Below are 339,083 nucleotides of genomic sequence, written 5' to 3'. Positions count from 1 at the left end.
GCTGAACTTATCAAGGATTTCCGCATCCGTGGCGTCGCCCTGACCGGCAGCGAACGCGCGGGCCAGACGGTCGCGGCCGAAGCGGGTGCCGCGCTGAAGAAGGACACGATGGAACTGGGTGGCAGCGACGCCTTCATCGTGCTGGATGACGCGGACCTTGAACTGGCAGTCAAATGGGCGACATGGGGCCGGTTCGCCAATAACGGGCAGGTCTGCACGGCGGCCAAGCGGATGATCGTGCATGAGAAGGTCTATGACGCCTTCCTCACCGGTCTGAAAAAGGCGATTACGCAGTTCCGCATTGGTGATCCGCTGGCTGAGGGCACCACCCATGGCCCGATGAGCAGCAAAAAGGCGCTGGACACTGCGCTGGCGCAGACTGACGAAGCCGTTAAGGCAGGGGCAACTCTGGTGGTTGGCGGCAAGCGGATGGATCGCAAGGGGTTCTTCATGGAGCCGACTATCCTGACGAATGTCTCCAAAGACAATCCGGTCTTCTATCAGGAGATTTTCGGCCCCGTTGCGGTCGTGCACAAGGTCGCGTCAGAGCATGAAGCCATCGAACTGGCCAATGATTCCCCCTATGGTCTCGGCGGGTCCGTGTTCTCTCGCGACCTTGCTCGCGCCGAAAAAGTGGCGGAACAGGTCGAGACCGGCATGATGTTCATCAACACCGCAACGGCTGCAGCGCCTGAACTGCCCTTTGGCGGGATCAAGAATTCGGGTTTTGGTCGCGAACTGTCTTTCCTGGGCATCGAGGAGTTTATCAATCGCAAGCTGATCCGCGTTGCCTAAAGATTAGGCGAATGCTGCGCCCTGTCCCAGATAAAAACCTATCCGGGACAGAGGTGTACTACTCACCAAGTTAAATATCGCCTGCGGGTCAAGTGATATTGGGAAATGATATCTATCTGCTTTGCCAACCGTACGATTAGTCATCGAATGGCCGAGATGAGGCGGAAGCTGACGTGGCTTGGATGCATAAATTCTACGTTTTATGAGGGTAGGGGCGATTCATTTCAGTAAGAGTTCATGCATGGGCAGAAAAAAGTTCATCAAAACAGCCTCTTAATCCCGCTTTGCTCTCAACTTGCGATTGCTGCAAGCTGAGAAGCAATCCTGTCCCCGCAACCACTTACAGTTTCTGAAACCCCGCCAAGTCATCGACTTGGCGGGGTTTTGCTATGCGTAAACTGAGGCCTTCTTCTGTAAAATCGTTTAATTTCAGTTCCTTAAGTATGGTAGGTTCAAAGCGGGGGTATCATACCGCGCAACCACTTGCGATTACCTGCATTGACGTGAGACGCTGTTACAATCAGGCTCGGAAGCGAATGTAATTTTAGTTTCTGGATTGATGACTGACCTTATTCGAGACCTTAGGCACCGCGACGCGTACCATCGAGCACTCAGGCAGTGCGCGCATGTCGCCCGAGAGGAGTTTGAGGTCGCCGCCCGTGCCCTCCACGACGCTGAGCAGATTGGGCAGAAACTAAAGGCAGCGGTGGCAGCCGTCGCGCGTCGAGTCCCGACCGACGGAGCTGCCGTGGAAGACGCCCGAGCACGACTTCAAGAACTCGACGCAAAGCTTGAGACGACGCTAGCGGACTCCCTCCGTGCGACAAACGCAGCTCTTAACGCCAAGCAGAATGTCCTCAGTCGCTTCACGGTCACGCTCTTTGGCCGAACGATGGCAGGCAAAAGCACAATCCGTGAGGCGCTCACTCGCGGCGACGGTGCCACCATTGGTAAGGGCGCTCAGCGTACAACCCGCGACGTGCGCGAGTACGTCTGGAACTCCCTCCGCATCATCGATACCCCCGGCATTGGGGCGTACGAGGGTGACGAGGATCGCGCGCAGGCATTATCGGTGATCGACGAGACCGACGTTGTATTGTTCCTCGCCAGCTCCGACGGGGTTCAGGAGGAGTCGTTCAAAGGTATGCGGGAGTTGCGCCAGCAGAACAAGCCGCTCATTTTCGTGTTGAATGTAAAGCGCGATCTCGAGAAGCCTGTGTGTTGATTTTCACTGAGAACTGGGTTCTTCCGCACTTTTCGTGATGGGTATCTTGTACTTAGGTTCCGGAACTGGGAAATCCAGAAAGTCGTTCACTTTCATGGATATTCCCCAGTGTCACGCCTTCGGTCTCTTGATCTTCCCCGTTCCCTCGTCGTTCGTCGTGTTGTTGCACTGGACAACAGAGTGGAGATCGAAGTCAGTCTGCGAAAGCGGAGTGCAGTGTGTCCGGACTGTCAGTGCCCGACACGACGCATTCACAGTTTCTATCAGAGAAAACTCGCGGATCTTCCATGGCAGGGCCGTCCAGCCACGCTGATCGTTTCTGTGCCGCGCTTTTTCTGCCAGACGATGCTTTGTCCACGTCGGACGTTTGTCATGCCCCTTGAGGGGATAACCGTGCGTCATGGCAGACAGACCACACGTCTTGCCGATCTTCATTATTATATCGCCCATACCCTGGGCGGTTCCGCTGGAGCACGAATGACCGTGCGCCTGTGTTGCCCCATCAGCGCCGATACTCTTGTCCGCCGTCTTCTCTCACGTGCGCAGAACACCACAAAAGGCATGGCCCGTACACGTGTGGTGGGGGTGGATGACTGGGCATGGCGGCGGGGACATCACTATGGAACGATTGTGGTTGATCTTGAGAAAAATGATGTCATTGACCTCCTGCCAGATCGGGACGCTGATACCCTTGCCCGATGGCTGCAGGTCCATCCCGGTATTGAAATCATTGCCAGAGACCGTGCCGGTGCTTATGCAGACGGATGCCGCAGAGGCGCACCATCCGCTCTTCAGGTGACAGACCGCTGGCATCTGCTGAAGAACCTGTCAGACGCTTTTGTCAGCATTCTGGACCGTTTTACGACAACAGTGAGGACCCTGACACGACAGCTGAACGTATCAACGGCAGTAAGCAAAATATCTGAAACAATCAGAGCGCATCCAGAAGAGGCGCAGGCGGTCGTCAGGTCAGCCTCTGGGGAACGACGTGATATTCTTTTCAAGGAAGCTCTTGCCCTGAAAGCAGAGGGACACAGCATTCAGGCTATCGCCACAACGATCGGGGTAGAGAGAAAAACCGTGCGGCGCTGGTTTCAGCGGGGCCATGCACCACCATGGAAAAGGACGGTTCCGCTACGCAGCATACTCGTGCCTTACGCAGCCCACCTGGAAAAGAGATGGTCCGAAGGATGTCGCAATAGTCGTCAGCTATGGCGGGAACTCCTGGAGCAGGGCTTTGCAGGACAATATGGCACCGTCTGGAAATGGGTGGCGACGCGACAGGGATGTTCCGCGAAACCCGTTCCTTCCGCGCATGTCGTTGCACCTCGGGGACGCAGACTTGCGCGGCTTCTCCTCGCAGAGGATCCGTTATCTGCCGGACAGGAGGGACTGCTGGTTCCTGCCCTTCTGGAAGCTGAACCGCACCTTGCCGTCACACTCTGCTGGCTCAGGAAAATGCAGACCCTGCTCTGTAAAAGGGGTGACACCTGCACGGGAGGCGATCTGAAGGCTCTGCTGGAAGAAGGAAAGACGACGCTGCTGTCACGTCTGATTCCCGCGCTTGAACGGGATGCGGCTGCCATTGAAGCGTCTCTTGTCACACCTTGGACAACCAGCCCGGTTGAAGGACAGATCAGCCGACTGAAAATGATCAAGCGAACCATGTTCGGAAGAGCAGGCTTCGAACTCCTCAGGGCGCGTGTCCTTCAGCCCGCATAATCAAAAAACATCATCACGAAAAGTGCGGAAGAACCCAAATCTCGATGAAAATTTCCGCCCTACCCGGGTCAGTTCTCAGTGAAAATCAACAGGCTATTCACTGTGACACATCGATGCGACGCTCATAATCACGCACGAATTGGCGTCAGAGGGTCATGTTAGGCGGGTAGCGTTATAGGATGATGATTGCATCATAATGACGAGACGTTTAGCGTCCGCAGGTGGCATTTCGGGTCTCTCCATCTGCCCTGTCGTGCGTTCAGTTCCCGCAATGTTGCCGCGCAGAAATCTACCCATCGATGTCGGCTTACGGGAACGTCGCTTACGGACGGAATGTCTAGGATGAGGCGGAAGCTGACGTAGCTTTGGGTACATAAACTCTACGTTTTATGAGGGCATGGGCCATTTATCTCAGTAAAAGGTCATCCATGAGCAGAAAAAAGTCCATTAAAACAGTTTATTAATCCCGCTTTGTTCTCAACATGCGATTGCCGCAAGCTGAGAACCAATCCTGCCCCCGCAACTACTGATACCGACACTCCCGTGAGCAACGCTCCGGGAGTGTTTCTTTTTTCAGCCTTTCCAATGGCTTGTCGCTCGATCCAATTTAGGATCGTCCCCAGTTCTCCATACAGCATCGCGTCGATCTCGCCCCGGTTCGGGTCAGGCGTACGGATGACCTCGGCAGCTTCCAGTCGTTCCTCGGGACGGTTGAGGGCGTCGGTCAGGCGGCCGATATAGAGTTCGTTGTTGACGATACCGGTGCCGCGCTTCACATGGCCCCGGATGGTAGTGTCGCTCCACAGCTTGCCCTCGGGACCAGCAACGCCCTGGTCGTTCAAAGTTTTGGCGATGGCACGCGGGCCGATACCGGCGGCGAAGTCACGGAAGATGCGGCGGACGATCTCCACCTGATGCGCGTCGATCGCGTGGTCGCCCCGGATCTGTTCGCCTTTGGCGTCGAACTGGCGGACGACACGATAGCCGTAGATCCTGCAACAGGGTCTGGATGCTGGGACGCAGGATCATGCTGGCGCCCGAGATGCCCGCGTCCTTGTAAGTACTAATGACCTTCCACTTCTCGCGCTTGGCGTGCTCGCGACAGATGCGGAACTGGTCCTCAATCGAGGCGTCGCGCTGGTTGTCGGAGGAATAGCGGGCATACAGGGCGACGCGGGTCATGGCGGTGTTTCCTATCAGGCGACCTTGTCCATCCGACTGGGCCGGATCAGCACCTCGGCCGAGATGCCGAGGCCGTCATGCAACTGGCGGATCATGTCGATCGACAGGCCGCGTTTGCGATTCAGCACGTCCGCTACCCGGTTGCGCGGGCCGATCATCGGCTCCAGATCCTTACGGGTGAGGCCCTGCTGCTCCATGCGGAAGCGGATCGCCTCGACCGGATCGGGCTGGTCGATCGGATGGTGCTTCGCCTCATAGGCGTGGATCAGGGTTGCCAGCACGTCCAGACGGTCGCCGTCCGGCGTGCCGCTCTTCGCACCCCACAGGCGCCCGACTTCTTCCAGCGCTGCGTCATAATCCGCCTCGTTGCGGATGGGCTTCAGATCAACCGTCATGTTCCACCTCCGTCACGTCGATCCTGTCATACGCCCTGTGCGTGCCGATCCATTTGATCCAGACGATGCTTTTCTCGAAATCGACCGCTACGATCAGGCGATAGGCGTTGCCTTTGATGTTGAAGACGATCCGCTCGGCGCTGACGATGCTGGCCGTGGCGTAGAGCCGCTTCACATCGGCAGTGCTCGTCCAAGCCGCCCTGCCGACTTCGGCGAACCAGGCGTCCAGCGCCGCCTTCACGGCCGGCTGGTCCTTCTGGCCCGTCAGGCTGTCGACGAACTCTCTCAGCGTGCGGCGGGCGATGATCCTCATTGACTGACCTTATATCACGGGACCATAATGGTCACAAGAAAAATACACGACTGCCCGACGAAGGGTCGTTCGCCGGGGAACACGCAGCCGGGGAGGGAGGGCTACCGCATAGAGTCGGATCGGTTCTGACGCGTCTGTTTCCGCTCCAGCGCGCGGGCACGCTCGAACTGCTCGCGGGCCATCTGCCGGCCGATCAGGCGGGCGAGGGATCGGATGGCGTCATCGGACGTGTGGAACGCTTCCTCGGCCGTTTCCGCCTCATTGGCGGGGGCGAACATCTCGATCGTGATCCTGTCGGGTCTGCGTGCCATTCTGTCCACCTTCCCGGTCATGGGGCGACAGGACCGATGAAGAACAGGACAAGGGGATTTGAGAAGACCGTACGCCGGTCAATGCGGTAATCGGCGGTGATCGCGCAGAAAAGGGAGGCTTATCGGTTGTGGAAAAGGTGATCATTCTTCTGGCGATCGGCTATGCCATCGGATTCTACGTCCGGGATCGCCGTACGAAAGAGGCCCTGGCTCAACAGGCGGCTGTTCGGCAGCAGGAAGACGAGCGGCGTCGGCAATATCGACAGGAAAATGACCTATCCGATCCGCAGAACCAATTGCGGTTCATTGATGAATGCAGTTTGAAGGCTGTTCCTCCCGTCAATTGGGAAGCGGTGCGCGTGCTCTATACGATTGACGAGTGGATCAAGGATATGCGGCCGGACTGGCGTTTCGCTTTCGAGGTTGGGATGGGCGGATTCATTAAAACGCCTTATGCCCCGGATGATCCACTTCAAAAGCGGGCCTTCAATTCTTGCAGCGGCAAGCGCGTTGATTTTCTTCTGATCAATCGCCGTGGGCAACCAGTATTGGTGGTCGAGTATAATGGTTCGGGCCACGACCTGTTCGCCGATGCCTGGAAGGCGGCCGGGTTCCGCATGGTCGGGCATATCGTGTTTCGCAAGTCCTATTCGTCATCTTCCCGATTTCTCCGGTATGAACACGAAAGCGCCTATCTTCTGGCCAAGGGTAATGTAACACCGCCCGCAAAACCTATCCCGGACGTGCTCGACATGCCCTATTCAGGCAATAAACTGCACCCGACGCAAAAGCCGGTGGCGGCTCTCCTTCCCTTGGTGGAAGCCTTCTGCCCGGTGGGTGGTCTGGTGCTGGACCCGTTTGCGGGTTCGGGTTCGTCGCTGGTGGCGGCGCAGCATCTTGGGCGCGATTGGCTGGGCATGGAACTGGACCCGGAGCACGCGGCCACGGCGACCCGGCGCCTAGTCTGGCACGCGGCGAAGAAAATAGCAGCATAGGGAGTGAGTGCCGCAGGGCCGACAATTCGGTTCTGCTGTGCCCGCTTCCTTGACCTATCTGTCCGCACAAATTTGCGCCGATCCGACTTCGCGGATCGACGGCGGGAAGATGAAAAATAAGCGCCGCTCGCGGGCGAGAACCCGGCTCGCGAACTATTCTGGCAGGTATAGACGAATGCCATAACGTCGTGCGATCGCGTTACGAGATCGACATATCTCCAAATGCAGTCTGCACAAAACCTTCTCATTGCGTATCCTGGTTGTCCTGCTGCCAGAAGCAGGCGCAAGAGGAAGGGTAACGCGATGCCGATATCAGATTGGCAGTCGCCGGTCGCTTACGAACACGCAAAAGACATTGCAGCCGCCGGCATGGCCTGAGAATATCTTCGACGTGACGACGAATACCGTCGCGCGTTTCAGCGAACGAAAACGCTTCCGGCTCCGAAGCCTCGGGGCAGCAAAACTTTTTCTGAACGATGGGGTTTACGATTTCCCTGTCGATCCGGCGCTGCTTGCCGGCCGCACGCCTGTTTTCTGGATACCGGAACTCTCGCCTGACGTGATCGAACTGCGTGCGGCTCTTGCAGATGCGGATGATCCGGCCATCATGCCAATCAATCTCGCGGAATTACCGGATCTCGTCGCACGGCCGGATGACGGTGATGCATGGCACGGTTTCTGGCAGTCTGGCAGATCGACGCATTAGATTTGGCTCCCGACACGTCCGGCGGATAGACGTGCCGTGCATCACCGTCATCCGGCCGCTTGATAAGCTGCTGGAGCTTCGCGCGGAGGCTGTGCTTCGTTTATGGCGTGTGCTGGTCCGTCGGTCTGAGGGCAGGTGGGCTCATGATTTTCCGCAGCAGACACGGGACCGGCATATCCTGATATTGCGCGCACTTGATGGTCGAACGGAGGGCACAAGTTATGCAAGCTCGCTGAAGTTCTACTCGTCTTTCAAGGCCGGAAGGTCGATTGGGACAACGATCCTCGTAAAAACCAGGTTCGGCGGCTCGTTGCCGATGGCCGGTATTACGTTTGTGGAGGTTATCGTGATCTGTTGAGATGCCCAACCCGGCTCTCTCAACTTTAAGCGTTGAATGGGATGAGGGCTGCTTTGGCTCTCATCCCATACATTAATCCATGCTTTCCAGAAAAATATTTCATGCAGCAATAGTTATTTTGGAAAGTTTTCTACAAGAATAATTCATTGAATATAAAAGTATAATTAGGAAATGAGTTTCATTAGTGTTTCTGCTATCTGCCGCTCTTCGGGGCCCACTTCTCCTAACTCCGGGACGCGTGCATATGATGGAGGGTGGACGAGTGCCGGTATAATAGAATCATTCCAAACAATACGATCGTAAAATCTATATAATGTATAAGGATGTTCCATTTCCTTGCGAAAATTATTCGCTGCGCTTATGTCATCCGTGTACCATACTTTTTCCTGAGGTATTGCTTCGGGTTTCCCAGGACTGAAAGCCATCCCTATCATTATTTTGCCGCCACACATATAAAGACGAAACAGCTCAGCACTTAGAATTATTGCACCATTTATGGTCTCTGAAACACCATAGCCCTGGTTTACTATTATGGCTGGAATAAATTTTAAAAATTTTTACTTGTCTTCATCTATATCAAGATATTTTTTTATAATATCTGGGCGTTTCTTTATTTTTTGTGTTTTCTTTATGGCTTGCTCAGAAGCTTTTTCTAATTTCTTATAATATCTATCAATTTCTGCAGAATCTGCAGGCATTAGATAAAATTTTACCTCTCCAACTATACAAATATCCCCAAAGGATATTAATATGTCTATTTGTTCGTCAAATAATTTATCTTTTTTTGTACCATTTTTTGCGATATGGACGTTCTTAATTTCGGTGTTTTTTTCTATGCTATTACATAGCTCATTTCTATAAATGACTTCATAACTGTCTCCACGGGCGGCCTTAGGGGTGGAGTCGTTGATCCCCCCTTTTTCTAACCATGCATCAAGTCTTCTAGCTACATTGCTGGAGAATAGAACTGGGCATGCAAGCAATAGAGAAGATGTTTGATTCGATATAATTGGAGCTGCCCATAATCCTTTATTTCCTGCCGATTTATGTTTTCCTCCCGTTTGAAATTCAAAAGTAAAAAAATCTATAATAAATTTTATATTATCATCAGAAATATTCATGCATTTTTTTATTGAATTAAAAATATTTATATATGAAACCTTACAAGAAAATTTATTTATATTTTCTTGTGTAAAGAATAGTTCTTTGGGTATGGGGGTATTCCTCTCTATTTCTTTTGCAATATCACACAAGATATGCCATGATTTCAGAAGAATTTCTATAGATATATCGGGGTTTTTGGGCAAGGGAGAGTCGATGAAATAAGAAGCATAACTGTGATCCATCATGAATTTTTCTACTACATATGGCGGCATATATTTTGATAGATATGATACGGATCCAGTATTAAATTTAGGTCCCCTTTTTGTTTTTTCCATAAAGAGAACAGTTTTTCGGGGAGCAAGCTTACGGCGCTCTGCAGGAGATAATTTTATCCAAATCGGTTGCATGAGATTTGCACAACGAGCCAGATTGGCAGTATGTCGATATTGCCACGCGGCTTGAAGTTTTACTTTATGTAAATCTGGAGCAGACCATCTAAATACTTGAGATTCCTCATCGTATTTCAGACGCCAGCCTTCATAAATTACCCTGCCCCATAGAACATTTAGTGATTTTCTGAAGCTATAAAATTTAATTGATTGAATAGCTATTTCCGTTAATTCTAAATAATTAGCATCTAAGCTTCCGTCTGAATTTTGTGCATCAAAAAGCCAATTTTCAATAGAGTCAACGCCAGTTTCTGCTATTTCAGATGGTGAAACAATTTGTCCAGAAGTTCCTTCTATACGTGATGAAAGCAGTGAATCTAACGCCACAATATCAGAGGAACTACTTTGAATTTTTTCTTTAAATTTATCTGTAGCGGTACGATATTCCCGATTTAAAGCGGCTATAGCTAAAGAAGATGATAAATGAGGGTCTAGATGAATTAAATCACTGTTTTGTAGCAACAATCTTGCTGCAGAAGCCTCATCGGAAACCCATTTAATCGTATGAAGTAAATCCTGATCATCATTTGTGGTTTCTATTTCACTATAATACTTTTCTGCCTCTTCAAAGTTAAAATATTCTGATGTTGGGGGTTTTGATGTTCTTACAAATTCGTGAAATTGTGTTGTCATAGATTAAGTGCTCGCATATGGTTACAGTTGACGCCGATTGAAGTTAGTTGTTTTCGGCTTTATGCTAAACCCTGTCGCGTTTATCTGCGACGCAAAGCAGCTATGTCATGTCGCTCCTTCCTGATTAGAACTTTTCCTCGGAGTGCTGGGAACCTTCAATTTGATTCCGACACTCTCCAGACCGCTGATCCTCCGCCACGGTTCGCCATGGTCCGCTGTCATGATCGACAGCCGCCGAACTCAACCGGAGGCCCGATCATGCTCGATCCCAAGACGGGGTTGCCGCCCCGTTTCCTGCGCACGCCCGATGCGGCGCGCTTTCTTGGCATTTCCATTCGCACGCTGGAAAAGCACCGTAATTATGGCACTGGCCCAACATATCGCAAGATCGGTGGCCGCATCGTCTACGCCCTCCCAGATCTTCAGGGGTGGGTCGAAAATGGTGTCCGTAGGTCCACCACTGATGAGACGCCCTGCCGTGCCTTCGATGACGGCCATAAGGTCTATATCGTCTTTCCATCGGGGATCGGGCAGGGGGAGCTGCCGCCGCTCTTCGTGCTGGGTGCCGATGGCGGCCTGAAACTGGTCAATTACCGCGTGCGGCAGAACTGGATGATCGTGGACCGGCTTTTTGCCGCTGCTGAATTGCGGTTGAGCGATAAACACTCCGAGCAGAGGGTGCGGATCGTCCGCACCGATGGCAGGAAGTCATGAGCGACGCCGAGGATCGTCAGGACGGGGGGGCGCTGTTGGCAACGGGAGCGCAACGGAGCCGTCTCTCGATCTCCGACTGCGTGCACAGCGTCCGCCGGTCGTAAAACTGTCGCGTCCCGTTATCTGGACGTTGGGGGGGGCTGGGATGCTCGCCATCGGTCTCGCGCTGGGCTATGCGCTGCAAAGCAACACGCCAAAAGGGCCGGTTCAGGCGGCGCGGACCAGCCGGCTCTTTGCACAGGTCGAGGCGCGCGACGGGCAAGGCACGCAGGTGGTTCCGGTGGTGGCCACCACTCCCGGAGCGCAGGCATCATCGGCTGGTCAGCCGGATCGTGCGACGGTCAGCCCGGACCGTATTACGCCGCTCGCGTCTCCCTATATCCTTCAGGCTGGCACGGTGATCGCTGGGGTGCTGAATACGAAAATCAGTTCTGACCTGCCAGGCCAGATCGTGGGGCATGTCACGCAAAACGTCTATGACAGCCCGACCGGCCGCTATCTCCTGATCCCGCAAGGCAGCCTGCTGTTCGGGGCCTATAACAGCAGTGTCTCCTTCGGGCAGCAGCGCACGCAGATCATCTGGACATGACTGATTTATCCGAACGGCGAGAGCCTCGTTCTGGAAAAGCTGCCCGGTGGCGACGCCATCGGCCAGTCCGGCCTGTCCGATGAGGTAAACAACCACTGGAGTCAGCTTTTCAGGGCGGCGTTGGTCATAACCCTGCTCAGGGTGGGATCCGAAGCAGGCACATCATGGAATGAAAATAATCTCATGCAGGCGATTCGTAGTGGGGCCAGCAACGTGTTTTCCATGATCGGCAACCGGCTTATCGATCGCAGCTTCAACGTTCAGCCGACGCTGACCGACCGGCTGGGCCTGCCGTTCACGCTTGTTGTGAATCGTGATCTGGTTCTTAAACCTTGGAAAGAGACGCAAAGCCGCCCATGACGAAGCTGAAACTCGGTCCGAGCGAGGACCTTAGGCCTGTAAGGGTCATGCTGGAATTGCTTGTCGTCTGGGTGCGTGATGGGTACATTGGGGCAAAATTTTCTATTTGGTGTCCTCGTTCTGGAGACAATCCATAAGTCTGAGCTGCATTTCAGGGTTATCAATAGACATTTTCCACTATTCCGATAATTTGCGATCAATGACCATACCTCAACACTTCCGCGTCAGTTCGCATCTCAAGGACATCATTGGGCAAGACCTTGTCACCAATGAGTTTGTCGCAGTTTTCGAACTGGTCAAAAACTCCTTTGATGCCCGTGCTAGCCGTGTCGATATTATCTTCGATAATACTCATAATGAGATCTGGATCGTCGATGATGGCAAGGGAATGAATGAGGTTGGTATAAAAGATCGCTGGTTGTTTGTTGCCTATTCGGCGAAAGCCGATGGAAGTGAGACTGAACGTGTTTCGGGTGACTACCGAGATCGGATAAGGCCCAGTGGACAATTTGCTGGTAGCAAGGGTATCGGGCGGTTTTCATGTGATACCCTTGGAGGGCTGTTGACGATGTCAACACGCACTTCGCGGCAAGAAACGACGCAAGTCCTAACTGTTGAATGGCGAAAATTCGAACTAGACAATAAACAACTCTTCCAACGGATCGGGGTTGATCTGGGGCAAGCCCACGGCTTTCCTGATGACGCCCCTATAATAATGCCACCGGATTCAGGCACTGTTCTTAGGATAGGCGACCTGCGTAGTGATTGGAATTTTGAAAAAATCAGTAGGTTGCGGCAGTATCTTGGTAAATTAATTGATCCCTTTGGAACGACAGACGATACACCTGTTCACCTTACGGTCGTCGATAAGCGTTTAAATGAAGAAGCAGTCCGCTCTCTATCGGGTCCAATCGGGAACGATATACGTAATTTATTAGCGGAAAAGACTACTAGGGTATTAGTTAATATTGATAGTTCTAGGATTGAAACGCATTTATTTGATCGTGAAAGATTAATATATATAATAAAAGAAAAAAATACTTACCGTGGGCTCGATAATGCGACCGTAACAATGGAGATATTCTATCTTAATCGTGCGGCTAAACACAATTTCAAGCTGCAGATGGGGGTTCGATCTGTCGAATTTGGTAGTATTTTTCTGTTTCTCAATGGATTTCGTATTTTTCCAATCGGCGAAGAAAATGACGATACTCTTGGGTTGAACCGGAGGAAGCAGCAAGGTTCTTCGCGTTATCTTGGAACTAGAGATGTGCTGGGTCGCGTCGACGTTACAGCATCCATGGGTATGTTTCGGGAGGCATCTAGTCGCGACGCAGGCTTAATCGATGACGCTCGGGTTCGCGATCTATACGAGGCGATCAGACGAAAGGCGGTCATGCGTTTGGAACGCTTCGTCGTGGGAGTCATGTGGCCAGATAAAGCAGATCAATGGCGAGAAGATGCTAGTGGTTTCGAGCAGGCTTCAACGCGTAGTCGAGCTGCGCAATTGGTAGCTCAACTTGCAGAAAACACAAGCGTAGAAATTGAATATTACGATCCTGATATTGTTGACCTCTTTGATGAGGAAGCCGGTGCGCTTGATACGGCACTTGAATCTCTGGTTTCGATCGCAGAGAGTCAGGGAGACCTGTCTTTACTCTCGAGAGTTGAAGCGGCACGTGCCCGACAAGCTGCTTTAGAGCAATCTGAACGGGAGGCGGTGGAAACTGCTCGGCAGGCTATGGCGGCGACCGCTCGAGCAAATGAGCGGATTGCATTACTTGAGCGTCAGGCAACTTATCTCGCCACTACACAAGACATGACGGTTGAGCAGATGGGTTTGCTTCTACATCAAGTCTTGATCTACGCGGGTCACATTGGTGCAGCACTTGATCGTGGTTTGCGAAATATTCGAGAAATATCTGAGGCAGCTCAAGAAATCGAAGGGTGCGAAGATGATGAAGATCTCGTCGCTGCTGCAGCTGCTGTTAGGCACCACGCCAAATTAGCTATGAATGACCTTGATTATATTCATCTAGAAAATGATCGATTAATGGCCGTTGCTCGTTTTGCATCGAATGCCCGGTTCAATCTGGAGACTGATTTGCTCAACGGTGACATACTTAAGTTTTTGGATGAGTATGTTAATCAAGTTAGGGTCGATCGTGACGGGGTTGAATCTGTAAGTTTCGACGCTAACGGTTTGTCGCAGTGGGCAAAATTTCCACCTGTCGATCTCGTTGTAATTGTAGATAATCTTATGGACAATGCTCGTAAGCACGGTGCACGCCAAATGAAATTGAAAGCGAGGCGAAATCGCCGAGGGAGAGTTGAGATCGAAGTTTCAGACGATGGCCGTGGGATGGACGAAGATAGGATTGATCCTACAAAGCTGTTCGATAAGGGATATACGTCGAGCGAAGGAGGGACAGGGCTCGGCCTTTTCCATGTTCGTCAAGTACTGCACAAAATGGGTGGGGAGATAGCATTAGCTCCCAATCGTGACCGTGGTCGAGTTGATTTTATTATCACATTGCCAGGAGAAGGAAAGTGAGCCTGTATCTGGGTGTGTGCTGGATTGAAGATCAGGCAAGTGAGGCCGAAGTTGATCAAATTAAGGACGCAGTTCGCAGTGCTGGTTTCGAGCCATTGATCACAAGGATAGAAACGCCTGACGACATTAGAGAGTTTGCTCAGCGTCAACACCACAATCAGGATTTTGATTTGATATTACTGGATTTAAATCTTGGTGATGGGCTGCGAGGAGATGAACTTGCGTCACAGGTGAGGGATGCCTTTAGATCAACAACGATCCTGTTCTACAGTGCAGAAGACGAGGGCAAGCTTCGTAGGCGCATCGCAGAACGACCTGTTGAGGGGGTTTACTGTATTCATCGTGATCGGTTGGCTAGCCGAGTGGAAGAGTTGGTGGGGCATCTTTCTCCGTCGCTCAATCGACTATCTTCAATGCGCGGCTTGGCAGCACGGGTTGTCGCAGAATGCGACCAAGATTTCCGCGCGATTTTGGCCAAGTTAGGTGAGGAGGGTGCTGATACCAAAATCGCTGAGAGTTTACGCGAGCATGTTGTGCAGGCTGCGGGTCATCAGATTGACGAAGTGAAAAAATTGGAGACTCTTCAAGAATTGCTAGACAGCCACTATGTTCATAGCGCCGCTCTTTTCAAAGAAGTTAGTGATATTGCTTTTAAGCGAAATAATGACGAGTTGCTTGCAATCATGCGTAAGATGAGGAGAACCTTTCCTAGTCAAGTTATTTCGCGCCGAAATGTGCTTGCACATGCATTGGAGGAGCAAACTGACACGGGTTGGCATATTGTCCGTAAGGCTGGAAATCCTGTTACAGTAGCGGATTTCTCACGGTACCGCAGAGAATTTGCGAGCCAGCTTGGGAACGTGCGTCGTGTTCGAGAAATTTTGATTGGTGAGCAAGTCGAATAAGACCTCACCGATTGCTTCAGCAAGCAAAGGCGGGACCGCATTGCCGACCTGAGTATATCGCGGGCAGTCATTTTTTCGTCTTGCTCCTCCCGTGGTGTAAGGCCCCTTAAACGAGAACCAGTCGGGAAAAGATTGGATACGGGCAAGTTCCCTTACACTCATTGTGCGAGGGTCGGAATAGTGGATTAAATCGTCTGGGAGTGTCGTTACTGTTGGAGCTGGTAACTCAGGGGAAAGAGGTGTAGTTGACCGTTTGCCTATGCCAAGACGAAGCCGGTCAGCTTGTGAAATGGCGCGCCCTCTCTCGCAGCTCTCAAGGATGTTTCGCATACGGTCTGTAACATGCTTATTATGTCGTGCAAGGCGGCGGTCACTTGGTTGGTCTATGCTGTGTTGACGCATGAGGCGCTGATAAGATGTCAGAGTTTTGGGATTGATGCGTTTGATACCAGGATAACCTGGTGCTTCCCATGTGGTATCGTTTGAAACATGGGGATCAGCTATCAAGTCCGATAAAGCATCTGCAACCGAGGTTTCGCCGGAGCCGAGGCCGCGTTTTGCAAGGAAGTTCCGTCTATTGGTCTTCAGACGCTCTAGGGGATTAATACCAGAAAAGCTGCCACGTAATGCAGCAATACAAATATAGCGGGGTCGCCGTTGGGGTACGCCCCAATTCGATGCTACGAGCACATCTGCCCAGCTATCGTAGCCAAGTGAAGAGAGCCTTTCGCGGGTCGCCGCAGCATAGGTACCCCCTTTAGCGTGGGGCATAGATTGGAAGCCGCGAACATTCTCAAGGAGGACGAAGCGAGGTCGAACTAAGGCTACAAAATCAAGGTAAGCCTCCACCATGCGACTTCGGGGGTCGTCCGGGTCTCGACGCCCATTCATGGAAAAACCTTGGCAAGGTGGGCCTCCAGCGAGCAAATCGACGGTGCCTGTCATTGCGGCAAGATGGGAAGTGTAATTAGTAGCTAAATCGACGACATTATTGGGACCAAGAGGAAGCCAAGCAGGCCAGTCCATGCCGATTGACGGATTATCAATGAGATTATGACGATAGGATTCAAAGGCATGCGGATGGGCTTCGATCCCCATGATGCCACGAAATCCGGCCATATGAAGGCCGAGCGACATTCCGCCGCAGCCCGAAAATAAGTCGATGCAGGTTGGTGCCATCTGTATAGTCTGCCCAGTCTCCTCGAAGATGTCCAGGGCATACTTCATGGCAGCCCACAAACGACAATGGGAATGACTAGCTTGAATATCAATTTGAAGGCAAGCCACAACTTTATATTTTGAAATAACTATAAGTGAAAATAAACATAATATATTTTTACCAATAAATAATACGAAATATATTGTATTGCAATTGTAAATATTAAATATAAAAATTGAACAATAAGGCGAAAAAATCACTATTTTATTTATTGTTAATTTTGATTGAAGTTTTTCTTTCCTTTATCTTTTTGGTTTTTCACGAACCAAGCCTGATTTTTTTTTCGAAGTAATTCTAAAGAATTACGGATAAGGTTTCTGCGTAGCATGACGCTACGCATGGCGATTTGGAGTATGTCTTCTAAGACGTCAATCCGTTGCCCACAGTCGATCTTGCTGTTCTGCTATCCATATTCATAGCTTGAATGACGCCCTTCGAATTTCAAAAAGAGTATTTAGTCCGAGGCAACGTATTACAGTGGAAATTTTAGATGATATCCTGTGATTTATGTGTTCTTTAGGCAGGAAACGCCAGCGAATGTCGGTATCGGTAGTTGTGCGCCCCTGCAAGCAGACGAAGCACCGAGTCCTCAACAGGATACGATAAACCCGCCTCACCACGGCGGGTTTTTTTGTGGCCAAATCACACCGCAAGAAAAACGGGAAATCATCCCAGTCTCCTCAGCTAGGCCCCAGAAAAAAATCTAGACGCAGGGGGGCAGACATTTGTGAAAAATAGGATTCGTCATAAAAGAAATCTATGGACATCAAATGGCTTGAAGATTTCGTAACGTTATCGCGTTTGCAGAGTTTTTCGCGTGCTGCAGAAGAACGGCATGTGACGCAGTCTGCGTTTAGCCGTCGCATTCAGGCTCTGGAAACATGGGTGGGGGTGCCGTTACTCGATCGCAGCCGTTTTCCTACGACTTTAACGCCAGAGGGGCGTCGCTTCAGAGAGACGGCGGAAGAAATTCTGCGTAATCTTCTACAAAGTCGTGCAGCACTGACGGTATCATCCCCAGGTGATCTTCCTTGCATCGCTGTGGCAGCGTTGCATACTTTATCTGTCACCTTTTTTCCCCAATGGCTTTCCCGTATGGAAAAAGCTGCTGGAATGTGTGGCAGTCGTTTATTGTCCGATGATTTTCATAACTGCATGGCCGCTATAGTTGATGGTTCTTATGATTTTTTTCTGACTTTTTATCATGAAGCTGTTCCACTGTTGCTCCACCCCAGCCAATTCCCCCATTGTGTTTTAGGGCAGGATTCTGTGGTTCCTGTTGGGCATTCTTTACATCAGGCGCATTTAGGCTCCTCCTATCCTTTACTGATGTACAGTTCCAATTCTTTTCTTGGTCAGGTTTGCCAGTGCCCGCAAGCGCAGGCGGTACTGCCATATGGTGCTGATACTGTTCGACACGTAAATGAAAATGCCATGGCAGAAGGTCTTAGGCAGATGGTTCTGGCTGGTCATGGATGTGCATGGTTACCCAGAAGTCTGATTGAGAAAGATCTCGAAACCAACAGAATGGTTGTAATGGGACAAGAAATTCCTTTGGAAATTAGACTGTACCGCAAGGCTGAACATACGCGCCCCGTTATTGAGCAGGTCTGGCAAGCTTCTCAGCAAATAGCGTTATGCAAATGAGGAATAACCTAGACTAACGCAGCATTGGACGGGTTGTTATGGCTCTCCTATTCAGGAGCGAGTGTTGTCGGGGGCAGGGGGGACGAGCGTGTGGTGAAAAGTAAAAACTGTCATGCTCAGCTGAGTGCTCGCTCTGTTTGCAGGTGCTGTGCAAAGTTTGGTCGAAACAGACCCAATGCGTGCGCTGGTCGTTCTCGCTGAGGATATGACTGCCAGCTGTATTGTAATGCAGGAAAATGCAGGCGGAGCCCATGGTACCGACATCCCTGACAAAGATCATGACGATCTAACGTGGTCTTTTATCCGCGTGAGTAAAGTAAGACGAGGCTGGATCGGCCTCTCACTGTCATGTCGTCTGCGTGAAGAGATGGCGTGGCGTTGGAGGAAGTAAAATATGTCGATTATTTTTCTTAATGGTGCGTATGTTCGTGCCGAGGATGCGCGCATTTCTCCTTTTGATCGTGGCTTCACATTCGGGGAAGGTGTTTATGAAGTCTGTATTGCTGTAAAGGGAAATTTTGTGGATGCACCAGCGCACCTTGCGCGTCTGGATCGTTCTTTGGCAGCATGTGGAATTGCCGCACCGCCCGAAAGGGCGGAACTGCACAGCATCATGAAAAAGCTGTTGCAAAAAAATGATGTTCGTACGGGTCTGGTTTACCTTCAGGTAACATCGGGCGTCTCCCCTCGTAATTTCACGGCCTGTCCTGAAGGACGGTCTACGCTGATGATGCTTGCGCAGGCGTCGGATTTTGAACAAACCCCTGCGTTCAGGGACGGTATTCATGTCCAGTTGCAGGAAGACATCCGCTGGTTGCACCGGGATATTAAAACAACCATGCTGCTGCCCCAAGTGATGGCTAAGCGCAACGCACTGGCCAACGGTGTATCTGATACCCTGTTCTATGATGCACAGGGCATTACCGAGGGGGCATCGTCAAACGTGTTTCTGGTGGACGGGCATGGCACTCTTGTGACCCGGCCTTTGTCTAACCTGTTGCTGGCGGGATGCACGCGTGAGCGTATTCTGGAACTAGCACAAGGGGCGGGTTTTTTAATTGATGAACGTCCGCTTCAGCGGGCTGAACTTGCGACTGCCGCAGAATGTTTTGTGACCAGTGCTACTTATCTGGTCACGCCGGTTCTGAGTGTTGATGGTCGTGCGATTGCGGATGGCAAGGCAGGACCGGTTACACGCAGGCTTCAGCACTTGTATTGTGCTTACATTGCTGGTGAAGGTAGCGTCTGCGCAGATATGTAGAGTCTAGAAAACAGCGCATCTCGACGGAAAAGCGAGATGTGCATAAAATAATATGAGCATGTTGATGAAGAGGGCTCATATATGTCACGCGAGAATCTGAATGACTTGGTCTCGTTTCTGGCTGTGGCGCGGGAGAAGAGCTTTACTCGGGCGGCTGCAAAGCTTGGGGTCTCGCAGTCGGCCCTGAGCCATACGGTCCGGTTGCTGGAGGAGCGTCTTGGCCTGCGGTTGCTGACACGGACAACACGTAACGTGACCCCTACGAACGCGGGTGAATACCTTATCCGCAATCTTGGACCGCATTTTGACCAGATCGAAACCAAGATTGCCTCTCTGGGCGAGCTGCGCGATCAACCGAGCGGTATGATCCGTATTACGGCAACGGATGATATTATTGCCTATGTTCTGCGGCCAAAAATTGAACAATTCCTGAAAAAATACCCCGATGTCAAAATCGAGATTAATGCCGATCTCAAGCTTGTGGATATTGTAGCCGAGCGTTTTGATGCCGGGATCAGGCTGGGGGAACAGGTTACAAAAGAAATGACCTCGGTGCCGCTAACGCCAGACATCCGTTTTGTGGTTGTGGGGACAAAATCCTATTTCAGGAAGAACCCTAAACCCAAAGTGCCGCATGACCTGCTAAAACATCAATGCATTACAATGCGCCTGCCAACATATGGTGGGATTTATGCTTGGGAGTTTGAAAAAAACGGTCGGGATATTCGGGTGCGTGTTGATGGCCCCCTTATATTCAACAGCATTTTTCCCGTGCGGGATGCCTGTCTGGATGGATTGGGGCTTGCGCATATGCCTGAAATGGTTGCGGAAAAATACATTGCCGAAGGCCATCTGGTACAAGTGCTGGAAGACTGGTGCCCCTACTGGACAGGCTACCATCTGTGCTTCCCGCATCATCACCAGAACACCATGCCTTTTTCACTTTTTGTTGAAGAGATGCGGCATAAAGCCAGCACTTCTGGGCATTCATGAGCAAAATGGAAGACCATCAGTGATAATAGGGGGCTAATCAGACGCGCAGGGAATACCTAAGTAAAGCATCAGTCAGTTTGGCAGATAAAACAGGCGAACCAACACCATGAAAGCGGTTTATCCTATCGTATGTGCGGTTTTCATGTTCGTAACGGGGCAGGCCTTTGCCGCGCCCACGTTGGAACAGGCGGTTCATTCTGCCACGCGGGATGCGCGGTTTGTGGCGCGTGACCCTATCCGCCATCCTGTGGAGGAATTGCAGTTTTTTGGTCTGCGGCCAGATGCCAGCGTGATTGAAATCTGGCCCGGTGGTGGGTACTGGACGCAAATCCTTGGTCCGTATCTGCACGACAAGGGGCGCTACACTCTGGCGCTGGGGCCGGAAGATGGGGCCGGGTCAGCTTTCACTAAAATGCAGGCAGCACACCCCGAACTTAAGGGAACATTCAGAACAACGCAGTTTGATGGCGAACATCTTGATTTTGCCCCGCCCGAAAGTGCCGACTTTGTTCTGACATTCCGTAACCTGCACAACTGGATGGAAGCCGGGAATGTGGAGCAGATGCTTGCCGCCATTCACCGGGTGTTAAAACCCGGTGGAATTTTGGGGGTTGAAGACCACAGAGGCCATACGAATACCCCGCAGGACCCGCGCGCGGAGGATGGGTATGTCCGTCAGGCATATGCGATCTCGCTAATTGAAAAAGCCGGGTTCAGGCTGGTTGGCACGTCGGAAATCAACGCTAATCCGCGTGATACGGCCAACTGGCCCAAAGGGGTGTGGACATTGCCGCCCACCTTCGCTTTGGGGGACAAGGACCGCGCCAAATATGCTGCGATCGGCGAAGGCGATAATTTTGTCCTCAAGTTCGAGAAAATTGACCGTTAACACTACGGAGACTGATCATGACAAACACCATTGCCAACAAGATCATTGTTATCACCGGTGCCAGCAGTGGTCTGGGGGCGGAAGCTGCACGGCATCTGGCCGAGCAAGGGGCAACAGTTGTGCTGGGCGCGCGGCGTGAGGAGCGGATCAAGGCACTTGCCGCAGATATTACCGCCAAAGGTGGGAAAGCGCTGGCGATTGAGACAGATGTGACGGATCGTGCCTCCGTGCAGAATCTTGTTGATACGGCGGTTAAGACCTATGGCCGGGTTGATGTGCTGCTCAACAATGCAGGGGTTATGCCACTCTCTTCACTTGAAAAACTGCGTGTGGATGAATGGGACCTGATGATTGATGTGAATATCAAAGGTGTTCTGTACGGCATTGCCGCAGCCCTTCCGCACATGAAGGCACAGAAGAGCGGGCATATTATTAACGTCTCTTCTGTTGCAGGGCATCATGTGCTGGAAAGCAGTGCCGTTTATTCTGCCACAAAATTTGCCGTGCGTGCGCTTTCCGAAGGATTGCGGGCGGAAGTGAAGCCCTACAACATGCGTACAACGGTTATTTCGCCCGGGGCTGTTCAGTCGGAACTGCTTAATGGCGTTCATGATAAGGCAACTGCCGAACAGCTCCAGAGCTTTGTGCCGGGCATTGCCATTAGTGCCAGTTCGTTTGCCCGGTGTGTGGCGTTTGCGATCAGCCAGCCTGAAGATGTGGATATTAACGAAATTCTCTTCCGCCCTACCCAACAGCGGATCTGAAGTAGAACGGTTTATTCACCGCCCTGCATTGGAAAAAAGCCATGGAGCAGACTGCTTCATGGCTTTTTCTATGTTCAGAATTTTAAAGGTGCTGATAATAAAAGCAGTTTTATCTGTGCCCCTTGGTCAGTTCATCTGCCAGTGTCTGCTCATCATACACATGCCGCAGGGCGGCAATGATCGCGCTGGTGTCGGTTGAAACAGCGCGGTTGGAGGTGATGTCGTAATACAGATCACCTGCAAGGCTGGGTAGATTGCCATCAAAAATCAATCCAACGGCATGGCCTTCCCTGTTCAGCACTGGCGAGCCGGAGTTGCCGCCGACAATGTCGTTCGTGGAAACAAAATCCAGATGTGTGGAGAGGTTAAGTCTGCCTTTTGCATCCAGCCACCGTTGGGGCAGGTTGAACGGTGCGCTGCCAGTAGCGTGGCGGTACATGCCTGCAAAATCGGTAAAGGCGGGAATGGTCTTGCCGTTCTGTGTCCAACCTCGCACCGTGCCGTAGGATAAGCGGGGTGAGAATGTTGCATCCGGATACAATGCATCAAGCCGCCCTTCCGCTTTTGCCTGTGCAAAACGAGCGCGGGCAATTGCTCCTTCGGCTTTGTGCAGGGGAGCGGAAACCTCATCGCGCATGAGATCGCGCAGGGTGACCAGAGACGGGTGAAGGCGGCGTGCAAAGACGATCATCGGGTCGGATGATGCGTTGATGGCATCTTGCCCGCCTTTCCAGAGTGCAAGACGCACAGCAGGGTCAGCCAGCTTTGTTTCATGCACAAGTCGGGCGGCAAGAGCGTCCGGGCTCTCATGTCCCAGTGTCATCTGCACCAGCCGGTCATCCGCGCCCATAAGCTGGCGCAGTGTTGTCAGGCACAGGGCGAGAGATGTGGTTTCCAATTCGGGGTAAACGGGGGTTTTTGCACCCAGTGCGGCCTCAATCTCGCCAAGTTGTGCATCATGATACCCCGCATTGCGTTTGGCATCGGGTTTGCTGCGTTCGGCGGCACCGTTCACCAGTGTCATGGCCTCACCGGCTAGCCCGTCCAGTGCCATGCGCAGGGCAATATTCTGTGTGAATAACTTGCGCTGGGTGGCAATGGCTTTGTTGACCGTTGCAAATGGTGTTCCAAACTCCTGCCTGCGCGTGGGGTCGGCATCAATCCATGCCTGTAGTGCGGCATCTTCCTTTGCGCGGCGTTCTACAATGTCGCTTGTGCGCAGGGCAGATTGTGTGCCGGAATAGGATTTCAGGCTGTTTTGCACACTAAAGAGTTCATCCTCAGCCTGTTTTTCGTGCTCGGCACTTTCGCGCGCATATTGCCACAACATCCCTTCGCGCACGCTGAGCAGCGCGATGACTGTAGGGTTGATAACATCGCGCTGGAAGGTGAGTGCCGCTGCTGGCAAGCCACGTTCCGTCCGGCCCGGATTGCCGGATGTAAAGACAAGTTCGTGCTCGTTTGGGCCGTTGATGTCGAACTGAAGGTAAGGTGTGTGAACAGGTTTGCCGTTTTCGTAAACACGCAGCATGGAGAGATCAATATCGTAACGGGGATAACTGAAGTTATCCGGGTCGCCACCAAAAAAGGCAATGCCCTGTTCGGGCGCCATGACAATGCGCACATCCTGATAACGGCGATACCGGTAGAGGGCGGTTTGCCCACCATGGTAAAGTGATACCATATCGCACCGCCAATGTGCGGCATCGCCTTGCAGGCAGTCTTTTGTCAGGCGGCTTTCAATAGCCTGCATGGCGGCAGAGTAAGCGCTGGCATTCTTGCCTTTGGTTTCCGCCTCGACCTGAGTGGAAACATCCGAGATGGAATCCAGCCGGTCCAGCTCCATGCCCGGGCATTGCCGCTCTTCTGCGAGAGATTTGGTATAAAACCCATCCCGGAAGTAATCGTGCGCTTTGTCCGAGAGGGCTGCAAGGCAGGAATTGGCGCAATGGTGGTTTGTCATCACCAGCCCATCAGCGGATACGAACGAGGCGGAACATCCTTCCGCCAGCCGGGCAGAGGACTGGATGACATGCCTGATCCATTCCGGCGTTGGCGTAAAATGGTAGGCAGACCGCATGGCCGCAATCGGCAGGTGGTCAAAGGTCCACATGCCTTCTTCCGCCCGCCCGGTGTTAGGCCCCGCAAGTGCTGTGGAGGCAAGGGCCAGAAACGCTGTTCGGGAGAGGTGTTTGCCAAAAAAGCGTTTCATGGCGGGTGGGCCTCCATTTGTTATACTGTAACCTTTATGGTCCTTGTGTAGCAGCTTTGTTTTCCAAAGAAAATGCGTGTCTTCTTTGGCGGAAGAACCCGTAAATGGCCGGGGCCGCCACTGTTTTAAAAACCTGCTTCCCCCATAAAAAGAGCAATGGTTTTGCGGTAGATACGTAGGAGTGTGGATAAAGGGCGGCCTTGGATGCAGGCTACCCCCGTGCTCCGCTGCGAGAGGCCTCGGATATGGCCGTAACATGGCCTGGTACTGGCACCAGAAAAGGGGAGGCAGGGTAAAATGTTGCAGCCACCAATTTTGAAGCGGTCAAGAATTGGTTCTGATATGAGAACATTTTTTGATTGCAACGAATGAGCGTTTGTGGTGAGTATCAGTAATACGGTTTTTGCAATTCGTATTACTGGAGTCCTCCCCCATGCGCTTCTCATCGCTTTTTCGCAAAGGCCTGCTTGCCAGTGTTTGTGCCGCGGTCTCTCTTTCCTCGGCGTCTGCTGCGTCGTTGAAGATTGGCTATAGTGACTGGCCGGGCTGGGTTGCGTGGCAGGTTGCCATTGATAAAGGCTGGTTGAAGGAGGCGCAGGTTGATGCCGACTTCCAGTGGTTTGACTACAGTGCTTCGCTCGACGCGTTTGCCGCACATAAGCTGGATGCCGTTATGGCAACCAATGGGGATGCGCTGGTAACCGGGGCCAATGGCCACAAGGGGGAAATGATCCTTGTGACCGATTATTCCGATGGGAATGATATGGTCGTGGCGCAGCCCGGTATTAAGGACATGCAGGGCCTCAAGGGTAAATCCGTTGCGGTGGAAGAGGGGCTGGTGGACCACCTGCTTCTGCTCAAGGGGCTGGAAAAATCGGGCATGAGCGAAAAAGACGTCAAGCTCGTGAACACAAAAACCAACGAAACACCTCAGGTTCTGGCCTCGGGGCAGGTTGCGGCCATTGCAGCATGGCAGCCTAACTCCGGTCAGGCGTTGCATGCGGTGCCCGGAGCGCGGCCGGTGTTTACCTCGCATGAAGTGCCAGGCCTGATTTACGATACCATTGCGGTCGATCCGCAGTCCCTGCACGATAATCATGACCAGTGGCAGCGTCTGGTTGGGGTGTGGGACCGTGTTGTTACCTATATTCAGGACCCCAAAACACAGCCGGATGCCCTGCGCATTATGGCGGCACGTACGGGTGTGACCCCGGAGGCTTACAAGCGCTTCCTCAAGGGCACGCATCTGCTAAGCCTTGCTGACGGGAAAGGCGTTTTTGTAAAAAAGGAAGGGCTTGGCTCTTTGTACGGATCGACCGAAATTTCGGATGCTTTTAATGTTCAGCAGGGTGTTTACAAATCACCCCAGAACATTGACAGCTATATTGATCCGTCCTTTACGGCATCTGTTAAGTAACGGCAAAGGGCAGGAGCACATTATGCAGGGCTTCCTTGCCTCATGGAGGCTATACGGCCGGACAGACCGGATGTTGCGGAATATATTCGGTATTCTGGCGGTGCTCCTGCCTTTGCTCCTCTGGAGCGCGGTTAGTTATCTGCCTTTTGTCTGGCATCCTCAGGTTCTGATTACCGACCCCGGGGGGGAGGAGTATCTGGAAACGGGGATGCGGATGAACCGCGCGGATTTTGCCCGTGCGGTTACGGAAATGCAGGAGCAGCACCAGCCTGTTCCGCAGGGTATTCCAAGTAACCCCGTTTACCTGCCATCTCCGGGGGATGTGCTGAGCGCGTTTGTGCATGCTTTTACGTCTTCTGCCCCTGTTGGGGCTGAACATTCCATTACGCAGGCTTTTGCACACAGTATTCGTATTATCTTCTGGGGGTTTGTTATTTCTTCCATCATGGGGGTGCCTCTGGGCATTATGTGCGGCTCCATTCCGGCTGTTGCGCGGCTTGTTGAACCCTCGGTCGATTTTTTCCGCTACCTGCCGGCTCCGGCTTTTGGAGCGCTCGCAGTGGCCATTCTGGGTATTTATGATGCCCCCAAGATTGCCATTATTGTTATAGGGACCCTGTTCCAGCAAATACTTGTTATTGCCAATACCACGCGCAAACTCGATTTTTCTCTGGTGGAGGCATCCCGCACTTTGGGTGCAAAAGGTCTGCGGCTGCTTTTTCGGGTGGTTATTCCGGGTATTCTGCCCGACCTGTACAGGGACCAGCGTATTCTGCTTGGCTGGGCCTGGACTTACCTGATTGTGGCAGAACTGATTGGCACATCGTCGGGGATTACCTGGTTTATTACACAGCAGGCCCGCTACCAGCATTTTGACAATGTTTTTGCCGCCATGGCGCTGATCGGCATTGTCGGGCTGGGCACGGATATGGTCCTTGGCGTTGTTGGCCGCAAACTGTTTACGTGGAAAAGGGAGAATGGCTGATGGTTGACCATGTAGAGCATACGCTCCCTGATTATCGTATTCTGCCACCAGATGTGGCCGCACGTATGGAGCAGATCAAAAAGCGCGACTATGTTCTGGAAATTGACGGCGTTACCAAGGTTTTTACACAAAAGCGTAACCGGACCGTAGCTCTGGATTCCATAGAATTTGGTGTGCACCGGCGCGAACTGGTGTGTGTGGTTGGGCCTTCGGGGTGTGGCAAATCCACCCTGATCCGTATTCTCGCCGGACTGGAGGATGCCACTGAAGGGCGTATTCTCATGGACGGCAAGCCGGTCCGTGGTCCGGGGTCCGACCGGGGTATGGTCTTTCAGAAATACACGCTGTTCCCTTGGCTGGATGTTTGCCGCAACGTCATGTTCGGGATTGAGATGGGGGGCGTGGACCGGCTGGAAGCCCAGCGTCAGGCCATGCAGTGGCTCCAGATGATCGGGCTGGAACAGTTTGCGACCGCGTATCCGCACCAGCTTTCTGGTGGAATGCAGCAGCGTGTTGCCATTGCGCGTGCCCTTGCCGCATCCCCCCGTGTGCTGCTGATGGATGAATCCTTTAGCGCGCTGGATGCCCAGACACGCACAAAAATGCAGAACTACCTGATGGAGATCTGGCGCAAGATCGACATTACCATAGTCTTTATCACGCATGATCTGGACGAGGCCATTTATCTGGCTGACCGTATTCTGGTGCTTAAACCCCACCCCGGGCAGGTGGAGGAAGTGATTGAAGTACCGCTCTCCCGCCCCCGTCGTGCGGAACAGATGACATCGGCCGAGTTTCTGGCAACAAAGGCGCATCTGGAGGGGCTTATCCGCTCCTTTGGCACATCGGATGACATGGAGGAGGAGGAGGTAACAATTGATCTGCCGCTTCTCACCCTTGTAACAGACCAGGTCGAGTAGGGAATACAAGCATGAGTAGCAAGGAACAGATCAGCCGCGTCAGTATTTCCCTGTCGCCAGGCCTTCTGCATGAGCTTGATGCCATGGTGGCGGAAAAAGGTTATGCCAGCCGCTCCCAGGCGATCCAGAACATTCTGCATCAGGAGCTTATGGCGTGCCGGCAGGAAAACGGCGATGAGCTGATGGCCGGCGTGATTATTCTTTTTTACAATAATGCCGCCACAAACCTGCAACAGAAACTTGCAGAGCTGCAATATGAAAACCTTGCAGAGGTTATCAGTTCACTGCACGTCAACCTCATTCGCAGGCAGACACTGGAAGTGCTGCTTGTTCAGGGTAAGGTTAAAAAACTGCAGGATATAGCAGACCAGTTTATCACCCAGCCCGGTGTTATTTCCGGACGCCTGCACCTGATTGCCTCCCTGATCCCCCCCGTTCATGAAAAAGGGCGGGAACTTACACTTGATATGGAAGCGTCCTGAACGCGCATTGCCATTCTTGCCTGAATACAGGAGATTTTCATGCAAATAGACCAGCAAACCCCAGATTGGTACCGGGCCCGCTACAACCAGCTCCGGGATCAGGCGCTCCAGTCCGAAAATACGGTACGCCCCGCTGCAACCCCGATTGAAATGACCGAAGCCAGTGTTCTGCACCGCGAAACCATACCAGGCGGGTGGTACTGGAGCACATTTGTGCCGCGTGGGCAGGCACTACGCCTGATCAACACATCCGGCAACAATGGTGTGTCGGTTATGTTGTGGAATGCGGATGACCTGAGCGAACGCTACAATGCGGGCGATACCATGAAGCTGCAATGGACCACCTGCCTGACCACAGGGCGTGTTCTGTTCTCTGATATGGGGCGCGTGCTGGCATCCGTTATTGGCGATAGCTGCGGATTTAGCGATACGCTGGTTGGCGGGAGCACACCGCAGAGCAACCAGCGCAATTTTGGGTCTGCCGGTTTGCGCAATACCCGCAACAATCTGCGCCTGACTGCGGGAAAATACGGCATGGCGCAGCATGATGTTGCCTCCTGTATTACGTTTTTCTCCCATATCAGCACGCAGGCCGATGGTAGCTTCAAATGGGTGGAGGGCGATGTGCACCCCGGCGCGCATGTGGACCTGCGGGCAGAAATGAACCTGCTTGTTGCCGTCTCCAACTGTCCGCACCCTCTGGCGCCGGATGCCAGTTTTGCACCGGCTCCTGTCGAGGCCGTGCGCTGGCAGGCTCCGGCCCCGGCGGCGGATGATCTGTGCCGGACGTTCAGCGAAGAAGCACGGCGCGGGTTTGATAACACAGATATTCTCTTTGCCTGATCAGGGAGCCAGATTTATGTCAGAACATGATCTCAGCAAGATTTTTTCCAATATTGTTCTTGATCAGCATGTGGCCGCGCGCACTCCGTGGTCGGGTCTGGTGCGCAAAGGGCAGGTTATCCGGATTATTGACCTGAAAAGCCAGCAGGCTGTGGATGCTCTTTTTTACAATGCCCATGCCTACCATGAGCGCTACAGTGCGCAGGATACGCTGCTCAATCAGGGTTCGGCCTATATTGGCAAGGGAACCGGGCTGTATTCCAACGAAGGCAATGTGCTCATGACCGTGGTGGATGACACCTGCGGACGCCACGACACGCTGGCCGGGGCCTGTAGCTGTGAATCCAATACGGTGCGTTTTGGGCATGAAACCAAGTACATGCATTCGTGCCGAGAAAACTTCCTGCTGGAAGTTGAAAAATACGGCATGAGCAAGCGCGACATTGTCAATAACGTCAATTTTTTCATGAATGTGCCAGTTCTGCAGAATGGTGAACTGGTGATTGATGATGGCCTGTCCGACCCCGGCGGGTATGTGGACCTGCGCGCGGAAATGGACACGCTTGTGGTTATTTCCAACTGTCCGCAGGTCAACAACCCCTGCAACGGTTTTGTGCCGACCCCCATCCGCGTCGTTATCGGCGACCCTGTTTCCATCTGACCGTTCGGACTGCCTGCCATGTTCACAAAGGTTCTTATTGCCAACCGCGGAGAAATCGTACGCCGTGTCGGCCGGACACTCAAACGGATGGGAATTGCCTCCGTTGCTGTGTGCTCCGAGGCAGACCGGTTTACGCCACCGGTGCTGGAGGCCGATGAATCCATTCTGATCGGGCCTGCCGCGGTAAGCGACAGCTACCTGAACATGGATGCCATTTTGCAGGCATGCGCCACCACAGGTGCGCAGGCAGTCCACCCCGGTTACGGCTTTTTGAGCGAGCGGGCCGAATTTGCGGAAAAACTGGCAGCCCAGGGCATACGCTTTATGGGGCCACGGCCCGAGCATATGCGGGCTTTTGGCCTTAAACACACCGCGCGTGATCTGGCTAAACAGAACAATGTGCCGCTCCTGCCGGGCACGGATATTCTGAACAGTGTGGAAGAGGCACTGGAGGCCGCCGCTGGCATTGGGTACCCGGTCATGCTCAAAAGCACGGCGGGTGGTGGCGGCATTGGTATGCAGATCTGCCATAACGAGGCCGAACTGCGCGACTGCTTTGCTGCTGTTTCGCGCATGGGGGGGAATAATTTTGGCGATGCGCGGGTGTTTTTGGAAAAATTCATTGCCTGCGCGCGGCACGTGGAAGTGCAGATTTTTGGCGATGGCCGCGGGAACATTCTCACACTAGGTGAGCGCGATTGCTCCCTCCAGCGCCGCAACCAGAAAGTGATAGAGGAAACCCCAGCCCCGGGCCTGTCCGAAGCAACGCGCGTGGGCCTGCGGAACGCAGCACGGGCCTTGTGTGCGGCCGTTGCGTATGAGTCCGCTGGCACGGTGGAGTTTATTTACGATACGGAAAGTGGTGAGTTCTATTTCCTTGAGGTCAACACAAGGCTTCAGGTTGAACACTGCGTTACGGAAGAAATTTTCGGGATTGATCTGGTCGAGTGGATGATCAGGCAGGCCGATGGCACTCTGGTTCTGCCAGCGCAGGAAAGTCTGGTGCCCAAAGGGGCCGCCGTAGAAGCGCGGATTTATGCCGAGAACGCAGCAGAGAACTTTCGCCCTTCCACCGGGCGGCTGACCGAGGTCAGCTTTGCACCGGGTGTGCGCGTGGATGGCTGGATAGAAACCGGGACCGAGGTCACCCCGTACTATGACCCGATGCTGGCCAAAATTATTGCCCGAGGTGCCACGCGGGAGGAGGCTTTTGCCAACCTGCATGCAGCACTGACCACAACCCGGATCAGCGGTCTGGAAAGTAATCTGGATTATCTGCGCGCAGTTACGGCGGATGATGCCGTGCGTGCAGGGGCTGTTTTTACAGGGCTGCTCAACAGTTTTGCCTATACACCCGCTACGGTGGAAGTGATTGCACCGGGCCTTCAGTCCACGGTGCAGGACTGGCCGGGCCGCGTGGGGTACTGGGATGTGGGGGTTCCCCCCAGTGGCCCGATGGACGACCGGAACTTCCGTTTGGCCAACCAGATTGTGGGGAATGCGCAGGGTGTGCCTGCACTGGAGTTTACGGCTACTGGCCCGGTGCTGCGGTTTAACACGGACGCTGTTATCGGCCTGTCTGGCGCATTCATGCCTGCTACGCTGGATGGCGTGGAGGTGCCTTACTGGGAGCCGGTTACGGTGCAGGCGGGGCAGGTTCTGGCGCTGGGGCAGATCAAGGGGGCAGGGCATCGCACATATCTTGCCGTGCGTGGGGGGATTGATGCCCCACTTTACCTTGGGTCCAGTGCCACGTTCATGCTGGGCCAGTTTGGTGGACATGCAACCGGGCAGCTCCGCACGGGGGATGTGCTGCGTCTGGCCAAACCTGCGACCAATGCGGCGGCCCCAATGGCCATTGCCCCACAGGACCGGCCTGAGCTGACCCGTACATGGACCCTCGGGGTCATGTACGGCCCGCATGGTGCGCCTGATTTCTTCCTGGATGAAGATATTGAAACCCTGTTTTCCAGTGAATACGAAGTACACTTCAACAGCGCACGCACCGGTGTACGCCTGATCGGCCCCAAACCACGCTGGGCCAGAACAGATGGGGGGGAAGCCGGGCTGCATCCTTCCAACATTCACGATAACGCATATGCTATTGGGGCCATCGACTTTACCGGGGATATGCCCATCCTGCTTGGGCCGGATGGGCCAAGTCTGGGCGGTTTTGTGTGCCCCGCAGTGCTGACCAGTGATGAACTGTGGAAAATGGGGCAACTGCATCCGGGGGACAAGGTGCGTTTCCAGCGCATACAGCCCAAGCCGGTCAGTGTATCCTTCCTGCCTGAACCTATTGCGGGGGATAGCCCCATCCTGTTCCGTTCGGAAGGGGAAATCCCGGTTGTGTACCGCCGTGCGGGGGATTGTTACCTTCTGCTCGAATTTGGCCCGCCGGAACTGGATATTGCCCTGCGCCTGCGTGTGCAGCTTGTGCTGGAGCGGCTCAGGGCCGCTGCCGTAGAAGGGATTGTGGACCTTACTCCGGGTATTCGTTCGCTTCAGGTCCATTACAATCCGCAGGTGCTCCCCCTACCGGTCTTGCTGGAACGGCTGCATGGTATTGAACAGGCCCTGCCCTCGGGCGAGGATGATATTGTTGTGCCCAGCCGCATCGTGTACCTCCCCGTTTCGTGGGATGACGAGCAGGCCCGGCTGGCCATGCAGCGGTATCAGGAACTGGTGCGCCCCAATGCGCCGTGGTGCCCGTCCAATATCGAGTTTATCCGCCGGATTAATGGTCTTGCTTCCATAGACGCGGTCAAGGAGATCATTTTCAATGCGTCCTACCTCGTTATGGGGTTGGGGGACGTGTATCTGGGGGCGCCCGTGGCCACCCCCATTGACCCGCGGCACAGGCTGGTCACCACCAAATACAACCCCGCACGCACATGGACCCCGGATAATGTTGTGGGTATTGGCGGCAGTTACATGTGCATTTACGGTATGGAAGGGCCGGGGGGCTACCAGCTTTTTGGCCGTACGACCCAAGTCTGGAATACATGGCGCACAACAGATGTGTTCCATGAAAATACACCGTGGCTCCTGCGGTTTTTTGACCAGATACGCTTCTACCCCGTCTCGCATGATGAGTTGATGGAGGCACGGGCTGCTTTCCCCTACGGTCGTTTTTCCGTCAGGATTGAGGAAACACAGTTCAGCCTGTCGGAATACCGGGCTTTTCTGGAGGCCAACAAGTCCGAAATCGCTCAGGCCTGCGCCCGCCAGCAGGCCGCCTTTGAGGCGGAACGTCAGGACTGGATTGCAAAAGGCCTTGATACGTTTGAGGAAGAAGCAAACACCACACAGGCCGATGAATCCATTCTGCCCGAAGGGTATATGGGCGTGGACAGCCCTGTGCCGGGCAGTGTGTGGCAGCTCAAGGTTGCTGTGGGGGATCACGTAAAGGCAGGTGATGCCGTTGCGATTATTGAATCCATGAAAACGGAAATGAAGATCATCTCCCCCGCAACCGGTGTGGTGAAGGACATTCTGTGCCGCAAAGGCCGCGAGGTGCGTGGAGGTGAGCGGATTATGGTGGTCTGCACGGACTAACCCCCACCCACACACGCCAGAACCTGTAGGCGAGGACAAACATTATGACATTTCCTGATATGTTGCAGATTGACTACCTCCTGACTGCCTGCCGGAACGGGGCACTCACCCCGACAGATATTGTCAGGGAGGTTCTGGCGCGTGTGCATGCCTATGCTTCCGTGGATGCGGCGGTGTGGATCAACCTTGTGTCTGCCGAGCGCCTGCTGGCCAGAGCGGCAGAGCTGGAAAAACGACCGGTCGCGGACCTGCCGCTTTATGGCGTGCCCTTTGCGGTTAAAGACAATATTGATGTCGCTGGCCTGCCAACAACCGCAGCCTGCCCGGCCTTTGCCTATGATGCCACGGAAAGTGCCGAAGTTGTCCGCCGGCTGGAAGCCGCAGGGGCTATTGTGATTGGCAAGACTAACCTAGACCAGTTTGCAACAGGGCTGGTTGGCATGCGCTCCCCCTATGGGCAGCCGCATTGCGTGTTCAGTGCGAAGCATGTGTCCGGTGGTTCAAGTTCCGGCTCTGCCGTGGCGGTTGCTGCGGGGCTGGTGTCATTCGCATTGGGGACCGACACAGCGGGCTCAGGGCGTGTGCCTGCGGCGTTTAACAACATTGTAGGGCTTAAACCCTCCCGCGGGGTGCTCAGCACGACAGGTCTTGTGCCTGCGTGTGAATCTCTGGACTGTATTTCCGTCTTTGCTGCTTCAGCAGCAGATGCGTGGCGGGTTGAGCAGCTTGCCATGGCGCCGGATGCCCATGCGCCGTACTCACGCGCCATGGTGCCACGCAGGTTGGCGGCGGATACGTTCCGCTTTGGTGTTCTGCGGCAGAAAGATCGTTTTTTTGATGGCTGCACCGCCAATGCAGCACTCTATGACCGTGCCATCCGCCAGCTTGTGGAACTGGGGGGGACTGCGGTCGAACTGGATTTTGCACCGTTAAAGGAAACAGCCGAGCTGCTCTATAGTGGTCCGTTTGTTGTGGAGCGCCTGACCGCCATTGCGGACTTCTATCACGCACATCGTGCGGATATGGACCCAACCGTTGGCGCCATCATGGACGGTGCTACCCGCTATTCCGCAACCGATGTGTTTAAAGGGATTTACCGCCAGCACCTGCTTAAACAGGTGGCGGACCGGATGTGGGCGGATTTTGATGTCATGCTGCTCCCCACCGCTCCGCGGCTTGTCAGCCGGGAGGAGGTTATTGCGCAACCGGTTGCTGCCAACAGCATGCTTGGCACCTACACCAACTTTGTTAATCTGCTGGATATGGCCGCCTGTGCCGTGCCAGCCGGGTTTGGGCCGGATGGCCTGCCATTCGGGGTAACCTTTATTGGCCCGGCTTTTAGCGACCATGACCTTGCAGCCCTTGCCGGGCACTTCCATGCGGCGGTGCATAATACCAGCGGGGTGTTCCGCAATGCGGTGCTGCCACAGGTGGACAATGCTCCTGTGCCAGCACCGGGTAATGTGCTGCTGGCTGTTGTTGGCGCGCATCTCAAAGGTTTTCCGCTCCATTGGCAACTGGAGAAGGAACACGCCATTCTGCGTGCCACAACCCGTACGGCACCTGACTACCGCCTTTTTGCACTGCCGGATGCTTCTCCCCCCAAGCCCGGCCTGGTGCGGGAAAAAGGCTTTGTTGGTCCCGGTCTGGAAGTTGAGGTTTACGAGCTGGACGTGGCAGGTTTTGGCCGCTTTGTTGCCGGCCTGCCGCAACCTATGGCTATTGGTAAAATATCGCTGGCAGATGGGAGCGAGGTCTGTGGTTTTTTGTGCAGCGAGGCTGTCGCACGGAGCGGTAAGGAGATTACCGCCAGTGGCGGGTGGCGTTACGCAAAGCTCTAACCGCTATTTTTTAGTAAACTGTTTTAAAAATTAAAGGATTTTGCGGCATGCATGGTTTTGCATGCTGCAAATGCCGTTGCTTGCAAAGTTGGTCCCTATGAGTTGATTGGGCAGCAAGGCAAGGGCATGGTGTTGTGTGTGCCTGAACGTGCCTGAAACCATTGGCTGGAAAATTCGTTTTATAATCAGTCAAGTCAACGCAGGGGTATCACATGCCGCTTCTTCATTTCCATGTCATCAAAGGGCGGAAGCCTGAAGCCATTCGTGCATTGCTGGATACGGCGCATGAGGCCATGCTGGAAGCATTCAAGGTGCCCGCGCGCGACCGTTATCAGATTGTCACCGAGCATGAGCGGGATCATATGGTCATTGAAGATACCGGGCTGGGTATCCCCCGGACTGATCAGGTCGTGCTGTTGCAGATTACCTCGCGCCCACGCTCCAAGGAGCAGATAACAGCTTTTTACAAGCTGCTGGCCGAACGGCTGCATGAACGCTGTGGTCTGGCTCCATCGGACCTTGTGGTGTCCATTGTGCAGAATGCAGATGAGCACTGGAGCTTTGGGCTGGGTCGCGCCCAGTTTGTAACGGGCGAGCTGTAAGCCCAAGCCCTGCTGGCGCGTACTCACCTATGGGGGCACGCCAGTTTATACCATCATTGCGGGGATTACCCCCGGCCTGTGCAGGTCCTAGGGGTTGTCCCACCCGGAGCGGAATGTCGGGCTGATGGCAAATTGCGGTTCAATCCTGTCCATGTGCCGGTGTGCGTCAAAACAGCCAAGTGCAAATTCCACTGTGCCGTCACATTGCCGGGCATGCTGGCCCGCTACGGCGTTTAGCCAGTAAATGGCTCCCTTGCGGCGCTCCCCATGCTGGCCGCCCAGCCAGCGGTTCCACTGCCTGCGCGCAGTCTGCCCTGCCTTATAGGAGGCGGCATTGCGGTCCATTTGGGGGGAGGGGGCTGATTGCGCCATAATAATATTGTCAGGCGGAGGTGGGGAACCCGCCAGAATACGCAGGCCGAGTGTAACGGTAATGACCGCAACCAGGCTGACCAGGCAGCTGCGGATTATACGTGTTTCCCGCTGTTGTGGGGTGGGGGGCACGCTAATGGCGGCCAGCGCCTTGTTGGCTTTTTTCTCACAGCGTGCGCAACAGTAAGGGGCATGGGCAGTGTTGAGCATCTCCCGCTCGCACCATGCACAATGTATGTTCATCCATGTCCCCGGCAATGCGTGCCGCTTGTATAATGGAAGCTGCTTCCGCGCGCCTGATATAGATCAGGGGCTAACTGGTTGGCTAGCCCCTTTGCCTACTCATTTACCGTGTTTGGCGGTGTGTGGGCGTTTGCCCCTGCATTTAATCGCGCAGGCGGGCCAGAACTTTCTGGCGCAGGGTCTGCTGGCGTTCGAGTTCCTCCTCACGCAGCCTGCGCTTGCGTGCACGCTCCTGTGCCATGTTCATGCCCAGATGGGTTTCCCCCCTCTCGGCCGCCAGCCGGGTCTGGCGTTCACGCTCGGCATGGCGGGCGCGGTTGTGAGCACTTTGCGTGCCATGGCAATGCGGGCAGCTCACGCCTGCCTCATACTGGGCAGAGGCTTTGTCCTGAGGGGAGAGGGGGGCGCGGCAGGCGTGGCATAGTTCCAGATTACCGGGTTTCAGGCCGTGTCCTACGGTCACGCGCTGGTCGAACACAAAGCATTCGCCACGCCACAGGCTTTCTTCCTGCGGAATGGTTTCCAGATATTTGAGAATACCACCTTCAAGGTGATAAACGTCCTCCAGCCCTTCCGCCTTGGCAAATGCGGTGGATTTTTCGCAGCGAATACCCCCTGTGCAGAACATGGCAACGCGGGGTTTGCGGCCCTGTGCTTCCAGCTGCTCGCGCTTCTGGCGGAACCATTCGGGGAATTCCCGGAACGTCTTTATTTTGGGGTCCACCGCACCTTCGAATGTACCAACGGCCACTTCGTAATCATTGCGGGTGTCGATCAGAATGGTGTCCGGGTGCTGGAGCAGGGCGTTCCAGTCCTTGGGGGCAACATAGGTACCAACAATGTGGTTGGGGTCGGTCCCTTCTATTCCCATGGTGACAATTTCTTTTTTCAGGCGGACCTTCATGCGCAGGAAGGGCATGGATGGCGCGCGGGAGAACTTGACCACAATATCCGCACAGCCGGGCAACTGGCGAATATGGGCCAGAACGGCCTCTATGCCTGCATCGCTGCCCGCTATGGTGCCGTTAATGCCTTCCCCCGCCAGTAGCAGAATACCTTTTACGCCGTTTGTCTCGCACGCCTGCAACAGTGGGCCGCGCAGGCCCGCCGGGTCTTTAAACCCTGTAAAGCGATAAAGAGCCGCCACGCAGATGGGCAGATCAGCGGGGGTGTTGGTAACAGGCGGGACAGAACTGGCGGTCACGGTATGTTCCTTGCAGGCATGTAAGGCGGTCCGGCCCTGCCAGTACATTCTGCTGGTGGAATGCAGCAGATCGCCTGACAGGCAGGCTCCTGCTTTAGCTGCCCACTTCCCTACCCGACAAGTGTTTTTAACCGGGCCTGTTTTGCCCACCAACAAGGGGCGGGCAGATGCCCAAATCTATCTTTTTTGTAGTACTGAACCAATAAAGAGGAATATGCCGTTATCAGGCATGATTCAATATATAACGGATGCGGAATGATGTTGACAGCGTCCAAACCCTGTCCTTATTCTGGAAATGTAACGAGTAGTTTATTCCATTCATCTCTAACCGTTTTTCATAACGGGAATAGATGTTTTTGTTAAGGAAAGGCAGCAGCATCGCGCGGTTTGCACTCTTTGTTCTGTTCCATTCCGGGGGAGCGGAAGGTGCGGATTCTGGCTTTTGTTCACCTCTGGCATGCCTGGATACGCATGGCCCATGAAGGATGTGTGCTTATGAAAAAGACTTCTATAAGTTCGGCTTTTTTGTTTTGTGGCACTCGCCTCTGTTCGCGCAGGGGGGTCCTCTCATTGCCGGTGGTCCAGCAGGCCGGGGGTATGGCCGCGCAGGGTGCCGCCCCGGTACACCGCGCCGGGGAGTGGGTAAAGGCGCATACCCTGCTCTTTGCTGGTTCATAAGTAAAAAAGAGAGGTAGATCATGCTTGTGGCTGGTTATGATAAAGAAGAACTGACATGACAAATGAGCTTGAACAGCAAAAGAAGAAAGCTCAGCGGTATGATCTGGAGGTCGGTACTGCTGTTGTAGCTGGCGCTTTTATTGTTGTTCTTTTCCTGCACATTCTTGGCATATGGGGGCTGGTCTCTGGAATGGGGAAGGGCGATAGCGCTCCACCACCACCCAAGCCGCCCATTCAGACGCGCGTTCTGCCGCCGCCACCCCCTCCGCCGCCTCCGCCGCCGCCTCCACCACCCCCGCCGGTCATGACGGTGCCTCCGCCGCCGTTCATTCCGCCGCCAAAGATCGAGGTGCCGCCGCCCCCCAAGCCCCCCATGAAGCACGTGGCCCGCACACCGCCCAAGCAGCCTGTGGCTCCGCCAACCCAGACTGCAAAGGCCCCACCCGCGGACACACCGCCCAATGATTCGCCCGATACAACGGCCGGAACATCGCCGCTGAACAATGTGCGCCCCGTCTATCCGCCAGAAATGGAGGAAGACAACATTGAAGGCCGCGTAACCGTGGTGTGCGATGTGGAAACAACAGGCATGACCAGCAACTGCCGTGTGCAGGCGGTAACCGGTGGTCAGGCATTTGCGCAGGCCGCGCTGGATTACGTGCACAAGGCCCGCTACCGGCCTGCAAGCCGCAATGGTGTGCCCGTGCGGGAAGTGAACAAGACATATGTCATCCGCTTCCGGCTGGATGACTGACACAGACTAACGGTTCGGCCTTGTGCCGGACCCCTGGATAACACAGCAACACGGACCCGCCCGGTCCGCTCCGGCAGGGGAACAGGACCGGGCCTTTGGATGAGGATCTTGAGTAAAATGAGCAGACTGCCCCGTTCTTTTGTGTCAGGTCTTGCCGCTCCGGCTCTTGCGCTGCTGATGAGCACTGCAGCCCCCATTGCCGCCTTTGCGCAGGATGCCGCCGCCCCCGCACCGGCAGCCCCGGCGGCTACCGCTCCTGCGGCCCCGGCTACTCCGGCTCCGGCAGATGGCGCTGCAGCTCCTGCCCCCGGCCCGGCCACACCCGCCGCCCCGGATGCCGCAACAACCCCCACACCCACCGATGGCACAACAGCCCCGACCCCGGCCGCCGCTGCAGCAGCAGAAGCTCCTGCGCCGGACGCCAAGGATGACGCCAACCCCTACGGCCTGTCCGCCCTGTGGTCGAACGGCGATATTATCGCCCGTGGCGTGCTGCTGATCATGCTCGTCATGTCGCTTGGCACATGGTTCATCATGATCACCAAGTTCATCGAACAGGGGCGTCTGTTTGCTGCTGGCAAGGATGCCACCAAAAACTTCTGGACCAAGCACAGCATTCAGGAAGGGGCTTCCGCACTCTCCACCTCCTCCCCGTTCCGCTATATTGCCGATACCGGCATTACGGCAGCCGAACACCATGAAGGCACGATGCAGGAAGCCATTGACCTGCATAGCTGGACCTCCATGTCCATCCAGCGTGCGGTCAACAACATCCAGAACAGCCTGCAGAAGGGGCTGGCCTTCCTGGGCACCGTGGGGTCCACATCCCCCTTCATCGGGCTGTTCGGCACGGTCTGGGGTATCTACCACGCGCTGACCGCCATTGGCATTGCCGGTCAGGCATCCATCGACAAGGTTGCCGGTCCTGTGGGTGAATCCCTGATCATGACCGCCATTGGTCTGGCAACGGCTGTGCCTGCGGTGCTGGGTTACAACCTGCTGGTGCGCCGCAACAAGGGTGCCATGGACCAGGTGCGCGACTTTGCCGATGACCTGCAGTCCATCCTGATCGGTGGCGTGCGCCACGGTGCAGCCGCGGAGAGCGTGCGGGTCAACGCCGATAATTCCCCGACCACGGTCACAACCTCCAACCGGGTGGGCTGAACCATGGGAATGCAGGTTGGCAACGGAGGAGGGGACGACGAAGTCGTCTCCGCCATCAACACGACCCCTCTGGTGGATGTGATGCTGGTTCTGCTGATCATCTTCCTGATCACCATTCCGGTGGCCACCCATACGGTCAAGGTCAACCTGCCGCGCGACATGAACCAGCCCACCCAGACCAAGATGAGCAACGTGGTGCTGGCGGTTACGGCGGATGGCAAGGCCTTCTGGGATGAAACCCCGCTGAAGGACCAGGCTGACCTGCTGGAGCATCTGGAAAAGGTGGCGGTGGTCAAACCGCAACCGCAGATCCAGATCCGTGGGGACATGAAGGCGCGGTATGAGACGGTCGGCAGGATGGTGGCGGCATGCCAGCAGGCTGGCATCTATCATATCGACTTCATTACCGAGAAGCCGAAGACCAACTGACAACGGCGGGCTGCGGCCCCCGTCCCCCGCGCGGCACGCGTGGGGGCAGGAGTGAAGAGAGTAACTGATCATGGGCATGAATGTCGGGTCGGATAGCACAACGGAAGACGAAGGCATTGTAGACATCAACACCACGCCATTGATTGACGTGATGCTGGTTCTGCTGATCATGCTGATCATCACCATCCCGTTGCAGACCCAATCTGTTGCGATTGATCTGCCGCAGGGCAACCCGCCGCCTTCGACGGAGGAGGTTCCGGTTGTGACCCTTGTGGTGGATTTTGATAATACGATTACCTGGAACGGGCAGCCGGTTAACAGCGAGGACGAACTGCAGGCCCACCTGCGCGAGATTGCCTCCGCCCAGCCCAAGCCCGAGTTCCACATCCAGCCCAACCGGCTGGCTGATTACAAGACTGTCGTCCATGTCATGGCCGACGCCCAGAGGCTCGGGGTCACCCAGATGGGCATCGTCGGGCAGGAACAGTTCGTCGATCAGTAAGGGAGCATAAAACTCCAGATAAAAGCGGGCGTGCCATAAGGCAGGCCCGTTTTTTTTATGTCTGGTGCAGGTGATCGTTCACCAGAAATCATAAAAATAACATCCGGACAAAAATGTTTGTCGCGTATGATGCAGCCAAGGGAACTCAGGCATCTGTTGGGCGTATGGCACGAACAGGGCTGCATTGCGTAAAGGGAGCAAAACATTATGCGCCGGATGGGGGGAGTGCTGGTGGCGGCTACGTTGCTGTTGGGGCATGCAGGGTACGCACAGGCCCACCAGCGCACTGTTCATTTTCGCACACAGGGGGAAGAGGCCACTGTTGCCGGCACGGTCGAGGGGGAAGAGGTCGTGCAGTACAAGGTGCCTGCAAAAGTCGGGCAGTTCCTGCTGGTTGGGGGGCATGCGAAAAGCGCGCGTGTCAGCTTTTGGGTGCGCGACCCCGGTGGGGCGGAAGTTTACAACAGCAAGGTCCAGAATGCCGCGTATATTGGCAGGCCCGAGCAGGATGGAACGTATGTTGTAGGAGTGTTCCTGCGCAAGGCCGATGCTGCGCGCGGGCAGGCTGCGTTTTTTCGGCTGCGGTTTTCACGCAGGCTTCTGCCAGAAGGGTAAAAGCCGGGTGGGGTGATGTGCGTGGGGGCGCAGGCACATACCTGTCTGGTGCAGGGCAACCGTGCTGCCCGTTGTGATATGGCGGACAAGGTGGTTGGAGTATGTTACAGCGCACGCGGCAATGCCCGCTGCTTATGCGCGCGGCGTAACTGAAGAAGAGACTCCATGAGAAAGCCCGAAACAATAGCCAAGTCCCTTATCACGCGGTTTAATGTGGCTGTGGCCGTTAAAATGACCATGCTGTTTGGCAGTATCTGGTGCGTTTATGCCTTTTTTGTCTTTTCTCTGGTTCCGGTTATTGTGCCGCAATGGCAGAACACGCTGCTTTATATAAGCAACTGCATACAGTTGGTGGCATTGCCCGCCCTTATGGTGGGGAGTGCGGTGCTCAGCCAGGGGGCAGACCAGCGGGCATCGGAAGACCATGCGGCCTTGCTGGAAATCTTGTCTGATGTGCGTGAAGAACTTGCAGACCTGAAGGATAAAACCGCCGGGATCGCGCGGGATACAACCGAAGCCCTGCAACGCCCTGCAGTTACCGATGTCTCCATTTCCGACCAGACCATTGTGCTGGGGGATAAATCGGACGGGGATGAAAACTAAAACCATTTCGTGCGCTATACACCTGCATGCGTGGCTATGAGCATGATGGGGAGGTGTGCGCTGGATAAAGGTTACAAAGGGGGCCAGACCTTGCGGGTGGTATGGGCCTGCTATGGGGTATCTGCCGTGTTTGTGGGGGCTGCGGGGTCTTCTGCCATGGCGGCGGAAACCGTGCAGGCTGAAACAGTGCAGGCAGGCAAGGCGCAGGTTGTTACGGTGCATGCCAGTCTTGCGCACCTGCCCGCAGGCGGGGGGCTGATCCGCCCCCAGTCCGAGCCTCAGGCCCAGAGCGTGGTGAATGCCGAATATATTGCCCGTCAGGCTCCCGCTGCCACAGCGTTTGACCTTGTGGCCCAGTTGCCGGGGGCTATGGTAAGTGGGTCAGACCCGTTCGGCTTTTCCCCCCAGAGCAATATTTCTGTCAGGGGGATGAACGGGGATGCCATAGGCTATGTGCTTGAAGGCATGCCCCTGAATGACATTGCCTATTACACAGGCTACCCGAGCCAGTTTGCCGATAACGAGAATTACGAAACCATAAGCCTGCAACAAGGTGCGCCAGACCTGACCAGCCCGGTGCTGAATGCGGCTGGCGGGTTGATGACGCTGCGGTTCAAAACCCCGGCGGACAAAGCCGGAGGGGTGTTTGATACGTCTTATGGTTCGTACAATACCAATCGCCAGTTCCTGCGCCTTGAAAGTGGTGAAATAGGCCATACCGGCCTGCGGGGGTTTGTCTCCTACTCCCACGGGGCAACAGATAACTGGCGCGGCCCGGGGCGGGATGAGCGCCAGCATGTGGACTTCAAGCTGCTTAAAACATGGGGGCGGCAGAGTAGTGTTGCCCTGCTTGGGTCCTGGAATCAGGCGATAGACAGCTATTACCCACAGGTTACAAAAGACGCTTGGCTGACCGATGGCATACATGGGGGCAATAATCTTGCCGCTCATTATAATGCGGACAATGCAGTAGGGGGGACGGATTACTGGCGTCTGGCCCGCCAGCCCGAGCGTACTCTTTACATGGCCGCCCCCGTTAACCTTGGTCTGGGCAATGGGCTGGAACTAAAGGTAACACCCTATGCGCAGGGGGCCTACGGTAATGCGCCGGGGGGCATGCAACTGCCGAGCACAGGCCTGTTTAATGGCACGGACGCCGTGCAGCTTGCCCCTGCTCTGGCAAACAGCCCCGATGGGTCCATACCCGTGCGGGCGGATTATACGCAGCGGAGTTACCGCTCCGGCTTTACCACAACACTGGACTGGAAACGTGGCCCCAATGACCTGACCATAGGCTACTGGTACGATTACGGGGACGATGCGCAAAAGCAGACCTTTGCCATACTGGATGCCTCGGGGGCGGCCGGGTCCATATGGGGGGGCAATCCCTTGCGCACGGCCGGGGGGCAGGCGTTGTGGGGGGCTAACAACCATACCATTGCCCAGACCAATGCCCTTTTTATAGGTGACCGGCTAAGCCTGCTCCATGACCGGCTGTTGCTGAGTGCGGGTTTTAAGGAAGTCATGTTCTCCCGCACCGGCACAAATGCCATGCCGGGTAGCCGCTATAATATTGGCACAAACACGGCCGTACCCTTGCCCCGCCTTGGTGCCAGATTCCAGATAACGCCGCATCATCAGGTCTTTTTTAACGCCACCACCAACTTTCGTACCCCGGCGGAAACAGCGTTGTATGATGTCTATGACCCTACAAGTGGTGCGCTGGAGCAAAAAGGCACTGGCAATCTGAAGAATGAATACTCCATTGCAGAGGAACTGGGTTACCGTTACGCGGATGATCTGCTTGTGGGGAGCTTGACCCTGTTCAATTACAACTTCACCAACAGGCAGGTTTCCACTCTTGTCATGCTTAATGGTGCGCCAGTGCAATCCACCATTAACGCGGGCGGGCAAACCACACGGGGCGTGGATGTGGAGGTGGGGCTAAGGCCGTGGCACCATATAAGCCCTTATTTTTCTGGTGAGTATCTGCATTCCACAATTGATAATGACCTGTCTTCGGGCTCGGAGGTTCTGCCAACACGGGGCAAACGTTCGGTGCGCTCCCCCACCTTGCAGGCCGCAGCCGGGCTGACATACGACGACGGGCATTTTTTTGGAGTGATGACGGTCAAATATACCGGGCACCAGTATGCAACCTTTATGAATGACGAGCGCATGCCTTCCCATGTTACGGGCAATCTGGCGCTTGGTTACCGTATGAAGGATGTATCCGTGCTGCATGCGCCGCAGCTGCGCATGAACTTCATCAACATCACCAACCAGCATTATCTGTCTGGTATTGCCGACCCAACCCTTGCCGCGCACGATACGGTGGGGCGGCGGGGGAGTGTGGTGTCTGGCCAGTCGCCTGACTATTACATTGGGGGAGGTTTTGCTGCCCTGTTTACCGCATCCACCGGTTTTTAAGGCATGAGCGTGGGGGAGCAGGCCCAGTTTGGGGTAAATGGCGTGCAGCAGCGGCGCGACTGGCCCTGCCTGACACTGGATGAAAGTCGGTCAGTCCTGCGTTTTTTCCACAATATGCCGCCTGCCCAGAGTGTGGCGTGGCATAGCATGCGCCCTTTTTCCGCTCTGGGGCGTGTGCGGCTGGAGGGGCAGGGGGAATGTCTGCTCAAACGCCACCACGTAACCCTGCGCTCTGTAAAATGGCTGGAGGAAGAACACGCTTTTATAAACCATCTGGCAGGGCAGGGAGCTGCTGTCTGCCCGCCGCTGGTTCTGCCCGATGGCCATACGGCCCTAACGGTTGGGGACTGGACATACGAGGCTTTTTTGCCCGCCCGTGGGGTGGATGTTTATCAGAATGTCATGTCCTGGCAGCCGTATTTTTCGGTCAGGCAGGCTTATGGTGCGGGTGTTGCGCTGGGCAGGCTGCATATGGCGGCAGCCGGGTTCAAAGCCCCTGCGCGTGGCGGGGCAGAGGTGGTGCCTCTGCTCTCGGGGTTGCAGGTTGTTGGCCAGCTAGAGCTGGTGCCTGCCTTGCAGCATTGGGTGGCTCGGCAACCCCAGTTGCGATCCGCTCTGGCACACCGCAACTGGGTAGGGAGCGTGGAGGCCGTGCTGCGGCCTTTCCACCAGCGTTTGCAGCCCTTGTTGCCCCATATTGTTCCCGCATGGGGGCATGGGGACTGGCACGGCTCCAACCTGTTCTGGAATGGGGATGATGTGAGCTGTGTGCTCGACTTCGGCATGGCGGACCGGACCTGCGCACCGTTTGATCTGGCCGTGGCGCTGGAGCGGGCTGTGGTGGACTGGCTGGCCTTACCTGCCGCCGGTGTTGTTGCATGGGAGCAGGTGGCAGCTCTGCTGGAAGGGTATCAGTCCGTTCGTCCGCTGAGTGCTGGGGAATGTGCACAGGTTGTGGCGTTTCTGCCCCTTGTGCATGTGGAGTTTGCCTTATCCGAAGTCGGCTATTTTGCCGGGCTGGTGCATGATCAGGCTTCGGCCGAGGTCGCCTATACGGATTATCTGCTCGGGCATGGGCGCTGGTTTGCCAGTGGGGAGGGCAAAGAACTTCTGGCCCGCCTGCCTGCCCTGCTGCGCCAGACCGCAAGCCAGCAGGGGGCGGAATGACCACGCTGGAATGGGCCGCCGCCTTGGCCAGTGCCCTTGGGGTCTGGTTAACAGGGCAGCGTCTGGTGGTGTGCTGGCCTGTGCTGGTGGTGGCATCGGCCCTGTATGGCATGGTGTTTGTGCGTGCTGCTTTGTACGCGGATGCCGCCTTGCAGGGCGTGTTTATTGGGTTGTCCCTTTACGGCTGGGCGCAATGGTTGCGCGGTGCCCGTGCGGAAGGGATGGTGCGTGTGCTCCGCTTCCCCACAGCCCGGCGTTTATGGGGGCATGTGGGGGGCACGGGCCTTGCCGGTCTGGGCCTTACACTGGTTTTGCGGCACTGGACGGATGACCCAACCCCCATGGGGGATGCCCTGCTGAGTGCTTACAGTATTCTGGCGCAGTTCTGGGGTGCGCGCCGTTACAGGTTAAGCTGGGTGTTATGGATAGTGGTGGATGTCTTCTACACCGTGTTGTTTATGGAGCGCGGCCTGTGGGTTACGGCAGCCCTGTACGCAGGGTTTGTGGTGCTGGCGTTGCGGGGCTGGCAAAAATGGGGGCAGGTCCAATAAGGCATGCCTTCCCATACTGGCCCGCCTGACCCGCGGGTGTATGGGAAGGGCCAGCCAAACCGCGGGTCAGGAAAAAATAATGGTGCGATGCCCGTTGAGCATCACCCTGTGTTCCGTATGCAGTTTGACTGCGCGCGCAAGCACCTGCGATTCCACTCCTCGGCCTGTGGCAATATAATCGTTGGGGGAGAGGTTATGGCTCACCCGTGCGGTTTCCTGCTCAATAATCGGGCCTTCATCCAGATCAGCGGTCACATAATGCGCGGTCGCGCCGATCAGTTTGACGCCGCGTGCATAAGCTTGATGGTACGGGCGTGCCCCTTTGAAGGAGGGCAGGAAAGAATGGTGGATGTTGATGATCCGCCCGCTTAACTGCGCGCTCAGAGTGTCCGAGAGCACCTGCATATAACGGGCAAGAACAATCAGGTCCGCCTGTGTGGTGTGCACAAGCTCCAGCAGTCTGGCTTCCTGCTCCGCCTTGTTCTGCGGGGTTACCGGCCAGTAGTAATAGGGAATACCCGCCTGTTGGGCCGTGGCCTCGCTGTCAGGGTGGTTGGAGACAATGGCGACAATCCGGGCCTGCAACCACCCGACACGGACCTGATACAGCAGGTTGAGCAAAGCGTGGTCAAAGCGGGAGACCATAATAATCATGCGTGGCAGCACGGCTGCATCATGCAGGCGCATGTTCATGCCGAACTGCTCCGCCACAGGGGCCAGACAGGTTTTTATGTCCGCCATGTCATTGGGGGCGGGGGTGGAAAAAGCCAGCCGCATGAACAGCTGGCCCGTACTGCGGTCACTGAACTGGTGGGTCTCGGTAATGTCTGCCCCCTGGCGTGCCAGCGCCGAGGTTACGCCTGCAACAATGCCAGCCTTGTCCGGGCAGGAAAAAGTAAGAATGAACTGCATAAGGCTCTGTCTGCTCCTCGGGCCTGAAAGGAATCGCGCCGTAGTGTGCCAGCCGTTCCCGTATCTGTGCAATCGGGGGTGTGGGGGCGGGAGCATGGTTTGGGCGTGTGGTGCTGGGCAAGTCAGGCTGTGGATGAATTGCAACACTCCGACTCGTTGTTGGAGTAAGAGGTCAAGAGGGTTTGGTGTCATAAAAGCTTAAAAAAGCTACAAACCGCAGTAAACAGACATTTTTTATACTATTCAGCTCCAGAGGCGGGTAAGTTTATCCACAAAGCAGGGGGACGGATTGCGGGAAAACCCTGTGGATAGTTTTGTGGAAGGCAGGAGCGCGCATATGTTTCATCGTCTTTCTGCATTTGTTCCTTATTTTGCCAGTTTGTGGGCTGTCTGGTGGGGCATGGGTTCGCATTTTATAAAAACCATGCCAGTTAGGCGGCGTTCAGGGTTAGTCCTGCCTGCCTTGGTGTGGGGTGTTCCCCGTCCTGCCCGTAACCCGCTGGAGCAGATTTTTTTGTTATGCGTCTGACTTTGTACACCGACTATGCACTACGCACCTTGCTTTATCTGGCCGTACACACGGACAGGCGTGTTTCCATACGCGAGGTGGCCCAGACTTATGGCATTTCTGAAAATCATCTGGTCAAGATCATTCACCATCTGGGGCGTGGCGGGTTTGTGCACACACAAAGAGGGCGCGGCGGAGGGTTAACGCTGGGGCGCCCTGCCGAGGAAATCTGTGTGGGGGACGTGGTGCGCCATACGGAAGAGGATATGGCACTGGTCGGCTGCATGGCCCGTAATGGGGAGGACGGCGCTCCCTGCCTGCTTGCCGGGGGGTGCAGCCTGCGCGGGGTTCTGGGGCAGGCGCTGGATGCGTTTATGGGGGTTCTGGACAAGGCCACACTGGCGGACCTGCTCCACCCGTATGAGCGGCGCACACTGCTGCAGGCGGCAAGCCCTCCGCCACAGCCCTGACCCTGCCACCGGGTAAACCGGGCCGCACTTTGCAGGCGTCATGCATTTGTGTGTGCGCCAGAGCGGGTTACGGTGTTGGTTCTACCAGCATGCTGGCATAGGCTGTTGGCGGTATTCTGGCAGGAATGGAAACAGATCAATGTCGCAGAAATTCAAGATTGCACTGGTAACCGGGGCAACCGCCGGGTTTGGGCATGCCATAGCCTTGCGCCTTGTGCACGAAGGATACCGGGTTATTGCCACCGGCCGCAGGCAGGAACGGCTGGAGGCCCTTGCAGGGCAGGTAGAGGCCGGCCGTATTCTGCCGCTACGGCTGGATATGACCGACCTTTCCGCCATACGCGCTTTGCCACAGAGCCTGCCGCAGGAGTGGCAGGCGGTTGATGTGCTGGTGAATAATGCAGGGCTGGCGCTCGGGCTGGAAAAAGCATGGCAGACCAATCCGCAGGATTGGGAGACGATGATAGCAACCAACGTAACCGGGCTTGTGGAAATCACCCGCGCCCTGCTGCCCGGCATGGTTGCGCGCAATAGCGGGCATGTTGTGTCTTTGGGGAGCACGGCTGGCACTTACCCTTACCCCGGTGCCAATGTGTATGGGGCAACCAAGGCTTTTGTGGACCAGTTCATGCGGAACCTGCGTAGCGATCTGCTGGGCAGGCAGGTGCGGGCAACCACCATTGCGCCGGGCCTGTGCGGGGGGAGTGAGTTCAGTCAGGTCCGGCTGGGGGATCAGGGCAAGGCCGATGCCGTGTATGCGGGCACTGCCCCGCTGCTACCGCAGGATATAGCCGAGACCGTGGCCTGGGTGCTTGGCCTGCCCGCCCATGTGAACATCAACCATGTGGAAATGATGCCAACCTGTCAGGCCTCTGCCGGTCTGGCAGTGGACCGCAGCATGCTGGGTTCATAGAGCGCTGGCTGGGTGCCGGGTTGCCGCACCAGACAGGGAGTTCAGGCCCGTGTTGTGGCCCTGCACCTGTCTGGCGCGGCAGGAGTAAGCTCCCCCCTGCATAACGGATCAGTGCGTTCCGTATAGCAGGGGGAGGCGCAGTAAAGCCGCGTTATGCGGGCACTTTACAGGCAATACACAGCTTGTTGCCATCCGGGTCGCGCAGGTAGGCAAGGTAGAGCGGGCCAACCGGGGTCTGGCGCACGCCGGGTGGGTTTTCAATGGTTTTACCACCGTTTTCCACGCCTGCCTTGTGCCATGCGTCTGCCATGGCCGGAGTATCCGCCTGAAAGCTGATGGTGCCGCCATTAGCCGCTGTGGCGGCTTTGCCATCCAGCGGCGGGGTAACAATAAACCGGGCACCATGCTTGCCATAGGTAATGCGGCCCGTGGCGCTGATTTCTGACGGAGGAATGTTCAGGGCAGCAAAAACGGCATCGTAGAATTTTTTTGAGCGGGCAATATCGTTAGTGCCCACCATGATGTGCGTGAACATGGTCTGTCTGTTCTCCAGCGGTTGGAACGCAGGGAGGATGACCTGCCACGCCACGCACGGCAAGCCCTGTTCAGCTTATGTCGGCAATGCGTGCAAACCGTTGCTGCCGCCGGATGAACAGTTTTTCCGAAATGCGGAATGCCACGGTCTGCAACCAGCTATGGGGGGGCAGACCAATGATCTTGAACACCATGGTGGTAACGCGGCGCAGGTGCTGGGGGCGGTAGTTGCGCATGGCCCGCACCATATAGGCCGCAATGCAGCGTGTATGGTCGTAAGGTTGGTCTGCTGGCACGTTGGTTGTGTAGTAGGCGGAGGCCAGTTCGTCGTCCTCGGTTTCCGTCACGCGGCCCAGCGCGATGCGGATACGCTGCCAAAGACCAATATTTTCGCGCTGCAGGTAGCGGTGCATATGGTCATAAAACAGTTTGAAATGCCGGAACTCATCAGCGGCAATCTGCTTGCACAGGGCCTTAAGCACGGGTTCTTCCGTGGTGTCGGCCAGTGCGGAATAAAAAGAGGATGTGCCGGTTTCCACCATACACCGTGCGATTAGCTCCCCTGTGCGGGAGCCGCGTACCGAGTGGTCCACATCCAGTGGAATCTTGTAGAAATCGCGGTAACGCTGGAATGCCGCCTGATAGTCCCACTCCGGGTCGGCCAGCATGGCCCAGCGGCCCAGCGCATCCCCATGCTGGATTTCTTCTTCCGCCCAGTGGTCGGCCGCCGTGCAGAAATCCGGGTCATTGTGGAAGACGTTGTTGAGGTACTGCGCGTAGTCCACGCTGTTGCGCTCCACAACAGCGGCCGCCTTAATGGCGGGGATCAGCTCCGGGTCAACCTTGGAGGGATCAAACCGATCCCATGGCAGTTGATCAATCTGCCAGTGCTTCATGTACCGGACCTCCTGTTACGCCAAATCCACCGCCACGCCTGCATGGTCCGCCCTGTTGGAACAGGGGGGTAGCAGAAGAGGCTGGCGGGTTTTTTAAACCATATGGCGCGTTGGCAAAGTAGTGCGCGACAAAAAAGTACATCTGTACCCAAAGTGCCGCATATCTTGCCCGGGTCTGGCCCTGGCGCAAGGTCGGCGGCGCAAGGGTCTATCTATGGCACGGGGAGCCCGTGTACTGGAACAGGGAAAAACACGCCACGGCAGATATGGCCAGCTGCGCACCGTTACGCCCAAGGGTAACGGTGCGCAGCTGGCCATAGCCCCCTTCCGGCATTGGGGTGGCGCTGGGGGGTGTTCAGGCGTTTTCGTGGCTGGTTGCAGGGAGTGTGTCTTCAAACGGGGGTAAGGCGCGTGGGCGGCGTTTGTCGTCCAGTGCGACAAAAATAAACTCCCCTTCCGTCACCTTGGACGTAATATGGGTGTGGCGGGCCCTGCGCCATGTTTCCACATGAATGGTCAGGGACGTGCGACCCGCGCGGATGATTTTGGTGTAGATGCTCACCTCATCCCCCACCACAACGGGTTCAAGAAACACAAGGCTGTTGATCGCAACGGTCACGCACCGCCCATTGGCCCGGAAGGCAGCGGTTGTGCCAGCGGCAAGATCCATCTGCGAGACAATCCACCCGCCAAACACGTCCCCTGCAGGATTGGTGTCTGTTGGCATGGCCACAACGCGGATTGTGGGCACACCTGGCGGCAGATCGGAGCTGGATGAACGTGGCATCGCAAGTATGTCCTTAACTCTTTGGGTCGTCTGGAGTGGCAGAGGTCAGTTTGTAAGATAAGCAGAATTGCACCAAGGATGCCTCCTCAGTTTTGTGTGATCTGCATGTCATGCCCACGCATCAGCCGCGAATAATCCGGGGGGTGCAGGCAGCATGCCTAGTTGCGGATGAGGACATAATGCACCGTGACATCGAAGTTGATATACTGATCCTTCATGTCCGGTGGTACCGGAGGGAGTTGTGCGCCTTGGAACATGCCAACGGTGGAGGCATCCAGTGCCGGGGTTGAAGACCCGCTCATAAAGACTTTGAACACATGGCCCGACCGGTCGAGAATAACATGGACCGACGTGCTGCCCTCTTCCCCCCGTTCAGCGGCTTCGGGTGGGTAGAACAGATGGCGCTGGATCCATGCGTCAATTTCCTGACCATAGTCGCTGCTTACGCCATGCACGCTTGTGCGCGAGGCGTAATGGGCATTCAGCTGCCCATTTTCCACCATTGGCCCAATGGACATGTCCAGCGGAGCGTTTGACCCGCCAGGGCGGCCCCGGCGGTTGGGCCGGCGCGGGGCTGGTGCCTCGTTAAACGAATAATCCATCGGGTGCTGGAGCAGGGATTTCAGGTTTTGGGGGAGCTGCTGGGGCTGGGGGCGTGGTACAGCGCGGCTGCTCGGCTTTGATGTGGATTTGTGCGGGGTTGGCCGCGCTTTCTGGGGGGTAGGCTGGGGTTTGGGGAAACCATCATCCGACTGTGCAAGGGGGGGCACGTCCGGTGCTGCCTCACTGGCTTCGGGGGGGGATTTCTGGGTATCGGGCTGCTGCTCGGCCGGAGGGGGCGGGGCTGCCTGCGGGGCCGCATTGCCGCCACCGGCTTCGGGCGAATGGGGGCCAACCATGCCGCTGGAGGTTGTGGGCTGGGAAAACACCATTTCCACCGGGGAAGCCTGATTGGACTGGGGGGAGCCAGTCTTGCCGTGGTGTGTTGCCTGATAAAGGAGTGCGGCCAGTAACAGAAAATGCGCAAGGGCAGAGGCCGTAAACACCGGCCCCAATGTGGGGTCGGCGTATATGTCCTTACGGATCAGGGGGGTGGAGGAGCCGCGCACCGGGCCGCCCGGTGGTTTGGGCACGGGCATGAACGGGAATAGCCGCGGCCGTTGCCCTGCACCACCTTCCACTTCGGCCGGAGGGGGGGCAGAAAGAGGGCGTGCAGGTTGCAGGCGGGGTTCCTGCCTGTTGGGCAGGGCGGTATTCGGGCGTGTGGAAGAGCGACGCGTATCGACCATGGACTGCCCGAGTTCTCCCTTGCCCCGCATGAGTATGGTGTGCGTGGGTATAGCCCACTTGCCTGCTATTTTGCCATTGCTCAAGCCCCGGTGCTACAGAGAACTTTGGTCCGGGGCTTGGGCAGGTAACGGGCAGGGTAGAGGACCACTACAGGAATGGTCCGGTGTTGCAAGGCAGCCTGCACTGCCACCACAGGTGATTTTACCAGATTTTAACGCGCTGCTGCACTGGCAGGTATAGCTTGTCGCCGGGCTGTACGTTCCAGGCATCGTACCATGCGTCAATATTGTGCATGGGCAGGTTTACGCGCGCTTCGGGTGGGGAGTGCGGGTCCGTGACAACAAGCCTGCGGATGGTTTCCTCCCGCAGTTTTTCGCGCCAGACCTGCGCCCAGCCCAGAAATACGCGCTGCTCACCGCTCAGCCCGTCCACTACCGGGGCGGGTTTGCCATTGAGCGATGCGTGGTAGGCATCCAGTGCCAGGGTCAGCCCGCCCAGATCGGCAATGTTTTCGCCCATGGTCAGTTTGCCGTTTACATGCACACCCGGCAGCACCTCAAATGCGTCATATTGCGCACCCAGACGGTCAGCCAGTTTCTGGAAGCGTTCGGCATCGTCTTTTGTCCACCAGTCGCGCAGGCGGCCGTGTTCATCAAACTGACGGCCCTCATCATCGAATGAGTGGGTCATTTCATGGCCGATCACGCCGCCAATGGCGCCGTAGTTTACGGCCGGGTCCGCCTTGATATTGAAGAACGGCGGTTGAAGAATGGCGGCGGGGAAAACCACCTGATCAAACAGCGGGTTGTTGTAGGCGTTAACCGTTTGTGGGGTCATGTCCCATTCGTTGCGGTCCACCGGTTTGTCCAGACGGTCCAGCCAGTAGCGCCATTCAAAGGCCACACCGTTGCGCGCATTGCCGTACACATCGCCTTTTTTAACGGCAAGGCCCGTGTAGTCGCGCCAGCGGTTGGGGTAGCCGACCTGAATTTCAAAGTTTTCCAGCTTGCGGAGAGCGGCCTCCTTGGTGGCTGGACTCATCCAGCTATTGTTCTGCAACCGGACCCTGAAGGCGTTTTTCAGGTCGGTGGTCAGTTTCTGCATGGCCACGCGGTTTTCGGGGGGGAAGTAGCGCTGCACGTAAACCTTGCCCAGCGCCATGCCCATGGCGGCGCTGGTGGCCTGTACGCCCCGCTTCCACCGGGCGGTCAGGGTTGGCTGGCCGGTCAGGGCTTTGGTAAAGACAAACCGGGCCTGCTCAAAGCTGTCTGGCAGGTAGGCTGTGGCGTTTTCTACCAGATGGAAGGCAAGCCACGCCCGCAGGGTGTCCATGTCCGTTGCGGCCAGCACACGGGCCTCGCCTGTAATGGCGGAAGGTTCTCCAACAATCAGGCTCCGCTTGTCCATGTCCTGTGCGGGCAGGCCGGAGGCGCTGAGCCATGCGGCCCAGTCAAACCCCGGTGCCTTGGTCCCCAGTTCGGCTAGGGTCATGGGGTTGTAGGTTTTCTGTGGGTCACGCAGGTCCGCGCGGGGCCAGTGTGCTTCGGCCAGCTTGCTCTCAAAAATCACAATGGCGGCTGCGGCCTTGCCGGGTTCGGGCCAGCCTGCAAGCGTGAGCGCTTTTTCGATATAGCTCTGGTAAGCGGCTTTTTTGGCAGCAAATACGGGCTTGAGGTAATAGTCCCTGTCCGGCAGGCCCAGCCCGGCCTGGTCAAGGGTGAGCGCGTAGCGCGTGGGGTCCTTGGCGTCAGGGTTGATCCCCAGCGAGAAGGGACCAAACTGGAACGACCCCACAGCCGTACCACTCAGGGCAGCAAACCCTGCCATGTCCTTTATGGCGCGGATGGCATCCATATCCTGTGCCAGTGGCTGTGTGCCCAGACGTTCCACTTCCGCCACATCCATGTAAGAGGCGTAGAAAGTGCCCAGTTTTTCTTCCGTGCTGCGGGGGGCGGCCTGCGGGTGGGCGGACAGATCATCCAGAATGCTCTGGACCCGTGTGCGGGAGAGCTCGGCCAGCGCATTGAACGGGCCGTAGCTGGTCATGTCCGCAGGGATTTTAAGGTGGTCCAGATACGTGCCGTTAGCGTAGCGGAAAAAGTTGTTCCCCGGAACAATCGCCAGATCCCGCCCGGCAAGGTCCACCCCCCAGGCCCCAAAACTGGTCTGTGTGCTCTGTGGTGTGTCCTGTGGTGCAGCATGGGCCTGCCCGGCCAGACTGCCCGCCCCCATAATGGCGGAAAGCATAAGGGTATGGCGAAAAATGGCACGCAAGGACAGGTCTGGCACAGGGGAACTCCGGTTCTTTTTTATAGTTGCTGACACTACGGATTGCTGGCCGTGTTTTTTATGCAAAACACAAGATGGACACCTACCTTAGCCAGCTTGTTCCAGCCTGCCTACCCTCTTGCATGCGGAGGTTTTCTTAAAAAAAACCTTACACACCGGCGCAGGTCTTTTTGATCGGGATTTGCATGAATGTGCAGCCGAACGGTTAAAAATAAGATGGATTTGGGCCAACAGCCTTGCACAGGGGGGGCTGTTTCCGTCATGAGAGAGGCCAGCTTTGCCGGGGGAGCATGGCTTGCGCGGCAACGTGGCGGCGCATGGGTGGGGAAGGAGCGGGTTATTTTCGGGCAGCAAGCATATGGCCTTCCTCTGGCCATACACACCAGCAGGCACAGCCGCGCGTATTGGCAGCGTATGCTGTGCTGTGTCAGCCTGATCCCGCTCGGCCTGTTTGCAGCCCCTTCGGCGCAGGCGCAGAATACTCCCGGCCCAGTGGGCAAACCGGCTGCATTGCCTGCCACCCCCGCTATGCCCGGTAAGGCAGGGCAGGCAAAACCCGCCCACGTGGCCGCCCGTGGCGTAACCCATGTGGATGTGGGGGCGCACCGGTCCGATTTTGCTTTTCCCGCAGCCCAGCATGAGCCGGATGCCACAACGCATCTGAGCGCGGAAATGCTGCGTAACAGGGATGTCACCACCCTGCGCGGGCTGGAGCGTGTGGCCCCGAACCTGACCATGCAGAGCATCAACGGCACGGCCTCGACCAATTTTTACCTGCGCGGTGCCGGGTTTAATGATTTTACGCAGAACAACATGCCCCCCGTTCTGACGTATATGGATGATGTGGCCTACGCGTACCCCGCCATGAGCAACGGGCTGCTGTTTGATATGGCCGATGCGGCCGTGGACCCGGGGCCGGTGGGTACAAAACATGGCCAGTCCACCACAGGGGGGGAGGTGCGCCTGCGCACCAACGACCCCACCACCACATGGCATTATGGCGGGATGGAGGACATAGCTGTCAGGTTGTGAGACGTCATTGGGATGATGTAGCGTGGGCGATACCGCGTTATGCTTCGTTGTTTTCTTCCGTTTGCAGGGAGACCGAATGATGCTTCAGATCCACCCACAGGCACGCACGACACCGGCTGTCCGGGCTGAGATAGCTCGTTCGTCAGAACCGACATCCGTGCTCGCCAGACGCTACGGGATCAGCGATGAAACAGTCCGCAAGTGGCGCAGGCGTGGTTCGGACGCCTGTCAGGACCGCAGCAGCCGTCCCTGGAGGCTGGCCTGGAAAGCCTCGGAGGAGGAGCGCGCCATTGTCTGTCAGATTCGGCGTTCTACCGGTTTTGGTCTGGATGATCTGACCTTTGTCTTACGGCATTTCCTGCCGCATCTGAACCGGGACAATATCTGGCGGATACTGAAAGACGCCGGATTGAACAGGCTGCCTCCTGTTCTAAAGGCCGGACCAGTTCGGGGACAGGGAAAGTTCCGCGATTACGATCCCGGTTATGTCCATATCGATGTGAAACATCTGCCAAAATTACAGACAGCAGATGGGGACAGGCGGAAACGTTTTCTGTATGTCGCCATCGATCGCTGTTCCCGTTCAGTGCACCTGGCTGTTTATGACGCGGAAAATGCGGATAATTCCGTTGATTTCCTCAATGCCGTCAAATCGGCCTTTCCTTTCCGGATCACCCATATCCTGACCGATCGTGGCTCCTGCTTTACAGCGGACGCCTTCGAAAAAGCCTGTCATGACATGGGAATCGACCGACGCCGGACCAAGGCTTACTCCCCTCAGACCAATGGAATGGTGGAACGCTTCAATGGCCGTGTCGCTACAGAAGTACTGCAGGTCTGTGTCTCAAACCATGAAGATCTGGAAATTCTGCTCAGAGGCTTCTGTTTCGCCTACAATCATCGCCCGCAGCGTGTTCTGGGCGGCATCGCTCCCGCCCAATGCATCATCTCATGGCTTGAAAAACATCCCGCGTCACGTAATCAAGACTATATCAAACCGGCTGGTCGTGACATCATGAAACAGGTCGACGAAATCCTTGATTACGCCAATGACGTCTCACAACCTGACACATAGCCTCCTACGCACGGAGCCGGAGCGAGGCTTATGTGTCCGGCCCGCTGGCCAAGGGCTGGAGTTTTCGGCTGGCAGGGCAGACGCGCCAGGGCGGGGGGTGGCAGTACAACCCGACCAACGGCGCACATCTGGGGGATGCGGACCTGTGGGCCTTGCGTGGCAAACTGCGCTGGCAGCCCAATGAGCGCACGACCATCCAGCTCGGGGGCCACTTTGTGCAGGATAACAGCCAGGTGGTTACGGCGGTTCCCGTGCACAGGCTTATCGGGTCACAGCCTTTGCCGGGTTTTGGGCTGGGGCGGCGGGCGGAGTGGTCCATGCGGCCAGAGTTTGCAAGCCTTGTTGGGCGCGGCGCGGGGCTTAAACCCAGCGAGCATAACCAGTACTGGGGGGCAGACCTGCGGCTGATCCATGATTTTGGTCCCGCTACCTTTACGGCCATCAGCGCGTTTGAAACCGAACGGCAGGGCGAATACACGGATCAGGATGGCACGGCGCTTTCTCAGGCAGATACGTACCGCACCATAGATGCCAACGTGTTCACGCAGGAAGCCCGGCTGAACGGAGTTGCCCTGCATGGCCGCCTGAGCTGGGTTGTGGGGGCATATTACCAGCGCAGCCGCATGAACCAGCGGTTTTTCTTTGACTATACGGATTACTCTGCCCGCAAATACATGATGGCCACAACCTTTGGCATGAATCAGGAGAGTGTTTCCGAGTTCGGGAATGTCAGTTACCGCCTGCCGCATAATGTGACCATCTGGGCCGGGCTTTTGCATGAGCTGGATGACCGGGGCATTACCAGCCTGAAGTCCCAGATATTCGGCGGGGCAACCCGGAGTTTCGACCCCGAGAACACCGCCGCCAACCAGTTTGCCGGGCAGGTTGGGGTTTCGTGGCAGTTTGTACCGCAGGCTTTGCTGTATTACAAAATGAGCAAGGGCTTTAAACCCGGCGGGTTTAGCGCCAACAATACGCAGGTGCAGGCCCAGTTGGACCCGTTTAAGCCGGAAACGGTTCTCACCTACGAACTCGGCCTTAAATCGGACCCCATACCGGGGCGTCTGCGCCTGAATGGTGCTGCGTTTTACAACGACTTTCATAATCAGCAGGTCATAGGCACCGTGCTGATCCCCAATTTTGGCCCGTTGAGTGAGATTACCAATGCCCCTAAATCCGAAAGCTGGGGGTTTGAGGCAACGCTGGAAGCCCACCCGTTTGGCCATCTGTTTTTAATGCAGAACCTTGGCTGGCAGCGCGGAGATTTTCAGGATTTTCCAAATGTGGACCGGGCCGCTACCAATGCGTACCACGCAAGCCACCCGCAGCAGTGGAAGGCCATTGAACGTAATTTTAGCGGCGTGGATAACGGCTCCCCAAAACTGACCCTGAACGGGGATGCCACATGGCGGCAGCCCCTGCCCCGGAACTACAGGCTGGATTTTGGGCCAGACTGGCAATACAGGGGCAGCCAGGCCATTACGGTGGGGGGAACCGGCTTTTACCGCCTGCCGCCGTATTTTTTGCTGGGAGCCCATGCAACCCTGCATTCTCCCTCCCAGTTGTGGGACATAACGGTTTATGCCCGCAATATTCTGGACCGCCGCTATGCGGAGAGCGGGGGCATGGCCACCACAACCTATTTTTATATTCCCGGCGAGCCGCGTTTTATTGGTGGCCGCATTGCCTGCCATTTTTAACGGCTGAAAAAAGCCATGCCCTGCAATCTGGCCCCCTAGGGGCAAACAGGGCATGATGGCGGCATGACAAAACAGGCTGTTCAGACACAATCCTTCCTGCTCCGGCTGGGTGAGCAGACCGTGCATGTCCGCCAGATGGGGGAGGGGCCGGGTCTGCCGCTGCTGCTGGTGCATGGCTTTGGTGGCAGTGCAACCAACTGGCAGCTCACCCAGCAGGTGCAGGCGGCCCACCGGCGGGTTATTGCGTTTGACCTGCCCGGGCATGGCCAGTCCAGTGCTCTGGTTCAAGCCCCCACACTGGCGCGTCTGGCGCAGGTTACAGCCCTGACGCTGGACGGGTTGGGGGTAAGCAAAGCCCATGTTCTGGGGCATTCGCTGGGTGGTGGTATTGCCCTGTCCTTGCTGGAGAGTGTTCCCGCGCGGGTTGCCAGCCTGTCCCTTCTGGCCCCGGCAGGGTTGGGGCGCACGGTCAACATGGCGTTCATGACCCGCTTTGTGGAGGCCAGCACTGCGGCGGATATGGCGCAGGCCATGGCCATGGCTGTGTATGATCCCAAACTGATCGGGCGCAAGGTCGCGGAGTTTTTGGTGGAAGCCCGCGCCGTGCCGGGGGCACGGGATGCACTGCGCGCCATTGCGCAAACCTGCTTCCCCCATGGTGAGCAGGCCAATAACCTGCGCCCGCTGCTGCATAATCCGCCATGCCCCGTGCAGATTATCTGGGGGGAGGCAGATCAGGTATTGCCTGCCACGCAGGCACAGGGGATTCCTGCACAGGATAACTGCCATTTTCTGGCCCGCACCGGCCACCTGCCCCATATAGAGCAGGCGGCGACGGTTAATGCGCTGGCAAGGGATTTTTTATATGCGTGCGAAAACCCCTGATCGTATCAGGGGGCTTTTAACTGTAAGGTGTAACCCTTCCCCGCTAAAAAATGGGGGAAGGGGGTGTGTTTAATCCATACGTACGGAGGGGCGTACAAAACCGTCCAGCCAGTCCGTAAAGCAGGCAATGGCACCACGGAAGGGGCCATACAGTTCAAACTGATGCTGCCGGTAAAGGGCCATATGCCCAAGGCGTGCGCTCAGGCCGTTTAAAAAACCGCCGCCAAAGGTTTTACCATCGGCAAAGGCGCCCCAGCCATTATAATCCCCAAGGGCAACAATGGCCCCCCGGTTACGGAAGTGGAAGTCCGGCACAGGCTTTTTGTTAAAGATGTAGCCCGGTAGGTGGCGGGCCAGATGGTGGGCCTGCTGGCGGGCTACCTGTGCGGTGGGGGCCACTGGCGCATCCTTGATAAAGGAGCAGTCACCCAAGGCAAACACATGCTCGTCCACTGTGCTTTGCAGGTTGGCCTGCACGGTAAGTTGTCCGCCACGCTGGTAATCCAGCCCGTCCATATCCCGCGTAACATCCGGCGCTTTAACGCCTGCGGCCCAGACGCGGAACTGCGCGTTAACGCGGCTGCCATCCTTAAGAATAAACCCGCTTTCGTCTGCACCGCTGACCATGGTGTTGGTGCGTACGGTAATATTCAAAGCCTCAAGCTGCTTCTGGGCCGCGTCCGAGACATTCTGCGGGAAGGCAGGCAGAATGCGCGGCCCGGCTTCCAGCAGGGTTACGCGCATTTCCGGCGTGACCGGGGTAAAGTTGTACAATGCGCCAATGTCGAGCGCCTTGTGCAGCTCCGCCGCCAGCTGCACGCCGGTTGCCCCACCGCCAACAATGGCAATATCGACCGGTGTGCCACGGCCATAGGCCTGAATAATGGCATGGCGGAAGCGTTCGTTAAAATTATTGGCCTCAACCACGTTGTCGAGGAACATGCAGTGTTCCACCACACCGGGGGTGCCAAAATCATTGGCCCGGCTACCAATGGCAAACACCACGGCGTCGTAATCCAGATGCCGCTCTTCAAGCAGCAGCTGGTTGTTTTCTTCCATCAGCGGGGCAAGGGTAATGCGCCTGTTGGCCCGGTCCAGATGCGCAATTTCGCCATAACAGAAGCGGAAGCCGTGGGCTGCGGCGTGAGAGACAAACGTAATCCGGTCGTTTTCGTTCCGGGCGGTTCCAGCGGCAAAGCAGTGGAGCATGGGTTTCCACACATGGCTGAAGCCTTTGTCCACCAGCGTGATTTCCAGCCTGCCGGAGCGGCCGAGCGTGTTGCCCAGGCGGGTCGCCAGGGCCAGACCGGCAACGCCTCCACCAATAATCACGAGCCGGAACCTGTTCGTCATATCATTCCTGTCCTTTGTCTCCCCCTTTTGGCCTGAGAGGGAGGCTGTTTTGCGGTATGTCGTCTTTTGTGCCACTGCGCGGTGGGCCGGCAGTGGCTGGGTGGGCGCAGTTTTGCGCGGTTCAGGCTGCGCTGGACAGGTCCAGCAGCCCGATCACCCCATCTTCGGTGCCAAAGCCCAGTGTGCAGCCATCCGGGCTATAAGCCAGTGCGGTAACCGCGCCAGCCTGCCCCAATGATACAGGAAGTACGCGCTGGGTCGTGGGCTCCATCATCACAACCGTGCCATTGGCAAAGCCGGCAGCCACAACTTCCTGCGAGGGATGGAAGGCAACGCGGGTGCACAAAGCGCCCCCTGCGCCGGGGAGTTCTGCCGGGGGCTTGCCCATGGGGCCGCCACCAAAGAACGGCCACATCACCACAATGTCCGCACCACTGGTGGCCAGCCATTTGCCATTGCTGGAAAAAGACATGGAGCGCACCTTGGTCGGGTAGCCACTCATGCGGATGTTATGCCCATCTGCCAGCCGCCAGCCGTGCAGGTCGTTTTCCTGCATGGCGGTTACAACCGCATCCCCATTCGGGTGCATGGCAATACCCAGATGGCTGCCTTTCCATTCCAGCAGCCGGGCACTGCCATCCTTGGACTGGGTGAACCACAGCGACACACCATTATAGTGCGATGCAGCAAGGCGCTTGCCCTTGGGGTCAAACGCAATGCCACCAACGGTGGTGGGGTGTTCAAACGTGCGGATAATTGTGCGGCCTGTGGCATCGCGCAGTTCCACATTCTTGCCCGATGCCGCAGCGATCAGGGCGGTCTTGTCGCTGACAAATGTGGTAATGTGCTCCACCCAGCGGCGGGTTTTGGCCAGTTCTTCAATTTCGCCCGCAGGGTCAAGGCGGCACAGGCGGCCATCATCCCCGCCGGTTAAAAAACTGTCTGCCAGCGTATCGGGGGAGAGGGCCAGCACTGGCCCGTCATGCACCGCGTAGGTTGCCCACGCATTGGGGGCGGTCAGGTCATGCCGGTGGGCGACCACCACATCCCCCTCACCCGTGGTAAAGGCGAACCGGCTGGAATCGCGCGAGGCAACGCAGCCCGTAATTTCTCCCTCGACCTGTTTGAAGGCACCGCGCTTTTCAATCAGCCCGCGCAGAAGGGTTTCCTGGGTCGCGCTCATGCTGCAATGCAGCTTTCAAGCCCACGGCGGAGCTGTGGCCTGTTCAGGTTGCGGCCAATAAAGACCAGACGGCTCTCCCGGGTTTCGCCATCCTTCCATGGGCCAATGGCGTTGCCATCGGCCATCATGTGCACGGCCTGAAATGCAAAGCGCTCGGGCTGGCCTGCAAAGTCCAGAATCCCCTTGGTGCGCAGCATGTCTGCTCCTTTTTCCTGCAACAGGGCGCTGATCCATGCCTGAAAACGCCCCGCATCCAGCGGCTGCTTGACCTGAAGGGACACGCTGGAAATGTCTTCCTCATGGTGGTGTTCGGGATGTTCAAGAAAATCAGGGGTGTTTTCCAGCACACGGGCCAGATCAAACCCGCCACGGTCCAGCACATCGGTCAGGCGCACATTGCCTTTTTTGGCGTGGTGGATGGGGGCCGAGGCATTAATCTTGCGAATGGCGGCCTCAATCTGGGCAATCTGGCCTGCATCCACCAGATCGGTCTTGTTGAGGATAATCACATCGGCAAAAGCCACCTGTTCGCGTGCTTCGGGGCTTTCGGCCAGTGTGCTCAGGAAGTTAAAGGCATCCACAACTGTTACCACGGCGTCCAGTTTTGCTTTTTCGCGCACGTCTTCATCGGCAAAAAAGGTCTGGGCCACGGGGGCGGGGGCGGCAAGGCCGGTGGTTTCCACAATAATGCCGTCAAACTTGCCGCGGCGCTTCATCAACCCGTTCAGAATACGGATCAGATCGCCCCGTACGGTGCAGCAGATGCAGCCGTTGTTCATTTCGAACACTTCTTCATCCGCATCCACAACCAGATCGTTGTCCACGCCCAGTTCGCCAAATTCGTTAATGACCACGGCATATTTGCGCCCGTGTTCGGCGGTCAGGATATGGTTGAGCAAGGTGGTTTTGCCCGCGCCCAGAAAGCCGGTCAGCACCGTAACGGGCACACGGGTATCGGGCGTGCTTGTGGCAGCATTTTCCGGCGCGAGGGATGCGTCAGACATAGGGTAAGCCTCCAATTCAACAATCGTGCTTTTCATATAGGACGCCAGATTATGAGAAACCAGAGAGGCACGGCCCCGCCGCGCCATAACCGGAACTTCCGTGGCGTGTAAAAAGCCTAGTTTCTGTGTGTGTCCGTGGCGGTAACAAGGGGCTGGGGTTTTTGTTTGGGAGCGGCAGAACGCAGGAACCGTACGGCCAGCGCGCCATAAAGGGCATGGCTGCACAATGCGCGTGAAACCCCGAAGGCCAAAAAGGCACTGGCCATAAGCGCTAGCGTGATCTGCTGGTTATCGCACATTTCCATCACAATAACGGTTGCGGTCAGGGGGGATTGGGTGACCGCGGCAAAATAGGCCACCGTGCCCAGCAGCACCACAGCACCGGGTGTGGTGTGCGGCAGAAAATGCGCAATCCACCCCCCCATGCCGGCCCCGACAGAGAGCGAAGGCGCGAACAGCCCACCGGGAATACCCGAACAGTAGGAAATAAGGGTGGCCAGCAGCTTGAACAAAAAGAACGAGGCCGGGTACTGGTCGGAGCCCATAATAATGTCACGCGCCTGCATATAGCCCGTGCCATAGGTCATGCCGCCGCAAAGCAGGCCGATTATGGCCAGCGCCAGCCCGCACAACGCGGCGAACAGAACAGGGCGCAGGCTGATAAACCGCCCGAATGCGCCCGGAATCCCGCGGGAAATGCGGACCAGAAGCGCCGAGAACATGCCCCCGCACAGCCCCCCCACAATCCCGCAGACCACCACAGCCAGCCAGCTCGCCCCAACCGGCACGGCGGAATAGGTGTGGCCGAAATAGGTGTAGTTCCCCACAAGGGCTATGGCGGTCACGCCAGAAATAACCACGCAGGTCAGCATGGTGCCGCTGGTGCGCTGCTCAAAGGAGTGGGCCAGTTCTTCTATGCCAAACACAATGCCAGCAAGTGGGGTGTTAAAGGCCGCCGCGACCCCGGCAGCCCCACCAGCCTTGATCAGGGCGCGCTGCTTGGTCACGTCGGTCAGCCCCGCAAGGCGGCCCACCGTATGCATGATGGACGCCCCCACCTGCACGGTCGGCCCTTCGCGCCCGATGGAAGCACCACTGAGCAGGCCAAGGCAGGTCAGGCAGATTTTGGCCAGTGCAATCCGCAGGGCCAGAACCTTGTCCACAATGGTCATGTCATGCAGGTGCATGCAGGCAATGGCCTGCGGAATGCCGCTACCCTGCGCACCGCGGAACCATGTGCGGGTCAGCCAGGTGGAAAGTGCCAGCCCCAGCGGGGTCACCAGCAACATCAGCCATGGGTTGATGTGCATAAGGGTCGTGCGCACGTGGGCTGCCTTGTCTGCCAGCCCGGCAAAAGCCACGGCTACCAGACCAACCAGAACTGCCCCCGACCAGTACATAAGCTTGCGGCGCCAGCTTACCGTGCCAGCCTTGGCGTGTTCACGCAGATGGCGCAGGGACTCTGCGGTGGGTATCACGCTCGCGGGGGGCATGAGGCATCTCTTGCATAAAAGAAAAAGGATGCGGGGCAGTCTAACATTTCATGCGCCAGAAGAAAGACATTCCCGCCTTTTATTACGGTTTTCTGTTTATTTTTCTGCTGAAGAACCCGAATTGGCGGGGGATACCCCTGCGGGCGGTATGCTCAGGACCGTATTATCATGCTTGGCGCAGGTTTCGGGCTCTATGTGAATATGGACCAGCGTGCTGCCCATATGCGCGCGCAGGGCGTGCTCAATACGGTCACATATGTCATGCGCGGCCTTTACGCTCATGGTGCCTGGCACAACCAGATGGAACTCAAGGAACGTCATGGCCCCCACAATGCGGGTGCGGATATCATGCGCCTGAATAGCCCCATGCCCGTTGGAGGTAATAATCGAGCCGATCTCGCCCAGTGTCTGGGCATCCGGGGCTTCGTCCATCAACCCGGCTATGGAGTCCCGCATGACCTCCCAGCCCACCCGCAGCACGTTCAGGGCCACAAGCCCGGCCAGAACCGCATCCAGTTGCGGCCAGCCGAGCAGGGGGATCAGCGCAACACCGGCCACAAGGGCCACACCTGTCCACACATCGGACAGCACATGCTGCCCCCCGGCAATAAGGGCGGGAGAGTGGCGGGCCTGCCCGGCGCGGAGCATGATCAGCCCCCAGCCCAGATTAACGCAGGTTGCCGCCGCGTTCAGCAGCAGGCCGTTCCATGGCGCCAGTGCGGGGTGGGGGTGCAGCCAGCCTTCCACGGCCTCGCGGCCAATAATAAAGGCGGTAATGACCACCAGTGTTCCCTCGGCCACGGCAGACAGATACTCCGCCTTGTAGTGGCCATAGGTATGGTTGTGGTCCGCCGGGCGCTCTGCAACGCTTAATGCCCACAGTCCCCCAGCGGCGGCGACCACGTTAATAATGGTTTCTATGGCATCTGCATGCAGGGCAACGCTGCCGCTTACGGCAAAGGCAGCGTATTTGAGCCCCAGCGCCACAAGGCTGACAAACAGGCTGACAACGGCAAGGCCCCGGTTACTTTGGGGGAGCGGAAGTTCGGGCATAGGCTCTTGTTATGCTGGTGTTAGACGGTGTGCGGGTCAGACAGGTGGCACGTGGGGCTGTAATCCTGTGTTTCCATCTGCACGGTGGGGTGGGCAATGCCAAAGCGCTTGCGCAGGGTGGTGACAAGTGTGTCGAGCAGATGGCTATCGCTTGGCACATCTGCCGCGTTTGCGCTGCGGACCAGATGCACGGTCAGGGCGGTTTCGGTCGTGCTTATGGGCCAGATGTGCAGGTCATGCAGGTCGGCAACGCCGGGGGTGCCGCGCAAAAAGCTTTCCACTGCACCGGGGTCCACCTCACGCGGGACAGCATCCAGCGCCATATCCAGCGAATCCCGCAAAAGGGACCATGTGCTCAGGACCACCACAACAGAAATGGCAAGGCTTATGGCGGGGTCTATCCATGCAACATGGGTCAGCAGTACCAGCCCCCCGGCAATAACCACGGCAAGGGATGTCAGGGCATCGGCCATGAGGTGCAAAAAAGCCCCCCGAATATTCAGGTCCCCTTTCTGCCCGGCGGCAAACAGCATGGCGGATGCCCCGTTTACCACAATGCCAATGCCTGCAACCACCATCATGGTCATGCCTGCAACGGGGGTTGGGTGCATCAGGCGGTGGATGGCCTCCCACGCAACGCCGCCAGTAACCAGCATGAGAATAATGGCATTGGCCAGTGCTGCCAGAATGGAGGAGCGGCGCAACCCGTAGGTAAAGCGCACGGTCGGGCTTTTGCGTGAGAGGTGCTCGGCCAGCCAGGCAGCAGCCAGTGCGAGCACGTCTGAGAGGTTATGCCCCGCATCGGCTATGAGCGAGAGCGAATGGGCATAAACGCCCCATATGGCCTCGGCTACAAGATAGAGCGAGTTAACGGCAATCCCTATGGCAAAAGCCGTGCCAAAGGAGGCCGGCGTGTGCACATGGTGGTGGCCAAATCCGTGCTTGTGCGTGCAGGCCGCCCCGTTACCTTCATGCTCATGCTCATGCTCATGCTCATGCTCATGCTCATGCTCATGCTCATGACCGTGGGCGCAGGGCGGGGGGCTGGCATGGCCTGCGCAACCCGAGTGGTCCGCATGGTCATGCGTGTGCATGTCTGGGGCTGGCATGGCTCTGGCTGCTTTCATTCACACAAAGGGCCGTGGGGGAGAGGCCCCGTTCCGGGGGTGCCATCTTATGTAGGGTGGGTTGGTGCGGAATAGAAGTGGAATATTCCCTCACCGATTGCGCGGCAGACGTTGCACGCCCAAGCCGTTCCAGAATAGGGAAGGGGACAAAGGATCGTTTGGCCCCACTTGCAATTATACTGGATGAACACGCCCCATGCTCCGTCTGACTGAACTGCGGCTACCGCTGGACCACCCGCCCGAGGCACTCCGGCAGGCGATCTGTGAGCGGTTGGGCATTGGTGCGGATGCGCTGGAACACTATACCGTGTTCAAGCGCGGGCATGACGCACGCCGCCGCTCTGCCATATGGCTTGTGTACACGCTGGATTGCGCCGTGCGGGACGAGGCAGATGTGCTGGCCCGTTACCGGAGCGCGCACCCCGGCAACCTCCACGTACAACCCGCGCCAGACATGGCCTGGCATGAGCCCATTGCCAATGGCGCAGCCCTTGCCGCGGCAGAAGGGTATAAACGCCCCATTATTATCGGCGCCGGGCCATGCGGGTTTATGGCCGCCCTGATTCTGGCCCGCATGGGGCTGCGGCCCTTACTGCTTGAGCGTGGCAAGGTTGTGCGTGAACGCACGGTGGACACGTTTGCCCTGTGGCGTCGCTCCGTGCTGACCCCGGAGAGCAACGTCCAGTTTGGTGAGGGCGGGGCTGGTACCTTTTCCGATGGTAAACTCTACAGTCAGGTGCGGGACCCGCGTTTTCTGGGCCGCAAGGTGCTGGAGGAGTTTGTAAAGGCTGGTGCCCCGGAGGATATTCTGTATCTGGCGCACCCTCATATTGGCACGTTCCGGCTGGTGTCCATGGTGGAGCATATCCGTCAGGAGGTGGAGCAGGCCGGTGGAGAATACCGCTTCGGGGCCAGAGTGGATGACCTGCTGCTCAACGCATCCACCCGCAAGGTGGAAGGGGTACGCCTTTCCAGTGGGGAGGTGATTGCGGCAGATCATGTTGTGCTGGCCGTGGGCCACAGTGCGCGCGATACGTTTGCCATGCTGCAAAAACAGGGTGTGAGCATGCAGGCCAAACCCTTTTCCATGGGGGTGCGGATCGAGCACCCGCAATCGGTTATTGATACGGCCCAGTTTGGCCCCAGCGCAGGCAATGAGCAGTTGGGGGCCGCCGAGTACAGGCTGGTCCACCACGCAGCCAATGGGCGGGGTGTGTATTCCTTCTGCATGTGTCCCGGCGGTACGGTTGTGGCGGCAACATCGGAGGAAGGGCAGGTCGTTACCAACGGCATGAGCCAGTATTCCCGCGCCGAACGGAACGCCAATTCGGGCATGGTGGTGGAACTGCGCCCCGGAGAGGATTACCCGGATGACCCGCTGGCAGGTATTGCCTACCAGCGCCACTGGGAGCGGCAGGCATTTCTGGCCGGGGGTGGGGATTACCGCGCCCCTGCCCAGCGTGTGGGGGATTTTCTGGCCGGTCGTCCTTCCACCGCGCTGGGGGATGTGGTGCCCTCCTACAAACCGGGAGTAACACCAGCGGATCTGTCCACCTGCCTGCCGGATTTTGTGGTGGAAGCCCTGCGAGAAGCCCTGCCCCGGTTCGAGCGTAAACTGCGTGGTTTTACCATGGATGACGCGGTCATGACCGGGGTGGAAACCCGCACGTCCTCCCCCATCCGTGTGCCACGGGGGGAGAATGGCCAGTCCGTCAACACACCGGGCCTATACCCTGCGGGGGAAGGGGCCGGGTATGCCGGGGGGATCCTCTCCGCCGCCATGGACGGTATTCGCATGGCCGAGGCCGTTGCGCAGGATATGGCCGGCCTGCCGGTTACTCTGGCGTAAGGGCCTATCCCACGCGTACGGGGCTTCAGGGAATATTGGCCAGAAACTCTTCCACCAGTTCGGTAAAGCGCTGGGGGGCATCGGCATGGACCCAGTGGCCCGCACCGTGAATGCTCTCCAGCCGGTGGTTGGGAAAAAGTGCCCGCATGGCGGCGTAATTACCCGGGCTGATATAGGGCGAGTTTTCCCCACGAATGAACAGGGTTGGCCCTTCATAGCGTAAATCTGGGGCAAGGTGGGGCCAGCCCATAATGTCGGGCATGGCGGCCTGAATATCGTGCAGGCCAATGGCCCAGCCGGGATTATCCCCCTGTCGTATGTTCTGCGCCATAAGCTGGCGCACCGCATCGCTTGCAATATAGGGGCGCAGCAGGTCGTTGGTGCTGCGCTGGTCCAGATGCGGGGGGAATTGCAGCTGCTCCAGATTGTCGGGCAGGTCCAGCCGGTCAAACCCGCCCTGTGCGGGGGCAATGTCCACTACAATCAGGGCGCGTATGGCGGTTGGGTGGGTCAGGGCTGCCATCATGGCGGTTTTGCCCCCCATGGAGTGCCCGAGCATAATGGCGGGGCTGGCGTGGAGGTGCTCCATTGTGTCCAGCACATCCTGCGCCATGGCAGGGTAGCTCATGGGGCCGTGGGGGCTGTTGCCGTGGTTGCGCAGGTCCATGGCCAGTGTACGCCGGGTTGTGGCCAGCTTGCGCTGCACAAAACCCAGATTGCGCGCCCGGCCAAACAGACCATGCAGCAGCACAACCGGTAGGGTTTTTTCGGGCGTTGGGTGTTCGGGGCCGCGCTCGCTCACGTTTAGCAACACTGTTCTGCTCTTTCCTCTGCTCTGGCGCGTATGGCGCATGGTGGGGCAGTTTTGCCCAGCTTTGCCGCTGAATGCGAGGGGCAGAGGGCTGTTTTTTCTTCACCTTCCAGAGAGAGGGCAGGTGTGCCACAGTCAGCCCCATAGTTTATGGTGTGCGAGAGGGGGCGTGCATGCAACGGTGCCTTGTTATTCTCAGCCAACTGGACCAGACCGAGGTTTTGCTGGGCATGGCGGCGCAGGCGCTCACCCGTATCCGGGGGATGCAGCGGATTGATGTGCTGGCCGCGCGGGAACCTCCGGAGCAGATTCTGGGGCGCATAGGGTTTTCCGATACACAGGCCCAGACCCTGCGGGCTCAACAGCGCGAATGGGCCGATGCCCTGCATACCCGCTTCCAGCAATGGCTGGCGCAGGAATATGGCACTCCCGCAGACCGGCTGGGCAAGGTGGAGGTCAACTGGCTGGACCCCGAAATTACGGTGGACCGCATTATTGCAGGTTACGGCAAGGACGCCGACCTGCTGATTCTGGGTTTCCCCGATAACCGGGACAGCGCACAGAAGCATGTGGCCACCCGTGCCGCCATTTTTGAATCCGGACGCCCCGTTCTGTTTGTGCCCCCATTCTGGGAGCAGACCAGCGGGAACCGCATGTTCATGGCATGGAAAGACACCCCCGCCTGCCGCCGCGCGTTTTTTGCCGCCCGCTCCTTTGTGGGGGCGGCCGAGGCGGTTGAGGTTGCCGTATCCGCCACCGACCCGTTGCCGCTGGATATTCTGCCCGGCGTAAGCGTAACCCAGCAGCCAGTTGCGGATAGCCGCAATGTGGGAGAAACCCTGCTGGATATGGCCGGAACCTTCCGTGCCGACATGCTGGTGATCGGGGGGTACCAGCATAACATGCTCTATAGTCGGCTTATGGGCAGTGCGACCGACTATATTCTGGCCAATCCCCGTGTGCCGGTGCTGTTACAGCACTAATGGCCTTGGCGGCTGGCCGTCTGGTAGGGGGTTCAGGGTGTGCGGAGAGTTTTGCGCGCAAAGGCCCAGCACAATGCACCAAAACCCAGCGTGCCCAGAATGGCGGGTACGTTCTGGGGCACAAAGGCGGCGAGGGAAAAAGCATTATCCCGCCCTGTGGCGCCGGAAAGAACAGCCAGTAACACCCCGGTCAGGCTTTCCCCCACAATAAAGCCAGATGCCAGCATGGTGCCGGTGGAACCACCCTCCGGGCTGCTCTGGCCTGCGGCGCTGGCAGCATGCCGGTTACGGCTGATCCGCTTGAGCACCCACCCCAGTATGGCTCCGCAGGCCAGTGTCAGGCTGACGGAGGCAGGCAGGTACAGGCCCACGGCCACCCCCAGCGGTGGCAGAGCCTGCCCCCGGCGGCGCAGGCCAAGGTCCAGCACGACCAGCCCCACCCCCAGCCCCATGCCAACGCAAAGCATGGTCCAGTCCAGGGAATGGGTAAAAATGCCTTTGGCAATCAGGGTGATCAGGGCGGGTTGGGGGGCAGACAGGGCATGGGCCGGGTCCATGCCGGGGCGGGGCATGGCGCCAGTAAACCCGTATGCCTGATACAGCAGGTTAAGAACGGGCGGGATAACCGCAGCCCCAACAAGGCAGCCCGCTATAAGTGCGACTTCCTGCTTCCACGGGGTGGCCTCCACAAGCTGGCCGGTCTTGAGGTCTTGCAGGTTGTCGTTGGAAATGGCGATGGTGGCGGTAATGGCCGACAGGAGCAGGATGGTAAACGCTGTGGCCAGTTTCTGGCCATCTGCCATCATGGCGTCAGGTGTCAGGCCCAGAGCTTCCAGTGCCAGAATCATCAGTGCGCATAAGACTGCGCCAATAATGATAATGCCCGAAATGGGGGAGGAGGATGACCCCACAATACCCGCCATGTACCCGCAGGCTGCGGCCATAACAAAGCCGAATACAACGCAGAATACCACAGCTACGCCAACAATAGGCCAGAACCCGTGAGCCACGGGGGCCAGAAATGCGGCAAAAAAACCAGTCAGCAACAGCATGGCCCCCACCATAAGCCCCCCCATGGTGCGGGCGGAAAGGTCCTTGTCTGTTGTGGCGGTCAGGCCCGTTGTGCGTTGCAGCATGGTGCGTATGCCCCGCAGCACGGGGGGCATGAGCTCGATCAGGGTCCAGAGGGAGGCAATGGCAATGGCACCAGCCCCCACAAAGCGGACCTTGTGCAGCCATATGTCCTGCGCAAACTGGGCGGGGAGCAGGTGCGCGGGGTTGGGTAACAGGCTGGTAAGCCAGGGCACACCCACGCCCCAAGCCAGTATGCAGCCTGTTAGCATGGCCATGCCCCCGCTCAGGCCAACCAGATACCCCGCCCCGATCAGGGCGGGGGAAAACGCGGCACTGAGCTGGAATACGGCACTCCCCGCACTTGCGGTCAGGTTAAGCCCATCGGCCAGCAGGCGCAGGCCGCCGCTGCAAAACGAAAAAACAGAGGCCATGACCCCGCCGCTGATCAATGCCTGCAGGCCGCGCTGGTTGCTCTTGTCCGCCCCTGCACGCAGGATTTCGGCTGCGGCCACGCCTTCGGGGTAGGGCAGGCTGCTTTGCGTGACCAGCGCACGCCGGAGCGGGATGGTGAACAGTACCCCCAGCACCCCGCCAGCAAAGGACAGCCCCGCCGTTTGCCAGAAGGGAAAATGCGTCCAGAACCCGGCAATAATCAGCCCCGGAAAGGTCGCAAACACGCAGGACAGGGTGCCCGCAGCCGAAGCCTGACTTTGCACCATGTTGTTTTCCAGCAAGGTGCCCCCACCCATAAGGCGCAGCACGGCCATGGAAATAACCGCAGCGGGTATGGATGAGGCAAAGGTCAGCCCGATCCGCAGGCCCAGATACACATTGGAGGCGGTAAATACGATGGTAATAAGCGCGCCAAGCAGCAGACCACGGAGTGTGAGTTCCCGTTGGGGGTTCGGGCTGGCCATGCGTCCTGTCTCTCCCGGAGGGTCATGGAGGTTACGCCATCCATCATACGGGTGGTCTGGCGTTCCCTCGCGTACGGTCTAAGGGCGGAGGGTTTGCGGGCAGGCCGCAATCCTCCGCTCTTTTGTGCACATACGATGCTCACAGGGATTTGTCTGCCCCAAAGCGGGTCAGAAGGTCAGTTCAATGTTGCTTTGCACAAAGGCGCCAGATGTGGCTCCGGCGTTGGTCATGGTGTGCGAGGCAAAAATGTATTCCCCATCAATGCCAAGTGTAATGTGGCGCGTGGCACGCCAGGTAAAGCTGGCCTGTGGCATGGTGGCTGTGTAGGCCCCGTGCGGGCGGTAGGCATAAAAGGCGGTGCCGCTGGCATAAATGGCATCCTGCCGACTGTTGCGCCACACGGCGGGCACCTTGAGCAGCAAGGTGGTGTTGGGGGTGGGGGCAATGGTGGCAATGGGGCCTACGTCAATCAGGTTTGACTGACCGATATAGGTGCTCATATCCAGGTAGTAGGCGCTGGGCACGTAGGGGGACAAAAAGCTGCCCCAGGAGCTACGCTGGCCTTTGCGCATATTCCCGCCGGAAACACTGTCCACCTGTATGCCAATGGCAGGGTGGCCGGGCCATTTTGCAAACCGCCAGGAGAGCGTGGCATCAATGGCATAGGCGGAAACCGGGCGGGTTGGTCCGTTTTTGGCTGCACGGAACTCACCCCTCTGCCACATGGCCCCGACCGAAAATTCCAGCGGGCCAGCATTACCCCATATGCGTGTGCCCGGTGTGTCGCGGTGGGTGGAGCCGGCAATGGAGCCACCAGCCAGTGAGGGCAGGGGGCTTTTGGAGAGAATGGTCCCCAGATAGAACGTATCCACAAAAATCTGGCTGTTGCGCCCCAGAAACTTGAAGCTGGGCACCGCATAGGACGTATAGGCCCCGAACAGGCGCGAGTTCCAGCCGACCTGATCATGGAACATGGCCGAAGGCGCGTTGTTGGTCAGGGTCAAATAAAACCCGTCTATGCGAAAGTTTTTCCAGAACGCATAGCCGCGCAGACCATTCCAGGAATAAGGCACGGAGGGGTACACGCTGCCTGCGGTAAAGTAGGGTGGTGCATCCAAAAAGGTCATGCGCCCGGCCATGCCGCCCACGGTGGCGTTAAGCACCCTGCCGCGCACTTCCACAAAAGCCTGTTGTGCATCCAGCCTGCTGCGCCAGCGGCCCCCGGCATAGCCGTAGTAATTGATCCCCGCCGCCTGACCGCTCATTAACTCACCATACAGGCGCACATGCTCGCCCAGATGCAGGTCTGCCCCAGCGTTCCAGCGGAAGTTGTTGCGGTAAGCGGGTTCTTTTTTGGTTGAGCCAAAACCTGCGCGCTGGTCATAAAAATTATGCTGCCGGAAGTTGCCGCTCAGCGTCAGGTAAATATCACCGTTTGTGTTGAACGGGATGTATTTGAGCGCATCCATGGGGTCCAGCCGGTTGCGTTTGTCACGCAGGCTGGACCAGTCCTCCGCCCAGCGGGAGACGGCATAATAGCCCACGGTGCCAAAACCCGCAGCGGCTCCCGTATTGGCGTTGAACACCCCCCACGGGCCCTGATGCAGCAATGCTGTTGGCAGGGGGGTGAGCTCGAGCGACTGCGGCTGGCCATACGCTTCGGGGCGGCTGGTCAGGGGGGGGAGCAGGCGGCTGTTATCCCAAAATCCGGGGCGTGGGGCCGTGGCAGCAGGGGGTGTCACGGTAACAATGCGGGCCCCCGTAATCTGTGCAGGGGCGGTTACGGTGGTGGTCGTTGTTGTTGTCGTCGTCGTGTCCGGCTGCGTGCTCTGCTGTGTGGCAGGTGGCGTGTGCGGCATGTGGAGATACGCCGCATTGGGCGCGGTTTCGGCCCCGGCGGGGGCAGTCCACAGGCAGAGCAGGGCCGAGCCAGAGGCCAGCAGGCCCGTGCGCAGGGCGACAGAGTAAGCGTAACAACGCGGGCCGGGCAGGGGGTAACGTGTGGTGCTGGCTGGTTTTGGAGTGGTGTGGTCGGTGATTACGGTCATGGGCCGAGGTCACTTCTTGTTATTTTTATTAGGTCTGGCAATTCATTCAATTATTGAATGGCTTATATTATCATTATTGCTATAAATGCGATTATGTCATATCGCATTTGCGTGTGCTGCATCCCTTATACGGAATACAGCGCCACACTTCGATAAAAAAATTGGAAAAATCTGGTTAACGAATCTGTGTTTTTTCAAAAACTGTTAGAAAAAACACAACTCAGGCAGACGGAACTCGGCGCTGGAGCGTATGCAGGCAGGTTTGCGTGCGCGTAGCCAGGCGGATGTCATGCATCTTGGTTACGGCCTGCTCTGCCTTTTTGCGCCATGTGGTGGACATGCCCGTGGGGGAGCAGATGTTTTTGGTACTGCCCGTTGCGGCGGCGTTGGGTTCGGTCGCGCTCAGCACCATTGCAGGCTGGCGGGGGAGCAGGCGTTGCAGCGTGTGCTCTACCGTCCGGGCTGTGCGGGCATCGGTCTGTGGCAGAACGGTTGCCACAATACGGGCGGCTTCCGGCCTGCCCTGTGCCAGAGCCTGCATTACATCGTCCCACCCATGGGGGCGGGAGAGTGCTGTAGCTGTCTGGGCAACGCTATCATGCGTTGCCATGTACAGCACATGGTCTGTTTTGTCGCTCTGCATGCTGGGTGGCAGAGGCTTGTCCTGCGTGGCCATAACGCACAGTCCAGCCGACAGGCAGACCAGCAGGGCAGACAAAAGAGGGCGCAGTGCTCGCACGGTGTAGGTATCTCCCTTGGTGAGAAAGACAGTTGCACGGTGGAAAATGGCGTGGACATGGCAAGGGCGTGGCACGGCTGCCAAAGGTTGCCCCGCCCAAGCGGGATGGCCTATAGGGTGCGGAACAGATCGGAAGGCGCGCACGCCGGGTTAATGGTCGTTCGCCGTTTGTGGGGCGATCGGGTATGCCCCGTGTTCCGTTTTTCCTGATGCATGATTTGGCTCGACTAAGGAATGAATGACATGAGCGCTTCTCTTTCTGCTTCAGAGATCACCCGCCTCCAGAGCGCGCTGCGCCGCCTGCTGGGTTCGCCTGAACTGACCGTAAACCCGGCCCCGCGTGCAGGCATGTCGGTCGAACTGGCCGTAAAGGGCGAAGTCATCGGCACCGTTCATCGTGATGATGAAGATGGTGATGTCAGCTACGCCGTAAACATGGTGGTGCTGGAAGAAGACCTGCCTCGCGCCTGAACCGCAGCGCCAGTAAAAAAGCCAGTCCTCCGCAAGGGAGGGCTGGCTTTTTTTATGGGTTCAGTGCGGCCTGTTATTCAGGCGTTGGAAGGGGTGGCCGATGCCTGCATGACGGGCGCACGCCGCATGGGGAATTCCACGTTGGTAATTTTCCACTTCCAGCCCTGAATACGTAATTCAACGCGCAGGGGCGTTTCGCGCTCATGGCCGGGCAGGGGCATTTCCATAACAAACTGGTCCAGCCGGTTAAAATGGACCGAAGCCCGCGTGGCCAGCGATGCAAAAGAGGGCGTGGCAGGCTGCTCTGCAGAGGTGGCAGCAGGCAGGGCCTCATCCAGCAATGTGCCAAGGTTGGCTTGTGTGACTGTGGTATCCACCGCGTTGGATACGGCTGTTGTGGCAAAGGACGACCCAAAATCGGGCAGTTCATCCGCTGCGGGCTGGATGTTCAGGTGCAGGCCAGCCAGCGTCTGCCGTTTGAGTGAGGCATCAAGCGCACCCCAGTTGATCATCCGCCCAAGGGCTGTGGCATCGTGGCGTTGCAGGTCGGAAGCAACAGACCACAACGTGACAAAAGGGGAGGCCAGATACAGGCCAAACGACGCAGCTGCCGTGGCAACACACACCCGGCGCGCGGTCTGGCGGCGGGGCAGACTGGCTGGCCGGACTGCGGGTCCGGGCTGGGTGAAGGTTGTCATGTTACACATTCCTCATATGCGTTTGGTGCAATTCTTATAAACCAGTTACCTTCTTCTAACCAGATAATAATGTGTACGGTTCCATGCGTTATTACAAAAATATGACCTTTGTTACACAGTGTTAGGGTGTCCATAACGTGTATGGGGGCGTGTATGCCCCCGGACTACTCAGGAGCGGATACAAAAGACCCATGCAGCTTGACCTCAGCGAAAATGAAATCCAGCGCTATTCTCGCCACATTCTGTTGCCCGAGGTCGGCGGCACGGGGCAGGTCGCGTTAAAAAACGCCTCCGTGCTTGTGGTGGGGGCCGGTGGGCTGGGTGCGCCAGCGGCTTTGTATCTGGCTGCCGCAGGCGTGGGCCGAATCGGTCTGGTGGATGATGATGTGGTCGAACTGTCCAACCTTCAGCGGCAGGTGCTGCACACCACGCGCGCGGTGGGGCGCAAGAAGGTGGACACCGCGCGTGAACAACTGGCTGCCCTGAACCCCGAAATTGTGGTGGAGGCATGGGATATGCGGCTCAATGCCGGCAATGCCCAAGACCTTGTCGCTCAGTATGACCTTGTGTGTGACGGGTGTGACAACTTTGCTACCCGTTACGCGGTTAACGCTGCCTGCGTGCAGGCTGGCAAGGTGCTGGTCTCCGCCGCAGTACAACGGTTTGAAGGGCAGTTGGCCACATTCAGCCCCACACAGGGTGGCGGGTGCTATAACTGCCTGTACCCTGCAACAGACGGTCAGGCATCCGGCCTGAGCTGTGGTGATGCCGGTGTGTTTGGCGCGGTAACAGGGGTTATGGGCACGCTACAGGCAACGCAGGCACTCAAGCAGATACTGGGCTTAGGCAATGCTGGTGCCGGGGAACTGCTGATGTGGGATGCCCTGCGCATGAAGTTTACAACCATGACCCTGAGCGCGGACCCGGCCTGCACCGTCTGTGGCGGAGGGCACGCCCATGGTTGAGGCGCATACTCCCCCCTGCGATCTGGCCTTGCTGGTTGTGGAGTCCCGGTACGAGCGTATTCATGCGGCTTACATGCTGGCAGCCACGGCTGCGGCCATGGGGCAGACTGTTCTGCTGTTTGGCATGGGGGCCGGGGTTTGCGCCTTTTGCCGGGAATGGAATGGGCTTGATGCGGCCGAAGGCGCGCGTATGCGCACGCAGGCAGGTGTTGCCGGGCTGGATGACCTGCGTGATGCAGTCGTGGATATGGGGGCAACCCTTATGGTGTGCGACTCCGGCGTAAAAACACTGGGCTTAAATGCGCAGGACCTGCTGGCAGGGGTTGAAACCGTAGGGCTGCCGAGTTTTTTTGACCGCGCAGGCCGTGCCAGACAACTCGTGTTTTAAAGGGCGAGCGCGCATGCAAAGGCAGGTTTGAACAGGGTTGTGGCGCAAGTCTGTTCTGCTGTGAAACGTAAAGTCATGCGCGAAGTGTGTGCGGCCTCTTGCCCCCGCGTCACTCTCTTGGCAGGGATGCAGCCATGATGTGCACTCGTTCCTCTTTCCGGTTTCGTCTGCTTGCCTGCGTGGCGGGCTGCATGGCAGCTTTTTCTGGCATCACGGCGTCTGCCGGTGTTGCGGCCGATGGTGTGGCACCCCCGCTCCACAAGCACCACAAACATGCCCTGACGGCCCCACAGGCCACAGCCGCGCACAAGGCCGGGAGCGGCAAGGCCAAAACCAAAGGCAAGCATGAGGCCGCTGCTACGCGGAGCAGCAAAAAAGGCGCGCATCACAAAAAACATGAGACCGCCACCGCGCAGGCCAAGCCCGCACACCATGCTCCTGCGCACCATCATGTTGCCGCGGCTGCTGCGGGTGCGGCTGTTGCAACGGCTGCGGCAGGTGCCGCTGTGGCAGCGCCTGCTTCCGGCACGTCCGACATGGGTGCACCCGATGCAGGTGTGCAGAACGACCCCGCAAAGGGGAGTGTAACCGGCCTGCCGCTGCCACGTTATGCCGCCCTGCGCTCGGATGAAGTAAACATGCGGGCAGGGCCGGGGCAGCGTTTTCCCATTCTGTGGGTCTATCACCGCCGGGGTATGCCGGTGCGGGTGGAACGGGAATTTGATGTCTGGCGTCTGGTAGAAGACCCCAGCGGGCAAAAAGGCTGGATGCAGCAGGCCACATTGGCTGGCGGACGCGATTTTCTGATCCCCGGTGAACCTCCGGGGGATGAAACACCCTTGCCCGCGCAGGCCAGCAAGGAAGGCGAGAAGGCCTTGCCACCGGGGCATATGGATGCTCGGGTTATTGCCAGTGTTGGCACGGCGCAGGATGCGGCAAAAATGCCCGGTGTGGTGTTCATGCGCGCCGGTGCCAGCGAAGATGCCGCCATAGTGGCCGTGTTGCGGCCGGGTACGGTTGGCTCGGTCCGGGAGTGTGCAGCAGGCTCGGCCTGGTGCAAGGTCTCGGTCAAGCAATATAACGGATGGGTGCCCCGCCGGGCCATCTGGGGTGTGGATGCTGAGGACGTGATCAGCCCCTCCTGAATTTTTCCGGCGGATTGTTAAGGAGAAGCTGCTTTATGTCTCTTGTCACAACGCCGGATAGCAAAAAAACAGAGGCAGTGGCCTGTCGCACCAAAATTGTTGCAACACTTGGCCCTGCTTCATCCGATTACGCAACCATCCGTGACCTTGCTCTGGCAGGGGCGGATGTGTTCCGCTTCAACTTCTCCCACGGTACACATGCCGACCATGCCAGCCGCTACGCGTTTGTAAGGCAGGTCGAGGCCGAACTGGGGCGCCCGATTGGTATTCTGGCCGACATGCAGGGGCCAAAGCTGCGGGTCGGGCGTTTTAAGGATGGTAAGGTCGAACTGGTGCCGGGTGCGCCTTTCAGGTTTGACCTGTCCGGCACACTGGGGGACGCCACGCGCGTGCAGCTCCCCCACCCCGAAATTATCAAGGTGGCCACACCGGGCAGCCGTCTGTTGATGGATGATGGCAAACTGGCTGTAGTGGTGGAGCAGGCCGGGCCGGACTGGCTGGCAACGCGGGTGGAAATTGGTGGCCCGCTCTCCGACCATAAAGGGGTGAATGTGCCCGATGTGGCGCTGCCCATTCCGGCCCTGACGGAAAAGGACAAGGTGGATCTGGCCTACGCGCTGGAGCTGGGGGTAGATTATGTGGCCCTCTCCTTTGTGCAGCGGCCCGAAGATCTGGTGCAGGCCCGCAGTCTTGTGGGTGAGCGGGCTGCATTGCTGGCCAAGCTGGAAAAACCTCAGGCAGTAGAAAACCTGTCTGCCATTCTGGCCCTGAGCGATGCGGTTATGGTGGCGCGTGGGGATCTGGGGGTGGAACTGCCGCCAGAGAGTGTGCCCCTTATTCAAAAACGGATTATCCGCGAGGCCCGCAGGCTGGGCAAACCGGTGGTGGTGGCCACCCAGATGCTGGAAAGCATGATAACCGCGCCAACCCCCACACGGGCCGAGGCATCGGACGTGGCTGCTGCGGTGTTTGATGGGGCCGATGCAGTCATGCTCTCGGCAGAATCGGCCGCAGGGCAATACCCGCGTGAGGCGGTGCGGATCATGAACCGTATTTTATGGCGGGTGGAGCAGGATGCAGGCTGGCAGGCCCATATGGCCGCAGCCCGCCTTGCCCCGGAAGACTATGTGGCCGACGCCATAGCCAGTGCAACCCAGCAGGTTGCGGCTACTCTGCGCTCTCCCGCCATTGTGGCGTACACGCACAGGGGGGCCACGGCCCTGCGCATTGCGCGTGAACGCCCGACCTGCCCCGTGCTGGGGGTTACGCCCACGGCGCAGGCCGCACGGCGGCTGGCGCTTGTGTGGGGCGTGCGGGCGTTTGTCAGCCCGCCGCACACGGCATCCACCACGGTAGAACGCATGGTGGAAGAGGCTCTGGCTGTTGTGGCCCGTGCACAGGTTGGCGCTCCGGGGGATTCGGTCGTGATCGCTGCGGGTGTGCCCTTTGGCGTGAGTGGTTCCACCAACCTGCTCAGGGTTGCCAGAATCCCCTGAGCGCTATGCGCTATGCTGGAACCTGCTGGTGGTGACAGCCCCCCCCGTTGCAGGGTATGTGCGGGAAAGCGGGGCCAGACGTGGGCCGTATGGGCGGCCTGCTGGCAGGGTAAGGCGCAGGGGACTTGGATGGTAACCTCAGTACGGAACAGGCTGGTCAGGCGCAATGTGCTCAGGGGGTTGTCCGGCCTGTCTGCCGGTCTGCTGCTGCCACGCTTGAGCATGCCCCAGAAAGCTCTGGCCGCCAGTGCAGGTGCCGCTGCGACTGCTTTCCCGCCAGATGTAACCACCCAGCCACCCCGGCAATGGGGGCCGGAAGCGCCTCCTTCCTACGCGCCAGACCCTGATGTGGTGGTTATTGACCGTTCTTTCCGCGATCTGGTCAGTGGTAATGCGACCATCCATCGTGTGTGGAATGGCGGGACGTGGATAGAAGGCCCGGCATGGTCCTCCGAAGGGCGATACCTGCTGTTTAGCGATACGGTAACAAGCCGACAGTACCGCTATTTGTGGGAGACAGGCGAGGTTACGGTTTTTCGCCCGGAATCCTACCATTCCAACGGCAATACGTTTGATTATCAGGGCCGCCAGATTTCCTGCGAGCATTTTTTACGCCGCGTCGTGCGCTGGGAGCATGATGGGTCGGTGCATGTGGTGGCTGACCATTTTGAGGGCAAACCCCTGAGTTCCCCCAATGATGTGATTGCCCACCCCGATGGCAGTATCTGGTTTACGGACCCGGGGTACGGAGCCAGCGTTGCAGAAGGCCACGCTGATGCTGCCGGGGGGGAGGCCAACCCCGATGGGCGTATTCGCTGGCGGGTGGGGGAGGAACTGATCGGCGCTGTAGGCGGCATGCGCAAACAGCCCGACCATACGTTCCGGGTTGATCCTTCGGGGCGGATTGATGTCGTGTTAACGCAGGACCAGTTGCCCAACCCCAACGGGTTGTGTTTTTCGCCCGATTTTTCGCATCTGTACGTTATTTCCACAGGGCGGCAGAGTGGGGCCGGCGGGCATGATGGGGACCTGGCCGTGCATGAGTTTGACCTGCACAGGCAGGAACTCCCCCTTTCCAATCCAAGGCTGTTTACCAATATGCGCTTTGAAGGGGTCCAGATGATTCCCGACGGGCTCAAGGCCGATATTTATGGCAATCTCTGGTGTGGCGTAAGCGGCCCACTTGGCCTGTGCGGGGTGTTCATCTTCAACCCCGAAGGGCATTTGATCGGGCGCATCCGCCTGCCACATGGTGTGTCCAACCTGACCTTTGGCGGCCCCAAGCGGGACTGGCTGTTCATGTGCGCAGGGGGGGCTCTTTACAGCCTTCAGGTGAATACCCAAGGCGCTGGCCCGGCCTGAGCACTCCTCTGTTTTTTAAAGCCAGTAAATAGGGCTTTGCGGCAGGATAAGTAGCGGCACGGCAGGTTGGGAGCGTATTACACGCTCTTTTTCAAAATCAGGGGCAGCAGGGCAAACAGCCCGCACAAAGTGGCGGCAAAAAGGGCAAGCCCGTGGGGGCTGGCCTGCATGGCTGCAGCACTTATGGCCGGGCCGGTAAAGCTGCCCAGCCCCCATGCCAGCGAGCACAAGGCGTATATGGCAATCAGGTCTCCATCGCGGTAGCGGTTGCCTGCGGCGGCCATGGCAACGGAATACAGGCTGGCAAATGCTCCGTCCCACACAAACATAAGCGGGTAGGCAAAAGCAGGCTGGTGCATGGCCAAAGGCCAAAGCAACGCGCCACCACAGGCCAGCAATGCCAGAATGATCTGTAGGGACCGCCGGTTGGTTCTGTCTCCAATCCAGCCAATGGGCACCTGCATGACCGTTGCCCCCAGCAGCATCACGCTCAGCAGCAGGGTGGCTGCCCGCTCGCTCCAGCCGGACTGGATGGCATAAAGTGCCAGAAAGGACGTGGCTGCGGCATCCAGCATGGCAATCAGCAATGTTGCGGTAATGGCAATGGGGGCCAGCCACAGGTAACGCCAGAGCCGGTGCCGCGTCGGCGCCGCAGGAGGTGGGGCCACCATCCATGGGGCCTGTGTTACGGCAGCTCCCAGCAGCAGGAGGGCCGCAGTGGCAAAAAATGGCAGGTTCCCCTGTCGGCCGGTCAGGCTGAGCAGGGCCGGGCCTATGGCAATGCCAATAAAAAGCAGTGTGTTGTAAAGCCCCATCACCCGGCCGCGTGCATGGTTGTCTGTTATCTGGTTTAGCCAGCTTTCAGAGAGAACCAGAATGACCTCGCAAAAGGCCCCGAGCAGCACACGCAGCGGAAACCACGGCCAGATGGAATGGCTTAGCGGAAAAAGCAGAAGTGTAACCCCAGCCCCCATAAGAGCCAGAAAAATGGCACGCCGTGGCCCAAGGCGTCTGGCCAGACGGGGCATGAAGGGCGCAATGCCCAGCGCGCCCAGTGCATGCATCATGCTGTTGGCCGCCACCATGCCCGTGCCGTACCCCAGATCTGTCAGGTCGAGCGTAAAAAGGGGAGCGCCCAGGCCCATGACCAGCCCAAAAACAAGGCCCATAAACGTCAGTGTGGCTGTGGGCCAGAACTGGATGCGCGGATTTAAAGGGGGGGCGTGGCCCGGCATGCGGTCCTTCCGGGTTGTTGGCGGGTGCGGCGTAAAACAAAAAAGACCAGCGGAGTCGCACAGGGGGGAACCCGTTGGATCGGGGTATCGGGCCTGTGCCGTGGCGCTCTGGTTCTGACGCACACAGGGCTCAGGTCAACCCCCATGTGGGGCAGACATAAGAATTTTACGTGCATTCTGGTGCGGGGAGGGCTATCTGTGCGCCACGCAAACACCACAGCGATCGCTGACCGCCCTTTCAAGCACGGAGGAGGCGGTAAGGCGCGCAGGAGCAATCAGGCCGACTTCATGGATATCCGCAATATCGCCATCATTGCACACGTCGATCATGGCAAGACCACTCTCGTTGACGAACTGCTGAAACAGTCTGGCTCTTTCCACGAGCATCAGCACGTTGCTGAACGCGCCATGGACAGCAATGATCTGGAACGTGAGCGTGGTATTACCATTCTGGCGAAATGCACGTCTGTTGTGTGGAAAGATACCCGCATCAACATTATCGACACCCCCGGACACGCCGACTTTGGCGGGGAAGTGGAACGTATTCTGAGCATGGTGGACGGCGCGGTTGTGCTGGTCGACTCTGCAGAAGGCGCTCTGCCCCAGACCAAGTTCGTTGTGGGCAAGGCTCTGGCCCGTGGGCTCAAGCCGATCGTGGTCGTGAACAAGATCGACCGTGGCGATGCCCGCCCCGACGAAGTTCATAACGAAGTGTTTGACCTGTTCGCAGCCCTTGGCGCGAATGACGAACAGCTCGACTTCCCCATGCTGTACGCCTCTGGCCGTCAGGGCTGGGCCGATCTGGAACTGGAAGGGGCTCGCAAGGACCTCAGCCCCATGTTCGACCTGATCCTCAAGCATGTGCCCGCCCCCGTGCTGGACAAGGAAAAGCCGTTCGCCATGACGGCCACAATCCTTGAAAACGACAACTTCCTTGGGCGCGTGCTCACCGGTCGTGTCGAACAGGGCCGTGCCCGTGTGAACATGCCCGTCAAGGTGCTGCGCGCAGATGGCTCCGTGGTTGAAACGGGCCGTCTGACCAAGCTGCTCTCCTTCCGTGGCCTTGAACGCGTTGCGGTTGAAGAAGTGGAAGCAGGGGACATCGTGGCCGTGGCCGGTCTGTCCGAAGCTACCATTCCGGATACGATTGCAGCACCTGAAATTGTGGAACCGCTGCACGCCATTCCGGTTGACCCGCCGACCCTGTCCATGACCTTCCGCCTGAACGATGGCCCTCTGGGTGGCCGTGAAGGCAAAAAGGTAACGTCCCGCCAGATTCGTGACCGTCTGTTCAAGGAAACCGAAAGCAATATTGCTATTCGCGTGACCGACAGCCCCGAAAGCGAAGCGTTTGAAGTGGCTGGCCGTGGTGAACTTCAGCTTGGTGTGCTGATCGAAACCATGCGCCGTGAAGGGTTTGAGCTGACCATCGGCCGTCCGCGCGTGCTGTTCCGCACGAACGAAGAAACCGGTGAACGCGAAGAACCGTACGAAGAAGTCACCATTGACGTGGACGAGCCCTATTCCGGCGTGGTCGTGGAGAAGATGTCTCTGCGTAAAGGCCAGATGCAGGACATGCGCCCCTCCGGTGGGGACAAGGTACGCCTGACCTTCATCATCCCCTCACGCGGGCTGATCGGCTACCACGGCGAATTCCTGACCGACACGCGCGGCACAGGTATCATGAACCGTCTGTTCCATGGCTATCAGCCTTATGCTGGCAGCATTGAAGGGCGCCGCAATGGTTCGCTGATCTCGGCTGAAGATGGCAACACCACAACGTACTCCCTGTTCTCCCTGCAAGAACGTGGCACGCTGTTTGTGGATGCTGGCGAAAAAGTTTACGTCGGTATGATCATTGGCGAGCATTCGCGTGAAAACGATCTGGAAGTTAACCCGGTTCGTGAAAAGAAGCTGACCAACATGCGCGCATCCGGCAAGGACGACGCTCTGATGCTGACCCCGCCGCGCCGCATGTCTCTGGAACAGGCGATTGCTTACATTGAAGACGATGAACTGGTGGAAGTGACCCCTTCGGCCATTCGTCTGCGTAAGCGTTATCTGGACCCGAACGAGCGTAAAAAGCGGTCCAAAAGCCGCGAAGGCTGATTGACCCAAGGGCCACGCGCAAGCGTGGCCCTTGTTTTTTGTGGGCACGGGCGAACTAAGGTTACTCTGTGGCAAGAATCACTTTTTTCGGGTGCATTACAGACCTGAAAACTAAGTGCTTCTTCATAAAGCCAAGGAAAACCGCCATTTTTGTGCGGTTTTTTTTGTTGGGGACTCCCACAATAAGGCAAAAATGTGGCGCGAGTGCGTTAAACTCATAATAAGTGAAAATGTTGCGCAAATTTTAAACGCAGACGGCCTGTTTATGCCGTGTTATGCATGTAGTCAGAAACCGGCTGATGTTTTTTGCACGGGATGGTGCAGTAAAACTCAAGGAATTCTGGCCGGTTGTATTGGAGATTTAAGAAATGATTTCTCGTCGTCTGCTCGCAGCTCTTTCCACAGTCGCTCTGATGGGCGCTGCCGCTCCTTCCTTCGCACAGGAAGTCGCAGCACCTGCAGCGCCTGCTGCTCCCTCCGCACCGGCTGTTGCAGCTCCCGCCGCTCCTGAAGCCGCAGCTCCCGCAGCAGCAGCTGAAGAAGGCAAGAAAGCTGAAAAGCACGCAAAGCATGCCAAGCATGGCAGCAAGCACCACGCCAAAAAAGGCGCCAAGAAGGCTGCTGAAGGTGAAGCTGCTCCGGCTGCTGAATCCGCTCAGTAAGTCTGCCATATCCAGCGGTGGGGTGGCATAAGCCAGCCCATCGGTGATGTGGAGGCATAAGAGCCTTAAAAGTAAAAGGGCCGGGGAAGAAATTCTCCGGCCCTTTTCTTGTGTCTGCTGGCTGGTGGCCGCCGTTTAACCGTAGCGGGTTAAAGCCAGATCCAACGCAGGAATGTCGGTTTTGCGGCCATCAATCATGTCTGCTATCAGGCGGCCGGAGCCGCAGGCCATGGTCCAGCCTAATGTGCCGTGGCCTGTGTTGAGCCACAGGTTCCCAAAGGGCGTGGCCGGGCCAATAATGGGTGTGCCATCGGGTGTGCAGGGGCGCAGGCCGGTCCAGTATGTGGCGGCACTCAGGTCGCCCCCGCCATAGAGTTCGGAAAAAGAGAGTTCAAGTGTTTCCCGCCGGTCGGGGCTGAGCTTGAGGTTATACCCGGTCAGTTCCGCCGTGCCGCCCACCCGTATCCGGTTGCCCAGCCGTGTGATGGATACTTTGTAGAAAGCATCATTCACCGTAGAAGCCGGGGCATGGCTCTCATCTGTTAAGGGGAGGGTCAGGGAATAGCCTTTAACGGGGTATATCGGCAGATGTAGCCCAAGTGGGCGCAGCAGACGGGCGCTGTAGCTGCCCAGCGCCATAACATAGGCATCTGCGCTCAGGTGCCCGGCACTGGTCCTGACGGAAACAACCGTGCCTGCCGTGGCATCCAGCCCCTTGATGGTGGTGTTGTAAAGAAAGCGCACCCCTTTGGCTTCGGCCATGCGGGCCAGCCTTTGGGTAAAGATATGCGCATCCCCCGACTGGTCATTGGGGAGGAACAGCCCCCCTTTGAGCAGATGGGCTGAATGGCGTAGCCCCGGTTCTTGGTCCAGAATGTCGTCCACGCCAAGTAACTGGTGGGGTATGCCGCTTTCGGCCAGCAGGCGCATGTCGCGCTGGCTTTTGCTGATTTGTTGGTCCGTCCGGAAAAGCTGGATCAGCCCTTGCTGTCGGTCATCATAGGTCATACCGGTTTCCTCGCGCAGGGCGTCAAGGCAATCGCGGCTGTATTCGGCCACGCGGAGCATGCGGGCCTTGTTGAGTGCGTAAGACTGCGCGTTGCAGTTTTTCAGCAGTTGCTGCAGCCAGCGCAGCATGGCCAGGTCCAGCCGTTTGCGAATGACCAGCGGGCTGTGGCGGGGGTGCAGCATCCATGTCATGGCCTGCCAGGGCAGGCCGGGTGCTGCCCAGGGGGAGGAATAGCCGGGTGAAACCTGACCCGCATTGGCAAAAGATGTTTCCAGGGCAGGGGCGGGCTGGCGGTCTATAACGGTTACGTCATGCCCCTGGGCGTTGAGATACCAAGCAGAGGTTACGCCAACCACGCCTGCGCCAAGGATAATGATTTTCACGGCTTCATCCTTATAAGAGGATGGGAGAGAACTCTCCCGCCAGTATGGAAGCGGGGCCTGCGGGACACCCTGCCTTTACCCCCTACCCGGCAAAGGCGGTGGCATTATGGCAGGCTGCCCGGCAGGTTGAACGGCGCAGATTACGCGGCAGGAACGCCCTTGCTGGTCGAATATTCAAAGTGCAGGGCCTGCTCGGGGTAAATGATGGGATGAATGGCGTGGGCGGCCATGGCAGCCTCGCTAAAGCCTTGCAGGATCAGCTTGAGCTTGCCGGGGTAGGTTGCCACATCCCCAATGGCAAAAATGCCAGCAAGGCTTGTTTCGCAATTGGAGGGGGTAACGGGAATGGTGGAACGCTGGGTATCCATTCCCCAGCGGGCAACGGGGCCAAGGTCGGTTGCCAGACCAAAGAAGGGCAGCAGCACATCGGCTTCCAGCGTGCGGGTGGCACCGTCCATGTCAATCACATCTACGCCGTTCAGTGCGCCATTGCTGCCTTGCAGGCCGTGGAGCTGGTAGGGCACCACTTTTTCAATCTGCCCGGCGGCTACGGCTTCATCTAGCTGGCGCAGGCTTTCCGGTGCACCACGGAAGCGGTCACGCCGGTGTACCAGATAAAGCTTTGCAGCCGTATCCTTGAGGGAGAGCGCCCAGTCCAGTGCGGAATCCCCGCCGCCAGCAATCACGATGCGCTTGTTCTGGAAGTCTGCCTTGCGGCGCACGTAGTATTGTACCGCGCCACTTTCCTCATACGCACCAAGGCCATCCAGCGGGGGGCGGTTGGGGCCAAAAGCGCCAGCACCGGCGGCAATAATCACGGCCTTGGCGTGCAGTTGAGCGCCTTTGTCCGTGGTGAGCGAGAAGTCCCCGCGCTGGCCGCTCAGCCCCTCGACCCGGTGCTTGAGCAGGCGGGGAATATCAAACGGGGCAATCTGGCGTTCCAGATTGGCAATCAGTTCGGCACCTTCCACGGCGGGGCAGGCGGGAATGTCGTAAATCGGTTTTTCGGGGTAAAGGGCCGCGCACTGGCCGCCCACTTCGGGCAGAACATCAATGAGCACGCAGCGCAGGCGCAGCATGGCGCATTGGAAAGCGGCAAACAGCCCGGCCGGGCCTGCCCCTATAATGGCTACGTCTGTTTCTGCGGGGATGACTGACATGCGCAGGGTCCTGCTCTTAAGGTTATGCTAAGATTCAAAGCCCTGTTTTGCGTCAGCGCCGGTTTGGACGCAATGGCAAATGGCATGACCTCTGGCATATTTGGCAGGCTCTGCGGTGCTTGCTGGTGGGGGGAGTAAAAAGCAGGCCCGCAGTGTGCGGGCCTGCCGGTATGGGGTTCAGGCTTTGGCCAGTTCTTTTTTCAGCCGTGCGTCCAGCACATCCAGGAAGTCCTGAGTGTTGAGCCACTGGGCGTTTTTGCCAACAAGCTGGGCAAGGTCCTTGGTCATCTGTCCGGCTTCCACCGTATCAATGCACACTTTTTCCAGTGTGTTGGCAAAGTGCACCACGTCCGGGGTGTTATCGAACCGGCCGCGATAGGCCAGCCCGCGAGTCCATGCAAAAATGGAAGCAATGGGGTTGGTGCTGGTGGGGTTGCCCTTCTGGTGTTCGCGGTAATGGCGGGTTACCGTGCCGTGGGCGGCTTCGGCTTCCACCACATCGCCAGAGGGGCTGAGCAGGACGGATGTCATCAGGCCAAGGCTGCCAAAGCCTTGTGCTACAATGTCACTTTCCACATCGCCGTCGTAGTTCTTGCAGGCCCACACATAGCCACCGGGCCATTTGAGGGCGCAGGCCACCATGTCATCAATCAGGCGGTGTTCGTAGGTCAGGCCCAGTTTTTCAAATTCGGCCTTGAACTCGTTTTCATACACCTCGGCGAACACGTCCTTGAACATGCCGTCATAGGCTTTGAGAATGGTGTTTTTGGTGGACAGGTAAACTGGCAGACCGCGGTCGCGCCCGTAGGAGAGGGAAGCCCGGGCAAACCCTTCAATGGATGCTCGGGTGTTGTGCATGCCCAGCGTTACACCGGGGCCTTTGAAGTCGTGCACGTCCAGCGTAATGGGCTCTCCCCCGTCATCTGGCACATAGTTCAGCGTGACCTTGCCGGGGCCGGGAATTTTTGTTTCCGCTGCGCGGTAGATGTCTCCGTAGGCGTGGCGGCCAATCACGATCGGCTTTGTCCAGTGGGGCACCAGACGGGGCACGTTGGAGCAGATGATGGGCTCACGGAAAATGGTGCCGTCCAGAATGTTCCGGATGGTGCCATTGGGGGAGCGATACATTTTTTTCAGGCCGAATTCCTTCACCCGGGCTTCGTCCGGTGTGATGGTGGCGCACTTGACCGCAACGCCGTAGCGCTTTGTGGCTTCGGCGGCATCAACGGTGACCTGATCATTCGTGGCGTCGCGGTGTTCAATGCCCAGATCGTAGTATTTGAGGTCAATATCCAGATAAGGCAGGATCAGCCGCTCGCGGATGAAGTGCCAGATAATGCGGGTCATTTCATCCCCGTCCATTTCCACAACCGGGTTTTTGACCTTGATTTTAGCCATGATTACCAATCCATTTCCGACATGGTTTTCTTGTTCGTTCTCACAAATGCTGCGCAATATGTATGAGCGTCATGCACTGTATGGATTGAACAGCTTGCCGCAGCCGTAAACAGCTCCGCACTTCACATTCGGGACAGGGGTATGGGCTTTATGCGGATATCTGGCGGGAACAGGCCGTTTTTATGCCCGGTTGGCCCGGTTCATCACATTCCGGTCAGGTCCGCAGGGAGTGGTGGTTGCGTAAGGCTCCGGCCTCGTGGCCGGGTGCGGGTTAACGGTTTGGGGCGGCAGGGACTGGCTGCAAAATAGGGTCCATCGGGGTGTTCATCTGTGCTTTTTGTTGCACAAGGGCCGAATTTTCCTGCTCCTGAATAAGCCCGATCTCACTCCCGAACTGGTCGGGGGTGTAAATGCCTTCGCGCAGGTGTCGGGCGGCTTCCACCCCTTTTGAGGCACCATCCATATAAATGGGGGCATAGGGACCATAAGCCTGTCGCCCGTATTTTTGGGTGGCTCTGGCAAGGCAGGTCATCAGCTTGCTCATGTTATCCTTGGCAACCTGTCCGGGGCGGGTCTGGTAGGTGTCCAGACAAGTCTGTTTGGCCCGATACAATGCGGCTTCAGCCGGTGGCGTGTTGGGTGGGGCCACAGGGGCAGTGCAGGCTGGAAGCATAATCAGGGCGAGCAGGCTTATGGGGGGCAACGTGCTTTGCATTGTGTGGTTTTATGCCATTGCCACGGTGTTGGAAAATACACCAAACCGGGATTCTGGCCTGAACCAGCCTGTTGCCTGCATTTTTTTGTGTGTGGGGTGTGTTCTGGTAGCGCTTGTGCCGCCGTTATGGCAGCCTGAGGGCTGGTGGTTTTGGAAAACCTGATTTTAAAAGGAAATATGCTGGGGCGAACGACGGGACTTGAACCCGCGACCACCGGTACCACAAACCGGCGCTCTACCAGCTGAGCTACGTCCGCCGCACAGCAAGCGGACGTTTAGAGAAAAGAGTGTGGTCCGTCAATTGGATAATTGCGGAATTGGTGGAAAAAACCGTTTTACCGGTTTTTCCATGCCTCCAGACGGTTCAGCGCTTCCATGAGCACCTCGGGGCGTTTGCAAAAGGCAAAACGGATCAGGTTGCGGGGCGGCTCGGCTGCATAAAATGCGGAGGCGGGAATGGCAGTAACACGCGCCTGCTCCGTAAGCATGCGGGTAAAGGCCACATCGTCCTGCCCGTTGGCCAGTGGGGTAATGTCGGCCATGATAAAGTAGCTCCCCTGATAAGGCAGCACACCAAAGCCCAAGCGTTGCAGGCCGGAGGCAAGGATTGCCCCCTGCGTGGCCATGTCCTGCGCAAGAGTGGTAAAATAGGCTGTATCCTTGTTCAGCCCAAATGCTACGGCGCGTTGCAGGTTGGGTGGGGTGGCAAACACAAGGTTCTGGTGCGCCTTGGCAATAACGGCAGCCAGTGGGGCAGGGGCCGTGGCGTAGCCCACCTTCCAGCCGGTCAGGGAAAAACTCTTGCCTGCACTTCCAATACGCACGCAGCGCTCACGCATGCCGGGCAGGGACATGAGCGAGATGTGCGGGGTGTTGAACACCAGATGTTCGTAAACCTCATCGCAGATGGCGAACGTATCGTGCTGCTGTACCAGCGTGGCAATAAAGGCCAGCTCGTCCGCCGTGAACACCTTGCCGGTCGGGTTCATGGGGGAGTTGAGGATAATTGCCTTGGTGCGGGCGGAAAAAGCATCAGCCAGTGCTCGCCGGGGCAATGCCCAGTCTGGTGCCTGTAGCCGCACAATGCGCGGCACGCCGCCCAGCTGGCGGATAACGGGCAGGTAGGTGTCGTATAACGGTTCCATCAGCACCACTTCATCCCCCGGCTCGATCAGGGCCATGAGGGATGCAGCCAGTGCTTCCGTTGCGCCGGACGTGACCACGACTTCCGAATCGGCATCGACCGCAATGCCCTGAAAGCGCAGGTTGGCCTGTGCCACGGCCGCGCGCAGTTCGGGTAGTCCTGTCAGGGGTGCATACTGGTTCTGTCCGTCAAGCAGGGCATCGGCTGCAAGGCGAATCATGTCCTGCGGGCCTTCCTGGTCAGGAAAACCCTGCCCGAGGTTAATGGCGCCGTGCTGGCGGGCCAGAGCGGACATGACCGTAAAAATTGTAACAGGAAGATCGGCAAACTGCCTGTTAAAAGCTTTTGTCATTACAAATTCCCTTGCCCGGCAGGCGGAAAAGAAGAAAGAAGGAGACGGAACCGAAACGGTCGGGATGAAACTTCTGTTTAATGCTTTACCGATACAAATCCGCATCTACCCGATTGCCCGACGGGTCAAGCCGTGCAAGTGTGTTCGGGTCTGGTGCCTGAGGTTTGTAACGGGTCAGGCAAAACAACAAGAGAGTACAGGCCCCCATGCGGGTCCAGCAACGGTGTGTTGACGACGCGAGATGAAAAAGATCGAGGCCATTATAAAGCCCTTCAAGCTTGATGAAGTGAAGGAAGCCCTTCACGAGCTCGGGTTGCAGGGTATTACCGTGATCGAAGCCAAGGGTTTCGGACGCCAGAAAGGCCATACAGAGCTTTATCGCGGCGCTGAATACATTGTTGACTTTCTTCCAAAGATGAAAATCGAGGTTGTCTGTCCCGCTTCCATGGTGGAACGGGCTGTGGAGGCTATCTCCACGGCTGCGCGCACCGGACGGATCGGTGATGGCAAAATTTTCGTGATCCCGGTGGATGATGTAGTTCGAATCCGCACGGGTGAGCGAGGAGAAGACGCGATCTGATCCCTGCTGCATGTCAGCAGGCTCGGGCAAGGCGGGCTCCACAATTCCACAGCATGTTTCCGCAGGGTGCGGAACATAAACAGGCTTTTTAGGTGAAGAGAGCATGGTGAAGAAAACAGCTTCGGCGGGCGACAGCAAGGCTGCTGCAATTGCCAAGGTTTTTGACCTGATTCAGGAACATTCGGTCGAACTGGTTGACCTGCGGTTTACGGACACGCACGGCAAATGGCAGCACACGTGCCAGCACGTCAGCACCATTGAGGAAGACAGCTTTACCGACGGCTTTATGTTCGACGGGTCTTCCATCGCAGGCTGGAAAGCCATTAACGAAAGCGACATGGTTCTGCTGCCCGATCCCACATCGGCTGTTATGGACCCCTTTTCCGCCCGTCCCCAGCTTATCCTGTTCTGCGATATTATCGAGCCGTCCACCGGGCAGCCCTATAACCGCGACCCCCGCTCCACCGCCAAGCTGGCCGAGCAGTACCTGAAGTCCTCCGGTCTGGGTGACACGGCCTTCTTTGGCCCCGAAGCCGAATTCTTCATTTTCGATAACGTCCAGTTCGGCACGGGCCCCAACTACGGCACCTACCAGCTCGACAGCATCGAAGGGCCTGATGCGTCCCTCAAGGACTACCCCGAAGGCAACATGGGCCATCGCCCCGGTGTAAAGGGTGGTTACTTCCCCGTTGCTCCCGTTGACAGCGAAAGCGACCTGCGCGCTGAAATGCTGGCAACCATGGGCGAAATGGGCCTGGCCATTGAAAAGCACCACCATGAGGTTGCGCAGTCCCAGCACGAACTTGGCACCAAGTTTGAAACGCTGGTCCGCTCCGCCGACTTCATGCAGATTTACAAATACTGTGTGCACAACGTGGCGCACTCCTATGGCAAGACCGCCACGTTCATGCCGAAGCCGATCTTTGGCGATAACGGCTCGGGCATGCATGTTCACCAGTCCATCTGGAAAGACGGCAAGTCCACCTTTGCTGGCAATGGCTATGCGGACCTGTCCGATACGGCGCTGTACTACATCGGCGGTATCATCAAGCATGCCAAGGCGCTGAACGCCTTTACCAACCCGTCCACCAACTCCTACAAGCGTCTGATTCCGGGCTTTGAAGCACCCGTGCTGCTGGCATACTCTGCCCGCAACCGCTCCGCTTCTTGCCGTATTCCGTACGCAACCAGCCCGAAGGCCAAGCGCGTTGAAGTGCGCTTCCCCGACCCCACGGCTAACCCTTACCTGGCATTCTCCGCAATGCTGATGGCGGGTCTGGACGGTATCAAGAACAAGATCCACCCTGGCGATGCCATGGACAAGGATCTGTACGACCTGCCGCCCGAAGAGCTGAAGCAGATCCCGACAGTTGCCGGCTCCCTGCGTGAAGCGCTGGAAGCTCTGACCGCTGATCACGAGTTCCTGCTGGCTGGTGGCGTGTTCACCAAAGACCAGATTGAAAGCTACATCACCCTGAAATGGAATGATGTGTACCGCTTTGAACACACGCCGCACCCGGTTGAGTTCGAAATGTACTACTCCGTCTAATCCCGGGCCCTCAGGGGCTAAGGAATGGATGAATAAAAGGCGCGGCTCCCACTCGGGGGCCGCGTTTTTTTTATGATTTATCCTGAAATGAAAACTTATTCATTTTTCGATTATAATATGCTAGATTTTTTCGGAAATAACATTGATCAACTCTGAATAACCGTTTCCATCCCACAAAATGGTTTTCTGTAACGCAAGGAGAATGCCGGTCATGCAAGGCGGCCGTTCCCATAGTCTGTCAAAAATCACGGCGCTGCTCTGCGTTGTGCTTGGTTTTGTTCTGGCGGGGGGAGGCGGCTGGCTGGCCGTGCTGGGTGGCTCTGCTTTTTATGCAGTATGCGGCTTGGCCCTTATGGCCACAGGTGGGCTGCTCTGGGCGCAGCGGCGCGAGGCATTGTGGCTTTATGCGGCCGTTGCTGCGGGCACACTGGTCTGGTCCGTGGCCGAGGCGGGGTTTGACTTCTGGGCACTCGCCCCCAGAGGGGATGTTATTTTACCGCTAGGGGTATGGCTGCTGCTGCCTTTTGTTGCAGGCGCGTTGCAGCCGGCATCCATCTGGAACCGTGTTCCCCTGCTGGCGGTTATTGTGGCTGGTTTGGGTGTGTATGGTTACGCACTCACGCAGGACCCGCAGGATATGGCGGGCGTGCTCCCCCGTGCGCAGGCTGTTTACGCAGGTGTGCAGCTTCCGGGGGATGCGGCGGCTGTGCCAGCGCAGGACTGGCCATCCTATGGGCGCACGCAGGCGGGGGACCGTTATTCCCCCCTTAATCAGATTACCACGGGCAATGTAGACAAGCTCAAGGTTGCCTGGACCTTTAGAACCCACGACCTGCGCGGGCCGGATGATCCGGTGGAAGTCACGGATGAGACAACCCCGATCAAGGTTGGCAACACGCTCTACCTGTGTTCCCCCCATCAGGTTGTGTTCGCGCTGGATGCAGCGACCGGCAAGCAGGTCTGGCGGTTTGACCCCAAGCTGGTGGTTAACCCGACATTCCAGCATCTGACCTGCCGTGGCGTGTCCTATGCTGTAACACCCCCTCGTGCCGCAGATGGTGCAGAGGTGCAGGACGGTGCGGCAGCGCCTGTGTCCTGTGCAGAGCGTATTTTCCTGCCGACCAATGACGGGCGACTGATGGCGCTGGACGCAAAAACGGGTCAGGTGTGCCCGGCGTTTGGCAATAAGGGTATTGTGGACCTGACCGAGGGCATGCCCATGCGTGTCCTTGGGTTTTATGAACCGACATCCCCCCCTGTGGTGACGGACAAGTTTGTTATTATCTCTGGTGCGGTTACGGATAACTACTCCACGCACGAACCCTCGGGTGTGACGCGGGCGTATGACCTGTATAGCGGCAAGCTGGTCTGGGCGTTTGACCCGGGGAATGAGGACCCGAACCAGCTCCCCTCCGACAGCCACGAATACACACCCAATTCCCCCAATTCGTGGATTGTTTCAGCTTATGATGCCAAGCTGGGCCTGCTTTACATTCCTACCGGTGTGGCAACGCCCGACATATGGGGTGGCAAACGGACAGATGTGCAGGAGCGGTACGCATCAGGCATTCTGGCGCTGGATGCCCAGACAGGGCACAAGGTCTGGTTCTACCAGACGGTCCACCACGACCTGTGGGACATGGATGTGCCGGCCCAGCCCAGCTTGATCGACTTCAGGCAGGAAGATGGCACGGTTATTCCCGCGCTGTATGCTCCGGCCAAAACAGGCAATATTTTTGTGCTCGACCGCCGTAACGGGCAACTGCTGGTGCCTGCCCCCGAGCAGCCTGTGCCGCAGGGTGCCGCACAGGGCGACCATGTCTGGGCAACCCAGCCGTTTTCTCAGCTAACCTTCCGCCCCAAAAACAAGCTGACGGATGGGGATATGTGGGGTGCCACCATGCTGGACCAGCTGGTGTGCCGAATCATGTTCAAGAAGTTGCGTTACGAAGGGCCGTTTACGCCGCCCTCCGTGCAGGGCACGCTGGTTTTCCCCGGTAATCTGGGCATGTTTGAATGGGGCGGTCTGGCCGTGGACCCCGTGCGGCAGGTGGCGTTTGCCAACCCCATTGCCATTCCCTTTGTCTCCCGCCTTGTGCCGCGCCCGACCGATAATCAGGTTGTGCCGCCAACCACGCATGACCCTGCCGCAAGCGGGGGAGAGAACGGGTTGCAGCCTCAGTACGGCACACCGTTCGGGGTGGAGCTGCATCCGTTCCTGTCCCCCCTTGGTATTCCGTGCAAGCAGCCCGGCTGGGGCTATGTGGCCGGGGTGGACCTGAAGACCAACAGCATTATCTGGCAGCACCGGAACGGCACAACGCGGGACAGCTCCCCCCTGCCATTGGGCTTTAAGGTGGGTATTCCCTCCCTTGGCGGGCCGATCATCACAGCGGGTGGGGTCGCGTTCCTGACCTCTACAGCCGATTATTACATCCGTGCCTATGATGTTACGACCGGCAAGGTCCTGTGGGCGGATCGCCTGCCCGCAGGTGGCCAGTCCACCCCCATGACGTACGAGGCCAATGGCCGCCAGTATGTTGTGACGGTTGATGGCGGGCATGGCTCCTTTGGCACAAAGGAAGGGGATTACATCGTGGCTTATGCTCTGCCCGAAGCACCCCGCTGATAACGGGTAGGGCCGCGGAGTAAGCCTTGCAGTTCCATGCGGGATCGGTGATCCTGCATGGAATGTGGAATGACCCTTACCTGGAAACATGTTGCCGCTCCGCCCTGCACAGGCTCTACCTTGCCGGTGCATATGGCCGCCCCTGTGGCCTGATGGATGGCCCATGCCTTGAGCGGCTTGAGCGCATGGGGCTGGCAGAGCGCACCGCGCAGTCACGCTTTGTGGCAACCGATGCAGGGCTGGCCCGCCATGCGCAGGAAGTGCTCAGGCATCAGGGCAAACCTGCTCCCAATTCATCCCCCCGGTCATGATCACGCAGTCGCAGGTCTTCTGGCATACGCTGGACGTGCTTGCGCGTGAGCGCGGGTTTACACCTTCCGCCCTTGCGCGGGCGGCGGGGCTGGATGCCACGGCGCTCAATCCTTCGCGCAGGGTGGGGGCAAATGGTGCCATGCGCTGGCCATCGCTCCCCACGCTTTTGCGGGTGCTGGAGGTTTTGCAGGTGCCGCTGGCAGTTTTTGCCCGCTCCGTTGCGGGCGAGAGGCTGAACCCGGCCGCGCCGGCCGAAGGGGACGGGCTGTTACGCACCCTTGCATACTCCATGCTCCAGCAGACCGGTGTTTTCGACCAGAATGGCCTGCCCTGTGGGCCGGTGTGGGTGCAGGAGGCATCCCCCGGCCAATGGTGGGGCGAGCCCGATGCTTATGTTGTGCGGGTGGACACCGATGGCATGGAGCCGGTCGTGCGCGATGGTGGGGCAGTTGTTGTGGTGCCTTCTCTCCCGCTGCGGGAGGGGGACCGGGTTCTGATGCACGGCCCAGGTCGTGAGCCTGTTATGGGGTTGATGCTGGATGTGCAGGACGGGCCAGCCGTCTGCTCTTTTCGCGGGGGGGAGGTGCATGTGCCCCCCGCGCGGGAAGGGGAGGCATGGCTGCACAGGATTGTCATGATGACAGTTTGAGAAAAACTATTTTTAAAAGGACAGAGAGTGTTTGATTTTTAAAAAAACTGTGCCGAATAATGTTGCATAAGGCGGCGGTTTTGGTCGCGGGTTTGGTCAGTTTTGAGTTTATTGCAGTAGATTTTTTAAAATTTATTGTTTTATCAATATGTTAAAAAGTGGGGCGTGCGTCTGATGATGGTTGTAAGGTGCATTATTGGCCAGCATAACCTCGGGCTGGTCTGTGTAGCTGCCTTGCTATGCATCTCTGGCTCCGCAGTTACCGCCTCTTTGTTCCGGCATGCTTTGCGGGCCAAAAACAACCAGTGGTACGCGTGGCTTTTTTTGACCGCCCTTTCCAGCGGTGTTGCAATCTGGTGCACACATTTTGTGGCCATGCTGGGTTATGCGGGGGATACGCCCGCACGGTTTGACCCCTTGCTGACCAGCATATCCCTGCTGATTGCCGTTTTTGGCAGCACAGTTGGCTTTATGCTGGCGACCTGCCGGTTTGCCCGCTTTCTGCCGGAAATGGGTGGGGTCATTGTCGGGTTGGCTATTGTTGCCATGCATTATACCGGCATGCTGGCCTACCGGGTGCAGGGGCAGACAACATGGAGCATGCCCTGCCTTGTGCTTTCGGTGCTGGCCGCCATTGTATTGAGTGTGCTGGCTGTGCGTGCAGGGGTCAGGCCCGGGCGGCGGGCCATTGTCTGTATGGCCAGTGTGCTGGCACTGGCTGTTCTTTCCGTCCATTTTATTGGTATGGCGGCCTACCATGTGCAGGCGGGGCCGCACGCTTTGGAAAGCATGGGGCATTCTGAAGATTCGCTGGTGCTGGCCGCAGCCATTGCCATCATGTCCTTCCTTATTCTTGGGGGCGGGCTTGTCAGCGGCATGATCAATGATAGTTCACGGGCAGAGTCGGTGGAAAAGCTCCGGCGTATGGCCCTGAACGACACATTGACCGGCCTGCCCAACCGGCTGAACTTTCATCAACGCCTCGACCTTGAGCTGGACTGGGCGCGGGAGAACAACGGCAGGCTGGCGCTGATCGGGATCGACCTGAACAGGTTTAAGGAAATTAACGACCTGCGTGGCCATAGGGCCGGGGATGAAGTTCTGCGTATTCTGGGGCGGCGGTTGCGCGGTTTGCTGCATGATCATAGCGGCGAGTTTATTGCCCGCACCGGAGGGGATGAGTTTCTGGCCCTGTGCCGCGTTGTCTCGGCTGAGCAGATCAAGGGGTTTTTGCGCAGGCTGGAGGAGGTGCTGTTCAAGCCCATCCGGTTTGAGGAATCGGAAGTGCTGCCGGGTGCCAGCCTGGGGGTGGCCATATGGCCCGATCATGCAGCGGATAAGGAAACCCTGATCAACAATGCCGATCTGGCCATGTATCGCGCCAAGGCTGATCCGGGGCGGCATCCGTGTTTTTACGAACCCTCGATGGACGAAAAAGTGCGCACCCGGCGCAAGCTCTCCGCAGACCTGCGGCAGGCGGTCAAGGCGGGGCAGCTAACCATCTGCTATCAGGTGCAAAGGGTGATCGCTACGGGAGAAATCCGTGGGTACGAGGCACTGGTGCGGTGGCAGCACCCCACACGGGGCACCATTATGCCAGATGACTTTATTCCGCTGGCCGAAGAGAGCGATCTGATCCTGCAGATCGGGGAATGGGTGCTCCGTTCCGTTTGTGCCGAGGCCGTGCGGTGGCATCAGCCCTATACGGTTGCGGTCAACCTGTCGGGCATGCAGTTTGTCCATTCCAACATAGCCCGCATTGTTGCCAATGTTCTGGAAGAAACCGGGCTGCCCCCCCAGAGGCTTGAACTCGAACTGACAGAATCGACCATTATTGCCGATCAGGTCCGTGCCCTGCAGGTGCTGCACCAGATCAAGGATATGGGGGTCAGTCTGGCGCTGGATGATTTTGGCACGGGGTATTCCTCGCTCGATACGCTGCGCAGGTTCCCTTTTGACCGCATAAAAATTGACCGTTCGTTTTTTGGGGCTGCGCAAACCAGCGATCATACGCAGGCAGTTGTGCGGGCTGTGCTGGCTCTGGGCAAGGCGTTTGATATTCCGGTTATGGCAGAGGGGATCGAAACCGCAGACCAGTTGAGCATGCTCAACGCCGCCGGGTGTGATGAGGCACAGGGCTTTTTGCTCGGGCGGCCTGCGGCACTGGCGGATATTGTTAAAAATGGCCAGATCACCATGAATCACGCCCTCTAGCCTGCATGTGCGGGAGGGGTGCGGGCAGGGCAAAGCACCCGTGCGTTAAAAAATTGCGCGAAAGTGGTGCCCAAGGCAGAGGAACAGGCTGACTTTTCTCTTTATTTACCGTAAAGGGGCAGCATGACCGATGTACCCCTTTCGCTCATCCGCAATTTTTCCATCATCGCCCATATCGATCATGGAAAGTCCACTCTGGCCGACCGCCTGATTCAGGCGTGTGGAGCCCTGACTGCCCGCGAGATGACCAATCAGGTTCTTGATAACATGGATCTGGAGCGGGAGCGTGGCATTACCATTAAAGCGCAGACCGTCCGGCTGACCTATCCTGCCAAGGATGGCAAGACCTATGTGCTGAACCTGATGGACACGCCCGGACATGTTGACTTCGCCTACGAGGTCAGCCGCTCTCTGGCTGCGTGTGAAGGCTCGCTTCTGGTGGTGGATGCCTCCCAGGGGGTGGAAGCCCAGACCCTTGCCAACGTGTATCAGGCCATAGACGCCAACCACGAAATTGTGCCCGTGCTCAACAAGGTGGACCTGCCCGCGGCAGAACCCGAGCGCGTGAAGGCACAGATCGAGGAAGTGATCGGCATTCCCGCCGATGATGCGGTTGAAATCTCTGCCAAGACCGGCCTGAACATTGAAGGTGTTCTGGAAGCCGTGGTCACCCGCCTGCCGCCCCCCACCGGGGATGCGGAAAAACCGTTGCAGGCCATGCTGGTTGATAGCTGGTACGACCCCTATCTGGGCGTGATCGTGCTTGTGCGGATCAAGGAAGGCCGGCTGAAGCGGGGCATGAAGGTGCGCATGATGTCCTCTGGTGCGGTGCATCAGGTGGATCAGGTGGGTGTGTTCGCCCCGCGCATGACATCGGTGGAAAGCCTTGGTCCGGGCGAGATGGGGTTCATCAACGCCGCCATCAAAACCGTGGCCGACTGCAATGTGGGTGACACGATCACTGATGACCGCCGCCCCGCTGCCACGCCACTACCGGGCTTTAAGCCCTCCATTCCGGTTGTGTGGTGCGGCCTTTACCCCATTGTCTCGGATGATTTTGAAAAACTGCGTGACAGCCTTGCCAAGCTGCGGCTGAATGATGCGTCTTTCCACTACGAGGCAGAAACATCGGCGGCCCTTGGCTTCGGCTTCCGCTGCGGCTTCCTTGGCCTGCTGCATCTGGAAATTATTCAGGAACGTCTATCCCGCGAGTTCGATCTCGACCTGATCGCCACAGCGCCATCCGTTGTGTACAAGGTCTACCGCACTAACGGAGAGATGGAAGAACTCCACAACCCGGCCGATATGCCCGATGGCTCCCTGATTGAAAAAATCGAGGAACCATGGATCAAGGCCAACATCATGGTGCCGGACGAGTATCTGGGTGCGGTGCTGACCCTGTGCACGGAGCGGCGTGGTATTCAGGTGGACCTGACCTATGTTGGCAACCGGGCCATGGCCGTTTACCGCCTGCCCCTGAACGAAGTGGTGTTTGACTTCTACGACCGGCTCAAGTCGCTCACACGTGGTTATGCCAGCTTCGATTATCAGATGGATGGGTACGAAGAGAGCGATCTCGTGCGTATTTCCATTCTGGTTAATCAGGAACCGGTTGATGCGCTGTGCTTCATTGCCCATCGCTCGGCGGCGGAAACACGGGGTCGCTCCATTTGCGCGCGCCTGAAAGACCTTATCCCCCGGCAGTTGTTCAAAATTGCCATTCAGGCAGCCATTGGCAGCCGCGTTATTGCGCGTGAAACCATTGGGGCCCTGTCCAAGGATGTGACAGCCAAATGTTATGGTGGGGACATCTCGCGTAAGCGCAAGCTGCTGGAAAAGCAGAAAGAAGGTAAAAAGCGCATGCGCCAGTTTGGTAAGGTGGAAATCCCACAGAGCGCCTTCCTTGCCGCGCTCAAAATGGAACACTAGCTATTCAACACCGGCTGCTGCCATATATGTGGCCGGTAAACCCCGGTCTGGCAGTGCTGGTGTAATCGGGGCTCACACGGTTTTTTGCCCGGCTTGTCCGGGTTGGAGAATGCAGCGGGTTTATGAACAGCACAACGCCCCTTACCGTTGGTGACCACCCGCATGCCAGTTTCCCCGAAGGGGTGGAACTGGACTGTGGTGTAACACTGGCACCGGTTGATATTGCGTATTGTACGTATGGTCAGCTTTCGGCCAACAAAGACAATGCCATTCTCATCTGCCACGCTTTTACCGGTGACCAGTATGTGGCAGAAGCTCACCCCCTTACGGGTAAGCCCGGCTGGTGGGGGCGCATGGTCGGGCCGGGCAAGCCGATTGATACAAACCGCTTTTTTGTAATCTGCTCCAATGTTCTGGGTGGCTGCATGGGCAGTACGGGCCCGCGCTCGCCCAGAACCGACGGGCAGGAAGCGCCGGGCGAGTTATGGGGCACCGCATTCCCCCCCATTACCATCCGCGATATGGTGCGCGCCCAGCACAAGCTGGTGCACAGTCTGGGCATAGAACGCCTGTTTGCCGTGGTGGGCGGTTCCATGGGGGGCATGCAGGTGCTCGAATGGGCCGTAACCTACCCGCAGATGATGCTGGCTGTTATGCCCATAGCCACAGCGCCTTTCCATTCAGCCCAGAACATTGCGTTTAACGAGGTCGGGCGGCAGGCCATTATAGCCGACCCGGACTGGCGGGGCGGGCGCTACTGGGAGGCGGGTGTTGTGCCCGCGCGCGGGTTGGCCGTAGCCCGCATGATGGCGCATATTACCTACCTGTCGGAAGAAGCGCTGACCCGCAAGTTCGGGCGGCGTATGCGCCGTGGGCCAGCAGGCGGGCAGGGGCCGGAAGGCCCGGTTTCTACATTCGGTGATATTTTTGAGGTGGAATCCTACCTGCGTTATCAAGGCTCCAGCTTTGTCCGCCGGTTTGATGCCAATTCCTACCTGAGCATCACGCGGGCCATGGACTGGTTCGATATTGCGGCTGACCATGATGGGGACCTGACCCCGGCCTTTGCTGGTACGGCAGTCCGGTTTTGTGTTGTCTCTTTTTCCTCGGACTGGCTGTTCCCCACCTCGGCTGCGCGTACGCTGGCCCGTGCCCTGAACAGGGCCGCGGCCAATGTGTCATTCGTCGAGATTGAAACAGATAAAGGCCATGACGCCTTTTTGCTCGAAGAGCCGGATTTTGACCGCACGGTGCGCGGCTTCCTGTGCGGTGTGGCCGAACATGCGGGGTTGTCCTGATGCGTCTTGACCAACGCCTGATTGCGGACATGATCGAACCCAAAACCCGCGTGCTCGACATCGGGAGCGGGGATGGCACACTCATCGGTCATTTATACCGCGAACGTGGGTGCGATGCCCGTGGCATTGAACTGAACATGGAACTGGTGACCCGCTCCGTAGCCCACGGCCTGCCCGTTGTGCACGGGGATGCGGACCACGATCTGGCCTATTACCCCGACCATTCGTTTGATTATGTTGTGCTCCAGCGCACATTGCAGGCTGTGGAGCGCCCAAGGGAAGTGCTGCGGCAGATGCTGCGCATAGGGCGGTATGCCATTGTATCCTTTCCCAATTTTGGGCACTGGCAACTGCGGCTGCGCCTGCTGCTGGGCGGGCGCATGCCCATGACGGCCGTATGGCATACCCCGTGGTATGAGACACCCAATATCCACCCCTGTACGATTCGGGATTTTCTCGAACTCTGTCGTCAGGACGGATATATCGTGGAAAAATGGCTGGCGGTGGATGAAGATGGCGAGCGCGCACCTTGGCGGCGGTCCATACGGCTTGCCAACCTGTTTGGTGAACAGGCCCTGTTTCTGCTGCGCAGGCGCTAGCGCGGGCCAGTGCCGGAGTTGCGTAAATGGCTGGATTGATGGGCTGTTATTAACAGTAGCCTAAAAAATATGTTAGATTTGAGAACGCCAATCACCTACCCAGGCGTGGGTGGCGCATGGGGCGTATGTGCAAAAATATATTAAAAATACTAGTTATATGATAAAAATCCTGTATATATCGGGCGTCTGATAATCGTGATTTGCAGATGTTGTAACGGTTCTGCGGGCTGCTTATTTTCGGACCAATATGGTACGGAACCCTTGCGGGGCGCTCACACTGCTTTTATATAATTCTTCCAAGACAGTCTGCGCGGGATGCATGATTCCGAAAATTTCTTATTCTGTCTGTAATGTAATAAAATTCATGCTGACCTGTCCGTAAGGTCTGGCTTAGAGACGGTTCTGCTCTGTTCTCAATTCTGGTTTGGCAGTGCGTGACTGAAAATAAGGTGGATGTGACTCGTTTTCAGGTGCATGGAGAGGTTGCCCCTAAATGACTACTTTTTCGGATCTGAAACTAGCTGCACCCCTGTTGCAGGCGCTGACGGACCAAGGGTACGAAATACCGACACCCATTCAGGCGGGTTCCATTCCCCATCTGCTCGAAGGGCGTGATCTGTTAGGCCTTGCGCAAACTGGCACAGGCAAAACCGCGTCTTTTGCACTGCCGATCCTGCAGCATCTGCACAATAACCCCAAGGCTGCAGCGCCCAAGCAGCCGCGTGTTCTGGTGCTGGCGCCCACGCGTGAACTGGTTGCCCAGATCAGCGACAGCTTTAAAGCATATGCACGTTACATGAAGTTTTCTCAGGCCGTGGTGTTTGGCGGCGTGGGGCAGGGGCGACAGGTTGAAGCCATGCGCCGTGGCGTGGATGTGCTGGTGGCTGCTCCGGGCCGTCTGCTGGACCTGATCGGTCAGGGGTATATCGACCTTTCCGGCCTGGAAGTTCTGGTGCTGGACGAAGCCGACCGCATGCTGGATATGGGCTTTGTGCGCGATATTCGCCGGATCATGAGCTATGTGCCTGCCCAGCGGCAGACCCTGCTGTTCTCGGCCACCATGCCCAAGAGCATTGAGGACCTTGCCGCCTCCCTGTTGAGCAACCCTGCTCGCGTGGAAGTGGCCCCGCCGTCCAGCACGGTGGACCGTATCCAGCAGGCCATCATGTTTGTGAACGGCACCAGCGACAAGCGCGATGCACTGCTGACCATGGTGGAATCTGACAAGGTTGCCCGTGCCGTGGTGTTCACGCTCATGAAGCATGAAGCCAACAAGGTTGCCGAGTTCCTGAACAAGAACAGTGTTACGGCCGAAGCCATTCACGGCAACAAGTCTCAGGGTGCGCGTGAGCGGGCCATGAAGGGCTTCCGTGCTGGCTCGGTCAAGGTTCTGGTGGCAACGGATATTGCTGCCCGTGGGATTGACGTGGATGAAGTCAGTCACGTGTTCAACTACGATCTGCCCAATGTGCCCGAAAGCTATGTGCACCGTATTGGCCGTACGGCCCGTGCCGGGCGCGATGGCTGGGCTGTTTCCTTCTGCGATGCGGAACAGCGCGCGTGGCTGAAGGATATTGAAAAAACAATCGGCAAGTCCATTCCCGTAGTCCGCGACCATCCGTGGCATTCGGAAGAAGCCGAGTTCTCCACGCAGCGTCCGCCTGTTCTGGGTGGCGGTGGTGGTCGGGGCCGTGGTGGTCCGCCGCGTAATGGTGGCGGTGGTGGCCGTGGTGGCCCGCCGCGCCGTTCCGGTGGTGGGCGTTCGGGGGCTTCGCACAGGTCCGGCGCCCACGCCTGATTGTGTTACGTTGTAAAAAAAGCCGCTACGCAAACCGTAGCGGCTTTTTTTATGGCGAGGTTTAACGTGGTATTTTTAACGTTACGGAAACGGGGCAATGATCGCTCAGTACCCGTGCGCTGTTCTGTGGCAGAACCATAACGCGCAGGGACTCTGGCTGTGCCCATTGGGTGGCGTCTCCACCAAGAAGAATGTGATCAATAAAGCTGCTGCCATTCTGGCAGGGGCTGGCATGCCCGGCAGTGACAAGCGCCAGCGGTGTGATCTGATTTAACGCGATAAACAAAGGGTCCGTGCGCGTGAGGCGTCGGTTAAAATCCCCTATAATGGCAAAGGATTCCCGATTTTTTGCTCGTTGAGCCAGCCAGTCCTGCAGGGCATGAAATTGCTGGAATAAAATGGGGCAGGCGTGGTGTGTTTCAGATAACGGGTTGTCCCAGCAGCCAGTTTTGAGATGAATAACCAGCACCCGTAAATCTGCGCTGTCAGTGCTTATGGTTACGTCCAGCCCGCTGCGCAGGCGGTGTCGTGTTGCGCTGGGGCTGAGTGCCAGAGCACTTACGTCCGGGTTGCGTTTTACGCGCAGGTCTTGGCGCACGGCAAGCGCGGTATGTTGGGGAATATCATCCCCCGAAAGAAAAAGCTGATACTCCTGCGTGCCAAACAGGTGGGCAAGTGTTGCTGTATCTCCTACCTCCTGCAAGCCAATCAGGTCGGGGTGCAGGCGTTTGGCGTAGGTTGCCAAGGCGGCAAGGTCATCCGCTGTTCTGTGGGGAATGTCGGGGGGTATTTGCGGGGCGTGCTGCATCTGGCTGTCCAGCAGCCAGTCCACGTTCCATGTGCTGATTTTCAGGGTTTGCGCAGGGGCTGCAAGGCAGGTTCCGGGCAAAAAAAAGCCGGCACCCGCAAGGGCTATCAAGCCCAGACGGCGTGCCGACGTGCGTAAGCCTGAAAGGTCAGGCAGTTTCCTGTTCGGTCTGTTCTTGCAGTTTTTCAATAACACCACTGATCGGAACACTCGTGCGGGTCTGTTCATCCAGTACCGAGATTTCCCCCGTGCCAATATCGTAGAACCACCCTTGCAGGAAGAGCGTGTTACGCGCCAGCCCTGCGGCAACGGCAGGGTGGGTGCGCAGGTGCGCAAGCTGGAGCAGAACGTTCTGCTCGGCAAGGCAGCGTACGGTAGCAGGCCCGGCATCTTCGGAATGCAGGGTGTTCACCGTGGCAGCCCGTGCGGCTTCCGCATTACGGAGCCAGCTGCGCACTGTGGGCATTTTGTCCAACCCGTTCTTTTCGGGTTCGAGCAATGCTTTCATGGCGCCACAGTCGGAGTGACCGCACACGATAATGGAGGATACGCCAAGCCCAAGAACTGCGTATTCAATGGCGGAGGAAACACCCCCCAGCATTTCCCCGTATGCGGGAACCAGGTTGCCAATGTTGCGCAGAATAAACAGATCGCCCGGTTCGGTCTGGGTGATCAGGTTGGGGTTGATGCGGCTATCGGCGCAGGCAATGAACAGCGCGCCGGGAGCCTGCCCTTTGGCCAGACTGGCAAACAGGGCTTCCTTCGCGGGGAAAATTTCGGTGTTGAAGTGTTCAACACCACGCAGGAGAGAAAGCAGCTTGCTTCTGGCTTCGGAACAAGTGGGCATCAGTTAACTCCAGAAAACCTTGACGTTTGGCCTGTGGCAGGCACACGGCCCGCAATGGGGTGGTGTTTAGGCCAAACGTGCGAGGGGCAGATACGTTCTAGAACATAGAGCAAAATTCTGTTTTGTAATATTGCGCTTAGCTTAGCGGATCATCCTCGGGTTCGCTCATCTGGTCAGCCGGGTGGCGGATCGGTGCGGGGTTGGTGCGGGGGCGGTTGGGTTCGGTCTGGCGGCGTGTAAAGTTGGCCCCCAGAGACGCCAGCTCAAGGAACTGGTCGGCCTGCCTGCGCAGGTCATCCCCGATCAGGGGTGGGGAGGAGCGCATGGAGGACACAACGGAAACGCGCGTACCCTGCCGCTGCACGGCCTCGACAACGCGGTGGAAGTCTGAATCCCCGCTGAACAGAATGGCATGGTCTATGTGCGGGGCCATTTCCATCATGTCCACCGCAATTTCGATGTCCATATTGCCTTTAACGCGGCGCTTGCCGGTCGAATCCGTAAATTCGCGCGCGGGCTTGGTTACAAGGAAATAACCGTTATAGGAGAGCCAGTCAGTCAGCGGTTTGAGCGGAGAGTAATCCTCCGTGTCCAGAATGGCGGCGTAATAATAGGCGCGGATCACATGCGTTTTGGCTGCAAAAAATTCGAGCAGTTTTTTGTAGTCAACATCAAACCCAAGGCTGCGCGATGTTGAATAAAGGCTTGATCCGTCAATGAAAAGACAGGTTTTTTCGTCTTTTTTCAGGTTCATGAGCGTGGTCCTCTAAATAAATTCAAAGTTGTTTCTTTTGGGTTTCGATTATGTGGAAATGAAATTTTTATCATGCGGTTCGGAATGAAAGCCCCTCTGGCTGTTTGTTTGCAGGGCGCCCTTATAAAAGAGGCCCCAATTGTGTCCAAAACAAGATATTCCACTCAGGCGTGAGGCGTTACATGGCGGAAGAAAAAAATCATACCAGATCGGTCCTGATAGCAATAGGTGCAAATCTGCCCCTGGGGGAGCAGCCTGCGCTGGAAAGCTGCGAGCAGGCCGTGCAGGCTTTGCGCCGGGTGCCGGGGTTGTGCGTGCAGGCTGTTTCCCGCTGGTATGAGACGGCCCCCATGCCGCCCTCAGGGCAGCCACCTTACGTGAATGGGGTTGTGCTGGGTGTGACGAGTCTGCCTCCTCTGGCCTTGCTGGATCATCTTCAGAGCATAGAAACGCAGCAGGGCCGCGTGCGTTCCGTGCCCAATGCCGCGCGCACGCTTGACCTGGACATTATAGATATGGATGCTCTGTGCCAGAATACGGAGCGGCTGGTTCTGCCCCACCCGCGGGCGCATGAGCGTGCCTTTGTGCTTTGCCCCCTGCACGATGTGCTGCCTGACTGGGTGCATCCGCGCACCGGCCAGCCACTGGAGCAGATGCTTCAGGCCGTAAAAGGGCAGGAAATCCGGGTGATCGGGTAATAAGCCTTTCCTGTCCGGGGTGGATGCGGTAATATGCCCTTTCTGTCTTTTTTATCTTATTTCTGTGCTGAACTGTCTGGAGGCTCTTCGTAATGGCCCGCGTCACCGTCGAAGACTGCGTTGAAAAGGTTCCAAACCGCTTTGAACTGGTGGTGTACGCCGCGCAGCGCGCCCGCAACATCTCCCGTGGCGAGGAGCTGACCATTGACCGCGACAACGACAAAAACCCTGTCGTTGCCCTGCGTGAAATTGCGGATGAAACCGTGCAACTGCCCGCTCTGCGGAACGATCTGATCCGTTCGCAGGCCCGCGAGCCCGAACCCGAGCCCGTGGAAGAAGAAGTGCAGGATCTGGTGCCGACCGAACAGAACATTTTCGGTCTGCAGGAAGTTTCCGCCGAGGAAGAAGCCGCAGATGACGTGCGCGCTATTGAAGCGGCACTGACCGGTCGCGCACGGCGGTAAAGGGCGCGTGGACCAACCGGGCGGCGATATTCCCGTTCACACCTCCTCCCCCGAGCGGGAGGGGGGGGGGCCCGGTTGAGGCGTCTGTAGCGCCAGCATCTCCCACCAGTCGTGTGGGGGAAATCGGCTGCGAGCGGCTGGTTGCCAAGGTGCTGAGTTATGCACCGCAGGCCGATGTACAATCCATCCGTCGTGCGTTTGATGTAGCCAACAGGGCGCATCAAAGCCAGATGCGCGATAATGGCGACCCCTACATAACCCACCCTTTGGCCGTCGCCATGATTCTGGCGCGCTTCAGGCTGGATGTGCAGTCCATCTGCACCGCTCTGCTCCATGATACCATTGAAGATACCGGCGTTACGTATGAGACGCTAAAGGCCGATTTTGGGCCGGTTGTGGCCGATCTGGTCGATGGCGTGACCAAGCTGACCCGGCTGGAACTCCAGTCTGACCGCACCAAGCAGGCCGAGAACTTCCGCAAGCTTGTGCTGGCCATGTCCAAGGATATTCGTGTCCTTCTGGTCAAGCTGGCGGATCGTCTGCACAATATGCGCACCCTCCATTTTGTGGAGCGGCAGGACCGCAGGCAGCGCATCGCGCGTGAAACGCTCGATATTTATGCGCCGCTGGCCGAGCGTATTGGTATGGACCGGGTCAAGACCGAGCTCCAGAACCTCTCCTTTGCGCAGCTTGAGCCAGAGGCCGATACAACCATCCGCACACGCCTGAACTATCTGCGCGGGCAGGGGGCGGATGTTATTGAGGACGTGCGGCGCGAGCTGCTGCGCCTGTGCCACGAGGCGGGGCTGAAGGACGCTCAGGTTTCGGGGCGTGAAAAATCGCCTTATTCCATCTGGGAAAAAATGCAGCGCCGGAATGTGGCGTTCGAGCAGCTGTCCGACATCATGGCTTTCCGCATGATCGTGGACACGCGTGAGGACTGCTATATGGCGCTGGGCGCGGTGCATGCCGCCTACCCCATGATCGCCGGGCGGTTCAAGGACTACATCTCCACCCCCAAGGCCAATGGGTATCAGAGCCTGCATACGGGGGTTACGCTGCGTTCCCCCCGTAACCAGAAAATAGAAGTGCAGATCCGCACGCAGGCCATGCACGACGTGGCCGAAAACGGTGTTGCAGCCCACTGGGTGTACAAGGAAGGCGGCACCAGCAGCCCTGATGAGGGCGGGTATGGTGGCGTGCGCCGCCCACGCTGGGTGCAGGACCTGCTGGAAATTCTGGAGGCATCATCCGCCCCTGATGAGTTTTTGGAAAACACCAAGCTTGAGCTTTATCAGGATCAGGTTTTCTGCTTTTCGCCCAAGGGGCAGCTTATCTCGCTCCCGCGTGGGGCAACCCCGGTTGATTTTGCCTATGCGGTGCATAGCCAGATCGGGGATACCTGCGTAGGGGCCAAGGTTAACGGTCGCCTTATGCCGCTGCGGCATGAGCTGGAAAACGGCGATCAGGTCGAAATCATGACCGCCCGTGGTGGCGCGCCCTCTCCCTCGTGGGAGCGGTTTGTCGTTACGGGCAAGGCACGCGCGCGCATCCGCCGTTATGTGGCGCAGCAGCAGCGCCAGGTTTCGCTGGATAACGGGCGTGCCGCATTGGCCAAGGCCTTCCGCCAGGAAGGTGTGGATGGCTCCGAAAAAATCATGGAGACCACGCTCAAGGCGCTCAAGCAGAGTTCCTTGCAGGACCTGTATGTTGCGGTTGGCACCAGCAACCTGAACGCGCGGGATGTGGTGCATGCGGCCTACCCCGAACTGCGGCGTGTGCAGCGTGTGCCGCGCATGCTGGCGGGCCTGCCCGGTGTACTGGGTACGGCAGGGCCACGGCCGCGCGGCGCGCCCACCATGCGCCGTCCATCAGGTGGGGCGGTTCCGCTGGTTGGGCTTGGGGCCGGTGTTGCCGTGCATTACGCAGCCTGCTGCCACCCCTTGCCGGGAGACCGGATTGTGGGCGTGGTGGCAACAGGCAAGGGCGTGACCGTGCACACGCGCAACTGCCAGACGCTGGAAAGTTTTGCCGCAACGCCCGAGCGCTTTTTGGATGTGGACTGGGATTACGATGCCATGGCCCGTGCCGGTGGAACCGGGCAGATGCGTGTTGGCCGTATCAGCATTGTAGCCGAAAACGAGGGCTCTGTGCTGGCATCCATTACCAATACGATCTCCAAGTGCGATGCGGCTATGGTCAACCTCAAGATCGTGCATCGCCAGCTCGACTTTACCGAAATCCTGCTGGATGTGGAGGTGCGTGACCTGCGCCACCTGTCCTCTGTTATTGCCGGGTTGCGGGCTGTATCGGGCATTGCGCAGGCGGATCGGGCCAAGTCATGACCCTGCTGGCAACTGGTGTGGACCTGTGCGACATGCGGCGGATCGAACAGGTCATGGAGCGGTTTGGGGAGCGTTTTCTGGACCGTGTTTTTACGCCGTATGAGCGTGCCAAGGCTGAACGGCGTGTGGGGGCTGCCAGAATAGGCACCTACGCCAAACGCTGGGCGGCCAAGGAGGCATGCGCCAAGGCGCTGGGTACGGGTTTTGCCCACGGGGTTGCGCAAAGCCAGATCGGGGTGGAAAACCTTGCATCGGGCCAGCCGGTGCTGGTGTTAACGGGGGCTGCGGCCCGGAGGCTGGCAGAGCTGGTGCCCGCAGGCCATAAGCCTGAACTGATGCTGAGCATGACCGATGAGCCCCCTTATGCGTTTGCACAGGTGTTTATCTCGGTCCGCGCGGGTTGACATCACACCAAGCGCACGGCTTGATCCAGCGGATTTTATTTTTCTGGCATGATTATGGGAGCAGATGGGCAGCGCATGAGTAAACCGGAGACTTCTCCAACTGGAGCGCAGCACGCTGTTACCGTCAGACATGCTGTGGTGGAATATGTACGGACAATTTTAACGGTCGTGATCGTTGTTGTTTTTGTCCGTACGTTTTTGTTTGAATCCTTTGTCATCCCGTCCGGGTCCATGATCCCCACCCTGCAGGTGGGGGACTACATCTGGGTGTCCAAATACAGCTATGGCTATTCACGGTTTTCGCTGCCGTTTTCGCCAGACCTGTTTAACGGGCGGGTCTGGGCGGGGCAGCCGCACCGGGGCGATGTGGCCGTGTTCCGGTTTACCAAAGATACATCCATTGATTACATCAAACGGGTTATTGGCCTGCCGGGGGACCGTATTCAGGTAACCGGGGGGCAGCTCTTCCTCAATGGTGTGCGGGTTCCCTGCGTGCAGCCGCATGCTTACGTGGCGCAGGATGAAACGCGCATGCCCATGGAAGGCGAAGCCTGCACGGAAGAACTCCCCCTGCGCGACGGGCAGGGAGTAGTCCGGCACGATATTCTGAAATTGACCAATGATGGCCCGCAGAACGACACCCCTGAATACGTTGTCCCCCCCGGCTACTTTTTTGCCATGGGTGACAACCGTGATGACAGCGCAGATAGCCGCTTTGTGGGGGATGGCCCCAAAGACCTTGGCTTTGTGCCCATGGAAAACCTTGTTGGTAAGGCCCAGCGTATTTTCTTCTCGGTTGAGGCGGCACATCCCATCTGGCAGGTCTGGTACTGGCCGACCGAAATCCGCTGGGCTCGTCTGTTAAAAGGCGTGATGTAATGAATGCGGGCCACTCCACGCCGCAATATCTGGCGTCCATGGCGTTGCAGGAGCGTCTGGGCTACCAGTTTGCCAATCCTTCCCTGTTGCAGGAAGCGCTGACCCACCGTTCTGCCGCACATCAGAAGGCGGGTGGGCGCAGGCGGAACAAAACCAAAGGGGCAGGCTCCAACGAGCGGCTGGAGTTTATTGGCGACCGTGTTCTGGGCCTGCTTATGGCGGAACTGTTGCTGGAGCGGTTTCCGGGCGAGCAGGAAGGGGCCTTGGGCTCGCGGCTTGCGCATCTGGTTTCACGTGCAACGCTTGCGGATATTGCCGAGCAGCTTGGTCTTGCCGAAGCCCTGTCCGTAGCGGAGCATGAGGCCCGCGCCGGTGTGCAGACTGCCGCCAATGTTGTGGCCGATGGGCTGGAAGCCGTGCTAGGCGCGGTTTTTCTCGATGGTGGGCTGGCTCCGGCACGCAAGATTGTGCGTGCTTGCTGGAAGCGGATACTCGATGCGCAGGCCCTCCCCCCCAAAGACCCCAAAACCGCATTGCAGGAATGGGTTCTGGGGCGTGGGCAGGGCTTGCCGTTTTACGAAACAATAGGGGCCGACGGTCCATCGCATGCTCCCGTGTTTGTGGTGCGGGTCAGTGCTGGTGGGTATTCGGCAGAAGGATGTGCAGGGAGCAAGCGGGCAGCAGAAAGTTCTGCCGCGGCAACCCTGCTGGAAAAACTTGGAGGCAGCCATCAGGGCTGAAGCAACAGGCATGACACAAACAACACGTTGTGGCTTTGCTGCGCTGGTGGGTGCACCAAACGCAGGCAAATCAACACTGCTCAACCGTATGGCGGGCGCCAAGCTCTCCATCGTTTCGCCCAAGGCACAGACCACGCGCTTTAGGGTGCTGGGTATTCTCATGCGCGGGGCCAGCCAGATTCTGCTGGTGGACACGCCCGGTATCTTCAAGCCGCGCCGCAAGCTTGACCGCGCCATGGTGGCCGCCGCCTGGACTGGCTCGGATGATGCGGACATAACCTTGCTGCTGGTGGATGCCCGCACAGGCCTGACCGAAGCCGTGCAGGACATTATTACCCGTCTGGCGCAGGCTGGGCGCACCACGTGGCTGGTGCTGAACAAAACGGACCTTGTGCCTGCATCTGCCCTGCTGCCCCTTACGGCGGCCATTACCGAAAAACTGCCCGTTGAGCATGTGTTCATGGTCAGTGCGCGCACTGGTGGTGGTGTGGACGACCTGCTGGACAAGCTGGCTGCCAGCCTGCCCGAAGGCCCATACCTGTACCCCGAGGATGACCTGACCGATCTGCCCGACCGTCTGCTTGCAGCCGAGTTGGTGCGTGAGCAGATTTTCATGCAGACGCATGAGGAAGTGCCCTATGGCACCACGGCCGAGACCGAGAGTTTTCAGGAACGGCCCGATGGTTCGGTGCGGATTGAAGTTACAATTTACGTTGGCCGCACCGGGCATAAAGCCATTCTTATTGGGAATGGCGGGCAGAAGATCAAAATGATAGGCGAGCGGGCGCGCAAACAGCTTGCCGGCCTGCTGGAACGCCCGTGCCACCTGTTTTTGAATGTCAAGGAACGTTCTGGCTGGGATGAAGAGCGGGCCCGCCTGCGCGCCATCGGGCTGGATGACGTGCCATAAAGCACGGCTTGGCGCTTGTGGCCGTGCGCCTTGGAGGATAAGAGAGAGCGATCTTACACGCTGCGCGCCTGCGCGTGGCGGAGGTCTGTTTTTTGTCGGACTTTGCATGATTGAGGGCCTATGACTGCTTCTGTCTCTGAAACGCCAAGGCGTAAACGTGTATTGCTCAAGGTGTCTGGTGAAGCCCTGATGGGTGAGGGCGCCTTTGGGGTAGAACAGAAGACGGTCGAGCGGATTGCCAAGGATGTAGCCGAGGTCGTTCGCAGCGGTACGGAAGTGTGCCTTGTTGTGGGTGGTGGCAACATTTTTCGTGGAGTGGCTGCCGCCGCCAAAGGCATGGACCGCGCGCAGGGTGACTATGCGGGTATGCTGGCAACGGTCATTAACGCGCTGCTGCTCCAGAATGCGCTTGAACGTGAACTGATAACAACGCGGGTTATGTCCGCCATTCACATGTCTTCCGTGGCTGAGCCGTATATCCGGCGCAGGGCGGTCCGGCATATGGAAAAAGGCCGGGTGGTTATTTTTGCCGCCGGTACGGGCAACCCCTTCTTTACTACCGATACGGCAGCGGCCCTGCGTGCGGCGGAAATGGAATGCGATATTCTGCTTAAAGGGACGCAGGTCGATGGCGTGTATTCGGCCGACCCCAAGCACGACCCCAGCGCCACGCGGTATGATGAGCTGACGTACATGACTGTGCTCTCCAACCAGTTGAGCGTCATGGATGCAGCGGCCATCAGTCTGGCACGTGAGAATAAACTGCCGATTATTGTCTTCAATATTGGCGAGGAAGGTTCGTTCGGTCGCGTTATGCGCGGCGAAGGTGCGTTTACGCGCATTATTGAAGCAACCTGACACCATGCAAACCGCTGCCCGTTAAGGCAGCACGCGGAATGAACTAGGCGAGGGCAGGACAGCACAGTGCCTTCGCGACAAAACGGGAGAAACCGCCGTGTCTGACTTGAATGACCTGCTTGATGACATCAAGCGCCGTATGGATGGCGCGCTGGAAAGCCTGCGTCGTGATTTTTCGGGCCTGCGCTCCGGCCGGGCCAGCCCGGCTCTGCTCGAACCCGTTCGGGTGGAAGCCTATGGGGGGGAAGTGCCGCTTACGCAGGTTGCCTCCATTGCCGTGCCTGAAGCGCGCATGATTACCGTACAGGTCTGGGATCGTGTTCTGGCCGGGGCCGTGGAACGCGCTATCCGCGATGCCGGGCTGGGCCTTAATCCCGCCGGTGAAGGCCAGACCATCCGGGTGCCTATTCCGCAGTTGACCGAAGAACGCCGTAACGAACTGGCAAAAGCTGCCGCACGTTATGCGGAAGGGGCCAAAATTGCCGTACGTGGCGTGCGCCGCGATGGTATGGACAAGGCCAAGGGTTTTGAAAAGAAGGGCGACATCAGTCAGGATGACGTCAAGACCTGGTCTGACGCTATTCAGAAAACGACTGATCAGTATGTCAAAAAAGTAGATGACATGCTTGCCGAAAAAGAGAAGGAAATCAAGCAGGTCTGAAGACCTGCCTGAACGGGGCCGGTTTATGCCCGCTGAACTGAAACGGTGGATTTTTTCCTGTTATGTCTTCCTTGCCAGCCGACAGAAAAGCGGTCGTTCCTTCGCATGTCGCCATTATCATGGATGGCAATGGGCGCTGGGCGTGTGAGCGGGGGCTGCCGCGCCTAGCGGGGCATCGTGCCGGGGCAGATGCCGTGGCGCGGTGCATCAAGGCGGCTATTCAGCGCGGTGTGCCCTACCTGACCCTTTATGCGTTTTCATCCGAAAACTGGTCACGCGGCCCCAAGGAAGTCTCAGACCTGACCGGCCTTTTGCGCTACTACCTGCGCCACAAGGTCAAGGAACTGCATAGCGAGGGCGTCTGCCTCCGCTTTATTGGTGATCTGAGCCGGTTTGATACGAGCCTGCGAGAAGAACTGGCCCGTGCAGAAGCCATGACCCGCAATAACGGGCGGCTGGTGTTGCTGCTGGCCCTGTCCTACGGGGGGCGGGGGGATATTATGCAGGCTGTCCGGCGCGTTGCGCAGGAAGTGCGCGATGGCTGGCTAACCCCCGAACAGATTGATGAAAGCCTGTTTGCCAACCACTTGTGGACCGCTGGCGTGCCTGACCCCGATGTGGTCGTGCGCACGAGCGGGGAATACCGGCTTTCCAACTTTCTGCTCTGGCAGAGCGCATATGCGGAACTTGTTTTTCTGGATGTGTTCTGGCCAGACTTCAATGAAGGGCATTTTGCAACGGTGCTGGATCTTTACGCCCGCCGTGAGCGGCGCTTTGGTGCGCGGCCGGTGGCTTCCGCATGACAACGACCGGACAATCCTCCGCATGGCGGGACCTGCGGCCGCGCGTGCTGTCTGCCATGGTCATGATCGCGGTTGCGGGTGGGTGCATCGGGGTGGGCGGGGTCGCCTATATCCTGATGGTGCTTGTGGCCATGGGCGGCATGGCGTTTGAGGCTGCGGGCCTTCTCAAGTTACCTGTCCAGAGCTGGCAGGGCAGGCTTTATGTGCTGTGGGCAGTTTGTGGTGGGTTTTCTGCCGCAACCGAGCACTGGCGTTATTTTATCATGTTCAGTGTCGGCTCATGCGTATTCGGTGCGGAGTTGTGCGCCATGATGTGCGTGATCATCATGGCGGGTACGGCTCTGCTCTGGCTACGGGTGGAAAGTATCTGGCCTGTTCTGTTTGTTGTCGCCGTTGTGGTGGCGAGTGATACATCAGCCTATATGGCAGGCCGCCTGATTGGCGGGCCCAAACTGGCCCCGCGCATTTCCCCCGGCAAAACGCGCTCAGGTGCTCTGGGCGGGTTTGTGGGGGCTGTGCTTATGGGGGGTGGCATAGCGCTTCTCTCTGGTCTGGGAAGCACGCATATGGCGCTGGTCTGGGGAGGCATTCTGGGTGTGTCCGCTCAGCTTGGAGATCTGGCCGAAAGCGCCATGAAGAGGGCACTCGGCGTTAAGGATTCCGGCACGCTGCTGCCCGGCCATGGTGGTCTGCTCGACCGGTTTGATGGTCTGGTGGTGGCCGCCCCTGTTGCTGCCGCCGTTTCCGTTACCGTGCCTGATGCACCCTTCTGGAGCGCTGGCCTGCACGATCTTGTTTATAGCCTTGTTTCTGGCATGCCTGGTTAGTCCAGTTTTTGGCTTTTGCCCTGCGTGGTCGGGGCTTGTGTTATTTTTCGGGTTTGGAAAGACAAGACATGAGAACCGTAACCGTTCTGGGAACTACCGGCAGCATTGGCTGCTCTACCGTGGATCTGCTGGAGCAGGCGCGTGACCAGTATCGGGTGCGTGCGCTTGTGGGTGGTAAAAATGCTGCCAAGCTGGCCGAGCAGGCCCGCAGCCTGAAGGCCGAGCTGGCCGTGCTGGCTGATGAAAGTGCCTATGCTGAACTCAAGGCGCTTCTGGCCGGGAGTGGTGTTGAGGTCGCCTGTGGCCGCAAGGCGGTCATAGAGGCAGCGGGGCTGCCAGCGGACTGGACCATGGCAGCCATTACTGGCGCTGCGGGGCTGGAACCTACACTGGCCGCTGTGAAGAACGGCAACAGCATTGCGCTGGCTAACAAGGAAGCACTGGTCTGCGCGGGGGATGTCATGCTCCGTGCGGTGCAGGATGCCGGGGCAACGCTGCTGCCGGTCGATTCCGAGCATAATGCGGTTTTCCAGTCCATGGCGGACCGGCAGGCTGATCAGGTTGAAAAAATAATTCTCACCGCATCTGGCGGTCCTTTCCGCAATGCTTCGGTGGATGTCATGCGTGCGGCCACACCGGCTCAGGCACTCAAACACCCGACATGGAGCATGGGGGCCAAGATCAGCATCGATTCCGCCACCATGTTCAACAAGGGGCTGGAGGTTATTGAAGCGGCACGTATTTTTGGCCTGACCGAAGACAGGATTGATGTGCTGGTGCACCCCCAGTCCGTGGTGCACGGTATGGTGCAGTACACCGATGGCAGCCTGATCGCGCAGATGGGTTCGGCTGACATGCGTATTCCCATCGCCCATACACTGGCATGGCCGCGGCGTATGGCCACGACCTCCAGTCGTCTGGACCTTGCCGCCTTTGGCACGCTAGAGTTTATTGCACCAGATGAAGTGCGTTTTCCCGCACTGCGTCTGGCGCGGCAGGCCCTGCGGGCAGGCAAGGCTGTTCCGGCCATTCTGTCTGCGGCAAATGAGATTGCGGTTGAAGCGTTCCTGAAAGAACAGATCGGTTTTCTGGACATTGCGCGCGTGGTTGAAGATACCATGAACGCACTCGGCGCTCCTCCGGCCGATACGCTCGATGCCGTGCTCCATTGGGATGCAGAGGCCCGGCGCGTTGCAACCCAGCAGATTTCTGCGGTGGTTGCTTGAGAAAACCGCCTTCAGCCCCGATATCGGAGGAATGATGATACACGAATATCTGCGCACCCTGATTTCCTTCGTTTTCGTGCTGGGCGTTCTGGTTACCTTTCACGAACTGGGGCACTACCTTGCAGCCCGCTGGCGCGGTGTGCATGTGGAGGTCTTTTCGCTCGGCTTTGGTCCCGCCCTGTTCAAATGGCGTGACAAGAGCGGGACAGAATGGCGCATCTGCCCGATTCCCTTGGGCGGTTATGTGCGCCCGCACGGGTTTGATGATCCCGAAGATGCGACCGAAGAACAGAAAGCCGCGTGGATTCCGGGGCGGACTTTCCACGATAAATCCGTATGGTCACGTGCCATTGTTATTCTGGCCGGGCCGGTTTTTAACTTCATTCTGGCGTTTGTGCTGTTTGTGCTGCTGTTTGCAACGGCCGGCCAGCCGCATGTGCGGAACGAGGTTGCATCCGTCCTGCCCGGCAGTGCCGCGCAAAATGCTGCCCTGCAGAAGGGTGACGTTATCCTGCGCATAGGCACGCACGATATTGCGGGGGTTGAGGACGCACAGGCCACAGTGGCCCAGACACCGGGGCAGAAAACAACACTGCTGGTGCAGCGTAATGGCCAGTCGCTGGAAGTTCCCCTGACCATTGGCTCTACGCAGGATTCGCGTGGTGGGCCTGCTCGCGGGCTGCTGGGTGTGGTCTTTGCGGTTGAGCCGGGCAAGGCCCTGCCGCTGCCGCAGGCTGTCTCTGCCGGGGCCAAGGCAACATGGAACACCGTTGTGCAGACGCTCAATGGCGTGTGGCAGATTTTTAGCGGGCAGCATACCGCGCGGGATTTGGGCGGTCCGCTCAAGATTGCGCAGCTCTCCGGGCAGGTCGCTCAATACGGGTTTGCCAGCCTGCTTTCCTTCATGGCGCTGCTGTCTGTTAATCTGGGTCTGATCAATCTCTTTCCCGTTCCGCTTCTTGATGGTGGACGTCTGGTTTTTTATGCCATAGAGGCAATAAGAGGGCGCCCGGTTTCCAAGCGGGTGCAAGAGGTTAGTTTCCAGACCGGGTTTGCATTGCTGGCAGGTCTGTTCTTGTTTTCGACGTTCAATGATCTGTCCAGCTTCGGGTTGTTCAGGTGGGTTGCAACGCTCGCAGGGTGATAGTGAACTGGGCGTGAAGGGAAGGCTTGCGTGACAAGGGTAATTTCGGATACGTCCCTTGCGGGCGAGACAAGAACGGGAGATAGGCTTCCGTGCTGAACCGACCCGGATGGAGGGAGGCAGATCTTGGCGGGTAAACGTTCGGCCCTGTTCGTTTCTGTCTGCATGTTGCCTTTTTTCCTGCTCGAGGGACGGGGGGCTATGGCCGCCCAGACCCAGGACACACAGGCACCAGCAGCTGTTGTTGCATCGCCCGAGGGTGATGCCGAAAGTCCTCCAGCACCTCTGCCGGATGCTCAGCCAGCACCCGTGGGGGTGATTGATGAGATCCGCGTCTCAGGCAATACCCGCATCGAGACCAACACGGTCCTGTCCTACATGGTTGTCCGCCCGGGTGATCCGTTTACGCAGGATGACCTCGATCGTTCCCTGAAGACCCTGTATGCGACTGGCCTGTTCAAGGATGTAACCTTGCGGCGTGAGGGGAATACCCTCCTCGTCAAGCTCAAGGAAAACCCGATCGTCAACCGGATCGTGTTCGAGGGCAATCATGCCGCCAAGGATGAGGACCTGCGCAAGGTGCTCTCCCTGCGTCCGCGTGCGGTTTTCTCGGCAGAAACAACGGCGGATGACCGGCAGCGTATTCTGGAAGTCTATGCCCAGAAGTCCCGCTTTGCAGCGGTGGTGACACCCCAGATCGTGCGCCTTGCGCATAATCGTGTGGATGTGATCTTCCAGATCAATGAAGGCCCGAACACCAAAATCCGCAAAATCGCGTTTGTTGGAAACAAGGCTTACAACGAGGCCGAACTGGCTGGCGCGATTTCCTCCAAGGAAACGGCCTGGTACCATTTTCTGGGTTCGTCTGACGAATATAACCCCGAACGTGTGAAGTACGACGGGGAACTCCTGCGCCGGTTCTACCTGCACAACGGGTATGTTGATTTCCAGATCAAGGATATCAAGGGCGAACTTTCGCCTGACCGCAAATCCTTCTACATCACCATCACAATGGATGAAGGCATCCGTTACCGTCTGGGCAAGGTGGACATCCGCTCCAGCCTGCGGCACGTGCCGGCCAAGTCGCTGCGTAAGTATGTCGAACTGTTCCCGCACCAGTGGTACGATGGCAAAGCCGTGCAGGATAACGCGACCGACATGGAAGAACTGCTCCAGTCGGAAGGGCATCCTTTTGCCGTGGTGCGTCCGGTTATTGCCCGCAACCCCGAAAAGCATATTGTCAATCTGCTGTTTGACGTAAGCGAAGGCCCGCGCCGGTATATTGAGCGGATCGATATTAACGGCAACACCATTACGCAGGATAACGTTATCCGCCGGCAGCTTCCGTTTGCCGAGGGTGACCCCTACACAAGCAGCTACAAGAAATACGCGAAGGAAGGGGTCCAGGATCTGGGCTACTTCAAATCGGTGGATGTAAAGGACGCTCCGGGTTCCTCCCCCGACCGTGCCAACGTGTCCGTTAACGTTGTGGAAAAACCAACGGGCGAGTTCTCGCTTGGTGGTGGTTACTCCACCGACGTGGGTATTATTGGTAACGTCGGGCTCAAGCAGCACAACCTGCTGGGTACAGGGGTGGATGCCGGGTTCTCGGGTACGGTTTCGTACTACCAGAAGCAGGCCGACCTTTCTGTTACGGACCCGGTCTTCCTCGGGCGCAATCTGGTTGTCGGTGCGGATATTTTCTTCATCGAAAACAACTACCAGACGTATCAGAATTACTCGGAAGGGCGGTACGGTATTACCCTGCGTATGGGGTATTCGTATAACCGCTACCTTTCGCAGTCGTGGAACTACAGCCTGATCCGCCGTTGGGTGGGGGATATGTGGAGTGAATCTTCTCCCTATGTTCAGGAGCAGAAGGGCAAGTCGCTTCTTTCCCAGCTGAGCACCACGGTTATGTATGACCGGCGTGATAACCGCATGCAGCCGCATAGTGGGTATTTTGTCTCTGTCGGGGGTGACTTTGCCGGTATTGGCGGGGACGAAAACTACGTTCGCGGCAAGATTAACGGTGGTTACTACATCCCGCTTGATGACCTGACCAACAGCCACAACTGGACAATCATCTTCCGTGGCGGCACCGGGTATCTTGCGGACTGGGGTAGCAACGGCCGCCACGATATTATCGATAACTTCTATCTGGGTGGTAACAACCTGCGCGGCTTCCTTGATGGTGGTGCCGGCCCACGAAGCGTGGGTAACGCAGCCCATCACTCCGAAGATCTGATCGGTGGGCGGTTCATGTACAACGCGACGGCGCAGGTGAACTTCCCGATCCCCTTCCTGACAGAAATGGGTGTGGGTGGCCGTGCCTTTGTGGATATGGGGTCCGTGGCAGGTTTGCGCGTGAAGCACCTTTACACCAACCGCGCTACCGCCGGGGCGAACTACACGGCAGTATCAGGTGATATGGTGAGCCCGCGTATCAGTGCGGGTGCAGGTTTTTCATGGAAAAGCCCGTTTGGCCTGCTGAATATTGACCTTGGTGTGCCGGTCAGACGCAGTTATAATGACCGTACACAGCTCCTTCGCTTCGGCTTCGGCCAGCAATTCTGAGGTAATGATGCGTTTCAGTTCAAAAGCTGCCCTTCTGGGGGCTGTTTGCCTTTCTTTTTCCGCAGCCCTCATGCCCGCTGCTCAGGCAGAAGGTGGGAATGGCTGGTTCGTTCCCAAAACCCAGCCTGCTGCACAGGCTCCGCATCCTGCTGCTCGTAATGCCGCTCCTGCACCCGTAGCACTGCCTGCTCCCGCAGCTGATAGTCAGGAAGCAGCAGATCAGGCTCCTCCGGTTCTGCCTTTGCCGCCCATTCCCAGCGCACCTGAAGTTGCCAAGGAAGCACCCCCGCCCACCACCATTATTGGTGTGATCAGCGTATCTGGTGTTATGCGTCAGACCTCTGCTGCCATGCAGGTGGAGCGTGTTCTGGGTGCCCGCCGCGATGCGCTGGCGCAGGACCTCCAGCGTGAACAGGCTGGCTGGCGTGACGAGCAGCAGACGCTGCAGGCTCAGGCCAAGTCCCTGACATCTGACCAGATCCAGACCCGTGAACGCAGCCTTCAGGCCAAGGTCATGAAGGCTCAGCGCGACTTCCGTAACCGCAACCGGATTATCCAGGAAGCGGCTCAGGTTTCTCTGGGGCAGATCGAGCGTGAGCTGGTGCAGGTTATCCAGAAGGTTGCTGCCGCACATGGCATGAACCTTGTGCTGCATAGCGAGCAGGTTGCCCTGCATGTGGATGGTCAGGACATTACGAACGAAGTGGCAGCAAACCTGAACAAGGTTCTGCCCAGCGTTTTCATTCCTGAAGCCAACGTAGACCCCGAAGAGCTGGCAAAATCCGGCAAGATGCCCACAACGGCTGATGGGGACCCGCAGATGGCAGCATCCGGCCCAGCTCCGGCGGCACCTGCGGCTCCTGCCGGGAAAAAATAAGCATGGTGGATTGCAGGGCGTCTTCGGGCCCGGCTGATCCGCGTTTTTTTACGCGTGTCGGACCATTTGATGCATCGGTACTGGCAGAAACAGCCGGTGCCGAGCTGCGGCCTCCCCGGCAGGGGAGTTTTCCGCAGGATGGTTATACCGGCATAGCGCCTTTGCAGGTGGCCCGCGCGCGTGATGTGAGTTTTCTGGATAACCGCCGCTATGCTCCCCTGCTGGAGCATACGCAGGCTGGTCTGGTTATTGTTGCCCCTGCTTTTGCAGATAAGGTGCCAGAACATTCCGCAGCCCTTGTGACCACCACGCCGTATCTGGCGTGGTCGCGCATTGCGCGGCTGTTCCACCCGCGCCAGATTGGCAAGGGTGGTGTTCACCCTTCCGCAGTGGTAGATCCTTCTGCTGTTGTGGACCCTACGGCAGAGGTGGGGCCTTTTGTGGTTGTCGGGCCTGATGTGCAGGTTGGGGCTGGCTGCATTATTGGCTCTCATTCCGTCTTGGACCACGGCGTGCAGCTTGGTGCGGACTGCCGTATTGGCTCCATGGTTACGCTGTCTCATGCTCTGGTGGGGGACCGTGTTACCATTCTGCCCGGTGCGCGCATTGGGCAGGAAGGTTTTGGGTTTGCGGTCGGACCTGAGGGGTTTGAGAGCGTTCCCCAGCTTGGTCGTGTTATTATCGAGCATGATGTGGAGATTGGCGCCAACAGCACCATTGACCGTGGCTCGGTTAATGACACGGTTATTGGTGCGGGGTCCCGGCTCGATAATCTGGTCCAGATCGGGCATAATGCCCAGCTTGGGCGTTGCTGTATTGTGGTATCCCAGGCGGGTATTTCTGGCTCCACAGTACTCGAGGACTATGTAACGGTTGCTGCTCAGGCTGGCCTTATTGGCCATATCCGTATTGGTGCCAAGGCGCGCATTGGTGCGCAGTGTGGTGTTATGTCGGATGTTGAGAGCGGTGCAGATGTCATAGGTAGCCCCGCCATGCCGTTCCGGGAGTTTTTCCGTAACGTGGCGGTGCTGCGCAAGTTGGCAAAAAAAGCGTCTGGGTCGGCCAAGGGCGATTCAGACAAGGTATGAACTTATCCCGGATTGCGGTCCGGTACAGAGGGTGGTTTAGGGGACGTGGAGACACAACAAGAATCCCAGCAGGACGGCAAGACAATCGCACGGATTGATGTCAACCGTATCATGCAGGCGATTCCTCACAGGTACCCTTTCCTTCTGATCGACAGGATGGAAGATATTGTCCTGGGGGAAGAAGCGACCGGTATCAAGAATGTCTCGGTTAACGAACCGTTTTTTCCGGGGCATTTTCCCGGACGGCCCGTTATGCCTGGCGTCCTTATTGTGGAAGCCATGGCCCAGACCGCGGCAACGCTTGTTGTTCTGTCGCTCGGGGAAGCCTTTGAGGGCAAGCTCGTCTATTTCATGACGATCGAAGGGGCAAAGTTCCGCCGTCCGGTAGAGCCGGGTGACCAGCTGCGTATTCATGTGGTCAAGGAACGGCACCGCTCCAATGTATGGAAGTTCCGTGGGGAAGCTCGCGTTGATGGTGTTGTGGTTGCAGAAGCAACCTTTAGCGCCATGATCATGGGCTGATTTTTTACGCTTGGTGTGCCGGTTGGCTCAAGATATGCTCCAGTTCTGTTCGCTTTTACCGGCCGACATTCTGGGGCAGGGCCCAGTGACTCTGTGTTGCAAGTCAGGCGGAATATAAGGAACTGAAGTGGTGCACGCTGTAGAGGAAACCAGGCAGACGCTTGTTCATCCAACGGCTCTGGTTGCCCCGGGGGCAAAGCTTGGGCAAGGCGTGATTATTGGTCCGTGGTGCTCTGTTGGGCCAAATGCAGTTCTTGATGACGGGGTGGAGCTGATCTCCCACGTTGTTGTGGATGGGCATACCCATCTGGGTGCGCATTCGCGCTACTTTCCGTTCTGCACGGTGGGTATGGCGCCGCAGGATCTCAAATACAAAGGCGAACCCACCCGGTGTGAGGTCGGTGCCCGTACGGTTGTGCGTGAGCATGTGACCATTCACCGGGGAACGGCTACAGGTGCTGGGGTCACGCGTGTTGGTCAGGATGTGCTCATCATGGCCAATGCGCATGTGGCCCATGACTGTGTGTTGGGTGACCGTGTGATCATTGTCAACAACGTGGTCATGGGTGGCCATGTGACAATTGGCAACGATGCTCGCGTTATGGGGTCTGCTGCCATCCACCAGTTTGTCAGGATCGGGCACGCTGCTCTTGTGGGTGGGGTGGCTGGTGTTGAAGCCGATGTTATTCCTTATGGGAGCGTGCTGGGTAACCGTGCTCGGCTGATTGGCCTGCACTGGATATGGCTGCGCCGCAACGGCGTGCAGTCGGCCGAAATCCAGCTGATGCGCAAAGCCTTTTTTACCTTGTACCCCAAGGTCTGTGGCGATGTGTCTTTTCAGGCGCGGCTGGCACATGTGCGTGAGACTTTTGCGGGTAACGCCCGGATTAAGGAAATTCTGGACTTTATAGATGCTCCCAGCCACCGTGGGCTTGTGCGCCCCGCACGTGGTGGTGCTGCTGATCAGGCGGAAACCGAAGGCGCGTGAGTGCCGCGCCAACAGCGGTTGGCATTCTGGCAGGGGGCGGCCCTCTGCCAGCCAGAGTGGCAGAGGCAGCACACGCCGCAGGCCGACCTGTTTTTATTATTGGATTTGAAGGGTTTGCCGACCCTGCCACACTAGCCCCCTGGCCGCATGAATGTGTGCGTCTGGGGGCCGCGGGTCGCATGTTAAGCCTGTTACGTGCCCATGCCTGCTCCGATCTGGTGCTCATCGGCCCTATCCGCCGTCCTTCCCTGCGTAGCCTTTACCCCGATGCCGAAGGGGCGCGTATTCTGGCGCGCCTTGGCAAAGCCCTGTTTGCGGGGGATGACGGCCTGCTGGCAGCTTTAGTGCGTATTCTGGGGGAAGAGGGTTTTCAGGTGCGTGGCGCACATGAATTTTTATCCCACTCCGTGGCTGAGGCCGGTGTGCTGGGCCAGTTACGGCCAGATGAGCAGGCTCTGGCGGATATAAAGCACGGTGTTATCGTTGCTCAGGCGCTCGGCCGGCTGGATATAGGGCAGGGCTGTGTGGTGCAGAACGGCGTTGTGCTGGCCGTAGAGGCTATGGAAGGCACGGATGCCATGCTGGCGCGCTCGGGGGCATGCCGCCAGCCCGGGGATGGCGGTGTGCTGGTCAAGCTGCTCAAGCCGGGGCAGGAAAAAAGAGCCGATATGCCCACCATAGGGCCGATAACGCTACGAAATGCGCATGCCGCAGGTTTGCGCGGGATTGCGTTTGAGGCGGGGAATACCCTGTTAACAGACCGCGCCGCCTGTGTGGCAGAGGCCGCAAAACTGGGTTTGTTCCTGATCGCCATAGACCCGGCAGAAATACAGTCCATAGAATAACAGCGTAAATGAGTTCTTTGTTGAGCTGAGGGGAGAAACGCTATGTCCAGTTTTTTGCATACTATGGTGCGTGTTCGTAATCTGGAGCAGAGCCTGGCATTCTATGCGCTGCTTGGTATGCGCGAGCTGCGCCGCCGTGATGTGCCAGAAGGCAAATACACCCTTGTTTTTATTGGCTTTGCAGATAACGCTGCGGGGCAGGCGGAAATTGAGCTGACCTATAACTGGGGTCAGGATGATGGGTACGAGGTTGGCACTGGGTTCGGGCATTTTGCCATAGGCGTGGCCGACGTTGCCGCTGTTGTGGAGCGTGTTCGCGTAGGCGGTGGCAAAGTTGTGCGGCCTGCCGGGCCAGTCAAGTTTGGAACCAGCATTATTGCGTTTGTGGAAGACCCGGACGGCTACAAGGTGGAACTGATCGAACGCCCGTAAGGTAGGGCTTAATCCGTTTTGCGTTGTTTGAGGCGGGCAGTCAGCCGGTCTAGCGAATCATTAATGGTTTCGGCCGCTTTTTTGGTGGCAGGGTCGGGGCTGAGCGCTAATTGGTCCGCAACCAGCATAACGGGTGAAATAATGCCACGTATGTCATGGCGCAGCTTGGGGTCGTTTTCCCCCACTGGTGCCGTAGGGGGTGGTGGGGTGTCTGCCTGCGGTGCGGGAGCTGCTTTGGGCTGACGCACCGCTATCCATGCCGCACAGGCCCCTGCAAGCCCCACAAACGCTGGGGTGAGCATATGCGGCGCCCCCAAACCCACAGCCAGCAGGCAGGCTAGTACAGGCAGGCCAATAACGGCCAGAATGGTCCAGAAGCGGGCGGGGGAGAGGGGCATGCGGCGTTCCATCATGCGGGTGATCGTGCGGGAATGGGCATGCGACTCTGCGCTGCACATTGACGTTCTTCTATCTGAACTTTATAAGCCGCGACTTCAAGAGAGAGTGGCTCGTACTGCGGCCACTGGCGAAGCATATTCAAACTGAAGGGAGTGCAGCCATGAAGCGCACTTATCAACCGTCCCGGCTGGTCCGCAAGCGTCGTCACGGGTTCCGCACCCGTTCGGCTACCGTTGGCGGCCGTCGTATTCTGGCAAACCGTCGTTCCAAGGGCCGCAAGCGTCTTTCCGCGTAAGCGTTGTCCGGCAGTCCGGTTTTGATGGACTGGTCTGAAGGTCAGGAGCAGCCAGCAGCAGGGGCGCAAGCATCCATGCGGCTAAAAAAGAGAAAAGAATTTCTCTTTATGGCGGCCAAGGGGCGAAAAGCCCCGGTGTCTGGTCTTGTCCTTCAGCTTTTCAGGCGGCCCGATTCGGACCCTGCGCGTGTTGGCTTCACGGTGACCAAAAAAGTCGGGAATGCCGTGGTGCGTAACCGGGTGCGCCGCAGGCTGCGTGAGGTTGTGCGCAGAGTGGAAGCCGATACACCGCTAAATGGGCTTGATCTGGTGCTGATAGGGCGGGGTGCTACGCGCGACCGCTCTTTTGACGCACTGGTGGCCGATTTTCGGAAAGCGTTGAAGCTCTGTATGCGGGAGTCGTGAATGTCCCGTCTTGCATTCCTGTCAATCCTGCGCTGGAACACGGTTGTGCCGTTCAAGACCGCCCCTTGGGGTGGGTGTTGAGTTTTCCATTTTTGTTATGTGCAGGGGGCCTGTAGGCCAGAGCTCATGGATTCAAAACGTCTCATACTGGCAACGCTGTTGTCAGCTCTGGTTCTTATCGGGTTTGATTACTTCTTTCCCCAGGCTCCGGCACATCAGCCTGCTCCGCAGGTAACTCAGACTGTAGCCAGCCAGGCCGCTCCAGCCTCGGCAGCAGTTGCTGGCGCGGGTCAGGCAACCACTGCACAGGCTGCTACTGCGGCGGTCGCGGATGTGCCCGATGGGCCGGATACCCGCATTGCCATTAATGCCCCGTCCGTTCAGGGGAGCATCAACCTGCGTGGTGCCCGGCTGGATGATCTGGTGCTCAAGCAGTACCGCGAAACCGTAAAGCCCAACAGCCCGGACGTACGCGTTCTCAGTCCTGTGGATACCAAGCGGGCTGATTATGTGGATTTCGGCTGGCGCGCGGCATCGTCCGATGTGCCGGTCGCCCTGCCGAACGCCCACACGTTGTGGAAAGCCTCCGGCACGCGGCTTGATGGCGAACACCCGCTGACCCTGAGCTGGGACAACGGTGCAGGGCTGACGTTTGAAGTCGCTCTTGGGGTGGACAAGGACTATATGTTCACGGTCACCCAGCGCGTGCACAATGCAACGGGGCAGAGCATTGCCCTGTACCCCTACTACCGTGTGAACCGTGGTTACACCCCGGAAGAAACCGGCGGTATGCTGGTGCATGAAGGCCCGATTTCGGTCATTGATGGCCGCCTGAACGAAGGGTCCTACAAGTCCGTCCGTAATGATGGTGTGCCGCCTGAAAACGTGGCCTGGAGTCATCAGGGTACAGGCGGCTGGGCCGGGATTACCGATAAATACTGGCTTATGGCCATTGTGCCCGATCAGGCTGCAAGCGTGGTGGGGACGTATGCGTGGCAGGCTGCGCAAACGCAGTATCAGGTCGGGTTTACGGCAACGGCTCCCATGCAGGTGGGGGCTGGGCAGACCATCTCCACTCAGGCGCATGTGTTTGCTGGTGCCAAGGAAGTGCGGCTGCTTGAGCAGTACGAACACGACCTGCATATTCCCATGTTCTGGAAGGCCGTGGACTTCGGGTGGCTTTCCTTCCTGACTCGTCCTGTGTTTTTTGTGCTGGACTGGCTGAACAGCCATCTGGGCAGCTTTGGTCTGGCGCTGCTGACCTTTACGGTTATCGTGAAGGTGGCCTTCCTGCCGCTGACCATCAAGCAGATGCGCATGACCTGGAAGACCTCGCGCCTGAAGCCGCAGGTGGACCTTATCCGGGCACGCCACAAGGATGATCCGGTGGTGATGCAGCAGCAGATCATGATGCTGTACCGCAAGGAAAATGTCAGTCTGTTCGGCGGCTTTCTGCCCCTGTTCATTCAGGCTCCCGTGTTCTGGTGCCTTTACAAGGACCTGTATGTCACGATTGAAATGCGGCATGCGCCCTTTATTGGCTGGGTGAAGGATCTTTCTGCTCAGGACCCGACCAATATCTTCAATCTATTCGGTCTGATCCCCTTTGATCCGGCTCAGATCCTGCCCATTCTCACGCTTGGGGCGTGGCCCATCATTTACGGTGCGACCATGTTTGTCATGCAGAAGGTCAGTGCCAGCTCCACCAGCATGGACCCCGCGCAGCAGAAGGTAATGATGTTCATTCCGCTGCTGTTCACCTTCTTCATGGCGCGGCAGCCCGTGGGTCTGGTCATTTACTACTGCTGGAGCAACGTGCTGACCGCCATACAGCAGATTATCATCATGGGTCGGCTTAAGGCGGCGGACGCCAAGCCCCAACTGGTTGCCAAAAAATGACGTATCAAGAGCCTTCTTTCCGCGAACTGAAGGACGAAGCAGACATCGCCGCCGCTCTGGAAGAAGGGCGGCGGCTTTTTGCCGGTTCATGCGATTTTGTGTTTGGTGCCCAGAAGCTGGGCCAACTGCCACCGCAGACACTGCCTGAAATTGCATTTGCCGGGCGCTCCAATGTGGGCAAGTCCAGCCTGATCAATGCCCTCACGGGGCGTAAGACACTGGCCCGTGCCTCCTCCGAGCCGGGGCGGACCAAGCAGCTCAACTTCTTTGATCTCGCACAGCGCCTGATGCTGGTGGACATGCCCGGCTACGGCTATGCCCGCGCTGCCAAATCCGTAAAGGAAGACTGGCAGGAGATGATGTTCGATTACCTGCGTGGCCGCCCCAGCCTGCGCAGGGTCGTGCTGCTGCTGGATGCACGTGTGGAAATGAAAACGCATGATCAGGAAGTTATGAAGCTTCTGGACCGTGCCGCTGTCAGCTTTCAGGTTGTGCTGACCAAGTGTGATGATGTTAAGCCCACCGCACTGGCCCGCAAGCAGGCTGATGTAGAGGCTGAAATTGCACGCCATGCAGCCGCTTTTCCGCATCTTTCTCTTACCAGCAGCCAGACCGGGCTGGGTATTGAGGCATTGCGGACGGAACTGGCAGAGTTTGCCCTGGCGTGATCAGGGATTATGGACAGACGACGGCAGGATTTTCACAGCATGACTGAACCGAGACTTCCTTCTACCGGCGACAAGCATGATGCTTTGCATGAAGCTGCCGTGCTGGCCAATGCCCTGCCGTACCTGCGGCGCTACGCGGGGGATACCATTGTGGTCAAGTACGGTGGCCACGCAATGGGGGATGTAGGGCTGGCCAAAACCTTTGGGCGGGATATTGCCCTGCTCAAGCAGGTGGGCATTAACCCGGTTGTGGTGCATGGGGGTGGTCCGCAGATCAACCAGATGCTCAAACGGCTGGATATTCCCTCCCACTTCATTGACGGGCTGCGGGTTACGGACGCCAATGTGGTGGATGTGATCGAGATGGTTCTGGCCGGTTCGGTCAACAAGCAGGTGGCCGAACTGATCTGCGAGGCCGGGGCGCTTGCCGTCGGGATTTCGGGCAAGGATGGCAAAATGATCACCGCCCGCAAGATGCGGCGCACCGTGCGGGATATGGACAGCCAGATCGAGCGCGTGCTGGATCTGGGTTTTGTGGGGGAGCCAGTCAAGGTTGACCCGCGTGTGATCTACGCCCTCTCCGGTTCGGGGCTTATTCCGGTTATTGCGCCGGTAGGCCTTGGTGAAGATGGCGAGACCTATAACATCAATGCCGACACCGCAGCCGGTGCAGTGGCAGGGGCCGTACATGCGACCCGCCTGCTGATGCTGACTGATGTTCCCGGCGTGCTGGACAAGCAGGGTAACCTTATTCCCGAACTGACCGCCGCACAGGCGCGTCAGGCCATTGAGGAAGGGGTGATTACCGGCGGCATGATCCCCAAGGTGGAAACCTGCATCGAGGCTGTGCAGGGTGGCGCACGCGGGGCTGTTATTATTGATGGCCGCATGCCCCATGCCTGCCTGCTGGAACTGTTTACGGCTTCCGGCTCGGGCACGCTTATCCGCGCGGAATAAGGCTGCGCGGGCAGGGGTAACAGAACAAGACCTGCGTTGACAGGACAGGCCCCTGTCCGCATGGTCTTTTCCTCTTTTGTTGCCGGGCGGGCCTGTCGCCCGGGTTTATTTTTCATGTTTCTGATTGGTGTGCCATGACAGACGAAACCCTCCGCGCTCACATTGAAACCCTGTGGGAAGAGCGCGATCGCATTTCTTCCGCAACCGTGGGCAAAGACCGTGACGCCATTGAAACAGCGCTTGAAGCGCTGGATTCTGGTCGCCTGCGCGTGGCTGCCCCGCAGGAAGATGGTTGGGTTGTGCATGAATGGCTGAAAAAAGCCGTGCTGCTCTCCTTCCGCCTGAATGACAGCATTGTTCAGCCCGGTGGCGCAGCAGGTGCTCCGGCTTACGATAAGGTGCCCCTCAAGTTTGCTGGCTGGGATCAGGCCCGTTTTGACAAAGCCGGGTTCCGCGTAGTGCCGGGTGCAGTTGTGCGCCGCTCTGCCTTTATTGCCCCTGGGGCCGTGCTGATGCCGAGCTTTGTCAACGTTGGTGCTCGCGTGGACAGCGGGACCATGGTGGACACGTGGGCAACTGTTGGCAGCTGTGCGCAGATTGGCAAGAACTGCCATATCAGCGGTGGCGCAGGCATTGGTGGCGTGCTGGAGCCGTTGCAGGCTGCCCCGGTTATTATCGAGGACAACTGCTTTATCGGTGCCCGCTCCGAAGTGGCTGAAGGCGTTATTGTTGAACGGGGTTCCGTTCTGTCCATGGGTGTGTTCCTTGGGGCTTCCACCAAAATTGTGGACCGCGCAACAGGCGAAATCTACATGGGTCGCGTACCGGCCTATTCCGTTGTGGTGCCGGGCACCATGCCGTCTTCCAACCCGGTTGGTCCGGATGGTCGCCCTAACCCGGCACTGGCCTGTGCGGTTATTGTCAAGCGTGTTGATGAGCGTACCCGCTCCAAAACCTCCATCAACGAACTGCTGCGCGACTAAGCACGCCAGACGTAAAGGACGAGACTGACGTATGACAAAGGCCACATCCGGCTCCCTTCCCGCTGATCTGGCGTTGACAGACCCGCTGGGTGTGGCCCGTTTGCTCATCCGTCAACCGTCTGTTTCTCCCGACCCCGGTGAATCCCAGCACCTGCTGGGGGCCATGCTGGAGCGCCTTGGTTTTACCGTAACCCACCTGCCTTTTGGTGAAGGGGCGGAGCGTACCCCCAACCTGTTTGCCCGTCTGGGCGAAGGGGCACCCCATATCTGCTACGCAGGCCATACGGATGTGGTCCCCGCCGGGAACGAAGCAGACTGGACGCACCCTCCCTTTGCCGCAGATGTTGTGGATGGTGTGCTCTATGGCCGCGGTGCGTGCGACATGAAAGGCGGCATTGCCGCCTGCGTGGCTGCCATTGCCCGCCGGGTACAGAGCGGGGTTGGCAAAGGCTCCATCAGCCTGCTGATTACAGGGGATGAGGAAGGCCCAGCCACCTACGGCACCCAGAAGGTGCTGGAATGGATGGCCGTACAGGGCCAGATTCCCGATTACTGCTTGGTGGGGGAGCCCACAAACCCCCAGACATTGGGTGAGATGGTCAAGGTCGGCCGCCGTGGCAGCCTGAACGCCCGTATTGTGGTCGAGGGCACGCAGGGGCATGTGGCCTACCCGCACCGGGCGGACAATCCTGTGCATCGCCTGCTTGCAGTGCTGGCGGTCCTGCGCGCTACACCGCTGGACCATGGTTCGGAGTATTTTGAGCCTTCAAGCCTTCAGGTCACCAGTCTGGATGTGGGGAATACGGCCACCAACCTTATTCCTGCACGGGCGGAAGCACGGCTGAACATCCGGTTCAATGACCTGCACACCGGTGCTGCCCTTGGTGGGTGGATCAAAACCGTATGCGCCCAGCATGCACCGCGCGCACAGGTGGAGATCAGCATTAGCGGCGAATCCTTTTTTGCTCCCCCGGGGGCGGAAATGGCCGTGCTGCAAGAGGCCATTACAAGCGTGACCGGGCTTTCTCCCAAACTGGACACGGGCGGAGGCACGTCAGATGCGCGCTTTATTGCCCGTTACTGCCCGGTTGCGGAGTTTGGTCTGGTCGGGGCCAGTATCCACAAAGTGGATGAACATGCCGCTGTTGCTGACATGGAAAAACTGACCCGGATTTACGAAGCCTTTTTAAAAGGGGTAGGGGTGTGATCCCAGATACAGGCAAGCTGGGCGCGGCTAGGCGCATAGTGCAGGGCATGTTGCAGTTGGCCGCTGGCAAGCGGGAAGGGCTGGCCTGTTTTGAAGGCACGCCAGACGCCTTTGGTGCAGCCCTTGCGCCACAGATGGCCTGCATACTGGTAGGGGGGATTCAGATCTTCCTGCTGCCTGATAAGGTCATGTCCGCGACCAAACTGCTCCTTTCCTTTTGCGTGCTGTTGCTTCCTGCGGTTATTTCCCAATTTTATGCCCAGCGCTGGGGGCGTGGGGCACTCTGGCTACGCTACATAACGGCTGCAACATGGTGTGGTTGGGTTGTGGTGCTGATCTCGCTGGCCTGTGCGGTTATTGCGGCGGTTATTACGCCGGATATCGCGCGCCAGCAGGTTTTTATCGGGGCACTGGCATTGTGTGCCGCAGCGTACGAGCTCTGGCTGCAATGGTTTGTGGCCAAGGTGGGGCTGGGTATTTCCGGTGGCCGGGCTGCGTTGTTGTATGTGTCCATTCTGGTGGCATCAGCCACGCTTTATGGGCTGGCCGCGCTGCTGCCCCCGCATTACATGGTTATTCACGACCTGCTCCAGCCAATGGTGAACGTTAAGGCAAAATAAGGGGGATACCCTTTTTTGCTTTAAGGCTGGATGTAAGCCGCCAGTAAGGTGGCTTATGTGCGGTTTTGTGGGGTCGGGCTGGCAAACGGGTCTGGCTCATAGCCAACACCATTTAAATATAAGCCGTCTGGCGGAGCTGTGGGGCCAGCGGCACTCCGGTCGCGCGCCGCCAGAGCCTGAGCCACCCGTTCGGGCTCCCATGCGCCGGTTCCCACCTTTTTGAGTGTCCCCACCATGTTGCGGACCTGATGGTGCAAAAATGAGCGGGCCTTGGCAAACACCACCACTTCATCCCCTTCACGCGTAATGTCCAACTGGTCCAGTGTGCGGACAGGGCTGTTGGCCTGACAGGCCACGGCGCGGAAGGATGTAAAATCGTGCAGGCCTAGCAGCATGTTGGCGGCCTGCTGCATACGGTGCACATCCAGTGGGGATTTAACGTGCCAGACATGGCCTTCGGCCAGTGCAGGGCGTGTGCGCCGGTTGAGAATACGGTAGCGGTAAGAGCGCCATGTGGCAGAAAACCGGGCGCTCCAGTCCAGGCTGACCGGGGCCGCATCCAGCACAACCACGGCATGGGGTTTAAGGTGGTAACTCAACCCCTCCCGCACGGAATAGCTGGAAAAACTGGCATCTGCCGGGAAGTCCAGATGCGCGACCTGCGCAAGCGCATGCACGCCAGAATCCGTGCGCCCCGCTGTAATGCTGGGTACGGGCCTGCCACCGGCAAGGCGAAAGGCGGCTTCTTCCAGCAAGGCCTGAACAGACAGGCCTGAAGCCTGCCTTTGCCAGCCGACAAGCCCACGCCCGTCATATTCCAGTTGAACAGCCCAGCGCTGGATGGCGGGGGTGGTCATTGGGTGCTGTCAGGCGCAGGGGTGCCAAGGCGGGTGCCCGCAGGCAGGGGTTGCCCACGCAGGAACGCATCGGCTTCCATCATGCCGCGACCGGGGCGTTGTAGGCGGGTCAGGCGGATGCAGCCTGTGGCACAGGCCACGGTTAGTTGGTCGTCCACAACCGTGCCGGGCTGCTGCGCAGCCGGGTTGCCGGGAAGCGGTATGCCCCCCCCGATTTTGATAACCGTGCCATCTTCCAGCGTGGTGAAGGTGCCGGGCCAAGGTGTGAGGGCACGAATCTGGCGGTCGATGGTTGTGGCGTCCTGCGTCCAGTCAATACGGCCGTCTTCGCGCGTCAGGCGGGGGGCGTAGGTTACGCCTGTATCTGGCTGTACCTGCCGTGCCGGGCGGTTTGCGGCTATGCGGGCCTGTGTATCTGCCGTGTTGGCGCTGGTCGGGGGGAAGTCCTGCAATACCCGCAGCACCATTTCTCCCCCCAGAGCGCTCAGGGCGTCGTGCAGGGTGGAAGCGGTTGTTTTATCTGTAATGGGAACGGCCTCACGCAGCAGCATGGGGCCTGTGTCCAGCCCGGCTTCCATCTGCATGATGGTCACACCACTTTGGGTATCTCCGGCCAGAATGGAACTCTGGATCGGGGATGCTCCCCGCCAGCGGGGCAGCAGGCTGGCATGGATGTTCAGGCAGCCCAGCCGGGGAGCGTCCAGCATGGTCTGGGGCAGGATCAGCCCGTACGCTGCAACAATGGCGGCATCGGCCCCTAGTGCTGCAAACTCTTCCCATGCCTGCGGATTATTGCGCAGCGAGAGCGGGTGGCGCACTGGCAGACCAAGCTCCTGTGCGGCCTGCTGCACGGGGGATGCACGCAGTGCCTTACCCCGCCCGGCCGGGCGGGGGGGCTGGGAATAGACGGCAGCAATGTCGTGCCCGGCGGCATGGAGTGCCTTTAGGGCGGGTACGGCAAAATCTGGCGTACCCATAAAAACAAGACGCATCGGGCGGGATTTTTCCACTTAGTTGCGCTTCAGGTCCTTGGCCAGACGGCGCAGGATCATGTTGCGGCGCAGGGCGGACAGGTGGTCCACAAACAGAACACCATCAAGGTGGTCAAGTTCGTGCTGGATGCAGGTGGCCAGCAGCCCGTCCACATCACGCTCCTGTTTGTCGCCATTAATGGTCTGCCAGCGCACACGCACTTTTTCGGGGCGGACCACTTCGGCGTACTGGCTGGGGAGGGAAAGGCAGCCTTCCTCCCGCGTGGCCATTTCTTCCGTTTCGGCCACAATTTCCGGGTTGATCAGGATCATGGGCTCGCGGTTTTCTTTTTCGCCCAGATCAATCAGAACAAACCGCTGGCTCAGGCCAACCTGCGGGGCGGCCAGCCCAATGCCGGGGGCTTGGTACATGGCGGCAAACATGCCGGGGAGAATCTTCTGGATTTCCGCCATGTCTTCGGGTTTGACCAGTCTGGCTTTCTGGCGCAGCACGGGGTGGGGCGGCGTCAGGATGGTCATGGGGGCCGCTTTATCCGAGGCAGCGGAAAATGCGGCGTCTGTCAGGGCTGCGTTTGTCATACAGCCCGATTTAGCGTTCCGTTGTGGTGGATGCCAGCACAAAACGGCAAGAAAAGCTTTTCTTGCACAAAAAACCTGTAACTTTGCCGCCACAATATGGCGTGCAGACCACAGTGTGTGCCCATCAGGCCATAATGAAGCGGGACACAGGGTTGCGTGTGCCCGCTTCTATCCCATATCGTGGAGAGATCGGATGCCGTGGCGGGTCCGGTTTTATACGTCTCGCTCAGAAAGGAGGAGGCTTGTACGATGTCAGGCAGGCTTTTTGGCTCGCCCATGTTTTTGGGTTTTGATCATCTGGAACAGATGCTGGAGCGCGCCAGCAAGGGTTCGGGTGACGGGTATCCACCTTACAACATAGAGCAGATAGCCCCCAACGGCCTGCGTATTACCCTTGCGGTTGCCGGTTTTCGGATGGAAGATCTCCAGATCACGCAAGAGGACAACCAGCTTGTTATCCGTGGGCGTCAGGCGGAAGAGGGGGAGGAGCGTGTTTACCTGCATCGTGGTATTGCCTCCCGCCAGTTCCAGAAGGCGTTTGTGCTGGCCGAGGGCATAGAAATCGGCGGTGCATGGCTGGATAACGGGCTGTTGCACATTGACCTGTTCCGCCCTCAGCCCGAGGTCAGGGTCAAGCAGATCGAAATTATGCAGGGTGGGCAAAAAGGGCAGGTTGGTGCGAGCACCGGCGTTAAGCCCCGGCCCACGCCGCGTATGCTGCATCCGGTTATGGATGTGGATGGTAGTTGAAACCCGGAAGGAGGACGCAATGAAAAGCAGCATGCAGGGTGGTTACATGCCAGCTGGTCTGCCGCAGGCCGAACGTGTGGCGGATGTGCGGCAACTTTCGGATATGCAGTTCCGCTCCCTTGGGTTGAGCAAGGTCGCCTATACGCGCCCGGCTACTCTGGAGGACGGCGAGGAAGGCTGCGCCATTTACGCAGCCGACGGGTCGCTGCTGGCCGTGGTGGATGACATGGAAACAGCATGGGGCGCCATTGTGCAGAATGACATGGTGCCAGCTTCTCTCCAGTAACCCGTGTTGATGGGATTATAAAAAAGGACCGGTTTGCGCCGGTCCTTTTTTGTTAGGGGCATGGCCTGCCAGATCAGGCTGGGGGGGGATCCAGCGGGGCTGTGTCCAGCCAGCCGATGTTGCCATCGTCCCGGCGGTAAACAAGGCTGATATGGCGGCTGGCCGAATTGCGGAAAAGCAGGAAGTTCTGGCCCGACAGGTCCAGCCGCATCACGGCCTCACCGACCGAGAGCACGGGAATATCCGCAGGCTGTTCGGCAATAATGGTGGCAAAGGTTTCCTCCTCCGTTGTCAGGGGGGCGGAGGGGGCTGCGTCTGTCTCGTGTTCTTCTATGGGTTGCAGAACGTAGGAGCGTGCGCGTTCGGGCAGTTCCTGCCGGGTGGTGGAACGGGCATGGGAGGTGACGCGCTTGTGGTAACGGCGCAGGCGCTTGGCAATGTGCTCGGCGGCATCATCAAAGGCGGCATTGGCATCTGCGGCTTCGCCTTCTCCACGCAGGACCAGACCCCGGCCGGCTTTTACGTTGATGTCGCATGTAAAAAAGGAGCGGGCCTTACCAAAGGTGACCTGCGCCTGTAGCCCTGTATCAAAATATCGCTCCGCAAGATTACCCAGATGGGTGTTAACCCGATGTTTCAAGGCGTCGGAAAGATCAATCTGTTTACCGGAAACCTGAATATGCATAGGACATCGTTCCTTGCGACTGGCAGGACGGTCCACCCTCCAAACAGCTCAGTACCCGTTCAGGCGGCACTGCGGAGCAATGGACTGGCCTGTGTTGCATTGCAGGCAGGGTCTGCAATGTTTCATCCTGTATTTGGGCATGGGTAAGGTGTTTATGTCCATGCCTTTGTTACAGATATAATGCAAAGCTTTGCCCGCTGGTTGCATGGCCGATGCGTTGGATAAAAATATAAAGGCGCATGGCAGGCTTGTCGCCAGCCCCACCCTGTGCCTACACAGGATGTGCAGGCCTACACGTTGTTATCCGGATATTTGCCCACCATGCTTTTACGTTCCGCTCCACCTGAGCATATGCCCAAAATGCCGCGTGGCTGGGGGTGGCAGATCAAGCTGGGGTGCCTTGCGGCCCTTGTGGCGTTGTATGGCGGCTTTATGTGGCATGTGACACACCAGAAAATTCGCCCGGTCATGGAGCGGGTGGATATTCCGGTAACCGTTGTGGCCCCGCCCAGGCTGGCTGCGCCACCGGCACCCCCCATAACCATGCTTCCGCCGCCACCGCTGGCTGTGGCGGCTCCCCCGGTTTTGCCGGGAGCTGCGGCGCAGCAGCCCTGAATTACCTGAACTGGAGATAGGGTGTGAGCGAACTATGCGTGGCCAGCGTGCATATCTACCCGGTCAAAGGGTTGCATGGGCTTTCTCCTCCCGCCGCCATGCTCAGCCCGTGGGGGCTGGAGGGTGACCGCCGGTGGATGGTGGTGGCCCCCGATGGCAGGTTTATAACCCAGCGCACCTGCCGCGCCATGGCGCTGGTAACGCCCATTCCCACAGCGGAGGGCCTGACGCTTACCCGTGCAGGCATGCCGCCCTGCCCGGTGCGTTTTCCCGGCTCCGAGGCCCCCATGGCGGTGGTAACGGTCTGGAAGGATCAGGTACAGGCGCGCGATGCGGGCGATACGGCCGCAACATGGCTGGAGCAGGCATTGGGGCAGCCGTGCCGGCTGGTGTGGATGCACCGGCCAGAGCTGGCGCGTATCCGCCAGCTTGGCGCGCAGCCACGCCCCGTTTCTTTTGCAGATGGCTACCCGCTTCTGCTGGCCAATACTGCCTCGCTGGATGACCTGAATACACGCCTGCCCGCAGGGCAGGGAGTGCCCATGACCCGCTTCAGGGCCAATATTGTGCTGAGTGGCGCACAACCCTGGGCGGAGGACGGGTGGCGGCGTTTATCCATTGGCGGGAGTGTTGTGGTGCGTGTGCTCGCCCCGTGCTCGCGCTGTGTGGTCACATCCATCGACCAGAATACGGCGCAGGTGCCTAACCCCAAGGAACCACTGGCCACACTGGCCAGCTTCCGGCGTGCGCAGGGTGGGGTTATGTTTGCGCAGAATGCAGTGGTGGAAAAAGGCGGGCTGATCAGCGTGGGGGATAAAGCCCAGGTGCTGGAGGAAGGCCCTTCCAACCTGCTGGATATGCAGGCCTGAACAAAGCCGAGGGGGTAGGGTCTTATACCCCCCGGTTCAGCCATGCCTGCTCTGGATGCTGGATGCCGGGTTAGAGCGAGAAGCTATCGCCCAGATAAACGCGCCGGACGTCCTCATGCGCGACAATTTCTTCCGGCACGCCCTGCATCAGAACCTGCCCGCTATGCATGATGTAGGCGCGGTCAATCACTTCGAGTGTTTCACGCACGTTGTGGTCGGTAATCAGCACCCCGATCCCCCGGTCCTTGAGGTGGGAAACCAGATCACGGATTTCGCCCACGGCAATGGGGTCAATCCCGGCCAGAGGTTCATCCAGCAGGATGTAGTGCGGCTGGCTGGCGAGTGCGCGTGCAATTTCCAGCCGTCTGCGCTCCCCACCGGACAGGGCGAGGGAAGGGGAGTGGCGCAGGCGGGTAATGCCAAATTCGTTGAGCAGCCCATCCAGCATGACCTGCCGCTGGTCGGGGTCGGGTTCAACCACCTCCAGTGCCGCCATAATGTTCTGCTCCACATTCAGGCCCCGAAAAATGCTGGCTTCCTGCGGTAGGTAGCCAATGCCAAGGCGTGCGCGCCGGTACATGGGGAGCTGGGTAATGTCGGCCCCATCCAGCGTAATGGTGCCGGTATCGGGCTGGACCAGCCCCACAATCATGTAAAAGCTGGTGGTTTTGCCTGCGCCGTTAGGGCCAAGCAGGCCAACGGCCTCCCCCCTGTGTACCTCGAGCGAGACGTTTTTGACCACCTGACGCTTTTTGTAGCTTTTGCCAATGTTATGGGCGATCAGGCCGTGCCCGGGCTTGTGGGGGGCGCTCAGGTCAATGGGTTCTGGGCCAATGCTTACAACTTCTTCGCGCACCGTTTCCTCGGACGTCCAGCTTACTTCCCGGTTCATTGTTACTTCCTGTCCGATGAATCGCCATTATTGGGAACAATAAGCCCGCTTACCCGGTTGCCCGGCCGCTCTGTCATGGTGGCGATACCCGTGTGCATGTTAATAATGGCCGCAGCCCCCTGAATCTGGTTTGGCCCGCGTGTAATATGCACGTTGCCAACAATGCGGGCTATGCCCGAATCCGGCACATACACGCCGCGGTCACCGGTTACGATTTCGGTCTGGGTGCGGACCCATACATGGCCGAAGGCATTGACCTTTTCCAGCTTGTTGGAGCTGGAGGCAAGGGGGTCCCCCGAACTGCCGGTTTTGTTCTGGCTTGGGGTTGCCGTTTTGGGGGTATCAACCGGGGTGCTGTACCCCACAAGTACATCGGCCCGAATCTGCCTGTGATCATCCGTGGTTACGGTGGCATCGCCCCGGCCAATGGAAATATGCTGCTGTGAGTAATATTCCATGGAATCCCGCGCGGTCAGCACATCCTGCGGGGTTGTCAGCCGGAGGTTTTTGCCGGTCATGACCAGCACGGCCTTGTCCATGTCATAGACCGCCTTATCCCCCCATGCCTGATCGGTATCGGTAAAGATATGGACGTGGCCTATGGCTTCCAGCCGGTAAATTTCGTTCGAGCCGGAGTCCTGGCCATCGGCGGTCTTGTCGTCACCCGTCGTGGTGGTGGAGGACGTGGTGCCCGGTGGCGTTGCCGTTGTGGTGGACGGGGCCGGGTCGGGGGTGGGGTGGTCCGGCTGGACGGCAGGCGGGGGGGCTGCCTGTTCGGTCTGTGTGGTGGCTGTGGTGCCGGTCGGCAGCTTTTTGCGGTAATAGGCGATCAGCTTGTCCGCCGTGACCGTGGCGTTGTTCCGCACGGCTTTGGCTTGATCATAGGCAATGACTTTTTTAAGGTTCTGGTCCCAGTCAAACCCGCCCAGAGCTGTTACCGCAATCTGCCCGCCATGAGACAGGTCAATCGCCTGCGCCTGTGCCGCACCATGCCAGAGCATGCCGCCTGCGGGCAGGCTGGCCAGCAGGCACCAGCAGCGCGCAAAGGAGCGTATGGCGGAGGAAGGGGAGGGCGAGGCTTGTGTTGTCATGCTTCAGGATGCCTTTTTGCCAGTCTTGGCATCGTTCTGGCGGTCATCATTAAGGATCAGGCGGCCGGGGCCACGGAACTGGGCCAGACCATCGTGCTGGCTGAGCAGGAAGCCACGCGCATCCAGCGAGCCAAACGGGCCTTCTGCCCGGACCCATGAATCAGAGGTGATAATGCCTGCCTTGATGTCAATATCGGCAAGGGGGGTGTGCATCATCAGGCCATCATCGCGATACAGGGTGACTTCTCCGGTCAGGTCAAGAATCTGTGCGTGTTGCATGTAAACGCCTTTTTCCGATCGGACCATAAGCCAGTCCCCCCCCTGTGTCAGAATGTCGGCCATGGGGTTGTTCAGGTCCAGCCTGTTGCCGGGGGCCTGATGCACCGTATCCGCCGTGATCGTGAACGGGCGGTCGTGTTCATCCACGCCACGGTAGGTGGCCCCGACAAGGTTGCCGCTTTCTATCTTGACCTTGCTTAACTCGCGCATGGTGGTCTGGTTGGCGCTTATCAGGTGCTCCACTTCAGGCCAGACGGCAATGGCGGACAAAAGCAGCAGAGCCGTGGCAGGTAGCAGCCATTTGGCCCAACGCAGCATGGTGCGCCTGCGCGCCAGTGTGGCGGCATCTGGCACCTTGCGCCGGATGGACGACGCCGCAAGGCGTTCGCGCTGCTGCTGTATATCCACGCCCGATCGGGCGTAGTCCTCACGCTCGGGGCGTTTGCCGGGGGTGTCTGTCATCCAACGCCTGCCCGGACCAGATCATGCAGGTGGACAACCCCAATGGGCTGGCCTGCGGGGTTAAGAACAAAAAGGGCAGTAACGGGCCGCTCACGCGCATTCATGACCTGCAACGCCTCGGAGGCAAGCACATCCGGGTTTATGGTGAGCGGGCGTGGGTTCATAATGTTTTGTGCCAGTGTGGTTGTAAGGTCATGGTCCAGCGCGCGACGCAGGTCACCATCCGTGATCAGCCCCGCCAGTTCCCCATTCTGCCCCACAATGCCCACGCAGCCTAGCGCCTTGTGTGTCATTTCCATAATGACATCCCGCATGGGCGTGTCAGGCGCGGTCAGGGGCATGGCGTTGCCTGTGTGCATGACCTCGCGCACCGTGCGCAGGCGTGCGCCCAGCCTGCCACCGGGGTGGAATGCTCCAAATTCTGTTGCGGTAAAGCCCCGCTGCCGCAGCAGGGCCACGGCCAGTGCATCACCAAAGGCAAGCTGCATGAGCGTGCTGGTGGTGGGGGCCAGCCCCATGGGGCAGGCTTCTGGCATGGCGGGCAGGGTCAGGGCCAGTGTGGCTGTTGTGGCCAGTGTGGAGGTAGCCTTGCTGGTTACGGCCAGCAGGGGTTGGCCGGTGCGCAGGGCATGGGCGGCAATGTCGGCCAGTTCCGTGGTTTCCCCCGAATTGGAAAACGCCAGAATGGCATCTGCGGGCAACACCATGCCCAGATCCCCGTGCGAGGCTTCGGCAGGGTGCACATAAAACGAGGGCGTACCCGTGGAGGCCAGCGTTGCCTGTATTTTGCGCGCAACATGGCCGGACTTGCCAATGCCCGTAACCGCCACCCGGCCGGTAATGCCCAGTAGAACAGCCACAGCCTGAGCAAATGCCCCCCCCAAGCCGGAGGGGTCTTCCAGCGCAAGAGCCAGTGCATTCAGCCCGGCCTGCTCCATGCGCACGGTCGCTGCGGCGTCCATATCGGGGGTGGGGGGCGTGGTGTGGGCTGGGGGTGTCATGGGTGTCAGGTCGGTCCGGTGGCAAAGGGGTGCCAGATACGCCGTTGCTCAGGCGCGGTGGGAGAAAATATCCGGGTCTTCGTAACCCATCATGTCCAGCCGTGCGCGCGTGGGCAGAAAATCATAGCATGCCTGCGCCAGATCGCGCCTGTTTTCACGCTCCAGCAGGGCGTCCAGCTTGTGCCACAGCGCGTGCAGGTACAGCACGTCCGAGGCGGCATAGGCCAGTTGCTCGGGTTTGAGCTCTGGCGCGCCCCAGTCCGAGCTTTGCTGCTGTTTGCTCAAATCCACACCCAGCAGGTCCCGGCACAGGGCGGCCAGCCCGTGGCGGTCCGTAAAGGTGCGGACCAGCCGGGCCGCAATTTTGGTGCACACAACGGGGCTGACCGTAATACCCAGCGCATGTTGCAGAATGCGCACATCAAACCGTGCAAAATGCATGATTTTGGTCAGCGTGGGGTCTGCCAGAACGCGCTTGAGGTTGGGGCAGTCATACCCCGTTCCACCAAGGGAGGGCGGTATAAGCTGGACCAGATGGGCCGTGCCATCCCCGCTGGAAAGCTGGACAAGGCAGAGCCGGTCCCGGTACGGGTTCAGGCCCATTGTCTCCGTATCCACGGCAATGGAGCCGGTAAAGCGCAGGCCATCGGGCAGATCATTTTTATACAGGGTAATGGCGCCCGCACATGGGCCCTGAGCTGCGGACATGGGGCGCTCCCGTTCTGCTGTTGTGTCTAGGCTGCTTTGCATCAGACGGATTACAGCCGCAGGGGGGGAATGTCCATTCCCTGCTACGCCCGGGCACGCGACAGACAAAGATAACCCCCGCGCCGTTGTAGGGATAGGCGGATACCCCGCTCATGCGCTAGGGGAGAGGCAGAGTGACTCCAACCTGGAACCGTATTGTCCATGCAGAACCCCCGCAAAGCCGCACGCCCCGCACGCCGCTCCCGTTCATCCGCCCATGGTGGCGGTGGGCGTGATGGTACGGCCCCGGCGGGCAAATGCTGGCTGTTTGGCACACATGCCGTGGCGGCGGCTCTGGCCAACCCGCGCAGGGTGTACGAGCGCCTGCTGGTGACCGAGGCCGAACACCCGGTGCTCGAAGAAGCCGCACGCACAGGTGGGCGGGGCTTGCAGGTCAACCCCGAACTGGTGCAGCGCGCACGGCTGGACGACCTGCTGGGACCGGAGGCGGTGCATCAGGGCGTGGCCATGCTGGCGCAGATTCTGCCCTCGCTCTCGCTGGAGGAGGCGCTGGAACGCCCCGGCCCCGTGCTGGTGCTTGATCAGGTTACAGACCCGCGCAATGTTGGTGCCATACTGCGCTCTGCCGCAGCCTTTGGGGCGGCCTGCATTGTGGTGCAGGACCGCAATGCCCCGGAGGAAACCGCCGTGCTGGCCAAGGCCGCATCCGGCGCGCTGGAAACCGTGCCTTTTGTGCGTGAGGTCAATCTCTCCCGCGCAATAGAAATGCTGCAAAAGGCGGGCTGCTGGACAGTGGGGCTGGATGCTGGCGGCACAATTCTGAACGGTGCCGGGTTTGACGGGCGGCGCGTAGCCCTTGTGCTGGGGGCGGAAGGGCGTGGCCTGCGCCGCCTGACGCGTGAAAGCTGTGATGAAATTGCCGGGCTGTACATGCCCGGTGAGATGGAAAGCCTGAATGTGTCCGTTGCGGCCGCACTCGGACTTTACGAACTGGTGCGTCGCGGCATGCCTGCCGCGTAACAGCCAGCAGCAACAAAAAACCCGACATAGTACCCAATATCGGCCCCACCCAGCCAGCGGGCAATGGGGCCGGTGTACAGGCTGCTGGTGGAAAACAGGCCAACGGTCAGGGCGGTGGTTATGGCAAATATGCTGGCCCCCCGCGTCCATCCGATTGGCGTGGGCCGTGGGGCGTGGTCTGTGCAGTACCAGTCCGCCAGCACAATGCCGATCCACGGAGCAATCCAGTACATGGTGACCATCAGGTAGTCAGTGTAGAGCGTGGTGTACCGCCCTGCACCGGCTACGGCCAGCACGTAGCCCAGTGTGGCTGTCAGTATGGCTGCGGCAACGCGGGGCACATGCACCCCGGCGGAAATAAGGCTGTAACTTGCCGTATTGTCATTGAACGAATTGCCGGTAATGGAAGACAGCGCAATGGCAGCCAGCGCAAACGTACCCAGTGGGCCCAGAGTATGCAGGAGCGATGCAATAACCGCTGTGGGTGAAGCATCTGCCACACTGCCGGCTGAAATCAGGCCCAGAATCTGGAATGGAATGGCCGAAGCCAGCAACCCGGCCAACGCAAGCAGCACCACTTTTTTGGAGTTGGCGCTGGCAGGCAGGTAGCGCGTATAATCCGAAGAATAAGACGCCCATGACAGGTTAAAGCTGACCAGAACCCCCACAGCCAGCAAAAACGTGCTCACGCTGACGGGGTGATGGCTGCCAAGTGGTGCCTGCCCGCGCAGGGCAAACACAATGCCAATAAACGCAAAGGCCACCAGCAGGAACGCGCCAAGATATTTCTGCAATGTCTGCACCACATGATGGCCGTAAATGGAGGCCAGCATCTGCACTCCGGCCAGCACGCCAAGGGCTGCCCAGAACGGGGCGTGTATGCCGCCTGCCAGAAGCAGTGCAATCAGGGCGGTTGCTGCGGGTACGTTGTTCACCGCGTCCCACCCCACGCAGTAAATCCAGTTCAGGAACGCAGGCAGGCGCAGGCCCATCTGCCCCAGCGCACGGCGTGAGGCTTCCATTTGCGTCAGCCCGGTTACAGGGCCAATGGCAGCAGCCAGTGCTACGGGCAGTGCGCCAATCAGGTTGCCCAGTATTACGGCGGCCACCCCTGTTTTAAAATCCAGCCCCATGCTTGCCAGCAGCGCCCCTGTAACCCAGCCACCCAACCCCAGATTGGGGGCAAAATGGCTCCAGAACACGCGGTCCATTCGCATGGTTTTCAGGTGTTCGGGCACAGGTTCGCGCACGGCGGCGGCGGACATGTCCTCCATTACGGCATGTGCGCGCAGGGGGGTATCCTGCGTCATGTCTGGGGTTTTTTCTGCACTGGGCTGGGGGTGGGGTTTGGGGTCAACTCAGGTCGGGTTCGGGCATGCTGCCGGGGGCTCCGGCAGGCTGGTTGTTATAGTAGGCTTCTGCTAGTGTTATGGGCAACAGGTCCATAAGGCGTGAGCCCGCCGCCAGCCAGAGCGGAAAAGTAATGCGCCGCTCATTGCGGGCCAGCCCGCGCAGAATGCGGCGGCATGCGCTGTTAACATCGGTCAGGCCGGGCATGGGGAACGTGTTGCGCGCCACCATGGGCGTGTCCAGAAAACCGCAGACAACCGAGCTGAGCAGAATACCCGCCTTTTTGGCGTTGCCCCCGGTTGCCACCATAAACCTGTCCACCGCCGCCTTGGCCGCACTGTAAGAGGGTGTGCCGGGGAAGGAGACAAGCCCGGCTACGGAGGAAATGGCGCAGATACGCCCGCGCATGCCATCTGCGGCGCGGGGTTGGCTTTGCATCAGCTCCAGTGCGGGGAGCACGGTATTGAGCACGCCGGTCAGGTCGGTTGCAAAAATCCGGCGGATCTGGGCCTGTGGTTCGGTGGCAGCACTATCCGGGTCTGTGGGCTTGCGCGTGCCGCCGGTAATGCCCGCACAGGCCAGAACCATGTCCACCCCACCTGTGCCATGTACCCATTGCGCCATGGCTGCGGTATCTGTGACATCGCATATGTTCAGGTGGACGGCAGCGCCACGGCTTATGCAGTGCCGCGCTGTTTCTTCCAGCCGTGCCGTGTTGCGCCCACCCAGCCAGAGCGTGCGGCCGGGCCGGGCCAGGGTCTGGGCCAGTGCGCGCCCCAGACCAGAGGATGCACCGGTTATGAGAACAGTGTTGTGTTGCATGGCAAGGTCCGCCTTCCTTGTGGCATAGAGCGCGGTGGCGCAGCATGGCCGCTTCTGGCATGAAGGGGCAAGAGCGTAAGTTTGAACAGACAGGGTGTGAAAAGAGCAGTATGGCGCACAATGGAACGGCTCATCCGGGTCATGCAACGCGGCGGGGCGTATGCCTTGTTATTTCTGCCCCTTCGGGTGCTGGCAAATCAACAATCGCCAATGCGCTGCGTGCGTCGGATACAAAACTCAAACATTCTGTGTCCGTGACCACGCGCCAGCCCCGACCGGGGGAAAAAGAGGGCGTGCACTACTATTTTCGGACCATGGAGCAGTTTGAGGCCATGGCGCAGGCGGGTGAACTGCTGGAATGGGCCATTGTGTTCGGCCGGGGCTACGGCACCCCCCGTGCGCCAGTGGAGCAGGCCCTTGCCGCAGGCCATGACATGGTGTTCGACATAGACTGGCAGGGACACCGGCAGATACGTGAGGCCCTGCCGGGGGATGTGATCAGCCTGTTTGTGCTCCCCCCCTCTCTGGAGGAACTGGAACGCCGCCTGCAAGGCCGTGGTTCCGACCACCCGGACGAAATTGCCCGGCGTATGGCTGCCGCGCGGGATGAAATTTCGCACTGGCAGGAGTTTGATAGTGTTATCATCAACACAGAACTGGACCGGGCCGTGGCCGAGGCACGCTCCGTGCTGGTGGCGGGCCGCCTGCTGACGCGCAGGCAAACCGGACTTGCCGATTTTGTGGCAACCTTTGGTGCCTGAAAGCCCAACCTGCCCCGCGCCATATGCCAGACCCGTACCCGTAACAGGCCATTAATGTGAGCATGACAACACAGACCGACAAACCAAAGGAAGATGGCCTGCTGGGGCTGACCCTGCGCCAGCCCCCGGCCAATATTGAGGCCGAGCAGGCGCTGCTGGGCGCGTTGCTGACCAATAACCGGGCGTATGACCGGGTATCCGACTTTCTGGCCGGGGAGCATTTTGCCAACCGCGTGAACGGGCAGTTATATGCCGCCATTGCCCGCAGGATAGAAAACGGGCAACTGGCCGACCCCGTTACCATGCGCGCGGAGCTGGAAAACTCCGGCATGCTCGATAACGTGGGCGGCATGGCCTATCTGGCCAAACTGCTGACATCCATGGTCGGGATTATCAACGCCGGGGATTACGGGCGCGCCATCCATGATGCGTGGATCCGCCGCCAGTTGATCGAGATTGGCGAAAATGTTGTCAACAGCGCCTTTGGGGCAACGGGGGACCTGTCCGGCCCTGACCAGATTGAGGCAGGGGAAGAAGCCCTGTTCAAACTGGCGACCGAAAAAGGCAAGGAGGGCGATTTTGTCGCCTTCAACAAGGCGCTCACAGGTGCGATCAATGTAGCAGCCCTTGCCTTCCAAAGCGAAGGGCACGTTACGGGCCTGACATCCGGCCTGCGGGATCTGGATAAAAAGACCGGTGGGCTGCATCCGTCCGATCTGCTTATCCTTGCAGGGCGTCCGGCTATGGGTAAAACGGCGCTGGCGACCAAGATTGCCTTTTCCGCCGCGCGCTCCCTGATGGACGACGCGGAGGAAAAAGGGGGCAAACCCAATGGGTCTGTTGCCATTTTCTCGCTCGAAATGTCGGCCGAGCAGCTTGCTACACGTATTTTGTCCGAACAGGCCGAGGTATCGGGCGAGCGTATCCGCCGGGGTGATATCGGGCAAAAGGAGTTTGACCGGTTTGTGCGGGTCAGCCACGAGTTGTCCCGCCTGCCACTGCTGATTGATGATACGCCTGCCATTTCGCTTTCCGCCATGCGTACGCGCTGCCGCCGCCTTAAGCGCACGCAGGGGCTGAGCCTGATTGTGGTGGATTACCTCCAGCTTATGCGCCCCTCCGTTGGCACCCGCCCTGAAAGCCGCGTGCTCGAAATTTCCATGATCACGCAGGGCCTCAAGGCCATTGCCAAGGAACTGGAAGTGCCGGTTATTGCGCTGTCCCAGCTCTCCCGTCAGGTGGAAAGCCGTGAGGACAAGCGGCCAATGCTCTCTGACTTGCGTGAATCCGGCTCCATTGAGCAGGACGCCGATGCGGTGATGTTCGTCTATCGTGACGAATATTACCTGCAACAGCGTATGCCCAAGGAAACTGCCTATGATTCCATGGATAAATACGCAGTGGCCATGGACGAATGGCAGCGCAAGATGGGGCTGGTCCATAACAAGGCCGAACTGATTCTGGAAAAACAGCGTCATGGGCCAACAGGCACCATTAACCTGTTCTTCGAAGGCGAATACACACGCTTTGCCGATCTGGATAATATTCACGAGCAGTAATGCCCAGCCCGTCTGGCTGGCGTGACCTGCGCGTAAAAAAGCCCGGCTCCCATAATGGGGCCGGGCTTTTTGCTGTTGTGGGCGGGTGCTTAGGGCGCGCGCACGGTCTGGCGGAATGTGACGGGGATCTCGTTTTCCTGAAACGCCTGCCAGATTGCAAACAGCGCGCTGCTGCGGGCTGTTTTTATTTCCACCCCGTCGCGTGCTTTGGCTGAGCCGGTCAGCACGGCCGAGCCATCGGCAACCGATGTCATGCTTACGGTCGGGGGGCTGTCCGGGTCGGTATCGGCACAAGCGCTCAGGGTGGCAATAACCACGCTGCTGGCCTTGTTCAGGTCCGAGGCAAAGGGCAGGTCCAGTTCCACGGTAAACACGCCGGGCTTTTGTGCCCGTGTGGCGTTTTTGACCGCCGATGTAATAAACTGCGAGTTCGGGACAATCATGGTGGATTTGTCGTCCAGCCTTATGTCCGTGGAGCGTACGCTAATGCGCTCCACCTTGCCGGTAACCCCTGCAATGGTCACCACATCTCCAACAGAGACAGGGCGTTCGGCCATAAGAATAATGCCTGATACAAAGTTCTGCACAATGGATTGCAGGCCAAAACCAATCCCCACCGACAGGGCGCTGACAACCCATGTCATGCTTTTGACCGTAACCCCAAGGGCTGCAAACATGGCCAGCCCGATCAGGATCCATGCCGCATACCCCAGTATGCTCAGGATGGAGGCCTGTGCGCCTATGTCCAGATTGGTGGCGGGGAAAAACCTTTGCTGGAACCACGATTTAACAATTTTGATGGCCTGGTACCCCACCAGCGGCAAGGCAACGCACAGCAGAATGGCATCGAGCGAGACGGAGGATGTATTGCTGTCCTCCGTGCCGTGGAACAGGGAGTAAAGCTGCTGCCATATCTGGGGCGGGTCAAAATTGGCGCCCGATGTGGCCACGGCATAGGCTACAGCCAGCAGCAGCACGTTGATCAGGCCGGGGATAAGAATGCTGGCCTGATTGATCAGGCGCGGTGGCAGCCCCAGTTCCACCAGATGGCGGCCCAGCGGCGCGCGGGAGGCAAATAGTGCGCCCCCAATGGCGGTTGTGAGCATGGACAGCAGCAAGAGCGTGGTCATGCTCAGCGCCATGACGCTCACCCACGAGATCAGGGTGTAGGCGAGGGGAATATAGCCCGAAAGTACTGCAATCCAGCAGATGATGGAAATACCCATGGCCATGCTGCGCAGGAACTGTGCGAGTGGCGGGGTCTGCTCCGTTACGCCCGGTTCGGCATCTTCCTCCTGATCCTGTGCGGCTGTCAGGCGCAGCTTGCGCGGAATGGCAAACAGGAGCGGGCTGACCGCAAGGGTATAAAGCCCATCCATAAGCTGCACACTCAGCAGGGAAAGCCCGCTCTGCGTATCCACATAACGCAGGATGCCCCGTACGATCATGGCAATGGCCAACCATGCGGGGAACAGGCGCAGGCTGCGGGCCAGATCGTCCGACATGTTGAAAACACGCCATTCTGCCTTGCTGCTTAAAAAGCAGAACCCAAGCTCAAGCACCAACCCGCACAAGGGGGCTTGTGTGGCAACCATGCTGGCAAGCTGGTCCAGATCATCCCCCACAGCGGGGTTGTCAAATGCCAGCGTGTTCCAGAAAACCTGAAAGGAGATGGCGCAGGCCAGCACGCTTATTGCCCCGCACAGAACCGTTGCGGCAATGGGGCGCACGCGGCCTGTGGGCAAAAAGCGGCTACACAGCAGGCGCACGGGTTTGCGTGCGTTCAGCCACCCGACCAGCAGCAGAATGGATGCACACAGGCCGGCCAATGTTATAAAAACCCGTTTGCCGGTCAGGGCTGTTGCCAGCATGGCAAGGGTTTCGGCCCCAAGTGCATTCAGCCTGCGGCCATCCTGTGGTGCGCTTTGTACAAACTGCGACCAGAAGTTGACCCCAAGTGGGGAGGGCATCTGCTGCCACAGCGTGGCCTGCTGGATGGCGCTGTCATGCTGGCGCAGTTCATTCACGAGCTGCTGCGCCTCGACCTGATAAAGCCTGAGCCGGGTCATGCGGGCGGAAATATCTTTTTGCCGCCGGTTCAGGCTTGCGCGCTGTTCGGTAATGGATGCGGCTTCGGGTGGGTCATCCTTGGCGGGGGGCTTGCCCAGAATATCCACAAAGTTCTGGTAGATGTCCTGATACGGCTTGATCCGCGCCATCAACCTGTCTGTGCGTGTGGAAACCGCCGTTGCACGCTGGAGCAGCGCGCTCAGGTCCAGCGCACTGTGCCCTGCCTGCTGTTCCGCTATGCCACTTGTGTAGATCGAGCGGATTTCCGCCCCGATTTCATCAAGCGTTTTGTCAGAAACAATATCCTGCGCGCTCATGATCAGGGGGGTAGGCGCACTGCCTGCCGTTACGGGCTGGTCGGTATTCTGCGCACCAGCCGGAGCGGACAGGCCGGGAAGGGAAAAGAGGAAGAGCGAAAGTAAAAAAACTACGCGGACAGGCATACGAAGCATCAGGCAACCTTGCGCCGTGGAAAAGAAACATTACGGCTTAAAACGATCAGGGCGGATAACAGGTTGCATGCCGCCATGGCGCAAAGCCGGGGAGCTTTATACCATGGCCGGATTAATGTGAGAAAAGTTTATCTTTTTTGAAAACGGTCTGGCGGCAAGGGCCATACTGTAGAGCATACGGGCATTACTGGCCTGCCCTTGCGCGGTCTGCACCCGATGGCAGGATGTATTTTATACCCTGCTGCCAGTTGCCACGGGGTGCGTGCTGCTTATACCCGCCTGCGCCCGGATAGGCCCGCCCGGGGCACCCTGTGTTGTGCCCCGTGGGTTGCCTTGTAGCGGGTTAGTTGTCGCTGCTGCTCAGGTGGTCGTGGTAGCCCAAGGGCTCCCACTGTGCGGGTTTGGTCAGTTGGTGCGGAGGGTGGTGGAACATTCCACAGGCGGAAAGTCCAAGCGCGCATGCCAGCAACAGAACCGCACGTTTCATTATGTGTCTTTCTCCACAAATGGATATGAGTGTCTCTATCTCATTCCCGCCTGCCATGGGCAAGGTAATTAGAAGGCCGTTAAAATCGTTATCGTCTTAATTCCATGGTAATCGGGCCTTGGCGGCGGCCGTGGGTAAACTGGTCCACGTAATCGTTGCCGCTGTCCATGAGCGATGCCGCAGCCCCCTGCCAGACAAGTTTGCCCTTGTAGAGCATGGCGGCTTCATCCCCGATCCGCTGGGCGGAGGCCATGTCATGCGTAATGGCAATGGCGGTGGATCCGAGCTTTTTAACGCAATCCACAATCAGCCCGTCAATGACAGCACCCATAATCGGGTCCAGCCCGGTTGTGGGTTCATCAAAAAACAGAATGTTGGGCTGGGCAGCAATGGCGCGCGCCAGCCCGACACGTTTTTGCATGCCGCCAGACAGCTCGGAAGGGAACAGGTCCCCCACGGATGGGGCCAGCCCCACCTGCTCCAGAATGGCCCCGGCTTTGTCGCGTGCATTGGCACGGGTCAGCTTGTTGAGGGCGAGCAGGCCAAAGGTCACGTTTTCCCATACGGGTAGGCTGTCAAACAGCGCGCCGTTCTGGAACAGCATGCCAATTTCGCTACGGAGCTGGTCGCGCCGCTTGGCGGAGGCTGCAAGTACGTCCTCGCCATCAATTTCAATACTGCCCGAATCCGGGGTCATCAGGCCCAGAATGCAGCGGAGCAGAACGGACTTGCCAGAGCCTGACCCGCCAATAATGACAAACGACGTTCCCTGCGGCACATTGAGCGAAATGCCATCAAGCACCTTTTTATCCCCGAAGGATTTGTGCAGGTCCCGAATACGGATTTTGGGGGGAGCACTGGTCATGCTCTGGTCCATGGCTGCGGCACTCATTGTGAGAAGAACAGGTCTGTAATCAGGTAGTCAAAGGCCAGCAGTAGAATGGAGGCCACCACAACGGCCGATGTGGTGGCAGAGCCTACGCCTTCGGCCCCGCCCTTGCTGTTATAGCCATAATAGCAGCCCATGAGCGTGATCAGGAACCCGAACAGCCCGGCCTTAACCAGCCCCACCGTTACGTCCATGACCTTAACCGAGTTAAGCGTTGCCGTAATATAAGCGGTGGGAGAAAACCCGAGCTTGACCACGGCAACCGTAAAGCCACCAGCCACCCCCAGTACGTCCGCTACCAGAACCAGCAGGGGCAGGGCGATCATGCCTGCCAGCAGGCGGGGGGCGACCAGATACTTCATGGGGTTGGTGGAGAGCGTGCTCAGCGCATCAATCTGGTCGGTCACGCGCATGGTGCCAATCTGGGCGGCCATGGCGGCCCCCACACGGCCAGCCACCATAAGGCCAGCCAGCACGGGCCCAAGTTCGCGGGTTACGGCCAGCACCACAATCCCGGCTATGGCGCTCTGGGCGTGGTACTGTGCAAAACCCGTATAGGATTGCAGCGCAATAACCCCGCCCGAGAACAGGGCGGTCAGGGCCACAACCGGCAGGGAGAAAAACCCGGTTTCCAGAAACGTGCGTACAAACACACGTCCATAGAACGGTGGCCGCAGAATGTGGGACAACCCTGCCAGTGCAAAGAGCGCCAGAGCGCCCGCACTGCGGATAAGCGAGAGTGTGGCGCGGCCTGTGCGGGCCACAAGATCAAGCACCATATCCATGGGTTCGGGCTGTCTGTTCCTGTTGTGTGTGGTCTGGGTCTGCTGTGGTGTGAGCCGTAACCCGTTCGGGCCGGGTTCGTCAAAGCATGGTTTTGTTTTGTCGGCCCGGAGGGGAGGTCTCGCACTGGTGTGGTGTGGGGCACTGCCTGTGCCGGGGCTTGAGTTTGTTCTTGTTTTATTCCATTTATAACGCTCCAGCAGGGCAGGAACAGGGGAGTCTTCGTGGCCAAAAAAACGTCCCGCCAGTATGTGTGCAAAGCGTGCGGCGCTGTTCATGCCAAGTGGGCAGGCCAGTGTGATGCCTGCCAGGAATGGAATACGCTGGAAGAAATGGCCGTGGAGCCTCTGGCGGCCTCCTCGGCATCCCCCCGCGCAGGCAAGGGGCGGCGTGTGCAACTGCATGGGCTGGGGGGCAAGGTTGAACTTCCCCCGCGCACGGGCACGGGTATTGCGGAGCTGGACCGGGTGCTGGGCGGGGGGCTGGTTCCGGCCTCTGTGGTGCTGGTCGGGGGGGACCCGGGTATTGGCAAATCCACCCTGCTGTTGCAGGCGGCCAGCCGTCTGGCGGGCAAGGGGGAGCGGGTTCTCTACATTTCGGGGGAAGAGGCGGTGGACCAGATCCGCCTGCGCGCCATCCGTCTGGGGGTTGTGGAATCCAGTCTGGACCTGGCGGCCTCCATTAACGTTGCGGATATTGTGGCAACGCTTGAAGCCGAGCCGGACGTTAAGGTGGTGGTGATCGATTCCATCCAGACCATGTGGCTGGAAACGGTGGATAGCGCGCCCGGAACAGTCTCGCAGGTGCGGGCCTGCGCGTTTGAGCTGATCAGGGCCGCCAAGCGCCGGGGCTTCAGTCTTATTTTGGTCGGGCATGTGACCAAGGAGGGCGCACTGGCTGGCCCGCGTGTGCTGGAGCACATGGTGGATGCGGTCATGTATTTTGAAGGCGACCGGGGGCACCAGTTCCGTATTCTGCGCGCTGCCAAAAACCGCTACGGCGCGACAGATGAAATTGGCGTATTCGCCATGACAGACCGTGGGCTGGAGGAGGTCAGCAACCCTTCTGCCCTGTTTTTGGCCGAGCGGCGGGGCAATATTGCCGGTTCCGCCGTGTTTGCAGGGCTGGAAGGGTCGCGCCCCGTGCTGCTGGAGGTACAGGCGCTTCTCTCCCCCAAAGGGGGGGATGGCGCGCCCCGCCGGGCCGTGGTGGGGTGGGATAGCGGGCGTCTGGCCATGCTGCTGGCAGTGCTGGAAACACGTTGCGGGCTCAAGCTATCGGGCATGGATGTTTACCTTAATGTGGCCGGTGGGCTTAGGGTGGTTGAGCCTGCGGCCGATCTGGCTGTGGCAGCGGCTCTGGTTTCTGCCGCCAGTGGTGTGCCCACAAGCCCCGGTGCCGTGTATTTTGGAGAGGTCGGGTTGTCGGGGGAGGTCAGGCAGGTGTCGCAGGCGGATGCACGGCTAAAAGAGGCCGCCAAGCTGGGCTTTACACAGGCCGTTCTGCCACGCCGTATAGCCCGGGGGAGTGCGCGCTCCCGCCCGCCTGAAGGCATGAGCCTGCTTGAGTTGGGCCATATTTCCGATCTGGTTGGCCCGGATGTGGAGGCGGAATAATATCCGTATGGCATTGCAAGTCGTGTTGGAGCGCGCTATAAGCCGCCCACGCGCTATGCGGATGTAGTTCAATGGTAGAACGGCAGCTTCCCAAGCTGCATACGGGGGTTCGATTCCCCTCATCCGCTCCATGCGTGCTTTCCCCTAAATAATTCTGGCAAAAAATATTTTCGGTCCACGCTAAACCTGCTTCTGGGCATGGTGGGGTGTAGGGGCTGTGTGCCTGCATTTTACCCGCAATAAGCGGGTGCGGCAGGCCATGCTTTATGTATCCATTAAAATATATTGGGCGGGCGCGGTTAACAGGGGCTGAATTGATTACTGTGTATATTATTTCGGTATCGGTATATTAAGGTTATTTTTCAGGATGAACCGTAAAAGAAACGATATAAAATTACCCCATTACTTGTATCTGTAGTGGAGTGGTTTAAAGAATGCATAAGTAAGGCTGTTACGTATTTTTTCTTATATCATCTTGAACATATTATAGGATAATGCGATGATTATATGTCATTGCTTGGCCCGGACTGTGGGTGCGCGGGTTCTATAGCTTATTTTCAAGGGGAGTGCTTCTGGGCGTGATTGGTCTGCTGCAAACACCCAAAAATCATGTTGGCCTGTTCTGTTACGCTCCCGCTCAGGCTGTGCAGCCATACCCTGCTGGCCGGGGGCGCGCATGTTCTGCCCGTGCGGCGGGGGCAGGGCTTTCCGGCGCGCTCAGGTTTGGTTTCTGTTCCCTATTGCTCAGCATGCTGGGCGAGATCGTGCCCGCACAGGCAGAACAGACGCTTATCTCGATTAGTGGCGTCACCATCCAGAGCGGGCTGGATATTGGGGGGGCTGCGTTCCATCTGCCGCACACCAATTTTGGCGGTGGGTCCTACGCGCCCCGGGCTTCGGGTGGTTACACACGCCATGCAAACACGACTTATGGCGAACTGTATGGCAAGCCCATGCTTAAGGGGGAATGGAAGACCGGCTGGGGGTTTGATGTCATTGGCAATGCCTCAGCCATTGGTGCAACCACCCTGGGGGATGGGGATGCCGAGCAGGTTTCGCAAACATCGGGTACCCCACGCTCGATCTATCTGGAAGAAGCCTATGCCGGGGTGCGTGTGCCGGTGCGTCTGGCGGGTGGGCATCAGGTTTTTACCGTTCAGGGCGGACGTCAGGCTTTTGCGGTGGATGACGGGTTTTTGATCGGCAAGGGCACCTATAGCTCGGGCGAGCGCGGGGCATGGTGGTATGCGCCCCGTTTTGCCTTTTCCGGCCCTGGGGTGATCAAGCTGGAAGGTGACCCCATCCGCGCCGATGTGTTCATGCTTGAAAGCAATTCGGATAACGATATCGACCGGGGCTTTGACCGGCCCAAAACCAGTTTTGTCGGGTTTGACGTGACATGGTTTGCCAACAAGGCTGGCGGGCATGGGGCATCGGTTTATGCCGACCGCGCCGCTTATGTAACGCTCACCTATTTTCATGTGCGGGATGCCGATACATCCGCCCATTATGATTATTCAACCCGTGCGGACCGGAATGGCATGAATGTGGCTGCCCTGAGCTGGGGTGGCACGGTGCTGCCGGTCAAGGCCATGGGTATTTCCAAGAACTTTACGTTCTATGGCAATTTTGTTTCGGAGCAGAACAGCCACCCGGGCAACGGGTATAAAGGGGTCTCGGCTTACGGAATGTATTTTGAGCCGGGCTATACGTTTTCCATGCTGCCATGGACCCCGCATGTTTTTTACCGTTACACCCGCTTTGGTGGCGGCAAAAATGCCAAGGGGGGCGTCAAGCACAACTACGATACGTTCTTTTTGTATGATGGTAAGCGCTACACTTATGGCGGTTACTGGCCGGGCGAAATTGTGGGCATGTATCTGGCCCCCCTGTCCGATCTGGAGGACCACCAGATTGACCTGACCGTGATCCCTCCCGTGCACCTGATTCGCCCGGGTGATCAGGTCAAGCTTGGTCTGCATTTTTATGACCTGTCGCTTATCCATGTTTCGGGCATGGGGCTCAAAAACACCGGCCGCCATGTATCGGACGAGCTGGATGCCTCGGTTGAATACACGCTGGACGAAAACACATCCGCCGCACTGGCTGGCGGGGCCGCCTTTGCCGGACCGGCCGGGCGGGCCCTGTCTAAAGCCGGGGTGCCGGGGAGCCAGCCCATGCCCAAAATTGGCCATCACGCCGGGGTGGTTGAGGCATATTTTTACAAGCACTTTTAAGGGGCATTTCCCAGTTTATTCCTCTTGAGTTATGAACGCACCAAGCCAACAAGAATAAAGGACCCCTCAATGGCTGAGCAGAACACCAAGCCCACCGTTAAACCTGCCACCGGGCTACGGAGCCGCCACATCGCCATGATCGCGCTGGGCGGGACCATTGGCGCGGGTCTGTTTGTGGGGAGCGGGGCTGCAATTCAGGCGACAGGTCCGGCGGTTCTGCTGGCTTTTGTCATGGTCGGGCTACTGGTTATTCTGGTCATGCGCATGCTGGGCGAGATGGTGGTGGCAGACCCCGGCCGTGGTTCGTTTGTAGAATATATCCGCGCCGCACACGGGGACAGGCTGGGTTTTACCTCGGGCTGGCTTTACTGGTTTTTCTGGGTTGTGGTGCTGGGGAGCGAGGCCATAGCCGGAGCAATCCTGATTCAGGACTGGATTCACCTGCCAATATGGGTGTTGTCCATTGGGCTGATCGTGCTGCTTAAACTGGTCAATTTTGCGGCTCCGCGCGTGTTTGGAGAATGCGAGTTCTGGCTTTCCGCAGTCAAGGTGTTCAGCATTCTGGCTTTTGTGGCTGTTGGCGCGCTGTATGTGGTGCATGTTTTTGGCCCCGGCGTACCGGCATGGCATAACCTTGTGGGGCATGGTGGCCTTATGCCGCATGGCATTGTGGCGGTGCTGTCCATTATTCCCACCATTCTGTTCACCATGATGGGGTCGGAAATTGCAACGGTTGCGGCCGGCGAATCCCCCGAGCCGGACAAGAACGTGGCACGGGTTACCCGCAGCCTTGGTACACGCGTAACCCTGTTCTATCTGGCTTCTGTTGCCATGATCCTGCTTGTTGTGCCCTGGAACAGCATTGTGGCCGGGCGGTCCCCCTTTGTAACCGCCATGGATACAATGGGCATTCCCGGTGCGGGCATGATGATGCGCATTGTGGTGCTGAGCGCCATTCTCTCCTGCCTTAACTCCGCCATGTATATTACCTCGCGCGTGTTGACCGAACTGGCCGCACAGGGCGATGCTCCGGCGTTCCTGACCCGCCGTTCCGCCAGTTCCGCGCCAAGGCTCGCCATTACGGTCAGCAGCATTGCGGGCACTCTGGTGGCGTTTTCCTCCATTCTGGCGCCGCAGACTATTTTTGCGTTTCTGCTGAGTTGTAGTGGTGGGGTTATCCTGCTGATTTACAGCCTGATTGTAACCGCTTACATCACCACCCGTTTTGCAGCCCGCCGGAATGGGACAGAAAAAGGGAATTACACGCTGTTCCTGTTCCCGCTGTGCAATTACGCAACTCTTGCCGGTGTGGTGCTGGTATTTGTTGCCATGCTGATCAACCCCGAGGAGCGTATGACCGCTCTGGCAACGCTGGGTACATCGGTGGTCTGCTACGCTCTGGCATCCTACTTTGCCATGCAGAACAAACAGACCGCCTGATTTTTAGCCTTACCCCGTAAACCAGAAAGGCCCGCCAGTTATGGCGGGCCTTTCTGGTTTTGGCTCCTTCGGGCTGCGCCCAAAGGCCATGACTGTGGCACAGGTTTTTACGGAATGCTCATCCGGTCCAGATGGAAGGCCAGCGGGTGTTTGCGCAGCAGAAGCAGGCCGCCCGCCACAACAATGGTGCCACCAGCCAGCGCAATGCCCAAAGAGACACTTCTGCCGGAAACCAGCGTGCCAATGGCCGCCCCCACAAACAGGCTTAAAATAGCCGCAACACGGCGCAGGGTGCCAGAACTGCTCCCCCCGGCGGCGGAACTGTTATGGGCAAGCCCGTGCAGCACCATGGTGGCTGCGGGTAAAACCATGTCGGGCAGTTTGGCGTGCCGTGTGGCCGATGTCTGCAACCCCATGGCGCAGGAGAGCAGGGCCAGAGTGACGTAAATATCACCCGGAATATTGGCCGACCAGATCCACGCGGCAAGGCCGACCATAGCCCCCACGCCCAGTAGAATATCCCCCACAATGGCCCGAATGCTGCGTTGGCGGCGTACAAGCCGCCCCCCGAGCATGGCCCCCAGAAAATAAAAGCCAATGGCCTCCAGCCCCGAGAGCACAATGGCCTGAGACGTTGCGATGTTGACGGCCATCAGAATAATGGTGGCGGTCATGTAGCCTGCAAAAATCTTGAGATGCAGCAGAGAAATGGCGTCCAGCATGCCCATGGCCATGGTAACAAGCAAAATGGCAACGACCAGTTTGGCATCATGCCCCGCGCGGGTTGTCATTGTATCTCCTGACGACATGAAAAAGGGAAAACGGTGGCACAGCGGTATAAGCCGCCGGTATGGGCGTGTTGTAACACTTCGGGTGGTCACGGAAAAATGATCTTAGTTGGATGGTGCCATGCTCCGCAGCGCAGCATGGCCCGCATGGGTTGAACAAAAAAAGGCCCGGCACAGCAGCCGGGCCTAAAGCAGAATAAGGCTGATCCCGTTAGTTCAGGGTCATCAGGCTGGCGTTGCCCCCTGCTGCGGTGGTGTTGATGCTGCGGGACTGCTCCTCCAGCACGGCTTCGATCGAGGGCAGGCCGTTCTGGGTGATATAGGCCGATACAATAGGTCCGTTGCTGGCAGCCAGTTGGGCACGTGTGGCGTTGAATGCCGCGTTGTCCGCATCGCTTAGCAAAATGCTGCATGTGAGGGATTTGGCGGAGGAAACCGGCCGTACAAACTGCCCAATAGATGCTGGCAGGGTTGCAATGGCAGCCAGAACCGTGGCGTCCGCCAGAATGGCTGCGGTGTTCCCGCCCGCCAGAGTGAGGGAAATCTGGTCATAAAGCCCTGCTGTGGTCTGGGCCATGCACAGTACCGTGCCACGTGCGCCCAGCCTGTACAGGTTCAGTTCTCCCACAGGGCCGGGCAGGGTGATCTGGGCGTTGGTCAGCGGCTGGCTGGCAAGGGCATGGGCGCGCTGGGCGGCTTCGCTTTCGCCTTGCGTGCGGAGCCAGTCTACCCATTCGGTCATGGCCTGTGGGGTCGTGCCGCGTGCAATCTGTGGCAGGGGGGGCACCTGTGCCAGCAGGCGGCGCAGAATAAGCGGCCCCCCCGCTTTTGGCCCCGTGCCAGACAGGCCACGCCCGCCAAAAGGCTGCACACCTACAACCGCGCCAATGGTGTTGCGGTTGACGTACAGATTGCCCGCTTCCACCTGTTCCAGAACGCTCTGCACGGTGGAATCCAGCCGGGTATGTAGGCCAAAGGTCAGGCCGTAACCGGTGGCGTTAATGTCTGCCAGCACAGAGGCAAGCTGGGCGCGTGGGTAGCGCAGCACATGCAGGACGGGGCCAAACACTTCCTGCCCGACGTCCTGAATGGACATGACCTCGATCAGTGTTGGCGGCACAAAGCTGCCATTGGCACAGTGGTCTGGTACGGGCAGGGCGTGGACCGGGGCGTTTCTGCTGCGGAAGGCCTCAATATGCGTGGTAATGCCGGCAGCAGCCTCGGGGGTAATGACCGGCCCTACATCGGTTGCCAGAATGCTGGGGTTGCCCAGCCGCAGTTCCTGCATGGCGCCGCGCAGCATGGCCAGAACGTGGTCCGCGCAGTCGTCCTGCACGCATAGGATACGCAGGGCGGAGCAGCGTTGGCCTGCACTGTCAAACGCCGAAGCCAGCACATCGGCCACAACCTGCTCTGCCAGTGCGGACGAATCCACGATCATGGCGTTCTGCCCGCCGGTTTCGGCCACAAATGGCACGGGCTGACCGGTGGCTGTGCGCCGGTCCAGCAACTGGCGGTTGATCAGCTGGGCCACAGCGGTGGAGCCGGTGAACATAACCCCCATAATCCGGGCATCGCCGACAAGGGCTGCCCCCACGTCGCCCTCACCGGGCAGGAGTTGCAGGGCAGGGGTGGGTATGCCTGCCTCGTGCAGAAGGGCTACGGCCACGGCTGCAATCAGGGGTGTTTCTTCCGCCGGTTTGGCAATTACGGCGTTGCCAGCGGCAAGGGCTGCGGCAATCTGGCCAATAAAAATGGCAAGCGGGAAGTTCCACGGGCTAATGCAGGCCACAACGCCAAGGGGAACATGGGTTGTGTTATTAAAATCACGCTGGATGGTGGTGGCGTAGTAACGCAGGAAGTCCACCGCCTCGCGGATTTCGGCCACAGCATTGGGGAGTGATTTGCCGGCTTCTCGGCAGATCAGGGCCATAAGGGCTGGGTGGCGGTCTTCCAGCAGGTTGGCGGCTTTAAGCAGGCATTCCGCCCGTGCAGCGGGGTGCTGGGCTGCCCAGTCCGCAAAGCCTTTTTGTGCGGCGTCCACGGCCTGTTTGACGGTTTCCGGCGTGGCGTAGGTAACGTGGCCAACCAGATCCCGCCGGTCGGCTGGGTTGGTTACCGGGTGCTGGGTGCCTCCGGGTGTTGCGCCGGACACAATGGGGGCGGCCTGCCACTGCTGGGGGGCCGCTGCAATACCTGCTGCCAGTGCCTCAAGTGCGCGGTCATCGGCCAGATCAATCCCTGCGGAGTTCTGGCGTTCTGGCGCAAACAGGTCGAGTGGTTTGCGGATTTCGGAATGAGGGGCCCCAAACGGCGTGTAGCGCTGGGCGGATGTGATGGGGTTTTCAATCAGGGAGGAAACGGCAATGGCGCTATCCCCGATCTGGTTGACAAAAGAGGAGTTTGCCCCGTTTTCCAGCAGGCGGCGGACCAGATAGGCCAGCAGTGTTTCATGCGTGCCAACCGGCGCGTAAATGCGTGCGGGGCGGTTGAGTTTGTCTGCCCCGACAACCTGACGGTAGAGAGGTTCGCCCATGCCGTGCAGGCATTGGAACTCGTAAGACCCGATCTCGTATTTTTGCCCTGCCAGTGTGTAAATGGTGGCAAGGGTGCGGGCGTTGTGGGTGGCAAACTGGGGGAAAATCACATCCCGCGCGTTCAGCAGTTTGCGCGCACAGGCAATGTAGCTGATGTCTGTATGGCATTTGCGGGTGTACACGGGGTAGTCTGCCATACCCTCGACCTGCGCTTTTTTAATTTCGCTGTCCCAGTAGGCACCTTTAACAAGGCGCACCATAATCCGCCGGTTGGTGCGCTTTGCCAGATCAATAATGTAGTCCAGCACAAAGGGGGCGCGCTTGCCGTAGGCCTGCACCACAAAGCCAATGCCGTTCCAGCCTTCCAGCCCCGGTGTAGCGCACAGGGCTTCCAGCAGGTCGAGCGAAATATCAAGCCGCTCGCTTTCTTCGGCATCAATGTTGATGCCAATGTCATACTGGCGGGCGAGCAGGGTCAGTTCCTGCACAACGGGCAGAAGCTCCCCCATGACCCGCGCATGCTGGGCGCGGGCATAGCGGGGGTGCAGGGCGGAAAGTTTGATGGAAATGCCGGGACGTTCGTAAACATTGCTCCCTTTGGCGCTGCGGCCGATAACGTTAATGGCGTTAATGTAGTCCTGCCGGTAACGCTGGGCATCTGCTGCGGTGTAGGCGGCCTCCCCGAGCATGTCGTAGGAATAGGCGAAGCCGGTTTCTTCAAGTTTTGCGCTGTTCTTGCGGGCCTGCTCAATGGTCTGGCCCAGCACAAACTGTTCGCCCATCATGCGCATGGCGGCATCCACGGCCTTGCGAATAACGGGGCGTGTGCTCCGCTCTACAAAACCCATGAGTGCGCCAGAGAGCGTTTTGTCATTATGCTCGGCTACCACGCGGCCCGTCAGGGCCAGCCCCCATGCGGCGGCGTTGGCAAAGAGCGGTTTGCCGCGCCCTACGTGGGAGAGCCAGTCGCTCTCACCAATCTTGTCCTGAATAAGCGCATCGCGCGTTGCCATGTCGGGAATACGCAGCAGGGCTTCGGCCAGACACATCAGCGCCACGCCCTCGGCGGAGGAAAGGGCAAACTCCTGCACCAGTGTTTCCACCAGTCCGGGGTTGCGCTGGCTACGCAGGGTTTCGGCCAGTCTGGTGGCCAGTGCTGCTACGGCGTTGTCCTCTGGCGCGCTTAGCGTTGCGGCGGGGGCCAGAGCCTCCACGCATGTCTGCTCGGGGCGGCGGATTGCCTGGGTAATCGCTTTGCGCAGCGGCGTGCGGGAGGAAAAATCGGGGGCAAATGTGTTGGTAGAGGACATGGCGTTGTTCATCCGAATCAACCGCCAAACCGAGCCGCTGCGGGTGCGCAGGTTGGTTTTGGCTTCACAATGATTTTTTCGCTCTGACACGATAATATATGATTTGCAACATCATATATTATTCAATCAGGTATGATACGTCGGACAAACAAACAAGTGTTTGTAAAATATAGATTTTTATAAGCTAAAAATGCTCAGCCCAAGCTGTGCCCGGCCTGCCTGCGGCGGAAGACATCTACCGAGATTCTGGAGGCTTCCAGAATATGGATGCGCGTCAGCCGTGCGCATAAATCCGCGTCCCGGTCACGGCAGGCGTCCAGAATAGCCTTGTGCTCGTCATGGGTAATGGTTGTGCGGCCTTCTATAATCAGATGACCGCGTATGTAGCGGTCCAGTCTGGTGTTCAGGTCCTCTATCATTTCCAGCAGGCGCGGGCGGGGGGCTGCGGCATAAATGGAGTTGTGGAAGGCACGGTTAAGAGCGCCAGAGCGGATCATGCCCTGCGGGCCTTCCACACCGGCGACAAAGGCTTCGTAAGCGTCTTCCACACGGGCAAAATCCACGCGGCTCATGTTGCGCACGCCCTCGGCTGCGGCCTGTTCTTCCAGCACTGCGCGAATCTGGGAGTATTCCAGAATATCGGCTTCATCCAGACCAATAACCAGAGCACCCTTGTTGGGCGTAAACGCGACCAGCCCTTCGGCCTCAAGGTGTTTGAGCGCTTCACGCACGGGGATAATGCTAACCCCGAACCCAGCCGCCAGCTCAGACTGGGGCAGGGCGCGGCCTGCTTGTAGCTGGTCTTCCAGTATGGCCTTGCGCAAAGCCGTGCAGATGCTCTCTGACGCGGTGCCATGCGGTGCAATTTCAACACTCTTGAAAAGGCTGGCAGGCAGCATGTCGGTATAAGCTCCCGCTTAAATTTGTTACGGACTCGTTAAGGTTGTTATAGAATGGATGCCCGAACTGTTCAATCGGCCAGCCCGTCTGCAACGTGTATCGGGCCGGTGGATTGGGGGTTGAATGTTATATCACCTGATCGTGATGGCCCGATGGCAGGGCAGAAAAACACCCCCGCCGTGTTGGCTCGTTCTGCCCCACAAAGGGAAGATTGCCCTGCCAGAGCAGGGTTTGGCAATGGGGGCAGCCTGCGCTGGGTATTAGCCCGACAATGCCAGCAACATTACAGAAGACAAAGATAATATCGTAATGTTTCAAGACCCTTATTTTACATGCTGTGGGTTATCGTACCATTTATGGCCTGTTTGCAGTGGCGTGTCGGGTCCGGTGCCGTGGCGGCATAACGGGGTGCCGTTTTTGTTATGACAGGCGTGGTGCTCCCCCACATGGGCAGGGCTGTGGGCTGCCATGTTTTTTGCGCGCGTGGGGGCTGCTTGATCTTTGCGGGGGTTACGGGGCAGTTTGGCGCATATTCCGTTTGGGAGATTCTGAATGAAACTGTTTGCCGTGCGTGCCCTGTCGGCGCTAGCCCTTACCACGTCCGTGCTGGCATCCGTGCCCGCACTTGCTCATGCCGAGGAACAGACCCTCAATATGCCGGTCATCCGCGGGGGGGATACGTCTCTCCTCTCAACCGTGGACCCGTCGGGTTATGTGGCTTCCATTGACCCGAAGGAAAACGCAGGTCTGCTGAACTACTGCGTCCAGAACGAATACGTGCCGGATTATGACGATGCCTTCCGCACGCTGCTTGAATACAACAAAAAGACCAACGCCGTGTCCGATGGTGCGGATGGCAACATGTTCTATGCGATTGGCTCCGCTGGCCAGATCCGCCTGAACGACCATACCTACACCGTGGCAATGGCAACCCTGCCGCTGCGCCAGAAGACCTGCAAGGCCGTTCTGGAACGCGCCAAAGCTGCTCTGTAATAACAGGGTCAGGCCCTTGTTCCGCGCCGACCGGAATTAAGGTGTGGAATAAAAACGGCATAACAAAAAAGGCTGGTCACTCCTGTGGCCAGCCTTTTTTATGCCTGTGTGGTCACTTTTTATGTGTCGGGAGGTGGGTACATGTCTTTCCTCTGAGGGCATGATATGATCAAAGACCATCTGGTTCGGGTGCAAAATAAGAACGTAAATGAAAGGACCAGTCCGAGTGGAAGAGAATATTCCCTGCACGGCGGAGACAGCTGTCTCTGATCGCTACCTTGATCAAGTGCAGCGTGCGCAACGCGACCCGGAGGCTTTCTGGCTGTCGCAGGCGCGCAGACTGGTCTGGCATAAAGCGCCCTCCCATGCCTCCCGCTCCGACTTTAACGGCGATGTCCGCATAGACTGGTACGGCGATGGCCAGCTTAACGTGGCCGAAAACTGCCTTGACCGCCACGTTCTGACCCAGCCTGACAAAGCCGCCCTGATCTGGGAAGGACAGGAAGATGGGCAGAAACTGGTCCTGACCTACCGCGAACTGCATGCGCAGGTCTGCCGTCTTGCCAATACGCTGCGCAGGCTGGGCGTTGGCAAGGGCGACCGCGTTGCCATTCACCTGCCCATGGTGGCCGAGGGTGTGGTGTCCATGCTGGCCTGTGCACGCATTGGTGCAATCCATGTAGTGCTGTTTGGCGGTTTTTCGGCCGAAGGGCTGGCTGAACGGCTTATGGATAGCGGCGCTGCTGTGGTGATTACCGCAGATGTGGCGCGGCGTGGGGCCAAGTCCATTCCCAGCAAGGTGACCATGGACGAGGCCCTGCTGGCCTGCGGTGCAGCCTGCACCGTGCGCCATGTGCTGGTGGTGCCTGTTACGGGTACGGAAGTGCCCATGCAGCCCGGCCGCGATCTGTCCTACACTGCGGAAGTGGCGATGGAGATCCCGGATTGCCCGCCAGAGGTCATGGATGCCTGTGATCCGCTCTTTCTTATGTACACCTCGGGCAGTACGGGGCGGCCCAAGGGCGTTGTGCACGGCACAGGGGGGTATCTGGTCTGGGCGTCCTATACGCATGAGGTGGTTTTTGCCGCCCAGCCGAACGATGTGTTCTGGTGCACGGCAGATACAAGCTGGATTACCGGGCACACCTATGTTGTTTACGGCCCGCTGTGTAACGGCGCGACAATCCTGATTTATGAGGGCCTGCCCTCATGGCCGCAGCCGGGCCGGTGGTGGGATGTGATTGACCGCAATAACGTAAGCGTTTTTTACACATCTCCCACCGTGGTGCGTGCTGCCATGCGGGAAGATGCGGATGTGGTGCGTAGCCGCTCCCTGTCCAGCCTGCGCGTACTGGGCACGGTGGGCGAACCGATCAGCCCCGAGGCATGGCAATGGTTCCATGATGAGGTCGGCAAGGCATGCTGCCCCGTGGTGGACACATGGTGGCAGACCGAAACCGGGGGGGTCATGCTCACCGCCAGTGCCGGACAGGTGCCGGGCCGGCCGGGGGCCGCAGGGCTGCCGTTGCCGGGGGTAAACGCTGTTCTGGTGGATGCACAGACCCAGACAGAGGTTGAAGGTGCCGGGGATGGCCTTTTGTGCATGGCCCGCTCATGGCCCGGTCAGGCCATGACCTTGTGGCGGGACCACGAGCGTTTCCGCCAGACTTATTTTACCACCTGCCCGGGGCGTTATTTTTCAGGTGATGGCGCACGGCGTGAGGCAGACGGATACTTCTGGATCACGGGCCGTGTGGATGATGTGGTCAATGTCTCTGGCCACCGGATTGGCACGGCAGAAATTGAAGACGCCGTGGCAACCGATGCCGAAGTGGTGGAAAGTGCCGCCGTTGGCGTTCCCCATGACCTGAAGGGGCAGGGGCTGGTTGTGTTTGTTGTCCCCCGCACCGAAGGCAGCCTGAACCCCGCCGCCGTACGCCGCGCCATTGCCGATGGGGTCGGGCGCTATGCGGTGCCGGAGCAGATTTACGTTGTGCGGGACCTGCCCAAAACCCGCTCAGGTAAAATTGTCCGCCGCCTGCTGCGCAAAATTGCTTCGCATGATCTGAATAATCTGGGCGATCTTTCCACCCTGTCCGACCCGGATATTGTGGAAGAAATTATTGCCCAGGTTGCCGGGCAGGCGGGCTAGGGCATTCGGTCCGTGGCGTGTGAGGGGGCCCTTACGCGCCACGGGGTTGCTCTGGCTTATCCCCGATCAATACAAAACGGGGCACGCCCTGAACTGTCTGGAGCCACATGTCCAGCGGGCGCACCCAGTAGGTCCCCTGTGAATCGCACCGGTAAGTGACCAGCCATTCTTCCGTCTCGCTGTGGCGGCCTACGCATAGAAGCGTGTACAATCCCCCCTTATAATGGCGGTAGAGGCCGGGCTTTGGGTGCCGGGGCTGTTCTGGCGTGGTATTTTGGCTTGTCTGCTCGGACATGCTTGGGCTCTACTCCACAAAGGGACTATTCTGGTCTGGTAAAACAAGGAATGTGCGCTTGAGGCATCGTGTAGGGTTGTATTGTGTGTTGGCAGGGTTGTCTGCCCTGCCGTGCGGTGTTTTTGGCGCAGCACAGGTGCTGGGTGCGCCCCAAACCCGTCAAGGGTCGTTTACCCACGGCAGAACAGACCCCGTGGCCCTGACCGATCAGCGCGGCAGCGCACTGGACAGTGCCGCGCGTGAGCTGAACGCGGATGACCTTGCCGCCGCCGCCCGCCATAATGACAAACCACTTGTGCTTGTGGGCTCTGCCCCCCTGTCTGCCAATGGTGCGAATATGGCGCTGTTTGTGCAGGTGCAGGCAGCCAGCCTGTGCGGGTCTGCCGGCTGTTCGACAGATGTGTATGTCAAACGCAACGGGGCATGGACCAAGGTGCTGGATTCCGTAAGTGGCCCTATTGAGCTACTGCCCACAACGCATGGGGGCCTGCGCGATATTCAGGTCGATGGCTCGGACCGCTGGGTGTGGAAGAACAACACCTACGTGGATACGCTAGCGGCACCGGACGTGCCGGGGCTGAAGGCTTCGGTAGAGGAGCATCAGGCGCATATGGGCCAGCAGCCCGCAGGCCGCCTGTAACCCCATGGCACAAGATGAAGGCAGCATCCGGCTGACCGTAATCAAGACCGGGGCCACAATCGGGCTTACGGCCCTTCTGGTTTTTCTGCTGCGCTGGGTGCTGAGTGTTCTGCCCCGGTTTGATGCCATGACCGGCGGACACACCGGGGGGGATGTTCTGCGTTTTCTGGCCTCCAACGGTCAGGCGCAGGCCCAGCGGACAGTTGCGGTTGTCATGATCGTGCTGTGTTTTGTGTTTGCTGTGCTGCTGGTGCATGGCATTGAGCGCCTGCTCCGCCGCAGGCGGGCCAGCCGCTAGGTCGGTGGCGGCACGGGCTGGTGTTACGGCCAGCCCGGCTTTTGCACGCTCAGGTTATGGTGGTGGGGAGGGGGGATACGTCTTTGTCGGCTGCCTCCTGTGACCAGAAGAATGTCAGCTCGTGCTTGTTATGCGCCAGATGGGCGAGTGCCCCGCCGGGTATGGCTTCAAAGGCGGCTACGGTTTCATGGTCTGTTTCACCCTGAAACTTGACTGTCAGCACAATGTTCTTGGTCTGCCCCGAATCAATCCATGCTCGGGTCAGGCGCAGCAGGCGCTGGGGGTAGGCAATAATGTCGGAAAAAACCCAGTCCGTGGCGGGGAGCTGTTTTGGGTCCAGCCCAAATGCGCTGGCCTGCTGAAAGCTTACGCCCGGCATGGCCTCAACCGATGGGGCAAGCGGCGCGCGGTCAAACGCGGTTACCTGTGCGCCAAGGCTTGCCAGTGCCCATGTCCACCCACCCGGAGTGGCACCCAGATCATAACACCGCTCACCCGCAGCGGGCCAGCGGCCCAGCCGGGTGCAGGCCTCCCAGAGCTTTAGGTAGGCGCGGGAGGGTGGGTCTGTCCGGTTTTCCACAAACTCCGGTGCGCCATGGACAAACGGACTGGTTTTTGTGGCCGAGAACAGCAGGGACGAAGTGTCCAGCAAGGTCCATGCCCCAAGCGGGCTGGTCGGTGCCGGGGTGGGGAAAATCAAGGGTGCAGCTTTGACCGGCGGCAGTTTTTGCACAATCAGCCCGGAGCGGCGGAAGTTGTCCACCGCATACAGGCTCCAGTTGCGCTGGATGGCGCGCAACGTGTCTGACGCATTGCGGATGGAGGTAATGCTGGCGCGTTGCGGGGCTATCCATATATCCAGCGCCCAGGGGGAGTAGAGTGCTTTGTGGGTGGAAAGGGCAAGCATGCCATGCCACGCCACAACTTCTACCCCACGGAGCAGCAGGTCTTCTTGCAGAACGTGTTTAAGCCCGTCTGCTGCCAGCCATGCACCCTGTATGGAGGTGCTCATGACCGGCGGACCCAGCCTGCGGCCAGCACCAGCCACGAAAGAATGAGCATGCCGCCGCCAATGGGGGCAATGTGGCTGCCATGGTGGCCGGTAAAGGCCGTATTATACACGCCGCCACAGAACATGAGCGTACCTGCCAGCACCCCCCAGCCCCCGGCAATGAGAATACGGTTGGTACGTTCGGCCAGCCCAAGCCCCAGAGCCAGCAGGGCTATGCCCTGCCACATCTGCATATCCATGGCGCTGCGTGCCATAATCCGCCCGCCCTCGGCAAAATGCGCATCGGGTAGGTGTGCGGTCAGGGCCCCCATAACGGTGCCTGTGGCAATAAGGAGCGCACCACAGATCCGCCATAGACGTGTCATAAAAGATCCGGTCAACATAAAGGGTTGTATAGGCGTGTCTGTGGCAAACGGAAATAGCGCTGCATGGCCAACCCTCAATTTTAGTCTTTGCAACGCCGGGTAAGGTGGTGCGTTTTGTGCGGATAAGAAATAAAGCCAGTGTTCGGGAGCCTGAGGTATGAGCATACGGATTGATAAAATTGTAACCCGTGGCGGGGATGGCGGGCAGACATCACTCGGCGATGGGTCACGCGTTACCAAGGATGACGTCCGTATAGAGGTGCTGGGAACACTGGATGAGATTAATGCGCTGGTTGGTCTGGTGCAGGCTCACACACCAGCGGGGGACAGCATTGCCCAGCAGTTAACGGCAGTGCAGAATCTGCTGTTTGATATGGGGGCGGATGTCTGCCTACCCGAAGATGGTCCCATGGCCGAGCGCGCCCATCGGGTGGAAGAAGCCGCCCTGCTGGTGCTTGAGCGCAGGATAGAGGAACTGCGGGCTCGCCAGTCCCCCCTTAACGGGTTTGTGCTGCCCGGTGGTTCCGTGCCCGCGGCAATGGCGCACATGACCCGCACACAGGTACGCAGGGCCGAGCGGCGTATGGTGGCTCTGTCGCGTGCAGAACGGGTTAACCCTGTTTTGCTGAAAATACTGAACAGATTATCCGATTACTTTTTTGTACTGGCCCGTCACTTCAATCATGACGGACAGACGGATGTTGTGTGGCAACCCGTGCCCAAAGGTGAAAAATAGCGCCACGCCGTACAACCCCTTGGAAAAAGAGGGGGCATATGGTAAGGACAACCCCAGCAGACATTGCCCTCTGTGGTAATGTGCAAAATACCCTGCTGCCGGTGCTGCGGCCATATCTCTGTTTTTATCAAACCATCGGGTCAAGGCCACAGGTGCATTGCATCTGTTCTGCCCGGGCGCATAAAAACACAATTGGTTTTCTGGCAGCTTTTAAACAGTCCATAAAATATCTGAAACGTGACATCTGAATTCATGAATACATCATCTTTTCTCTCCGCCCCCGTAGTGGACAGGGATCATGAGGAAGGGCTTGAAGAAGCGTCCATGCGCAATGCGCTTGAACGTATTGGGCATTCCGCCCGCCCCCGCTCATCTGCCGCTCCGCAACCCCGCCCCGCGGCCGAAAGCGCCAATAACAAGCGCCGCCGCTTTGTGCGTGATGGTGAGGTGCAGGTGGAAAAACACTCCCTCGCACGCACAACGCCGCGTACTGTTGCCGCTCCACGGATTGCAGGAACCTCCCGCGCCGTACATTTTAACGAAGAAGACAGCAGCGAACTTTCCCGCCTGCGCCGCCAGCTGGCGGAAGAAAAACTGCGTGCAGAAGAAAGTGATCGCCAGTTGGCCGACATGCAGGCGGCCCAGCGCGGGTTGACCACACGCATCGGCCATGCGGACGCCCTGATTGCCGAGCAGAAAAACAAACTGGCCGAACGGGAAGCCGAACTGGCCCTTGCCGGGCGCGAAATTCGTGCCGGTCGCCGCCAGATGGAAGAACAGGAGGCCGAAATAGCCGCCCTGCGCCGCCAGCTGGACGCCAAACCCCGTGGCCGCCCCCGCAAGGAACCTGAAGTGGTTGAAGCAGAGGTCAGGGTGGAAGAGCCCCAGCCCGTTAAATGGTGGAAGGATTAATCCCTGACCTTGCGCCAAGGGGTTCCCCACCATGAAAAATAATACCGCCACACCTGCTCTGGCTCTGCTGGTTCTGGACGTGGCTCTGGGCGTGGCCTGTGTTGTGCTGCCCCCTGTTGTTATGGGCTTTGTCGGCCTGCTGCGCGATGTGTTTGGCGTGCTTGTGCTGCCATTCAGCTTTCTGTTCGGGCTGGCAGGCTGGTCGTCTGACATGTCCTCCCTTTCCAGTGTGCATGATGGCCTGTTGCCGCAGGCTACAAGCCACCCGCTTTATGCTGTTATGGCGGCTGCGGCACTGGGGGTTGGGGGCGTATGTTCGGTTCTGGCCTGCAACACACCGCAAGGGGCCAGAGTTGAGCGGGCTGCGGCCCCTATACTCACGGGCCTTGCAATGATCATGGTGGGGTTTGACCCCGGCCTGATTGTTCTGCCCGCTTTTATTTTACAAATACTGTGCTTTTGGTATCCAACACTGTCTTTTTCTTCACGGGGGCAATAAAGCCCTTAGTCCGTGTGGGGCAGCGTTTGTGCCTGCATGGGTTGCAGGCCCGTGCCGGAATGGACCGAAGGCGTGGGCTTTAGCATGCCCCCGGTCCTGTAACGGATTATGCCTGGGCGGGGGGTAAAACCTTGCCGGGGTTCATAAGGTCCTGCGGGTCCAGTGCCGCTTTAATCCGGCGCATGGTTTGCAGTTCCGCACCCCCACGCCAGGATGGCATCATGTAGGTTTTAAGCTGGCCGACCCCATGTTCGGCCGAGAAAGACCCGCCCAGCTTACGCACGATTTCGGCCACCGTATCCATCATGGCGTGGTCCTGCGCCAAAAATGCTGCGGGGTCCGCACCCTCGGGCTGCACCAGATTAAAGTGGATGTTGCCGTCGCCAATATGGCCAAAGGGCGCAACTCGAATACCCGGAATAAGGGCTTCGCAGGCTTTGGTGGCCGCTTCAATAAACTCCGGTATGGCTGCCAGTGGAACGGAGACATCGTTCTTGACCGATGCCCCTGCACGTTTTTGTGCCTCGGCATGTTCTTCGCGGATCATCCACAGGCTCTGGCGCTGGCTTTCGCTTTCAGCCAGAACGGCGTCTGTTACCAGCCCGTCTTCCAGTGCGCTACCCAGTACATCTTCCATCAGGCTGCGCAGGCTGTCATCGGCGCGGGGGCTGGCCAGTTCCATCAGCACATAGGCCGGGGCCGGGGCTTCCAGCGGCAGGGCGGCACCATCAATCAGTGCATTGACCAACGCCATGGACGTGCCGGACATGAACTCGAACGCATTAATGGCGGAGGGGTCCTGCTTGCGGAAGGCCGCAAACAGGTTGAGTGCGCCCTGTGGGTTTTCCACTGCGCAAAGTGCCGTCTCGCGCGAGCGCGGGGCAGGCTGAAGCTGGATGACCGCCTGCGTAATAATGCCCAGAGTGCCTTCCGAACCAACCAGAAGCTGGCGCAGCGCATACCCTGTGTTGTCCTTGCGGAGCTTGCGCATCAGGTTGAGCACATTGCCATCGGGCAGCACGGCCTGTAGCCCCAGAGCCAGCTCGCGGGCATTGCCGTAGCGCACCGTGTTGTTGCCACCTGCATTGGTGGCCAGAATCCCGCCAATATCAGCCGACCCTTCGGACGAGATGGAAAGCGGGAGCAATAGCCCCTGAGCACTTGCCGCATCCTGTGCTGCTTTAAGGGTAACCCCTGCATCCACCGTCATGGTCAGGTCCGCATGGTCAATCGTGTGGATCTGGTTCATGCGGGTGGTGGAAATAACAACAGCCCGCCCGCTCGAATCCGGGGTTGCGCCCCCGACCATGCTGGTATTGCCCCCCTGTGGCACCATGGGCACATTGTGTGCGTGGCACAGGGCCACGGCTTTTGCACACTCCTCCGTGTTGGCCGGGCGTAGCACTGCGGCACAATGGCCGTGGTAGAGGGCGCGCCAGTCCACACAGAACGCCTCTGTATCCGCCGGGTTGGTCAGAACACCCGAAGGGCCAAGGATCTGCACCAGCGCATCATGTAAGGACGGGGGGAGGGGCGTTTGTGGCATGGCTCTGGTTTTCCCTGCAAAAGCACAAAAAGACAAAATTGAACGCGCGGTCGGGCGACCCGTTAGTAAAGATAATGGCTGTTGTCGGCCATGGTATGGGCCGGTGGTGGCGCAGGCCACAGGACATGCACGGCCTGAGACCCCGCAACCCCCACCAGCATGCCAACCAGCAGGCTAATGGCAATGGTGAGTGGCTTCTGGGTGCGTTTGGTGGCCTGAAGTGTTGCCAGATGGGTCTGGAGTTCCGCGCGGGATTTCTGGGTCAGGTAGAGTTCGGATTTAAGTGTTTCGTTCTGGGAATAGGCAACGCGCAGGTTGCGGTCCAGCCGGGTAATGCTGTCGGCCATTTCGCGCAGCTGCACGCGGTACTGGTCCGGCATGTCGGTTGTTTTGGCCTTGCTGGCAGAGGCCCGCGTGCCAGTCTGGCGGGTTGTGCTTTTGGCCTTGGATGGATTGACCGCAATGGTCTGGAACAGGTTTTTGAGCGCTCCCCCGGTTGTGCTGTTCTTGCGGGCACGGTTGCGCAGGGCCTGTAGGGCCGTGTCCGACTGGCCGGGGTTGTCTTCAAGCACAAGTGCCAGAATGTCCGACAGGATTTTGAGTTCCTTGGGATCAATCTCGGTCATGGTGCCATGTCTTCTGTTCCGTCCTGCGGACGGGGGGCTGCCGCGCGGTTCAGGCGGTCCTGTACGGCACGGCCCAGACCGTGCTGGGGTATGGGCTGCACGGCAATGCGGCGCAACCCAAGGGTTTGCCCTTCGCGGTCCAGTGTGCGCAGGCCGGTAAACAGCCTTGCCGCGGCTTCTTCCAGGTTCCCGGCAGCACTCAGGTTCCATACCAGCGGGGCAAGGGTGGGGCGGGTGGCGCCAAATGCCAGCAGGGCTTCGTCCGGCTGGGCCTGCAAGGCGTTCAGCCGCACAGGCAGGTGCGGCGCGTAATGCGAGACCATGCGGCCGGGGGAATGTGGGGCCACATCACTTGTGGTTTGCGGCAGGCTTATGTGCGGGCAGATGGCAACAAGCTCTTCCAGCGTTATGCCACCGGGGCGCAGCAGGGTGGGGGTGTTCGGGTCTGTCAGGTCCACCACGGTACTTTCCACCCCCACGGTGCAGGGGCCACTGTCCAGCACGGCGTCTATCCGGCCGTCCAGTTCCTCCAGCACATGGGCTGCGTCCACGGGGCTGATGCGGCCGGAGCGGTTGGCCGAAGGAGCAGCTATGGGGCGGTCCGCCTGTTCCAGCAGTGCAAGGGCTGTGGCATTGGCGGGTACGCGCACGGCAAGGCTGGCAAGGCCATCTGCCGCCAGATCGCTAATGCTTGCCCCCGGTGCGCGGGGGAGAATGAGTGTAAGTGGCCCCGGCCAGAACGCCTGCGCCAGCCTGTGGGCCATGGCATTGGGGACCACCTGCGTAAACGCCGCCTGTGCATTGGCAAAATGGCTGATCAGCGGGTTAAAGCGCGGGCGGTTCTTGGCTTCAAAAATCCGGGCGACCGCCTGCGGCTGGCTGGCATCTGCCCCAAGGCCGTAAACGGTTTCCGTGCCAAAGGCCACAAGGCCGCCAGCCCGCAGAATGCTGGCAGCAGTGGCAATGCCGCTTTGGGTGGCATCCAGACGTCTGGTCATGGTGTTCTCATGGCAACAGGGCGCAATCCGTAGGCCGATCAGTGAGGCTGCAATGTTTTGGCAACAGGAGACCCCTGCGTAAAGGGGCTACGGTTGGCCTGCCCTGTTTATAGCGCTCCGGTACAGACAAAGGGAGGGTTTTTCCAGCCTGTTTTGCCATAAACAAGGGGGGAACCATCCAGGAGCGTAATCTGGCCGCCCGCGGCTTCCACAATGGCCTGCGGGGCGGCTGTGTCCCACTCCATGGTGGGGCCGAGGCGGGGGTACAGATCAACCAGCCCTTCTGCCACGCGGGCAAACTTTACGGCTGACCCGATATTGCCCAGATGCGCAATTTTTTTGCCATTCAGGTATTCGGCCAGACGGGTGTCATCCGCATGATGGCGGGATGCCAGAACGCTCAGTCCCTCAGCAGGAGCCGTGCGGACATGAATGGCCTGTAGCCCGTTTTTGTCCAGCCGGTGCGCGCCCAGACCCACGCCCCCCGTGTAAAGCTGGTGGTAGGCTGGCAGGGCCATGGCCCCCAGTGCGGCATGGCCATTGCGCACAAGGCCGATATTGACGGTAAAATCGTCCCGCCCTGCGGCAAACTCCCGCGTGCCGTCCAGCGGGTCCACCAGCCAGTAGGCCGGGGTGGCATAGGCTTGCAGGCCTGCGGCAACTTCTTCTTCCGCAATAACGGGAATATCGGGTGTGGCCGCGCGCAGCCCGCGCAGAATATGGGCCTCTGCCGCGTGGTCCGCCTCCGTTACGGGGGAGGAGTCGGTTTTGGTCACGGTCTCAAAACCCCGCGCGCGGATGGTGCGGATGATTTCGGCGGCTTCGTTGGCCAGTCTGGCGGCAAGGGCCAGCAGGTCTGTATCTGCAAGGGTGCTCATGAGCCTAGCATACGCCAGCTTGGGGCCGCCGTCATGCCCTGTGGTGGGGTGTTGGTGTTTATCGTGCAATCGGGGCGTGGGGGCGGCTCTGGCTATTGCCAAGACAGGGTGGGGGACTTAGGCAGAATAGATGTGGTTTTCAGGGAGATTGGTCAAATCATGCTACAGATTTCATTTTCCACCCAGGTAGAGTCCACGGCAGGCGCGCTGGCCATTCTGGTGCCCGAAGGGGATGCGCACCCAACTGTTTTTCAGAACTTTGATGCCGCAACGCAGGGCGCTCTCAGCCGTGCGGCCAAGGCGGAGGGGTTTAAGGGCAAGGACGGCACAAGCTGTGTTGTGCTGGCACCATCGGACAGTTTTGAACGCATTGTGCTGGTCGGCATTGGCAAAGCTGGTGATGTGGACGCATGGGTGGCGGAAAAGGCTGGCGGGCTTGCGGCCTCCCTGCTTGCGCGTGCGCCAAAAGCGGCTGTGGCTGTAGGCGATCTTTCTGGCGCGCTGGCTGCCCATGTGGCTTTGGGTGCCGTGCTGGGTGCCTACCATTTTGGCCTCTACCAGACCAAAAAAGAAGACGACAAAAAACACCAGCTGGCTGAACTGTCCGTGCTGGGCGCGCATGTGGGTGCGGCGGAGGAGCTCTGGCCGTCCCTGCAGGCCGTTGCCCGCGGCGTTGTGCTGACGCGTGACCTGGTGAGCGAACCGGCCAATGTGCTCAATCCGGTCGAGTTTGCCGAGCGCGCCACAACCCTGCGTGCGCATGGGCTGGAGGTAGAGGTGCTTGACGTTGCCGCCATGACCGAGCTGGGCTTTGGGGCTCTGCTGGGTGTGGCGCAGGGGAGTGCTAACGAGCCGCGTACAGTGGTCATGCGCTGGAATGGCGGCAAGGAAGGGGACGCCCCCGTAGCTTTTATTGGCAAGGGTGTGACCTTTGACTCGGGTGGTATTTCCATCAAGCCCGCCGCCGGCATGGAAGACATGAAGTGGGATATGGCCGGTGCCGCAACGGTCACCGGGCTTATGGCCTCGCTTGCACTGCGCAAGGCTCCGGTTAATGCCGTGGGTGTTGTGGGGCTGGTGGAAAACATGGTGTCCGGCACGGCCCAGCGTCCGGGGGATGTGGTGCGCAGCGCCTCTGGCCAGACAATTGAGGTGCTCAATACCGATGCCGAGGGCCGTCTGGTTCTGGCCGATGTGCTGTGGTACGCGCGGGACCGGTTTGCTCCGCGCCTTATGGTGGACCTTGCAACCCTGACCGGGGCGATCATTGTGGGGCTTGGCCACGAATACGCGGGCCTGTTCTCCAATGATGATGATCTGGCCGTAGGGCTGGCTGATGCCGGTGCCTTTACGGGCGAAAAGCTGTGGCGCATGCCTTTGGGCAAGGAATACGATGCCCTGCTGAAGTCCGATATTGCGGATATGCAGAACATTAGCGGTGGCCGGGCTGGTGGTTCCATTACCGCAGCACAGTTCCTCAAGCGCTTTGTGGGTGAAACCCCTTGGGCGCATCTGGATATTGCCGGGGTTGCCTGGGCCAGCAAGGCCAAAAACGGTCAGCCCAAAGGGGCAACCGGCTTTGGTGTGCGCCTGCTTGACCGCTTTGTGCGTAACGGGTTTGAGCAGGGCTGAGCATTTCTGCTTCCGCCTGCCCGGTTATACGGGCAGGCGGGTTTTTAGCGGGCGCGCTTCCAGCCCTTATCTTCCTGCCGCCAGTATGCAAGGTCATGTCCCGCCTTGTGGGCCTGTGCCCAGCGTGCACGGGCGGCGGTAACTGCACTTTCGTCATGCCCGTCAAACAGGTCGAATATCCGCTCAAAGCGGGCCGGGTCCGCGCAGTGCCGGTTTTGCGTTAAAAACAGAAAACGCGCCTCGTTCGGGCAGTCATCCCCAGTGCTCAGCCATATGGGTTGCAGGTCGGGGCAGGCTATGCCCGTACTGCCATGGGGCAGCCAGCGCGGGGTGGCAATCTGCCAGAGCGTTTTGTCCAGTTCATCCAGCGCGGGTTTGTCCGTGCACCACACAACCGCTTTTTGCCCACTGTCCAGCGTGCGGGTCAGCAGCATGGGCAAGGCTTCTGTCAGGCTGGTGCGGGTCAGGTGGTAAAAGCCGATCTGGGTCATATATCCACTATAACAGTCTTGCCGTGGGGCGGAACAGAGCATGGTCCTGCGCTGTTTTATGCTGCCTGATGGCCCGAGGATACAAGGAGAAACCTGCAATGGTCCAAACCATAACCCTGCCAGATGGCACAATCCTGCCCGCACTGGGGGTCGGAACATGGAATATGGGCGACACCCCTGCCCGCAGGGAGGAGGAGATAGCAAGCCTGCGTTATGCGGTGGAGCAGGGCATACAGGTTGTGGATACGGCGGAAATGTACGGCAATGGCCGGTCGGAAAAACTGGTGGGGGAGGCCATAGCCCCGATGCGTGAACAGATTTTTCTGGTCAGCAAGGTGCTGCCGAGCAATGCTTCCGCCCAAGGGGTTGCGCAAAGCTGCCGCCGTTCGCTCAGGCATCTGGGTACAGACAGGCTGGACCTGTACCTCCTGCACTGGCGCGGCAGCGTGCCACTGGCCGAAACCGTGGAGGCCTTCCGCACCCTCCAGCGCGAAGGGCTGATCCGCTACTGGGGTGTTTCCAACTTTGATACTGACGATATGCGCGACCTTGAAGGCTGCTCCCGGCCCGGGGAGTGCGCGGCCAATCAGGTGCTGTACAGTCTGGAACACCGGGGCGTGGAGTATGACCTGCTACAGGCGGACAGGCAGCGCAGGGTTGTGACCATGGCTTATTCCCCCATAGGGCAGGGGGGGGCGCTGCTGGCCCATCCTGCGCTGGCGCGGGTGGCGGCGCGGCATACAACATCGCTTGGTGCGGCAACGCCTGCGCAGGTTGCACTGGCCTGGGTGCTGCGCCAGCCCAATGTGCTTGCCATTCCCAAAGCAGGCAGCCCTGCGCATATGCGCCTTAACGTAGCTGCGGCGGAACTCAGGCTGGTGCTGCAGGATCTGGCGGAACTGGATGCTGCCTTTGCGCCCCCAGCCAGTAAGGAGCCACTGGTCATGATCTGATGGTCAGGGCCAGTTCTGCGCTACACGGCCAGATGGCGGGTTTAATGGAACCCGCCATCCTCTGATAAAGGGCGCAGGCCGACATGGATGGTCAGCGTTTGCGGGTGGGCGTTACGCATGATGGCCAAGGCCGCCTCGCTCCCCGGTTTGGCGGCAGCGATGGCACGGATCATGGCGCGGGCGGTATCCACATGCTCCCCGTTGAGCATGGTAATAACATCGCCTTTGCGGAGCCCGCCATGCGCTGCGGGGCTGTTGCGGTCCACCTCGGTAACCTTGGCGCCATTGTGGGTCAGAACATCATCCAGCGTTGCACCCAGCCAACCACGGTCTATATGCCCGGTCTGGCGCAGGGTTTCCACAATGGGAATCACAATTTCGGACGGAATGGAAAACCCGAGCCCCACAGATCCTCCGGTGGGGGAAACAATGGCGGTGTTGAGTGCCACAACCTGTCCGGCAAGGTTAAAGGTCGGGCCACCGGAATTGCCGGGGTTTATGGGCGCATCAAGCTGCAAAAAGTCATCAAACGGGCTGCTTCCTATATCGCGCCCACGGGCGGAGACTATGCCAGCCGTTACGGAGGAACCCAGACCAAACGGGTTGCCCGCTGCCATAATCCAGTCCCCTACCTGTACCTGTCGGCTATCTCCCCATTCCACATAGGGCAGGGCCTCGGGGCTGGTAATTTTGATAACGGCAATATCTGTCAGCGGGTCCATGCCCACCAGCGTTGCCGTAAACTCCTTACCGCTGACGAGTGAGACGGTAATGGTGTCCGCATCTTCCACCACATGGCCGTTGGTTACGATAAAACCGCTGGGGTCGATCAAAAAGCCGGACCCGGCCTCCAGCAGTTCATCCCCATGGTGGCGCATGCGTTCGCGGTAACGCCGCTCCAATGGTGTGCCTTTAACGGAGGAGGGGAGCTTGTGGTGGCTGTCTGCGGCAAAATCATCCCGTGTGACGGCAATATTGACCACGGCAGGCACAACCTTGCGCACAAGCGGGGCAAAGCTGACTGGGCCAGAGGTTACAAGGGGTGTGGCAGGCGCAAAGGAAGGCAGCGTGCCAGCGCGGGCTTCTCCGGTGCTCAGGAGCGGTGTGCAGCACAGATAGGCCACGGCCACACAGGGCAGGCCTTGCAACAGTCTGTTCATAAGGTGCGGTGCCATGGAGCCAAGCATATGAACTTTAGGCCATGTTTGGCGCAGTTGCGCAACCATGCTGCTGACCCGAACCCTTTTTTCCTGTTCTTTTTCACATCGCGGGGGCGCAGAGGCGGGTGCAATGCCGCCCCCTGCGGGTTACGACCCAGCCATATTGGGGCTGGGTTGGGGGCATATGTCGCACAATTTTAAGACTCAGTGACTGGAGCCTGTAGCCGATGCCCCCACACGGTTGGGGTGGCTTTGCCCTAGCTTGGGCGCGTGCGCGGTTTTGCCGGGGCAAGGGCCGGGTTTTCGGGCCAGTCGTGGCGGGGGTAGCGGCCGCGCATATCCCTGCGCATATCCGCCCATCCCCCTTGCCAGAACCCGCCAAGGTCCGCCGTAATGGCCTGTGGCCGCCCGGCGGGGGAAAGAAGAGCCAGCCGCAGGGGTACCCGCCCGCCTGCCAGTAGAGGCGTTTGTTCCGTGCCATAAAAAACCTGCGCACGGGCCGAGGCCACGGGTACGGGCTGGGTGTAATCCACCTCTGCCCGTCCACCGGGGAAGGGCAGGTGGGTTGGCAGTTCCCGCTCCAGCCACTGGTACTGGGTGTATGTCAGCAGGTTGCGCAGCAGGGTGTGCACATCCAGTTCCTTCATGGCCGCAACGGAGTTGCGGCCTTCCATATAAGGGGCCAGCCAGTCCGCCACAGTCTGCGCCAGAGCCGGGGAGGCAAAATCGGGCCAGGCTGGTTCTTCCTCCTGCGTGCTGCCAGCGGATTCTGGCGTGGTGTGCACGCTCCGGGCCAGAGCAACACGGGCCTGCAACTGCTTTACGGCCTCTGTCCAGTTCAGGGCGTTTTCCAGGTTGTCGCGCACATGGAGCAGCAGAAGGGCTGCGGCTTCCTCTGGCTTAACTTTTTCGGTTCTGTCCTTGAGCACAAGGCAGCCAATGCGTGTGCGCCTGCGGGCCAGAATATTGCCGGATACGGGGTCGAGCGTGGTTTCAACCTGCTCCTGCGTACGCGCCAGCAGGGTGGGGGGCAGGTCGTTCAGGTCCAGCGGTGCTGCCAGTCGTATTTCAGCGGCGGTGCGCAGGTGTAGCCCGGCCACGGCCAGCAGGCGGTGGGGGCTTAGCCCATCATCACGCCGGAGGCGCGCATTGCTGCCATTGGCCAGCCGGTAGCTGCCCGGTTCGCCCCGGCATAGGGCTATCCGGTCAGGGAAGCCTGCTGCCAGCAGGGCGGCGGGGTTGCCCTGCGCAGGCAGGTGCTGGGGAACATTCAGCCGGGAGCGGAATCGCTTTGCTGCTAGCCGTATGCGGCTCAGGGCAGCGCGGTCTGCATCAGGGTGGTCTTCGCCTGCAATCAGGTCCAGCCTTAACCCTATATCGGCAGGGGGTGTTATGGGGGGCTTGCCGTGGGCTGCGTGGCGTGGGCGCAGTGGGTCGCGCTCTTCAAGCAGGGCGGCAAGGTCGGCTGCCATGGCGGCCTCCTCCCCTGTGCGTGCCGCCAAAAGCATGGCGGCAAGGCGGGGGTGTGTGCCAAGCTGGGCCATGCGTTTGCCAAGTGGGGTAATATGCCCCGCCGGATCCACCGCTCCCAGTTGTTCCAGCAGCTCCCGCGCAGCGGCAACCGCGCTGCCGGGGGGCTGGTCGGGTAGGGGTAATGGCTCACTTGTTCCAACCGTATCAGCCCACAGGGCTGTAGCCAGAACATAATCTGCCAGATCAGCTTCCAGAATTTCGGGGCGGTCATGCTGGGGCATGGCGCGCTGTGTGCTGGCGCTCCACAGGCAATAGGCCGTGCCCGGTGCTTCGCGCCCTGCGCGGCCGGCCCGCTGGCGTGCTGCCGCGCGGGAAATACGCAGTGTATCCAGGCGGGAAAGCCCAGCCCCGGCATCAAACCGTGGCGCGCGGCGGTAACCGCAATCCACCACCACACGCACACCCGGTACGGTCAGCGATGTTTCCGCAATGGAGGTAGCCAGAATAACGCGGCGTTCCCCGTTATCGGCTGGGCGCAGCACACGGGCCTGTTCCGCAGGGTGCAACTCCCCATGCAGGGGCAGGACAGTCGCACTGATGCCGTCCAGCAACTGGGCCGTGCGCCGGATTTCTCCCGTGCCGGGCAAAAAGGCCAGAATATCCCCCGTGGTTTCCGCCAGTGCCTGCCGTATGCCCGCAGCCGTGGCGGGGGCTATGTCACGCAGGGTGGGAATGTCCTTTTTGGCATGGTGGACTTCCAGCGCGAACATGCGGCCCTCGCTGGTCAGCACGGGGGCGTTCATCAGGCTGGCCAGCCGTTCGGTTTCGGCGGTGGCGGACATGGCGACAAGCCGCAGGTCTGGCCGCAGGGTGCGTTGCAGGTCCAGGCAGAACGCAAGGGCGAGATCCGCCTCCAGGGAACGTTCATGCACCTCGTCCAGAATAACGCAGGCGACATCCTCCAGCATGGGGTCCCCCAGCAGGCGGCGCAGGAATAGTCCTTCGGTCAGTACCTCAATACGGGTGCGGGCAGAAACGGCGCTGTCTATGCGGGTGCGGTAGCCCACAAACCCGCCTGCCTCTTCCCCCATCAGGCTGGCAATGCGCTGGGCGGCGGCGCGGGCAGCCAGCCTGCGGGGTTCGAGCATGATAATCCGCCCGCTCTCGCCCCGCCACGCGCTGGCTGCCAGCACAGGGGGAATGGACGTGGTTTTGCCTGCCCCCGGAGGTGCCACCACAATGGCGCTGGCAGGGCGCTCGGCTGTGGGCTCTGCCGCCAGAACCGCGCGCAGCTGGGAGAGAATCTCCTTAACCGGCAATCCGTTTGCAATGTCATCAGGGTCGGAAAAAAGGGTCTGGGGCATCGTGCCGCCTTTTATGTTGCTCTGGCGGGCTGGCTGCACGGTTGCTCACATCCCCCATGACCTCTGTGGTGCATGGGGGCAGGCCAGATGCCGGTGGAGCTGGAGTTAGCGTGTTTTTTTGTTGGTGGGCAGGGTTAAAAAACCCGCTTTGGGGGAAAGGGTTTTGGCCGGAGCCGGGGTGTCATCCATCCCGGCGGGGAAGATAGCGCTGGGTTCACTCTCCAGCGGTGCTGCCTGTGCCTGTGCCTGTGCGGGTGCTGGCGTGCTGGATTGGGCTGCGCTGGAGGCGGTGTCCGTGCTGGCAGAGTCTACACTAACATTTGCAGGGGTTGTTCCCGCAGATGGCAGCTCGGTCAGCCTTTTGGTGTCAGACATTGTGTCCGTCGCAGGGGTGGATGCCGCGGCAGCGGAAGGTACCGGGGCTGTTGCATCCGGTGCGCCTGTCAGGGGCTGGGTCTGGATGGCGTTGTTCATGGGGGTGCCCCCCGCATCCACTAGCCATTTGTTCAGGGAATGGCGGATCTGGTACTCAAATTCGACATTGATGGTCTGCATCATATCTTTTGTAATTTCGTACAGATTTGCCGGGCTTTCCACATCCTGCGAAGGATCGGGGTGGAGGGTCTGGGTTGCCTGTGCGGAGGCAGTCGCCACGCGCCTGCCTTCGGGGTTGAGGATGTCCAGATGAATATCCATCTGCCCGTCCAGCGTGCCGCCGGGCTGGTGCAGGATAAACGCACGGTCAATAACAAAATGGGCGGTGCTGGCCGCTGCCGCATTGCCTGTTGCGATCAGCCGGTCTGCCGCCATCTGCCGTAGTGTGTGGTCGGGCGGGGAGGGGGATTTGTAACCAATATCCCCCGGTTCCGGGTTGGCTACGGAATTGTCCACCACATCCAGCGTGGCCACATTCAGGTGAATCTGGCCCAGATAATCATAGCTCAGCGGCGCAAACCGGGTTGGCTGGGGCTGGTCCGCGCACCCGGCAAGTGCTGCTGGCAGCACAAAAGCGGCAACCAGATGGGAAAGGCGCATACGGGGGAACGGCATCATGCACAACCTCTTGAACAGCCGACTGAAATAATCCAACGCAGGCCCCCAGCGTGGGGCTGCGTCAACCGTGCGTTACAAACAAGGCGCTCAGCTTGTGGCGGAGGCGATGTCCCTGCGCGGGAAATGAAAATCCTTGTTACAGAACTCACAGGTCATAACGATGGTGTCATTGTTCACGCACATGTGGTCCAGATCATCTTCGGGGAAGTGCTGGAGCACCTCCACCAGTCTTGCGCGCGAGCAGCGGCAGCCAAACGCCAGAGCGCGGGACTGGCTGACACGCAGATCTTCCTCATGGAACAGGCGGTGTAAAAGCTGGGGGCCGGGCAGGGTATCATCGAGCAGTTCACCTACGCTGAGCGTGGTTGCCAGAATGGTCGCTGTCTCCCACGCGGTGTCGTCGTGGGTTGTGCCGTCAGGCGTGGTCAGCTCGGCTTCGGCCGTGCCACCTTCCCCTGCAATGCGTTCGAGCACGAGTGCGCCAGAGCGCCAGCCCGCATCGGTCATTTTGCACGCCAGCATGATCCAGCAGGCATGCTGCTCGCTGGTGGCAAAGTAATGGGTAGCCATGGCGGACAGGTCATCGCCCGCAATTTCCACAATGCCTTGGTGGCGCTCCATGTCCGCCCCCTGGTCAACAGTCAGGGCAAGGTAGCCATTCCCCAGCAGTTCCCTGTCCGTGGGGGTGGGGTTCTGGGCCAGCAGGGCGTTCAGTGCGTCTTCATCCGAACGGGCATAAAAGCGCAGGGCGCCATCATGCGTGCAGTCTGCCACCAGCATGGAAACCGGGCCATCACCCTTGATCTGGAGGGAGAATGACCCCTGAAATTTAAGGGCGGAGGCTAGTGCCGCCACCAGAGCCAGCGCCTTGCCTGCAAGGGCGGTAACCTGATCGGGGTTGTCATGGCGGGTCAGCATGGCGTCGGCCAGCACGCCAAGGCGGATCAGCCGCCCACGGACCGGACGGCCTGCCAGATAGAAGGGCGTTACACCGCCCGGAACCACCAGACCGGGCACATCGGGGCGGTCACGGTCGAGAAAAGCCGGTTTTTCCATAAAAACGTTCTATCCTGCCAACATAAACATCAAGGTCGTGCCTCTCTTTGCCGCAGGGTGGGGCCTGCGGCAGGGAGCATAGGGGTGGCTCAGACCTGAGCGGAAATATCCAGTTCGAGTTTTTCAAGCTGCTGTTCAAGCGTGCGGGTCGCATCGGGGGCCAGACCCAGCGTGTCAACCAACGCGCGCAGGAAGCCCTTGCGGCATGCGTCGTGCTCCATATCCAGATCCCCCGCGCGCCCACACCCGGCCAGACAGTCCAGATACGACGCGCGCAAAGGGGCCAGCTTGTCCGCAGCAAAGGGAAGGGTAGCCAGAATGGTGTCCAGCGCCGGTTCAACCCAGCCGGGAACGGAGGGTGTTTCTTCCGTTGTTGTGGGTGTTACGGGTTTTTCCGCATCGCACATCTGCTTATTCCTTGCCAAAGGAGGTCCAGTTAGCCCCCCCCATTGTCCATGCCAGAATGCCCTTCTGGGCGTGCAGTCGGTTTTCGGCCTCGTCAAACACAACGGAATGCGGGCCTTCAAACACGTCCTGCGTCACTTCCTCCCCAATATGGGCAGGCAGGCAGTGCATGAACAGGGCATCGGGGGCGGCCTGTGCCATCAATTTTGCATCCACACGGTAGGGTTCAAGCCGTGCCATGCGGGAAGCGGCCTCCTCGTGCGAGTCGGACATGCTGACCCACGTGTCCGTTACAATGCAGTCGGCCTTTTCCACCGCAGCGCGGGGGTCTTCCATCCATTCCACATCGCCGCCTTCCTGCCGGGCCCAGTCCAGCACAGCCTGCGGGGGCTTCATTTTGGCAGGAGTTGCCGCCCGAAGCTTGAAGCCAAAGCGCACGGCCCCTTCGATCAGGGAGACCAGAACGTTGTTGCCGTCACCCGTCCAGGCAAACGTGCGGCCACGCACGGGGCCGCGATGTTCCTCAAAGGTCATGATGTCGGCCAGAATCTGCACGGGGTGGGAGTCCGGGGTCAGCCCGTTAATGACCGGGCTTGTGCTCCAGCGTGCCAGTTCGTGCAGGTTGGTGGTGTTGCCCGTCCGCAGCACAATGGCATCCACAAAGCGGGAGAGCACACGGGCTGTATCGGCCAGTGTTTCCCCCCGCCCGATCTGCATGTCCTGCGGGCTGAGCACAACGGCATCCCCCCCAAGCTGGCGCATGCCCACTTCAAAGGAGACGCGGGTACGGGTGGAGGGCTTGGAGAGAATAAGCCCGAGCTGGCGCCCCGCCAGAGGCTGGCGGGGGTGGAGCGGGAAGCGGCGGTTCTGCTGCATCCGCTTCATGCTGCTGGCAACGTCCAGAATCTGGCGCAGGGTTGCCCCGTCCAGATCCTTGAGGTCGAGAAAGTGGCGGAGCCCCGTCTGCACCGGCGTAATGGAGGAGGTGGAAAGAGCCGCACTCATGGGGTTGTCTCCAGAACTGTCTTGTTTTTGTTATCAGGGTGGGTGCGCAGCGTTGTTACGGCCTGCACCAGCATGGCTACGGCCTTGCGGCAATCTTCTTCCGTTACGGTCAGGGGCGGCACAAGGCGCAGGACGTTGTCCCCCGCCGTGACGCACAGGAGCCCTGCATTCTGGGCGGCGGTCTGTACGTCGCCCACTGCGGGTACGCAGCGCAGGCCAATCAGCAGACCAAGCCCACGGCGCTGTTCAAACATGTCGGGCGCATCGGCCACCAGACTGTCCAGCAGTTCGTCCAGCAGGGCGGCACGGGCACAGACCTGATCCATAAAGCCGGGGGCGAGCAGCACGTCCAGCACCGCGTTGGCGGCAGCGCAGGCCAGCGGGTTGCCGCCAAAGGTAGTGCCGTGCGTGCCTGCGGTCATGGCTTTGGCCACAGTCTCGGTCGCCAGAATGGCCCCGATGGGAAAACCCCCGCCCAGCCCCTTGGCCGTGCTCATGACATCGGGCGTAATACCGGCCCATTGGTGGGCAAACAGGCGGCCTGTACGGCCAACACCACTTTGCACCTCATCAAGGGCAAGCAGCACGCCTGTCTGGTCGCACAGGGCGCGCAGGGCACGCAGATATTCCACGCTGGCGCGCTTGATGCCGCTTTCCCCCTGAATGGGTTCCAGCATAACCGCTGCGGTGCGCGGGGTAATGGCGGCCTTTACGGCATCAAGGTCATTAAAGGGTACGTGCACAAAGTCAGTGACCGGCGTGCCAAACCCTTCCAGATATTTCGGGTTGCCGGTGGCGGAGAGCATGGCCAGTGTCCGGCCATGGAATGCACCATCCATGCAGATGATCTGGGTCCGCTCGGGGTGGCCTGCCAGCATCTGGGCGCGGCGGGCCATCTTGACCATGCCTTCGTTGGCTTCCGCACCGGAATTGCAGAAGAACACGCTATCGGCAAACGTGTTGGCCACAAGCCGTTCGGCCAGTTTTTCCGCCTGCGGAATGCGGAACAGGTTGGACACATGCATGACCCGTCCGGCCTGCTGGCTTATGGTTTCCACCAGATGCGGGTGCGCGTGACCAATGGAGCAGGTGGCAATGCCCGCAGCAAAGTCCAGGAATCGTCGCCCGTCCGATGCGTACAGCCAGGAGCCTTCGCCCCGCTCAAAGGCGAGGTCGGCACGCTTATAGGTCGGCATCAGGGGAGGAATCATGGAATCTGGTCTTTACGTTGGTGGTTATCAAACCTGAATGAGGGAATCTGGAACAGCGCAAAACAAAAAACGCCCGCTACCGTACAAGGGTGGAGCGGGCGGCCCGTTGCGCATGGCGCCATAATGCCGTGTTCATGTTGCGGGTGTCAAACTTCTGTATTGAATACTTTGCATGTCAAGTATGCAGCATGGCAATTTAGGCGCGAGCGCGTAGTGGCGCAAAGGTGCGACATGGGCATACTATCTTCCGTAATGGACAATACCGTGCCTCCTTCCTTTACCTGCCCACCTCCGCAACGCTCTACTCTGCGGGAGGCCGCCTTGGCGCATCTGGCCCGGTTTGGCACGACCCGGCAGGGGCTGGAGCAGGTTCTGCTGCGCCGCGTTGCCCGCTGGGCACAAAAAGCCCAGAGGGCAGGGGACTGTGCGGAGAGCGTGGCAGAGTACGCCACCGGGCTGCACTCCGTTGTGAGTGCAGTGGTGGAGGATATGGTGCGCCTTGGCGCGGTGGATGATGCGGTGTTTGCCCGCTCACGCGTGCGCAGGCTTGTGCGCTCGGGGCGTTCGGCGCGTGCGGTGCAGGCGCATCTGGCTGCAAAAGGTGTGGCACCACAGGTGCGTGATGAAGCACTGGATATGGCTGTAGGCACCCTGAGTGCAGCCGAGCAGGAGCTCTGTGCCGCACTGGTGCTGGCGCGCAAACGCAGGCTTGGCCCCTTTGCCACCGAATCCGCCACGGAAGATGAGGACGAAGCCACAGGCATGGCCCGGCGGAACAGGGCGCTGGGTGTGCTCGCCCGGGCAGGTTTTGCGCGCGATGTGGCCCAGCGTGTGCTGGAAATGCAGCGCGAGGAAGCGGAGGAGTGGATGGACCGCCTGAGGGCCGAGTCGTGAAGGTGGGCTGGTCATGCCTTGCCCTGCTGCCGTTATTGGCGGCCTGTGCGGGGGGCGGTAACTGGCATGGGTCTGTGCAGTGTGCGCCCTATGCGCGGGAACATTCGGACATCAACCTGCGCGGAGATGCCGCAACTTGGTGGTGGCAGGCGCGGGGGCAGTACGCACGGGCCTCCCGCCCCAGAGCGGGGGATGTGCTTGTGTTCCGCTCCACGCACAGGCTGCCTTCGGGCCATGTTTCGGTGGTCAGGGAGGTGCGGAGCAACCGTTTGGTGCTGGTGGACCACGCAAACTGGGAGCCGGGTGAGGTCACACGCCACGCCCCGGTACAGGACGTATCCCCCCGTAATGACTGGACGCGCGTGCGCGTGTGGTGGTCCCCCACACATGCCTATGGCAAGACGGTTTACCCAACCTACGGATTTATAGAACCATATGCCCCCGGAAATAGCTGAACAGGGCGTTTGCGCGGGGTTAAAAAGGAAAAACTTGCATCACGGCGTGTTCGCCCTCATGTACAAGGCCGATTACGGCAAGCAGACTGGCCGCACATGCGCGCCATCAGGTTAAGGAAGAGTGGAATGGGCAGCTTGAGCATCTGGCACTGGCTTATTGTTCTGGTGGTCGTGCTGGTGTTGTTTGGTGGTGGCGGCAAGATCAGCACCATCATGGGGGATATGGCCAAGGGCATAAAATCCTTCAAGAAACACATGGCTGATGACGAACCGATGGATGACGCCCCACCCCGTGCGGGCTCCGGCCATATTGCGCCACCCCCTGCCGCTGCTGCCGAGCGCACCGCCGCCCCAGCAGACAAGACCACCCAGCACTAACCAACGCCGAGGAAGGCCAGCAGTATCATGACGGATAACGCCACCACGGATTTTGTCCGCGGCGCGCAGGATATTGTGCATGCGGGGCAGCGGCTGGATGCGCGCGGCTGGGTGCCCGCTACGGCAGGCAACATCAGTTGCAGGCTGCCCGACGGGCGCATCGCCATTACACGCTCTGGTTGCCACAAGGGTTTTTTAACCCAGAATGACGTAATTACCGTGGATCTGGCGGGCCAGCCCCACCAGCCGGATAACAAACCGAGTGCGGAAACACTTCTGCACTGCCAGGTTTACCGCCTGCTGCCCGACGTGGGGGCCGTGCTGCACGGTCATTCCGTTGCGTCCACCGTTCTGTCCATGATCGAGCCTTCCCCAGCCCTTGTTGTGGAAGGGTACGAGGTTCAGAAAGTGTTTGAGGGGCAGAACACGCATGATGCGGCAGTGCGCATACCGCTTTTTGCCAATGATCAGGATATTGCCCGTCTGGCGCGTGAGGTAGAACCGTTTTTTGCCGACATGCCCGCAGGCTACATTATCCGTGGCCATGGTGTGTACGTGTGGGGCAAGACCATGGCCGCAGCCCTTGCCCGGCTGGAAGGGCTGGAGTTCCTGCTCGCCTGTGTTCTGGAAAGAAGGAAGCTGGGGATATGAGCAGCCTGAGTGTGTTTGAGGACACCCGCCCCGGCGTGCCCCTGTTGCAGACCCACGATGCAGCAGAAATTGCAGCAGCCCTTGCCCCGTTTGGCATCCGTTTTGAACGGTGGGATGCCGTGCAGCCCCCGGCAAAGGATGCGGATGAAGCCACCGTGCTGGCAACCTACCGCCCCTGGCTGGACCGGCTGATGGGCGAAACCGGGGCAGGCTCGGCCGACGTGCTGCGCGTAAACGCCCAGACTCCCAACAAGGAAGCCCTGCGCAGCAAGTTCCTGTCCGAACATACGCATAGTGAGGACGAGGTACGGTTTTTTGTGCATGGGGGTGGTCACTTCATCATGCACATCAAGGACCGGGTGTATGACGTGGAATGCACGCAGGGAGACCTGATTTCCGTGCCGGAAGGGTATAAGCACTGGTTTGATGCAGGCCCGCAGCCCGATATGGTGACCCTGCGCATCTTTACCCATAAGGAAGGCTGGGTGGCCCAGTACACAGGGGCGGATATTGCCCGCCAGTTTCCCTCCTTTTCCAGCTAGCAAGAGTTCAGGATCATGCTTCAGAATACGGGCTTGACCACGCCGCGCGTGGTGCTGCTGGATATTGAAGGCACCACCCTGCCGGTGGCTTTTGTGCACAAAGTTCTCTTCCCCTATGCGCGCAAACACCTGCCTGCGCTGCTTGCCCAGCACGATAACCCCGTGGTGGCGCAGGCACTGGCCCAGACGGCGGAACTGGCCCCCGGTGTGCCAGCCGCAGAACAGCTTGAACGCTGGATGGATACGGACGCCAAGGTAGCCCCCCTTAAAAGCCTGCAGGGGCTATGCTGGGAACAGGGCTACCGCGAGGGCGAACTGGTGGCCGACCTTTACCCCGATGTTGTGCCGACCCTAAAGGCATGGAAAGCGGCAGGGCTGACGCTGGCCGTGTATTCCTCCGGCTCTCAGGCCGCGCAGAAGCTGATTTACGGCTACACGGAGCAGGGGGACGTAACGCCCCTGTTCAGTGCGTTTTTTGATCTGGAAATGGGGGGCAAAAGGGAAAGTGCCAGCTACAGCGCCATTGTGCGCAAGGCTGGCTGGGCTCCGGCGGATGTGCTGTTCCTGTCCGATGTGGTGGCCGAGCTGGAAGCCGCCGAACAGGCCGGGTTGCAGGTCTGCCAGATTGCCCGCCCCGAGGATAAAACGGTACCCGGTGTCCGCCACCGTGTTGCGGCCTCCCTGCAGCAGGCCGCCAGCCTGTTTGGTCTGCCACAAGGAGCGTAATGGGTCGATGACAATCAGCCTGCACACCAACTGGCGGAACATTCCCGCAGAAGCCTATGGCTGCGCTGCGGCACTGGGCAATTTTGATGGTGTGCATCTTGGGCATGCCCATCTGCTCCGGTCCGTTTTTGCTGCCCGGCCGGACCTGCCGCCTGCCGTTGTAACTTTTGAGCCGCATCCGCGCGAGCTCTTCCGGCCGCAGGACCCGCCATTCCGCCTGACCCTGAGCACCGAGCGGCTGGCCGCGCTGCGCGCACTGGGCGTGCGCCACGTGTTCCAGATCGAGTTTGACAAGACCTTTTCCGAACTGAGTGCTGAGCAGTTTGTGCAAGATGTGCTGCATAATGCCCTGCGCCTGCACCATGTTGGCTGCGGCCCGGACTTTGCCTTCGGGCACCGCCGGGGGGGCAATGTGGCGTTTCTGGCGGAGCGGACCCATCAGCTCGGTATGGGCTTTACTGCCGTGCAGGCGCTGGCTGATCAGGGCGGGCCTTTGTCCTCCTCCCGTATCCGCCGTCTGTTGCAGGATGGCTATCCGGAGGAAGCTGCCAGAGAGCTTGGGCGGCTGTGGTGTATTCGCGGTGTTGTCCAGCACGGGGACAAGCGCGGCAGGTTGTTGGGCTTTCCCACCGCCAACATTCCGCTTGGTCGCCACCTTGAACCCGCGCGGGGTGTGTATGCGGTCACAATCCGTCTGCCAGATGGCAGAACGCACCATGGCGTGGCCAACATCGGCCGCCGCCCGACCATAAATGACGGGCAGGAAAGCAGGCTGGAAGCCCATCTGTTTGACTTTGAAGGCGACCTGTACGGGCAGGAACTCTCGGTTTCGCTCCATGCCCTGCTGCGTGAGGAAAAACGCTTTGACGGGCTGGATGCCCTTAAAACCCAGATTGCGCAGGATGCCGCGCAGGCCCGGCTGGTGCTGGACGTGCAACCCACCCCAAGTTAGGCCCACTGGCATGGTCGGGGGCCATGTTGGGCGTGCAGCCCGGTTTGGCGCTTGACCCTGCGCTTTTCCTTTTTGATAAGACAGTAACGCCCAAGGTGGCGTGGGGGCCAAAAGCCCGCACGGCATGAACCCGAACCGAAGTGACCTCAGCCTCCCATGACCTCATCGAGCAGCGAACCCGACAAGACAACCCTGGCCGACCAGTATCGCAATACGGTGTTTCTGCCACGGACCTCTTTTCCCATGCGTGGCAACCTGCCCCAGCAGGAGCCCAAATGGCTTGAAAAATGGCGCGAAAGCGGGCTGGATGAACGGCTGAAGCAGCAGGCGGAAGGCCGCCCGGTCTTTACCCTGCATGATGGTCCGCCCTACGCCAACGGGCACCTGCACATTGGGCATGCGCTCAACAAGATCAACAAGGATGTTATCAACCGCGCCCACCGCATGGCGGGTTACGCGGTGCGTTACGTGCCGGGCTGGGACTGCCACGGCCTGCCGATCGAGTGGAAGGTTGAGGAAGGGTACCGCAAGGCCAAGCGGGACAAAGATTCCGTGCCTGTGCTGGAGTTCCGTGCCGAATGCCGCAACTATGCAGGCAACTGGCTGAATATCCAGATGGAGGAGTTCCAGCGTCTGGGTGTGCAGGCCGAATGGCGCAACCGTTACGCCACCATGGATTTTTCCTCCGAGGCGGCCATTGTGGAGGAAATCGGGCGTTTTCTGCTGAACGGCAAGCTGTACCGTGGCCTGCGCCCGGTCATGTGGAGCCCGGTGGAAAAAACCGCGCTGGCTGAAGCCGAAATCGAATATCATGACCACACGTCCACCACCATTCTGGTCGCGTTCCCCGTGGTCAAGGACCCAACACCCGCCCACGCGCTGGCTGATGTGTCCGTGGTTATCTGGACCACAACGCCGTGGACCATTCCGGGCAACCGCGCTCTGGCTTACGGGCCGGAGATTACATATGTGGTCCTGCGTGTGGACGAAACGGGCGAGGGTGCTCTGCTTGAGCCCGGTGCCCGCGTGCTGGTGGCCGAAGCCCTTGTAGAGTCCTTCTGCACCGAAGCACATGTGACGGCGCACCACATTCTTTACACCTTGCCCGGCAGTGCGCTGGCGGGTGCGGTATGCGCCCATCCGCTGCGTGGGGCAGGGTATGATTTTGACGTGCCCATGCTGGCCGGTGAATTTGTAACCACCGATGCCGGGACCGGCCTTGTCCATCAGGCCCCCGCACATGGTGAGGACGACTTCATGCTCTGCCGCGCCAATGGCGTGGATGTGCCTGAAACCGTGCAGGATGATGGCACATACGCACCATGGGTCCCCGGTTTTGCCGGTGTGCATGTGTTCAAGGCGGCAGATGTGGTCTGCTCCACGCTGGCAAGTGTGATGGAGCGGGCCAACGCGGCGGGCACGCCCCCCGCAGGGCTGGTCGGGCGCGGGCAGATCGTACATTCCTACCCCCATTCGTGGCGTTCACGCGCACCCATTATCTATCGGGCTACGCCACAATGGTTCATCCGCATGGACGGGGAAAACGCGCTGCGTGAAAACGCACTCAAAGCGCTGGAAAACGTAACCTTTGTGCCCGCACAGGCCCGCAACCGCCTGACCTCCATGATCCGTACCCGCCCGGACTGGTGCATCAGCCGCCAGCGCGCATGGGGCGTGCCCATTGCCGTGTTCGTGGAAAAACGTACAGGCGAGGTGCTGCGCGACCCAGCCGTTATGCAGCGCGTGGTAGATGCTTTCCGCTCCGATGGGGCAGATGCCTGGTACACCTCCGAGCCTGCCCGTTTTCTGGGTGAAGGCCGCAACCCCGATGATTACGAACAGGTGTTCGACATCGTGGATGTCTGGTTTGAAAGTGGCTCGACCCACGCCTTTGTGCTGGGGCGTCCGGGGCTGAGCTTTCCCGCAGACCTGTATCTGGAAGGGTCGGACCAGCATCGTGGCTGGTTCCAGTCCTCCCTGCTCGAAAGTGTGGGCACGCGCGGTGTCTCACCCTACAAGGCGCTGGTGACCAACGGTTTTGTTCTGGACGAGCAGGGCCGCAAAATGTCCAAGTCCCTCGGCAACGTAATTGCCCCGCAGGACGTGAATGACAGCATGGGCGCTGACGTGCTGCGCCTGTGGGTCATGAACTCCGACACCAATGATGACCTGCGCATTGGCAAGGAAATCCTTAAGCAGCAGGGCGAGCTGTACCGCCGCCTGCGCAACACGCTGCGCTGGCTGCTGGGTGGGCTGGACGGGTTTACGGATGCAGAAGTGTTGCCCTATGCCGAACTGCCAGAGCTGGAACGCTGGGTTCTGCACCGCCTGAGCGAACTGGGCGGGCTGGTGGCCCGTGCGGTGGAAACGCATGAATGGGTTGGTGTTTACCCCGCCCTGCATGGTTTTTGCACAACGGACCTGTCGGCTTTCTACTTCGATATTCGCAAGGATGCGCTGTACTGTGATGCACCGTCCTCCCCCACGCGCCGTGCGGTGCGTACGGTGCTGGATGTGCTGCACCGCTGCCTGAGCACGTGGCTGGCCCCCGTGCTGGTCTTTACGGCGGAAGAAGCATGGGCCGCCCGCTTTGGTGATCAGGCCAGTGTGCACGAGCAGGCCTTCCCCGACCTGCCGGTAGAATGGACCGACACGGCACTGGAGGAACGCTGGGCGCGTATTCGCTCCGTGCGCCGGATTATTACAACCGAGATCGAAGGGGCACGCCGTGCGGGCACCATTGGTTCTTCGTTGCAGGCACAGGTTGAACTGACTTTTTCGGAAGAGGAAGCCAGCATTTTTGCCGGTGTTAACTGGAGCGAGCTGGCCATTGTCTCCCACGTGGAAGTGTTGATCGACCCCACATCTTCCTCCGTTTATGTGGAGGGGGATGAAGGGGGAACCCTGCATGGTGCGCCTGTGGTCCGGGTGGCAGAGGGCGAAAAATGCGCCCGCTGCTGGAAGGTCCTGCCAGAAACCGGGTCGAATCCGGCGTATCCTGGTGTGTGCCCACGCTGTGCGGATGTTGTGGCCCAGAGCGGCTTTGTCAGCACATCCGCGCAGGAGGGTGCATGAAAAAGCCGTTCATGCTCCGGCCCGCAGGAATTGGCCTGCTTGTGCTGATGCTGGTTCTCTCTGCGGACCAGCTGAGCAAGTTCTGGATTTTATATGGGCTGGACCTGCCCGCCCGTGGTTCTGTCAGGGTATTGCCGTTCCTTAACTTTACCATGGTCTGGAACCACGCCGTAACATTTGGCATGTTTGGCGGGCTGGGTGGGGCCGGGCGGATTGTGTTTTCCGTGGTGGCAATGGTAGTAGCGTGTTGTCTGTTGGTGTGGATGGCCAGAACCTCCAGCTGGGTGACTGCAGCCTGCGTGGGTGCGGTGACCGGAGGCGCCATAGGTAACGTGATTGACCGTGTGCGTTACGGGGCCGTGGTGGATTTTTTGCATGCCCATGCATTCGGTTGGTCTTGGTATGTGTTCAATGTGGCTGACTCCGCTATAGTGTGCGCAGTATGCGTATTGCTGTTGCAGAATTTTCTGTCTGACCGACAGCAGACATCTTAGGCATTAGGCAGCCCGCGCCAGAGCGTGCGGTTTTCAGGATGAGTGGAAGGCAGATGATAGTGCGCCGTGTTTCGACCCTGATTTCTCCGGTGCTGCTGGTAGGCGGCTGCATGATGCTGAGCGGCTGCTCCGGGCATGAGGCCGCTCAGGCCTTTGGTCTGGAACGCAGCATGCCAGATGAATATACGGTGACAACCCGTTCACCGCTGTCCATGCCCCCTTCGGAGGAGCTGGTTAAGCCCAGCAAAGGGGATGAACGCACGCAGGATGAGAGCGAACGCCTTCAGGCGCTCGAAACCCTCTCCCCCGACGTGGCTCTGCGCGGCACCAACGGGGACACCAGCGAAGGCCAGACCATTCTGGTCAACGAAGCCTCTGCCGCAGCAGACGAACCCGATCAGGGCGAACTCGGTGCCGCAGGTACAGGCTTTGTGGAACAGCTGATGTTCTGGAAAGGTGGCAAGGCTGGAGGTGTGGTGAATGCGGATGAAGAAAACCGCAGGCTCAAAACCAACGCAGCTCTTGGCCTGCCCCCCACCAAGGGCGTTACGCCCACCCAGCACCCCAAAAAGAAGTAAGGCACGGGTCTGACCATGTCAGACCAGCCAGAACAGGCTGCCATGCTGGGGACTATGCCTGATCGCCCGCATGTGCGGCGGTTGCCCGAAGTTATTGTCAACCGCATTGCTGCGGGCGAGGTGATCGAACGCCCCGCCGCTGCCGTAAAAGAACTGATAGAAAATGCCATAGACGCCGGCGCCCGGCGGCTGGACATCTCGCTCGATGGGGGCGGGGTGGAGCGCATGATTGTGACGGATGACGGGGTTGGCATGTCCCCCGATGATCTGTCTCTTGCAGTCGAGCGGCACTGTACCTCCAAACTGGGGGACGAAACGCTGGTGCACATCAACACCCTTGGTTTTCGGGGGGAGGCGCTGCCGTCCATCGGGGCTGCGGCGCGGTTGAGCATTACCTCCCGCCCAAGGGGAGAAAGTGGCGCATGGCGTATTCGGGTCGAGGGGGGTAAAACCTACCCGCCAGAACCTGTTGCCGGGGCTTTCGGCACCAGCGTTGTGGTTGAAGACCTGTTTTTTGCCACGCCCGCCCGCCGCAAATTCCTGAAAAGTGCCCGTGTGGAAGGCCGCCATGTGGAAAGCGTTGTGCGCCGTCTGGCTCTGGCCGTGCCCCAGACCGCCTTCCGCTTTGTGCTTGATGGGCGTGAAGTGCTGGACCTGCCCGCTCAGGATATGGCCGCCCGTGCAGCCGCCCTGCTGGATGCCAGCGAGGCCGATGGTTTTTTGACCATAGACGGCGCGCGTGAGGGCATGACCCTGAGCGGCTTTATCTGCCCGCCATCGGTGCATCGGTCCACGGCCAACGGGCAGTTCATGCTGGTTAATGGTCGGCCTGTGGTGGACCCGGTGCTTAAAACCGCCGTGCGCGTGGCTTACCGCCGGGTGATAGAGCCCGGTCGCCACCCGGTTGTGGCTCTTATGCTCACTGTTCCGCCTGAACAGGTGGATGTAAACGTACACCCTGCCAAAACCGAACTGCGCTTTGCGGATGAAGCTGCCGTGCGCTCACTGGTTATTGGCACGCTCCAGCGCGCGCTGGAGCACGGGGCAGGGGTTGCGGGTGTGCGCCCGGTTCTGTCCGCGGCACCACGGGCAAGCCGGATATGGTATCCGCCAGAACAGGGGCAGGCGGCCGTGCAGCCCGCTCCCGCTTACCCTGCCGCAGCCCAAGGGGCAGGCATGGCCGAGCCACGCCTGATGTTTGGGGATGCTCCATCGGCCCGCACCCTGCCCACGGCCTTTACTCCAAACCAGACCGAACCATGGCCACAGGCCACACAGGCTGGTCCTTCGGCAGAAACAGCAGGCGGGGCGGGTGGGCTCGCTCCACTGGATCACCCCTTGGGGGCTGCTGTCGCGCAGGTGCTGGATACGTATATTCTGGCTGTTGCGGCGGATGGCTCTCTGGTGCTGGTTGACCAGCATGCCGCCCATGAACGGCTGACGCATGAGCGCCTGCGCGAGCAGTATCTCAGCGGGCATGTGCAGGCCCAGCGCCTGCTTGTGCCAGATGTGGTGGAACTGCCCCGCGTACAGCAGGACCTGCTGCTGGCCCGCCAGCCCATGTTGGAAAGACTCGGGGTGGAAATAGAAGAGTTTGGGGGTGGCTCCATTCTGGTGCGTGCATTGCCCGCCATGCTGGGCAAAAGTGATGCTGTCAGCCTGCTGCGTGATCTGGCCGATGAACTGGAAGCCGATGACACGGGTGCCCCTGATGAAATGGCATCCCTTGATGGCAAGCTGGATGCGGTCATTGCGCGCATGGCCTGCCACGGCAGTATCCGGGCGGGCAGGCGGCTTGCACCGGAGGAAATGAACGCCCTGCTACGGCAGATGGAAGCCACACCCCGTGCAGGAACGTGCTCGCACGGGCGGCCAACATGGCTCAAGCTCAGCCGTAATGATCTCGAAAAATTGTTTGGTCGCCGTTAGCCATCCCCTGTTCGGGAATGGCTGATCGGCGGAACGTGAACAGCCCCACGCTGGCCTCATGCGCTAAAAAGGCGCAGTCTTAAAAAAGTGTCATTAAACCCGGATGGTGTTAAGCCGTGCAGCCAATCCTGCTTTCGCTGATAACCTATCTTCCCCTTGCAGGCGCGGTTGCGGCCTTTCTTTGCCCCGGTCAGGGACCGGAGCGGGACCGCACGGCGCGCTGGCTGGGGTTGTGGACTACGCTCCTCACGTTTGGGCTGAGCGTGCTGATGTGGGTCGGTTTTGACCCCAGCCAGCCCGGCCTGCAATTTGAAACCCGGCTACGCTGGCTGAGCGACTATGGTATTTCCTACCATACCGGGGTGGATGGGATTAGTCTGGTCTTTATCCTGCTTACCGCTTTTCTCACGCCACTGGCGCTTGGGGCAGGCTGGCGGAGCGTGCAAACGCAGGGGCGGGACTTTGTTGCCGCCATGCTGCTGTTGGAAACAGCCCTGTTTGGCCTGTTCTCCGCGCAGGATCTGGTGCTGTTTTATGTTTTTTACGAAGCAACGCTTATTCCCGGCTGCCTGATGATTGGCATTTGGGGCGGGGCCAAGCGGGTCTGGGCATCGCTTCAGTTCTTCCTGTTTACCTTTGGCGGTTCGCTGTTCATGCTGGTCGGGCTGATCACCATGTGGCTGCACGCCGGGACTACGGATATTCCGGCCCTTATGCATGCCGGTTTTTCGCACTCCCTTCAGGGTTGGCTGCTGCTGGCTTTTCTGCTGGCTTTTGGCGTCAAACTCCCTCTGTTTCCGCTCCATGCCTGGCTGCCTGATGCCTATACGGAAGCCCCCACACCGGCATCGGCCATGCTCTCTGGCGTGTTGTCCAAAACAGGGGCTTACGGGCTGCTACGTTTTGGCGTGCTGATGTTCCCCGACGCCGTGCGCCAGTTTGCACCCTATGTGCTTGCCCTTGGTGTGGTGGCCATTTTGTACGCAGCGTTTGTGGCCTTCGCCCAGACGGACATGAAGCGGCTTATCGCCTACTCTTCGTTCTCCCATATGGGCATGATCGCGGTTGGTCTGTTTACCCTGACGGCAGAGGGGATAGATGGCGCCATCTTCCAGATGCTCTCGCACGGTGTGGTTATTGCAGCCCTGTTCTTTTGCGTGGCGGCAGTGGCATGGCGGGCAGAAACGCAGGAGATTGACGCTTTGGGCGGTGTTGCCCGGCAAATGCCTGTGCTGGCCCTGCTGGCCATGCTGTTCACCATGGCCAATGTGGGCCTGCCCGGCACCGGGGCCTTTGTGGGCGAACTGCTGGTGCTTATGGGGGCTGTTCACGTTTCCATCTGGGTGGCGCTGCTGGCTGGTGGCACCATGATCATGGGGGCGGTTTACATGCTCTCGCTGTATCGTCGGGTTCTGTTTGGTAGCGTGCGTGGCACGGTTGGCCTGTTGCGTGATCTAACGGTGGGGGAACTTGCCGTGCTGGTGCCGCTGGCGGTGGTCACGTTGTGGATGGGGGTCCACCCGGGCACATTCACCCGGATTTTTGATCCGATGATCATGCAGGCTGTGCACGCAAACGCAGTTAACGTTGCGTCCTCCACTCTCCATGACCCGGTTTTGCATCTGGCCAGCCGGTAACGGCAGGCCACAGGACGGATTATTCCGGCAGGGTTGGGCCGTCTGGCACTGTGGTGTTGCTCCCCTGGGGCATCAGCACAGTGCCGAGGGACGCCAGAACCACACAGAAAATACCGCACAAACGTAGCAGGGATGGAATCTCATGCAGCAATATGGCTCCGGCCAGCGCTGCGGAAACAGGTTCCAGACTACACAGCACCCCAAACTCGCGGGCCGAGAGCTTTTGCATTGCACTCATTTCCAGAGTGTAGGGCAGGGCGGAGGAGCAAAGGGCGACCACAACGCTCAGCCCCAGCAAAAGCGGTGCATGCACCCCTACCCATAATGCGGGAACGGTGCAGGGCACAAAAACCGCAGCACCCCCACACAGCATACCAAGCGAGCACGCCTGACCAGACGGCAGTTTGCCAGCAATGTTGCGGGCAAAAATAATATAAAGCGCCCAGCAAACAGCAGCGAGCAGGGCAAACAGAATACCAATAAGGTCTGGCCGAACGGCTGATTCGGGGCGAAGCAGCAAAACAAGCCCCAGCACGGTCAGGCTGGTCCACACCACATCGCTCCAGCGGCGGGTATGGATGAAGGACAGCACAAGGGGGCCGGTAAACTCCAGCGCGACAGTTGTGCCCAAAGGCAGGCGGCCAAGGGAAAGATAGAAAAAATAGTTCATGGCTGCGAGTGACAGCCCATAAGGCAGCACCAGCAGAAGCACCCTGCGTGACAGGTTATGCCAGCTGCGGAAGAACAGCATCAGCATAATAGCGGCAAAAAAAGTGCGCAGCCCCACCATGCCCGCCGCCCCAAAAGTGGGGAACAGCATTTTGGCATAGGAGGAGCCAAATTGCAGGAAGAGCATGCCCCCTACAACCTGCAGCAGGGCAGACAGGCGCTCCTTAACGGAAAAAATGGGCCTACTCATGGGTTGTCCGCTCAGATGTCCAGCAACTCATCAACCGAGCGGGCATGTTCCTGAATAAAGGCAAAGCGGAGTTCGGGTTTGCGGCCCATCAGGCTTTCCACCCGCTCCCGCGTGGAAAGTCGGTCTTCCGGTGGGGCCACCACGCGGAGCAGGGTGCGGCTGCGTGGGTCCATTGTGGTTTCCTTCAGGTCCGCCGGAGGCATTTCCCCCAGCCCTTTAAAGCGGGAGACATCAATCTTGCCCCGCTTTTTGGTCAGGATCGCCATTTTGCGTTCCCGGTCCGCATCATCCATGGCGTACACGCTGTGTGCGCCCTGTGTAAGCCGGTAGAGCGGGGGCTGCGCCAGATACAGGTGCCCGTTGCGGATAAGCTCGGGGAGTTCGCGGTAGAAGAATGTCATGAGCAGGGAGGCAATATGGGCGCCATCCACGTCTGCATCGGTCATGATAATGACGCGGCCATAGCGTAGCTTGGTCAGGTCAAAGCGCTCACCCGACCCGCAACCTAGTGCTTCTATCAGATCCCGTAGTTCCTGATTGGCGCGCAGTTTTTCGGTTGTCGCGCTTGCCACGTTCAGGATTTTGCCGCGCAGGGGGAGCACGGCCTGTGTTTCACGGTTGCGGGCCTGCTTGGCGGACCCGCCTGCCGAATCCCCTTCCACCAGAAAAATTTCGGTGTCGGGTGCGTGTTCCTTGGTGCAGTCGGTCAGCTTGCCGGGCAGCCGCAGGCGGCGGGTCGCACTTTTGCGCGGCGTATCTTTGAGTTCACGGCGGCGCAGGCGCTCTTCTGCGCGGTCAATGGCAAAGCTGAGCAGCGAATCCGCCTGCGGGGGGTTCTGGGCCAGCCAGTGGTCAAACCGGTCGCGCAGGGCGGTTTCCAGCAGTTTGCTGGCTTCGGCCGTGGTCAGCTTTTCCTTGGTCTGGCCCTGGAACTGAGGGTCCCGAATAAAGGCGGACAGGCGGGCGGCAATCATGCCCAGTATGTCTTCGGCTGTAATGCTGGCCGCTTTTTTAATGGAACGCTGGTCCCCCCATGCGCGCAGCCCCTTGAGCAGCGCGTTGCGGAACCCGGTCTCATGCGTGCCACCTTGTGGAGTCGGGATGGTGTTGCAGTAGGAGATCAGGGATGCAGGGCCACTTTCCAGAAAGGCAACGGCCCATTCCACCTTGCCATTATCTGTTCCATCCGCCTGCGGGGGCAGGGGTGCTTCCCCCGACCAGAAAGGGGTGAGCAGGGGGGCATCGGGGCCAAGCTCATCAGCCAGACTGTCGGCCAGACCACCGGGGAAGTGCAGAACAGCTTCTGCCGGGGTTTCATCCCCCGCCTTGAGCAAAGAGGGGTCGCACGACCAGCGGATGGTAACCCCACGGAACAGGAACGCCTTGGAACGGCAGAGCTTGTACAGGCGGGAGGGCACAAAAACATGCGTGCCAAAAATTTCCGGGTCCGGCTGGAAGGTAATCTGGGTGCCGCGCCGGTTGGGGGCCGCCCCCGCTTTTTGCAATGCGCTTACGGGTTTGCCCCGTTCGTAGGACTGCTGCCACAAGGTGCGGTCGCGCGCGATTTCCACATCCATGCGGGCGGAAAGGGCGTTGACCACGGAAGAGCCAACACCATGCAACCCGCCAGAGGTGGCATATGCCTTGCCCGAGAACTTACCCCCCGCGTGCAGCGTGGTCAGAATCACTTCCAGCGCCGAGCGGTCGGGAAAGCGGGGGTGTGGGTCAACGGGAATACCCCGGCCATTATCCCGCACGGACAGCCAGTTATTGGGGGCCAGATGCACGTCAATGGTGTTGGCGTGGCCTGCCACGGCCTCATCCATCGAGTTATCAAGAATTTCTGCGGCCAGATGGTGCAGGGCACCTTCGTCTGTTCCGCCAATATACATGCCGGGCCTGCGGCGTACGGGTTCCAGCCCCTCAAGCACCTCAATGGCGCTGGCGTCATACGCCTGATTGTCCGGCGCTTTGGGGCGGGCGGAGGCGCTGGCGGATTTGCGGGGCGGTGTGGGGGCGGAAAACAGATCGCTCATGCGGGAAGTCTGTCCCGCTTTGGCGTTGATTCGTCAAGCACCAGAGGCAGCCCGGGGACCAAAACCCCGGTATGCCACCTGTGGTTGACAAACATTATGCGGCTTTGTGGGTAGCCCGGCGGCGCACAGGGGCGCGTGTGGTGGTGGGTGCTGCACATGTTTCAAACGACGCAGGCTGCGTAACATCCTTGGCATCGGAATAATTGGAGAGGTCTTCCCCGGTGTCCAGGGCATTCACTTCATCAAACATGGCCATGCGCTGCTGGCAGAAGATGGTGCCTGACTGCAACCCGCGCTCGGACTGCACGTTGGCCAGCTGGGTAATATAATCGTCATGCTCGCGCTGTGCGGTGCGGCCGTAGGTGGAGCGGAAGTAGCCGTTAAGCTTGTCTTCCTCGTTCAGCAGAACGGTGCGGAACTTGGCAACAAACGCGTTGTAGCGGTCCTGCGCGCTGCACGAGAGGGCGGTTACCATCAGCTCGCTTTTAAGGCCCTGCACGTTAAAGGCTTCATGTGCTGGGGAATGGCCGCACGGACTGGCGGCAAAAGTAACGGAACCATGCAGAACGCCCGCGGCAAGAACACCCGCGGCAAAAAGACGGGAAAGGAACATACGGTAGGACCTCCGACAGATGCTGCACAACGCAATAGCCTATTCAGGCAGGAAAGAAACGGCCTAATTTGTCATACCGTCATTTCCCGCCATGGGGGCACATGGCAGGATTATGCATACATGGCCGTGTGCTGCCCTGCTGCGTTAGTGCTGTGTTGTGGCAAAACAATGTTTTTACTGCACCTGCCTGTAAACAGAGAGGCAGGGGTGCCAAAAGGTGCGGGTCGTGCCTCTTCCTTCCTGCGGCGGGATGATTTAAAGGCAAGAACGACTCATGCGGCGTTATGGCCTGTTGTGCTGGTGAGCCCAGCAGGCAAAGGCTTATCCCTTTAACCAGAATGGAACGCACTGGGTTTATGGTTGATTTAACAAGAATGAAGCGGAGCTGTGGAGTGCGCTTACGAGGAATTGCCGGGCTGACGCTAACTGCTGGCATGCTTGCCGGCTGCGCGACAACCGTGGGCCCTGTCCATGTCGGATCTCCCAATCCGTTTGGGTATCTCAAAAAATCTGCCGTGTGCAGCACGACCCCCATCAAGAAAGAGGCCGATGGCCAGCTTTCCACCACCATGACGGTCCGCTCCGATGACGGGCTGTGTGAGGTGCTGGTCTCCCAGCCTGATGGCAAGCCCTACCTGTCCTTTGGGGCTTCTCCTGCTCCCGAGCATGGCAAGGCGTTCCTGTACACGCTGGATAACGACACACACGTAACCTACACGCCCACACAGGGTTACGCAGGGCAGGACCGGTTTACGGTTATCCTTATCCCCGGCCCCGGCCAGCAGCGTACCCGCCTGACGGTTACCGCACAGGTTGATGCAACGGGTGTGTATATCCCCCACCCCGCAGTGACCGCGCCTGTGCCTGCTGCTGCGGAAAAGAAGGTGGTGACAAAGCGGGCTGCGCGCCCAGCCAAAGCAGCTACCAAGAACTGAGCAGATCCTCCGGATCAGCAAAAAAGCGGTGCCGCGTAAGCAGCACCGCTTTTTTTATGCCCGGACCAACCTTGTAACCAAAGGTCAGATGGAAAAGGTAATGGGCTCGCTTTGCGGGCGTTTGAGACCGGCATCCTCGGCCTGACGCACCAGTTCATCCAGCGTGGTCTGGCGCATCTGTTCTGTCAGCTTGGTGTCAAACCCGCTCCAACAGGGTTCAATAACCTTGTGGAAGAGAGGGCCTTGCGGGCCATCGCTGCCTTCGGGGTCATCGTTCAGAACGGCTTCAATAATATTGATCAGGGTTACATCCCGCCGGGGGCGGCCCAGCCGGTAGCCCCCACGCGGGCCGCGAATGCTCTCCAGCAGCCCTGAGCGTGAGAGTGCCTGAAGCAGCGGTTCAATCCCCCGGCGGGCCAGGCCGGAGCGCTCGGCAATATCGGCAGCACTTACCGCATTGGAGCGGCCTGCGTGGAAAGCAACGTCCAGCATGATGAGAACAGCGGTCATTGCTCTGTCACGACGAAGAATCATCGCAAGGTCCTTCCTGCTTGGCTTACGGTCTGGCGTATGATGTGCCAGCTTTGCTGTGTTGAGTGCTTATAGCAGGGGAATGGCTGTTTATCTACGTTGTAAATTCGTATTATAAGACAGTTGAACATTTAAACAGTTCAGGTAGGGACCAAATGCCATCAACAACGCACGATAACGAGGGTTACGGCTTTGCAGCGCCTCGTGGGAGAGTTTACGACTCGGTTTTGAATGTGGTGGGTGGAACCCCTCTGGTTGCCGTGCCGCGCATCATGCAGGAAGACAAGCTGACAAGCCGGGTTCTGCTCAAGCTGGAATTTTTTAACCCGCTCGGCTCGGTCAAGGACAGAATCGGCACAGCCATGGTGCTTGATGCCGAGCGCAGGGGTAAAATTACACCCGGCCGCACCCTGCTGGTGGAGCCCACATCGGGCAATACGGGCATCTCCTTGGCGTTTGTGGCCGCTGCACGGGGTTACAGGCTGATCGTGACCATGCCAGAAGGTGCTTCTATCGAGCGGCGGCGCATGGTGCGGCTGATGGATGCCCAGGTGGAACTGACCCCCGCCCGCCTTGGCATGGCAGGAGCCATTGCCCGCGCGAACGAAATTCTGGCCGAAACACCCGACGCGTGGATGCCCGACCAGTTTGACAACCCCGCAAACCCCGCCGTGCATGCCGCCACCACAGCAGAGGAAATCTGGGAAGATACGGCAGGTAAGGTCGATATTGTTGTTGCCGGTGTTGGTACGGGTGGAACCGCAACCGGGATTGCGGAATCGCTCAAGCCCCGGCGCAAGGGCATACAGGTTTTTGGTGTGGAACCGGCGGAAAGTGCCATCCTGAACGGGGATGAACCCGGCCCCCACGGTATTCAGGGCATTGGCCCGGGTTTTTGCCCGGCAACACTGCACCTTAAATCGCTTGATGGGGTGCTGACTGTCTCTGAGCGTGAGGCCATTGCGGCTGCCAGACGCTGCGCGCGGATTGATGGTATTCCCGTTGGTATTTCCTCCGGCGCTGCGCTGCATGCGGCTTTGCAGCTGGCCCATAAAAAGGAAAACGCAGGCAAGACCATTGTTGCCATAGCCCCCTCTTTTGCCGAGCGTTACCTCTCCACCTCCCTGTTCTCGGGGCTGTAAGCTCTTTCCGGCTTTGGCTATGTTGTTCTGGGTATAAAAAAGCCCGCCTCATATTGGGGCGGGCTTTTTTAAGGCAGGGGAAAAACCTGTCTGTTAGCGGAAGATAATTTCCACCCGGCGATTCTGGGCTTTCTTGGTATTGGGGGCCGCCTGCACCAGTGGGTGCGTGTCCCCATAACCATGAATATCAATGGTGGAGCCTGCAATGCCATCACGCATAAGCTCGGCCTTAACAACCGTTGCGCGGCGGATGGAGAGCTTCATGTTGTATTCTTCGCCCCCCTTCTGGCCCGGATGGGCAGAGGAGTTATCCGTATAGCCCGACACGGTAATACGGGTCAGGGCAACATGGGTAGCGGCCTGTGCTGCTTCGTTCACAATGGAACGTGCCCTGTCGGTCAGGTCGGCTTTGTCCCAGTCAAAGAAGATCAGATAGCTGCGTGCGGCCTGCGGAGCCGGGGCCGGGGTGTTGGCCACTGGCGGCGGTGGCGGGGGTGCGGGATTAAACTCATACCGCAGGCCCAGCATCATGGAATGGTTGAAGTCCGTTGCCGTCTTGTGGGTGCCGTTAAAGGTGGTGCTTCCGCCAATAACAGCTTGTGTACCCCCAATATCCCCCGTGGAGGTCACGCCATGGGACTGCGGGCCAAACATGGTCCAGAACCGGTATTCCGCCGTGGCAGACAGGCCGACAACCCAGGGAACGGGAAAGGACAGGCCAAAAATGCCCTGATAGGTGGCGTTGCCGTAAGTGCCACCCATACGCTGCATGGTGGTGCCACCCGAAGCATTATGCCCCACGAGCGATGCCGTGGTGGAGGTCCAGCCATAACCAACGCCAGCCCCGAAATAAGGGAACAGCCACGGTTTGCCTATATCAAGGTCAAACAGGGCATTAACCATAACGCCATAGGTCTGGCGGCGGCCATCCCCTTTTGTGGTCACGTTGCTGTTCACAAGGCGGTTATAGTCCATGCTGCGGTAGTTGCCTTCGACCTCAACACGAAAACCGTTGCCAAGCCCCCAGCCCACAGAGCCGATTCCAACCGCGCCAGCCTTCCAGCGGTCCCGACCGTCGGGGAAGTTGGGCGTGCTTCTGACGCGCTGATCCTGATTGAGGGTCCCGCCCCCTTCACCGGCAATATACAGGCCTTGAACAGGCTGCGCATGCGCTGAAACGGCGGACAGCAGGAGGCCAGCCGCAAGCGGCGCAGAAAGCAGCGTTTGCGCAAGCAGTATACGGCGCGGCTTCATGGTCTTCTCCCTGCTGTGGCAAAGGTTGTGCGATACATCACGTATGGCGTTGGATGGTACGAGGGCACACATGCCTGCCTTCTTTGCTGTAAAGTTGTGTATGACGCAACAGGCAGAAGCCAGAGTTTTCCCAAACTTGTGGATTTTATGCGTCATAAATACCGCAGGCGTGTGGGTTAAGCCACAATACCTACCTTTCTTGTCAGATCAGTATTGCTTCAAACGGAGGGCTGAAGTCCACGGTTTCAACCTCCAGCACCCACAGGTCCGGGTCGTATTTGAGCTGCCGGTCAACATAGGCCTGAATTTGTTCTGCGTTTACGGGTGTTGTGCCTGTGCCACGCATCCACGCGGCCTCTCCCTCGGGTGTGCGGGTCTGGGTGAGTACCACACCGTCTCCGTTACGGCCGAGTAATATTACCAGAATACCACCAGCATCCGGGTCGCCCCTGCGGAGCAGCATGGCCGAGCGGCCATCCAGCCCGGCCTGACGGATGAGTGCGCGCGCTACAAGGTCCGTGCGCAGGCGGGGGGGAGGGGTCATGTCATCCTTCATGGTGCAGCGGACATCTGGGGTACGGCGGCCACATCATCAGGAATGGCGGTAATGGCGGTTTTGTACCATGCGGGGTGGTTAATAAGGTCACGCGCAACGCTGATGTCGCGGTCATTGCCCAGTGCGGCAGGGCATGCCTTGCGAATGGCCAGAATACTGGGAACACTCAACGGGTAACGCGCCGCGCGGGAAGCCGTTATGGCCGCCTGATTGGCCAGTTTGCCACTGGCAAGCGTGTGGAGCGCGTGGTTTGTATCCGCCTCCCCCAGACTGGTGCAGATCTGGGGCATAACGCCCAGCCCCTGCAACGGCCAGTGCAGGGGGGCGATGACCCGGCTCCACGTGACAAACAGTTCGCCTTCATCGGGGAGCTGCGCCACGGTCTGCACCAGTCCCTTGCCCAGAGTTGCGCTGCCGATCACCACGGCGCGCCGGTGGTCGGCCAGAGCCGCTGCCAGAATTTCCGCAGCACTGGCGGTGCGGCCATCCACCAGAACGGCAATGGGCAGGCCGTTGGTCATATCCCCGCCCTGCACGGCCCAGATATGGTTGGATTGCGGGTCCCGCCCGCTGGTTACGGCGGCCACGCCGTGGTCAAGCAGCAAGGCTGCGGCGGTTACGGCCTGTTGCAGCACACCGCCCCGGTTGCCGCGCAGGTCAATAATCAGGCCGCGCAGGTTCTTGTCCTGTGTGGCCTGGTCCAGATACTGGCTCATCTCCTCCGCCGTATCGGAGGAAAAAGCGGTTACACGGAGCACCACAATAGGGCCGCTGGCAAAAGCAAATACGGTTTCTGGCGGCACTTTGGAGCGGCGTAGCGTAACCGTATGTGCGCGCCGCCGCCCGGGGGAGAGCAGACGCAGCACAAGGGCGCTGTCTTCTGGCCCACGAATCCAGTCCGTAACGGTGGCAATGGACTGCCCGGCGGTTAGTTGGCCGTTAACAGCTATGATCCGGTCCCCCGTATCAATTTCGGAAGTCCATGCCGGGCCGTTTGCATTAATGGCGGACACAACAATATGCTGCCCGCTCTGGGCCAGAGTAATGCCTGCATCGGCCTCCCCACCGGTGCGGGCCTCACGGTCCGTACTGGCGGAAGATGGCCCTATGTAGCGGGAGTAGGGGTCCAGATGGTTGAACAGTTCATCAAAAAAAGCCTGCAACAGATCATCCCGCTCGGCTGAACGCACAGCGGCGGAATGGGTACGGGCGGCTTCCAGAAAATCAGTGGCCAGTCTGGCCCAGTCATCCACGCTGTCCGCTGGTGGTGCCGGGCGGGAGAGCAGGGGCTGCGGGCCTGCAAGGAGCTGGATGTTTGTCCCGCGGGAATCGAAGGTGAGCGTAGGGTCCAGAGCCGTCAGGCAGCCCAGCCCCCACAGGGTAAAATCCCGGCTGCTATGGGGCTCAAGCGTACGGGGGCCTAAAAACTCCAGTGCCGTGGCAATGACCGAATGCACAAGTTGCATGTCCACCACAGGGGGGGGCGGGGGCGCGGGTACATCGGGCTGGGCTGGTGGAGCAGGTGCCGGGCTGGTGGGTGCAGGTCCGGCGGGAGCCTCAACTGCCGGGGCCGCGCTGGGGGCTGGGGCCGCGGGCTGGGGCGTTGCTGGCGGTGGGCTGGGCACAGGCCCGCCGCTGCTGCTTTGGGCATGCAGGGTGGCGGGCTGGCACAGGAGCAGAATGGCCAGCACAACGCCGGGCACAAGCAACTGGTGCTGCACTATGGCCCGGACATAACCGCGGAAGGGAAGTTCAGCGCGCATGGGTATGGGACGCCAGTACGGACACGCCACGCGCCGGGCAGGTTGCCAGCAGAACTGCCACAGGCAGTGCCCCGTTCTGGATAAGGGGCGTGTAGCGGGCGGCAATGCCACCGTACGGCGAGTCGTCATTCATCCTTGCGCAATCCGGAAAAGCAGACCACGGCAGCAAAGACGGAGTTCCTGTTTTCGTCAATCGCACGCAAAGGCCATGCCGTGTTGTTGTGGTGGCATGGATGTTCACGTTTTGCCCTATGTCGGGAACCAGAAAGGCCGCCGCCAGCCGATTTTGGCAGTCCTGAACGCTTTTTCCGGCCCGGCGCTCGGTAAAATTAAGGTGGGACACCAATGCATGATCCTGCTCCCATGGTGGCGCGCAGGCCACAGATGGAGTGCCCTCCTGCCGGGGATTTTGCTCCATGCACCAAGCACTTATGGCTCTGTGTACCAGCAGGTCGGCATAGCGGCGGATGGGGCTGGTAAAATGGGTGTATAATGGCAGGCCAAGCCCGTTATGGCGGCCAGCTACGGCACTGTAGCGTGCTGCCGGGCGTGGCTGTGTGGCCGTAGGGGCGGGATGCACCCGAAACGGAACCGCAAGCCGGTTTTTATACGCAATCCGGGCAGCGAGCGTGTTTGCCGCGATCATGAAACTGGCAACCAGATCATGGGTTGCAAGGCGCTCGCGCGGTAAAAAGGCAGCAGGCTGCCCGTCGGGGTGGAAGGTAACGACCCAGGCATCTTCATCCAAACGCATGGCATTGCGTTTGGTTGCATCGTTATTGAGCGCACTACTCGCGGCCATAAGGGTTTGCAGCAATGTTGCCGGCAGGGTGTGTATGGGGTGGGCCGGGGGCAGGGGTTTGCCGTCCAGCGCGCTTTGTGCATCGCGGTAGCTCAGCCGGGCTGCGCTGCGCATGATCCCGCGCCTGATTGTTCCATCCTGCATATGGCCGTCATGGGTGATGAGAATATCGGCAAACAGGCAGAGCCGGTCCTGCCCGGGCAGGAGCGAACACGCATTGGCCGACAGGTCCAGTGGCAGCATGGGTATGGTCTGGTCGGGCAGGTAAATGGAGGTGCCCCGTAAGCGGGCCTCCTCATCCAGCGCCGAACCGGCTGGCACGTAGTGGCTGACATCGGCAATAGCGATGACAAGGTGAAAACCCGTGTCTGTCGGCTCTGCCCATATGGCGTCGTCATAATCCTGTGCGGTTTCGTCATCCAGCGTAACCAGCGGGAGAGCGCGCAGGTCGTGCCGGTCGGCTGGGGCGGGCTGGTTGTGCAGGGCTGTGGCCTGTGCGGCTCCGCGCGCGGCCTCCTGCTCCGCTGCTGCGGAAAAACGGGTGGGAATGGCGTGTGTCAGCAGGCTGAGCGCGCTGGCCATGCCTGCGGTATCTGCCCGGCCGTAAGGGGTGGGGGTATCCACCGCCAGTGTGCCATCTGGCATGGAGCGCAAGGTCGCCAGAACAACCTCCCCCGGTTCGGGCAGGGCATGCTGCTCTGGTGTGGCCAGCGCGAACGTGCCTGCAATCTGCGGGTTACAGGCCCATAACCGTTCCACTGGCGCGCCATCCTCCCCAAGTGCGCGGGAAAAGGAGAGGCTCTCCCCCGTTCTGGCCAGTACACGTTCGGCGCGGGCCTCCCTGCGGCGGGCACCGCAGGCGGGGCGCAGGCGGGCCAGAACCAGATCACCGGGTAAGGGGAGGTGCAGGTCGGGGGCGCGGGTGTTGAGAACAACAGGCGTTGCCGCGGGGTCATCGGCCAGTATGCCGCAGGGGGTACCGTCGGGGCGGATATGGGTTATGCGCGCCCGTGCGGTTTCTGGCAGCCCGATGGAGGTTTTCAGGCGTCCTGCGGGCAGGTCAAGCAGGCTGCCATCCAGCGCCATGGTGTGCAGTATGGCCTTCAGGCGTGCCTTGTCGCGGATCGGGCGGTCAAATGCGCGCAAAATGTCGCTCAGCCCAACGGGGGTAACCCCGCCAAGCAGGAAGGCCCGAAGTGCTGCGCTGGAAGGAAGGGCAGCAACTTCAGACCTGCCAGACATGGGTTATTCAGCCTTTTTTTTGCGCGTTGTCGTGGTGGCCTTGCGGGCCTTGGGTTTGGCTGGTGCGGCTTCGCCTTCCGGTGTGGCGGCGGCTTTGGCCTTTGTGGTTTTGGTCGTACTCTTGGTGGCCGTTTTGGTGCCAGTTTTGGCCGGTGTTTTTGTGGTGGCCTTGGCAGTTGTGGTTTTTGTGGCCGCTTTTTTCTTGGCTGGGGCTTTTTTGGCTCCGGCCTTGGCCTTGAGCGGCTTGCCCTTGTCTGCCAGCAGGGCCACGGCTTCGTCCAGAGTGACCTCGTCCATATCCGTGCCGCGTGGCAGGGTGGCAACCACCTGCCCGTGCTGGGCATATGGCCCAAACCGGCCCTTGCGCACCATAACCGGCTCGCCATCCTTGGGGTGGTTGCCCAGATTGCGGATGGAAGCCAGTTTTTTGGCCAGCGCATCAACCGCCCGGTTCAGCCCCACGGTCAGGACATCATCATCCTTGTCGAGCGAGCCATAAACCGCACCCATTTTGACGTATGGCCCAAACCGGCCCAGACCGGCCTCTATCGGCTCGCCCGTTTCAGGGTGCAGGCCCACAAGGCGGGGGAGGGAGAGCAGGCCAACCGCCTGATCCAGCGTTATGCTGGCGCCATCCATTCCTTTGGGCAGGGATGCGCGGCGGGGCTTGGCTTTTTTGTCCGCCGGGTCGGGTTCGCCCTGCTGCACATACAGGCCCCACGGGCCTTGCCGCACTGTAATATCCTCGCCGGTTTGCGGGTGCTGGCCCAGCAGGCGCATACCGTCCTTGAGCGTGCTGCTGCCATCGCCATCTTCAGCGCTTTCGGCTGTCAGCCGGCGGGTAAACTGGCATTCGGGGTAGTTAGAGCAGCCAATAAACGCCCCATAACGCCCCAGCTTAAGGCCAAGCCGCCCCGTACCACATGCAGCGCAATGCCTCGGGTCCGAGCCATCTGCACGGGGGGGGAAGAAGAAGGGGCCAAGGTCCTTGTCCAGTGCGTTCAGCACATCGGTAATGGTCAGTTCCTTGGTGTCGCCCACCGCCTTGGAAAAGTCATGCCAGAAGGAGGCCAGAACTTCCTTCCACTGGGCCTGACCGTCCGAAATATCATCCAGCAGTTCTTCCAGACTGGCCGTAAAGCCCGTGTCCACATACCGCTCGAAAAAGGAAACAAGGAATGCAGTTACCAGCCGCCCACGGGCTTCGGGCACAAAGCGCCGGTTTTCCAGCTGAACGTAACTGCGGTCCTGGAGCACGGTCAGGATGGATGCGTAGGTAGAGGGCCGACCAATGCCCAGCTCTTCCATTTTCTTGACCAGAGATGCCTCGGAATAGCGCGGGGGCGGCTGGGTGAAGTGCTGCTCTGCCTCTACGTCTTCACGCCTGAGGGGGTCTTTCTCATGCATGGGCGGGAGCATGCGGGACTCATCATCCGCCGCAGCTTTTTCGGTATCATCACGGCCTTCGCGGTAGAGTTTGAGAAAACCGTCAAAGGTAATGATCGAGCCATTGGCGCGCAGCACGGTCTGGGCGGAGGGGCCGGCAATATCTACTGCTACCTGATCCAGCGTTGCCGATTCCATCTGGCTGGCTACGGCGCGCTTCCACACCAGTTCGTACAGGCGGCGCTGATCGTTGTTGAGGTAGCGCGCCATGGATTCGGGGGTGCGGGAAATATCCGTGGGGCGAATGGCCTCATGCGCTTCCTGCGCGTTCTTGGCCTTGGATGTGTAATGGCGTGGCTGGGCGGGCACGTAGTCCGCGCCAATCTTGCTGCCAATATGCCCGCGAATGGCGTGGATGGCTTCCTGCGCCATGGTTACACCATCGGTTCGCATATAGGTGATCAGGCCGACGGTTTCCCCCCCCAGTTCCATGCCTTCATAGAGCTGCTGGGCGGTACGCATGGTGGTCTGGGCACTCATGCCCAGCTTGCGCGATGCCTCCTGCTGCAAGGTGGAGGTGGTAAAGGGTGGCTGCGGGTTGCGCCGGACCTTGCGCCGCTCAATGGAGCGGACACTCAGTTCCTCGGCTTCCACCGCGCGTTTGGCGGCTTCGGCCTGCTCGGCATTGCCAAGGTCAAACTGGTCGAGCTTTTTGCCGTTCAGGTGCGTCAGGCGTGCGGTAAAGGGTGCGTTGCCCGGCGTGAGCAGGGACGCGGTTACACTCCAGTATTCCCGCGGCTTAAACACCTCGATCTCGGCCTCACGCTCGCAGATCAGGCGCAGGGCAACGGATTGCACCCGGCCAGCACTGCGCGAGCCGGGCAGCTTGCGCCACAGAACGGGAGAGAGGGTAAAGCCTACCAGATAATCCAGCGCGCGGCGGGCCAGATAAGCCTCGATCAGCGGCAGATCAAGCTCGCGGGGGTGAGCCATGGCGTGCTTGATGGCGCTTTTGGTAATTTCGTTAAACGTGACACGCTGCACGTCCACGCCTTTGAGCGCGTTGCGCTCCTCCAGCATGGCGCGCACATGCCACGAAATGGCTTCCCCTTCCCGGTCCGGGTCAGTGGCGAGGTAGAGGTGCTTGGCACCCTTGAGCGCCTTGATAATGGCAGCAACCTGCTTTGTGCCGCGTTCATCGGCCTGCCACTTCATGGCAAAGCCGTCATCAGGCAGGACGGACCCATCTTTGGGGGGGAGGTCGCGCACATGTCCAAACGATGCAAGCACCGTGTAGCCATCGCCCAGATATTTGTTGATCGTTTTAGCCTTGGCTGGGCTCTCGACCACAACAACGTCAGTCATACTCTCTCCGACCTGCCCGGAAGCAGCACTTACCTACTCGTTTCTGCCTGCCCGTTAGTTAGCCCAACGCGACCATCCTGATAGGTGGTCACCTGACCTGACAGCTCAAGCTGGGTGAGCGCGGCCAGAACGACAGAAGCCGAGAACTGGCAGCGCCTTATAAGATCGTCAACAGCTATGGGTGTAAAGGACAGAAGATCAAGCAGCTGTCTGGCAGGGGTGGGTGCTGCATGCTGCTGTGCTGGCAAGGTCGGTGCTGTGTGCACAAGGCTTTGTTTTTGCTGTGAATTTTTAAAATCCTTCCACTCCGTGCCTGTGGTGGCGGAGGGGGGAAGAGATGCAAACAGGTCAGGCGTGGATTTTGTGCGGCTCAGGGCCAAAGGCGGGTTCTGGGGTGGAGTTACGGCAATATGGGGCAGAATATCGGACACACGCTCAACCAGAATGGCCCCCTTGCGCAGCAGATCATTGCTGCCTCTGCACCTTGGGTCCAGCGGGGAGCCGGGCACGGCAAAGACCTCCCGCCCGTAATCGGCGGCCATGCGTGCCGTAATCAGCGTGCCAGAATGGGGGGCTGCCTCCACCACCACACAGCCAAGGGCCAGCCCTGCAATAAGCCTGTTCCGGCGCGGAAAATGGCGGCCTTGCGGGGCGGTGCCAAGGGGAGCCTCGGTAACAACTGCGCCCATTTGGGCAATGCGTGCCTGCAAATCGGTGTTCTGGGGTGGGTAGGGGCAGTCCAGCCCGCCTGCTATGGCGGCAACGGTCAGGCCCTGTTTGTAAAGCGCGCCATGATGGGCGGCACTGTCTATCCCCCGTGCCAGACCGGAAATAACGGTCAGGCCGGAGTCGGCTATCTCCGTGGCCAGACTTTCGGCCAGCCGCAACCCCTGGGCCGAGGCATTGCGCGCCCCGACAATGCCAACGCCCGGCTGGCTCAGGCAGGCGGGGTCGCCCAGAATGCTCAGTACGGGTGGGGCATCGGGAATATGCCGCAAAAGGGGTGGGTAGTGCGGGTCCAGCAGGGTCAGGAACTGCCCGCCGAGGGCCAGCGTGTTCTCAATTTCGCGCTCAATGCTGTCCCGCGGGGGAATGCTGGGGCGTGTGCGCCCTCTGGAGGGCAGACCCGGCAGGGCATACAGTGCCGCCTCTGGCGTGCCATACTGCGCGACCAGCCGCTGCCATGTGCGCGGGCCAACCTGTTCGGTCCGCGCAAGGCGCAGGGCAGCATACAGGCTGCTCATGCGAAAGGGTGGAGCAACCGGCGCAAAGGCCGGTCAGTCCTTTTTCTGACCAATGCGGGACTCGGTCCCCCGCAGGATACGGGCAATGTTTTCATGATGGCGGGCAATGACCAGCAGGCTGATCAGCAGCGTTGCCATGGGCTTTGGGCTGGCCTGAAAGGAAAACCCATACAGGGCCAGAATAACAACGGGCATGACCACAAAGGCAGCCAACGCCCCGGCGGAGGAAATGCGGGAGAGCTTGGCAACCCCTAGCCACACGGCACATCCGACCAGCCCGGTAATGGGGGAGAGGGCAAGCAGTGCCCCCAGCCCCGTGGCCACGCCCTTGCCCCCCCGAAAGCCCAGAAAAACGGGGAAACAGTGCCCCACCACCGCCGCAAGGGCCGCAAGAGATGCGGTGTGGTCGGAATAATCGGGTGAGGTCATGACCCATGCGATCAGAACCGCCAGAAACCCCTTGCCAGCATCCAGCCCCAGCGTTGCAGCGGCAAGGTCCTTGCGGCCGGTGCGCAGTACGTTGGTCGCGCCAATATTGCCCGAGCCGATGCTGCGTAAATCCCCCGCACCGCCAAGATTGGTCAGGATCAGCCCGAACGGAACACTCCCCAGTGCGTAACCCATGAACGCCATGGCCGCCATAAGCCACAGCACGTAGGAGGGAAGCTGCCCGCTCATGCCGCGTCTGCCTCATAAACGCGCTGGCCAGCCTTCCATGTGCCCAGTACGCGGCCTTCCAGCGGACGGCGGTCAAATGGAGTGTTCTGCGCACGACCGGGGAGCTTGCCGGCTGTTACCAGCCAACTCTGCTCTGGGGCAAACAGGCACAGGTCGGCCATGGCCCCTACGGCCAGTGTTCCGGCTTCCACGCCCAGCAGGCTGGCGGGGCGGTAGGTCAGCAGGCCAAGGGCCTGTGGCAGACCCAGCGTGCCATCATGCACACGCGCAAGGGTTACGCCCAGCAGCGTCACCATGCCCGTGCCCCCGGTAGCGGCCTGCGCAAAGGGTAGGCGCTTGTCATCCGCATCCCGCGGGTGGTGGTCGGAGGCAATGGCGTCAATCGTACCATCGGCCAGCCCGGCACATACGGCCAGCCGGTCTTCCTCACTTCGCAGGGGGGGGGAGAACTTGGCGTAGGTTCTGAAATCGCCAATCGCGTTTTCGTTCAGGTCAAAATAGGGGGGGGCTGTATCGCATGTCACGTTCAGCCCGCGCGCCTTGGCCTGACGGATCAGGTCCAGCCCTTCTCCCGTGGAGACATGGCCAAAATGCAGGCGTCCCCCGGTCAGTTCCGCCAGACGGATGTCCCGCGCGATCATGATCGATTCGGCCGCCGTGGGAATGCCCGCAAGCCCAAGGCGGGTGGCCAGTGCGCCAGATGTGGCACACCCTGACCCGGCAAGGGATGGGTCTTCGGGGTGCTGCACCACCATGGCGTTAAACCCGCTGGCATAGGCCAGAGCAAGCCGCATAAGGCGGGAAGGGTCTATGGCGCGGTTACCATCGGTAAAGGCCACGGCTCCGGCTTCGTGTAGCAGGCCGATTTCGGCCAGTTCCTTGCCTTCGCACCCTTTGGTCAGGGCCCCATAGGGCAGAATGGTTACAGCCCCGGTTTCCTCCCCCCGGGCGCGGAGCATCCGGACCAGAGCTGGGTTATCTATGGCGGGTTTGCAGGTGGGGAGTACTGCAATGGTGGTAATCCCCCCGGCAGAGGCAGCACGGGTGGCGGAGGCTATGGTCTCACGGTATTCGTAGCCGGGTTCACCAATTTCCACGCGCATGTCCACAAGACCGGGGCAGAGCACGGCACCTTGCCCATCCACATGGGCGGCACCTTCTGGCCTGCCTTCTGCACCGGGTTTGTCTATGCCGGCTATCTGCCCGTCGCGCACAAGCAGGCGTCCGGGCTGGTCCAGCCCGGAGGCAGGGTCGATCAGGCGGACATTTTCAAAAACAACGGTGGTCATGGCGTTTGCCTGCTGCGTGTAAGGCGGTCCAGAACGGCCATGCGTACGGCCACACCCATTTCCACCTGTTCCTGAATAACGCTCTGGTCGGAATCGGCAACGGAGCTGTCAATTTCCACGCCCCGGTTCATGGGGCCGGGGTGCATGACCAGCGCGTTTTTGTGCGCCAGATCCAGCCGCCTGCGGTCCAGACCAAAAAAGCGGAAGTATTCGCGCGCGCTGGGAATAAGCCCGGAGGACATGCGCTCGCGCTGCAGGCGCAGCATCATCACCACATCCACATCGCGCAGGCCGTCTTCCATGCTGTGGTGGATGTCCACCCCAAGCTGGCCAAGGTTGCCCGGCACCAGTGTGGGCGGGCCTACAAGGCGCACGGAACTGCCCATTGTGGTGAGCAGATGAATATTGGAGCGCGCCACGCGGGAATGGGCGACATCCCCACAGATGGCGACTTTAAGCCCCCCCAGAGTGCCATGGTGGCGGCGGATGGTCAGCGCATCCAGCAAAGCCTGCGTGGGGTGCTCGTGCATGCCATCGCCCGCATTCACGACCGAGGCTTCCACCTTGCGCGCCAGTAGGGCGGGCGCACCGGACTGGGAGTGGCGGACCACCAGCAGGTCCGTGCGCATGGCATTAAGGGTGGCTGCGGTGTCCAGCAGGGTTTCCCCCTTGTTCACCGAGGACTGGGCGACGGACATGTTGATCACGTCCGCCCCCAGCCGCTTGCCTGCCAGTTCGAAGGAGGTACGCGTGCGCGTACTGTCTTCAAAAAACAGGTTGATCAAGGTGCGCCCGCGCAGCACATCGCGCGGGACCTTGCGGGAGCGGTTGAGCAGGGCATAGCTCTCGGCCAGATCCAGCAGCGGCTCGATCTGGTCTGGCGTCATGCCCTCCAGCCCGAGCAGATGCCGGGTGTGGCGGCCGGGAAAGCTAGCCATGCAGAACGGCTCCTATTCTGGCCAGTGTTTCATCCCGGCCGAGTGCCTGCAACGTGGCATCAATCCCGGGGGAGGAGTTGGAGCCGGTTACGGCCGCGCGCAGTGGCTGGGCAACCTGACCAAGCTTGTGGCCACCACGCTCGGCAAAGGCGCGCAGGGCGGCATCTATGTTTTCGGGGCTGAAGGGTTCCACCACGGCCAGATCCCGCGCCAGTTCACCCAGCAGGGCGCGGCCTTCGGGGGTGAGCAGCTTTTCGGCCTTGGCGTTCATGGGCAGGGGCACATGGCGGCCAAGGAAGGCGGCGTTCTCGGTCAGTTCAACCAGTGTGCGTGCGCGTTCCTTAAGGCCGGGCATAAGGGACAGCACACGGGCACGGGTGGTTTCGTCCACATTAACGCCTTCAACTTTTTTCAGGCGTTCCATAACGTCATCCGTCAGGCGCACGTCATCCGCCTGCCGCAGCCATACGGCGTTGATGTGGTCGAGCTTGGCGTAATCCATGCGCGAGGGCGCACGGCCCACACCATCAATGTCGAACAGCTTGATCTGTTCTTCGCGCGAGAGGATTTCCGCATCCCCATGCCCCCAGCCCAGACGGAGCAGGTAGTTGCAAAGGGCTTCGGGCAGGTAGCCCATGTCGCGGAATTCCACCACGGACTGCGCGCCATGGCGTTTGGAAAGCTTGGCGCCATCGGGGCCATGAATAAGCGGCAGATGGCCAAAGCGCGGCAGGTCCCAGCCCATGGCGCGGTAGATCATGGCCTGGCGGAAGGTGTTGGTCAGGTGGTCATCACCACGGATCACGTGGGTAATGGCCATGTCGTGGTCATCCACCACCACGGCGTGCTGGTAGGTGGGGGTGCCATCGGAACGCAGGATGATCATGTCATCCAGCTCCACATTGGCCACGCGGACTTCGCCCTGCACCAGATCATCAATAACCGCATCCCCTTCACGCGGGGCCTTGATGCGGATGGCGTAGGGGGCACCTGCGGGCGCGTCTGCCGGGTCGCGGTCGCGCCACAGGCCGTTATAGCGCGGGGGCAGGCCATTTTTTGTGGCGTCTTCGCGCATCTGCTTGAGTTCTTCTGGCGTGCAGTAGCACTTGTAGGCCAGACCTTTTTCAAGCAGTTCCAGTGCAACCTCGCGGTGGCGTGCCTCCCGCGAGGACTGGAAGACGGGTTCCTCATCCGGCGTAATGCCCATCCAGTCCAGACCCGCAAAAATAACATCTACGGCCTGTTGGGTGGAGCGTTCGCGGTCGGTATCTTCAATACGCAGGAGGAATTGACCGCCATGGTGACGGGCAAAGAGGAAGTTGAACAGGGCTGCGCGGGCGTTGCCAATATGCAGCAGGCCTGTCGGACTCGGAGCAAAGCGTGTGCGGATGGTCGTCATGGGGCGCTTCTTTATCACGCGCAGGCGCAGGGAGCCATATGCTGAACCCGATGTCTGTCATGGTGTTGCTGGATGCGGAGTTCAGGCGGTTGGTGCTGTGGGTTCCGGTCCTGCTGGCGCTGGGGGCGCTCGCCTATTTTTTATGGCCGTATGAGCCGGGGCTGCTCGGTGGCGTGGGCGTACCCGCAGGGGTGGTGGGCCTGTGCCTTGGGGCCTGTTTTTACTGGCGGCAGAGCCTTGTGGCGCGGCTGGCTGGTGGGGCTGGCATGGCGTTAGCCGTGGGGTTTGGTGCAGCATGGTGCGCGGCACACCGCCAGCCGCCCATGCCTGAACTGCCCCGCCGGGGTACCGAAATTTCCGGCATTGTGCGCGATATTGCCTTTTTTCCCGCGCCCACAGGGCAGGGGGAGCCGGTACGGCGCGTGACCCTTGCGCAGGTGGTTCTGCATGATTTTGTAGATGATGGCATGGCCCCCCTGCGCCGCACTCTGGCTATACGGCTGGTGCAAAACGATTCGGCCCTGCTCGCGCCGGGGGATGGCGTGCGGGTGCGGACTATGCTGCAGCCCCCGCCTTTTCCCGCCCTGCCCGGTGGGCGGGACAGGCAGTTCGAGGCATGGTTTTCCGGGCAGGCAGGGAGTGGTTATGCGCTGGAGCCCGTGCAGGTGGAGCCGGGGGTACAGGGCAGGGTATCGGGCTTCTGGCAGGGGGTGGCTACCGTGCGCGGGCGGGTTAACGCGCGTGTGCGGGCTGTTCTGCCCGGCCCTTCCGGGGCTGTTGTCGCCACCTTGCTGGATGGCAGGGCAGAGGCCGTTCCGCAGGATGTGCGGGAAGATTTTGCCGCCTCCGGGCTTGCGCATCTGCTGGCGGTAGCGGGCTTGCACCTTGGTCTTGTTATGGGGGCGGCCATGCTGGTTTGCCGCATGGTGCTGGCCGCGTGGGAATATGCCGCCCTGCGGTGGCCCTGCAAGGCGCTTTCCGCCTTTGTGGCATGGGGCGTGGGCGGGGGGTATGTACTGCTTACAGGCGCGCACCTGCCCGCCGTGCGGAGCTGGCTTATGGCCAGTGTTGTGGTGCTGGGGCTTGTGGTGGGGCGCAGGGCCGTGTCCATGCGGGGGCTGGCGCTGGCGGCAACCCTTATGCTGCTGGTGGCACCGCAGGTTGTGCTGGATGTGGCTTTTCAAATGTCCATGGCCGCGGTTATGGCGCTTGTGGCGGGGTATGAGCTCCTGCAACCCCGCCTGACCCGTGGCCTGTCCGGGCTTACGGGAGCCAGGCACGGGCTGGCCCGGCATGGTGTTATGCTGGTGCTGACCAGCCTTTTGGCTGGCACGGCCACCTTGCCGGTGGTGATGGCCCATTTTGGGGTGGTGCAGCCGTTTTTTGTGCTGGCCAACCTGCTGGCCGTGCCGCTGATGGGCGTTTGGATTATGCCGCTGGGGCTGGCGGCGCTGGTGGCCATGCCCCTGCATGCAGAGGCTCCTTTTTTATACCTGATGGATGCCGGTGTGCGTGTTGTGCTGTGGCTGGCGCGGAGTGTGGCAGCTTGGCCGGGTGCGCGCATGGAGGTGCCCGCCATGCCCGGCTGGGGGCTTGCCGGTGTGCTTCTGGGCCTGTGCTGGCTGTGTTTGTGGCGGGGGCGGCTGCGGTGGTGGGGCATGCCTGTTGTACTGTGTGCCACCCTGAGCCCATGGCTGGTGAACCAGCCAGACCTCCTGATCAGCCCGGATGGGCAGTTAATGGGGGTGCGCGATCACGCGGCCATACTGGTTATGGGCCATGCGCGGGATGAGCGGGCCATAAAGGCTGCCTGGGCACAGGCACTGGCCATGCCTGCAACCGGTTTTTCCACCACGGCGGAGCAGGCGGCCGAAACACCCGATGGCAGCCTGATCTGCGGGGAGGGCGATGCCGGGGGCACCTGTACCCTGCTCCGCAATAAGCACGAAGTGGTGCTGCGTGTGCATGATCCCTCGGACGGGCGCAGCCTGCTCCCCCCAGACCTGTGCGCGCAGGCTGATCTGGTGGTGAGCGTGGCCCCCTTAAGGGAATCATGCCCCGATGTTGCAGTCCGGCTGGATCGTTTTTCTGCCTGGCGCGTGGGAGCACAGGCGGTTTTTCTGGCTTCGGGCGTGCGGGTGGTCAGTGACCGGCAAACACGGGGGGAGCGGCTGTGGGTGCTTAAGCCCGGCGGCCACGGTATGCCCACCCTGCCTCTGGCTCAGGCGGAATAAGGTGTGTGCTGGCGTGGCACCCACGCCTGTTTATGGGGCGTTGGTCAGCTTTCCGTGCTGTCAAACGCTTCCATCACCCGGCTGGAATAGACAAGGGCGGCCCCTGCGTTCAGTGCCACGGCCACTCCAAGGGCTTCGGCTATTTCCTCCTTGCTGGCGCCTACCTTGCGGGCGGCAGCGGAGTGTACGGCAATGCAGCCATCACACCGTGTGGTTACGGCTACGGCCAGCGCAATCAACTCGCGCGTTTTGGCGTCCAGATGCTTCAGTTCAGGCAGAGGTGTTTCCAGCGTTTGCAACCCTTTGAGTGTGTTTGGGGTTAGCTGTGCCAGTGCCTTGACGTTTTTTTGCATATTGGCGCGATAAGCATTCCAGTCGGTCATGACATGGACTCCGATATGGGTATGTTGGACCTTCCAACAGCACCAGAGCCCTTCGGCCTTGTCACGACACGGTTAGGAGAGGTGTTGATACTTGCGGAAAGAGCCTTCAAGCCGTTATCGGGCAGACTTATGACAGACATGAACACGAGCGGGGCCTCCGCTGCGACCGCACAGGGGCCTCTGGCAGTTTACCGGCAGCGCATTGCGACCGGGGACATCAAGAGCGATCCGGATCAGGCCCGTGTGGTCGAACGTCTGGACCAGTTGTGGCGCGAACTTGCCACCATGCCCGCGCGCGCGCCGCAGGCGGCCAGCCCCGCCAGCAAAGGCAGGGGCTTTTTGGCAGGACTTGCCAAAAAGCTGATGAGCCAGCCCGCACAGCCCACGCAGGACCGCCCGCGCGGGCTTTATATTGTGGGGCGGGTCGGCCGGGGCAAAACCATGGTCATGGATCTGTTTTTTGGCTGTGCGCCTGTCCGGCTCAAGGAGCGCATCCATTTTCTGCGCTTCATGCAGGACGTGCACCAGAAGCTGCATGCCCTCAAGGCCGCCAACCCCGGTATGGCCGACCCCATTCCCCCGCTGGCCAAAGCCATTGCAGCCCGTGTGCAGCTTTTGTGCTTTGACGAGTTTCAGGTGAACGACATTGCCGATGCCATGATTCTGGGCCGCCTGTTCGAGGCCCTGTTTGCCGATGGCGTGGTGATTGTGGCCACCTCCAACACCGAGCCCGCCCAGCTGTTCCAGAACAGGCCGGGGGCGGATGCCTTTAAGCCGTTCATTGCCATTATCCGGCGTGAGCTGGATACGATCGAGCTGGATTCGCCAAGGGATTACCGGCGCGGGCGCGAGCAGGACCGGCAGACATGGCTGGTCCCGGCCGATGCGCAGGCCCACGCCACGCTGGACCGTATTTTTGCCCATCAGGCCGGTGGTGCCAGCCCCCAGCCGGTCACGCTGGAGTTTATTGGCCGCAGTTTTGAGGTGGAGCAGGCGGCAGGGCCGGTGTGCCGGTTCGATTTCAACTCTTTGTGTGGAAAACCGCTGGGGCCGAACGATTATCTGGCACTGGCAAGGCGTTTTCCCGTTGTCGTGATCGATAACATTCCCTGCATGGGACAGGACGAGGCCAATCTGGCGCGACGCTTCATTACCCTCATAGATGCCTTGTACGACAACGGAAACCTGCTGTTTGCCTCGGCTGCGGCCGCACCTGACAAACTGTTTACCGAGGGCGAGGGATCGGACGCATTTGCCCGTACAGCCTCCCGTCTGGCGGAAATGGGCAGTGAAAGCTGGCTTGAGCATGGTGCACAGGCAGCACAGGCGGCGCACAGCCTCGCTAGAGCGTGACAGGCGGTGCCCTTGTTCCGCTCCCATGGCCGGTCTAGCTCTTGAGACAGAAAGAGCCGGGGGCTGTGTGCTTCTGGCAAGGGATATCAAGGGCACTCTGCCGTATGGGTGGGGTGAAGGAAAAGATGGTCCGGCTTACGTTGGAGTGTGACACAACATCTGGTCTGCGGCGCGTGATCACCCCGCGACAGGGAGGAATGTGAGATGGCGGTATCGGATATGCTGGCAACCGCTCTGAACGGTGCCAATATCGCGTACCTTGCGGATTTGTATGCCCAGTGGGCAAAGGATCCAAAAAGTGTAGATCCCTCCTTCGATATTCTCTTCAGCTCGCTGGGGGATGACGAGGCGGCCGTGCTGCATGATGCGCTTGGCGCATCCTGGGCACCGCGCCCGTCCATTATTATGGGGGAAGAGCCACCACCACCTGCCAAGGGTGGCCCGGCTGGCGGTCTGGCCGCGCAGGATAGTCTGGCTATTGCCCGGCTGGTCCGCGCCTACCGCGAATTTGGTCATCTGGAAGCAACGCTTGACCCGCTCGGGCTCAAGGTTCCCACCCAGCGTGAGGAACTGAACCCCCAGACCTACGGCTTTGGCCCCAAGGATCTGGAGCGTGAGGTTTTTATTGGCTCCCTGCTGGAGCCTCTGCTCAAGGGGCGCAACACAGCCAAGGTCAAGGACGTTATTGCGGCCCTGCGCACGGTATACTGTGGCAACATTGGTGCAGAATACCTGTATGCCCGGAATACCGAACAGCGCGAATGGTTCCGCAACCGGCTGGAAAGCGATAACTGGCAGCAGAATGTCAGCGTGGCCGAACGCAAGAGCATTCTTAAAAATCTGGCTGAAGCAGAAGGGTTCGAAGCCTTCTGCCAGAAGCGCTACGTGGGTGCGAAGCGCTTTGGGCTGGAAGGGGGGGAAATCTCCATTCCCGCACTGCACGCCATTGTGGACCAGTCCGCAGTGCAGGGTGTTGGCTCGGTCACCATCGGCATGGCCCATCGTGGCCGTCTGAACACGCTGGTCAATGTGGTGCGCAAGCCTTACGTGGCCATTTTTAACGAATTTGCCGGTGGCTCCTTCAAGCCCGACAATGTGGAAGGCTCGGGGGACGTCAAGTACCATCTGGGGTCTTCGGCGGATGTGGAAGTGAGCGGGCGCTCGGTGCATATTTCGCTCCTGCCCAACCCTTCGCATCTTGAGGCCGTGGATTCCGTTGTGCTGGGCAAGGTACGCGCAACGCAGGATGATGCGGGCGATACGCAAAACCGCACTGGCAGCATGGGCATTATCATTCATGGTGATGCGGCATTTGCCGGGCAGGGTATTGTTTACGAAACCTTTGCCATGTCCCAGCTCCCCGGCTACCGCACGGGTGGGACCATCCATATGGTGGTCAACAACCAGATCGGCTTTACCACCAACCCCGAATGCGGGCATTCCGGTGTGTATGGCACTGATCTTGCCAAATCCATTGAGGCACCTGTCCTGCATGTGAATGGGGATGATGCCGAGGCCGTTATCTACGCCTCACGCCTTGCCGCGGATTATCGCCTCAAATTTGCCAGCGACATTGTGCTCGACATTGTCTGCTACCGCCGCCATGGCCACAACGAAACGGACGAGCCGGTCTTTACCCAGCCCGTCATGTACAAGGCCATTGCCAGCCACGAAACGCCGCACACCCTGTATGCCCGCCGTGTTGTGGAAGCAGGGGTCATGACCGAGGCCGAAACGCAAGCCCAGTGGGATGCGTTCCAGGATCGGCTGGAAGCGGATTACAAAGCGGCCGAATCCTACAAGGTCAACAAGGCAGACTGGCTGGAAGGCGGCTGGAAGGGGCTAACCGCACCGGGGCAGAAGCCCGAACAGGCATGGCCCGATACGGGTGTGGCTCTGGATGCGCTGCAAAAAATTGGGGCGGCCATTACCAAGGTGCCCGAAGGGTTCAACCTCAATTCCAAAATTGCGCGCCAGCTCAAGGCCAAAGCGGCCATGTTCAGCTCGGGCGAAGGGTTCGACTGGGCAACGGGTGAGGCCATGGGCTTTGGCTCGCTCCTGCTGGAAGGCCACCGTGTGCGCCTGTCTGGCGAGGACTGCCAGCGCGGGACCTTCAGCCAGCGCCATGCAACATGGACCGATCAGGTCAACCAGACGCCCTGCACACCGCTGAACCATATTCAGGCGGATCAGGCCAAAATCGAAATCTGGAACTCGCTACTGTCCGAATACGGCGTGCTGGGTTTTGAATACGGTTACTCCGTACGCAACCCGCAGACGCTGGTTCTGTGGGAAGCCCAGTTCGGGGACTTCGCCAACTGTGCGCAGGTCATTATTGACCAGTTTATCGCATCGGGTGAGACCAAGTGGCTGCGCATGTCCGGTCTGGTGCTGCTTCTGCCCCACGGGTACGAAGGGCAGGGGCCAGAACACTCCTCCGCACGTCTGGAGCGTTATCTCCAGCTTTGCGCGGAAGATAACATGTTTGTCTGCAACATCACCACGCCTGCAAACTACTTCCACGCGCTGCGTCGCCAGCTCAAGCTGGATTACCGCAAGCCGCTGGTGCTGATGGAGCCCAAATCCCTCCTGCGCCACAAGCTCGCGGTTTCCGCTCTGGCCGATTTCGGGCCGGGGACGCGCTTCAGCCCCGTTCTGCCCGAGGTGGATGCTCTGGGGCCGGATGCCAAGGTCCGCCGTGTGGTGGTCTGCTCGGGCAAGGTTTATTACGACCTGCTTGCCGCCCGGCGCGAAAAGGACATCAAGGATGTCGCCATCGTGCGTGTGGAGCAACTCTACCCCTTCCCAGAAGCAGCACTCGCAGCCGAGCTCAAGCGTTATCCTGAGGCAGATATTGTCTGGTGTCAGGAAGAAACGGAAAATGGTGGCGCGTGGCACTTTGTGGACCGGCGGATTGAAAAAGCTCTGGTGCGTGCAGGCCACAAGGCGGGGCGTCCGCAGTATGTGGGGCGTGCTGCCGCAGCCAGCCCGGCAACGGGTCTTGCACGGATCCATGCCGCCGAGCAGGCGGACCTTGTGGACCGCGCACTTGGGTTGAAGGCGGCTCGCTGAGCAGGGTCTGGAATTTTAGAAAAATTGTCCGCCTTACGCGGAAGAAAAACCCTGTGTGGCAAAATCATTACCCCACACAGGGGCTTTCTTGAGAAGAATGGGGAACAGGATGTCAGTCGAGATCAAGGTGCCAACACTGGGCGAGAGCGTGACCACGGCAACCATTGCCAAATGGCTGAAGCAGCCGGGTGAGGCGGTCAAGGAAGACGAACCAGTCGTTGAACTTGAAACTGATAAGGTCAGTGTGGAAGTTGCCGCCCCGCAGGCTGGTGTGCTTGGCCCGCAGGCCGTCAAGGAAGGGGACGAGGTTGAAGTGGGTGCCCTGCTGGCAACCGTTGAACCCGGCAAGGCAGGGGCAGCCCCCGCAGCGCCCAAGGCTGTAGCCGCGGAAAAGAAGGTGGAAGCCCCTGCAACTCCCGCCCCCGCAGCACAGCCTGCGGCCGGGGCAGTTGATTCCGCAGCTGCTCTGCCTGCTGCACGCAAGATCATGGCCGAAAATGGCCTGAGTGCCGGGCAGGTTGGTCAGGGCACGGGCCTTGGCGGGCGGATTACCAAAGGCGATGTCCTGGGCTTTTTGTCCCAGCCGCAGGGGGCAGCCCCCGCCGCCGCACCCAAAGCCGCCCGCAAGGACGACCCGCGTGAAGAACGCGTAAAAATGACGCGCCTACGCCGCACCATTGCCCGCCGCCTGAAGGAAGCGCAGAACACGGCGGCCATGCTGACCACGTTTAACGAAATCGACATGTCCGGTGCCATGGCGCTGCGTGCCGAATTCCAGGACAGCTTTGTTAAAAAGCATGGTGTGAAGCTGGGTTATATGTCCATCTTCTCCCGTGCGGTTATTGCGGCACTCAAGGAATTCCCGGCCATTAACGCCGAAATCGACGGTGAAGACGTAATTTACCGCGACTTCATTAACCTTGGTATTGCCGTGGGTGGCCCCAATGGTCTGGTGGTGCCGGTTATCCGCGATGCCGATAAAATGGGTTTCGCCCAGATTGAAAAAACCATTTCCGGGTTTGGCAAGGCCGCGCGGGAAGGTACGCTCAAGCTGGACGAACTCTCCGGCGGTACCTTCTCCATCACCAATGGCGGCATTTACGGTTCGCTGCTGTCCACCCCGATCCTGAACTCCCCGCAGTCCGGTATTCTGGGCATGCATTCCATTCAGGAACGCCCGGTTGCCGTAAACGGTCAGGTGGTCATCCGCCCCATGATGTATGTGGCCCTGTCCTACGATCATCGCATTGTGGATGGTAAGGAGGCGGTCAGCTTCCTTGTCCGGCTCAAGCAGAATGTGGAAGACCCCCGCCGCCTGTTGATTGACGTCTGATCTGACACTGGCACAGGCCGGAGGCTGCCTTGGTGCTGCTCTCCGGCCTTTCCTTTTTTGCAGACCCTAACGTGAGCGAGACAATACTCATGCCGACCGAAATTAAAGTACCAACCCTTGGAGAAAGTGTGACCACCGCCACGGTAGGGAAGTGGCTGAAGCAGCCGGGCGAAGCGGTCAAGGAAGACGAACCGGTTGTGGAGCTGGAAACGGATAAGGTGAGCGTGGAAGTGCCTGCCCCCGCCGCCGGTCGGCTGGAAAACCATGCGGTCAAGGAAGGGGACGAGGTTGAAGTTGGCGCCGTGCTGGCCCTGCTGGAAGCCGGAGCCGCAGGCAAGGCCGCTGCCCCGGCGGCACAGGCTACTCCCGCTCAGGCGGCACCTGCCCCCAAGGCAGAAGCACAGGCCGCTCCCCCGGCCGAGACGGATTATGACGTTGTGGTTATTGGTGCGGGCCCGGGTGGGTATGTTTGCGCCATTCGTGCAGCGCAGCTTGGCTTCAAGGTTGCCTGCGTGGAAAAACGCGCAACTCTTGGTGGCACTTGCCTTAATGTCGGCTGCATTCCTTCCAAGGCGCTACTTCAGTCTTCAGAAAACTATCATGCAGCAGGGCATGATTTTGCTGCCCATGGCGTGCTGATTGATAGCGTAAAGCTTGATCTGGCCAAAATGCAGGCCCGCAAGGCCGACATTGTTGGTGCCAACGTGAAAGGGGTTGAATTCCTTTTCAAGAAAAATGGCATCACCTGGCTTAAAGGCCACGGCAAGGTTGAAGGCACAGGCCGCCTGAGTGTGGACGGCAAGCCGGTAACCGCCAAACACATCATTATTGCCAGCGGGAGCGACAGCGCAAACCTGCCGGGTATTGAGGTGGACGAAAAAGTTATTGTCACTTCCACAGGTGCGCTTGAACTGTCTGAAGTGCCCAAGCGTCTGGTGGTTATTGGTGGCGGCGTTATCGGGCTGGAACTGGGTAGCGTATGGCACCGCCTTGGCGCGGAAGTTACCGTGGTTGAGTTTCTTGACCGTCTGGTGCCCGGCACCGATAATGAAGTGGCGGCACAGTTCCAGAAACTGCTGACCAAGCAGGGCTTCAAAATGAAGCTGGGCCACAAGGTGACCAAGGCCGAAAAAACCAAAAAAGGCGTTGTGCTCAGCATCGAACCATCGGCTGGTGGCGCGGTGGAAACGCTGGAAGCCGATGTGGTTCTGGTTGCGGTTGGCCGTACGGCAGCCAGCAAGAACATGGGGCTGGAAGAAGCCGGTATTGCGCTGGACAAGCGCGGCCGTGTGGAAGTGGATGCCCATTACGCAACCAACGTGCCCGGCATTTACGCTATTGGGGACGTTATTGCTGGCCCCATGCTGGCCCACAAGGCGGAAGAGGAAGGTGTGGCGCTGGCCGAACTGCTGGCCGGGCAGGCCGGGCACGTTAATTACGATGCCATTCCCGGCGTGATTTACACTTGGCCCGAAGTTGCCTCCGTGGGCTTTACGGAAGAGCAGCTCAAGGACAAGGGTGTAGCTTACAAGACCGGCAAGTTCCCCTTCCTTGCCAATGGTCGCGCCCGCGCACTGGGCATGACGGATGGCTTTGTTAAGGTGCTGGCCGACAAGCAGACAGACCGCGTGCTGGGTGTGCACATTATTGGCCCCGCAGCAGGTGAGCTGATTGCCGAAGCCACCATGGCGATCGAGTTTGGTGCCTCGGCGGAAGATATTGGCCGCGTCTGCCACGCGCACCCAACCCTGAGCGAAGCCGTAAAGGAAGCTGCTCTGGGCGCTGACAACCGCGCGATCAATATCTAAGAAAATTTTCTTCTTGTTAGGACTAATGCCATACTCTCTTCCGTAGTTGCATACGGAGGAGAGTATGTATGTGTGTGGCAGGGAAGCTGGCAGTCTGCTTGGCCGTGGCTGGCGGTTTTCTGGCCGGGGCGAATATGGTGTATGCCCAAGGTGCGGCATGGCAGAACACAGGCCATGCCGGTGCTGGCCCACAGGCTGCTACACCCCCTGCGGGTGTGGATGACCGCGCACTTGACCCCGCCTTTGCCGGAGTGTCTGGCGGCACACATCCTTCTCCTTCCTTTACAGACGACTCCCCCCCATTTTTGGGGAGGATGCCGCCCGGCAGGAAGCATGGGCGCTGACACTGGCGTTCAGGCGCGAGGTACCTGTCGCTGTTTCTGTTTCCTCAGCTTATAAAGCGGCATGGGTGGCTCTGGCCCGCCAGCAACTGGAACAGGCAGGCTATGTGCTGGATCGCCCGCAGGTGCTTGTGGTGGTGGACCGCAACCCCAAAGTGCAGCGCCTGTGCCTGATTCTGGCCATTCCCGGTAGCGCGGACTGGCAGGTTATTGGCAGTGCCAAAGTCTCTACCGGCACAACCGGGCGGCAGTATTATTATATTACTCCCACCGGCGTTTTCCCCAATTCGGCAACCCGGCTTGGCTACCGGGCCTTGGGTACCAAGAACGAAAACGGCATTATGGGGAACGGCACCACGGGGATGCGCGTCTGGGATTTTGGTTGGCAATGGGCCGAAAAAGGCTGGCTACCAAGCCGGGACAAAGTGCAGATCCGGCTGGAAATGCACGCAACAGACCCGGTTTATCTGGAGCAGCGGCTGGGCCATACGGCGTCCGAGGGGTGCATCCGTATTCCGTCATCACTCAATGTGTTCATTGACCGCCACGGGCTGCTGGATACGGAGTATGAACAACGCGCCACCGTGGACCGCAGGTTTGCAGCCCTATTACGCAAGGACAGGGTTGCTTCCCCCATAGCCGGGCTGCTGGTTGTGGTGGTGGATACAGCAGGGCTGGCCATGCCCCCGGCCGCTGCGGCTTTTAAAAACGAGGCTGCCCCACACAGGCCCATTGCGCATGGATAAGGTTGGTCTTTACGCCTAGCTCTAGCTCTAGCTCTAGCTCTAGCTCTAGCTCTAGCTCTAGCTCTAGCTCTAGCTCTAGCTCTAGCTGCCGCTGAAGCGAGTTTCAGTGTGCGCAATGCTGCAAAAACATAAAGCGCAAGCTGGGGGCTTGCGCTTTACTGTGTGCTCCGGTTCAGCCTGTGTAAGCTTTGGCTTACAGGCCCGCAGGCAGCGTGCCGCCATTCTGTGCCAGTTTCTGGCGAACTTCCTTGATCAGCCAGATATTCATGCTCGCGCTGTCTTCCGTGCTACCGGTGTAGCCCAGTTCTGCCGCCAGCTTTTTGCGGGCCTCCAGCGAGCTATCCAGCCCCAGCAGTTTAAGAAGGTCCACAATGGACTCTTTCCAGTTCAGGTTCTGCCCGTTCTGGGTGGCAAGGCTTGTCAGCACGGCATCAACATTAACGGGGGAGCCTGCCGGGGGCACCGTGCCAGGTGCCGCTGTGGCGGCGGCACTGGGCTGCGTGCCGGCATTGGCGGGGGATGTGGTGTCTGGCGTTGCAGCTTTGGCGTGATGAAAAATGGCAGATAAAATGGAACCAAAAATGCTCATGGGGGTAACCCTTTCATAAGATACAATGCGATCGTGTGAGGTAAGATAACCTGACAAATCTGGCAGGAAAGAGACAGTTTTGTGCAAGCGCATAGGCGCAAGGACTAACGGTGGCATGTTCTGGCGTGCAGGCACGGCAAAAAGCCGCAGCCCTACGCAGGCAAAGACCATGCCGGTGCTAACGCCCGGAGCCGGGGCCGGTTCGGGTTAAAAACCGCGACCAGTCAGGAATTTTTTGTAGGGGAGAGAGGGGGCTGGCCACGGCACGCGTGGTGCTGGCAGGGCCAAAGCCCGAAGAAGGGTAGGGGATACTCCATAAGGAGTGCTCCCCCCCCCTTCGTTCAAGATATTTTAGTAACGGTATTCTTCGTGCTTGAAGGGACCGTTAACCGGAACGTCAATGTACTTGGCCTGTGTTTCGCTCAGCTTGCTCAGCTGCGCGCCAACTTTGGCCAGATGCAGGGCTGCAACTTTTTCGTCCAGCTTTTTGGGCAGGGTGTAAACAGCAACGTCATACTTGCCTTCAGGTGCCGTCCACAGTTCGATCTGTGCCAGCGTCTGGTTGGTGAAGGAAGCAGACATCACAAAGGACGGGTGGCCGGTTGCGTTGCCCAGATTGACCAGACGGCCTTCGGACAGAACAATCAGGCGCTTGCCATCGGGGAACACCACTTCATCAACCTGCGGTTTGATGTTTTCCCATGTGAAGTTGCGCAGACCGCCGATCTGGATTTCGGAGTCAAAGTGGCCGATGTTGCACACGATTGCGCGGTTTTTCATGGCGCGCATGTGGTCAACGGTAATGACGTCCACGTTGCCGGTTGCGGTTACAAAAATGTCCCCACGCGGTGCAGCGGCTTCCATGGTGACCACTTCGTAGCCTTCCATGGCGGCCTGCAGGGCGCAGATCGGGTCCACTTCCGTTACCAGCACGCGGCAGCCAGCATTACGCAGGGAGGCAGCGGAGCCTTTGCCCACGTCACCATAACCGGCAACAACGGCAACCTTGCCTGCCATCATAACGTCGGTACCACGGCGGATGGCGTCCACCAGGCTTTCACGGCAGCCATACAGGTTATCAAATTTGGATTTGGTAACGCTGTCGTTCACGTTGATGGCGGGAACCTTCAGCGTGCCTTTTTTCTGCATTTCCCACAGACGGTGCACACCCGTTGTGGTTTCTTCCGACAGGCCCTTAACCTTGGCCAGCAGTTCGGGGTACTGCTCGTGCATCATCACGGTCAGGTCACCGCCGTCATCGAGGATCATGTTCGGGGTCCAGCCATCGGGGCCCTGAATGGTCTGCTCGATACACCAGTTGAATTCGTCTTCTGTCAGGCCTTTCCATGCGAACACCGGAATGCCAGCAGCGGCAATGGCTGCGGCAGCGTGGTCCTGCGTGGAGAAAATGTTGCAAGAAGACCAGCGCACGGTTGCACCCAGAGCGACCAGCGTTTCAATCAGAACCGCGGTCTGGATGGTCATGTGCAGGCAGCCGGCAATACGCGCGCCCTTAAGGGGCTGGCTTGCGCCGTATTCTTCGCGCAGTGCCATCAGACCCGGCATTTCGCCTTCAGCAATGGAAATTTCCTTGCGACCCCAATCGGCCAGCGAGAGGTCCTTTACCTTATAGTCGCTCATATTATCCTGTCTTTCTATGCAAAGTGCTGCTTTGCTATACAGCCATAGACGGTCATAGGCCAGCCGGAACAGGTATGGCAGGTCTGGTTTTATGTGGTTTTGCTTGCCACAACGGCGGCTTTCTGGTGTCCAGCACTTGTTAATCAAAGACTAAATTATGCGGGTTGTAACGGGTTTGTTCTAATGGCTGTTGTGCGTTCCGTCGTGTTTAATATTGTGGCTTTTGTGCTGACCGGGGTCATGGGGGTTGGTGCATTGCCAATCCGCTGGTTTATGCCCGGGCATGCGCTGGCCTATGCCAAGTTGTGGTCGCGGCTGGTCCTGTGGCTGTTCCGTGCCATCTGTGGGGTTCAGGTGCGTGTGAGCGGGCTGGAACATCTGCCACAATCCGGCCCGGCCCTTATTGCCTCGCAGCATCAGTCTGCGTTCGATACGCTGGTATGGATGCTGCTTCTGCCACGGCCATGTTATGTCATGAAAGGTGAACTCACCCGTATTCCCCTGCTTGGCCCCATGCTGGTCCTTACGGGCATGATGCCGGTCGAGCGCGCAGCGGGGGCGCGTGCCCTGCGGCTGCTGTTGCAGGGTACGGACAAGGCAGTGGCCGATAACCGGCAGATTATTATTTTCCCTGAAGGAACGCGCACCATGCCGGGCGAGCACGTGGCGCTCAAGCCTGGTATTGCCGCCATGTCCAGCCATACTGGGTTGCCGGTTATTCCTGTTGCCACCAATTCGGGCCTGTTCTGGGGGCGTAATGCGTTTGTTAAACGCTCGGGTGTGCTGCATGTGTGCATTGGCCCCAGCATTGCCCCGACCAGAAGAGCGGTCCTGCTGGAAGAGATTGAAAAAAGCTGGCGCGCGCTTGAACCAGGCTGTGGCCTGTAGCTTCAGGCACAGCTTGGCGGCAGGGGATAAACCACCCGTCATTGTGGATAACTTTGTGGAGTATGATCCATGTCATAAAAGGGTCATACCAGTATTGCCGCCTGATTTACTGCATGCCCTTAAGTAAATCAGGCAAAGGTATTTTGTGTGCGTTAGGGTCCGTAAGGCTTTTGGTTAAAAAAATCCATTGCCTGCAAAGGGATTTTTAAGCCTCATGTATTCGGTGCATTTGCTGTGGAATTGGGTGGAGGCATAGGCTAGGTTGCCGCAGGGCAAGGCGCTGCCGGGAAGGAAGTCAGGCTGTGGATAATTTTACGCGGCAGGCGGAAGACAGCCATTTGAGGTGGGGATGACACGCTTTGTAAAAACGGCCCTTGTAACGCTGGCAACTGGTGTTGTGCTGCTTGGTGGCGGAGCAGGCGCGTTCCGCTGGAAGAGCCAGCAGTATCTGGACCAGCTTGTTACGCACCCTGCCGGGCTGTGCCAGATAACCTATCAGGGTAGGCAGCACACGGGGGGGCTGTTCCGGGCCGGTCTGGCATTGCAGGGCGTGCGCGTAGCCTGCACCCCCACCACGCATGGCGGGCCCGCCAGAGGGGCGGTGGAATACGCGGTCAGCCGTGTCTGGCTGGAAGTGGTGCCGTGGCACCCCTTGCAGGTGCATATGCGCTTGGACGGATCGCAGTCCTTTGCCGTACCGTATGAACATGATGGCGTGGAGGATACACGCGCATTTGTGCTTGAAGGCAGCCCGGTAGATGTATTCTGGCCCGCGCGCTCCCGGCCTGCCGGCCGTGCTGCGTTTACCGCTCCGTTTGTGCATGTGCGTGCATCGGGTGTGAGCATGACCAACGTGCAGGGCGAATGGCTGTGGAACACACAGGCTACGTTTCAGGCCAGCGTGCTAGGCCTTTCCCTGTCGGTGGAGCAGATGACTGTCCCTGCCTGGCCGCAATACCTGCAAAACGTCAAAGCCGCTTTTTCCATGCCCGGCCCGTATGAGCGCCTGCGCGTGCTGGAACAGGAGGAGGAGAGCGGACAGGCCATCTGGCCCGAACTGCTCGTGCAAAAAGCCTCGGCTGACTGGAATGGCCTCAAACTGGGTGTGACCGGTCATGTGCGGGGTGGGCATGCCACAGCCATGACCGGTGATTTCTGGCTGACAGTCAGGGACTGGAAGCCTTTTGTGGAGCGCCTGCAACCTGAAAAAATCCTCCCCCCTGAGCAGGCAGCGGTTTTTAAAACCACATTGGAAGATATGATTGCCCGTGGGGACCGGTCAGGCGGCAAGCTCGTTCTCTCGCTCTCCGCACGGAACGGCTATGTGTATATGGGGGCTGTGCCGCTGGGGCAGATTTTACCAGTTGTAAGGCTGATGCAACCCCAACAGGGCACGCAGGCTACGCAGTAGTGCCGTGGGTGGTCAGAACGTGTCTTTACGTTTGCGCAGGCTGGCCAACGTTTGCGCATCGGGTGCGCGTAGGAACGGGTTTGTCGCGCGCTCAAGCCCAAGGGTAGAGGGCACGGTGGGCAATCCCTTGTCACGCAGGGCGCGTACTTCCTGCGTGCGTGCTGCTAGGGCGGGGTTTTCGGGGTCCACGCTCAGGGCAAAAAGAGCGTTGGAGAGCGTATATTCATGCCCGCAGCAGATGAGGGTCTGCTCTGGTAGGGCGCGTAACCTGCCCAGACTTGTAAACATCTGCTGTGCTGTGCCTTCAAACAGGCGGCCACAGCCAAGGCTGAACAGCGTGTCGCCACAGAACAGGGCCGGGGGCTGGTCAAAGTAATAGGCAATATGGCCCAGCGTATGGCCCGGCATGGCAAGAACCTGCCCGGCGCTCTGGCCTATTTCCAGCCTGTCATTGTCATGCAGGGGCAGGTCCAGTGCTGGCATGCGGTGCTGTTCGGCCGCGGGGCCAGCCACCTTGGCATGGTAGCGGGTGCGCAGGGTATCAGTGCCGCCAATATGGTCGTGGTGGTGGTGGGTGAGTAAAATAAAATCCAGCCTGTTCCCATCCTCAGCCAGTGCGCGTTCTATGGGGGCGGCCTCGCCGGGGTCCACAATGGCAGTTGTGCCAGTTGCTTCATCCCGCAGGAGCCAGGCGTAATTATCGTTCAGGACCGGAATGGCGCGAATGGTAAGGGGCATGGGGCCTCCTGCTGCTGGCTGGGTCATGGCTTTGGCGGGCCAATATATGATAGGCATGAACCATGCAAAATGCCATGCCGCGCGAAGAATGCTTTTACGGGACTCCACCGGGCAGAGTGTGTGTCAGCCTGCTGGGCGAGCGCATGCGGTGGTTCTGGCCGGAGCTTAAAAACCAGTCTGTTCTGGGGTTGGGCGGGGCAGTCTCATACCTGCACGCACTGGGCGATGCATCCACCCTGCGCATAGGGGCCAGTTTTGGGGGCGCGCAGGGCGATATGGTTTTGCAGCCCGGTCCGTGTTGTGTGGTGGACCCTGCGAGCCTTCCATTTGAAGCGCAGAGGTTTGACCGCATTGTGCTTGTGCATGCCCTGCAAGGGCGTGAAAACCCGCTGACCGTGCTGCGCTCCGCAGCGCGCGCGCTCAAGGATGACGGGCGCCTGCTTATGGTGGTGCCCAGTCGGCTGGGTGGGCGGGCAAGGCTGCGGCGTACTCCGTTCGCACGGGATGCCTCCTTTACGCGGCCCAAGCTGCGGCAGTTGCTGGCAGCAGCCATGCTGCGGGCCGAACAGTGGGATGAGGCCGTATTCCTGCCCGCAAGTCAGGCCTGCCGCACGCTCCGGCGTGGTCGGCGGATGGATATTGCAGGCAAGGTGCTCTGCCCCGGTGGCGGAAGCCTTATTCTGGTAGAAGCCGTGCCGGAAATGTATTCTGCTCTTTCTTTGCCCGTGCAGCACAAAAAGGGGTGGCTTGCGCGTATGCGCATGCCCTCGGCTGGCATGGCCGGAGCGCCCAGAGCGGGAAAAACACCCTAGCCCGCACTGGGCACGGTTGAACGCATTGTATTCAGCCTGCACTCATGGTGTTATCCGCCGGTTTTCGTGTTCATAGGTTTTGGGGCTGGGTTCCATTCTTCTCTCTAGTGTTCTTTGTGGTCTGCTTCTGGTGCTGGTGGCACTGGGTGCTGTTGCTGCGCTGCCGGATAAAATCCTGCGTGGCATGGCATTCTGGCGGACAGAAATACTGGCGGTACTCTGGGCCATTGCCGGTGTAACGGCCCTGACCGGTGCCGCCTTCCGTGTGGAAGGGGAGTTGGGGTGGTTCCCCGTATTTGGGGCGGATGGGCCATCTTTGCCCATGTTGGCCATTCTGGCCTGTGTGGGGGCGCTGGTTGGCCGGGGGCGTGCTGGCGTGGCCTGCGTGCTGGCCTGTCTGGGGGTTCTGGCCCTCTCACCTCTGGTGTTCGGCCTGTTTACGGGTACGGCTCTTGTGCTGCTGGCAGGGCATGGCAAGCGCGGGTTGTGCCTGCCTTTTGCCGTGCTGCCTGCCTGTATTCCCGCCGATAGCAGCCTGTCTGTGCCGCTGCTGGGGGTTATGGTTCTGCTTGTTGGGTGGGCCATTGCCGTGCAGCGGGGGCCGTTGGGGGTGTTGCCTGCCTGTATTGGCCTGTTTTTGCTTGGGCGTTTGCTGGCCGAAGTGGGGGAGTTGCCCCTGCTGTCGCAAGGGGTGCTGCTGGCGTGTGGGGGTGTGGTTGCGTGTGCAGGGCTTGCGCAGGCCATGCGCAACCAGCAGGCCACGGCCCTTGTGGCAGGGCTGGCGGCCTGCTGGTACGGCATGCTCGTGCTGGCCCTTGTGCTGGCGCTTTCCTCCCCTCTGGGTGGGGCGGATACGTTTCGTACAACCGTAGTGCTGGGCATGGGCACCCCTGTTGTGGCGCTGCTGGGCATGCTCTGGGTAGCCCAGCGGAGTGACGCAGGTGAGGGCGGTATATTGCAGACCCGTGCGGCGCGGTGCCTGCTGGGTGTGGTGCTGGCCCAGTGCTCGGTTCTGCCACCCTGTGGTGGGTTTGCGGTCCTGTGGGCGGCTCTGGCGGGGGGCAGTTACTCGGTCGAGGCCACGCAGCCGGTCATGGCGCTCCTGGCGGTTATGCTGGTGGTGTTTTTTGTCGCCCTTGGAGTGGTGTTGAGTGCTGCTCTGGTGCGTGCGGGCCTGCTGCTTCTGTCTGCCCCACAGAGGAAGGCGGATGCCCCCGCTGCCATGGTTCTGCCTTTGTGGGTATGCGCGGTGCTGAGCAGTGTTCTGGCCTTTGTGCCGGGAACCTGGCTGTTTGTGGCAGACCATCTGGTGGTGGGGCCGCCCCTGCTACCCATAACATGGCAGGATATGACGACAGTGCATTTTGCAGGGCACGCTGCCCGCCTGACGCCACTGCTGGTTTTGCTGGGGCTGGCGCTTGTGCTGCTTGCCACGGCTCTGTTGGTCCGGGTGTTTGGTTTTATGCCATTTGCCCCGGCTCTGCGGCAGGTTACAGCATGGCGGCAGGGTGCTCCGGTGTATGAGATTCCTCCGGATCGGAATGGCCCCGCACCTGTGGCGGAGGGGTGTTCTGGTGGGGGGCTGTTGCCTTTGTGGCCAGCATGGCGCGGATTTTTTACCACGCCTGCGGCCGTTACGGCCCTGCGCGTACCGGGGGCAAGGGGTATTCTGCCACGCCGGGGAAAAGTTTTCTGGCGTTATGCACGGCGTTGCCTGTTTGTGGCCATAAGCTGGTGCGAAGCGCAGGGAATGGTTCTTATCCTGCTCCTTATGGGGGCAGGGCTGCTGGCCGGGCTGTTTGTGGGCAAATGACACATTCCATTCCCTGGGGCTGGGTCCTCCTCTTTTTGCCGCTTCTGGGCCTGCAAACACTGGCAATGGTGTTTGCAGCACCCTGGTTGAGCGGGCTTGTCGGGCGGGTAGCGGGGCGCCTGTCGGGTGTTTCGGCTTTTCCGGTCATGGGGCGGTGGCAGGATATATGGCACCAGTTCCGCCGGCCCCGCTTGCAGCAGGAGGGCGCACAACTGGCCAGTATTGCCTGTGCGGCGGCATTGGTGCTGGCCGTTCTGGGCTGTGCGCTGGTTCCGGCATTTACACTGGCGCTTCCCGGTTTTCCTGCACCGGGCCTGCTGTTGATCTGCTGCGTGCTGGTTATGGCGCTGGTGTGCCTGAACATTCCCTGTGTGCTGGGCGGTGGCTTGGGGGCCGTGCAGGGGGCTCGCGGCATGCTGGGGGCATTTTTGTTGCTGCCCGCGCTGGTGCCGGTTTTTCTGCTCTGTGGTGCGCGTGATTTTTCAGATTTTCTGGCCACGGTACACGGGCTTTCCCCCCTAACCGATGGCGCGCCTTTTGTGCTGGCCGGTGTGGCCCTGTTTTTAGTGCCCGCATTGGCGTGGCCTGTGCAGGATGGCCAGCTTGCCCTGCTGGCCGGGCCGGAGCGGGCCATGTGGCTCTGGGCGGCAGACTGTGTGCAAATAACATGGGTTGTGCTGGCGCTGGATACGGCATGGCCGGGCAGCCTTGCCTTGCCTGATGACGCGGGCATGGAACAGTGGCTGAGCCAGTGCATGCTCGGTTTTGGCCTGTGGGGTGCCAAGCTGCTGTTGGCTGCGGTGTTGCTTGCACTGGTCCGGCTGGTTGTGCTGCCCCCGCTACGGCGCGCGCGGGTAAGGCTGGTCAGTATCTTTTTGCTTGGAGTGCTGGCCTTGCAGGTCACCTGGTCTGTTCACCCTTTTCTGGCCGAACGGGAGGATACCAGCGTGTCTGCCGTCTTGCAGGATAATTCGCAGGCTTCCGCCGCAGGTATGGAGGATACGCCATGACCCTTGTTGCCATTCTTGTGCCTATGGTGGCCTTGTGTGTTGTGGCGCGGGGTGTTGGTTTTCTGCTGCCCGCCGGGGTGGTGACTGCGCTGGCCATGCTGGTGGATGGGCTTACTCCGGTGCAGGAGGCAGGGGCCACGCTGGCGTTGCTGTTTGCAGCCCTGCCGCCGTTTTTTTTAACCCGCTACCAGCACGATGCCACGCACGAACGTACAGGCGCTGCTGTGCCGTTTTTTGCGCTGGCCCTTATGGTTTTGCTGCTGCTGGCCTGTAACCACGCGGGGAGTACGGTTTTTCCCGCAGGGCTGTGCACCATGGTAGCCGGGCTGGTGGCCGTTGTGTGCCGCCAGAGCATGGTCTGGCAGTGGGCGGGGCTTTTAACCTGTATTGAAGGTGTTCTGCTGTCTGCCGTATTGGGCCACCAGCCGGTGGTGCTGGGTGTGGCCGCTCTGGCCGGGGCGGTGGTGCTGCTCCTTGGGGGCATGTGCATCCACCGCATTATGCCGCGTGTTGTGCCTGTGCGTGCTGCTGGCCAGCGGGGCAGGCGCACGGAGCAGCCGGGCGGAGGTGCAGGCGCATGAGTGCTGGCATGGAAGCCACGGTTTTTCTGGCAGCACTGGCATTTGTGTGGCCCTTTATTGGTGCGCTGGTTGTGGCCGCGCTGCCTGCTCCCCATAGCCGTGAAGTCGCGATATGGATGGCCGCCATCGGCTGCGGGCTTGCGGTTGTCGTGTTCATGTTCCCTTCGGTCGGGAATGGCGCCAGCGGGTGGGATGATGATCCGGTGCAAAGGGCCGGGCGGGTCATGCTCGCCTTCGGCCTGCTGCTGCTGCTGGTGCTGGAAAACGGCATCCAGCCCGACCGCCTGTTGCGTAGCCTGCCGCATGTCTGCACGGCTCTGGCGGGGCTTGCATGTGTTGCGCCTCAACCGGCTGTAGGGCTGGGTATCCTGGAACTGGCTCTGGCGTGGGGCGTGTTTGTTTTTACGCGCCCGGCCGGGCAGGCCAAAACCGGGTGGGGGTTAATCCGCACCGGGTCGGTGGGAACGGTCCTTGTGCTGTCGGGTCTGTTATTGCCGCAGGGGAGCACGGTTTCGGGCCTGATGATGGCATGTGGCCTTGTTATTTTAACCGGACTTGCCCCGTTTGGTCAGTTCTGGCGCGATGAGAACGATAGCTTCCTGTTCCTCCCGTTTGCAGGGGCATCCATCCTGCTGGCCATGCGGCTGCGCGGGCATGGTGGTGCTGCGTTTGAAATGGCTCTGGTGGCGGCGGGCCTTATTTCGGTCTGGTTAACGGCTGCTGCTGGCCGCGCGGGGGACAGGCAGAGGCTGTTCCGCACGTTCCCGTCCGCGCTGGCCCTTATGGCCGTTGGCGTGGAGGCGGATGTTGCGGCTTTGCTGTTCCTGTGTGGCTGGTGTCTGGCCGGGGGGAACCGCAGTGGGCGTGGCTGGGCGATTAATGTTCTGGCCTGTTTTCCCCCCGGTGCACCGTTTGTGGGGTGCCTGCTCCTGTTGTCTGTCATGACCGACTGGGCATGGCCCGTTGCGGTGCTGACCGTGTGCGGCATTCTGGCCGCCGTGCTGCGCGTCGTGCCGGACCGGGAGGCCGCCCGCCTGTTCTGGCCAGATGACATGGCCGGGCGCGTGGCATGTTCGGTGCTGACCGTTATGGGCTTTCTGGTGCCATTGGCCATGATGCTGGGGGCGTTCTGATGGATGTTGCCGCACTGATATACGCAGGTGAACAGACCTCCACCCCATGGCGCTTCCGGCTGGATGAACTGGCCTGGCGCGATATGGTGGATATGCTTAAAGGGGACGATCTGCCCTTTGTCGGCCTGTGGTGCGATGGGGCGGATGTGCATGCCCTGTTCTTGCCCGATGGGCACCCACTCGCCGCAACGCTGGCGCTGGAAGGGGGGCGTTATCCTGCCCTTTCCCCCGCACGGGTTGCCGCTAGCCTGTATGAACGGGCGATCTATGACCTGTTCGGGGCAGAGGCCATGTGGGCGGTGGATGTGCGCCCTCTGCTTGACCATGATGTGTGGTCTGCCGCCCCACCGCTTTGCGCCGCACCCGGTCGGGGCGGGCAGCGCAAGGGACTTGTGGCGTTCCAGCCATCCGATGCCATGGCGGCCGCCAAGGGGCGGGTGGAAGAACGTGGGCCTGCAACGGGCGATCTGGCCCCACCGTTTTATACGCGGCTTGTCCTGTCCGGCACATTGGTCGCCAATGCGGAAACACAGACAGGTTATGCCCACCGGGGCATTGCCGCCCGCTCACGGCATGCGCGGGTAGAAGATGTCTGCCGGTTGAGCAGCCGCGTTGCGGCAGGCAGCTCTGTGGCGCATCAGGTTGCATTCTGTCAGGCGGTGGAAAATACCTGCAATGCGCAGGTCGGGGCCGAAGTGGCACTCCTGCGCGTAGCCTTGCTGGAAATGGAGCGCCTGTTCCAGCACCTGTACACTCTGGCCGGTATGGCGCGGCTGGCGGGTGCGCAGCTTGTGGCATCGCACTGTATGGCGTTGCGGGAAAAACTGGTGGCCGAGGCTGCCCCCATAACCGGGTCACGGTTGCTGATGGATGTTTGCATCCCCGGTGGCCTGTCCGTGCGGGACGCAACGCAGATGGGGGATCTGTGCGCCAGAGTGTACGAACTGGGGCAGAAGGCTTACCCGCAACTGGTGCTTTTGTGGCGTGAATACCCCGGTCTTTCTGCCCTGCTGGGTCGTGTGGGGCGTATTCAGGCGGATGATCTGGAACGGGTCGGGCTGGATGGCCCCGTAGCCCGGGCCGCAGGCTGGGACTGTGATGGCAGACGCATTATGCCTGCATATGACGGGCTGTGGCGTTACACATCGGGCAGGCAGAACGGCACGGCGGAAGACCGCGCCCTGCTGTTGCTGGATGAGATGGAGGAAAGCCTGCGCATGCTGGACCTGGCCTCGACCCGGATCGGGCTGAATGCGGGTGATACGGTTCCCCTGTCCATGCAGGATGGGGAGGGCACGGGGCTGGTGGAAGGGCCATGGGGGGGCGTGCTGTACTGGGTGCGTCTGGCGCATGGCCGTGTGGCGGAGGCTTTTTGCCGCAAGCCTGAAACCTCGGCCCTGCTGGTGTTTGAGCAGGCTCTGCCCAACCATGCGGCGGAGGATGCCGCGTTGCTGGCCTGCTCACTCGGTATGAACGCAGCAGCACTCGATGGTTAAGGGAGCAGGCATGAACGGGTACAAGGCGGGGCGGTCATGGGGCTGATCCGCGCGGTCATGAATACGGTGTTCTGGAAAGAGCGGCAAAAGCGCAAACCATTAGGTCCGCGTTGGCCCTTGCTGCTTTTTCATGTGGATACGGGTGGCTGTGGTGGTTGTGGCATGGAGCTACAGGCCATGACCTGCCTGCCGTATGACATGCAGGGGGCGGGGTTCGGGTTTGTAAACTCCCCCCGCTCGGCCGATGTGCTGCTGGTTACCGGGGCTTTAACCCGCACCATGGCTCCTGTGTTGCAGGCAGCGTGGGAGGCCATGCCAAACCCCAAAGGCATCATTAGCATTGGCAACTGCGCACTGGATGGCGGCGTATTTAGCGAAAATTATGCCGTTATGGGGGGGCTGGAGCGGCGCGTATCGGTCGATCTGGCCATCACGGGGTGCCCACCCAGCCCGCAGGAAATCCTGAACGGGCTGTGCTCCCTGCTTGGGAGTGCCGCGCAGGGCGGTAAAAAGGAAACGCCCTCAGGGGGATGAGGGCGTTTCGGTATCGTCTTTATGCAGGTCTTCTGCCGCTTTTTTCAGTTTGAGAAAACTGCGGCGGCTTAAGGGGAGCAGAACCATATAGATTACGCCTGCCGCAGCCAGTGCGGCCCACGGGTCTGCCACCAGCACTACTGCGTAAATGCCGGTCCCCAGCATAAGGGGCAGCACAAACTGGGCTGGAACCTTGAAGTTTTTAAAGGACCAGACCGGAAGGGTGGAAACCAGCAGCAGGGCCGTGCTGGTCAAGGTAAAGTCCGGCAGCCATGGCAGGCGGGTCAGGTTGTAAAGCCAGTCTATGCCCAGCTTTTGTGCTTCCAGCCCCAAAAAGAGCGGAAAAAGTGCAAGCCCGGCTCCGGCAGGGGCAGGCACGCCGGTAAAGAAGTTGCTGGCATATTTGGGTTTCAGCTCTTCCCCATCCAGATTGGCGTTAAAGCGCGCCAGCCTGAGCGCCATGCAGACCGTAAAGAGCAGGCAGGGCAGAAAAGCGTAGCGGTTACTGTCCTTGATCGCCCAGAAATACAGCAGGAACGAAGGTGCGACCCCAAAGCACAGAAAGTCGGAAAGGCTGTCAAATTCCGCGCCAAAGCGTGTGGCCCCACGCAGCATGCGGGCAATGCGCCCGTCCAGCCCATCAATAAAAGCGGAAATGAGCAATGCTGCCGCAGCCGCCTGAAAACGTCCTTCAATGGCAAAGCGCATGCCCATCAGGCCTGCGCAAAGCCCCAGCATTGTCAGAATGTTGGGAATCAGACGGTTAAAGGAAGGGCCGCGGCTTTTGTTGCGCACACGCCGCTTGCGGTGGCGCGGGCGCGGCGCATCCGTTTGCTCGGTCAGAACCACTGCAGGAGGTGTTGGTGTGGGGAGTGTCACGGGCTTGTCAGAGACGCGCCATGACGGTCTCACCGCCAACCATGGTCTGACCAACAGCTACCAGCGGTTCAACACCGGGCGGCAGATACAGGTCGGTGCGTGACCCAAAGCGGATCAGGCCGAAGCGTTCGCCCGCTTCCACTTTTGTACCTTCATTGACGGAACAGACAATCCGGCGTGCAACCAGCCCTGCAATCTGTACCACGGCCAGCATGCGGCCATCTGGCAGGGTCAGGCTGAGCGCATTGCGTTCATTCTGCTCGGATGCCTTGTCCAGACTTGCGTTCAGGAACAGGCCCGGGTGGTAGGCAATACGGGTAACTGTCCCCGCTGCGGGCATACGGTTTACGTGCACATCCAGAACGGACAGGAAGGTGGCAATCCGCCATACCGGGGTTTCGCCCATGCCCAGTTCCTTGGGGGGGGCAATTTTTTCAATGGACACAATATGCCCATCCGCAGGTGCCACCGCCACGTCATTACGGGCAGGTGCTACACGCTCCGGGTCCCGGAAAAAGTAGAGGCAGAAGCCAAAAAAGCCGGTGCTGGCATGGCCAAGCAGGCGCAGCTTGGGGCAGCGCAGCTTGCGGCCAAGCAGGTAGGACACAGCGGACACCGCACCCGATGCCAGCAAAAACGGGCGGGCTTCGGGGTGGGGGCGTGCAACAACAAGTTTAAGGGATGCAAGTAAAGACATAACGCAATCCTTACGCCAAAGGCGCACCAAAGGGAAGCAGCGGGACAGGGGAGTACGCTCTGCTCCGCTGCTTCGTTTTCAGGGCGTCTGTGTCAGACGGTTTCTTTCAGCACATCGCGCACGGCGGCAAAGGCCGCATCCGCTGCTGCGCCATCCGGGCCACCGGCCTGCGCCATGTCCGGGCGGCCACCGCCACCTTTGCCACCCATGGCCACGCTGGCTGCCTTGACCAGAGTCACGGCGCTAACCTTCTCGGTCAGGGCCGGGGCTACGGCCGCTACAACACTGCCTTTGCCTTCAGCGCATGAAATCAGGACCACCACATCGGCTTCGCCCTGTTTGAGAATGGTTTCTGCCAGCCCTTTCAGCTCACGTGCGGGGGTTTCCCCCACATTGCGTGTGGCCAGGCGGGCAGCCCCCACTTTTTCCACGCCAGCAGCGGCAACGCTGCCTGTTGCCATCTGGCGTTGCAGGTTGGCAATCTGGCGTTCCATGGCCTTGCGTTCTTCCAGCAGGGTAGCCAGCCGTTCGGGGGCATCGGCCACGCTCACCTTCATCATGCTGGCAAGCTGGAGCAGCCTCTGCTCGTTGGTAGCAGTCAGGGATTCGGCAGCCTTGCCTGCTACGGCTTCGATACGTCGCACACCGGCGGAAACACCGTTTTCGGCCACAATACGGAACTGCCCGATATCCCCCGTGCGGCTGACATGCGTGCCACCACACAGTTCCATGGACCACGCACCCTTGCCATCTTCAGACGGGCCCATGGCCACAACGCGCACCTCATCGCCGTATTTTTCGCCAAACAGGGCGGTTGCTCCTTCGGCAATGGCTTCTTCGGGGGTCATGGAGCGGGTAGTCACGGCCGCATTCTGGCGAATACGGTGGTTCACTTCGGCCTCAATGTCCGCCAGTTCTTCCGCCGTAATCGGGCGGGGCTGGCTGACGTCAAAGCGCAGGCGGTCGGGGGTGTTCAGGCTGCCTTTTTGCGCCACATGCGCACCAAGGCGGCGGCGCAGGGCTTCGTGCAGCAGGTGGGTGGCCGAATGGTGGGCACGTATGGCCGAACGACGGTCATGGTCCACGGTGGCGGTTACCGCCATGCCGGGCTTGAGCGTTCCTTCGGTAACCGTGCCGTAATGCACGATCAGGTCACCTGCTTTTTTCTGTGTATCGCGGATGGCGATCTTCAGCCCTTTGGCGGTCAAAAAGCCTGTATCGCCCGCCTGACCACCACTTTCCCCATAAAATGGGGTCTGGTTGAGCAGCACGGCAACTTCCTGCCCGATCGTGGCTTCCGGCAGGAACGCATTGCCTGCAACAAGAGCCAGAACCTCGCCATCAGCCTGCTCGGTGGAGTAGCCAAGGAATTCGGAAGCACCAAACTTGTCGCGGGCTTCAAACCAGATGGTTTCAACCGCTGTATCGCCAGAACCGGTCCAGGCCGCGCGGGCACGCTGGCGCTGGATGGTCATGGCGTCATCAAAGCCTTTTACATCCACATCGTGGCCGCTACCGCGCAGGGCGTCCTGCGTCAGATCCAGCGGAAAGCCGAATGTGTCATACAGGCGGAAGGCCACATCACCGGGGAGCGGTGCGCCAGAGGCCAGCTTGCTTTTTTCGTCGTCCAGCAGGTGCAGGCCGCGGTCGAGCATGGCTTTGAAGCGTTCTTCCTCCCCGCGCATGGTTTCGCGGATCAGGGCTTCCCCATGCACCAGTTCGGGGTAGGCCGAACCCATCTGCTGGATCAGGGCTGGCAGCAGCTTGTAAAAAATCGGGTCTGTGGTGCCCATCATGTGCAGATGGCGCATGGCGCGGCGCATGATCCGGCGCAGCACATAACCGCGGCCATCCTTGGAGGGCAGAACACCATCGGCAATCAGGAACGCGGTGGAGCGCAGGTGATCGGCCACAACGCGGTGGCTGGCCTTGAAGGGGCCGTCCACGGCCTGATGCGTCAGTTCCGATGATGCGTTGATGAGCGATACAAACGTGTCCGTATCGTAGTTGTCACGCTTGCCCTGCATGATGGCGGCAAAGCGTTCCAGCCCCAGACCCGTATCAATGGAAGGGCGGGGCAGGGGGGAACGTGTGCCCGGCGGGTCTTCGAAATACTGCATGAACACGAGGTTCCAGATTTCAACAAACCGATCGCCATCTTCATCGGGGGAGCCGGGGGGGCCACCGGGAACATCGGGGCCGTGATCATAAAAAATCTCGGAGCAGGGGCCGCAGGGACCGGTATCGCCCATCCGCCAGAAGTTGTCGGAAGTGGGGATGCGGATAATGCGGCTGTCATCCAGCCCGGCAATGGAGCGCCACAGACCGGCGGCTTCCTCATCCTCAGCAAAGACGGTTACAAGCAGCTTGTCCGGGGAGATGCCAAAACCCTTGGTAATCAGGTTCCATGCCAGCTCTATGGCCTGCGGTTTGAAATAATCCCCGAAGGAAAAATTCCCCATCATTTCAAAGAACGTATGGTGCCGGGCCGTGTAGCCAACGTTATCCAGATCGTTGTGCTTGCCACCTGCGCGCACAACTTTCTGTGCGGTTGTTGCGCGGGAATAGGGGCGTGTTTCCTGCCCCGTAAACACGTTTTTGAACTGGACCATCCCCGCGTTGGTAAACAGCAGGGTTGGGTCGTTGCTCGGCACGAGGGACGAGGAGGGGACGATCTGGTGGCCCTTGCTGGCAAAATAGTCCAGAAAAGCGGTGCGGATTTCATTTGTTGTCAGCATGGCGTGAGGCAGCAAAGTCCTGAAACTGGTTGAGCGCATAAGACCCTCCCGCAGAGCGACGGACGATGCTTACGGCCGGGTGATACGCGCAGTATTCTCTTAAACCTGTGGGTAAATGTAGCGCACCCTGTGCTTCTCTGAAAGAGGGCAGGATTATGGCTCTGCGTTGTGTGTGGGGTCGGTGGGGGGGAGCTGCACTGTCATTTCTGCAAGCTCCAGTGCCGAAGCAGGTGGTTTTTCACGAAAAACCAGTTTTTGCGTCAGGTTGAAGTTGGCAAACAACCCCGCAAAACAGCCGCAGGCCAGAGCCAGAATGGGGTAATGGACGCAAAGCGGAAAGAGGTAGAACAGCGTATAGACCGTTCCGCGGTTAAGAAAAAAACCCAGACTGTTGGCGGAAAGGAATCGCAGCCATTGCAGCACCGGGTGCTCGTGGTGCCCAACACCGCGGAATGTCCATAGACTGTTCAGAATCCAGTTGAGCGTTGCGGCAATAAAATAAGCCGCCAGCGTTGCGGTAGTTAACCCGATAACGGGGCGCAGAGCGTAAACGGAGCCTGTGTCCCACACAAAACCCAGACAGCCGACAACGCAAAATTTAAAAAAGCGCAAAAGGCGTGGGGAGAGCCTGAACGGAAGAACTGAACGCATCCCCTGCAAAAGTCAGAAAAAAATGCTCAGGGCAAGATATAAAAACGGAGCCCCCCGGGCCTTGTCGTATCCTGTGCAGGAATCTTCCAAGGGGTCGTAGCATGGCTTGGGTATGAACTGCTCCTGTTATGCTGTGCGCTTGCTCTGCTTATGTCTGGTGTATTGGGGCGTGAGCAGGAAGGGTGTGATGTATATGCAACAGGGAGCGGAGGTGCATGGCTGTGTGCTCGAGCCCGGAGAGTAGGCCGCTGCCTGTACAACACTATGTTTGAAAATACTTGACATGTAAGGCTATCGGGGCGGGCGCATTCGCGTAACCGACTGAAAACATGTATTTTTTAAATGGGTAATCAGGGGTATGAACTGCCTGATCGGCTTTTTCAAGAACACGCATGCAGGGTATTCAATCATGCGGCTGAACTGTTCTTGGCAATAAGCAGTAATGCAAAAAGGCGCTGAGGATAAGGTTCCGTAAAAAAAGACAAATATGCAGGGCCGCTCTCCAGTGAGCAGACATAAAAAAAGAGGCACCCGAAGGTGCCTCCCTTTTTGTTCCGAGGTAACCCGGAGCAGACCGATTAGTGGAGGATGATTTCCACGCGGCGGTTCTGCGGTTCGCGGGTGTTCGGGCCGGTCGGCACCAGCGGATGGGCTTCGCCATAACCGTGGATGTCGATAGCAGCAGCCGGAACGCCGTCATGAACCAGCTCAGCCTTCACGCTTTCAGCACGATGCAGGGACAGACCCAGATTGTACTTTTCGCCGCGCGGGCCGGGGTGAGCTGCGGAGTTATCGGTGTAACCGTTAACTTCGATGCGGGTGGTCTGAACGTGGGTGGAAGCCTGAGCAGCTTCAGCCACGATCTGACGAGCGCGTGCGCTCAGGACAGACTTATCCCAGTCGAAGAACACGAGGTAGGAGCGTGCCGGCAGCGGAGCCGGAGCAGCAACGATCGGAGCAGCCGGCGGCGGGGGCGGCGGAGCCGTGTCGAACGCATAGCGCAGGCCAACCATGAACAGGTGGTTGAAGCGATGGTCAACGCTGGTGCGGTCCGTGCCGGAGCGAACGTCGTCGAACTGGCCGTTACGGAAGGAGCCGGGCTGACCGATCATACGGTACTGCGCGGTCACCTGGAAGCCAGGGATACCCGTGTCGAATGCTGCACCGACGATGGCCTGGTAAGCAAAGCCACCCTTCGTGCCGCGGTAACCAGGAGCGGAACCAAAGCTCTGGTGTTCCTGCGTCCACAGGTAGCCAGCACCGGCACCGATGAACGGAGTAACCGGCACGTTGTTGATGCCGAACTTCGTCAGGTCGAAGTCATACAGAGCGTTGATGAAGCCACCGTAGGAAGAATCCTTACCGTGGTTGCGCGAGCCATTGCCCGTGTTGCCGCTCAGGTTGGAACGCAGGTAGGTGCCTTCCACTTCAGCGCGCAGGCCGTTACCGAAGCCCCAGCCGACGGAGCCGTAACCGGTCCAGCCGCTTTTGTGGCCAACCTTGTTGGAGCCGGGTTCAGAACCAGCTTTGGTTTTGAACGTCTGGGTCTGGGTCAGGTCGTAGCCGCCGCCAAGGTCGACATACGGGCCGGTGATGGTGGTGGCGGATGCGGCCGCCGGAGCCGCTGCCATCAGGGTTGTTGCGAGTAACGCCGTGCGGAGACGCATTTTTTGCCCTCAATATTTCATCTAGGTGAGCCTGTTCTACCAATTACTGGCGTAACTGACCACCCGATGCACCAAAAATTCGTATAAAGCGGTCACCACCCATTCGGGAAAGCGACGTTTCATACTCTTGTCGACTAAAAGACACAGCAGTGCTTTCGTTGCAACAGCTCATTTTGCAGCATGAACATGAACTGGCTGCATGCTGCGTGGTTGTTGCTTCGTTTACTGTGTCCAATAGCTCTGCCGTTGCAGATTTAAGCCATGCTCTCGCGCCAGAATAAGGCGGAATTGAGGCTGGTGGCAAAAATGCAACGCCCCAAAAATAAAGTGCATGGCTGTCTGTTTCTCACCCCTGCGCGCCATCGCAGACCAGAACTTCCCTGACTGCATCTGCAGGAACGTCCTGTGTTGTAAAGGCACGACCGATTCCGTGGGCAAGGACGAACGAGAGACGTCCGTCCTGCATCTTCTTGTCCCGTTGCATGTGGGCCATCAGGTCATCCACGGCAAAGGTCTGGGGCAGGTCCCGGATATGCGCGGGCATGTTCAGGCTTTCCAGGTGCTGTGTCACGCGGAGTTGATCCTGCTCCGGGCAAAGTCCGAGCCTGACTGAAAGCGCAAAGGCCAGATTCAGCCCGATGGATACAGCCTCGCCATGCAACAGGCGGCCATCGTAACCAAGCTCGGCTTCCAGCGCGTGGCCAAAGGTATGGCCGAGGTTCAGCAGCGCGCGCCCGTTGCTTTTCTGCTCCTCACGCTCATCTGCCGCCACAACGCGGGCCTTGAAGGCGCAGGCCTGCCGCACGGCTTCGGCCAGTGCTTCAGGCTCTTGGTCCAGCACGGCCGCGCCGTGTTTCTCGCACCAGTTAAACAGAGCCGGGTCACCGATCAGGCCGGATTTGACGATTTCGGCATACCCCGCAACCAGCTCGCGCCGGGGGAGGGTGCTGAGCGTGGTCACATCCGCCAGCACACACAAAGGCTGATGGAACGCGCCCAGCAGGTTTTTGCCCCAGCGTGTGTTGATGCCTGTTTTGCCGCCCACAGAAGAATCGACCTGCGAAAGCAGGGTGGTCGGGATTTGCACAAAAGGCAGCCCGCGCAGGGTGGTGGCTGCCACAAACCCGGCCAGATCCCCCACGACTCCTCCACCAAGGGCGATGATAGTTGTGCGCCGCTCCACGCCCTGTTCCAGAATCGCGTCTGTCAGGTGCTGGTAAACGGTCAGGCATTTGCTCTGCTCGCCCGGCGTTACGCGCAGGCTGCGGGTGCGTACGCCTGTTTCGCGCAGCGAATCCTCCAGCTTCTGCAGGTAAAGCGGCGCTACGGTGCTGTCGGTAATGATGATGGCGTTTTTCTGTGGAAGTACCGGGGCCAGCAGCCCGCCTGCCCGGCTGATCAGGTCCGTGCCGATCACCACATCATAAGACGTTCTGGCCAGCGACACAGGCAGCCGCAACGGGCGGCGGGACAGGGCAAGCGCTTCCATAACGCGGGTTGTGGTGTGTTCCACGTTGTTGTCTCCACAATCGACAATAATCTCGGCCTCGGCATAGACCGGGTGGCGGATGGTCATCAGCCGGTCCAGCACATCTCTGGGGGATGCGGTGTTGAGCAGCGGCCTGTGTGTGCGCCCCGCCACCCGGCGGAGCAGCACGGGCAGCGGGCAGCGTAGCCAGACCGAAACCGCCTGCCTGCGCACCAGAGCGCGGGTCTGGGAATCCATGAACGCGCCGCCCCCGGTTGCCAGCACCATGGGGGGGCCTTCAAGCAGGCGGCGAATCACCCGGCGCTCACCATCGCGGAACGCGCTTTCACCATAAAGCTGGAACACATCGGCAATGGAGCAGCCAGCAGCGCGCTCGATCTCAATATCGGCGTCAACAAAAGGCAGGCCGAGTCTGGCGGCTAGGTGGCGGCCCACCGTTGTTTTGCCAGCACCCATAAGGCCGACCAGCACAATGCTGCGCCCGGAGGTCATGCCCGTGCTGCTGGGGTTGCGGACAATCCGCTCCAGATCAAGCGGGATAGGCGGCGGGTCTGTGGTTGGGGAGGGGGGAGAGATACGTGATGACATAAAGCCTAGCTTAACATAGAGCAGAAAGAACACACCTATATCTGTTGTAAGGGGAGCCTGCCCGAATGAGCCGTATGGTTCTGATCGTTTTTGCCGTTGTTGTTCTTGGCGCGCTGGGGGGCTTTGCCGCCCTTGGGGTTGCCGGTCGACCACCCGTGCCGCAGCCCGTCCATCATGACCTGCCATTTGCGGCCGAAGCGGTGGCAACAACCCCTTCCGTTGCCGTGCCTCCGGCTCCTGCAGTGCCAGTTGTAACGCCTGTTGTGCCAGCAGCCCCTGCTCAGGTCAGCATTTCTCCCACAGTGCAGGCTCCCGCTCACCCGTGAGCAACGCGGAAGGCTGTGTAGAGCTTTTTCTGGAAATGCAGGCGGCCGAGCGTGCGGCCGCCCCAAATACCCTGCTGGCTTATCAGGCTGATCTTGCATCCTGTGCGCAGAGTTTGCTGGCCGTGGGGCAGACCCTGAGCACGGCGAGTGCTGACGGCCTGCGTAGCTGGCTGGCGGACCTGTCTGCACAGGCGCAGTCGCGGCGTACCGTGGCGCGCCGCCTGTCGTGCATAAAGCAGTTCTATCTGTTTTTACTGCGTGAGGGCCTGCGGGCGGATAATCCGGCCGAGCACCTCGATTCCCCCCGTGCGGAGCAGGCTCTGCCGCGCTTTGTGTCCGAATCGGAAGTGCAGGCCCTGCTTGATGCCTGCGTGGAGCCGGAAGGAGCCTCCCCCGCCAAAAAGCGCCGGGCTTTGGTGGCGCGGGCGGCGCTGGAGCTGCTGTACGCATCGGGGTTGCGGATTTCTGAGCTGCTGGTGCTGCCCCGGCAGGCTTTGGCGGGGGACCAGCGCATGCTCAGCGTGCGCGGCAAAGGCGGGCGGGAGCGGCTTGTCCCGCTTTCCGATAGTGCGCGGCAGGCGGCCAGTGCGCTTGTGCAGGCCGATGCAGGGTTGAACAGCCCCTATCTTTTTCCCGGGCGGAACCCCGCACGGGCCATGACCCGGCAGGCTTTTGACCGGATATTGCATGATGTGGGGTTAAAGGCCGGGCTGGAGCCTGCGCGTCTTTCCCCCCACGTGTTACGCCACTCTTTTGCGACCCACCTGCTCGCGCATGGGGCGGACCTGCGTGCGCTGCAAATGCTGCTGGGGCATGCGGATATTGCCACAACCCAGATTTATACCCATGTGCAGACCGAGCGGTTGCGGCAGGTTGTGGCCGAACATCACCCGCTCTCAGCCTCTCAAAACACCACTTTGGACGATTGAGAGCGTAAAAAGCACACCCAGAACACATTTGGATGCACGAAGTGACTTGGCTTTAAGCGCCATTGTGCTATCGGCTTTGCTCATGCGTCAGTTCCTGGATTTCGAAAAGCCCGTCGCCGAACTTGAGAACAAGATCGACGAACTGCGGCAGATGACCGACCCCGAAGGGGTCAATATAGAAGAAGAGACGGCCCGCCTTTCTGATAAGGCGGAAAAGCACCTGCGCACGATCTACGCCAAGCTCACACCTTGGCAGAAAGTGCAGGTGGCCCGTCATGCCCAGCGTCCGCATACGCAGGACTATATTGGTCGGCTCATAACGGATTTTACGCCGTTGGCAGGCGACCGGCTGTTTGGGGATGACAAGGCCATTATTGGTGGCATTGGCCGTTTTGATGGCATGCCCGTAATGGTGATCGGGACCGAGCGTGGCTCGGACCTGGAAACCCGGCTCCAGCACAACTTTGGCATGGCCCGGCCCGAAGGCTACCGCAAGGCCCAACGGCTGATGAAGATGGCTGGCCAGTTCAAGCTGCCGATTCTCACCTTTATTGATACCGCAGGTGCATGGCCGGGTATTGATGCGGAACAGCGTGGGCAGGCTGAAGCCATTGCCCGTTCCATTGCCACCTGTTTTGACGCTCCTGTTCCCCTGATCGCCACGGTTATTGGCGAAGGTGGGTCAGGTGGTGCGGTGGCGCTGGGGGCTGGGGATCGGGTTCTTATGCTCGAACACGCCATTTACTCCGTTATCTCGCCCGAGGCCTGCGCCTCCATCCTGTGGCGTGACCCCAAGCAGGCCAGCACGGCGGCGGAAACGCTGCGTCTGACTGCTCAGGACCTCAAGCGCCTTGGCCTGATCGACCAGATCATTCCCGAACCCGTGGGGGGCGCCCAGCGTGACCCGGCCGCCGCCATGGATGCCGTCCGTGGTGCGCTGGGTGCGATGCTGAAAGACCTGCTGCCGCTGGCGCCGGAAAAGCTGAAGGAACTGCGCCGCGAGAAGTTTCTGGCTATGGGGCGTGAAGCCCTGCACTGAACCGCACCACGCCTGACCGCACCACTCCGGCGCGGTCAGCAGGATGCGGGTACCAAGCGGATCAGACAGGCGGTTCACCTTCCACGGGTGAGCCGCCTTTTTCTTTGAGCAGGTCGTGGATGGCCTGTGCCGCATCGTTCACGCGCTGCTTGTCCTGACCTTTGGCTACAAGAGCCACGCCGTGGCCACCTTCACGGTGGAACGGGTAGGAGCCGATATCCAGATCGGTAAATCGTTCCTGTATCGCTTCCAGCCCATCGGCCAGCGCGCCTTCACCCAGCAGTGTGGTGTGCCATGTGCGTGAAAAAACTGGCGCACCTTTCTGCAAGGTCGGGGCCAGTTCTTCAAACATGGCGCGCATGATGCGGGGGACGCCAGCCAGCACATGCACATTGCCAATACTAAAGCCCGGCGCAATGGAGACGGGGTTGGCAATGGGGGTTGCCCCTTTGGGCAGTTTGGCCATGCGCTGGCGGGCTGTATTGAAGTTTTCCGGCCCAAAGCGTTCTTGCAGCACGGCAAAGGTGGGGGCATGAATTTCCCACGGCACCCCAAAGGCTTCGGCTACGCAGGGGGATGTAATGTCATCATGTGTCGGGCCAATGCCGCCGGTTGTGAACACCTCGTCAAAGCGGGCGCGTAATTCCGTGACCGTGTTGATGATGGTGGCCTTGATGTCGGGGATCACGCGGATTTCGACCAGGGGAATCCCCAGTTCTCCCAGCCGGAGCGCCAGAAACTGGATGTTGTCGTCCCGTGTGCGGCCAGAAAGGATTTCGTTACCAATAAGAATGAGTGCAGAAGTGCGGCGCATGACTCGGGTTTGACCTTTTGTTCTGGGCTTCTTAACTGCCCGCAAGGATGGAGCGGAGTGTTTGCGGGGTCAATGGGCGTAAAAATTACACCACGAAGGGTGTCCTGCGCGTTTTTGCATTGACCGGGTGCCACGCAATTCATAGCTTCCCGCGCATGTCAGATAGCCAAACAGCATCCGCTTCCGATCTTCCGCGCGCGTGGCCTTTTGAAGAGGCGCGCAAACTGGCCGATCATGTTGCAACACGTAGCAGCACAGGCGCCGATGAGCGCCCGGCTCTGCTGGAAACCGGGTATGGCCCTTCCGGCCTGCCTCATATCGGTACCTTTGGTGAGGTCGCGCGCACGTCCTGGGTGCGGCAGGCCTATACGGCGCTTACGGGCCGCCCGTCGCGCCTGCTGGCTTTTTCGGACGATATGGACGCCCTGCGCAAGGTGCCCGATAACGTGCCCCAGCGTGAGATGCTGCAGAAATACATAGGGCAGCCCCTCTCCCGCGTGCCGGACCCGTTTGGCACGCACGAGTCGTTTGCAGCGCACAATAACGCCCGACTCTGCGCGTTTCTGGACAGTTTCGGGTTCGAATACGAATTTGCCTCCTCCACCCAGTACTACACCTCCGGCCGGTTTGATGCGGCCCTGCTGCGGGTGCTGGAAGTACACGACCAGATTCTGGCTGTAATCCTGCCCACATTGGGGCCGGACCGCCGGGCAACCTATTCGCCCGTTCTGCCGCTGCACCCCCGTACGGGGGAGGTCATGCAGGTTAAAATGGACGCGATTGATGCCGCAGCAGGCACAGTGCGCTGGACCGACCCAGCAACTGGCGAGGTGTTTGAAACGCCGGTTACAGGTGGTCACGCCAAAATGCAGTGGAAGGCCGACTGGGCCATGCGCTGGTATGCGCTGGGCGTTGATTACGAAATGTCGGGCAAGGATTTGATCGACAGCGTGCGCCTGTCTGGCCGCATCTGCAAAATTCTGGGCGGCACACCGCCTGCGGGCCTGACCTACGAACTGTTTTTGGATGAGCAGGGGCAAAAAATCTCCAAATCCAAAGGCAATGGCCTGTCGGTGGAAGAGTGGCTGCGTTATGCCCCGCCGGAAAGCCTTGGCCAGTTCATGTTCAACCAGCCGCAGCGGGCCAAACGGCTGTATTTTGATGTGATCCCCAAAACGGCGGATGACTACCTGACCCACGCGGACAAGGCGCGCGTCCTTCAGGCAGAAAACCCGGCAGGGAATGACCTGCGGGCAAACCCTGCATGGTTCATTCACAAAGGCAGCGTGCCGGAAGATGCCGGAAGCCCGGTACCGTTTGGCATGCTGCTCAATCTGGCCAGCGTTGCCAATGCGGATACGCCCGAAGTGCTGTGGGGCTTTATCCGCCGTTACGACAGTGCCGTGTCACCACAGACGCATCCCATGCTGGCCGAACTGGTCAAGCATGCCATTGCTTATTACGCGGACTTTGTCCGCCCCGCCAAAACCTTCCGTGCTCCAACGGATAAGGAACGCGCGGCACTTGTGGATCTGGCCGAAACCCTGCGGGGTTTTGAAGGGGAGGCGGCAGACGCATCCATCTTGCAGAATCTGGTGTTTGAAATTGGCAAGCGCCACGGGTTTGAACCGCTTAGAAGCTGGTTTGGCTGCCTGTACGAGGTGCTTCTGGGGCAAAAGGAAGGGCCACGCTTTGGCGGCTTTGTTGCACTGTACGGTGTGCCAGAAACAATTGCCCTTATAGACGCCGCCCTCTTGCGAGATACGCAGGTTTAAGCAGGGTCTGGCAGTAGATGACACAGATGCCCCAGCTCCCCGACCAGCAACCTGACCTCCACGGAGGGGAAAAGGGATGGAAAAAGCGGCTGAGGCATCTCCCCCATCTGGTCGGGCTGGTGCTGATGGTGGCGGCCATTCTTGTGGTGCAGCATGAGGTGCGGCACCTGAAAATGACTGACATCCGGCAGGCGATGGAGGCTATTCCCGCCTTCCAGCTATGGGCTGCCGTTGGCTGCACACTGCTGTCCTACTTTATTCTGTCTTTTTACGACCGGCTGGCCGCTATTCAGGTCGGGTATGGGCAATTGCCTTTCCGCCGGGCGGCGTTTGCGGCTTTCTGCTCTTATGTGCTGTCGCATAACCTTGGTTTTTCGGCAGTTTCCGGGGCGGCGGTCCGGTACCGGCTGTACCGTAACTGGGGCGTTAACGCCTTTGCTATTACCCAGATTATTGCCTTTTGCTCTGCCACCTACCTGCTGGGGGCTGCGGTCCTTATTGGGGCGGTGCTTATTCTGGAGCCTTCGGTACTGCCCGGTATTGGCAACCGTGTACCGCAGGTGGTGCTGGCCTTTGTGGGCGGGCTGCTGTGGCTGATGGTAGCCGGGTATATCGGGCTGTCCTTCTGGCTGCGCGAATTCCGGTTCCGTAAATGGGTTGTTGCGTTGCCATCTCCCCGTATGGCTTTCATGCAGACTGTGGTGGCTACGGCAGAAGTTGCAGCAACCGCCAGCATTGCCTTTGTGCTGCTGCCCAAAGGGTGCGGGGTAGATTTTGGCTCTTTTCTGGCTATTTATATTGCATCTTACACGGCCGGGCTGGTGGCGAGTGTGCCCGGCGGGCTGGGGGTGTTTGACGGGGCCATGCTGCTGGCGCTCGGCCCATATATGCCTGCCCCCCAGATTTTGGGTGTGGTGCTGATTTTTCGCCTTTTTTACTACATTATTCCTCTCTTTCTGGCGGGCATCATGTTTGCCGGGCATGAGCTGTTCCTGCGGGGGGATGCCGCTCTTGCCAAAAAGAAAAACCGCAAACGTGGCAAGGATGCACAGGTTGTCCGGCGCAGGCCCAGTCAGGTTGTGCGTGAGAGCGAAGCGGCTTTTTCTGTTGCTGTGGCAACGGGCGCTGTCTCGCTGTGTGGCGTGCTGCTGCTCTGCCTTGTGCTGATGGAGCCTGTTCCCAAGTTTTCCATGCTGCCGGACACGTTTGCGGGCCTTGTGCATGTGGGGGGTAACTATCTGCTCTCTCTTATGGGGGTTGCGCTGATTGGCATGGCTATTGGTCTTTCCCAGCGGGTAACGTTGGCATGGCGGGGGGCGCTGGGCCTGTTGCTGGTGGCAACGGTCATGACTTTTCTGCGCGGGAACACAATTTTTGTGCCCGTTATGCTGGGGTTGTCCGCACTGTTCATTGCGCCGTTCCGGAACTGCTATTACCGCCGCGCCGAATTGCTGAGCGAACCGCTGTCGCGCTCCAACCTTTTGTGTCTGTTGCTGTTTTTTGCCTGCATTATTGCTCTGGCCACGCGCAATGCCGGGGCAGGGAGCTGGTGGCAGCTTATTCTTGCTTCCCCCGCGCATGGGGCCGTACGCTGGACCGTGGCACTGGCGGTGCTGCTGGCTCTGGTCGTGCTGGCACGGTTGATGTGGCCTGCCCGTATTCCTATCCAGTCATGGACGCAGGATATGGCCGAGCATTACGGAACGCTCGAACACGCCCTGCCTGACATTGCAGACATGAAGCCCGAAGGCTTTGTGGAAGGGGAGGCCGGGGATGCGGTTATTCCCTTTATCCACCGTGGGAACCTGCTCGTCGGGCTGGGGGACCCCGCTGGCGGGGAGGATGACAGCATTTCGGCCATCTGGCGATTGCGGGATCTGGCCTTACAGCAGGGGCTGCGGCTTGCCTTCTGGCAGGTGGGGGGCAGCTTTATCCGGATTTATAACGACATCGGGCTGAATGTGTGGCCGCTTGAAGATGGCAGCAATACCAATCTGTGTTACCCGCCGGAGGATATTGCTCTGGTCTCGCGTTTTGTAAAAACCTATAAAGCCAACCGGGACGTAACCGACGTCCCTCTTTGAGCGGCCTGTTGGCCGGTATGGTGTTTGTGTTGGAGTTCCGGGCAGGGTTATGGCGGCGCATCTTCCCGAGGTTCTGCTAAGCGGCAGTATGGTCAGGACAGGGATTTCCTCTTTTCTGCTGGCTTTTCCCGCCCTGTTTTCCATTGTTAATCCATTTGGCGCGGCTCTTATTTTTGCTCAGGCGTCCGATGGCCGCTCCCAGCGCGAGATTATGGCTCTTGCGCGGCTGGTTTCTTTTTATTCCTTTATGCTGATCATTGTTTCCCTGTGGTTTGGCAGCCTTGTTCTGGCGTTTTTTGGCGTAACCGTTAACGCCCTGCGTGTGGCCGGCGGTCTGGTTGTGGCCGTGCGGGCATGGGCCCTGCTGCAAAGCCCGGAGAGTGTGGAAGCGCAGAAGGAAAAACAGGCCCTGCAGGGTGGGCGCACCGTTATGTCGCCCAACTGGGCAGATACGGCGTTTTTCCCGCTCGCTATGCCCTTTACCGTTGGGCCGGGCACAATTGCCGTGGCTATTGCCCTGGGCTCGGGTTGTCCGTCAGGTCATTCCTTCTGGGCATATTCGGCGGGTACGACTGTTGCTGCTATCTGCGTGGTGCTGATCGTGTGGGCTGCGTATTCCAGCTCGGAAAAACTGGTATCCATGCTGGGTGTAACCGGCACGCGGATTGTCAGCCGGATGGCGGCACTCGTTCTGCTGTGCATTGGCGTGCAGATTCTGGCAGCAGGCGTGCAGGGCTTTGCAACAGATATGTGGCACAGCCTGCTCAAGGATGTCAGCCGCCCCGCTTAAGCAGGGCGACCTCCCTTATGCTCATATCCACGCCCCTTCTTCCGACTGAGGCATGAGGCCTCTTTACGCAAAAAAGGGGGGGGGGCTGGTTTATTCAGGCACCAGTTCATTTACTGTGGCGTCAAACGCACCAAGTGCCGTTTTCAGCCGCTCAAGCTGCTGCTGTGCCTGTGCTGCAAAACCGTAAGGTGGCTTGATCACCAATAGCCCCGCCCCATTGAGGGCATCGGGGTTGTGGGGTGGGCGCATCAGCAGTTCCGCCACCAGCACGTTGCGGTGCCCCGCCTGCTCCACGCTGGTATGGAACTGGCGCACAGGTGTTCTGTGCTTGATGGGGTACCACACCGCAATCATGCCTGCGGCAAAGCGGGTGCGAATGGTCTGAAGTGCTTCGGCCAGACGGTCAAATTCCCCCGGTTCCTCAAATGGTGGGTCGATCAGCACAAGACCGCGTTTTGCTGTTTTGGGGGGGAGGAGTGCACGCAGGCTCTCATACGCATCGCGCTCATGCACGCTTATGTTGGGCTGGCCTGCAAACAGGCGGTACAGTGCCCGTTTGTCCACCGGATGTTTTTCGCAGCAGATCAACTGGTCCTGTGGGCGTAGCATGAGCGATGCCAGCAGGGGGGAGCCGGGGTAAAAGCGTGGCCCGCCAGCCCTGCGTACCAGCTCCAGCCATGGAGCAAGCGGGCTGTCTGGCGCTTCTGCCCATAGTCTGCCGATACCACTGTGGCATTCGCCGGTTTTTTCGGCCTCGGGGCTTTCAAGGTCATACCGGCCAATACCGGCATGGGTGTCCAGCACCAGAAAAGGCGCTTCCTTGCGCAGAAAATGCTGGAGCAGGCTGACCAGCAACGTGTGCTTCATGCAGTCGGCAAAATTGCCTGCGTGGTAGATGTGGCGATAGTTCATGCGGAGGCCTGATCGGGTTCAAAACGCTGGGCCATGTCTTCCAGTGGCCAGCGCGGGCGTGGGCGCAGGGTTGTGTTGTTGGGTGCGGGCAGGCCGCGTTCAGCGCTTTCACGCCATGTTTCAAGGGCTGCCCAGCCGACCATAACGGCATTATCCGTGCAAAGCCGGAGCGGAGGTGCGGCAAAGCGCAGGCCGCGCTTGTGGGCTACGTCCTCCAGTCTGGCGCGCAGGGTGGTGTTGGCGGCAACGCCACCAGCGGCAACCAGAAGGCGGGCCTGTGGCATCATGTCCAGCGCATGGTTGATGCGGTCGGCCACAACATCGGCCACCGCCTGCTGGAAGGATGCCGCAAGGTCGGCGGCAAACTGGTGGGGCAGGGGAGCCTGCCCGTAAGGGGCCAGTTTTTGCGCAATTGCGGTTTTAAGCCCGGAGAATGAGAAGTCACACCCCGGCCGGTGCAGGAGCGGGCGGGGCAGGGCTATGGCATCCGGGTTGCCCATCTGGGCCAGTTTTTCCAGTGCCGGGCCACCGGGCCAGCCAAGGCCGAGCATTTTTGCGACCTTGTCAAATGCTTCGCCTGCTGCATCGTCTATGGTGCCGCCGAGTTTGCGGTACTGGCCAACGCCTTCCACCGCAATGCACTGGCAATGCCCGCCAGAAACCAGCAGCAACAGGTAGGGGAAAGGCGCACCATCGGGCACAATACCGGGCAGGCGGGCGGTCAGGGCATGGGCTTCCACATGGTTGACCGCAACAAAAGGAATATTCAGCGCCAGAGCCAGCCCTTTGGCAAAACTTGTGCCAACGATCAGCCCGCCAATCAGCCCCGGCCCTGTGCTGGCGGCAATAAAGGCAAGGTCCGTGGTGGTCAGCCCTGCATCTGCCAATGTTGCCTCGACCAGGGCAGGCAGGAGGGCCAGATGCGCGCGGGCAGCTATTTCTGGCACCACCCCCCCAAAATCCGCATGCCCATCCTGCGAGACAACGCGCTGGGCAAGGCAGGTGCCATCGGGGGCCAGAATGGCGCAGGCGGTTTCGTCACAGGAGGATTCGATGGCCAGAACAGGCCCGGCGGGCTGATGGGTGGCGGAAAGGTCACTCATGGACGCACCATAAAAAAAGCGGTATTCTTGCACGAATGCAACGGATGGGGAGGGGCGGAATGTTTTTCCGGTCGCGCAAGTTTTTCAGACCAGCCGGGCTTCATCGTATCTTGTCCTTTCTCCATTCCCGGTAATAGACACATCTTATGGATTCAGCCTACCCTTCCTCACCTGTCCTTTCTCCCGCCTTGCAGGAGATTGCCGCAGAAGCGGCTGCACGCCAGAAAAAGGCGGGCAGTCATTCGGGACGTCACTCCCTGCCTTTGCGCGTGGGTACGCGTGGGTCGCCTCTGGCGTTGGTCCAGACACGCGCCTTCCTGACCACGCTGACACGCTTCTGCCCCGTCTTGCGGGACATGAACGCTTTTCAGGAACACCAGATCAACACCACGGGTGATCAGGTGCAAAACCGCAGGCTTGCGGAAATTGGCGGTAAGGGCCTGTTTGCAAAGGAAATTCATGAGGCTCTGGCAGACCGGCGGATTGATTTTGCCGTGCATAGCCTCAAGGATCTGGAAACAACACTCCCCCCCGGTCTGGTGCTGGCCTGCACGCTCAAGCGCGAAGATGCACGGGACGCGCTGATCCTTGGCCCCCGGCTGGAACAGTCCGATCCGGATGATCCGTATTCGGCTTTGCCCGAAGGCGCTCTGGTCGGGTGTGCTTCTGTTCGCCGTCAGGCGCAGATGCTGCATGTACGCCCGGACCTGAAGTTTGGCTTGCTACGCGGCAACGTGCAGACCCGACTCGACAAGCTAGCCGCCCGGCAATGCGATGCCACCTTGCTTGCGCTGGCTGGCCTGCGCCGCCTTGGCATGGCCGAGCGCGCCAGTATTGTGCTTTCCCCTACCGTTATGGTTCCAGCCGCCGGGCAGGGTATTGTTGGCGTGACGGTGCGTGAGGACGATGTTGAACTGCGCGAACTGCTGTCCGCCATTGAGGATTACGAAGCCCGCGCCGTTGCCACGGCCGAGCGCGCCCTGCTGGCAGAGCTGGACGGGTCATGCCGTACGCCGATTGGGGGCTATGCCCAGCTTATTCCCGTTGTGGCAGGGGATACGCCCAAACTGCACCTGACCGGCCTTGTGGCGCGGGAGGACGGGTCCTTCCTGCTCAAGCGCAGCATAAGTGGTGCGCCCGAAGATGCCGCACGGCTGGGGCGTGAACTCGGGTGCAGCCTGCGCAGGGATAGCCCGGCCGATATTTTTGAGGAAAACGCGTAAAAACACACACAGGCCGTCTTCCATGCCTCCGCCGTCTTCGCGTTCGTTGCTGCCGTCGTTGCGTGGTGTTCTCATCACCCGGCCAGAGCCGGGGTTGGGGGAGACGGCTTTGGCGGTGGCCCGCGCGGGGTGGGTGCCTGTTCCTGCTCCGGCCTTGCATGTGTGTGCCTGTCCTGTGCGGCATTTGCCACGCCAGCCTGCTGCATTACTGCTGACCAGTGGGCAGGCAGTTGCCGCTGCGGCGGAAAGTGTCAGCCCCTCCATTCCTGTTTTTGCTGTGGGCGACCGCACTGCGCAAAAAGCGCGGGCGGCAGGGTTTGTTACCGTGTGCAGTGCCAAGGGTAATGCGCAGGCGCTCGTACGTCTGCTGGTTGGTATGTGCTCCCCGGAGCAGGGAACACTTCTGCTTTTTTCCGGCGCGGGGCAGGGGGTGGAACTGGCGCAAAGCCTGCGCAGCCACGGTTTTAGTGTTGTACGGCGGGTTGCGTACCGAGCCAGTGCGGTGGTGGATTTTCCCGCCTCTGCCGGTCAGGCATTGCAGGCCGGGCAGGTTGCAGCGGTTCTGTTTTTTTCGGCCCGGAGTGCCCGGAGCTGGCTGGCCAGTGTGCCCCGTAGCCACCTGTATGCACAGGTGCTGGCCCTGCGCGCCGTTGTGATTTCGCACGAGGTAGCGCAGGCGGTGCAGCTTGCGGGCTGGCAGGGGCCGGTTACGGTGGCCGCTACGCCCGATGCCCCGGCCATGCTTGCAGCTCTGGGTTGCCTGAACACATAAAAAAACCCGGCTACCATAATGGCAGCCGGGTTTTTGCAAGGCGCGGTTACACCCAAAGCAGAGGCTTATGCGTGGCCTGCTGCTTCGGGGAATTCTGCGCGGCGGGCCTGCCACAGGGCCACAAAGTCGATCGGCTGCAGCACAATGGGGGGGAACCCACCATCACGCGTGACATCGCTGATGATGTTGCGCGCGTAGGGGAAGATCAGGCGCGGGACTTCAACCAGCAGAATGGGTTCAACCAGTTCAGGCGGCGGGTTGGTCAGGGTGACAACGGCTGCATAAACCAGTTCGGTCAGGAACACCGTGCGCCCGGCGGGGCCGTTTTCCGTTTCCGGGGCTTCCTTGGCTTCGGCCTTGATGCTCAGGATGACTTCGTAAACCATCTGATCGCTCTGCAGGCGGTTGGTCTGCACATCGATGTTTACGCTGATCTGGGGCTGAGCGCGCAGGGTTGCAAAGATTTCTGCCCCAACGGGCACTTCAAAGGAAAGATCGCGCGTGTACTGGAGGTTAATGGCCAGTGGCAGGGCGGGCGGAACGGACTGGGCAGTATCGGACATTGATGACAGCTTCCTGCTCTCAAACGTATTGGGTTCCCTTAAGGCGGTAGCATGACCTGCGGGGTTAGCCAACACTCCAATCCGGGTCTTTTCAGGGCGTATGCACCATGCCGGAGGGAGGGTGCGGGCGTTTGTTTTTACGGGGAAAGATGCAGCCAGTCCCCGTTTTCCAGGCTTTGGTTGCTCAGTTCAAGCAGGAACCACCAGTGGGAAACAACCAATGTGTGCTCATGCGGGGCGTCCTTGCGCATCTGCTCACGGAACTGCTGCGCCCGCAGGCTGAGTGCACGGTCGGATTCTGGTAAGGGAGACCACCATTTTTCCGGCAGATGGGCAAAATCAAGCTGCGGCCAGTCCTGCATGAGTGCGGAGGCGGGGGATCCAACATCGCATGAATACATACCCCGCTCGCGCACAAGGGGCGTTATCTGTGGTGTAAGGCCCAGCGCGCGGGCAATGGGGGTGGCCGTTTGCAGGGTACGGGTAAAGGGCGAAACCAGAATGCGCGTAATGTTTTTGTGCCGGAGTTCATCCACCAGAGCATAAGCGTGGTCCTGCCCATGGGCGGAAAGGGCAGGGTCGGGCACGCAGGGGTCTCGCCCGCTCAGGTTATACAGGCGGTTGAACTCACTTTCGCAATGACGCAGGATGATCATGGTAGCCTGAGTGGTTTTTAAAACAGGAATGGTCTTTTACAAGGGCGGATGGACTGGTATTCATTGTAACCGCACTCTGTCATGACTATGTGATAATGAGAGCCCGAGGGAAAGTGCTCTTCCCGTAATAATATATAAACCTGCAAACGCTGTGTGCAGGCAGATTGGTGGACGTTTAACAGATGGATTTTTCTCTCGACCACTTTCCGGTCGATCTGGTTCTTCTGGCTTTGGTAGCCGCTTTTCTGGCTCTGCGGTTGCGGAGTGTTCTGGGTAAGCGTGTTGGCATCCAGCCCCCCACCATGCCTGTTCCCCCCCGTGCGGAGGCAGCGCCCCGTGTGGTGGAAAACAAGGTGGAGCCAGTTGGCCCCGCTGTTGAATACGATGTGCCATCCCCCGGCACGCGGGTTGGGCAATTGCTGATTGAGATTAACCAGCAGGATACAGCATTTACCCCCCAGCAGTTCCTGATGAGCGTGCAGACCGTGTTCTCACAGGTTGTGGAAGCCTACGCTCAGGGTAACCGGGATGTGCTGCAAACCTACCTGACACCTGCAGTCTATAACTCCTTCGATGCCGCCATTACCGCGCGTGAAGCCGCCGGGCAGAAGCAGCGGACAGACATTCAGGCCGTGCGCTCGCTCGCCATTGAGGACGTGCGGCTGACAAAGCTGGACGTAGGGCTTGGGGTCGCCATTGATGTGCGCATTGTTTCCGACCAGATCAGTCTGGTGGAAGATCAGGCTGGCCAGCCAGTTACCGGCACGGATGCCGTGACCGAGTTTTCCGATATGTGGACGCTCGAACGCCTGCTGGGCGTTGGTGGCAGTGGCTGGCGTCTTGCGGCGGCGCGTAGTGCGTGAGTGCGGACAAGCCGGCCACGGGTTCCATCACCCCGCCCGCACGGGCAAAACGCTATAAGGTTGGTCGTCAGGACATTGTCCTAGGCGACTGCCTGCGCGCATTACGGCGCATGCAGGCCGAAACCGTGGATGTGATTGTTACATCCCCCCCCTACAATATTGGCCTGTCCTACCGGAGCTACCCCGACCGGCGGGAAGAAAACGATTATCTGGACTGGATGGTGGAGGTTGCCACACAGTTACAACGGGTGCTTAAGCCGGACGGGTCGTTTTTTCTGAATATCTCAGGCTCATCTGCACAGCCGTGGCTGCCGTTTGAGCTGGCCGTGCGCCTGCGCGACCTGTTTGTGCTGCAAAACCATATTTCATGGGTCAAATCCATCTCCGTGGGGGAGGATAGTTTTGGCCATTTTAAACCCATGAACAGCCAGCGCTACCTGCACCGTGGGCATGAACATCTTTTTCACTTTACGCTCGAAGGGGATGTGCCGCTGGACCGGCTGAGCGCGGGTGTGCCCTACAAGGACAAAACCAACATTGCCCGCCGTGGCCACCAGCAGGATCGCCGCTGCCGGGGGGATGCGTGGTTTATTCCTTACGAGACCGTGCGCGGGCGGGCGGAAAAATTTGATCATCCCGGCACTTTCCCCATAGCCCTGCCCGAGCAGTGCATTCTGCTCCATGGCAAATCCAAAGGCCGGGTGCTTGACCCATTTATGGGCACAGGCACCACTCTGCTGGCCGCCCAGCGCCTTGGGTGTAGTGGTGTGGGGATGGAAATAGATGCGGAGTACGTGGCCATAGCCCGGGCACGTCTTATGCACGATCTGGTGAACAGCCCGCTCGCCTGATCGGATTTATCTATTATTACGATAAAAATAATCGTTTTGACATTTTGATGTGCATCAAACACAACGGGCTCAAGAATGAATAAAACGTATAAGAGAAAGAAATAGAACCGGGGGATCGGGGTTTGAAACGTATATTAGTTTCTCTGGCAGGGGTCGGCTTGCTGGCATACGGTGGTACAGTTGCGTTTTTGCAGCATTACGACCATGTAACGGCAACAGAGCTTGTGCCGTCTTCACCAACACATAAAGACCCCGTTGCTTTGGCTGCGTTTAATGCGCTGAATGAAGCACGTTGCGATTACTGCCATGCAACAGGTCGGGACCTGCCTTTTTACTTCCGTCTGCCAGTGGCGAACACGATTATGGAACGGGATCGCGATCAGGGGTTGCGCCATTTCCGTATGGAACCTGTTCTGCATGCGTTTGAACACGGTACGCCGCCGTCGGAAGAAGAACTGTCGCGCATTGAGGAAGTCATTGTGCAGAACCGCATGCCCCCGGCACAGTACCTGCTGCTGCACTGGCATGCGCACCTGTCCAATGCCGAGCGGCAGGACATTCTGGCATGGGTGCAGCAGACCCGGCGTAAATACTACGCCAATACGGGTGCAACCCAGGCACTAGCTGCCGAGCCTGTACGCCCCGTGCCGGAAAGCGTGGAGGTGGACCCGGTAAAGGTTGCACTGGGCAAAAAGCTGTTTTTTGACAAAAAACTGTCAGGCGACAACACGCTCAACTGCGCAAGCTGCCACGGGCTGGACAAGGGCGGGGTGGATAATCTGGTAACCGCAACAGGTATTGGCGGCCAGAAAGGCCCGATTAACGTGCCAACCGTGTATGATGCGTATTTCAAGATCGCCCAGTTCTGGAATGCCCGTGCGCCAGACCTTGCCGCACAGGCCGCAGGCCCGGTTATGAACCCGCTGGAAATGGGATCGCATGACTGGTCGGAAGTTGCCCAGAAGCTGGCAGCAGACCCCGATTACGCCGGTATGTTCAAAGCCGCCTTTGGCCCGGATGTGCAGGTTGATCAGCAGACCATTACGCAGGCCATTGCCGAGTTTGAAAAAACCCTGATCACGCCAGACAGCCCGTTTGATGAATACCTCAAGGGCAAGGAAGACGCGATCAGCCCGCAGGCCAAACGTGGTTATGAGCGGTTCAAGGCCATTGGCTGCTCGGGTTGCCATAGCGGCATTGGTGTTGGTGGCGGTGGTTACGAAGTCATGGGGCTGGAGTCCGATTACTTCAAGGATCGTGGCGGCAAGCTGACTGATGCGGATGAAGGGATCTACGCCATCAGCCATAACAAGCTGGACCAGAACCGCTTTGTGGTGCCCACCCTGCGCAACATTACGCTGACCGCGCCTTACTTCCACGATGGCAGCGTAAAAACACTGGATGAAGCCGTGCGCAAAATGGCCCGTTACCAGACGCCGGATAGCAACCCGTCTGATCAGGATGTGGCGGATATTGTGGCGTTCCTGCAAACCCTGACGGGCAAGTATGAAGGCCATGAACTGACCAACACCAAACAGTAAAACAGAAAGACACGGGGCGGGCATCTTTGAGGATGCCCGCTTTCTGTGCTTGAACAACGGCTCGTCCGCAGGTGATAAAGCCTGTGGGGCGGGCCGTTTGTGTTTGTGGCAGGGTATGCCGGGCCAGATCGGTTGGAATAAAGCGCGATAGGTGGACAGGGTGGTAAAAAGGCGGCGTCAGTTACAGGAGGCGGAAAAGCAGCTCTGGGCGCTGGTGGTGCGTGATGTGGCCCCCCTGACCAGCGCCAGCCTTGTTCCCCCCATGGCGGATACGGCATTCGGCCGGGATGCGCCCCCTGTGCCGGAGGGTGCCGCGGCTATTCCGCAAACGCATTATAAAAAAAATCCGCCCAAGGTCAGGCCCGCCGGGAGCCTGTTGTGGGAGGTGCGCCCCACAGTCCACCCTGCTCCAGCGGTAGCCCCCATAACGGTACGGCCAGCGCCGCCCATTGCGGAAAAAATTGGCCAGCGCCAGCCCGGTGTGGATGACTATAGCTGGCGGCGTTTCCACCAGGGGAGCATGCGGGTGGAAAAACGCCTCGACCTGCACGGTATGGTCGCGCAGGAAGCGTTTGTGCGGCTTAGAGAGTTCATGGATGTTGCTGCCCACCGTGGCCTGCGCTGTGTGGAAATTATTACAGGGCTGGGCACAGGGCAGGAAGGCGGCATTTTACGGCGCGAACTGCCCCACTGGCTGGAGCGGCCGGAAATGCGGGCCAGCATACTGGGGCTGGCTTACCCCCATGAGGGGAATAAAGGCTCCGTCCGGATTTTACTGCGCAGGCGCAGGCGGTAAGGGCTGCGCAGGGGGGACTGGTGTGCTCCGCCAGCGTGGCAGGTTAAGTGCCAGCCAGCGGCGGAGTGCCATGCCCACGTTTACATCGGGAGTGGCCATGCCGTAGGAGGCAATGCATTTTGCGCCCGAAAGTACGGTTTGGCCGTTAGCCAGCGCAATCTGTTGCAGGTTCAGTTTGGCTGCGCATGTTTCCGCCGCATGCCGCCAGCGCGCTACTTTGGCGGGGGACGTTAACAGGGGCAGAACAAGGGCTGCCTTAAGGCTGGCGGCAGACGCAATGGCCTGCCATGCCTGTGGCAGAAAAGCCGGTGTGGATGTTCTGCGTTCTTGCAGCAATATGGTCGGGAAGGTGGGGGGTAACACCATATCCGCCGGTGTTGGCACGGGTGGCGCTACGGTGTTGAGAAAGAGCGGGACAAACCCTTTGGTGGCCAGTGTGTCCAGCCGCTCCTTCAGGGCGGCATCCATAGGGAGTTGAATGGCATCGACCAGTCCGCCGGTCAGGGCGGCCATGGCGGCATCCGGTGTGGCATAGCCACTGACTGGCAGAGGCCGCAGGGCCAGCAGGTCAAAGGCCAGAAGGGTCGGCAGTTCCGGCCCTGTGGGGGTGGAAACCGCAATGCGGGTGGTTTTGCTGCTCAGAATAACGCCAAGCGAGCGGTGCAGGCTGACATGCCCCACAACCACGCTGGGTTGGCATATTGTTAACACAGGTAGCCAGCGCTGATACGCGTAATGCACGCGGCTATCCCCGGTCATGGCGGCCATAAGTGCCGTGCCGGGTACAAGTAACGTGCTGGATGCGGTGCTCAATTGCTCCTGCGCATCAAACAGGTTTGCCCCTGTTACGCCGTCCCACCCGGTGGTGAAGGTGAGGTCAAAAGGCGGCTGCCCCAGCTCTTCCGCCATATCCGGAGCCAGCCGGGTGGCCCATGCGCCACAAGGGGTTTCTGCACTGCCAGCCACAATCAGCTTTGTGGTCTGGTCAGACGTGGCGGTGGGGGCCGGGCCTACCAGTATGTCATCTGCCGCATGGGCCGTGGCCGCTGCGGCCATGCTCCCCAGTGCCCCGCCCAGAAACAGGCGGCGGGACAGGGCAAGACCATGGTGTTGGCGCATCATTGAAGAAGCAGGGATGAGATTAGACAAACACCAATAGCCTTCATTGTGGGTATCGCGGTTCCATACTATGCGAAATTAAAGGCAGAAACACGGCCATTTTATTACGGCCATTTAACCTCTGGTGGCATGCTCATCAGAATGGCTTCCGTGTTGCCGCCGGTTTTAAGCCCGAACAGCGTGCCCCGGTCATGCAGCAGGTTGAATTCCACGTAACGGCCACGGCGCACAAGCTGGGCATCGCGCTGTTCGGGGGTCCAGGGTTCCATCATCCGACCACGGATAATGCGCGGGTAGGCATCCAGAAAAGCAAGGCCGACATCTTTGGTAAAGGCAAAGTCCTCTTCCGCATTGCCGCTGTCCAGCCGGTCATAAAAAATACCGCCAAGGCCACGTGGTTCGTTGCGGTGGGGAAGGTAGAAGTATTTGTCACACCATGCCTTGAAGCGTGGGTAATACTCCGGGTCGTGCGCATTGCATGCTTTGGCAAACGCATCATGGAAGGTGGCGGCATCGTCCTGCGCTTCGGCGCTGGCGGGGAACATGGGGGTAATATCGCCCCCACCCCCAAACCAGCCCTGCGTTGTAATGATCATGCGGGTGTTAAAGTGAGCGGCAGGGACCAGCGGGTTGCACATATGGGCAACAAGGCTGATGCCGGTTGCAAAAAAATGCGGGTTTTCGGTCGCGCCGGGAATGGTGGCCGCAAAGTCGGGGGGGAATGTTCCCTCCACGGTGGAGACATTGACCCCCACTTTTTCAAAAACCCGGCCACGCATCAGGCTCATCACGCCGCCGCCGCCGGGGGTTCCGTCTTCATTCAGGCGGTTCCAGCTTTTGCGTTCAAAGCGGGAGGGCTGTTCGTGGCCGGGAAGTACCGGGCTGTTCTGTGCGGCGGCGTCTGCCTCAATGGTTTCAAAGGCTGTGCATATCTGGTTACGCAGAGTTTCAAACCATGCACGTGCCGCGTCCTTGAGCTTGTCATGCGAGGGAACGGAGGCAGGCTTTGTCGGCGTCATGTGTAAAGCTCTTTCCATACTGGTCTGCTGCCCGGCAAGCAGAGAATCGGCTTAGGGCATTTTTTCAAGGGGTGCGCCTTAGGGCCGGTCATTGCAAGATCATCCGGTTCATCGTTAAACGGGAACCTGAGCCCGCCCGAATGTGGTGGGGCGTGGGGGAGAAGTGCAATGGCTGGCAAACCAGTCTGCCATAACGGACAGGGCGCGGAGCCTGCAACGCAGGATCAGTTGAGCGCGTGGGTCAAGGCGTATGGCCGCCTGCCGCTCCCTGCGGACCTGAACTGGCTGTGGACCATAGGGGCAGTCCTGTGCGCCATACTGGCCCTTATGCTGCTTACCGGGCTTACCCTTACGCTGGTTTATACGCCCGATGCGGGGCTGGCCTTTGGCTCGGTTGAAGGCATAGAGCGGCGCATGCCAGCAGGTTGGCTGCTACGCGCCATACACATGACCGGCGCTTCTTTTTTTATGCTGGCCCTGTATGTGCACCTGTTGCGGGGGCTGTACTACCGCTCCTACCTGCCGCCACGCCGTGCGGTGTGGCTGAGCGGGTGCGCTCTGCTGGTCATGGTTATGGTTACGGCCTTTGCAGGGTATGTGCTGCCCTGGGGGCAGATGTCCTACTGGGGGGCGGATGTTGCGGGTAAGGCGGTAGGAGCACTCCCCTTTGCCGGTGGGTGGCTGGAAGGTGTTTTTCTGGGGGGGGATTCCCCCGGCACACCCACGCTGCACCGCATGTTTGCCCTGCATTTTGGGCTGGCATTCCTGATTGTAGGGGTGGTGTTGGGGCATATTGCCCATGTGCATGCGCGGGGGAGTTCCAGCCCATCTGCCCGCCCAACTGCGGCAACGGGGGTTTTGCCTTTTCACCCCTATTTTACGGTGCGGGATATGCTGGCCATTGTGCTGGTTGCGCTTGCCTTTGTCGGGGTGCTGTGTTTCTGGCCGGAGCTTATAGTCGAACCCGCCAATTACCGCCCGGCCAATCCGCTGCACACCCCGGCCGATATTGAGCCGGAATGGTATTTTCTGCCCTTTTACGGAATGATGCAGGCTGTGCCGTTCAAGCTGGGGGGGCTGCTGCTTTCTGGCGGAGCGGTGGCTGTTCTGTTTGCCGTCCCCTGGCTGGACCGTGCAACGGATGCCGCCCACAGCGCACCCGTGGTCGTGCGGATGGGGGCTATGGGTCTGCTTGTCTGCTCTGCCGTGGCAGTGGCCTGCGCAGGCCTGCACCACATGCAGGGAGTGTGGATGCTGGTGGCCCGGCTGGGTATGGTGGGGTACTACGCGTATTTTCTGCTCTATCTGCCCCTTGCCGGTCGTGTGTGGCGGAGGGGCAGGGTATGATGGTCCGGCGGTGTGTGGCTATTGGGGCTGGTCTGCTTTGGGCGTGTAGTGCATTGGCGCAACCTGCGCGCGGGCCTGCTCCAGCCGCGCGGCAGCAATGGTCTTTTACAGGTGCGCTGGGGCATTTTGACCTGGCTGCGGTCCAGCGTGGTTACGCGGTTTTTGCGGGCTCCTGTGCTTCCTGCCATAGCCTGTCGCAGCTTCATTTTTCCGATTTTGAAGGAATGGGCCTGCAAACTGCGGAGGTCGTTGCACTGGCTGCAAGCTGGCAGGTGCCCGATGGGCTGGATGCGGAAGGGCGGCTCAGGCACCGCGCTGCCCGCCCGGATGATGCCCTGCCATCCCCTTACGCAGGGCCAGAGGCGGCTATGGTGGCTAATCAGGGTGTGGTGCCGCCTGATCTTTCCCGCATTCTTCAGGTTTATCCCGGCGGGCCGGACAGGTTGTATGGCCTGCTGGTCGGGTACGGTCCGCAGCCTGTGCGCCTGATCGGGCGTGGTTTTTCCAACCCTTATGCCATTGGCCACTTTACGGCCATGCCCCCCCCGTTGCATGGCAACGAGGTCAAATACGCAGATGGCACAGTGCCCGATGTGCAGGCCGAAGCACGGGACGTAACAACCTTCCTTGCCTGGGTTTCTGCCCCCCATCTGGACCAGCGGCGCAGGTTGGGTGTGGGAGCGGGGCTGTATCTGTGCTTTCTTGCCGTGCTGTTTGCGATTTTAAACCGGAGAATCTGGTCTGATGTCAGAAAATGAAGTTGTAGAACCCGTTATCGGTCTTGTTGGCGGGTCTGGCCTGTATGATATTGATGGTCTGGAAGACAAGGAATGGCGCACGGTGGAAACCCCGTGGGGCATGCCTTCCGACCAGCTTTTATTCGGGCGGCTGGATGGCGTAAAATGCGTGTTTCTGCCCCGCCATGGCCGTGGCCACCCCATTCCGCCCTCACGCCTGAACTACAAGGCCAATATTGCAGCGCTTAAAATATCTGGCGTGACCGATATTGTCTCTCTCTCCGCCGTTGGCTCGCTCAAGGAAGAACTGCCGCCGGGCCGGTTTGTGATTATCGACCAGTTTATTGACCGCACGATTGCGCGCGACAAAAGCTTTTTTGATACGGGGTGTGTTGCCCATATTTCCATGGCGGATCCGCTGTGCAACCGCGTGGGCGATGTGCTCAAAGCCGAGGCCGACAGGCTGGGTATTGAGGCTACGCGCAAGGGTACGTATCTGGTTATGGAAGGCCCGCAGTTTTCCACCCGTGCGGAGAGCGAACTTTATCGCACATGGGGCTGCTCGGTTATTGGCATGACCAACATGCCAGAAGCCAGCCTGGCCCGTGAGGCAGAAATCTGCTACGCCACGGTCGCCATGGTGACCGATTATGACTGCTGGCACACCGAGCATGATAACGTGACGGTGGAAAGCGTTGTTAAAACCATGCAGGCCAATTCCGCCAAGGCCAAAGCGCTGGTCAAGGCGGTTATTCCCGCACTGGGTGGTAAAAAGCGTGGTCTGTGCAGTGCAGGTTGTGACCGTGCATTGGAATATGCGCTGATTACAGCTCCCGATGCGCGTGACCCCGAACTGATGGGCAAGCTCAAAAGCATTGCGGGCCGCGTGATCTAAAATACAAAGCACGTAACAGCCTGCGGCGTTGATGCAGGGTGTAAAAAACAGGCAGGCCGGTTGGCCTGCCTGTTTTGTTTGTCGCCTGTTAATGCCTGTGTATTGCTGCGTGGCACCTACGGTGTGCCGCGTGCTGGTTGGAATAAACCAACGGCGGGTGGTGCTGGGGTGTTGTCAGTTTTGTGCAGGTTGCGCCGCATACCCGAAGGTTGCGCGCAGGTCATCGCATGTTGTCTGTGATGCGACCCAGACCTCTGATGGCCAGAACATCTGCCCACCATAAAAATACTTGATTTTCAAATGGTTTTTTAAAGAAAGGCAGTAAATATATTTCTGTTTTAGAATTGCTTCCAAAGTAGGAACGAACAGATTATCTGGCATAAAAACAGCCTCAATATGTTTTTCTGTAATAGGATTCCAGATTTTTGGATCCAGATAATCTGCTCTTATATTTGAGGGAGTGTTGCAAACGCCGAACCATGCCTGACAGATAATTTGTAAGGGGGATTTAATTGTTTTTCCTGCAAGGTAATCAATAATTGGCCATGTTGTGGTCCATACATCCCCTTTGATGTGATGTACCATTTGTACCAGTTCGATCTGATCCGTCTCATTCCGTGCTGGTTTCAGGTTGTGGCGCATGTCGCGCGCTTCCAGAATTGAGATGGAAAAAAGAACGCCAAGGCTTACAGCAAGGCCGGATAGTAAAATATTTATGTGTAAGCTGCGCAGAGCCTCTCGCAGGAGTATTGCCAGAACAATGGCCGAGATCTCCATGTAGATAACAAAATCCGCAATCCAGCCACCACATTTTCCGCCTGAAACAAAAGCAAGGCCAAATGCTGCGCCACATGTCAGGAGGAGGGGCGCAATGTCACGCAGTGTTCTGTTGTTGGGCAAATGTTTTTGAGAAAGCAGCAGGAACGGAGCGAGAAGGGAAATAACAACATCGCCGGTATATTGCGCAACAAGCAGAATGCTCTGGTTCAGGGAATAGGGGTCTGTGCGGGGAATGGTAAAAGCCCAGTGCCAGTATGCCGGTCCGTATGTCCACTGTAACAGGGCAACGGAAAGGATAATGGAGCTAAGAGCAACTGCGAATGAAATAAGATATTTACGTTCGTAAACCGCCATAACCAGCGGAATGCCAATTAAAAGTAATCCGGTTTGTTTGACGAGAAAACACACGCAGATTGAGAGCCCGACGAGAATAAACTTTAAAAATCCGCTATCTTTCAGGCTGCACGTGAAGAGTACAAAAATGATGCTCAGCATGAAAATAGCATCAGGCCGGGAGAGGTCGATCCAGGCATACATTGGGTACAATGCGAGGAAGAGCAAAGACCAGAGCAGACCTACCCAGTTAAGGCCGAGTATCCGGCGGATGGAAGCTTCAACCAGCACAGCCGATAGTAAAAATGGCGGCACAAAAGATAGAATGCGTAAGGCGGAAAGATTGGCAATCCAGGCTTCGGGGAAGGCTCGTAAATACAGGTGATAAAGTGGGTTATATATTGAGCTGGTCTGATAAAACGCGGCAGGGGAATGGGTGTATTGGTAAAGAGGATATTTCTCACGCAATAAACCGCTGAAGTAGAAAGTTGTTGCTTCTGAGTGTTCCAGAACCCCATTAAATGCCAGCCGGCGAATAAGCACAGGTAATGCAAAAGCCAGTGCGTAAACAGCAATGCCAAGCAGGGTAGCCCAAACAGCCCATTGTATTGTTCTGGTTGGTACATGCGTTAATTGACGCTTTTTTATTTGTGTAAAAATAGGACCGGTTCCTCATATGGGACTGTATGCAAGGCCGGTTTTTACAAAAGTAAGTCTTAATATTTTCAAAATATTGAAAGGACCAGTTACGGTTTAATCAGGCATTTTGTGATTTTCAGATATGTTTTTTTGTGTGCCCGAATCAGTAAAATGCGCGGGCCAATTAGGCTGGATGATGCGCGGCAGAACTGCCGGTTCCAGGCATGGCCTGATTACCTCAAAAGGTAGGGCAATCACCTTGATGTCCAAAGGCATAGGAGGGTGCGGCTTGGAATACAGGCAAGGCTTTCAAGCCACAAAAACCATGCATAAAGACCGAGCATGCAGTTGTAAAAACATTGCAAGGCACATGAGGTTTTGAATTTATGGAAAACATGGTGGAGGGGGTTGGATTCGAACCAACGTAGGCGTACGCCAGCGGATTTACAGTCCGCCCCCTTTAGCCACTCGGGCACCCCTCCGACTTGTTGAGCACTGACCTAAAGCCTGTTCCCGGGGTTGTCAATGGCTTTAGGTAACTATTCTTTGCCTGTGGTGGGTTAGGGGGCTTTATGCGGCTTTATGGCCGGTTGGAATTGGCAAAAGATTTATAAGCATTGGGCTGGACATATGCAGGGGTTCGGGGAAAAGCTGCATCCGGTTCTGGGTATCCAAGTGTGACGGGGAGTAAAGGTCTTGAGCAAACACCAAACAGTGCGGCGGTACACGCCCCGTTCTCTGGCAGCGCTGGATACGCCCGTAGTGGCCCTGACTGCGTACACAACCCCCATGGCCCGGTTGCTGGACCCGCATTGCGACCTGCTTCTGGTAGGGGATTCGCTGGGCATGGTGGTGTACGGCATGGACTCCACACTGGCCGTAAGCGTGGAGATGATGATTGCCCACGGTCAGGCGGTTGTGCGTGGTAGCCAGAAGGCCTGCGTAGCCGTGGATATGCCTTTTGGCAGTTATCAGGAAAGCCCACAGCAGGCGTTCCGCGTTGCGGCGGATATTATGGCCAGAACCGGGGCCGGTTGCATCAAGCTTGAAGGGGGGCAGGAAATGGCCCCGACCATAGAGTTTCTGGTCCAGCGGGGGATTCCGGTTATCGGGCATATCGGGCTTAAACCGCAGGCCGTGCATGCACATGGGGGGTTTCGTACCGTTGGGCGCGGGAGCGAGGCCGAACAGGTTATGGCCGATGCGCTGGCGGTGGAAAAAGCCGGAGCCTTTGCCGTGGTGATCGAGAGTACAATGGAACCACTCTCGCGCGCCATAACCGAAGCTTTGGGGATTCTGACCATAGGCATAGGCGCATCGCCCCAGTGCGATGGGCAGATTCTGGTTGCGGAGGACATGCTGGGCCTGTTCCCCGACTTTACCCCACGTTTTGTGCGTAAATTTGCCAATCTGGGGCAGGAAGTGGACCGCGCTGTGGCTGATTACGCCCATGCCGTGCGTACGCGCACATTCCCCGGTCCGGCGGAATGTGTGGGCATGCCCAAGGCAGACTAGAGCCCATACGATTCGTTTTTGGGTAAGGGGTGTGCAGGCAAGCTTTGCGCGTTCTGTGCAGGCCGCATGCGGTATGCCCGCACAGGCGCGTAACCTGTGCGGGGTAGTATGACCAGTAACCGCGTTACTGGTAGCGTGAGAGCCACCATGCATAGGACGGCGGCAGAATGGTTTTTGCGTCCTTGGCGTGCAGAATACGCGCTGCCTCGTGCGGCCAGTGCGGGTTGGCCAGCAGAGGGCGGCCGATTGTGGCAACATCCACAATCTCGTTACGGATCAGGGCATCAGCCTGACGGCCTTCGCTGATGTACCATGATGTGGTGACAGGCAAACCCGCCTCCTGCCGTACTTTATGGGCTATGGGGGTCATAAACCCGGCTCCCCACGGAATGGTGGCTTCGGGGGTGGAAAAGCCTATGCTGACATCAATAAAGTCCAGCCCGTGCTCTTTCATCCTGCGTACGAGAGCAATGGATTCTTCCAGCGTCTGCGCATCGTTGCCATCAAATTCAATTACGCCAAAACGGGCAATCAGCGGGCGGTCTTCGGGCCAGACGGCACGCACGGCTGCCAGTGTTTCCAGCAGGAAGCGGCCCCGGTTTTCTGCCGAGCCACCATACTGGTCCGTACGCTTGTTGGAATGCGTGGACCAGAAGCTCTGCGCCAGATAGCCATGGGCAAAATGCAGCATCAGCCATTCAAAACCTACGTCACGCGCACGTATTGCAGCTGCGACAAAGTCGTTTTTAACGCGTTCAATGTCCTCAAGGGTCATTTCATGCGGTGCGCGAGGCAGGTTGGCACCAAAAGCAACGGGGGAGGGGCCAATGGGCTGCCAGCCGCGCGGGTCGGTGGCGGCAATATGGTCATCCCCTTCCCATGGCACATTGGCGCTGGCCTTGCGCCCTGCATGGGCGATCTGGATGCCCGGCGTAGCCCCGGTTTTGCGGATACTGGCAACAATAGGAGCATAGGCCTGTGCCTGCGCATCATTCCACAAGCCAAGGCAGTTGGGGGTAATCCGCCCTTCGGGAGAAACAGCGGTGGCTTCAAGCGTAACAAGCCCGGCTCCACCGCGGGCGAGCGAGGCATAATGCACACTGTGCCAGTCGTTGGGCATGCCGTCCTGCGCCTGATACTGGCACATGGGGCCAACAGCAATGCGGTTGCGTAATGTGCTGCCTTTGAGGGTATAAGGGTCGAAAAGCGTTGGCATGAACCGTGCTCCTGTTACAAAGGGGCATCATAGCCCCGTTAGTTCGACTATAATCGAACTAACGGGCAAAGCAAGGGAAGAGGTAGGTCAAACAGTTGTCATGAAGCAGTATGACCATCCATTGGCGCAGGATATGCAGTTGTCCTGCCTGCTTTACGCCCTGTCCGACCCGTTCCGGCTGACGGTGGTGCGCAAGCTTGCGGCCTGTCAGCCCCAGCCCTGCGCCCCGTTGCAGGATGGGCGGCCAAAATCTTCCGTCTCCCACCACTTTGCCGTCCTGCGCAAAGCCGGGCTTATCCGGACTGAAGTGGTGGGGGTTACCCACATGAACTCCCTGCGTGAGCAGGAGCTGGAAAGCCGTTTTCCCGGTCTGCTGGCGGCTATTCTGGCGGCTGCCAGCGTGGAGGACGTGCCCGCCTAGGGCACCAGCACGGCAGCGCCATCAAACCGGCCATGGCGCAAATCATCCAGTGCTTTGTTGGCGTCCTTGAGCGCGTAGGTCGTGGTGGTGGTGTGGATACCAATTTTGGGCGCGAGGGAAAGAAATTCCAGCCCGTCCTCACGCGTCAGGTTGGCAACAGAGACAATATCGCGCTCTTCCCATAACGTGTCGTAGGAAAAAGCGGGGATTTCACTCATATGAATCCCGGCGCACACGACACGCCCGCCTTTGCGCAGGGTTTTAAGGGCTGCGGGGACCAGAGCCCCATCAGGGGCAAAAATAATGGCTGCATCCAGTTGCTCGGGGGGGAGTGCGTCCGACCCACCAGCCCATTTTACGCCGAGCGAGCGGGCAAATTCCTGGGTTTTGGTGTCATTGGGGCGGGTAAAGGCATAAACCTCGCGCTTTTGCCACACCAGCACCTGCGCAATAATATGGGCTGCTGCCCCAAAGCCATACAGCCCAACTTTCTGGGCATTGCCCGTTTTGCCAAGTGAGCGCCACCCGATCAGCCCTGCGCAGAGCAGGGGGGCGAGGGAGACGTCCGAGCCTTCCTCCCCCATGGGGAATGCAAAATGTGCATCGGCCACGGCCATTGTGGCGTAGCCGCCATCGCGCGTGTAGCCGGTAAAAATGGGGTGGTCACACAGGTTTTCATGGTCTGTTGCGCAATAGGAGCAGTGCCCGCAGGTATGGCCCAGCCAGGGAATACCTACGCGCTGGCCAACCGTAAGGGAGGTTACGCCACTGCCCAGCAGGTCAACCCGGCCAATAATTTCGTGCCCCGGGGTTACGGGCAGTTTGGGGTGGGGCAGGTCTCCATCCACCACATGCAGGTCGGTCCGGCACACACCGCAGGCCAGCACCTTAACCCGAATCTGGCCCGGGCCGGGGGTCGGGTCGGGTAGTTCCTCCCATTGCAGCGGGGTGCGCGGGCTGTGCAGACGCATGGCGAACATGAAGGCTCTCCCTTATGGGGCAGCGGGTTTGCAACTGGCACCCTGTGCCCATCCGTTATGCCGCATTGTGGCGGTTCTTTTCCATTATGTGCAACGCGGCTTTTGGCACGGGTAGGCGGGGCCTGTGCATTGCGGGGTCCCTATAGGGGCATAACCAGCCGTTGGGCACCGGCGCGGGCGGCAGAGATTGGTGCAGGGTTCCGCCCCGCCTGCTCAGAACGGTTTGAGCAGACGGTCCAGATACTCCAGTTCCTGTTGCGGGCGGGTTCGGTCTGAATCGCGGCGGCGGAGTTCCTGCTCAATCTCACGCGCGCGCTGGCGGGCTACCGTGTCGGGAATATGGGTGCTGTCGTCCGTATTCTGGTCCGCCCCTTCGCCTTCCTTACGGCCTAGGGGGTCTTTGCCTGTTGTGTTTTCATCGTCCCCACCTTCGCCCGCAGTATCGGAGGGCTGGCCATTCCCGCTCTCTCCCGCATTGCCTGAGCCGGATGATCCATCGCCACTCCCCCCAAAGGAGGGCAAAAAGCTGGGCGTTGTGTTCTGGCCATTGCCCTTCATGCTATCCTGCATCTGCTTGCGGCTCTGGCGCAGGGCTTCGAGTGCTTTTTCCTCAGCACTGGCGGCTGCGGCATCATCCCCATCAGCCAGCGCCTTGCGGGCCGTAGCCATGCTCTTGCGGGCCTGTTCAAATGCATCGGGGGTTTTGCCGGTGAGCTCCTTGAACTCATCTTTAAGCTCGCTCAATGCCTGTTCAAGCGCATGCTGGGTTGCACGTTCGGTGCGGCGTGCGCTGGCCTGTGCTTCGGCCTTGGCCGGGTCTGGCAGGCCAGCCAGGGGCTGGGTATTGCCGGAGGAAGGCTGCTGGCCTGTGCTGCCTCCACCCATATTGGGTGGGGAGGAAAGCCCAAGCCTGCGCAGGAGTTCCGATGTCGGCAGGTTGGCGTATTCTGCGGCTTCTCCATCCCCATCATCCGCCAGATCGCTCTGTTGTTGGGAAAGGGCACGCACATGTTCATCCAGCCGGGACTGGGCATGGTCCAGCAGGCTGGATTCCTTGGTTGTCAGGTCATGCAGGGCGGCGGCCTGCTCACGCGCTTTCTGCTGGGCCTGGAGTTGCTGGGCCAGAGCGGCAAGGTCCTGCGGTGTGGCATTGCGCATGCGCTCGGTTGCGTTTTCCATTTCCTGCAGGCGTTGCATGGCATCGCCCGAGCGGCCATTGGCGGCATCGGCGCGCAACTGCTTCATCAGCCGATCGAACGCTTTATTCCCCGCTGCGGAAAAACCGGGCAGGTCAGGGATGGCTGTATGGTTGCGCAGGGCGTTATCGGCCAGAGCCTGCATTTTGCGGGCAATGGCGTCCTGTAGCGCTTTTAAGCTCTGTTCCAGCTCTTCCTGTGCCTGCTGGTTGTGGGTGCCATTGCGCTTCATGTCCGCCAGCTTCTGGGCAACATCGGCCTGTGCGGCCCGCACATCAATCGAGGCCTGAGCACTGGCATTATCGCCTGTGCGCCGGTCTTCTATGTCCAGCGCCAGATCCCATAGCAGGTTGGTGGCGCTGGTGCGGGCGGTCTGGGTGTCTATGTCGGCATTTTCCAGCAGGGCTACAATGCTGGTCAGGTTGAGGAACATGCCCGTATGCTCCCGTACAGGGCCGGGGGCCTCCCCCAGTGCTTCCAGATCCTGCGCCGTATCTTCACGTTTTTCCTGTTCCAGCGCAAAACGCCTGCGTACGTCCAGAATGGCGCGGGCAATGGGGGAGTGGAAAACCCTGCTCCCGAGTTTGAATGTGGCAGGTTCGCTCTGCCCCTGATGCCCGCTGGTAGCGGTTGCCACAATCTGCCCCGTCACGTCCTGCCCGGCCCATGGGTCTTCCGACAGGTCAGGGACAAGCACATTTTTAACCGATTTGGGGTGGCCGGTTAAAGGCAGGGGAATACTCAGTTCCCGCTTGGGGTTGGCTCCTTTGGCAGGGTGGGCAGCGTGTAGCACTACCTGCATATCTGACAGGCCATAGGCGTGGCTGGCCGTGTAGGGCAGGCGGGTATGCCAGTCCCCCTTACCGGGAGTTCCGGGGGATGGGCCCCAGGCAACCTGTGGGGCCAGGTCGGGCAGAATGGTCATGGACCAGCTGGCAAGAGTGCGCCCCCGGCCGGTTAGCCTAAGCAGACCGCTATGGGTCAGCGTGGCTTCCAGCTTCCAGCTATGGGGGGCCAGCTTCTGGCGTTTTGCGTCCTGTACCACCATGCCGTGTGTGCCTTGCAACACGGGGTGCGAGGCCATACCGTTAACAATAACGGTAAGTCGGGCACCTTCCTGCATCTGGGGGGCGGGGCGGTTCGGGCTTAAAAAAACCGGGGCGTCCGGGGCATAGGCGGGGGGAGTAATCCACGCATCTATGTGGGGGAGGGGCACGTCCGGGTCATCCCGGCCGGGAATAAAAGCGGCCAGAATACGCCCCGGAGCCGAGGACCCGGCAACTCCGCCGGCCACGCCAAGAGCCAGCACCAGCCCCGCAGCCGCAAGCTGGTGCGCGCGGCCTTTGGGCGCAAGGTCGGGCCAGCCAGCCCGCAACCGGCCAAGGGAGGCCAGAAGCCGCTGCCGGTGGGCCTGCCACAGGAGCGTATTGCTGGCGTGGGGGAGTGGTGCCGGGGTATCTGTCAGGCTTGCTAGGGGGCGGTTGCGCAGGCCGGATGACTGCTCGATCCGGCGGTCAATTTCCTCCGGCGTGGTGGGGCGCAGGCGGCCCAGATCGGTATGGAGCCGCCAGCCACACAGGCTCAGCCAGCCTGCCACACTGACAAGGCGCAGCCCATCAGGCAGGTGCTGGGGCAGGCGGAGCAGGCCCGCCAGTGTGTAAACCCCCAGCATGGCTACGGTCGGCTGGAGGGCAGGCCAGAGCTGCTCAATGTGCAAAACAAGGGCCGCATTACGGCGCACATGGGCCAGACGGGCCGCCAGTGTGCCGTCCTGCGCGGTTGATGCGGTCAGATCCTGCTTCAGACCGCGCATGCGTCAGGCTTTTCCGTTCGGGGGAGCTGGCATGGCTTCATCCTGCCACAGTTCTTCCAGTGTCTGCCGGCGGCGTATAACTGTCCATTGACCGTTTTCTACCAGAACCTGCGCGGCCAGAGGGCGGCTGTTGTAGGTGGAACTCATGACCGCACCATAAGCGCCCGTGTCCAGAATGGCTATACGGGATGCACGGTCAAGAGGGGGCAGCAGGCGGTCGCGCGCAAACGTGTCACCACTTTCGCAGACCGGGCCAACAACATGCGTAGGTGCGACAGGCTGGCTGAAGGCCTGTGGCGCAAGGGGGACAAGGCCATGCCATGCATCATACATGCTGGGGCGGACCATGTCGTTCATGGCGGCGTCAAGCACAAGGAACGGGCTGGGGAGCCCTTCCTCCTTGCGCAGGATAACGCTGCTCAGCAGCACACCTGCGGGGCCAATGGGCCAGCGCCCCGGCTCTATGCTCAGCCGCAGGCCAAGCCCGCCCAGTTCGGCCCGGATGGCGCCTGCCAGAGCTTCCGGCTGGCCCTCCACCTCGTTGCGGTAGCTGATGCCAAGCCCACCACCGCAGTCCACGGCTTCTACGCTCAGGCCACTGGCACGCACGGTGCGCACCAGTTCGGCCACGCGGGCATAGGCAGCATGGTATGGCGCGGTGGAGAGGATCTGGCTGCCAATATGGGTTGCAAACCCAACGGGTTTGATGCCCGGCAGGGTAAAGGCGTGGGCATACAAAGCCGCAGCATTATCAAACGGAATGCCAAACTTGTTGGCGGCCAGCCCGGTGGTGATCTTGGCGTGGGTTTTGGCATCCACATCGGGGTTGATGCGCAGCGTGATGGTGGCCTGTTTGCCAAGGCGCGTTGCAATGGCCGAGATAATGGCCAGCTCTTCCGCACTTTCCACGTTAATCTGGCCAATGCCCAGACCAATGGCATAGTCCAGCTCCGCATCGGTCTTGCCTACGCCGGAAAAAACTACTCGCTGCGCCGCAATGCCCGCTTTTTGTGTGCGTGCAAGTTCGCCCCCGCTGACAATATCCGCCCCATACCCTTCCTGCCCGATAAGGGACAGGACGGAGAGGTGGTCATTCGCCTTGACCGCGTAATGGATGCTGACATCCAGCCCCGCATCCGCCATGGCCGTACGCATGCGGGCAAGGCGCTGGCGCAGTGTGCCAGCACCCAGCACCCAGCATGGGGTGCCAACCGCATCGGCTATGGCGTTCAGGGGGACGCCCTCAAACATCAGCCCACACAAGGGGTCTGTGCTCAGGTGCGGGTGGGTTGCCAGCAGTTCAGCCAGCGAGGGGTCTGCATCGGTATAGGCGGGTGAATCAGCCATGAAACGAACTGGGCCTTGGACAAAAAAGGGCGGAAGCATGGGTGAGCGCACTGCACGGCAGGCCAGAGCCCGTGTGGTGCCGCACGGGGGCTGGCCTGTTACGGCGGGCTGCGCTCAGTCCGGTGGATAGACGAGGGGGTAGGTAATCTTGTTGCGCGGACCCGGAGCCTGATTAGGCCCCTTTTTGCCACAGGCGGCCAGTGGCAGGCACAGGGCGGTTGCCAAAAACAGGCCCATGAACAGGCGGAGGGGCATATGCTCAACCTTTTGTGGTGGTGGGGGTGCCTGCCAGTGCATCCAGCCAGCGGGTGGCCTGCGCCATAACGTTGGATGCAGCGGTTCCGCCAAGGCTTGTGCGCGAGGCTATGGAGGCATCAACACTCAGGACAGAATAAATATCCTGCGTAATGCCCGGCTCTTCGGCCTGCATTTCCGCCAGAGTGAGTTCTGCAAGGCCAATATTCTGGGCTTCTGCGCGGGCCACAAGGCGGCCAGTTACGTGGTGGGCGGTGCGGAACGGCACCTTGAGCACCCGTACCAGCCAGTCTGCAATATCGGTTGCAGTGGAATAGCCCGAACCAGCCAGAGCGCGCATCTGCTGGGTGTTGGCGGTCATGTCGCGCACCATGCCATCGCATGCGGCAAGGCACAGGGCGGCTGCATCGGTTGCGGCAAAAACCGGTTCCTTGTCTTCCTGCATGTCCTTGGCATAGGCCAGTGGCAGACCTTTCATGACCGTCAGCAGCCCGATCAGGCTGCCGTTAATGCGGCCTGTTTTGGCGCGAACCAGCTCGGCTGCATCCGGGTTGCGCTTTTGCGGCATGATGGAAGAGCCGGTTGTAAACGCGTCCGACAGCCGGATGAAGGAGAAGGGGGAGGAACACCAGATCACGATTTCCTCTGCCATGCGGGAGAGGTGCATGGCCAGAATGGACAGTGCAGACAGGTATTCCAGCGCAAAATCCCGGTCCGAAACCGCATCGAGCGAATTGGCGGTCGGGCGGTCAAAATGCAGGAGTTCGGCCGTCATGGCCCGGTCAATGGGGAAGGACGTGCCTGCAAGGGCAGCCGAGCCCAGCGGGCATTCGTTCAGGCGGCGGCGTGTGTCGGCCAGACGGCCCCGGTCACGGGCCAGCATTTCCACGTAAGCCATAAGGTGGTGGCCAAAGGTGACCGGCTGTGCGGTTTGCAGATGTGTAAAGCCGGGCATGGGGTCTGCCGCGTGTTCCTGTGCCCGCTGTGCCAGTGCGCGCATGAGCGAGGCCACCTGCAGGTCCAGCCCGTCTATGGCGTCACGCACCCACAGGCGGAAGTCGGTGGCCACCTGGTCATTGCGGGAGCGGGCGGTGTGCAGGCGCTTGCCAGCTTCCCCCACCCGTTCAGACAGGCGGGCTTCGATATTCATGTGAATATCTTCCAGCGCTTCGGAAAAGGCGAAGTCGCCCGCGGCAATTTCCGCGCCAATTTCGGTCAGTCCCTTGCGGATTGCCGTCTCGTCATCCTTGGAGATGATGCCCACATGCGCAAGCATGGCCGCATGGGCCAGAGAGCCTGCAATATCCTGCTTCCACAAGGCTTTATCAAAGCTGATGGAAGCGTTGATGGCCTGCATGATGTCCGAAGGTCCACCCGCAAATCGTCCGCCCCACTGCACATTGGCATTGGCTGTGGTGGCTGTCTGGGCCGGGGGCTGGTTCTTCAAAGACATGGTTGGCTGACCTGTTCGTTTACATGTAGCGTGGAGCCGCAGCCATAATACCGGAGCAGGCTGAATGCAAAGCCCATCCTACCGGCGCATGCCGCGCTGCGCAAACCGTCATCCTTGCGCCAGATCATGCCAGTGCTGCGGTGTGGGCAGGTTTTTTATGGGGCAGGCGGTGTTTACAGGGCTGGCTGCATGCTTATTTCTCTGCTTATAAAGTGTGTAAATTACAAAGGGTTCAGGAAAAGACCATGGCTCACGAACTGACAACTTTTGGAGTGATCGACCCGGGTGCAAACGTGCTGCTCGAGGTGATCAAGGCAGAAAACCCGATTGCAGCCGTGCGTCGGCTGGAAGAAAAGATGCGTGGGCCGGACTACGTGGCTGCCCGCAGCTACAGTGAAGGCGGTGAAGAATCGCTGGACGGCACAGACCCCGCCTATCTGGTCTATGATCTGGATGGCAGCGGTCTGGATGCGGAAGGTCTGGGCGGTGAGGATGCAGGTCGCGTCCGGGCCGAGGCCGATCTGGCCGCCGTTATTGTCTCCTCCGCTCAGTAAGGCGTTTTTTCGGGCCTTGGGGGAGGCGGATGTTATGCGTCTGCTCCCCCTCTGCCCGGCAAACTGGCACATGCCGGCATGACTGATGACAGAAATATTGGCTGAGAGTTTTAAGGTTTACGGGCAGGATGGCGGCGGGCCGTTTGTGCTGGTCAGTGACCATGCAGGACAGGCTATTCCGCCCACGCTTGATGGTCTGGGCCTGAGCGCGGATGAGCGTGCCCGCCATATCGGGTGGGATATTGGTATAGACGGTGTTGGCCGCAAACTGGCCGATGCCCTGCCTGCGGTGCTGATCGAGCAGGTGTATTCCCGTCTGGTAATCGACTGCAACCGCGCGCCGGGTCACCCTACCTCCATTGTGACGCAGAGTGATGGCACGGCTGTTCCACGCAACCAGAACCTGAACATGCAGGACCGTGTATGGCGCGAACAGGCCATTCTGCACCCTTACCACCAGCGGATTACACAGGAGCTTGATGCCCGGCTGGCGCAAAAGCGCGCCGTGGTTGTGGTGGCCCTGCACAGCTTTACGCCGGTCATGCGCGAGGTAGCGCGGCCATGGCATGTTGGGCTGCTGCATAACCATGACTCCCGTCTGGCTCATATCATGATCGACCTGCTCCGGGCCGAAGGTCTGGTGGTGGGGGATAATGAACCCTACGCCCTGACCGATACATCGGACTACACAATCCCCCTGCATGGCGAGCAGCGCGCCCTGCCGCATATTGAAATTGAAATCCGTCAGGACCTGATTGCCCACCCAGAAGGTCAGGCGGAATGGGCCGCCCGGCTGGCCAGCCTGCTGCCACAGGCCTGGCGGATTTTTTGCACAAGGTATGAACAGCGGCCATGACCACCTCCCCCACCACACCACCCCCGCAGATTATTACCGGCAAGGCCAGACTGGCCGGTGTTATGGGCTGGCCGGTTGAGCATTCCCGCTCGCCCGCGCTGCATAACTACTGGCTGCGGCGTTATGGGGTTGATGGTGCCTATGTGCCCCTGCCCACGGCTCCGGAGGATTTTGTGGCGGCGGTACTCGGGTTGCAGGCTGCGGGCTTCAAAGGGGTTAATGTTACCATTCCGCACAAGGAGGCGGCTTATAAGCTGGCCGATGTGCTGGATGCCTCGGCCCGGCGGGTGGGTGCGGTCAACACGCTTGTCTTCCGTGAGGATGGGAAAATCCTTGGCCTTTCCACCGATGGCAGCGGGTTTGTTGCCAGTCTGGAGGCCAGCAGCCTGCCACCCCGGCCGCAGACCCGCGCCCTGCTGCTTGGGGCCGGCGGGGCCGCGCGGTCCGTGGCTGCGGCTTTGCAGGACAGGGGGCTCAAGGTTGCCATAACCAACCGCACGCACGAGCGCGCAGTAACGCTGGCCGCGGCATTGCCCGGTACGGATGTGCTGGCTTGGTCCGAGTGGGAGCAGCAGCTGGGGGAGTTCGCCCTGCTGGTCAACACCACCTCGCTGGGTATGGCCGGAGGGCCGGATCCGTTGTTCTGCCCTTCTCTGGTGCAGGCGGCGGAGGATCTGGTGGTGGCGGACATTGTCTATGCCCCGCTGGTTACGCCCCTGCTCGCGGCGGCAACCCGGCAGGGTTTGCGTACGGTGGGGGGCTTGGGCATGCTGCTCCATCAGGCGCGGTTTGGTTTTAAGGAATGGTTTGGCGTGGACCCGCAAGTGGACGATGCAACGCAGGACCATGTTCTGAACAGCCTTTGAGCGTGATCTGCTCCTTTTGACCAAGGCAGGGTTTACGCATGAAAATACTGGGCCTGACCGGAGGCATGGGTATGGGCAAAAGCACGGTTGCCAGCATGCTGCGCCGTGCCGGAGTGGCGGTGTTTGATGCAGATGCCACTGTTCATGCCCTGCAGGCTCCCGGCGGGGCTGCCTTGCCCCGTATTGCGCAACTGGTGCCGCAGGCTGTAACGGCCGGGCGGCTGGACCGGGCGGTGCTCCGGCAGGCCGTTCTGGCCCACCCGGCATTGCTGAAAAAACTGGAAGCCATTATGCACCCTCTGGTGCGCCGTGCCCGCACCGAGTTTTTGCGCCGCTCCCGCCTGCAGGGGGCTGCCTGCGTGGTGCTGGATATTCCACTGTTGTTTGAAACCGGGGCAGACCGGCTCTGTCGCTGGGTGGCGGTGGTGTCTGCTCCCCCATGGGTGCAGCGCAGGCGTGTGGCCCATCGCCGCAACATGCCGCCCCCGCAGGCCCGGAGGCTTATTGCCTGCCAGATGCGGGATGCCCGCAGGGTGCAAAAGGCGGATATCGTTATCCGCACGGGGCTGTCCATGAAGGAAACAGAGCGGCAGGTCCGCCGCTTTATCAGGAGTTTGAGGGCATGAAGCGATCCATCCTGTTTGATACGGAAACAACAGGACTGGACCCCGCAACCGGGGACCGGGTGATTGAAATTGCAGCCCTGGAACTGGTGGGGGACCTGCCCACGGGTAATAGTTACCACACCCTGCTGGATCCCGAGCGTGATGTGCCTGAAGAGGCCAGCCGCGTTCACGGCTTTACCCGCGCGGACCTGGAGGGAAAGCCAAAGTTTGCCGAGGTCGCGGACGATTTTCTGGCCTTTGTGGGGGATGATGCCCTTATTGCGCATAATGCCCGCTTTGACTTTGGCTTTTTAAACGCAGAACTCAAGCGCGCAGGCCGCAAACCGCTGGATATGGGCCGTATGGTGGACACGCTGGATATGGCGCGCGAGCGTTTTCCTGGCATGCCCAACAGTCTGGACGCATTGTGCCGCCGCTTTGGCGTGGACCTGTCTGCCCGTACAACCCACAATGCGCTGCTGGACTGCAAGCTGCTGGCCGAAGTGTATGTGGAGCTTATGGGCGGTCGCCAGCATGGTCTGGGGCTGGTGGCTGATGGCGAGCAGGCACCCACCGTGGTGTATGACGGCCCGGCAGAACGCACAGTGGTAAAAGTCTGCCCCACAGCTGCCGAACTGGCTGCGCACACTGCCTTTGTGGAAAAGCTTAAAGACCCGGTCTGGAACACATAAACCGCCCAGCCATGCCTGCAATAAAGCTATGCAGCGGCAGAACCCTATGCCATGTTTTGGTGGTCCCGAACACAAGGAGCATTTTTGATGCGCTCAGCATCCCGTCGTTTTCTTGCGGCGCTGGCACTGTCCGGCGCATGGGCCTTGCCCGCAGGAGCAGAGACCGTTCTCGGCCCTGCCATGGCGGAGGTTACCTTCAAAACCCGCTCGGCTGATCTGGGTGTGGGCTACACTTGGGGCAATGGTGTGCTGACTTATGGCGGGCATGACTACCCGTTTGAGGTCAGCGGGGCTTCGGCCGCTGCAATCGGTTTCTCCTCCGGCAACAGCGTGGGCAAGGTTTATAACCTGCAACGGCTGGAAGATTTTGCAGGAACATACTGGTCGCTCTCGGGCGAGACAACGGTCGGCAAGGGTGTTGCCGGGCACCTGATGGAAAATGACTCAGGCGTGCGTATCCGGCTGGATGAAATCCGCACAGGTGGGCGGCTTGCTGCCTCTCCCTCCCGCCTGACCATCCGCTTTTTGCCTGCGGCCAAAAAGACCGGAGCAGACAGCCCCACCAAAAAAGACTGAGTAGGGGCTGTTGCTTTTAGGCCGCCGGATTATTTGGTTGCGTTAGCAGGCTTACGGTTCTGCCTATAACCACACGTTCTTCATAACGTGTAAGGGCCAGTTTACACCCTGCTTCCCCCATACTCTGGCGCAGGGCGGGCTGGCTTGCCAACTGGCGCAGAGCCTGTGCCAGTGGCGCAACGCAGCGCGGGGGGTACCAGAATGCCCGTCTGCCCATCCACCACCTGCTCACGCGGGCCGGGAACATGGGTGGCCACAACGGGCAGGCCGGTCAGCATGGCTTCAATAACGGACATGGGTAGCCCTTCGCTGTAGCTGGGAAGGGTAAAAATATCCGCAGCGGCCAGAAGTGCCGGAATATCCGCGCGGTAGCCAAGCCGCTTTAACCGTGGCCCTAATTCCCGGCTGCTTTGCTCCAGTGCTTCATCCAGCGTTGGGCCGTGGTCACTCGCCAGCCGTTCCCCCACAATCCACAGATGCGCATCCGGTACGTCACGCATGGCGGCCAGAAGTTCGGGGTACCCTTTGGCGTGAACAAGGCGGGAGACAATAATGATCACAACAGCCTGTGGCGGGGTGCCCAATGCTGCACGAACCTGCTGACGGTCCTGCGTATCGGGGTGAAAAACGCGGCTATCCCGCCCATTGCCGATGACCTGCGGATGCGGGTGGATGCGCAGGCGCAAGGCATCTGCCGCCTGCTCCTGCGATACGGTCAGGTAAATATCGGTTATGGCGCCACACCCCCGTTCCAGCACTTTTGCCAGCAGGCGTTTGGGGCGGGAGCCGGGCTGGTTGAACAGAAAGCCGTGGCAGGTATATGCAATGCACGGGACGCCACACAACTTGGCGGCAACCCGGGCCAGAAGGCCGCTAATGGGCATGTGGGCATGCACCATATCCGGTTTTTCACGCTGTATCAGCCGGATAAGCGCCCATAAGGCGCGCAGTTGCGCAAAAGGAGAAAAGGAACGGGCCAGAGGTGGGGTTTCAATACGAAAACCCTCCGCCCGTGGCCCGTCAAGCAAGGCGCCATCGGCGCAGACACCTACAACATCATGCCCTTCCGCACGCAATGCGCGCATCAGCGGGAGCAGGAACTGGACAAGCGAAAAATCAACATTCGTGACTTCGAGTATTTTCACGGTCGGGATTATTCGCTGATCAGTGTCAGTGCCCAGTGGATCGGCTTGGGCGGGGGCTGCCCTATCATGGAATGGAGAAGTGCCGGGTGGCCGGTGGTGGCGGGTTTGGGTTCCGGCGCGGTGGCGGGGGCTGGTTCTACTGGCTCTGCGGCGGGTAGGGGGTCTGCAAGGGGTGAGGTCTCTTCAGCCATAATGCTGAGTGCATCAGCGGCAGATGCGGCGGTGGCTGGCTGTTCCTGCGTTGTTTCCGGCAAAGCAGCCTGCTGCGCGGGAGTGGTCTCTTCCTCCGCAGGTGCTGCGTCTGGTTCGGGTGTAGGCGTGGCTGCGCTCTCATCCAAAGGTGGTGCGGGCGGGGTCAGGACAAGCTGGAGCGTCTTTATCCTGCGGCCCTGACCCAGATACACACTTTCTTCCACCCGGACCTGTCCATCGGACTGGAAGAGCCAGCTTTCTTCCTCACTGTGCAGCAGGTGGCCGTTTTCGGTCGGTTCCACCATAATATCAGGGTGCAGGTGGAAGCGCACACAAGGCATGCGGGCTAGTGTTGCCCCTTCCAGCTTTTCCTCCCCACGCAGGGTGCGGCCGTCCTTGCCCAGATAAAGCTGGCGGTGGTACAGGCCCCCGCCCTGGCTTTCGTACCCGTTATGGGTCATGTCCAGCCAGTGTGCGCCGTCCTGCGTTGCATGGGTGCGGCTGACCTGTGGTGGCCTGCTGGTGGTGCCGTTGGTCTCAAAGGTCATGGGGGCCATGCCCGCCAGTTCCAGAACGGAATGGGCCGCCGGGTAGCGCAGGGCCTCTGCCCACCCTTTTTGCCTACTTGCCCCGCAATTAACGATCAGCCGTTGCTTGCCGGATGAAAATTCAAACGAAAGCATGCCCGCATGGGCTGTGTGGTCAAACCCGGTTGGGGCAGGGGCTGCGGCATCTGCTATGACCAGTGCGCGACCGCTGCTCAGGCGGGCAAATCCGCTTTCGGGCAATCCGGCGGCGACAACGCGGGAGCGGGATACGCGGTTCAGCACAAGTTCCACCAGTTGCGGGTCGCGTTCCGTACTGCCGTTAAACAGGGCCAGCCCGCCATCGGCATGGCGCAGGGCGCGCAGGGCGGGGGCGGTCCGGTTGGCAGCATCCACGAGCGTTGTGGGCAGCGGCAGGCGCGCAACCTGAAGAATGTAAAGCATCTCCGCCAGTTCCTTTACCGTCAGGAACAGGTCTTCAGGGCTGCGGGTAATATGTCCGCCATCGGGCAGGATCTGGCTGGTTATGACCTCGTCAATCAGACGCAGGTAGCGGGTCAGGAACTCCGGATAATCGGGAATGGATACCGCAACCGCGAGCAACCCCTTGAGCGCGCAAAGCGCCTGCCAGCCATAAGCGGCATCGGGCATGAGTGCAATAATCGAGCGGGCCTCCATCATAAGGGAGGCCATCAGGTTCTGGCGAAAAACATCATCAGCGGAGGCGGCAAAAAACTCGTAACAGCCCAGCCATGCGCTCAACCGCGCACCAGTTATGGAAGGGTCCATAACCGCGCGTTCGGCAGCAGGCAGGCGCACCCAGTGTGCAACAAGCGTGCGCGCCTTGATTCGCGCGGATTCAGCGCCCAGTTCGCGCAGGTCCTGTAACCAGCTAAAACCCTGTAACCATCGGCGGTAAGGGGCAGGCCACGCCGGGTCGTCCCATATGCCGGACTGGAGCGAGCGGGGCACGCCATCAAACTCGGTCCGGTTGCGGACCAGTTTTTCCCCTACCGTGGCATTGCCCGGCCATAGGTCTCGCAGCACTACGGCGGGGGCCGCGGGAACGCGTGCAAAACCGCCAAGCGGGTTGCGCATGGCATAGGCAAGGCGGGGGGCACGGGTCCAGCGGCGTAGGGGCATTAGATGAGTGTAACTCCAGGGCTGGGGTATTAAAGGCGCTACTCTAATGGAACTTTATGACAGCATTTGGTGCATTCGCACTATAATCACCATGCGATAGATCAAGCCTTGCGGAGGGAGGCAATGGCCGCGGCATAATCCGGCTTGCCGTACACGGCGCTTCCGGCGATCAGCACATCCGCGCCAGCCTGTACGGCCAGCGGGGCTGTTGCGGCATCTATTCCCCCATCAACCGCCAGACGAATATCGCGCCCGCTACGTGTGATCATCTCCCGCAGGGCTGCAATTTTAGGCAACTGGCTGGGCAGGAACTTCTGCCCCCCAAAACCGGGGTTAACGGTCATGACCAGAATAACGTCCACAAGGTCCATGACCTCGGCAATGGCGGCGGCTGGTGTGGCAGGGCACAGCACAATGCCGGGCTTTGCCCCGAGCTGGCGAATAAGCTGGAGCGAGCGGTGTGTGTGCGGCCCGGCTTCTATGTGTATCAGAATCTGGTCGGCCCCGGCCTGAGCAAAGGCTTCCAGGTAGGGGTCAACGGGTGCGATCATCAGATGAACGTCAAAGGGCAGGGCGCTATGCTGCCGCAATGCCTTGATAACGGCTGGCCCAAACGAAATATTGGGCACAAAATGGCCGTCCATCACATCCAGATGGATCCAGTCCGCCCCGGCATGTGCCACGGCTTCTACTTCTTCTCCCAGCCGTGCAAAATCCGCAGCCAGAATACTAGGGGCGATCAGGGGGAATGGTGCAGCACTCATTCCTTGCTTATCCGCAATAGCAGCCGCCTGCGCAACTACAGAAAACCGGTTTGTGCGCTTTTACATGGCAACTGCCTGAATAAGGGGCAGGTGCTCAGGCTGCCCGGGTAAAGCGGGCGGCAAAAAAGCCGTCCATTCCGCCTTCATCCAGCCACATGCCCGGATGGGTGCGCAGCCAGCCTTCCGGCGTTAAGGCCTGCGGCAGGAACGAGAGTTCCTCCGGTGTAAAGGGCATGGGTACAAGCCCCATGGCCTGTGCTGCGCGGGCGCGGTCTGGCCCTTCCTCCTGCTGCAAGGAGCATACAGCATAAACAAGTCTGCCACCGGGTTTGAGCATATCCCTTGCCGCTGCCAGAAGCTTGTCTTGCGTGGCGGTCAGGGTGGTCAGGTCGCGCGGGCGTTTGACCCACAGCACATCGGGGTGGCGGCGGGCCGTGCCCGTGGCCGAACAGGGGGCATCCAGCAGAATGGCGTCCAGCGGGGCATCGGGCTGCCATGTGGCGGCATCGGCCTGCAACGTGCGAACATCCAAGCCAAGGCGTGCCATGTTTTCCTTCAGGCGCACCAGGCGGGCGGGGTTGTTTTCCACGGCTGTTACTGTTGCACCGGTTACGGCCAACTGCGCGGTTTTGCCCCCCGGAGCTGCGCACAGGTCGGCCACCTGCTCGTGGGGCTGTACGTTCAGCAGGCGGGCAGGCAGGGTTGCGGCTGCATCCTGCACCCAGAACGCCCCTTCCTCATACCCCGGTAGTTCGGCAACCCTTGTGCCCGCAGGCAGGCGGATGGACCCGTTGGGGAGGGTGATGCCCCCTTCTGGGGCCTGTGCGCCGGGGCGCAGGGTAATGTCCAGCGGGGCTTCGTGGCTGATGCCCTGAGCAATGGCGCGTGGCACACCTTTGCCTAGCCCGGTCCATGAGGTCCACAACCATGAGGGAATATCCAGCCGGGGCTGGTCCAGCCCATCCAGCACGCTGGCACCACTTGTGGCCACGCGGCGCAGCACGGCGTTGGCCAGCCCTGCAAACGGCGCCAGCTTGCGCCTGCGCAGCAGGGATACGGTGGTGCCAACCGCTGCATGGGGCGGTGTTTCCAGGAACAGTAGTTGTGCGCAACCCATCATCAGGGCAACACGCACCGGCTCGGGTGGTTCTTTTTTTAAAAAAGGCTCCAGCACCGTGCGTAATGTACCCATGTGCCGCAGGGTTGCTGCCGCCAGACGGTGGGCGGCAGCCCGGTCACGCGCTTCTGCCTGATGTGCGGCTGCCGAGCGGGAGAGGCTGTTCTCCAGCATGCGGCGGTGTTCCACAACGCCGCACAGAATATCAAACGCCACATCCCGCGTGGGGTCGGGCTGTGGGGCGGCGGGGCGGAACCGGCCGCGCGGTTTGGAAGAGGAAGAGCGCGCTGGTGTGGTCATGGGGGCAAAAAACCGTTCGGTAAGCAGGGGAGGTGGTGGCTTACGCCACCACAAGCGCGGCGCCGTTGGGCGCTGTTGCCGGGTTTTGCGTTAAAAAATGCCGTAAGGCCAGAGGATAAAGCCCGTGCTCCTGTTGCAGAACGCGTGCAGCCAGCAGGTCTGGCGTATCACCTGACAAAACGGGAACGGCAGCCTGACCCAGAATAGGCCCCTCATCCATTCCCTCGGTGACCAGATGCACCGTGCAGCCATGCAGGCGCACACCGGCAGCCAGGGCGCGCTCATGCGTGTGCAGGCCGGGGAAGGAGGGCAGAAGGCTGGGGTGAATGTTGAGCATCCGCCCGGCCCAGGCCGTGGTCAGGTAAGGGGTGAGCAGGCGCATATACCCTGCAAGGCAGACGGCCTGCGCACCAGAGTCTTCCAGCGCGGCATGAATGGCGCGTTCGTGTGCGGCGCGATCCTTGCCAAAGCTGCGGTGGTCTATGGCCAGTGTGGGCAGGCCCGCGGCGCGTGCCATGTCCAGCCCCGGGGCATCGGGGTTGTTGCTCAGGACAAGGCAGATACGGGCGGGAAAATCCGGGTCCTGCGCTGCGGTGATCAGGGCCGTGGCATTGCTGCCCCGGCCACTGAGCAGAATGGCAACAGGTGTTTTTGCCGTGCTCATGCTGCCCGGAAATCCGGGGTTGCCTGCATTTTAAGGTCAGGCTTGGCATCGGGGCTCTGTGCAGCAGCAATGGAGCCGATGCGGAAGGCTTCTTCCCCCGCTTCGGCCAGCATGGCCAGCACCTTGTCCGGCTCGGGGGTGATCAGGATCATGCCGATGCCGCAGTTGAATACGCGCAGCATTTCGGCACTGTCCACATTGCCGGTGCGGGCCAGCCATTTGAAGACCGCGGGCATGGGCCATGCCTGATCAATAACCGCATCCAGCCCGTCGGGCAGCACGCGCGGCAGGTTGCCCGGCAGGCCGCCACCGGTAATGTGGGCGGCCCCATGCAGCAGGCCTGCTTTATGCAGGGCCAGAACGGGGCGCACGTACAGGCGCGTGGGTTCCAGAAAAGCCTCGCCCAGCGTGCGGCCCGGTGCAAAGGCTGCGGGGTCGGTCCATGTCAGGTGGGCGTCGGCCACAATGCGGCGCACGAGCGAAAAGCCGTTGGAATGCACACCGGAGGAGGGCAGGGCGATCAGTGTATCACCTGCGGCGATGCCTGCGGGCAGCAGGGCGCTGCGTTCGGCTGCCCCAACGGAAAAACCGGCCAGATCGTAGTGGCCATCGGCGTACATGCCGGGCATTTCTGCTGTTTCACCACCGACAAGGGCGCAGCCGGAGTGTTCGCACCCTTTGGCAATGCCGCGCACAACCTTGGCAGCAGAGGCAACGGACAGGCGACCTGTGGCAAAGTAGTCGAGAAAAAACAGCGGCTCCGCGCCCTGAACAATAAGGTCGTTCACGCACATGGCCACAAGGTCGATCCCCACGGTTTCGTGCAGGTCGTTATCTATGGCTACGGTCAGCTTGGTGCCAACGCCATCGGTGCAGGAAACCAGAACAGGGTCGGTAAAGCCTGCGGCCTTCAGGTCGAATAGAGCGCCAAAGCCGCCAAGCCCACCCATGGTGCCGGGCCGGTCCGTGGCTTTGGCAGCAGGGCGAATGGCGTCAACAAGGGCTTCGCCTGCTTCAATGTCCACGCCGGAATCACGGTAGGTGAGGCCGGAGGAAGGGGTGCTAGGAGAAGACGTCATGGGTGCGCTCTTGGTTCGAATGAGAGTAAGGTCGATGCCGGGAACCAAGGTCACTCAGGATTCCCGCGAACAGTCTTTACGGCAGGAGAGGCGGCGCGCAAAGCGGCATGACGCGGTTTGATGAAACAAAAGCATCTTCCCGCCCCCCAAAAGAGGGCAGGAAGCGGCGCATAAACGAAGGTGACGGGGTGACGCAGATAGCCTTGCCATTTGTGTACCGCCCCCGATTCGGGCGGTCGGATTTTGTTGCGGCCCCTTCCAACGCGGCCGCGCGCGCCTGGGTGCTGGATGCGGAAGCCCCCTACCGCTGGCCCGAAGGCCGCATGGCTTTGTGGGGTGAAGGGGGGACGGGCAAGACGCACCTGCTCTCTATCTGGGCGGGGCGGTATGGTGCGCCTGTTATGGCGGGGGAGCGGCTGAACGAGCGCGATGTGGTGGCCCTGTTCAGCCAGGGCGGGTTCAAGGCCGTGGCACTGGATAACGCGGACCGCGTGCCCAGCGAGCATGATCTGCTGCACCTGATCAATCTGGTGCGTGAGCACCGCGTGTTCCTTCTTATGGCGGGGCGTCTGCCGCCTGCACGCTGGCCCGCCGTGCTGCCTGATCTGGCAAGCCGCCTGCGGGCGACCTCCTCCGTGCCGCTGGGGCAGGCGGAGGAGGACCTGCTGCACCGCCTGTTGTTGCGTTTGCTTGCAGAACGGCAGATTGTTGTTGCACCGCAGGTTACGGAGTGGCTGTTGCGCCGCCTGCCGCGCCGGGCCAGTGCTGTGCGTGACTGCGTTAGCGCGCTGGATCAGGCGGCCATGGCATCGGGCGGAAAAGTCACACGCGTTCTGGCGGCCAGTGTGCTGGAAGGACTTTTTGCGCGCGATGGTGAACCGTGAAAGGAATATTTCAGTTTTATGACATGATGGCGATTTGACGCCCCCGAACATTCCGGGGCCATCGTGTTTGGGATATGTTGACGGTGTATCCGGTTTGGTGCGGCCCTCGGATCGGTCGGATTGCCGGGGCAGATAATGCAGGAGAGGGAGCGCAGGCTAGTGGCGGCACAGGATGAAAAGAATACAACCCCCGTCAGTCGTACACGTGCGCCCGCCAAGCGGGCACCTTCACGCACACGGGCTGCAGCCAGCACCCGTGCCAAAAAGGTGGCTGAACCCAAAGTTACCCTGCAAACGCCCTCGCGCTTTATCAACCGCGAACTCTCCTGGCTCGATTTCAACCAGCGCGTGGTGGAGGAGGCGGACAACGCCCGGAACCCGCTGCTGGAACGGCTGCGTTTTTTGTCCATCAGCGCCAGTAATCTGGACGAATTCTATTCCGTGCGTGTGGCAGGGCTCGTTGGCCAGATCCGTGAAGGGTTGACCACTATCTCCCCCGATGGCCGCACGCCTGCCCAGCAACTGGATGCAGTGCGCGAGCGCTGTGCCCGCCTTTTGCGCGAACAGCAGCGGATATGGGTGGAGCTGCGCGGCCTGCTGGCCAAATCCCACGTCACACTATGCGAAACGCAGGACCTGAACGATGCGGACAGGGAGTGGCTGCAAACCTGCTTCATGGATCGCATTTTTCCTGTACTGACGCCACTTGCGGTCGATCCGGCCCATCCGCTCCCCTTTATTCCCAACATGGGGCTGGCTCTGGGGTTGCGCCTTTTGTACGAGGGCACGGGCCTGTTCGCCATGAACGCCCTTATCCTGCTCCCAGCACAGGTTGAGCGCTTTATTCGCCTGCCTGCCACGGGTGATGCTGTTGCGGGCGAGCCTGCCCGCGTGCGTTTTATTCGTCTGGAAGACCTGATCTCCCTGTTTATTGACCGGCTGTTTGCCGGGTTGGTTGTGGGCGAGAGCGGTGTGCTGCGTGTTGTGCGCGATACGGATGTGGAGTTCGAGGACGAGGCGGAAGACCTTGTTCGCTCCTACGAAAGCGCACTCAAGCGCCGCCGCCGTGGGGTGGTTATCCATCTGGACATGGAAAAGCGCGTCCCCGCCGAACTGGCCGAAGCCATTGCCTCCGACCTGGACCTGCCATCGGACGAAATTGCCGTCCATTCAGGCATGATCGGGGTGGCGGACCTCAAGCAGATGATCGTGGATGACCGGCCGGACCTGCTCTTCCCGCCCTACACGCCGCGCTTTCCTGAGCGGATACTCGATTTTAACGGGGACTGCTTTGCCGCCATCCGGGCCAAGGACCTGCTGGTTCATCACCCGTTTGAGAGTTTTGATGTGGTGGTGCAGTTCCTACGACAGGCTGCGCTGGACCCCAATGTTATTGCCATCAAGCAGACGCTGTACCGCACATCGCGCGATTCCCCCATCGTCAAGGCGCTGATCGAGGCAGCAGAGGCAGGCAAGTCGGTCACGGCTATGGTGGAGCTGCGTGCGCGCTTTGATGAGGAAGCCAATATCCGCCTCGCCCGTGCGCTGGAAGCCGCCGGTGTGCAGGTGGTGTTTGGCTTTGCTGACCTTAAAACCCATGCCAAGCTTAGCCTCGTGGTGCGCAGGGAGGGAGCGCAGGTGCGTTCCTACGCCCATTTTGGCACGGGGAACTACCACCCCATTACGGCACGTATTTATACCGATCTGTCGTTCTTTACGTGCAACCCGGCGCTTGCGCGGGATTCGGCGCGGCTGTTCAACTACGTGACCGGCTACGCCATGCCGGCACAGATGGAGGAAATCGCCTTTTCCCCCATTACTATCCGCAGCACGCTCAAGGACCTGATCGAGGAGGAAATCGCGCATGTCAAAGCGGGGCGTCCGGGTACGATCTGGCTGAAAATGAATGCGCTGGTCGATGCGGATCTGATTGACTGCCTGTACCGTGCATCCTGCGCCGGGGTTAAGATTGTGGGGGTCATTCGCGGCATATGCTGCCTGCGCCCCGGCGTTGCCGGACTTTCAGAAAATATCCGGATCAAATCCGTTGTTGGCCGTTTTCTGGAACATTCGCGCATTTTTGCCTTTGGCAACGGCCACCGTCTGCCATCGCGCCATGCCAAGGTTTACATTTCCTCCGCCGACTGGATGACCCGCAACATGGACTGGCGGGTGGAAAGCATGGTGCCCATTACCAACCCCACCGTGCACGCGCAGGTGCTGGACCAGATTATGGTATCCAATATCCGCGACACCCTGCAGTCGTGGATACTGGAGCAGAATGGAGTATGGCGCCGGCTTGGCGCTGGTTCCAAACCGTTCTCCGCCCATGAATGGTTCATGACCCATCCCTCCCTTTCCGGGCGGGGGTCCGCAGCCCATGAAAGCCTGAGCAGAGCCCCGGCCTCCCTCTCCCAGACCAAAGACCTGATGCTGGATGACTGAAAACGGGGTTTCTTTTTCCCATATGTCGCGTATGTCTGTGCACTTTCATACTGCCGGGCAGCATAATGGTCTGCCCGGGAACGGCTGGTAATGGAGACGGACATGCAGCGTCGTTCAGCGGTGGTTGATCTTGGGTCCAACTCGGTTCGTCTGGTTGTGTTCGAGGGGGTTTCGCGCAACCCGCTGCCCATTTTTAACGAAAAGGCCGTGCTGCGGCTTGGTCGTGGGCTTACCACCACAGGTCGCCTGAATGATGAGGGCGTGGGCATGGCCATGGAGGTGCTCAGCCGTTTTCATGCCATTGCGCGTGCCATGCAGGCTGACCCGTTTGAGGTGCTGGCCACGGCTGCCGTGCGTGACGCCACAAATGGCCCCGCCTTTGTGGAAATGCTGCGCCAGAGCATGCCCGGCGTGCCGGTGCGTATTCTGTCTGGTAAGGAGGAGGCTGACCATTCCGCTATTGGCGTAATGTGCGGCATTCCCGGAGCAGACGGGCTGGTAGCCGACGTTGGGGGCGGGTCGCTCGAACTTATTCACCTGACCGAAACCGGGCGGCATGATGCCACAACCCTGCCCCTGGGCATGATCCGTCTGGCGGATCGGTGCGAGGGGGATCTGGACGTTGCCAAACAACTGACTGATCAGGACATTGATGGTGTTGAATGGCTGTCCAGAGTTCGGGGGCAGCCGCTTTATCTGGTCGGGGGGGCGTTCCGTGCGCTCGCGCGGCTACAGATTGCACGCACCCAGTACCCGCTGAACATTGTGCACTACTACACGCTGGACGTGCAGGAAGCGCGTGAGATGACCGGCTGGCTCCAGAACAGCTCCCGCCGCAGCCTTGAGCGCCTGCCCGGTGCGCCGCGCAAACGGCTGGATGATATTCCCTTTGCCGCTGTGGTCCTGCGCAGGCTGATGAAAAAAATCCAGCCCAGCAAGATCGTGTTCTGCGTGGATGGCCTGCGCGAGGGCTGGTACATGATGAATGTGGCCCCCCGCTATCTGCCCCAGGATCCGATGGAAAGCGTTGCGCGCGACATGTGTGCGCGCTTTGGCCGCAGCAATACCCTGCCCGAAATCCTGTGGACATGGACAGGCTGCATCAAACAGAACGAAACGGCAGAAGAGCAGCACCTGCGCCGCATAGCCTGCTGGCTGTCCGATATTGGCAGCCACGACCACCCGGAATACCGGGCCGAGCAGACCTACCTGCGGATTTTGCGTGTGCAGGGGGCAGGGTTTGACCACCGCGCGCGTGTCTGGCTGTCTTTGGCGCTGGCCGTGCGCTATTCGGTGGATATGAGCGCGCCCGCTCTTATGCCGTCCTTTACCCTGCTGAGTGATGAGGAGCGGCGCGATGCCGTGGCCTGTGGTCTGGCGTTGCGTCTGGCCTATTCGCTGTCCGGCGGGGCAGGGAGCCTGCTGGAAGGCACATCTTTGGCATGGGATGGGGCGGAACTGGTGCTGACCCTGACCTCCACCCGTGTTGCCGTAAAGGGCGAAAGCGTGCGGCGTGGGCTGGACCGGCTTGGTCAGGCGCTGGGCGTGCAAACCCGGTTTGAGGTGGAACTGACGGTCTGAGCTGCCACCCCCTTAAAGGGGTGGACAACTCTGCTGCCGACAGGCACGTTACCAAATAGACATCTCTGTTGTATGGAGAGCCCACCTTTGCCATTGTGCGGTCGGCCTTGCCGGGCGCTATGGTGGTAGGGGCATGAATGTTCATGACCAACAGGCAGTGGAATTTGGTGCGTGTCTTCTGAAGAGATCATAGACCCGACAGTTCAGCATAATGCATCCGTTCGGCGGGTGCTGCTGCACATGGTCCTCCCCTTTGTGCTGATCATCATGACCGTTGGGGCCATTGCGTGGGTGGGCATCAGTTCATACCGCACCACGAGCGAGGGTGTCTCTGTTCTCACGCGTGAGCTTATGGAGGCAACCCAGCACTATATCGGGCAGGAAGTGGGGGACTATATTGCGCCTTCCGCCGCCGGAAACCTGATTGCCGCAGGCATGATCGAACATGCCCCGCCTTTGGTGTCGGACAAGGTCTTTTATTCTTACGGCAGCGTCATGCTGCAAAAAATTCCGCAGTTGCAGTCTTTTTATCTGGCCGATGATCAGGGTAATTTTACGCTGATCACCCGCTCCCCCGACAAGGACGTGCTGGACCATGTCCGCCTTGTGACGCAGCCGGGTGGCGCAAAAGTTCTGCATCATGTTCTTTTCAATACCGCGGGGCAGCAGGTCCGGCAGTATGATGCCCCCGCCGGTGATTACGACCCGCGCGTGCGCCCGTGGTACAAAAACACGGCTGGCAAAGACACCATCCAGTGGACTCAGCCTTACCTGTTCCCGACCGATAAACAGTTTGTCATGACCAGTTCGCTCCGCTTCCGGCGTGATGACGGGCATGAAATGGTGTTTGCCACCAATATCTCGCTCAATGAGCTGAGCGCGTTTTTGGATAAAATCAAAATCGGCAAGTCCGGTAGCGCCATGATTGTGGATGGTGAAGGACGGGTGATTGCAGGGCGTAACCTTACCCAGCACGCGGAAGCCGCAGGCTGGGACCCGGACAAAATGGTGCTGGACCCCAAAATCTACCCGGTTTTTGCCTTGGGGTACGATCATTACCGGGTGCGTGGCTTTGGCCCCAAGCATGTGGAGTGGGATAGCAAGACCTATATTACCATGGCCTCCGCTCTGCCGCGTTACTCGCAGGGCTGGATTTTGCTGATTGCCGCCCCTGAAAACGATTTTGGCAGCTTTGCGCACCAGAGCAGCCGCCAGAGCCTCCAGTTTGCGGGGATTGTTACGGTGTTTTCGCTCCTTCTGGGGGCACTTTACATCCGCCAGTTGCGCCGGACGGAAGCAGGCAACCGCAGGCTTGCGGTCCAGCAGTCCCAGGTCGCGCAGGAAAGTGGTGCCTTGCAGCAGGTGGCTGTAGCGCCGCACCTGTTTGACCCTGCGGCCGATGCGCTGGTGCTTACGGAACAGCTCGCGCAGGTTACGGGTGCACGCCGTGCCAGCCTGTGGCGCTTCCTGCACGATGGTGCCGCCATGGTGTGTGATGATACCTATGACCGGACCCAGAACACCCATTCCGGCGGGTTTGAAATGGGGCGGGAGGAACTGGGCAAGTTCTTTGATGCGATAGAGGAAGGGTCTTCCTTCTCTGTTAGCAACGCTGCAACGGATGAACGTACGACACGGTTTGAGCGGCTGGTCATGCGTGAGGTCAGTACGCGCGCACTTGCTGTGTACCCTGTGCATGGCCCCCATGGCACGCTGGGTATGCTTGCGCTGGAAGACCCGGTCATGCTGCCGCATCTGCTCTATTTTGTGGAGCTCATGGCCAGCATTGCGGGTACACGCTTTGCCGCGCAGGATGCGCTGGAAGCCCAGCAGAAACCCGTGGCAGACAGCAAAACCTCTGCTCCCGTGGCGGTCACTGGCACGCCTATGTCCGATAATCTGCTGATGCGGGCGGATGAAATGGCGGACGTAACAGGTGCGAGTATTTACCCCTCTGTTGCCGTGCTCGTTGTCAGCTTTTCCGATCCCGTAGTGGAAGGGAACAAGGAAACCGCAGCCCTGATCGCCCTGATCAACCAGTTGGCCACACAGGTCCAGAGCGTTGCACAGGAAGAGCACCTGTTTGCGGTGGAAGTGGCCGGGCACCGCATGATCTGTATGGCAGGCTGCACAACAGAGCCCGACCCCACAGCACTGGTGCGTCTGGCCAATGCCGCCCTTAAAATGCGTGAAACATTTATGGGCGCGCTGGCTGCGGCCGATCTGGAACCCGTGTTTACCATGGGTATGGATTTTGGCCCTGCGTTTGGTGGCGCCGTGGGGCAGTTGCCAACGGTGTTCAACCTGTGGGGGCAGACAGTCTCCCTTGCCGAGCTGATGGCCGAAAGTGCGATAGACCCCGGTACCATTCAGGTTACGGAGCGCGTTTATACCAACTTGCGTGACCGCTACCTGTTCCGCAGCCGAGGCTCCTTCTTTGTGCCGCATCTGGGCCTTGGTCGTGCCTATACGCTGGCAGCCCGCCGATGAGTGAGACCGACCAGCAGGCTCCCCAGCCGCTCCCGCCACCTACCGATACAACGCGCGACCCCGTGCTTGCCGGGCAGACAGGGCAGGGCAGGCTGTTTGCCCCTGTTCAGTGGGGGCTTGGCAAGCTGGCATGGATCGGGCGGCTTACGCGCAGACAGGCGCGTTTTCTGCTCATTATGCTGGGTGCATCCTGGGGAGTGATCTTCGAGAGCTTTCGCGCGCATTCATGGCGGCGGACAGTCCGCTACGAATTTATCAGCACCATGAACAACATTATCCGTGGTGGGCTTGTTGCCACCATGTTTGCCGGGGTGCTGACCGGGCTTGCCGCTGTGTCGCAGGTTATTTACTGGCTGGGGTTGACCGGGCTTGCCACCATGACCGGCTCAATCCTGATCAATATTGTCGTGCGCGAAATAGCGCCCATTCTGGTGGGTGTGCTCCTGCTGGGGCGTAACGGTATGCTCTCCACCACGGAACTGGGGCTATTGAGCATCGGGGGGGAAATTCGCTCCATGCAGGCTGTGGGCATAGACCCCTTTTTGCTGCTGGTGCTGCCGCGTACACTGGCTTTTACCGTGGCCGGGTTTACGCTGGGTATCCTGTTCTCGTTCGCATCCCTTGTGACGGGGTATGTGATGAGCCGCATGTCCGGGGTGATCAACAACCCCGTCTGGGCTTTTCTGGATGATGTGGCAACAGCCATGTCCGGTACGGATTACGTTATTATCCCGCTCAAGTTCATTACTGTCGGGTTTGTGGTGGGGCTGGGCGGCTGCCTGACAGGGCTGACCGCCACAAACGAGGATTCACTGCGCACCCTGCTGCCCCGCGGCTTTTCCCGCGGGATGCTGATTGTGATGGTGGTGAGCGTTCTGTTCAGTCTGGATCTGTAAGATGGATGTGTACGCTTCCGGCCCCCTGCTTGAACTGAACAAGGCCGTTCCATCGTTTGATGAGAGCGGGCTGCCGCCGGTTCCGTTCAGCATGAAGCTGATGCCCGGAGACTGCATGGTGGTGGAAGCGCGCGACATAGGGCACGCCACCATGTTTGCGGACCTGTGCTGTGGGCTGGTGCCGCTGGATGATGGGTTTGTGCGATTTATGGGGCTGGACTGGGCCGATCTGGGCGACCGGGAACTCAACGCCCTGCGCGGGCGTATCGGGCGTGTGACGCACCGGGCAAGCTGGCCCGAATTTGTGCCGGTGCATCTGGCAATCGTGTTGCAGCAGTTGCACCACACAACCCGCCCGATTGATGATCTGGTGCATGATGCCGCCCGGCTGGCGGAAAGTTTTGGCCTGCCCGGCCTGCCAACACAGAACCCCAGTTTTTTACCCGAGGATGACCTTTTGCGCGCAAGCTGTGTGCGGGCGTTTTTGGGAAGGCCCCATTTGTTACTGCTGGAAGACCCGCTTGAGAGCGGTCCGGCAGAATTGAGCAATTCTTTTCTGGCTGCAATAACCGAGGCGCGCGACAGGGGTGCCGGGGTTATCTGGCTGGTAAGGAATAACGCAGTCTGGCAGGAATATCGGCAGGGTATTACGGCAACCTGGCGGCTTGCAGATGATGGTCTTGTAGCAGTACGGATGGGATAATGTTCCAACTCCGCTTACGACAGAAAGTAAAACCCCTCATTTCCCTGCGTTATGCAGATGAATGGGTCGGGTTTCTTGTGCTTCTGAGCATACTCATTTTTGGGGGCGCGGTTATCGAGGCAGGTGTGCTGCGTGACTGGCTGACCCCACCCGCACGGCTGCGCGTTGTGCTGCCCGCTTCTGGCGTGGGCGGTTTGACCGTAGGCGGGGACGTACAGCTTATGGGGGCGCATGCGGGAACCATCCGCAGCATCAAGCTCAATCCGTCTGGTAACATGTATGCCATGGTTGACCTTGACCCACAGGCCAAGCCCTTTGTCCGGCGGGACAGCACAGCCCTTATCCGTAAGCAGCTTATTGTAACGGGGGCTTCCTATCTGGACCTCAGCCGCGGGCATGGGGACCCGATGGACTGGAGCTATGCCGTTATTTCGGCCACCCCGGCCCCCAACCCCGCAGACCAGATTACCGCGACCCTGAACAGTATTCAGGCTGAAATCATGCCCGCGCTGGCCAGTGCCAGACATATGATGGCCCAGTTGGACGGCACCATTACCGACATGCACGCGGGCAAGGGCACAATCGGGCAGTTGATGACCAATGACCAGCTTATCCGCCAGTCTGAAGCCACTATTGCCTCTTTGGATGCTGTGATCGAACGACTCAAGCCGATTGAAAAACAGGTTTCGGGGATCATGAGCAAAACAGATGCCACCATGGGCAACCTCAAATCCGCCACCAAGGATGTAAAGGACGCAACGCCGCACCTGCCAGCCATTGCCAGTAATGTGGAGGCCAGTACGGCAGACCTGCCTGCCATGCTGGCACAGGCCCAGACCACACTCTACGGCTTGCAGCAGTTGACCGACCAGTTGCGCGGGATGTGGTTGCTGGGCGGGCATAAGGTGACGCACCATAAACGTCTGGCGCCCCAGCAGGTGCGGCCATGAGACGCCTTGCACACATGCTGGTGCTGACAGCCCCGCTGCTGGTGGCCGGGTGCGGGGCCAGCCAGAGCAAACCTACCGCGCAGGATGATGCTGCGTGGGATCAGGCCATGATGGCCGGCCGGGATTCTTTTGAGCTGGGGCGTTACACGGTGGCCGTATCCCAGTACCGTAAGGCCGCCAACCTTGCCATTGTGCGTGATGATGGAACAGCCGTGGCTGAGGCCGGGTACGACCTCGCGGTATCACAACTGGCCGCCAACACGCCGGATGACGCGTTGAAGACAACACAGGCTACACGTCAGGCAGTGCAGTTACGCGGCGCGCAGGATATGTCCTCGCTCGATCTGGTTGAGGCGGCAAGCCATTACCGGCTTGGCCATTACGCGCAGGCTATTCCTCTGGCGCAGCAGGCCATGCGCTCCGCCGATACGGGTGTTGCCGCACGGGCAGCCCTTGTGCTGGGCCTAGCAGCCGATGCACAGGGCGACCAAAGCGCTCTTCAGGCCGCAGGGGCTTATTTGAGCGGGCTTAAGCAGCCGCTCTCCGTCGCACAGCAGGCCGACCGGGCCGAGATTCAGGCCCGCGTGCTCCGTCACACCAACCCCGCATTGGCCGAACAGCAGGCGGAGGAAGCAGCAAACCTGCGTCAGGGTGAGGCTGCATACCACGACATGGCGCGGGCACTTGCCCTTGCCGCGCGGATTGCTGCCAGTCAGGGGGATCAAGCCAAAGCGCATGCCTTGTGGGCACGGGCCGCGCAGAGTGCAGCCGCACAATCTGGCAGCCTGAACCGGATGGATGCGCAAACGCTGGTCCATGGTAGCCTGACCAAAGGCAATGCCACGCCACCAGCGGATGATGCTCGGGCATGGGCACGCAGCGCGGGTGATATTGTGCTCAGACCTTTTGCGGAAACCGAGAGCGCACCCTAACCAGCTATTTTTGGTGCATGGCGTTACTGGTCTGCCAGAAAGCCATGCAACTTATGCTGCCATTGGCATAAGCCGCATTGCCCGCAAGGCATGAGTGGGTGGGTGCTCCTACGCCCTATTCCTTACGGTATCGCGCGCTTGGTGCTGTATCCCTTGCAGCAGGGAATACAGGCGCTGTGTAAGGCAAGGTATCAAGTTATGGTGTGTTATACACAGAACTTGAGAGGTGTTTTTGTTCCATTTGCTTGAAAAAGCATGACACCTAAAAAATAATCGCAAGTTAAGCAGGTCTTCCATGCATAATCCATGGAGCACAGACCCTGCCTTGCTGTGTAACACCGCAAACAAGCGCAAGCCCGTCTGCCCGGCTGTGCGCGCGGAGCGGTGATGATGAAAAGACTTTTCCACCATTATAGAAAACGCAGCCGTCAAGTGGAGGCAGAGCGCCACACCAAGCTGGAAAATGTTGCCCCCAGACCCAGCGGTAAGGAAGGGGGGCGTTTTCATTTAAGTACCAAGGAGGCGGTCAGGCGCTTTCGCGCCCATGCGCTGGTTGAGGAAAAAAGCCACCGCGATGTTGTGCGCGTAGGGTTGAAGGACAGCGTATGGAGTGACCTTTACCACCATGCACTTACGGCAAGCTGGCCCGCTTTTGCTGCCATTGCCGTTGTATCCTACGTCGTGCTCAACCTTGTTTTTGCGTTGCTGTACATGGTGGCCCCGAACCAGATTACCGGGCTCTCGCACGGTACGTTGTTGTCCCTGTTCTTTTTTAGTGTGCAAACACTCTCGACCGTGGGGTACGGGACCATGAGCCCGATCGGGGCTTATGCCAATGCCATTGTCTCGATCGAGGTGTTTGTCGGCATGATGCTGACAGCCCTTGCAACGGGCGTGGTTTTTGCCCGTTTTGCCCGCCCCCGTGCCAGACTGATGTTCAGCAACATAGCCGTCATTAGTAACGAAGGGGGAATACCCGCCCTGTGCATCCGCATTGCCAATTTGCGGATGAGCGTGATTTTATCGGTTGATATTGAAGTGGCTTTGTCCCGTCTGGTCATGAGCGATAATGGCCATCTGGTCCGCAAGTTTGACCAGCTTCTGCTTATGCAATCCCATGTGCCGGTGCTGCGCTTTGCCTTTGTCATGACGCACGTCATTACGCCAGATAGCCCCTTGCATGGCAAAACGGTTGCTGAACTCGAAGGCGAGGAAGCCGAGATTATTGTCACAGTGACCGGCACGGACGAGGCTCTGGGCCAGACCGTGTTTGCAAGAACCGCATACAGGTTTGACCGGGTGCAGCATAACCATCGCTTTGTGGATATTGTGCTCTCCCGCCCCGATGGGCGCATTACGGTGGATTACACCCGCTTCCATGATGTTGAAGCCCATTAAGCAGGTTATTGTGCCGTATCTGCCATTTGGTACCGCATTACTCTGAACCGGGTGTTTTGTGCAAAGGGGCATGCAAGTGCCCCTTCACTCTGGGCCTGATCATGGGGTTGGAGGTGTTTGGCGTGCCAAAGCTGCGCATCCGCCCCGCCATACTCATACCCCTACACGGAATACGGTGCTTTTTATGGGGAAGCAGTCCTGCGTGGGGTGCTGCCTGAGATCACCCCAGTTTTAAGCTTCAAACTGCACGGTAAGGGCGCGTTGCATCCAGGAACACGGCATTGGCATCCAACTCGTGGGAAACCACAATCAGGTAGGCAATCGCGCGGGTGAGTTCAATACGGGTGGAAATGTTGGGTTCGGCGGCTTCCATCCGGCGTAATGCGGTGGTCGCTACACGGGCGGCATGGGCTGTGTGGCCATATTTGCCTGTAAAATGGCTCATCCGCTTCATAACAATTTCTATGGCCCGGCGCGCTGCGGGGGGGATCTGGTTGCGGTGCAGCAGCGCACGCAGGCGGATAATGTTCAACCCTATGGTCATGGCAGCCAGTGTGCCCTGCAGACAGCCTTCAATGGTGGGGGAAGGTGTGGGGCCAGCATGGCGGATCAGGCGGGCAAAGCGGTCAATATTGCGGCCAATCCAGTCCCGCGTCATGGGGGTGGGCTCGGCCGAAGCCAGTGTGCGCAGGTCCCGCAGCAGGGTCCGGCGCATGCGCCAGCGTTCGGCTGCGCTGTTAAAGGGCAGCACGGCGCGGAAAATAAGAACCGCAAAAAATACCCCTAGCAGAATGGCCCATGTGGAATTGAACCATGTGACCTCATCCACCCGGCCCTGATTGAGCGGGTGCACAAAGTTGGGGAGCAAAAGGGTATAGGCGGCAGAGTGCAGGGCCGTGCTGGCGTTGCGTGCGGCCAGCCCGCCGGCAAACATGGGCACGGCCAGCGTCGCGACCAGCATTTCGTAATTGGATTGTGTGGGCAGGACAAAAAAGACCAGAAAAAACGCAACAAGAGCAGCCCATATGCCACCGATCATAAACTGGGTGGTGGCAACGACCGGGTTTTCCCGCGTGGCAAACAGCCCGCACACAATGGCAACAAATGTAATAAAGCCAAGGCCCGTGGGCCATGCCGTGCATTCCCACACCAGCCCGGCGGCACTCAGGGCCACGGCAGCGCGCACGCCGTTATAGGCAGCTTCGCGCTTGTCCACATGGGATTGAAGGCGGAAGTGGAAGTGGTCACCACGAATAAAGTGCTGGCTGGCATCGTATTCCCGAATGGCCTGTTCCAGTTCACCCAGCAGTTCGTCCATGGCGTTGTGCAGAATCCGCCCGTCCAGCAGGGCGGAAATCTGGTCGTGTTCGTCTTCCAGCGTAAAGGCGGACCCGATTTCGTGCGTCAGGGCATCCACAATCTGCTGGTGGCATTCGGCACGGAGCAGTTGCAGGTCGCGCAGAATGCCACGCACCCCGGTTTCCGTGTTCAGGCGGTTAGGCAGGCTGCTCAGAAAAGTGCTGACGTTGGAGGCCGTCTCGCGGAATATGGGCTGGTCGGTCTGGACGTATTGCAGGCGCACGGTCATGCCCAACCCGCGTGAGAGCAGGACCGAAACCGCAGCAAGAGCTGCGCGGGCGTGGTCCCCTTCATGCCCATGGGGGCCCATCTCGGCTTCAGAAAATTCAATCTGGTCGTTAATGGACAGGATGGGGCCAAACATGGCGCGTGAGCGGATAAGCGCTTCATCATCCCCGGCCAGCAGGCTGGCTACGGCCTCGGATACGTTGCTCAGGGCCGTGCGGAGCTTGTCGCGGATGTTGCGGCGGGCGGTCTCGGCCAGATTATGGGCAAAAAGGCCTGCAACCGTGCTTTCACACACAATGCCCAGCACAATATAGGTCGCGCGGGACATGGCGGTCATGAACACGTTTTCGGGGTGGGGGATGGCCCCTATGGCAATAATGGCCGTTGTGTAGCCCGCGAGCACCAGCGCGTAGGAGCGGAAGTTGCGCACAAGGGTTGCCAGCCCGCAGCATAGCCCCAGCCAGATGGACAATGCGGGAAAAAACAGCCACGCGGTCTGGTTGAAGGCCGAAATAAGGGTGATGGACATGACCACCCCAATGCCTGTGCCCACCAGACGCCAGCGTGCCTTGGAAAGGCTCTCCCCGCGTGAACCCTGTGCCACGATCCATACGGTCATGGCCGCCCATTGCGGGTCGTCCAGTTCCATCCACAGGGCAATGACCAGCGCTATCAGGGCGGCCGCGGTTGTGCGCAGGGCAAACCCTATTGCGGATGGTGTGGGCGCAAGCAGCCAGCTTAGGGGCAGTTTGCTCTGCACACCCGGCGGCCCTAACGGGCGGAAGGCCCGCAGGCGACCGATCCTGTCAAGCAGGGGAAAAGAAAGACTGGGCACAATGGCTACTTTGTTGCAACAGAGGAAGCTGGGGAATCTGGTTGTAACCGTAGCTGGTTTTCCCGTTTTTTCCTTGTGGGTTCAGACGCATATCAGCTATCGCTTCTCAAACGGGGAAAGTCGGTCTGGAACCGGGTTTCTCTTATAAGTATTGCATGGATCTGTTATTCGTTCCATGACCAAATAGTGCCTTGCCTGCCGACAGGCCGCCCTGGTGGCGTATATGGGAAAGATGGTGGATATGTCTGATTTTTTTCAGAGCATTGTAGGTAAGGTCGAGAGCGTTCTGGGCGGAGATGTCCAGACACTTGTCAAGCAGCAGCTCCAGTCCCTGGCACAGCCGCAGACAATCCAGACCCTGCTGGACCGCGCCGATCAGGCCGGACTGGGCGACAAGGTGCGCTCATGGATCAGCCAGAGCGGCAATGTGCCCGCCACGCCGGATGAAATCCGCTCCATTCTGGGGAGTGATGCGGTGCATGCGCTGGTGGAAAAAACCGGCCTGCCAGCCGATGCCGTGGTCACTGCATTGGTGCATTTTCTGCCCGACGCCGTGGACAAGCATACGCCCGATGGCGTGCTGCCCACCCCTGACACAACAAAAAGCGCCTGAGTTACAAGCTGGGCGGTGAGTGTGTGATGCACGGCATTTTCGTGCATCACGGCACATAATCCGTTATGATGCAGCCATGACACTGGGTGAACGTATAATACGGATGGATAGCTGGCTGCTGGACCGGGTCTGCCAGCCCATGGCAGACAGGCTGCCAGAACGCTTTTCGGCCTTTGATGCCGGCATGAGCTGCCAGTTTGGCTCTTTGCTGCTGTCTGCCGTTTCCATTATTGCTGTGTTTGTGCTGACCGGCATGCACGATTTTGGCAACATGATCTTCAATGTGCTGGTCTGGTGCCTGTGCGTCAGCTTTTTTTTCGGGCTTGGCCGTGTGCGCGTGCTGGTCAAACCGGGAAAACCCAACCCTCTGCGGCATATGCTTGTCAGCATACGGATTGTTTCTATCCCGTTCGCCCTGTACGTTGTGTATCAGGCACTGACTTCCCCGCCCACATTCGGGACGGCGGTCTGGTTCAATGCCTTTTCAAACATCGTGTTTGTCGTGGGGTTGTATCTTATTTCGTGCCAGCCACGCCCGCCGCAGGTGCGCACAACGGAAGATGTCTGGGGCCGGGGCTTTGCACCACGGCCCGGCGGTGGGTTCTAGGTTCTAGCCAGAAATAACGGCAGGCAGATCAGGGGTTTTCCTGATCATGCTCGCCCTGTGCAATGCGGCCCTGTACTGCGGGGCGCCACGGTGCATCCTGCGGTGCAGCGTCCAGTGCTTTGCGGAACAGCGCCAGTGCCTGCGCAGTGACGTGGTGCTCGGCCCTTGTCATGGCTTCTGCCGTGCGGGCAGCCAGCTCAGGGTCAAAGCCCAGCGCCAGAGCATGGTTCCATGCTTCCGCCGCCTGCGCGTAATGGTCACCCGATGCCTGCAACTGGCCGAGCAGCAGGTAGCCCTGCCGCCTGTTGGGGTCATCCGCAGGCAGGCTGGCCATGGCTTGCTGAAGCTGGGCGATAAGCGCATCGGCCTTGCGGTTCTGCATATGCTGGGCCACCAGCCTTGGGCCAAGGGGCTGGGCTGGCAGGTAAGGTGTGCCGTTGGTCAGGTATAAGGCAATGGCCAGAGCAGGCACCGCCGCAATGCCAAACCAGCCCAGCATGGCCGAACTGTTTGCCCGTGCTGTGGAAGGCGCTGCATCGGCTGAAAGAATACGGCGCTGGATTTCCAGTATGGCTACGTCGTGTTCGGTTGGGGCGATCAGGCCAATGGCAAGGTCGCGGTCCAGTTCTGCAAGCTGGGCTTCGTGCAGGGCCAGCGCGGTGCTGCGTTCATCCCGAATAACGCGGGTGCGCTTCCACAGTGTTACTATAGCCGGGGCAAGGGCAAGCAGGCTGAGCAGCCCGATGGAAAGCCAGATCATGCTCTCAGTCCTTTGTCAGTCTGGCCAGACGGGCCTTTTCATCTTCGGTCAGGGGGGGCGGCGGTGGCGCTGCGGCCCTGCGGCGGTAGAACAGAAAAGCCGTACCAATCCCCATAAGCAGAGCCAGCGCCGGCATGGCCCAGAGCAGGAGCGTGCCCGGCGAAAAAGCAGGTTTCAGGCGGATGAAGTTGCCATAACGGCTCACCATCCAGTCCATGACCTGCTGGTTGTTCTCGCCCTTGGCAACGTGCTCGCGCACAACGCGGCGCAGGTCACGCGCCAGACCGGCGCTGCTGTCTTCTATTGATTCGTTCTGGCACACCAGACAGCGCAGCTGTGCACCAATGGCCTGAGCGCGGGCCTCTTGCTGCGGGTTGGGCAGCATTTCGGACGGGTCATCCACCGCCAGTACCAGCACCGGTGTTGCCATAAGGAGCAGGCCTGCCACAAGGGCGGCCAGTTTGCGGCGTATGGTCATGGTGTTTGCAGCCTTTGCACCAGTGGCAGCAGGACCTTGTTAATGGTCTCATCCGTAAGGGGGGCTGCTGTGTGCCAGCGGATAATCCCCCCCGGTCCTACCAGAAAAGTCTCTGGCACGCCGGAAATACCCCATTCAATCCCGGCCCGGCCGGTATGGTCATCCCCCAGACGGGTAAAAGGGTTGCCGGAATGGTGCAAAAAGCTGGCAGCGTTGTCGGGCTTGTCCTTGTAGGCAATGCCCCACATGGTCAGTTTGTCTTTGAGGGTCATAAGGGTTGGCATTTCCGCAAGGCAGGGAATGCACCATGACGCAAAAAAATTGACCAGCACCGGCTTGGTAAGCTGTTGCAGATCCTGCGTTGTAAACCCTTCTGCCGGGGGGAGCGGGGCCAGCGTAAAGTCTGGCACTGGCCGGTCCAGCACGGGGGCGTTGATGTCATGCGGGTTGAAGGAGCCGTGCTGCATGCCATCCAGCATTTTCCAGAAGGCAATACCGGCAACACCGGCCCCGGCCAGCGGCAGGGCCATAAGCAGGCGGCGGCGGGTCAGGTTATCCGAAGGTGTGGTCATGCTACGCTCGTGCTTGCAGGGGTGGATTTGGCCCGCTGTGGTGCGCCTACGCGCATACGCCGGTCAGAAAGGGAGAGTGCTCCCCCAAACGCCATGATCAGCGCACCCAGCCACATCCATGGTGCCAGCGGGTTGTAGTGCAGGCGCAGCACATAGGTCGGGCTGCTGTCCGGGCCGTGCCTGTCGCCCAGAACGCCGTACAGGTCCGCCAGCATGTTGGTGTGGATGGCAACATCCGTTGTGGTCTGGTTCTGGCTGTTAAAGCTGCGCTTGGATGGGTGCATGACCGTAACCAGCCTGCCATTGCGGCGGACTTCCAGCGTGGCGACCATGGCTGTGTAGTTGGGGCCGGGTTCCTGCTCCACGGCCTTGAGTGTCCAGTCATACCCGGCCAGCTGTTCGGTGGTGCCAATGGGCACTTCCACAATCTTGTGCTGTGCCTGAGACATGGCGGCAAGGCCCAGCACGGTAATGCCTACGCCGGCATGGGCAATGGCCGTGCCAATAATGGCGCGGGGCAGCATGCGTGCCCGCTGGAGGGATGTGGCAACAGGCACACGGAACAGTTTTGTGCGCTCTGCCAGATCGGTCACACTGGCTGCAATAACCCACAATGCCGCAGCAGCGCACAGAATGGCCAGCACGCCAGACAGTTCAAACACGGCAACCGCGCAGGCCAGTGCCGCCACAATGGCGGCAAGCCACAGCTTTTGCAGCACAGGCCAGAGCTGTGCGCGCTTCCACGGCAGCATGGGGCCAAAGCCCATGAAAATGAACAGCGGCAGCGCCAGCGGAATGGTCGTTGCATCAAAAAACGGTTTGCCAACCGAAATGGTGCGGTCAAACAACAGGGACATGAAGGGGGGATACATGGTCCCCGTCAGCACCACCGCGCACAGGGAGCACAGCAGAATGTTGTTGAGCACCAGTGCCCCCTCGCGGGAGATGGGGGCAAACAGCCCGCCTGCGGTCAGGGTTGGGGCGCGGTAGGCGAACAGGGCAAGCGAGCCACCAATAACAACGCCCAACAGGCCCAGAATAAACACCCCGCGAGCCGGGTCGTTTGCAAAGGCATGCACGGAGTTGAGAATGCCCGAACGCACCAGAAACGTGCCCGACAGCGAGAATGAGAAGGTGGCAATGGCCAGCAGTACGGTCCAGATTTTAAGGGCTTCGCGCTTTTCCACCACAATGGCGGAATGGATCAGTGCGGTGCCCGTCAGCCACGGAATGAGCGAGGCGTTTTCTACCGGGTCCCAGAACCAGTAGCCGCCCCAGCCCAGCACATAATAGGACCACCAGGAGCCCATGGCGATGCCGCAGGTCAAAAAGCACCATGCGGCCACGGCCCACGGCCGTACCCACCGGCCCCATGCTGCATCAACCCGGCCTTCAATCAGCGCGGCAATGGCAAAGGCAAAAGGTACGGCAAAGCCTACGTAACCCGTGTACAAAATGGGGGGGTGGAAGGCCAGACCGGGGTCCTGTAGCAGGGGGTTCATGCCCTGGCCGTCCATGGGGGCGGGCCAGATACGGGCAAATGGGTCTGATGTGGTCAGGCAGAACAGTTCAAACCCCGTGGCTACAAGGCCCAGCACGGCAATAACGCGCGCACGCAGGGCGGAGGGCAGGTTGCGCCCAAAGGCCGCCACCGCTGCCCCACACAGGCCCAGAATAAGCGCCCAGAGCAGAATGGAGCCTTCGTGGTTCCCCCATACGCCGGTTATTTTGTAGAGCAGAGGTTTGGAAACCGCGCTGTTTTCCGCAATGTTCTGGACCGAAAAATCGTCCGTAACCGCCGCGTAAATCAGGCTGAGGAAGGAGACGCCAAGGGCGATCATCTGCCCGATGGCAAGGCCGGGAGCCAGCGCCATAAGCCGCGCATCGCGCCGGGATGCGCCAATAAGGGGAATAATACCCTGCACGGCAGCCAGCACACAGGCCAGCGCAAGGGCGTAATGTCCAAGTTCGGGGCTTAACATATCAGGGGGGAGGCTCCCGTCTTCTTTAAGTCTGGCTGTTCAGTTTGCCGCGGCGGGGGCGGAAAGGCTCTTGCTTGCGTCCTGCACGGTCATGTTGTTCCAGCTTGCAGCACTGGGGGGCGGGCCAAAGCGGGGGTCCCATTTGCCGGATTTTTTAAGGGCTTCGGCCACTTCCTTGGGCATGTAGGTCTCATCATGCTTGGCCAGAACCTCGCTCGCCACAAATCCGTGTGGAGGCTTGACCGTGCCAATGGCAACCACGCTTTGCCCCTCACGGAACAGGTCGGGCAAAATCCCTTCATACTGCACGGTCACGGCGGCCTGGCCATCGGTTACGGCAAAGGTGGCAACGGGGGTTTCACCGTGTTTTTCACGCTTGACCGAGCCTGCAACAACCATGCCACCCAGCTTGACCGTGCGATCCGCTGGCGGGGGTGAGGCTTCGACCTGCGAGGGGGTGACAAAGAACACAATGTCGGAAGAAAAAGCCCGCAGGATCAGGGCGGCCGCGGTGCCAAGGCAGGCAACACAGGCAAGGACAAGCCAGAGGCGACGGGTCTTGCGGGTCATGGAGTAAGGGGTGTTCCTGCGTTGCGGTTATGGGTCTGCTCCAGTGCTGCCAGTCTGGCCCGGTCGCGTTTGAGCCGGAGTGCCGCACCAAGGGAGAGAACAAGCGCCATAATGGCGGCCAGCCCGTAGCTGGCCACAATATAGGGGAGGTGGGTCATGCCGCTCCTCCACCCCGACGGGGGGAGGACAGCAGGGCACGAATGCGGCTTTCCATCACGGCAGCACGGGTGCGGGCCACCACAATGGCCGCAAAGCCCAGCGAGAACCCGATGGTGGAAAGAGCAAGCGGCCACAGCATGGAGGATGACATGGTCGGTGCACCGGTCAAGGTAATGCTGTCTGGCTGGTGCAAGGTGTTCCACCATTGCACGCTGAACTTGATAATCGGCAGGTCCACAGCCCCGGCCAGCGCCAGAATGGCGGCAGCACGGTAGCCGCGCTGCGGGTCATCAAACGCGCGGATCAGGGCGATATGCCCGAGGTAGAGAAAAAACAGGACCAGCACGGAGGTCAGGCGCGCATCCCACACCCACCATGTGCCCCACATGGGTTTGCCCCAGATGGAGCCAGTGGCCAGGCACAGGGCGGTAATGCATGCCCCAACGGGGCCAATTTCCACCGCTGCCAGATCTGCCAGCGGGTGGCGCCACACGAGCGAGAGCAGGCCGCAGAGAGCAAGCCCGGCATACCCGCCCGATGCCAGCATGGCTGCGGGCACATGCACGTACATGATGCGCACGGAATCCCCCTGCTGCCAGTCGGCGGGGGAGTAGAACAACCCCCACCCAAGGCCCGCAAGGGTAAAAGCAATGGCCGGCCAGGTCAGCCACGGCTGGAGGCGTGCGCCCAGCTTGAGAAACCGGCCGGGGTTGGCGTAACGGTGGAAAAAACTGCCAGTACGCGCGACAAGGGTCGGTGAGGCGCTCAAAAGTTGGTCCGCTCCGTCTGTCTGGTTTATGGGCGAGGGGGATACCCTTGCCCGTGGGGGGCAATATGCCTCAAAGTGGGACTGCTGCCGTCTCCTTTATATCATTATAAGCGTTCTGACACGATGCAGTTCTTCATGGGCGACCATGCCCGTAAGACACAACAGAAGGAAAATGAGCCATGTTGTTTGCCATTATCTGTACGGATCGCCCCGGCTCGCTGGACCTGCGCATGGCCACCCGCGCCCAGCATCTGGCTTTTCTGGAGCTTAACAAGGCAGCCATCCAGTTTGGTGGCCCACAGCTTGATTCAGACGGCAAACCCTGCGGTAGCCTGATCCTGCTTGAAGCCGAGGACCGTGCCAGCGCAGAAGGCTTTGCCGCCGCCGACCCCTACGCCAAGGTGGACCTGTTTGAGAGCGTAATCGTGCGCCCGCTGCGTACGGTTTTCCGCGATGGGCAACTGGCGGAATAACATGGCATTCTGGCTGGTAAAGAGCGAGCCTGACGCGTTCAGCTGGGACGAGCAGGTTGCAAATCATGTAGAGCCATGGACCGGAGTTCGGAATCATCAGGCCAAAAAGAACCTTGCCGCCATGCAGGTGGGGGACAGGGCCTTTTTTTACCATTCCAACGTGCAACGCGCGATTGTGGGGGTGGTGGAAGTGGTGCGTGCCGCCTACCCGGACCCCACGGCCGAAAGCGGAGCCTGGGTGTGTGTGGATGTTCAGGCGGTAGGCCCCATGCCAGAGCCGGTCACGCTTGCGCGGATCAAGGCCGAGCCGGGGCTGGAGGAGCTGGCGCTGGTTCGTCAGTCCCGCCTGTCTGTCTGCCCGGTTTCGGCAGAGCACTGGCAGGTTCTGTGCCAGATGGGAGGGTGGCAGGAACCGGGCTGAAACGGGCCGGTTTTCACCGCTATCAAATTATTGTGACAAAGGCCGCCCAACCGGGCGGCCTTTGTTATTTTGTACGCAGTGGCAGCAGGGGTTAGCCCTGTGTGGCCTGCATCCAAGCCTGTGCAGCGCGGTTGCCCGAGCGACAGTAAGCAAAATACGGCCCCGGCAGCGTGTTCAGCACTTCCTGCGTTTCAATCACCACGTCAGAGGTGGGGGGCACGCCCGCAGCCATGGGGATGGCAATAAAGGTCAGCCCCGCCGCGCGTACGGCCTCGCCAATGGTTTCAGCCGTGGGCTGGCCTGCTTCTTCACCATCGGGGCGGTTGCAGATAACGGTTTTGAACCCGGCATCTTTGATTGCGGGAATATCGCTGGGGGTAATCTGGCCTGCTACGGCAAAGTCGGGGGCGATGGACTGGTACTTCATGGGGTCTGTTATCCTGTAAGCTAGGGGCCTGCTCCGTGCAGGATGAGGTTTTTGGGCCTCAATGCAAGGGCTGTGCCGGCATGGTGGGTATGGCGTGGGCCGCAAGGCCTAGCGGTGAATGAAATACATGTCCGAATACAGGTTTTTCAGGGCTGCATGGTCTGCAAGGCAGTGGCGGATCAGCAGGGCGCGCAGGCCCACGGCTGCCTGCTGCATGGCAGGGTCGGTGCTGTTGACCTGCAGGGCAGGGTAGTGCGTCATGCAGGCCTTGAGTGTGGGGTTGTTCATATCCACACCGCTGCTGATCTTGGCCTTGAGTTCGTCATAATACTTCGAAACTTCGGTATCGGAGTTCCATTTGACCAGTGAGGTATCCACTTTGCCGTTGTGCATGAAGTAGGCCACGGTCATGAACCCGGTTTCGGGCGCATGGTCGCCAGCCTGTACAGTCATGCGGCAGGCCCGCTGGGAATAGGGCGGAAAGCTTACATCCGGGACTGCGGTCGAGGCTGTAACCTTGAGGTGAGGCAGGCTGCCCACTGGTGGGGCAGAGGCATCCTGCATGTCTGCATCTCCGCCCATGTGGGCTTTCTGCCATGCTTGTGCCAGAAGTGGGTAGTAACGGATGGACTGGCACAGGCTTGGGTCTGTGCGGGCATCTGCCAGAGCCATATCGTATGTTTTCTGTTCCGGTGTGGCGCATGCGGCCAGAGCCAGCACGGAAGCAGCACACCCCAGACGGCCCAGAATACGGGCAGGACGGGAGGCGCTGGCACGGGAATGGAAAAGACGGAAAAGACCAGCCATGAGGAAAGCTCCTTAAAAGCGGCGCGGCGTTAAGCCAGATTCTTCATGCGTTGTGTAAGGGCTTAAAGCCACGCTTACAACGCTGTTTGCGTGGGCACAGGGGGCACGTTGTAACAGGTCATCTGTTTTTCATGCGATCAGCCTGTTATGATTGGCCACAATCAAGAGCATACGGCGCTCTGGCAGCGCCGATTGTCGCATTTGCTGTAAATGAGGCAGGTAGCAGACAGGAAAGGCACGTACGAGCATGAAGGAAACAGCAGGCAACGCCCTGACTCCGCTAGCCCTGAGCGGCCGCGACCTGGGCGAGTTGGAAACAGCCCTGATCGCGGTTGAATCCGGGCGTGGCGTTCTGGTGCGTCTGGCGGACCTTATGGGGGGTGCTGTTGGCCATGCCGCGCGTCTGGGCATGCGTGGTCTGGGTATGGCCCCAAACATGGAACAGAAACTGCGCGGGCTGGCCGAAACCGCCATTACCCGTGCATTTGACGTAGCCGTGCTGGGCATGAAAGGCCCGGCAGACACCGCGATGGAAGACTCGCGCTGGCGTACATCCAGCCTTCAGGCGGCTGTGGCTGTATCGGGGGCTGTTGGTGGTTTTGCCGGGCTGGCTGGTCTGGCGCCCGATATCGGGTTTACGACCCTGACAATCATGCGTGAAATTGCCCGTATTGCCCGCGAGGAAGGCGAAGACATGAGCGACCCGGATGCTCGGCGCGCCTGTCTGGAGGTGTTTGCACTCAAAGCCTTTCCCAACCGGCGGAACGGGGAAGAGAGCGAACTGGGTTATTTTTCCGCCCGCGCAGTGCTGCGTGGCCGCCCGGTGGTGATGCTGATTGCCGAAGTGGCCTCGCATTACGGCTTAGCGCTTGGGCAAAAAATTTCTGTCCAGCTTATGCCTGTGGCCGGGGCGCTGTGTGGTGCATCGCTGAATACAGCGTTTTTTAACCATTACCGGGCCCTTGCCCGTGCGCACTTTACCATCCGCAGGCTGGAGCGCGAGCACGGCCCCGTGGTGCGGGATACCGCCCTTGCCCTGCGTGACAACCTTGAAGGGCGCGAAAAGCTCTAACCCTGTGCCCAGAGCACCGGCAGGCAAAAAAGCAGGGCCGCAATATGCGGCCCTGCTTTTTTATGGGGCTATTTTTTAGCCGGTACCCGCTGTTCGGAGTCTTCTATAAAGGTCGCGATTACAGCCATGGCCAGAAAGCTGATCCCCAGAACCTGTAACGTGCCCTGATAATGAAAAGCCGGGTACCAGAGCGCGGCACAAATACCCATAGCAAGAACGCAGAAGAGTCGCATGGTCATGGGGCTGTTTCTCCTTATCCCTGCCGTTTTATGCGCTCACGCCGGAAGGCAGAGGTTTGCCTTCCACCATGGCGCGGACATTATCAAGAGCAAGCATGCCCATGGCAGTCCGGGTTTCTACCGTAGCACTGCCGACATGGGGGGTCATGAACAGGTTGGGCAGGGCCAGCAGGGCCGGGTTCGGGTTGGGTTCATTCTGGAACACATCCAGTCCGGCAGCAAAAAGCTGGCCGGACCGCAGGGCAGTAATCAGTGCATCTTCATCAATCAGGGAGCCACGGGCAGCATTGACCAGCACACTCCCGCGCGGCAGCAGCCCAAGTGTGCGCGCGTTTATCAGTGGGGGGGCTGTTGTAGAGCCGGGCATGTGCAGGCTTAGAATATCGCAGTGGGGCAGCATGTCCTCAAGTGTTTCAAAGTAGGTTGCCCCTGCTTCCTCCGCTGCGTCCAGCCGCCGCCGGTTGTGGTAGAGGATGGACATGTCGAACCCGCGGGCGCGCTTGGCAACGGCCTGCCCAATGCGGCCCATGCCCACAATGCCCAGCCGCTTGCCCGTAACGCGGTGGCCCAGCATTTCCCCCATGCCCAGTGCGTGGCCCCATCCGGCTTTCATGAGTGTGTAATACTCCGCAGCTCTGCGGCTGGCGGCCAGAATGAGCATGATCGCCAGATCGGCGTTGCAGTCGGTCAGCACATCGGGGGTGTTGGAGACGGCAATATTGCGCGCCAGCAAAGCGGGAACATCCAGATGGTCCAGCCCGACACTGACTGTTGCCACAAGTTTAACGCTTTCTGGCAGAGCCGCGACATCCGCCCCTTTAAGGGGGGCTGTATGTGTCACCAGCACGGCAAAGGGCTGGTAGGCGTGGGCCAGTTCCAGCAGCTCGGCGGTGCTGAGCGCATGCTCGGGTGCGGGGGGAGCGTCAAACTCGGAGTGGATACGCTCTTCCACTGCGTCCAGCAGGCGGGTGGAGCGGATCAGGCGCGGGGGGTGAGAGGTCACAAAAATCTCCGTGTTGCAGCATGGTGGGCCGGGCAGGGATGTGTTTATTCTGGTGGGCACGCTAGCATAATGCTGCGGGTGCATTATACCGCAAGCCACCCTATGCCTGATAACGAGTGCGGGAAAAGCCGGTTGCCCGGATGGGGGCGGTGGTGGAAAAACATGGGAGCATATCCGGCATGTCTGATGGTCTGACCCCTGAACTGATGCTGGGGGCCTACGCAGTTGGGCTGTTCCCCATGGCAGAGGGGGAGGATGACCCGACCTTAAGCTGGTATGACCCGGACCCGCGGGGCATTTTGCCGCTGGAGGGTTTTCATGTTCCCCGGCGTTTGCGCCGTACGGTTCTGTCCGGCCGCTTTGAGGTCAGCGTGGACCGGGATTTTCCCGCCGTCATGCGCGGGTGTGCGGCCCCTGCCGCGGGGCGGGAAAGCACATGGATCAACAGCCGCATTTACCAGTTGTTCTGTGCGCTCCACACCATGGGCTTTGGCCATAGTGTGGAATGCCGCATGGAAGGGGAACTGGTGGGTGGGCTGTATGGGGTTGCACTGGGAGGCGTGTTTTTTGGCGAGAGCATGTTCAGCCGGGTTACGGATGCCTCCAAGGTGGCTCTTGTTCATCTGGTTGCCCGTATGCGCCTGAACGGTTTTATTCTGCTGGATACACAGTTCGGCACGGAGCATCTGGCCCGTTTTGGTGGGGTGGAAATCCCTGCGGCAGAGTACAAAGAACAGCTTGAGCGTGCCGTATGCATGCAGCCCTGCTGGTCCGATACGCTGGCACCCGATATGCTGGAAGCCGAAATACGCAGCATGTAACGCTGCCACAACTTTACAAGCTGGTTGCGGCAACCGCACGCCCAGAGAGTGCAGGCCGCAAAAAAATGGAGATGGATTTGGTGACAGACAGATTTTTACCGGCCTGCAAACGCAGCCTGCGTGTTTCCGGCCTGTGCGCCGTTGGCGTTTTGGCCATGTCTGCCATTGTTACTCCTCCCCTGCATGCCCAGCAGGCCACAGACCACCCGCGCCTGACACCGGGGCGCGATGCGGTGATCGACTATGTGTTTCAGCCCCGCCCAACCGAGCAGGACCTCAAGGCCGGAGCCAAAGCCGATACACCCGTGGCAAGCCGCCATGTGCAGGTGCTGTATTCGGGTGATGGTGGGCTGATGCGGATCAACTACATGACCAGCATGGAAGGGGACACCAGCCGTGGTGCGGTGATTATCAACCGTGCCGCGCAGGAAGTGCTGGTTATTATTAACGACCGTCGTATCTATACCCGGCTTGTGCAGCAGGAGGGTATACGCAACCCGTTCCTGCTCGATATGTCCATGCAGTTCACCAAAACCGGGAGCGATGTGGTGGCAGGCCAGCCCTGTACCACATGGCAGGCGGTTTCTGCTCAGGGCAAGGCATCAACCTGCGTTACGGATGACGGGTTCATACTCCAGCAGGATGGTGTGGACGTTGATGGGCTGAATGGCAGCCTGCGTGCCATGAAGGTGTCTTACGATATTGTGCCGGTCAGCGCCTTTGAACCGCCACAGGGCTTTTTGGAAGTCACACCCCATTCTCCCCATTCCGATGCAGCCCAGACCGAGCCCCCCGTAACAGGCGTTGGCCCCGCAACCAGCCTGCCCGCAACCAGCCCTAACCCTGAGGGAGAAAACCGGTAATGGTCACACGGTGCAGTATGGTGTCGCGTAGCGCAGTTGCCGTTGCGGCTTTTGGGCTGGCTCTGGCGGGTATGCCTGCCTATGCGCAGCAGGCTGGTACAGCGCAGGATGCCGCGCCCGCGCAGGCCACCACGGCGGGTGATCCGCCAGCGGAAGCCCCGGCCATTACCCCCTCCGTGGATGTGGATGTGGAGTACGAGCTTGCCTCCCCTCAGGGGGATGTCAGCACCCGTCAGCGTATGCGCTGGCAGGTTGCGACCCTGCGCCAGCGGCTGGACCCGGATAAATCCTCCGTGTTCATGATCACCTCATGGCGTGACAGAACCCTGAGTGTTGTGGACCTCGGGCGTAAAAAAGACAGCATCATGCCTGTGCCGGGCACACAGCAGCTTACTCCCCCCGGCCAACCCGCAATGGTCGGCTCCTATGCACGATTGGGGAGTTCCGTTGTGGCGGGTGAGCAGTGCACAATATGGCGCACGAAAGATACGGATGGCCACCCGACGGATGCCTGCTACACGGCAGACGGGTTGCTGCTTCAGGTCGCGCAGGGTGGGCAGATAACGGTGCGCGCACTCAGTGTGCAGCGTGTTGCGCAGCCCGATAGCCTGTTTGTCATACCCCCCGGTTTGCAGCAGGAGGCACCAGCACACCCATAGTGCACACCATGCGTGGCCATTGGTGATAAAGGCAGGAAAGGGATGGAATGCACAACGCAACCTATGGCCGCACCGCATTACTGTTTGCGCTATGCGCAGCCTTGGGGTGGACGCATGACGCAGCGCAGGCTCAGGCGGTGGATGGGCCAACCACGGTCTGCATAACGGCGCAGGCGGCCCAGCAGCCGCAAACGCTGGTTGTGGTGCCCTCCGGCACCGTGTTTGCAACAGACGATACCGCCCGGCCCGGCCCCGCCGAGCATACGCCGCAAGCGCAGGCACAAGCACAGGCGGTTGTCACAACCGAAACCATTACCCTGACCCACATGCAGCCCTGCATGGCGGCGGATGCGTCCAGCGTTGTCTCCCACACCCGCCACTGGCTGCATGAAAAAGTCCGCCCCCATAGCGGGCAGGTGCTGCATGCGGTTGGCGAAGTCAGCGGCAATGGAGTGGATACCGGCATGGAGGATGAAGATACCTCCCTGCGCGATCTGGTGCACTCTGGCGCACTCAGCCTGTCCATCAACCGGACTGTGCAGGACCCCGTTTTTTTGCAGGAAAGCGATGCAGACCTGCCTGATACGGGGGACGGGGTGGATACATCTGCCTCGCGCGATGCGGCATCGGACCTGCCATCCCAAAGGCATGCACACTAGCTGGGCTAGCCACCAGAGCATTACCCCGCACGGCATGTGCTGCGCGGGGCATTGCCGGGGGTTAGAACATCTCGCGCAGTGCCCCGGGCAGGAAAATGGAATAGGGGTTAATGTGCAGGGTCGGGTCCTCCAGATTACCCGTGATCCCGAAGGTTACAGCCAGCAGCCCCCCGTTTTTTTCCGGGCTGAACAGTCTGCCAATGCCCGGTAGTTTGCCCGGCAGGGTGTTCAGGGCAAAAATGGGAACCACGGTGCCATGCAGGTCTATGCTGTTGTGGTCGAGGTTGACCTTGCCCTCCAGCGTGGCCCCCAGCGCACCATTACCAGTTGTGCCATCATGGATTTCCAGCACGCCATCTTCAAACGTCACGGGCATATTGAAGTGCGTCACCAGAAAATCATTGGCGTTCTGGGCATTGAGCCAGCCGTAGAGTGAAATATTGCGCGCGACCTGCAGGGAGGTCGGTGCTTTTTTGAGCGTGAACGGAGTAACGCTCAGCTTGCCGCTGAAAGGGGCGGCGGGTTCGGTATCATCAAACGTACCATCCAGTACGGCCTGCCCACCCTTGACGTCGGGCAGAATGCCAAAAGCTGCCAGAAACGCCCCCATATCGGGAATATGGGCGTGCAGGGTGCGGTTGGCCCCTGTGGGAACCAGTGTCATGCTGGCTGGCACTGGTCCGCGCATGGTAAAGCGCATTTTTTCCAGCCGCAGGCCGTTATCTTCAAAATAGGCCTGTACGGTGCGCAGGGGCTGCTTGGTTTTGCTGTACCAGAGCTGGTTTGCCGTCAGGTCAATGGCCCAGGCCGTGCCGGGGGGGCCGTGCAGTTTGCCGGTTGCGGCTTCTGGCACATGGTAATTGGCGGGCTTTCTAGTCTCGGGCGTGCTCGGTTCGTGCTCATCCCGGCTCATGAGCGGGGAGAGGTCGAGCGTGTCTGCATAAACGCCAACATGGACCATGTTACCGGACTGGTTCTGGGGCAGTACCAGTTTGGCGTGACCATTGGAACGCGCGATCCTGAAGGACGAAATAATCAGTTCCGGCGCATGGCCGGGCCGTATTTGCGCCTTGCCAACGACGTTCATATCCGGACCAGATGCCTGCAGGTGGTCCACATTGGTAATCTGCCCCCGGTCCAGATCCAGCGTGGCGGAGGCATGTGCGGCCTGCCCCGCTGTTTTGTGCCACATGGGAATGCGAATATCCGCGCGGCCAAGGTCCAGATCAAGGCCAACTGTGCCTATGTGGCTGGCCAGTTGCTGGTAATCCACGGCAAGGTCCGCGCTGCCAGCAAAGTGGTCCCCCGTGGCAATGCCTGCCGCCAGAGCCGTGTCGGGCGTTATGCGCGAGGTCAGGTGGGCTTTTTCCGCGACCGCATCTGGCGGAAGGGAGCGGAAGTCCATGTCGTATGTCAGGTCGGAGGGCAGGCCGCCAATAACCCCGTGCCCGGCAAGGGCAAGCCCGTCCGTGGTCACGTCCAGCCCAAAGCGGGCGTTGGCTACATCGCGCCCGGCAACAACATTGCCAATGGAAGCATGCGTGACATCGGCATGGCTCTGGATGGTCATGTCGTTAATGGTTACGCGGCTGATCAGCGGCAGGCTCAGGCCCAGATGCAGGTTGGCCGTACCGCGCGGGCGGGTCAGGCTGAGCGGATGGCGTGAGAGCAGGTGCAGCCGTGGTTCGGCCAGCAGGGCAATCACATCCTGCAAAGGGCCGTGCAGGTCGGTTTCTATAATGCCGGTCTGGTCTTTTTTGGTCAGGCCCACAATGTCCATGCTGCCCGGCCCGGCTTCAATCCGGCCTGTGCCGTTCTGGCCCACGTTTTTGCCGGTCCGGTCCACAAGCTGGTAGCCGTGGTCAAAGTGAATGCTCAGCTTGTCCGGGCTTACAATATCCAGCCGGGCATCCAGCCCTTGCAGGGGCGTAATGGGGCGCAGCCAGTGAACGGTCAGGCCCGTTGCATCAATGCCCCCCTGTATGCCGGTCAGCTTCAGGCCGTTCCAGCCCTGGCTGCTGCCCAGTTCGGCTGTGGTTACAAGGTTGGTGGCCGTGCCGGTGGTTATGTTCTCGGTCACCCATTTTTTGCCACCCTTGGCAGCAAGGCTGGGCCAGTAATAGGTCAGATCCTCAAACGAGACATGGGGAATGGTTGCACTCAGTCTGGCCTCTATGCCTTTGGGCTGCATCAGGTCCGATGTGTTGAGGAAGCCACTCAGGTTCACGCTCAGGGCGCGGGCGGCATCATCTGGTGCACTGGGGTTGCGCAAGAGCAGATGCACGGAGGGCAGGGTAATCTGGGCGGGTACGGACTGCGCCTTGGTCTGGTTGAGCAGCACAGACATGCCCGCCGTACCGTGGTCCACCTCATAGCGTGTGCCGCCTGCCTCCACATGGCCGGCGCCTATGGCGGTTGTCAGTTCCAGCGCATTGGGCACCATCCACGGCGTTTTTGGCGCAGAGGTAAAATATGTATCTGCCGTAAGGCTTATGGGCAGGTCTATTTTGGCCAGTTCGGGGCGGAGGGGGGCAAATGTGGCGGGGTTGAGCGTGTTTGTGCTCAGGTGCCATGCAATCTGTCTGCCATTGTCGGCCGGTGCACCGTGTGCGTTCAGGACCAGTCTGGTACCGGGGTCGCTTTGCGGCGCTATGCTCAGTTTGACAGCCCCGGTAACCCCTGTAGCGTGCCTTATGGTATGCAGGCGCAGGTCCACACCAATATCGGATGCCAGCCAGTGCGTGCCGGTGAGCTGGTCATCCATGCTTATGGTGGCATCTTCTATACGTGCGTGTTCCAGCCCGTAAGTTTCCAGCGTGTTGTCCTGATGGGAGGATGGGGTAGAGGGCAGATCGAGGTCAAACTCCACGCTGCCGTTATGGGCGCGGCGCAGGGCAAGGCGCACCCCTTTGATGTTGATGGTGCGCAGCCTTATGCTACCGTGCAACAAGGCCAGCGGGTCCAGCGTGACGTCTGCTTCGCGCACGGTATTCGGGTGGGCGTTGCCGGGAGCAATAAAGCTCAGGTCCTCAAGCACAACGGTTATGGGCACACCCATGCCTTCACGCAGGCCATTCCAGCGGAGTTCGGCATGGCCCAGACGCAGGCTGACTGCTGGCGGGTGCGCGCGTTCCCCCTTGATAATTGTGATGGGCAGAAAAGGCCGCACCACCGGCGTAATATCAAGCGGGCCAAATGCCATGGCACCCAGCAACGCCCCGAGCCCCACAAAGGGGGAGGCCACCAGAACGCATGCGCCAATCGCCAGCGCACGCGGAATTTTTGTTCTTGCGGGGGGGGAGGTGTCTTGACCGTTGGAAGTCAACGCAGCAAGCCTTTATGGTTCACAGTACGGGCCATATCATGACGCAGGCAGATCATTCTCTCTTCCGTGACGTAAGACAGACCCGCAGGCAAGGCCCGCGGAGCTGGCCGGATGCAGATTGGCCCGCTCCGGCGGACGGGCACAGGGCCACAGTGTTTGTTGAGGACATGCTGGAACTGGCCAGCCAGAACGGTATTGCGGCATCGGTCATGGCGCTGCCCGGCGCGCGTGAGTTGATGCTGTGCCTTGGCGGGAACAGCCCGTACCTGTCCGATCTGGCGCGGGAGGATATTCAGGCTTTTGCAGCGCTGCTGGACAAGGGGCCGGATAGCTGTGTGCTCGATGCGTTTGCAACATGCGCCCAGTTTGACGCCACATCGGGGCGAGAGTATGTCGCCGCGTTCCTTCGTCATGCCAAAAAACGTATAGCTTTTATTTGCGCTATTGCAGACCTTGGTGGTGCATGGTCGCTGGAGGAAGTCACGCATACGCTCAGCCGGCTGGCTGAAACCGCGTTGGAAATCGCGCTCAAACATATGCTGTGGCATGCCAGTCAGGCCGGGCAGCTTGACCTGCCAGACCCCGAAAACCCCACTTCGGGCTGCGGGCTTGTGGTACTGGCCATGGGCAAGCTGGGCGCGCGTGAACTGAATTTTTCATCCGACATCGACCTGATAGTGTTGTACGACCCCACAACGTATTCTCAGTCAGACGCGGTGCGACGTGTATTTGTGCGTATGACTAACGATCTTGTTAGTCTGATGGAAGCGCGCGATGCGAATGGCTACGTTTTTCGTACCGATTTGCGGCTCAGGCCAGACCCATCCTCTACTCCACCGGCTGTAACCGTACAGGCTGCCACGCTGTATTACGAGAGCCTGGGGCAGACATGGGAGCGTGCGGCCATGATCAAGGCGCGCGCAGTGGCGGGCGACCTTACGCTGGGGCGGCGCTTTCTGGCGGCTATCAGGCCATTTATCTGGCGCAAGCACCTAGATTTTGCCCTGATTGATGACATCCATGACATGAAGGCCCGCATAGACCGTTACCGCAAGGCAGGGCGGACGGATCTGGCGCAACTCCCCGATTCTGTTCTGGCGGACCCCGCTGCCAGCCGGGCGTGGCTTCTGGGCCATAACCTCAAGCTGGGGCAGGGCGGCATACGCGAAATTGAATTTATTGCGCAGGCCATGCAGTTGGTCTGGGGGGGGCGCGAGCCCGGACTGCGGGACAAAACCACATTTGGCGCGCTTAAAAAACTGGTGGGTTCGGGCAGACTGCCCCGGACCGAGGCCGAAGTGCTGGCCCGTACCTACCGCTTTTTGCGCGATGCGGAACATCGCCTGCAAATGCGCGCCGACCACCAGACCCACAGCCTGCCAGAGACGGTGGAAGGGTTTGATGCCTTCGCCATTTTCATGAACTACCCCGATGGGGAGGCTCTGGCGCTGGACATGCTCCCGCGTATGCGTGAGGCAAGGCGGATTTTTGAGCGGCACTTTATTATCCAGCCCGCACAGAACGGTATGGAAGCAGGCAGTGTGCTCATGCCCGGTCCAGAAGAAGGGCAGGTGGCGGAACTGCTGGAAAAATATGGTTTTCCTCAATCCCAACTAGTGGAAGCAGCACAGGTTCTGGGCCGGTGGAGTGGCAATGGCCTGCGTGCCCTGCGCTCGGAGCGGGCACATGCCCTGCTGCGTGCGCTGCTCCCCGCCCTGCTGGCCAATTTTGGCCAGCGCGGTAACCCGCTAGCCTGCCTGCGCAGGTTTGATGCCCTGCTGGCGCGCCAGCACGCCGGGGTGCAGCTTCTCTCGCTTTTTGAGCGTAATCCGGAGCTGATCAACCGCATTGCCAGCATTTTTGATGCTTCGGCCTTTCTGGCTGACCATCTGGCGGACAAGCCCTCTGCGCTGGAAGGGCTGCTGGCCCCCGAACCGGAGGAAGGGCGCAACGTGGTGGCGCGCCTGAAAACACTGGCCGGGGAAGTTGCCGATGTGGAGGAGCTGCTGACCACCCTACGCCCGTTGCTGCGGGGCGAGGAGTTCCGCCTGTCCGTTGCGCTGCTGGAAGGGCGGATGAGCGAGGACGACGCCGAGCGTGAACGCACCCTGCTGGCCGATACGATCATGACCGTGATCAAACAGGCTGTGGAGCGTGACCATGTGCGCCGCTATGGCCGTGTGCCCGGTGGGGGCATGGCGGTTATAGCCATGGGCAAGGCTGGCTCGCGGGAGATGATGCCCGGCTCCGACCTTGACCTGTTGATGGTGTTTGACCACCCGGAGGAGATTCAGACCAGCCAGGTCGCAGCCAAAAGTCGCAATGCCGGGCAGGAACTCGCCTTCTCCCGCCCCCGGAGCGTTGCTGTGGGGCAGTATTACACCCGTCTGGCCCACGCCTTTATTGCGGCACTGACTGCACCGGGGCCGGAAGGACCGCTTTATGCGGTGGATATGCGCCTGCGCCCATCGGGTGCTGCGGGGCCGGTTGCTGTCCCGCGCACGGCGTTCCTGCGCTACCATACGGAAGCCGCCTGGACGTGGGAATGTATGGCCCTGACGCGCGCGCGCATTGTGGCGGCCCCGCAAGCCCTGCGGCGCGCGTTAACGCAGGATCTGGAGCGGGTGCTGGATGGCAGTATTCGTGCCATCCCCCCTAAACGCGCCTCCTTGCTGGAGGATGCCCGCACCATGCGTGAACGTCTGGCCCGTGACCTGCCCGCCAGTTCCATATGGGACATCAAGCGCCGGGCCGGTGGACTTATGGAAGTGGAGTTCATTGCGCAGATTTTCCAGCTTGTTGCAGCCGACCCCATGGCCCGTAGCCCGTCCACCCGGCTGGCGTTGGGGCGGCTTGAACGGTGTGGGGTGCTGAGTGCGGCAGATGCAAAACTGCTCAGGCAGGCGGATTTTTTCTGGCGGCGTTTGCAGGCCCTGCTGCGTTTGCTGTGTGGCCCCGTACCCCCACGGGAGCTGGAAACGGATATGGTGCCCGCAGCCCTGAATATTCTGCTCAGGAACATGAAGGCCCGCACCCTGCCCGAGCTAATGGAGCGGACCAACCTGCTGGCGCGCGATGTGCGGAACTGTTTTGAAAGGCTGGTCGGCCCCGTTGCCTCCATGGCACCAGCCGAACGGCCAGAGGACTAAAAAGCGGGTTATCCCAGCACAAGGTATGGAAGGAGTTTACGGTTATGGAAAATAGTCAGGCGCTCAAGGTAGGGGACAAAGCCCCGGCGTTCAGCATGGCGGCAAGTGGTGGACACACGGTGGAAAGTGCGGCGCTCAAGGGGCAGCCGTTTGTGCTCTATTTTTATCCTAAGGCAGACACACCCGGCTGCACAAAAGAAGCCTGCGGGTTTAACGAAGCCCTGCAGGCTTTTGAACAGGCCGGGCTGAGCGTTATTGGTGTCTCGCGCGATCCGGTTAAAAAGCTGGACTCATTCGCGGCCAAATACAACCTGACCTTTCCTCTGGCGTCAGATGAAGATGGGCATGTGACCGAGGCTTACGGCGTATGGGTGGAAAAATCCATGTATGGCCGGACCTATATGGGCATAGAGCGCGCAACGTTCCTGATCGATGCCAAAGGCGACATTGCTTACATCTGGCCCAAGGTCAAAGTCAGCGGCCATGTGGAGGCGGTGCTGGCTCAGGCGCAGGCAATGGGTGGCGCTGCCTGAGCACGTTGTTGCAGTTTTTGGTGCGCAGGTTTGCGCACCCACCCTGCCGGGCCGGGCTTTACCAGCCCGGGTAATAGCTGTCAGGTTGTGAGACGTCATTGGCGTAATCAAGGATTTCGTCGACCTGTTTCATGATGTCACGACCAGCCGGTTTGATATAGTCTTGATTACGTGACGCGGGATGTTTTTCAAGCCATGAGATGATGCATTGGGCGGGAGCGATGCCGCCCAGAACACGCTGCGGGCGATGATTGTAGGCGAAACAGAAGCCTCTGAGCAGAATTTCCAGATCTTCATGGTTTGAGACACAGACCTGCAGTACTTCTGTAGCGACACGGCCATTGAAGCGTTCCACCATTCCATTGGTCTGAGGGGAGTAAGCCTTGGTCCGGCGTCGGTCGATTCCCATGTCATGACAGGCTTTTTCGAAGGCGTCCGCTGTAAAGCAGGAGCCACGATCGGTCAGGATATGGGTGATCCGGAAAGGAAAGGCCGATTTGACGGCATTGAGGAAATCAACGGAATTATCCGCATTTTCCGCGTCATAAACAGCCAGGTGCACTGAACGGGAACAGCGATCGATGGCGACATACAGAAAACGTTTCCGCCTGTCCCCATCTGCTGTCTGTAATTTTGGCAGATGTTTCACATCGATATGGACATAACCGGGATCGTAATCGCGGAACTTTCCCTGTCCCCGAACTGGTCCGGCCTTTAGAACAGGAGGCAGCCTGTTCAATCCGGCGTCTTTCAGTATCCGCCAGATATTGTCCCGGTTCAGATGCGGCAGGAAATGCCGTAAGACAAAGGTCAGATCATCCAGACCAAAACCGGTAGAACGCCGAATCTGACAGACAATGGCGCGCTCCTCCTCCGAGGCTTTCCAGGCCAGCCTCCAGGGACGGCTGCTGCGGTCCTGACAGGCGTCCGAACCACGCCTGCGCCACTTGCGGACTGTTTCATCGCTGATCCCGTAGCGTCTGGCGAGCACGGATGTCGGTTCTGACGAACGAGCTATCTCAGCCCGGACAGCCGGTGTCGTGCGTGCCTGTGGGTGGATCTGAAGCATCATTCGGTCTCCCTGCAAACGGAAGAAAACAACGAAGCATAACGCGGTATCGCCCACGCTACATCATCCCAATGACGTCTCACAACCTGACAAATAGCCACCGGGAACAGCGTAGTAATATCCCGGAGGTGGCCCCATGGGAGCAACCGGCACCATATAGGCGCGTGGTGGTGGCGGGGGCGGCGGAGGGGGCGGGCCATAGCTGTAACCATAGGCATAGCCGCCGGGGCCGCCGCTCATGGCCGCACCAGCAAGGGCACCAACGGCCAGCCCACCAATAAGCGCGCCGGCAATTGCGCCGCCATCGCCCCGGTGGTGGTGCCCCCAGCCGGGTCCACCCCGACCGCCCCAGCCGGGGCCACCGCCACCCCAGCGCCCGGGTTGGGCCTGTGCGCTAGGCAGAGCTGCCAGACCAAGGCCCGCAATAACGGGCAGGGCCATCAGAAATTGTGTCATGCGGCGCATCAAACGTGCCTCCCTGGAGCAGGGTGTCAGGCTGCTCCGTATTTTTTGTTCTCCCTTAAATATCGATCCGCTTGTGGCAAATTAAAGGCTCTTCCCTGTCCTTTTGTTGAATAATGCCTGTATGGGGGTCAGGGCGTGTTTTCCGGCATTGTACTGGTTTTTTGCAGGGTTAACGCGGTTGCAAGCGTGACCAGCGCACAGGCGGAAACATACCAGGCAAACCAGCCTTCATGGCCTACATGCTTGCACCACAAGGCAATATATTCGGTTGTGCCGCCAAAAATGGATACGGTCAGCGCATAGGGGAGTGCTACTCCCAAGGCCCGTACGCGGGTGGGAAAAAGCTCGGCCTTAACAATGGCGTTAATGGACGTGTATCCCGATGCCATGAACAGCGCGGCAACAATCAGCCCGAATGCAACCCAGCCCGATGTGGCGTGGGAGAGGGCACTAAGCAACGGCACAGTGCCAAGGCTTGCCCCAATGCCAAAAAACAGAAGCAGGGGTTTACGCCCGATCCGGTCGGATACCGCGCCAAATGCGGGCTGCATGGCCGCAAATACAAACAGGCTGACAGCAGAGATAAGGGTGGCCGTTTCCTTGGAAAAACCAAGGGAGTTGGCAAGGTATTTCTGCATGTAAATGGTGTAGGTGTAAAAAGCGACCGTTCCGCCAAGGGTTAGCCCGCAGACCCGCAACACCGATGGCCAGTGGGCCAGCATAACGCGTACGCCCCCTTTGGCCTGCTTGTTGCTTGTGTTCTCAAAGCTTTCGCTCTCCACCATCTGGCGGCGGAGCCAGAACACCAGAACGGCACCACATGCCCCGATCAGGAAGGGAATGCGCCAGCCCCAGCTTGCAATCTGCTGCGGTGTTAAAAACACGTATTGCATGACCAGCAGCACGCACAGGGCCAGCAGTTGCCCCATAACCAGCGTGACATACAAAAACCCAGACCAGAACCCCCGGTGCTGCGGGGTGGAAACTTCGGCCAGATAGGTGGCCGAAGCGCCATATTCCCCACCAAGGCTCAAGCCCTGCACCAGACGTGCGAGCACAAGAATGACCGGGGCCACAACCCCGATCTGCTCGTATGTGGGGCACAGGGCTATGGCCAGCGAGCCAAAGCACATGGCCAGAACAGAAAAGGTGAGCGCCTTGCGCCGCCCGTACCGGTCTGCCGCCATGCCCAGCAGCCACCCGCCAATGGGGCGCATAAAAAAGCCAACGGCAAACACCGCTGCCGCATTCAGCAGTTCAGCCGTTGGGTTGCCGTGTGGAAAAAACGCATGGGCGAAGTAGATGGTGAAGGAAGAATAAACATACCAGTCAAAATATTCGAGCAGGTTTCCGGCTGATCCTGCCAGAATACCCCGAATGCGTTGTGCCGTGTTCAAGCTGTGCTCTCCATTCCTGGACTTTTTGTTGTGTTGGTGAACAAGGCACCGTGGGCAAGGGTAGTATCATTACCACACTACGCCTGTCATTACGTCTGCGGCATGAGAGGTGTTGCCTGATAGACGTGTTTTTTGTTCAAAAACAGTGAGCAAGGGTGCTTGCTCTTGGGGCAGACATCAGACAAAACAGGGTATGGGTTCTGTAATTGTTCTTGTCTGTGTGGCGGTCACGGCTCTTTTGCTGGGGGGGGTGCTGGCTTTTGCGCTGCGCAAGCCTCCAGCAAAAAGTGCGGATAGCGACTTGCTGGCGCGGCTTTACGTTATGATGGAGCGCGAGGCCGCCGCCGCCCGCGCTGATTCCTCCGCGCAAAGAACCGCCATGGCCGAAATGGAACGGGCTTTTGGCGAACGGTTGGAGCGCATGCGTGCCGAACTGGCCGAGCAGCTTGGCAACCTTACTGGTGGTCTGGGGCGTGAGCAGGCGGAGGCACGGGCCGCACAGGCCGAGGCCCTGCGCAACATGGCGGAAACCTCCGCCCAACAACTGGCGGCCATCCGCCACGCGGTAACCGAGCAACTGCACGAGGCGGTGGAGCGGCAGATGCACACATCGTTCCAGCGGGTGCTGGAACAGTTTGCCGCCATGCAGAAGGCCATGGGCGAGGTCCGCGCCATGACTGCCCAGATCAGTGACCTCAAACGGCTGTTCAGTAATGTCAAAACCCGTGGCGGCTGGGGGGAGGCCCAGTTGCGCGCCATTCTGGATGATGTGCTGCCGCCGGGTACGTATGAGAGCAATGT

General features: G+C 59.3%; 301 protein-coding genes, 3 tRNA genes and 10 pseudogenes (1 of these 314 only partly in view). 183 read left to right on the top strand and 131 right to left on the bottom strand.

What is annotated here, in order from left to right; translation table 11 throughout:
- The 3 genes from LKE65_RS13475 to LKE65_RS13465 form a co-directional block, all read left to right on the top strand.
- Positions 1-795 (top strand): aldehyde dehydrogenase family protein (locus LKE65_RS13475; RefSeq protein ID WP_278741701.1); only part of this gene is annotated, 795 nt, incomplete at its 5' end.
- Between the two features lie 559 nt (positions 796-1,354).
- Positions 1,355-2,020 (top strand): GTPase, encoded by a 666-nt coding sequence (locus LKE65_RS13470; RefSeq protein ID WP_278741699.1) that lies wholly within the window; start codon positions 1,355-1,357, stop codon positions 2,018-2,020.
- A gap of 108 nt (positions 2,021-2,128) precedes the next feature.
- The gene (locus LKE65_RS13465; protein WP_075624942.1) at positions 2,129-3,742 is read left to right on the top strand and encodes an ISL3 family transposase; all 1,614 of its coding nucleotides are present in this window, start codon (positions 2,129-2,131) and stop codon (positions 3,740-3,742) included.
- Positions 3,743-4,467: 725 nt separating this feature from the next.
- Here the strand turns inward: LKE65_RS13465 and LKE65_RS13460 are convergent.
- From LKE65_RS13460 to LKE65_RS13445, 4 genes and pseudogenes are all read right to left on the bottom strand, one after another.
- Positions 4,468-4,924 (bottom strand): annotated as a pseudogene (locus tag LKE65_RS13460) (recombinase family protein); the annotation flags it as partial.
- Between the two features lie 14 nt (positions 4,925-4,938).
- A complete protein-coding gene (locus LKE65_RS13455) occupies positions 4,939-5,319 on the bottom strand; it encodes a helix-turn-helix domain-containing protein (RefSeq protein ID WP_278741697.1) in 381 nt (126 codons plus the stop codon).
- On the bottom strand, positions 5,309-5,632 hold the full coding sequence (locus LKE65_RS13450) for a type II toxin-antitoxin system HigB family toxin (RefSeq protein WP_278741695.1): 324 nt from the start codon (positions 5,630-5,632) through the stop codon (positions 5,309-5,311). The genes LKE65_RS13455 and LKE65_RS13450 overlap by 11 nt, the downstream gene beginning before the upstream one ends.
- Positions 5,633-5,733: 101 nt before the next feature.
- Positions 5,734-5,964 carry a hypothetical protein gene (locus tag LKE65_RS13445; RefSeq protein ID WP_341461199.1) on the bottom strand — a complete coding sequence of 77 codons (231 nt, stop codon included), beginning with the start codon at positions 5,962-5,964 and terminating at the stop codon, positions 5,734-5,736.
- Between the two features lie 107 nt (positions 5,965-6,071).
- Here LKE65_RS13445 and LKE65_RS13440 point away from each other — a divergent pair, with 107 nt between their 5' ends.
- From LKE65_RS13440 to LKE65_RS13430, 3 genes and pseudogenes are all read left to right on the top strand, one after another.
- Positions 6,072-6,938: a DNA methyltransferase gene (locus LKE65_RS13440; RefSeq protein ID WP_278741693.1), complete on the top strand. Its 867-nt coding sequence runs from the start codon at positions 6,072-6,074 to the stop codon at positions 6,936-6,938.
- Between the two features lie 432 nt (positions 6,939-7,370).
- Positions 7,371-7,496 (top strand): annotated as a pseudogene (locus LKE65_RS13595) (hypothetical protein); the annotation flags it as partial.
- 29 nt (positions 7,497-7,525) lie between these two features.
- Positions 7,526-8,031 (top strand): annotated as a pseudogene (locus LKE65_RS13430) (DUF2285 domain-containing protein).
- Positions 8,032-8,559: 528 nt separating this feature from the next.
- Here LKE65_RS13430 and LKE65_RS13425 read toward each other — a convergent pair.
- Positions 8,560-10,188, bottom strand: coding sequence for a hypothetical protein (locus tag LKE65_RS13425; RefSeq protein WP_278741689.1), 1,629 nt, complete (start codon positions 10,186-10,188; stop codon positions 8,560-8,562).
- Positions 10,189-10,446: 258 nt separating this feature from the next.
- Between LKE65_RS13425 and LKE65_RS13590 the strand changes: the two are divergent.
- The 5 genes and pseudogenes from LKE65_RS13590 to LKE65_RS13405 form a co-directional block, all read left to right on the top strand.
- A pseudogene (locus LKE65_RS13590) lies at positions 10,447-10,659 on the top strand (helix-turn-helix transcriptional regulator); the annotation flags it as partial.
- Positions 10,660-10,902 (top strand): annotated as a pseudogene (locus tag LKE65_RS13585) (TrbG/VirB9 family P-type conjugative transfer protein); the annotation flags it as partial. It lies immediately after the preceding pseudogene.
- A pseudogene (locus LKE65_RS13415) lies at positions 10,886-11,851 on the top strand (TrbI/VirB10 family protein). The pseudogenes LKE65_RS13585 and LKE65_RS13415, both read left to right, overlap by 17 nt.
- Positions 11,852-12,050: 199 nt before the next feature.
- Positions 12,051-14,405, top strand: a complete 2,355-nt coding sequence (locus LKE65_RS13410) for an ATP-binding protein (protein WP_278741687.1) — start codon at positions 12,051-12,053, stop codon at positions 14,403-14,405.
- Complete coding sequence (locus tag LKE65_RS13405; protein ID WP_278741686.1) at positions 14,402-15,310, top strand: hypothetical protein; 909 nt, start codon at positions 14,402-14,404, stop codon at positions 15,308-15,310. The genes LKE65_RS13410 and LKE65_RS13405 overlap by 4 nt, the downstream gene beginning before the upstream one ends.
- Here the strand turns inward: LKE65_RS13405 and LKE65_RS13400 are convergent.
- Complete coding sequence (locus LKE65_RS13400; protein WP_278741685.1) at positions 15,227-16,729, bottom strand: DNA cytosine methyltransferase; 1,503 nt, start codon at positions 16,727-16,729, stop codon at positions 15,227-15,229. The two genes, LKE65_RS13405 and LKE65_RS13400, sit on opposite strands and share 84 nt — an antisense overlap.
- Positions 16,730-17,288: 559 nt before the next feature.
- On the opposite strand from LKE65_RS13400, the gene LKE65_RS13395 reads away from it, so the two are divergent.
- The 5 genes from LKE65_RS13395 to LKE65_RS13375 all read left to right on the top strand — a co-directional run bounded on the left by LKE65_RS13395 (position 17,289) and on the right by LKE65_RS13375 (position 22,083).
- Positions 17,289-18,176: a LysR family transcriptional regulator gene (locus tag LKE65_RS13395; protein WP_278741684.1), complete on the top strand. Its 888-nt coding sequence runs from the start codon at positions 17,289-17,291 to the stop codon at positions 18,174-18,176.
- A gap of 394 nt (positions 18,177-18,570) precedes the next feature.
- Positions 18,571-19,437, top strand: a complete 867-nt coding sequence (locus LKE65_RS13390; RefSeq protein ID WP_278741682.1) for an aminotransferase class IV — start codon at positions 18,571-18,573, stop codon at positions 19,435-19,437.
- A gap of 81 nt (positions 19,438-19,518) precedes the next feature.
- Positions 19,519-20,430, top strand: coding sequence for a LysR family transcriptional regulator (locus tag LKE65_RS13385; protein WP_095350248.1), 912 nt, complete (start codon positions 19,519-19,521; stop codon positions 20,428-20,430).
- A 106-nt stretch (positions 20,431-20,536) separates the two neighbouring features.
- Entirely contained in the window at positions 20,537-21,319 is a 783-nt protein-coding gene (locus tag LKE65_RS13380) for a class I SAM-dependent methyltransferase (protein WP_278741680.1), read from the top strand.
- A 17-nt stretch (positions 21,320-21,336) separates the two neighbouring features.
- A complete protein-coding gene (locus tag LKE65_RS13375; RefSeq protein ID WP_278741678.1) occupies positions 21,337-22,083 on the top strand; it encodes an SDR family oxidoreductase in 747 nt (248 codons plus the stop codon).
- Between the two features lie 109 nt (positions 22,084-22,192).
- Here the strand turns inward: LKE65_RS13375 and LKE65_RS13370 are convergent, their stop codons facing one another.
- Positions 22,193-24,295, bottom strand: a complete 2,103-nt coding sequence (locus tag LKE65_RS13370; protein WP_278741677.1) for a S46 family peptidase — start codon at positions 24,293-24,295, stop codon at positions 22,193-22,195.
- 433 nt (positions 24,296-24,728) lie between these two features.
- Here LKE65_RS13370 and LKE65_RS13365 point away from each other — a divergent pair, with 433 nt between their 5' ends.
- The 9 genes from LKE65_RS13365 (at position 24,729) to LKE65_RS13325 (ending at position 35,604) form a co-directional block, all read left to right on the top strand.
- Complete coding sequence (locus LKE65_RS13365) at positions 24,729-25,712, top strand: ABC transporter substrate-binding protein (protein WP_095350252.1); 984 nt, start codon at positions 24,729-24,731, stop codon at positions 25,710-25,712.
- Between the two features lie 22 nt (positions 25,713-25,734).
- Positions 25,735-26,697: an ABC transporter permease gene (locus LKE65_RS13360; protein WP_086647344.1), complete on the top strand. Its 963-nt coding sequence runs from the start codon at positions 25,735-25,737 to the stop codon at positions 26,695-26,697.
- Complete coding sequence (locus LKE65_RS13355; RefSeq protein WP_253531005.1) at positions 26,697-27,617, top strand: ABC transporter ATP-binding protein; 921 nt, start codon at positions 26,697-26,699, stop codon at positions 27,615-27,617. Before LKE65_RS13360 ends, LKE65_RS13355 begins: the two co-directional genes overlap by 1 nt.
- A gap of 11 nt (positions 27,618-27,628) precedes the next feature.
- Positions 27,629-28,099 carry a nickel-responsive transcriptional regulator NikR gene (nikR, locus tag LKE65_RS13350; RefSeq protein WP_278741672.1) on the top strand — a complete coding sequence of 157 codons (471 nt, stop codon included), beginning with the start codon at positions 27,629-27,631 and terminating at the stop codon, positions 28,097-28,099.
- Positions 28,100-28,138: 39 nt separating this feature from the next.
- Complete coding sequence (locus LKE65_RS13345) at positions 28,139-28,942, top strand: urea amidolyase associated protein UAAP1 (RefSeq protein WP_278741671.1); 804 nt, start codon at positions 28,139-28,141, stop codon at positions 28,940-28,942.
- Between the two features lie 16 nt (positions 28,943-28,958).
- The gene (locus LKE65_RS13340; protein WP_086647348.1) at positions 28,959-29,603 is read left to right on the top strand and encodes an urea amidolyase associated protein UAAP2; all 645 of its coding nucleotides are present in this window, start codon (positions 28,959-28,961) and stop codon (positions 29,601-29,603) included.
- Between the two features lie 18 nt (positions 29,604-29,621).
- Positions 29,622-33,161, top strand: coding sequence for a 5-oxoprolinase/urea amidolyase family protein (locus tag LKE65_RS13335; RefSeq protein ID WP_278741670.1), 3,540 nt, complete (start codon positions 29,622-29,624; stop codon positions 33,159-33,161).
- Positions 33,162-33,205: 44 nt separating this feature from the next.
- On the top strand, positions 33,206-35,002 hold the full coding sequence (gene atzF, locus LKE65_RS13330; protein ID WP_278741669.1) for an allophanate hydrolase: 1,797 nt from the start codon (positions 33,206-33,208) through the stop codon (positions 35,000-35,002).
- 212 nt (positions 35,003-35,214) lie between these two features.
- Positions 35,215-35,604 carry a tautomerase family protein gene (locus LKE65_RS13325; RefSeq protein WP_095350258.1) on the top strand — a complete coding sequence of 130 codons (390 nt, stop codon included), beginning with the start codon at positions 35,215-35,217 and terminating at the stop codon, positions 35,602-35,604.
- An 87-nt stretch (positions 35,605-35,691) separates the two neighbouring features.
- Here the strand turns inward: LKE65_RS13325 and LKE65_RS13320 are convergent, their stop codons facing one another.
- Positions 35,692-36,219 carry a hypothetical protein gene (locus tag LKE65_RS13320; RefSeq protein ID WP_143221934.1) on the bottom strand — a complete coding sequence of 176 codons (528 nt, stop codon included), beginning with the start codon at positions 36,217-36,219 and terminating at the stop codon, positions 35,692-35,694.
- Between the two features lie 142 nt (positions 36,220-36,361).
- Complete coding sequence (trhO, locus tag LKE65_RS13315; protein ID WP_278741667.1) at positions 36,362-37,423, bottom strand: oxygen-dependent tRNA uridine(34) hydroxylase TrhO; 1,062 nt, start codon at positions 37,421-37,423, stop codon at positions 36,362-36,364.
- Between the two features lie 733 nt (positions 37,424-38,156).
- Between trhO and LKE65_RS13310 the strand changes: the two genes are divergently transcribed.
- The 9 genes from LKE65_RS13310 to pnuC all read left to right on the top strand — a co-directional run bounded on the left by LKE65_RS13310 (position 38,157) and on the right by pnuC (position 46,316).
- Complete coding sequence (locus LKE65_RS13310) at positions 38,157-38,855, top strand: energy transducer TonB (protein WP_278741665.1); 699 nt, start codon at positions 38,157-38,159, stop codon at positions 38,853-38,855.
- A gap of 117 nt (positions 38,856-38,972) precedes the next feature.
- Positions 38,973-40,019 (top strand): MotA/TolQ/ExbB proton channel family protein, encoded by a 1,047-nt coding sequence (locus LKE65_RS13305; RefSeq protein ID WP_278741664.1) that lies wholly within the window; start codon positions 38,973-38,975, stop codon positions 40,017-40,019.
- Between the two features lie 3 nt (positions 40,020-40,022).
- A complete protein-coding gene (locus LKE65_RS13300) occupies positions 40,023-40,448 on the top strand; it encodes an ExbD/TolR family protein (RefSeq protein WP_086646980.1) in 426 nt (141 codons plus the stop codon).
- Between the two features lie 70 nt (positions 40,449-40,518).
- Entirely contained in the window at positions 40,519-40,950 is a 432-nt protein-coding gene (locus LKE65_RS13295; RefSeq protein ID WP_086646979.1) for an ExbD/TolR family protein, read from the top strand.
- Between the two features lie 207 nt (positions 40,951-41,157).
- Positions 41,158-41,565, top strand: a complete 408-nt coding sequence (locus LKE65_RS13290; protein ID WP_095349137.1) for a hypothetical protein — start codon at positions 41,158-41,160, stop codon at positions 41,563-41,565.
- 165 nt (positions 41,566-41,730) lie between these two features.
- Positions 41,731-42,168, top strand: a complete 438-nt coding sequence (locus LKE65_RS13285; protein ID WP_086647300.1) for a hypothetical protein — start codon at positions 41,731-41,733, stop codon at positions 42,166-42,168.
- A gap of 156 nt (positions 42,169-42,324) precedes the next feature.
- Positions 42,325-44,598 (top strand): TonB-dependent receptor, encoded by a 2,274-nt coding sequence (locus tag LKE65_RS13280; RefSeq protein ID WP_278741902.1) that lies wholly within the window; start codon positions 42,325-42,327, stop codon positions 44,596-44,598.
- A gap of 3 nt (positions 44,599-44,601) precedes the next feature.
- Positions 44,602-45,765 carry a phosphotransferase enzyme family protein gene (locus LKE65_RS13275; protein ID WP_278741662.1) on the top strand — a complete coding sequence of 388 codons (1,164 nt, stop codon included), beginning with the start codon at positions 44,602-44,604 and terminating at the stop codon, positions 45,763-45,765.
- Positions 45,762-46,316, top strand: coding sequence for a nicotinamide riboside transporter PnuC (gene pnuC / locus LKE65_RS13270; RefSeq protein WP_278741661.1), 555 nt, complete (start codon positions 45,762-45,764; stop codon positions 46,314-46,316). Before LKE65_RS13275 ends, pnuC begins: the two co-directional genes overlap by 4 nt.
- A gap of 66 nt (positions 46,317-46,382) precedes the next feature.
- On the opposite strand, the gene purU is transcribed toward pnuC, so the two are convergent.
- Positions 46,383-47,228 carry a formyltetrahydrofolate deformylase gene (gene purU / locus LKE65_RS13265; RefSeq protein ID WP_086647296.1) on the bottom strand — a complete coding sequence of 282 codons (846 nt, stop codon included), beginning with the start codon at positions 47,226-47,228 and terminating at the stop codon, positions 46,383-46,385.
- Positions 47,229-47,565: 337 nt separating this feature from the next.
- Between purU and LKE65_RS13260 the strand changes: the two genes are divergently transcribed.
- The 3 genes from LKE65_RS13260 to LKE65_RS13250 all read left to right on the top strand — a co-directional run bounded on the left by LKE65_RS13260 (position 47,566) and on the right by LKE65_RS13250 (position 49,119).
- Positions 47,566-47,757, top strand: a complete 192-nt coding sequence (locus LKE65_RS13260) for a hypothetical protein (RefSeq protein ID WP_165925176.1) — start codon at positions 47,566-47,568, stop codon at positions 47,755-47,757.
- Positions 47,748-48,206 (top strand): RrF2 family transcriptional regulator, encoded by a 459-nt coding sequence (locus LKE65_RS13255; protein ID WP_253527020.1) that lies wholly within the window; start codon positions 47,748-47,750, stop codon positions 48,204-48,206. Before LKE65_RS13260 ends, LKE65_RS13255 begins: the two co-directional genes overlap by 10 nt.
- Positions 48,207-48,345: 139 nt before the next feature.
- Positions 48,346-49,119 carry an SDR family NAD(P)-dependent oxidoreductase gene (locus tag LKE65_RS13250; RefSeq protein ID WP_086647294.1) on the top strand — a complete coding sequence of 258 codons (774 nt, stop codon included), beginning with the start codon at positions 48,346-48,348 and terminating at the stop codon, positions 49,117-49,119.
- A gap of 151 nt (positions 49,120-49,270) precedes the next feature.
- On the opposite strand, the gene LKE65_RS13245 is transcribed toward LKE65_RS13250, so the two are convergent.
- The 5 genes from LKE65_RS13245 to LKE65_RS13225 form a co-directional block, all read right to left on the bottom strand.
- A complete protein-coding gene (locus LKE65_RS13245) occupies positions 49,271-49,654 on the bottom strand; it encodes a VOC family protein (protein ID WP_086647305.1) in 384 nt (127 codons plus the stop codon).
- 70 nt (positions 49,655-49,724) lie between these two features.
- Positions 49,725-50,549: a ferritin-like domain-containing protein gene (locus LKE65_RS13240; RefSeq protein ID WP_086647293.1), complete on the bottom strand. Its 825-nt coding sequence runs from the start codon at positions 50,547-50,549 to the stop codon at positions 49,725-49,727.
- Positions 50,550-50,904: 355 nt separating this feature from the next.
- Positions 50,905-51,336: an acyl-CoA thioesterase gene (locus LKE65_RS13235; RefSeq protein WP_086647292.1), complete on the bottom strand. Its 432-nt coding sequence runs from the start codon at positions 51,334-51,336 to the stop codon at positions 50,905-50,907.
- Between the two features lie 158 nt (positions 51,337-51,494).
- On the bottom strand, positions 51,495-52,625 hold the full coding sequence (locus LKE65_RS13230; RefSeq protein WP_278741660.1) for an energy transducer TonB: 1,131 nt from the start codon (positions 52,623-52,625) through the stop codon (positions 51,495-51,497).
- 202 nt (positions 52,626-52,827) lie between these two features.
- The gene (locus LKE65_RS13225) at positions 52,828-54,873 is read right to left on the bottom strand and encodes a M13 family metallopeptidase (RefSeq protein ID WP_278741900.1); all 2,046 of its coding nucleotides are present in this window, start codon (positions 54,871-54,873) and stop codon (positions 52,828-52,830) included.
- A 597-nt stretch (positions 54,874-55,470) separates the two neighbouring features.
- On the opposite strand from LKE65_RS13225, the pseudogene LKE65_RS13220 reads away from it, so the two are divergent.
- From LKE65_RS13220 to LKE65_RS13205, 4 genes and pseudogenes are all read left to right on the top strand, one after another.
- A pseudogene (locus LKE65_RS13220) lies at positions 55,471-55,935 on the top strand (TonB-dependent receptor plug domain-containing protein); the annotation flags it as partial.
- 91 nt (positions 55,936-56,026) lie between these two features.
- Positions 56,027-57,022 (top strand): IS481 family transposase, encoded by a 996-nt coding sequence (locus LKE65_RS13215; protein ID WP_278741835.1) that lies wholly within the window; start codon positions 56,027-56,029, stop codon positions 57,020-57,022.
- Positions 57,019-58,722: pseudogene (locus tag LKE65_RS13210) on the top strand (TonB-dependent receptor); the annotation flags it as partial. The gene LKE65_RS13215 and the pseudogene LKE65_RS13210, both read left to right, overlap by 4 nt.
- A gap of 63 nt (positions 58,723-58,785) precedes the next feature.
- Positions 58,786-59,607 (top strand): alpha/beta fold hydrolase, encoded by an 822-nt coding sequence (locus tag LKE65_RS13205; protein ID WP_278741659.1) that lies wholly within the window; start codon positions 58,786-58,788, stop codon positions 59,605-59,607.
- 69 nt (positions 59,608-59,676) lie between these two features.
- On the opposite strand, the gene LKE65_RS13200 is transcribed toward LKE65_RS13205, so the two are convergent.
- The 6 genes from LKE65_RS13200 to LKE65_RS13175 all read right to left on the bottom strand — a co-directional run bounded on the left by LKE65_RS13200 (position 59,677) and on the right by LKE65_RS13175 (position 66,802).
- Entirely contained in the window at positions 59,677-60,960 is a 1,284-nt protein-coding gene (locus LKE65_RS13200) for an NAD(P)/FAD-dependent oxidoreductase (RefSeq protein ID WP_086647289.1), read from the bottom strand.
- A 121-nt stretch (positions 60,961-61,081) separates the two neighbouring features.
- A complete protein-coding gene (locus tag LKE65_RS13195) occupies positions 61,082-62,143 on the bottom strand; it encodes a WD40 repeat domain-containing protein (RefSeq protein ID WP_086647288.1) in 1,062 nt (353 codons plus the stop codon).
- Positions 62,140-63,147, bottom strand: a complete 1,008-nt coding sequence (locus tag LKE65_RS13190) for a CobW family GTP-binding protein (RefSeq protein WP_086647302.1) — start codon at positions 63,145-63,147, stop codon at positions 62,140-62,142. Before LKE65_RS13190 ends, LKE65_RS13195 begins: the two co-directional genes overlap by 4 nt.
- A gap of 116 nt (positions 63,148-63,263) precedes the next feature.
- Positions 63,264-64,640, bottom strand: coding sequence for a chloride channel protein (locus LKE65_RS13185; RefSeq protein ID WP_095349127.1), 1,377 nt, complete (start codon positions 64,638-64,640; stop codon positions 63,264-63,266).
- 96 nt (positions 64,641-64,736) lie between these two features.
- Positions 64,737-65,693 (bottom strand): cation diffusion facilitator family transporter, encoded by a 957-nt coding sequence (locus LKE65_RS13180; RefSeq protein WP_086647286.1) that lies wholly within the window; start codon positions 65,691-65,693, stop codon positions 64,737-64,739.
- A 20-nt stretch (positions 65,694-65,713) separates the two neighbouring features.
- On the bottom strand, positions 65,714-66,802 hold the full coding sequence (locus LKE65_RS13175) for a cation diffusion facilitator family transporter (RefSeq protein ID WP_278741656.1): 1,089 nt from the start codon (positions 66,800-66,802) through the stop codon (positions 65,714-65,716).
- Positions 66,803-67,016: 214 nt separating this feature from the next.
- Between LKE65_RS13175 and LKE65_RS13170 the strand changes: the two genes are divergently transcribed.
- Positions 67,017-68,669 carry an NAD(P)/FAD-dependent oxidoreductase gene (locus tag LKE65_RS13170; RefSeq protein ID WP_278741655.1) on the top strand — a complete coding sequence of 551 codons (1,653 nt, stop codon included), beginning with the start codon at positions 67,017-67,019 and terminating at the stop codon, positions 68,667-68,669.
- A 25-nt stretch (positions 68,670-68,694) separates the two neighbouring features.
- On the opposite strand, the gene LKE65_RS13165 is transcribed toward LKE65_RS13170, so the two are convergent.
- Positions 68,695-69,483: an alpha/beta fold hydrolase gene (locus LKE65_RS13165; protein WP_278741897.1), complete on the bottom strand. Its 789-nt coding sequence runs from the start codon at positions 69,481-69,483 to the stop codon at positions 68,695-68,697.
- 170 nt (positions 69,484-69,653) lie between these two features.
- Here LKE65_RS13165 and LKE65_RS13160 point away from each other — a divergent pair, with 170 nt between their 5' ends.
- The gene (locus LKE65_RS13160; protein ID WP_278741654.1) at positions 69,654-70,463 is read left to right on the top strand and encodes a universal stress protein; all 810 of its coding nucleotides are present in this window, start codon (positions 69,654-69,656) and stop codon (positions 70,461-70,463) included.
- Positions 70,464-70,495: 32 nt separating this feature from the next.
- Here LKE65_RS13160 and LKE65_RS13155 read toward each other — a convergent pair whose 3' ends face one another.
- From LKE65_RS13155 to LKE65_RS13145, 3 genes are all read right to left on the bottom strand, one after another.
- Entirely contained in the window at positions 70,496-72,454 is a 1,959-nt protein-coding gene (locus LKE65_RS13155) for an OPT family oligopeptide transporter (RefSeq protein WP_278741653.1), read from the bottom strand.
- Between the two features lie 168 nt (positions 72,455-72,622).
- Positions 72,623-74,503 carry an alginate export family protein gene (locus LKE65_RS13150; RefSeq protein WP_278741651.1) on the bottom strand — a complete coding sequence of 627 codons (1,881 nt, stop codon included), beginning with the start codon at positions 74,501-74,503 and terminating at the stop codon, positions 72,623-72,625.
- Between the two features lie 220 nt (positions 74,504-74,723).
- A complete protein-coding gene (locus LKE65_RS13145; protein ID WP_278741650.1) occupies positions 74,724-75,242 on the bottom strand; it encodes a hypothetical protein in 519 nt (172 codons plus the stop codon).
- A 243-nt stretch (positions 75,243-75,485) separates the two neighbouring features.
- Between LKE65_RS13145 and LKE65_RS13140 the strand changes: the two genes are divergently transcribed.
- Entirely contained in the window at positions 75,486-75,713 is a 228-nt protein-coding gene (locus LKE65_RS13140; RefSeq protein ID WP_086645366.1) for a DUF3126 family protein, read from the top strand.
- 77 nt (positions 75,714-75,790) lie between these two features.
- Here the strand turns inward: LKE65_RS13140 and LKE65_RS13135 are convergent, their stop codons facing one another.
- Positions 75,791-76,411, bottom strand: coding sequence for a DUF2939 domain-containing protein (locus LKE65_RS13135; protein WP_095349120.1), 621 nt, complete (start codon positions 76,409-76,411; stop codon positions 75,791-75,793).
- 191 nt (positions 76,412-76,602) lie between these two features.
- Between LKE65_RS13135 and LKE65_RS13130 the strand changes: the two genes are divergently transcribed.
- From LKE65_RS13130 to LKE65_RS13110, 5 genes are all read left to right on the top strand, one after another.
- Positions 76,603-77,376, top strand: a complete 774-nt coding sequence (locus LKE65_RS13130) for a HesA/MoeB/ThiF family protein (protein ID WP_278741648.1) — start codon at positions 76,603-76,605, stop codon at positions 77,374-77,376.
- Positions 77,369-77,764, top strand: coding sequence for a DsrE family protein (locus LKE65_RS13125; RefSeq protein WP_278741647.1), 396 nt, complete (start codon positions 77,369-77,371; stop codon positions 77,762-77,764). The genes LKE65_RS13130 and LKE65_RS13125 overlap by 8 nt, the downstream gene beginning before the upstream one ends.
- A 134-nt stretch (positions 77,765-77,898) precedes the next feature.
- Positions 77,899-78,909, top strand: coding sequence for an SH3 domain-containing protein (locus tag LKE65_RS13120; RefSeq protein WP_278741646.1), 1,011 nt, complete (start codon positions 77,899-77,901; stop codon positions 78,907-78,909).
- Between the two features lie 35 nt (positions 78,910-78,944).
- Positions 78,945-80,405: a pyruvate kinase gene (gene pyk, locus LKE65_RS13115; protein ID WP_278741644.1), complete on the top strand. Its 1,461-nt coding sequence runs from the start codon at positions 78,945-78,947 to the stop codon at positions 80,403-80,405.
- A 129-nt stretch (positions 80,406-80,534) separates the two neighbouring features.
- Positions 80,535-81,767, top strand: coding sequence for an SMP-30/gluconolactonase/LRE family protein (locus LKE65_RS13110; protein ID WP_278741643.1), 1,233 nt, complete (start codon positions 80,535-80,537; stop codon positions 81,765-81,767).
- A 77-nt stretch (positions 81,768-81,844) separates the two neighbouring features.
- Here the strand turns inward: LKE65_RS13110 and LKE65_RS13105 are convergent, their stop codons facing one another.
- Positions 81,845-83,125 (bottom strand): MFS transporter, encoded by a 1,281-nt coding sequence (locus LKE65_RS13105; protein ID WP_244896354.1) that lies wholly within the window; start codon positions 83,123-83,125, stop codon positions 81,845-81,847.
- Positions 83,126-83,290: 165 nt separating this feature from the next.
- On the opposite strand from LKE65_RS13105, the gene typA reads away from it, so the two are divergent.
- Both typA and LKE65_RS13095 read left to right on the top strand, forming a co-directional pair.
- Positions 83,291-85,111 (top strand): translational GTPase TypA, encoded by a 1,821-nt coding sequence (gene typA, locus LKE65_RS13100; RefSeq protein ID WP_086645368.1) that lies wholly within the window; start codon positions 83,291-83,293, stop codon positions 85,109-85,111.
- Positions 85,112-85,479: 368 nt separating this feature from the next.
- Complete coding sequence (locus LKE65_RS13095; protein ID WP_086645179.1) at positions 85,480-85,773, top strand: hypothetical protein; 294 nt, start codon at positions 85,480-85,482, stop codon at positions 85,771-85,773.
- A gap of 135 nt (positions 85,774-85,908) precedes the next feature.
- Here LKE65_RS13095 and LKE65_RS13090 read toward each other — a convergent pair whose 3' ends face one another.
- From LKE65_RS13090 to LKE65_RS13065, 6 genes are all read right to left on the bottom strand, one after another.
- Complete coding sequence (locus tag LKE65_RS13090; protein WP_278741642.1) at positions 85,909-87,165, bottom strand: D-amino acid dehydrogenase; 1,257 nt, start codon at positions 87,163-87,165, stop codon at positions 85,909-85,911.
- A gap of 140 nt (positions 87,166-87,305) precedes the next feature.
- Positions 87,306-88,325 (bottom strand): NAD(P)/FAD-dependent oxidoreductase, encoded by a 1,020-nt coding sequence (locus tag LKE65_RS13085; protein ID WP_278741640.1) that lies wholly within the window; start codon positions 88,323-88,325, stop codon positions 87,306-87,308.
- Positions 88,326-88,502: 177 nt separating this feature from the next.
- A complete protein-coding gene (locus LKE65_RS13080; RefSeq protein WP_086645182.1) occupies positions 88,503-89,723 on the bottom strand; it encodes an NADP-dependent isocitrate dehydrogenase in 1,221 nt (406 codons plus the stop codon).
- 271 nt (positions 89,724-89,994) lie between these two features.
- Positions 89,995-90,438 (bottom strand): hypothetical protein, encoded by a 444-nt coding sequence (locus LKE65_RS13075; protein ID WP_143221878.1) that lies wholly within the window; start codon positions 90,436-90,438, stop codon positions 89,995-89,997.
- Positions 90,439-90,619: 181 nt separating this feature from the next.
- Positions 90,620-90,695 (bottom strand) — tRNA-His (locus LKE65_RS13070).
- Between the two features lie 78 nt (positions 90,696-90,773).
- Positions 90,774-91,934: an aminotransferase gene (locus tag LKE65_RS13065; RefSeq protein ID WP_278741638.1), complete on the bottom strand. Its 1,161-nt coding sequence runs from the start codon at positions 91,932-91,934 to the stop codon at positions 90,774-90,776.
- 241 nt (positions 91,935-92,175) lie between these two features.
- Between LKE65_RS13065 and LKE65_RS13060 the strand changes: the two genes are divergently transcribed.
- The 10 genes from LKE65_RS13060 to LKE65_RS13015 all read left to right on the top strand — a co-directional run bounded on the left by LKE65_RS13060 (position 92,176) and on the right by LKE65_RS13015 (position 105,491).
- Positions 92,176-92,514 carry a P-II family nitrogen regulator gene (locus LKE65_RS13060; protein WP_025826259.1) on the top strand — a complete coding sequence of 113 codons (339 nt, stop codon included), beginning with the start codon at positions 92,176-92,178 and terminating at the stop codon, positions 92,512-92,514.
- Positions 92,515-92,617: 103 nt separating this feature from the next.
- Complete coding sequence (gene glnA / locus LKE65_RS13055; protein ID WP_086645185.1) at positions 92,618-94,063, top strand: type I glutamate--ammonia ligase; 1,446 nt, start codon at positions 92,618-92,620, stop codon at positions 94,061-94,063.
- A 211-nt stretch (positions 94,064-94,274) separates the two neighbouring features.
- The gene (locus tag LKE65_RS13050; RefSeq protein WP_408744077.1) at positions 94,275-96,692 is read left to right on the top strand and encodes a glucose/quinate/shikimate family membrane-bound PQQ-dependent dehydrogenase; all 2,418 of its coding nucleotides are present in this window, start codon (positions 94,275-94,277) and stop codon (positions 96,690-96,692) included.
- A gap of 26 nt (positions 96,693-96,718) precedes the next feature.
- Positions 96,719-97,003, top strand: a complete 285-nt coding sequence (locus tag LKE65_RS13045) for a hypothetical protein (RefSeq protein ID WP_408736145.1) — start codon at positions 96,719-96,721, stop codon at positions 97,001-97,003.
- Positions 97,000-97,653 (top strand): helix-turn-helix transcriptional regulator, encoded by a 654-nt coding sequence (locus tag LKE65_RS13040; protein ID WP_278741636.1) that lies wholly within the window; start codon positions 97,000-97,002, stop codon positions 97,651-97,653. Before LKE65_RS13045 ends, LKE65_RS13040 begins: the two co-directional genes overlap by 4 nt.
- A 174-nt stretch (positions 97,654-97,827) precedes the next feature.
- Positions 97,828-99,867: a putative bifunctional diguanylate cyclase/phosphodiesterase gene (locus LKE65_RS13035; protein WP_278741635.1), complete on the top strand. Its 2,040-nt coding sequence runs from the start codon at positions 97,828-97,830 to the stop codon at positions 99,865-99,867.
- Positions 99,868-99,990: 123 nt separating this feature from the next.
- Positions 99,991-101,796: a translation elongation factor 4 gene (gene lepA / locus LKE65_RS13030; RefSeq protein WP_086645190.1), complete on the top strand. Its 1,806-nt coding sequence runs from the start codon at positions 99,991-99,993 to the stop codon at positions 101,794-101,796.
- 122 nt (positions 101,797-101,918) lie between these two features.
- The gene (gene metX / locus LKE65_RS13025) at positions 101,919-103,094 is read left to right on the top strand and encodes a homoserine O-acetyltransferase MetX (protein WP_278741633.1); all 1,176 of its coding nucleotides are present in this window, start codon (positions 101,919-101,921) and stop codon (positions 103,092-103,094) included.
- A complete protein-coding gene (gene metW, locus LKE65_RS13020) occupies positions 103,094-103,693 on the top strand; it encodes a methionine biosynthesis protein MetW (protein ID WP_086645192.1) in 600 nt (199 codons plus the stop codon). The genes metX and metW overlap by 1 nt, the downstream gene beginning before the upstream one ends.
- A 493-nt stretch (positions 103,694-104,186) precedes the next feature.
- Entirely contained in the window at positions 104,187-105,491 is a 1,305-nt protein-coding gene (locus tag LKE65_RS13015) for a DEAD/DEAH box helicase (protein ID WP_086645193.1), read from the top strand.
- Positions 105,492-105,552: 61 nt separating this feature from the next.
- Here the strand turns inward: LKE65_RS13015 and LKE65_RS13010 are convergent, their stop codons facing one another.
- The 3 genes from LKE65_RS13010 to LKE65_RS13000 all read right to left on the bottom strand — a co-directional run bounded on the left by LKE65_RS13010 (position 105,553) and on the right by LKE65_RS13000 (position 107,900).
- Entirely contained in the window at positions 105,553-106,380 is an 828-nt protein-coding gene (locus tag LKE65_RS13010; protein ID WP_278741632.1) for an endonuclease/exonuclease/phosphatase family protein, read from the bottom strand.
- A gap of 67 nt (positions 106,381-106,447) precedes the next feature.
- Positions 106,448-107,146, bottom strand: coding sequence for a carbonic anhydrase (locus tag LKE65_RS13005; RefSeq protein WP_086645194.1), 699 nt, complete (start codon positions 107,144-107,146; stop codon positions 106,448-106,450).
- 136 nt (positions 107,147-107,282) lie between these two features.
- Positions 107,283-107,900 (bottom strand): LabA-like NYN domain-containing protein, encoded by a 618-nt coding sequence (locus tag LKE65_RS13000; protein WP_278741631.1) that lies wholly within the window; start codon positions 107,898-107,900, stop codon positions 107,283-107,285.
- 182 nt (positions 107,901-108,082) lie between these two features.
- Here LKE65_RS13000 and folK point away from each other — a divergent pair, with 182 nt between their 5' ends.
- The 20 genes from folK to gloA all read left to right on the top strand — a co-directional run bounded on the left by folK (position 108,083) and on the right by gloA (position 127,188).
- Positions 108,083-108,598 (top strand): 2-amino-4-hydroxy-6-hydroxymethyldihydropteridine diphosphokinase, encoded by a 516-nt coding sequence (folK, locus tag LKE65_RS12995; RefSeq protein ID WP_278741629.1) that lies wholly within the window; start codon positions 108,083-108,085, stop codon positions 108,596-108,598.
- Between the two features lie 92 nt (positions 108,599-108,690).
- On the top strand, positions 108,691-109,062 hold the full coding sequence (gene rpoZ / locus LKE65_RS12990; RefSeq protein WP_059023327.1) for a DNA-directed RNA polymerase subunit omega: 372 nt from the start codon (positions 108,691-108,693) through the stop codon (positions 109,060-109,062).
- A gap of 26 nt (positions 109,063-109,088) precedes the next feature.
- Positions 109,089-111,407, top strand: a complete 2,319-nt coding sequence (locus LKE65_RS12985) for a RelA/SpoT family protein (protein ID WP_408744107.1) — start codon at positions 109,089-109,091, stop codon at positions 111,405-111,407.
- Positions 111,404-111,811 carry a holo-ACP synthase gene (acpS, locus tag LKE65_RS12980; protein ID WP_253527071.1) on the top strand — a complete coding sequence of 136 codons (408 nt, stop codon included), beginning with the start codon at positions 111,404-111,406 and terminating at the stop codon, positions 111,809-111,811. The genes LKE65_RS12985 and acpS overlap by 4 nt, the downstream gene beginning before the upstream one ends.
- Positions 111,812-111,886: 75 nt before the next feature.
- A complete protein-coding gene (gene lepB, locus LKE65_RS12975) occupies positions 111,887-112,690 on the top strand; it encodes a signal peptidase I (protein ID WP_086645370.1) in 804 nt (267 codons plus the stop codon).
- A complete protein-coding gene (rnc, locus tag LKE65_RS12970) occupies positions 112,690-113,430 on the top strand; it encodes a ribonuclease III (RefSeq protein WP_233129021.1) in 741 nt (246 codons plus the stop codon). The genes lepB and rnc overlap by 1 nt, the downstream gene beginning before the upstream one ends.
- A gap of 10 nt (positions 113,431-113,440) precedes the next feature.
- Positions 113,441-114,340 carry a GTPase Era gene (era, locus tag LKE65_RS12965; RefSeq protein WP_086645372.1) on the top strand — a complete coding sequence of 300 codons (900 nt, stop codon included), beginning with the start codon at positions 113,441-113,443 and terminating at the stop codon, positions 114,338-114,340.
- A gap of 120 nt (positions 114,341-114,460) precedes the next feature.
- Complete coding sequence (pyrH, locus tag LKE65_RS12960; RefSeq protein WP_086645199.1) at positions 114,461-115,198, top strand: UMP kinase; 738 nt, start codon at positions 114,461-114,463, stop codon at positions 115,196-115,198.
- 139 nt (positions 115,199-115,337) lie between these two features.
- The gene (frr, locus tag LKE65_RS12955; RefSeq protein WP_051544026.1) at positions 115,338-115,859 is read left to right on the top strand and encodes a ribosome recycling factor; all 522 of its coding nucleotides are present in this window, start codon (positions 115,338-115,340) and stop codon (positions 115,857-115,859) included.
- A 62-nt stretch (positions 115,860-115,921) separates the two neighbouring features.
- Entirely contained in the window at positions 115,922-116,662 is a 741-nt protein-coding gene (gene uppS / locus LKE65_RS12950) for a polyprenyl diphosphate synthase (protein WP_086645201.1), read from the top strand.
- Positions 116,659-117,489 (top strand): phosphatidate cytidylyltransferase, encoded by an 831-nt coding sequence (locus LKE65_RS12945; protein ID WP_278741625.1) that lies wholly within the window; start codon positions 116,659-116,661, stop codon positions 117,487-117,489. The genes uppS and LKE65_RS12945 overlap by 4 nt, the downstream gene beginning before the upstream one ends.
- A 68-nt stretch (positions 117,490-117,557) precedes the next feature.
- Positions 117,558-118,715: a 1-deoxy-D-xylulose-5-phosphate reductoisomerase gene (dxr, locus tag LKE65_RS12940; RefSeq protein ID WP_253527075.1), complete on the top strand. Its 1,158-nt coding sequence runs from the start codon at positions 117,558-117,560 to the stop codon at positions 118,713-118,715.
- 31 nt (positions 118,716-118,746) lie between these two features.
- Positions 118,747-119,859: an RIP metalloprotease RseP gene (gene rseP, locus LKE65_RS12935; RefSeq protein WP_086645204.1), complete on the top strand. Its 1,113-nt coding sequence runs from the start codon at positions 118,747-118,749 to the stop codon at positions 119,857-119,859.
- Positions 119,860-120,024: 165 nt separating this feature from the next.
- Positions 120,025-122,436: an outer membrane protein assembly factor BamA gene (gene bamA / locus LKE65_RS12930; RefSeq protein ID WP_165925209.1), complete on the top strand. Its 2,412-nt coding sequence runs from the start codon at positions 120,025-120,027 to the stop codon at positions 122,434-122,436.
- Positions 122,437-122,440: 4 nt separating this feature from the next.
- Positions 122,441-123,313, top strand: a complete 873-nt coding sequence (locus LKE65_RS12925; protein ID WP_095349100.1) for an OmpH family outer membrane protein — start codon at positions 122,441-122,443, stop codon at positions 123,311-123,313.
- A gap of 2 nt (positions 123,314-123,315) precedes the next feature.
- A complete protein-coding gene (gene lpxD / locus LKE65_RS12920) occupies positions 123,316-124,401 on the top strand; it encodes a UDP-3-O-(3-hydroxymyristoyl)glucosamine N-acyltransferase (protein WP_253527079.1) in 1,086 nt (361 codons plus the stop codon).
- Positions 124,402-124,485: 84 nt separating this feature from the next.
- Entirely contained in the window at positions 124,486-124,923 is a 438-nt protein-coding gene (gene fabZ / locus LKE65_RS12915) for a 3-hydroxyacyl-ACP dehydratase FabZ (protein WP_264813731.1), read from the top strand.
- A gap of 130 nt (positions 124,924-125,053) precedes the next feature.
- The gene (lpxA, locus tag LKE65_RS12910) at positions 125,054-125,911 is read left to right on the top strand and encodes an acyl-ACP--UDP-N-acetylglucosamine O-acyltransferase (protein WP_278741890.1); all 858 of its coding nucleotides are present in this window, start codon (positions 125,054-125,056) and stop codon (positions 125,909-125,911) included.
- Positions 125,908-126,756, top strand: coding sequence for an LpxI family protein (locus LKE65_RS12905; RefSeq protein WP_278741622.1), 849 nt, complete (start codon positions 125,908-125,910; stop codon positions 126,754-126,756). The genes lpxA and LKE65_RS12905 overlap by 4 nt, the downstream gene beginning before the upstream one ends.
- 42 nt (positions 126,757-126,798) lie before the next feature.
- Positions 126,799-127,188, top strand: a complete 390-nt coding sequence (gene gloA, locus LKE65_RS12900; protein ID WP_095349096.1) for a lactoylglutathione lyase — start codon at positions 126,799-126,801, stop codon at positions 127,186-127,188.
- Between the two features lie 8 nt (positions 127,189-127,196).
- Here the strand turns inward: gloA and LKE65_RS12895 are convergent, their stop codons facing one another.
- Positions 127,197-127,646, bottom strand: coding sequence for a hypothetical protein (locus LKE65_RS12895; protein ID WP_278741621.1), 450 nt, complete (start codon positions 127,644-127,646; stop codon positions 127,197-127,199).
- Between the two features lie 101 nt (positions 127,647-127,747).
- Here LKE65_RS12895 and rpmH point away from each other — a divergent pair, with 101 nt between their 5' ends.
- The 8 genes from rpmH to LKE65_RS12855 all read left to right on the top strand — a co-directional run bounded on the left by rpmH (position 127,748) and on the right by LKE65_RS12855 (position 134,621).
- Positions 127,748-127,882 (top strand): 50S ribosomal protein L34, encoded by a 135-nt coding sequence (rpmH, locus tag LKE65_RS12890; protein ID WP_081774758.1) that lies wholly within the window; start codon positions 127,748-127,750, stop codon positions 127,880-127,882.
- Positions 127,883-127,906: 24 nt separating this feature from the next.
- Positions 127,907-128,287 carry a ribonuclease P protein component gene (rnpA, locus tag LKE65_RS12885; RefSeq protein ID WP_086645211.1) on the top strand — a complete coding sequence of 127 codons (381 nt, stop codon included), beginning with the start codon at positions 127,907-127,909 and terminating at the stop codon, positions 128,285-128,287.
- A 126-nt stretch (positions 128,288-128,413) separates the two neighbouring features.
- Positions 128,414-130,186 carry a membrane protein insertase YidC gene (gene yidC, locus LKE65_RS12880; RefSeq protein WP_278741619.1) on the top strand — a complete coding sequence of 591 codons (1,773 nt, stop codon included), beginning with the start codon at positions 128,414-128,416 and terminating at the stop codon, positions 130,184-130,186.
- Positions 130,183-130,854, top strand: a complete 672-nt coding sequence (gene yihA, locus LKE65_RS12875; RefSeq protein WP_278741618.1) for a ribosome biogenesis GTP-binding protein YihA/YsxC — start codon at positions 130,183-130,185, stop codon at positions 130,852-130,854. Before yidC ends, yihA begins: the two co-directional genes overlap by 4 nt.
- 39 nt (positions 130,855-130,893) lie before the next feature.
- Positions 130,894-131,811 (top strand): acetylglutamate kinase, encoded by a 918-nt coding sequence (argB, locus tag LKE65_RS12870; protein ID WP_086645214.1) that lies wholly within the window; start codon positions 130,894-130,896, stop codon positions 131,809-131,811.
- A 134-nt stretch (positions 131,812-131,945) separates the two neighbouring features.
- The gene (dapD, locus tag LKE65_RS12865) at positions 131,946-132,794 is read left to right on the top strand and encodes a 2,3,4,5-tetrahydropyridine-2,6-dicarboxylate N-succinyltransferase (protein ID WP_086645215.1); all 849 of its coding nucleotides are present in this window, start codon (positions 131,946-131,948) and stop codon (positions 132,792-132,794) included.
- A gap of 31 nt (positions 132,795-132,825) precedes the next feature.
- Positions 132,826-134,001: a succinyl-diaminopimelate desuccinylase gene (gene dapE / locus LKE65_RS12860; RefSeq protein ID WP_278741616.1), complete on the top strand. Its 1,176-nt coding sequence runs from the start codon at positions 132,826-132,828 to the stop codon at positions 133,999-134,001.
- Positions 133,998-134,621 (top strand): hypothetical protein, encoded by a 624-nt coding sequence (locus LKE65_RS12855; RefSeq protein ID WP_086645217.1) that lies wholly within the window; start codon positions 133,998-134,000, stop codon positions 134,619-134,621. The genes dapE and LKE65_RS12855 overlap by 4 nt, the downstream gene beginning before the upstream one ends.
- A gap of 53 nt (positions 134,622-134,674) precedes the next feature.
- Here LKE65_RS12855 and truA read toward each other — a convergent pair whose 3' ends face one another.
- Genes truA through def form a run of 3 tightly spaced genes read right to left on the bottom strand, consistent with a single transcriptional unit; the run spans position 134,675 to position 137,049 of the window.
- On the bottom strand, positions 134,675-135,478 hold the full coding sequence (gene truA, locus LKE65_RS12850; protein WP_095349092.1) for a tRNA pseudouridine(38-40) synthase TruA: 804 nt from the start codon (positions 135,476-135,478) through the stop codon (positions 134,675-134,677).
- Complete coding sequence (gene fmt, locus LKE65_RS12845) at positions 135,475-136,470, bottom strand: methionyl-tRNA formyltransferase (protein WP_278741615.1); 996 nt, start codon at positions 136,468-136,470, stop codon at positions 135,475-135,477. Before fmt ends, truA begins: the two co-directional genes overlap by 4 nt.
- Before the next feature lie 18 nt (positions 136,471-136,488).
- Entirely contained in the window at positions 136,489-137,049 is a 561-nt protein-coding gene (gene def / locus LKE65_RS12840; RefSeq protein WP_086645219.1) for a peptide deformylase, read from the bottom strand.
- Positions 137,050-137,298: 249 nt separating this feature from the next.
- On the opposite strand from def, the gene LKE65_RS12835 reads away from it, so the two are divergent.
- Together LKE65_RS12835 and LKE65_RS12830 are read left to right on the top strand one after the other, a co-directional pair.
- On the top strand, positions 137,299-137,799 hold the full coding sequence (locus tag LKE65_RS12835) for an Hsp20 family protein (RefSeq protein ID WP_095349089.1): 501 nt from the start codon (positions 137,299-137,301) through the stop codon (positions 137,797-137,799).
- 19 nt (positions 137,800-137,818) lie between these two features.
- Complete coding sequence (locus tag LKE65_RS12830) at positions 137,819-138,085, top strand: hypothetical protein (RefSeq protein WP_086645376.1); 267 nt, start codon at positions 137,819-137,821, stop codon at positions 138,083-138,085.
- A 73-nt stretch (positions 138,086-138,158) separates the two neighbouring features.
- Here the strand turns inward: LKE65_RS12830 and hpf are convergent, their stop codons facing one another.
- Positions 138,159-138,770, bottom strand: a complete 612-nt coding sequence (gene hpf / locus LKE65_RS12825; protein ID WP_086645221.1) for a ribosome hibernation-promoting factor, HPF/YfiA family — start codon at positions 138,768-138,770, stop codon at positions 138,159-138,161.
- 321 nt (positions 138,771-139,091) lie between these two features.
- Between hpf and LKE65_RS12820 the strand changes: the two genes are divergently transcribed.
- Both LKE65_RS12820 and LKE65_RS12815 read left to right on the top strand, forming a co-directional pair.
- Positions 139,092-139,385 (top strand): hypothetical protein, encoded by a 294-nt coding sequence (locus LKE65_RS12820; protein WP_095349087.1) that lies wholly within the window; start codon positions 139,092-139,094, stop codon positions 139,383-139,385.
- A 23-nt stretch (positions 139,386-139,408) separates the two neighbouring features.
- Positions 139,409-140,254 (top strand): MOSC domain-containing protein, encoded by an 846-nt coding sequence (locus LKE65_RS12815; RefSeq protein WP_278741611.1) that lies wholly within the window; start codon positions 139,409-139,411, stop codon positions 140,252-140,254.
- 70 nt (positions 140,255-140,324) lie between these two features.
- On the opposite strand, the gene lptB is transcribed toward LKE65_RS12815, so the two are convergent.
- From lptB to LKE65_RS12790, 5 genes are all read right to left on the bottom strand, one after another.
- Positions 140,325-141,146, bottom strand: coding sequence for an LPS export ABC transporter ATP-binding protein (lptB, locus tag LKE65_RS12810; RefSeq protein ID WP_095349085.1), 822 nt, complete (start codon positions 141,144-141,146; stop codon positions 140,325-140,327).
- Between the two features lie 2 nt (positions 141,147-141,148).
- Positions 141,149-142,147, bottom strand: a complete 999-nt coding sequence (locus LKE65_RS12805; protein WP_278741885.1) for an LptA/OstA family protein — start codon at positions 142,145-142,147, stop codon at positions 141,149-141,151.
- A gap of 93 nt (positions 142,148-142,240) precedes the next feature.
- Positions 142,241-142,978: an LPS export ABC transporter periplasmic protein LptC gene (lptC, locus tag LKE65_RS12800; RefSeq protein WP_278741608.1), complete on the bottom strand. Its 738-nt coding sequence runs from the start codon at positions 142,976-142,978 to the stop codon at positions 142,241-142,243.
- Entirely contained in the window at positions 142,975-143,979 is a 1,005-nt protein-coding gene (locus LKE65_RS12795; RefSeq protein WP_086645226.1) for a KpsF/GutQ family sugar-phosphate isomerase, read from the bottom strand. Before LKE65_RS12795 ends, lptC begins: the two co-directional genes overlap by 4 nt.
- A gap of 48 nt (positions 143,980-144,027) precedes the next feature.
- Positions 144,028-144,687, bottom strand: a complete 660-nt coding sequence (locus LKE65_RS12790) for a ribonuclease D (protein WP_233129023.1) — start codon at positions 144,685-144,687, stop codon at positions 144,028-144,030.
- 201 nt (positions 144,688-144,888) lie between these two features.
- Here LKE65_RS12790 and rlmB point away from each other — a divergent pair, with 201 nt between their 5' ends.
- Positions 144,889-145,707, top strand: coding sequence for a 23S rRNA (guanosine(2251)-2'-O)-methyltransferase RlmB (rlmB, locus tag LKE65_RS12785; RefSeq protein WP_165925138.1), 819 nt, complete (start codon positions 144,889-144,891; stop codon positions 145,705-145,707).
- Here the strand turns inward: rlmB and LKE65_RS12780 are convergent.
- On the bottom strand, positions 145,671-147,017 hold the full coding sequence (locus tag LKE65_RS12780; RefSeq protein ID WP_278741607.1) for a purine-cytosine permease family protein: 1,347 nt from the start codon (positions 147,015-147,017) through the stop codon (positions 145,671-145,673). The two genes, rlmB and LKE65_RS12780, sit on opposite strands and share 37 nt — an antisense overlap.
- Positions 147,018-147,060: 43 nt before the next feature.
- On the bottom strand, positions 147,061-147,879 hold the full coding sequence (locus LKE65_RS12775; RefSeq protein ID WP_278741605.1) for an SDR family NAD(P)-dependent oxidoreductase: 819 nt from the start codon (positions 147,877-147,879) through the stop codon (positions 147,061-147,063).
- A gap of 110 nt (positions 147,880-147,989) precedes the next feature.
- Between LKE65_RS12775 and gmk the strand changes: the two genes are divergently transcribed.
- Together gmk and LKE65_RS12765 are read left to right on the top strand one after the other, a co-directional pair.
- Positions 147,990-148,640: a guanylate kinase gene (gmk, locus tag LKE65_RS12770; protein ID WP_278741883.1), complete on the top strand. Its 651-nt coding sequence runs from the start codon at positions 147,990-147,992 to the stop codon at positions 148,638-148,640.
- Positions 148,641-148,702: 62 nt separating this feature from the next.
- Positions 148,703-150,199, top strand: coding sequence for a replicative DNA helicase (locus LKE65_RS12765; RefSeq protein WP_086645231.1), 1,497 nt, complete (start codon positions 148,703-148,705; stop codon positions 150,197-150,199).
- 89 nt (positions 150,200-150,288) lie between these two features.
- On the opposite strand, the gene LKE65_RS12760 is transcribed toward LKE65_RS12765, so the two are convergent.
- The 4 genes from LKE65_RS12760 to LKE65_RS12745 form a co-directional block, all read right to left on the bottom strand.
- Positions 150,289-152,712 carry a DUF3772 domain-containing protein gene (locus LKE65_RS12760; protein WP_408744106.1) on the bottom strand — a complete coding sequence of 808 codons (2,424 nt, stop codon included), beginning with the start codon at positions 152,710-152,712 and terminating at the stop codon, positions 150,289-150,291.
- 352 nt (positions 152,713-153,064) lie between these two features.
- The gene (locus LKE65_RS12755; protein ID WP_165925134.1) at positions 153,065-153,208 is read right to left on the bottom strand and encodes a hypothetical protein; all 144 of its coding nucleotides are present in this window, start codon (positions 153,206-153,208) and stop codon (positions 153,065-153,067) included.
- Between the two features lie 88 nt (positions 153,209-153,296).
- Positions 153,297-154,085 carry an ABC transporter ATP-binding protein gene (locus tag LKE65_RS12750; RefSeq protein ID WP_278741881.1) on the bottom strand — a complete coding sequence of 263 codons (789 nt, stop codon included), beginning with the start codon at positions 154,083-154,085 and terminating at the stop codon, positions 153,297-153,299.
- Positions 154,086-154,096: 11 nt separating this feature from the next.
- Positions 154,097-154,882 carry an MlaE family ABC transporter permease gene (locus LKE65_RS12745; RefSeq protein ID WP_086645233.1) on the bottom strand — a complete coding sequence of 262 codons (786 nt, stop codon included), beginning with the start codon at positions 154,880-154,882 and terminating at the stop codon, positions 154,097-154,099.
- Between the two features lie 222 nt (positions 154,883-155,104).
- Between LKE65_RS12745 and radA the strand changes: the two genes are divergently transcribed.
- From radA to LKE65_RS12725, 4 genes are all read left to right on the top strand, one after another.
- On the top strand, positions 155,105-156,496 hold the full coding sequence (gene radA / locus LKE65_RS12740; RefSeq protein WP_086645234.1) for a DNA repair protein RadA: 1,392 nt from the start codon (positions 155,105-155,107) through the stop codon (positions 156,494-156,496).
- 57 nt (positions 156,497-156,553) lie between these two features.
- A tRNA-Gly gene (locus tag LKE65_RS12735) sits at positions 156,554-156,627 on the top strand.
- 618 nt (positions 156,628-157,245) lie between these two features.
- Complete coding sequence (locus LKE65_RS12730; RefSeq protein ID WP_086645380.1) at positions 157,246-158,733, top strand: hypothetical protein; 1,488 nt, start codon at positions 157,246-157,248, stop codon at positions 158,731-158,733.
- Positions 158,734-158,802: 69 nt separating this feature from the next.
- A complete protein-coding gene (locus LKE65_RS12725) occupies positions 158,803-160,173 on the top strand; it encodes an amino acid permease (protein ID WP_086645235.1) in 1,371 nt (456 codons plus the stop codon).
- A gap of 107 nt (positions 160,174-160,280) precedes the next feature.
- On the opposite strand, the gene LKE65_RS12720 is transcribed toward LKE65_RS12725, so the two are convergent.
- The 3 genes from LKE65_RS12720 to LKE65_RS12710 form a co-directional block, all read right to left on the bottom strand.
- A complete protein-coding gene (locus LKE65_RS12720; RefSeq protein WP_253527116.1) occupies positions 160,281-160,964 on the bottom strand; it encodes a YoaK family protein in 684 nt (227 codons plus the stop codon).
- 208 nt (positions 160,965-161,172) lie between these two features.
- Positions 161,173-164,898, bottom strand: a complete 3,726-nt coding sequence (gene putA, locus LKE65_RS12715; protein WP_408744076.1) for a bifunctional proline dehydrogenase/L-glutamate gamma-semialdehyde dehydrogenase PutA — start codon at positions 164,896-164,898, stop codon at positions 161,173-161,175.
- A 104-nt stretch (positions 164,899-165,002) separates the two neighbouring features.
- Positions 165,003-165,707, bottom strand: coding sequence for a GntR family transcriptional regulator (locus tag LKE65_RS12710; protein ID WP_086645238.1), 705 nt, complete (start codon positions 165,705-165,707; stop codon positions 165,003-165,005).
- Positions 165,708-166,260: 553 nt separating this feature from the next.
- Here LKE65_RS12710 and LKE65_RS12705 point away from each other — a divergent pair.
- Positions 166,261-166,701, top strand: coding sequence for a DUF2501 domain-containing protein (locus LKE65_RS12705; RefSeq protein WP_086645239.1), 441 nt, complete (start codon positions 166,261-166,263; stop codon positions 166,699-166,701).
- 208 nt (positions 166,702-166,909) lie between these two features.
- Positions 166,910-168,853 carry an acetate--CoA ligase gene (gene acs / locus LKE65_RS12700; protein WP_095349074.1) on the top strand — a complete coding sequence of 648 codons (1,944 nt, stop codon included), beginning with the start codon at positions 166,910-166,912 and terminating at the stop codon, positions 168,851-168,853.
- Positions 168,854-168,884: 31 nt separating this feature from the next.
- On the opposite strand, the gene LKE65_RS12695 is transcribed toward acs, so the two are convergent.
- Positions 168,885-169,148 carry a DUF1653 domain-containing protein gene (locus tag LKE65_RS12695; protein ID WP_278741596.1) on the bottom strand — a complete coding sequence of 88 codons (264 nt, stop codon included), beginning with the start codon at positions 169,146-169,148 and terminating at the stop codon, positions 168,885-168,887.
- Between the two features lie 136 nt (positions 169,149-169,284).
- On the opposite strand from LKE65_RS12695, the gene LKE65_RS12690 reads away from it, so the two are divergent.
- Together LKE65_RS12690 and LKE65_RS12685 are read left to right on the top strand one after the other, a co-directional pair.
- Positions 169,285-169,788, top strand: a complete 504-nt coding sequence (locus LKE65_RS12690) for a hypothetical protein (RefSeq protein WP_341461213.1) — start codon at positions 169,285-169,287, stop codon at positions 169,786-169,788.
- A 4-nt stretch (positions 169,789-169,792) separates the two neighbouring features.
- Positions 169,793-170,086, top strand: a complete 294-nt coding sequence (locus LKE65_RS12685) for a hypothetical protein (protein ID WP_278741593.1) — start codon at positions 169,793-169,795, stop codon at positions 170,084-170,086.
- Positions 170,087-170,135: 49 nt separating this feature from the next.
- On the opposite strand, the gene LKE65_RS12680 is transcribed toward LKE65_RS12685, so the two are convergent.
- The gene (locus LKE65_RS12680) at positions 170,136-171,098 is read right to left on the bottom strand and encodes an SAM-dependent methyltransferase (protein ID WP_278741592.1); all 963 of its coding nucleotides are present in this window, start codon (positions 171,096-171,098) and stop codon (positions 170,136-170,138) included.
- Positions 171,095-171,463 (bottom strand): DUF423 domain-containing protein, encoded by a 369-nt coding sequence (locus tag LKE65_RS12675; protein ID WP_242005686.1) that lies wholly within the window; start codon positions 171,461-171,463, stop codon positions 171,095-171,097. The genes LKE65_RS12680 and LKE65_RS12675 overlap by 4 nt, the downstream gene beginning before the upstream one ends.
- A 157-nt stretch (positions 171,464-171,620) precedes the next feature.
- On the opposite strand from LKE65_RS12675, the gene LKE65_RS12670 reads away from it, so the two are divergent.
- The 3 genes from LKE65_RS12670 (at position 171,621) to LKE65_RS12660 (ending at position 173,610) form a co-directional block, all read left to right on the top strand.
- Complete coding sequence (locus LKE65_RS12670; protein ID WP_086645245.1) at positions 171,621-172,199, top strand: cob(I)yrinic acid a,c-diamide adenosyltransferase; 579 nt, start codon at positions 171,621-171,623, stop codon at positions 172,197-172,199.
- Positions 172,200-172,451: 252 nt separating this feature from the next.
- A complete protein-coding gene (locus LKE65_RS12665; RefSeq protein WP_095349068.1) occupies positions 172,452-173,111 on the top strand; it encodes a hypothetical protein in 660 nt (219 codons plus the stop codon).
- 31 nt (positions 173,112-173,142) lie between these two features.
- A complete protein-coding gene (locus LKE65_RS12660; RefSeq protein ID WP_086645247.1) occupies positions 173,143-173,610 on the top strand; it encodes a hypothetical protein in 468 nt (155 codons plus the stop codon).
- Between the two features lie 106 nt (positions 173,611-173,716).
- Here LKE65_RS12660 and LKE65_RS12655 read toward each other — a convergent pair whose 3' ends face one another.
- The 4 genes from LKE65_RS12655 to cysQ form a co-directional block, all read right to left on the bottom strand.
- Positions 173,717-175,156 (bottom strand): FAD-binding oxidoreductase, encoded by a 1,440-nt coding sequence (locus tag LKE65_RS12655; RefSeq protein WP_278741589.1) that lies wholly within the window; start codon positions 175,154-175,156, stop codon positions 173,717-173,719.
- A 62-nt stretch (positions 175,157-175,218) separates the two neighbouring features.
- Complete coding sequence (locus LKE65_RS12650) at positions 175,219-175,782, bottom strand: hypothetical protein (protein ID WP_165925125.1); 564 nt, start codon at positions 175,780-175,782, stop codon at positions 175,219-175,221.
- Complete coding sequence (locus LKE65_RS12645; protein WP_278741588.1) at positions 175,779-176,780, bottom strand: L-threonylcarbamoyladenylate synthase; 1,002 nt, start codon at positions 176,778-176,780, stop codon at positions 175,779-175,781. Before LKE65_RS12645 ends, LKE65_RS12650 begins: the two co-directional genes overlap by 4 nt.
- Positions 176,781-176,887: 107 nt before the next feature.
- Positions 176,888-177,658 carry a 3'(2'),5'-bisphosphate nucleotidase CysQ gene (cysQ, locus tag LKE65_RS12640; protein ID WP_086645251.1) on the bottom strand — a complete coding sequence of 257 codons (771 nt, stop codon included), beginning with the start codon at positions 177,656-177,658 and terminating at the stop codon, positions 176,888-176,890.
- 159 nt (positions 177,659-177,817) lie between these two features.
- Here cysQ and LKE65_RS12635 point away from each other — a divergent pair, with 159 nt between their 5' ends.
- The gene (locus LKE65_RS12635; RefSeq protein ID WP_086645252.1) at positions 177,818-179,290 is read left to right on the top strand and encodes a leucyl aminopeptidase; all 1,473 of its coding nucleotides are present in this window, start codon (positions 177,818-177,820) and stop codon (positions 179,288-179,290) included.
- A gap of 44 nt (positions 179,291-179,334) precedes the next feature.
- Here LKE65_RS12635 and LKE65_RS12630 read toward each other — a convergent pair whose 3' ends face one another.
- Positions 179,335-179,781: a DNA polymerase III subunit chi gene (locus LKE65_RS12630; RefSeq protein ID WP_278741586.1), complete on the bottom strand. Its 447-nt coding sequence runs from the start codon at positions 179,779-179,781 to the stop codon at positions 179,335-179,337.
- 98 nt (positions 179,782-179,879) lie between these two features.
- Between LKE65_RS12630 and LKE65_RS12625 the strand changes: the two genes are divergently transcribed.
- Positions 179,880-180,734 carry an aldo/keto reductase gene (locus LKE65_RS12625; protein ID WP_278741585.1) on the top strand — a complete coding sequence of 285 codons (855 nt, stop codon included), beginning with the start codon at positions 179,880-179,882 and terminating at the stop codon, positions 180,732-180,734.
- Positions 180,735-180,775: 41 nt separating this feature from the next.
- On the opposite strand, the gene LKE65_RS12620 is transcribed toward LKE65_RS12625, so the two are convergent.
- The 7 genes from LKE65_RS12620 to LKE65_RS12590 all read right to left on the bottom strand — a co-directional run bounded on the left by LKE65_RS12620 (position 180,776) and on the right by LKE65_RS12590 (position 189,461).
- Complete coding sequence (locus LKE65_RS12620) at positions 180,776-181,894, bottom strand: S1C family serine protease (protein ID WP_086645383.1); 1,119 nt, start codon at positions 181,892-181,894, stop codon at positions 180,776-180,778.
- Between the two features lie 257 nt (positions 181,895-182,151).
- On the bottom strand, positions 182,152-184,731 hold the full coding sequence (hrpB, locus tag LKE65_RS12615) for an ATP-dependent helicase HrpB (protein ID WP_278741584.1): 2,580 nt from the start codon (positions 184,729-184,731) through the stop codon (positions 182,152-182,154).
- 105 nt (positions 184,732-184,836) lie between these two features.
- The gene (locus LKE65_RS12610; protein ID WP_278741582.1) at positions 184,837-185,784 is read right to left on the bottom strand and encodes a hypothetical protein; all 948 of its coding nucleotides are present in this window, start codon (positions 185,782-185,784) and stop codon (positions 184,837-184,839) included.
- 87 nt (positions 185,785-185,871) lie between these two features.
- Positions 185,872-186,840 carry an Hsp33 family molecular chaperone HslO gene (gene hslO / locus LKE65_RS12605; protein ID WP_086645256.1) on the bottom strand — a complete coding sequence of 323 codons (969 nt, stop codon included), beginning with the start codon at positions 186,838-186,840 and terminating at the stop codon, positions 185,872-185,874.
- An 89-nt stretch (positions 186,841-186,929) separates the two neighbouring features.
- Entirely contained in the window at positions 186,930-187,247 is a 318-nt protein-coding gene (locus LKE65_RS12600; RefSeq protein ID WP_086645257.1) for a hypothetical protein, read from the bottom strand.
- 4 nt (positions 187,248-187,251) lie between these two features.
- A complete protein-coding gene (gene argF, locus LKE65_RS12595; RefSeq protein ID WP_086645258.1) occupies positions 187,252-188,250 on the bottom strand; it encodes an ornithine carbamoyltransferase in 999 nt (332 codons plus the stop codon).
- Positions 188,247-189,461, bottom strand: coding sequence for an aspartate aminotransferase family protein (locus LKE65_RS12590; RefSeq protein WP_278741580.1), 1,215 nt, complete (start codon positions 189,459-189,461; stop codon positions 188,247-188,249). The genes argF and LKE65_RS12590 overlap by 4 nt, the downstream gene beginning before the upstream one ends.
- Positions 189,462-189,698: 237 nt before the next feature.
- Here LKE65_RS12590 and LKE65_RS12585 point away from each other — a divergent pair, with 237 nt between their 5' ends.
- The 12 genes from LKE65_RS12585 (at position 189,699) to LKE65_RS12530 (ending at position 201,772) form a co-directional block, all read left to right on the top strand.
- Positions 189,699-190,355 carry a regulatory protein RecX gene (locus tag LKE65_RS12585; protein ID WP_408744105.1) on the top strand — a complete coding sequence of 219 codons (657 nt, stop codon included), beginning with the start codon at positions 189,699-189,701 and terminating at the stop codon, positions 190,353-190,355.
- A gap of 2 nt (positions 190,356-190,357) precedes the next feature.
- Positions 190,358-190,810: a CHAP domain-containing protein gene (locus tag LKE65_RS12580; RefSeq protein ID WP_278741876.1), complete on the top strand. Its 453-nt coding sequence runs from the start codon at positions 190,358-190,360 to the stop codon at positions 190,808-190,810.
- Between the two features lie 126 nt (positions 190,811-190,936).
- A complete protein-coding gene (locus LKE65_RS12575) occupies positions 190,937-191,188 on the top strand; it encodes a twin-arginine translocase TatA/TatE family subunit (RefSeq protein WP_086645262.1) in 252 nt (83 codons plus the stop codon).
- Between the two features lie 27 nt (positions 191,189-191,215).
- Positions 191,216-191,839 (top strand): methylthioribulose 1-phosphate dehydratase, encoded by a 624-nt coding sequence (locus LKE65_RS12570; RefSeq protein WP_086645263.1) that lies wholly within the window; start codon positions 191,216-191,218, stop codon positions 191,837-191,839.
- Complete coding sequence (locus tag LKE65_RS12565) at positions 191,836-192,381, top strand: 1,2-dihydroxy-3-keto-5-methylthiopentene dioxygenase (protein WP_086645264.1); 546 nt, start codon at positions 191,836-191,838, stop codon at positions 192,379-192,381. The genes LKE65_RS12570 and LKE65_RS12565 overlap by 4 nt, the downstream gene beginning before the upstream one ends.
- 15 nt (positions 192,382-192,396) lie before the next feature.
- Entirely contained in the window at positions 192,397-193,107 is a 711-nt protein-coding gene (gene mtnC, locus LKE65_RS12560; protein WP_278741578.1) for an acireductone synthase, read from the top strand.
- 7 nt (positions 193,108-193,114) lie between these two features.
- Entirely contained in the window at positions 193,115-194,059 is a 945-nt protein-coding gene (locus LKE65_RS12555) for a bifunctional riboflavin kinase/FAD synthetase (RefSeq protein ID WP_278741577.1), read from the top strand.
- Positions 194,060-194,215: 156 nt separating this feature from the next.
- Positions 194,216-197,134, top strand: a complete 2,919-nt coding sequence (gene ileS, locus LKE65_RS12550) for an isoleucine--tRNA ligase (protein WP_086645267.1) — start codon at positions 194,216-194,218, stop codon at positions 197,132-197,134.
- Positions 197,131-197,628 (top strand): signal peptidase II, encoded by a 498-nt coding sequence (gene lspA, locus LKE65_RS12545; RefSeq protein WP_166110835.1) that lies wholly within the window; start codon positions 197,131-197,133, stop codon positions 197,626-197,628. Before ileS ends, lspA begins: the two co-directional genes overlap by 4 nt.
- A 56-nt stretch (positions 197,629-197,684) precedes the next feature.
- On the top strand, positions 197,685-198,206 hold the full coding sequence (locus LKE65_RS12540) for a DUF3035 domain-containing protein (protein ID WP_086645385.1): 522 nt from the start codon (positions 197,685-197,687) through the stop codon (positions 198,204-198,206).
- 15 nt (positions 198,207-198,221) lie between these two features.
- Complete coding sequence (gene mutL / locus LKE65_RS12535) at positions 198,222-200,135, top strand: DNA mismatch repair endonuclease MutL (RefSeq protein ID WP_278741574.1); 1,914 nt, start codon at positions 198,222-198,224, stop codon at positions 200,133-200,135.
- A gap of 116 nt (positions 200,136-200,251) precedes the next feature.
- Positions 200,252-201,772: a complex I subunit 4 family protein gene (locus tag LKE65_RS12530; protein WP_095349053.1), complete on the top strand. Its 1,521-nt coding sequence runs from the start codon at positions 200,252-200,254 to the stop codon at positions 201,770-201,772.
- Positions 201,773-201,791: 19 nt separating this feature from the next.
- On the opposite strand, the gene LKE65_RS12525 is transcribed toward LKE65_RS12530, so the two are convergent.
- From LKE65_RS12525 to LKE65_RS12515, 3 genes are all read right to left on the bottom strand, one after another.
- Positions 201,792-202,691 (bottom strand): EamA family transporter, encoded by a 900-nt coding sequence (locus tag LKE65_RS12525; protein WP_165925108.1) that lies wholly within the window; start codon positions 202,689-202,691, stop codon positions 201,792-201,794.
- An 11-nt stretch (positions 202,692-202,702) separates the two neighbouring features.
- Positions 202,703-204,727: a DNA topoisomerase IV subunit B gene (parE, locus tag LKE65_RS12520; RefSeq protein ID WP_086645271.1), complete on the bottom strand. Its 2,025-nt coding sequence runs from the start codon at positions 204,725-204,727 to the stop codon at positions 202,703-202,705.
- Positions 204,728-204,821: 94 nt separating this feature from the next.
- Entirely contained in the window at positions 204,822-205,340 is a 519-nt protein-coding gene (locus LKE65_RS12515; protein ID WP_086645272.1) for a hypothetical protein, read from the bottom strand.
- Positions 205,341-205,732: 392 nt separating this feature from the next.
- Between LKE65_RS12515 and LKE65_RS12510 the strand changes: the two genes are divergently transcribed.
- Positions 205,733-206,275, top strand: coding sequence for an Ig-like domain-containing protein (locus tag LKE65_RS12510; RefSeq protein ID WP_095349050.1), 543 nt, complete (start codon positions 205,733-205,735; stop codon positions 206,273-206,275).
- A gap of 84 nt (positions 206,276-206,359) precedes the next feature.
- Here LKE65_RS12510 and LKE65_RS12505 read toward each other — a convergent pair whose 3' ends face one another.
- Positions 206,360-206,809, bottom strand: coding sequence for an RrF2 family transcriptional regulator (locus LKE65_RS12505; RefSeq protein ID WP_086645274.1), 450 nt, complete (start codon positions 206,807-206,809; stop codon positions 206,360-206,362).
- Positions 206,810-206,961: 152 nt separating this feature from the next.
- Between LKE65_RS12505 and cysK the strand changes: the two genes are divergently transcribed.
- Positions 206,962-207,948: a cysteine synthase A gene (gene cysK / locus LKE65_RS12500; RefSeq protein WP_086645275.1), complete on the top strand. Its 987-nt coding sequence runs from the start codon at positions 206,962-206,964 to the stop codon at positions 207,946-207,948.
- Positions 207,949-208,041: 93 nt separating this feature from the next.
- On the opposite strand, the gene LKE65_RS12495 is transcribed toward cysK, so the two are convergent.
- From LKE65_RS12495 to gltX, 10 genes are all read right to left on the bottom strand, one after another.
- Positions 208,042-209,274 (bottom strand): OmpA family protein, encoded by a 1,233-nt coding sequence (locus tag LKE65_RS12495; RefSeq protein ID WP_278741573.1) that lies wholly within the window; start codon positions 209,272-209,274, stop codon positions 208,042-208,044.
- Positions 209,275-209,404: 130 nt separating this feature from the next.
- Complete coding sequence (locus LKE65_RS12490; protein ID WP_086645387.1) at positions 209,405-209,746, bottom strand: DUF1491 family protein; 342 nt, start codon at positions 209,744-209,746, stop codon at positions 209,405-209,407.
- Positions 209,747-209,754: 8 nt separating this feature from the next.
- On the bottom strand, positions 209,755-211,521 hold the full coding sequence (locus tag LKE65_RS12485; RefSeq protein WP_278741571.1) for a S41 family peptidase: 1,767 nt from the start codon (positions 211,519-211,521) through the stop codon (positions 209,755-209,757).
- Positions 211,511-213,565 (bottom strand): RNB domain-containing ribonuclease, encoded by a 2,055-nt coding sequence (locus LKE65_RS12480; protein WP_278741570.1) that lies wholly within the window; start codon positions 213,563-213,565, stop codon positions 211,511-211,513. Before LKE65_RS12480 ends, LKE65_RS12485 begins: the two co-directional genes overlap by 11 nt.
- A 3-nt stretch (positions 213,566-213,568) precedes the next feature.
- A complete protein-coding gene (topA, locus tag LKE65_RS12475; RefSeq protein WP_278741569.1) occupies positions 213,569-216,316 on the bottom strand; it encodes a type I DNA topoisomerase in 2,748 nt (915 codons plus the stop codon).
- A gap of 29 nt (positions 216,317-216,345) precedes the next feature.
- Positions 216,346-217,560, bottom strand: a complete 1,215-nt coding sequence (gene dprA / locus LKE65_RS12470; protein ID WP_278741568.1) for a DNA-processing protein DprA — start codon at positions 217,558-217,560, stop codon at positions 216,346-216,348.
- Positions 217,561-217,593: 33 nt separating this feature from the next.
- Entirely contained in the window at positions 217,594-218,238 is a 645-nt protein-coding gene (gene plsY, locus LKE65_RS12465; protein ID WP_095349045.1) for a glycerol-3-phosphate 1-O-acyltransferase PlsY, read from the bottom strand.
- Entirely contained in the window at positions 218,235-219,527 is a 1,293-nt protein-coding gene (locus LKE65_RS12460; RefSeq protein WP_086645282.1) for a dihydroorotase, read from the bottom strand. Before LKE65_RS12460 ends, plsY begins: the two co-directional genes overlap by 4 nt.
- Positions 219,524-220,465, bottom strand: coding sequence for an aspartate carbamoyltransferase catalytic subunit (locus LKE65_RS12455; RefSeq protein WP_025827260.1), 942 nt, complete (start codon positions 220,463-220,465; stop codon positions 219,524-219,526). The genes LKE65_RS12460 and LKE65_RS12455 overlap by 4 nt, the downstream gene beginning before the upstream one ends.
- Positions 220,458-221,864 (bottom strand): glutamate--tRNA ligase, encoded by a 1,407-nt coding sequence (gltX, locus tag LKE65_RS12450; protein ID WP_095349043.1) that lies wholly within the window; start codon positions 221,862-221,864, stop codon positions 220,458-220,460. Before gltX ends, LKE65_RS12455 begins: the two co-directional genes overlap by 8 nt.
- Before the next feature lie 38 nt (positions 221,865-221,902).
- Here gltX and LKE65_RS12445 point away from each other — a divergent pair, with 38 nt between their 5' ends.
- Positions 221,903-224,098 (top strand): ComEC/Rec2 family competence protein, encoded by a 2,196-nt coding sequence (locus LKE65_RS12445; protein WP_278741565.1) that lies wholly within the window; start codon positions 221,903-221,905, stop codon positions 224,096-224,098.
- Positions 224,099-224,142: 44 nt separating this feature from the next.
- On the opposite strand, the gene LKE65_RS12440 is transcribed toward LKE65_RS12445, so the two are convergent.
- Positions 224,143-224,481 carry a carboxymuconolactone decarboxylase family protein gene (locus LKE65_RS12440; protein WP_086645285.1) on the bottom strand — a complete coding sequence of 113 codons (339 nt, stop codon included), beginning with the start codon at positions 224,479-224,481 and terminating at the stop codon, positions 224,143-224,145.
- Positions 224,482-224,496: 15 nt separating this feature from the next.
- Between LKE65_RS12440 and zapE the strand changes: the two genes are divergently transcribed.
- The 6 genes and pseudogenes from zapE to LKE65_RS12410 all read left to right on the top strand — a co-directional run.
- Entirely contained in the window at positions 224,497-225,834 is a 1,338-nt protein-coding gene (gene zapE / locus LKE65_RS12435) for a cell division protein ZapE (RefSeq protein ID WP_408744074.1), read from the top strand.
- Between the two features lie 204 nt (positions 225,835-226,038).
- Entirely contained in the window at positions 226,039-228,906 is a 2,868-nt protein-coding gene (locus LKE65_RS12430; RefSeq protein ID WP_278741562.1) for a 2-oxoglutarate dehydrogenase E1 component, read from the top strand.
- Positions 228,907-229,015: 109 nt separating this feature from the next.
- A complete protein-coding gene (gene odhB, locus LKE65_RS12425; RefSeq protein ID WP_165925099.1) occupies positions 229,016-230,239 on the top strand; it encodes a 2-oxoglutarate dehydrogenase complex dihydrolipoyllysine-residue succinyltransferase in 1,224 nt (407 codons plus the stop codon).
- Positions 230,240-230,328: 89 nt separating this feature from the next.
- Positions 230,329-232,047 (top strand): dihydrolipoyl dehydrogenase, encoded by a 1,719-nt coding sequence (gene lpdA / locus LKE65_RS12420; protein ID WP_278741872.1) that lies wholly within the window; start codon positions 230,329-230,331, stop codon positions 232,045-232,047.
- A 68-nt stretch (positions 232,048-232,115) separates the two neighbouring features.
- Positions 232,116-232,391 carry a hypothetical protein gene (locus LKE65_RS12415; RefSeq protein WP_278741560.1) on the top strand — a complete coding sequence of 92 codons (276 nt, stop codon included), beginning with the start codon at positions 232,116-232,118 and terminating at the stop codon, positions 232,389-232,391.
- Positions 232,346-233,134: pseudogene (locus LKE65_RS12410) on the top strand (L,D-transpeptidase); the annotation flags it as partial. The gene LKE65_RS12415 and the pseudogene LKE65_RS12410, both read left to right, overlap by 46 nt.
- A gap of 193 nt (positions 233,135-233,327) precedes the next feature.
- Here the strand turns inward: LKE65_RS12410 and LKE65_RS12405 are convergent.
- Both LKE65_RS12405 and ahcY read right to left on the bottom strand, forming a co-directional pair.
- A complete protein-coding gene (locus tag LKE65_RS12405; RefSeq protein WP_278741556.1) occupies positions 233,328-233,723 on the bottom strand; it encodes a DUF3597 domain-containing protein in 396 nt (131 codons plus the stop codon).
- A 351-nt stretch (positions 233,724-234,074) separates the two neighbouring features.
- On the bottom strand, positions 234,075-235,364 hold the full coding sequence (gene ahcY / locus LKE65_RS12400; protein WP_086645390.1) for an adenosylhomocysteinase: 1,290 nt from the start codon (positions 235,362-235,364) through the stop codon (positions 234,075-234,077).
- Between the two features lie 183 nt (positions 235,365-235,547).
- Here ahcY and LKE65_RS12395 point away from each other — a divergent pair, with 183 nt between their 5' ends.
- Together LKE65_RS12395 and LKE65_RS12390 are read left to right on the top strand one after the other, a co-directional pair.
- The gene (locus LKE65_RS12395; RefSeq protein WP_278741554.1) at positions 235,548-236,252 is read left to right on the top strand and encodes a lysophospholipid acyltransferase family protein; all 705 of its coding nucleotides are present in this window, start codon (positions 235,548-235,550) and stop codon (positions 236,250-236,252) included.
- Positions 236,253-236,601: 349 nt separating this feature from the next.
- The gene (locus tag LKE65_RS12390; protein WP_278741552.1) at positions 236,602-237,663 is read left to right on the top strand and encodes a DUF2125 domain-containing protein; all 1,062 of its coding nucleotides are present in this window, start codon (positions 236,602-236,604) and stop codon (positions 237,661-237,663) included.
- A 12-nt stretch (positions 237,664-237,675) separates the two neighbouring features.
- On the opposite strand, the gene gloB is transcribed toward LKE65_RS12390, so the two are convergent.
- The gene (gene gloB / locus LKE65_RS12385; RefSeq protein WP_278741551.1) at positions 237,676-238,401 is read right to left on the bottom strand and encodes a hydroxyacylglutathione hydrolase; all 726 of its coding nucleotides are present in this window, start codon (positions 238,399-238,401) and stop codon (positions 237,676-237,678) included.
- Positions 238,402-238,463: 62 nt separating this feature from the next.
- Here gloB and LKE65_RS12380 point away from each other — a divergent pair, with 62 nt between their 5' ends.
- From LKE65_RS12380 to LKE65_RS12350, 7 genes are all read left to right on the top strand, one after another.
- A complete protein-coding gene (locus LKE65_RS12380) occupies positions 238,464-239,213 on the top strand; it encodes a methyltransferase domain-containing protein (RefSeq protein ID WP_278741549.1) in 750 nt (249 codons plus the stop codon).
- A gap of 79 nt (positions 239,214-239,292) precedes the next feature.
- Entirely contained in the window at positions 239,293-241,026 is a 1,734-nt protein-coding gene (locus tag LKE65_RS12375; RefSeq protein WP_278741548.1) for a hypothetical protein, read from the top strand.
- Entirely contained in the window at positions 241,023-242,036 is a 1,014-nt protein-coding gene (locus LKE65_RS12370) for a hypothetical protein (RefSeq protein WP_278741547.1), read from the top strand. The genes LKE65_RS12375 and LKE65_RS12370 overlap by 4 nt, the downstream gene beginning before the upstream one ends.
- Entirely contained in the window at positions 242,033-242,617 is a 585-nt protein-coding gene (locus LKE65_RS12365) for a hypothetical protein (RefSeq protein WP_253527200.1), read from the top strand. The genes LKE65_RS12370 and LKE65_RS12365 overlap by 4 nt, the downstream gene beginning before the upstream one ends.
- Positions 242,614-243,750, top strand: a complete 1,137-nt coding sequence (locus LKE65_RS12360) for a hypothetical protein (protein WP_278741545.1) — start codon at positions 242,614-242,616, stop codon at positions 243,748-243,750. The genes LKE65_RS12365 and LKE65_RS12360 overlap by 4 nt, the downstream gene beginning before the upstream one ends.
- On the top strand, positions 243,687-245,246 hold the full coding sequence (locus tag LKE65_RS12355) for an NADH-quinone oxidoreductase subunit D (RefSeq protein ID WP_278741544.1): 1,560 nt from the start codon (positions 243,687-243,689) through the stop codon (positions 245,244-245,246). Before LKE65_RS12360 ends, LKE65_RS12355 begins: the two co-directional genes overlap by 64 nt.
- Before the next feature lie 36 nt (positions 245,247-245,282).
- Entirely contained in the window at positions 245,283-245,780 is a 498-nt protein-coding gene (locus tag LKE65_RS12350; RefSeq protein ID WP_095349032.1) for an NADH-quinone oxidoreductase subunit B family protein, read from the top strand.
- On the opposite strand, the gene LKE65_RS12345 is transcribed toward LKE65_RS12350, so the two are convergent.
- The 6 genes from LKE65_RS12345 to aroB form a co-directional block, all read right to left on the bottom strand.
- A complete protein-coding gene (locus LKE65_RS12345; protein ID WP_095349031.1) occupies positions 245,769-246,659 on the bottom strand; it encodes a CDP-alcohol phosphatidyltransferase family protein in 891 nt (296 codons plus the stop codon). The genes LKE65_RS12350 and LKE65_RS12345 overlap by 12 nt on opposite strands.
- 7 nt (positions 246,660-246,666) lie before the next feature.
- Positions 246,667-247,356 carry a phosphatidylserine decarboxylase gene (locus tag LKE65_RS12340; protein ID WP_278741542.1) on the bottom strand — a complete coding sequence of 230 codons (690 nt, stop codon included), beginning with the start codon at positions 247,354-247,356 and terminating at the stop codon, positions 246,667-246,669.
- A 92-nt stretch (positions 247,357-247,448) separates the two neighbouring features.
- The gene (gene alaS / locus LKE65_RS12335) at positions 247,449-250,094 is read right to left on the bottom strand and encodes an alanine--tRNA ligase (RefSeq protein WP_095349030.1); all 2,646 of its coding nucleotides are present in this window, start codon (positions 250,092-250,094) and stop codon (positions 247,449-247,451) included.
- Between the two features lie 153 nt (positions 250,095-250,247).
- Positions 250,248-250,745 (bottom strand): GtrA family protein, encoded by a 498-nt coding sequence (locus tag LKE65_RS12330; protein ID WP_278741541.1) that lies wholly within the window; start codon positions 250,743-250,745, stop codon positions 250,248-250,250.
- 578 nt (positions 250,746-251,323) lie between these two features.
- On the bottom strand, positions 251,324-252,412 hold the full coding sequence (locus LKE65_RS12325) for an OmpA family protein (RefSeq protein ID WP_165925090.1): 1,089 nt from the start codon (positions 252,410-252,412) through the stop codon (positions 251,324-251,326).
- Between the two features lie 346 nt (positions 252,413-252,758).
- Entirely contained in the window at positions 252,759-254,489 is a 1,731-nt protein-coding gene (gene aroB / locus LKE65_RS12320; protein ID WP_278741538.1) for a 3-dehydroquinate synthase, read from the bottom strand.
- A 65-nt stretch (positions 254,490-254,554) separates the two neighbouring features.
- Here aroB and LKE65_RS12315 point away from each other — a divergent pair, with 65 nt between their 5' ends.
- From LKE65_RS12315 to LKE65_RS12305, 3 genes are all read left to right on the top strand, one after another.
- The gene (locus LKE65_RS12315; RefSeq protein ID WP_166110732.1) at positions 254,555-254,815 is read left to right on the top strand and encodes a hypothetical protein; all 261 of its coding nucleotides are present in this window, start codon (positions 254,555-254,557) and stop codon (positions 254,813-254,815) included.
- Positions 254,812-255,744: a tyrosine recombinase gene (locus tag LKE65_RS12310; protein WP_278741534.1), complete on the top strand. Its 933-nt coding sequence runs from the start codon at positions 254,812-254,814 to the stop codon at positions 255,742-255,744. Before LKE65_RS12315 ends, LKE65_RS12310 begins: the two co-directional genes overlap by 4 nt.
- Positions 255,745-255,826: 82 nt before the next feature.
- Entirely contained in the window at positions 255,827-256,783 is a 957-nt protein-coding gene (locus LKE65_RS12305) for an acetyl-CoA carboxylase carboxyltransferase subunit alpha (protein WP_095349172.1), read from the top strand.
- 61 nt (positions 256,784-256,844) lie between these two features.
- Here the strand turns inward: LKE65_RS12305 and LKE65_RS12300 are convergent, their stop codons facing one another.
- A complete protein-coding gene (locus LKE65_RS12300; protein ID WP_278741532.1) occupies positions 256,845-257,597 on the bottom strand; it encodes a competence/damage-inducible protein A in 753 nt (250 codons plus the stop codon).
- Positions 257,598-257,752: 155 nt separating this feature from the next.
- On the opposite strand from LKE65_RS12300, the gene LKE65_RS12295 reads away from it, so the two are divergent.
- The 3 genes from LKE65_RS12295 to LKE65_RS12285 are packed head-to-tail and all read left to right on the top strand — an operon-like array spanning position 257,753 to position 262,246.
- Positions 257,753-259,372, top strand: coding sequence for a lysine--tRNA ligase (locus tag LKE65_RS12295; RefSeq protein WP_278741530.1), 1,620 nt, complete (start codon positions 257,753-257,755; stop codon positions 259,370-259,372).
- Positions 259,373-259,389: 17 nt separating this feature from the next.
- Positions 259,390-261,456 carry a lysylphosphatidylglycerol synthase domain-containing protein gene (locus tag LKE65_RS12290; protein WP_165925086.1) on the top strand — a complete coding sequence of 689 codons (2,067 nt, stop codon included), beginning with the start codon at positions 259,390-259,392 and terminating at the stop codon, positions 261,454-261,456.
- Between the two features lie 49 nt (positions 261,457-261,505).
- A complete protein-coding gene (locus tag LKE65_RS12285; RefSeq protein ID WP_095349025.1) occupies positions 261,506-262,246 on the top strand; it encodes a MarC family protein in 741 nt (246 codons plus the stop codon).
- Positions 262,247-262,336: 90 nt separating this feature from the next.
- Here the strand turns inward: LKE65_RS12285 and LKE65_RS12280 are convergent, their stop codons facing one another.
- Positions 262,337-263,158 carry a 23S rRNA (adenine(2030)-N(6))-methyltransferase RlmJ gene (locus LKE65_RS12280; protein ID WP_278741527.1) on the bottom strand — a complete coding sequence of 274 codons (822 nt, stop codon included), beginning with the start codon at positions 263,156-263,158 and terminating at the stop codon, positions 262,337-262,339.
- Complete coding sequence (gene tsaD / locus LKE65_RS12275) at positions 263,155-264,261, bottom strand: tRNA (adenosine(37)-N6)-threonylcarbamoyltransferase complex transferase subunit TsaD (protein ID WP_278741526.1); 1,107 nt, start codon at positions 264,259-264,261, stop codon at positions 263,155-263,157. The genes LKE65_RS12280 and tsaD overlap by 4 nt, the downstream gene beginning before the upstream one ends.
- A 146-nt stretch (positions 264,262-264,407) precedes the next feature.
- Between tsaD and hemC the strand changes: the two genes are divergently transcribed.
- Positions 264,408-265,484, top strand: coding sequence for a hydroxymethylbilane synthase (hemC, locus tag LKE65_RS12270; RefSeq protein WP_086645310.1), 1,077 nt, complete (start codon positions 264,408-264,410; stop codon positions 265,482-265,484).
- A 22-nt stretch (positions 265,485-265,506) separates the two neighbouring features.
- Positions 265,507-266,256 (top strand): uroporphyrinogen-III synthase, encoded by a 750-nt coding sequence (locus LKE65_RS12265; RefSeq protein WP_278741524.1) that lies wholly within the window; start codon positions 265,507-265,509, stop codon positions 266,254-266,256.
- Positions 266,257-266,321: 65 nt separating this feature from the next.
- On the opposite strand, the gene secB is transcribed toward LKE65_RS12265, so the two are convergent.
- Positions 266,322-266,819 carry a protein-export chaperone SecB gene (gene secB, locus LKE65_RS12260; protein ID WP_086645312.1) on the bottom strand — a complete coding sequence of 166 codons (498 nt, stop codon included), beginning with the start codon at positions 266,817-266,819 and terminating at the stop codon, positions 266,322-266,324.
- Positions 266,820-266,956: 137 nt separating this feature from the next.
- On the bottom strand, positions 266,957-267,475 hold the full coding sequence (locus LKE65_RS12255; RefSeq protein ID WP_095349022.1) for a histidine phosphatase family protein: 519 nt from the start codon (positions 267,473-267,475) through the stop codon (positions 266,957-266,959).
- 182 nt (positions 267,476-267,657) lie between these two features.
- Here LKE65_RS12255 and LKE65_RS12250 point away from each other — a divergent pair, with 182 nt between their 5' ends.
- From LKE65_RS12250 to LKE65_RS12235, 4 genes are all read left to right on the top strand, one after another.
- Positions 267,658-268,338 (top strand): Tim44/TimA family putative adaptor protein, encoded by a 681-nt coding sequence (locus LKE65_RS12250; protein WP_278741522.1) that lies wholly within the window; start codon positions 267,658-267,660, stop codon positions 268,336-268,338.
- Positions 268,335-269,189, top strand: a complete 855-nt coding sequence (locus LKE65_RS12245) for a DNA-methyltransferase (protein WP_278741520.1) — start codon at positions 268,335-268,337, stop codon at positions 269,187-269,189. The genes LKE65_RS12250 and LKE65_RS12245 overlap by 4 nt, the downstream gene beginning before the upstream one ends.
- A 122-nt stretch (positions 269,190-269,311) precedes the next feature.
- Positions 269,312-270,730, top strand: coding sequence for a cytochrome-c peroxidase (locus tag LKE65_RS12240; protein ID WP_086645316.1), 1,419 nt, complete (start codon positions 269,312-269,314; stop codon positions 270,728-270,730).
- 160 nt (positions 270,731-270,890) lie between these two features.
- Positions 270,891-271,526 carry a Smr/MutS family protein gene (locus LKE65_RS12235; protein ID WP_408744104.1) on the top strand — a complete coding sequence of 212 codons (636 nt, stop codon included), beginning with the start codon at positions 270,891-270,893 and terminating at the stop codon, positions 271,524-271,526.
- On the opposite strand, the gene LKE65_RS12230 is transcribed toward LKE65_RS12235, so the two are convergent.
- Together LKE65_RS12230 and hemF are read right to left on the bottom strand one after the other, a co-directional pair.
- On the bottom strand, positions 271,503-272,648 hold the full coding sequence (locus LKE65_RS12230) for a hypothetical protein (protein WP_165925078.1): 1,146 nt from the start codon (positions 272,646-272,648) through the stop codon (positions 271,503-271,505). The two genes, LKE65_RS12235 and LKE65_RS12230, sit on opposite strands and share 24 nt — an antisense overlap.
- 101 nt (positions 272,649-272,749) lie before the next feature.
- Positions 272,750-273,664, bottom strand: a complete 915-nt coding sequence (gene hemF / locus LKE65_RS12225; protein WP_095349017.1) for an oxygen-dependent coproporphyrinogen oxidase — start codon at positions 273,662-273,664, stop codon at positions 272,750-272,752.
- Between the two features lie 168 nt (positions 273,665-273,832).
- Here hemF and LKE65_RS12220 point away from each other — a divergent pair, with 168 nt between their 5' ends.
- The 3 genes from LKE65_RS12220 to LKE65_RS12210 are packed head-to-tail and all read left to right on the top strand — an operon-like array spanning position 273,833 to position 276,643.
- A complete protein-coding gene (locus LKE65_RS12220) occupies positions 273,833-275,011 on the top strand; it encodes a cytochrome b (protein WP_278741515.1) in 1,179 nt (392 codons plus the stop codon).
- A complete protein-coding gene (locus LKE65_RS12215; protein WP_278741513.1) occupies positions 275,008-275,769 on the top strand; it encodes a cytochrome c1 in 762 nt (253 codons plus the stop codon). Before LKE65_RS12220 ends, LKE65_RS12215 begins: the two co-directional genes overlap by 4 nt.
- Positions 275,756-276,643, top strand: coding sequence for an S-methyl-5'-thioadenosine phosphorylase (locus LKE65_RS12210; RefSeq protein ID WP_165925075.1), 888 nt, complete (start codon positions 275,756-275,758; stop codon positions 276,641-276,643). The genes LKE65_RS12215 and LKE65_RS12210 overlap by 14 nt, the downstream gene beginning before the upstream one ends.
- A 174-nt stretch (positions 276,644-276,817) precedes the next feature.
- Here the strand turns inward: LKE65_RS12210 and LKE65_RS12205 are convergent, their stop codons facing one another.
- The gene (locus LKE65_RS12205) at positions 276,818-278,299 is read right to left on the bottom strand and encodes a hypothetical protein (protein ID WP_278741511.1); all 1,482 of its coding nucleotides are present in this window, start codon (positions 278,297-278,299) and stop codon (positions 276,818-276,820) included.
- 492 nt (positions 278,300-278,791) lie between these two features.
- Positions 278,792-278,877, bottom strand: a tRNA-Tyr gene (locus LKE65_RS12200).
- 214 nt (positions 278,878-279,091) lie between these two features.
- On the opposite strand from LKE65_RS12200, the gene panB reads away from it, so the two are divergent.
- Positions 279,092-279,910, top strand: coding sequence for a 3-methyl-2-oxobutanoate hydroxymethyltransferase (panB, locus tag LKE65_RS12195; protein WP_179290095.1), 819 nt, complete (start codon positions 279,092-279,094; stop codon positions 279,908-279,910).
- A 124-nt stretch (positions 279,911-280,034) separates the two neighbouring features.
- Here the strand turns inward: panB and LKE65_RS12190 are convergent, their stop codons facing one another.
- The gene (locus tag LKE65_RS12190; RefSeq protein ID WP_086645323.1) at positions 280,035-281,126 is read right to left on the bottom strand and encodes an NADH:flavin oxidoreductase/NADH oxidase; all 1,092 of its coding nucleotides are present in this window, start codon (positions 281,124-281,126) and stop codon (positions 280,035-280,037) included.
- 100 nt (positions 281,127-281,226) lie between these two features.
- On the opposite strand from LKE65_RS12190, the gene LKE65_RS12185 reads away from it, so the two are divergent.
- On the top strand, positions 281,227-281,547 hold the full coding sequence (locus LKE65_RS12185; RefSeq protein ID WP_278741509.1) for an ArsR/SmtB family transcription factor: 321 nt from the start codon (positions 281,227-281,229) through the stop codon (positions 281,545-281,547).
- Here the strand turns inward: LKE65_RS12185 and LKE65_RS12180 are convergent.
- The 5 genes from LKE65_RS12180 to argH all read right to left on the bottom strand — a co-directional run bounded on the left by LKE65_RS12180 (position 281,544) and on the right by argH (position 288,591).
- On the bottom strand, positions 281,544-282,527 hold the full coding sequence (locus LKE65_RS12180) for a zinc-dependent alcohol dehydrogenase family protein (protein ID WP_278741507.1): 984 nt from the start codon (positions 282,525-282,527) through the stop codon (positions 281,544-281,546). The genes LKE65_RS12185 and LKE65_RS12180 overlap by 4 nt on opposite strands.
- 213 nt (positions 282,528-282,740) lie before the next feature.
- The gene (locus LKE65_RS12175; RefSeq protein WP_278741506.1) at positions 282,741-285,536 is read right to left on the bottom strand and encodes a DUF4175 domain-containing protein; all 2,796 of its coding nucleotides are present in this window, start codon (positions 285,534-285,536) and stop codon (positions 282,741-282,743) included.
- Between the two features lie 3 nt (positions 285,537-285,539).
- A complete protein-coding gene (gene lysA, locus LKE65_RS12170) occupies positions 285,540-286,883 on the bottom strand; it encodes a diaminopimelate decarboxylase (RefSeq protein ID WP_278741504.1) in 1,344 nt (447 codons plus the stop codon).
- A 114-nt stretch (positions 286,884-286,997) separates the two neighbouring features.
- Complete coding sequence (locus LKE65_RS12165; protein WP_198943861.1) at positions 286,998-287,138, bottom strand: hypothetical protein; 141 nt, start codon at positions 287,136-287,138, stop codon at positions 286,998-287,000.
- 4 nt (positions 287,139-287,142) lie between these two features.
- A complete protein-coding gene (gene argH / locus LKE65_RS12160; RefSeq protein ID WP_278741502.1) occupies positions 287,143-288,591 on the bottom strand; it encodes an argininosuccinate lyase in 1,449 nt (482 codons plus the stop codon).
- A gap of 245 nt (positions 288,592-288,836) precedes the next feature.
- Here argH and LKE65_RS12155 point away from each other — a divergent pair, with 245 nt between their 5' ends.
- The 6 genes from LKE65_RS12155 to LKE65_RS12130 all read left to right on the top strand — a co-directional run bounded on the left by LKE65_RS12155 (position 288,837) and on the right by LKE65_RS12130 (position 292,740).
- On the top strand, positions 288,837-289,145 hold the full coding sequence (locus tag LKE65_RS12155) for a hypothetical protein (RefSeq protein WP_095349006.1): 309 nt from the start codon (positions 288,837-288,839) through the stop codon (positions 289,143-289,145).
- 85 nt (positions 289,146-289,230) lie between these two features.
- The gene (locus LKE65_RS12150; RefSeq protein WP_278741501.1) at positions 289,231-290,001 is read left to right on the top strand and encodes an N-formylglutamate amidohydrolase; all 771 of its coding nucleotides are present in this window, start codon (positions 289,231-289,233) and stop codon (positions 289,999-290,001) included.
- Complete coding sequence (locus LKE65_RS12145; protein WP_278741499.1) at positions 289,998-290,867, top strand: shikimate dehydrogenase; 870 nt, start codon at positions 289,998-290,000, stop codon at positions 290,865-290,867. The genes LKE65_RS12150 and LKE65_RS12145 overlap by 4 nt, the downstream gene beginning before the upstream one ends.
- Positions 290,868-290,905: 38 nt before the next feature.
- Positions 290,906-291,493, top strand: coding sequence for a dephospho-CoA kinase (gene coaE / locus LKE65_RS12140; protein ID WP_278741497.1), 588 nt, complete (start codon positions 290,906-290,908; stop codon positions 291,491-291,493).
- Positions 291,490-292,164, top strand: coding sequence for a DNA polymerase III subunit epsilon (dnaQ, locus tag LKE65_RS12135; RefSeq protein WP_278741496.1), 675 nt, complete (start codon positions 291,490-291,492; stop codon positions 292,162-292,164). Before coaE ends, dnaQ begins: the two co-directional genes overlap by 4 nt.
- A gap of 87 nt (positions 292,165-292,251) precedes the next feature.
- A complete protein-coding gene (locus tag LKE65_RS12130) occupies positions 292,252-292,740 on the top strand; it encodes a hypothetical protein (protein ID WP_278741495.1) in 489 nt (162 codons plus the stop codon).
- 16 nt (positions 292,741-292,756) lie between these two features.
- On the opposite strand, the pseudogene LKE65_RS12125 reads toward LKE65_RS12130, so the two are convergent.
- From LKE65_RS12125 to purM, 6 genes and pseudogenes are all read right to left on the bottom strand, one after another.
- Positions 292,757-293,885, bottom strand: a pseudogene (locus LKE65_RS12125) (glycosyltransferase family 4 protein).
- Positions 293,886-293,893: 8 nt separating this feature from the next.
- A complete protein-coding gene (locus LKE65_RS12120; RefSeq protein ID WP_278741494.1) occupies positions 293,894-295,765 on the bottom strand; it encodes a heparinase II/III family protein in 1,872 nt (623 codons plus the stop codon).
- Between the two features lie 101 nt (positions 295,766-295,866).
- Positions 295,867-296,529, bottom strand: coding sequence for a ribulose-phosphate 3-epimerase (gene rpe, locus LKE65_RS12115; RefSeq protein WP_165925061.1), 663 nt, complete (start codon positions 296,527-296,529; stop codon positions 295,867-295,869).
- 94 nt (positions 296,530-296,623) lie between these two features.
- Positions 296,624-297,946 (bottom strand): RsmB/NOP family class I SAM-dependent RNA methyltransferase, encoded by a 1,323-nt coding sequence (locus tag LKE65_RS12110; RefSeq protein WP_278741493.1) that lies wholly within the window; start codon positions 297,944-297,946, stop codon positions 296,624-296,626.
- 40 nt (positions 297,947-297,986) lie between these two features.
- A complete protein-coding gene (purN, locus tag LKE65_RS12105) occupies positions 297,987-298,610 on the bottom strand; it encodes a phosphoribosylglycinamide formyltransferase (RefSeq protein WP_278741492.1) in 624 nt (207 codons plus the stop codon).
- On the bottom strand, positions 298,607-299,689 hold the full coding sequence (gene purM, locus LKE65_RS12100; RefSeq protein WP_086645340.1) for a phosphoribosylformylglycinamidine cyclo-ligase: 1,083 nt from the start codon (positions 299,687-299,689) through the stop codon (positions 298,607-298,609). Before purM ends, purN begins: the two co-directional genes overlap by 4 nt.
- 107 nt (positions 299,690-299,796) lie before the next feature.
- Between purM and LKE65_RS12095 the strand changes: the two genes are divergently transcribed.
- From LKE65_RS12095 to LKE65_RS12055, 9 genes are all read left to right on the top strand, one after another.
- On the top strand, positions 299,797-300,573 hold the full coding sequence (locus LKE65_RS12095; RefSeq protein WP_278741491.1) for a chromosomal replication initiator DnaA: 777 nt from the start codon (positions 299,797-299,799) through the stop codon (positions 300,571-300,573).
- Positions 300,574-300,732: 159 nt separating this feature from the next.
- Entirely contained in the window at positions 300,733-303,018 is a 2,286-nt protein-coding gene (locus LKE65_RS12090) for an RNA degradosome polyphosphate kinase (protein ID WP_278741869.1), read from the top strand.
- A 90-nt stretch (positions 303,019-303,108) separates the two neighbouring features.
- Positions 303,109-304,599: a Ppx/GppA family phosphatase gene (locus LKE65_RS12085; RefSeq protein WP_278741490.1), complete on the top strand. Its 1,491-nt coding sequence runs from the start codon at positions 303,109-303,111 to the stop codon at positions 304,597-304,599.
- Between the two features lie 171 nt (positions 304,600-304,770).
- Positions 304,771-307,089, top strand: coding sequence for an adenylate/guanylate cyclase domain-containing protein (locus LKE65_RS12080; protein WP_253527264.1), 2,319 nt, complete (start codon positions 304,771-304,773; stop codon positions 307,087-307,089).
- Positions 307,086-307,985 carry an MlaE family ABC transporter permease gene (locus LKE65_RS12075; RefSeq protein ID WP_095348993.1) on the top strand — a complete coding sequence of 300 codons (900 nt, stop codon included), beginning with the start codon at positions 307,086-307,088 and terminating at the stop codon, positions 307,983-307,985. The genes LKE65_RS12080 and LKE65_RS12075 overlap by 4 nt, the downstream gene beginning before the upstream one ends.
- 1 nt (position 307,986) lies before the next feature.
- A complete protein-coding gene (locus tag LKE65_RS12070) occupies positions 307,987-308,688 on the top strand; it encodes an ABC transporter ATP-binding protein (RefSeq protein WP_086645346.1) in 702 nt (233 codons plus the stop codon).
- Entirely contained in the window at positions 308,688-309,638 is a 951-nt protein-coding gene (locus LKE65_RS12065) for an MlaD family protein (protein ID WP_165925055.1), read from the top strand. Before LKE65_RS12070 ends, LKE65_RS12065 begins: the two co-directional genes overlap by 1 nt.
- A complete protein-coding gene (locus LKE65_RS12060) occupies positions 309,635-310,570 on the top strand; it encodes a hypothetical protein (RefSeq protein ID WP_278741488.1) in 936 nt (311 codons plus the stop codon). The genes LKE65_RS12065 and LKE65_RS12060 overlap by 4 nt, the downstream gene beginning before the upstream one ends.
- A gap of 387 nt (positions 310,571-310,957) precedes the next feature.
- Positions 310,958-311,968, top strand: coding sequence for an ion channel (locus tag LKE65_RS12055; protein WP_278741487.1), 1,011 nt, complete (start codon positions 310,958-310,960; stop codon positions 311,966-311,968).
- Positions 311,969-312,206: 238 nt separating this feature from the next.
- Here the strand turns inward: LKE65_RS12055 and LKE65_RS12050 are convergent, their stop codons facing one another.
- The gene (locus tag LKE65_RS12050) at positions 312,207-314,390 is read right to left on the bottom strand and encodes an FUSC family protein (RefSeq protein ID WP_086645350.1); all 2,184 of its coding nucleotides are present in this window, start codon (positions 314,388-314,390) and stop codon (positions 312,207-312,209) included.
- Positions 314,391-314,631: 241 nt separating this feature from the next.
- Between LKE65_RS12050 and LKE65_RS12045 the strand changes: the two genes are divergently transcribed.
- Entirely contained in the window at positions 314,632-315,003 is a 372-nt protein-coding gene (locus LKE65_RS12045) for a YidB family protein (protein WP_086645397.1), read from the top strand.
- A gap of 76 nt (positions 315,004-315,079) precedes the next feature.
- Positions 315,080-315,610, top strand: a complete 531-nt coding sequence (locus LKE65_RS12040; protein ID WP_086645351.1) for a hypothetical protein — start codon at positions 315,080-315,082, stop codon at positions 315,608-315,610.
- A 28-nt stretch (positions 315,611-315,638) separates the two neighbouring features.
- On the opposite strand, the gene ccmI is transcribed toward LKE65_RS12040, so the two are convergent.
- The 7 genes from ccmI to LKE65_RS12005 are packed head-to-tail and all read right to left on the bottom strand — an operon-like array spanning position 315,639 to position 320,900.
- Complete coding sequence (gene ccmI, locus LKE65_RS12035; protein WP_278741485.1) at positions 315,639-316,370, bottom strand: c-type cytochrome biogenesis protein CcmI; 732 nt, start codon at positions 316,368-316,370, stop codon at positions 315,639-315,641.
- Positions 316,371-316,374: 4 nt separating this feature from the next.
- Positions 316,375-316,848 carry a cytochrome c-type biogenesis protein gene (locus LKE65_RS12030; protein ID WP_278741483.1) on the bottom strand — a complete coding sequence of 158 codons (474 nt, stop codon included), beginning with the start codon at positions 316,846-316,848 and terminating at the stop codon, positions 316,375-316,377.
- Positions 316,845-317,420, bottom strand: a complete 576-nt coding sequence (locus LKE65_RS12025; RefSeq protein ID WP_278741481.1) for a DsbE family thiol:disulfide interchange protein — start codon at positions 317,418-317,420, stop codon at positions 316,845-316,847. Before LKE65_RS12025 ends, LKE65_RS12030 begins: the two co-directional genes overlap by 4 nt.
- Positions 317,417-319,402, bottom strand: coding sequence for a heme lyase CcmF/NrfE family subunit (locus LKE65_RS12020; RefSeq protein ID WP_086645355.1), 1,986 nt, complete (start codon positions 319,400-319,402; stop codon positions 317,417-317,419). The genes LKE65_RS12025 and LKE65_RS12020 overlap by 4 nt, the downstream gene beginning before the upstream one ends.
- Before the next feature lie 39 nt (positions 319,403-319,441).
- Entirely contained in the window at positions 319,442-319,972 is a 531-nt protein-coding gene (gene ccmE / locus LKE65_RS12015; protein WP_095348988.1) for a cytochrome c maturation protein CcmE, read from the bottom strand.
- Entirely contained in the window at positions 319,969-320,130 is a 162-nt protein-coding gene (locus LKE65_RS12010; protein ID WP_143221875.1) for a heme exporter protein CcmD, read from the bottom strand. Before LKE65_RS12010 ends, ccmE begins: the two co-directional genes overlap by 4 nt.
- Positions 320,127-320,900 (bottom strand): heme ABC transporter permease, encoded by a 774-nt coding sequence (locus LKE65_RS12005; RefSeq protein WP_086645357.1) that lies wholly within the window; start codon positions 320,898-320,900, stop codon positions 320,127-320,129. Before LKE65_RS12005 ends, LKE65_RS12010 begins: the two co-directional genes overlap by 4 nt.
- 179 nt (positions 320,901-321,079) lie before the next feature.
- Here LKE65_RS12005 and LKE65_RS12000 point away from each other — a divergent pair, with 179 nt between their 5' ends.
- Positions 321,080-321,373, top strand: a complete 294-nt coding sequence (locus LKE65_RS12000; RefSeq protein WP_086645358.1) for a YciI family protein — start codon at positions 321,080-321,082, stop codon at positions 321,371-321,373.
- Between the two features lies 1 nt (position 321,374).
- Positions 321,375-321,794 carry an EVE domain-containing protein gene (locus LKE65_RS11995; RefSeq protein ID WP_086645359.1) on the top strand — a complete coding sequence of 140 codons (420 nt, stop codon included), beginning with the start codon at positions 321,375-321,377 and terminating at the stop codon, positions 321,792-321,794.
- Between the two features lie 91 nt (positions 321,795-321,885).
- Here LKE65_RS11995 and LKE65_RS11990 read toward each other — a convergent pair whose 3' ends face one another.
- Positions 321,886-322,221: a TIGR01244 family sulfur transferase gene (locus tag LKE65_RS11990; RefSeq protein ID WP_086645360.1), complete on the bottom strand. Its 336-nt coding sequence runs from the start codon at positions 322,219-322,221 to the stop codon at positions 321,886-321,888.
- A 108-nt stretch (positions 322,222-322,329) separates the two neighbouring features.
- Entirely contained in the window at positions 322,330-323,028 is a 699-nt protein-coding gene (locus LKE65_RS11985; RefSeq protein ID WP_278741477.1) for a hypothetical protein, read from the bottom strand.
- A gap of 247 nt (positions 323,029-323,275) precedes the next feature.
- On the opposite strand from LKE65_RS11985, the gene LKE65_RS11980 reads away from it, so the two are divergent.
- A complete protein-coding gene (locus LKE65_RS11980; RefSeq protein ID WP_095349167.1) occupies positions 323,276-324,100 on the top strand; it encodes an EcsC family protein in 825 nt (274 codons plus the stop codon).
- A gap of 68 nt (positions 324,101-324,168) precedes the next feature.
- Here the strand turns inward: LKE65_RS11980 and LKE65_RS11975 are convergent, their stop codons facing one another.
- Positions 324,169-324,339 (bottom strand): hypothetical protein, encoded by a 171-nt coding sequence (locus LKE65_RS11975; RefSeq protein WP_158093022.1) that lies wholly within the window; start codon positions 324,337-324,339, stop codon positions 324,169-324,171.
- 28 nt (positions 324,340-324,367) lie between these two features.
- A complete protein-coding gene (locus LKE65_RS11970) occupies positions 324,368-325,342 on the bottom strand; it encodes a 2-hydroxyacid dehydrogenase (protein WP_278741475.1) in 975 nt (324 codons plus the stop codon).
- A gap of 179 nt (positions 325,343-325,521) precedes the next feature.
- On the opposite strand from LKE65_RS11970, the gene aat reads away from it, so the two are divergent.
- From aat to LKE65_RS11950, 4 genes are all read left to right on the top strand, one after another.
- Complete coding sequence (gene aat / locus LKE65_RS11965; RefSeq protein WP_086645400.1) at positions 325,522-326,163, top strand: leucyl/phenylalanyl-tRNA--protein transferase; 642 nt, start codon at positions 325,522-325,524, stop codon at positions 326,161-326,163.
- A gap of 80 nt (positions 326,164-326,243) precedes the next feature.
- On the top strand, positions 326,244-327,026 hold the full coding sequence (locus LKE65_RS11960; RefSeq protein WP_278741473.1) for a DUF4412 domain-containing protein: 783 nt from the start codon (positions 326,244-326,246) through the stop codon (positions 327,024-327,026).
- 17 nt (positions 327,027-327,043) lie between these two features.
- The gene (locus LKE65_RS11955) at positions 327,044-327,685 is read left to right on the top strand and encodes a hypothetical protein (protein ID WP_408744103.1); all 642 of its coding nucleotides are present in this window, start codon (positions 327,044-327,046) and stop codon (positions 327,683-327,685) included.
- 47 nt (positions 327,686-327,732) lie between these two features.
- Positions 327,733-328,344 carry a hypothetical protein gene (locus LKE65_RS11950; RefSeq protein WP_278741470.1) on the top strand — a complete coding sequence of 204 codons (612 nt, stop codon included), beginning with the start codon at positions 327,733-327,735 and terminating at the stop codon, positions 328,342-328,344.
- Positions 328,345-328,405: 61 nt separating this feature from the next.
- Here the strand turns inward: LKE65_RS11950 and LKE65_RS11945 are convergent, their stop codons facing one another.
- Positions 328,406-331,669, bottom strand: a complete 3,264-nt coding sequence (locus LKE65_RS11945; protein ID WP_278741469.1) for an AsmA-like C-terminal region-containing protein — start codon at positions 331,667-331,669, stop codon at positions 328,406-328,408.
- 38 nt (positions 331,670-331,707) lie between these two features.
- Between LKE65_RS11945 and LKE65_RS11940 the strand changes: the two genes are divergently transcribed.
- Positions 331,708-334,818, top strand: coding sequence for a bifunctional [glutamine synthetase] adenylyltransferase/[glutamine synthetase]-adenylyl-L-tyrosine phosphorylase (locus LKE65_RS11940; RefSeq protein WP_278741867.1), 3,111 nt, complete (start codon positions 331,708-331,710; stop codon positions 334,816-334,818).
- A 44-nt stretch (positions 334,819-334,862) separates the two neighbouring features.
- Positions 334,863-335,351 carry a thioredoxin-dependent thiol peroxidase gene (gene bcp / locus LKE65_RS11935; RefSeq protein ID WP_278741467.1) on the top strand — a complete coding sequence of 163 codons (489 nt, stop codon included), beginning with the start codon at positions 334,863-334,865 and terminating at the stop codon, positions 335,349-335,351.
- A 58-nt stretch (positions 335,352-335,409) separates the two neighbouring features.
- Here bcp and LKE65_RS11930 read toward each other — a convergent pair whose 3' ends face one another.
- The 3 genes from LKE65_RS11930 to LKE65_RS11920 form a co-directional block, all read right to left on the bottom strand.
- Entirely contained in the window at positions 335,410-336,420 is a 1,011-nt protein-coding gene (locus tag LKE65_RS11930; RefSeq protein ID WP_278741864.1) for an IS481 family transposase, read from the bottom strand.
- Positions 336,421-336,483: 63 nt separating this feature from the next.
- Positions 336,484-336,876 carry a hypothetical protein gene (locus LKE65_RS11925; protein ID WP_278741465.1) on the bottom strand — a complete coding sequence of 131 codons (393 nt, stop codon included), beginning with the start codon at positions 336,874-336,876 and terminating at the stop codon, positions 336,484-336,486.
- 137 nt (positions 336,877-337,013) lie between these two features.
- Positions 337,014-338,282, bottom strand: coding sequence for an MFS transporter (locus LKE65_RS11920; protein WP_278741463.1), 1,269 nt, complete (start codon positions 338,280-338,282; stop codon positions 337,014-337,016).
- 193 nt (positions 338,283-338,475) lie between these two features.
- Between LKE65_RS11920 and LKE65_RS11915 the strand changes: the two genes are divergently transcribed.
- On the top strand, positions 338,476-339,083 hold the 5' portion of the coding sequence (locus LKE65_RS11915) for a DNA recombination protein RmuC (RefSeq protein WP_278741462.1). It continues 664 nt past the right edge of the window; 608 of the gene's 1,272 nt are visible here — the first part of the coding sequence; its start codon is at positions 338,476-338,478; its stop codon lies off the right edge, out of view.

This window comes from Acetobacter fabarum (genome assembly GCF_022483405.1).
In the GTDB taxonomy this organism is placed as follows: domain Bacteria; phylum Pseudomonadota; class Alphaproteobacteria; order Acetobacterales; family Acetobacteraceae; genus Acetobacter; species Acetobacter fabarum.
The sequence above is the reverse complement of the archived record's forward strand: the minus strand, read 5'-3'. Positions and strand labels throughout refer to the sequence as shown.

Bases quoted from the DNA above. Each gene is read 5' to 3' on its own strand.
- LKE65_RS13470 (WP_278741699.1), top strand. From the start codon at position 1,355: ATGACTGACCTTATTCGAGACCTTAGGCACCGCGACGCGTACCATCGA.
- LKE65_RS13455 (WP_278741697.1), bottom strand. From the start codon at position 5,319: ATGACGGTTGATCTGAAGCCCATCCGCAACGAGGCGGATTATGACGCA.
- LKE65_RS13450 (WP_278741695.1), bottom strand. From the start codon at position 5,632: ATGAGGATCATCGCCCGCCGCACGCTGAGAGAGTTCGTCGACAGCCTG.
- LKE65_RS13445 (WP_341461199.1), bottom strand. From the start codon at position 5,964: ATGACCGGGAAGGTGGACAGAATGGCACGCAGACCCGACAGGATCACG.
- LKE65_RS13425 (WP_278741689.1), bottom strand. From the start codon at position 10,188: ATGACAACACAATTTCACGAATTTGTAAGAACATCAAAACCCCCAACA.
- LKE65_RS13410 (WP_278741687.1), top strand. From the start codon at position 12,051: ATGACCATACCTCAACACTTCCGCGTCAGTTCGCATCTCAAGGACATC.
- LKE65_RS13395 (WP_278741684.1), top strand. From the start codon at position 17,289: ATGGACATCAAATGGCTTGAAGATTTCGTAACGTTATCGCGTTTGCAG.
- LKE65_RS13390 (WP_278741682.1), top strand. From the start codon at position 18,571: ATGTCGATTATTTTTCTTAATGGTGCGTATGTTCGTGCCGAGGATGCG.
- LKE65_RS13385 (WP_095350248.1), top strand. From the start codon at position 19,519: ATGTCACGCGAGAATCTGAATGACTTGGTCTCGTTTCTGGCTGTGGCG.
- LKE65_RS13380 (WP_278741680.1), top strand. From the start codon at position 20,537: ATGAAAGCGGTTTATCCTATCGTATGTGCGGTTTTCATGTTCGTAACG.
- LKE65_RS13375 (WP_278741678.1), top strand. From the start codon at position 21,337: ATGACAAACACCATTGCCAACAAGATCATTGTTATCACCGGTGCCAGC.
- LKE65_RS13370 (WP_278741677.1), bottom strand. From the start codon at position 24,295: ATGAAACGCTTTTTTGGCAAACACCTCTCCCGAACAGCGTTTCTGGCC.
- LKE65_RS13365 (WP_095350252.1), top strand. From the start codon at position 24,729: ATGCGCTTCTCATCGCTTTTTCGCAAAGGCCTGCTTGCCAGTGTTTGT.
- LKE65_RS13360 (WP_086647344.1), top strand. From the start codon at position 25,735: ATGCAGGGCTTCCTTGCCTCATGGAGGCTATACGGCCGGACAGACCGG.
- LKE65_RS13355 (WP_253531005.1), top strand. From the start codon at position 26,697: ATGGTTGACCATGTAGAGCATACGCTCCCTGATTATCGTATTCTGCCA.
- nikR (WP_278741672.1), top strand. From the start codon at position 27,629: ATGAGTAGCAAGGAACAGATCAGCCGCGTCAGTATTTCCCTGTCGCCA.
- LKE65_RS13345 (WP_278741671.1), top strand. From the start codon at position 28,139: ATGCAAATAGACCAGCAAACCCCAGATTGGTACCGGGCCCGCTACAAC.
- LKE65_RS13340 (WP_086647348.1), top strand. From the start codon at position 28,959: ATGTCAGAACATGATCTCAGCAAGATTTTTTCCAATATTGTTCTTGAT.
- LKE65_RS13335 (WP_278741670.1), top strand. From the start codon at position 29,622: ATGTTCACAAAGGTTCTTATTGCCAACCGCGGAGAAATCGTACGCCGT.
- atzF (WP_278741669.1), top strand. From the start codon at position 33,206: ATGACATTTCCTGATATGTTGCAGATTGACTACCTCCTGACTGCCTGC.
- LKE65_RS13325 (WP_095350258.1), top strand. From the start codon at position 35,215: ATGCCGCTTCTTCATTTCCATGTCATCAAAGGGCGGAAGCCTGAAGCC.
- LKE65_RS13320 (WP_143221934.1), bottom strand. From the start codon at position 36,219: ATGAACATACATTGTGCATGGTGCGAGCGGGAGATGCTCAACACTGCC.
- LKE65_RS13310 (WP_278741665.1), top strand. From the start codon at position 38,157: ATGACAAATGAGCTTGAACAGCAAAAGAAGAAAGCTCAGCGGTATGAT.
- LKE65_RS13305 (WP_278741664.1), top strand. From the start codon at position 38,973: ATGAGCAGACTGCCCCGTTCTTTTGTGTCAGGTCTTGCCGCTCCGGCT.
- LKE65_RS13300 (WP_086646980.1), top strand. From the start codon at position 40,023: ATGGGAATGCAGGTTGGCAACGGAGGAGGGGACGACGAAGTCGTCTCC.
- LKE65_RS13295 (WP_086646979.1), top strand. From the start codon at position 40,519: ATGGGCATGAATGTCGGGTCGGATAGCACAACGGAAGACGAAGGCATT.
- LKE65_RS13290 (WP_095349137.1), top strand. From the start codon at position 41,158: ATGCGCCGGATGGGGGGAGTGCTGGTGGCGGCTACGTTGCTGTTGGGG.
- LKE65_RS13285 (WP_086647300.1), top strand. From the start codon at position 41,731: ATGAGAAAGCCCGAAACAATAGCCAAGTCCCTTATCACGCGGTTTAAT.
- LKE65_RS13280 (WP_278741902.1), top strand. From the start codon at position 42,325: ATGGCGGCGGAAACCGTGCAGGCTGAAACAGTGCAGGCAGGCAAGGCG.
- LKE65_RS13275 (WP_278741662.1), top strand. From the start codon at position 44,602: ATGAGCGTGGGGGAGCAGGCCCAGTTTGGGGTAAATGGCGTGCAGCAG.
- pnuC (WP_278741661.1), top strand. From the start codon at position 45,762: ATGACCACGCTGGAATGGGCCGCCGCCTTGGCCAGTGCCCTTGGGGTC.
- purU (WP_086647296.1), bottom strand. From the start codon at position 47,228: ATGCAGTTCATTCTTACTTTTTCCTGCCCGGACAAGGCTGGCATTGTT.
- LKE65_RS13260 (WP_165925176.1), top strand. From the start codon at position 47,566: ATGTTTCATCGTCTTTCTGCATTTGTTCCTTATTTTGCCAGTTTGTGG.
- LKE65_RS13255 (WP_253527020.1), top strand. From the start codon at position 47,748: ATGCGTCTGACTTTGTACACCGACTATGCACTACGCACCTTGCTTTAT.
- LKE65_RS13250 (WP_086647294.1), top strand. From the start codon at position 48,346: ATGTCGCAGAAATTCAAGATTGCACTGGTAACCGGGGCAACCGCCGGG.
- LKE65_RS13245 (WP_086647305.1), bottom strand. From the start codon at position 49,654: ATGTTCACGCACATCATGGTGGGCACTAACGATATTGCCCGCTCAAAA.
- LKE65_RS13240 (WP_086647293.1), bottom strand. From the start codon at position 50,549: ATGAAGCACTGGCAGATTGATCAACTGCCATGGGATCGGTTTGATCCC.
- LKE65_RS13235 (WP_086647292.1), bottom strand. From the start codon at position 51,336: ATGCCACGTTCATCCAGCTCCGATCTGCCGCCAGGTGTGCCCACAATC.
- LKE65_RS13230 (WP_278741660.1), bottom strand. From the start codon at position 52,625: ATGGTCGATACGCGTCGCTCTTCCACACGCCCGAATACCGCCCTGCCC.
- LKE65_RS13225 (WP_278741900.1), bottom strand. From the start codon at position 54,873: ATGCTTTCCGCCATTATGGGGGCGGGCAGTCTGGCCGGGCAGGCCCAT.
- LKE65_RS13215 (WP_278741835.1), top strand. From the start codon at position 56,027: ATGCTTCAGATCCACCCACAGGCACGCACGACACCGGCTGTCCGGGCT.
- LKE65_RS13205 (WP_278741659.1), top strand. From the start codon at position 58,786: ATGACAAAACAGGCTGTTCAGACACAATCCTTCCTGCTCCGGCTGGGT.
- LKE65_RS13200 (WP_086647289.1), bottom strand. From the start codon at position 60,960: ATGACGAACAGGTTCCGGCTCGTGATTATTGGTGGAGGCGTTGCCGGT.
- LKE65_RS13195 (WP_086647288.1), bottom strand. From the start codon at position 62,143: ATGAGCGCGACCCAGGAAACCCTTCTGCGCGGGCTGATTGAAAAGCGC.
- LKE65_RS13190 (WP_086647302.1), bottom strand. From the start codon at position 63,147: ATGTCTGACGCATCCCTCGCGCCGGAAAATGCTGCCACAAGCACGCCC.
- LKE65_RS13185 (WP_095349127.1), bottom strand. From the start codon at position 64,640: ATGCCCCCCGCGAGCGTGATACCCACCGCAGAGTCCCTGCGCCATCTG.
- LKE65_RS13180 (WP_086647286.1), bottom strand. From the start codon at position 65,693: ATGCCCGAACTTCCGCTCCCCCAAAGTAACCGGGGCCTTGCCGTTGTC.
- LKE65_RS13175 (WP_278741656.1), bottom strand. From the start codon at position 66,802: ATGCCAGCCCCAGACATGCACACGCATGACCATGCGGACCACTCGGGT.
- LKE65_RS13170 (WP_278741655.1), top strand. From the start codon at position 67,017: ATGCTCCGTCTGACTGAACTGCGGCTACCGCTGGACCACCCGCCCGAG.
- LKE65_RS13160 (WP_278741654.1), top strand. From the start codon at position 69,654: ATGCAACGGTGCCTTGTTATTCTCAGCCAACTGGACCAGACCGAGGTT.
- LKE65_RS13155 (WP_278741653.1), bottom strand. From the start codon at position 72,454: ATGGCCAGCCCGAACCCCCAACGGGAACTCACACTCCGTGGTCTGCTG.
- LKE65_RS13150 (WP_278741651.1), bottom strand. From the start codon at position 74,503: ATGACCGTAATCACCGACCACACCACTCCAAAACCAGCCAGCACCACA.
- LKE65_RS13140 (WP_086645366.1), top strand. From the start codon at position 75,486: ATGAGCGCTTCTCTTTCTGCTTCAGAGATCACCCGCCTCCAGAGCGCG.
- LKE65_RS13135 (WP_095349120.1), bottom strand. From the start codon at position 76,411: ATGACAACCTTCACCCAGCCCGGACCCGCAGTCCGGCCAGCCAGTCTG.
- LKE65_RS13130 (WP_278741648.1), top strand. From the start codon at position 76,603: ATGCAGCTTGACCTCAGCGAAAATGAAATCCAGCGCTATTCTCGCCAC.
- LKE65_RS13125 (WP_278741647.1), top strand. From the start codon at position 77,369: ATGGTTGAGGCGCATACTCCCCCCTGCGATCTGGCCTTGCTGGTTGTG.
- LKE65_RS13120 (WP_278741646.1), top strand. From the start codon at position 77,899: ATGATGTGCACTCGTTCCTCTTTCCGGTTTCGTCTGCTTGCCTGCGTG.
- pyk (WP_278741644.1), top strand. From the start codon at position 78,945: ATGTCTCTTGTCACAACGCCGGATAGCAAAAAAACAGAGGCAGTGGCC.
- LKE65_RS13110 (WP_278741643.1), top strand. From the start codon at position 80,535: ATGGTAACCTCAGTACGGAACAGGCTGGTCAGGCGCAATGTGCTCAGG.
- typA (WP_086645368.1), top strand. From the start codon at position 83,291: ATGGATATCCGCAATATCGCCATCATTGCACACGTCGATCATGGCAAG.
- LKE65_RS13095 (WP_086645179.1), top strand. From the start codon at position 85,480: ATGATTTCTCGTCGTCTGCTCGCAGCTCTTTCCACAGTCGCTCTGATG.
- LKE65_RS13085 (WP_278741640.1), bottom strand. From the start codon at position 88,325: ATGTCAGTCATCCCCGCAGAAACAGACGTAGCCATTATAGGGGCAGGC.
- LKE65_RS13080 (WP_086645182.1), bottom strand. From the start codon at position 89,723: ATGGCTAAAATCAAGGTCAAAAACCCGGTTGTGGAAATGGACGGGGAT.
- LKE65_RS13075 (WP_143221878.1), bottom strand. From the start codon at position 90,438: ATGCAAAGCACGTTGCCCCCCATAAGCCTGCTCGCCCTGATTATGCTT.
- LKE65_RS13065 (WP_278741638.1), bottom strand. From the start codon at position 91,934: ATGACAAAAGCTTTTAACAGGCAGTTTGCCGATCTTCCTGTTACAATT.
- LKE65_RS13060 (WP_025826259.1), top strand. From the start codon at position 92,176: ATGAAAAAGATCGAGGCCATTATAAAGCCCTTCAAGCTTGATGAAGTG.
- glnA (WP_086645185.1), top strand. From the start codon at position 92,618: ATGGTGAAGAAAACAGCTTCGGCGGGCGACAGCAAGGCTGCTGCAATT.
- LKE65_RS13050 (WP_408744077.1), top strand. From the start codon at position 94,275: ATGCAAGGCGGCCGTTCCCATAGTCTGTCAAAAATCACGGCGCTGCTC.
- LKE65_RS13040 (WP_278741636.1), top strand. From the start codon at position 97,000: ATGATCACGCAGTCGCAGGTCTTCTGGCATACGCTGGACGTGCTTGCG.
- LKE65_RS13035 (WP_278741635.1), top strand. From the start codon at position 97,828: ATGATGGTTGTAAGGTGCATTATTGGCCAGCATAACCTCGGGCTGGTC.
- lepA (WP_086645190.1), top strand. From the start codon at position 99,991: ATGACCGATGTACCCCTTTCGCTCATCCGCAATTTTTCCATCATCGCC.
- metX (WP_278741633.1), top strand. From the start codon at position 101,919: ATGAACAGCACAACGCCCCTTACCGTTGGTGACCACCCGCATGCCAGT.
- metW (WP_086645192.1), top strand. From the start codon at position 103,094: ATGCGTCTTGACCAACGCCTGATTGCGGACATGATCGAACCCAAAACC.
- LKE65_RS13015 (WP_086645193.1), top strand. From the start codon at position 104,187: ATGACTACTTTTTCGGATCTGAAACTAGCTGCACCCCTGTTGCAGGCG.
- LKE65_RS13005 (WP_086645194.1), bottom strand. From the start codon at position 107,146: ATGCCCACTTGTTCCGAAGCCAGAAGCAAGCTGCTTTCTCTCCTGCGT.
- LKE65_RS13000 (WP_278741631.1), bottom strand. From the start codon at position 107,900: ATGAACCTGAAAAAAGACGAAAAAACCTGTCTTTTCATTGACGGATCA.
- folK (WP_278741629.1), top strand. From the start codon at position 108,083: ATGGCGGAAGAAAAAAATCATACCAGATCGGTCCTGATAGCAATAGGT.
- rpoZ (WP_059023327.1), top strand. From the start codon at position 108,691: ATGGCCCGCGTCACCGTCGAAGACTGCGTTGAAAAGGTTCCAAACCGC.
- acpS (WP_253527071.1), top strand. From the start codon at position 111,404: ATGACCCTGCTGGCAACTGGTGTGGACCTGTGCGACATGCGGCGGATC.
- lepB (WP_086645370.1), top strand. From the start codon at position 111,887: ATGAGTAAACCGGAGACTTCTCCAACTGGAGCGCAGCACGCTGTTACC.
- rnc (WP_233129021.1), top strand. From the start codon at position 112,690: ATGAATGCGGGCCACTCCACGCCGCAATATCTGGCGTCCATGGCGTTG.
- era (WP_086645372.1), top strand. From the start codon at position 113,441: ATGACACAAACAACACGTTGTGGCTTTGCTGCGCTGGTGGGTGCACCA.
- pyrH (WP_086645199.1), top strand. From the start codon at position 114,461: ATGACTGCTTCTGTCTCTGAAACGCCAAGGCGTAAACGTGTATTGCTC.
- frr (WP_051544026.1), top strand. From the start codon at position 115,338: ATGGATGGCGCGCTGGAAAGCCTGCGTCGTGATTTTTCGGGCCTGCGC.
- uppS (WP_086645201.1), top strand. From the start codon at position 115,922: ATGTCTTCCTTGCCAGCCGACAGAAAAGCGGTCGTTCCTTCGCATGTC.
- LKE65_RS12945 (WP_278741625.1), top strand. From the start codon at position 116,659: ATGACAACGACCGGACAATCCTCCGCATGGCGGGACCTGCGGCCGCGC.
- dxr (WP_253527075.1), top strand. From the start codon at position 117,558: ATGAGAACCGTAACCGTTCTGGGAACTACCGGCAGCATTGGCTGCTCT.
- rseP (WP_086645204.1), top strand. From the start codon at position 118,747: ATGATGATACACGAATATCTGCGCACCCTGATTTCCTTCGTTTTCGTG.
- bamA (WP_165925209.1), top strand. From the start codon at position 120,025: ATGTTGCCTTTTTTCCTGCTCGAGGGACGGGGGGCTATGGCCGCCCAG.
- LKE65_RS12925 (WP_095349100.1), top strand. From the start codon at position 122,441: ATGATGCGTTTCAGTTCAAAAGCTGCCCTTCTGGGGGCTGTTTGCCTT.
- lpxD (WP_253527079.1), top strand. From the start codon at position 123,316: ATGGTGGATTGCAGGGCGTCTTCGGGCCCGGCTGATCCGCGTTTTTTT.
- gloA (WP_095349096.1), top strand. From the start codon at position 126,799: ATGTCCAGTTTTTTGCATACTATGGTGCGTGTTCGTAATCTGGAGCAG.
- LKE65_RS12895 (WP_278741621.1), bottom strand. From the start codon at position 127,646: ATGTGCAGCGCAGAGTCGCATGCCCATTCCCGCACGATCACCCGCATG.
- rpmH (WP_081774758.1), top strand. From the start codon at position 127,748: ATGAAGCGCACTTATCAACCGTCCCGGCTGGTCCGCAAGCGTCGTCAC.
- rnpA (WP_086645211.1), top strand. From the start codon at position 127,907: ATGGACTGGTCTGAAGGTCAGGAGCAGCCAGCAGCAGGGGCGCAAGCA.
- yidC (WP_278741619.1), top strand. From the start codon at position 128,414: ATGGATTCAAAACGTCTCATACTGGCAACGCTGTTGTCAGCTCTGGTT.
- yihA (WP_278741618.1), top strand. From the start codon at position 130,183: ATGACGTATCAAGAGCCTTCTTTCCGCGAACTGAAGGACGAAGCAGAC.
- argB (WP_086645214.1), top strand. From the start codon at position 130,894: ATGACTGAACCGAGACTTCCTTCTACCGGCGACAAGCATGATGCTTTG.
- dapD (WP_086645215.1), top strand. From the start codon at position 131,946: ATGACAGACGAAACCCTCCGCGCTCACATTGAAACCCTGTGGGAAGAG.
- dapE (WP_278741616.1), top strand. From the start codon at position 132,826: ATGACAAAGGCCACATCCGGCTCCCTTCCCGCTGATCTGGCGTTGACA.
- truA (WP_095349092.1), bottom strand. From the start codon at position 135,478: ATGACCACCCCCGCCATCCAGCGCTGGGCTGTTCAACTGGAATATGAC.
- fmt (WP_278741615.1), bottom strand. From the start codon at position 136,470: ATGCGTCTTGTTTTTATGGGTACGCCAGATTTTGCCGTACCCGCCCTA.
- def (WP_086645219.1), bottom strand. From the start codon at position 137,049: ATGACAAACGCAGCCCTGACAGACGCCGCATTTTCCGCTGCCTCGGAT.
- LKE65_RS12835 (WP_095349089.1), top strand. From the start codon at position 137,299: ATGTCAGGCAGGCTTTTTGGCTCGCCCATGTTTTTGGGTTTTGATCAT.
- LKE65_RS12830 (WP_086645376.1), top strand. From the start codon at position 137,819: ATGAAAAGCAGCATGCAGGGTGGTTACATGCCAGCTGGTCTGCCGCAG.
- hpf (WP_086645221.1), bottom strand. From the start codon at position 138,770: ATGCATATTCAGGTTTCCGGTAAACAGATTGATCTTTCCGACGCCTTG.
- LKE65_RS12820 (WP_095349087.1), top strand. From the start codon at position 139,092: ATGCTTTTACGTTCCGCTCCACCTGAGCATATGCCCAAAATGCCGCGT.
- lptB (WP_095349085.1), bottom strand. From the start codon at position 141,146: ATGAACCGGGAAGTAAGCTGGACGTCCGAGGAAACGGTGCGCGAAGAA.
- LKE65_RS12805 (WP_278741885.1), bottom strand. From the start codon at position 142,147: ATGCTCTGGCATGGTGCGGCACAGGCGCAGGCGATTGACCTGTCTCAT.
- lptC (WP_278741608.1), bottom strand. From the start codon at position 142,978: ATGACAGACACCCCCGGCAAACGCCCCGAGCGTGAGGACTACGCCCGA.
- LKE65_RS12795 (WP_086645226.1), bottom strand. From the start codon at position 143,979: ATGACACCCCCAGCCCACACCACGCCCCCCACCCCCGATATGGACGCC.
- LKE65_RS12790 (WP_233129023.1), bottom strand. From the start codon at position 144,687: ATGTCCGCAGCTCAGGGCCCATGTGCGGGCGCCATTACCCTGTATAAA.
- rlmB (WP_165925138.1), top strand. From the start codon at position 144,889: ATGCAGAACCCCCGCAAAGCCGCACGCCCCGCACGCCGCTCCCGTTCA.
- LKE65_RS12780 (WP_278741607.1), bottom strand. From the start codon at position 147,017: ATGACGCAGGATACCCCCCTGCGCGCACATGCCGTAATGGAGGACATG.
- LKE65_RS12775 (WP_278741605.1), bottom strand. From the start codon at position 147,879: ATGCAACACAACACTGTTCTCATAACCGGTGCATCCTCTGGTCTGGGG.
- gmk (WP_278741883.1), top strand. From the start codon at position 147,990: ATGGCGCACAATGGAACGGCTCATCCGGGTCATGCAACGCGGCGGGGC.
- LKE65_RS12765 (WP_086645231.1), top strand. From the start codon at position 148,703: ATGACAACACAGACCGACAAACCAAAGGAAGATGGCCTGCTGGGGCTG.
- LKE65_RS12760 (WP_408744106.1), bottom strand. From the start codon at position 152,712: ATGCCTGTCCGCGTAGTTTTTTTACTTTCGCTCTTCCTCTTTTCCCTT.
- LKE65_RS12755 (WP_165925134.1), bottom strand. From the start codon at position 153,208: ATGAAACGTGCGGTTCTGTTGCTGGCATGCGCGCTTGGACTTTCCGCC.
- LKE65_RS12750 (WP_278741881.1), bottom strand. From the start codon at position 154,085: ATGGACCAGAGCATGACCAGTGCTCCCCCCAAAATCCGTATTCGGGAC.
- LKE65_RS12745 (WP_086645233.1), bottom strand. From the start codon at position 154,882: ATGGATATGGTGCTTGATCTTGTGGCCCGCACAGGCCGCGCCACACTC.
- LKE65_RS12730 (WP_086645380.1), top strand. From the start codon at position 157,246: ATGCTGGGCGAGATCGTGCCCGCACAGGCAGAACAGACGCTTATCTCG.
- LKE65_RS12725 (WP_086645235.1), top strand. From the start codon at position 158,803: ATGGCTGAGCAGAACACCAAGCCCACCGTTAAACCTGCCACCGGGCTA.
- LKE65_RS12720 (WP_253527116.1), bottom strand. From the start codon at position 160,964: ATGACAACCCGCGCGGGGCATGATGCCAAACTGGTCGTTGCCATTTTG.
- LKE65_RS12710 (WP_086645238.1), bottom strand. From the start codon at position 165,707: ATGCTGCCTGCCAGCCTTTTCAAGAGTGTTGAAATTGCACCGCATGGC.
- LKE65_RS12705 (WP_086645239.1), top strand. From the start codon at position 166,261: ATGAAACTGTTTGCCGTGCGTGCCCTGTCGGCGCTAGCCCTTACCACG.
- acs (WP_095349074.1), top strand. From the start codon at position 166,910: ATGAAAGGACCAGTCCGAGTGGAAGAGAATATTCCCTGCACGGCGGAG.
- LKE65_RS12695 (WP_278741596.1), bottom strand. From the start codon at position 169,148: ATGTCCGAGCAGACAAGCCAAAATACCACGCCAGAACAGCCCCGGCAC.
- LKE65_RS12685 (WP_278741593.1), top strand. From the start codon at position 169,793: ATGGCACAAGATGAAGGCAGCATCCGGCTGACCGTAATCAAGACCGGG.
- LKE65_RS12680 (WP_278741592.1), bottom strand. From the start codon at position 171,098: ATGAGCACCTCCATACAGGGTGCATGGCTGGCAGCAGACGGGCTTAAA.
- LKE65_RS12675 (WP_242005686.1), bottom strand. From the start codon at position 171,463: ATGACACGTCTATGGCGGATCTGTGGTGCGCTCCTTATTGCCACAGGC.
- LKE65_RS12670 (WP_086645245.1), top strand. From the start codon at position 171,621: ATGAGCATACGGATTGATAAAATTGTAACCCGTGGCGGGGATGGCGGG.
- LKE65_RS12665 (WP_095349068.1), top strand. From the start codon at position 172,452: ATGAATACATCATCTTTTCTCTCCGCCCCCGTAGTGGACAGGGATCAT.
- LKE65_RS12660 (WP_086645247.1), top strand. From the start codon at position 173,143: ATGAAAAATAATACCGCCACACCTGCTCTGGCTCTGCTGGTTCTGGAC.
- LKE65_RS12655 (WP_278741589.1), bottom strand. From the start codon at position 175,156: ATGCCACAAACGCCCCTCCCCCCGTCCTTACATGATGCGCTGGTGCAG.
- LKE65_RS12650 (WP_165925125.1), bottom strand. From the start codon at position 175,782: ATGACCGAGATTGATCCCAAGGAACTCAAAATCCTGTCGGACATTCTG.
- LKE65_RS12645 (WP_278741588.1), bottom strand. From the start codon at position 176,780: ATGACCAGACGTCTGGATGCCACCCAAAGCGGCATTGCCACTGCTGCC.
- cysQ (WP_086645251.1), bottom strand. From the start codon at position 177,658: ATGAGCACCCTTGCAGATACAGACCTGCTGGCCCTTGCCGCCAGACTG.
- LKE65_RS12635 (WP_086645252.1), top strand. From the start codon at position 177,818: ATGCTACAGATTTCATTTTCCACCCAGGTAGAGTCCACGGCAGGCGCG.
- LKE65_RS12630 (WP_278741586.1), bottom strand. From the start codon at position 179,781: ATGACCCAGATCGGCTTTTACCACCTGACCCGCACCAGCCTGACAGAA.
- LKE65_RS12625 (WP_278741585.1), top strand. From the start codon at position 179,880: ATGGTCCAAACCATAACCCTGCCAGATGGCACAATCCTGCCCGCACTG.
- LKE65_RS12620 (WP_086645383.1), bottom strand. From the start codon at position 181,894: ATGAACAGACTGTTGCAAGGCCTGCCCTGTGTGGCCGTGGCCTATCTG.
- hrpB (WP_278741584.1), bottom strand. From the start codon at position 184,731: ATGCCCCAGACCCTTTTTTCCGACCCTGATGACATTGCAAACGGATTG.
- LKE65_RS12610 (WP_278741582.1), bottom strand. From the start codon at position 185,784: ATGATGCCGTTCCCCCGTATGCGCCTTTCCCATCTGGTTGCCGCTTTT.
- hslO (WP_086645256.1), bottom strand. From the start codon at position 186,840: ATGGAAAAACCGGCTTTTCTCGACCGTGACCGCCCCGATGTGCCCGGT.
- LKE65_RS12600 (WP_086645257.1), bottom strand. From the start codon at position 187,247: ATGTGCGATGCGGAAAAACCCGTAACACCCACAACAACGGAAGAAACA.
- argF (WP_086645258.1), bottom strand. From the start codon at position 188,250: ATGAGTGCGGCTCTTTCCACCTCCTCCATTACGCCGGTGCAGACGGGG.
- LKE65_RS12590 (WP_278741580.1), bottom strand. From the start codon at position 189,461: ATGATTCCTCCCCTGATGCCGACCTATAAGCGTGCCGACCTCGCCTTT.
- LKE65_RS12575 (WP_086645262.1), top strand. From the start codon at position 190,937: ATGGGCAGCTTGAGCATCTGGCACTGGCTTATTGTTCTGGTGGTCGTG.
- LKE65_RS12570 (WP_086645263.1), top strand. From the start codon at position 191,216: ATGACGGATAACGCCACCACGGATTTTGTCCGCGGCGCGCAGGATATT.
- LKE65_RS12565 (WP_086645264.1), top strand. From the start codon at position 191,836: ATGAGCAGCCTGAGTGTGTTTGAGGACACCCGCCCCGGCGTGCCCCTG.
- mtnC (WP_278741578.1), top strand. From the start codon at position 192,397: ATGCTTCAGAATACGGGCTTGACCACGCCGCGCGTGGTGCTGCTGGAT.
- LKE65_RS12555 (WP_278741577.1), top strand. From the start codon at position 193,115: ATGACAATCAGCCTGCACACCAACTGGCGGAACATTCCCGCAGAAGCC.
- ileS (WP_086645267.1), top strand. From the start codon at position 194,216: ATGACCTCATCGAGCAGCGAACCCGACAAGACAACCCTGGCCGACCAG.
- lspA (WP_166110835.1), top strand. From the start codon at position 197,131: ATGAAAAAGCCGTTCATGCTCCGGCCCGCAGGAATTGGCCTGCTTGTG.
- mutL (WP_278741574.1), top strand. From the start codon at position 198,222: ATGTCAGACCAGCCAGAACAGGCTGCCATGCTGGGGACTATGCCTGAT.
- LKE65_RS12525 (WP_165925108.1), bottom strand. From the start codon at position 202,691: ATGAGTAGGCCCATTTTTTCCGTTAAGGAGCGCCTGTCTGCCCTGCTG.
- parE (WP_086645271.1), bottom strand. From the start codon at position 204,727: ATGAGCGATCTGTTTTCCGCCCCCACACCGCCCCGCAAATCCGCCAGC.
- LKE65_RS12515 (WP_086645272.1), bottom strand. From the start codon at position 205,340: ATGTTCCTTTCCCGTCTTTTTGCCGCGGGTGTTCTTGCCGCGGGCGTT.
- LKE65_RS12505 (WP_086645274.1), bottom strand. From the start codon at position 206,809: ATGATTCTTCGTCGTGACAGAGCAATGACCGCTGTTCTCATCATGCTG.
- cysK (WP_086645275.1), top strand. From the start codon at position 206,962: ATGCCATCAACAACGCACGATAACGAGGGTTACGGCTTTGCAGCGCCT.
- LKE65_RS12495 (WP_278741573.1), bottom strand. From the start codon at position 209,274: ATGTGTGCCCTCGTACCATCCAACGCCATACGTGATGTATCGCACAAC.
- LKE65_RS12490 (WP_086645387.1), bottom strand. From the start codon at position 209,746: ATGACCCCTCCCCCCCGCCTGCGCACGGACCTTGTAGCGCGCGCACTC.
- LKE65_RS12485 (WP_278741571.1), bottom strand. From the start codon at position 211,521: ATGCGCGCTGAACTTCCCTTCCGCGGTTATGTCCGGGCCATAGTGCAG.
- LKE65_RS12480 (WP_278741570.1), bottom strand. From the start codon at position 213,565: ATGTCTGGCAGGTCTGAAGTTGCTGCCCTTCCTTCCAGCGCAGCACTT.
- topA (WP_278741569.1), bottom strand. From the start codon at position 216,316: ATGACTGACGTTGTTGTGGTCGAGAGCCCAGCCAAGGCTAAAACGATC.
- dprA (WP_278741568.1), bottom strand. From the start codon at position 217,560: ATGAGCAGCCTGTATGCTGCCCTGCGCCTTGCGCGGACCGAACAGGTT.
- plsY (WP_095349045.1), bottom strand. From the start codon at position 218,238: ATGAGCGGGCAGCTTCCCTCCTACGTGCTGTGGCTTATGGCGGCCATG.
- LKE65_RS12460 (WP_086645282.1), bottom strand. From the start codon at position 219,527: ATGACCACCGTTGTTTTTGAAAATGTCCGCCTGATCGACCCTGCCTCC.
- LKE65_RS12455 (WP_025827260.1), bottom strand. From the start codon at position 220,465: ATGGCTAGCTTTCCCGGCCGCCACACCCGGCATCTGCTCGGGCTGGAG.
- gltX (WP_095349043.1), bottom strand. From the start codon at position 221,864: ATGACGACCATCCGCACACGCTTTGCTCCGAGTCCGACAGGCCTGCTG.
- LKE65_RS12445 (WP_278741565.1), top strand. From the start codon at position 221,903: ATGCTGAACCCGATGTCTGTCATGGTGTTGCTGGATGCGGAGTTCAGG.
- LKE65_RS12440 (WP_086645285.1), bottom strand. From the start codon at position 224,481: ATGACCGACTGGAATGCTTATCGCGCCAATATGCAAAAAAACGTCAAG.
- zapE (WP_408744074.1), top strand. From the start codon at position 224,497: ATGGGTATGTTGGACCTTCCAACAGCACCAGAGCCCTTCGGCCTTGTC.
- LKE65_RS12430 (WP_278741562.1), top strand. From the start codon at position 226,039: ATGGCGGTATCGGATATGCTGGCAACCGCTCTGAACGGTGCCAATATC.
- odhB (WP_165925099.1), top strand. From the start codon at position 229,016: ATGTCAGTCGAGATCAAGGTGCCAACACTGGGCGAGAGCGTGACCACG.
- lpdA (WP_278741872.1), top strand. From the start codon at position 230,329: ATGCCGACCGAAATTAAAGTACCAACCCTTGGAGAAAGTGTGACCACC.
- LKE65_RS12415 (WP_278741560.1), top strand. From the start codon at position 232,116: ATGTGTGTGGCAGGGAAGCTGGCAGTCTGCTTGGCCGTGGCTGGCGGT.
- LKE65_RS12405 (WP_278741556.1), bottom strand. From the start codon at position 233,723: ATGAGCATTTTTGGTTCCATTTTATCTGCCATTTTTCATCACGCCAAA.
- ahcY (WP_086645390.1), bottom strand. From the start codon at position 235,364: ATGAGCGACTATAAGGTAAAGGACCTCTCGCTGGCCGATTGGGGTCGC.
- LKE65_RS12395 (WP_278741554.1), top strand. From the start codon at position 235,548: ATGGCTGTTGTGCGTTCCGTCGTGTTTAATATTGTGGCTTTTGTGCTG.
- LKE65_RS12390 (WP_278741552.1), top strand. From the start codon at position 236,602: ATGACACGCTTTGTAAAAACGGCCCTTGTAACGCTGGCAACTGGTGTT.
- gloB (WP_278741551.1), bottom strand. From the start codon at position 238,401: ATGCCCCTTACCATTCGCGCCATTCCGGTCCTGAACGATAATTACGCC.
- LKE65_RS12380 (WP_278741549.1), top strand. From the start codon at position 238,464: ATGCAAAATGCCATGCCGCGCGAAGAATGCTTTTACGGGACTCCACCG.
- LKE65_RS12370 (WP_278741547.1), top strand. From the start codon at position 241,023: ATGACACATTCCATTCCCTGGGGCTGGGTCCTCCTCTTTTTGCCGCTT.
- LKE65_RS12365 (WP_253527200.1), top strand. From the start codon at position 242,033: ATGACCCTTGTTGCCATTCTTGTGCCTATGGTGGCCTTGTGTGTTGTG.
- LKE65_RS12360 (WP_278741545.1), top strand. From the start codon at position 242,614: ATGAGTGCTGGCATGGAAGCCACGGTTTTTCTGGCAGCACTGGCATTT.
- LKE65_RS12355 (WP_278741544.1), top strand. From the start codon at position 243,687: ATGTTCGGTGCTGACCGTTATGGGCTTTCTGGTGCCATTGGCCATGAT.
- LKE65_RS12350 (WP_095349032.1), top strand. From the start codon at position 245,283: ATGGGGCTGATCCGCGCGGTCATGAATACGGTGTTCTGGAAAGAGCGG.
- LKE65_RS12340 (WP_278741542.1), bottom strand. From the start codon at position 247,356: ATGTCTTTACTTGCATCCCTTAAACTTGTTGTTGCACGCCCCCACCCC.
- alaS (WP_095349030.1), bottom strand. From the start codon at position 250,094: ATGCTGACAACAAATGAAATCCGCACCGCTTTTCTGGACTATTTTGCC.
- LKE65_RS12330 (WP_278741541.1), bottom strand. From the start codon at position 250,745: ATGCGTTCAGTTCTTCCGTTCAGGCTCTCCCCACGCCTTTTGCGCTTT.
- LKE65_RS12325 (WP_165925090.1), bottom strand. From the start codon at position 252,412: ATGCGTCTCCGCACGGCGTTACTCGCAACAACCCTGATGGCAGCGGCT.
- aroB (WP_278741538.1), bottom strand. From the start codon at position 254,489: ATGTCATCACGTATCTCTCCCCCCTCCCCAACCACAGACCCGCCGCCT.
- LKE65_RS12315 (WP_166110732.1), top strand. From the start codon at position 254,555: ATGAGCCGTATGGTTCTGATCGTTTTTGCCGTTGTTGTTCTTGGCGCG.
- LKE65_RS12305 (WP_095349172.1), top strand. From the start codon at position 255,827: ATGCGTCAGTTCCTGGATTTCGAAAAGCCCGTCGCCGAACTTGAGAAC.
- LKE65_RS12300 (WP_278741532.1), bottom strand. From the start codon at position 257,597: ATGCGCCGCACTTCTGCACTCATTCTTATTGGTAACGAAATCCTTTCT.
- LKE65_RS12295 (WP_278741530.1), top strand. From the start codon at position 257,753: ATGTCAGATAGCCAAACAGCATCCGCTTCCGATCTTCCGCGCGCGTGG.
- LKE65_RS12290 (WP_165925086.1), top strand. From the start codon at position 259,390: ATGACACAGATGCCCCAGCTCCCCGACCAGCAACCTGACCTCCACGGA.
- LKE65_RS12285 (WP_095349025.1), top strand. From the start codon at position 261,506: ATGGCGGCGCATCTTCCCGAGGTTCTGCTAAGCGGCAGTATGGTCAGG.
- LKE65_RS12280 (WP_278741527.1), bottom strand. From the start codon at position 263,158: ATGAACTATCGCCACATCTACCACGCAGGCAATTTTGCCGACTGCATG.
- tsaD (WP_278741526.1), bottom strand. From the start codon at position 264,261: ATGAGTGACCTTTCCGCCACCCATCAGCCCGCCGGGCCTGTTCTGGCC.
- hemC (WP_086645310.1), top strand. From the start codon at position 264,408: ATGGATTCAGCCTACCCTTCCTCACCTGTCCTTTCTCCCGCCTTGCAG.
- LKE65_RS12265 (WP_278741524.1), top strand. From the start codon at position 265,507: ATGCCTCCGCCGTCTTCGCGTTCGTTGCTGCCGTCGTTGCGTGGTGTT.
- secB (WP_086645312.1), bottom strand. From the start codon at position 266,819: ATGTCCGATACTGCCCAGTCCGTTCCGCCCGCCCTGCCACTGGCCATT.
- LKE65_RS12255 (WP_095349022.1), bottom strand. From the start codon at position 267,475: ATGATCATCCTGCGTCATTGCGAAAGTGAGTTCAACCGCCTGTATAAC.
- LKE65_RS12250 (WP_278741522.1), top strand. From the start codon at position 267,658: ATGGATTTTTCTCTCGACCACTTTCCGGTCGATCTGGTTCTTCTGGCT.
- LKE65_RS12230 (WP_165925078.1), bottom strand. From the start codon at position 272,648: ATGATGCGCCAACACCATGGTCTTGCCCTGTCCCGCCGCCTGTTTCTG.
- hemF (WP_095349017.1), bottom strand. From the start codon at position 273,664: ATGACGCCGACAAAGCCTGCCTCCGTTCCCTCGCATGACAAGCTCAAG.
- LKE65_RS12220 (WP_278741515.1), top strand. From the start codon at position 273,833: ATGGCTGGCAAACCAGTCTGCCATAACGGACAGGGCGCGGAGCCTGCA.
- LKE65_RS12215 (WP_278741513.1), top strand. From the start codon at position 275,008: ATGATGGTCCGGCGGTGTGTGGCTATTGGGGCTGGTCTGCTTTGGGCG.
- LKE65_RS12210 (WP_165925075.1), top strand. From the start codon at position 275,756: ATGTCAGAAAATGAAGTTGTAGAACCCGTTATCGGTCTTGTTGGCGGG.
- LKE65_RS12190 (WP_086645323.1), bottom strand. From the start codon at position 281,126: ATGCCAACGCTTTTCGACCCTTATACCCTCAAAGGCAGCACATTACGC.
- LKE65_RS12185 (WP_278741509.1), top strand. From the start codon at position 281,227: ATGAAGCAGTATGACCATCCATTGGCGCAGGATATGCAGTTGTCCTGC.
- LKE65_RS12180 (WP_278741507.1), bottom strand. From the start codon at position 282,527: ATGTTCGCCATGCGTCTGCACAGCCCGCGCACCCCGCTGCAATGGGAG.
- LKE65_RS12175 (WP_278741506.1), bottom strand. From the start codon at position 285,536: ATGCGCGGTCTGAAGCAGGATCTGACCGCATCAACCGCGCAGGACGGC.
- lysA (WP_278741504.1), bottom strand. From the start codon at position 286,883: ATGGCTGATTCACCCGCCTATACCGATGCAGACCCCTCGCTGGCTGAA.
- LKE65_RS12165 (WP_198943861.1), bottom strand. From the start codon at position 287,138: ATGCCCCTCCGCCTGTTCATGGGCCTGTTTTTGGCAACCGCCCTGTGC.
- argH (WP_278741502.1), bottom strand. From the start codon at position 288,591: ATGTCTTTGAAGAACCAGCCCCCGGCCCAGACAGCCACCACAGCCAAT.
- LKE65_RS12155 (WP_095349006.1), top strand. From the start codon at position 288,837: ATGGCTCACGAACTGACAACTTTTGGAGTGATCGACCCGGGTGCAAAC.
- LKE65_RS12150 (WP_278741501.1), top strand. From the start codon at position 289,231: ATGACAGAAATATTGGCTGAGAGTTTTAAGGTTTACGGGCAGGATGGC.
- LKE65_RS12145 (WP_278741499.1), top strand. From the start codon at position 289,998: ATGACCACCTCCCCCACCACACCACCCCCGCAGATTATTACCGGCAAG.
- coaE (WP_278741497.1), top strand. From the start codon at position 290,906: ATGAAAATACTGGGCCTGACCGGAGGCATGGGTATGGGCAAAAGCACG.
- dnaQ (WP_278741496.1), top strand. From the start codon at position 291,490: ATGAAGCGATCCATCCTGTTTGATACGGAAACAACAGGACTGGACCCC.
- LKE65_RS12130 (WP_278741495.1), top strand. From the start codon at position 292,252: ATGCGCTCAGCATCCCGTCGTTTTCTTGCGGCGCTGGCACTGTCCGGC.
- LKE65_RS12120 (WP_278741494.1), bottom strand. From the start codon at position 295,765: ATGCCCCTACGCCGCTGGACCCGTGCCCCCCGCCTTGCCTATGCCATG.
- rpe (WP_165925061.1), bottom strand. From the start codon at position 296,529: ATGAGTGCTGCACCATTCCCCCTGATCGCCCCTAGTATTCTGGCTGCG.
- LKE65_RS12110 (WP_278741493.1), bottom strand. From the start codon at position 297,946: ATGACCACACCAGCGCGCTCTTCCTCTTCCAAACCGCGCGGCCGGTTC.
- purN (WP_278741492.1), bottom strand. From the start codon at position 298,610: ATGAGCACGGCAAAAACACCTGTTGCCATTCTGCTCAGTGGCCGGGGC.
- purM (WP_086645340.1), bottom strand. From the start codon at position 299,689: ATGACGTCTTCTCCTAGCACCCCTTCCTCCGGCCTCACCTACCGTGAT.
- LKE65_RS12095 (WP_278741491.1), top strand. From the start codon at position 299,797: ATGACGCGGTTTGATGAAACAAAAGCATCTTCCCGCCCCCCAAAAGAG.
- LKE65_RS12085 (WP_278741490.1), top strand. From the start codon at position 303,109: ATGGAGACGGACATGCAGCGTCGTTCAGCGGTGGTTGATCTTGGGTCC.
- LKE65_RS12075 (WP_095348993.1), top strand. From the start codon at position 307,086: ATGAGTGAGACCGACCAGCAGGCTCCCCAGCCGCTCCCGCCACCTACC.
- LKE65_RS12070 (WP_086645346.1), top strand. From the start codon at position 307,987: ATGGATGTGTACGCTTCCGGCCCCCTGCTTGAACTGAACAAGGCCGTT.
- LKE65_RS12065 (WP_165925055.1), top strand. From the start codon at position 308,688: ATGTTCCAACTCCGCTTACGACAGAAAGTAAAACCCCTCATTTCCCTG.
- LKE65_RS12060 (WP_278741488.1), top strand. From the start codon at position 309,635: ATGAGACGCCTTGCACACATGCTGGTGCTGACAGCCCCGCTGCTGGTG.
- LKE65_RS12055 (WP_278741487.1), top strand. From the start codon at position 310,958: ATGATGAAAAGACTTTTCCACCATTATAGAAAACGCAGCCGTCAAGTG.
- LKE65_RS12045 (WP_086645397.1), top strand. From the start codon at position 314,632: ATGTCTGATTTTTTTCAGAGCATTGTAGGTAAGGTCGAGAGCGTTCTG.
- LKE65_RS12040 (WP_086645351.1), top strand. From the start codon at position 315,080: ATGACACTGGGTGAACGTATAATACGGATGGATAGCTGGCTGCTGGAC.
- ccmI (WP_278741485.1), bottom strand. From the start codon at position 316,370: ATGATCTGGCTTTCCATCGGGCTGCTCAGCCTGCTTGCCCTTGCCCCG.
- LKE65_RS12030 (WP_278741483.1), bottom strand. From the start codon at position 316,848: ATGACCATACGCCGCAAACTGGCCGCCCTTGTGGCAGGCCTGCTCCTT.
- LKE65_RS12025 (WP_278741481.1), bottom strand. From the start codon at position 317,420: ATGACCACACCTTCGGATAACCTGACCCGCCGCCGCCTGCTTATGGCC.
- LKE65_RS12020 (WP_086645355.1), bottom strand. From the start codon at position 319,402: ATGTTAAGCCCCGAACTTGGACATTACGCCCTTGCGCTGGCCTGTGTG.
- ccmE (WP_095348988.1), bottom strand. From the start codon at position 319,972: ATGACCCGCAAGACCCGTCGCCTCTGGCTTGTCCTTGCCTGTGTTGCC.
- LKE65_RS12010 (WP_143221875.1), bottom strand. From the start codon at position 320,130: ATGACCCACCTCCCCTATATTGTGGCCAGCTACGGGCTGGCCGCCATT.
- LKE65_RS12000 (WP_086645358.1), top strand. From the start codon at position 321,080: ATGTTGTTTGCCATTATCTGTACGGATCGCCCCGGCTCGCTGGACCTG.
- LKE65_RS11995 (WP_086645359.1), top strand. From the start codon at position 321,375: ATGGCATTCTGGCTGGTAAAGAGCGAGCCTGACGCGTTCAGCTGGGAC.
- LKE65_RS11990 (WP_086645360.1), bottom strand. From the start codon at position 322,221: ATGAAGTACCAGTCCATCGCCCCCGACTTTGCCGTAGCAGGCCAGATT.
- LKE65_RS11985 (WP_278741477.1), bottom strand. From the start codon at position 323,028: ATGGCTGGTCTTTTCCGTCTTTTCCATTCCCGTGCCAGCGCCTCCCGT.
- LKE65_RS11980 (WP_095349167.1), top strand. From the start codon at position 323,276: ATGAAGGAAACAGCAGGCAACGCCCTGACTCCGCTAGCCCTGAGCGGC.
- LKE65_RS11975 (WP_158093022.1), bottom strand. From the start codon at position 324,339: ATGACCATGCGACTCTTCTGCGTTCTTGCTATGGGTATTTGTGCCGCG.
- aat (WP_086645400.1), top strand. From the start codon at position 325,522: ATGTCTGATGGTCTGACCCCTGAACTGATGCTGGGGGCCTACGCAGTT.
- LKE65_RS11955 (WP_408744103.1), top strand. From the start codon at position 327,044: ATGGTGTCGCGTAGCGCAGTTGCCGTTGCGGCTTTTGGGCTGGCTCTG.
- LKE65_RS11950 (WP_278741470.1), top strand. From the start codon at position 327,733: ATGCACAACGCAACCTATGGCCGCACCGCATTACTGTTTGCGCTATGC.
- LKE65_RS11940 (WP_278741867.1), top strand. From the start codon at position 331,708: ATGACGCAGGCAGATCATTCTCTCTTCCGTGACGTAAGACAGACCCGC.
- bcp (WP_278741467.1), top strand. From the start codon at position 334,863: ATGGAAAATAGTCAGGCGCTCAAGGTAGGGGACAAAGCCCCGGCGTTC.
- LKE65_RS11930 (WP_278741864.1), bottom strand. From the start codon at position 336,420: ATGCTTCAGATCCACCCACAGGCACGCACGACACCGGCTGTCCGGGCT.
- LKE65_RS11925 (WP_278741465.1), bottom strand. From the start codon at position 336,876: ATGACACAATTTCTGATGGCCCTGCCCGTTATTGCGGGCCTTGGTCTG.